The following is a 461,373-nucleotide window of genomic DNA, read 5'->3' on the forward strand; positions in this document are numbered from 1 at the left end:
TCATTTGTTCGGTAAGGCCCATGATCTCTTTTTCATCGAGGAAGCTGGTCTCGATGTCGATCTGGGTGAATTCCGGCTGGCGGTCGGCGCGCAAGTCTTCGTCACGGAAGCACTTGGCGATCTGGTAGTAACGGTCGAAGCCGGCCACCATCAGCAGTTGCTTGAACAGCTGCGGCGATTGCGGCAAGGCGAAGAAGCTACCCGGGTGGGTACGGCTCGGTACCAGGTAGTCGCGTGCGCCTTCCGGCGTGGCGCGGGTGAGAATCGGCGTTTCCACGTCGAGGAAGCCGTTCTCGTCGAGGAAGCGGCGGATGCTGGTGGTCATGCGCGAACGCAGACGCAGCTTCTCGGCCATTTCCGGACGACGCAGGTCCAGGAAGCGATAACGCAGGCGGGTTTCCTCGCCAACGTCGGAATATTCGTTCAGTGGGAACGGCGGGGTTTCCGACTCGTTCAGCACTTCCAGCTCATAGCCCAGCACTTCAATGCCGCCGGACGCCATGTTCTTGTTCACGGCACCGGCCGGGCGCAGGCGCACCTTGCCGGTGATCTTCACGACGTATTCGCTGCGCACGCGGTCGGCGGCGGCGAAGCTCTCGGCGCGATCCGGGTCGAACACTACCTGGGCCAGACCATCACGATCACGGATATCGAGGAAGATCACCCCGCCGTGGTCGCGGCGACGGTGAACCCATCCGCAAAGGGTGATTTCCTGACCTTCCAGGGTCTCGTTCAGTTGGCCGCAATAGTGGCTGCGCATCATGGTCGTGGTTTCACTTCTCGTAATTCGAAATTCGGTGGCAGGCGTGCCTCGTCACCGTACATTAAAGCAGGGGACGGATAATGCAGGAGCCTGCGCGTAGAGTTCAACTCAGTCTGCTTTGTCGCCGCCCGCCAGGTTCTTCTTGGCGCCGGTCTTGAAATCGGTCTCGTACCAGCCGCTGCCGCTCAGGCGGAAGCCCGGCATGGACAACATCTTTTTCAACTCAGGTGCCTGGCAGGCTGGGCAATCGACCAGCGGCGCGGCGCTGATCTTCTGAATGGCTTCCAACTGATGACCACAGGAAGCACATTGATAGTCGTACATGGGCATGGAGTTGTCTCGGCGATCAGATCGTTACTGCGCTACGCCCTGCCGATGTGCATAAAGCCCGGCATGCGCAGCAAAGCGCGGGATTATATCTGGTAAATCGAGGCAGCGCAGCCGGCTTTCTGCCCGAGGCGCGGCCCGCCGGAAGGAAGGGCCGCGCCCTGCAGCCTCCGATCAGATGGGGCCAGAGGCGCTAAGGCGGTCTTTCAACAGGTGAACGACACACACCACCCGCACCAGCCCGCTGAAGTTCTTCACACCGCCATAGCGCAAATGCACTTCCCGATCGACATAGGACAACAACGCACTGACCGAGCAGGTGTTGATCCTGGCCATTTCCGTCAGGATATTCCAGTAGATCTGCTCCAGCCGCAGGCAGGTGGAAAACCCGTTGAGCCGCACCGACCGCGATAATGGCTTGGCCAGCCCCATGTCGAACCCTTTCGCGAAGGGATCGACCTTTATCTTGTGAAAACCACCGGTTTCCACGCCCTTACCACATGACATACACCTGACACTCCCTTGCCAAAACAGCAGTCCATGGGTTTCTCCCATTGGACGGTCAGCCTATAAAACCGCAGGAAGCGACGAGCAGCCAGAAGACGCGGGCGCTGGGCGTCGTAGGACAACGCCAGCAAGCGCAGAGAAACCAGTGAGCGGCGCCCCGAAGACGCCGCACGAGTTCGACGGTTATTGGTTTTCGAGCAGCGAACGCAGCATCCACGCGGTTTTTTCGTGAACTTGCATCCGTTGGGTCAACAGGTCCGCAGTCGGCTCATCGCTGACCTTGTCGAGCAACGGGAAAATGCCACGCGCGGTACGGGTGACAGCCTCCTGGCCAGCCACCAGTTGCTTGATCATCTCTTCGGCGCTCGGCACACCCTCTTCTTCCTTGATCGAAGAAAGGCGGGCGTAGATCGAATAGGCACCCGGTGCCGGGAAGCCCAGGGCACGGATACGCTCGGCAATGGAATCCACCGCCAGCGCCAGCTCGTTGTACTGCTCTTCGAACATCAAGTGCAGCGTACGAAACATGGGGCCCGTGACGTTCCAGTGGAAGTTGTGGGTCTTCAGGTACAGCACATAGGTATCGGACAGCAGCCGTGAAAGTCCGTCGACGATGGATTTACGATCTTCTTCACTGATACCAATATCGATTGCCATGTTTTTCCCCTTCAATTGACGAGCATTCATTGATCAGGTGCAGGATCACTCTAGCAAGAGTGCTGGCCGCGTGCAGCCCAACGCACCCAGGCAATGTGCGGCAAATTGCCCCGCACCGCTTGCGAGGGCAGCGGCCGAAGAGCCGGTCATCCTGTAAGAAAAACGCTCGAAAGGCCGCTCAAATTACCTGCACCTGTCTAGGACAAGCCTTCGACGCAAAAATGCCACCTCGATTGCAACACCCCGAAATGCTTGATTTGAGTAGGCACAGCCTTTGCTGTTAAATAGGCGGCGTGTGGCTGCCGTTCATTTCTGCGGCACGTCACATAGGCTGCTACCCGCGCACGTGCCCAACGCCTCCCATTGTTCAGAAGCGAACCGTGCCAGTCAGCTCTTCCTTGTGATCCGTCTTAACGTGAGTTAATCAAAATGTTGAAAATCGTCCACCTGCTAACGGGCGTTGCAGCTTTGCTGCTGTCCTTTATCCCGAGCCTGCAGCCTGAAAGCCTGCCCTACCTGCAACAACACGACGCTCTATACCTGGCCTTGTTCGGCCTTCTCAACCTGACCCTGGCACCGGTAATCCCCTACTGGAACAAAGGCACGCGTCATCAACTGCAAAACCTGGTCAGCGCGCTGCTGGTACTGACCGTCGTTGTTCAAACCCTTACCCTGCTGGCACCCATGCCTGAAGTGGGCGGCCACCCGGCCATCCTGCTCAGCCTGGTAATCGCTGTGGTCGCCATCGTTCTTCACCTGGCCATCAGCTTCTACCGTTCGTCCCCAGCGGCCGCGTCGCAAAACTACGACATGACCAACCGGGATACCGGGACCGTCAAGTGGTTCAACACCTCCAAAGGCTTCGGCTTTATTTCGCGCGACTCGGGTGACGATATCTTCGTCCACTTCCGAGCTATCCGCGGTGAAGGCCACCGCGTCCTGGTCGAAGGCCAGCGCGTGGAGTTCTCGGTGATGAACCGCGACAAAGGCCTGCAAGCTGAAGATGTCATCGCTGCCCTGCCGCGTCGCTGATTCCAGCCTGCGCTGCAAAAAAAACCGCGATCCGGCGTAGGCTGGATCGCGGTTTTTTATTGCACGCTCATTTAATAGTGCGGCGGCGGGGCTTCTTCTTCCGAGGTTTCGAACTGGCCGCCCATTTCTTCCTGGCGCTTGAGCAAGGCGATCATCTGCAATTGCAGGCGCTCCACCGCTTGCTGCTGGGCGACCAGAATGTCATTGAGGGTTTCGATGGTGTCGTCCTGGAACGCCAGGCGGCTTTCCAGGTCGGTGACGCGATCTTGCAGGTCCATGGTTCAGTCCTGGGTAAAAATGAAGTCGGCAGGCAGTAGTTCACGCAATTGGCTGCGAATCGCCGCCACCTGCTCTGCGCTGTATGGACGGGCCGGATGCTTGCCCCACACCGGCGCCGGCCATGCCACGTCATCGCGCTTGCGCACGATGACATGCACATGCAGCTGGCTGACCACGTTACCCAGCGCGCCGATGTTCATCTTATCGGCGGCCAGGCCTTCGTTCAGCAACTGTGCGAGTGCAGTCGTTTCCTGCCACAGCGTCTGTTGCTCGGCGACATCCAATTGAAACACTTCGCTGATACCGTCAATGCGCGGTACCAGGATGAACCAGGGATAATTCGAATCATTGGACAGCAGCAGGCGGCAGAGCGGGAAGTCCCCAATGGCCAATGTGTCTTGTTGCAGGCGTTGATCTAAAGCGAACACGTGGGCACTCCGTTCGGCAGGTCAATTACAGGCGCCCAGCATACCGCCGAATGCGCGATGCTTCACGGCGAATGCGCGAGCTGCCTGAGGCAAACCCATTCCATGGATGCACCCTTTCGAGGCAGTCGGACGTGTGAACCACGCTAACTCGGGCTTCAACGGGATGCACCAAAATGACCCACTTGTGCTTCAAAGGGAGTCGGCCGCTACCCACTTATGAGGGTCAATCGGTAACGTTTTGCCAAGGCGCAGGTTTTGCGCGCCACCGCACGACGGTAACACCTGAATGTCGAGTCTGAACCAAACTGCCCGAGAGGCCCGTGTTTATGCGGTTTTTACACTGCCGTAACGTTTTTCACGAAAAAATGACATTCGGTTGGCGCTTTGTGCACGCTTGTTGCATTCACCTCGCTATCGTCGGCAACGACACCTGGGTGGATGCCAGGGTTTCGCGATAAGAAACAATAGCGTTTCAATGTGTGCCAGGGACGATTTCAAACTTTGAAGGCGTTTGAAAAGAACATTGAAGTTGTCAGCCTGGTTACCGTCGGGCTGTGATTTGCGACACGGAGCTAGCAATTTACGACAGCCTCGTAAAGAAGCTGAAAGGATAGTTTGGCAAGTATCGTCAACAGCGCCGGTGTGAGATAACTTTGCGCCGACACACATAAAGAAAGAGCCGCCCAGATAAAAATACAGGTGGGACGGCAGTACTCTTCTAAAACCAAAGGAGCAAATCACGATGCGCGTGATGAAGTGGAGCATGATCGCCCTGGCTGTTTCGGCAGGCACCTCGCAGTTCGCAATGGCGTCCGCCCAAGACGATTCCAAGGGCTTTGTTGAAGACAGCACTTTCAGCATCAACACTCGCGCGTTGTACTTCAGCCGCGACTTCCGCAACAACCCGTCGGGCCCGGGCTCCAAGAGCCGTGCGGAAGAAAGCGGCCTGGGCTTCAACGCCTTGTACGAGTCGGGCTTCACCCAAGGCACCATCGGTGTCGGCGTTGACGTGATCGGCCTGATGGGCCTCAAACTCGACAGCGGCAAGGGCCGTGCCGGCACCGGTCTGTTCCCTACCGGTTCCGACGGTCGTTCGCAAGACGAGTACTCAAAAGGCGGCGGCGCGGTTAAGTTCCGCATTTCCAATACCGTGCTGAAAGTCGGTGACCAATACACCACAGCGCCTGTATTCGCCTCCGATGACAGCCGTTTGCTCCCAGAACTGCCACAAGGTATCTCGATCACCAGCAACGAGATCAAGGGCCTGAAGCTCGAAGGCGGCCACTTCACTTCCAGCGTCGCGCAGAACCAGACCTACCACGACAGCCTGGGCCTGACGAAGACCGACTTCGTCGGCGGCGTCTATGCCTTCACCCCGGAAGTCACCGGCAGCCTGTACTACGCGAAAACCGAAGACTACTTCCGCAAGTACTACAGCAACCTGAACTGGACCCATGCCCTGAGCGATGACCAGTCCTTCGCGCTGGACTTCAACATCTACGACACCAAGAGCGAAGGCGCCGGCCTGCAGCGCGCAGAGAAAGATGGCGTGACCAAGCTCGACAACCGCGCATTCAGCTTGCAGGGCGCGTACACCGTCGGCGCTCACACCTTCACCCTGGCTGCCCAAAAGGTTACCGGTGACGGCGACTACGGCTACGGCGTAGATGGCGGCGGCACTGTATTCCTGGCCAACTCCATCGCCCGTTCCGACTTCAACGCCGAAGGCGAGAAGTCGTACCAGGCGCGTTACGACATCAACATGGCGACCTTCGGCGTTCCTGGCCTGAGCTTCATGACGCGTTACGTGACCGGTAGCGGCGCCAACACGGGCACCACCAGCAACGGTAAAGAGTGGGAACGCGACATCGAAGCCAAGTACGTGGTTCAGAGCGGCCCGGCTAAAAACCTCAGCCTGCGTCTGCGTCAAGCGACTTATCGTTCCGGTGATGGCGTTTACTACGGTTCGCCTTCGATCGACGAACTGCGTCTGATCGCGAACTACCCGCTGAACATCCTGTAATCACGCAAGTAATTACAACGATGACTTAAGGTCTCGGCCTTGAATAAAAAGCCGCTCCCCTGTTTGCAAGGGAGCGGCTTTTTTATTTCAGTTACATTTCAAAAGCAATATAACTAGCAAGCTAAGTAACTATATACAACTGTCGCATTTAACCTGACCTTTCGGCCAACTTAAACGCGACACTGTTTCATGCCTTCGCCGGAGCTTCCTGCATCACGCGAATAACGCGCTGCGGGAACGGAATATCAATCCCCGCCCCTTTCAAACGGTCGCGCGCCAGTTCATTGAGCATAAACACCACATCCCAATAATCCGCCGTATTGGTCCAGCAACGCAGGGACACGGTGATGGAGCTGTCGCCCAGGGTCGATACCACTGCGACGGGCGCCGGGTCGGCCAGCACGCGCGGGTCTTTCGCCAGCTCCAGCAACACTTCACGGGCTTTCTGCAGGTCAGCCTCGTAGTCCACGCCCACATCAAACACCACCTTGCGCGTCGGCTGGCGGTTGGTATTGGTGATGATGCCGTTGGACAGGATGCCGTTCGGTACGATCACCGTCTTGTTGTCGCCGGTGCGCAGCACCGTGTGGAAAATCTGGATACTGTCGACGGTACCCGAGGTGCCCTGGGCTTCGATCCAGTCACCGATGCGAAACGGACGGAACAACAGGATCAGCACGCCGCCGGCGAAATTGGCCAGGCTGCCTTGCAAGGCCAGGCCGATCGCCAGGGTAGCGGCACCGATGGCGGCGACGAACGAGGTGGTTGCCACGCCGATCATCGAGGCCACGCTGACGATCAACATGACTTTCAGCGCAATGTTCGCAAGGCTGGTGATGAAGTGCTGCAGCGCCAGGTCGGCGTTACGCACGGCCAGCAAGCGCCCCACTCGGTGGGTAAAGACGTTGATCAGCCACCAACCGATGGCCAGGGTGATAACGGCCAGCAGTACCCGGCTGCCGTATTCCATGATCATCGGGATCCAGGACTGCGAGGTCTTGATCAAGTGATCCACTTCAGCGTTCAAATCCATCTATCTTCTCCTGTTGTGCGGAAATGCGGCTTCATTGACTGCCTGAAAACGCAAATGAGCCCCGTAGGGCTCAATTGTAGGCATTGTTGCTGCGGCGTGGGACGTCGAAAACGGCCACAGGTTCCGCAAGGTGCCATCAGTCGCGGAAGTTGTTGAACTGCAGCGGCATGTCGAAGGTCTTGGCGCGCAGGGCCGCAATGGCCTCTTGCAGGTCATCACGCTTCTTGCCGGTAACACGCACCTGTTCACCCTGGATGGCCGCCTGGACTTTCAGCTTGGCATCCTTGATGTGCGCGACGATCTTCTTCGCCAGTTCCTTGTCGATGCCTTCCTTGAGCACGGCTTCCTGCTTCATCAGTTTGCCGGAAGCGTAGGCGTCCTTGACTTCAAGGCACTGCACGTCGATCTTGCGCTTGACCAGGGCCAGCTTGAGGATCTCGATCATCGCTTCCAGCTGGAAATCGGCTTCAGCGGTCAGGTTGACGGTCAGTTCCTTTTCCTTGAATTCGAAGCTGCCCTTGCCTTTCAAGTCATAGCGACGGTCCAGTTCCTTGACGGCGTTCTCGACGGCGTTGGTGACTTCGTGTTTGTCCAGTTCGGATACCACGTCGAACGAAGGCATGTCATTTCTCCAATATAAGGGGCGGGCTCAGTAGAGATGGAGCGCGCCCGAGCTAAAATGCCGGGGCATTATAGCGGTTCTTTCGCCGCGTTCACCGCTGGCGACCTTACGGAGCACACACTGATGTCGACCACCTGGCATATTCTCGGCGCCGGTAGCCTGGGCACCCTCTGGGCCACGCGGCTGGCGCGCGCGGGCGTGCCGGTGCGGCTGATCCTGCGCGATCAGGCGCGCCTGGCCAGCTATGCGTCGGGCAACGGCCTGACCCTGGTTGAGCACGGTATTGCGCACACCTACCCGGTAATCGGCGAAACATCCGACAGCCCGGAGCCGATCCAGCGCCTGTTGGTGGCGTGCAAAGCCTACGATGCCCAAAGTGCTGTCGCACAGTTACAGCATCGCCTGGCGCCGGACGCGGAACTGATCCTGCTGCAAAACGGCCTCGGCAGCCAGGATGCGGTGGCCGCCCAGTTGCCACAGGCGCGTTGCATCTTTGCCTCCAGCACCGAAGGCGCGTTTCGCGAGGGCGAATGGCGTGTGGTCTTTGCCGGCCATGGCTACACCTGGCTGGGGGATGCGGCTCACCCTACCGCGCCGCTGTGGCTGGATGACTTGCAGGCCGCCGCCATCCCCCATGAATGGAGCACCGATATCCTCACGCGTCTTTGGCGCAAGCTGGCGCTCAATTGCGCGATCAACCCGTTGACCGTGCTCTACCAGTGCCGCAATGGCGGCCTTCAGGCCCATCAATGTGAAGTCGCCACCCTGTGCGCTGAATTGAGCGAATTGCTGGAATGCTGCGGCCAGCCTGCGGCTGCGCAAGATTTGCACAGTGAAGTGCAACGGGTGATCCAGGCCACTGCGGCCAACTATTCCTCCATGTACCAGGACGTGGCCAACGCACGGCGTACCGAAATCAGCTACCTGCTGGGCTACGTCTGCCAGGCGGCCGCCCGCCATCAACGGGTACTGCCGCATCTGCAGCAGCTGCAAACGCGCTTGGTCGAGCAGTTGGTTGCACGCGGATTGCCCAGCGACTGAGGCACGCGCTACCCTGCCGTATGTCTATTGCCTGCGAAAAACCTGATGCCACTGCGCCAGCGTCTTGAAAACCTACCAGTAGGGCAGAAACTGCTGGCCGCCCTGCTGGTACTGCTGACCACCGTGTTGCTGGTGGCCAACCTGACCTTTATCAGCGCCGCCTACTGGATCTCCCAGGAAAGCATGGCGCCCCAGGCCTTGCAGGCCATCGGTCGGCTGGTGTCCAACCCGGCACTCGCGGCCGAAGCCCTGCAATCCCCGGCCAAGGCCAACGCACTGCTCAATGAGCTGACCAGCTATTCACCGCTGCGCGCCGCCGCCCTGTACGACGGCGAAGGCAATCGCCTGGCGCAGATGCAACACGGCGACCGCCTGCACCTGCCCGACAACTACCGGCATATCGAGGCCTGGCGTCTCACCGAATTTCGCAGCAACCAGGTCATCACCCTGCCCCGCACCGACCAGCCTTCGGGGCATTTGCTGCTGGTGGCCAGCAGCGAGCTTCCGGTGGCGTTCTATACCGGCACCCTCACCGCAAGCCTGGGCATCCTGATTTTCAGTGTGTTGCTGTGGCTGGTCATCGCCCGGCAGATCAAACGCCTGATCACCCGGCCGATCCATGAACTCGAAGAACTGTCGCGCCAGGTGACTCGCGAAGAGAACTACGCCCTGCGCGCAGGCCCCGGCAACCACGATGAAATCGGCAGCCTGGCCGAAGCGTTCAACACCATGCTGTCGCGCATCGAGGCTCGCGAGCAGCAACTCAAGCGCGCGCGGGATGATTCCCAGGCCGCCTACGACCAGGCCCAAGGCCTGGCCGAAGAAACCCGCCATACCAACCGCAAGCTGGAACTGGAAGTGCAGGTGCGCAGCAAGATCGAGAAAAAGCTCACCGGCTTTCAGAACTACCTCAACAGCATTATCGACTCGATGCCTTCGGCGCTGATCGCCCTGGATGAACAGCTCTACGTCACCCAATGGAACCAGGAAGCCACCGCGCTTTCGGGCACGCGCCTGGATGAAGCCCTCAACCAGCCGATCTTCCTCGCATTCCAACCGCTCAAGCCGTACCTGCCGCAAATCAAGGCCACGGTGGAACAGCACACGGTGGAGCGGATCGAGCGGGTCACCTGGGTCAAGGACGACGAGCCAAAGCATTACGCCCTGACGTTCTACCCGTTGATGGGCGGTGCCGGGCGCGGCGTGGTGATCCGTATCGATGACATCACCCAGCGCCTGTCCCTGGAAGAAATGATGGTGCAATCGGAGAAAATGCTCTCGGTCGGCGGCCTGGCTGCCGGCATGGCCCACGAAATCAACAACCCGCTGGGGGCGATCCTGCACAACGTGCAGAACATCCGGCGCCGCCTGTCACCCGAGCTGCCCAAGAACCTGGAACATGCCGAACAGGCGGGCATCGAGCTGGCGCTGGTCAATCAATACCTGCAAGCGCGCGAAGTCCCGCAGTTGCTGGATGGGATTCAACAGGCCGGCGCGCGTGCAGCGAAAATCGTCACGCACATGCTCAGCTTCAGCCGGCGCAGCAACCGGCAAATGGCCCCCTGCGACTTGCCAGCCCTGATCGACCAGGCCGTGGAGATCGCCGGTAACGATTTCGACCTGGCCATCGGTTTCGATTTCAAGGGCCAGGCGATCATCCGCCAGTTCGATCCGCAACTGGGGCCGGTACCCGGCACGGCCAACGAACTGGAACAGGTGCTGCTCAACCTGCTGAAAAACGCCGCCCAGGCGATTCACCTGCGTGAAGACGGCAGCGAACCGGGGCGCATCATCCTGCGCACCCGCCTCAACCCGCCCTGGGCCGAGATCCAGGTGGAAGACAATGGCATCGGCATGAGCGAAAACGTGCGCAAACGCACCTTCGAGCCGTTCTTCACCACCAAGGAGATCGGCCAGGGCACCGGGCTTGGGCTGTCGGTGTCGTATTTCATCATCACCAATAACCACAAGGGCCAGATGGAAGTGCACTCCACCCTGGGCCAAGGCACCTGTTTCACTTTGCGCCTGCCACTGGCCGGCAGCCAATTGTCCCCCGCAGAACTCACCCAACTGGAGCAATGACCATGGGCTTTCGCCTGTCGAAGATCTACACCCGCACCGGTGACCAGGGCGAAACCGGCCTTGGCGACGGTCGCCGCGTGCCCAAGGACCACCCACGGGTGGAGGCCATTGGCGAGGTGGATACGCTGAACAGCCAGTTGGGGTTGTTATTGGCCAACCTGGAGGAGCAGAGCGGCAAGCACCCCGAACTGAACGATGTGGTGGAGGTGCTCACGCCCTGCCAGCATCGCTTGTTCGATCTGGGCGGCGAGCTGGCCATGCCGGTGTACAAGGCGTTGAATGCAGCGGAAGTGGATCGGCTGGAAGCGGCGATCGATCGTTGGAATGAAGAGGTGGGGCCACTGGAAAATTTCATCCTGCCCGGCGGCTCAGCGCTGATCGCCCAGGCCCATGTGTGCCGCAGCCTGGCGCGCAGTGCCGAACGCCGCTGTCAGCAATTGAATGCGGTGGAGCCGTTGGAAGGGGTGGGGTTGGCGTATATCAATCGGTTGTCGGACTTGCTGTTTGTCGCGGCCCGGGTGATTGCCAGGCGTCAGGGGGTTGCCGAGGTGTTGTGGCAGGCGGCGGCGAAGCCTCACTGAGGATTACTGGGTGCCTGGCAGGGCCCCATCGGGGGCAAGCCCCCTCCCACATTTTGATTTGTGAATACCGTCTAGTGTGGGAGGGGGCTTGCCCCCGATGAGGCCCGCCAGAGCAACCTCAAACCTGCGGCCAGAACGCCCTGATCCCTGCAACACCCTGAGCACCCACCGCCCAAGCCTGCTCCCGCTGCGCAGGCCCAACCCCGCCCAACAGAAACACCGGCTTGCTGAACCCACGGATCAGCTCGGCCGCCTGTTCCCAACCCAACGGCTGAGCCTCGGGATGAGTCTCGGTCGGCTGAACCGGCGACAGCGTGACGAAGTCCACATCCATCAACTGCGCCAGCGCCAGTTCTTCAGCGTTGTGACACGAGGCCGCCAACCAACGGTCCTTCGGCAGCGGTCGGCCCTTGCTCGCGTATTTACGCAATTGCGCCGAGGTCATGTGCCAGCCGGCCGCTGGAAAATCCCCCAGCCATTCGAACGGCCCCTTGAGCATCAACTGCGCCTTGCCCGCACACAGCCCCACGGCGTCCACGGCGAGGTCGCGGTATTTGGGGTCGTAACCGTTGGGCGCGCGCAGTTGAACCAGCTTGATGCCGCCGGCGATGGCTGTTTGAAGGCCACGCAACAAGGGCCCGGTTTCCAGCTCACCGGGCGTGATCAGGTAGTCGGCAGGCAGACGCGCTGCCGCGACAATGGGCGCGTTAGCCGCTGGAAACTCATAGTTGATCAGGTCCCGCGGGGCCACCCACTCCAGAGGCTGCCCTTCGACCCCGTGGGGCTCGCCGGTAAAGGCCGAGACTTCCCAGACATCCAGCAACACCTGCTTGTCCGGGTAGTCATGCTGCACCTGAATCAACGGCCGCGCCGTGGTGACCTGGATGCCCAGCTCTTCCTTCAACTCACGGGACAAGGCCGTGGCGACTGACTCGTCAGCCTCCACCTTGCCGCCGGGAAACTCCCAGAGGCCGCCTTGATGCTGGGTATCGGCGCGGCGTGCCAGCAGGATCCTGCCATCGACACCGCGGATCACCGCTGCTGCTACATGCACTCGTTTCACCGCCACTGCTTCCTCCCGTTATTGCCCTTGTAGGAGCGAGCTTGCTCGCGAAGAACGTCAACGATAACGCGTAAATCCTGGATAAACGCGGTGGCATTGAGTTTTTCGCGAGCAAGCTTGCTCCTACCTTCAGGTGCGATATTCCGCGTTGATCTTCACGTATTCGTGGGACAGGTCCGTGGTCCAGATGGTTTCGCTGCAGTCGCCGCGCCCCAACTCGATGCGGATGGTGATTTCTGCCTGCTGCATCACCGCCGAGCCCTGAGCTTCGGTGTAGGTGTCGGCGCGGGCGCCACGGCTGGCAATGCACACGTCGCCGAGGAAGACGTCGATCTTGCTTACATCCAGGTCAGGCACGCCGGCACGACCAACGGCTGCGAGGATACGGCCCCAGTTCGGGTCGGAAGCGAACAAGGCGGTCTTGATCAGCGGCGAGTGCGCCACGGTGTAACCCACGTCCAGGCACTCCTGGTGGTTGGCGCCGCCGTTGACTTGTACCGTGACGAACTTGGTAGCGCCCTCGCCGTCACGCACGATGGCCTGGGCCACGTCCATGCACACCTCAAAAACCGCCTGCTTCAATGCGGCGAACAACGGGCCTTCGGTGGAGGTGATTTCCGGCAGGTTGGCCTGGCCGGTGGCGATGAGCATGCAGCAGTCGTTGGTGGACGTGTCACCGTCGATGGTGATGCGGTTGAACGATTTGTTGGCGCCGTCCAGCATCAGGCGTTGCAATACATCACGGGAGACTTTGGCGTCGGTGGCGATATAGCCGAGCATGGTGGCCATATTCGGACGGATCATGCCGGCGCCCTTGCTGATACCGGTCACGGTGACCGTCACGCCATCGTGCACGAACTGCCGGCTTGCGCCTTTGGGCAAGGTGTCGGTAGTCATGATGCCGGTGGCTGCAGCCGCCCAGTTATCCACAGACAAATCATCCAGCGCGGCTTGCAGGGCGCCTTCGATTTTTTCCACCGGCAGCGGCTCACCGATCACGCCAGTGGAATACGGCAGCACCTGGCTTGCGTCCACGCCGGTCAACTGGGCCAGCTTGGCGCACGTGCGCGCAGCAGCCACCAGGCCAGGCTCGCCGGTACCGGCGTTGGCATTGCCGGTGTTGGTCAGCAGGTAACGAATCGACCCGGCCACACGTTGCTTGGCCAGGATCACCGGCGCAGCGCAAAAGGCGTTGAGGGTGAATACACCGGCGACGGTCGAGCCTTCGGCGCAGCGCATCACTACCACATCCTTGCGCCCCGGGCGCTTGATGCCGGCCGAAGCGATACCGAGTTCAAAACCGGCGACCGGGTGCAATGTGGGCAAAGGACCAAGACCAACAGCCATGTATGCGCTCCTTGAAGAGATGATGTGTGCCGTCGCTGTCGACGGGAGATTAATGGCAAAACGCCGCGACGGCTGATGCCGGTCGCGGCGTGGGGTGTTGCAGCGTCAGGCGAAAATCTTATTCGATCTGGCCGTGGCAGTGTTTGAATTTCTTACCCGAACCGCAGTAGCACAGCTCGTTGCGGCCCAGCTTCTGATCATTGCGCACCGGGGTTTGAGCCAAGGCCACATCGACCTCTTCGCCCAACACCTCAGGCGCATCCAGGCCCGGCGCTTCGTCGTGCTGGAACTGCATGCGCGCAGCCAGTGCCTCGGCTTCCTGGCGCAGGCGTGCTTCTTCCTCGATCGGGTCTTCGCGACGCACCTGAACGTGGGACAGCACGCGGATCGAATCGCGCTTGATCGAATCCAGCAGCTCGGAGAACAACGTGAACGACTCGCGCTTGTACTCCTGCTTCGGGTTCTTCTGGGCGTAGCCACGCAAATGGATACCGTGGCGCAGGTGGTCCATGGTCGACAGGTGGTCTTTCCACAAGTCGTCCAGCACGCGCAGCACGATTTGCTTCTCGAAGGTGCGCAGGGCTTCGGCACTCGCCTGCTCTTCTTTCTCGTTGTACGCGGCCAGCAATTCGGCCATCAGTTTTTCGCGCAGGGTTTCTTCGTACAGGTGATCGTCTTCGTCCAGCCACTGCTGAACCGGCAAGTCGACGCCAAAATCGCTCTTCAACGCGGCTTCCAGACCGGCTACATCCCACTGCTCAGGCAGCGACTGTGGCGGGATATGCGCGCTGACGGTGGCGTTGAGCACGTCCTGACGGAAGTCAGCGATGGTCTCGCCAATGTTGTCGGCGGCCAGCAACGTGTTACGCATGTGATAGATCACTTTACGCTGTTCGTTGTTGACGTCATCGAACTCGAGCAGTTGTTTACGAATGTCGAAGTTACGCCCTTCTACCTTGCGCTGGGCCTTCTCGATAGCGTTGGTCACCATGCGGTGCTCGATCGCTTCGCCGGACTGCATGCCCAGGGCCTTCATGAAGTTCTTCACCCGATCCGAGGCGAAGATACGCATCAGGCTGTCTTCCAGGGACAGGTAGAAACGGCTGGAACCGGCATCACCCTGGCGACCGGCACGACCGCGCAACTGGTTGTCGATACGGCGCGATTCGTGACGCTCGGACGCGATCACCTGCAAACCGCCGGATTCCAGCACGGCCTGGTGGCGTTTCTGCCAGTCAGCCTTGATCTGGGCGATCTGCTCAGGGGTCGGGTTGTCGAGCGAGGCCACTTCCACTTCCCAGTTACCGCCCAACAGGATGTCGGTACCACGACCGGCCATGTTGGTGGCGATGGTCAGGGCGCCGGGGCGACCGGCCTGGGCGATGATCTCGGCTTCTTTTTCGTGGAACTTGGCGTTGAGCACTTTGTGCTCGATGCCTTCCTTGTTGAGCAGGCTGGACACGTGCTCGGACGTCTCGATGGTCGCGGTACCCACCAGGATCGGACGGCCCTTGGCCAGGCCGTCCTTGATGTCATTGATGATCGCCGCGTATTTCTCTTCGGCGGTCAGGAACACCAGGTCGTTGTAGTCTTTACGCGCCAGGGGCTTGTTCGGCGGGATGACCACCACCGACAGGCCATAGATCTGATGGAATTCGAACGCTTCGGTGTCGGCCGTACCGGTCATGCCGGACAGTTTGTTGTACAGACGGAAGTAGTTCTGGAACGTGGTGGACGCCAACGTCTGGCTTTCGGCCTGGATGTTGAGCATTTCCTTGGCTTCGATGGCCTGGTGCAGGCCTTCGGACAAGCGACGACCGGGCATGGTACGGCCGGTGTGTTCGTCGACCAGGACGACCTGGCCGTCCTGGACAATGTATTCGACGTTGCGGTGGAACAGCTTGTGGGCGCGCAGGCCGGCATATACGTGGGTCAGCAGGCCCAGGTTGTGAGCCGAGTACAGGCTTTCTCCTTCGGCCAGCTCACCGATCTGGGTCAGCATTTCTTCAACGAACTGGTGGCCGGCCTCGTTGAGTTCGACCTGGCGGGTCTTCTCGTCGATGGTGAAGTGACCTTCTTTGGTCACCACGCCTTCGACTTCCTCGATGTGCTGCTCAAGGCGCGGGATCAACTTGTTGATCTCGGTGTACAGGCGCGAGCTGTCCTCGGCCTGGCCGGAGATGATCAGCGGGGTACGGGCTTCGTCGATGAGGATGGAGTCGACTTCGTCGATCACGGCAAAGTTGAGTTCGCGCTGGAATTTTTCATCCATGCTGAACGCCATGTTGTCGCGCAGGTAGTCGAAACCGAATTCGTTGTTGGTACCGTAGGTAATGTCGCAAGCGTAGGCGGCGCGCTTTTCTTCGGGCGGCTGGAACGGCGTCACTACGCCGACGGTCAGGCCGAGGAATTCATACAGCGGGCGCATCCAGTTGGCATCCCGGCGAGCCAGGTAGTCGTTCACCGTCACAACGTGCACGCCCTTGCCGGACAGTGCGTTGAGGTAAACACCCAGGGTTGCCACCAGGGTCTTGCCTTCACCGGTACGCATTTCGGCAATCATGCCTTCGTGCAAGGTCATGCCGCCGATCAACTGGACGTCGAAGTGGCGCATGCCCATGACGCGCTTACCGGCTTCACGGGCGACCGCAAAGGCTTCGGGGAGCAGCTTGTCGAGGGTTTCACCTTTGGCTATGCGGGCCTTGAACTCTTCGGTCTTGGCGCGCAATTGCTCATCCGACAGGGCAACCATCTGCTCTTCGAAGGCATTGACCAGCTGCACCGTCTTGAGCATGCGTTTGACTTCGCGCTCATTCTTGCTTCCAAAAAGTTTCTTTAACAAAGGCGCAAACATATCGGCAGGTTCTTCCACACATAGGGATGGAGGGCGCACCGTGAGTGGCCCGAGCAGCCCTCACGGCCGCATGCGAACGCGCATTCTACCCGGAATCGTGGGTGAGGAAAGTGGCGTTGTTCCCCGATGCGGGCACGGCGCTGTGAGAGGGCTTGTTTAAAATAAGGGCTTTTGGCGGAACTTCAACCCATCAAAGGCAGAAGTTACTTATTGATTTCATGAGAAAAGCCCTGACCTTGCAGGGTCTCGGGGCTCACCGGCGCTTTCTGTTAAGATGACGGCTCTGTTACTTAAGGTGTCTAGACATGGCATTTCGCCCTCTTACAGCCCGCGCTCCCGGCGTGTTGCTTCGCGAAGCCAAGCCGCTGAAAGCCATCTTTGGCCACGCGCAACGCCTGGCGCATTTGCAACGCCTGCTCGAAAGCCAGCTGCAACCGGCCGCACGCGAACATTGTCATGTGGCGTCCTGGCGTGAAGGCAACTTGCTATTAATTGTCACTGACGGGCATTGGGCCACCCGTTTGCGTTATCAGCAAAAACGCTTGCAGCGCCAATTGATGGTGTTCGATGAGTTTGCCGGCCTGACGCGCATCCAGTTCAAAGTGCAGCCGCCTGCCGTGCTGCGAAGCCCGGCCGGGCATACGCTGGACCTGTCGGAACAGGCAGCCGAAACCCTCCAGGCCACCGCCGAAGGGATCAGCGATCCGGGTTTGCGCGCGGCACTGGAGCGGCTGGCCGCCCATGCCAGGCCCAAACCCTGAGCCTTACTTGCGCTTGCTGCCGCCCAGCAGCGAGCCCAACAAGCCACGTACCAACTGCCGCCCCATCTGATTGGCGGCCTGCTGCATGGCGGATTTCAGCGCCTTGCCCGCCGTGGTGCCCAGGAATGCACCGGCTTTGTCGGTGAAGCTGGGTTCTTCGGTCGCCGGCTTGGCCTCCTCGGTCGGCCCCAATTCTTTGCGCGCCATCAGCACTTCATAGGCTGATTCGCGGTCAATCGGCTTGTCATAACGGCCCTGCAGCGGCGAACTGGCGACCAATGCCGCACGTTCGGCCTCGGTGAGCGGCCCGATCCGCGACTGCGGCGGTGCAACCAATACGCGCTGGACCACCTCCGGCGTGCCTTTTTCCTGCAGGGTACCCACCAGCGCCTCACCGGTGCCCAACTCGGTCAGCACCGCCAAGGCATCGAATTCTGGGTTGGGCCGGAAACCGTCCGCCACCGCCCGCAGGGATTTTTGCTCTTTGGTGGTGAATGCGCGCAGGCCATGCTGGATACGCAGCCCCAGCTGCGCCAGCACCGTGTCAGGCAAATCCCCCGGAGATTGAGTGACGAAGTACACCCCCACCCCTTTGGAGCGAATCAACCGCACCACCTGCTCCAGACGGTCCTGCAACGCCTTGGGCGTATCGGCGAACAACAGATGCGCCTCGTCGAAAAACAGCGCCAGCAGCGGCTTTTCGGCATCACCGCGCTCCGGCAACTGCTCGAACAGTTCCGCCAACAGCCACAGCAGGAACGTGGCATAGACCTTCGGTGCGTCATGCACCAGGCGGCTGGCGTCCAGCAGATGGATACGGCCGCGCCCGTCGCTGGCGGGCTGCAGAATGTCCTCGAGCTGCAGGGCCGGCTCGCCAAACAGGGCTTCGGCGCCCTGCTGCTCCAGCACCGCCAGGCGCCGCAACAACGCCTGGCTGGAACCGGTGGTCATCAACGCCGCATCGTCGCCCAGCAGTTCAGGGTGATAACGCAGGTGGTTGAGCAGTGCCTTGAGGTCTTTAAGGTCCAGCAGCAACAGGCCTTCACGGTCGGCCACCTTGAAGGTCGCGTACAGCGCCGATTGTTGGCTGTCGGTGAGTTCCAGCAGGCTGCCGAGCAACAACGGGCCCATTTCGCTGATGGTCGTGCGCAATGGATGACCGGACTGCCCGTGGATATCCCACAACGTAACCGGATAAGCCTTCGGTGCGTAATTAAGGAAGGGCATCCCGGCAATGCGTTCGGCGACTTTGCCCTGGGGACTGGCCGCTGCGCCCAGGCCGCACAGGTCACCCTTGATGTCGGCGGCGAATACCGCCACGCCGGCATCACTGAAGGCTTCCGCCAGGCGCTGCAAGGTGACGGTCTTGCCGGTGCCCGTGGCGCCGGCGATCAACCCATGCCGGTTCGCCAGGCGCATGGGCTGGGCGATGGGCTGGCCGTCTGCGCCGGCACCGATAAGCAGTTGTGTGGAGTCAGGCATTTCGTCACCTTTGGTTAATCTTTAATGCAGCCAGGTCGATACAGGCACTGTGAGACCCACAAAATCTAAAAACAGGACAGATATTTCCCACAGAGCCCTCTGGCGCTAGCACCAGAAGTATCACACCTTTTTTTGACGCTGCCATTTTTGCGCATCCCCTAAAGACGCGCCTCGGATATCAAGACCTTAGCGGACCCTACAAGCCATGAATAAAAACCTGCGCTTCAGCCATAAAATTTTGCTTGCAGCCTCCCTTATCGTCATCGCCGCCTTCGCGTTATTTACCCTCTATAATGACTACCTCCAACGCAACGCGATCCGTGACGACCTCGATAACTACCTGCATGAAATGGGCGACGTCACCGCCGGCAGTATTCAGACCTGGCTCACCGGGCGCATCGCCCTGGTAGAAAATGCCGCGCAGAATATTGCCCTCAACCCCGGACCATCGGTGGTTGCCAGCCTGCTGGAACAGAAAGCGCTGACATCGTCGTTCATGGCAACCTACGTCGGCGACAGCCAGGGCACCTTCACCATCCGCCCTGACACCAAGATGCCCGACGGTTTCGACCCGCGCGTTCGCCCCTGGTACAAAGGCGCCCAGACGAGCAACGGCTCGACCTTGACCGAACCCTATATCGACGCGGCAACGGGGCAACTGATTATTTCCATCGCCACCCCGAGTGCCAAGGCCGGCCAGAGCATCGGCGTGGTGGGCGGCGACCTGAGCCTGCAAACCCTGGTGGACAACATTGGCGCGCTGGATTTCGGCGGCATGGGTTACGCATTTCTGGTCAGTGCCGACGGCAAAGTGCTGGTGCACCCGGACAAGGCCCTGGTGATGAAGAGCCTGGCGGACGTGTACCCAAAAGACACACCGAAGATCAGCGCTGCCTTCAGCGAAGTGCAGGCCAATGGCAAGACCAATATCGTCACCTTCACCCCGATCAAGGGCCTGCCTTCGGTGAACTGGTACCTGGGTATTTCGGTGGATAAAGCCAAGTCGTTCGCCATGCTCAGTGAATTCCGCACCTCGGCGGTCATCGCTACCATCATCGCCGTGGTGATCATCATCGCCTTGCTGGGCATGTTGATCCGCGTGTTGCTGCAACCGCTGCACGTGATGACCCGGGCCATGCAGGACATCGCCGACGGCGAAGGCGACCTGACCCGACGCCTGACCATCCAGAACAACGACGAGTTCGGCACCCTGGGTACTGCGTTCAACCGTTTCGTAGAGCGCATTCATACCTCGATCCGCGAAGTGTCGTCGGCTACCGAGCAAGTCAATGAAGTGGCACTGCGGGTGGTCAGCGCATCCAACTCGTCGATGGTCAATTCAGACGAACAGGCCAACCGCACCAACAGCGTCGCCGCTGCCATCAACCAACTGGGCGCCGCTGCCCAGGAAATCGCCCGCAACGCCGCGCAAGCCTCCAATCAGGCCAGTGATGCACGGCATTTGGCCGAAGACGGCCAGCAGGTGGTAGAGCGCAATATCAAGGCAATGACCCAGCTGTCGACCATGATCAGCGCCTCCAGCACCAATATCGAGGCGCTGAACAGCAAGACGGTGAATATCGGCCAGATTCTTGAAGTGATCACCAGTATTTCCCAGCAAACCAACTTGCTCGCGCTCAACGCTGCCATCGAAGCCGCGCGTGCCGGTGAGGCCGGCCGCGGCTTCGCGGTGGTGGCCGATGAAGTGCGCAACCTGGCGCATCGCACCCAGGAATCGGCGCAACAGGTGCAGAAGATGATCGAGGAGTTGCAAGTCGGCGCCCGGGATTCGGTGAGCACCATGAGTGAAAGCCAGCGCCACAGCCAGGACAGCCTGGAGATCGCTAACCTGGCCGGCGAGCGCTTGAACAGCGTGACTCAGCGCATTGGCGAGATCGACGGCATGAACCAGTCCGTGGCCACCGCCACCGAGGAGCAGACCTCGGTGGTGGAGTCGATCAATATGGACATCACCGAAATCAACACCCTCAACCAGGAAGGCGTGGAAAACCTGCAATCGACTCTGCGCGCCTGCTCGGACCTCGAACGGCAAGCCGCACGCTTGAAGCAAATGGTGGGCAGCTTCCGCATCTGAAGCGAATGTGGGAGGGGGCCTGCGCTCTCCCACAGCCAATCCCGATCGAACATCTATCCTTAGCTCAGGTCCACGTTAAGAGAGCAATGGATCGGAGGGATGTTCATCGTGCATATCGCTGACATAACCATGTTCTACGCCCCGGCCAGCGGTGGCGTACGCACTTATCTGGACGCCAAGCACCGGCGCCTGGCGCTCAAGCCCGGGATTCGCCACAGCCTGTTGGTGCCTGGCGCCCATTTGAGCGAGCGGGACGGGATTTTCGAGGTGCCGGCGCCACCGCTGCCCTTCGGCAAGGGTTATCGCTTCCCCCTGCGCTTGGCTCCCTGGCGAAATGTTCTGCACGATTTACAGCCGGATCTGATCGAAGTCGGCGATCCGTACCTGACCGCCTGGGCCGCCCTCGACGCACGGCGCCAGCTGGATGTGCCAGTCATCGGTTTTTACCACTCCGACCTACCGCTGCTGGTGCGTAACCGCATGGGCGCCTGGTTTACCCCCAACGTCGAAGCCTATGTCAGCAAACTCTATGGGAATTTTGACCGAGTACTGGCCCCCAGCCAGGTGATGGCCGACAAACTCACTGGGCTTGGGGTGAAAAACGTCTTCGTACAACCCCTGGGCGTCGACCTGCAAACCTTCACCCCCGCCGTACGCGACCCCGGCCTGCGCGCCGAACTGGGGATTGCTGAAGACACCCGGCTGCTGATTTTCGCCGGGCGTGGTTCCAAGGAGAAAAACCTGCCGGTGCTGCTCAATTGCATGAAACGCCTGGGTGAGGGTTACCACTTGTTGCTGGTGGGCTCCGGCATGCCGGCCAGCGTGCCGGACAACGTCACCGTAGTCGATGGCTTCGTACCGGCCAATCATGTTGCCCGCTTGATGGCCAGCGCCGACGCGTTGTTGCACGCTGGCGACCAGGAAACCTTCGGCCTGGTGATTCTGGAAGCCATGGCCTGTGGTATCCCGGTGGTCGCCGTTGCGGCGGGCGCCTTCACTGAGATCGTCGACGAGCGCTGTGGCCTGCTCTGCGCGCCCAACAACCCCAAGGCGATGGCCGATGCGGTACGCGAACTGTTCGGCGCCGACAGTCGCCGCCTCGGGGAACAGGCTCGGCGCCATGTCGAACAGCAGTATGCGTGGGATGCAGTAGTGGACAGCCTGCTGGGGCATTACCACGCCGTGCTGGGCACGCACAAACCGATGCTCGCCCATGGCTGAACGTTCGGTCATGCTGGTGCTGCATGATGTGGCGCCGAACACCTGGGCCGATTACCGGCCTTTTGTCGAGGCCGTCGATGCCATCGGCAATGTCCCTATCACCTGGCTGGTCGTCCCGGACTTCCATCACCATAACGCCCTGGACGCCCACGGTGACTTCCGGCGCCTGCTTGATAGCCGCGTAGCCAGAGGCGATGAACTGACCTTGCACGGTTACTACCACTGCGACGAACAACCCCCGCCGCGCACGCCAAAAGAATGGTTCATGCGACGCATCTATACCCATGAGGGCGAGTTCTACCAGTTGTCCGAGGCCGAGGCGTTGCAGCGCCTGACTGACGGCATTGAGGTATTCCAGCGCAATGAGTGGCCGCTGCAAGGGTTTGTCGCACCCGCCTGGTTGATGAGCGAAGGCACCCGACGTGCGCTGCGCCAATTACCACTGGGCTATACCAGCGACCCGCAGCATCTGTATCGACTGCCTGACTTCACACGCATCCATGCCCCGGGCCTGGTGTGGAGCGCGCGCAGTGCGTGGCGCCGGGGCCTGTCCAAAGTGCTCAGCGACCGCCGCGAACAGCGCTGGCAGGCGGCCCCGGTGATTCGGCTCGGCTTGCACCCAGTGGACATGCGCCACGGGTTTTCCCGTCATTATTGGCTGCAAACCCTGCAGCGCCTGCTCGACGACGGACGCACGCCACGGACCAAGGCCGCCTGGCTGTCGACGCTGCCATGCGCCGACTGATCTGGCTGGTGCTGGCGCTGATAGTCGCGCTGGTGATTCCCGTGTGGCTCGGGGGCGGCGAAACCGTTGCGCGCCTGCGGCAGTTCCCCCTGCCCCAGTTACTGGCGATGTTTGCCATGATCATCGGCTGCTGGTTGATCAACAGCCTGCGCCTGCGCTTGTTGCTTGGCGAACAGCGCGGCCGGTTGGGATGGCGTAAAAGCCTGGGCGTGGTGATATCGACCGAGTTCGCGATGTGTGCGACGCCTGGGGGCAGCGGCGGGCCACTGACGTTGATGGGCCTGCTGGCACGCAATGGCATACGACCCGCCCACGGTAGCGCGGTGTTCGCCATGGACCAACTGAGCGACTTGCTGTTTTTTCTCTGCGCACTGGTGGGCATCGTGCTGTATGCGCTGTTCCACAGCCTCAGCCCGCGCCTGGAATGGCTGCTGGGGCTCAGTGCCGTGTCGATGGTGGGTGGCGTCGTCGTTGGCCTGCTGGTGGTGCGCTTTCATCGTCGGCTGATTCGCCTGGCCGGGTTGGCACTCAAGGCCTTGCACGTGCGTGCCAGCACCCGTCGGCGCTGGGCTCGCCGGTTGCTGCGCTTCCTGGCGGCATTCACCCAAACCCTGAAATTGCCCTGGCACACGCTGCTCGGGGTGTTTGCGCTGACCAGCCTGCATTGGCTATTGCGCTATAGCGTGTTGTACCTGGCGCTGCGCGGCCTGGGGGGTGATGTGCAGTGGGCCTGGAGTTTCCTGATCCAGATGCTGTCGTTGACCGCAGGGCAATTCAGCCTGTTGCCAGGCGGGGCCGGGGCGGCGGAGTTGACGTCGGCGGCATTGCTGGCGCCCATGGTGGGCAAATCCACGGCGGCGGCGGCGATTCTGATCTGGCGGGCGGTGACCTACTACTTCTATCTGCTGACCGGTGCGCCAGTGTTTTTGCTGATGGTGGGCAAACCGCTGCTCAAACGTCTTTTTCAGGGGCCTCGGGCGGCTTTTCAGGCGCCTGTAACTGCTCCCACAACTGGGCAGCGCCAGGAAAGTCAGTACCATCATCGGCACCCAGCGCGTCCGGGTCGTAGCGACTCAGACACCCCTCGCCCAGGGTAGCCGGTGGCCTGGAAGTCGCCTTATCGAGTGGGTCGGTCATGGTCGCGTCCTGAAATAAAAAAGGGCCCGAAGAGTTTTACTCCCGGGCCCCCGCTTATTCAATCAACACGCGTCGATCAGAACACCACGGTCTTGTTGCCGTGCACCAACACGCGATCTTCCAGGTGATAACGCAAGCCGCGCGCCAGCACCATCTTCTCGACGTCACGCCCGAAACGCACCATGTCTTCGATGCTGTCGCTGTGGCTGACACGTACCACGTCCTGCTCGATGATCGGACCGGCGTCCAGTTCCTCGGTAACGTAGTGGCAGGTCGCGCCGATCAACTTCACGCCGCGCAGGGAGGCCTGGTGATAAGGCTTGGCCCCCACGAACGAAGGCAGGAAACTGTGGTGAATGTTGATCACCTTGCCGGCGTATTCGCGGCACAGTTCCGGCGGCAGGATCTGCATGTAGCGCGCCAGCACCACCACATCGGCGTTGTGCTGCTTGACCAGGCGCGACACCTCGGCGAACGCGGGCTCCTTGTCCTGCGGGTTGACCGGCACGTGGTAATACGGGATGCCGTGCCATTCGACCATGCTGCGCAGGTCATCATGGTTGGAGATCACACAGGCGATCTCGCAATCGAGCTCATCGCTGTGCCAGCGGTGCAGAAGGTCCGCCAGGCAGTGGGATTCACGGCTGGCCATCAGGACGACACGTTTTTTCTGCTCCGTGTCGGTGATGTGCCAGGTCATCGAAAACTCTTCGGCGATCGGCGCAAATGCCTCACGAAAGGCTTCCAGACCAAAAGGCAGTGTATCGGCACGAATTTCGTGACGCATGAAGAACCAACCGCTGAGATCATCCGAGTGATGGCTCGCCTCGGTGATCCAACCGTTATGAGAAGCCAGAAAGTTACTGACCTTGGCAACGATGCCTACCCGGTCCGGGCAAGCAATCACCAGCCGAAAAGTGCGCATTAGGGGGAAACTCCAGAACTTCGCAAAGGCCGCCATTCTAGCGATTGCGCAGAAAAACTGCAGTACTCCTTGCGGCTTATTCTGAGCCCTGTCCGTGGCAACAGCCCTTAATAGCGTAAGGTTTTACCACCGCTATATGTACGTGCACGGCTAAGCTCAGCACTTAGCCGCATTAAGCTGATTATTCTCAGCCACTCAGCTGATAATTAACTCGACTGCAGCGCATTGCCACAAACATTCAATGAATTCACATAAATAGCTGCTTAAATGTTTACTTGGTGAAATTGCCTGACTATTATTGGGCCACTCACCCTGTCAATCAGCGTTCTACATAAGGTAGTCCACATGTCCCTGATCAACGAATACCGCGCCACCGAAGAAGCTATCAAAGAGCTGCAAGCCCGTTTGAAGAACCTGTCGCAAGACGACAAGCTGAAAACCGAGCTGGAATTCGAAGGCAAACTGCGCACCCTGATGGGCGAATACTCCAAATCCCTGCGTGACATCATCGCACTGCTGGATCCGGAATCGAAAGTTAAAGCACCTCGCGGCGCTGTGAAAACTACCGGCACCAAACGTGCTCGCAAGGTCAAGCAATACAAAAACCCGCACAACGGTGAAGTGATTGAAACCAAAGGTGGCAACCACAAGACTCTGAAAGAGTGGAAAGCCAAGTGGGGCGGTGACGTGGTTGAAGGTTGGGCGACCCTGCTGGGCTAAGCCTGGTCGGAGTCACACCCGATACGCGATACATTAAAAACGCCAGCTTGCTGGCGTTTTTTATTGTCTGGATGTTTTGCAGTTATGCAGCTACAGACTCAGGCGAGCCGCTAAAGAGTCGGCATAGTCTTGCCATTCACCCAGTACCTGGCACTGAAACGCTGTCGCATTGTTTTGCAACTCCTGGCGCGCCGCCTTAAATGCCGACAGGGTATTGGGTGCGCCCCACACCGGGTCTGACAAACGTTGCTGACAGAAAAGTCTCCAGCGCTGTTGTTCCTCATTGTTCAAGGTTTCAGGAAAGTTACGCGCGCGGTAGCGAAATAATAATTCCGGCAACCGATGATCATCGAAAGGCCATTGCTGACGCCCTAGTTGCAGCGGCTCTGCCAGGCGAACTTGTTCACATAAGCGTCGGTCACGGTCGCCGATAAAACCCTCGTAGAGCTGCTGCTCCGGATCGGCATTCGGCGCAAATTCCTCCTCGGCGTAAACGCTCGCCAACTTGTCACGCCAAACTTCCTGTGCGTCAGTTAGTCGCAGCGCCCGCGCCTGATAAACGTCCATATCCAGTTGCAACCGCTCGCGATCTTGCGCGCGCAGCACCTTCAAGGGCGCGACGACCGGGCAGCGGTTGATGTGCAGCAACTTCAGGGGCACCGGCAGCTCACCTTCCGCCAGTTCGTCACGCCGCGTATAGAGGCGCTTGCGCAACGTGTCGGCATCCAGTTCGAGCAGGCCCTGCGGGTCGAGCCCCAAGTCACAGACAATCAATGCATTGCGATTGCGCGGGTGCCAAGCCAGAGGCAACACTACACCGAGGTAATGGCGCTCGGCGCTGAAGCGTCCGGAAATGTGCACCAGCGGCTGCAGCAATCGCACCTCGTCCATCACCCGTTGCTTGCTGCGCAGCTGGAACAGCCATTCATACAGTCTGGGTTGTTTCTCCCGCACCAATCGCGCCAGGGCAATAGTTGCACGCACATCAGACAATGCATCGTGGGCTTGGCCGTGGTCGATGCCATTGGCTTGGGTCAAGCGCTCGAGCTTGAGCGTCACGCGCCCGTCCTGCTCGGGCCACACAATCCCTTCCGGGCGCAGGGCATAGGCGGTACACATCACATCGATCAGATCCCAGCGGCTGTTGCCGCCTTGCCATTCGCGCGCATAAGGGTCGAAAAAGTTGCGATACAGGCTATAGCGCGTCATTTCATCGTCAAATCGCAGGGTGTTATAACCCGCGCCGCACGTACCAGGGGCAGACAGTTCGGCATGCACCCGCGTCATGAAATCCGCTTCGGCAAGGCCCTTCTGCGCCAGGACCTGCGGCGTGATACCGGTGATCGCACACGCCGCCGGGTGGGGCAGAATATCGTCGGCAGGCTGGCAATAAAGATTGATCGGCGGACCGACCTCGTTGAGCTCGAGGTCGGTACGAATGCCGGCCACCTGCAGCGGGCGATCGCTGCGTGGGTTGATCCCGGTGGTTTCGTAGTCGTACCAGAAAATGGAGGTCACGGGCTGTTCCTGTGCTGAAGACCGGCAAAGTCTAGGCGCTGCGAGGTGTCAGGGGCCAGCGATACCTTACTGGACAAACATCCAGCAAAAGCTTGAAGGGTTGCTTCCAGCCTCGACACTGCTAGCATCCGTCTCTCTCAGTCGCTTCGCACTGCCAAGGATCGCAATGCCAACAGCTCCTCTGGATACCTGCTACCAGATCGAGACCCCCGAGGGTATCGACCTGCCCTTGCGCCCTGCCGGCCTGCTGCCAAGGGCCGTGGCCTTTGCCTTCGACCTGCTCGTGCGCGGCGTGATCATGGGCGTCCTGCTGGTGCCCCTGGCGCTGCTTGGCAACCTCGGGCTCGGCTTGGGCTCGCTGCTGTTGTTCCTGGTCAGCTGGTGGTACATGGTGCTGTTCGAAGTGTTCAACCAGGGCTGCTCTCCCGGCAAGCAGGTCATGGGCCTGCGGGTGGTACAGGACGACGGCACCCCCATTGGCTGGTCGGCGTCGCTGATCCGCAACCTGCTGCGTTTTGTCGACATGCTGCCCTTCGGCTACTTCTTCGGCGCCATCAGTTGCCTGCAACATCCACACTTCAAGCGGCTCGGCGACCTGGCAGCGGGTACGCTGGTGGTCTACCGCGATCAGGCGTCGGCCCGCCCGCGCATCCCTCAGGCAGCCGCCCTGCGCCTGCCCTTCGCACTGGAGCTGAGCGAACAGCGGGCCATACTCGGTTTCGCCGAACGCCAGGCTGAATTGTCTGCCGAGCGGGTCCATGAACTGGCTGCCATCCTCGCCGCGCCCTTGCAGGTGTCTCCGGCTCGCGCCGTGGAGCAACTCAACGGTGTGGCCCACGGTTTGTTGGGGCCGACATGAAGCAGAGCCTTTTTGAAAGCCGCCACCAGCAGCAATGGCAAACCTTCGCCGAACTGCTCAAACAGGTAGAGCAAGGCAAAGCCTGCGAGGCAACCGACTTCCCTTATCAATACCGACGCCTGTGCCAGCACCTGGCCCTGGCCCAGGCACGCGGCTACAGCAGTTACCTGGTGGACCACCTGCAACAACTGGCGCTGCGCGGTCACCAACAACTGTATCGCCATCGCAGTCAAACGACAGCCAGCGTACTGGCGTTCATCCTCGCCGGTTTTCCGCGCCTGGTACGCGAACAATGGCGCTTCGTACTGATTTCCAGTCTGCTGTTCTTCGGCAGCCTGCTGGGCATAGCGTTATTGGTGTACCTGTTCCCCGAACTGATCTACAGCATCGTCAGCCCGCAACAAGTGGCCGAGATGCAAAGCATGTACGACCCCGCCGCCAGCCGCCTGGGGCGCGCGGCCGAACGGGCTTCTAGTGAAGACTGGATGATGTTTGGCTATTACGTGATGCACAACATCGGCATCGCCTTCCAGACCTTTGCCGCCGGCTTGCTGTTCGGCCTGGGCAGCGTGTTCTTCCTGGTACTCAACGGTTTGATCATCGGCGCGGTTTCCGGGCATCTCAGTGAAATCGGCTACGGCCAGACGTTCTGGTCGTTCGTGATCGGTCATGGCGCCTTCGAACTCAGCGCCATCGCACTGGCCGGTGCAGCAGGCCTGCAACTGGGTTGGTCGCTGATCGCGCCCGGGCCCCTGGCACGTAGCGAATCCCTGCGCCTGGCGGCCCGCAAAAGTGTGCAGATGCTATGCGGGGTCATGCTGTTCCTGCTGATTGCCGCGTTCATCGAAGCCTACTGGTCATCCACCACGAGCATTGCGCCCTGGATCAAATACCTCGTGGGCAGCGCACTTTGGCTGTTCGTGGCCGCCTACCTGATCTTCGCCGGCAGGACTCGCCATGCGCCTGACTGACTCCAGCGTGGTCATCCGCCCCCGCACTGCCTGGGAAGCCATGGACCTCGGCGTACTGATGGCCCGGGAACATCGTGTATTGCTGATGAGCAGCTGGGCGCTGGTCAGCCTGCCGGTGTTCGTGCTGCTCAGTGCGCTGCTGTGGCAGTACCCGTCCTACGCCATCTTCTTGTTCTGGTGGCTGAAGCCGGCCTTCGAGCGCTTGCCGCTGTACATTCTTTCCAAGGCGCTGTTTGGTGAAACGCCAAGCCTGAAACAAGCTGTTCGCCAGTGGCCGCGCCTGCTCAAGGGGCAACTGCTCGCCAGCCTCACCTGGCGCCGGCTGAGCCTGAGCCGCAGCTTCGTGATGCCCGTGAGCCAGCTTGAAGGCCTGGAGGGTCAAGCGCGTCAACAGCGCCTGGGCGTACTGCAACAGCGCAACGCGGGTGGCGCGCGCTGGCTGACGATCATCGGGGTGCACCTGGAAATCGGCCTGTGGTTCGGTTGCATGGCGCTGTTCTATCTATTCATCCCGGAACAGGTCGAACTGGATTGGGACTGGCAGCGGCTGGCATTGGCGACAGGCCCGCAGGGGCTATGGCTGGAACACCTGAGTAATGCCTTCTATGCGCTGATCCTGGTGTTCTGGGAACCCATCTACGTCGCCTGCGGTTTCAGCCTCTATCTCAACCGTCGCACCGTCCTGGAGGCTTGGGACCTGGAGCTGGTGTTTCGCCGATTGCGCCAACGCCTGAGCAGTGTCGCACCGCTGTTGCTGCTGGTCGTCGGGCTGACGCTGGCGCAACTGAGCCCAACGGCGATGGCGGATGAACCGACTGATCCAAAGCCGCTCAGCACCCAGGCGGCCAGCCAATCGATCAAGGCATTACTGGAAAAACCGCCGTTCAAGAATCCGCAAACCGTCACACGTTATCGTTTTGGCGAAGAAAAACCCGCCACTGCCCCCAAAGCCCAGGGCGGCGACGGTAAGCTACCTGGCTGGCTCCAGCACTTGCTCGACAACCTCAACAGCAACACCTTCAAGCACGTGGCCCAAGGCCTGGAGATACTGCTATGGGGCTTGCTGATCGGCGGGCTGGCCTGGGTGGTGTGGCGCTACCGTGAATGGCTGCGCACGTTTGTCAGCCGCAGGCGGCAACCTCGCCCCAACGCCGCAAGACCTGCGCCTGCCCAGTTGTTCGGGTTGGAGCTGGGGGTCGAGACGTTGCCCGACGACATCGCCAGCACCGCCGAACGGCTGTGGCCCACCCAACCGCGGGAAGCCCTTGGCCTGCTGTACCGCGGCCTGCTCAGCCGGCTGCTGCATGAATTCAACCTGCCGCTCAAAAGTGCCGACACCGAGGGCCAGGTACTGGAGCGCGTCCATCAGTTGCAGCAACCGCAGTTGCTGGCATTCAGTCACGAGTTGACCCGGCACTGGCAAAACCTCGCCTATGGCCATCGGCTGCCTCCCGGCGCCGCCCAGCAAAAGCTCTGCAGCGACTGGCGCGCACTCTTCAGTGGCGGGGCCAGCCAATGAAGCGACCCTTACTGTGGATGGCCCTGCTGCTGGCTTGCCTGTTGGGAGTGGGTGGTCTGTATGCCTGGGACAAGGCAATTCCCTATGAGGAGGTTGTGGATCACGGCCCGGCGCCGGAGGCGCTGGCTAATCCTTACCTCGCCGCCGAGCATTTCCTGGGCCAGCAAGGTTTGACGGTAGCGCATGCCAACGGCCTTGAGCGGCTTGCCGACCTGCCTGCCCCAGGCCATAGCCTGCTGTTGCTGGGAGAACGCGGCAACATGACCCCACGCCAGGTCGAACAGTTGCTGGCCTGGGCTAAAGCCGGGGGCCACCTGCTACTGGTGGCCGAGGCGTTATGGGATGAAGAAACCGGCAAAAGCGGCGACCTGCTGCTTGATCGTCTCGAGCTTCGCCAGGCCTTGAGTGATGACTTCGACGAGCCGGCGCCACCGCGCAAAAAGAGCGCGCCAGACCTCACAAAACTGTATGTCGACAATGAAACCAAGCCTGCGTATTTCAGTTTCGACACCGACTTCAACCTTATCGACCCCCGGCACCTGGCGCAGTTTTCAGCCAACAGCGCCAAGTCCAGCCACCTGATGCAACTGGACCTGGGGCGGGGCCGCGTCACGGTGATCACCGACAGCGACCTGTGGAGAACCCCGAGCATCGGCAAACACGACAACGCCTGGCTGCTGTGGTACCTGAACCAGGGTACCGACGTCACGCTGCTGTTCAACAGCGACGTGGACAACCTGTTTACCCTGCTGATCCGTTACTTCCCCCAGGCCCTTGTCGCGCTTGTTGCACTGATTGCCCTGGCACTCTGGCACGCCGGCATGCGCCAGGGCCCGATCCGGGCACCCGCGTCCAAGGCGCGTCGGCAGCTGCAGGAGCATTTGCGCGCCAGCGCCGACTTCCTGTTACGCCGCAACGGCCAGGGCGCATTGCTGCAGGCCTTGCAGCACGACCTCCTGCGCACCGCCCGACGCCACCACCCCGGCTTTGAACACCTCGACACGGCAGAACAATGCCAGGTGCTGGCACTTCTGACGCGACAACCTTCCCCTATCATCAGCCAGGCACTCGGCGCACCTGCGCTGAAACGGCTGTCCAGCGCCGACTTCAGCCGACAGGTGGCGTGCCTGCAAACCCTCAGGAATGCCCTATGAGCGACTCTCCAATGGCCACAGCCCTGAACGCCGAAAAAAACGTTCAATACGCCAGCCAACAGGCCCAGGCCCTGCGCGTTGAATTGCGCAAGGCAGTCATTGGCCAGGACGCGGTGATCGATGACGTACTCACCGCATTGATTGCCGGTGGTCATGTGTTGCTCGAGGGCGTACCCGGCCTCGGCAAAACGTTGCTGGTGCGTGCGCTGGCCCGTTGTTTTGGCGGTAATTTCGCACGCATCCAGTTCACCCCGGACCTGATGCCCAGCGATGTCACCGGCCACGCGGTGTACGACCTGCAGACCGAACAGTTCAAGCTGCGCAAGGGGCCGTTATTCACTCACCTGCTGCTCGCCGACGAAATCAACCGCGCCCCGGCCAAAACCCAGGCGGCACTGCTCGAAGCCATGCAGGAGCGCCAGGTCACGCTGGAGGGTGAGGCATTGCCAATCGGCGAGCCGTTCATGGTGTTGGCCACCCAGAACCCCATCGAGCAGGAAGGCACCTACCCATTGCCCGAAGCCGAGCTGGACCGCTTCATGCTCAAGGTGCGCATGGACTATCCCGAGGCGCACCAGGAAGTGGATATGGTGCGCGAAGTGACCCGCTCGTCCAGGGCCGACATGCTCGATGTGCAGCCTTTGCGCACCGTGCTGCAAGCCGAAGACGTGGTGCAGATGCAGCAGATTGCCAGCGGCATGCCCCTGGATGAACAGGTCCTCGACTATGCCGTGCGCCTGGCGCGGGCGACGCGCAGTTGGCCAGGCCTGACCATCGGTGCCGGTCCACGAGCGTCTATCGCCCTGGTTCGCGGCGCCCGTGCGCGGGCGCTGTTGCGCGGCGGCGAATTCGTGATCCCGGATGACGTCAAGGGTTGCGCCCTGGCGGTACTGCGTCACCGAGTGCGTCTTTCGCCGGAGCTGGATATCGATGGTTTGGAGGTGGACCAGGTGATCAAGCAGTTGCTCGACCAGATCGCGGCCCCCAGGCAGTAGCGCCGGCATGAAACCGACCCGTCTGCTCCTGACCTGGCTGGGTGTTCTGCTGACCCTCAATATTCTGCTGGGCGCGTCGGCGGCGTTGCAGTTCAAGGTGCCCGATACCTTGCACGCAATCGCCTGGGGCCTGCTGTTGGCCCTGCTGTTGCTGGCGATGCTGGATGCAATGCGCTTGCGCCGCCGCCCTTCGGCACGAGTACAGCGGATGTTGCCCGGTAGCCTGGCGCTGGGGCGCTGGGGAGAAGTGCGCCTGTCACTGGAACACGATTATCCACAGCCGCTGACCGTGCTGGTATTCGATCACGTGCCCGAAGGACTGGTAGCGGATAACCTGCCGCAATCCATCTCACTGCGCCCCGGTGAGCGCGGCGAGTTGGGCTATCGCGTGCGCCCCCTGCGACGTGGGCATTTCAGTTTCAGCCGCTGCGAAATCCACTTGCCCAGCCCCCTGGGGCTGTGGTCGGCGCGGCGCTGGATCGAAGCCTCGGATGCCACTCGCGTGTACCCGGATTTCGCGCGTTTATCCGGTGCCCGGTTGCAGGGTGTGGATAACTGGCTGAGCCAACTGGGTGTACGTCAGCACCAGCGGCGCGGACCAGGCCTGGAGTTTCATCAATTACGCGAATTTCGCGACGGTGACAGCCTGCGTCAGATCGACTGGAAAGCCACGGCACGCCAGCGCACGCCCATTGCCCGCGAGTATGAGGATGAGCGCGACCAGCAGATTGTATTCATGCTCGATTGCGGCCGACGCATGCGCAGCCAGGACGACGAGTTGTCCCACTTCGACCACGCGCTGGACGCCTGCCTGTTGCTGAGTTATGTCGCCTTGCGCCAAGGCGATGCAGTCGGGCTCTGTACCTTTGCCAGCGACCAGCCGCGTTACCTGGCGCCGGTCAAGGGCAGCGGCCAATTGAACGTCTTGCTCAATACAGTCTATGACTTGGAAAGCACACGCCAGACCGCTGACTATGAGGCCGCCGCCAGCCAATTGCTGGCTCGGCAAAAACGCCGCGCCTTGGTGATCGTGGTGACCAACCTGCGCGATGAAGACGATGAAGCACTGATGAGTGCCATCAAGCGGATCGGTCGACACCATCGGGTACTGGTCGCCAGTCTGCGAGAGGAAGTACTCGACCAACTGCGCCAGGCCCCGGTACAAACCCTACCCGAAGCACTGGCTTACAGCGGCGCGGTTGACTACCTCAACATGCGCAACCAGCTGCATGATCGCCTGGGCGCTCATGGGTTGTCGGTGTTGGATAGCCTGCCATCGGAGTTGGGCGCCGCGTTGGTGACACGTTACCTGCACTGGAAAAAAGCCGGGGTGTTCTGACGGCAAGCGCACGGCCACGGTAGACACAGGTCCCCATGGCCGACTGCACATGATAGTCAAACGGGGGCCTGTAAAGGATCGAACTTGAAGTAATGCAACAAGGCGCTGATCAGCTGTGCGTATTCTTCGCACGCCTGACGCACGCGGAACCCCGAGTCGTAGTGCTGCGGGTTGACATCTTCCCGGCTCCACAAACAGGTCGCGGTAAGGTCAACAGCCTGGAACTCGCCGTCCGGCCCTGGAATCTTCAGGCGCAGCTCAAAATCTGCGCCGATCATCATCGGCAGCTGGCTGATCAGCATCAGCCCTTCTTCAGAAACGTCGCCCAGATAGCCGATTGGCTTGTCCGTAAGCCGATTGAACACCTGCAGGAAATAAGGTAGCTGATGCCGTTCGATCCGTCGTTCGATAAACATGGTGAGGTCGCCATCCAATAAAGCCAGTGATTCGGAACAAGCCCATCGCAAGCTCTCCCTGGATATCGGTGTGACAAGAAATCGTTGCCACGAGACAGCTGCCGAATCCGGGCATTACATTCTCTTGAACAGAAAGTTGTACAAACATCTATTCAAAGAATAACCCAAGACTGGAAAGAGGCCAGTTATGAAGCGACGAATACCCTCATAAAGACGCCGGCCGTGGTTGCGCCGCGGTCATGCCAGAGAAATGCCCCAGCTGGCGCAGGGTATCGAGCCGGGCTTGGGCTCGGTAAGCGTACTCGCTTGATGGGTATTGGCTGATGATGAATTGGTAGGTTTGCGCAGCATCGACGAACAGTTTCTGGCGCTCCAGGCACTGCCCGCGCAACATCGAAACCTCGGGCTGCACATAGCGGCGGGTGCGGCTTTCACGGTCTACCTGGGACAATTCCAGGGTGACCCGTGCGCAGTCACCCACCCCATAGGCGCGGTAAGCGTTGTTCAAATGGTGGTCCATCGACCAGCGGGTGCAGCCGACAACACTGACGGCCAGGGCAGCAACGAGCAAAATTCGCATGGGGGTTCTCCTGTCTTGTGCAGTGTATCGACCTATCGCCCAAAATCTTCAAGGGCGTTCACCTTTCCACCGCAGCAAAAACAAGCCGATCGTCGATAAGTAGTGCAAACGAACAATGACTACAACGAAAGAGCATAGTAGCCTTCCCCAGCGCTTGAACTCAGGAGTCTGTGCATGTCCGTCCGTCGTACCAAAATCGTCGCCACCCTTGGCCCGGCCAGCAACTCGCCGGAAGTCCTCGAACAGCTGATTCTGGCTGGTTTGGACGTTGCCCGTCTGAACTTCTCCCACGGCACCCCGGACGAGCACAAGGCTCGCGCCAAGCTGGTGCGGGACCTGGCCGCCAAACACGGCCGCTTCGTGGCGCTGCTGGGTGACCTGCAAGGTCCGAAAATCCGTATCGCCAAATTCGCCAACAAGCGGATCGAGCTGAAGATCGGTGACAAATTCACCTTCTCCACCAGCCATCCGCTGACCGAAGGCACCCAGGACGTCGTAGGCATCGACTACCCGGATCTGGTCAAGGACTGCGGCGTCGGCGACGAACTGCTGCTGGACGACGGTCGCGTGGTAATGCGCGTCGACACCGCTACCCCGACCGAACTGCATTGCACCGTGATCATCGGCGGCCCGCTGTCCGACCACAAAGGCATCAACCGTCGCGGCGGTGGCCTGACGGCACCGGCCCTGACTGAAAAAGACAAGGCCGACATCAAGCTCGCCGCCGAAATGGAAGTCGACTACCTCGCCGTGTCCTTCCCGCGCGACGCCGCCGACATGGAATACGCACGTAAACTGCGCGACGAAGCCGGTGGTACCGCCTGGCTGGTGGCCAAGATCGAACGTGCCGAAGCCGTGGCTGATGACGAAACCCTGGATGGCCTGATCAAGGCTTCCGACGCCGTCATGGTTGCCCGTGGCGACCTGGGCGTGGAAATCGGCGATGCCGAGCTGATCGGTATCCAGAAGAAGATCATCCTGCATGCACGCCGCCACAACAAAGCGGTGATCGTTGCGACCCAGATGATGGAGTCGATGATCCAGAACCCGATGCCGACCCGCGCCGAAGTGTCCGACGTGGCCAACGCCGTGCTCGACTACACCGACGCCGTGATGCTCTCGGCTGAAAGTGCCGCTGGCCCGTACCCGCTGGAGGCCGTCCAGGCCATGGCGCGTATCTGCGTCGGTGCTGAAAAGCACCCCACCAGCAAGACCTCCAGCCACCGCATCGGCAAGGTCTTCGAAAGCTGCGACCAGAGCATCGCGTTGGCCGCCATGTACACCGCCAACCACTTCCCGGGCGTTAAAGCGATCATCGCCTTGACCGAAAGTGGCTATACGCCGTTGATCATGTCGCGCATCCGCTCGTCGGTGCCGATCTACGCGTTCACCCCCCACCGCGAAGCCCAGGCCCGTGCGGCGCTGTTCCGTGGCGTCTATACCATTCCGTTCGATCCGGCTTCGCTGGCCCCGAACGAAGTCAGCCAGAAAGCTATCGACGAGTTGGTCAAACGCGGCGTCGTCGAGAAAGGTGACTGGGTCATCCTGACCAAGGGCGACAGCTATCACACCACCGGCGGCACCAATGGCATGAAGATCCTGCACGTGGGCGACCCGCAGTTCTGAGTGACACGCTGAAAAAACATGTGAGAGGGGCTTGCTCCCGATAGCGGTGGATCAGTCAGTTTATGTGTGACTGATCCGCCGCTATCGGGAGCAAGCCCCCTCCCACATTTGACCGTGCCCCCTTCAAACAACTCGGTCGACTGCGGCCTGCAATGGCGTCAGTCAAGGCGAATCTCGCGGCGGTAGGACTCAGCGTTCAACCACGGGGCAGGAACACATCGGCCAGCAGTTGATTACGCGGCAGTCCCGCCAGAAACAAGCGCTTGGAAAGGGCTTCGACGCTGTCAGGATGCCCGCAGACTAAGGCCAGCGTTTGCCGCGAAATAAGCCGCAGCTGCCCCAATGCCTGGGCCAACTCATCTGCGGTCCACAACTCCACCGTAAGGTTCTGATGCCGCGCGGCCAGCGCCGTCAGGGGTTCGGCCAGGTAGTGAGCCTGGGCATCATGAGCCAGGTGAATGACGCGGATGGCACCTTGGTGATCCTGGCGCAACGCTTCACGCAACACCCCCCACAACGGACCCAGCCCAGTGCCGGAGGCCAGCAGCCACAGCGGCCGGGCTTGCCAGTCGGGATCATACTGCAGCGCCCCGCCCCGCAACTCACCCAGGTTTAAAGCATCACCGATCTTGAAGTGGCGAGCGGCATCGCTGAATGCCCCGGGTTGACGGCAATCGATATGAAACTCCAGGTACGGGTCCTGCTGGGGCAAACTCGCCAGGGAATACGGACGTGCCACCTGCCCTGCCCACAACACCAGATGCTGCCCGGCGCGGTATCGCAGGCCACGCTCGGGTTGAAGGCGCAGGCGCAGCACCGTCGGACTCAGCCAATCGGCGCCGACCACCTTGGCCGCCAAACCGTCACGCAACGGGTCGAACACTTGCACCTTGAGATCGCCGCTGACCCGACACTGGCACGCCAGGCGCCAGCCGTCCTGGCGTTGCGCCGGGCTCAACGCCTGAGGTTGCTTGTCTTCAACCTCGCCCTGGCAACGCACCAGGCAGGCATGGCAACTTCCGGCGCGGCAACTGAAGGGCACAGCCACCCCCGCCTGGTTCAAGGCGTCCAGCAGGTTGCTGCCGGTAGTCACCGGCCAATGGCGTTCGCCGACGTACAGTTCAGGCATAAACGGTCTCAATCACAAGGGGCGCGCACAGGGAATCATGCCTGCGACAGTTTGACCATAGTCGGGTGTATCAGCCACCGTGCCGGGTTATACTGCCGCGCCTTTTTAGCGTCGCGCCTGCACCAGTGGCGTGCCTTGGAAAGGTGGTTTCAGCCGACCGATGCACCCTCACTGAAGCCACCTTATTGAATGTTCCCTTATAGAGGAGCGCGACTCATGACCGTGATCAAGCAAGACGACCTGATTCAGAGCGTTGCCGACGCCCTGCAATTCATTTCCTACTACCACCCCGTTGATTTCATCCAGGCGATGCACGAGGCCTATCTGCGCGAAGAATCGCCGGCCGCCCGTGACTCCATCGCCCAGATCCTGATCAACTCGCGCATGTGCGCCACCGGCCATCGCCCCATCTGCCAGGACACCGGTATCGTGACCGTGTTCGTGCGCGTGGGCATGGATGTACGTTGGGATGGCGCCACCATGGGCCTGGACGACATGATCAACGAAGGCGTGCGTCGCGCCTACAACCTGCCGGAAAACGTCCTGCGCGCTTCCATCCTTGCCGACCCGGCAGGCGCGCGCAAGAACACCAAGGACAATACCCCGGCGGTGATCCACTACTCCATCGTCCCCGGTAACACCGTGGAAGTGGACGTGGCCGCCAAGGGCGGTGGTTCCGAGAATAAGTCGAAAATGGCCATGCTCAACCCGTCCGACTCGATCGTCGACTGGGTGCTCAAGACCGTTCCGACCATGGGCGCCGGCTGGTGCCCACCGGGCATGCTCGGCATCGGCATTGGCGGCACCGCCGAGAAAGCTGCGGTGATGGCCAAGGAAGTGTTGATGGAATCCATCGACATCCACGAGCTGAAGAAGCGCGGCCCGCAGAACCGCATCGAAGAGATGCGCCTGGAGCTGTTCGAAAAGGTCAACCAACTGGGCATCGGCGCCCAGGGCCTGGGTGGCCTGACCACCGTGCTCGACGTGAAGATCATGGACTACCCGACCCACGCCGCGTCCCTGCCGGTGTGCATGATCCCCAACTGCGCCGCCACCCGCCACGCGCACTTCGTGCTCGATGGTTCGGGCCCTGCGTCGCTGGAAGCGCCACCGCTGGACGCCTACCCGGAAATCGTCTGGGAAGCCGGCCCATCGGCCCGTCGCGTCAACCTCGATACCCTGACGCCTGAAGAAGTGCAAAGCTGGAAACCGGGCGAAACCGTGTTGCTCAACGGCAAGATGCTCACGGGTCGCGACGCGGCGCACAAGCGCATGGTCGAGATGCTGAACAAGGGCGAAACCCTGCCGGTGGACCTCAAGGGCCGCTTCATCTACTACGTCGGCCCGGTTGATCCGGTGCGCGAAGAAGTGGTTGGCCCGGCCGGCCCGACCACTGCGACGCGGATGGACAAGTTCACCCGTCAGATCCTCGAGCAAACCGGCCTGCTGGGCATGATCGGCAAATCCGAGCGCGGCCCGACCGCCATCGAAGCGATCAAGGACCACAAGGCCGTGTACCTGATGGCCGTGGGCGGCGCCGCTTACCTGGTGGCGCAGGCCATCAAGAAATCGCGCGTCGTCGCTTTCGCCGAACTGGGCATGGAAGCGATCTACGAGTTCGATGTGAAGGACATGCCGGTCACCGTTGCGGTGGACAGCAACGGCGAATCCGTACACATCACCGGTCCTGCGATCTGGCAGAAGAAGATCAGTGAGAGCCTGGCGGTGGAAGTCCAATAAGTAAAGGTGGGAGGGGGCTTGCTCCCTCCCACACAAGTTTCGGGCAGCCCATGCTATGGTGCTCGCCCCCACTGCGCCTGTTCATCCTCGTATGATCGCAATCCCTCGCCCCCTGCGCCTGACCTTCTATTCCCTGCTGATCGTCGCCGGTGCGCTGCTGGCTGCGGCGCTGGCCACGCGCCATGCCGAACGCCAGGCCTTGGTGGACGACGCCGCCCGTGCCAATCAACAGCTGGCACTGTATGCCAACTCGCTGCACACCCTGATCGAACGCTACCGTGCCCTGCCCGCCGTGCTGGCGCTGGACTCGGAGATGATCAACGCCTTGAAAGGCCCGCTGGACGCCACCACCCAGGACCTGCTCAACCGCAAGCTGGAACGCATCAACGGCGCAGCCCAGTCTTCCACCTTGGAATTGATGGACCGCACCGGCCTGGCCGTGGCCGCCAGCAACTGGAACCTGCCCAGCAGTTATGTGGGGCACAACTACGCGTTTCGGCCGTATTTCAGCCAGACCCTGAGCCAGGGCACCGGGCGTTTTTACGCGGTGGGGGTGACCACCGGCATACCGGGTTACTTTCTTTCCAGCGCCGTGGTCGACGAACACGAGCAGTTTCTCGGCGCCATGGTGGTCAAGCTCGAATTCCCCGAGCTTGAGCGTGAATGGGCCCAGGGTAACGACCTGCTGCTGGTCAGCGACGCGCGCGGGATCGTGTTCATCGCCAACCAGCCGGGCTGGCGCTACCGCAACCTGCGAGCGCTGTCGGCCAGCGACCTGGCCGAACTCAAGGCCACCCGCCAATACGACAAAAAGCAATTGCAGCCGCTGGAGACCAACACCCTGCAGCGCTTCGGCGACAACAGCCACCTGATGCGCGTCAACGGCCCCGACGGCAACGCCAACTACATCTGGGAATCGCTGCCGCTCAAAGCCGAAGGCTGGACCCTGCACCTGCTGCGCAAACCCCAGTTCCCGTTTGAAGACCAACGCAACGCCGGCCTGGCCGCCGCCGGGTCCTGGCTGGCATTGGTGTTCCTCGTGCTGTTTTTGAGCCAACGCTGGCGCCTGGCGCGTCTGCGTCAACGCAGCCGTGAAGAGCTTGAGCAATTGGTCGAGGAACGCACCCGGGCCCTGCGCACCGCCCAGGATGGCCTGGTGCAGTCGGCCAAGCTGGCGGCACTGGGGCAGATGTCCGCTGCCCTCGCCCATGAAATCAACCAACCGCTGACCGCCCAGCGCATGCAATTGGCGACCCTGCGGCTGTTGCTCGACCACGGCCGCGTGGACGATGCCTACAAGGCACTCACACCGCTGGATGACATGCTCACCCGCATGGCCGCGCTGACGGGCCATCTCAAGACCTTCGCGCGTAAAAGCCCCAGCGGCCTGCGCGAACGCCTGGACCTGGCCACCGTGGTCGATCAATCCCTGCACCTGCTCGACGCACGCTTGCGCGATGAAGCCATCGGCGTGGTGCTGGACCTGACCCGCCCGGCCTGGGTACGCGGCGACGCGATCCGCCTTGAACAAGTGCTGATCAACCTGCTGCGCAACGCCCTGGATGCCATGGCCGACAAGCCGCGCAAACGCCTGGAAATCCGCCTGCACGCCGACCAGCAGCTCTGGCAGTTGAGCGTCAGCGACAGCGGCGGCGGGATTGCCGAAGAACACTTGAACAATGTCTTCGACCCCTTCTTCACCACCAAGCCGGTGGGTGACGGGCTCGGCTTGGGGCTGGCGGTCTCCTACGCTATCGTGCATGAACTGGGCGGACGCCTGATCGCCGGCAACCGGGGCGACGGCGCGATATTTACCCTGACCTTGCCTGTCGCGCTGGAGACGCCCGACCTATGTTGAACGCGGTGATTGTGGTGGATGACGAAGCCAGCATTCGTACGGCCGTCGAACAATGGTTGAGCCTGTCCGGGTTTGCGGTGCAGTTGTTCAGCCGTGCCGAGGAATGCCTGGCGCAGTTGCCCAGGGACTTTCCCGGCGTGATCCTCAGCGACGTGCGCATGCCCGGCCTCAGCGGCCTGGAACTGCTGGCCGAAGTGCAGCGGCGCGATGCCGACTTGCCGGTCATCCTGCTCACTGGCCATGGCGACGTGCCGATGGCCGTCGAAGCCATGCGCGACGGCGCCTACGACTTCCTGGAAAAACCCTTCAGCCCGGATGCGCTGCTCAATAGCCTGCGCCGCGCGTTGGATAAACGCGGGCTGATCCTGGAAAACCGTCGCCTGCATCGCCAAGCCGATCATCGCGCCCAGCTGGAATCCAGTCTGCTCGGGGTGTCCAAGAGCCTGCAAACCCTGCGACGCCAAGTGCTGGACCTGGCGACGCTGCCGGTCAATGTGTTGATCCGCGGTGAGACCGGCAGCGGCAAGGAGCTGGTTGCGCGCTGCCTGCATGATTTCGGCCCGCGAGCGAAAAAGCCGTTTGTCGCGCTCAACTGCGCCGCGATCCCAGAGCAGCTGTTCGAAGCCGAGCTGTTCGGCCATGAAAGCGGCGCATTCACCGGCGCCCAAGGCAAGCGGATCGGCAAACTGGAATACGCCCACGGCGGCACGCTGTTCCTCGATGAAATCGAAAGCATGCCCTTGGCCCAGCAGGTAAAACTGCTGCGCGTGCTGCAAGAACAGAAGCTGGAGCGCCTGGGTTCCAATCAGAGCATTCATGTGGATTTGCGCATCATCGCGGCCACCAAGCCGGACCTGTTGGAAGAGGCCCGCGCCGGGCGCTTTCGCGAAGACCTGGCGTATCGGCTCAACGTCGCGCAACTGCGCCTGCCGCCGCTGCGCGAGCGGCGCGAAGACATTCCGCTGCTGTATGAACATTTTGCCCAGGACGCTGCCCAGCGCCTGGGACGCAGCGCCGAGCCGCTAAGCGGCCCCGCGCTGGGACGCCTGCTCAGTCATGACTGGCCAGGCAACGTACGCGAACTGGCCAACGCGGCCGAACGCCAGGTGCTGGGGCTTGGCGAGCCGGAACCGGAGGGCATCGAGGCCGGGCAATCCTTGGCGGCGCAGCAGGAAGCCTTCGAGGCGCATTGCCTGAAAGCTGCCCTGACCCGGCATAAAGGCGATATCAAGGCGGTGCTGGCCGAACTGCAACTGCCGCGCCGGACCCTCAATGAAAAGATGCAGCGGCATGGGTTGGCAAGGGAGATGTTTCTCTAGCGGTCTTCCGATCGCCATCGGGGGCAAGCCCCCTCCCACAGTGGTCCGCGTTTATTCAGGAACAATGAGGTCAAAATGTGGGAGGGGGCTTGCCCCCGATGGCGCCAGCAGCCATAAGCGGATTTCCGCTCATCACTCCAAAACCATCAGCAACTTTCCGCTCAAAAAAACCTTGAAACCCTTCTATTCCGGGCCTTCCTCCACCTGGCATAGCTTCTGCTACAGCCCAAGCCAGGCAGTGCTCAGGCACGCTCCATAAAAACAACTAGATGAAGGATCCTTCAATGGATAACTCCAACACCTTGCCTCTGGGGTCGGCGGCTGCGCCGGCGAAAGCACGCACAACCTCCAGCCGGATCAGATCGATCTTCAGCGGCTCCGTCGGCAACATGGTCGAGTGGTACGACTGGTACGTCTACGCCGCTTTCTCGTTGTACTTCGCCAAAGCCTTCTTCCCCAAAGGCGACACCACCGCTCAATTGCTCAATACCGCCGCGATCTTCGCCGTGGGCTTCCTGATGCGCCCGATCGGCGGCTGGTTGATGGGCCTGTACGCCGACAAGGTCGGGCGCAAGAAAGCCCTGATGGCCTCGGTCTACCTGATGTGCTTCGGCTCACTGTTGATTGCCCTGAGCCCAGGCTATGAAATCATCGGTATCGGTGCGCCCATCCTGCTGGTGTTTGCCCGTCTGCTGCAGGGGCTGTCGGTCGGTGGCGAATACGGCACCTCCGCCACTTACCTCAGCGAGATGGCGACCAAGGAGCGTCGTGGTTTCTATTCCAGCTTCCAGTACGTCACCCTGATCTCGGGCCAGCTCATTGCCCTCGCGGTGCTGATCGTGCTGCAGCAAGTGCTGACCACCGAGCAACTGTATGCCTGGGGCTGGCGCATCCCGTTCGCCATCGGCGCGCTGTGCGCAGTGGTTGCGCTGTACCTGCGGCGCGGCATGGAAGAAACCGAGTCGTTCACCAAGAAGGAAAAAGCCAAGGAAAGCGCGATGCGCACCTTGATGCGCCACCCCAAGGAACTGCTCACCGTGGTCGGCCTGACCATGGGCGGCACCCTGGCGTTCTACACCTACACCACCTACATGCAGAAATACCTGGTGAACACCGTCGGCATGAGCATCTCCGACTCCACCACCATCTCAGCGGCGACGCTGTTCCTGTTCATGTGCCTGCAACCCCTGGTGGGCGGCCTGTCGGACAAGATTGGCCGTCGGCCGATCCTGATCGCCTTCGGCATCCTCGGTACCCTGTTCACGGTGCCGATCCTCACCACCCTGCACACCATCCAGAGCTGGTGGGGCGCGTTCTTCCTGATCATGGCGGCGCTGATCATCGTCAGCGGCTATACCTCGATCAACGCAGTGGTGAAAGCCGAGCTGTTCCCGACCGAAATCCGCGCCTTGGGCGTGGGCCTGCCGTATGCCCTGACCGTGTCGATCTTCGGCGGCACCGCTGAATACATCGCGCTGTGGTTCAAGAGCATCGGCATGGAAACCGGCTATTACTGGTACGTGACCGCGTGTATCGCGGTGTCGTTGGTGGTCTATGTGACCATGAAGGACACACGCAAACACTCGCGCATCACCACCGACTAACTGGATGATGAGATAAAACCTGTGGGAGGGGGCTTGCTCCCGATAGCGGTGGGTCAATCAATATATTACTGACTGACACCCTGCTATCGGGGGCAAGCCCCCTCCCACATTGGGTATGATGTTTGCCCCGAAACCGAGAGCAGAACCGGCCCATGTCCGACGATATCCATTTCTACGAACCCGCCAACGGCCACGGCCTGCCCCATGACCCGTTCAATGCCATCGTCGGCCCACGCCCGATCGGCTGGATCTCATCCCACGACCGCGAGGGCCGCCTGAACCTGGCACCCTACAGTTTCTTCAATGCGTTCAACTACATTCCGCCGATCATTGGGTTTTCCAGCGTGGGGCGCAAAGACAGCCTGAACAATATCGAGCAGACCGGCGAGTTCGTGTGGAACCTGGCGACCCGCCCACTGGCCGAGCAGATGAACCAGAGTTGCGCGGCCGTTTCGCCGGACGTGAATGAATTCGAGTTGTCCGGCCTGACGCCTGTGGCGTCGAAAGTCGTCGGCGTACCGCGAGTGGGCGAGAGCCCGGTGTCGTTCGAATGCAAGGTGACGCAGATTATCCAGCTGCAACGCGCCGACCAGCAGTTGGTACCCAGCTGGCTGGTGCTGGGCGAAGTGGTTGCGGTGCACATCGCCAAATGGCTGCTCAAGGACGGGATCTACGACACCGCCGCCGCCGAGCCGATTTTGCGAGGTGGCGGCCCGGCGGACTATTTCCAGCTGGGGCCGGAAGCGCTGTTCAAGATGTACCGCCCAGGCGCCACCAAAGCCTGACTGAATGCAATAAACATGTGGGAGGGGGCTTGCTCCCGATGGCGGTGTATCAGCTACAACTCAGTTGACTGACACATCGCCATCGGGGGCAAGCCCCCTCCCACATTTAGTCCCAAATCAGCTGGCCTTCCGCGTCCACATCGACCAGATACTCAAGCCGCGCCGCCGCCGCTTCATCGGCGTCGGAAGCCGTCTTGAACGTCTGCCCATCGAGAATCTTGTGAAAACGCGGTGCACCCATGCCGTCCAGTGCCTTGACGGCGACGGCGGCGCTGTAGCCGCCCTCTCCCGGTACTACGGCGGAAACGGCTTCGTGGTGGGCAAATTGTTTACGTGCCATGTTTGAACGTCCTGGCCAATGAAAAGTCGGCCATTCTAACGCTCTAGCCGGCCAGTTGCAGGTACTCGCCGTAGGCTTTGACGGCGGATGCATCGGTGAAGGTCTGGAAGTCCATGCTGCGCACGACCATGTCGTTCAGCAACTCAGTGAAGATCATCAGGGCCGGGGAATTGAAGTAGGCGCTCATCGCCTGCTCGCTGCTCCAGAAGCCCGAGATCAGCCAGACGTCGGGGTCGGTCTGGGAATGCTGCACGGTAAATTGCAGGCAACCCTGGGCCTGTCGGCCCGGTTCGATCAAACTGCTCAAGCGTGCACCGAGTTCGGTGCTGTACCCGGTACGGGCACGGACAAAGGCCATATGGCTCGCGGGAATGGGGGTGGACATGTTCGACTCTCCCGTTGAGAAGTGATGCTCGGCAAGCACTGTGAGGGCGTGTTGCCACAGGATCAAAGATAGCGGCGCCGGTGTGGGCACGGTTAGTCAATTCCTGCTGGCTTATTGCACAATCCTGCGAGAAGCGTAGGCAGGACGTTCCAGCGCTGGATTTATTCCAGGCCCGAACGGCATATTTCAGGGAGATGACAGCCGCCTTGCTTGCCTGATTCACGCTAAGCCGCAGGATCAGGCAAGGATTGTGCAGAATCGACGTAACACTTTTTGAATACCCACCACTAAGCTGAGCACCATTCAACCAGTGTGTAGAGGACGCCCCATGTCGTCGCCCGACCTCAAGTCCATGCCCCTCGATGCCGAGATGGAAAAGCAGCGTGCCGAACTGGCCAGCATCGTGCACCGCCATACCTGGGAAGATGGCTCCTACGGCACGGCGATCACTTCGCTGTACCTGAACCGCCACAACACGCCGCGTGACTTCATGCCGGTGCTGGTGGAGCCGGCACTGTGCATCCTCGCCAGTGGCAGCAAGGAAGTGCGCCTGGCCGACGAAATCTTCGCCTACGACCCGCTCAATTATTTGGTGTTCTCGGTGGCCATGCCGGTGTCTGGGCGGATTATCGACGCCACCCCCGAAGACCCCAACCTGTCGGTGCGCATCAATATCGACCCGGCCCAGCTCACCGCACTGATCGCTGAGGCCGGCCCGATGGGCGTGCCATCGCGTCCGACTTCCCGAGGCATGTACGTCGACCGCATCGACCATCAGTTGCTTGATGCCGTGCTACGCCTGACCCGCCTGCTGGATACGCCCAAAGATATCGCGATGCTCGCCCCGCTGATCAACCGCGAAATTCTCTACCGCTTGTTGCGCGGGCCCCAAGGCTATCGCCTGTATGAAATTGCCGTGGCCAACAGCCAGAGCCACCGGGTGAGCCAGGCGATCAAGTGGTTGAACGGCAACTACGAACAGCCGCTGCGAATCGATGACCTGGCTCGGGAAGTGAACCTGAGCGTCTCGACCCTGCACCACCGTTTCAAGGCGATCACCGCCATGAGCCCGCTGCAATACCAGAAACAACTGCGCTTGCAGGAAGCTCGGCGGCTGATGATTGCCGAAGGGCTGGAAGCCTCGGCGGCGGGGTATCGGGTGGGATATGAAAGCCCGTCGCAGTTCAGCCGGGAGTACAGCCGGTTGTTTGGCGCGCCGCCTTTGCGCGACTTGGCCCGGTTACGCCAAAGCATCTGATGCAATGAGATCAAAATGTGGGAGGGGGCTTGCCCCCGATGGCGGTCTATCAGCTATACATCAGCTGACTGACCCACCGCTATCGGGGCAAGCCCCCTCCCACATTGGTCCGTATTCAGTCAGTCTAATCCGCGCGGCAGCTGGAGGGTCACCCGCAACCCACCCTCGCGCAAATTCTGCAAACTCACCTCACCACCGTGGCTATGGGCGATATTGCGTGCAATCCCCAACCCCAGCCCATAGCCCTGCTGCTGCCCGGCCAGGCGAAAGTGCGGTTCGAACACCTGCTCCAACCGCTGCTCCGGCACGCCGGGGCCTTCGTCGTCCACATGCAGGATGAACTCGGTGCCATCGTCCTCGATGTGCAAATGCGCGTTCTGCCCGTATTTCAGCGCATTGTCGATCAGGTTGCCGATGCAGCGCTTGAGCGCCAGCGGCTTGCCCGGATAGGTGGTCAGGGCCTGCCCATGCTGGGTCACCCGCCCATTGCCGTTGGGCGCGAGGTAAGGCTCCACCAGGCATTCGAGCACGTGGTTGAGGTCCACCGGCTGGATGTTCTCGTGGATATCGGTGTCTTTCACGCATTGCAACGCGCCTTTGACCAGCAATTCCAACTCATCCAGGTCGCGGCCGAATTTGGCTTGCAGGTTTTCGTCTTCGAGCAATTCCACGCGCAGGCGCAGGCGTGTGATGGGTGTGCGCAAGTCATGGGAAATCGCGCTGAACAGCTGGCTGCGCTCGGTGAGGTAACGGCTGATGCGCTCACGCATGGCATTGAACGCACGACCGACTTCCACCACTTCACTGCCGCCGCCTTCGGCCACCGGCTCTACATCCGCCCCCAGGGACATGTCCCGCGCCGCCCGCGCCAGGCGCTTGAGCGGGCGGCTCTGCCAATGCACCAGCAGGCCGATGAACAGCAGCAGGAAACCGCTGGTCAACACGATAAACCACACCTGCTGGGCTGGCAGGCCTTGCTCTTCAAGGCTGGTGTAGGGTTCGGGCAACAGCGAGGCGATGTACAACCATTCACCGGGAGCGAGCTGGATCTGGGTGACCAGCACCGGCGGGTTGACCGGCTCGAGGGTCAGCGCGTAGTGAGCCCAGGAGCGCGGTAGTTCGTCGAGCTTAAGCCCGGCATTGAAGATGCGCAGGTCTTCGGCGCTGACGAATTCCACCGAGATATGCACATCGGCGCCGAGGGTCTGGCGCAGCACGTCGTCCACGGCCACCAGCACCGCCTGCTTGCGCGGGGTTTCGGGCAATACCTGCATATCCAGCGGGCGATCGTTGAGGGTCACCACAAAACGCGTGCCGCCCATGCTGCGCAACTGGTCGAGCACCAGGGGGCGATAGGCCACTGGTAAGGAACGGAAGTAACTCACGCTGGCGGTCATCGAATGCGCCAGGCTGCGGGCAGCCGTCACCAGGCCTTCCAGCTGGGTAGCGCGCAGTTGCGACACCCAGATTACGCTGGATAACGCCTGGGCAAACAGCACCGCCAACAGGGTCAGCAGTAACATCCGCCCCAGCAGCGAACGCGGTACCGGGATCCGCCGGCGTAGTTCACGCAGGCGTTCAGTGGGCATTGCCGGCAACCACGCTGGCTGCCAATTGATAGCCGCTGCCGCGCACGGTGCGGATCAGCCGGGGTGGTTTTTCGGTATCGCGCAGACGTTGGCGCAGGCGGCTGACGGCCATGTCGACAATGCGGTCCAGCGGCATCAGGTCGCGGCCCCGGGTGGCGTTGCCGATGGTGTCGCGGTCGAGGATCTGTTGCGGGTGGTCGAGAAACAACTTGAGCAAGGCAAAGTCGGCGCCGGAGAGGATCACCTCTTCGCCGTCCACGTGAAACAGGCGATGGCTGATCATATCCAGGCGCCACTCATCGAACACCAACACCTCGCCGCCACTGCTGCGCTCCTGGCCGAACTGGCAGCGCCGCAGCAGCGCCTTGATCCGCGCCTGCAGTTCGCGGGGGCTGAACGGCTTGCCGATATAGTCATCGGCGCCCAGTTCCAGGCCGATCACGCGGTCGGCTTCGTCGGAACTGGCGGTGAGCATGATGATCGGCACCTGCGCCTGGCGCGGGTGCTGGCGGATCCAGCGGCAAAGACTGAAACCGTCTTCATCGGGCAACATCACGTCCAGGATGACCAGGTCGCACGGCGCCTCGTTCATCGCCTGGCGGAACCCCGCGCCATCAGCCACGCCACGGACCTGGAAGCCGGCGCGACTGAGGTAGGTTTGCAGCAATTCGCGGATTTCCTGGTCGTCGTCGACGAGGAGAATCGATTTACTGATTACGCTCACGGGGTCCTCCTTGTTGTTATGAGGCCGTCACAGCCTAAGCAAATGCCTGCTCAAGCGCCACACCCGCGCCGGTCAACCCGGAATACGGCGCGGTCACCAGCCACACCGGGATGCCTTTGAAGTAGTCACTCATGCAGCCTTTGTCGGCAAAACTCCTGGCGAAACCGCTGCGGATAAAGAAGTCGGCAAACCTCGGTATCACCCCGCCCACGATATACACACCGCCACGCCCGCCCGTGGTCAGCACATTGTTGCCGGCCACTCGGCCCAGCCAGATGCAGAACTGGTCGAGCACTTCCAGCGCCACCGGATCGCCCGCCAGGCCCGCCGCCGTGATGGCCTCGGGCGTGTGCAGCACCGGGGTGTGCCCGTCCACCGCACAGATCGCCCGGTACAGGCGCGGCAAACCGCCACCGCTCAACGCGGTTTCAGCGCTGACGTGGCCGATCTCGCTGTAGATGTGTTGCCACAACTGGGTTTCACGCGGGCTGCTCAGGGGCAGGTCGACATGGCCGCCCTCCCCCGGCAACGCCGCCCAACGGCCTGCGCCGAGGTCCAGCAAGGTACCGACGCCCAGGCCGGTGCCTGGGCCGATCACCACGGCCGGGCGCAACGGCTCCGGGGTACCTTCGCACACCACGCGAAATTCATCGGGCTGCAAGCAGGTCATGCCCAGGGCCATGGCCGAGAAATCGTTGACCAGCAGCAATTTGTCCACCTGCAACGCCTGGCAGAAAGCCGTCTTGCTCAAGCGCCAGTGATTGTTGGTGAACTTGAATTCATCGCCGCTCACCGGGCCGGCCACCGACAGGCACACCGCGCCAATGTCACCCAGCACCAGGCCTACCTCCCTGAGATAGACCTTGATGGCCTCCTCAGGGCTGGCGTGATCCACCGTGGCCTGCACGCGGATCGAATGCAGTGCCTGATCCCGCCACAACGCAAAACGGGCATTGGTACCCCCGATGTCACCGACCAGCGCTAACTTCACTTAAGCGTCTCCAAGGCACAGGTAAAGGCGCTGGCGCCTTGCTCTGCGGAGCTTGCGGCCAAGCGCATGAATGCAAACAACTCGCGACCGGCGCCCACGTTATTGCCCAGCAGGCCCGTGGCCGGCGTGCGCGCGGCAAATTCTTCGGCGTCCACCTTAAGCTCCAGGGTGCCGGTAACGCCATCGACGCGAATGATATCGCCATCCTGGACCCGCGCCAGCGGCCCGCCGCTCTGGGCTTCGGGATTGACGTGGATCGCGGCGGGAATCTTACCCGAGGCGCCGGACATACGCCCGTCTGTCACCAGGGCGACTTTGAACCCACGGTCCTGCAACACGCCAAGGAACGGCGTCATCTTGTGCAATTCGGGCATGCCGTTGGAACGCGGGCCCTGGAAGCGCATCACCGCGACAAAGTCTTTTTCCAGCTGGCCCGCCTTGAAGGCGTCGGCCAGGTCCTGTTGATCCTGGAACACCACCGCCGGCGCTTCGACCACCTGGTGCTCGGGCGCTACTGCCGAGACTTTCATCACGCCACGGCCGAGGTTGCCTTCCATCACCCGCAGGCCGCCTTCCGGCGAAAACGCACGGGCCACGGGGCGCAGGATGGTTTCATCGAGGCTTTCGATGGGGCCGTCGCGCCAGATCAGTTCGCCGTCGACCAGGAACGGTTCCTGGGTGTAACGGCTCAAGCCCCTGCCCGCCACGGTGTTGACGTCTTCGTGCAGCAGGCCGGCCTCGAGCAGTTCGCGGATCAGGAACGACATGCCGCCCGCCGCCTGGAAGTGGTTGATGTCAGCCTTGCCGTTCGGGTACACGTGCGACAGGGTCGGCACCACTTCGGAGAGGTCGGCCATGTCCTGCCAGGTCAGGATAATGCCCGCCGACATGGCGATGGCCGGCATGTGCAGGGTGTGGTTGGTGGACCCGCCCGTGGCGTTGAGGGCGACGATGGAATTGACGAGTGACTTCTCGTCGACGATCTCGCCGATCGGCGTGAAGTTGCCGTTGGCCTTGGTCAGGCGTGTGACCTGGTGCGCGGCCTCGCGGGTGAGCGCATCGCGCAGCGGCGTATACGGGTTGACGAACGAGGCGCCCGGCAGGTGTAGGCCCATCACTTCCATCAACAGTTGGTTGGTATTGGCGGTGCCGTAGAAGGTGCAGGTGCCGGGGCTGTGGTAGGACTTCATTTCCGATTCCAGCAGCTCTTCGCGGGTGGCCTTGCCTTCGGCGTAGCGCTGGCGCACATCGGCTTTCTGCTTGTTGGAGATGCCCGACGGCATCGGCCCGCCGGGCACGAAGATCATCGGCAGGTGGCCGTAGCGCAGCGCGCCCATCATCAGGCCGGGGACGATCTTGTCGCAGATGCCCAGCATTAACGCTGCGTCGAACATGTTATGGGACAGCGCGACCGCCGTGGACATGGCGATCACTTCACGGCTGAGCAGGCTCAGCTCCATACCCGGCTCGCCCTGGGTCACGCCATCGCACATGGCGGGCGTGCCGCCGGCGAACTGGCCGACCGAGCCGACTTCGCGCAGGGCTTTCTTGATTTGTTCAGGGAAGTGTTCGTACGGCTGATGCGCCGAGAGCATGTCGTTATATGAAGAAACAATTGCCACGTTGGCGGCATTCATCATGCGCAGGCTGTTTTTGTCTTCGGTGCCGCAACCGGCCACGCCGTGGGCGAAGTTGGCGCACTGCAGCTTGCCGCGCATCGGACCGTCGCTGGCTGCGCCGCGAATGAGCGCAAGGTAAGCCTCGCGGGTGGCGCGGCTGCGGGCGATAAGCCGTTCGGTGACCTCAAGGACGCGGGGATGCATGTATAGAACTCCAGGCTAACGGATGTGGCGACCTGAGTGTCTATGCTGATCAAACGCCCGCAGCGCATGGATGGCAGGCAGTCGTTTGGATCATCGGACCAGTTGATTCAGGTCACTCGTTGTAGATTGAACAAAATATTGCCACTAAAAAGGCTTGTTTTCTATTTTTATGCGAATAATCTTGTAATTCTTACAACAAATCGACGATAGGCACCTTCCAATGACTCTACGTATCGCAATCAATGGTTTTGGCCGTATCGGCCGTAACGTACTACGCGCACTGTATACCCAAGGCTACCGCCAGGATTTGCAGATCGTCGCCATCAATGATCTGGGCGACAGCTCGATCAATGCCCACCTGCTCAAATATGACACCGTGCATGGCACATTCGAAGCAGAGGTCGCCCACGATCAGGAAAGCCTGACCGTCAATGGCGACCGGATCGCCGTGAGTGCCATTCGCAACCCGGCCGACCTGCCGTGGGCCGCGCACAAGATCGACGTGGTGTTCGAATGCACCGGCCTGTTCACCGACCGTGACAAGGCCGCCGCCCATATTAGCGCCGGTGCGCGCAAGGTGATCATCTCTGCCCCGGCCAAGGGCGCGGATGCGACCGTGGTCTACGGTGTAAACCATGACATTTTGCGTCAGTCGCACCAGATCATCTCCAACGCGTCGTGCACCACCAACTGCCTGGCGCCAGTGGCCCAAGTGCTGCATCGCGAACTGGGCATCGAAAGCGGCCTGATGACCACGATTCACGCCTACACCAACGACCAGAACCTCACCGACGTCTACCACACCGACCCGTACCGTGCGCGTTCGGCCACCCAGAACATGATCCCGAGCAAGACCGGCGCCGCTGAAGCCGTCGGCCTGGTATTGCCGGAACTGGCGGGCAAGCTGACCGGCATGGCCGTGCGCGTGCCGGTGATCAACGTGTCGCTGGTGGACCTCACTGTGCAGCTGAAAAAAGAAGCCACGGCCGATGAAGTCAACGCGCTGTTGAAGCACGCCAGCCAGCACTCGAAAATCCTCGGCTACAACACCCTGCCGCTGGTTTCCAGTGACTTCAACCATAACCCGCTGTCATCGATCTTCGATGCCAATCACACCAAGGTGAGCGGCAAGTTGCTTAAAGTGCTGGCCTGGTATGACAACGAGTGGGGTTTCTCGAACCGGATGCTGGATAACTGCCTGGCGCTGTGTAACGCCGAGTAATCCCATTTGGAATGGGGCTCGTGTGGGAGGGGGCTTGCTCCCGATGGCGGTGTGTCAGTCAGCCTGTTCATGACTGATACACCGCTATCGGGGGCAAGCCCCCTCCCACATTTGAGCGGTGCAAGGCTGCAGAAATAGCCACTTGCCATTTGAGTTGATGATAAGCATTATCATTAACTGCAAATCGGTCTGGTATCACTGTGAGCCAATCTCGCTTCAACCACGTCTTTCTCACCCAACGGGTGATTCTGCTGCGCACGCTGCAACGCATGGTGAATAACCACAGCACCGCCGAGGACCTGTTGCAGGAAACCTACCTGCGCGTGACCCGGGCCCTGAGCGAGCGGCCGATCGACCACCTTGAACCCTTCGTCTACCAGACCGCGCGCAACCTGGCACTGGATCATTTGCGTTCGCGCAGGATCCAGGCCCGCACCCTGCAGGAAGATGTACCGCTGGATATCCTGCAAAGCGTTGCCGCCCCGATCAGCACACCCGAAGACGCGACCCAGGCCGAGCAATTGCTCGAGCACCTGAGCGTCAGCCTGGGCCAGTTGAGTGCTCGCCAGCAGCGGATCTTCATCCTCAGCCGCCTGCACGGTTGCAGCTACCAGGAGATCGCCGATCAGTTGCAGGTGTCCTTGAGCACCGTACAAAAGGAACTGAAGTTGATCATGGCCATCTGTGTAGGTGTGGCCGAACGGCTGGATCAGCCTTAAGCTTCACGCCGACAGAAGTGTCGATCCAGGCTGTAGGAAAAATGAATAGAACGTGGCGAAGACCCGAGGAACACCGTGACGGACCCGAATAAACTGCGCCCCCACGAGCTGGCTCATGAGGTGCTGCAAGACACGGCCATGGACCAAGCCCTCGATTGGCTGATCGCCTTGCAGTGCGCGCAACCCGGCCAGCAAGCGGCATTTCAAGCCTGGCTGGCCGAGGACCCCGCGCACGCCCATGCCTTCAGCAAAGCCCAGGCCGCCTGGGGTGCCGCGCCCGTACACAGCGCCGCCGTGGCCCTGGCCGCGCCACGCAAACCGAGCGCCTGGCGCCGGATCAAACCGCATTGGAAACCCTTGGCCACCGCCGCCGTGCTGCTGCTCGGCCTGTTCAGCTTCAGCAACCTGCCGGTACGCCTGCAGGCCGACCACCTCACCGTGGTCGGTGAACGCCAGCGCCTGCAACTGGACGAGGGCGCCAACGTATTGCTGAACACCAATTCGGCGTTTTCCAGCCGCATCAAGGACCACCAGCGCATCGCCCGCCTCTACCAGGGCGAAGCGTTTTTCGACATCGCCCCCAGCCGTGGCCTGCCGCTGGAAATTGACGCCGGCCCGGTGCGCGCCAGCGTGCGTGACACCGCGTTTGCCGTGCGCTATCTCGACGGCGAAGCCCAGGTACAAGTGCAGCGCGGCGATGTCGACCTGAGCAACACCGTCGACGACGCCCGGGTGCGCCTGAGTGCCGGTGAAAGCATCCGCATCGGCCCCAAGGGCTTCGGCCAGCCGGCCAAGCTGGACGCCGGCAAGGACCTGGCCTGGGTCCAGGGCCGACTGGTGTTCGAAAACTGCCCGATGGGCGAAGTGCTGGCGGAGCTGCGTCGCTATTATCCGGGCTGGATCGTCAACACCAACGACAGGCTCGCCAGTGTCGCCGTCACCGGCAACTATCGCCTCGACCAACCGCTGGACGTGGTGCGTTCCCTGGCCCACATCACCTCGGCCAAGCTGTCGGAATACCCGGCGCTGGTGATCTTGAACTAAATGAGAATTATTTTTACTCGATGCTGACCAGCGATACGTCTCGTTATAGCCAATGCAACTGATTCCTATTTGGTTCAGTTCGCAACTATAAGATTCGTATCTCCGGAGCGCTCTCGATGTCCTCTCGTTTCAACCGCCGGTCTTGTTCGCCCGTCCTTTCTCTGCTGACCGCCGCCATACTGATGGCCGGCGTGCCGGCAATGGCCGCCACTGCCGCCGAACCCGCACCGCGCAGCCAAGGCACCTACAGCTTCAGCATCGAACAGCAGCCCCTGGTGTCGGCGCTGAACGCTTTCACCGGTGTGACCGGCTGGCAAGTCGGCCTGCCGGCTGAGTTGGGCCAGGGTGTGTCGTCCCCTGGCGTGCGTGGTGCGTTGTCGCCGGAGAAGGCGCTGGAACGGCTGTTGGTGGGGACCAACCTGAGCTATCGCAAGCTGGGCAACAACAACATCGTCCTGGAGAAACGTGCCGCCGGCGGCGCCCTCAACCTGCAGCAGGTGACCATCAGCGCCACCCGTACCGAGCAGGATGTGGACAGCGTACCGAGCATGGTCAGCGTGCACGACCGCCAGGAACTGGACCGCCAGAACGTCAACACTACCCGTGAGCTGGTGCGCTACGAACCGGGCGTGTCGGTGGGCGGCGCCGGCACGCGCTCGGGCAATGCCGGCTATAACATTCGCGGTATCGACGGCGACCGCATTCTTACCCAGGTCGACGGCGTGGAGGTGCCCGACAACTTCTTCAACGGCCCCTACGCCAAGACCCGGCGCAACTACGTCGACCCGGAAATCGTCAAGCGCGTGGAGATCCTGCGCGGGCCGGCCTCGGCCCTGTACGGCAGCAGCGCCATTGGCGGCGCGGTGAGCTATTTCACCCTCGACCCGGATGACATCATCCAGCCCAGGCAGGACGTCGGCGCCCGCCTGAAGACCGGCTACAGCTCCGCCGACGAAAGCTGGCTGACGTCCGCCACCGTCGCCGGCCGTGTGCAGGACGTCGACGGTTTGCTGCACCTGAGCCAGCGCAACGGCCACGAAACCGAGTCCTATGATGGCAACAACGCCACCGGCCTGGCCCGCACCGGCGCCAACCCGGAGGACGCACGCACCACCAACGTGCTGGCCAAACTGGGTTGGAATTATGGCGACGATAACCGCCTGGGCCTGACGTACGAGAAGTACAAGGATGATCGCGACATCAACCTGAAGAATGCGGTGGGCGGCCCGTTCATTGGCGGGCGCGGTTTCAACCTTTACCGTGACCGTCGCGGCAACGACACCATTACCCGTGAACGTTTCGGCCTGGAAAACAGCTTCGCCCTCGACTCGCCGATGGCCGACCGCATCAAGACCAGCCTCAACTACCAGATCGCCAAGACCGACCAGACCACGGCTGAAATCTATCAGTCGGGCCGTCGTGTACTGCGCACCCGCGACACCCTGTACGAAGAAAAGCAGTGGGTCTTCGATGCGCAGCTGGACAAGGCCTTCAGCCTTGGCGACACCGAGCACCAAGTGACCTACGGCACCACCCTCAAGCAGCAGAAAGTCACCGGTTCGCGTGAAGGCAGCGCCACCTGCCTGGCGGTCGGCAGCGGCTGCACCGCCATCGGCGCCCCCAGCCCGTCGGCCGGCGACAGCGTGAAGAAATCCAGTGATTTCCCCGACCCGACCATCAACACCTACTCGCTGTTCGCCCAGGACCAGATCAGCTGGAATAAATGGACCTTCCTGCCCGCCGTACGCTACGACTACACCCGGCTCAAGCCCAAGCTGACCGAGGAATTCCTCAGCACCGTAAACCCCACCGGTGAATATGCGGTCGACGGCAAGGGCAAAACCTGGCATCGCGTCACGCCCAAGTTCGGCCTGACCTACGCCCTGACCGATCAATACACCTGGTTCGGCCAATACGCCGAAGGTTTCCGCACACCGTCGGCCAAGGCGCTGTACGGCCGCTTCGAAAACCTCAACCTGGGCTACACCGTGGAGCCCAACCCCGACCTCAAGCCGGAAACCAGCAAGGGCATCGAAACCGGGCTTCGCGGCAAGTTCGACGAGGGCTCGTTTGAAATCGCGGTGTTCTATAACAAATACCGCGACTTCATCGACGAAGACAACGCGGTGGTCGGCGGCACCGTCGAGCAGTTCCAGGCGGTGAATATCAAACGCGCCACCATCAAGGGCGCCGAAGCCAAGGGCCGCCTGAACCTGGACGCCTTCGGTGCGCCGCAAGGCCTGTATACCCAGGGAGCGGTGTCCTACGCCCATGGCCGCAACGACGACAACGGCCAGCCGCTCAACAGCGTCAACCCGCTCAAGGGCGTCTTCGGCCTGGGCTACGATCAGGACAGCTACGGCGGCCTGCTGAGCTGGACCCTGGTGAAAAAACAGAATCGCGTCGACAGCAGCACCTTCCACGCCCCGGACGGCGACACCAGCGGACCGTTCAAGACGCCGGGGTTCGGCATTCTCGACCTGAGCGCTTACTACAAGGTCACCCACGACGTGACCATCAACGGCGGCGTCTACAACCTCACCGACAAGAAGTACTGGAACTGGGACGACGTGCGCAGCTACGACAGCGTCGGCGAAGCCGCGGTGACCGGCCCGGCCAACCTTGATCGCCTGACCCAGCCGGGTCGCAACTTCGCGATCAATGTGATCTGGGACATCTGACGCCACCCGCTGCATCTCGCCGCGATGATCGAGCGGCGAGGTGCGGAATTTTTACTGTGCCGCGTCTTCCTGTTCGTCTAGTTGATAACCGCTCTCTTCAGAGCCAGAAAGGCGCTCCCCCTCTCAAGGACTTTTTCATGACCGCTTCTCCTACCGCAGAACGTCCAAGCCTGCGCTCCCAGCGCCTGAACCAGATCACCCACGCGCCACACACCAAACTCGACGCGTTGGTGAAGGCCCACGCCCCGTTTGCAACCCAGGCCAACTTCGCCCGCTTCGTGGTGGCGCAGTACCTGTTCCAATCGGAGTTGGTGGCGCTGTACAACGATGCCGAACTGAACCGGATCATCCCCAACCTGGCCGAACGCTGCCGCGCAGATGCCGCCAGACTCGACCTGGGCGACCTCGACACCGAGGTGCCGGCCCCGGTTGCCGGGGCGGTGAACAACCCGAGTGTGGCCCAAGCCCTGGGCTGGCTGTTCGTCTCCGAAGGCTCCAAACTGGGCGCTGCCTTCCTGATCAAACGTGCCGTGGGCCTGGGCCTGAGCGAAACCTTCGGCGCCCGTCACCTGGGCGAGCCGGCGGGCGGCCGTGCCGAAGGCTGGAAAAGCTTCACTCGCACCCTCGATGCAATGCAATTGAGCGCCGAGGAAGAAGCCGCCATGGATAAAGGCGCCATCGATGCGTTTGTGCGCTTCACCGTCTTGCTGGAACAGGCGTACGCTAGCGCCCCTGAACTGGCCTGACCCCCCGTTTAAATGCAATCCAATGTGGGAGGGGGCTTGCCCCCGATAGCGGTGTATCAGCCAACGAATCCATGACTGAACCACCGCCATCGGGGCAAGCCCCCTCCCACATTCAAACCGCATTTCAATGCTGACTTTTTTGTTGCTACCAACCTTGCACACACCATGACCGGCAAACCCCAATCCACCTCGAAAATCGCGCAGATCCTTTACGGCCTGCTGGCCTACGTCAGCCTGGGGATCGGCTTGGTGGCGATTGTCATACCGGGTTTGCCCACCACCGAATTCATCCTGCTTGCCGCCTGGGCCGCGACCAAAAGCTCGCCACGCCTCAGCGCCTGGCTGGAAAACCACCGCCTGTTCGGGCCGATCCTGTTCAACTGGCGCAATGGCAAGATCATCGCGCGCCGGGCCAAAGTCAGCGCCACCGTCAGCATGTTGCTGTGCGCCGCCCTGATGCTGGTGATGCTCGATCATGGCTGGCCGATCTACCTGGCAATCGCCGGCATGAGCCTGGGCAACCTGTGGATCTGGTCACGCCCCGAGCGGCTTGCACGGCCCGTATAACGCTGGGTGTAGGGGTTTTCCTACCGCTCATCGCCTGTCACTCATGAATTGTTTTGTTACGCCGATGTTTCAGACATGGCGCCGAATGGACTTGGCTCTGCGCATCTCAACAAGTCCATTGTGAGTGAACCTATGTTCGACACCCTCTCTATCCGCTTGAAAATCGTGCTGCTGTCCGGCCTCTGCCTGTTAGGGGTGATCGCACTGGTGGTCGGCATCAATATCTATACCACCAACCAGAACGATCAGTTAGTCAGCGACTCAAGCTCACAAATGCTGACTGCCAGCGTAGAACAGCTGCTGCAAGCCAAAGCGGCCGAACAGTCCGTGCAGTTGCAGAAGACCTTCAACGAAAACCTGCTGGTGGTCACCGCCCTCGCCGATCAGATAAAAGGCCTGCGCACCTTGGGCGCCAAGCGCTCGCTGGACGCGGGTGCCCTGCGCGAAGACATCAACCAGAGCATAAAAACCGCTTTTGAGCGTAACACCAAGGTGCTGGGCATCTGGCTGTCGTTCGAACCCAACGGACTGGATGGCAAGGACAGCGAGTTCATCGACGACAAAGCGCGTGTCTCCAACGAAAAAGGCCGCTTCTCCAGCTACTGGAGCCGCGCCGGCGGCGCCAGCCTGAACACGATCATGGTTGAAGATGACCTGACGAAAACCAGCCTCAACCTCAGCGGCACGCCCTACAACATCTGGTACACCTGCCCACGGGACACTCGTACCACGTGCCTGCTGGACCCGTACGAAGACACGGTGGCCGGCAAACCCGTGCTGATGACCACCATCTCCCTGCCCTTGATCGTGGATGGCAAGGTTATCGGCGTCGTCGGTGTCGATATCGCCCTCAACGCTCTGCAAGCGGTCACCGACGCGGCGCAGAAAGACTTGTTCAACGGCGCGGCGCACTTGGAGGTGCTGTCCAGCACCGGCCTGATCGCGGCCTACAGCGGTGAACCGGCCAGAGTGGGCAAGAACCTGATCGACACGCTCGGCGCCGAAGGCAAGGAGATCGTACAGTTGCTCGCCAACGACCGCCCCATGATCCGCGAGCAGGACGAGACCATTCGCGCCGTGTACCCCGTCAAGCCGATACCCGACGCCAAGTCCTGGGGCGTGGTGATCAAACTGCCCAAAGCGGTGATGCTGGCCGATAACGTGAAGCTGCAAGGTGTGCTTGATGACGCACAGGCCACAGGCACCCTCAAGGCCTTGCTGGTAGCGGCTGCCGCCGCCCTGGTAGGCCTGCTGCTGATCTGGCTGACGGCCACCGGCGTGACCCGCCCGATCAACAGCGTGGCGGCCATGCTCAAAGACATCGCCAGCGGCGACGGCGACCTCACCCAGCGCCTGGCCTACAGCAAAAAAGACGAACTGGGCGAGCTGGTGAACTGGTTCAACCGCTTCCTCGACAAGCTGCAACCAACCATCGCGCAGATCAAACAAAGCATCACCGAAGCGCGCGGCACTGCCGACCAGTCCTCGGCGATTGCACGCCAGACCAGCGAAGGCATGCAGGTGCAATTTCGCGAAATCGACCAGGTGGCCACCGCGTCCAATGAGATGAGCGCCACCGCCCATGACGTCGCCAACAGCGCCTCCAATGCCGCCAGCGCGGCACGCGGCGCGGATCAGTCGGCCCGCGAAGGCATGTCGATCATCGAACAAAGTACCCGTGATATCACCACGCTTGCCGAGGAAGTCAGCAAGGCCGTCGGCGAAGTCGAGGCGTTGGCCGTCAACAGCGAACAGATCGGTTCAGTCCTGGAAGTGATCCGCAGCATCGCCGAACAGACCAACCTGCTGGCGTTGAACGCAGCGATCGAAGCGGCGCGCGCCGGGGAAAGCGGACGCGGTTTTGCGGTGGTAGCCGATGAGGTGCGTAACCTGGCCAAGCGCACCCAGGATTCGGTCGAGGAAATTCGCGTGGTGATCGAACGTATCCAGAGCGGCACCCGTGGCGTGGTAGCGACCATGCATTCGAGCCAGCATCAGGCCCAAAGCAATGCCGGGCAGATCCACCAGGCCGTGCAGGCCCTGGGCAAAATCAGCGATGCGGTGACGGTGATCAGCGACATGAACCTGCAAATCGCCAGCGCCGCCGAACAGCAAAGCGCGGTGGCAGAAGAGGTCAATCGCAACGTCTCCGCGATCCGAACCGTCACCGAAACCCTCACCGGCCAAGCCACCGAATCGGCAGCCATCAGCAGCCAGCTCAATGCTTTGGCCAGCCAGCAAATGAAGTTGATGGATCAGTTCAAGGTCTAAATAACACCACACCTCACTGTGGGAGGGGGCTGGCCCTCGCTCAATCCTTTCCCAGTGTTGGTATCGCAATGCGGCTACTGGACTTGACTTCACGCAAAGCCAGGCTGGACTGGATGGACGCAATCCCCACCTGACGCCTGAGCACCTGCTCGACGAAGTCGCTGTAGCTATCAAGATCCTTCGCCAACACCTGCAACACATAATCGGCATCGCCAGTGATCTTGTGACAGGCCAACACCTGCGGTAATTGCGCAATCACTGCCTCAAAGGCGTCGGGCGCATGGTCGGCGTGGGTCGAAAAACGGATATGCACAAACGCCATGATATCCAACCCCAGCATGCGTCGATCAAGGTTGGCTTGATAGCCCGTTATGACGCCCGCCTCCTCCATTCTCTTACGCCTTCGCCAACAAGGCGTCAGGCTTGACGACAGTCGTTCACTGAGCTCGGCGTTGGAAATACTCGCATCCTCCTGCAGCAGCTCAAGGATAGCGAGGTCGGTTTGGTCGAGGCTGATGCGTTTGGAAATTTTTTTCTGCATAACGCCATTCCTGAGTAAAAACACCCGATAAATCTACTAATCATCGAAAACAAAGCAAAGAAATCGCCTCCTGGCCAGAACAGAATATTTGCACTGGCTCACATTAACGGATGCGCAGAATGTTTACAGTTTTTAGTGATTCCCACCGTTTGCACCACGGCACAGAATTAAAAGACGGCGTACTCAAACCGTCGTTCGAACAGCCCAGTCGAGCCGATACCGTCCATGACCGCGTCAAGCAGGTCGGCCTTGGCCAGATCATCGAACCGCGCGCATTTGACCGATCGTGCTACGTCAACGCGCACAGCGAGCGCTATGTCAGTTTTCTGGAAAGCGCGTGGACACAATGGCGCGCAACCGGACGCACTCACGATGCTTTGCCGCTGGTATGGCCCGTGCGCGACCTGGCCAATGATCAAGTACCGACCTTCATCGACGGCAAGCTGGGTTTCTACGCCATGGATGCCGGCTCCCCGATTACTGCAACCACCTGGCAAGCCGTAAAAACCAGTGCCGATATCGCCCTCACTGGACTTGCCCTGATCGATGAAGGCCACGACAGCGCTTTCGCACTGTGTCGCCCGCCGGGACATCACGCAGCGCGCGAATACATGGGTGGCTACTGCTACCTCAATAACGCGGCCATTGCCGCACAGCAAGCCATTACCCAAGGCGCCAAACGTGTCGCGGTATTGGATGTCGATTTTCATCATGGCAATGGTACACAGAACATTTTCTACGACCGCAGTGACGTGATGTTCGTCTCGCTGCATGGCGAGCCGTCCGTTTCCTATCCCTACTACTCAGGCTTCAGCACCGAAGTCGGCGCCGGCCTCGGCGAGGGGTTCAACCACAACTACCCCTTGCCCAAAGGCACCACCTGGGAAAGCTACTGCAACGCCCTGCTCCATGCCTGCAAGAAGCTCCAGCACTTTGCGCCAGAGGTGCTGGTGATTTCACTGGGAGTCGACACATTCAAGGACGATCCCATCAGCCACTTCCTGCTGGAAAGCGAGGATTTCATCGGGATCGGAGAGCTTATTGCCAGCGTTGGCTGCCCCACCCTGTTCGTGATGGAAGGGGGTTACATGGTCGATGAAATCGGCATCAACGCCGTCAACGTGCTGCACGGATTCGAGAGCAAACGCAACTGAGCCATCCCTCGCTCAACGGCCTTCAATTCTGCAACGGAGAATAAAAACATGACGCTGTTTATAGATGTCGATGATGCTGCACGCCTGTTCACCCAAGTAGGCATCCGACGCGCTATCCGCGACATGGCGACCTACATCAACGCCGACTACGCACGCTGGTCGCAATTTGATAAATCGCCACGCACCGCCAACCACTCGGCAGCAGGTGTCATCGAACTGATGCCCACCGACGATGGCCAGCAGTATTCATTCAAATACGTGAACGGCCACCCGCACAACGGCCAGCAGAGCCTGCTGACGGTCATGGCCTTCGGTGTTCTGGCCGAGGTGCAGAGTGGCTATCCCACCCTGCTCAGCGAACTGACCTTGACCACCGCCGTGCGTACCGCCGCAACGTCCGCGCTGGTGGCGCAATCGCTGGCTCGCTCGAATGCGACCTCGATGGCTCTCATCGGTAACGGTGCCCAGAGTGAATTTCAGGCGCTCGCTTTTCATGAAATGTTGGGCATCAGCGAAATCCGCATCTTCGATATCGATCACGACGCGTCCCTCAAGTTGAAGCACAACCTCGCGATGTTCCCGGACATTGAAGTCATTCTGGTCAGCTCCGTGAAGGAAGCGGTCAAAGGCGCAGATATCGTCACCACGGTCACGGCCGACAAAGCCTATGCAACGATTCTGACCCCCGACATGATCGAGCCCGGCATGCACATCAATGCGGTCGGCGGTGACTGCCCGGGTAAAACCGAACTGCATGCCGATATCCTGCGCAAAGCTCGGGTCATCGTCGAATTCGAGCCGCAAACACGCATTGAGGGCGACATTCAGCAACTGGAAGCCGATTCCCCCGTGATCGAATTTTTCCGGATTGCGCAGGGCGAAGTGGCCGGACGCGAAAACGATATGCAGGTGACTGTCTTCGATTCGGTGGGCTTTGCCCTGGAAGACTTTTCGTCACTGCGCTACCTCAATGATCTGGCTCAGGCACAGCAAATCGGTCAACGCATCCACCTGGTACCGACGCCGGCCAACATCAAAAATCTCTTTCAACTGCTGGATCCGCAACCGGCCAAAGCCTCGCGTCTGCGCACCGTCAACTGATCGGTAATGACCGCCCCCAGCCACTTGGCGAGGGGGCCATTCACCCTCCAGGCATGTCTGTGATTGGCCGCTGCCTCTTTAACAAGAACGCCCGATACCTACTTTCTGCCAAAACTCAAAAACATAAAATCAAGAGGTTTTGCAATGAAATCGAATCCCTCCGGGCTGCTTGAACAGCCCGCGCTGCAGCGCACGCTGAGCAATCGTCACATCCAGTTGATGGCCATGGGCGGTGCCATCGGTACCGGCCTGTTCATGGGCTCCGGGAAGATCATCGCCCTCTCCGGGACGTCGATCATCCTCATCTACATGATCATCGGACTGTTCGTGTTTTTCGTCATGCGTGCCATGGGCGAAATGCTCCTGTCCAACCTCAACTTCAAAACTTTCGCCGACTTCGCCGGTGCCTACCTCGGCCCGCGCGCGGCATTCTTCCTCGGCTGGTCGTACTGGCTGAGCTGGAGCGTGGCGGTGATTGGCGATGCCGTCGTGGTCGGCGGATTTTTCCAGTATTGGTTTCCCGACGTACCGGCGTGGATACCCGCCGTCGGGATGCTGGCGACCCTTTTCGCGCTCAACGTGTTGACGGTCAGGTTGTTCGGTGAGGTGGAGTTCTGGTTCGCAATCATCAAGATTATTGCGGTGGTAACCCTGATCGGAGTCAGCAGCGTGCTGATTGCCAACTCATTCGTTTCCCCCAGTGGCGTCACCGCGTCCCTGAGTCACCTGGTGGATAAACAGGCGGCGTTCCCTAACGGCTTGTTCGGCTTCTTCGCCGGCTTTCAAATGGCGATTTTCTCCTTCGCTGGCACCGAGTTGATCGGCACAGCCGCCGCCGAAACTCGATCTCCGGAGAAAACCCTGCCCAAGGCAATCAACTCGATTCCGCTGCGGATCATCTTGTTCTACGTGCTGGCCCTGATCTGCATCATTGCTGTGACGTCCTGGCAGCAGGTGTCTGCAATCAAGAGCCCCTTTGTCGAGCTGTTTCTTGTAGCGGGGTTCCCCGCAGCAGCCGGTATCGTCAACTTTGTGGTACTGACTTCTGCGGCATCATCGGCAAACAGCGGCGTATTTTCATCGAGCCGTATGCTGTTCGGGTTGGCCAACCAAGATAACGCACCACGAGTATTCCGACGGCTATCGAGTAACAGCGTGCCTCTGTTGAGCCTGGCGTTCACGACGTTGCTGATGCTGGTGGGTGTATTGGTGCTGTTCGTCGTTCCGGAAGTCATGACAGCATTTACTATCGTCTCTACCGTGTCGGCGATCCTGGTGATTTTCACTTGGTCGACGATCCTTGCGTCTTATATTGCCTATCGCAAAAAACGCCCTGACCTGTATGAAAAGTCGGCTTACAAGATGCCTGGCGGGGTGCCGATGGCCTGGTTTTCCCTGGCGTTCCTGGGCTTTGTGCTCTGCCTGCTGGCGTTGCGACCTGATACCCGTATCGCCCTGATGGTCATGCCGGGATGGTTCGTGTGGCTGGCAATTGCTTATCAGTTGACTCGCGCCTTGAAGCCAACGTCTGACGCTGTTCCTGGCAGGCAGAACGCGACAATCGCGCAGCCCTAGTGAAACTCGGACTCACCAAGAGCTGCCTGGTATGTACCCGCGCTATCGGGAGCCAATCCTAATACTTGTAGGAGCGAGCTTGCTCGCGAAAAACGCCCAGACAACGCGTTCATTCTGGATAAACGAGTGGGCCTGAGTTCTTCGCGAGCAAGCTCGCTCCTACAAAAACCTTAGAGACCGGTCCAGGCTTGGACGAACGGTGTCAGGTCTTCCTTCGGCGCGGTGCGCGGCGGGTTCTGGGGGGTGCCCAGGTAGAGGAAGCCAATCACTTCCTCGCCGGGTACCAGCCCCAGGCCTTTGGCGACGTGGGCCGAGTAGGACAACTCACCCGTGCGCCACACGGCACCAATCCCCTGGGCATACGCCGCCAGCAGAATGCCGTGGGCCGCGCAGGCGGCTGCCAGCAGTTGTTCGGATTTGGGCACCTTGAAGTGCTCCTGCAGACGGGCAATCACCACCACTACCAGCGGCGCGCGCAACGGGCCGTTCTGGGCTTTGTCGATGGCGGCTTGGGGAGCGTCGGCATCCTGCAGGCGCGCAGCTTCGGCGAGCAGCGTGCCCATCCGCTCACGGGCCGTGCCTTCCACGGTGAGGAAGCGCCACGGGCGCAGTTGGCCGTGGTCGGGCGCACGCATGGCGGCGGCGAACAGCACGTCGCGCTGCTCCTGGGTCGGTGCCGGTTCCAGCAGACGCGGCACGGAAACACGGTTGAGCAAAGCGTCGAGAGCCTGCATTGGCCACCTCCAGAAAAAAATGTGCGCTCATTCTAGCGGAATGAATCGGGATGCCACCAAACGATAATTGCTCTTATTCAAACTGCCCCGCCCTGTTAGACTTTGCCCCCACATTTTCCGCCTTCGTTCAGGAAACTCGATGTTCCGTTCGCTACTTCACCTGTGCGCAGCGTTGATGGCCCTGGGCCTGACCGCCTGCGACGACGCCCCGCAGTTTACCCAGGCCGAGCCGGGTGAAGCGCGCGCTGGCGGTGCTACCACGGTAAACAAGCGCGACCAGAACGCTTTCTCCCTGCCCTCGGCCAACCTGGCGCCCACCCGCCGCCTGGACTTCAGCGTCGGCAACAGTTTCTTTCGCAGCCCCTGGGTGATCGCGCCCTCGACCACCACCGCGCGTGACGGCCTCGGCCCGCTGTTCAATACCAACGCGTGCCAGAACTGCCATATCAAGGATGGCCGGGGCCACCCGCCGCTGGCCGATGCGCCCAATGCCGTATCGATGCTGGTCCGCTTATCTATCCCGGATGCTGCACCTTACGCCAAACTCATCGAACAGCTCGGCGTAGTGCCCGAGCCGGTCTACGGCGGGCAACTGCAGGACATGGCCGTGCCCGGCGTGGCGCCGGAAGGCAAGGTGCGGGTCGATTACACACCGGTCAACGTTCAGTTCAAGGACGGCACGGTGGTCGAGTTACGCAAGCCCGAGCTGCAGATCACCCAGCTCGGCTACGGCCCGATGCACCCCGACACACGTTTCTCTGCACGCATCGCCCCGCCGATGATCGGCCTGGGGCTGCTCGAAGCCATCAGCGACGCCGATATTCTGCGCAACACCGATCCGAAAACCGCTGACCGTGAGGCCATCGTCGGCCGGGCGAATCGGGTGTGGGATGACGCCGCGCAAAAAACCGTGCTGGGGCGATTTGGCTGGAAAGCCGGGCAACCCAACCTCAATCAACAAAATGTTCACGCGTTTTCTGGTGATATGGGCCTCACCACCTCCCTGAGACCCTTCGATGACTGCACCGACGCCCAAGTCGCCTGCAAACAGGCACCCAACGGCAACGGCCCCGAAGGCGAGCCGGAAGTCAGCGACAACATCCTGCGCCTGGTGCTGTTCTATACGCGTAACCTCGCCGTGCCGGTGCGCCGCGACGTCAACGCGACGCAGGTGCTGGCCGGCAAAAACCTGTTTTACCAGGCCGGCTGCCAGGGATGTCATAAGCCGACGTTCACCACGGCCGCCAACGCCGCCGAACCTGAGCTGGCCAACCAAGTGATCCGCCCCTACAGCGACTTGCTGCTGCACGACATGGGCGAAGGGCTTGCCGACAACCGTACCGAATTTAAGGCCGGTGGCCGCGACTGGCGTACCCCGCCGTTGTGGGGCATCGGCCTGACGCAAACCGTGAGTGGTCACACCCAGTTCCTGCATGACGGCCGCGCCCGCAACCTGCTCGAAGCCGTGCTCTGGCATGGCGGGCAAGCGCAAGCGGCGCAGCAGCATGTGTTGTCGTTCAACGCCGAGCAGCGCGCCGCGTTGCTGGCGTTCCTGAATTCTCTATAAGCTTTGCCCCAATTACAGAAGGGAGCTCGACATGTTCCGTCCCAAGTTGTTGTTCACCAGCCTGGCCGCCCTTGCCCTCGGCGCCTGCTCGCCCCAGGACCCGCAAGCGGTGACCTCGGCGGCCATCGCCAAGCAAGTCATCCTGCCCACTTACAGCCGCTGGGTTGAAGCCGACCGCCAACTGGCCGTCAGCGCCCTGGCCTACTGCCAGGGCAAAGAAAGCCTGGACACCGCCCGTGCCGACTTCCTCCACGCGCAAAAAGCCTGGGCCGAGTTGCAACCGCTGCTGATCGGCCCGCTGGCTGAAGGCAACCGCGCATGGCAAGTGCAGTTCTGGCCGGACAAGAAAAACCTGGTGGGTCGCCAGGTCGAACAGTTGGTCGCCAGCCAGCCACAGATCGACGGCGCCGCCCTCGCTAAATCCAGCGTGGTGGTGCAAGGCCTGTCGGCCTACGAATATATCCTCTACGACGCCAAGCCTGACGTCGCCGACGAAGCCCAGAAAGCCCGTTACTGCCCGCTGCTGATGGCCATCGGCGAACGCCAGAAAGCCCTGGCCGAAGAGATCCTGGCCAGCTGGAACAGCACCGACGGCATGCTGGCGCAGATGAGCAAGTTTCCGAACCAGCGCTACGCCGATTCCCACGAAGCGATTGCCGACCTGCTGCGCGTGCAAGTGACCGCCCTGGATACCCTGAAGAAAAAACTCGGCACGCCGATGGGCCGCCAGACCAAGGGCATCCCGCAACCGTTCCAGGCCGATGCCTGGCGCAGCCAGTCGTCCCTGCAGAGCCTGGAAGCCAGCCTCGCGGCGGCCCAGACCGTATGGGTAGGCGTCGACAACAAAGGCCTGCGCGGCCTGTTGCCGGCCGATCAGAAAGCCCTGGCCGACAAGATCGACGCCGCGTATGCCGCGTCATTGAAACTGTTCGCCAGCAACCAGCGTTCCCTCAACGAACTGTTGAACGATGACGCCGGGCGCCAGCAGCTCAATGATCTCTACGACAGCCTCAACGTGGTCCATCGCCTGCATGAAGGCGAGTTGGCCAAGGCGCTGGGCATCCAACTGGGCTTCAACGCCAACGACGGTGACTGATGATGCTCAGGCGACAGGCTTTGGCGGTAGGCAGCGTGCTGCTCAGTGCATTGACGTTGGGCGGCTGGACGCTGTTCAAGCAGAAAGACAAGAGCCCCCTGCTGCTGTCGGCGCGCGATGACGCCGACGGCAAGCACTACGCCGTCGGTTATCGCCTGGACGGCACGCAGGTGTTCGCCACCCAGGTCGGCCAGCGCTGTCACGACATCGTCAACCACCCGACGCTGCCGATTGCGCTGTTCGTCGCCCGCCGCCCGGGCACCGAGAGTTACCTGGTCGACCTGCGTGACGGCGCGCTCCTGCAAACCATCACCTCGAACCCCAATCGCCACTTCTATGGGCACGCGGTGATCCACAAGAGCGGTGACTGGCTGTACGCCACCGAGAACGACACGTCCGACCCCGGCCGTGGCTTGCTCGGCGTGTACCGGTTCGAAGACGAGCGGTTGGTGCACAGCGCAGAAATTTCCACCCATGGCATCGGCCCGCACCAGGTCTCTTGGATGCCCGATGGCGAAACCCTGGTGGTGGCCAACGGCGGCATTCGCACCGAAGCCGAAAGCCGTGTGGAGATGAACCTCAACGCCATGGAACCGAGCCTGGTGCTGATGCACCGCGACGGCAGCCTGATCAGCAAGGAAACCCTGGGCCAGCAGATGAACAGCGTGCGCCATATGGGAATCGCCAGCGATGGCACCATCTTCACCGGGCAGCAGTTCATGGGGCCGTCCCAGGAGCGGTCCGAGTTGCTCGCGATCAAGCGTCCGGGCCAGCCGTTCGTGGCCTTTGCAGTGGCCGATGCGCAGTTGCAGGCGATGGGGCACTACACCGCCAGCGTCGCGGTGCACAGTGAGCTGCGGCTGGTGGCGTTGACGGCGCCGCGTGGTAATCGGTTTTTTATCTGGGACATGGACAGTGGCGAGTTGCGCCTGGACGGCCCGCTGCCCGATTGCGCCGGGGTCGGCGCGGTGGCGGACGGCTTTGTCGTGACCTCGGGCCAGGGGCGCTGCCGCCTCTACGATTGCCGTCAGAAACAGCCGGTAGCGACGCCGCTGACCTTGCCTGCAGGGTTATGGGATAACCACCTGCACCTTATGACGTAACCACCCGCCTCGATCTCAAGGCTCCTGCGCCGACGCCCAGGAGCCTAGCCGCCGACAACCACCAACGCCTGGCACATCGCCTACGCAGTCTGTGGAATTGCTTCTCATCCGAGAGACTTGTCCCACAACAACTTGCGAAGCTACCCCTTATCCCCTTCCTCGTTCTGACGAAGACTGCGGCGCTCAGCGCAGTGCCGCCTGGTCGTGCGTGCTCGCGCGTCGTTAACCCTGCACACGTCTTCACAAGGACTCCATTATGACCATGCCGGGCCGCCGGATGATTATCATGCTCAGCCTCGTTCTGTCAGTCGTGCTGATGCTCGCCGGCTACAAGACGTACTGGATTTATCAGCAACTGCAGCTTTTGCATGGGCCAACGCCACCCGTCAGTGTGGCGACGTCCAATGCCTTTGAAATCCCCTGGCAGCGCCAAATGCCTGCCGCGGGCACGCTCAAGGCGTTGCAAGGTATCAACCTGAGCACTGAGGTGCCCGGTGTCGTCACACAGTTGCACTTTGAGTCAGGGCAAAGGGTCGAGGCTGGACAGACCCTGCTGCAGCTCGAGCACCAAACCCAACAGGCAGAGTTGGACGTGGCAAAGGCCGACCAGCGCCTGGCCCGTCAGAACTTTGAGCGCGGTCGAAAACTGGTGGACATCAGCGCCATCTCCAAAGGCGAATTCGATCGGCTCGGTGCTGAACTCAACCGCAACACTGCCCTCGTTGCACAGCGCACCGCAGCGCTGGAAAAGAAACACATCACCGCCCCTTTCACCGGCACCATCGGCATCCGCCAGGTCAACGTGGGTGATTACCTGCAAAGTACCCAGGTTATCGCCAGCCTGCAGGACACACGCCGCCTTTACGTGGACTTTTATGTGCCCGAGCAAGCCGTTCAACTGATCAGGATCGGGCAGCCGGTTCAGGTTGAGGTCTCGGCACGCCCAGGCACCTTCAGCATCGCCGAGGTGAGCGCCATCAACCCGATCGTCGATGACAGCACGCGAAATGTGCTGGTGCGCGCGACGCTGCCCAACCCACGCGACGACCTGCTCCCGGGAATGTTCGCCCATTTACGGGTGCTGCTGGACGAACCGACTGCGCAAACCGTGATCCAGGAAAGTGCGATCGCTTTCAACCCTTATGGTCAGTACGTTTACGTGATAACCCGAGGCAACAACGGCGAGCCGCAGGCCTCCGATAACGGCGATACACCGCAACTGATAGCCGAGCAGCGCTTGATCGAAACGGGCGAGCGTCGCAATGGCCTGGTGGTGGTTTCCAAGGGGCTGAGCAAGGGCGAACAGGTGGTCACCGCCGGCCAGCTCAAACTGAAACACGGCACACCCGTGCGGATCAGCATTGACCGAAGCCAGCCGGATGGGCAGCCGATGCCACATCAGGAGGGCGCAGAATGACCTTCACCGACCGGTTCATCCGTCGCCCGGTACTGGCCGTGGTGGTCAGTCTGTTGATCGTGCTGCTGGGCTGTCAGGCCTACGAAAAACTGCAGCTGCGCCAGTTTCCGCAGATGCAGAACGCGCTGATCACTGTCACCACCGTCGCCCCGGGTCTGAGTGCGCACACCATCCAGAGTTACATCACACAACCCTTGCAACAAAGCCTGGCCAGCGCACAGGGCATCGACTATATGACGTCTTCCAGTCGCCAGAATATCTCGATTATCTCTATCTATAGTCGGCTCGACGCCGACAGTGACCGCTTGTTCACCGAGCTGCTGGCCAAGTCCAATGAAGTCAGGAACCAGTTGCCCAGCGGGATTGAGGATCCGGTGCTGAGCAAAGTTGCCGTGGACAGCACCGCACTGATGTACCTGAGTTTTTCCAGCAAAACCATGAACAATGCTCAGATCACGGACTACCTGCAGCGCGTGGTCCAGCCGCGACTGGTGACACTGCCGGGCATGGCGCAAGCGCAGATCATCGGCAGCCAGAGCTTCGCCATGCGCCTGTGGCTCGACCCGATAAAACTCGCAGGGTTTGGTCTGAGCGCCGCTGACGTGACCCAGGCAATCAGACGCTACAACGTACAATCTGTCGCGGGGGACCTTACCGGCGAATATGTCGTCACCAGTGCGACCACCAACACCGAACTGCAATCGGCCGAGGGGTTCAGTGCGATTCCCGTGAAAACCGACGGCGACAATCAGGTGCGCCTGGGAGACGTCGCACGCGTGGAGCTGGGCTCGCAAAATTACGATAGTTTCAGCACCTTCAATGGCACCCCTGCGGTTTATATCAGTATTCAAGCCACACCCGACGCCAACCCCCTGGAGTTAGGCAAGCGTGTCCGCGAACTGATCCCACACCTGCAATCGCAGCTCCCACCCGACTTGCATTCGGATATCGCTTACGATTCGACGCTTTACATCAATGCCTCGATCGACCAAGTGCTGTCCAGCCTGGTAGAAGCCGTACTGATTGTAGTGTTGGTGGTGTTTTTGTTCCTGGGCTCCTTGCGCTCGGTGATCATTCCCGTCATCACCATTCCGCTGTCGCTGATTGGCACCTTGTTCCTCATGCAGCTGATGGGCTATTCCATCAACGTCCTGACGCTGCTGGCCATGGTTCTGGCGATCGGCCTGGTAGTCGATGACGCCATCGTGATGATGGAAAACATTCACCGCCACATCGAACAGGGTAAGTCCCCACTTGAGGCCGCGATCAAGGGGGCAAGAGAGGTTTGCATCCCGGTGGTGTCGATGACCATCACGCTGGCCGCAGTCTATACACCCATCGGTTTCATGCAGGGCCTGACCGGGGCGCTGTTCAAAGAGTTCGCCCTGACCCTGGCCGGCGCTGTGGTGATTTCCGGGATCGTGGCGTTGACGCTGTCACCGATGATGTGTGCCATTTTGCTGCGCCCTGAAACACAGCCACAGGGCCTGACGCGGGTGCTGGACCGATTCTTCAACGCGTTGAAAACGCGCTATCAGCGCCGTCTGCACCAGATCATGCAAGCGCAGTCCGTGGTAGTGGTATTCGCCGCGCTCGTACTCTGCCTGATCCCCGTCATGCTCACGTTCACCCTCTCGGAGTTGGCGCCCGACGAGGACAAGGGCCTGATTTTTATCCTGTCCAATGCGCCCCAACCGACCAACCTGGCGTACCTGAACCGCTACACCCAGGACTTTATCGAACCGTTCAAAACCTTTCCCGAATACCAGGCATCCTTCCAGATCAATGGCCTGGACGGCGTACATTCAGGCGTTGGCGGCTTCCTGCTCAAACCCTGGGAGGAACGTGAACGTACACAGATGAGCGTCCTGACACCCTTGCGTGAAAAACTCGACAACAACCCCGGCCTGCAAGTCTTCGCGTTCAATCTGCCTTCCTTGCCAGGCACAGGTGAAGGGCTGCCCTTTGGCTTTGTCATCAGCTCCCAGCAGGACCACAACTCGATGATCGGCGTGGCCGAGCGCATCAAACAACGCGCGATCGACTCAGGAAAATTTGCCTACGTGGATATCGACCTGGCCTTCGACCGACCTGAAGTAACGGTCGAAATTGACCGGACCAAGGCCGCCCAGATGGGCGTGTCCATGGAGGATCTGGACCTGACCTTGAGCACCCTGCTGGCTGAAGCGGAAATCAACCGATTCAGTATTGACGGTCATCTCTACAAAGTGATTGCTCAAGTGGAGCGCAGCTATCGGGACAACCCCGCCTGGCTGAGCCAGTACGCAGTCAAAAACGCCAAGGGCCAATTACTGCCCTTGTCGACGCTGACCACAGTCTCCAGCCCACAGGTTCGGCCACGGCAGTTGAATCAGTTTCAACAGCTCAATTCAGTCACGGTGTCGGCCTTTCCGATTGTGGGTATGAGCAACGCACTGCAGACCCTGCAAACCATCGCCCAGGAGGAGGCGCCAGCGGGCTATACCTTCGATTACCGCAACGCGACACGTCAGTTCGTGCAGGAGGGAAATGCGCTATGGGGCACGTTTGGCCTGGCGTTGGCGTTCATCGGCCTGGTATTGGCGGCGCAGTTTGAAAGCCTGCGCGATGCCCTGGTGATACTGGTGACGGTGCCGCTGTCGGTATGCGGTGCATTGGTCGCACTGTTTCTGGGTTGGTCCACCCTGAATATCTACACGCAAATCGGGCTGGTCACGTTAATCGGCTTGATCAGCAAGCACGGCATCCTGATCGTCGAGTTCGCCAATCAACTGCGCAAGGAAAAAGGCCTGTGCGCGCGCGCTGCGGTCGAACAAGCGGCTGCGATTCGCCTGCGGCCGATTCTGATGACGACGCTGGCAACGGTGATGGGCGTCGTCCCGCTGATTTTTTCCAGCGGTGCGGGTGCGGTCAGTCGGTTCGATATCGGCATGGTGATCGCCACCGGCATGTCGATTGGTACCCTATTTACCCTGTTCGTCCTGCCGACGGTGTACACGGCGCTGACCAAAGCTGACAACGTGCCCTCTCAATAGCGTGATCGGTGAGTGCGCCTTCAGTTCACTGCAGTGACTTGCGCTCACCCGATTGCCCCCGCTGAGTCCCAAAAAAAAGGGCCTCGCATCGCGAAGCCCTTCCTGGGGGGTTCAATCGTTTCAACTCTGCGGCCTCATCGCTTGAGACATCCCGAACATGAATAACAGCAATTCATGATCGGGTTTGGCCGCCACACTGACCTTGGCGACACGTGGCTGCAGGCATAGCCCACCGCCTTGCGCCGCACTGAGTACCTGTGTGCGAGGCTGTTCCCACGCAGCCAGGGCGAGGGCTGCAATGCCCAACGCCCCGACCAGGAACACACCTCGTGCTATTTCTAGCTTCATCTGGTTAAACCCTTGATAGCGCTGCCAAACGCCGTCTCATAAAAGTAGCTGAGTTTTTTCCAGTCGGTATCGTTCCACGACGAATGGCGGCGCAATTGCAGCATGTCGTGGGAGGCGGCCCGATAAGCGGTCAAGCGCTGGCGACATTTTTCAAAGTCCAGCAACGCCACTTCCACGGTCACCGCATCGCCCTCGCCGGTGACCCGTACGAAGATGTGCTTGATATACAGGCAACCATGCTGCCAGCGCCCTTTGTGCATGCGCGCCAGGGTCCCGGCCAGCTCCTTGAGCAGGCGTTCATGCACCTCTTCGCCGTATTGCTCGCGACCACCGGCGGCGTACCAGTTTTCGATCTCGTCGAAACCGTCCAGCGAAGCGGTGACCAGCAAGGCTTTCCATTGATGCTCGGGGTCGCGTCGCGCTTCGCAAAACACCATCTCCGGCACCCGTACATCGAGCAAGCGCAGGCCCCTGAGGGCATCACGTTCACGCAACACGGTCGGACGTCCAAACGGATGCAGCCAACTGCGGTAGATGTGGCCGGTCTGGCGCTTGCAGTAGAGCAAACGGCCGTTGGGGCTGACCACCCGCTGTACGCCACTTTCACCGCCACGCCGACGATTGGGCTCTTCCACCCATTCGCCCTGCTGGCGCCAGAAAAAATCAAATCGTTCTTCGGGAGCTACATGACTGCCGACTACGCACTCAACTGCCATCCTGTTACCTCTTACGCAATACATAGACTCGCCACATGGCGTAGAGCGGCATGAAGTCCAGGGATTCCTGGACCCGGAAACCGGCCTGCTCGAATTCTGCCTCGACAGTAGCAGCCGGTAACACAAACCGGTTTTGGTAACCTTCCTGCTCACCTTTCTTACGACGACGCACTTCGGCGCGCTTGCGTTTCCAAGCCTTGAAATTGCCATCCACCCACAGCGAGATAATCACGCTGTCACGGGTAACACGTTGAAACTCCCGCAGTATTGTCATCCTGTGCGCTGGGTCACCGATGTGGTGCATCAAGCGCATGCAGAAAATACTGTCGACCGAATTATCTGGCAGATCGATATCAAAGGCAGATGTCTGCAAAGGACGTACCCGTTTCACCACTTCCGGCGGTTGGGCCACCGTGGCGACCTTCAACATCGACGCCGAATTGTCGGCCCCGATAATCACGCGGTTGGGTTTCTCGGCCAGCAACGGCCAGAATCGCCCTGCACCACACGGCAGGTCTAACACCAGGCTTGGCTCACCGGCCATGGCCAGCGCCGCGCGCGCCAGCTGCTCGTCGCGTTTGTGGGACCACCGGCGGGCCAGATTGTCCTGATGCTTGAGCAAATAGCGGTGAGCGTGGTTATCGTCGTACTTTTCAGAAAACTCTAACTTGATCGGCGAAGGCATCTTACATCTCCAATTACTGATGCCTACAACCCTAAGCAGCGAACTGTGATCAACAAGTCAACTCGTTGTGAAAAACTTGTCCTGTCCAATTGCATACATTTCAAGACTTTACAGAAACATTCAGTAGCATCGGGCCATCTTCGCTGAAAAACCGGCGTCGTGCAGCAGCAAAGTGACAGACTGAACGGTCAGGTTTTGACTTGAGCCAATTCGACATGAAAACGGCAACCATTGGGCTCCATGGTGCTCAGGGTCACGCTCCAGCCTTGGTTCTCACAGATGCGCTGCACCAGCGACAAGCCCAAGCCCAGCCCCTCGCCGCGCTTCTCGCTGCCCCGCACAAACGGCTCGAACATCGCCTCACGCTTGTCTTCAGGAATGCCCACGCCGGAATCCTCCACCACAAAACCGCTGGGCTCCAGGGTGAGGCGGATAAACCCTTGCTCGGTGTAATGCAGTGCATTGCGCAACAGATTGCCCATCACCGCATGCAGGAAGGTGGTGTTGTAGCGTGTGTCCAGCGGATTGCCGGGGCAGTAGATCAGTTCAAGGCCCTTTTGCTCGATGGGCCCGCGCCAGATCCCGAGCAGGTCCTCAGCCACCTGTGTCAGGTTGACCTGGGCCGACATGGCGGCATCGTCATGCTGGGCACGGGCGAGCATCAGGAAGGTCTGCACCAGCTCGCGCATTTCTTCACAGGCCCGGGCGATTCGCTGGACCTGGTTACGCCCCCGTTGATCGATTGCCGGGTTCTCCAGCAACAGCTCGCAGGAACTGGCCAGCACCATCAAGGGGGTGCGCAATTCATGGCTCACATCGCTGGTAAACAACTGTTCGCGAGACAGCGCCTGGCGCAAGCGACCCAGGGTGGCATCGAACGCCACCGCCAACTCACCCACTTCGTCGGCCGCATAATCCGGTGCCAGAGGCGGGGCAAGCCCGAGCAACTGGTCGCGATGGCGCACCTGGCGCGCCAGCCGTACCACCGGCGCCATCACCTTGCGCGCCAGCACCCAGCCGAGAAACACCGCCAACGCCAGGCTGAGCACGAAGCCCACCAGCACCACGGCAAACAGGACGCGCTCGCGCTCTTCGAAATCGCTCTGGTCCTGCAGCAGCACATAACGCCGGCCATCGATCACCTCGACCATGGCGTGGTATGACAGCGACTCGCGAAACACTTCATGAAAGCCTGGGTCCAGATGCCGCAGGTCCTTGGGCAGCTCGAAATCGCCGGGGCCGCCGCTGAAATAAAACAACTGGTCGGGCTCGGGGCGGTGTCGCCAGTCTTCCATGCTGTCCATCAACAGCAGCCGTTGCAGATCGCCGCCCAGGCCCGCCGAAATCAACTTCTCTTCCACCAGGTGCACCGTCGCGACGATGCCCATGGCGAAAGCCCCCGCTACCAACGCGCTCATCAAGGCAAAGGCGATGATGATCCGCTGGGCAAGGCTTTGCTTAAACTCCATCACGGCCCTCGGCGAGGCGATAACCCACACCGTGCACCGTTTGCAGCAGCGGCTTGGCGAAAGGTTTGTCGATCACTTGGCGCAATTGGTGAACGTGGCTGCGCAGGCTGTCGCTGTCCGGGCAATCATCGCCCCACAAGGCTTCTTCGAGAATTTCCCGACGCAATACGTGCGGGCTTTTCTGCATCAATACTGCCAGCAGCTTCAGGCCGACCGGGTTGAGCTTGAGCATGCGCCCTTCGCGCGTGACCTCCAGGGTGTCGAGGTCGTAATGCAGGTCGCCCACTTGCAACACACGCCGCCCGCCACCCTGGGCCCGGCGCAGCACCGCTTCGATGCGCGCGGCCAGTTCGGACAAGGCGAACGGCTTGAGCAGGTAGTCATCGGCCCCGGACTTGAAGCCCTGCAGCCGGTCGTCCAACTGGTCGCGGGCGGTGAGCATGATCACCGGGGTGTCGCGGCGTGCATCTTCACGCAGGCGTTTGCACAGGGTGTAGCCATCGATGCCGGGCAGCATGATGTCGAGCACGATCAAGTCGTAATGCTCGGTGGCGGCCAGGTGCAGGCCCGACAAACCGTCCTGCGCACAGTCCACTGTGTAGCCTTTGAGCCCCAGGTAATCGGCCAGGTTGGCCAGAATATCGCGGTTGTCTTCAACCAATAAAATTCGCATGGGCAGTGTCTCCGTACGCGGTAACGGCCGTGTTGGCTCGCGCAGCTTAAGGCCAAGTGCGGCTCAGGGATAGAGCGGCGAGCCCCGTCGATAAAGGTTTTCAACTGATTGGGCAGCCAAACGAGTTTTTCACTATAGCTTCACAAACTGACTACAGTGTCAGCGTGAAGATCGCCGCCATTGATAAAAGGAAATTTGACATGGGGCTCCCCAAAACCGCGCCTGTGCGCTATTTGCTGTTGATAACCGGCGCCTGGCTGGTTGTTTTCCTGCTCACCCGTAGCGTGCTGCTCATCACTCACCTGGATGAAGTCGGCGGTAACCTGCTGCCGGTGTTCGGCGTGGGCTTGCTCTACGACTTCGGCTTCCTGGCCTACGCGGCGTTACCGCTGGGGCTGTACCTGTTGCTGTGCCCGCCGGCGCTGTGGCGCCGTCGCGGTCATCGCTGGTTCCTGCAAGCGCTGCTCACGGTGAGCCTGTTCGCGATGCTGTTCACGTCGGTGGCCGAATGGCTGTTCTGGGATGAATTCGGCGTGCGCTTCAACTTCATCGCCGTTGATTACCTGGTGTACTCCGACGAGGTGTTGAACAACCTGCTGGAGTCCTACCCGATCGGCAAGCTGCTCAGCCTGCTGGCGATGCTCGCGCTGATCCTCAGCGTGGCCCTGCGCAAGCCCTTCAACGCCGCGATGGCCGCGCCCCTGCCGGCGCTGCGTGGCCGGTTGGTGAATGCCGTGGCCTTACTGGTGGTCGCCGGCCTCAGCCTGCAATTGATCAGCCAGGACAGCCCGCGCACCCAAGGTGGCAACGCCTACAACAACGAACTGGCCAGCAATGGCCCCTATCAGTTCTTTGCCGCGTTCCGTAACAACGAACTGGACTACACGCAGTTCTACAAAAGCCTGCCAACCGATGTCGTCGCCAAGCAATTGCGCGCCGAACTCAGTGAGCCCAACGCCCGTTTCATCGACCAGGACCCACTGGATATCCGCCGCACCATCACCAACCCGGGCACGCTGCGCAAGCCCAATATCGTGTTGGTCACCATCGAAAGTTTCAGCGCCAAATACATGGGCAGCAACGGCGACGAGCGCCACCTCACGCCCAACCTCGATGCGCTGCGCCAACAGAGCCTGTACTTCAATAACTTCTATGCCACCGGTACGCGTACCGACCGTGGCCTGGAAGCCATCACCCTGGCAGTTCCTCCTACGCCTGGGCGCTCTATCGTCAAGCGCATCGGCCGCGAAAGCGGTTTCGCCAGCCTGGGGCAGCAGCTTTCCGCCATTGGCTACGACAGCGTGTTCGTCTACGGCGGGCGCGGTTACTTCGACAACATGAATGCGTTTTTCAGCGGCAATGGCTATCGCGTCGTCGACCAGAGCAGTGTGCCTGAAGCGCAAATCTCGTTTAAAAACGCCTGGGGCATGGCCGACGAGGACCTGTACAAACAAACCCTGAATCTGGCCGATGCCGACTACGCCAAGCAGCAGCCGTTTTTGCTGCAGTTGATGACCACCTCCAACCACCGTCCCTACACCTATCCGGACGGGCGTATCGATATCAAATCCGGCAAGGGCCGTGACGGCGCGGTGAAATACACCGACTACGCCATCGGCCAGTTCCTCGACGCCGCGCGTCAGAAGCCCTGGTTCGATAACACGATCTTTGTGTTCGTCGCCGACCACACCGCCGGCAGCGCAGGCAAGGAAGATCTGCCGATCACCAACTACCAGATCCCCCTGTTCATCTATGCACCGAAGCTGATAGACGCCCGGGAAACCGCGCAACTGGCCAGCCAGATCGACCTGGCGCCGACGCTGCTGGGCTTGATCAACCTGAGCTACGAGTCGACGTTCTTTGGCCGCAACCTGTTGCAAGACAACCCGCTGCCACCGCGCGTGGTGGTCGGCAACTACCAGCACCTGGGCCTGTTTGACGGCACGAACCTGGCGATTCTCAGCCCGCGCAAAGGCCTGCGTCGTCATGACCAGGCGCTGGCAGACAGCCAGGAACTGCGCGTCGGCAGCGACGACCCGTTGATCCAGCGCGCAATCACCTATTACCAAGCCGCCAGCTACGACTACAAGCAACAACTGCTGAGTTGGAGAGCCCCCAAGGAAGAGGCCCCAGCCCTGAGCACACGCTAATCAAAACGTCCCGTGCGGGTGAGTACGGGACGTTTTTTACCAAGGTCCGTCATGAAGCCCCCCGCCTCCCAACGCGTTTCTAAACCGCTTAATTTTTGGCTGTGTCTGGGCCTCCCCGGCGGCGCCGCATTGGTCTTGCTGCTTCTGCAGCTGACCTCGCTGGACATGGACCTGGCCAAACGCTTCTACGATGCCGAGCAAGGCGGCTTCATCGGCCGCTATAGCTTCTTTCTCGAAGACATCCTGCATGATCGCGCCAAGCAACTGGTGATCCTGTTTTCGGTACTGGCGATTCTCGGGCTGGTCGGCAGCTTCATCCTGCAGCGACTCAAGCCCTACCGCCGCGAACTGGTCTGCCTGGTGCTGTCCCTGGCAATGGCGACGGCCTTTGTGGCGCCGTTGAAAACCATCACCGCCGTGCAGTGCCCCTGGAGCCTCAAGGAATTCGGTGGCCAGGAAACCTACAGCGAGCTGCTTAGCCCTCGCCCGCCTACCGACAAACCCGGTCGCTGCTGGCCCGGCGGGCATGCGGCAACCGGTTTTGCCTTGTTCGCCTGGTTTTTTGCCCTGCGCGATCGCCGGCCACGCATGGCGCGCAACGCGTTTATCTTCGCGGTGGGCTTGGGCAGCGTGTTTTCCGTCAGTCGCATGTTGCAAGGGGCGCACTTTTTTTCCCACAACGTCTGGACGGCGATTTTCTGCTGGCTGATCTGCCTGGGCATGTATTGCCTACTGTTGTACCGGCCATCGAAGCCCGCCACGTCCCATTGACGGCTTGCGCAACACCCATAAAAAAACCCCGCCTGCATCGCTGCAGGCGGGGTTTTTTAACTAGCCGGGTAAGGCTGGCTTACATCATGCCGCCCATACCACCCATGCCGCCCATGTCTGGCATACCGCCGCCGCCAGCGCCTTCAGCCTTAGGCTTGTCGGCGATTGCAGCTTCGGTGGTCAGGATCAGGCCGCCGATGGACGCTGCCGCTTGCAGCGCGGAACGCGTCACCTTGGTTGGGTCCAGGATGCCCATTTCGATCATGTCGCCGTAGACGCCAGTCGCAGCGTTGTAACCGTAGTTACCTTTGCCGTTCTTGACTTCGTTGACCACAACGCTTGGCTCGTCGCCGGAGTTGGCAGCGATCTGGCGCAGCGGTGCTTCAACGGCACGACGCAGTACAGCGATACCGACGTTCTGGTCGGCGTTGTCGCCGGTCAGGTTGGTCAGGGCTTCCAGAGCACGGATCAGCGCAACGCCACCGCCAGGTACCACGCCTTCTTCAACGGCTGCACGGGTTGCGTGCAGGGCGTCTTCAACGCGGGCCTTCTTCTCTTTCATTTCGACTTCGGAACCGGCGCCAACCTTGATCACTGCAACGCCGCCGGACAGCTTGGCCAGACGCTCTTGCAGTTTTTCACGGTCGTAGTCCGAGGAAGTTTCGGCTACTTGAGCGCGGATCTGAGCGATACGCGACTCGATGTCACCTTCAACGCCAGCACCGTCAACGATGATGGTGTTTTCCTTGGAGATGGTCACGCGCTTGGCGCTACCCAGGTTTTCCAGGGTGGCGCTTTCCAGGCTCAGGCCGATCTCTTCGGAGATCACGGTACCGCCGGTCAATACGGCGATGTCCTGCAGCATGGCCTTGCGACGGTCGCCGAAGCCTGGAGCCTTGACGGCCGCAACCTTGACGATGCCACGCATGTTGTTCACAACCAGAGTCGCCAGGGCTTCGCCTTCAACGTCTTCGGAAACGATCAGCAATGGGCGGCCGGCTTTGGCAACGGCTTCCAGCACTGGCAGCATTTCGCGGATGTTGGAGATCTTTTTGTCGACCAGCAGGATCAGCGGGCTGTCCAGCTCGGCAACCATGGTGTCTGGCTTGTTGACGAAGTACGGGGACAGGTAGCCACGGTCGAACTGCATGCCTTCTACAACCGACAGTTCGTTTTCCAGGCCCGAGCCTTCTTCAACGGTGATCACGCCTTCTTTGCCGACTTTTTCCATGGCTTCGGCAATGATGTCGCCGATGGAGCTGTCGGAGTTGGCGGAGATGGTACCTACCTGAGCGATAGCCTTGGTGTCAGCGCATGGCTTGGACAGGTTTTTCAGCTCGGCAACGATAGCGATGGTCGCCTTGTCGATACCGCGCTTGAGGTCCATCGGGTTCATGCCGGCAGCGACGGCCTTGTAGCCTTCGTTGACGATGGCCTGAGCCAGTACGGTCGCGGTGGTGGTGCCGTCACCGGCGTCATCGTTGGCACGGGAGGCAACGTCTTTGACCAGCTGCGCGCCCATGTTTTCGAAACGGTCTTCCAGTTCGATTTCTTTGGCGACGGAAACGCCGTCCTTGGTGATGGTCGGAGCGCCGAAGCTCTTCTCGATGATCACGTTACGGCCTTTCGGGCCCAGGGTCGCTTTTACTGCGTCAGCCAGGACGTTGACACCGGTGAGCATTTTTTTGCGGGCGGAGTCGCCGAATTTAACTTCTTTAGCAGCCATGATCGATATTCCTTAAATACTTTGGAGTAAACGGGAAAATGAGCGGGGAAATCAGTCTTCCAGTACGGCGAGAATTTCGTTCTCAGCCATTACCAGCAAGTCTTCGCCGTCGATTTTCACAGTGTTGCTGCCGGAGTAAGGGCCGAAAACAACCTTGTCACCCACTTTCACGGCCAGCGCACGTACTTCACCGTTTTCCAGAGCCTTGCCTGGACCCGCAGCAAGAATCACACCGTGGTTGGCTTTTTCAGCAGCCGAACCTGGCAGAACGATCCCGCCGGCGGTTTTCTTTTCTTCTTCACTGCGACGGATGACGACGCGGTCATGCAGAGGACGAAGCTTCATTGTCGATCTCTCCTAATTGTGTTTTTCATCGGCCGGTATCAATTCCGGCGGGTTAAATTCCGGCGGTGCCGGTCGCGGCTCGCTGGGCGAACCGCGGAAGTCTGTCTAGTGTCACCACCAGAAACCTTGCGGTGACCGTTACATAAGGGCGCCCAGGCTTATTACAAGGGCCAGCGCAGGAAATTTTTTTGGATTGACTCAAGGATGAATGCAACACGGCACCCGAAGGTGCCGTGCCGGTGAAGCGGTTATTTGTTGTCGCGGTGTTCGAATTCGCCTTCGATCACATCGCCTTCACGCCCCAAGGGCTGGCGCGGGGCCGGGCCGCCACGGGGTTGCAGGTCGTCGGCAAAAGCACGCTGGCGCAGGGCCGCTTCTTCGGCACGCTGGCGCATCTTGCCGGCCAGCAATTTGCGCGTGACCGGCAGCAGCATGACCAGGCCCACCACGTCGCTGATGAAACCCGGCAGAATCAACAGGCCACCGGCCAGGGCCATCATCAGGCCTTCGAGCATGGTCTGGGCGGGCAGCTCGCCGCGGTTCAGGCTTTCGCGGGCACGCAGTGCCGTCGCCAGCCCGGCGACGCGCAGCACCAGCACGCCGAGCATCGAGCCGAGAATGATCAGCAGCAGAGCCGGGAAAAATCCAATCGCACCGCTGACTTGAACGAATACGAACAGCTCCAGCACCGGGAACAATAGAAAAAGCAACAAAAAAGGGCGCATCAAATGGTTCCTCAACGCAAGAATGCCTTGCTAGTTCACCTTAGATGACGTCGCCTTTTCGTGAATTCAAGCACTAACGTCTGATTTTTTCGGCCAGGATTCGGCGTGAGCCAATGAAACCAAGGCTTCGCGTACTTGTGTCGGCGTGTTGCAAGGTTCGCCAAACGGCAGCCAGTGCAGGGCCTGGCCGATACGCAGGTGCATGCCTTCGCTGTCGATGCCGGCCAGTTGCGCAGGCTCGGTCGTCGGTAAACCGGCAAGGTTGACGTAATGGGCGATGGCCTTGGCGTGATCGCTGTTCATGTGTTCGATCATGCTGCGTTCGGCGTTGCCCGCGAACGGATTGGCCAAGGTCAGGTGGTCGACCCAGTGGATCGCGCCAAACCCGCCGATATACCGGTGGCGCACTGGCTGGAGCACCCAGAAATCGAAATCGTGGGCCTTGTGGTAGTTGGCCGACTCGGGGAAGTAACGGTAATAGCGCTCGGCGGCGGCTTCGATCGCAGCGGCGTCGTCGAGTTTTTCGGCTTGCGCCAGGTAGGTCAGGCGCCCGACGGCCTGCACATCGTCGGCTTCGCGCTCACCCACCAGCAACGAACACTTGGGGTCGTTCTGCAGGTTGTGGGTGTGCTGGGCGATGCGACTGATCAGGATCAGCGGCCGGCCCTGCTCGTCGAGGCAGTACGGCACGACCGAACCGAAGGGAAAACCGGGCATGGCTTTGGATTGTGTGGCCAAGGCCCCACGGTATTCCTTGAGCAACAGCTCTCGGGCGTTCCTGGCAACGTGCGCGCTCAATGTATGACTCCTGGGTTGTTTCGCCGCCCATGGCATATGGGAATGGATCTCAACACAAGGTAATCAATATCCGCGCAGGTTGCCAGGGTGCTCGATGCCGCGTTACCAGGCCACGCCAAACCCTGCGGTGTAGCGGGTCTTGCTCAGGCTGCTGTCGGAGTCGCCGCTGATGACGTCGCGCTCGGCCTTGAGATTGAGCGAGGCCCATTCGGTGACCTTGTAGCGCAGGCCCATCTCGGCATCCAGGGCATACTCGGCCGGACCGTCGATCGGCTTGCCCAGCTCGCCGTTGGTGAAGAATTCCACGGTCTTGCCTACCAGGTAGCGGTTGTAGTTCCACTTCATGGCCAGGGAATAGAAGTTGTCCTTGCCGCCATCGGCGTATTCGTAATCGGTGCGGTTGATCAGAGAGCCGAGGGAGAACGCCCCCAGTTCATCGTCCCAGAACTGATAGCCCGGGCCGGTACCGACGGTGCGTTGGCGCGCCAGGTCTTCAACCTTGTCGCGCTTGTAGGTCAGGCGGCCCTGCCAGAACCAGTGCTCGGTGATGAAGCGGTCCAGATCGTATTCCAGGGCCCAGTTGTCGGTGGTGGTGACGTCGTCCTGGAATTCGCGGTTGTATTCGCCCTTGCCGGTGTGGCGCCACTGGCCGTGACGGGCCGAGGTCTTGAAGTCGACGTCGTAGTCGTTGGTGTCTTTGTCGGCACGCTTGTAGTCCAGCGCCAGGTCGATGTTGCCCTTCCACACCAGGTCTTCGATCACAGGTTTGGGCTTGAGGATCTGCTGGATACTGGCCAGGTCCACGGTCTTGGGCGCTTCGCCATTGGCCAGCACGACTTTGCCATCCTCCGCCGGCTTGAGGGACTTGGCCTTTTCACCGGCATAGGCGTCCTGCTTGACCAGCAACTCCTGGTCGCTCTCCAGGGTTTTCACCTGCTTCCAATCCACCGGGATGGCGCCCCCGTAGCTGGTTTGGATCAGCAACTTGCCGCCGTCGAAAACTTTGATCTTGCCGGTCAGGCGGTCACCGTTCTTCAACCAGACGGTATCGGCGAGCAGGGGCGTGGAAGCACTGAGGACAGCGAGGCACAGCAGGGTTCTGGACAACATAAGCAGATACGGGGCTCGGGGTTGGCGAAAAGAAGGGGCTATCGTCGTGGATAGCCTGAACTGACTCAACTATTTATAGTGAGTTCCATGCTCACCCCCAAGTTTACAGACGTTTCTTACAAAAACACCGACGTTCTCAACGGATAGCCCCACAGTGAATGAACCTGCCGACACCCCGCAAAGCCCCGCCGACATGCGCCGCACCGCGCTATACCTGACCTTGGCGCAAGTGCCGGCAGGTTGCGTCGTAAGCTACGGCGAGTTGGCGCACCTGGCCGGGTTGGGGCGCGCCGCACGCTGGGTCGGGCGTACCCTTAGCCAGCTTCCGGCGGACACCCGACTGCCCTGGCATCGGGTGTTGGGTGCCGGTGGTCGGATAAGTCTGCCGGTGGGCAGCGCCTCAGGTGACGAGCAACGTGCGCGTTTACGCAGCGAAGGTGTCAGCATCCTGAACAATCGCGTTGATATTCAGCGCCATGGCTGGCGCCCGGTAGAGCACAGCGGTTAGAGTGCGCGCTTTGTTTCCGCAAATCTGAGGCAGACTCCAGCCCATGCCCCGTAAAACCTGGCGCGCCGCGCTCGCCGCCTATGCCAGCCCCTCGACGTTAGTGCTGTTGTTGCTCGGTTTCGCTGCCGGCATGCCTTATATGTTGGTGTTCTCGACGCTTTCCGTGTGGCTGCGTGAAGCGGGTGTTGCCCGTGAGACCATCGGTTATGCAAGCCTGATCGGGCTGGCCTACGCCTTCAAATGGGTCTGGTCGCCGCTGCTCGACCAATGGCGCCTGCCATTGCTCGGGAAACTCGGGCGCCGGCGTTCCTGGCTGGTGCTTTCCCAATCGCTGGTGATCCTCGGATTGATCGGCATGGGCTTTTGTGACCCACAAAAACACTTGTCCTGGTTGATTGCCATTGCCGTCGTCGTGGCCTTCGCCTCGGCCACCCAGGACATCGCCGTCGATGCCTACCGCCTGGAAATCGCCGACGACAGCCGCCAGGCCGCCCTGGCCGCCAGCTATATGTCCGGTTATCGCATCGCTGCCCTGCTGGCCACGGCCGGCGCGCTGTTCTTTGCCGAAGGCTTCGGCTCCACCGGTTTCAACTATAAGCACTCGGCCTGGACCGGCACCTATGTGCTGTTCGGCGTGTTGATGGTTCCGGCCCTGCTCACCACCCTGTTGATGCGCGAACCCAACGTGCCGCTGCGCACCCAGTTGCAGGCCGGGCGCTATAGCTTCGTGCATCAGTTGGCGTCAGTGTTCGTGCTGATCGTGTTGCTGGTGTCGGTGCCTGCCATGTTTACCCAGCTGTACAACACGGATTTCGCCAGCGTGCTGTTCCAGGGCGTGAGCCTGTGGGAACTGCTGATGGAAGACCGTGCCTTCCTGCGGGCCATCCTTTATATCCTGCTCACCGCCCTGTGCCTCTCGGCCATGGGCCGCCGTGGCCTGGCGCCGGTGCTGACGCCGGTCAACGACTTTATCCTGCGCTACCGCTGGCAGGCGTTGCTGCTGCTAGGGTTGATCGCCACCTATCGCATGTCCGATACCGTCATGGGCGTGATGGCCAACGTGTTCTATATCGACCAGGGTTTTACCAAGGACCAGATTGCCGGGGTCAGCAAGATCTTCGGCCTGATCATGACCCTGCTCGGCGCCGGCATGGGCGGTCTGTTGATCGTGCGGTTCGGGATTCTGCCGATCCTGTTCATCGGTGGCGTGGCCTCGGCCGGCACCAACCTGTTGTTCGTGATGCTCGCCGACATGGGCCCCGACCTGCAGATGCTGATTGTCACTATTTCCCTGGATAACTTCAGCTCCGGCCTGGCCACTTCTGCGTTTGTCGCCTACCTGTCGAGCCTGACCAACCTCAAGTTCTCCGCCACCCAATACGCGCTGCTCAGCTCGATCATGCTGTTGCTGCCGCGCCTGATCGGCGGGTACTCGGGGGTGATGGTGGAGAAGTTCGGTTATCACAGCTTCTTCATGATCACCTGCCTGCTGGGGGTGCCGACGCTGTTCCTGATTGCCCTGCACTGGTTCCAGGAGAATCGGCGGATTCAGTTGAATCCCCCGCAAGAAGACTGACACTACTAGGTCAATGTGGGAGGGGGCTTGCTCCCGATAGCAGGGTGTCAGTGTCAGATGTACTGGCTGACACACTGCTATCGGGAGCAAGCCCCCTCCCACATTGGATCTTCCACAGTCAGTCAGATCCCCCGCAATGTCACGCCTGTACTCCAGCAGCAACCGCCCGTACAATCCCAAGTCATTTCAAGTCCAAGCAACCGACAACGGCCTACCATGCGTACCAGTCAATATTTGCTCGCCACACAGAAAGAAACGCCTTCCGATGCGGTTGTTATCAGCCATCAGCTGATGCTGCGCGCCGGCATGATCCGCAAACTGGCCTCCGGCCTGTACACCTGGCTGCCCATGGGCTTGAAGGTGATGCGCAAGGTCGAAGCCATCGTTCGTGAAGAAATGAACGCCGCCGGCTCTCTGGAAGTGTTGATGCCGAGCACTCAACCGGCTGAACTGTGGCAGGAATCCGGACGCTGGGAAGAGTACGGCCCCGAGCTGCTGCGCTTCAAGGACCGTCATGGCCGCGATTTCTGCGCCGGCCCGACCCATGAAGAAGTCATCACCGACCTGATGCGCAACGAGTTGAGCAGCTATAAACAGCTGCCTCTGAACCTGTATCAGATCCAGACCAAATTCCGTGATGAAATCCGCCCACGCTTCGGCTTGATGCGCGGCCGTGAATTCATCATGAAGGACGCCTATTCGTTCCATGCCGACCAGGCGTCCCTGCAGGCGACCTACGACCGCATGCACCAGGCCTACTGCAACATCTTCACGCGCCTGGGCCTGAAATTCCGCCCGGTTGAAGCGGACAACGGCTCCATCGGCGGCGCCGGCTCCCACGAATTCCACGTGCTGGCCGAATCCGGCGAAGACGACATCGCGTTCAGCAACGGCTCCGACTACGCGGCGAACATCGAGAAAGCCGAAGCCATCCCACGGGAAACCTCGCGCCCAGCGCCAGCCGAAGAACTGCGCCTGGTCGATACTCCGGACACCAAGACCATCGCGGCCCTGGTGGAAAAATTCAATCTGCCGATTGAAAAGACCATCAAGACCCTGATCGTGCGCGCCGAAGAAGAAGGCAAGCTGATCGCCCTGGTGATCCGTGGCGACCACGAGCTCAACGAAATCAAGGCGGCCCAGCAACCTGGCGTGGCCAGCCCGCTGGTCATGGCCACCGATGCCGAACTGCGCGACGCCATTGGCGCCGGCGCCGGCTCCCTCGGCCCGCTGAACCTGCCGCTGCCGATCATCATCGACCGTTCGGTCGAGCTGATGAGCGACTTCGGGATCGGTGCGAACATCGACGACAAGCACTACTTCGGCGTGAACTGGGAGCGTGACCTGCCGGTTCCGACCGTGGCCGACCTGCGCAACGTTGTGGCTGGCGACCCAAGCCCGGATGGCAAGGGCACCCTGGAGATCAAGCGCGGCATCGAAGTCGGGCACATCTTCCAGCTGGGCAACAAGTACAGCAAGGCGATGAAGTGCGAAGTGCTGGGCGAGAACGGCAAGCCGATCACCCTGGACATGGGCTGCTACGGCATTGGCGTGTCCCGCGTGGTCGCCGCTGCCATCGAGCAGAACAACGACGAGAAAGGCATCATCTGGAGCGACGCCCTGGCGCCGTTCCAGGTTGCGCTGGTGCCGTTGCGCTATGAAACCGAGCAAGTGCGCGAAGCCACCGACAAACTGTATGCCGAACTGACGGCCGCCGGTTTTGAAGTGCTGCTCGATGACCGGGACAAGAAAACCAGCCCGGGCATCAAGTTCGCCGACATGGAACTGATTGGCATCCCCCACCGGATCGTGGTCAGTGACCGCGGCCTGGCCGATGGCAATCTGGAATACAAGAGCCGGACCGAAGCCGAGGCCCAACCGTTGCCGGTGGCTGACGTGCTGTCTTTCCTTCAGGCGCGTATTCGTCGCTGAAAACCAGATCAAGAGAAGTCATGTTCAAGCGAAACACCAGAGCCCTGGGGGGCGCCGCCTTGTGCGGCGCCCTGCTGGTCAGCGGCTGCGCCAACCAGATGTCGCAACGCAGTGAGCACGAGGAGCGGGTCGAGCGTAAGTTGCTCGACCACAGCCTGCAGATCGATGTAGGTGAGCCCAAAGTGCTGGAGCTGCCGCAACGTCGGGTTCGGATTCACGAGCAAAAGACCTTTGAAGTCACCGAATTCGAAGTCACTCGGCGTTACGACCGCTACACGCCCTATCAGCCCTGGCGCAAACTCTACGAGATGCCCCTGGGTGCCGTGGCGCTGGTGGCTGGCGCGGGGGCCAATGTGGTGAACATCTTCGCCCTCGGCAACCTGCCCGCCAGCATGACCCGCGATTGGCTGAGCTACGGCGTGGACGGCATCAACCCGTTCATGAACGTGCAATCCCACGGCCGTGCCCAGCAGAACCTCGCGGGCATCGATGAAGTCCAGCGTGACAAGCGCCTGGAGTATTCGAGCCTGCCCTGGAGCGAACGCCCGGTACAGGTCACCGCCGGCAAGCAGACCCATGAACTGACCACCGACCGCGACGGCGTCCTGCGCCTGAACCTGTTGGACAGTCCGTTTGCCGAACAAGACCTGAACCGCATCACCACCTTGAAGATCAGCGTGGAAGACGGCCAGGACGACGTGCACACGGATTCGACCCTGGCGATCAGCAGCACCCTGCGCGGAAAATTGCTGGAAGCCCATGGCCTGATCTACGACGATTTGGAAGACGACGAAGTCAACCAGTGGGTACACCGGGTCAAGCGCCTCTCGGAGCTGGGCCTGGAAGAAGAAGCCAGCGAACTGGAGCAAAGCCTGATCGAACTCACGCGCAATGACCCAGAGTTGCAGCAGGAGTTTTTGCAGGCGCTGGCCAAGGATGCCGGGCGGTTAGTCGCAGACCCTGACGCACGCTGAGCTTCAAGCCATGTGAAGATCCAAATGTGGGAGGGGGCTTGCTCCCGATTGCGGTGTGTCAGTCAGTACATCTGGCACTGAAACACCTATATCGGGAGCAAGCCCCCTCCCACATTTGCTCCGGTGTCTACCAGGAAAACTCGAGCTGTTCGTTACCGCTGCTCAAATCCAGCAAGCGCACGCCAATCCCCAACAACCGCACCGGCTTCCCACCACGGTTGAACGCCTGGGTCATCAGCTGTTGATAACTCTCCAGGTCCCGCCCTGCCCCGGCCTGCTCCAAAGTGGTCTGGGTAAAGTCATGAAACTTGACCTTCACGAACGGCTTGCCCGCCCGGTAGCTGCTGTCGATACGCGCCATGCGCCCGGCCAGGGTGTCCATGAGTTCGGGCAGTTTTGCCAGGCAGCTTGAAAGATCCGGCAAGTCCACATCGTAGGTATTTTCCACGCTGATCGATTGCCGCCGGCTGTCGTTCTGCACCACGCGGTCATCGATCCCACGGGCGAGGCTCCAGAGGCGCTCACCAAAACTGCCGAATTCGCGCACCAGCGCCAGCTTGTTCCACTCACGCAATTGCAGGCAATCCTCAATGCCCAGGCGCGCCAGCTTGTCGGCAGTGACCTTGCCGACCCCATGCAACTTACTCACCCGCAACTGGGAGACGAAATCTTCGACCTGGTCCGGGGTAATCACAAACAGGCCGTTGGGCTTTTTCCAGTCGCTGGCGATCTTGGCCAGGAACTTGTTGGGCGCCACGCCGGCAGACACGGTGATGTGCAATTGATTGGAAACGCGCCGGCGAATATCCTGGGCGATGCGCGTGGCACTGCCGTCAAAGTGCGGACTGTCGGAGACGTCGAGGTAGGCTTCATCCAGCGACAACGGCTCGATCAAGTCGGTGTAGTCGCGAAAGATCGTCTGGATTTCCTTCGATGCTTCTTTATAAGCATCCATGCGCGGCTTGACGATCGTCAGGTCCGGGCACAACTTCAATGCGTGACGGGATGACATCGCCGAGCGCACCCCATACGCCCGCGCTTCGTAATTGCACGTAGCGATCACCCCCCGCCGGTCTGCCGAGCCGCCGACGGCCAAGGGTTTTTGCGCCAGGCTCGGGTCGTCGCGCATCTCGATGGCGGCGTAGAAGCAATCACAGTCGACGTGGATGATTTTGCGCTGCGTCATATAAACGGGGTGTGAACCAACGGGTGGCCAGTATCGCATCTCACTCCTGTATATAGCACCAGTAGTTTGAATCTTCTGCCTGAGCGGTAAGAAATATCGCAGATGAATTTGTTTTCTCAATCGAATTAGGCCCTCCAATAGAGCTGAAAGCCTCGGCCCGACTGGCTCCGCGCCCCTACCACGCTCGCCTTGGAGAGCTAACCGATTGAACCACAAGCGCTTTTCTTCTATTTTCGGGTTGACACACTCGCGATCCTCTGTAGAATGCCGACACACAGACGCGGGATGGAGCAGTCTGGTAGCTCGTCGGGCTCATAACCCGAAGGTCGTCGGTTCAAATCCGGCTCCCGCAACCAAACATCAAAAAAGGCTACTCGAAAGAGTGGCCTTTTTTGTGCGCGCCTGTTTTACCTCCCTCCCCTGTAGGAGCGAGCTTGCTCGCGAAAAACTTCAACACACCGCTGGCTACCTGAAGCGCTGCGTTATCCTTGACGCCTTTCGCGAGCAAGCTCGCTCCTACAATGAAGTGGCAAGGCCTTGATTTTGAATAAATCAGCGTTAATTTGAGCCATCGACTCATTAACGGTTGACACCTCGCCGCTGGACTGTAGAATGCCGCCCACAGACGCGGGATGGAGCAGTCTGGTAGCTCGTCGGGCTCATAACCCGAAGGTCGTCGGTTCAAATCCGGCTCCCGCAACCAAACATCAAAAAAGGCTACTCGAAAGAGTGGCCTTTTTTGTATCCGGTGAAAAAGTTCTTCTGAAACAATGACATGGCATCTTTCATGAAACCGTAGACGGTTTGTAGAGTCCATCCCATTGCACGCTATGCTCGATGCTCAAGCGCTACCTTCTACGACCAATGGCCGCAGTCGCCCCACTCGGTGATCCGCGTTAATATTTGTAATTATTTTGTCCATAGGGATTGGTAACTTGGCTGGATACCTCCATCCTGTCGCGCACAATCCACGAGGTGATTGATGCGCGCCAACTCGTCTGAACCACACGACACTGTCACAGCGGAACAACCGATCGCTCCCACTCGTTTGCGTTGGCTGGATCTGTTGAGCAAATACCGTCAGCCCATCGGCCTGGCCGTTACGTTGCTGCTGTTTGCAATTGCCCTGATCGCCTGCCGACACCTGCTGTTGGAACTCGACCTCTACGCGCTCCATGACTCGATCCTGGAGGTGCCTAAACCGGCCTTGCTCGGCGCGTTCGCGGCGGCGGTGGCCGGCTTCATCATTCTGTTGGGCTATGAATTTTCCGGCGCACATTACGCAGGCGTGAAACTGCCGGCCAAGACCCTGGCCCTGGGCGGCTTCACTGCCTTTGCCATCGGCAACGCTATCGGCCTGTCGATGCTCTCGGGCGGCTCGGTGCGCTACCGTTTATATGCACGCCACGGCATTGGTGCGTCGGAAGTCGCCCACATGACCGTGTTCGCCAGCCTGGCGCTGGGCTGCGCGCTGCCGCCACTGGCCGCGTTGGCCACGCTGAGCAACCTGCCGGCGGCATCGACCTACCTGCATTTACCGCAGAGCCTGCTGGGCGGTGTCGCCGGTGCGGTGCTGCTGTTGTCGGCCATGCTGTGCATCGGTATCTATCGCCGTCGCCTGCCGGAACAACCTTACCCGGATAACCTGCTGGTCAAGGCCGGGCGCCGCACCCTGCGCCTGCCTGGCCGTCGCCTGACGTTCCTGCAACTGGTCATCACCGCGCTGGACGTCGCCGCCGCCGCCGCTGTCCTTTATATGCTGCTGCCCGAAGCACCGCCTTTCGGCCCGTTCCTGTTGGTGTATCTGTTGGCCCTGGCCGCCGGCGTGCTCAGCCATGTACCGGGAGGCGTGGGGGTCTTCGAGGCGATCCTACTGGCGGCCTTCGCCGACACACTCGGCGCTGCGCCACTGGCGGCTGCCCTGCTCTTATACCGGATGATCTACGTGGTGTTGCCGCTGTTGATCGCCTGTATCTTCCTGCTGATCAACGAGGCCCAGCGCCTGTTCCAGACTCAGCAGAGCCTGCGCGTCGCATCCGGCCTTGCGGCACCGGTGCTGGCCGTACTGGTTTTTTTGTCCGGCGTGGTCCTGCTGTTTTCCGGCGCCACGCCGGAGATCGATTCACGCCTGGAAAACATCGGCTTCCTGATTCCCCACCGCCTGATTGACGCGTCGCACTTCGGTGCCAGCCTGATAGGCGTGCTGTGCCTACTGCTGGCCCAAGGCCTGCGTCGACGTTTGTCAGCCGCCTGGATGCTGACCATGGTGCTGCTGCTGGTCGGCGCCCTGCTCTCACTGCTCAAAGGCTTCGACTGGGAAGAAGCCAGCCTGATGACCATGACCGCCGTGCTGCTGGCGATCTTCCGGCGCTCGTTCTACCGCGCCAGCCGCCTGACCGAACTGCCCTTCTCGCCGCTGTACCTGGTGGCCAGCGTCTGCGTGTTGGGCGCGTCGATCTGGCTGTTGCTGTTTGCCTATCAAGATGTGCCTTACAGCCATCAACTCTGGTGGCAGTTCACCCTCGATGCCAACGCCCCGCGCGGCTTGCGTTCCTTGCTGGGTGCCGCCGTATTGCTGGTGATCGTTTCGCTGACCTGGCTGCTGCGTACCGCGCGCCCGGTGATCCACCTGCCGACCCCGGATGAGCTGGAACGCGCCAGCAAGATCCTGATGGCCTCTTCCCAGCCCGACGGCGGCCTGGCGCTGACCGGCGACAAGGCGTTGCTGTTCCACCCCAACGATGAAGCCTTCCTGATGTACGCCCGTCGCGGGCGCAGCCTGGTGGCGCTGTATGATCCGATCGGCCCGACTCAACCGCGCGCCGAGATGATCTGGCAGTTCCGCGACCTGTGCGACATTCATCACGCACGGCCGGTGTTCTATCAGGTACGCGCCGAGAACCTGCCGTACTACATGGATATTGGCCTCACCGCGATCAAGCTGGGCGAAGAAGCCCGGGTCGACCTGAAACGCTTTGACCTGGAAGCCAAGGGCAAAGAGATGAAGGATTTGCGCTACACCTGGAACCGTGGCACCCGGGACGGCTTGTCCCTGGAGATCTGCGAGCCGGGCACGGCGCCGATGGATGAATTAAAAGTTATCTCGGACGCCTGGCTAACCGGTAAGAATGTGCGTGAAAAAGGCTTCTCCCTGGGCCGCTTCAGCGACGACTACCTCAAGCACTTTCGGATCGCGATCATTCGCTTCGAAGGGCGCCCGGTGGCCTTTGCCAACCTGCTCGAGACGTACAACCATGACTTGGCCAGTCTCGACCTGATGCGCGCCCACCCGGACGCGCCGAAGCTGACCATGGAGTTCATGATGGTCGGCCTGATTCAACATTATAAAAACCACGGCTACGCCCGCTTCAGCCTCGGCATGGTGCCGTTGTCGGGCCTGCAACCACGGCGTGGCGCGCCACTGACCCAACGCTTGGGCTCGATGGTGTTCCGCCGTGGCGAGCAACTGTATAACTTTCAAGGTTTGCGCCGTTTCAAAGACAAGTTCCAGCCTGACTGGGAACCCCGTTACATGGCCGTGCCCGCAGGACTTGATCCGCTGGTGGCACTGGCCGATACCGCCGCCCTGATCGCGGGCGGCTTGACTGGATTGGTGAAACGCTGATGATTCGACGCTCCTGGCGGTATGTATTGGCCTTTGTTGTGCTGCTCGCGCTGATCCTGGGCGGCGGCTATTGGTACTGGAACCGCCCTGCCCCACAGCCGACCCTGGAGCAATTGCCCCAGGCCGACGGTTCGATGATGACCCGCGTGACTCCGGCCAGCGCCGCCAAAGCCCGCGTGGCGGTAGCCGTGATGGCCGACGAAACTCTCACCGACAGCCAATTGGTCGCCCTGAGCCAGGGCGGCTCGGCGCAGATCGTGCAAGTGGTGCTGCCTAAAGATGACTGCGCCCTGCAGGAGAAGGCGCTGCAAAGCGCCCTGGGCCAACTCAAAGGCCCGGCGACCCTGGTCAGCGGCATCGGCCCTGGCGCGGCGCTCGCCTGGCGCTGGCTGGCCACACAGACCGACGACAAGGCCAATGCCATCTCCGTCGGCTTCGCCCTGAAACAGGAAGGCTGCAACGACCCGCTGCCCAAAACCGCCGCCCATGGCAACTGGCTGGTGGCGTGGAACGACAACCCTGACGATGAAAGCGCCAGTTTCGTACGCGACACACCGCGTGCCACCACCAGCATCAGCGACTACGACATTCATTACCCGCAAGTGCTGAACAACGAGCTGCGCAAGCAACTGGTAGGTTCGGACAACGGCGGCCTGGCGATTCCGGTGGTGGAAGTTCCAGCAGGCCAGGCCAAGGACACCGTGACCCTGTTCCTCTCCGGTGACGGCGGCTGGCGTGACCTGGACCGCGACGTGGCCGGCGAGATGGCGAAGATCGGCTACCCGGTGGTCGGCATCGACACCCTGCGCTACTACTGGCAGCACAAGACCCCGGAACAAAGCGCCAAGGACCTTACCGAGCTGATGCAGCACTACCGGCAGAAATGGGGCACCAAGCGCTTCGTGCTGACCGGTTATTCGTTCGGCGCCGACGTCCTGCCGGCCATCTACAACCGCATGCCGGCAAACGAACAGCAACGGGTCGACGCAATCATCCTGCTGGCCTTCGCCCGCACCGGCAGCTTTGAGATTGAAGTGGAAGGCTGGCTGGGCAACGCCGGCAAAGAAGCCGCGACCGGCCCGGAAATGGCCAAGCTGCCAGCCGACAAAGTGGTGTGCATCTACGGCGCCGAGGAAGTCGACGAGAGCGGCTGCACCGACAAGACCGCCGTGGGCGAAGCCATCAAGCTGCCCGGCGGGCATCACTTCGATGAGAACTATCCGGCGCTGGCCAAGCGGCTGGTGGATATCATCGTCAAGCATCAGGGCAAAGCCGAGTAAGCAGTACACAAAACCAAATGTGGGAGGGGGCTTGCCCCCGATGGCGGTGGATCAGTCATATGAACAGTGACTGACACTCCGCTATCGGGGGCAAGCCCCCTCCCACATTTGTATCCCGGTGTCAGTTGGATCTAACGCGGTTCGATATGCGCAATCATCAACTGCACCGTTTCATTCCCACGATATTCATTCACGTCCAGCTTGTAGGCCAACTCCACCCACCGCACCGTCGGATTCGGCCAGACTTCACGGTCGACCCCAAACGCAATGCCATCGAGCTTCACCGAGCCACATTCGCTCTTGAGCACCACCTTCAAGTGCCGCTCGCCGACCACCCGCTGCTCCACCAACTGAAACACGCCGTGAAACAATGGCTCGGGAAAGTGCTGCCCCCACGGGCCGGCATGGCGCAGTGCGCGGGCCAGTTCCAGGTGAAACTCTTCCACCGCCAGGGTGCCGTCGGAGAGCAGCCGCCCGGTGAGGTCTTCTTCGCGCAGTTGCCGACGCACTTCGGCATCGAAGGCTTGGGCAAATAACGGAAAATTCGCTTCGGGCAGGGTCAGGCCAGCCGCCATCGCATGACCGCCATATTTGGCAATCAGGTTGGGATGCTGGCTGGCAACCACCGCCAGCGCGTCACGGATATGAAAGCCCTGTACTGAACGCCCGGAGCCCTTAAGCAGGCCATCACCGGCATCGGCAAAGGCGATGGTGGGACGGAAATAGCGCTCTTTCATGCGCGACGCCAGGATCCCGATCACCCCTTGGTGCCACTCCGGGTCGAACAGGCACAAGCCGTACGGCATCGATTCGACCGGCAAATCCTTGAGCTGGGCCAGGGCTTCGCGCTGCATGCCTTGCTCGATGGATTTGCGGTCCTGGTTCATGCCGTCCAGTTGCGCGGCCATTTCCCGTGCTGCGGCAATGTCCGTGGTGAGCAGGCATTCGATGCCCAGGCTCATGTCATCCAGGCGCCCCGCCGCATTCAGGCGCGGGCCAAGGATAAAGCCGAGGTCGGTGGAGGTGATACGGGCATGGTCGCGCTTGGCCACTTCAAGGATTGCCTTGATCCCCGGCCGCGCTCGACCAGCACGGATACGTTCCAGGCCCTGATGGACGAGGATGCGGTTGTTGGCGTCCAGCGGTACCACGTCGGCAACGCTGCCCAGGGCCACCAGGTCGAGCAACTCACCGATGTTCGGCTGCGGGCTGTTGTCGTACCAGCCCAGGCTGCGCAAGCGCGCGCGCAGGGCCATCAACACGTAGAAGATCACGCCGACACCGGCCAGCGCCTTGCTGGGGAAGGTACAACCCGGCTGGTTCGGATTGACGATCGCGTCCGCCGCCGGCAGTTCATCGCCCGGCAAGTGGTGATCCGTCACCAGCACCTTCAACCCCGCCGCCTTCGCCGCCGCCACGCCCTCGACGCTGGAGATGCCGTTATCCACGGTGATCAGCAACTGCGGCTCGCGCTGCAGCGCCACCGCCACGATCTCCGGCGTCAGGCCGTAGCCATATTCGAAGCGGTTGGGCACCAGGTAATCGACGTGGGCCGCACCGAGCAAACGCAGGCCCAGTGTGCCGACGGTGCTGGCGGTGGCGCCGTCGGCGTCGAAGTCACCGACGATCAGGATGCGCTGGCGCTGCTCCAGCGCCGTCACCAGCAGGTCGACAGCGGCATCAATGCCCTTGAGCTGCTGATAGGGAATCAACCGCGCCAGGCTCTTGTCCAGCTCGGCTTCCGATTGCACCCCGCGCGCGGCGTAGAGACGGGTCAGCAGCGGTGGCAATTCACCGAGGAAGGGCAGGACGGCGGGCAAGGGACGGGGTTCGATACGCATACGGTGGGGATAACTTCTCTACTGATAAAAGGGTTAAAACGACAATTCAAACGCTATAAAGATTAAATGTGGGAGGGGCTTGCTCCCGATAGCTGAGTGTCAGTCAATGATGTTGTGACTGATCCACCGCTATCGGGAGCAAGCCCCCTCCCACATGTTCAATCACGTCCGCCAACCAGCCATTCCAGTTGCACTTCATGCTGGCCACGGTCGTCGGTGACGAAGATCGTGCCTTCGCTGATCATCACATCCCACTTGATCACGCGAGGCATGTCCTTGGCCAGAACCTCGAGGATTTCCTGGGGGACTGCGGCGATGTGCACGTTTTTCAGGTTTTTCGCCACCGGCACGACCTTGCCTTCCCACACACGCAGGCTGCCATACGCCAGCAGGCTGGTACGTTCGGTACGGCGCGAGCACCAGGTCAGGCGGTCGGCATCCGGCTGGCCGACTTCGATCCAGTGCAACACCCGGTCATCCAGGCTCTTTTCCCACAGGGCCGGCTCGTCGACGTCCGACAAGCCACGGCCGAACGCCAATTGCTCGTTGTACCAGAGGGCGTAGGCCAGCAGGCGCACGGTCATGCGTTCTTCGGTTTCCGAAGGGTGGCGGGCGATGGTCTGCTTGACGCTCTCGTACACCGAACGGTCAAGGTCGGTGAGATTGAGTTCGAATTTGTAGGTCGTGGACGGCTGGGCCATGAACGGGCTTCTAAGACAAGGAAAGGCGATCAGTCTAACCGATGGCGAGGTCATTCAACGAATACTGCGCAGCAGCATGACCCGTTTGCGTTCGCAGGGCGCGCTGTGCCAAATCCCAGGCAAAAAGAAACCCCGAGGAGTGGGGAGACAACTCGGGGTTAAACGTGATCTACAAAGACCAGTACAACAAGCCACAAACACCGGAGCACAATGTTTGCTCTTGCTGTTACAAACTCTGACCGGCCGTGTTGTAGGAAGTTTCGAAGGATAAATAATTCTTCATGCGCAGACCGGGGTTCGTGTCATGGCGGCATTTCGCAAGGCTGCGATGACCGAGGGCTCGAGTCGACCTTCAGCGATTTTCAAATCGCGCAGCAGACAATCCACCACATCCACCAGCGCGCGCTTGTCGGTCAGCTGAGCGCGGTTGACTTCGCGCTCGACCATGATGGCGCCACCGGGGTTCTTCACGGTCACCAGGCATTCGCCCTGCACACCAGAGGTGGTCAGCGTAACCAGATAAGGGCTCAGTGCTTCTTCGAGCAACAGGCTGATACTTTCCATCTCGATCACCACTCAATAGTTCGGGAACAATCGTTTCAACGGGTGCTGCGTCTCTCCTAAGTGACTGGTCGTAACGTAGGAAAGTTCGCTTTTTCGTCTTTCAAGGGTTGTGCGGGGATGACGTATCCAGCATGCGCTTGCAACATGACAGGTAAAAAACGGCAGCACATAACTGCTTACGCAATGGGTTGCGGTTTTGGGGTAAGCCGAGCGCGCAGGCCAGGAGTGAATCCTATACTCGGTGAGCGCTGATCACCCTGCCGTGCGGGCAGAGTGCATGTCATGAGACCCTTATCACGAAGGATGAAGAGGATGCTGGAACACAATGAACAACAAGCGTCGATCGAGAAAATTCACGCGGACATATCACGCATCTATGCCGAACAACGCAAGTTCAATGCTGAAGTCCACAAGATAACCCGTGAGATCTTCTGGTACCCCGTGGGCATCGCAATAGGCTTCTTTACGGCTGTTGGCACGGTAATGGCGCTGGCCCATAAGCTACTCACGTAGACGATATTACTGGCGGGCCTGCCAGAAACAAAAAACGCCGCTGACCCTGGGAAGGGAAAGCGGCGTTTTTGTCTATGCGGTGCGCCTTACAGCGGCTTACCCCGATTGCCATGCTGGCTGACAAACGCCTGCACCGCCTTCAGGTCGTTAGCCAACACCGTGTAACGTTCTTCGCGCTCGAACAGATCAGCCAGGTGCTTGGGCAGCTCCAGGGCCTTGCCAACACCGGCCTGCTCCACCGCTTCCGGGAATTTGACCGGGTGCGCGGTGCCCAGGATCACCATCGGGATATCCAGGCTGCGACGGCACTCGCGGGCGGCCTTCACACCGATGGCGGTGTGCGGGTCGAGCAGCTCGCCGGTCTGGGCATAGACTTCAGCGATGGTTTCGCACGTCTGTGCGTCGTCCACTGCCAAGGAGTCGAACAGCTTGCGGGTTTCGGTCCAGCGCTCTTGCTCGACGCTGAAACCGCCACCTTGCTTGAAGCTGTTCATCAGCTCGGCCAGCGCCGCGCCATTGCGACCGTGCATGTCGAACAGCAGGCGCTCGAAGTTCGACGAGACCATGATGTCCATCGACGGCGACAGCGTGGCGTGCAGGGTTTCCTTGACGTACTGGTTGCCGCTCATGAAGCGGTGCAGGATGTCGTTGCGGTTGGTCGCGACGATCAACTGATTGATCGGCAGGCCCATGTTGCGTGCCAGGTAGCCGGCGAAGATGTCGCCGAAGTTGCCGGTCGGCACCGAGAACGACACCGAACGCGCCGGGCCGCCCAGCTGCAGGGAGGCGTGGAAGTAGTAGACGATCTGGGCCATGATCCGCGCCCAGTTGATCGAATTCACCGCCACCAGGCGTGTGCCTTTGAGGAAGCTCTGGTCGGCGAAGCTGTTCTTGACCATTTCCTGGCAGTCATCGAAGTTGCCGTCGATGGCGATGTTGTGGATGTTTTCACCAAACAGGGTGGTCATCTGGCGACGCTGCACTTCCGACACGCGCTTGTGCGGGTGCAGGATGAAGATATCGACGTTTTCGCAGTGCTTGCACCCTTCGATGGCCGCCGAGCCGGTGTCGCCGGAGGTGGCGCCGATGATCACCACGCGCTCGCCGCGTTTCTCCAGCACGTAGTCCAGCAGGCGACCGAGCAATTGCAGGGCAAAGTCCTTGAACGCCAAGGTGGGACCGTGGAACAGCTCAAGCACCCATTCGTTGCCGTTCAGCTGGCGCAGGGGCGCGATGGCGCTGTGGGAAAATACGCCGTAGGTTTCTTCCAGGATCTTCTTGAAGTCCGCATCCGGAATGCTGCCGGTGACGAACGGGCGCATTACCCGGAACGCCAGTTCGTGGTACGGCAGGCCGGCCCAGGAAGCGATTTCTTCCTGGGTGAAGCGCGGCAGGTTTTCCGGCACGTACAGGCCGCCGTCGGTGGCAAGGCCTGCCAGCAGAACGTCTTCGAAATTCAGGGCCGGTGCCTGGCCGCGGGTGCTGATGTAACGCATGACTGGCTCCTCTAAAACATTCTCGAACAGGGGCCGCCGAACGCTCGGGGCCCCTGGAACAATCGGTTAGTTCAAGTGCTCGACGCGGATACGAACGACCGGGCCCACTACACCTTGCAAGGCTTCCAGTGCGGCAATGGCATCGTTGATATGCTGCTCAAGCACGCGATGGGTCAGCAGGATCATCGGCACCTGGCCGTTCTGCTCCTCGACTTCCTTCTGCATGATCGATTCGATGTTGATGCCGCGCTCCGACAGGATGCTGGCCACCTGGGCCAACACGCCCGGATGATCCTGGGCCTGGATGCGCAGGTAGTAGGCACTTTCGCAGGCTTCGATCGGCAGGATCGGGTGGGCCGACAGCGAGTCCGGCTGGAAGGCCAGGTGCGGCACGCGGTTTTCCGGGTCGCTGGTCATGGCGCGAACCACGTCCACCAGATCGGCGATCACCGATGAAGCGGTCGGCTCCATGCCGGCGCCGGCACCGTAGAACAGGGTGGAACCGGCGGCATCACCGTTGACCATCACCGCGTTCATCACGCCATTGACGTTGGCGATCAGGCGGTCGGCCGGGATCAGCGTCGGGTGCACACGCAATTCGATACCGGCCGGGGTGCTGCGCGCCACACCGAGGTGCTTGATGCGGTAGCCCAGGGCTTCGGCGTAGTTCACGTCGGCGGTGGTCAGCTTGGTGATGCCTTCGGTGTAGGCCTTGTCGAACTGCAGCGGGATACCAAAGGCGATGGACGCCAGGATGGTCAGCTTGTGGGCCGCATCGATGCCTTCCACGTCAAAGGTCGGGTCGGCTTCGGCGTAACCCAGGGCCTGGGCTTCGGCCAACACGTCTTCGAAGGTACGGCCCTTCTCGCGCATTTCGGTGAGAATGAAGTTACCGGTGCCGTTGATGATGCCGGCCACCCAGTTGATGCGGTTGGCAGACAGGCCTTCACGGATCGCCTTGATCACCGGGATGCCACCGGCCACTGCCGCTTCGAAGGCCACGATCACGCCCTTCTCACGCGCCCTGGCGAAGATCTCGTTGCCGTGCACGGCGATCAGCGCCTTGTTGGCGGTGACCACGTGCTTGCCGTTGTCGATGGCCATGAGCACCAGCTCGCGGGCCACGGTGTAGCCGCCCACCAGCTCGATGACGATATCGATTTCAGGGTTGGTGGCCACGGCGAACACATCGTGGGTAATCGCAATACCGGTCGTTTCGAACTGAGGCTTTGGCGAACGCGTGGCAATCTGCGCCACTTCAATCTCGCGCCCTGCACGGCGGGAAATTTCTTCAGCGTTACGCTGAAGTACGTTGAAGGTGCCGCCACCGACGGTCCCTAACCCACAGATGCCTACTTTGACCGGTTTCACTGAAGAACTCCCCATGAAACGGCCGACTCAAGGTCGGCCGTGGAACACAGCCGCACAACTGCGGCTCTCAATTAATGGCCCGCCGACGGTTCGGCGGGCCATGCTCGTCAAAGGCTCGACGATAAATGCTTACTTGGCACCCAGTGCCAGTTTGGCAACTTGTGGTGCCGGCTGGTAGCCCGGAATTACCTGGCCGTCGGCCAAAACGATGGCCGGTGTGCCGTTCACGCCGATCGACTGGCCCAGGGCGAACTGCTTGGAAACCGGGTTGGCGCATTTGGCCGCCTTGATTTCCTTGCCGTCGACCATCTTGTCCATAGCCGCCTTCTTGTCGGCCGAGCACCAGACCGCTTGCAACTGCTCATCACCCGGCGAGCCCAGGCCCTGGCGCGGGAACGCGACGTAGCGCACTTCCACCCCCAGCTTGTTCAGCGCAGGCACTTCGGCGTGCAGCTTGTGGCAGTACGGGCAGGTGGTGTCGGTGAACACCGTGATGTGGGTCTTGGTTTCACCGATGGCCGGGTACACCACGGTTTCAGCCACGGGAATACCGTTGATCAGCTTGGACACGCCAAGGCGCTCGGCTTTCTCGGTCAGGTTGACCGGCTTGCCGTCCTTGAGCTGGAACAGGTAGCCCTGGACGATGTACTGGCCGTCGGCACTGGCGTACAGCACGCGGCTGCCCTTGAGCTTGACTTCATACAGGCCGGCCATCGGGCTGGCGCTGATGCTTTCGATGGGAGTGTCGAGCTGCAGGTTGACCAGACTCTTGCGAATGGCCTGCTCGGCTGCGTCATCAGCGACGGCAAAGGTGGAAACCAACGCAATGGCTGCGGCGGCAATAATCTGGGTCAAGCGCATGGGAACTCCTGAAGGCAGATGCAGGGACGGTGCAGGTACGCCGATTGGAAAATGGGGGTGTGACCGTCGCCTTTGCGAACCGACAAAGCCTACCACAGTTGGGCCGCAGGGCAGCCGGTGGCAGGGTAAATTGGGATTTTTCAGCCGCGCGGATGGTGCTTGGCGTGCATATCCTGCAAGCGCGCCCGCGCGACATGGGTGTAAATCTGCGTGGTGGACAGGTCACTGTGCCCGAGCAGCATCTGCACGACACGCAAATCCGCGCCATGGTTGAGCAAGTGCGTGGCGAATGCATGGCGCAGAGTGTGCGGCGACAGCGTCTTGCCGATCCCGGCGACCTTGGCCTGATGCTTGATGCGGTGCCAGAAGGTCTGGCGGGTCATCTGCTCGCCGCGCAGGCTGGGAAACAGCACATCACTGGGGCGGCCACCGAGCAATTCGTTACGCGCATCACGCATGTAACGCTCGACCCACACAATCGCTTCCTCACCCATCGGCACCAGGCGCTCCTTGCTGCCCTTGCCCATCACCCGCAACACACCCTGGCGCAAATTGACCTGCTCCAGGGTCAGGCTGATCAACTCGGTCACCCGCAGCCCGCAGGCGTAGAGCACTTCGAGCATGGCGCGATCGCGCTGGCCGATGGCTTCACTGAGATCCGGCGCGGCCAACAGGGCCTCCACGTCAGTTTCCGACAAAGATTTAGGAAGAGGCCTACCTAATTGCGGCATATCGACTTGTAGAGTTGGATCGATCGCGATGAGTTTTTCACGCAACAGATAGCGATAAAAGCCGCGCACACCGGAGAGAAATCTCGCGGTGGATCGCGGCTTGTAATGTTGCTCGAGGCGCCAGGCCAAGTGATCGAGGATCAGCTCTCGCCCGGCATTGATCAACTCCAGGTTTTTCTCCTGCAACCAACCGTTGAACAGGGCCAGGTCGCTGCGGTAAGCCTGGCGAGTGTTGTCCGAGAGGCCTTTTTCCAACCAAAGGGCGTCAAGGAAGCGGTCGATCAGCGGGTGGTCAATGGCAGGCATGGTTACTCAGGCGACGCGGCAAGGGGCTTGGCGCCATTTTATTTAGTGAACTGTGGCAAGGGCCACCAGTCTTTCATAGCCCGCTACTTCTAGGAACAGGAAGCTTTAATGAACGAACAACAGATCTTGTTGGCTTTCGGCGGTATCGGTGTGGCCGCGCTCGGCTGCCAATGGCTGGCCTGGCGCCTGAAGTTGCCGGCGATTCTGTTTCTGTTATTGAGCGGAATTCTGGCGGGGCCGGTACTCGGCTGGCTCGACCCGCAGGAAATGTTCGGCCCATTGCTGATGCCATTGGTGTCGCTGGCCGTCGCATTGATCCTGTTTGAGGGCAGCCTGACGCTGCATCTGTCGGAATGGAAGGAAATCGGCAGCGTGGTGCACCGACTGGTGACCCTTGGCGCGCTGACGACCTGGGCGGTGATCACCCTGGCAACCCACTGGCTGTTGGGTTTCGACTGGCTGCTGGCGCTGCTGTTCGGCACCTTGACGCTGGTCACAGGCCCGACCGTCATCGTGCCGATGTTGCGCGTGGTACGCCCCAAGGCGTCCATTGCCAACATCCTGCGCTGGGAAGGCATCGTCATCGACCCCATCGGAGCGCTACTGGCCGTGGTGGTCTACAGCTTCATCATTGCCAGTGCTTCGGGCGATGGCCTGAGTCACAGCCTGCTGACCTTTGGCGGCGTCATCCTCTGTGGCAGCCTGTTCGGGATTGTCGGGGGCTGGGTGCTGGGCCTGGTCATGCGCCGCCAGTGGTTGCCGGAATACCTGCATAACCTGGCCACCCTGGCGGCGGTACTGGGGGTGTTCATCGCCTCCAATCAGGTCATGCATGAGTCCGGCCTGTTGGCGGTGACCCTGATGGGCATGTGGATGGCCAACATGAAGGGGGTGGACGTGCGTCACATCCTGCACTTCAAGGAGAACCTCAGCGTACTGTTGATTTCCGGCTTGTTTATTCTGTTGGCGGCGCGCCTGGACCTGAACGCATTGATCGCCCTGGGGCCGTTCGTACTGATTCTGCTGCTGATCATTCAGTTCATTGCGCGCCCGCTGAACGTTGCAGTGTCCACCGTCGGCTCGAAACTGAACTGGCGCGAGCGCGCACTGCTGGCCTGGATCGCCCCGCGCGGGATTGTGGCCGCGGCGGTGTCGGCCATTTTTGCGATTCGCCTGGATGAGGCCGGCCACGAAGGTGCGTTGTTGCTGGTGCCGCTGACATTTGCGGTGATTATCGGCACGGTGGTGCTGCAGAGCGCGACTGCGCGTCCTCTGGCCCGCTTGCTGAAAGTAGCCGAGCCCGCGCCAAGCGGCTTTCTGATCGTCGGTGCGAACGGCCCGGCACGCATCCTCGGCAAAGCCCTGCAACAGCTTGGCAGCCGAGTGCTGCTGACCGATTCGAGCTGGGAAAACATTCGGGCCAGCCGCATGGAAGGGCTGCCGACCTACTTCGGCAACCCGGCATCACAGCATGCCGAGTCGCATCTGGACCTGGTCGGTCTCGGGCATTTGCTCGCGCTTTCCCCTTCCGGCGAGTTGAATACGTTGGCCACCATGCGCTTTCGTCATGACTTCGGGCATCGCCTGTTCGCCTTGGCCAACAGCCAGGAAAGCCGTCGCACCGACAAGCACCGGGCCAGCGGCGAGCATCGCGGGCACTTGCTGGGCAGCCAGCCGCTGAGCTACACCAAGCTTGCCAGCCTGTTGGGGCAAGGCGCCGAACTGTATACCACCCACCTGACCGATGGGTTTGGCTGGAGCGATTATCAGGCACTGCACGGGGAACGGGCGACACTGCTGTTTGCCCGCGATAGCAGCGGCTGGGTGCATGTGGTCACGCCAGAGAGCGATATGAAACCGCTGGCGGGATGGACATTACTGGCAGTCATTCAGCCTGGTCAGGCCTAGCAGGGCGCACTGCACAAATCGCAGGCACAAAAAAGCAGCCCGTAGGCTGCTTCTTTCTGCATCGGGAAGCTGGACTTAAGCCAGTTTTTCCTTGATGCGAGCTGCTTTACCGGACAGGTCACGCAGGTAGTACAGCTTGGCTTTGCGTACGTCACCGCGACGTTTCACAGCCATGCTGTCGATCTGCGGGCTGTAGGTCTGGAAAGTACGCTCTACGCCAACACCGTTGGAGATTTTACGAACAGTGAAAGCACTGTTCACACCACGGTTACGCTTGGCGATTACCACGCCTTCGAACGCTTGCAGACGCGAACGGTCGCCTTCCTTCACTTTCACCTGAACGACAATGGTGTCGCCCGGGGCAAAGGTAGGGATCTCTTTGGTCATCTGCTCTGCTTCGAGTGCAAGGATGATTTTGTTAGTCATGCTGTGCTCCTAAGATAAGTCAATGGACCTACCATCGATACGTTGTTAACTATCGTCCCGCGCGAGGATGTATTCCTCGAGCAGCTTCTTCTCTTCTCCAGAAAGCGAGCGGCTTTCCAGAAGATCGGCGCGTCGTTCATAGGTCCGACCAAGGGACTGCTGTAAACGCCAACGCCGGATGTGTGCGTGATTGCCACTTAGCAATACGTCGGGAACACGCTGATCCGCATACACCTCCGGACGGGTGTAGTGCGGGCAATCCAGCAAACCATCCGTGAAGGAATCTTCCTCCGCAGAGTCCGCATGCCCTAAAGCTCCAGGCAGCAGTCGTGTAACCGCATCTATCAGGACCATCGCCGGCAGCTCACCGCCAGACAGGACATAGTCCCCAATCGACCACTCTTCATCGACATGAGCTTCAATAAACCGCTCGTCAATGCCTTCATAGCGGCCGGCAATCAGGATCAGTGCTTCCTCATTTGCCAGTTCGCGTACCGCAGCCTGTTTCAGCTGACGGCCTTGAGGGGACAGGTAAATTACCTTCGCCTTCTCCCCGGCGGCGGCCTTGGCCTCAACCAACGCGTCTTCCAGGGGCTTGATCTTCATCACCATGCCCGGGCCACCGCCAAATGGGCGATCGTCCACAGTGTGATGCCGATCCGTCGTGTAGTCTCGCGGGTTCCAACAGGTGAGCTGCAACAGCCCCTGCTTCACCGCCCGACTGGTGATGCCGTACTCGCTGATGGCGGAAAACATCTCGGGAAACAAACTGATCACTTCAATGCGCAAATTAGCCACGCTTAGAAGTCCGCGTCCCATTCCACCTTCATCTCGCCCGCTGCCAGGTCGACGGCCAACACGCACTGCCCGGTATAGGGCAACAGGCGTTCGCGATCATCCAGGCTGCCAGCGCAAGGCTTGACCACCATTACATCATTGGCGCCGGTTTCCAGAAGATGATCGATTTTCCCCAGCAATTGCCCGAGTTGATCAATAACCTTCAGACCTTCCAGCTGGTACCAGTAGTACTCGCCGTCGGTCAATTCAGGGAACAGGTTGCGCGGCACGCAGATCTCATAACCGGCCAGAAGACGGGCTTCTTCACGATCATCAAGACCCTTGAGCTTTGCGACCAGGAACTTGTCGTTCCCGCGTCCACTGACCAGCTCGACCTGTTTCACACTACCTTCGCGCTTGAGCGTCCAGGTTTTGTACTGCAACAGGTTTTCAGTCGGATCAGTAAAGGAATACACCTTCACTTCGCCGCGAACGCCATGAACAGAGTAAATCTTGCCGATAACGATCAAATCATCAGCAACAGCTGGCGTCGCGTTCATATTGCTCAGACTGCGGCCTTAGCCGAGTCCTTCAACAACTTTGCAACGCGCTCGGATGGCTGTGCACCAACGCTCAGCCAGTAGGCTACGCGCTCTTGGTTCACGGACAGACGAACTTCTTGACCACGAGCAACAGGGTTGAAGAAACCAACCTGTTCCTTGTGCGAACCGTCGCGCGGGTTGCGGCTGTCGGTTACGGTCAAGTGGTAAAACGGGCGCTTTTTGGAGCCGCCAAGGGCAAGACGGATTGTTAGCATGTGAACATCGTTCCTGTAGTCGGTGCTGCAAATCTAAATGCACAGCGGGCATAGGTGCCCGAAAGGCCGCATATTCTAAGGAATATCCGGACTTTTGCAAATGTCTTTTTCTGGCGCCTATCAGCGTGCCATTCAGATCTGCTATAGAGCCGTCGGTTAAAACGGCAAGTCAGCGCCCGCCAACGGCGGGTTTGCTGGAGATCCCACATCCCTGTGGGTCGGAGCGCAAGCCAAGGCTTGTGCTCGAATACTTTACATTTTCGGCATACCGCCGCCGGGCAACATACCGCCCATGCCGCGCATCATCTTGGCCATACCGCCCTTGGCGGAGAACTTCTTCATCATCTTCTGCATCTGCTTGTGCTGCTTGATCAAGCGGCCGATGTCCTGCACCTGGGTGCCGGAACCCATGGCGATCCGACGCTTGCGCGAACCGCTGATCAGCTCAGGGTCGCGGCGCTCGGCCGGGGTCATGGAGTTGATGATGGCTTCCATCTGCTTGAACTGCTTCTCTGCCGCGCCCTGGGCGTTGCCCATTTGCGCCAGGTTCACGCCGCCGATGTTCGGCAGCTTGTCCATCAAGCCGCCGAGGCCGCCCATGTTCTTCATTTGCTGCAGCTGGTCGCGGAAGTCTTCGAGGTCGAAGCCCTTGCCCTTCTTCAGCTTTTTGGCCAGTTTGTCGGCTTTGTCTTTATCGAGCGTGGCTTCGGCCTGTTCGATCAGGCTGAGCACGTCGCCCATGCCGAGGATACGCGAGGCGATACGCTCCGGGTGGAACGGTTCGAGCGCTTCGCTCTTCTCGCCCATACCGATGAACTTGATCGGCTTGCCGGTGATGGCACGTACCGACAGCGCGGCACCGCCACGGGCGTCGCCGTCTACCTTGGTCAGGATCACGCCGGTCAGCGGCAGTGCGTCACCGAAGGCCTTGGCGGTGTTGGCGGCATCCTGGCCGGTCATGGCATCGACCACGAACAGCGTCTCGACCGGGTTGATCGCGGCATGCAGCGCCTTGATCTCGCCCATCATTTCTTCATCGATGTGCAGGCGACCGGCGGTATCGACGATGACCACGTCGATGAATTTCAGCTTGGCTTCTTTAATAGCCGCAATGGCGATATCAACCGGCTTCTGGCTCAGGTCCGACGGGAAGAAGGTCACGCCCACTTCGCCCGCGAGCATTTCCAGCTGCTTGATCGCGGCCGGACGGTAGACGTCGGCCGATACCACCATCACCGACTTCTTCTTGCGCTCTTTAAGGAAGCGCGCCAGCTTGCCGGCGGTGGTGGTCTTACCCGCACCTTGCAGGCCGGCCATCAGCACGACGGCCGGTGGCACGGCGCTGAGGTTCAAATCTTCGTTGGCCGCGCCCATCAGGCTTTCGAGTTCGGCCTGGACGATCTTCACGAACGCCTGGCCCGGGGTCAGGCTGCGCGACACTTCAGTGCCGACCGCACGCTCCTTGACCGAGTTGACGAAGTCCTTCACCACCGGCAAGGCCACGTCGGCCTCCAGCAACGCCATGCGCACTTCACGCAGGGTGTCTTTAATATTGTCCTCGGTCAGCTTGGCCTTGCCGGTTACGTGGCGCAGCGTCTGCGAGAGACGGTCAGTCAAGTTTTCAAACATGCGCGATCCTTTCAGGCCCTATTCATCGAAATGCATTGGTAGACCGAGGTAATGGCGGCCCAGGCTGTGGTAAATCGCTATTAAAAACAGCGCTCGGCGAGCCTGCGGCGTGGGCAGGTCGCGGATTATAGCGAAGACTGCGCCCATGCACACCCGCTGTCTGGCCCGGGAGTCTTTCGTGCAGCGCAGGTGTGTGCCAAACTCAGCGCCTTTCGGGCTTGCCTATCAGGATTTATGCTCCCCTTGTCACCCAGCTTGCTACCCAGCCTCGCCGCCGCCATCGTGTATGCCGCTGCGACTCTCTATCAGGGCTCTCGTCTGGCCCAAGGCACCAAAGCGGACAAACGTCTGCTGGTCGGCCTTGGCGTGCTGGCCCTGCTGGCCCATGCGGCCAGTCTGTTTACCCACCTGCTGACCCCGGTTGGCCTGGGCCTGGATTTTTTCAGCGCCGCCAGCCTGATCGCCGCCGCCGTTATCGCACTGACGCTGCTGGCGTGCTACCGGATTCCGGTCGAAAACCTGCTCGTTCTTTTATTCCCGCTGGGCATGCTCACGGTACTGCTGGCGCAGTTCGCGCCCACCGGCACCGTCCAGGTGATCGATGAAGAGCCGGGCATCCTCGCGCATATCCTGCTGTCGATCCTGGCCTACGGCATGTTCACTATCGCGGTGTTCCAGTCGCTGCTGGTGCTGCTGCAAGACCACCAGCTCAAGCACAAGCACCCGTCCGGGCTGATCAAGAACTTCCCGCCGCTGCAAACCATGGAAAGCCTGCTGTTCGGTTTTCTGTGGGCCGGCTGGACCTTGTTGTCGCTATCGCTGATTTCCGGCTGGCTGTTCGTCGAAAACCTGTTCGCCCAGCATCTGGTGCACAAAACCTTGCTGGCCTGCCTGGCCTGGGTGGTGTTCAGCGTATTGCTGTGGGGCCGCAACCGCCTCGGCTGGCGCGGGCACAAGGCCATTCGCTGGACCCTGGCCGGTTTCTGCCTGCTGATGCTGGCCTATTTCGGCAGCAAGCTGGTTCGCGAATACATCCTGCATATCTGACGGGCGGCGATCATGGACAACTTGCCCCTTGGGCCGATGCTCGCCGTAATTGCCCTGCTGATTTTATGGGCGGCACTGTTTACCGCCATCGAAGCCGCGCAACAACACCTGCTGGCCCTGCGCCCCGGCACACGCCAGGGCGACAAGGCCGCCGCGCGCCTGAGCTTCCCGCGACACAGCCTGATCCTGTGCAACAGCCTGTGTCGCGCAGCCGTCGTGATTCTCTGCACGCTGCTGGCGATCTATGCCTGGGCCCAGAACGGGCCGTGGCTCGGCTGGCTGATCTCGTGCGCGTTGCTGCTGATCCTCGCCGATTACTTGCCCCGCGCCCTGGCTACCCGTTATCCGCAGGCCATCCTGGGCTTCGGTAACGCCCTGCTGGGCGTGCCGCTGAAAATCCTCTATCCCGCCGCCTGGCTGCTCAATGGCATCAGCCTGCTGTTGCTGCGCCCGTTCGCGCGCAAGCCGGGCATAGTGAAAAAGAGCGACGAACCTTCGTCCGACCACGACGACGAGCCGCAGCACGACGCCGACCAAGAGCGCATGCCCAGCATGCCGGGCATCCATGCTCTGGACAACATCACCGTCAACGACATCCTGGTGCCACGCAGCGACGTGGACGGCATCAACCTGGATGACACGATCGAAGACATCATCGAGCAACTGCGCACCTCCCAGCGCACGCGGCTGCCGGTGTTCCACAGCGATATCAACCAGGTCGAAGCGGTGCTCAACACCCGGCAGGTCCAGCATCTGCTGCCCGATGCCAGCCTGACCAAGGAAGCGCTGCTCGCCGCCTGTCACGAACCCTACTTCGTGCCGGAGAGCACGCCTCTGCAGCTGCAACTGCTGAATTTCCACAAGCAGCAGCGGCGCCTGGGCATGGTGGTGGACGAGTACGGCGAAGTGCTGGGCATCGTGACCCTGGAAGATATCCTCGAAGAAATCGTCGGCGAATTCGAAAGCGACCAGGCGGTGGATAACCCCCATGTCGAAGCCCAACCCGATGGCCGCTACATCATCGACGGCGCTGCCTCGATCCGCGAACTGAACAAAAGCCTGGGCTGGCACCTGCCCAGCGACGGCCCCAAGACCCTTAACGGCCTGGTGACCGAAGCGCTGGAGACCATTCCGGACTGCGCGGTGTGCCTGAAGATTGGCCGCTACCGCCTGGAAATCCTCGAGACCGAGGACAACCGGGTAAGCAAGGTGCTGATCTGGCACACCAGCCACGTGCCAATAGCCGCATAACCCTCCTGACACACAAAAATCCAATGTGGGAGGGGGCTTGCCCCCGATAGCAGAGTGCCAGTCACTGCATCAGGTGACTGATACACCGCTATCGGGGGCAAGCCCCCTCCCACATTTGAATTGTGGCGCTCCAACCACTTGTTGTAATTCCAAACCCCTTCCTATAATCCCTGCGGCTTACCCAAGCCCCCGCCCGACCGCGTGCTACCCGCACTCAGCGCGTCCAGGCAGCGCTTTACCCTGTCCGAGCGGTGTTTGCTCCCATCCCGAGCCACTCCGCGCACAACCCTGATCCATGGGTGTTCGACCAATAATAATCCGCGTCCAAACGCGCAATGACCAATCCGGGATACTGCCATGAGCACCACGTATAACGAGGCCGCAACCGCCGCCCCGACCAACTCGACGGCCCGTGTGGCCACTGCGAGCATCGTCGGCACCGCCATTGAGTTCTACGACTTCTATATCTACGCCACGGCTGCGGCACTGGTCATCGGCCCGGTGTTCTTCCCGCAAACGTCCGGCACCGCGCAGATGCTCGCGTCGTTCCTCACATTCGGTATCGCATTCATAGCGCGCCCACTGGGTTCGGCGCTGTTCGGCCACTTTGGCGACCGTATCGGCCGCAAGTCGACGTTGGTGGCCTCCCTGCTGCTGATGGGCGTGTGCACCACCCTGATCGGCTTGCTGCCGGGCTACGACAGCATTGGCGCCTGGGCACCGATTCTGTTGTGTGTATTGCGCTTCGGCCAAGGCCTGGGCTTGGGCGGGGAATGGGGCGGCGCGGCATTGCTGGCCACCGAGAATGCCCCCAAGGGCAAGCGCGCCTGGTTCGGCATGTTCCCGCAACTGGGCCCGTCGATCGGGTTCCTGGCGGCCAACGGCTTGTTCCTGATCCTGGCCATGAGCCTGAACGACGAGCAGTTCCGCAGCTGGGGCTGGCGCATTCCGTTCATCCTCAGCGCGGCGTTGGTGATGGTGGGCCTGTACGCACGGCTCAAGCTGCACGAGACGCCGGTGTTCGCCAATGCCGTGGCCAAGGAAAAACCGGTGAAAGTGCCGCTGGTGGAACTGTTCAGCCAGCATTGGCTGCCGGTGCTGCTGGGCGCTGCGTCGATGGTGGTGTGCTATGCGCTGTTCTATATCACCACGGCGTTTTCCCTGAGCTACGGGGTGTCGACCCTCGGCTACAGCCGCGAAACCTTCCTCGGCCTGTTGTGCTTCGCAGTGCTGTTCATGGGCCTGGCGACGCCGCTGGCAGCGCTGGCCAGCGACCGCTACGGGCGCAAGCCGGTGCTGATTGTCGGCGCGGTCCTGGCAATCCTGTCGGGCTTTACCATGGAGCCGCTGCTGACCCACGGCTCAACCTGGGCCGTGGCGCTGTTCCTGGCGCTGGAGCTGTTCCTGATGGGCGTGACTTTCGCGCCGATGGGCGCGCTGCTGCCGGAACTGTTCCCGACCCGCGTGCGTTATACCGGCGCGTCGGCGGCGTATAACCTGGGTGGGATCGTAGGGGCGTCGGCCGCACCGTTCTTCGCGACCAAGCTGGTGGCGATGGGCGGGCTGAGTTATGTCGGTGGGTATGTGTCGGCGGCAGCGTTGCTCAGTTTGATTGCGGTGCTGTGCCTGAAAGAGACGCGGGATAATGATTTGAACAGGGTGGCCTGACTGATCGTTCCCACGCTCTGCGTGGGAATGCAGCCCAGGACGCTCTGCGTCCCAAAGCATGACGCAGAGCGTCACAAGAGGTATTCCCACGCGGAGCGTGGGAACGATCAAGCTGAGGTTACAGCTCTACAACAACCGCCTTGGAAGCCCGGGTCGCCTTGGCTCGAGCCGCTTCAATCGACTCATCCCGCGCCAACGCCACGCCCATGCGGCGCTGACCATTCACCTCAGGCTTGCCAAACAGACGCAACGCCGTATCCGGCTCGCTCAAGGCCGCACCGAGGTTGGCGAATGCCGTCTGCGTCGACTGCCCTTCCACCAGGATCACCGCCGACGCCGAAGGCCCGAACTGACGGATCAACGGGATCGGCAGGCCCAAGATGGCGCGGGCGTGCAGCGCAAATTGCGACAGGTCCTGAGAAATCAGGGTCACGAGGCCCGTGTCATGTGGGCGCGGTGACACTTCGCTGAACCACACCTGGTCACCCTTGATGAACAGCTCCACGCCAAACAGACCACGGCCACCCAGGGCTTCGGTCACCGCTTTGGCAACCCGCTCGGATTCGGCCAGGGCAATCGGGCTCATGGCCTGGGGCTGCCAGGATTCCTGGTAGTCGCCCTTCTCCTGCCGGTGGCCGACGGGCGCACAGAAAGTGGTGCCACCGATGTGGCGCACGGTCAGCAGGGTGATTTCGTAGTCGAAGTCGATAAAGCCTTCGATGATCACACGGCCTTTACCCGCACGGCCGCCTTCCTGGGCGTAATCCCAGGCTTGCTGTACATCGTCCGCGCTGCGCAGCAGGCTCTGGCCCTTGCCCGAGGAACTCATCACCGGCTTGACCACGCAGGGAAAGCCCAGGTCTTGCACGGCCTTGCTGTAGTCCTCGAAGGTGTCGGCGAAGTGGTACGGCGAGGTCGGCAGGTCCAGCTCTTCGGCGGCCAGGCGACGGATGCCTTCGCGGTTCATGGTCAGCGATGTGGCACGCGCGGTCGGGATCACGGTGAAGCCTTCGGCTTCCAGCTCGACCAGGGTAGCGGTGGCGATGGCTTCGATTTCCGGCACGATGAAGTGCGGCTTCTCCGCCTCGATCACGGCGCGCAATGCGGCGCCATCGAGCATGTTGATCACATGGCTACGGTGCGCAACCTGCATGGCCGGCGCATTGGCGTAGCGATCCACGGCAATCACTTCAACGCCCAAGCGTTGCAGTTCGATCACCACTTCCTTGCCCAGCTCACCGCAGCCACACAGCAAAACGCGGGTCGCGGTTGGCGACAATGGAGTTCCGATTCGGGTCATCTCAGGTCCTCAGGGGAGCGGATCAGGGGGAGAAAGGCCGGCATTTTACATGAACTGCACACGTTGGCCTCAATTGGCGACGGCGCGCCGGCGGATGCGCCAGGCCATGATCAGCCACACCACGGTGACACCGGCGAATTTCGACACCAGCGCCGTGCCCGCCACGGCCGGCGTGAGCGCACCGATCAAGCCGAAGAAGATAAACGTATCGAGGGGAATGCTCAGCGCCGAACTTATCCACAGGCGGTCGTGCAGCGGGCGCCGGGTGATGCTGAACACCAGCCAGTCGATGCACTCGGACACCGCAAAGGCCGTGGCGCTGGCCAGGGCGATGGACGGGTCGGAGGTGATATACGACAGCACCAGCGCCGCCAGCATGGCGATGATCGCGCCGTGGCCGAATCGGGTTTGCACCATGTCACGCAGGATAAACACCAGGCCGCCCCAGGCGGACCAGATGACGTCCAGGTGCGGCGCGGTGGAAAAGGCGAAGTTGATCAGCACGACGCTGCTGATGTAGGCGATCAGGAAGAGCATGGAGGATGGGGCCTGTAGATAAGATTTGGAAATGTGTTGTTTGGGAGGGCCTCATCGGGGGCAAGCCCCCTCCCACACTTGACTGTGTTCACCGATCAAAATGTGGGAGGGGGCTTGCCCCCGATAGCAATCGATCAGCCACCCGAGCGCTTGGGCATCATCCACACCACCCCGCTCGCCACCGCCCGCTCATGGCACAACCCCAGCACCGCCCGGCGCTCGGCATTGTCCATGCGGCTCCACCGCGTAATCTCATCCACGTTGCGCTGGCAGCCGATGCAAATATCGTCATCATCCAGCGCGCAAATGCTCACGCACGGCGAGGCGACCGGGCGTTCAACCGCACTCATTCTGCCTGCTCAACCAGATCACGCGCATACCGCTGCGCGTTATGCACATAGTGCGCGGCACTGGCTTCAAGCATGCGCTTCTGCGCCTCGGTCAGCTCACGCACCACCTTGCCCGGCGAGCCCATCACCAGCGAGCCATCAGGAATTTCCTTGCCTTCGCCGATCAGCGAATTGGCGCCGATGATGCAATGTTTGCCGATCTTCGCGCCGTTGAGGATCACTGCGTTGATGCCGATCAGGCTGTAGTCGCCCACCGTGCAGCCATGCAGCATGGCGTTATGGCCGATGGTCACGCCGGTGCCGAGGGTCAGTGGGTAGCCCATGTCGGTGTGCATCACGCTTCCGTCCTGCACGTTGCTGTTCTTGCCGATCAGGATCAGTTCGTTGTCGCCGCGCAATACCGCGTTGAACCACACGTTGGCGCCCTCCTCCAGCCTGACCTTGCCCACCAGCGTGGCATTGGGCGCCACCCAGCTCTGTGGATGGGTCTCGACGCAGGCATCGCCCAGGCGGTATTTCATGGTTTTCCCTCACGGCTTGCCATTCAAACGACGGCTTAGATATTGATGAAGCTCTTGGGTGGCTGGTGCAGGCTGATCTTGGCATCGTCATAGAGCAGGTTGATCAGCTCGACGATCATGATTGCCGTCAGGCCCCAGATTTTGTATTCGCCGAACCGATAGCTCGGCACATACCAACTGCGGCCCTGGTAGTCGATGCGGTGGGTGTGCTCGCGCGGGTCCTGGCGGAAAAAATCCAGCGGCACGCTGAATACCGCTGCGATCTCGGCGTCGTTGGCCAGGTATTCGACGTAGTCGGGGATGACGCCCACGTACGGCGTTACGCGGATGCCGTGCAGGGAGATCAACGGGCTCAACGGCCCGATGACTTCGACCAGCCCCGGCGGCAGGCCGATCTCTTCTTCGGCTTCGCGCAGGGCGGTAAAAATCAGGTCCGGGTCTTCGGGGTCGCGGCGCCCGCCGGGAAAGGCCACTTCGCCACCGTGGGTCGACAGGCCGCTGGCGCGCAGGGTCAGGATCAGCTCGGGTTCGTCACTGCGGGTAATGGGTACCAGCACCGCGGCCTCGGGGAAACGCCCGTCAGTCTCCAGGGTGTGGGGAGTGTGATTGCTTACCCGGCGAAGTAGCTCGTCCAGCATGAGTCATCTCGGTCTGTTGGCTACCTTGCATCATGCACCAAAGCGGGCGGGCGCCCAACCCCAAAACCAGCGGCATGTCGCTAAACGACAACTTGCAGCGCCCTGCCTGCCAAGCCAAGATAGGCCCACTCTCTAGGAACCCCAGCATGAACTTCTGCAGCCAGTGCGGTAAACCGGTTACCCAACGCATCCCCGAAGGCGACGCACGCCTGCGCTATGTCTGCGATCACTGCGCGACCATTCACTACCAGAACCCCAATATCGTCGCCGGTACCCTGCCGGTATGGGGCGACAAAGTGCTGCTGTGCCGCCGCGCCATAGAGCCGCGCCTGGGTTACTGGACCCTGCCCGCAGGCTTTATGGAAAACGGCGAAACCGTGGCCCAGGCCGCCATGCGCGAGACCCTGGAAGAAGCCTGCGCCCGCGTGCGCAACCTCAGCCTCTATACGCTGATTGACGTGCCGCACATCAGCCAGGTGCATATTTTCTATCGCGCCGAGCTGGTCGACCTGGACTTCGCCGCGGGCCAGGAAAGCCTGGAAGTGAAGCTGTTCGCCGAAGCCGATATCCCTTGGTCCGAGCTGGCTTTCCGCACGGTCGGGCGTACCTTAGAATGCTTCTTCGCTGACCGTCGGCAACAGCTGTTCCCGGTGCGCAGCGAGTCGGTGCCACCCCTGTCCAAGCCCGCCCAATAACAAGCCGGCCACTCATCGCCAAAGGGAAACCGTTTCAATGCGTTGGTTGCTTGCTCTTCTCTGCCTGTCGTTCGCTACCCTGTCCTCGGCCTCCACGGTGGAAACGCTCGGCGGCAAAACCGTCGAAAAAGTCCTGGTGCTTAAATCCGCCCACCAGTTGCAGCTGATCAACGACGGCAAGCCCCTCAAGACCTATCGCATTTCCCTGGGTAAAAACCCCAAGGGCCACAAGCTGTTCGAGGGCGACCGCCGCACGCCCGAAGGCCTCTACTGGATCGACTGGCGCAAGACCAGCGAGCGCTTCAATCTGGCCATGCACATCTCCTACCCCAATATCAGCGACGCCGCCCGCGCCCGCCGCGAAGGGGTGAAGCCGGGCAGCATGATCATGATCCACGGCACCCCGGACACCGAGGATTACCCGGAACAGTGGTTTCACACCCTGGACTGGACCGACGGCTGCATCGGCATGCGCAATGTGGATATGCGTGAGGTGTGGAGCCTGGTCAAGGACGGCACCCTGATCGAGATTCGGCCCTGATCTGCGACCACTCGTAAAATAATTCGAAAATATTTCCTGCCCCGAGCAGCACCTGCCGGTGAATACCAGTTCACCGTGCGGGCTGCGCCGTCGTGCGCGCTATGAAGACCTTTCCAATACCACTTTGTGCCAGGCACCGTTGCGGTGCCTTAATCCGTTGAATGCACCGTTGTGGCTGCATTGACATGGTATTTAAGTGGTATTAATTTTCGACCCATACCGGGCGACAACACTCCAATAACCGCATCGGAAACCTGACAGATGAATCCCATTCTGGCCTTGCGCCCCGACGACAAACAATCCACGCCGCTGTACCTGCAATTGGCGCGCAAGCTCGAAGCGGCGATCCATGCCGGCCAGTGGACCTCCGAGCAAGCACTGCCGTCGGAACGCGCGCTCAGCGAGCAGTTGAGCATTTCTCGAGTCACCGCCCGCAAAGCGCTGGAAGTGCTGTTTGAGCAGGGCCTGATCCGCCGCAGCCAGGGCTCCGGCACCTTTATCACGCCACGCCTGGAACAGCCGCTGTCGCGCCTGTCGGGGTTCAGCGAGATGTTGCGCCTCAAGGGCTTTGTGCCCGGCTCCCAATGGCTTGAACGCGACATCACCCCGCCGACCCATGAAGAACTGATCCGCCTGTGCCTGTCGACCAATGACAAAGTGGCGCGCCTCAAGCGCCTGCGCAAAGCCGACGACACAGTCATGGCCATTGAAATGACCGCTGTCCCCGCTTCGGTGCTGCCACAGCCGCAGGCCTTGGGCAGCTCGCTGTACGAATACTTCGACAGTATCGGCAAGCCCATCGTCCGTGCCCTGCAGCATGTACAGGCGATCAACGCATCGGATGAATTCGCCAAGCTGGTGGGCATCGCCCCCGGCACCGCCATGCTGTTGATGACCCGGGTCGGCTACACGCTGGATAACACTCCCATAGAAATCACCGACACCTATTGCCGCAACGACTACTACGACTTTGTCGCAGAGCTGCGTAGGTAAGACTTGCCGCCGCGTCGCGGCTTTAGAGAACTGCCCATGTCCGAAGACAACATCCTTACGCCCAGCGGCTGGATCCGCGGCCGCCTGGTGCACGAGCACGGCAAGGTCGTCGCCATCGAAGGCACGCCTTGCAATCCGGCCGACAACGATCTGCCCTACCTGCTGCCGGGCTTTATCGACCTGCATGTGCACGGCGGCGGCGGCAAAGACATCATGGAAGGTGTCGAGGCCTTCGAGACCATCACCCGCACCCATGTGCGATTTGGTACCACCTCGCTGCTGGCCACTACCATGACCGCGCCGGTCGACGAAATCTCCCGCGTGCTCGGCCAGCTCGGCACCTTCTGCGAGCAGCGTCCTACCGGCAGCGCTCGCGTGCTCGGGGTACACCTGGAAGGCCCCTACATCAATCCGGGAAAACTCGGCGCTCAACCTAACTTCGCCCACACCGCCTTGATGGCCGAAGTTGAAGCCTACCTGCGCCTGGCGCCGATCCGTGTGATTACCATTGCGCCGGAAATCGCCGGCCACGACGCTCTGATCCGCGCCCTCAGCCAACGCGGCGTGCGCATGCAGATCGGCCATACCCTGGGCAGTTATGAAGAAGGTGTGGCCGCCCTCGCCGCCGGCGCCACCAGCTTTACCCATTTGTACAACGCCATGAGCCCGCTGCATCACCGCGAGCCGGGCATCGTCGGCGCCGCGCTGGCCCACGCCACCTACGCCGAGTTGATTCCCGACCTGCTGCACGTACACCCCGGCGCCATGCGCGTGGCGCTGCGCTCGATCCCGTGCCTGTATTGCGTCACCGACTCCACCGCCGCCGCCGGCATGCCCGATGGCGAATACAAGCTGGGCAGCCACACCGTGACCAAGTGCCTGGGCGGCGTGCGCCTGGCGGACGGCACCCTGGCCGGCTCCACCCTGACCATGGACCAGGCGCTGCGCAACCTGGTGAAGATCGGCCTGCCGATCAGCGAAGCCTCACAACGCCTGTCGCAATTTCCTGCGGACTACCTGGGCCTGGAAGAACGCGGTCGCCTGCAACCCGGCAGCTTTGCCGACTGCGTGCGCCTGGACCGCGCCCTGACACTCACCGACGTAATGGTCGAAGGAGAAACCATTGACTTCAAAAATGCTTGAAGAGGCGCTGGCCTCCTGTGACGCCGTCGCGGCGCAACTGCAACGCCTGGAGCCGATACTCGAAGACGTCGCCGGTCGCCTGCGCCGCCAGCCACCGCAAGTGGCGATGACCGTTGCGCGTGGCAGCTCGGACCATGCCGCCAGCTACTTCGCCTACTTGGCCATGCAGCACGTGGGGATTCCGGTGGCATCGTTGCCGATGTCGGTGGTGACCTTGTTGCAGGCGCCGATGAAAGTCAGCGGCCAGGTGGCATTTGGTTTCTCGCAATCGGGGCAAAGCCCGGACCTGGTCAACAGCCTGCGCCTGCTGCGCAAACGCGGGGCCTTGAGCATCTCGATGGTCAACGCCGAAGACTCGCCGCTGCAAGCCGCCTGTGAGTTCCATGTGCCGCTGTGTGCCGGGCCGGAACTCAGCGTGGCCGCCACCAAGAGCTTTATCGCCACGCTCAGCGCCAGCGCGATGCTGGTCGGCCACTGGAACCAGGAAGCCGACCTGCTGCAAGCCTGCAACGCACTGCCCGACGGCCTGCGTGACGCGGCCAAACAGGATTGGCGCGCAGCCATCGAGGCGCTCAAAGGCAGCCAGCGCTTGATGGTGATCGGCCGTGGCGCCGGTTTTGCCGTCGCCCAGGAAGCCGCGCTCAAGCTCAAGGAAACCTCGGCGATCCAGGCCGAAGCCTTCAGCAGCGCCGAAGTGCGCCACGGGCCGATGGCCTTGATCGACGCAGACTACCCCTTGCTGGTGTTCGCCCCACGCGGCGCCGAGCAGGCCGGCTTGCTGACCCTGGCCGCCGATATGCGCCAGCGCGGCGCCCGCGTATTGCTGGCCGCGCCGGACGATGTCGCCGAACGCGACCTGACCCTGAGCCGCGCCGAACACCCGAGCCTGGACCCGATCCTGGCCATCCAGAGTTTCTACGTGATGGCGGCAGGCCTGGCGCAGGCCAGGGGCATGAACCCCGACCAGCCCCGTCACCTGAGCAAAGTCACTCGCACTCACTGAGTCGATTGCCGTGTTTTCCTGATGAGTACCGTGCCCATGTCCAACAACAATAACCGACTGACCCTTAGCGCCCCCTTGAGTGGGCCGGTGCTGGCCCTGGGCAACGTGCCCGACGAAGTGTTCGCCAGCGGCGCCATGGGCGACGGTATTGCCATCGATCCGTTGAATGACTGCCTGCACGCGCCGTGTGACGGGGTGGTCATCCACGTCGCCCGCACCGGGCACGCGCTGACTCTGCGCGCCGACAACGGTGCCGAAGTGCTGATGCATGTCGGCATCGACACCGTGGAACTCAATGGCGAAGGCTTTGCCTTGCTGGTGAAGGAAGGCGCACGGGTGAGCCAGGGCCAGGCGCTGGTGCAATTTGACCTGGACCGCATTGCGCGCCAGTGCAAGAGCCTGGTGAGCTTGATCATCCTGACCAACAGCGACCGCTTCGAACTGACGCCCTGCCCGCTCAGCACGGTCAAGGTCGGGGAGCCGCTGATGCAGGTGACGCTGCGTTCGAGCGCACCCGTTCAAGCGGCTGTGGATAACTCCAGCGCTGAAGCCAGCGCCAACGTACGCATCACCCATCGCGGCGGTTTGCATGCGCGCCCTGCTGCGCTGATCCGCAAGACCGCCCAGGGTTTCAGCAGCCAGGCGCACCTGCACTTCGCTGACAAGTCGGCATCGTGTGACAGCCTGATTGGCTTGATGGGATTGGGCATTGGCGAAGGTGACGAAGTACGCGTGAGTTGCCGTGGCAACGATGCCGATGCGGCGCTGCAAGGGTTGATCGCGGCGTTGTCCGTGGCGATCCGCGAAGATCGCCACGCTCCTGCAGTGGCGGCCGTGCCACGTCGCGTCAGTGTGGAAACCGATGTGTTGCAAGGCGTGTGCGCAGCCCCCGGCCTGGTGTGCGGCCCACTGTTTCGCCTGACCGGCATCGAGCTGCCGGAAGACACCGGTAACCATTCGGCCGGCGAACAAAAGCAGCGTCTCGACACGGCACTGGAGCAGGTGCGCGGCGAAATCCGCAGCACCCTGGACCACGCCCGCCACCGCAAGAACATCGACGAAGAAGAGATCTTCGCCGCCCACCTCGCACTGCTGGAAGACCCGGCGTTGCTGCAAGCCGCCGCCGACGCCATTGCCCAGGGCTGCGCCGCCACCCACGCCTGGCGCGATGCGATCCAGGCCCAGTGCGCGGTATTGCTGGCGCTGGGCAAGCCCTTGTTTGCCGAACGCGCCAACGACCTGCGCGACCTGCAACAACGCGTATTGCGTGCGCTGCTGGGTGAAGCCTGGCACTTCGAATTGCCCGCCGGAGCGATTGTCAGCGCCCATGAACTCACCCCCTCGGACTTGCTGCAACTGAGCGAACAGCACGCCGTGGGAATCTGCATGGCCGAGGGCGGCGCCACGTCCCACGTCGCGATTCTGGCGCGGGGCAAAGGCTTGCCTTGCGTGGTAGCGCTGGGTGCCGAGCTGCTTGAGGTGCCTCAGGGCCAGCGCGTGGTGCTGGACGCCGCCAATGGCCGCCTGGAACTGGCGCCCAGCGATGCTCGCCATGCTGAAGTCCACCAGATTCGCGATGCGCAGAAAGTCCGCCGCCAGCAGCAACAGGCCCAGGCCCGATTGCCGGCGCGCACCCTCGATGGCGTGAGCATTGAAATCGCCGCCAACGTCGCCTCCAGCGCCGAAGCCCGGCTGGCGTTTGAAAACGGCGCCGATGGCGTCGGCCTGCTGCGCACCGAATTCCTCTTCGTCGACCGCCGCACCGCGCCGGATGAACAGGAGCAGCGCCAGGCCTATCAAGCCGTGCTGGATGCCATGGGCGACAAGTCGGTGATCATCCGCACCATCGACGTGGGCGGCGACAAGCAACTCGATTACCTGCCGCTGCCTGTCGAAGCCAACCCGGTGCTGGGCCTGCGCGGTATTCGCCTGGCCCAGGTACGCCCGGAACTGCTCGACCAGCAACTGCGCGCGCTGCTGCAAGTCAGCCCGCTGCAGCGTTGCCGCATCCTGCTGCCGATGGTCAGCGAAGTGGATGAGCTGCTGCAGATCCGCCAGCGTCTGGATCAACTGTGCAAAGAGCTGGCACTGACCCAGCGCCCCGAACTGGGGGTGATGATCGAAGTGCCCGCCGCTGCGCTGATGGCTGAGCAACTGGCCGAGCATGCGGACTTCTTGTCCATCGGCACCAATGACCTGTCCCAGTACACCCTGGCCATGGATCGCGACCACGCGGGCCTCGCCGCCCGCGTTGATGCGCTGCACCCGGCCTTGCTGCGGCTGATCGCCCAGACCTGCGCCGGTGCGGCGAAACATGGGCGCTGGGTCGGCGTATGTGGCGCCCTCGCCTCCGACCCATTGGCCACGCCGGTGCTGGTCGGCCTGGGCGTCAGCGAGCTGTCGGTGAGCCCACCGCAGATCGGCGAAATCAAGGACCGCGTCCGCCACCTGGACGCGGCGCAATGCCGGCAATTGAGCCAAGGCCTGCTCGACCTGAGCAGCGCCAAAGCCGTTCGCCACGCCTGTCAACACCACTGGCCGCTGAGCTGAAAACAACAAGAATAGGGAGACACGCCATGTATCAACATTTCATCGAAGGCCTGCAACGCCTGGGCCGCGCACTGATGCTGCCGATTGCGATCCTGCCGATCGCCGGCCTCTTGCTGCGACTGGGCGACACCGACTTGCTCAACATCGCGGTGATGCACGACGCCGGGCAGGCCATCTTCGCCAACCTGGCGCTGATCTTCGCCATCGGCATCGCCGTGGGCTTTGCCCGTGACAATAACGGTACGGCAGGGCTGGCCGGTGCCATCGGCTACCTGGTGATGATCTCCACCCTCAAGGTGATGGATGCCAGCATCAACATGGGCATGCTCGCCGGGATCGCCAGCGGCCTGATGGCCGGTGGGCTGTATAACCGTTTCAAGGACATCAAGCTGCCGGAGTACCTGGCGTTCTTCGGCGGGCGGCGATTCGTGCCGATTGTCACAGGCTTTTCGGCGGTAGGACTGGGCGTGATTTTTGGCCTGATCTGGCCGCCGATCCAGCACGGCATCAACAGCTTCGGCGTGTTGCTGATGGAAAGCGGCAGCCTCGGCGCGTTCGTGTTTGGCGTGTTCAACCGCCTGCTGATCGTCACCGGCCTGCACCACATCCTCAACAACATGGCCTGGTTTGTGTTCGGCAGCTTTACCGACCCGGTGACGGGCGCGGTGGTGACCGGCGACCTGACCCGCTACTTCGCGGGCGACCCGAAAGGCGGCCAGTTCATGACCGGCATGTTCCCGGTGATGCTGTTCGGCTTGCCCGCCGCGTGCCTGGCGATGTACCGCAACGCCCTGCCGGAGCGCCGCAAGGTGATGGGCGGGATCTTCCTGTCGATGGCCCTGACCTCGTTCCTTACGGGGGTGACCGAGCCGATCGAATTCGCCTTCATGTTCCTCGCACCGTTCCTGTATCTGCTGCATGCGCTGCTGACCGGTCTGTCGATGGCCATTACCAACCTGCTGAACATTCACCTGGGCTTTACCTTCTCCGGTGGCTTCATCGACATGGTCCTCGGCTGGGGCAAGTCCACCAATGGCTGGCTGGTGATACCGGTGGGCCTGGCCTATGCGGTGGTCTACTACACCGTGTTTGATTTCTGTATCCGCCGCTTCAACCTGAAGACGCCCGGCCGTGAAGACATTCAGGTCGTGCAGACCGAAGCTATGACCGACAACCAGCGCGCCGGTGCCTACATTCGCGCCCTGGGCGGTGCCGCCAACCTGCTCAGTGTCGGTGCTTGCACCACGCGCCTGCGCCTGGACATGGTGGACCGTAACAAGGCTGTGGACGCCGAGCTCAAGGCCCTGGGTGCGATGGCGGTGGTTCGCCCCGGTAACGGCGGCAGCTTGCAGGTGGTAGTCGGGCCGATGGCTGACAGCATTGCCGACGAGATCCGCCTGGCGATGCCGACCTCCGGCAATACGCCGGCCCCGGTCGTGGCTACGCAACCTCAAACCTCAACCGTCGCAACCGCTCAGGCCGAGCAATGGCTGAACGCCTTGGGTGGCAGCGACAATGTGCTGCAACTGGACTGCGTGGCCATGACCCGTATTCGCTTGCAACTGGCCGATGACCAGGCGCTGTCGGAGCAGCAGCTCAAGGCTCTGGGTTGCCAGGGTGTGAGTCAGCTCGACGGTGGTATCTGGCACCTGTTGGTGGGTGATTCGGCCCAGGGTTTAAGCGCCGCTCTCAAAGCGCTTTCCAGCCGCAGCTCGGTAGGCTCCAGCGCCTGACACCGCTACCTATCTACCGCCCGACCACGGGCACGACTCTCCATGCTGGACTCTTGTCCCAACATGGAGAGCGTTCCTGTGAGCACCACCACCCAGGCCGTTGAAGGCATCAAAGGCAATCTCAACCAGATTGGCAATCACCTGCTCAAGATCGAAAGACCGCTTCTGCCAGAGCAAAAAGCTTCAACCGAACTGGCCTATCTGGAAACACTGAACGGCGTCCTGAAAAGCTATCGGCAGCAGTTTCTGACCAAGAGCCGAGCGTTTTATCAAGCACTGGAGCCGCATGATTTACCGCAAAAACTTGCGCTGCTCAAAACGACGCTGAACGCTCATCTACAACGCCTCGATCTCTCCGAGCAGATCGGCGGTAAGTCACGCAAATCCTTCATGACCTATAACGCAGGCTTCACCGCGCTTGAGCATGAAGCCGCCCTCGGTGTCCAGGATCGCCTGTTACACCCGCTGGAACAGAAAATCCTCGAAAAGGTGTCGCGGGGACCAGCGCTACGTCCCGGCGTTTACGCACTGACTTTCCGCTACCAGGAACAGGTCGTCGAACTGGCCGGCGCCTTTGTACTCACCGAAAAATCCAGTCCGCTGGCGACCGACCTGTCGCCAGGCCAGGCAGTCGGCGCAGTGATGCTGTTCACCCCTGCGCATGGAATCGAATCATTCGACTCGCTGGATAAACTCAACAATCATTTGCTGCAAGGCATGGATGACACGGCTCAGCATCGCGACTTCATGAGTCTGCTGCCTATGCGCTATCACGCCCTGACACCCGCTGGGATCTGGCCGCTGGAACTGTCGCCCATAACCGATGAACCGCTGTTCGAACACACGTATAACGCCCTGATCGACAAACGCACCCAGGACATCGACCGAGCCTTGAGCCTGATCGATAACCCGACACAAGACGCGGTGCAGTTGATCGATGCCCTTGATCTCGCCATCACCTGCGCCCTACCCGACCTCAACGCCCGTCTGGAGTGGCGCGCTCGGCGCTTGCTGGAGCGCCACCTGCGCAACAGCGCCCCGGACTGGTATCGCAGCGCCAGCGAAACCCGGCGAGCCACCCTGGCCGAGCATCTGGCCCGCTATAACGAAGCGCGTCAGGACATGCTCGACCTGCTCAACCCTGTCGCCACGCCTGAAACCCTGGCCCGTTATCAACTGCTCGAACGCCTGAGCGATGACCTGGATATTCACCACCTGAACCCGGAACACCTGCAGGTCATCACCCGTCGCCATGTCGCCCCTATCGGCGAGTATGAACACGACCGCAATCTGATCGACCTGGCCCTGCGCGGCCTGCACACCGGTGATGAGTTGCCCGGTTCCGACTTCCTGGAAAAAACCACTCTCCTCTATAATGGCGCGCGCCTGCCCGAAGACTACGACGACCTGACACCGGCCTGGCTGGCGCAGCAACTGAGCACACTGCAACCGCGCATCGCGTTTGGCGATATACAAATACAACTGCACAAGAAGCCCGAACTCAGACACGCCATCGAACAGATGCTCGATCAGCGGATCAACGCACTGGCCTATACCGCAGTGCTCCAGGGCCACCTGCGCGAGGACGACTTCCAACTGGTTCAAAGCCTGCGCCAGGACAGCGATAGCCAACTGAGCGCCGCGACACTTTCACTTCATGAGGCACAACTTCAAGACTTGTGGGTATTGCGTCAGAGCGATGCCAGCGGCGTGGTCAAGCGCCTGTTGCTGTGTACTCCCGAGGCGCCGCAAGAGCAGCAATTCCAAGCATTTGACAGCGAAATCGCCTGCCAGAACCATATCCTCGGCTGGAGCCTGGACAACGGCCACAGAGAACCGCCAGGCACGCTGACCGACTATCTGATCAAAAGGGTCCCCCTGCGTTTTCGCCCGGCCATGAAACGTGTCTTGAACGGCCTGAGCTTCAAGCCCCACGCCCAGGAATACAACGAGGTGGCTTTCAACAATATCGGCAGTCATGCCGATTGCCTCAAGGCAATGTCAGCCCACGTCTTGGCAACCCGTATCGACGACTACGCACTCGGCACACCGAACTGGTTTCGCTCCACCAGCACCGACAACCGCCGGAAACTGTTGCAACTGGCCGAAGATTCCCGACACGCCTTGCGCATCTACAACGATTTGCCGTTGTCCGAAGCCCGCTACCCAAGCTTTTCCGACTACCTGCATGAACAGGCGAAAAAGAAGCTGAACGAGCTACTGGGGCGCAGGCAAAACGATGTTGATCCCGATACGGTGTGGGCCTACTCACCTGTGGCAGTGCTGGCCAAGTTGACCCCACCCCCCCTGACTTACACTGAACTTTATCGCGACGGCTACAGCGACGGCGTGGGTTTTCTCGACCAGAAATTCTCTCGATCAGCCCGCTTCAAAGGCCCGCAAGGCATTGATATCAGCCCACTGACCGCCGAAAAGGTCGCACGCTCGGTCACTGGCGTGTGGATCGGCGCGCGCTACATCAACGAACTCAAAGCGAAATTGCTCGACAGGGCCAGTGCGGGCTACAGCTTTCGGCGTAACGCGACACTTGCCATCACCCAATTGCAGTTGCAAACCGCCGCCCTTGAAAGCCGCCTGCAAGGAGATATTGCCGACGCTGACCTGATATGGCTGAACCAAAGTATCGCCAGCATGGGCGAGACTTCGACACAAACACGCGGCAATTATGCGATCCACCGACTTCTGATCGACGGCGAATGGATCATCGATACCTACCTGTTCAGCCACGGCGATAACCCCGTGCTGCTCTACACACCGCAAGCGCCAGATGGCATCAGCTTTCGCGAGGCCCGGCAGTTCAACTACCTGCTGAAAAAGCTACCCGGCATGATCACCTACCTCACCAGCCGCGTCGGTGTGCCGTCCCGGACACGCGTGCGCACATTCCTGGAGGAAGCGCAAAAACAGCTGCCTGAAAACCTGGATAAAACCACCGCCGGCCCAGCGCGTTACGACTCGACCCGTGCCATACCTCCAGTACTTGACCTGCGCCGGCTGCTGTATGACATGAAGCTGCAGCGCAAAATCGATGACGTGCAAGCAACCACCGTCAATCGTACCCAAATGATCGCCGGCATCCTGTGGACCTGCGTGGAGTGGGTGAGCGCCGTTGCCACGGCCCCGTTTCCGGTGCTGAGCCTGAGTTTGGGGATGCTGCTGGCTTTCAAGGACGGCATGCTGGCCTTGCACGCTTACCATCAGGGCGATGACGCAGGGGCCCTGGAACACTTGATAGGCTATCTGCTCAACAGTGCCGGCGCAGCCTTCACCGATCTGCGCCCGGCCCTCGCATCACTGAAGCAGCTAAGCAAACCGGCCTTGCGCCAGGTCGCGAAAAGAGCCCCACAGAACCCGGTCATGAAGCTGATCCAGCAATTGGAACCTGCGCCACTCCCAACCGCTGACATGCAAAGAGTGCTGTTTGACAGCGAATTCCTTTGGGCCAAAAAGACGCCGGATGAGATCGGTCGCTACTTGTTGTATCGCCTCGACCCGATCAGCGGGCAACTGGTCTCTACCACCCGTGTGGCAGCGCCAAACGCACAAGGGGTCTGGACACGTACCGGCGTCACTGGCGGAGCCCCCAAGTATGAAAAACTGCCTGAAGCACCTGACACGCTGAAAAACTATGAGATGCCAGCCAGACACTGGCGCGATGTTGAGCGCGTACTGGACCCGGACATCGGTGCCGCCATGCGGCAACGCGCAGACGAGTGGTTCAGCGATCCAGGCCTGCTCCCCAGTGTCGCCGCAGCACAGCTGGCACCTGCGCTCAACATTTATAAACAACAAGTCGAACGTCTGACGAAGGACGCCCAGAATTTCTTCAAATACCTCGACCCTCTTGCGCCACGAGCCGACGCCCTTGCTGTCGAGGCCAACACTCAGTTCCCACAATTGATTGCCAGCGATGCCTTTGCCGCAAACCAGAACCTGGTCATCGGCGCGGTCCCCGGCTCTATCGCCAGCAAGCAATTGCTGATTGAGCAGATGGATGCGTTGATCGAAAAAGGTTTCAAGCGTCTCTATGTGGAATACCTGCCCGGCGATGTGTTTCGACCCAAGCTGGAGAAGCTTAATCGCGGCAAATCATGGAAGCATATTGAGCGGCACTTGAAGAACTGCGACAAAACCGTGGGCTTCGCCGAGAACGCCGAATACTCCTACCTGGCCCTGGTACGCAAGGCGCGCGAGAAGGGCATCAAGATCAAGGCGCTGGACGCCTCGACCTCCTACCAGCTGGAGGATGCCCTGCAAATGGGCGATACCTCCCCGACCACGCCGCGGGACAATGCCATCAGAAACTTCTACTCCCACCGCGCCATCGAAGCGGATGCCCTCACCGAGCCCGACGAGCGCTGGGTTGCACTCGTGGATTCATCCCGCCTGCGTACGTTCAATAAGACACCTGGCCTGGCGGACCTGCAAAATGCCGTCGCCCTGCGGGTTGAGGACATCGGCCCGAACCAGCCCGTGGGTATCTGGACAGACACCCCCGGATCGATACCGGGTGACCCGTCAGCCAAGGGAGACTATCGAGTGACACTGCAAACACCCTACAAAGCGCCCGCCCCTATCGAGCCGAAGGCTGGCGGCGTCAGCGCAGGACAAGTCGACCCGGTGGCCGGCACATCATCCTCGGTGCTCAATGCCAACGAGTTTGACATCCCTGTCTCCATGAGAGATGAAATTATTCGCCTGGACTACAGCAGCCGCCGTGGCCTGGATCCCGTTTACCGTCCTCGTGGCGGGGTAAAGGGGGCTGCTTTCGATACTTTTATCGAGGCGCGAACCCGGCTGCACGTCAAGGCTGAAGAGTTCTTTACCGACTACACTCCCCCCTCTCGACCGACGTTGCCCACCATAACGGACAACACCACACCTGAATCCTTTCTGAAACAGATCAGCGACGGTTCCTTGCCAGGGCTTGTGCTGGGTGAACCCCACGGCATGGAGTCGAGCAAAAAACTGCTGATAACACAGATGGAAACCATCAAGAAATTGGGTTTCAAGACACTCTATGTCGAACATCTGTATACCGACCTTCATCAGGCCGAACTGGAGGTGTTTCTCAAAACCCAACAGCTTCCTGACAACCTCAAGAGATACCTGAAACAACAGGACATAGGCCACATGCACTTCCGTCATGCCGGCCCTCACACCTACACAGAGGTCTACCAAGCCGCCAGCAAATACGGCATCCGTATCAGAGCCCTGGACTGCGTCGCCAGCTATAACCTCAAGGGAATGCCCGACGACGCCCGGACCAAGATGTTCAATTATTTTGCCTCACGGGTCATACACGCTGACCAGGCGGCGCATGGGCCGCATAAATGGATCGCTTTCGTCGGCAACTCACATGCCAATTACTACGCAGGGGTACCTGGGCTGGCAGAGTTACTGGAGGCGGTCAGCCTGAACGTCCGTGATGTAGCGCCTGGCCTGGGCAAAAGAATTCACCTCGGTCACTGGGAAACACTGGATAGCATAAAGGGCCGGAGCGCATTGCGTAACGACTTCAAACTGGAGGAGGTCATTGTCGGACAGCCAGCACGTATCCCCGATGTTCCTGTCGACAGGTCAACGTTGAATGACCCGCGCCACTACCTGATCGAACGCCTATCGGACCCTGAGACCAATCTGCTGCGCTACTCCGACGCGCAGGGCATCATCTCTACGCCTATTCAGATAGACGATACCGGTCTGTTCTTTATTGATCTGGAGGGTATGGCCCATGAGCGCTTCAAATACCAGAAAGACCTGATCTACAAAGTGACAATGGACCTGCAACTGACGCCGGCGCCTGTTGTACCTGCAAAAAGGACATGGTTGAAAAAAACCGGGCATTACGTGATCGAACGGCCATCGGAAACCGAGGCTAATTTGATACACCTCTCCCGTAACGATGGCGTTATGGTCACAGCCATTCAGAAAGACGATGCAGGGAAGTATTTTATTACTCGATGGAATATGGAGCAGCGACGCTTCGACTCCGAGGACGCCCTGATCAAGTCACTCCAAATATATCCAGGTCTAAGACCCGCACCAGCACCGTAACCTGCTTTTTCGATTGCTCTCCGCTGTCTGGAGAGCAATCGTCGGCAACATCGACCCTACAAATATCCGCCATCTGCGCCTTTGCCGAGTATCTATCTACCGCTCGATGCGCTATCCGCCCGTCTACGTTAGACGCATCAACCAACAGGGAAGATTGGCATGCGCACTACGTTAGAACTCTCTCCAGCGATTCAACAGGCCAGCGCATCACGCGACTATCTATCACCATTATTTGCCGCCCGACCGCGGCTGACGGCGGTGGCTCAGTCATTGCTCCAGGAGTGGATCAACGACTGGGCCATGGGCAACTCGTTACAAGCCAGCGACCTGTGGGTGGGGGTGCAACGGGAGGGCGCGGGACCAGGCTTCAGTCAGCTTCAAACCTTGAGTGATGCCCTGATTCGGCGCTGCATGAGTCGAGAGCCGTTGAATTACACGCCTGGGCACCATCGTTTGCTAGCCAGTTCGACAACCTCGGGACCGGTGTCAACGACGGGGACCGAAGCCGTGTCGATTGACGACATCGAACTCATGCTCAACACCTTGGCACCCGAGTTGGGAAAGGCGTTTACCTCCCATTTGGTAGCGTATTGGAACGCTGCAGTGCCTGCGAATGCCTCACTGACACGCTGGCGGGCCGTAAGCAATCATCTGCACTTGGGTTTACAGCGGGCACGGCAGAATCCGCCGTTAAACGCGTTGGAGCGGGAGATGCTGTTGGGGGACGAGGCGTACGTCACACGTCAGGCAAACCGCACAGGAACGACGTGGGACAGTAACGGGCTGCGGTTCTATCAGGTGTATGCCGCCAGTGAAGGGCAACCCGGCCAGTGGCCTCCCCTGCTGGTACTGCGCCGACAGGTAAACCAGCAGGAGGTTGTCCTCGTCTACATCCCGCCCATTCAGCTGTTGAAACTCGATCAGTTGGCGGATGTGGGCGCCTTGTTACCCCGCTATATGAGTGAGTACACCCCGGGGCTGTCGATCCAGTGGGTCCTCAAGGAGATTGATAGCAACCCCTTCGATTACCTGGCGCAAAGCCTGTTGGAAAAGCAACTCAGGGACTTGGCCCGCATTGACTGGTCGCAATACGCCGAAATCGCCGACTATGAGCAACTGTTCAAGGACCTCACCGACCCACTGGCCTGGTTCGATCCCGACCGCAACACCCGGTTGATCAATGAGGAGCAACTACCTCTCTGGTTGCAGACCGCCTCGACCGCTGATCGCCTCACCTATGGTCAGTTGCTTTCCCGACTGACTCAGGTGCAACAACGCACAGCCGGGGCCGGATTCATGGATGGGCTTGACCCGATTGATGTGTATGCCCGCAAGGCCCTGCAACGCCAGATGGCGCTGGATTATCCACAGGAAGTACTCATTAACCCGGACGACTACCGGCTGACCTTTACCCGAACCCAGGGTGGGACGGTGGGCTGGACGCAGCAAACTGTTCTGACCCTGACGCAATCTGCGCTGGAAAACCCTTTCGCCACCCCCTATGCCCGTGTAGAGATCAGCAATCAGGCAGAACCCGGTTACGTACCCGATTGGTGGATCAAGCCGACCTACCTCAAGAAACTGATCGAAACCGTCAATGTAGGCCGGCACTATCCGGCGCTCCTCAAGGACCGCTTGATTCTGAACGCTGTCGAGTCCGGTCGGCGCCGGCGGTTGTTTATCGACCAGATGACCGTCCAGTTGCCCTTGCAGGCGCTGGAGTATTGCCTCAGCAAGCGGCAAGGCGTCACGTTTTCCGGCTTTCAGGTAGTCCGGGCGCTGCTGGCGGATGAACCGGCACAGCGTCAGGTCGACGGAGAAGCCATCGTCGCGCGCCCCCTGGCATTCCTGACCTACGAGGGAAGTGCTGCACACAGGGCCGGCAATATGTTTGTGATTGGCCCCCGTGACAACAGCACGCTGCCGCATATTCTCTATCGCCCTGGCCACACTGAAGCCCTGCGCCAATTTCCCAGCCGGGAAGCACTGCTCCAGGCAATTGCTCAAGGCGATAGCACATTACAAGGGGCGGTATTGGAGAGCTTCTCCGAGCAAGATCGAGCGTTGTTCCGTAACGGCGGGTTTATGCAGCCCCACACCCAGCGCTTTCTGCAAGGCGATGAACATGAGCCGCTATATACCCCAGCCCGGTATTGCTCAGTGATACACCCGTGTCGGGGGATTTCCTGGCCAGCGTATTTGATGAAAACGCCAGGAGCCTGTGGCAGCGCGCGGAAAAACAGTCGACCTCCAATGAAGCGTTGCGCTGGACACTCTTCACGAATGATCTATGGCAGGTGTTCGGCGCCTTTTTACCGCTGATAAGGGGCCCGGTGGCAACGGCTGGATGGCTGTACACATTGCTGAGCAGCCTGCGCACGTACGTGAGATTACCGCAAGAGGCTGATCCAAGAGCCCGGGCCGATGCACTGGCAGAGCTGCTCTCCAGTATGTCGGCGTTGCTGCTGAATCATGCACTGACGCTGGACGAGCGCCTGGCGGTGAATCCCGCAAAAATGCCCATCAGGCCCAGACTTATAGAAAGCGACTTTAGTCCGCCCGAGCATCAGAAAAAAACTCCATCGACATTTGCGTGGCAGCGCCTGCATGCAGACATAACAGAGATGAATTTGTCCTGGTCCGATCCATCCGGTCAACCGACGGGGAGGCTGAAAACAGCATTGGAAACCTTCAAGTGGCGACCGGCCGCGGGTGAACAGTCGCCGGACATTCTCAAAAACGTTGAAAGAACCGGGCCACTGAGAGGTCTGGTCAGCAGACCCGTTACCGGAGCTGAGCCGCATCATCTCGCAGTCCTTCAAGGGGCACTGTACGCCGTCAAGAAGTTCGAGGGGTGTTTACGAGTGGTCGATCTCAAACAACCGGGACGCTGGGGACCTTGGATCAGGCGCAATAACAGGGGGGTGTGGACCATTGATTTGCAAATGCGCTTGCGCGGCGCTGGGCCGAAAAAAACAGTGGCGGCCCGGCGAGCGCAAATCCAGCACTACAATCAAGAACTGCAAAACAAATACCACGATGTGACAGCCCGGTTGATGACGGCTGAACGGGCCGTGCAGATAGCCTCCACACTCAATGAAAACCCCGCGCTTTCCATGCAGCAACGGCCGGCAATCAGGGCAAGCCTCGTCAGCAAGCTCGAGCAACAGATGCGTTTTCAATTCGAGAAGTTGGATCTGCTGTACGCAAAAAACCACAACCAGCCCCTCCCCGGGTTCGAGCAGGAACTGATACAGCAACAGGAAGCCCTGGTAGACAACCTGCGGCATCAAATGGCTGTAGTCATTCAAGAGCGCCACGACGCTGCTCCGTCGAAAGCGGTTCAGAATCAGTGGCTGGCACAACTCGATGAGACCGACGAGGGCACCGCCCAGGCGGCTCATAAAAACATACAGGACTACCTGGGCAAGGTTGCGGGTTTTAACGACCGACTGATTGAGTTGAGCACGCTGGAAAAAAACAACCTGCAGCAGCTGATGTCCGTCCCCAGGTTTGATCTGTCACGCAGCACGTTGGCACAGGATCCAGTACAGGCAGCACCGCTTGACTGGGTGTTCGCACAATTGGACGTGTACAAGAGCCTGATTTTGAGGCGGCCGCCGCTGCCCGAGGAGCTTGATGATTTTGTGCACCTCAAGCAGTTATGCGACAGCGTGATGCTGGCCACCGCGTCGCAAAAGTACGTGCAAGCCCCTGGCCTCGTCTCGCCTGAGCTACGGATTAGCGGGCTTGAAAAACTCATTCATGAGTACACGGATACCCAGTCCTGGCTGATTTACTATAAGCAGGCCCAATCGGGACTGATAGACCCTGAGCATTTAATGGGGCTCTGGCGCCAGATCGACAAAGTAAGGCAGATGGCGGAACAGGATCTGGCCTTAGCCATCAGTGAGCAATCGCACATCCCTGAACGGCAACCGACACCAACTCCGAGCCTGAGCCCAGGCAAGCGAGTGATACGTGACCGTAAACAGCGGGTCTGGGTCGGCCAGGAGCGCGAGCGCACCCCGGAGTTGGACGTAGAAATCATGGATGTTATCGGACCTGTCGATAACCAGCCGGTGATCAGTTTTCGCAAGAACGCTACGACGGAGGAGTGGGAGGAGAATATCGAGCCCAAAAAACCGTCCTTCAGACCCGCTCGGTCGCTGAAAAAACTGCTGGCTGACGCAAGAGATTTGCTGTCCAAGGGCCCCTCCACGATAAGTCGAGAGCAAAAAGAATCACTGAAATCCAAAACACCGAACAGTACCGAGGCACACCTGGCTCGCCTGGCCGACGCAATGGATGAGGTGGCAGGGAAAATTCGTGACATCTGGGCGCAAGATCCTGCAAGAAAAAAAGCGGCCGACGAACAGCTGGTCGATAAGCTGACCCAGGATGCCACCGGCCTGCGGGAGCAAGGTCGATTGCTTCGAGTTGCCATCATCGAGCGCAATCTACCTAACGAAGCGGGGATTGAATACTTGAAGGCTCAAGGGGAAATCGACATTTCCCTTATAGAAGGACGGGTCAAACTCAAGTCAGAAAACGACTACCTGCAAGAGTATGTGATTCATAAAAAAAACCGGCAGGTGCTGGCCTATGCTCACTTCCACTATTCAGCGGCTGATACCGCCAACCCTCAGTTCAACGTCGCCCATCTGAAATTGCCGGAACAGCGCTACCTGAGCTTTGCTAGCCTGGCCGTACAACCGAAGGAAAATATTCTCCCAATCTACTACAGCCGTATCAGCCCCAGGCTGGCCGAACCGCTGTTTCTGAGCGTCACTCGTTCAATCAAGCGCCGCGGGAGGAAGAACTATTGGTAAATGACGCCTAATAAAAAACCACTGGCCAATCAGGCCAGTGGTTTTTTGTTTTTACAGCTACCGGATCAAAAATCCGCCAACTGCCACACCTCATACGCGGGTGTTTCATAGGGATGGTTGAGCTTTAACGCGGCCACTACCGCCACGATCAACTCATCCGCCACTACTAATTCAACTTTCCATTCCTGGACCACTTCAACCTGCCCGACCTGACCGATAAACGGCTGGCTGCCGTCCATTGGCCGGAACTGGCCGCGGCCCAGCACCTGCCAGGCGCAGCTGTCGTAGGTGCCGATGCGCCCGCCGCCGGCGGCGAAGACGGCGGTTTTCACCGTCTCCACATGGCTGTCGGGAACAAAGAAGGCAAGCTTGTACACCGCCTTAGTTCACCCACACGCGGGCGTTGCGGAACATGCGCATCCAGGCGCCGTCTTCGTTCCACTCTTCCGGGCGCCACGAGTTCTGCACGGCGCGGAATACGCGCTCCGGGTGCGGCATCATGATGGTCACGCGGCCGTCGCGGCTGGTGAGGCCGGTGATCCCGCGCGGCGAGCCGTTCGGGTTGGCCGGGTAGTTCTCGGTGACCTTGCCGTGGTTGTCGACGAAACGCAGGGCCACGGTGCCGGACAGGTCGGCTTCGAGCAGGGCTTCTTCGCTGGCGAACTCGGCATGGCCTTCACCGTGGGCGATGGCGATCGGCATGCGCGAACCGGCCATGCCTTGCAGGAAGATCGAGTTGGATTCCTGCACCTGCACCATGGCGACACGGGCTTCGAACTGCTCAGAACGGTTACGCACAAAGTGCGGCCAGAACTCGCTGCCCGGGATCAGTTCGCTGAGGTTGGACATCATCTGGCAACCGTTGCACACACCCAGGGTGAAGCTGTCATTGCGCTCGAAGAACCCCTGGAACGCATCGCGGGCACGGCTGTTGAACAGGGCCGACTTGGCCCAGCCCTCACCGGCACCCAGCACGTCGCCGTAGGAGAAACCACCGCAGGCCACCAGGCCTTTGAACTCATTGAGGTCAACGCGACCAGCGAGGATGTCGCTCATGTGCACGTCGATCGCATTGAAGCCGGCACGGTCGAACGCCGCCGCCATTTCCACCTGGCCGTTGACGCCCTGCTCACGCAGTACGGCAACCTGTGGGCGAATGCCTTTCTTGATGTAGGGCGCAGCGATGTCCTGGTTGACGTCGAAGCTGAGCATGGTGCTCAGGCCCGGGTTGTCTTCTTCCAGGATCACGTCGAATTCCTGCTCGGCGCAGTCGGCGTTGTCGCGCAGGCGCTGGATCTGGTAGCTGGTCTCGGACCACTGGCGTTGCAGCAGGCGGCGCTGGCCGGTAAAGACCGTGTCACCGTTGAACGAGATATTCACTTCGCCGTTGTTGATCGGCTGACCGATCACCGCCACGCACTCAGCCAGGCCAGCGGCGCTGAACTGTGCCAGCACGTCTGGAGTCGCGTCCTGACGCACCTGGATCACCGCACCCAGCTCTTCGTTGAACAGGATGCCGTTGATTTCGGCAGCATCCTCGGCAACGCTGTCGAGCACGATGTTCAGGCCGCAGTGACCGGCAAACGCCATCTCGACCACGCTGGTCAGCAAGCCACCATCGGAACGGTCGTGGTAAGCCAGCAGGTGGCCATCGGCGTTGAGGCCCTGGATCACGGCGAAGAAGGCTTTCAGGTCTTCAGCGTCGTCGACGTCCGGCGCGTGTTTGCCGAGCTTGCCGTGGGTCTGCGCCAGGATCGAGGCGCCCATGCGGTTCTGGCCACGGCCCAGGTCGATCAGGATCAGGTCGGTGGTGCCCTTGTCCATGCGCAGTTGCGGGGTCAGGGTCTGGCGAATATCGGTGACCGGTGCGAACCCGGTAACGATCAGCGACAGCGGCGAGGTGACGCTCTTGTCGGTGCCGTCTTCATTCCAGCGAGTGGCCATGGACATGGAGTCCTTGCCCACCGGAATGGTGATCCCCAGCTCAGGGCACAGCTCCATGCCGACAGCCTTGACGGTGTCGTACAGGCGCGCGTCTTCACCGGGGTGGCCGGCAGCGGACATCCAGTTGGCCGACAGCTTGATGTCGGACAGCTTGCCGATGCGCGAAGCCGCGATGTTGGTGAGGGTTTCGCCAATGGCCATGCGGCCCGACGCCGGCGCGTCCAGCAGGGCCAGCGGCGTACGTTCGCCCATGGCCATGGCTTCACCGGTGTAGACGTCGAAGCTGGTGGCGGTGACGGCAACGTCGGCCACCGGTACCTGCCACGGGCCGACCATTTGGTCACGGGCCACCAGGCCGGTGATGGTGCGGTCGCCGATGGTGATCAGGAAGCTTTTGCTCGCCACGGCCGGATGGTGCAGCACGCGTTCGATGCTGTCGGCCAGTTCCAGGGCGCTTGGGTCGAAATCATCGCCCAGCTCGGCTTCACGTACCGCCGAACGGTGCATGCGCGGGGCTTTGCCCAGCAGCACTTCCAGCGGCATGTCCACCGGGCTGTTGCCGAAGTGGCTGTCGGTCACCGTCAGCTGCGGCTCGGCAGTGGCTTCGCCGACCACGGCAAACGGGCAGCGCTCGCGCTCGCAGATGGCCTGGAAGCGCGCAAAGTCTTCAGGGCCGACCGCCAGTACGTAACGTTCCTGGGATTCGTTGCTCCAGATTTCGTGCGGGGCCATGCCCGGTTCGTCGTTTGGAATGTTGCGCAGTTCGAAACGGCCACCGCGCTCGCCATCGTTGACCAGTTCCGGGAACGCGTTGGACAAGCCACCGGCACCGACGTCGTGGATGAAGCTGATCGGGTTCTTGTCACCCAACTGCCAGCAACGGTCGATGACTTCCTGGCAGCGACGCTCCATCTCCGGGTTTTCGCGCTGTACCGAGGCGAAGTCGAGGTCGGCCGAGCTGGTGCCGGTGGCCATGGAGGAAGCCGCGCCGCCGCCCAGGCCGATCAGCATCGCCGGGCCGCCGAGCACGATCAGCTTGGAACCGACCAGAATCTCGCCTTTCTGAACGTGTTCTTCACGGATGTTGCCCATGCCGCCGGCCAACATGATCGGCTTGTGGTAGCCGCGCACTTCGTCGCCACGCGGGGTAGTGATGGATTGTTCGAAGGTACGGAAGTAGCCGGTCAGTGCCGGGCGCCCGAATTCGTTGTTGAACGCGGCGCCGCCGAGCGGGCCTTCGATCATGATGTCCAGCGCGGTGACGATGCGCTCGGGCTTGCCGTACGGCACTTCCCACGGCTGTTCGAAGCCCGGGATCTGCAGGTTGGACACGGTGAAACCGGTGAGGCCCGCCTTGGGCTTGGCGCCACGGCCGGTAGCGCCTTCGTCGCGGATTTCGCCGCCGGAACCGGTAGCTGCGCCGGGGAACGGGGCAATCGCGGTCGGGTGGTTGTGGGTCTCGACCTTCATCAGGATATGCACCGGTTCCTGCACCGCGCCGTACTGGCGGGTTTCAGGGTCCGGGAAGAAGCGGCCGGCGACGGAGCCGACGATCACCGAGGCGTTGTCCTTATAAGCCGACAGAACCCCTTCGCTGTGCATCACGTAGGTGTTCTTGATCATGCCGAACAGGCTTTTTTCCTGGCTTTCGCCATCAATGTCCCAACTGGCGTTGAAGATCTTGTGACGGCAATGCTCGGAGTTGGCCTGCGCAAACATCATCAGTTCGATGTCGTGCGGGTTGCGCTTCAAGCCGATGAAAGCGTTGACCAGGTAGTCGATCTCGTCTTCGGCCAGGGCCAGGCCCAATTCGGTGTTGGCCTTCTCGAGGGCGGCGCGGCCACCGCCCAGCACGTCAATCGCGGTCAGCGGCTTGGGTTCGGCGTGGCTGAACAGGCCGGCAGCCTGTTCCAGCTGGCTGACGATGATCTGGGTCATGCGGTCGTGCAGGCTGCTGGCGATCAGCTCGGCCTCGGCGTCGCTGAACTGGCCGGCAACGTAGAACGCGATGCCACGCTCCAGGCGCTGGATGCTCGAAAGGCCGCAGTTACGGGCGATGTCGCTGGCCTTGCTCGACCAGGGCGAGATGGTACCGAACCGTGGCAGAACCAGAAACAAGCGGCCGGTCGGCTCTTGAACGGGAACGCTGGGGCCGTACTTCAGAAGGCGTGCGAGCACTTGCTGTTCGTCGGCGGTCAAGACGCCGGCTACGTCGGCGAAGTGAGCAAATTCAGCATACAAGCCTGTAACAGCTGGAACCTTCTGGCTCAGTTGCTTGAGGAGTTTGCTGTGGCGAAAGGCAGAAAGGGCAGGAGCGCCGCGCAGGATCAACATCTTCGGGACAGCCTCGGGAAGGGGTGTGCTTTGAGGCCGTGCATTCTAGCGTAAACCTTCGCCAACGGCACCCGAAACGCTACCGTCGGCCGCTGCCGAACGTCAGTTGGCACGGTTTGCACGGGGCCCTGGGGTGTTGCCCGGCATCGGGCGCAGATATTTTAACCGTCACAATCGGGCGCCAAGCCACGTTTCTGCGGGCTGCAGCACAGTTTTGGCGGTGCTAGCAGACAAGTCCACCGCTGTCGAGATATGGCGCCGTGGGCCGTTTGCGTATACTGCGCAGATGTTCTCCCCAACTGTTTTGCGCCCGCGATGCGCCAAATGGCTCATCGCCACCGGACTCTTCCTGATGCTCAGCGCCTGTGTTGATAAACCCAGCACGCTCGAGCGAATCAAGGAGGATGGCGTATTGCGGGTGGTTACCCGGAACAGCCCGGCGACGTATTTCCAGGACCGCAACGGTGAAACCGGTTTCGAATACGAGCTGGTCAAGCGCTTTGCCGATGACCTGGGCGTTACGCTTAAAATCGAAACCGCCGACAATCTCGATGACCTGTTCGGCCAGCTGGGCAAGCCCAACGGCCCGGTGCTGGCCGCCGCCGGCCTGGTCAGCAGCGAACAGCGCCAGCAGCAGGTGCGCTTCTCTCACCCGTACCTCGAAGTCACGCCGCAGATCATCTACCGCAACGGCCAATCGCGGCCCACCAATGCGGCGGACCTGGTCGGAAAGAAGATCATGGTGCTCAAGGGCAGCACCCACGCCGAGCAGTTGGCGGCGCTGAAAAAGCAGAACCCTGCCATCGAATACGAAGAGTCCGACGCCGTCGAGGTGGTCGACCTGCTGCGCATGGTCGACGAAGGGCAAATCGACCTGACCCTGGTGGACTCCAACGAAGTCGCCATGAACCAGGTGTACTTCCCCAACGTGCGCGTCGCGTTCGACCTGGGCAACGCCAGCAACCAGAGCTGGGCCGTGGCCGCCGGTGAAGACAACAGCCTGCTCAACGAAATCAATAGTTACCTGGACAAGGTCGAGAAGAACGGCACCCTCCAGCGTCTGAAAGATCGCTATTACGGGCACGTCGATGTACTCGGCTACGTCGGCGCCTATACCTTCGCCCAGCATCTGCAGCAGCGCCTGCCCAAGTACGAGAAGCACTTTCGCGCCTACGCCAAGGAAGAAAAGGTCGATTGGCGACTATTGGCGGCCATCGGCTATCAGGAATCGCTGTGGCAACCGGCGGTCACCTCCAAGACCGGCGTGCGCGGCTTGATGATGCTGACCCAGAACACCGCCCAGGCGATGGGCGTGTCCAACCGCCTGGATGCCAGGCAAAGCATCATGGGCGGCGCCAAGTACCTGGCCAAGATCAAGGACGAACTGGACGACAAGATCGCCGAGCCCGACCGCACCTGGTTTGCCCTCGCCGCCTACAACGTCGGCACCGGCCACCTGGACGACGCGCGGCTGCTGGCGAAGAAGGAAGGCCTGAACCCGAACAAGTGGCTGGACGTGAAGAAAATGCTACCGCGCCTGTCGCAGAAGCAGTGGTACAGCAAGACGCGCTACGGTTATGCCAGGGGCGGCGAGCCGGTGCATTTTGTGGCGAACATCCGGCGCTACTACGACATCCTGACCTGGGTGACCCAGCCGCAGCTGGAAGGTAACCAGGTGGTCGAAGGCAATTTGCATGTGCCGGGTGTGGATAAGACCAAGCCGCCGGAAGACACCCCGCAGCTCTGATGATCGTTCCCAGGCAGCGTGTGAGAATGATCAATAAAAATATTGGTTTGGCTTTCTGTAGAAGCGAGCTTGCTCGCGTTAACGATTACGCAGCAATACTGGTTTAACGCGGCGCTCTCAGTTTTTTCGCGAGCAAGCTCGCTCCTAAAGAGCCACGACGCCAACGGCCATCGAAGCCGTGCCTCGCAGCAAGGACGACCAGGCACATTTAGACCTCGATGGCCAAAGCCATGTGATCGTGGTGAGTAACCAGACGTTTTTGCAGGATGGCCGGCAGTTCGAGTACACCGAATCACTACACACCCTGGATAAGTTCTACTTCTGCGATATCGCCAGGCGATAATTATCTACCCGCCGCCCTTCTGAAGCGCTTGGCATGCTCGGCTCTCCCCCTCAAGGAGAGCAGCATGCCGCTTACCGACACATCCCCCGCCGCCCAGCAACAACTCAAGGCCCTGGCTCCCGTGGTGCTGGATGCCTACCCGAATATGCAGACGATGGCCATCGAAACCGCCCGTGAGATTCTCGCCAAACATGGCCTGGCGGAGCTGGACCCCGATCATGTGTACTGGCACCGCTTCAACGGCGGCTACAGTGACCCGGCGACTTATACCGGTTGGAGCCATAACGAAAAACCGCAGGAGTCGATGACGCTGACGCAGTTGGTCATTCACCGCTTCAATGTGCATGACCAGGACAATGCCGACCTGCTCGACGGCGACGGTGGCTTCTATCTCGACGGGCCCGAGGCGCGGCTGTTCGATCACCACAACGAAGTGCGGCTATCGGCCCGAACAGTGCTCGACGATTTCTGGGCGATCAACTTCTGTGATCGCTACACCACCCGCATGGAGGACTTCTGGAGCGCCCACTTCGACGACTTCCGTACCCTGGCCAAGGTCAACTGCCTGGCCCAGGCGCTGCAAGCCCGCCAGGCCGGGCACCTCACCGAGCCCCAGCTGCAAACGGTCCTCCAGGCTTTGGCCAGCAACTTGCCCTGGCCCCCGACCCTGTCCAATCTGCACGCCGAGTCACCTACGGTGGATGGGCTGCGTGTGGCGGCGCTGGATATCAGTGGGCATATCGCCACGGACATCCTGCGTATCGTCGACCACGCTGGCCGGCAAATCCTCTACGTCCCTGGCGACGCCCAGGCTTTCCATTGTTGCGAGACACCCGCCGACCTGCATTTCTGGCTGCTGAACCAGACCAATCATCCGGACAACCGCGCCCGGTTCATGGCCCACTTCCAGCTGTCAGCCCAAGTCCAGCAGGACGACACCGACGCCGTGACGTGGAAGCAGATGCTGCTCACCCCCGTATTGATCTATCGCACCGCCCAGGCTCTGACGGGTACCCTGCCGCCGGACTGGGTGGACAAGGGCCTGTACCACCAACTCGACCAGCTGTTTATCGACTGGGGCACCTGGAATCACCATCTGATCAACCAGACCGACCAGACGATTGAAGGCGATGCGTTTACCTGGCTGGCACAATCGAGCCAGGCACGCATGCACAACGATGCGGACTTCTCGCTGCGCAGCAACGGCGACCTGCGCAAGAAACTGTGGATCGGTTACTTGAATGCCTTTGGCAAAACCTTCGGCCCGATGGCGGTGGCGGGCTGGCCGGTGGCCTTGGTGGTCGTGGGGGCCAGCGTGGCGAATCTCGGGCTGAATATCGACCAGGCCATCAACGGTAAAACCCTCGCCGAACGCCGCGCCGGGGCGCTGGGCGCGATACTCAGCGCCATCGACACCCTGTTCAACCTGGCGCTGCTGAAAGCCGACGGGGTCATGCCGGATATCGCCGAAGCGACCGAAACCCTGGCGGTTGAAACCCCGCTTCCCGCAGTCCCCCTGCGCCACCGCCGATACCCGAACCTACGGTACCCGCCGCCTACCAGACCAACCTGATACTGGAAGGCGAAACCCTGAATACCGCCCCCGGAAAGTTTCAGCAGGTTTATTCCCTCAGGTCCACAGACGGCATGCCCCAGCACGCCATCCTGCTGGACGATCAGGCCTATTACGTACGTTATGAAGGCGATCCCAATGGCCGTGGTTACTGGGCCATCGTCGACCCGAACAACCCCCATGGCTTTTCCGGCACGCTGGCGGTGCGCCTGAATGAGTTCAACGAATGGGAGCGGGTACCCGGCGCCAAAGGCCTGAAAGGCGGTGGCGGCAACTCCAGCAAAGCCGCAAAGAAAACGCCCCCCTCGCCTACCCCACCACCTTCGCAACCTGTGGCTCAGTCACCCAGCGACGTGCACAGGGTCACCACGCCATTCGATACCCCACCATCGACCCGCCCGGAAGTAAAACGCTGGGCAATGGGGCTCAATGAAACTCACGTTCAAAGCCGTTTCGGCCGCATCGACCGTTTCACTCACTATTACGGCGCAACCCACCGCAAACTGCTGCAATTGGCGCAAGACTTCTACAACGAACTGCCCTGGACCCGCTTGCCGGCTCGCCCGAATATTCCTGCCTTTGAACCCACCGCCACCCTTGATGAAGCCCTCGAACACCTGCCCGACGAGATACCCGGATACGTCATCGGTGAAACCCTCGATCGTGTCGCCAGCACCCGCCTGGTCATCGAAAAAATGCCACTCTTTGCGCGCAAGGGCGTTAAAACCCTGTACATGCGCCGCCTGCTCAATGACTTCGCCCAGGATGATTTGAACCTCTACTTCCGCACCGGGGTTATGTCCGAGGACCTGGAAAATCATCTGAGCCATTTGGGCACTGACCCGTCCGGGCAATTCAACGAACTGGAACTGGTCAAGGTCGCCAGGGACAACGGCATACGTGTTCAGGCAATCGACTGCGCCGCCCATTACAAATACCCCGACCCTGCCGCCGACCTGTCAGAACAAGTCACGAGCAACTACCTTGCCCACACCCTTATCCAAACCGATAGAGCCCTGAACGGTGGCGGTAAGTGGCTGGTACTGACGGGCGTGAGAAACATCAACACCTTCAATGGATTCGCCGGCCTCAGTGAGCTGGAAGGTGGCATCGGGCTGCGTGTCGAAGAGGTGCTGCCTGGACAAGGTAACGATGTGCGCCTGGACCCCGGCGTCGCCATGGATCGCGACAATGCGCCCCTGCTTGAAAGCACCGGCGATAGCTTCGACACTTTCCATGCCGACCTGCGAGTACAAGTAGAGGCGCCTCTGGTGCGGCGCACTGTGCAGCAAAACCATCGGCTGTTGTTTCGCAAGGGCATGTACCTGATAGATGAAAGCCAGGGCAACTACACCCTGCTGCACCACAGCAGAGACAGGGGCATCGTCAGCACACCCATCAATCGGCCGGCCGATGGCAGCTTTTATATCGACCGGCCTGGCTGGGCTACGATCCATAATGTGCACTTCCCCACGCTGGAAAAGCTGTCCAGTGCCCTCACTAACATGGGCATGAGTTTGCAAAGCCGGCTGCCCATCTGACAGACAATAAAAAACCTGGCCTCGGCCAGGTTTTTCAGTGACTCAACGCTGGCCATGTCGGCCAATGTTTATTCCCACTCTATTATCAATATTAAATAAAAACCCATATATTTCATATAGTTAAAAATCCAAATGTTACCTATACCATGGAATATACCATTCCATCATACCCGCGGGGATTTGTGAATCAGCTTGACTGGCCCACTTCCGGGACGAACGCCTTGGCGATCTGCCTTAGTAGAATGGCCAGCTCGGCAGGGTCGCCATTACGGCGTACCTCAGTCAGTAACTCGGCCGCATAGTCAGGACAGGACGCGAACAGCTCGGCCATTGCCTCGTCGTGGGATCGATCTTTCATCTGTTACCCCTCTCTCAGCTAAGCATGCGATTCAAGTTTACATCCGCAATCCTGGGGCTCGATCGGGTCATGGATAAGCGAGCAGTTGAACCAATCCAGCAAGACCTGAGCTTAATCCTACGAAGAGTGCAATTCTGAAACGCTTCTGGTATGGCCGGTAATGAGAGCTCTCGATCTTCTTGAACTCGTCTTCTCCGATTCCAGCGTCGTTCCTCGCGTACAGGGCCATTTGCAAATAACGCTTAGCACTGTCCGGATCACGTTTCGCGTCAATGTAATGTGAATAGTTCCAGTACGAAATGCCAAGCGCTGTCGCGCAAAGCGTCCATGAAACGGCCTGAGCGACCAATCCTGATGTCGACACGTTGTTCTTTCCTACCTAGACAAGCCGCCAATGGCGACGCGAAAAACGCGGCTTTTTTATAGCCTTGGCCCCGCGTTGGACCGAGGGCTTGAGCTTACCTGGGAACGGTGTCAGATCTCCACCGGGGATGTCAAAATGTTCAGATTGGTAACGATTAGCAGGGCGTGCCATTACATCGTTATACTGAGGCGTGAGCAGTCGATATGTGTACGAAAATACATACAGACGCTTGTCTTGGCATCATATAGCTCATGTCAGCTGGACGACTGGTCCACGAAAGGGATAAAAATGGCACTTGCAACGAAAAAACTCGGCTTAATGCAATCTCAGCTTGAGACAAAACGAAAAACTGTTTCGTTTGATAGCTATGACCTGTCAGTTAGACAAGTTTTAGATATGGTCGAGTCTGGAGATATATTCGTGCCACCAGAATACCAGCGACAGTTCATTTGGGACGCTGATCGACAATCAATACTCGTAGAATCTGTACTACTGGGAATTCCCGTACCAAGTCTGTTCATGGCGATGAACTCAGACTCTACTTGGGAGGTTGTTGACGGAGTACAACGACTAGGATCACTCAGCCACTTTGTAGGAAGCCAAGAGCTTTTAGCTAAAATACATCGCGCCAACCCACTCATAGTGAATGGATTAGAAAAGCTGAGCGCATTCAACGGTACAGGTTTTATAGACTTTCCAAAATCTATGCAATTGCAGTTTCTAACTCGGCCAATCCGCGTCACAGTACTAAACGACAGGAGCGATCTTGCAGTACGCTTCGATCTTTTTGAACGCCTCAACACAGGGGGCGTATCGTTAACCGATCAGGAAATCAGGAACTGCGTCTATCGCGGGCCATACAATGACGATCTTAAAACACTATCGACGCTCGCTGACTTTAAGTCTTCAGTTAAAATAACAGCCAAGAACGAATCTAACGGCACTTACGAAGAGCTAGTACTACGGTTTTTTGTTTATCTTTATCGTTACAATGACTTCAACCACGCAGTCAAGGAATTCATGAATGAATATATGAATAGCGTCCGACACAGCGTAATCCCACTGTCAGACAAAAAGCTATTTGGCGACGTGATGGAAATATTAGCAAAGGCCTTCCCTAACGGTATAAACAGAGGCCGAGGCGGGTTGACGCCTGTAAACTTATTTGAAGCACTTTCCGTTGGAGTTGCCTTAGCTTTAAAGCAAGGCAAAAAAATCGACCTTTTGAAGCTACCAGTACTAGCTAATGACGAAAATCTAAAAAAATTTACAGGTGCCGGCTCTAATCAGAAAAAATTTGTAGTTGGGCGTATCGAATACGTACGTGATGCTTTATGACAATTTGCCAACTTGCACGAGAAGGGATGAATGATCGACTATCAGAATCGCGCTTACTTTATTCAAGCATTAAGAATTTAGAAGTGATAGACGGCACACCTCAGCCGATGGGACCTATGTCACTGACGTTACGTGGTTTAATCTATGTATCTTTATATGGCGCAATCGAATATTCAGCAACGCAAGGAGTACAAGCATTCATCAACCACCTTTGTGGCCTCAACATACAGACAAAACATCTCGAACAATCATTATTTACCATCGCCCTTGACTCGCAATTAAGCTCAGCTCGAGCTGGGTCAGAGAAAAAAAAATGGGAAGCACGACGAGATATATTTTCACACCAGCAGTCTACGTCTTTATGCGCTATACCTGACACCGTTTTTGGAAGCTACTTACACAATGTCTATCCGAAAACAATCTTAGAAATTTTCTGTTGCTTAGGAATCGCAAAACCGGCGACTCAAAATCCTAGTGAAGTAGGTTACTTCAAAGAGATAACTGAAAAGCGCAACGCGGTTGCTCATGGTCGCGAATCCGCAAGCGAGGCGGGTAGAAACTTATCATTGAATGAGCTGGAAATACGATTAAATGCCGTATATAGCATCTGCTCCTACTTCTTTGATTGCTTGGAAGAGCAGGCAGACAGCTTGAAATTTGTAAAGGCTAGACATCGCGCTATTTACAGACAAGCATAAATCAGTTCTTTTCGAGCACTAATACGCTTTCCACCGTCTGACGTTTTTTAATATAAACTTTTGATTTTTTATTCAAATCTACCATCGAGCGAGCCGCTACGAAATCTGCGTGATAGTTCAGCCCCAAGCCAACATGACGGGCCATCTCTTCGATAATAAGCGCAACATCATTCCTAACCTCTTTATAGTAGGAATTCTGAACAACCAATACAAACGGAGCGCCATGCTTGAGTACACGCGCTGCCTCTGCGACAGAATTATACAAAGAATCAAAATACTGAATGTGACTCTTCAAATAATAAGTACCTGATGCTTTAGATCGATGATTTTTAACTTTATCTAGAAATTCCAAACAAGTCTCCCCCCACTCAACTCTTTCTTCCGAACCGGTTCTCGGAACAGTTGAGCTTCCAGTAAGGTCTCGGCGAAGCTGTGCGAACTTCTGGCCTCCAACCCGAATCACTGCAAGCTCAACGTAGGTAGCAACAGCATAGTCAATACGAGTGCAATATGGCGGAGAAGTCAAAATGGCATCAACAGAATTTTCTGACAATGGCAAGTTTTTCGCATCAGAAAGAATCAACTGTACCTGGTCGAGATTGAGGTCTCTATCCCGAGGAGAGATGGCCTGATGAACACTTAACTGCTCGACCTCCTTGATAAAAAGCCCGAACACCTCCTCCTTTGGCACATACTTTCTCTCCTCTGAGCTCTTACTGACTTTTATCCAAGTAGGATTCGAAGCAACAAAATTTGCAGTTAGCCTCCGCACCACTCTAAATAAGGCTAGATAAAAAAATGCCGAGAGCGGTGTTAGCTTTTCAAGCCCCTCCGAGGTATTCAGCGGAACATAGGTGGCATGAGAGATCAATGTTGAATTTATGCTTTCTTCAACGCGTCGAATATTCGAAGAAGAAGCCGAGTCAAACCAATGGAAAAGGGGGTCAGAATCGAAATCAATCTTCAGACGCTCAGCTTTTTTTACAATAGACACAGCAAGCGGCAACAGACTTTTTAAATCCAGCACGGAAACTAAAGCCGCTTTAGCCACAATAATCATTGCGGGATTTAGGTCCGAGCCAACTACATTAAACCCACACTTCAAAGCTGTACTTGTTGTAGTACCACTTCCGTTCCATTGATCTAATATTACTGACTCTGGGGCAAGATCCAAAACCCCAAGCACACTCTCCACAAATGACTCTGAAAACCCAGCATAATAAGGAAACAGCTTTCGCGCCTCTGCTTCAAGCGGATTCAAATGCCTTTTGGGGTTAGTTATGGATGAGTATTGAGGCATATTCTGCAAAACAACTCTTAATAAATCATGACCGAATCTCCTCACATTTTACATTATCCAAGAACAATATGCGAGCACTATAATAAATAACATTTTTAGCCCAACATAAATAATTCAATAACGGGCGTTAACCGGCCTGCCAACCTGTTCTTAGTTAATTCTTCGAGGTCTCAACGAGTACGTTTTTAAAACGCTTCAACTAATGGAGAAATCATGTTCACCATCACAACTCGGATAGTTCTCGCTCAACCGTAGGTACCTTTCAACTGGCTAGAGACGCATTGCTCATGCACCGAGAGAGTGAGACTCTAAGCCAAAATAACGTGGCACCGAGATCGAGACATAGTATGGATGACGATTACAGACAGTTTATTGCAGACCGGCCGACACTTACTGAGGACAGAAACCACCCGAATCATTGGCGAAACCGTGCTGCGGATCTTAAAGCCTCAGCAGGTGCCCTTTGGCATTCCATGGGTCCGCAAGACTCTGCCATCGCCTCCGAGCTTGGCTATGCACCTGGGTATCGCATGGCTGTTGCTTGCTGGCCCGTTTATCACATGCTCTGCGGGCTCTCTCTCGAACTCATTATGAAAGCTGTTCTTGCCCAACGCGGCTTTTCGCCAACGGAGTTCAAGGGGCACAAATTCGAAAACCTTCATCAGCTGCTTGGCGTGCCCTTGAAAAAAGATCGAGCCAAGTTAATCGCATTCTACGAGGCATCACTGGTATGGGCCGGGCGCTACCCCACACCGCTTTATACGGATGATGAGAAGCTTCTGACCTACTACGATCTCGCCAGTGATGTACTGACGAAGCCAATCGACTTGGGGTCCACTGGCGTTTTGAATTTCAAGACATCGAGTGGCGCAACAGATTGGGAGCATTTTTTAAAACTATGGAATAGCTACGCCATCCTTTTCGACGAAACGTAATTTTTACACCTGGCATCTCCCCAAATTGGGTGCTTAACGCATCGCAATTTAAAGTGCGGATCAATAGCCCAAACCACGACTGGCTTACCGCATCGACGGGCTGGGGCCTTTTCTTTGGTGCCGCCTGTCGTGGTTGACCCTGTTTTTGCGCTGCGCTTTTGCCTTTAGACGCGGAAGCGGCTGTGCGCCTCGCAGAGCAAGATCCGTCGAGCTGAAGGCGAGTAAGGGTAGGTGGTGGAGGCCCTAGCTGCGGAGCAGCGTAGGCCTACAACACACATCTTGCCGTCTGATCTTCTGCAATTCTAGGCAACTTGCCCGCCTTAGGTTCGCCTTACCGCACTTTCGGTCATCTCTGACCCAGAATTGCCCTAAATCTCTTTGAGTTGCGTTAAATTGCGTTACAAAGATGAAAAATCTCCTTTAATTTCCTAGAATTTCCTAGAATTTCCTAGAATTTCCTTGAGTTGCCTAAAGCAAATGCTGACCACTAGTGCGACCACATAAACAGGAGACGCCAAATGACAGACGGGCCGAAAAAGGTCTATCGCGGCGCAGGGCGAGTTGCCTTTCTGGCCAGGCTTGATGACTTTCGTAAGCTGATAGATGCAGGGCATCCGCTACGTGCGATCTATGACGATTACGCTGAACAGCTTGGCATTGGCTACCCGCAATTCACCAAATACGTCGGCAGGTATGTACGAAAGGAAAAAGACGATGGGCACCAAAGGAAAGGCTCTGGGCAATTCACATCGCAAAGCCTCTCACCAGCCCCGACAGGAGTCGTAAGAGGACATCCTGAGCACAGCGCCACACCGCCTTCCAAACCCGGCTCAAAACGTGCGGGATTCGACCACAACCCAAATAGTGGAAACACTCGGGACGACCTGATATGACGCTCCACGAAACAGCGAGGCCGTGTAGCCCCTTTAATTTGGGCGAGAAAATGAGGTAGAACTTTTCAGTCTGTCTAAATTTACCCCATTAAAAACGGTGAACCCATGGCTCGAAAAACTCTAGCAGAACGCCGTTCTGACGCCCTTTCAGAGCTGGAAACAGCTAAAGCAAGATTGGCGAAATTGGATAATGAGGCGGCTGAAAGAATTGGAAGAATTGCAATCAAATCAGGATTGGTTAATCTTAAAATTACAGACGATCAGATTCGGGAAGAATTCGACAATATTGTAGAAAGGATCAGAAAGGGGGATTGATCATGAAAACCGCTCACCGCATCAGCTCATTGGCCAACCAACTCAACGAACTGCAAGCCTACCTCGGTCAAGCCAGCGGGCGACCTAGTAAAGCCGTTAGAGAAGCCCAACGCATTGCGGCAGAGTTGGCTTCCTCGCTCGAAAACTGGCACCTAGAAACGCTACACATCCCTGAAACGGAGCGTGGTCACTATCGGACCCAGAACCCCTATTACTCAGCTCACTAATGCGTTATGCCATTTCATCAAAAGCCCACTTCGGTGGGCTTTTTTTTGGCCGTGAAAACACATCCCGCTGGAAAGACAGACAGGTCCATGCCTAAAGAAAATGTCAGCAAAATCAGGTTGCTACGTGTCAATCTCACCCAGCCAGCGCCCGCAAGTCATTGATTTCTATGCGGATAGATACTTATCCGCATGTTCCAAACCACACCATATCAGCCAATAATCAGACCTCGAACCATGACAAAACGAGGTGTTCGGCATGAATACGGAATTGCTGAAATCGCCGATTTCATCGGCTCGAAAATCGAGAATACGTACTGCCCTTGTTTTAGCAATGAAAAGCACAAGCCTTAGCGTGGGTCTCTACCTGGCACCACCCCCGCATATGCCATCTACTGCTCAAACTGCTCGACGTTCTATCAACAGATGTTTGAGTACGCCGAGGCAGTCAACACGGCGCTGAACACTGCAGAGCAGCTTCAGACGCAGATTCAGCAGTATCAGAATATGGTCACCCAAGGCACGGGCTTGCCAAGCACCATGTTTGGCAGCATCGCGGCCGATCTTAAAAACGTGGCCAACCTTTACACCCGTTCGCAGTCCCTAGGCCGCCAGATCCAGAATATGGACTCTCAGTTCAACACCGCTTTCCCCGGCTTTCAGTCCTACCTAAATCAAGCCGCGAACTCAGCAGAAGTACCAGCTCATGAGCGCTATCAGAAGTGGTCGGAACAAGGCAGCAACAACGTAAAGACGGCACTCGAGGCGGCAAACCTCAATACCAGCAAGTTCGAGTCTGAAGACATCCAGCTTGATCGCATGGTGGCCCGTTCGCAGTCAGCCGTAGGCCGCATGCAAGCTATACAGGCGGGCAACGAAATCGCCTCCCAGAATGTGCAGCAACTCCAAAAACTGCGCGATCTGATGGCCACCCAAATCAACATGCAGGGCAACTACATGGCTCAGCAAGGCGACCGGAAGGCCGCTAGCGAAGCCGCTGAACAGCAGTTTGAAGCGCGCAAAAATACACGCGGCGGCGTGAAGGAGTACTGAGAATGACTATTTCGAGATGGCTCATCGCGTTGATGTGTGCCGGGTCCGTACTGACCGGTTCCATGGTCACCATGATGGTTCAAAGCAATAGCGAATGTACTGCTGTGGCTGAGCAACAACGGCAACAGCGTGACGCTGATCTCTCATTTGAGGCGCGCCCGAATACTCGCGGCGGCGTGAAGGGGTACTAGCTATGGATCCTCGTCTATTGTTGTTCCTCACCTTGGCTGGTGTGTTCGTGGGCGGAGATGCTGTGGCGGCGACCGACCTCTCCCATGCCGATACATCGATTCAGGGTCTACTCGACCTCGTTTTGCAACAGTCGCACCAGTGGTCAGGGAAGCTGTATGACTATGCGATCAGACTGTTCTGGCTGCTGGCCTCGATCCAGTTCATCTGGACGTTCATGCCTCTGGTCATGAAGCAAGCCGATTTCGGCGAGATTCTCGGCGAGCTGCTGCGCTTCATTCTGGTGATCGGTTTCTTCCTTGCAGTCATGAAGTACTCGGTGGAATGGTCGACGGCCATTGTCGATAGCTTCCGTGATGCGGCGGCATCGGCGGGCGGCCTCGGGCGTGCATTAGAACCCGGCGATATGCTGGCAGTTGCGCTGGATTTTGGCCGCACCATGGTGGAGGGCATTTCAGTGTTTTCTCCAGCCAAGGGACTTCTAATCGCTGTATGCGCAATCCTTGTGTTGGCATGTTTCGCCTTCATCGCTGCATTCATGTTTGTCACGCTCGTAGAGTCTTACGTCATCATCAATGCTTCCGTGCTGTTCATCGGCTTTGGCGGTTCGCAATGGACGCGGGATTTTGCAATTGCGCCGATGCGCTTCACCGTTGCGATTGGCGCCAAGCTATTTGTACTAACCCTGATTGTCGGCCTGATCATACAGTCGGCAAAGCAGTGGTTGGCCGCCTACACCAATGACGAAGCGTCATTGATGACGATGGTCGGTTTGGCCTTGGTGTGCTGTTACCTCACGAAAACAATTCCTGACCTGATCGGTGCCATGATTAGTGGCACGTCAATGGGCGGCGGCTCGGCCATTGGCGGGATGGCAGTGGCCGGTGCTGCCGGGGCGGCGGCTGCGGCGGCCACCATTGCCACAGCCGGGGCCGCGGCTCCTGCTGCCGCCCTCGGAGCTGCCGGTACTGGTAGCGCTGCCGGGGCTGGGGCGGCGGGTATCGGTGGACTGGGCGGCGGCGGTCTGGCGGGGGCGATTAACTCCAGCTTTGCCGGTGCCAACTCCGCAGGCGGTGCCGCGTCGGCTATGGGTGCAGCGGCGTCCTCCGGCGTGGGTGCCAGCACCGGCGGCGCAGCGGTCAAGGGTGTGAGTTCCGCAGGCGCGAAGGTCGGCGGCAGCTCCGCCAATCTTGCCGGGCAGGCGTCGGCCCCTCCGTCTTCTCCAAGCAGCGGCGTACAGCAGGCCGCCAAGCAGGCCGGAAAGACCGCGCGGGGAAACGACAACGAAGACCAGCAGACAACCCCAAACGGGGGAGTTGTCAGCTCCGGCAGCGCACTTGCCCATGCGGCCGACGGTGGCGCAAAGATGCTCGGCGTGATGGCCTCGATGGCAGTGCCAGGTATGGAGAATGCGCACGCCTTGTCTCTTGGTGCAGGATCTCCGCCATCAGTTTCCGACGATACCAACTCGACCACTCCAACCAATGGAGCAGAACCGGTCACGGAAGCTTCACAAGCTGAGCCTAACGTCATCCGTCCGGCCTCGAATACTAACTCTACTTCCGGTCGCCTCGCCTCGCTCAAAGTGCCGGGAATGACCTCGAACGATCAACCGGAGAAATAACCATGATGGACGTTCTGATGTTCGCTGGATTTGTAGTATTTGCCTCGACGTTCGCCATCGGCATGTGGGCGCTCAGCAGATGGCTACGCAGCAAGGGCTATGGGCCGCAACTCGATAGGCTGGATCGCCAATTCACGGCCTTGCAGCTACGAGTAAGCCCGCTGGCCTTGTCGGCTTCTTATCGCATGTTTGCCGGGGCGCATACCATGAATCGTTTACCTCTGCTGGGCAGCAAGAGTAGCGCCACTCTGAACCAGCAGGTGTTGATGGCCATCCAAGCCGCGCAGGAAGCACAGAAGCAAGATAAGCGCGGTGAGCACTGATCGCTGGCCAGCCCCACAGAACCCCGCCTCAGTGCGGGGTTTTGCTTTCTCCCCCTTTGGTGTTACGAACACTCCGCACCTTCGGTGCTGCGCGTCCCGTGGACAACGCTTCGCGTTGACACACCGGACTTGCGGCTACTCGTGATATTTCATCACGGGGCTACTCCCGGCTATGCCGGACAAAATCCCGGGAGGCTTCGCCACTAGTAATACGCACGGACATTGAACACCTGCACCTGGCATTGCCGATACCGATACGGATGGGCTTATGCCAGCCACATGACAACCCTCGAAATCACCGCGAGCGGGGCACCGTCAAAAGCGCGGGGGCTTCTCCATTAGTAATACGCACGGACCTGTCTCAGTTCCGTCTATTACACCCTGTAAGGCCCTGTGCTGTATCAGCACAGCATCCCGTTACCACCCGCTAAAAAGCGCCTTACGGCCTGTCCTGCGGCATTTTGGCGAGCTCGAAAGGCAGGATGTCCAAGGTGGTTGAGGTGGTGTGTATTCGACTGAGCGAATCTGCCTGCGTAATTGCATAGACTTGACCACTCATTTGCATCCGTGCTGACCAGCCGTTTGCATTCGACTTGACCAGCACGCGCCGTTGTGAAGATCGGCATAGAACGGCCAGAAGCGGCCATTCTCCTCGAAATCGGCGGCATCTCGATCTACGCTAAACAAGGCAGTAATGCCGTCGTATCTATTAAGTCGCGATCGGCAACAATTCATTTTTTTGCGCCAGCGAACTTGATAAACGCTCTAACCATCGATGTTATTTAGTGCCTGGACTAACTAAAAATCATGCTTTTCATCAAATAGCTTGCTCATAAAGCTTTCAGGGCTAGCAAAGTAACTTTTCATAATTAGGTAGTTTTCAGTTTCTGAATATTCCTTCTCTTCCAATCCACTATTGGTAAACTCCCAAATTCTGGCGCCCGGGTAAGCAATTAAAATTGGTGAGTGAGTTGCAATTATGAACTGCGAATTTTGTTTTGCGAGTTCCGCTATACGTACCAGCAGAGATAATTGGCGTTGGGGAGATAGCGCAGATTCAGGCTCGTCTAGTAAATACAATCCGTTTCCTCCGAACCGATGTAAAATCAGATCCATAAAAGCCTCCCCATGAGACCTCGTATGAAGATCGTTCCCCCCGTATGAGTCCTTAATAGCTGGCCCGCCAGGTCCGCAATCCAACTTATTCATCTCTGTAATTACATTATAAAAACTTTCTGCGCGATAAAAATAGCCATCTCGAGGTCGCTTTGCGGTGCGTGACAAGCGCAATGCCTTGGACAGTAGGGATTTTTCATCGCTGGAAGAAAACTTGAAATTCTTACTGCCTCCCTCATGATTAAAGCCACATGAAACTGCAATAGCCTCTAAGAGGGTTGACTTACCGCTACCGTTTTCTCCAACGAAAAAATTTATCACGGGGTGAAGCTCGATTTTGCTAATTGATTGAATTGAAGGCAAATAGAAGGGGAAATTATTCTCTTCTCTATAGTTCTCTAAGATTTCAATTCTCTTAATGTAAGGCATTAACTTCCTAGCTGTAGTTATCTTATTTAATGGTTATAGTTATATGTATGATAGTTAAGGTAATTATAAATGGTCTTTCTGTGGTTTGACTCTTTTTTATAAGCACTAGATATGTCTGACATAAAAGTAAACCATTCTTGGCTCGCGCCGCAGTTGCGCCGCTGTTTCGGTCAAACTCCTAATCTCCAATTTATCGTCTATTGACTGCGTTTGCTCAACGGTCTCCGTATATTTTATTCAATTTCAGATTGTGGTTCTTATTGCAGAGTTCGGCTTTAGCGATCCAATGATTGATGCTCCAGTTTTACGCTGCGTTCGGGGAAATTATCGAGTCAGGTGGGCACCAATCCGTTCGGCTAGCATGATAGTAGTAAGATTTGTCGCCACCGATGGGATATCCGGGATGATAGAGGCATCCACAACACGCAGTGCCGCTATACCTCGCACCGCGCCCCAATTGTTGACTACGGCGGCCTTGTCACCGTCCGCGCCCATCGGCACGCTCGACGTGGGGTGCTGATAGCCGGCGACATTGTTTACGATGTTTTGTCGCAAAGCCTTGCCTTCAAGTACGCTGCTACCCGGTGTCATTTCATGGTCAACCAAGTCAGCAAACGGTGCACTGCGGCCAATCTTGCGAGACAGTTCTACAGCTTCGACCATGCGATCCAAGTCATTTTCCTGTTCAAAAAAGTTGTACCGGATGTTCGGCGCAACTCGGGGGTCACGGCTGGTCAAGCGTACGCTACCGTTGGATTTAGGTAATGTGACGGCGCATGCCAGCACTATCGCACCGCCGGTAGGGCTTGCCTTTGGGTCGATCAGGTGTGTACCGGAGATATGTAAGTCCAGATCGTCCGGTGCGGCGTGTTGCGAACGAGTCCAGGCGATGGCGCCGCCGGCTGGGGTCATAGCAATTGCGGAGGTCTTCAGCGCGTAGACGTTGAAGAAAAACGGATGTTCTTGCAACCGTTCACCTACCGGTAGATCAGCGACGGTGGCGATTCCCATCTCGCGAAGATGGCCTTGTGGGCCGATACCGGAGCGTAGCAGGATAGCGGGGCTGCCTATGGCACCGGCCGACAAGATCACTTCGCCGGCTGGAACTATCTCGCCGTCTACTAGCAATACACCTATGGCGCGTTCTCGTTCTATCAGGACGCGGTCGGCTTCAGCGTGGCCGCGGATAGTGAGGTTGGCGCGAGCCCGCACGTCTGCACTTAGGTAAGCCATGCCGGTATTGATTCGGGTGCCGTTGATGACATTCAACGGGTAGGGACCTACGCCGTGCTGGCGCGCGCCGTTGAAGTCATCCACGAGCGGCAGTCCAACTGACTCGGCAGCCGCCACGAAAGCACGCATTGAGATAGTATTCTGCGCAGCAGTGCGCTGACGCACTGGAAATGGGCCGGTACGTCCATGCCATGCATCTTCGCCAGTGGGCGTGTTTTCCATCGCTCGGTAGGCGGACAGCACTTCCGGCCAAGCCCAACCTTCGATTCCGCGTCCGGCCCAGCGCGCAAAGTCGGCAGGACGCGCACGCATCGCCACAGCAGCATTGACCGCGGAGCTACCACCGATCACTCGGCCGCGTGGGATGGCTATGTCGTGACCTATCCGAGCTGAGTCGTCACTATGGTAATGCCAGTCGTATTCGGGAGAGGCGGCAACTAGGTCGGCGTTCGTCAGCACTGCTGGATACCGATCGGGCGCAAAGTCGGGACCTGCGTCGAGCAGCAGCACACTGCGCAGCGGGTCGGCACTGAGACGTGCTGCAAGGACGGCACCGGCAGATCCACCACCGACGATCACCACGTCAAACTGCTTGCCAGTCCGAGTGGTCTCTTTAGTTTTACTGGAGCTGCGCGTTGCACCAGAGGCAAACGTAGCAGCGCCTGCCGTCATTGCAACCAGCACTGCCTGTGCTCCCAAAGCTATCGCGCCGCGTCGTGTGATTGTCAAAGTCATAGATTCCAGATCAGGTATCGTTTGTGCCGTCGAGGATGAGAGGCAAGAAACCATGGTAGGAATGCGTACCTGACCCAGCAAGACGGGGTTTCTGGAATCTGTGTCCGGTGGTATGGACGTCGAGAGCTCCCCCTATCTTCGGCGCCTACCCGCTCGGTAGTGCCGCCGTAGTTGCTGTATTCGGTAAAAAAATGTGCTGTATTCATGGAGAAGCCGCTGCAACGATTTGCCCAGCGTATTAAGGATGGCTTTACAGCTAGAGGATCTTGGGAAACTCCGAAGCCAAGTGATCCAAGAAAACACGTACTGACGGCAGCAATCCTTTGCGGGAAGGTACCAGTGCAGTGATCCTGGCATCGCCAGCTATCCATTCGGGCAGAACTCGATGAAGCTCACCACGCGCAACGGCCGCCCGCGCGATGTAACTCGGCAGGGCCACAATCCCAAGCCCGCTGATAGCTGCATGTTGCAGGCTGAGCATGTCTTCGCTTTGCAGCCGCGGCATGATGGGCACAGCAATTTCTTCGATCGATAGAGTGACATGGCGCAACCGCCAGTTCATGGGGGCATTAGCTCGCGCAAAGAAAATCGAGGCGTGGCTGCTTAGCTCCGCTGGCGTGGCCGGTGCGCCATGTTCGGCCAGATAGCTTGATCCGGCGAACAGAAACCAGGGAGCGACCCCGAGCATGCGCTGGACAAGATCGGAGTCCGGCAATGGAGCCTCATGCGCCCGGATGGCGACGTCGTAATTTTCGCCAACAATATCGATGGTTCGATCGGCCGCATGAGCGACCATATTGATCTTGGGATAGACACGAAGGAAGTCAGCGATCATGCCCGCCATGGCGAAATTCATGGTCGCGACTCCAGCGGTACACCGGATGGTCCCGACGGGTTCCAACAACCGCTGACGCACTGACATTTCTGCCATCTCCGCTTCTCGCAGCGCGGCCAGCGCGTGCTGGTAGAACTCTTCTCCTGCCTCGGTCATACCGAAGCGACGCGACGTTCGGCTGAGCAAACGCACACCTAATTCGCCCTCCAATTGTTGCATGCGGTGGCTAAGCGTTGACTTGGGCATACCGGTACTTGCAACTGCGGCAGTAAACCCACCGCGATCGACCACATTGACAAAAATAAACAGATCGTTCAGGTCCAGCCGATTCACGTATGGCCCAATCATAGGAAGGCAATTTTTAATCTTGAAGATTTCCAAGGGTACCGTCTAGAACTATGTGGTTATTTGGCAATGTTTCGCTGGGAATGAGCGTCCAATGAGCGGGAAGTTGAATCTGGACAAACCGGCTTGTTGGGGGGAGGCCCAATACCTAACATCCGGTGAATAGCCAAACCCCGGAGCAGAGAATGAAATCAATAAATGGCAAAGTCGTCCTCGTTACTGGTGCCTCATCGGGATTGGGGCGCGAGTTAGTGCATCAACTGCTGGAAAAAGGTGCGCTAGTCGCAGCCACCTTTCGCAAGCAAGAAGAAGTGGATTTCTATAACGGTAAACATGCTGCGCAGGGCATGGGCGTTTTGGTAGACGTGACAGACGATGTGGCGGTCAAAACGGGTGTGGCCCAGGTGCTGGATCACTTTGGCCGTATCGACATTGTCGCCAACTGTGCGGGTGCTGGCACAGTGGGTGCAGTTGAAGAAATGACGGATCGAGAAGCGCGGCGTGTATTCGATCTGAATTTCTTTGGCGGCCTGAACATCATTCGCGCTGTAACCCCTGCGATGCGCAAGCAGCGCAGCGGGCACATCATTCAATTCTCTGCAATCGGTGGCTTCATTGGCTACCCGGGCATGGGCGTGTACTCGGCCGCGAAGGGCGCTACTGACATCCTGGGGGAAGCACTGGCAGGTGAACTTGCACCCTTTAACATCGCCACGACTGTGTTGACCATCGGTGTATTCGAGACCCAATTTGCGGGTCGCTCACTGGCTTACGTCGAGCAAAAAATCGATGACTATGAAGGCACACCCGTCGGTAAGTTCCGTGTAGCTATAGGTGGTCTGCAAGGTAAGCAGCCGAATGTTCCAGGAAAAGGGGCGTTGGCGATTATCAACCTGATGGAGTCGGATCATCCACCCGTACACGCGGCCTTGGGTGCCGATGCGATGGGCGGAATGCGTGCAAAAATGGCCAAAGTCGAGCAGGAACTTGTCCAGTGGCAGGGCAACGCAACCTCTACAGAACGCAGCATCAACGGAATCTGATCATGCGAATGACCAACAAAGTTGTACTGATTACCGGCGCATCGCGCGGGCTCGGATTATCACTGGCACGTCGTTTTGCCAGAGAGGGGGCTTCCGTTGCGTTGACGTACAACACTGACGCTGCCGCAGCCGACCGAAATGTCGAGGCGCTCGTTGCTGAGGGCGCTCAAGCAATGGCCATCGGGGGAGACATCAGCGACCCGGACGCTGTCAAAGCCATATTCGCAGCAGTGCTGGCTCGATTTGGGCGCATCGATATTGTCGTGGCCAATGCTGGGCGGGAGCTTATCGACACACCGATCACGGAAATCGATAACGCGATGTTCGAGGCTGTCACCAAAACCAATGTGTTTGGCACCTTCTATACGCTTCGCGAAAGTGCGCGCCATGTTACCGATGGTGGACGCATCATCGTGATTTCGTCCACTACGACGATCGTACCGAACGCAGGCTTCACCGCGTATGCCGGAAGCAAAGCCGCCGGCCGGCTTTACGTTGAATGTCTCGCGCAGGAAATGGGCAAGCGTAACGTCACGGTGAACGGTGTGGTACCGGGGCCGCTACGTGACGCCGGTGTCATCGCTAACCTTCAGGAAAATGACTATCAGGCATTGGCACAGTTGTCGCCATTTGCGCGCTTGGGCTCTGTCTCCGATGTCGAAGGCGCCGTGCTTTTCCTGGCAAGTGACGATGCAGCTTGGATTTCCGGTCATCACCTGGTTGTCAACGGCGCCGCCAAAGTATAGGGCAGACCCGCATGACCAGGCGGTGGGGCAGTCCTCATCGTTCGGCCACCGTTCGACGTCCGTTTTTTTGTTCTTTTCAAATTGATTACCCCCTTTAAAGCCACTTAAATCAAGGTCCCATCATGTCGCCTAAAAAGATTGCCGTCATTGTCGGCAGCCTGCGCAAAGAGTCGTTGAACCGCCTATTTGCTCAAGAAGTAATCGCGCTTGCGCCACCGAGCCTTTTATTAGAAATAGTCGAGATCAATGAACTGAATCTGTTTAACCAAGACTTGGAAGAAAACGGTAAGAGTGCCCCTGAAGCCTGGACTCGTTTTCGCCAAAATATGGCGTCGAAAGATGGAGTACTGTTTTTCACTCCCGAATACAACAGGTCAGTTCCTGGTGTATTGAAGAACGCCATTGATATTGGTTCTCGCCCTTACGGCGAGTCTGTGTGGGCAGGCAAACCTGCAGCTATCGTAAGCGTATCGCCCGGTGCCAGCGGCGGCTTCGGTGCTAACCATCATTTACGTCAGTCTATGGTATTTCTGGACATGCCACTTTTGCAGCAGCCGGAAGCGTATATCGGTGGGGCGACAAGGCTACTGGGGCCAGGCGGAAATTTGAATGACGACGGAACTACTCAGTTCTTGAAAAAATTCATTGAAGCCTTTGCTGCATGGGTCGAAATCAATACCGCCAAGTCAACGGGTTTAATCTAGGGCGCTAGAAACTCTCTGCTTTGGCTGATCTAAGGCGTTGTATGAGTCGTCTCAGGTTTCACGTACGGCCTTAGTGTCCGCTAATGGCCGATTGTGTTGAAAAAGTCGGTTTGTCCAAAACGCTCGGATACTGATAGGTAAAAACACCTGTTTTGCGTGCTGCTACATGAAATCCGAGGCGTGAACCTTCTGCCGAAAACACAGATTTCAATCTCGAGCGCGAACTTTTCTACCGTGGAAACCGAAGCCGACCTTTTCAACACAATCGCTCGATGACTGCCTGTCGCCAGCGGCAGCAATGGGCAGCTCTCTACCGATCATGTTTACTAAGCGTGCTGGTCAAATCCGATGCAATCGGTGGTCTAATCGAATGCAAACGCCTGGTCAAGTGGAGTGCAATTTCGCATCTGCCCTTCCTTTTGGTGCTCAACGGCCGTAGGCCGACCGGCAAGGCCGGACCGCGCCTAGGCGCGGTCTTTGCCGCGCAGGACTGAATATCCTGAATATCCTGCTAACTCCGGGCGGGTGTGCGACGTTTCGGGCGAGTGTGGGACGCTATCGGGCGGATGTGCGACGCTTTCGGGCGGGTGTGCGACGCTTTCGGGCGGGTGTGCGACGCTTTAAGCGTTACCAGGGCCTTTTTTCCTTACCCTAGCGCCGTCGATAATCAGCCCTAGTTCATTCAATTTGTCCGCTTCTTCCCTTAGTCTGAATCGTGCATCGCGGATTGCCTTGCTGAGCACCCTACCGGCGACGGCCACAATAAGCGTGTCGAGATACCATCCGCCTGTTGGCTCTACTTTATGGCTCAAAACGTGCCGAGCTACAGCTTGGCTGATGCCGTGTTCTAGACGCGCAATTTGCGCGGGGTCGTAGTAGAGATGTAAATCGTGCTGAAGTAGCATTACAAGAGCAACGCCGAGCCGCACCTTCCACAGACGCCGCTCCCCCCCGTCAGGGGATTAGGTCGCGTCTTTTCCGAAGGAACTACGTGGTCAATCAGCCCACCTATAATCGGAAAATCGAATTGGGGTGTTTCGATGGTTATGGTTGCAACTCGTAGCTCCGCCAATAGCTTTTCAAGCTGGGAGAGACTGTAGCGACTTTCTGACAGCGTTTTCCGCAAGCGGGCAGGGTCTACCAAAAGCTCAATGCCGCCATCGTCGACTACGCGCTTACGTTCTGAGCAATATAAAATCGCATCCATAACGTCGGCGTGTCTCTGGCCTAGTCTGCCTACCACGCGGCAACGCCCAAATGATGTATCGGCCCAATCGCCTGCGCGATGCTGCGGGCGCTGGCTAGGCTGATAAAGCATCACTCGGGCCAGTGCGCTAGTACTGGTGGGGGTCACGACGTTACCACCGCTCATCGTCACTCCCACTTACGATGTGCAGGACGCGTTCTTTCTTAACCGCCTCCAATACCACCGGTACAAGCACGCCGCCATCGTGGCGCTTGTACCATTGTTCGAGCGGAGTGGCATCGTAGTTCTGCTTGCTAACACCGAAACGAACAAAGAAACCTCTTCGGTCGTTACCGATGGGCTGGCGATCATAGGCGCGGTCGCTGAGAATTTTGGCCTGCTCCTCCGTCATCTTTGCGACAAAGCCGCACCAGCGGGCGTTGTCGATTAGAGCGGATGCGCCTCGTGCTGCCTGTTGCTGATCGGTTTGCCCCTCGCGGGCACTGCCCTTGCTGACATGGTGCAGGTACAAGACTGATGCCCCAGTATTGGTCGCGACGTGCTCAAGCGTGGCGACTAGCCGTGACATGTCGCCGTTGCTGTTCTCGTCTCGGTCGTGAATTCGGCTTAGGGTATCCAGCACTATCAACCGGGCACCTTCGCAAAACTCTGTTATACGGGCAAGATGCCGATCATCCATGACGTTCAGTCGTTTACCCATGATCGACTCAAGAACGAGGTTCTTCGCGATGGCCTCGCGTGCCTGCTGATTTAAGTGCTGGCCTATGGCATGGATGCGGCGCACCAATGCGACTTCCGGGTCTTCTCCAGCGAAATAGACGACTCGGCCAGCGCATGAGGGGGCAAGCCCTACCAGATCACCGCCGGCAACGCTGCATGCGATAGCCATCGCCGCTTCCAACGCCCAGAAGCTTTTCCCTGTAGCTCCGGGAGCTACCAATGCTCCCACTGTGCCGGCGAGGAAGCCGGGCCATATGAAGTCCAGTGTGGGCGGTTCGTTCTCGAATGCTGCCCGTAAGTCAATCGCCACAACTCAAGCTCCCATTCCGGGACGCGTGGCCGGGCCGGATTGCCTGCACGTATCAATCCATGTCTCGACCTCTTCCAAATCCCAAACGACCTTCCGGCTGCTAACGGCAATACGACGAGGGAATTTCCCCTGCTTTTCGAAGTTATAAATCGTCCGCTCACACAAGGGGATCATTGCCAGCAATTGCTTTTTGCTGATGAGCACTTTGCTCGACTTCCTCGATTCTTTTTCCACACCGAACTCCTCGTTTTGTCGCATTTGAGGTTCGATTATTGCCCCATATTTCCAGAGCATTCCACTCATATTTATGGATTTATTCCCTTCAAAATCAGCACCTTACTGTCCGACAAACGTATAATTCCGGACAAAAGAGACAACGCGATGTCGTTGTTCTTTCAGGAGTTTTTTCCGTCAAAAACCTCAAAAAAAACGTGTCCCACAAACGGGTAGTTTCCGGACAAAAAAAAACCACGAATGTGGTTTTTTGATAGAGAAAAATAGATCAGATCCCGCTCAATCCAATCACGAAAAACGAAATCAACTCTCTGAACGCGTTCTCTTGCGCGTCCATTCATCAATCATATCCGCCCAATCCTGCAGCATCGCCCGACGCTGATCGCGGTATTCAGCCTTGTTGTAAACGGCCCGTACGCCCTTCTGCTCGTGCGCAAGGCACTTCTCAATCCAGTCTGAGTTGTAACCCGCCTCATGCAGCAGCGTGCTCGCTGTGCGTCTCAAATCATGCGGTCCGAACTTGCTCAACGGCTGCCCTTCTTTCTGCGCAAGCCGGTAGGTTAGCGTCAGCACCTGATTGATCGTCGCGGTGCTCATTGGCAAATCGGAATCGTACCGAGAGGGAAAGACGTAATCCGAACCACCGGCAAACGTCTTCAGAGCAATGAAGAAATCCAGCGCCTGCTGTGATAAGAACACCAAATGAGCATTGCGCCGCTTCATCCGCTCTTTCGGAATGGTCCACAGGGCTTCGCTGAAATTGATTTCGTTCCAGGTAGCGTTGGTCAATTCACTTTTACGAACCATGGTCAGCAACAGCAGCTTAGCGGCGACCCTAACGGATGAGGCGGTGCCGATGCGGTCCAGGTACTGATACATCAACGCGATTTCGTCAGGCCCTAGAGCGCGATCACGTGGCTCGAATTTAGCGATGCTTGCAGGACGCACCAGATCAGCCGGATTCTCAACCTTCTGGCCACGCTCTATCGCCCATCGGAACACCTGCATCACAATCTCGCGGGAGTGCACGGCCGTAGCTGGAGCTCCTCGCTCCACGATTGCATCAGTCAGCGTTCGCAAATCCTCATGATTGATTTCCACCAGTTTCTGATTACCGAAGTGCGGCTTTAGCTCGCGCTCGTAAACCGATCGGCGCATGTCACGCGTCGAGTCAGCCATCTGATACCCACGCAGCCATTTCTCAGCCCACGCATCAAACGTCTCTGCCCCTTTGGTGCGTGCCTTGGCACGGGCTTTCTCTTTGGCAGGTGACTTACCCGCCGAAACCATCTTTTTAGCCTCGCCCAGGCGCTCTCTGGCTTCCGCAAGTGTGATGCCACCCACGCCATAACGACCGAACGTGATGGTTTCCTGACGGCCATTGATTGAGTAGTTGTAACGAAATGAGATGGAACCGGCAGCGGTGACCGCCACGTACAGCCCGTCGCGGTCGTTCACCTTGTAGAGTTTTTCTTGCGGTTTGAGGTTACGCAGCTTGGTATCGGTCAGCATGGCAGTTACGGATTCCATGGAAAAAAATACCATGCTCAGAAAAGCACTCATGCACCACGATAAACCCCAATGAAACCGGGCTGATGATGAGATTTGATACCATGCCCTTCCCTACTAGGGCGACATGGTATCGAGCACCGAACATGGCATTTGGCTCAGTCAATGCCCCGTACCATGCCATACAAACACGGTGCTTGGCGATGCACAAAGCTGCCAGAATTTGCCAGACCAAAAAAGCCAAAAGCCCGCAATTACGCGGGCTTCAGGGCATTTCTTGCTAGATCGTGCCGGGCAATGCCGGACGCGGGATCATTCCCACTCAATCGTCGCCGGCGGCTTGCTCGACACGTCGTACGTCACGCGTGAAATGCCTTCGATTTCGTTGATGATACGGCCGCTGACGGTTTCCAGCAGTTCGTACGGCAGGTGTGCCCAACGGGCGGTCATGAAGTCGATGGTTTCCACCGCACGCAGGGCCACGACCCATGCGTAACGACGGCCATCGCCTACAACGCCTACGGATTTGACCGGCTGGAACACCACGAAGGCCTGGCTGACCTTGTGGTACCAGTCGGCCTTGCGCAGTTCTTCGATGAAGATGTGGTCGGCGCGACGCAGCAGGTCGGCGTATTCCTTCTTCACTTCACCGAGGATGCGCACGCCCAGGCCCGGGCCTGGGAATGGGTGGCGATAGACCATGTCGTACGGCAGGCCGAGTTCCAGGCCCAGACGGCGGACTTCGTCCTTGAACAGTTCGCGCAGCGGTTCTACCAGCTTGAGGTTCATTTCCTCAGGCAGGCCGCCGACGTTGTGGTGGGACTTGATCACGTGGGCCTTGCCGCTCTTGGCGCCGGCCGACTCGATGACGTCGGGGTAGATGGTGCCTTGGGCGAGGTACTTGATGTTGTCCAGGTGCTTGGCCTGGGCATCGAAGACGTCGATGAAGGTGCGACCGATGATCTTGCGCTTCTTCTCCGGGTCGGACTCGCCGGCCAGGTTGTTGAGGAACTGCTCCTCGGCGTTGGCGCGGATCACCTTGACGCCCATGTTCTCGGCGAACATGGCCATCACTTGCTCGCCTTCGTGCAAGCGCAGCAGGCCGTTGTCGACGAACACGCAGGTCAGTTGGTCGCCGATGGCTTTGTGCAGCAGTGCAGCAACCACGGAGGAGTCAACACCGCCGGACAGGCCGAGCAGCACGTTGTCGGTACCGACCTGGGCACGCACCTGGGCGATGGCGTCTTCAGCGATTTTCGACGGCGTCCACAGGGCTTCACACTCACAGATGTCGAGGATGAAGCGCGACAGGATGCGCCCGCCTTGCTTGGTGTGGGTCACTTCAGGGTGGAACTGCACGCCGTAGTAGCGACGCTCATCGCTGTACATGCCGGCGATCGGGCAGCTCGGGGTGCTGGCCAGGATGTGGAAGTCTTCCGGCATCTTGGTGACCTTGTCACCGTGGCTCATCCACACGTCGAGGCCGAACAGGCCGTCGGCGTCGATGTGGTCTTCGATACCGTCCAACAGGCGGCTCTTGCCGACCACGTCGACCCGCGCATAACCGAATTCACGCAGCTCGGAGCCTTCAACCTTGCCGCCCAGTTGTTCGGCCATGGTCTGCATGCCGTAGCAAATGCCGAAGACCGGTACGCCCAGGTCGAACACCGCCTGCGGGCAGCGCGGGCTGTTGGCTTCGTGCACGGACTCGGGGCCACCGGCGAGGATGACGCCTTTGGGTGCGAATTCGCGGATCGCTGCGTCATCCATGTCGAACGGGTGCAGTTCGCAGTACACGCCGATTTCACGCACGCGGCGGGCGATCAGTTGGGTGTACTGGGAACCGAAGTCGAGGATCAGGATGCGGTGGGCGTGAATGTCGAGGGCCATGAAGTCAGTCTCGTCTAATGAATCAGAAACAACTCGGGGCTGAAAGAACAGCCCCGGTTACTTAACGTTTTGCTGGAAGCCTCAACCTACGCGGTAGTTTGGCGCTTCCTTGGTGATCTGCACGTCGTGGACATGGGATTCAGCCATGCCGGCGCCGGTGATCCGCACGAACTCTGGCTTGGTGCGCATTTCTTCGATGTCGGCGCTGCCGGTGTAGCCCATCGAGGAACGCAGGCCGCCCATCAGTTGGTGGATGATCGCACTCAGGGTGCCTTTGTACGGCACACGGCCTTCGATACCTTCCGGGACGAGCTTCTCGGCGCCCGCCGAGGAATCCTGGAAGTAGCGATCGGACGAACCTTGCGCCTGGGACATGGCGCCCAGCGACCCCATGCCACGGTAAGCCTTGTACGACCGGCCCTGGAACAGTTCGATCTCGCCCGGCGCTTCTTCGGTACCGGCGAACATCGAGCCCATCATCACGCAGGAAGCACCGGCAACGATGGCCTTGGACAGGTCACCGGAGAAACGGATACCGCCGTCGGCGATCAACGGCACGCCGGTGCCTTCAAGGGCCGCGGCGACGTTGGCGATGGCGCTGATTTGCGGCACGCCGACACCAGCGACGATACGCGTGGTGCAGATCGAGCCAGGGCCGATACCGACCTTGACCGCGTCAGCACCCGCTTCGGCCAGCGCCTTGGCGGCGGCGCCAGTGGCGATGTTGCCGCCGATCACCTGCACGTCAGGGAAGTTCTGCTTGACCCAGCGTACGCGGTCGATCACGCCTTTGGAGTGACCGTGAGCCGTGTCGACCACCACCACGTCAACGCCGGCAGCGACCAGGGCCGACACGCGATCGCCGGTGTCTTTACCGGTACCAACGGCGGCGCCGACGCGCAGACGACCTTGGTCATCCTTGCTGGCCAGCGGGTAAGCCTTGGCTTTTTCGATGTCGTTGACGGTCATCATGCCCTTGAGGGCGAATTTGTCGTCGACGATCAGCACGCGCTCGATGCGGTGCTTGTGCAGCAGTTCACGCACGTCGTTCTTGTCGGCGCCTTCCTTGACCGTGACCAGACGCTCTTTAGGCGTCATCACTTCACGGACGGTGACTTCAAGACGGTTCTCGAAACGCACGTCACGGGACGTAACGATGCCGACCAGGTCGCCATCGTGCAGTACCGGAACGCCGGAGATGTTGTGCATGCGGGTCAGTTCGAACAGGTCACGCACGGTGGCGTCGGCTTCGATAGTGATGGGGTCTTTCACCACACCGGCTTCGTAACGCTTGACCTTGCGCACTTCGGCAGCTTGCTGCTCGATGGTCATGTTCTTGTGGATGATGCCGATGCCGCCTTCCTGAGCCATGGCGATGGCCAGACGGGCTTCGGTGACGGTGTCCATGGCAGCGGAAACCAGGGGAATATTCAGCTCGATGCCACGGGTTAGGCGGGTCTTGAGACTGACTTCGTTAGGAAGCACCTCGGAATAACCGGGCACTAGGAGAATGTCGTCGAATGTCAGAGCTTCTTGGCTGATACGCAGCATCGCGGGGGCTCCCGAGCGGGAAAATGGAAGCGCGCCATTATACTCAGACACCCCTCAGGTCTCAACGTAAAACTCTGACATATTTGGGAATAGTGATAGATGGAGAAATCTGGCTTCGCCTGATCGTTCCCGCGCTCTGCGTGGGAATGCCGCCTTGGACGCTCTGCGTCCGGCCGTTGAGGTGACGCGGAGCGTCACAGGATGCATTTCCACGCGGAGCGTGGGAACGATCACCTACAGCTCGACCTTGACCCAAGCGATCTTCTGGTCCAGCCAATCAGCAAATTCGTCGATAAAGCTTTGCTTGAACCCCGCCTCTGCCCAATTGTTGAAGATGAATCCCAGGTTGGAAAACCCGCATTCCTGCAGGAACAGGAAGCCGTTGATGTCGTCTTCGTGCCCACACAGCGGGCAGGTAAAGTTGTCGGTGTGGCCGGGCATCCAGTCTTCCAGGCTGTCGAACAGGGCTTCACCGACTTCCTTGCGGCACTCCGGGCAGCCGGCTTCTTCAAGAAAGCCCTTGGCCGGCGTATAGATGCAGCGTTTGTAGATGATTTCCAGGCCATTGACCGGTTCGTTGAACGGCAGCGCCTGCGGGTGCAGCACCACCGCGCGGGCGCCATCGGCGAGGGCGTAGGCCATGCGATTGCCGGTACGGCCGCAGGTGGTCAGTTCTTCCTTGATGATGTTCTTGCGCACCAGCCAGCGCACGATTGCCCGCGCGCGGGGCTCGTGGACGGGCAAGGTGGAGATTTTCGGGACAAGGATGCTTTGGGAATTCATGGGAGTCCTGCGGTGTGGCTGCTGACGCTATCGGGGGCAAGCCCTAATACCAGTCAGTTAAGGCTTTTTGTAGGAGCGAGCTTGCTCGCGAAAAACTCACAGGCACCGCGTTCATTCAGAAAGCACGCGTTATCGTTGACGTTTTTCGCGAGCAAGCTCGCTCCTACAGACGGCGGTGTACGCTTAACTGACTGGCATTAGGGCTTGCCCCCGATGGCGCCCTGAAGGCTGGCAGCTTAATCCCTGCTCCACCCAGGTCAAGTACTCAAATACCGCCCAATCAACGCAATCCCACTGGCCAGCACCAACCACGTCACCAACCGCACAAACGCCTCACGGGACATGCGCATCGTCAACCGGCGCCCGCACCATAGCCCCAGGGCCATCGCCGGCAACAGGCACACCGCCAACATCAGCAAGGGCAAATCGGCATACACGCCGGCGATCAGGAACAGGCTCAGGCGCACCACCGTGCTGCAACTGATCAACGCGCTTTGCGTGGCCCGCGCCGCGTCCTTGGGCAAACGGCTGTTCAGGTAGATCGCATATAAAAAGCCGCCGCTGCCGAACAACGCCCCAAACAAGCCGCCGACCGTGCCCATGGGAATCGACCAGCCCGCCGCCAACTGCGTGGGCCGCGCCTTCACCGCCAGGCTGTAGACCGCGTACGCGCTGATAAACAGGCCCATCAACAACAGCAGCAAGTCCGAATGCAGGTTGAGCAGAAACACCACACCCAAGGTGCAACCAATCGCCATGCACGGCAGCAGTCGCAGCAATTCCGGTTTGCTCACGTCCCGACGTGTTTGCAGCAGGCCACCAAAGGCTGCGACAAAATCCAACAAGACCAACAGGGGGATGATCTTCGACAACGGCATGAACAGAATCAGCACGGGCCCTGCCACCAGCGCCGTACCAAATCCGGCGATACCGAAAACGATATAGGCCACGACGATACCGAGGCCGATCACCAGCCACTCAACCGCGCCGAACGACCACTGGCTCATCAGCTCAACCACATTCATGGGCAATTCCTTGAAAGAGAATGCCGACACTTTAGTCATCCGTGAGCATTGCGCCAGCACGAAGGAGCGCGCTGGTGGAGCAATTCTGCCAAACCTTGCGCGAATGCCTATAAACTGCGGCCCATGATTAAAGATCCTTTTGCCCGCCTGGGCCTGGACCGCGAAGTCCTGACTGTCAGCCAGCTCAACGGCCGCGCGCGGGTGTTGCTGGAAGACGTGTTCACCAATATCTGGGTTGAAGGCGAGATCTCCAACCTCGCCCGCCCGGCCTCCGGCCATGTGTATTTCACCCTCAAGGACAGCGGCGCCCAGGTACGTTGCGCGCTGTTTCGAAACAACGCGGCGCGGGTGCGCCAGGCGCTGAAGGATGGCCTGGCGGTGAAGGTGCGCGGCAAGGTCTCGTTGTTCGAGGGGCGTGGCGACTACCAGTTGATCCTCGACACCGTGGAGCCGGCGGGCGACGGCGCGCTGCGCCTGGCCTTCGATGCCTTGAAGGAAAAGCTCCGCGCCGAAGGCCTGTTCAGTGCCGAGCGCAAGGTGCCATTGCCGGCGCACCCTCGGCGCATCGGCATTATCAGTTCGCCGACCGGCGCGGTGATTCGCGACATCATCAGCGTATTCCGCCGACGCGCGCCGAATATTGAACTGACGTTGATTCCGACCGCTGTACAAGGCCGCGAGGCGATCACGCAGATTGTGCGTGCGCTGAAACTCGCCGACGCCCGCGGCTTCGACGCGTTGATCCTGGCCCGTGGCGGCGGCTCGCTGGAAGACCTCTGGTGCTTCAACGAAGAAGCCGTGGCCCGTGCGATAGACGCCTGCGTCACGCCCATCGTGAGTGCCGTCGGGCATGAAACCGATGTGTCGATCAGCGACTTCGTGGCGGACGTACGCGCGCCTACCCCGTCCGCCGCCGCTGAACTGCTGGCACCGGACGCCAGCCACCTGGTGCGCCAAGTGGAGAACCTCCATCGCCGCCTGGTGATGTTGATGCGCAACCGCCTGAGCCACAGCCGCCTGCGCCTGGAAGGCATGGCCCGCCGCCTGCGTCACCCGGGCGAACGTCTACGCCAGCAGGCCCAGCGCCTGGACGACCTGGACATGCGCCTGCGCCGCGCCTTCGAGCGCAGCCTCAATACCCGTCGCGAACGCCTGATTCGCCTGGAAACCCGCCTCGCCGGCCAGCACCCAGGCCGCCATCTGGCCCTGCTGCGCCAGCGTCTGGACAGCCTCGCCGAACGCCTGCCCCGGGCCATGCGCGAGGGCCTCAAGGCGCGACGCCTGCAGCTGCAAAGCCAGGTGCAGACACTGCAGGTGGTCAGCCCGCTGGCGACCCTCGGCCGTGGCTACAGCATCCTGCTCGACGAGCGCGGCCAGGCGGTCCGCAATGCCGCGCAAACCCACACCGGCCAGCGCCTGACCGCGCGTCTCGGTGAGGGCCAACTGCAAGTGCGGGTGGAAGACAACCACCTGACGCCCGTCACCCTTTCGTTACTGGATTGACCGATGCCACGCTTTCTCAGCTTGTTGATGCTCGTTTGCCTGACCTTCAATGCCCACGCCGACAGCTACATCACGCGCCTGCTGAACAAGCCGGTGCCCGGTGGCGTAGCGGTGGTGGACCTGGGGCCTGCGGCAACGGCGCCCAAGGCCACTTACCTGAACAGACCGGTGCTGGTGGTAAAGGAGCAAGACAACTGGCTGGCGATTGTAGGGATCCCACTGACGGTCAAGCCGGGTACCGAACGCATCGTCCACGGCGGGCAGCAACTGCCGTTCGTGGTGGGATTCAAGAAATACCCCGAGCAACGCATCACCTTGAAGAACAAAAGCCAGGTCAATCCGGAACCGGCGCAACTCAAACGCATCGAGGCCGAGCTGGCCGTGCAGCTCAAGGCCTACCGCAGCTTCAGCCCGAATACGCCGAGCAACCTGCTGCTGGACAAGCCGGTCAACGGGCCGCTGTCGAGCAAGTTCGGGGTAAGACGGTTCTTTAATGGCGAGGAGCGCAATCCGCATTCGGGTCTGGATTTTGCCGTTGGCGCAGGTACGCCGATCAAGACCCCGGCGGCTGGCAAGGTGATCCTGACCGGCAACTACTTCTTCAACGGCAACACCGTGTTCGTCGACCATGGGCAGGGCTTTATCAGCATGTTCTGCCACATGTCGAAGATCGATGTGAAAGTCGGCGACCAACTGACGCGCGGCGCGGTGGTGGGCAAGGTCGGCTCGACCGGTCGGGCAACCGGGCCGCATATGCATTGGAACGTCAGCCTTAACGACGCACGAGTCGACCCGGCGATCTTCATCGGCGCTTTCCAGCCCTGAATGGGCCAATTGCGCGCCCAATAAAGGCTGCGCAATTAAAGTCAGCCGCTGCCTGATTTTTAGCCATAAAATCTCTATTCCTACGCGAATAGGAGAAGTTATCTCAATTTTTCGCGACTGCTTGCCATCTTTCACCCCGACGGTTAGGGTTGGGCTTATGAAAACCTCTCACACCCTCATTCAGCTTCGTCAGCACCGCAGCCTGTGCCTGGTCAGCGCACGACTGCCAGGCTGAATCGATCTGCCTCGTCTTTAAGCTTTATCCCCAATAACAGTTCTACGGCAGGCCGCCTTTTCTCGGCCCCTACAACAAAGGATTTTCCGATGAGCATGCTCAAAGACCCGTCTTCGAAATACCGTGCGTTTCCGATCATCGATATCCCGGACCGCACCTGGCCGTCCAAAACCATCACCACTGCGCCGATCTGGTGCAGCTCGGACTTGCGTGATGGCAACCAGTCGCTGATCGAACCGATGGATGCCGCGAAAAAGCTGCGCTTCTGGAAGACCCTCGTGGCCGTCGGCGTGAAGGAAATCGAAGCGTCCTTCCCGGCCGCGTCGCAAACCGATTTCGATTTCGTACGCACCCTGATCGAAGGCAACCACATCCCCGAGGACACCACCATTCAGGTGCTGACCCAGGGCCGTGAAGACTTGATCGCACGAACCTTCGAATCCCTGCGCGGGGCCAAGAAAGCCATCGTTCACTTGTACAACGCTACTTCGCCGTCGTTCCGCCGCATCGTGTTCAACCAGGACAAGGACGGCGTCAAGGCCATTGCAGTCAACGCCGCCAAGCTGTTCGTCAAATACGCCGCGCAGCAGCCGCAAACCCAGTGGACCTTCGAATACTCGCCGGAGACCTTCAGCGCCACTGAGCTGGAGTTCGCCAAGGAAGTCTGTGACGCGGTGATCGAGGTGTGGAACCCGACGCCCGAGCACAAGATGATCCTCAACCTGCCGGCCACCGTGGAATGCGCCACGCCGAATATCTATGCCGACCAGATTGAGTGGTTCGGTCGCCATATCAACCGCCGTGACAGCGTGATCATCAGCCTGCACACCCACAACGACCGTGGCACGGGCGTCGCCGCCACCGAGCTGGGCCTGATGGCTGGGGCCGATCGTGTCGAAGGCTGCCTGTTCGGCAACGGCGAGCGCACTGGCAACGTCGACCTGGTCACCGTGGCGCTGAACATGTACACCCAGGGCCTCGACCCGCAGCTGGATTTCTCCGATATCGACGGCGTGCGCAAAGTCGTCGAGGAGTGCAACCAGATCCAGGTGCACCCACGTCACCCGTATGTCGGCGACCTGGTGCACACCGCGTTCTCCGGCTCCCATCAGGATGCAATCCGCAAGGGCTTCGCTCAGCAGAAAGACGACGCGTTGTGGGAGGTGCCGTACTTGCCGATCGACCCGGCAGACATCGGCCGCAGCTACGAGGCGGTGATCCGTGTGAACAGCCAGTCGGGCAAGGGCGGTATCGCCTACCTGCTGGAGCAGGAATACGACATCAGCCTGCCACGCCGCATGCAGATTGAATTCAGCCAGGTGGTGCAGGCTGAAACCGACCGCGTCGGCCTTGAAATGACCGCACCGCAGATCTACGCCTTGCTGCAACGCGAATACTTGCAGGCCAACACCCCGTACGCGCTGGTCAGCCATCGCCTGCAGGAAGAAAACGGCAACAGCTATGTCGAAGTGGAAGTCTCCGGCAAGGGCCAGGGCGAAACCAACCTGCACTGGAAAGGCAAAGGCAACGGCGCGCTTGAAGCGCTGGTGGCGGGCTTGCCGATTGGTGTGGAGATCATGGACTACAACGAGCACGCGATTGGTGCGGGTACCAACGCCAAAGCGGCGGCGTACATCGAACTGCGCGTAAATGGCGAGCGTCCGGTGCATGGCGTGGGGATTGATGAAAACATCACCACCGCGAGCTTCAAGGCGCTATTCAGTGCGCTGAACCGCTCGCTGAGCCAGCAGGAAGCGAAAGCGGCGTAAGCCTATCGGCGTAATGCAAAAGGCCCCTGGGTGAGAATCCAGGGGCCTTTTTACTGTGGAACTGCGGTGTTGCTGGCGGCCTCATCGGGAGCAAGCCCCCTCCCACAGGGGAATGCATTCCAAATGTGGGAGGGGGCTTGCCCCCGATGGCGGTCCGTCAGACAAACTGAAAGCTATCGGCATCCAGGTTCGCCGGAAATCGCGTGCGATACGCCGCCAACTCAGCCGCATCCAGCTTCACCTGAAACACCCCATCCGCTTCCCCCGCGCTCAGCAATGTCTCACCCTGGAAATCCAGCACCTGGCTATCGCCGGTGTAGGCAAAGCCCTTCCCATCCGTGCCCACGCGGTTCACCGCGGCGACGTAGCACAGGTTCTCGATGGCCCGCGCCGGCAACAGTCGATTCCAATGCTGACGCCGCGCCCCCGGCCAATTGGCGGTGTAAAGCAACAAGTCGGTGTCCTGGGCATCGCGACTCCACACCGGGAAGCGCAGGTCGTAGCAAATCAACGGCCGAATACGCCAACCGTTCAATTCGAACTGCACCTGACGTTCGCCGGGGGTGTAGTGATTGTGCTCGCCGGCCATGCGGAACAGGTGGCGCTTGTCGTAATGCAGCACCTCACCGTCAGGCCGCGCCCAGAGCAGGCGGTTACGGTGGCTGCCGTCCGCCGCCTGAATGATCACACTGCCCGTGATCACGGCGTTGTATTTCGCGGCCTGGGCCTGGAGCCAACGGTGCGTCGGGCCGTTTTCCGGTTCGGCCAGGGAAGCCGACTCCATGGAGAAACCGGTGGTGAACATTTCCGGCAATACAATCAGGTCGACGCCGCTGGCCTGCTCCAGCAACAGCTCGAAATGCTCAAGATTGGCCTGGCGGTCGTGCCACGCCAGGGTGGTCTGGATCAGGGCAATGTTCAGGTCTGGCAAGGCGCTCAAATCACGCATAGTTTTTCCGCCGCCTGTTGCAGCGTTTCCTCGCGTTTGGCAAAGCACAGGCGCACCAGGCGCTGGCCTTGGGGTGGGTTGCGGTAGAACACAGAGATAGGAATCGACGCCACGCCGTGTTCGCGCGTCATCCATTCGGACATGGCGACATCATCCAGGTCCGGGCGAATCCGGGAATAATCTACCAGTTGAAAGTAAGTCCCCGCCGATGGGCTGAAGCTGAACTGCGACGGCGCCAGCAACCGGCAGAACAGGTCGCGCTTGGCTTGGTAGAACGCCGGCAGCGCAGCCACGTGCTCCGGGTGCTCGGCCATAAAGTCGGCCAGCGCGTACTGCAACGGCGTCACGCCACAGAAACTGACGTATTGATGCACCTTGCGCAGCTCGGCAGTCAGGGCCGGCGGTGCAACCACATAGCCGGTTTTCCAGCCCGTGACGTGATAGGTCTTGCCGAACGAGCTGACCACAAACGCACGCGGGTACAGCTCCTCGTGGGCGAGCACGCTGACGTGGGGCACGTCGTCGAACACCAGGTGCTCATACACTTCATCGCTGAGCAGATAGATATCGCGGCCGCGAATCAGCTCGGCCAGTTGGTCCAGTTCCTTACGGCTGACCAGGGCGCCGCTGGGATTGTGCGGGGTATTGAGCACAATCATGCGCGTGCGCGGCGACAGCGCGGCCTTGATGCGCTCGAAGTCCAGGCTGAAATCCTGCAGGCCCAGCTGCACATGCACGCAGCGCCCGCCGGCCAGCTCTACCGAGGGCGCGTAGCTGTCGTAGCAAGGGTCGAAGATGATCACTTCGTCACCGTTGCGAATAACCGCCTGGATAGCGCAGAAAATGCCCTGGGTGGCGCCCGGCGTAATGGTTACTTCACGCTCGGCATCGATGCTGACACCGTAGCTGCGGGCAATCTTCGCCACCACCTGCTGGCGCAGCGCGGGCAAACCGCTCATCGGTGCGTATTGGTTATGCCCGTTGGCGACGTGCCGCCCCACAGCGTCGAGCAAGTCTTGAGGGCCATTGAAGTCGGGAAAACCCTGGGACAGGTTGATTGCGCCGGTTTCGGCGGCCAACTGCGACATGCTGGTGAAGATGGTCGTGCCGACATTCGGCAGTTTGCTGGTGATCATGAAAGGCCCCTGCAGGTGAGCCCCAAGTTTTAAGCTGCCTGCCGCATCGGGTCAAGGCACAAACCGTCACGCACAAAAAAGGGCTCGCAATGAGCCCTTTTTTGACACGTCGATATCAGCGCTTGTCGCGGCGCTTTTTATCGGCTTTCTTGTGATGCGTCATCATCCGACGCTTCTTGTTGACCTGGCGGTCGGTAAGGCTGTTCTTGTTGCCTTCGTATGGGTTCTCGCCGCCCTTGAACTCGATACGGATCGGCGTACCGACCAGTTTCAAGACACGGCGGTAGGTGTTTTCCAGGTAACGCACATAGGACTTGGGCACCTTCTCGATCTGGTTACCGTGGATCACGATAATCGGCGGGTTGGCACCACCCAAGTGGGCGTAACGCAGTTTGATGCGGCGGTTGTTGACCATCGGCGGCGCGTGCTCGCCCACCGCGTCTTCCAGGATCTGGGTGAGGCGGTTGGTCGGCCAGCGGGTGACCGCGGACTTGAACGAGTTCTGTACGGACGCGTAGAGGTTGCCCACGCCAGTGCCGTGCAGTGCCGAGATGAAGTGGATATCGGCGAACTCAACGAAGAACAGGCGACGCTGCAGCTCGATCTTGACGAAGTCGCGCTCGCTCGGCGTCATGCCGTCCCACTTGTTGATCGCGATCACCAGCGCACGACCGGCTTCCAGGGCGAAGCCCAGCAGGTTCAGGTCGTGGTCCACCACGCCTTCGCGGGCGTCCATCACGAAGATCACCACGTTGGCGTCTTTGATCGCCTGCAGGGTTTTGACCACGGAGAATTTTTCAACTTCCTCGTGGATCTTGCCGCGCTTGCGCACACCAGCGGTGTCGATCAGCGTGTACTTCTCGTCGTTACGCTCGAACGGGATGTAGATGCTGTCACGGGTGGTGCCGGGTTCGTCATAGACGATTACCCGGTCTTCACCGAGCATACGGTTGACCAGGGTCGACTTGCCGACGTTAGGGCGGCCGATGATGGCGATCTTGATACCGTCTTTTTCGCTCGGGCCAGGAATGCGCTTGGCTTCCTCGCCTTCGGCGACGATCTCCTCCTCACCCTCTTCTTCCTCATCGTCATCCTTGGGAAAGGTGCTGAGGGCAATTTCCAGCATCTGCGTGATGCCGCGACCGTGGGCACCGGCAACCGGGATCGCATCGCCCAGGCCCATCGGGCTGAATTCGGCACGGGCCGCCTCAGGATCGATGTTATCGATCTTGTTCGCGACCAGGTAGGAACGCTTGTTGCGCTTGCGCAGGTGCTCGCCAATCATCTGGTCGGCAGCGGTGTAGCCCGCACGGGCGTCCACCAGAAACAACACGACATCGGCTTCTTCAATGGCCAGCAGCGACTGCTCGGCCATTTTTTCGTCCATGCCATGTTCGTCACCGGAGATACCACCGGTGTCGACAATAATGTAGGAGCGCCCTTGCCACTTTGCCTCACCGTATTGGCGATCACGGGTAAGACCGGACAAGTCGCCGACGATGGCGTCACGAGTCCTGGTCAGGCGGTTGAACAAGGTGGACTTGCCGACGTTAGGTCGGCCCACCAGGGCAATTACGGGAACCATGCGGCTCTCCACTTCGTTATTTCAGAAAATACAAAAGCCGCTGCAGGGCAGCGGCTGGTGCTCGACTGTAGGAGCGAGCTTGTCGTGGCGAGGGAGCTTGCTCCCGCTGGGCTGCGTAGCAGCCCCAAAACCATTCGACCGAGATGCATCAGATGCACCTGTTTGACCAGTTTGGGAGCGCTTCGCACTCCAGCGGGAGCAAGCTCCCTCGCCACATGACGCTCGCTCCTACAGGTGAAGCTGCCAGAGGGCTAAGCCCCCAAGCATAGTTCTTACTTGATGGTCAGGGCTTCCAGCTTGCCGCTGTTGCCATACACATAAAGCATGTTACCCACCACCAGCGGACGCGCACGCAAGCCGTCGCTGTCGATACGCTCGCGACCTACAAAGCGACCGTCCACCTGGCTCAGCAGGTGCAGGTAGCCTTCGAAGTCACCGACCGCCACGTAGCTGGAAAAGACTTCCGGGGCCGACAGTTGACGGCGCGCCAGGGAGTCGTTGCTCCACAGTGCAGTGGTGGAACGCTCGTCGACACTTTCAACGGTGCCGGACGCCAGGCTCACATAGACGCTGCCAAACCCTTGGGCGACACCGGCGTAGCTGGAAGCATCACGCTGCCAGTTGACCCGGCCGCTCTGCAGGTCCAGTGCCGCGACACGGCCCTGATAAGTGGCGACGTAGAGGGTCTCGCCGGACAGCAACAGGCCGCCGTCGATATCCACCACACGATCCAACTCGGAACGACCTTGCGGGATAGCCACGCGGGTTTCCCAGGCCGGCACGCCATTCTGGGTATTCAGGGCGACCACTTTACCGGTCGACAGGCCCGCAACGGCCAGATTGTTGGTCACAATCGGACCGCTGGTACCGCGCAAGGTCAACACCGCCGGGGTGCTGTCGTACAACCAGCGCTGGTTGCCGGTGGCCGCGTCCAGACCTATCACGCGGTCATCCTGGGTTTGCACCACGACGACATCGCCGTTGGTGGCAGGCGGTGCGAGGACTTCACTGGTCACGCGAGCGCGCCATTTCTCTTCACCGGTGCTGGAATCCAGGGCCACGACCTCACCCTTGAGCGTGCCGAGCATGACCATGCCGTAACCCACGCCTACGGCGCCGGAAACAGGCAACTCAAGGTCTTTCTTCCACTTCACGTCACCGGTCATGCGGTCCATGGAGGTCACGATGCCAGTGACGTCAGCGGCCACAATGTTGTCACCGTCGATTGCCGGTACCAGCATGTTGTAGGTTTCACCCTGACCGTCACCGATGGAGCGGCTCCACTGCTTTTGCAGGACCACTTCTTCCTTGAAGCTGGTCAGCTCCGCAGGCGGCAGTTCTTTTTTACTGTTGCTGCTGCAACCCGCGGCCAGAACGGCCAGAGCCAGCAATGCTGCATGTTTCCAACGGATCACGTCACGCATCCCCTTTGGCCAAGTCGTCCAGCTTGATTTGTAAGCCACCGACCGCCGCTTCATCAGACAGCGCCGCCTTGGCTTTTTGGTACGCAGCATTGGCTTCGTCGGTACGACCCAATTGGACCAACAGGTCGCCCTTGAGCTCTTCGCGAGTGGCTACAAATGCCTTGTCAGCATCGCCGTCGAGCAGTTTGAGTGCTTCGTCAGCCTTGTTCTGTGCCGCCAACACCTGTGCCAGGCGCTGACGTGCGATTTCACCCAGGGTCGGGTTGGTCGGTTTGTCGGCGATGGCCTTGAGCTCAGTGGCTGCATCATCGAGCTTGCCGGTGTCGACCGCGACTTTCGCGACGAACAGGCTGCCGTACTGCGCGTAGGCAGTACCGCCAAATTCGTTCTTCAGCTTGCCGGCCAGGTCTGCCACTTGGGCAGGGTCGGGCTTGCCGTCCGGCGTCAGGGTAGTTTCCAGCAACTGCTGATAAACGATCGAGGCGCCCTGGGACTGGTTGGCCTGATACTTGGTCCAGGCCTGCCAGCCGAACACCACCACTAAAGCCAGCAGACCGCCAGTAACCAGGGGCTTGCCGTTACGCTGCCACCAGTCCTTGAACTCGGCCAGTTGCTCATCATCAGTACTCGACACCCCAATACTCCTTAATCGCTAAATTCGGCTGTTCGACAGCTTCAACCCTGCACGACGCAGGTGGCCAGGTGCGCAGCGAGCGCATCAAAGGCAATGTTCTGTTGTTCGCCCTGACCACGCAGGGGTTTGAAACCTATCACTTGCTGGGCCAATTCGTCATCGCCGAGGATCAGCGCATACAACGCGCCGCTCTTGTCGGCCTTCTTGAACTGGCTCTTGAAGCTACCCGCACCGGCATTGATCTGCAGACGCAGGTTCGGCAGCTGGTCGCGCACTTTTTCGCTCAGGGCCAACGCAGCCAGTTCGGCGGCCTCGCCAAAAGCACAAAGATACACGTCCACCTGACGGGAAATCTCTTCGGGCACTTGCTCCAGGGTCTCCAGCAGCAGGATCAGCCGCTCGATGCCCATGGCGAAACCCACGCCTGCGGTCGGCTTGCCGCCCATTTGCTCGACCAGGCCGTCGTAACGACCACCGGCACACACGGTGCCTTGGGCGCCGAGTTTGTCGGTGACCCATTCGAACACGGTCTTGCTGTAGTAATCGAGGCCGCGCACCAGCTTCGGGTTGATCACATACGGAATACCCGCCGCATCCAGGCGAGCCTTGAGGCCCTCGAAGTGCGTGCGGGATTCTTCGTCGAGGTAATCGGCCATTTTCGGCGCATCGAGCAGCACGGCCTGGGTGTCGGCGTTCTTGGTATCAAGCACGCGCAACGGGTTGGTCTTCAGGCGGCGCTGGCTGTCTTCGTCCAATTTATCCAGGTGGGCAGACAGGTACTCCACCAGGGCGACCCGGTAGCGGCCACGGGACTCACTGGTGCCCAGGCTGTTGAGTTCGAGCTTGACCGCGTCGCGGATGCCCAATTGGCCCCACAGGCGCCAGGTCAGAACGATCAGTTCGGCGTCAATGTCCGGACCGTCCAGGTTGAAGACTTCACAACCGATCTGGTGGAACTGGCGATAACGGCCTTTCTGTGGGCGCTCGTGGCGGAACATCGGGCCGATGTACCACAGTTTCTGGGTCTGGCCGCCACCGGTGATGCCATGCTCCAGCACAGCGCGAACGCACGCGGCGGTGCCTTCCGGACGCAGGGTCAGGGAGTCGCCGTTACGGTCTTCAAAGGTGTACATCTCTTTTTCGACGATGTCGGTCACTTCACCGATGGAGCGCTTGAACAGCTCGGTGAATTCAACGATCGGCATACGAATCTGCTTGTAACCGTAGTTATCCAGCAGGCGCGCGACCGTGCTCTCGAAATAGCGCCACAGTGGCGTCTGCTCCGGCAGGATGTCGTTCATGCCACGAATGGCTTGCAGAGACTTGCTCACATCAAATCCTTAAATTCGTTCAATCAGCCGCGAGCGATCAGCGCTGCATCAGCGGCGACCTTTTCGGCCGCTTTCTGGCGGATCAGCCTTTCCAGCTCATCCACCAGATTGTCATTCGTCAATTTCTGCGACGGCTTGCCGTCGATATAAATCAGGTTCGGTGTACCGCCGGTCAAGCCCACATGCGCCTCTTTGGCTTCGCCCGGTCCGTTGACCACGCAACCGATCACCGCCACATCCAGCGGCACCAGCAGGTCTTCGAGACGCAACTCCAGGTCGTTCATGGTTTTCACCACGTCGAAGTTCTGCCGCGAGCAGCTCGGACAGGCAATGAAGTTGATGCCACGGGAACGCAAACGCAGGGATTTGAGAATGTCGTAACCGACCTTCACTTCCTCTACGGGGTCTGCCGCCAGAGAGATGCGGATAGTATCGCCAATCCCTTCGGCGAGCAGCATACCGAGACCCACCGCAGATTTCACTGTGCCTGAGCGTAAACCGCCCGCTTCAGTGATGCCCAGGTGCAACGGCTGTACGATTTCCTTGGCCAGCAGGCGGTAGGCTTCTACAGCCATAAACACGTCGGAAGCCTTTACGCTGACCTTGAAGTCCTGGAAATTCAGGCGTTCGAGGTGTTCAACATGGCGCAGGGCCGACTCGACCAGCGCCGCCGGGGTTGGCTCGCCGTATTTCTTTTGCAAATCTTTTTCCAGCGACCCGGCGTTAACGCCGATGCGGATGGGGATGCCGCGATCACGGGCCGCATCGACCACAGCACGCACACGGTCTTCACGACCGATGTTGCCCGGGTTGATGCGCAGGCAGTCCACGCCCAATTCGGCTACGCGCAATGCGATCCTATAGTCGAAGTGAATGTCGGCAACCAGTGGCACCTTGACCAATTGCTTGATACGGCCGAACGCTTCAGCAGCGTCCATGTCCGGTACGGAAACCCGCACGATGTCCACGCCGGCCGCTTCCAGACGATTGATCTGGGCGACGGTGGCGGCCACGTCATTGGTGTCGCTGTTGGTCATGCTCTGCACCGCGATGGGGGCATCGCCGCCCACCGGCACCGAGCCGACCCAGATCTTGCGCGATACGCGACGTTTGATTGGAGATTCGCCGTGCATGACTATTGTCCCAACTTGAGGCGAGCTGTCTCGCCACTGGTGAACGGCGCCACGTCCACAGGCTGGCCGTTGTAGGCCACTTGCGCGCCACGGGCGAAGCCCAGACGCAGCGTCAGAGGAGGCTTGCCGCCCTGGTCAAGCGTATCTCCCTTACGCTTGAGGCCGCTGAACAGCACTTTGCCGTTGCCATCGGTGAGTTGCGTCCAGCAGTCGGCAACGAAGGTGATCTGTACGCGCCCGTCACCGGCGATCAACGCAGGGGTGGTGGGCGGCGAAATGGCTGGCGCAGCCGGTGCAGCCGGCGCTGGCGCCTGTGCCGGAGCGGCTGGTGCAGGGGCCTGGGCGACAGGCGCTGCTGGAGCCGGAGCGGGTACGGTCGCAGTCGCAGCAGGTGCGCTGCCGGCGTCTGGAGCCGGCTGTTCGACGGGGGCAGGCGCTTCTGGAGCGGCTTGTGATTCGACAACCGCCTGGTCTTCCGGCTCATCCAGCGGATGAATCTGGGTGGTGCCGTCGGCGCTTTCGACTTCGACGTGCTCCAGGGCGTTGCTGGTCAGGTCTTTATTGCGCTGGGAGGCTTGGTCTTGCCACCAGACGAAACCACCGCCGATCACCGCAATCAACAGCAACAGGCTGACGATGCGCAAAATCGTGTGGGAAACCCGAGTGGGCTCTTCGATACGCCCAAGGCCATGGACATTACTGCCCTGGGAGTCGGTGCCGGTGTACTGGTCGAACGCCTGGACCAACGCGGTCTGGTCGATGCCCAGCAATTTGGCATAGGCGCGGATATAGCCGCGGGCAAATGTGTGCCCAGGCAGTTTGTCGAACGCGCCAGCCTCCAGGTTGGCCAGGGAGGTGCTGGTCAAATTGAGCTTGAGGGCCACTTCCGCCAGCGACCAACCATTGCTTTCGCGGGCCTGACGCAAGGTCTCGCCTGGGTTGACGCGATTAGCTGCTACAACTTCCGGGTGCGCGGCTTTCATCATTGCTCCGACAGGTATTGCTGATATTCCGGCGTACCGGGATAGAGTCGTTCGAGTTGCTGGCCAAAACGTGCGGCCGTATCGCGTTCTTCATGAACCGTAGCCAGGCGCACACCGAGCAACAGACTACGTGCATTGTGCCCGCTGAGCCGGCTGAAACGCTCGTAATAGTCGCGTGCCGGCACATAATGCCTGTCTTCGTAAGACAACTCAGCCATTTCAAGCAAAGCGCGTGGCTGGCGAGCGTTCAGGAGCAAGGCTTTTTCCAGTTGCTGGCGCGCAAGCTCGCGCTGGCCGAGGTGTACCGACGTCACCCCAAGGTTCTCGAAGACGCGCGAACGCTCAGGATAAAGGGTATCGGTACTGGCCTGCCGGAAATAAACGGCGGCCTGCTCATAACGCTTCTGCTCGAACAGGAAACTGCCGTAGTTATTCAGCAACCGGGCGTCGTCAGGACGGGAAGCCAGCGCCTTGGTGAAATACTGATCGGCCAACTCGGGCTCGGCCTGCGCCTTGAACACCAGCGCCAGCGCGGCATTGGCATCAGCATCGTCGGCATCCAGCTCGAGGGCCTTTTTCAAGGGCACCTTGGCCTGCTCGTTCATGCCTTGTTGCAGATAGCCCAAGCCCAGTTGCACATAGGCCGCTCGCGCCGCGTCACGGCCCTTGCCGGTTTGCAAAGGGCTGTCATGGCCCGATGAAACACAACCGGTCGCGAGACCGGTAACAAGCAACAGCAGCGCAAGGCGCAAGGGCATAGAGGTCCTCTCTCAGTTTCGATTTGCAGCGCTTTGCGGCGCATCGTCGGCAGCGCTCAATTCACGCACGGCGATGTAACGCTCACTGCGACGGGTGCGATCCAGCACCTGCCCTACCAATTGGCCACAGGCGGCGTCGATGTCTTCACCGCGGGTCGTGCGAACGGTGACGTTGTAGCCGGCCTGGTGCAGTTGATCCTGGAAACGGCGGATGGCGTTGTTGCTCGGCCGCTCGTAGCCAGAATGGGGAAACGGGTTGAACGGAATCAGGTTGATCTTGCACGGGGTGTTCTTGAGCAGCTCGATCATCTCGACCGCGTGCTCGACCTTGTCGTTGATGTCCTTGAGCATGGTGTACTCAATGGTCAGCACACGCTTCTCGCCCAAAGTCGCCATGTAGCGCTGGCAAGATTCGAGCAGCATCTTAAGCGGATACTTCTTGTTGATCGGCACCAATTGGTTACGCAATGCGTCATTCGGTGCGTGCAGCGACAACGCCAGGGAAACGTCGATGTGCTTGGCCAGCTCATCGATCATCGGTACCACGCCGGAGGTCGACAGGGTCACACGGCGCTTGGAAATGCCGTAGCCCAGGTCGTCCATCATCAGGTGCATGGCCGCAATCACGTTGTCGAAGTTCAGCAGCGGCTCACCCATGCCCATCATCACCACGTTGGTGATGGCACGGTCGACGGTCGCCGGGATGCTGCCAAAGGATTTGTTGGCAATCCACACCTGGCCGATGACTTCGGCGGCGGTGAGGTTGCTATTGAAGCCTTGCTTGCCGGTGGAGCAGAAACTGCAATCCAGGGCACAGCCTGCCTGGGACGAAACGCATAAGGTGCCGCGCTTGCCCTGGGGAATGTATACGGTCTCGACGCAGCTGCCGGACGCCACGCGCACCACCCACTTACGGGTGCCATCGGTGGAGATGTCTTCGCTGACTACTTCAGGACCACGCACCTCAGCAATGGTCTTGAGCTTGTCGCGCAAGGCCTTGCTGACGTTCGTCATGGCGTCGAAATCGTCGACGCCAAAGTGGTGAATCCACTTCATTACCTGACCGGCACGGAAACGCTTCTCCCCGATTGAGTCGAAGAATTTCTCCATTTCCGGCTGAGTCAGACCCAGCAGGTTGGTTTTAACAGTCGATGTTGTCATGGATTCACCCTCACTCTTTAAGCCGATGCTTAGCGAGCGGTTACTTCGGTAGCTGCGAAGAAGTACGAGATTTCGCGAGCAGCAGCGGCTTCGGAGTCCGAACCGTGTACAGCGTTGGCGTCGATGGATTCAGCGAAGTCAGCACGGATGGTGCCGGCAGCAGCTTCTTTAGGGTTGGTAGCGCCCATCAGCTCACGGTTCAGAGCGATAGCGTTTTCACCTTCCAGAACCTGAACAACAACAGGACCGGAGATCATGAAGGCAACCAGGTCGCCGAAGAAGCCACGAGCGCTGTGCTCAGCGTAGAAGCCTTCAGCTTCAGCCTTGGACAGTTGCTTGAGTTTCGAAGCTACAACCTTCAGGCCGGCTTTTTCGAAACGAGTGGTGATCTCGCCGATGACGTTTTTTGCAACAGCGTCAGGCTTGATGATGGAGAAAGTACGTTGAACAGCCATGGTGTAACTCCAGAAACGGTAATTTACGAAAAATTAAACCCGCGAATTATACGCGGGTTATTGGGTATTGCCTAACTGCGTAAAAAGGCGGCTCAGTCGCCTGCTTCTTCGATCCACAGACCCTGGATCGCCTCCAGAACCTTTTCGCCACCCCGGTCCGGGATGTCGTCGAATTCCGGCAGCGCCATCACGAGGTTGCGCAGCTTGACGAAGTTCACTGTCAGAGGATTGACCTCAGGATGAGCTTCAGCAAGTTGTATAGCGATTTCTTGTACATCAACCCATTTCAGGCTCATGACATTTCCTTGAATCAATGCGGCGCTTCGGCCGCATGGTTGAGCGAATACTTCGGAATTTCGACAGTGATGTCTTCAGTGCCGACCTTGGCCTGACAGCTCAGGCGAGAAGTCGCTTCCAGGCCCCAGGCGCGGTCAAGAAAGTCTTCTTCCAGCTCATCGGCCTCTTCCAGGCTGTTGAAGCCTTCGCGGATGATGCAGTGGCAGGTGGTGCAGGCACACACACCGCCGCAGGCGCTTTCGATCTCGATATGATTGTCGTGGGCGACTTCAAGGATGGACTTGCCGGTCTCAGCCTCCACGACCATACCATCCGGGCAATGCTCGGCATGTGGCAGAAAAATGATCTGCGGCATCAGTTAATCCTCAAGTTCATTCAGGTTGCGGCCCGCCAGGGCGGCTTTTACCGACTGGTCCATACGACGGGCGGCAAAGGCATCGGTCACTTGCGACAGACGCTTGGTCTGCTGCTCGATGGCGTAACCATCGGTGCCTTTCATGAGTTCGGCCAGTTCCTGCATCTGCAGGTCGATGACCATGCGCTCCTCGCTATCCAACAGGCGTTCGCCGTCAGCCTCAAGGGCGCCCTGCACCGCTTCGAGCAGGCGCTGGGCGTCGACTTGCTGCTCACGCAACACGCGGGCGACCTTGTCGTCGCTGGCATATTGGAACGAGTCCTTGAGCATCTTGGCGATTTCGCCGTCAGTCAGCCCGTAGGACGGCTTGACCTGGATGCTGGCTTCAACGCCTGAGGCCAACTCCCGCGCAGCCACGCTGAGCAGGCCATCGGCGTCCACCTGGAAGGTCACGCGAATCTTCGCCGCGCCCGCCACCATGGCCGGGATACCGCGCAATTCAAAGCGCGCCAGGGAGCGGCAGTCGCTGATCAGCTCGCGCTCGCCTTGCAGCACATGGATCATCATGGCCGTCTGGCCATCTTTGTACGTGGTGAAGTCCTGAGCACGGGCGACGGGAATGGTGGTGTTGCGTGGAATCACCTTTTCCATCAGGCCGCCCATGGTTTCCAGGCCCAGGGACAACGGAATCACATCAAGCAGCAGCAATTCGCCACCATCGCGCTTGTTGCCGGCCAGGGTATCGGCCTGGATCGCGGCGCCAATGGCGACGACTTGGTCCGGGTCGATTTCAGTCAACGGCTGGCGGCCAAAGGCTTCGGCGACGGCTTCACGCACGCGCGGAACGCGGGTGGAACCGCCCACCATGACCACGGCACCGACCTCTTCCAGTTCGATACCGGAGTCTCGCACGGCGCGGCGGCAGGCTTTCAGGCTGCGGGCGACCATCGGCTCGATCAACGCATCGAAGGCTTCGCGTGTCAGCTGGGCCGACCAGGTACCGTAGGAAACTTCAACGGTTGCAGCATCCGTTAGCGCCTCCTTGGCGGCGCAGGCGGTTTGCAGCAGGCTGCGCTGTGCACCTGGGTCCAGGTCGGCAGACAAGCCTGCACTGCTGATGATCCAGCTCGCGATGGCGTGATCAAAGTCGTCACCGCCGAGGGCGCTGTCACCGCCGGTGGCCAGCACTTCGAAGACGCCGCCGGTCAGGCGCAGGATTGAAATATCAAAAGTACCGCCGCCCAGGTCGTAAATCGCGACCAGGCCTTCAGCATGCTGATCCAGGCCGTAAGCCACAGCAGCCGCAGTCGGCTCATTGAGCAGGCGCAGCACGTTCAGACCGGCTAGTTTCGCCGCGTCCTTGGTGGCTTGGCGCTGCGCGTCATCGAAATACGCCGGGACGGTGATCACCGCACCGACCAGTTCGCCGCCCAAGGTGGTTTCCGCACGTTGGCGCAGCACCTTGAGGATATCGGCTGACACTTCCACCGGGCTTTTCGGGCCTTGGACGGTGTCGATGAACGGCATATGGGATTCGCCGCCGACAAAGCGGTACGGCAGCTGGTCGCCCAATTGCTTGACGTCGGACAACCCACGGCCCATCAAGCGCTTGACCGACAGCACGGTGTTCAAGGGGTCGGTAGAGGCTGCCAGCTTGGCCGACTCGCCCACTTCGATGCGGTCGGCGTGATAACGCACGGCGGATGGCAGGATCACCTGGCCATCGGCATCGGGCAGCGGTTCGGACAGGCCGCTGCGCAAGGCGGCGACCAGGGAATTGGTGGTGCCCAGGTCAATCCCGACCGCCAGGCGACGCTGGTGTGGTTGAGGGCTTTGGCCGGGTTCGGCGATTTGCAGTAGAGCCATGGTAATCAGGTCTTATCTGTCTATCAGGCGTGCATCACGGGCAGCACTGGGTTAATCGTCGAGGCGCTCTTCTAGCTGGCGCACTTCGTAGGTGAGCTTGTCGAGGAACTGCATGCGCCGCATCAGGCGCTCGGCCTGCTCGCGTTGCGCCGCATCATCCCAACAGGCTGCGAAGCTTTCGTTAAGCTCATCCTGGGCGGTTTTCAGACGCCGCTTGAAGACCGCGACTCCAGCCACATCGGCTTCGTCCTGCAACTCTTCAAGTTCTTCGCGCCATTGCATCTGTTGCATCAGGAAGTCCGGGTCATGCACGGTGACTTCCATCGGCAACTCACCGCCCTTCATCGCAAGCAAATAACGCGCGCGCTTGGGGGGGCTTTTCAGCGTCTGATAGGCTTCGTTGAGGCTGGCCGATTGCTCCAGCGCCAGGCGCTGCTCACGCTCGGAAGCGTCAGCGAAACGGTCCGGATGCACGCCACGCGCCAATTCTCGATAGCGCGTAGCAAGCTGCTCGAGGTCCAGCCGAAAGCTCGGTTGCAACTCGAATAAAGCGAAATGACAAGGAGTACCCACAAGAAGCCTCAGATGTTGAAGCTTTCGCCGCAGCCACATTCACCGCGTACGTTGGGGTTGTTGAACTTGAAGCCTTCGTTCAACCCTTCCTTGACGAAATCGAGTTCGGTGCCGTCCAGGTAGGTCAGGCTCTTTGGGTCGATGATCACTTTCTCGCCGTGACTTTCGAACACCTGATCCTCTTCAACCACCTCGTCGACAAACTCCAGCACGTAGGCAAGGCCGGAACAGCCCGTGGTGCGAACACCCAGACGAATCCCCTCACCTTTACCGCGCCCATTCAGGGAGCGGCGAATGTGCTGCGCAGCCGCTTCTGTCATGCTGATAGCCATCGTTGACTCCTTACTCGTCGCCAAATACTTAGATCAAGCCTTTCTTCTGCTTGTAGTCGCGAACGGCCGCCTTGATGGCGTCTTCGGCGAGTACCGAGCAGTGAATTTTCACCGGCGGCAGGGCCAGTTCTTCGGCCAGCTGGGTGTTGCTGATGGTGACAGCCTCATCCAGGGTCTTGCCTTTCATCCATTCGGTCGCCAGGGAGCTGGAGGCGATGGCCGAACCGCAGCCGTAGGTCTTGAACTTGGCGTCTTCGATAACGCCAGCGTCGTTGACCTTGATCTGCAGGCGCATCACATCGCCGCACGCCGGAGCGCCAACCATGCCAGTGCCGACATCAGGATCTTCCGCGTTCATCTTGCCGACGTTGCGCGGGTTTTCGTAGTGGTCGATGACCTTTTCGCTGTAAGCCATGGTACTGAATCCTCACTCATCAGGGCCGCTCTGGAACCCTGTAGAAACGCCTGCGTTGACCGCCACGTTCCTACAGAGCTTGGGTGGCGGCTTCTATATTTAGTGTGCCGCCCACTCGATCTTGGAAATGTCGACACCGTCTTTGTACATGTCCCACAGCGGCGACAGAACGCGCAGCTTGTTGACGGCTTCGCAGACTTTCTGCGCGGCGTAGTCGACTTGCTCTTCAGTGGTGAAGCGGCCGAAGGTAAAGCGGATCGAGCTGTGTGCCAGTTCGTCGTTGCGGCCCAACGCGCGCAATACATACGAAGGCTCAAGGGACGCCGAGGTGCAGGCCGAACCGGACGATACCGCCAGGTCCTTGAGCGCCATGATGAGCGACTCGCCTTCGACGTAGTTGAAGCTCAAATTCAAGTTGTGCGGTACGCGGGCAGTCATGCTGCCGTTGATGTACAGCTCTTCAAGGTTCTCGACCTGCTTGTAGAAGCGATCGCTCAGGGCCTTGATGCGCACGTTTTCGGCCGCCATGTCTTCCTTGGCGACGCGGAAGGCTTCGCCCATGCCGACGATCTGGTGGGTCGCCAGGGTGCCGGAACGCATGCCGCGCTCGTGACCGCCGCCATGCATGGTCGCTTCGATACGCACCCGAGGCTTGCGGCTCACGTACAGCGCGCCGATGCCTTTAGGGCCGTAGGTCTTGTGGGCCGAGAACGACATCAGGTCGACTTTCAGCTTGGACAGGTCGATGTCGACCTTGCCGGTGGACTGAGCAGCGTCGACGTGCAGCAGAATGCCCTTGGAACGGGTCAGTTCGCCAATCGCTTCGATGTCGTTGATGGTGCCGATTTCGTTGTTCACGTGAATCACCGAAACCAGGATGGTGTCTTCACGCAGCGCGGCTTCGATCATGGCCGGGGTGACGATACCGTCGGTGGTCGGCTCGAGGTAGGTGACCTCAAAACCTTCACGCTCCAGTTGGCGCATGGTGTCGAGGACAGCCTTGTGCTCAATCTTGGTGGTGATCAGGTGCTTGCCCTTGGTCGCATAGAAATGCGCCGCGCCCTTGATTGCCAGGTTGTCGGACTCGGTGGCACCGGAGGTCCAGACGATTTCACGCGGGTCTGCGCCAACCAGGTCGGCGACCTGGCGACGAGCGTTCTCGACCGCTTCCTCGGCTTTCCAGCCGAATACGTGGGAACGGGAGGCCGGGTTGCCGAAGTTTCCGTCAACCAGCAGGCATTCGCTCATTTTTTGCGCGACACGCGGATCAACCGGGGTGGTCGCTGAGTAATCAAGGTAAATCGGCAATTTCATGGACTTTCTCCTAAATCAGGCTGGCTGGCGTGCCGTTAGCTCTGCGGCTGTCACTCGACGGCGGACGCTTCGATCTTGTCCAGACGCGGCGCCTTGGTGTTGCAACGGCGCTGGTCCTGACGCTGGGCTACTTCTTGCACCTCACGGCGAGTCACAAGATCAGCCAAGCTGATACCACTCAAAAACTCATGGATCTGCAGGCTCAAATCACACCACAAGTGGTGCGTGAGGCAGGTGTCGCCGGCGTGGCAGTCACCCAGGCCCTGGCATTTGGTGGCGTCGACGGATTCGTTGACCGCGTCGATCACCTGGGCCACCTGAATGCCCTGCATGTCGCGGGACAACTGGTAGCCACCACCTGGCCCCCGCACGCTGGAAACCAAGTTGCTACGGCGCAATTTAGCGAACAGTTGCTCGAGGTAGGACAGGGAAATGCCTTGGCGCTCGGAGATATCGGCCAGGGACACCGGCCCAGTTTGCGCGTGCAAAGCCAGGTCGAGCATGGCAGTCACCGCGTATCGGCCTTTTGTAGTCAGTCTCATGGACAAGTACCAAGGTGTTTCAGAATGGGAGCAAGTATGCGATTCCCGAGTATTTAAGTCAACTATAAGACCTAGTACTTTAGTCAGGATTACCCGTAAAAAGGGCGCGCGAATCATAGCAGGATGGGGTGGGGAGGAACAGCGGCAGCGGACGGTCAGCAATTCCAGACACTATGAAGACCAAATGTGGGAGGGGGCTTGCCCCCGATAGCGGTGTGCCAGCCAATATTTCACTGACTGACCCACCGCTATCGGGGGCAAGCCCCCTCCCACATTGGTTTTGTGGTGGTGGTGAGAGCTCAGCTTGCCTTGGTGGCCGCCTCGCTCTTGATCTCGGCGAAGTCTTCTTCGCGCAGCTCAGGCAGCTCTTTTGCGCAGTAGCTGCTGCCCAATTCCTTCAGCGCGCCGCACATCCCGTCCAGCTTGCCGTCCACCGCTTGCAGGTGGTCAAGCAACTGGCCGATGGCGCGCGCCACCGGGTCGGGCATGTCTTCACTGACGCCGTAGGCATCGAAGCCGATCTTTTCGGCCATGGCCTTGCGCTTGGCCTCCTGCTCATCGCCCACTTCCGGCTTGACGATGATCCGTCCAGGAATGCCCACCACCGTGGCACCGGGCGGCACTGCCTTGGTCACCACGGCATTGGAGCCCACCTTGGCGCCGGCGCCTACGGTGAACGGGCCGAGTACCTTGGCACCCGCCCCCACCACTACCCCGTCGCCCAGGGTCGGGTGGCGCTTGCCTTTATTCCAGGTGGTACCGCCCAGGGTGACACCCTGATAGAGGGTCACGTCATCGCCAATTTCAGCCGTCTCGCCAATCACGATGCCCATGCCATGGTCGATAAAGAAACGACGCCCGACCTTGGCGCCCGGATGAATCTCGATCCCGGTCAACCAGCGCCCGAAGTTCGACACCAGCCGCGCCAGCCATTTCCAACCCATACCCCACAAGGCGCCGGACAAACGATGAATCCAGATCGCATGCATGCCCGGGTAGCAGGTCAGCACTTCAAAGGCGTTGCGCGCCGCCGGGTCACGGTGGAAAACACTCTGGATATCTTCTCGCAAACGCTCGAACATTTTTAATCCTTCCGCTTAAGGAGCTCGCCACGGGCCGCTTTCTGGGTCTCCGTGAGGATGCCACGCAATATATTCATTTCCGCCCGGCTGACCGAGCTGCGCCCGTAAAGGCGACGCAGGCGCGCCATCAAGTGCCGTGGCTTTTCAGGATCGAGGAACTCGATGGCCACCAGGGTTTGCTCCAGGTGCTCATAGAAGCGTTCCAGCTCGTCCATGGTGGCGAGCTCGCCACTTTTGGTCGATGCAACTTCGTCCTTTTCCATCTTGCTTGGCTGACCGGCAGCCGCCAGCCAGGCCATGCGCACCTCATAAGTCAGCACCTGCACTGCCGCGCCGAGGTTCAGGGAACTGAACTCAGGGTCTGATGGAATGTGCACGTGGTAATGACATCGTTGCAGCTCTTCGTTGGTCAGGCCGGAGTCTTCACGGCCAAACACCAACGCGATTTCTGCACCGCCCGCCGCCTCTTCCACCACTTTGGTACCGCACTCACGCGGGTCCAGCAGCGGCCAGGGAATGCGACGATCACGGGCGCTGGTGCCGAGCACCAGGTTGCAGCCGACCAGGGCATCTTCCAGGGTGGCGACAACCTGGGCGTTTTCCAGGAGGTCATTGGCGCCGGATGCGCGGGCATCGGCCTCGTGGTGCGGAAACACACGCGGCTCGACCAGCACCAGGCGCGTCAGCCCCATGTTTTTCATGGCACGCGCCACCCCGCCGATGTTGCCGGGATGACTGGTATTGACCAGGACGACACGAATGTTTTGCAGCAAGGGAGGCGCTCTCGGACACGGGAAAGGGGAGCAAATCTTACAGAACCGCCCAAGGTTATGCCATGAAAGCTAACGTCGTCCTTCACCTGAAGAAAGTTTCTGCTAGAATGCCCGGCTTTCTTTAACAACCTTAGGTGACACATCCATGCAGCCCATGCTGAATATCGCGCTGCGCGCCGCCCGCAGCGCCAGTGAATTGATCTTCCGCTCTATCGAGCGCCTGGATACCATCAAGGTCGACGAAAAAGACGCCAAGGATTACGTATCCGAGGTGGATCGCGCCGCCGAACAGAAAATCATCGACGCCCTGCGCAAGGCCTACCCTACCCACGGCATCCTCGGTGAAGAAACCGGCCTGCACAAAGGCAGCGGCGAAGGCGAAGACTACCTGTGGATCATCGACCCACTGGATGGCACCACCAACTTCCTGCGCGGCATCCCGCACTTTGCCGTGAGCATTGCCTGCAAATACCGTGGCCGCCTGGAACACGCCGTCGTTCTCGACCCGGTTCGCCAGGAAGAATTCACCGCCAGCCGTGGCCGTGGCGCCCAGCTCAATGGCCGTCGCCTGCGCGTGAGCGGGCGCACCAGCCTGGATGGCGCCCTGCTGGGTACTGGCTTCCCGTTCCGTGACGATCAAATGGACAACCTGGAAAACTACCTGGGCATGTTCCGCGCCCTGGTTGGCCAGACCGCGGGTATCCGTCGCGCTGGTGCAGCGAGCCTGGACCTGGCTTACGTTGCCGCCGGTCGTTTTGATGCGTTCTGGGAGTCGGGCCTGTCGGAGTGGGACATGGCTGCGGGCGCCCTGTTGATCCAGGAAGCGGGCGGCTTGGTGAGCGACTTCACCGGCGGTCATGACTTCCTTGAGAAAGGCCATGTGGTTGCCGGCAACACCAAATGCTTCAAGGCAGTGCTGACGGCGATCCAGCCGCACCTGCCGGCTTCGCTGAAGCGCTAAGCGAGCGAGCATAAAAAAGCACCCCTCGGGGTGCTTTTTTTATGCCTGGGATTTGAGCCAGGTCCATACATCAGCAGCAACACTTAACAAGTGTGGGAGGGGGCTTGCCCCCGATTGCAGTATGTCAGTCAGAATATCTGGTACTGATCCACCGCTATCGGGGGCAAGCCCCCTCCCACATTATGAAGCTCACAAGCTTTGAGGCCTGCGCCAGACTCAGATTACTGCTGATTCTGACCGAGGATCAGACGCCCTTCCTTGTCCACTGGGATCTGACCACCTGGATCACGCTCCATACGCACCGTACCTTCCTTGCCGTCCAGGTTATAACGCACGTCATACCCAACCACCTTGTCACTGATGTCGTTCACGGTATTACAACGCGTCTGGGTCGTCGTATAGGTATCGCGGTTCTGCATGCCTTCCTGAACCTTGTTACCGGCATAACCACCACCGACCGCACCCGCTACGGTGGCGAGCTTCTTGCCGTTACCGCCACCGATCTGATTACCCAACAGTCCACCAGCAAGGGCGCCGACCACGGTACCGGCGATTTGATGTTGATCCTGCACCGGACGCTGCCGGGTGACTGTGACGTCCTTGCAGACCTCACGCGGGGTTTTAATCTGGGTTTTTACCGGCTGCACCGCCAGCACTTGCGCATACTCAGGGCCGCTTTTTACCAGGCTGTAGGTGGCAACAGCACCCCCGGCAGTCACACCGACAGCACCCAATACCGCACCAACCAGCAACGACTTGTTCACGTTGAACCTCCTGACCATCACAAACGGATCGAAAGATCCGCGCTATACCCAGCCTTGGAGCCAAAAAAAAGGCGCGAGTTCAATCTCGCGCCTTTCTTGTAACCGCTGATCAACAAACGCCCATCAAGGACGGTCGTCGACCTCCTTGCCAGTGCTGGCCGGAGGGATCAGGTCTTCGCTGTTCAGGTTCAGCCAGATCAGCACCACGTTGGCGATGTAGATCGACGAGTAGGTACCCGCCAGCACGCCGATGAACAGTGCCAGGGAGAAGCCCCACAGGTTGTCGCCACCGAAGATCATCAGTGCCGCGATCGCCAGCAAGGTGGAGATCGACGTGGCCATGGTCCGCAGCAGCGTCTGGGTGGTGGAGATGTTGATGTTCTCGATCAACGTTGCCTTGCGCAGTACGCGAAAGTTCTCGCGAACCCGGTCGAATACCACGATGGTGTCGTTGAGCGAGTAACCAATGATCGCCAGCACCGCCGCCAACACCGTCAGGTCGAACGTGATCTGGAAGTAGGCCAGGATGCCCACGGTCACGATCACGTCGTGGATCAGCGACACAATGGCGCCGACACCGAACTTCCACTGAAAGCGGAACGCCAGGTAGATCATGATGCCGACCAGCGCCATCAGCATGCCGAGGCCGCCCTGGTCGCGCAGCTCTTCGCCCACTTGCGGGCCGACGAACTCGACGCGCTTGACCGATGCCGGGTTGTCGCCACCGACCTTCTGCAAGGCCTCGGCTACCTGGTGACCCAGTTGCGGGTCTTCGCCAGGCATGCGCACCAGCAGGTCGGTAGTGGCGCCGAAGCTCTGCACCACCGCCTCGTGATAGCCGGCCTTGACCAGCTCGTTGCGCACCAGGGTGACGTCGGCCGGCTTCTCGTAGGTCAGCTCGATGAGCGTACCGCCGGTGAAGTCCAGGCCGTAGTTCAGGCCCTTATGGAACCAGCTGAACAAGGCCAGAACGGTAAGGAGCACGGTGGCGCCGAACGCAATGTTGCGAACGCCCATGAAGTTGATTGTACGTAACATGGCAGCCCCTTAAATCCACAACTTCTTGAAGTCACGTCCGCCAAAGATCAGGTTGACCATTGCGCGGGTCACCATGATGGCCGTGAACATCGAGGTAAAGATACCGAGGGACATGGTCACCGCAAAACCTTTGACTGGGCCTGTGCCCATGGCAAAGAGAATCCCGCCGACCAGCAAAGTGGTCAGGTTGGAGTCGAGAATCGCGGTAAATGCCCGGCCGAAGCCTTCGTTGATTGCACGCTGTACGGTCATGCCCGCCGCGATCTCTTCACGGATCCGCGAGAAGATCAGCACGTTGGCGTCCACCGCCATACCCATGGTCAGCACGATACCGGCGATACCCGGCAGGGTCAGCGTAGCGCCCAGCAGCGACATCAGCGCCAGCAGCATCACCATGTTGCCCGCCAGGGCCACGGTGGCAATGATGCCGAAGAAGCGATAGATGGCGATGATGAACAAGGACACGAACAGCATGCCCCACAGTGCCGCGTCGACACCCTTGGTGATGTTGTCGGCACCCAGGCTCGGGCCGATGGTGCGCTCTTCAGCGAAGTACATCGGCGCGGCCAGGCCACCTGCACGCAGCAGCAGCGCCAGCTCGGAGGACTCGCCCTGGCCGTTCAGGCCAGTGATGCGGAATTGCGCACCCAGCGGCGACTGGATGGTCGCCAGGCTGATGATCTTCTTCTCTTCCTTGAAGGTCTGCACCGGCACGTCTTTCTCGACGCCGTTGACCATCTGCTTGGTGTAGGTGGTAACAGGGCGCTGCTCGATGAAGATCACCGCCATGCTGCGACCGACGTTGCTGCGCGTGGCGCGGCTCATCAGTTCGCCGCCGTGACCATCCAGGCGGATGTTCACTTCAGGGGTGCCGTGCTGCGAATCGAAACCAGCCTTGGCGTCAGTGACCTGGTCACCGGTGATGATCAAGCCACGCTCGATCAGCGCCGGAGGACGGTTACCTTCACGGAATTCGAATTCTTCGGAAGTGGCGCGCGAAGCACCCGGCTCAGCCGCGAGGCGGAATTCAAGGTTGGCGGTTTTACCCAGGATACGCTTGGCTTCAGCGGTGTCCTGCACGCCCGGCAATTCAACCACGATGCGGTTGGCGCCCTGGCGCTGCACGATCGGCTCGGCCACACCCAGCTCGTTGACGCGGTTACGCACCGTGGTCAAGTTCTGCTTGATGGAGTATTCGCGGATTTCCGCGATCTTGGCCGGGCTCATCGCCAGACGCAGCACAGCCTGACCATTCAAGTCGGCTGGCACGATGTCGAAATCGTTGAAGTTCTTGCGGATCAGCGCACGGGCCTGTTCGCGGGATGCTTCGTCAGCAAAGCCCAACTGAATGGCGCCATTGAGCTGCGGCAGGCTGCGATAACGCAGCTTCTCTTTGCGCAGCAGGCTCTTCACGTCGCCTTCATAGACTTTCAGGCGTGCGTCGAGGGCTTTGTCCATGTCGACTTCCAGCAGGAAGTGCACACCACCGGACAAGTCCAGACCCAGCTTCATCGGGTGCGCGCCAATGCTGCGCAACCATTGTGGCGTGGTCTGTGCCAGGTTGAGTGCGACAACATAGTCATCACCCATGACCTTGCGCACGACGTCTTTGGCCGGCAATTGGTCTTCTTGCTTGGTAAGGCGCAACAAGCCGCCCTTCGCACCAGCCGCCAATGTTGCCGCTTTAACCTGGATGCCCGCGTCGTTGAGCGCTTTGCTCGCGCGTTCCAGATCAGCCTGGTTGACCTGCAGCGAAGTGCTGGCGCCAGAGATCTGGATCGCCGGGTCATCAGGATAGAGATTGGGAGCGGAATAAATAAAACCGACCGCCAGCACCGCCAGGATCAGTACGTATTTCCACAGAGGGTATTTGTTCAGCATCACGCCGCCCGCTTATAACGCGGGGCGCCTTGCGCGCCCCGTCGATTGGTAAAGGTTGTTACTTAGATCGCTTTGAGCGTGCCTTTAGGCAGCGTGGCGGCGATGGCGCCCTTCTGGAACTTCATTTCCACGGTGTCGGAGACTTCCAGTACCACGAAAGCATCGGAAACCTTGGTGATCTTGCCGGCGATACCGCCAGTGGTCACGACTTCGTCGCCTTTCTGCAGGCTGCCCAGCAGGTTTTTCTGCTCTTTGGCGCGCTTGGCCTGTGGGCGCCAGATCATCAGGTAGAAGATGACCAGAAAGCCGACCAGGAAAATCCACTCGAAACCACCGCCCATCGGGCCGGCAGCGGCAGGCGCAGCGGCGTCAGCCATGGCGTTAGAGATAAAAAAGCTCATTTAGCACTCCAGTTGCAAATAGTGAATCTTAGGGTCGGGAAACTCAGTCCAAGGGCGGCACAGGGAGCCCGCGCTTGGCATAGAAGGCATCGACGAAGGCGGCCAATGTACCCTGTTGAATAGCCTCGCGCAAACCAGCCATCAGGACTTGGTAATGACGCAAATTGTGGATGGTATTCAACATGCTACCCAGCATTTCCCCGCACTTGTCCAGATGGTGCAGATAAGCACGGGAGAAGTTCTGGCAGGTGTAGCAGTCACAGGTGGGATCCAGCGGCGAATCATCATGGCGATGGAACGCGTTACGGATCTTCAGCACGCCTGTATCGATGAACAGATGCCCATTGCGGGCATTACGGGTTGGCATCACGCAATCGAACATGTCCACACCGCGGCGCACACCCTCTACGAGATCTTCCGGTTTGCCAACGCCCATAAGGTAACGAGGTTTGTCAGACGGCATCAGGCCCGGCAGGTAATCCAGCACCTTGATCATTTCATGCTTGGGCTCGCCCACCGACAAACCGCCGATGGCCAGGCCGTCGAAGCCGATCTTGTCGAGGCCTTCCAGCGAGCGCTTGCGCAGGCTTTCATGCATGCCGCCCTGGACGATACCGAACAACGCCGCGGTGTTATCGCCGTGGGCATTCTTCGAACGCTGCGCCCAGCGCAACGACAACTCCATGGAAATGCGCGCGACGTCTTCGTCAGCCGGGTACGGCGTGCACTCGTCAAAAATCATCACGATGTCGGAGCCCAGGTCGCGCTGCACCTGCATCGATTCTTCCGGGCCCATGAACACCTTGGAACCGTCCACCGGCGAGGCGAAGGTCACGCCCTCTTCCTTGATCTTGCGCATGGCGCCCAGGCTGAACACCTGGAAACCACCGGAGTCGGTGAGGATCGGGCCCTGCCACTTCATGAAGTCATGCAGGTCGCCATGCTTCTTGATCACTTCCGTGCCGGGGCGCAGCCACAGGTGAAAGGTGTTGCCGAGGATGATCTCGGCGCCAGTGGCAACGATGTCACGCGGCAGCATGCCCTTGACGGTGCCATAGGTGCCGACCGGCATGAACGCCGGGGTTTCCACGGTGCCGCGCGGGAAAGTCACGCGACCACGACGAGCTTTACCGTCGGTGGCCAATAATTCAAACGACATACGACTCATAAGTTGTCCTCAGGGCCGCGCGGCGCCGGGTTGCGGGTGATAAACATCGCATCACCGTAGCTGAAAAAGCGGTACTCGTTGGCGATGGCCGCTTGATAAGCAGCCATGGTTTCCGGGTAACCGGCAAAGGCCGACACCAGCATCAACAGCGTGGATTCCGGCAAATGGAAGTTGGTCACCAGGCAATCGACCACATGAAACGGCCGGCCCGGATAAATGAAGATATCGGTGTCGCCGCTGAACGGCTTGAGCACGCCATCGCGCGCCGCGCTCTCCAGCGAGCGCACGCTGGTGGTGCCCACCGCCACCACCCGCCCACCGCGCGCCTTGCACGCGTTAACCGCATCCACGACGTCCTGGCTGACTTCCAGCCATTCGCTGTGCATGTGGTGGTCTTCGATGTTCTCCACACGCACCGGCTGAAACGTGCCGGCCCCCACGTGCAGGGTCACATAAGCGCTTTCGACGCCCTTGGCGGCAATCGCATCCAGCAGCGGCTGATCGAAATGCAACCCGGCCGTCGGCGCCGCCACAGCACCGAGGCGCTGGGAGTACACCGTCTGATAGCGCTCGCGGTCCGCGTCTTCGTCGGGGCGGTCTATATAAGGAGGCAACGGCATATGGCCGACACGCTCCAGCAACGGCAACACTTCCTCGGCAAACCTGAGCTCGAACAACGCATCATGGCGCGCGACCATCTCGGCCTCGCCACCGCCATCTATGAGGATGCTCGACCCCGGTTTCGGCGACTTGCTGGAGCGCACATGGGCCAGCACACGATGGCTGTCCAGGACCCGTTCCACCAGAATTTCCAGCTTTCCGCCGGACGCTTTCTGGCCAAACAGCCGCGCCGGAATCACCCGGGTATTGTTGAACACCATCAAATCGCCCGGGCGCAAATGCTCAAGCAAATCAGTGAATTGACGGTGTGCGAGGGCACCGCTCGGCCCGTCCAGGGTCAGCAGTCGACTGGCGCGACGCTCGGCCAACGGGTGGCGAGCGATCAGCGAATCAGGGAGCTCAAAAGTAAAGTCAGCAACGCGCATGATGGGGTTCGTCTAGCAGGGCCGGGAAGTCTAGCGGAAATAGTGAAAATTGACCATGAAACGTGATTGACCAACGGTAATCTCATCTCTATACTTCGCCGCCATTGAGCCCTGATGGCGGAATTGGTAGACGCGGCGGATTCAAAATCCGTTTTCGAAAGGAGTGGGAGTTCGAGTCTCCCTCGGGGCACCATCTTAAAGAAAGACCTTGAAATTCAAGGTCTTTTTTTTCGTCTGTAGAAAAGTGAGTGGTTAGCTGATTCATCGCTCACCGCACCACGAGCCTGAAACACAGTCCAAATGTGGGAGCTGGCTTGCCTGCGATTGCGCCAGCCCCAACACCCTCAAACTACCTGCCTACACCCCAACCGAATCCCCCTCCTCCGTCATCCCATTCGGCAACATCCCATTCGCCAAATCATCCACCACCGCCTTCGCCATCTCTCCCAAATAATGCGCGCCCCAGGCAAAACGGTCCGCGCCTGTGTCCATTGCTGCATCCAATGCCAGCATTTTTGAACAGTGGAGAAGCTCGGAGGCGTGTTCCAAGGCATCGCGGATGGGAACGCCGGAATTGACGCGAAATAGACGGTGGAGGTCGGGCTCTTTGCCGCAGGTGGAAAAGGTGATGACGCCGAGGGTTTTGTTGAGGGGTGGGTTGATCATTGGGCACCTCCCAGGTGGGTGGAGGCGTGGACTGCGGAATTGCGAGGGTACGACTGATCAGAAACGCTCATTGATAAGCTCCTAAGTAAGTGAGCCTATTGTTTTCGGATTATCAGGTCCGGTCGCTGGATTGGAAGCGACGGTGGAAGGTAGCGCGGGAACGGCTGGGGCTGGAAGGTCGGATCTGTGGCGAAAGGTTTCCCGCAAGGGGATCGGTCATTCAGGCAGAGGCAGCTGGACGGGTGCCCATTAACGGACATATCTGCACTGCTTGCTCGGCAAGGAGATTGCGCAGCGTTTGCATTTGTCCGATACGCTCATCCAGTAAAGCGATTTTCTCTTCAAATAACTGAGTCAACAGGTCGTCGGAGGCACCTTCGCTCTCCCACAGCAATGGCAAATTTTCGCCAATCTCTCTTAGCGAAAATCCAAGCTGCTGCGCCAGCTTGATATACCCCACCAGTTGCAGCGTCTGCTCGGGATAAAACCGATAGCCGTTGGCAGCACGAAGCGGCTTGATCAAGCCTTTCTCTTCATAAAATCTTAGGGCGTCGACTGACACCCCCATGTGGGCTGCCACTTCTCCGATCTTCATAAAATTTCAATCTCGCGTTGACTCTGGACCTAACACCAGGCTTTAGCCTGCGGGCTCGAACTGTAAGGGGCCATTATGATCAGCGTAAATAGAAATCTACAAATTGTCCGGGTCAGCGCTTTCTATGACTTGGTAGTTACCGCGGGCTTTATGACGCCCTGGACCGCAGGATTGGTTTTTAAAGGCTTCGCCGTGCTCTCCGGCATGCTTGCATTGGACCGACCAGTACCGACACTGGACGTTACCGCCATGTTATTCGCCAACCTGCTGGGCAGCGTGGTGGTGGTCTGGTCGCTCTGGCGGCTACGAGAGCCGAGCCGCAGCATTGGTTTATATGACGCACTGGCGAGAATACTGTTCACTATCTGGCAACTATTCGCGGTAGCCCACGGAGCCAGTTTTTTGATCCTTGGCTTCACCTGTTTCGAAGTCGGATTTGCCATCGCGCAAATACTGCCACTGAACCCTCCAAGAAAGGTTCGAACCAGCGCAAGCCCTAAGCGTTCTGGTCTTGGTTTGTAATAGACGGAATGTCCGCTTCTGGCCGATTGTATTGAAAAAGTCGGCTTTGAATTCCACGCCAGAAAAGTACGCGCCTGAGATTGAAATCTGAATTTTTGGCAGAAGGTTCAGGACTCGGATTTCACGTAGCAGCGTGCAACAGAGGTGTTTTCATGCATCAATATTCGAGTACTTTGGGAAAACCGACTTTTTCAACACCATCGGCCGATAGCCGCCCTTGACTAAGAGAAGCAGTCTTTATAGCTACGCAGCTTTCTCCCAATTCAGCCTCCACACTGCGACCTACGCGACAGCCACTTGATCCATATCGAAATGCGACGTTGCCGTGACTGCATGCCCACGAGCCAAAGCACCGGTATTAGCTAGTAAAAATTAACGTTAGGATGGCGTCATCAAGCGGGAAGCCAGCGTCCAAAATCAATGGCAGAATCCGCCACAGCTATCAACGACAGCGGCTTTGCACTCAATGCAGCGCCGGCCAAGGAATCAAGCAGCAATGAGCACAAAGAACCCGATCAGCCGGCTCACCATTAAAGGCTTCAAGTCCATCAAGAACCTTGAAGACTTGCACCTGGGCAGCCTGAACGTGCTGCTGGGTGCCAACGGTGCGGGCAAGAGCAGCTTCGTTTCCTACTTTCGCATGCTCAGCGAAATGATGGAGTTGCGCCTTAAAAAGTGGACGACCCAACAAGGTTCGGCAGACCGCGTTGTCAGCTTCGGCGTCAAGGAAACTCAGCAGATCAGTTCCTATGTCCATTTTGGCTTGAACGGCTATGAGTTCGAGTTGGAGCCGACCGTGGATGGTGACTTTGTTTTTTCCAATGAGCGGCTCTTTTTTGACGGCCCCATGTATGGGTCCGAGTGGATTCCGCTGGGCTCCGGGCATCAGGAGACCAAGCTTAAAAAAGCCTACGACATCAAGCAGTTCCAAGCCCCCTACAAAAACAACGTAGTGGCGTACTGCTACGAATCAATTTCCAGCTGGAAGATTTTCCACTTCCACGACACCAGCGAAACCGCGAGCGTCAAACGCTGGGGACCGGCCCATATCGACGACTATCTGCGTCCAGACGCGTCGAACCTGGCGGCCTATCTGCATCGTTTAGCCACCGAAACGCCTGAGGTGTATGAGCAGATCCGAAAAACGATCCAACTGGCGATTCCATTCTTCGACGACTTTGTGCTCAAGCCTGTGCGACTGGACAGCCAGGAAGAACTGATCAACCTGCAATGGCGTCAGAAGGACAGCGACTACACCTTCTGGCCGAGCCAACTGTCGGACGGTTCGATCCGTTTCATATGCCTGGTAACCGCCCTGCTCCAGCCCGACCCGCCATCGACCATCATCGTTGATGAGCCGGAACTCGGCCTGCATCCCTACGCCATCACCCTACTGGGTTCACTGCTGCGATCAGCCTCCACCCGAATGCAGGTGATTGTCTCAACGCAGTCAGTGCCTCTGGTGAACGAGTTTTCAATCGACGACCTGATCATCGTCGAGCGGGAAAAAGGCGCAACCGTCTTCAAGCGTCTCGACGAAAAAGCCTTCGAAACATGGCTGGACGATTATTCGGTAGGTGAGTTGTGGGAGAAAAACATCCTGGGCGGGAGGCCGCGTAAATGATTCGAGTCCACGTGATCTGCGAGGGCCAGACAGAAGAGATGTTCATCAACGAGGTGCTGGCTCTAGCCTTCCAGCACTTGGATATTTACCTGATGCCCGCGCTGATCGGGAAGCCCGGCCACAAGGGCGGCAACTTTCGTTTCGAACGTCTGCTCAGCGATGTTGAAAAGCGCCTGCTAGGTGACCGTCAGGCATATTGCACCACGTTTTTTGACTTTTATGGCCTACCCGAAGAATTCCCTGGCAAGGCGAATGCCGGTGGCAGGAACACCATGGATGAAAAAGCTGAGTGCCTGCTTGAAGCGATGGTGGAGAAGTTGGCGAACAAACTGGGTGATGAAGCCATGCGTCGATTCATTCCCTACGTGCAAATGTATGAATTCGAGGGTCTGCTATTCAGTTGCCCCACAGGGTTAGCTGTCGGGATCAACCAGCCGGCCCTCGAAGACCGTTTTTTGCACATACGAAATGAGTTTGAAACGCCGGAAGCGATTAACAACAGCCCGATGACCGCGCCGAGCAAAAGATTGCAGAAGCTGTACGCCGGCTATGAAAAACCGTTGCACGGTTCACTTGCTGCCATTGAGATCGGACTGCCGATCATTCGGCAACAATGCGCTCGATTCGATGCCTGGATCAGGCAGATGGAAGCGCTGCATACAATCGCCCAGCCATGATCGATCCGACCACACCCGCCGCCATTCTGACTGAACCTCCCACCCATCCACCTGGTCGCTAACGCTCGTCGATCAAGCCGAATTCTCCCCATGCGTATGCATCACAACCATACGCACCACGCCTCCACGGGCGTCAACAGGGAGAACCTCCGCAATGTCTGAACCCAAAAATCCCCAGCTCCAAGGCTCCCAGTCCGACGGCTCCGCCGCCGGCGGCTGGCCTGCCCTAAACGCCGTCAACAAGCACCTGCTACACCAGCACGTCCTGCTCAAGGGCAACCGTACCCTGCTGTCCATGAACAAGCCGGACGGTTTCGACTGCCCCAGCTGTGCATGGCCAGACCCGAAGAAGCCGCACACCTTTGAATACTGTGAGAACGGTGCCAAGGCACTGGCTTGGGAGTCGACCAAAAAACGCGTCACGCCGGAGTTCTTCGCTGAACATACGGTGAGTGAGCTGGCCACCTGGAGCGATCACGCCCTGGAAGATCAGGGCCGTATCACCGAGCCGATGCGTTATGACGCGGGCAGCGACAAATACCTGCCCGTCAGTTGGGACGAGGCGTTCGCCGAGATCGGGCAAGAGCTGCGCCAACTGAGCGACCCGTGGAAACTGGAGTTGTACACCTCGGGGCGTACCTCAAACGAGGCGGCGTTTCTGTATCAGTTGTTTGGCCGCCTGTATGGCATGGCTAACTTTCCTGACTGCTCGAACATGTGCCACGAAACCACCAGCGTGGCCCTTCCCGAGTCGATCGGCGTAGGCAAAGGCACCACGACGCTGGAAGACTTCGAGAACGCCGACGCCATTTTCATCTTCGGTCAGAACCCCGGGACCAACAGCCCGCGCATGATGTCCGAGCTGCATGCCGCCGCACGCCGTGGCGCGAGCATCATCTCGTTCAACCCGTTGCGCGAAAAGGCCTTGGTGCGTTTTGCATCCCCCCAGGACCCGCGCGACATGCTCAGTCGCAGCGGCGTCAAGATCAGTTCCCAGTACCATCAGGTCAGGATCGGCGGCGACATGATTGCCCTGCAGGGCATCTGCAAGGCGGTGATTGAAGCGGACGATGCGGCTCAGCGTGAAGGGCTGCCCCGTGTGCTGGACGTCGCCTTCATCGACGAGCACACCCACGGCCTTGAGCCGTTCGCCGATTATTGCCGACAGCTGCCGTGGGAAATCATCGAGCGTCATTCGGGCCTGACGCGTCAGGCGCTGGAGGATGTGGCGGCGGTGTATATGCGGTCGGAGCGGGTCATCTGTTGCTGGGGCATGGGCATCACTCAACACAAGCGCGGTGGCGACGCGATGCAGCAGATCATTAATCTGCTGCTGTTACGCGGCAACATCGGCAAGCTGGGCGCGGGTGCTTGCCCTATTCGCGGCCACTCCAATGTGCAGGGTGACCGCACCATGGGTATCTACGAAAAAGCCGGCGAGCCGTTCCTGGCCAGCATGAGCAAGGTGTTCGGTTTCGAAGCGTCCCGCAAAGGTGGGCATGATGTGGCCGAAGCCTGTGAAGCGCTGCTGCGCGGCGAGATCGAAGCGTTTATTTCAATGGGCGGCAATTTCTTCCGGGCCATCCCGGATATCGACGTGGTCTGTCCGACCGTCAGCCGCTTGAAAATGACCGTGCTGGTCAATACCAAACTCAACCGCAGCGCAACGGTACATGGCCAGAAAGCGTTTCTGCTGCCGTGTATAGCCCGCTCGGAGCTGGACATGCAGAACGGTGTGGCGCAAACCGTGACGGTCGAGGACTCGATGTCGATGGTGCACGGCTCCACCGGCATGCTGGAACCTGCGTCGAAACACCTGATCTCCGAAGTGGCGATCATCGCCGGTATGGCCAAGGCGACGCTTGCGCCCAACCCCAACGTGGATTGGGACAGCTACGTGAGCGATTACGCGCGCATTCGCGACAAAATCGAAGCAGTGCTGCCCGAGCAGTTTTATGACTTCAACCAGCGCATCAAGGAGCCCGGCGGTTTCCGCCTGCCCAATGGCGCCAGCGAGCGCAAGTGGAACACCGAGTCAGGCAAGGCCAACTTCCTCTTTCCTGCAGGGGTTTTTGACGAGGACGACACGCCGCCGGGCGCTGATCATCTGCAGTTGATGACGATCCGCAGCCATGACCAGTTCAACACCACGGTGTATTCCAACGATGACCGTTACCGGGGTATCTACGGCGACCGCATGGTGGTGATGCTCAACCCGCAGGACATCGAGCGCCTGGGGCTCAAGGCGGGGGATTATGTCGAATTCCAGACTGCCCTCGACATGACAACGCCGCGTCGTGCGCCCGGCTTCAAAGTTATCCCCTTCGACGTACCGCAAGGCTGTTGCGCCGCGTATTACCCGGAAACCAACGGCTTGCTGCCACTGGCGAATCGGGATAGCCGCAGTAACACACCGGCGGCGAAATCCATCCCGGTGAACCTGGTGCGGATGAATCCAGAGGAGGCGCAAGTGGCTTTGGAACGACGCGGATTGATTGCGGCGGCTAGTTAGGCCTCGTGGTACAGATTGCGACCCCACCCCTGAAGCTCCGCGTCCTGCTTTCAGCGCAACATCCGGCACTTGCGCAATGGTGACGCGGAGCGTCACGGGATGCATTCCCACGCGGAGCGAGGGAACGATCACTGTCCCCTTTCCGGGCTATTCAGTAGTCACATCCGTCCGACCCACCAAATCGGGTCTCCCGCAAGCAAACATGCCGCCAGCTATTGAGCAACAGTGGCGCATAGCTGCAAGACGCACCGGTTTTGTTGATAGCGACTTGCACCGACTCCATGTCGTCGCGGCTGACAGGGACGGATATTGCGCAGCAGTCCGAGGTTTTTGAACAGGCTGAAATTGTCGTGTCATTCCTCGCGCGCCCATTCACAGATACGGCCAACGAAGTGCTGTCACAGTGGCCAGTCAAACCTTCCCCCGTGACAATAAAAGAGGTGGTTGGCGGGTTACCAGTCCCTCCCCCAAACCCCAGCGGAATAAGGAACAGAGAATGAGCGTAGCTTTCCCCGGCCCTTGCCGTTGAGATCGTGACGGGTGGGTTACAGGACTGATTGACCCACGTCACGTGGGACACCGGTTTCCAATCGCGGTCATCAGTGACGTTCCAATGTTTGCCACTGCGGTAGTCATAGCAACCGTTCAGGCCTGCGACGGCGGTGAGTACCAGAAGAATTGCCGCCCGTGTTGTTTTCATGGTTGACCCGCTTTTCCAATAAGGTTTTGATTGCCTGCACTCAGTTAAACCGGACATTAAAAGAGGACGGGGTTTCCAGAAAAAATAATCCGTTCCCTTTTCGGGTTTCCGATTGCGTCCACCGGTCTTTCGACGAAGTAACATAGGAAATCATGGCATTCACAGCTACCTGCGTTGTGTCCCTGTTTTTTTGGACCGTTGTTTCAACAATCACAGCAACCAAGGAGCCTTGGGACCTGGCCAGTTATTGGACCATCATCTATCCCGCCGCGCTTGCTCTGTCAGTGATTCTTGGAGCCGTGCTAAAAAGCGCCCAGTGGTCCGCAGGCGCCGTGGTAATGCTTGCTCAGATCCCGGTGATTTTAGTTACTTCTGATGCTTCCCCGTTGCTGGCTGTCGGTATCCTGTATGCGGCTGTTCTCTCAATTCCGGCGATAACGCTATCTTGGCTCGCCGGCAAAGTGCGGCAGGCTTACACGTCATAAAGCCTTCATGGTTCTTTCTTGAAAGTTGGACAAAAAAAGGGAACGGATTTATTTCCAGGAAATAAACCCGTCCCCTTTTCGCTTCTGTTTTCTATTACGGCACCGAAATCCCATACTCAGCAAGCTTGGCCGTGTTCTCTTCCTTCACGTACTTTTTTTTGACGATCTGCGAGAACTTCAGGAAATCGGCCTTGGCGTACTCCCTATCGCCCAAATGGTCGTACGCGATCCCGCGCGCATAAAAGGCCCACGCAAAGTCCGGCTGGCGCTGAAGGCCCGTGCTGAACGCTTCAGCGGCTTCTCGGTACTGACCCAGGTCTGTCAGCGCGAGGCCCAGATGATAGTAGGTCGGCATATGGAAGCCGGCCCCCTTTCCGGCTTCTCCCAAATTGTTGTCCAGGTTGTACTGCACAAGCTCAAGGGCTTTTTTCGGGTTACCCACGTCGCGATACATGGCGCTCAAGTCCAGGTTGTCGCGCGGATCAGGCTTGACCGCCAGTTGCATGGATTTTTCCTTGGCGACCACGGCTTCGGGAAAACGCTTGAGGTTGCTGTAGGCGTCGGCCTGAACTGCGTAAATCAAACTTTGCAGCGAGGGGGCAGCGTATTTTTCTGCAGGCATACGTCACCTTCCTGCAGCACCAGCGGGTAGTTTTCGGCTTTGGACGCCTTGAACTGATTGGCGCAGTGGGCAAGGTTGGCTTTTTGCGGGTTTGGCGTTCCGGCGCATCCGGTGAGGATGAAGATGCCTGTGATCAGTGCGGGCCAGCGAGCATTCATGAAGACTTCCTCGTTAGTCGAACAAGCGAGCGTTGAGGTCAGGGCGATAGACCTGCAAGAGCGGCGCGGTCACGGTGCCTTGCAGCGAGCAGAACACCGTGGTGTGGCCTGCCAGTGGCGGTGACGCGTCACCCGTGTCGACCATCAACACACGGTCTACGAAGCCAAACGGCGTGGCAACGCCGGGGCCGGTCAAGCCTTCGGTGCGCCATTGGCCGATCGGGTCACCGACGCGGCGAATTTCGGCGCGGGTGATGGCTTTGCCCTGACTGACAAAGCGTGTGTTGTCGACAATCAGCGGCTTGAGTTTTGCGGCGACCTCTTGCGGCGAGCCGTCGGCTACGAAACCCCAGAACAGAAAATTGCCCACGTCCTTCATGGTTTGGGCCTGGTTGTAATAGCCGACCATACGCACGCCGTTGACGATCAGGGGTGTGTCGAACTGTTGGTAAGTGCCACCTTCCTGCAGCGGATTCAAGATGGTCGGGGCCTTGACCGAGCCGTACTGACTAAGGCGCACGGTATTAGCCGGCAGGCGGGCGTTGCCCAGGCTCTCGAAAAAACGCGCGTCGCAACGAGAGAACTCGGTCAGCAGCTGTTCGGGCGTGGTGACGGTCTGGGCTTGGGCATTAGAAGCCGCGGCGACGGCGAGCAAGGCAATGCCGGAAAAGACGAAGCGGAGCATTTCAAATCATCCGTGAGATGGGAACTAAGGCTGTCGGCCCATGGGTAGCGAACTTTAGCAAAACCGGCGTGCCGGAGGTGGCCAGCTTCTTCTTTTAGCTGAAAACAGGCGTTGAACATGGGATGGCAAAATCGTCCACCGCCGTCCTGCAAGATCGTACAAGCCCTCCCACGCCGTGCGCCAGTAACCTGACCACTCTCCTACATCCGAGCATCCGTCATGGTCCAGCGTTCCCCCATAAACCTCACCCAAAAAGCCTCCCTCATCGACCAACAATGGAGCCCACGCGTCGTCGCCGAAATGAACGACTACCAATTCAAGGTAGTACGCATTGAGGGCGAGTTCATCTGGCACTCCCACCCCGAAACCGACGAGGCCTTTCTGGTACTGGAAGGAACGTTGCGTATCGACCTTCCAGGTGGCCCGGTCTATGTGGAGCCAGGTGAACTCTACGTGGTCCGCCGTGGCGTAGAGCACCGAACGGCCGCCGAAGGCGAAGCCAAGTTGATGATGATTGAGCCACGCGGCATTTTGAACACCGGCCATGAAGGCGGTGACCGTACCGCCGTGAATGATCAGTGGATATGAAGGCCGGCATTTACCTGAGGTCCTCACGCTGAGCCCAAGAACGGCTGACCATTGCCCGGAGCAACGATGGCTGAGCCGCAAATGCTTCAGGGATGGCGATACTTACTCCACGTAATGCATAAGCTTTTAACAAGTGCCAAACGCTTCAACATGGGGTCTTTTTTTTCACGCGCAGAACAGTGATCATCGCCCTCCCCTAAAGCCCCAGGAACAGAGACCATGGAATTGACGCTGGAAGCGGTTGCGCTTTTTGCACTGAAGCTGGTGCATGAGACAGACGGCGGCAGTCCGGTTTTGCGAGATGATCCGGTGATGCAAGCGTATGACCGCGAGGTTTTTGGGTTGTTGGTGCGCCAGGGGGATGTGGGGACAATTCAGCTCAAAATTGATGAGTGCATCAGGCAGGCGCTGACAGCACTGGGTGGAACCGATACGGTAATGGGGCGCGAACTGCAACGACTGGCAACCGCCGTAAACAGTACGGATCAGCTCGACGCACTGATCGCACCGCTAACCACCCTCAAGGACTACCTGAAAGACATCCAGTGAATCGGTGATCAGCATTCCGGCGAGATACACCATCAACACCGCCACCCCCGCATCCAGCCAGCGCCACACCACCCGCGTTCGAAACAACCTCGTCAAGCGCTGGCAGCCAAGCGCCAACACTACAAACCACAGTAGCGACGCGGTCATCGCCCCCGTCGCAAAGAGTGCTTGCTGGCCTGCCGGTTTAGCGGCACCGATCGAGCCGATCAGCACGACGGTATCGAGCCACGCGTAGGGGTTGGCAAAACCCAGCACCATCGCCGCACGCAACAGCCCTTGTTGCGAATGGCCGACCTGGGTGTCCGGCATGGACTGGTCACGCAGGCAAGCCAGCAGGCGCTGCCCACCGAACCACAGTAAATAGGCCGCACCGGAAAGTAGCAACAGCGCTACCAGCTTGGGACGGCTGTCCAATAGAGAACCCAAACCTGTGATGCCCAAGGCGATCAACAGCATATCGGAGACGACGCAGACGGCGACCACTCCCCAGATGGGACCACGGCTGACACCTTGACGGATGACCAAGGTGTCTTTCGGGCCTGGGGCTGCGAACAGACCGATGCCCAGGAGCAGGCCTTCGAGGTAGAGCGCACTGAAGTAGGGAGCCATAAAGTGTCCGTGCCCATGGGCACATTTAGAGGAGCTGAATAGGCTGGTTACCAAACCGGATGTGACGGGCATTTACGGCGCCACTCATGTCAATTGCCTGCCTGCGGAAAAAACTGGTTAGCACTTGCCCTGGGCTCGGGTTCGCAAAGTAGATCAACGAGCTTCTGGCTATCGGCCTCTGAGGCGCGAGAACCGCGTGATAAGCCGCAGGAATTGCATGATCAGCTCAGTCAGCAAAGACCCTGCTAGCACCGCAATCTCATTTTCCAAAAGACGCACAGGTTCAAGCGAGCCCCCTTTCACCAAAACCAGCCCTTCGCGGGTAGGTTTGATAAAAGACAACATATGACCGTCTTCATGAGGATCCTGGGCGAATCGACGCTCAATGTTTACAGCCTGAGCACCGTAGACACACAACTGCACGTAGGAAGCCAAGCGAAATGGGGCGAGTGGGGCTACTCCAAACTCGTCGCAGATACCGTCCATTAACTCCTGCGCCAACGTGCTGATCTGTTGCTCAAAGATATCCACCGCCGCGAAAAAGCCACTTCGGGCGAATTCAAAACCTATTCGTTTGGACGCATGCGCAGGCCAGTAACAGAATCGCTCACAGAGGTCAGGCTGGTCCTCAATACCTGAATACTCAGCACCAAATGGGAAAAAACCGTCTGTATCCTGACTGAACGAAAATTCTGCCTTGGTTGCTTGGGAGACTGACGAGTATCCATCAACAATTTGTTTGTAGTTTCCCAGCATGACTTCAGGTATTTGCAAGATACCGAAGCCTGATCGAACGATGGATTCACAGCATTTTTTTATTTGAGTCATAGCTATATCCAAAGATAGATGTAAAGGAATGCAACACACACTAGGTTCGCAAGCATGTGAGAAACCGCGACACTGGATATAGCCAACCAAAAATAGGGACCTATCCATGTCCTTCATAACGTCGCCAGTTGGGAGTAAGTGTGCCTTGCTCATTACACGTAGCGGCGAGCAGGTTGTTCTTTTTGGCGAACAAGGTGAGCAGCCTCACCGAGGACTGGGGATCACAACCGAATATGAGTATCAAGACACGCGACACCCTCCGAGCCCTGGTCGTACGGCGCAGCCGGGAACTGGGTAAGTCCATGACAACCCTGGCCAAGGAGGCCGGCATTTCCCGGACCTACCTATACGGGCTGGCAGGCGGCGCCTCACAAGATCCGTCGGTACGCACATTGATCAAATTGGCCAAAGTGCTGCAGGTTTCCCCGCTGCTGCTGTTCCGTTACTTCGCCGACTTGGCGGGCGCTCCGGTTGACTCCAACTCAATGGCGACCACCAACCGGGCTGTAGGCCTGCGTGATTCAAGCGACATCGCCGTCTTCAACGCAGACGTCACCACGCCCGACCAGACCGTCGTGCTGCCTGGCGAAATTTTTCAGAAAACATGGGAGATCCAGAACCTCGGCACACGCCCGTGGCGGGGCCGAAAACTGGTACGCGTTGACGGTGAATATGTCATAGCCCGACGCACCGCCATGGGCGCGCCATTGGAAGTCGTGATGGACACGCATCTGCGCAGCCTTAACAACGAAACCTCTATCGCCGATACACTGCCCGGCCAACCGGTGCATATCACCGTAGAGTTCGCCGCCCCCAAGGAGACCTGTACGGTCACTTCCATCTGGCGGATCGAGGATGAACATGGGCAACCGTGCTACGGCCCTGAGTTCATTTTGCATGTGATCGTAAACGTGATGGCGCGCTGATCTACTTGCGCCCTTCCACCGCCATCCGCACCGCCAACCCCATCAACACCGACCCCATCAACCAGCGCTGCACCACCTGCCACCCCGGCCGGGTGACGAAAAACACTGCGATAGACCCCGCCAGCGTAGCAATCACCGCATTCACGCTCACGCTGATGAGAATCTGCGTGGAGCCCAGCACCAGGGATTGCATCAACACACTGCCGTTGGGATCGATGAACTGCGGCAGCAACGACAGGTACATCACCGCCACCTTGGGGTTCAGCAGGTTGGTTACCAGGCCCATGGTGAATAGTTTGCGCGGGTTGTCCTGGGGCAGGCGCTGCACCTGGAACGGCGAGCGGGCACCCGGTTTGACCGCCTGCCAGGCCAGATAAGCCAGGTACAGCGCCCCGCCAAAGCGCAGGGCGTCGTACGCAAAGGGCACCGCCATCACCAGCGCGGTAATACCCAAGGCCGCGCACAGCATATAAACCAAAAAGCCCAACGCAACGCCGCCCAGGGAAATAAACCCGGCGGTGCGCCCCTGGCAAATCGAGCGCGAAATGAGATAAATCATGTTCGGACCGGGCGTCAGCACCATGCCGAGCGATATCAGCGCATAGGCAAGCCAGCTGGACAGTTCAGGCATGGTCGGACTCCCGAAATATGTGGTCAACGTTTTAGGGTTGGACGCCATGGTAGGGCGTTCAAAATGCGCGCGTTAGATACAGATTCGTGATCAAAACGTCATACACCGTCCACACCATTCACCCAGGGGCAGGCACATGATCGACTTCAATAACAAAGGCTTCTTCAAGCTCAAACAAAACAACGAGTACGCCGAACGCGTGGCTTCATTGCTGTTGGATGGCGAAGAGGTAGTGGACGCGTACAAGGCCATGCGCGACGGCGTGGTGTTCACCACCAAGCGCATCATCGCGGTGAACGTGCAGGGGATTACCGGCAGCAAGAAGGATTTCACGTCGCTGCCCTATAAGAACATCGTGGCGTATTCGGTGGAAACCTCGGGGACGTTTGATCTGGATTCGGAGTTGGAGATTTACTTTTCGTCGCTGGGAAAGGTGAAATTCGAGTTCACCGGCAAGACGTCGATCGTGGAAATTTCACGGTTGATTTCCAAGCACTTGCTTATTTGATCAGCGGGCAAAAAAAGACCCTGGCGTCCCAAGGTCTTTTTACTGCCTGCACACGGATTAAACGATGTATTCCGATCAAAATGGGGAACTGGTTAAGTACAGCAATCGTAGGCTAAAACTACAACATTACTTCATAAGGCCCAAGCAGCTTACTGGTCTGCACTAGCCCCTGCCGCATCAACATCTCGAGATACCCTTCCCCATTCATCGGCGGCCTAACTAGTGCGCGCCTCTGCTTCTGCACTGCCGCCAACACGGCCGCTTGATCCAAGTCCCAAAGGTCCGAGATAAAGTCGTCGGGATGCATCGGTTCTATGTCATAAGCCGCGAGTACCCGCACTGGAAAGTCTTTCAAGTTAAAGGTCACGATAACTTCCGCCTTACTCCGAATCGCCGCGGCCAGTACGTGACGATCATCTGGATCAGGCAAATCCAAACTTGAACACAAGTCTTCGTACCCTGTTACCAACGCGTCTGGTATGGCCTTGTCCATCAATGCCGAAATTTTATCTACCTGGTCGGGAGTGAGATCAGGTCGGTTCTTGAGGACGTTACGCTTCCACTCTTCATGAATCTGTCGGGTCCATCGCGCCCGGTACAACCCGGATAAACCAAGCCACATCAACAAATCCCTGAGAGCCGCCGGGTACAGAACACAGGCGTCGTAAACCGCAGTGAAAGGCGAACACCTCATTCGTCATACCCCAATCCCAACTCCCGGGTCTGCCGTACCAGTTCCTCCATCGCCTCTTGACTTTCTTCATCGCGGCGCTGTTTGAACGCCATCAAATCGGAAAATCGAATACGCCGATGACGACCGGTCTTCGTAAAGGGAATGGCGCCTTCTTCCAGCATCTTGACCAGATGCGGGCGTGAAACGTTAAGCAGGTCGGCAGCTTCCTGGGAGGTCAACTCAGCATGGACGGGTACAACTTTGACCGCATTACCCAGTGCCAGCTCACCCAAAATATCAACCAGCAGGCGCAGCGCGGATGTGGGGAGTACAAGGGTGTGGGGCTTGTCTTCTTTGTCGAAGATGTCGATACGCTGGGTTTCGAATTTAGTCGATAGCAACGAAGCCAGCTCGCGTTGGCCTTGCACAGCGGCTTCGACTTCCTTTTCCAGCGGAGGAATTGTTTTGGGAAGGCGATTGGTGATCATGATGCTGCTCCGTCGTAACTTAACTCAATGGGCCCAACCTAAACGAAACAAACGAAAATCGCAATATTCGAAACCCAGTGATATTTTTGTCTACTTTTCCCACGCCCACCGTCGAATACTGCTAATTCCAGCCCCCTGATCACCCCCCGTAGGCTCACTCCCTCGCACAAGGAAGTGAGCCGGTCATGTCAGAACGTTTTATCCACCGACTGAAGAACAGCTACGCAGGCAACAAATCCTGACCCCGCAACCGTCACGCGTGCCCTATTCGCCGGCGATTATTCCATTCGAGCCATCTCCTGCCCCTACGCCAGTCACACCTCCCGGCTGCGTTTTCATCAAGCCGTGCCAACTGCCGGACGGCTTCACCCGTTTCGCTGACCCCACTGGTTATGTGCCGCTGAAGTTGTTCAAAGAGTTCGCCCGTTTAAGTCTGTTGGGCGGGCGTGGGCGCGGCTGACCCAAAACGCCGAATTTACCGATAAAGAGGAACATGGAAATGGTCATGAAAATCAGACTGCGGTGGTACGAAAAACACAGTAATAACTTGAAGGCGGATGAGTATTCAGCAGATATCGAGGACTCAGACAGTATTCTCAAAGCGTTGGGTTTAGGCGAGGAAACCGCGATATATGCCGATGTATTCAATATGCTGCCTAACTGGATAACGATTATTCAGCCATATTTCCAGCACATGATCGAACCCGACCACCTCGACTACCAGATTTCCTTCCGTTACCAAGGCGCGTGGCCACCGCCTCCGAATCAACCTAAGAAGAGGTCTTGATGCAATGAGACCTACACTGCAAAAGCCTCTCCTCTATCGCTCAGTCAACACCCGAACCCATGGCGTACGCCATGGGAGTTGCTGTGCTTACAGATATGAACGACACAGCAAAAGCGAAAAGCGAGCGCTATCAACCCGTGGCTCAATGCACAGTCATCAAAGACACGGGTACGATTACACGCCTCTATTCCGTTTTCTCCTGTCCAAAGTCGGCCACCCCTGGAGCAAGGTTTTCAGCGAAGCCAACGCCCGCCTGGATCGTCCTGAGCCGGTGTTCTGGATGGTTGCGCTGCATGAAAGCGACAAGCAGGAATACGTGAGTACGGGCGAGAATAGCTGCTACAGCGGATTGTGGGTGGACGAGGCTGGCCTGCTGCAAAAGGTCAACCCACAGCTGACGCCCGAGCACATGAAACCCTTCTGCGACTGCTGCACCCAAACGTTCAACGGCGTGGTGTTCGCACACGCTTTACCGCGCGAACGGTAGGCAGTCGGGCATGACAGCTTCCAAAGGTGTTCCGCCTTGCCTCAGCGATCACTTGGACTGAAACCTCTCCAAATACGCCAATATATTCTCAATCTTCTCCTGATCACTGATCCCCCAAAAAATCATCCGCGTACCGCTCACCACTTTCTTCGGCGCTTCGATGTAGGCGGCAAGTTTGTCGCGGGTCCAGACCACGCCTGAGTTTTTCATCGCGTCGGAATACTGATAATCCGTAGTAGTGCCCGCAGGCCGGCCGATGATGCCGTTGAGCTGCGGTCCGAACCCACCGCGTGCGCCTTCGCCCACACTGTGGCAGCCACCGCAAGTCTTGGTGAAGAGCTTGCCGCCCGCCTCGGCATCGCCGGCAGCAAAGGCCCCGTGTGTGTTGAAGATCAGGGCAAGGGTCAACCAGGCGTACTTCATCAGAGGGCTCCGCATCGAGTGTTGCCGACAATTATGCCCGTTTAAATGGCCGTTTCCCCAGCCGCTTTACGATAACCGTACCGGGCCTGTGCTATGAACTGGCGCCCCCTATAGCCACCTTCCTGCAGACCACCAAACGACCACCCATCGTTTAAAAAACATCCAATCGAACCTATATGCCCCGCCTCCACTCCACCCTACTGAACCCTGATGGTGGAGTAAGGATCATGGCTCAGCCATCGATTTTAGTATTGGAAGACGACGAGATCATTCGGGCGTTGATGGTGGATGTGCTGGAGGACTTCGGCGCAGTAGTGAAGTCGTTCCCTTCGGCGGATGAAGGGATGATTTATCTGGAGCGGGGCGATGACCCCGTGGACTTGATTGTCAGTGATATTCAGATGCCCGGCTTGCTCAATGGTTATGACTTGAGCCGAGTGGTGGCGCATCGTTGGCCTGAGGTTCAAGTGGTGCTGACGTCCGGCAACACCACGATAGCGTCGCAACTGGGCGGCTCGGTGCGGTTTTTGCCCAAACCCTGGAGTACCGACCACTTGCTTGAGTGCGTGCAAAAAGCATTGACCCAGCAAGGTTCGTCTGTGCATTAATAGCGCGGCGATATCATTCAACCCGAACTTCATGCCAAGGCCTGCGGTCATTTTATCTACAAGGAGTGACTTTTCTGATCTACCGGTCAGCCTTTTCGCTTGTTGCGTAAGCTGACGACAATGAATTGTGTAGAATCGTCGCCCATTTTCATGCGTCATTCATGGCCGAGAGGCCCACAGTTCGAGCTCATTAATGCACTCAGAAGCCCATGACGTTGGTGCGCCATCCTTGTTGGAAACGTTGCGCACAGGCACCGGGCTGTTGCATGTCGCGCTGGAAAAGCGCCTGCCGTTCTTTTCCGAGCGCCTGGATACAGACTGGTACCGGCGCTTGCTCCAGGCCTACTACGGTTTCTATCAGCCGATGGAAGCGGCGCTGTATGACGGCGGCTTGATTCCCCATGGATATGACGCCGTATTGCGTACGAAAACGCCGACGCTGGTCAGTGACCTCCGCGCCCTCGGCCTGAATGAGCACACCATCAGCACCCTGCCCCGTTGCACCCGGCTTCCGCCCCTGGACACACCCGCTGCCTGCCTTGGCGCCTTGTATGTGCTGGAAGGCGCGACCCTCGGTGGACAAGTGTTGCGCCGCGAAATAGCCCTGCGCCTGGGGATCGATGCCGACAACGGCGGTGCGTTTCTCGATATTTATGGCGCCGAGACCGGCCGACGCTGGAAAGAGTTTCTCGACTACCTGGGTCGCCTGCCGCTGGACACAACAGCCAGAGCGAGCGCAGTCATGGCTGCGCGCTCCACATTCAGCGGCTTTGAGCAATGGCTCGACAGCCAGAAGGTACTGCTATGAAACCCGACGATTTTAAAGAGCTGCTTGCCAACTGCGCCGACGAGCCCATCCGCTTTCCCGGAGCGATCCAGCCTCACGGTGTGCTGCTGACATTGTCGGAACCCGGCCTGGAGATCATCCAGGTCAGCGCCAACGTCGGCAGCTTGTTCGGCCATGCGCCCGAAGCGCTGCTCGGCCAGCCGCTGCACAGCTTGATCGGCGTAGAGCACGCCCAGGCGGTGCAGGTTATGGCACAAACCGACACATTCTTCGACATGCCACCGTTGCATGTCACGCTCAATGGCGCGGACTTCGAAGGCTTGCTGCACCGCCACCAGAACGTGCTGGTGCTGGAGTTCGAACCGCGAATCAAGGATTTCCGCCCACGCGCGCTGAACGGTCGCACCAGTAACCTGGGCAAGATGCTGCAACGCTTGCAGGCGGCGAAAACCCTGCAAGCGCTGTACGAAATCAGCGTGAATGAAATCCAGGCCATGACCGGTTACGACCGCGTGCTCATTTACCGCTTCGAAGAGGAAGGCCACGGCCAGGTGATTGCCGAAGCGTCAGCGCCGTCCATGGAGCTGTTCAACGGGTTGTTTTTCCCCGCCTCCGACATTCCGGAGCAGGCCCGCGAGCTGTATCGCACCAACTGGCTGCGCATTATCCCCAACGCGGCCTACGAGCCAGTACCGTTGCTGCCCAAGCTGCGCCCAGACACCGGCGAGCCGCTGGATTTGAGCTTCGCCACCCTGCGCAGCGTGTCGCCGATTCACTGCCAATACATGAAGAATATGGGCGTACTGTCGTCCATGAGCATCTCGTTGATGAAGGGCGACACGCTATGGGGTCTGATCAGCTGCGGCAACCGCGAGCCGCTGCTGGTGCCGAACGAGTTGCGCACCGCCTGCCAGACCATCGGCCAAGTACTGTCGTTGCAGATCAGCGCCATGGAGACCCTGGAACTGAGCCGTCAACGCGAGGAAAAAGTTCAGGCGCTGGCACTTCTCGATCAAGCGCTGAAGGCCTCCCAGGACAGTGTGTTCGACGGCCTGGCCCAACAAAGTCAGTTGCTGATGGAGCTGACAGAAGCAGGCGGCGTGGCGATCATCGAGGACAAGCAGTTGCACTGCTACGGTCACTGCCCGGAACCGGCGCAGATCCGCGCGCTGCACAAGTGGCTGCAAGAGCGCGACGAACCGGTATTCGCCAGCCACAACCTGGTCTCGGTATACCCGCCGGCCGCCGAGTTCCAGCAGTTGGCCAGCGGCGTCCTGGCCCTGCAGCTGCCCAAGCCTGTGGATAACGGTGTGCTGTGGTTCCGCCCGGAGGTGAAGGAAAACATCCACTGGAGCGGTGACCCGCAAAAGCCGCTGGACCTGGAAAGCTCCCACGCGGGCCTGCACCTTCGCCCACGCACGTCGTTTGAAGTGTGGAAAGTGGTCATGGCGGGCATTTCCACCAAGTGGAGCCATGGCGACCTGTTCGCCGCCAACGACCTGCGCCGCTCGGCCCTGGAAAACGACCTGGCACGCCAGGTAAAGCGTGAGCAGCAGGCCGTGCGGGCGCGTGATGACCTGGTGGCCGTGGTATCTCACGACTTGCGTAACCCGATGACTGTCATCTCCATGCTCTGCGGCATGATGCGAAAAGCGTTCAGCTCCGAGGGCCCGCACACTTCGCGACGCATCTCCTCGGCGATCGACACCATGCAACAGGCGGCCGGGCGCATGAATGTACTGCTGGAAGATCTGCTCGACACCTCGAAAATCGAGGCCGGGCGCTATGTCGTCAAACCCGTGCCGCTGGATGTGAGCCATATGTTCGATGAGGCTTATTCGTTGCTCGCACCGTTGGCGCTGGAAAAAGGCATCGACCTGTCGTTCAACGCCGAGCCCGGTCTGCTGATCAATGCCGACCCGGAGCGCTTGTTCCAGGTGTTGTCGAACCTGATTGGCAACGCCATCAAATTCACCCCGCGCCTGGGCAATATCGGCGTCAGCGCCATGAGCAACGGTGCAGAAATCGTGTTCTCGGTGCGCGACTCCGGTGAAGGCATTGCACCGGAGCAGTTGCCTCATGTGTTTGAGCGCTATTGGACCAAAACCGAAAACAACCCCACCGGCAGCGGCTTGGGGCTGTACATCACCCAAGGCATCGTCCAGGCCCATGGCGGCGAAATTGTTGCCGAAAGTGAGCTGGGCCGGGGCAGTGAGTTCCGGTTTACGGTGCCCAGGGTGATTGAAGTCTCGCCTACCTGATGCGTTGTCTGGTGAATGTCATACCGGCAATATCACCACGGCTTCCAACCCACCACCCTGGCGCTCGGCCAGGGTCAGGGTACCGCCATGTTCCAACACGATCGCTCGTGCGGTAGAGAGCCCAAGCCCTACGCCGCCGGTGCTTTTGTTGCGTGACCCCTCCAGACGATAGAACGGCAGGAATACTTCCTCCCGATGCGCTGCGGGAATGCCCGGGCCACGGTCCAGCACGCGAATCACCACCGTATCCTGCTTGTGCTGCAACTCGATTTCCGGCGCCGCACCGTAGTGGATGGCATTGTCCATCAGGTTGGTCATCACGCGTTTGAGGCCCAGGGGCCGGCCGAAATACACCAGACGTGGCGGCCCGTTAAACGTGAAGTCGATGGCCTGGTCGCGATAATCGTCGATCAGGGTCTGCAGCAACTCCGCCAGGTCCAGTTGGGTGGCCTGTTCCAGGCGCGCGTCATCGCGGAAAAATTCCAGGGCGGTGTTGATCATGGCCTGCATTTCATCCACGTCGCGGAACAGTCGCTGTTGCTGGTCGCTATCCTCGATGAACTCACCGCGCAGGCGCAGGCGGGTCAGCGGCGCGCGCAGGTCGTGGGAGATGGCGGCAAGCATTTGGGTACGGTCCTGGATGAAGTGGCGCAACTGCGCCTGCATGCTGTTGAAGGCAAGAATCGCCTGGCGGATTTCGTGAGGCCCCACCGGCTCGATCGGCGGCGCGCGAAAGTCGCTGCCAAAACGCCGCGCACCTCGGGCGAAGTGTTGCAGCGGATGGGCCAGGCGTCGGGTCGCGACCAGGGTGACCAAGGCGGTGGAGACCAGCACCAGCAGCGCCACAATCAGGCTGCGCACACCATCGTCCAGGCCCCAGCTGCGAGTACCGGTGCTGAACATCAGCCAGGATCGGTCGGTCAGTTGCATCAACAGTACGTACTGGCCGTTGCCGTCGGGCCAGTCGGCAGGTTCATAGGCCTCCATGGGGCGCGTCGGGCCTTCAAGCAGGTGCTTGAACACGCGCTCGCCCGTGTTGAAATCCGGGTCAGCCAGCACCGGCAGATTAAACGCCGCCCGCTGTGCCGCCCACGTCACCCTGAAGGACCCGTCCCCTATCACCTGGGCAAGATGCGCTCGCTGCGCCGGTTCGGACGCCTCGATCACGCGCACCACCACCGCGACCTTTTCCAGCAGGCCGGTTTCAGCCAACGGCGGCCTGGCCCATACCCCCGCCAGTTGCACGAACAAGGCATTGAATCCCAGCGCGGTGATCATCGCGACCAGCACGGTCAGCGCGATCCAGCGCGCCACCGTGTCGCGCGGACGCTGGATCATGAACGGGTCACGCTGGCGGTGAATTGATAGCCACCATTGCGCACGGTGCGGATCATCGCCGGGCGCTTGGTATCGAATTCCAGCTTGCGGCGCAGGCGGCTCACCTGCACGTCGATGCTGCGGTCGAAGGCATCATGGCTATGGCCGCGCGCCAGGTTCAACAACTGTTCGCGGGTGAGCACGCGTTGCGGATGTTCGAGAAACACCAGCAGCAGATCGAACTCGCCGGACGACAGCGGAATCATCACCTGGTCGGGCGAGCGCAACTCGCGGCGCATAACGTCCAGTTGCCAGCCGGCAAAACGGATCAGCGGGCGCGCGGCCTCCCCCATCGGCGGCCGGCTTTCACCCGCCCGGCGCAATACCGCACGCACCCTGGCGAGCAGTTCGCGAGCGTCGAAGGGTTTGCTCAGGTAATCGTCGGCGCCCATTTCCAGGCCCACCACGCGGTCGCTGAGTTCACCCATGGCCGTGAGCATGATCACTGGCGTAGCGTATTGCTGGCGCAGGCGCTGGCACAGCAGCAGGCCGTTTTCGCCGGGGAGCATCAGGTCGAGGATAATCAGGTCGGCGGGCTGGCGCTCCACGGCCGCCCACAGCTCAGCGCCACTGGCCGCGGTCTCTACCGAATAGCCATGACGCAGGAAAAATTTCTTCAGCAGGGCGAGGACTTCAAGGTCATCGTCGACGATTAACAGGTTGCTCACCGGCAGGCTTCACTGGACTGGGTCAAGGCGCCATCTAAAACTATTCGACGCGCTCCGTCATATATTTCAATCGTGCAATAAAGCGTCAGCAACGCAATAAAGCAGACATCTTTGCGCAAGGCGGCAATGCCAGCATCGGCCTCCCTTTTGCGGAGACTGTGCCCATGCACGCGTTGACCAACCCACGGCACCTGGCCCGCCACGCCGTGCTGTTACTGACTGTGTCTTACCTGGCGGGCTGTGCGAGCCCTCCACCCTTGACACCCACCACCCGCTGCGCGCAGGTGAACAATCCGGTGTATGACCCTGCCGAACCGGTCAACCGCAGGGTATTTGCGTTCAACCGCGCTGTGGATAACTACGCCCTGGCGCCTGTGGCGCGCGGTTACCGTTACCTGCCGGAATTTTTCCAGGCGGGTGTGCATAACTTTGCGAGCAACTTCAGTGAGCCGAAGGTATTTATCAACGACCTGCTGCAAGGCAACCCGCGGCGCTCGGTCAACACCCTGGGGCGCTTCGCCGTGAACACCACGGTGGGCGTGGTGGGACTGTTCGATGTGTCGGATCGCCTGGGCATCCCGCGCCATACAGCCGACTTCGGCCAGACATTCGGCGTGTGGGGCGTGGGCAACGGCCCCATTGTCGAACTGCCACTGCTGGGCACCCACAACAGCCGGGATGCGGCGGGCAAGGTCTTGAGCTTCCTGGTTTCGCCATTGGGCGACAGCGATACGGTGCAGACCCTGGGCACCATCAGCCTGGTCGGCGGTACTGTCGACACCCGCGCGTCGCTGTTGCCGCTCACCGACAGCCTGCAAAAACTGCCGGATTACTACAGCGCGTTGCGTAATGTGGTGGCGGAACATCGCGCGGCTTTTGTGCAGGAAGGCGCGGAAGGCGCGGAAGGCGCGACCTCTGCGGGAATGGACAACTGCGCTGACCGCCCTGCGGATGATTTCTGAAGAGGCTCGTCAGCCACAGTCATATCTTGCAGCAGTGCGTTTATAGCAGCCTCGTTTCTGCCGCTATTAAGGTTGGCCTTACTTCGTCCCGACGGGCGAAGCATCCTCTCCTCATAGAAGGAAACATCCATGGTCAGCGGAATCAACCCCTCACTGGGCAGCTTTCAATACCCACCTCTGCAACAGGATGATGCAGAGCCCCAGCGTAAGAAACGCAGCATCGACACCACCCACATGCAGCTCAACGCCGCCGAGCCTGATGGCATGGCGACCAATGACCGACGCAAAAACAGAGGGGGTGGGCTCGACAGCCTGGGTCAAGGCAACCTTCTTTAACTAGCCGCGTACGAAGGGCAGTGCACGGCCCTTCGTACATCCCTCCTTAACAAAACCATCACATTCACTCGCTTAAACTCGCCGGTTCAATCCAACCTGGGGCCACTGTCTGCATGCCGCACTCCGACGCACTGCCCGCCGTATTGGCCGGCCCACTGCTGCGACGTCTCGAAGCTCGGCGCCTGGTGTTGTGGCTGGTAGGCAGTCGAGCACTGGCACTGACGCTGAAGCTGCACCTGCCGGCGCAAACACTGGAAATTCCCCTGGACCAATGCCAGGTGGTACCCGTGGGGCGCCAGGCGTTTATTCATTTGATCGATGTGGCGCTGGACGAAGCGCTGCCTTTGGACGTGGCGATCAGCTACGACCTGCTGTTTGACGACACCGGCATCGCCGACTGGGCACCGCACCTGCTGTACGCGAATGCTCAATACCCCAGTTTCGTGTTGCATAGCCGTATCCATCAGTTGGTGCACGGCTCATGCCGCAAACCCCATCACAGTGCCGACGAAGGATTGCTGTGCGTCGACCGTCTGCTGGCCGAGGCCAAAACCCCGGCCGAACGTCCGGCCTTGTTGATGATGAGCGGCGATCAGGTCTATGCCGACGATGTCGCCGGGCCGATGCTGCGGGCGATTCATGGGTTGATAGCACGGCTGGGCCTGTTCGATGAATACCTCGAAGGCGCTGTGGTCGATGACAGCGCCAGCCTCTATGGGCATCCCGCCAGTTATTATCACCGTGCCGATTTACTGCCGGCCCTGGACAGTAACGAGACCTTGCGCGAGCGCTTCTTTGGCGGCGTGAAAAAGCCGATTTTCACCAGCAGCACCGCCGACAACCACCTCGTGACCTTTGCCGAAGTCATCGCGATGTACCTGCTGGCGTGGTCGCCCACGCCCTGGACGCTGACCACGCTTCAGGGCCCGCCACTGAGCCTGGAACGACAGCAGCGCTACGCCCGCGAAGAGGTCCAGATCGAGCGATTCCGCGACAGCCTGCCCGGTGTCGCGCGGGTATTTGCCCACCTGTCGACCTTGATGATCTTTGACGACCATGACATCACCGACGACTGGAACCTCAGCGCCCAATGGGAAGAAACCGCCTACGGCCACCCCTTCTCCAAACGCATCATCGGCAACGCCCTGCTGGCCTACCTGTTATGCCAGGGCTGGGGCAACCAGCCGGATGCGTTTGTCGAACTGGTGAGCCAGACCCAAGCGTTGACCACCCAGGCCCAGGCCAACCACCTGGACGCAGCCGCGCAGGACGAATTACTCGATGCGCTGCGTAAATTCCAACACTGGCATTACGTACTGCCTACCACCCCCGCGTTGGTGGTGCTCGACACCCGCACCCGACGCTGGCGCAGCGAGTTCACTCTCAAGCAACCTTCCGGCCTGCTGGATTGGGAAGCCCTGAGCGAACTGCAGCAGGAGCTGCTCGACCACCCTTCGGCCATCATCGTCTCGCCTGCACCGGTTTTCGGCGTGAAGCTGATCGAGACCGTGCAAAAGGTATTCAGCTGGTGCGGTTACCCGCTGCTGGTAGACGCTGAAAACTGGATGGCCCATCGCGGCGCCGCCCAGGTGATTCTCAACATCTTCCGCCATTCCCGCACACCAGGTAACTACGTGATTCTGTCGGGCGACGTGCATTATTCGTTCGTCTACGAAGTGTTGATCCGCCACCGAAACGGTGGCCCCAGGATCTGGCAAATCACCAGCAGCGGCATCAAGAACGAATTCCCACCACGCCTGCTCGAATGGTTCGACCGTCTCAACCGCTGGCTCTACTCCCCACGCTCGCCGCTGAACTGGTTTACCCGGCGCCGCACCATGCAGGTGGTACCGCACATTCCGGAACATGCCGAAGCCGGCGAGCGGTTATGGAATTCAGCCGGGATCGGCCAAGTGTTTTTCAACGGGCAGGGCCAGCCTGAGGCGATTTACCAGCACAACGCGGATGGCAAGCCTCGGACGAAAATGATTGCGCCGCGCTCCTGAAACAGTCTGCCTGCCCTATTCAAAGGCCGCCAACCACGTTGTACAGTAGCGTCAGCCACGGAGTATCGGCGTCAACGAAAGCTGGCCTTGAAAGCCCGCTCATGCAGGAAGCGTGTAATGGACGATACACCCGGCACCGAACCGCTGCGTAATGACCTTGCCAATATCAGCACCGACATGTTGCATGCCATCATGGAACTGGTCAGCGACGGGATATGGGATTGGAATGCCAATACCGGGTTCGTCTACCGCAATCCCGGCTGGTACGAAATGCTTGGCTATCCGCGCCACTCCCTGGAAAACAGCGTATTCACCTGGGAAAGCGTGATCCATCCCGAGGATTATCCCCATGTGATGGCCGGATTTGATGACTATGTCTGCCAACGCGCGCCCCTGTACCGAGCCGAATACCGCTGTCGAAAATACGACGGCACGTACCTCTGGATCGAGGACCGTGGCTACATCATTGCGCGCAATCCCGACACTTCGGTAGCGCGCATGGTGGGCGCACACCGCGATATCCATGCACGCAAATGCTCGATTGAACGTCTTCAAAAGCGTAACCGCTCCCTTGAGACCTTGGTGCTCGAGCGCACCCTTGAATTGTCGCGCGTCAATCAGCAGTTGCAATTGCAACTGGTCGAAAACCGCTCCCTGGCCGAACGGGATGCCCTGACGCGCATCGCCAACCGTTATCGCCTGGAAAAAGTGATGCTCCAGGAGTGCGACCGCTCCGAGCGCTTTCGCTTGCCATTGGCGCTGGTGGCTATGGATATCGATGACTTCAAGCCGATCAATGACCGATATGGCCATGGCGTAGGCGACCAGACGCTGGTCCAGGTCGTGGAAGGCCTGGAAACCTGCGTACGTGCCGGTGATGTGCTGGCCCGCTGGGGCGGCGATGAATTTATGCTGGTCTTGCCCAACAGCACTCTGCAGACGGCGAAGGAACAGGCCGAACGTGTGCGCCACACAATCCAGAACCTGTTCGCCGTCGCTGATCCCAAGATAACCCTGAGCCTGGGCGTGGTGGAACGGCGGGCGGGGGAGTCACCGGCAGCCCTGATGGCGCGCGCCGATCAGGCGTTATATCGATCCAAGGCGGCGGGGAAGAATGGAGTCTCGGAATGAATGATCCCGACTTTTAATAATGACCCGGCGACTTTATTTCGTTTGCGGCAGAGGCGCTCACGCAGCTTAGATACACCGAGCCCATTACTGCCGAGTCAACGATTCATGAGCCGCGAAACGATCAGCCAATCGATTTCCATCGTCCATCCCATCAACCTCAGCCATGGTAAAAACGCTGAGGTCTGGGACACCGCAGGTAAACGCTATATCGATTTTATCGGCGGCATCGGCGTACTCAACCTCGGCCATTGTCACCCCGCCGTGGTGGACGCGATTCGTGAGCAGGCGACCAGACTCACCCACTACGCGTTCAACGCCGCGCCGCACATGCCCTACATCGATTTGATGGAGCGCCTGACCGCGTTTATTCCGGTGAGCTATCCGGTCAGCGGCATGCTCACCAACAGCGGCGCTGAGGCCGCGGAAAATGCCTTGAAGATTGTGCGCGGCGCCACTGGCCGCACGGCGGTGATTGCGTTTGACGGAGCGTTTCATGGGCGCACCCTGGCCACCCTCAACCTCAATGGCAAGGTCGCGCCGTACAAGCAAAAAGTCGGCGTATTGCCCGGCCCGGTGTATCACCTGCCCTACCCCAGCGCCGACAACGGCGTCACCTGTGCCGAAGCGCTGAAGGCTATGGACCGCCTGTTCAGCGTGGAAATCGACGTCAACGACGTAGCCTGTTTCATCATTGAACCGGTACAGGGCGAAGGCGGTTTCCTCGCCCTGGATACCGAATTCGCCCAGGCCCTGCGCCGTTTTTGTGACGAGAACGACATCCTGTTGATCGCCGACGAAATCCAGTCAGGTTTCGGTCGCACCGGGCAGCGATTCGCCTTCTCGCGCCTGGGCATTGAACCTGACCTGATCCTGCTTGGCAAAAGCATCGCCGGCGGTGTGCCGCTGGGGGCGGTGGTGGGACGCAAGGCACTGATGGACAACCTGCCCAAGGGCGGTCTGGGGGTACCTATTCCGGCAATCCCATCGCCTGCGCCGCCGCGCTGGCAACCCTCGATGTGATGACCGATGAACACCTGCAGGTATGGGGTTCCCGGCAGGAGGAGGCGATCGTGCGACGTTACCAAGCGTGGCGCGCACAGCACCTGTCGCCATATCTGGGCCGCCTCACCGGTGTCGGCGCGATGCGCGGCATTGAACTGGCGCATGCCGACGGCACGCCCGCCGCCAAGCAACTGACCCAATTGCTGAGCCTGGCGCGGGCTGCCGGCCTGCTGCTGATGCCCAGCGGCAAGTCACGGCATATCATCCGCTTGCTGGCACCGCTGACCATCGAGCCGGCCGTGCTGGAGGAAGGCCTGGATAAGCTCGAAGCGTGCCTCAAGCAGCTGGACTGATGCATGCGTCCACAAATTCGACCGCTGATAAGATGCCTCTTGTAGATATGTACGTATTTCTGTACGTTCAAAGCTTAAAACGAGGATGTTTTCATGGAAACTATCAACTACACCCATGCGCGTGCTCACCTGTCCGAAACCATGGACCGCGTTAATGAAGATCACATTCCACTGCTCCTGACCCGACAAAAAGGCGAACCGGTGGTGATGATCTCGTTGTCAGAATTCAATGCTCTCGAGGAAACAGCCTATTTATTGCGCTCGCCAAAAAATGCCGAACGCCTCATCAACTCAGTCAACAGCTTACGAGCCGGCAAAGCCAAGCCAAGGCAGTTGATTGAAGAATGAAAATACTCTTTACCCCTGAGGGCTGGGACGATTATCTGTGGTTTCAACAAAACGACAAGGCAGGGCTCAAGCGTATAAACCTGCTCATCAAAGCGATTCAAAGAGACCCATTTGAAGGTGTTGGAAAACCTGAGCCCCTCAAACACAACCTGAGCGGCTACTGGTCTCGGCGAATCACAGCAGAGCATCGTTTGGTGTATGGCATCGAGGAGGATGAAGTACAGATCCTCATGTGCCGTTATCACTACTGACCGGGTCCACCTTCAGAAGGCGCCTTGACCTGACTCCCCGGCCCCCTGAAAATGCCCGACGCTTTTTTGTCTCTCCCCGTTTACTGAAGTAGTGAAATTTCAATGTCCGATGCGTACACCGCTGAATCCGCCGAAGCCTCCGTCGTCGTCTCGCACGCCAAAGCCGAGTATGAAAACGCCATCAATCTTTCACAGCATGTGCCAGCGGCCAAGATCATCAGCGAAATGGTGCTGGACGCGTTTCACACTTCCAAGGAAAGCGACCAGATCCGCGAGTTGCGCGTGGCCATTCGTCAGGCCCATGACGCCTTCGACGATGACAAAGCCTACGACCTCATGGGCCAGCTCAAGCAATTGAAGGACGCCGAAGCCGCCGACAACGCTGCCCTGGAAGACCTGAGCAGCAAGTTCTCCATCAGCCGCCTGCTGTCCAGCTTCAAGGACGACCCTGAATTCCAGGAGCTGGTCTACGGCCTGGCCCTCAAGGTGCTGAACCAGTCGCACCAGGCCATCAGCAACCCGAGCGCCGGCAAGGGCAAGGCCGCACGCGCCAAGAAGGACGCCGAGGTGTTTGTGATCAGCAAGGATGGCATCAGCGTCACCCTGCCGCTGCGCACGCCGCGTTCCAAGCTCAATGTGGACCGCGAAGCGCTGGAGTTCCTGGGCCTTACCTTTGTAGGTGAAGACAACGAGGCGGAGCTGGAAAGTGACACCTTCGTTGACAACAGCGGCGTGGAGCAGCCGGTCACGCGCAAGAGCATTGTGACCGCACTGCAACAGCAAAGCGCTTTTGACGGTTACTCCATCGCCGCCCAGTAAATGCCGAAGCTATAGGCTGCGCAGGATGACCAGCGCCTGCTCGACCTGGGCGAGGGTGATATGCCGGCCCACCGAGGCACGCACGAAGTGGCTGACTCCCAGGTCCTTGAGCAGCAACGGAGTATGGGCGGCAGTGCCTGCCCAGAGGTTGAGCCCCAGCGCGCGGGCCTGGTCAACAAATGCCTTGGCCGGCACGTTATGCGGCACGAACGAGACAATCCCGGTCTGTTCGAACTGGTCACACATCAGCGTTAACTGCGGCAGGCGCCGCAACGCCTGCGCCAGCAGCGCATAGGGCTCCGTGCTCACCTGCCCGCCGCCTACTTGCAGGTATTCCTGCACCGCCGTGTGCAAACCCACCAGGGCCGAAAGGCTCTTTTCTGCGATCTCCAGCACCCGAGCGCCGGACGCATCCACCTGGTTGACCTGGCCATCGGTGCTGGCGGCGTGCAGGTCTGCAAAATTCAGCTGCAATTGGCCCAGCAGGCGTGGCGACACATAAGCAATCCCGCTGCCACGGGGCCCGCAGAGAAACTTACGCCCCGCGCCTGTCAATAAATCACAGTGCATATCACGCACGTCCAGCGGCAACTGCCCCAGCGATTGGCACGCATCCACCACATACAGTGCGTTCGAACCCTTGAGCAGCGCACCCAGCGCTTCCACCGGATTGATCACCCCGCAGCACGACGGCAGGTGCGACACGCTGACAAGAAACACATCGTCGTCCAGATGACGCCGCACCCAATCCAGGTCCAGCGGGCTGGTGGCCGTGGTTGGAATCACTTCAACGCGAATCTCACGCGAGAGCTTGAGGTAGTTGAAAAAGATCAGGTTCGCGGCGTATTCCGAGGTCGACACCCACACCCGCTTACCTCGGGGAAATTGCAGCTTGCCGAGAATGCTGGTCCAGGCCTCGGTGGCGCTGCTGAAAAAGCCAATCTGCGCAGGCTCTGCATTCAACAGCTTGGCCACCAGGCGGTACAGGTCGTCGTTGAGCAGCGCCTCGTAGGCCAGCTCGGTTTCATAGCTGCCCATTTGCGCTTCTGTGGCGGTAAAACTCTGGATCGCATTCAGCGTGGCCGGTGACATCAGGCCCGCGCCAGCGGTGTTCAGATGAATCCTGTTCATTTCATGCTTCCTTGTTCCACAAGACAGCCGAGCCTTTCATCACGCCTACCGCCACCGCGAACAGCAGCAATATCGTGCCCGCCAGCAGCCACGGCGAAGGCAGCGAGGGCTGTGACACCAGCATGAACGCCAGCGAAGGCGTGATCATTACGCCGATGTTCACCCCCGCCGAGTAATAGCCGAGGTTGCGGTCCACGGTGTGACGGCTGGAGATACTGCTGACGTAATGGGTGATGCCGGGAAAGACGATCATCTCGCCCAGGCTCCAGAGCACGGTAGCCGCCAGCAACAGCGCGCCGACCTGGCTGAAGCCCATCAGGAAAAACCCCACGCCGGCTACCAAGAACCCGGCCACCAGCGAGCGGCTGCTCGACAGGTGCGACATACGTTGGTTGATCGGCACTTCGAACAGAATCACCAGCAGTGCATTGATGAAAAAGATGATCCCGACGTAGTACGCCGGCAACTCGGTGTAATTGATGATGTAGGCCGACAGAAACGTCGGCGGCAGCGCATACGCCACGTGCACCGGCAATGCCGCCAGCAAAATCACCAGCAAGCGCGAGCGCTCGTGCACTGCGCTCTCCGGCAAGCCGTTGCCCTTGCTGACGACGGCAGCCCCTTGGGCCACCGGCACCGCTCGCCCGAACCGCAGGCAGGCAACGAAGGCCACCAGGGACAACGCCGCGTTGAGGTAGAACACCGCGTCGGCGTTACTCAAGAAAATCAGGCTGCCCAACAGCGGCCCGATCGCCATGCCGATGTTGATCGCCAAACGGTTGCAAGAGAACGCCACTTTGCGCGATTCACTGCTGCTGTGGGTGACCGTTTCGGAGAACGTCGCCGGCGTGAATGCCTCGTAACAGGCCCCCCATAGAAACGACAGCACAAACAGCAGCGCCGTGTTATCCACCGAAGGAATGATCAGCAGCAGCAGCGCGTTAAGCAGCAACGAGCCGAGGATCACCCGATTGGCGGAAAACCGCTTGATCACCCCGCCGATGATCAAGTCCACAAACAGTGCGCCCGCGCCATAAACGCCCACCAGCAACCCTGCGGTTGCCGCCGACACGGCGTGCTGATGAATCAGGTAAGCCGCATAGAAAGGGAACGCCATGGTGCCCATGCGGAACACCAGGGTGATCAGGAACAGCAACTGCAAGCGAGCGTTGAGCCCGCGCAATGCGCGATAAGTGCCTATCATCAGCGAATCACATAGACGTTGTCTTTGTACTGGCGGATCTGCTCGTAATCCTGGTCGATAGTGCCCTGGCTATCCGATACCAGAAACACCCGCAGCGGGCTGCTGAGCAGGTCCACGGTCTTTTTCATCAGCTTGCCGGCCTTGTATTTGACGCTCAGCTTATGCACCGAAGGCAACGCCTCGATCCGGTGGATGGCCGATTCATTGAAGCCGGTAACCTCGCCTTGCAGCGTGGTGTCGGTGTTGATGACACAGGCCTCCTTGAGCTTGTGGTAGCGCTTGCCGGCGTAGTTGGCCTTGAACGCCTCACCGTCGCAGTATGCCAGGTAGGTGAGCTGCGCCTGGTTGCCGCCCAGGCTGATGTCATGGAACCTTGGTTCCATGTTGCCGTTCAGGCGAGCACCGACTTCCACCAGCGCGGGGCCGGCTTCGGTGAGGATCACTTCCGAATGGGCCGGGCCGTTATCGATACCCAGCGCCTTGAGCGCCTTCACGATGTAGTCCACCAGCACGTTGGCCTCGGCGCTGTCCGGGGCAATCAGCACGTCGCGGTCGTAGATGTTCTTGCCGCCGCTGATTTCACGCTTCACATAGCGCCAGATCCCGCACACGTAAGTCTGCCCATCGCGGCTGACGGTATCGACGATGTACTCCGGGCCCTTGAGGTAAGACTGACAAAGAATTTCCGTGTTGGGCAGGCCGAAGATATCCGGGTTGGACACCACCTCCTCACAGGCGCGCTTGACGTCCTCGAGGTTGTGGCAGATCGAAACCCCGTCGGTAGATGCCGAACTCAGCGGTTTGATCACGCAGGGAAACACCTGACCGGCCTCGACCCAGGCCAGCAGCTCGGCGGGGTCCGAGGATTTGATCTGGCGTGCGGTCAACAGGCCTGCGGCGGCGACTTTGTTGATCATTTCAAACTTGTCGCGGCGAGCGCGTGAGCCTGCACTGCCGTTGGAGGTGGACAGTTGCAACTGTTCACTCAAGTAATCGGCGAATGGCACGCCCGGCTCCTGGCCGGCAATGACGGCGACTACGTTGAACTCACGCAAGCGTCGCACTATATCCTCGGCGTTGTCGTTGAGTGCCAGGTTGTGCTCGAACTCAGACAGGTTCGGCCCGAGCATGCTTGGCATCAGCTCGGGTGTACTCTGTACATGGATCAGGCTGAAACCGGCATCCCGGAAATACTGCGGCAGGAAATTACCGCTCGAGTAGACATCCACCAATGCGACGTACTGCTTCATAAGAATGTCCTTTTTCAGTAATGAGTGGCGGTTTCAGAGGCCCGTGGCGAAGCCACGTCATCCAGCGCCAGGAAAATGTTCTGCGGAAACTCAGCCACACGGTGCAACAGGTGCAAGTACCAGTTGGTGCCGTAAACCGCCGACACCCGGGCCTTGACCTGGCCCTGGTCTTTTACCGCCTTGATCAGCTCAGGGCGCACGCCGTGGAGCATCTCCAGCTCACCTCGGTCAGCGATGCGGCTGGTGAGGATTTCTTCAACCAGCAGCGGGTCCTGGGTGGCGAAAGCAAACTGCCCGCGGCCACCATTGATCCGGTCCAGCAGCCCCAGGTAACGCTCGTTGAGCGCCTCGCCACGGGGCAAGGCAATGGCGGCAGGCTCAGCATAGACGCCTTTGACCAGGCGCACCTTGCAGCCGGTTTCCAGCACCGCTCCCAGGTCATCCGGGGTTCGGTTCAACTGCGCCTGAAGGGTGATGCCCACGTTGGGAAAACGCCCGCTCAGGTGCAGGAAGATCTCGAGGATCGAATCCGTCCATTGGGAGCGCTCCATGCTGATGATCACGCCGACATCCTTATCGGCTGCATGGGCCAGGATCTTCGAGCAGTTCTCGACTGCCAGCTCGCGGGAAATGATGGTACCGACGTTCGACAAATCGAACCCCAACTGAGGAGGTTCGCCGAGCTTGGGATGCTGGGCGATCAAGTCGATCAGCTGCAGGTATTCATCGGTTGCCGTGGTCACCTCGGCCAGCGTCGTCGCTTCCTCGCCGACGAACTCGACACCGGTGCGATAGCCTTTGGCCAACAGGGCCCCAAGCTTGTCGAGCATCTCCAGGCGATCTTCGGAAATGATGTAGCGAAGCGCCGCAGGTCGCAGGAAATCACGCAGCGTCTCGCTCTCCAGGAACAAGTCACGGTAGGTCTTGTTCGCCGCCAGTTTCTTCAGGGCCAGGGTTGCCAGCAGGCTGTTATCTGTCGTGTTCATGGCATTAAACCCCGTAGGACTGGTTGAGCATGCGACGTGCGAAACTCGAATCGTCGGTGTGGTTGGCGATCTTGTGGGCGCGGAATTTGGCCGCGTAACTGAGCAGGGTTTCCTTGTGGCGGCTATGCCGGTCACGGGTAAAAATCCCCGCCCACAGGTTGTCCCAGCGTGCGTACTCGGGGTGCGACATCAGCAGCTTATGGGCCTTGCGCATGTTCCAGTGGGGAATTGACGGGTGCAGGTGGTGCACAAGGTGGTAGTTATCGTCGTGGCGGCCGAAAAAGAAGTTTTCCAGCGCGTTGCCTTTACGGTTACGGGTCAGCAGCAGCTTTTCGCTTTCAACGGCGGGCAACGGATAGTGCTCGGCCAGCTCGATGATCCAGCCCACAGCCACGGCGGCCGTGAACAGCGGCACGAACCAGAACAGCACCAGTTCAACCGCAAGGCCAAACCAGGCAACCACTGCAAAAATCACTGCCCAGTAGGCCCACATCAGCACGCGTTCCTTGCGGATGCGTGCGTCCTGGCCCTGGAGCCGGTCCTTGACGATGTACTTGATGTATTGAAGGGTGCGGTAACCCGATAACGCCATCACCACGTTCTTCAGGAAGAACTCGCGCTCGCTTTGCTGGAGGTCGTACAGGCCGCACTTGAGATGGAAATTGTAGTCCGGGTCTTTTTCCGGGTGCCCCAGGTGCACATGGTGGTTTTTGACGTGCGAGGTGCTGTAGGACTGGTAAAGATGGAAGATCAGGTACCCCGAGAGAAAGGTACCGGCAAACCAGTTGATCGCCCGGTTTTTCGCCAACAGTTTGTGACTTGACTCGTGCAACACGTTCGCCAGGGCACGTTGAGTGGTGCCGATGAGAAACAGCGAAACGGGATAAAACCAATAGCTGACGCCCACGGACAGATAAATGGCAAAGGCGATGATTGAATAATCCTTACCCAGTGCGATGGCCCAATGGTAGTTATCTTTCTTGCACAGGTGCTTGAGCATCCCGAAGGTTTCACGGGAAATACCCGCAGTGTTTTGGCCACCTGGCTCTTTGTTTTTATCGACCAGCATAATCACTCCATAATTAAGCGGCACGCTGCAACACTCGCATCGCGCGGAGCGACGATGTTTTTTCGGGTGTTGCGGCTATTGTTTTTTTGCCTGAGCTAAACTCATTGGCTGCAAAAAAACTAAAGCACCGCTTGAAAGTGAACAAGCTGCCCTTTTAGACAGGTAGCGCCAAATCACACACGCACGCGCACGCCCGCCGGTAATAAATCATCGGAGGGCGTGGCAATGGGGAAAGAAGTACCGGCGAATCAGGCCTGTTCGCGGATATAGCCCAGCTGCAAGGCTTTGCGAATGGCGGACTTGCCGTTGGGCACACTCAGCTTGCTGAAGATATTCTTCATATGGAACTTGACCGTACGCGGGCTCATTGAGACCAGAAGCGCTATTTCGTTGTAGGTCTTGCCCTGACTGGTCCAGGACAACACCTGCGTTTCCCGAGGTGTCAGCACGGTTTCCGGTACAACCGGCGGGAGCACGGTGGTGCTTTCCAACGCCTCGTCGTAAACCGAGACCAGCAGCATCTGCAGTTCACTTTTGTTGGCCAGCACTCGCTCGCGAAACTGTTGATGTTCGCCAAAGCTGCACAGGTTGAGGATGGAATAAAAGCCCCGGTTACCATGCACGATAAAACTGGCGCCCTCGCCGACGGGGGCACAGGGCCCTGGCACCGGGACCGCGTCTGCAGCGGGCGCAAGGATGTTTTCATCGCTCCAGAAAAACGGTTTTATGCGGCGTTTGGACAAGGATAGCAATTGACCGCGTTGGTAAAAGTCATCTGCAGCGTCACCACGTTCCAGCGCGTCGGGGTAGTTAGTGATGATTTCCGCTTCATCCAGCGTCGGCCCACACTGATAGACCTCGAAATGCCCGAGGCCGCGTCGGCTCAGCTCAACATCGAGCAATTGGCGCACATCGGTGGGCTGCATGAGCGTATTGTTATTGGCTTGACCATCGCTTCGCATGACTATCGTCCCTGATGAGTGACAACGGGTGAGGTTAGCGACCTGACCGGAGTGCTTCAATCCGTAAGCTTCCGATCAAAATCGACCTACACCGTAGGAAAATTCCTCTATACCAGGGAAAGAATGAAACATGCCTACCAACCTTGTCCAGTGCTTCCAGCGCTGAGCCGACCGCGAGCAGGCGCAGCAGTGTCTGGTCAGGCTATCTGTGTTGCAAACACCTCGCGAAACCGCTGCATTTGCTGCTTATTACCTACCGTCACCCGCACCCACTGCGGCCAATCCTTCCAGACACGTCCTACCAGCACATTCTGCGCAGCCAGGCGCGCAACCACCTGCTCTGCCGGCTGCTTGACGTCGATCATGAAGCAATTGCTCTGGGAAGCCGTGCAGCTATAGCCCCGGCCCTTCAGCCAAGCGATGGTCTCGTCACGCACGCCGGCATTGAGCGCCTTGCGCTGGCCCAGCAGCTTGACGTCTTCCAGGCTGGCATGGGCACCCAGCAGGCTGGCACCGGCCGGCACATTGTCGCCGCCAAACACCGCGAGGCGCTCCAGCAGCGAGGGATGGCCGATCGCCAAACCGAGGCGCGCACCGGCCATGCCGTAAATTTTCGAGAAGGTGCGCAGTACCAGCAGATCGTCATGGTCCTTGATCCAACTCACGCAACTGGGGGCGTCGCAGAAGTCGATATAGGCTTCGTCCACCACCAGCACGCTGCCTTTGGGTTTGTTCGCCAGCGCCTGACGGATAGCCTCGGTCGGCGTCAGGGTGCCGGTCGGGTTATTGGGGTTGCACAGGTACAGCATGCCGGCCTGGGGATCAGCCGCGAGCATCGCCGGTACATCATGGGCATGCTGGGTATCAAGGCTGACTTCGTGTACCGGCGCCTTGTTCGATTCGGCCGCCTGGCGCGGAACTTCATAGGACGGCGTGGCCATCACCAGGCCACGGGTTGGGTGGGTGAATGCCAATACGGCATAGCGCAACGCGGCCATGGAGCCGGCAAACACCGCCACATTGTCTTCGCTGATGCCTTGTTGTTGGGCAAACAGCGCAGCCAGCGCGTACATGTGCGGGTAGGGATAACGCCCGGCTGCCGCACTACCACGCTGCATCGCCTCAAGCGCCGCTTTCGACGGCCCATATGGGCTTTCGTTGTAGTTGAGCAATACATCGTCAGAGGCCGCCGGCGCAGGGCTTGCGACTGCCCAATCGAGATGCCCGAGCACAGGCAAGGCCGCGCCCAGGGCGAGAAGGGATCGACGACTGACGCTGACCATGGTGACTACTCCTTGTAGGCGGACGGGGGATTCGTACGGGTCATACAGAAGAGTATGACGAGGAGAATGTCGCCCGATTTAGCACCACCGGATTAGCCAACCCGCGTTTGCCAGTAACGCGAAACTTATGGGGAAGGGGGCTTGCCCCCGATGAGCATAGGTATATACACAAGTTTGGCACGGCCCTGAACCTGTGGCGGCCCAGGAGCCGAAGCCTCTCTAACTGATGCCGCGCGATCCAAATGTGGGAGGGGGCTTGCCCCCGATGGCGGCCTGACAGCCGACCAGGATGCTGGATCAGGGCGAGTACATATCCGTTGCTGCGGTAACGGCGGCTTAGGGTTCCGCCCTTACGGCGTCTCACTTTTGAAAAGCGCAAAAGTAAGCAAAACGCTCTTGCCCCACCACTCGGCACCTCGCCTAGGCTCGGTGTGCCCGTAATCCGACAGTGATTTGGGGGGCCGCCGCCACGCGCCATCCATGGCGCGGGGCGGCTAAACCGGCATCCCTGCCGGTTTACCCCCCAAATCACTATCGGATTCCGGCCAGCGTGGTTTAACGGGGCGCTTAAGATCAAGAGCAAGATCAAGAGCGGCTCGCTTCGCATCGTGGTTACTGTTGGCTGCTATAAAGTTGTGTAGATACCTATGCTCATCGGGGGCAAGCCCCCTCCCACATTTTGATCGTCCTCTATCAGGTACACCTCACCTGGCTCTGGATCGAGTTATTTCAACTGCAACTTGTGCTTCAGGCTTTGCATCACATCCGCCTTGTTCTGCAGGTACTCATTCAAGCCCCGCGCGCGCAGGTTGCACGCGTCACACTCGCCACAGCCGGTGCCAATGACGCCGTTGTAGCAGGTCAGCGTCTGCTCGCGCACCAGCTCCAGTTGCCCGTGGTAATCGGCCAGGGCCCAGGTCTCGGCCTTGTTCAGCCACATCAACGGGGTGTCGAGACGCACGTCGTATTCCATGCCCAGCTTGAGCGCCTGGTTCAGTGCCTTGACGAACTCGTCACGGCAATCCGGATATCCCGAGAAGTCGGTTTCGCACACGCCGGTGATGACGGTCTCAGCCTTCACTTGATAGGCGTAGATCGCGGCCAGGGTCAGGAACAGGATATTGCGCCCCGGCACGAAGGTGCTCGGCAGGCTTTCGCCTGAGCTGTTCACGGTCGGCACCGGAATGTTGTCACGGGTGAGGCTGCTGATCGCCAGTTCATTGAGCAGCGACACGTCCATCACTTTGTGCACGGTGGCGCCCAATTCCCTGGCCAACTGCCGGGCGACTTCGATTTCCGCCACATGGCGCTGACCATAATCGAAGGTGATGCAGTGCACTTCGTCATACAGCTTCAGCGCCTGGATCAGGCAGGTGGTCGAATCCTGCCCGCCACTGAACACCATCACGGCTTTTTTACTCATTGCTTTGCTTCCTGCCTTAGAAGAATGGGGAATAGTTTAAAGGCCACTCAATAAAAAACCCCGCGCTCTTTCGAAGGCGGGGTTTTTCACTGCCAGACCACTCAGGGGGCGTACGTCAGCAACAGCTCTTTCGGCACTTGGAAATCCAGGGACATCATCACGCTGAGCGCGGTGATGGTGAAGATCGAGAACACGAACAGCTTGCGCGCCCAGACGGTGTCATCCACCGCCTTGTAGCCGGTCCAGGCCATGTACAACCAGTACATGCCCATGGCCGCGGCGACGGCGAGGTAGCTCATGCCGGCGTAGCCGCTGAAGGTCAACATCAAGGTCGCCACGAGGAAGGCCAGGATGTAGAGCAGAATGTGTTTCTTGGCCACCTGGATGCCACGCTTGACCGGCAGAACCGGAATCGACGCAGCCAGGTAGTCATTGAAGCGGAAAATCGCGATGGCGTAGGAATGCGGCATCTGCCACAGGCTGAACATCACCAGCAGCACCAGCGCGGCCATGTCGAAGCTATTGGTTACAGCCACATAACCAATCACCGGCGGCATCGCCCCCGACAGACTGCCCACCAGCGTGCCGTGTACCGACTTGCGCTTGAGGTAGAGGCTGTAGAGGCCGACGTAGATGACAAAACCGATTACGGCAAACAGCGCCGCCAACGGGTTGGCCACCTTGTACAACAACACCACGCCCGCAACACCCAGGACGGTCGCGAAAATCAGTGCCAGCTTCAGGGAGATAAGGCCCTGGACCAGCACGCGATTCTTGGTGCGCTCCATCTTGACGTCGATGTCACGGTCGATGCAGTTGTTGAACACGCATCCGGAAGCTACCACCAGGGACGTGCCGATCATTGCAGCCAGGAAGATGGCCAGATCGACATGTCCCTTGGAGGCCAGGAAGAAACCGCCCGCCACAGAAAGCACGTTACCGAAAATGATCCCCGGTTTGGTGATTTGGATAAAGTGCTTAAGCGACATCGGGTTTTACCTCACTTCGCCATCATGTAGGTGTGGATGCTGAACATGATCCACAGCGACAGACCAACCAGCAGAACGATCACCAGGCCTGCGAACACGAACGCAATCACGTTCTCGCGCTGCTCTTTGGAACGATCCAGGTGCAGGAAGTACACCAGGTGAACCAGGACCTGAATCACCGCGAACGCCAACACGATCATCAAGGTGATCGACTTCGGCAGGGTTGGGTACATCACCAGGCCGAACGGGATCAGGGTCAGGATGACCGACAGAATAAAGCCGATGGCGTAAGACTTTACGCTGCCGTGGCTTGAATCGTGGCTGTCATGGGAGTGTGCATTAGCCATTACAGAGTCCCCATCAAGTAAACGACGGTGAATACGCAGATCCAGACCACGTCCAGGAAGTGCCAGAACAGGCTCAGGCAGCTCAGGCGGGTCTTGTTGGTGTTGGTCAGGCCGTGCTTATTAACCTGATACATCATCACCGCCATCCACAGCAGGCCGGCGGATACGTGCAGACCGTGGGTGCCGACCAGCGTGAAGAACGCCGACAGGAAACCGGAACGGTGCGGGCCGTAGCCTTCGGAGATCAGCAGGTGGAACTCGTTGATCTCCATGCCGATGAAGCCCAGGCCGAACAGGAAGGTCAGTGCCAACCAGCTCAGCACGCCTTTCTTGTTGCCTTTGTAGAAGGCCAACATGGCGAAGCCGTAGGTGATCGAACTGAACAACAGCAAGGCGGTTTCGCCGAGCACGTAAGGCAGTTCGAAGATGTCGTGGCCCGACGGGCCACCCGCTACGTTGTTTACCAGTACCGCGTACACCGCGAAGATCGACGCAAACAAGATGCAGTCGGTCATCAGGTAGAGCCAGAAACCGAAGACGGTTATTGGCCCCGAGTCGTGGTGATGGTCATCGTGCCCATGGTCATCGACATGGGCGTGTCCAGCATTGGTCACTAAGTTCGACATGGTTTAAGCCTGTTCCAACGAGGTTTCTACACGGTTGGCCGGGATCTTCTTCTCGGCTACCAGGCGAGCGTGCTGCTCGGCTTCGATGCGTTCGATCGTTTCGACCGGCACCATGTAGCCTTGATCATCACGGGCAGCGTGAATGATGAAGTAACCGATAGTGCCCACCAGGCTCGCGATTGCCAGCCACCAGATGTGCCAGATCATCGCGAAACCGAACACAGTCAACAGCGCACCCATCACCACGCCAGTGGCGGTGTTGTTTGGCATGTGGATCGGCTCGTAGTGCTTGGGTTGCTGGTACGCAGTACCGTCTTCCTTGGCTTCGGTGAACGCATCGATGGTGTTCGCGGTAGGAATCACGGCGAAGTTGTAGAACGGCGGTGGCGACGAGGTCGACCATTCCAGGGTGTGGCCATTCCACGGGTCGCCCGATTCGCACAGGTTCTGCTTGCGATCACGCACGCTGACATACAGCTGGATCAGCTGGCAGGCGATGCCCACAGCGATCATCACCGCACCGAACATGGCGACGTACAGGTACGGCACCCACTCAGGGTTGGTGGTGGCGTTCAGACGACGGGTCATGCCCATGAAGCCCAGTGCATAGAGCGGCATGAACGCGACGAAGAAGCCCGAGATCCAGAACCAGAATGCAGCCTTGCCCCAACCTTCGTGCAGCTTGAAGCCGAACGCTTTCGGGAAGTAGAAGCTGAAACCAGCGATGTAGCCGAATACCGCACCACCGATGATCACGTTGTGGAAGTGAGCGATCACGAACAGGCTGTTGTGCAGCACGAAGTCAGCACCCGGGATGGCCAGCAGTACGCCGGTCATGCCGCCGATGGCGAAGGTCACCATGAAGCCCAGGGTCCACAGGACCTGGCTGGTCATGCGCAGACGACCGTGGTAGATGGTGAACAGCCAGTTGAATAGCTTCACCCCCGTCGGGATGGAAATCAGCATCGTCGCCAGGCCGAAGAAGGCGTTGACGCTGGCCCCCGAACCCATGGTGAAGAAGTGGTGCAGCCACACCATGAAGCCCAGTACCGAGATCGCGCCCGATGCATAAACCATCGAGTGGTGACCGAACAGGCGCTTGCCGGTAAAGGTCGAGATCACTTCGGAGAAGATACCGAACGCTGGCAGGATCAGGATGTACACCTCAGGGTGACCCCATGCCCAGAACAGGTTCACGTACATCATTGGATTGCCACCAAGTTCATTGGTGAAAATGTGGAAATCCAGGTAACGGTCAAGCGACAGCAGCGCCATGGTAGCGGCCAGGATCGGGAACGAAGCCACGATCAGCACGTTTGCCCAGGTGCAGGTCCAGGTGAAGATCGGCATGTCCATCAGTTTCATGCCAGGGGCGCGCATTTTCAGCACGGTGGCCAGGAAGTTGACCCCCGTCAATGTCGTCCCGAGTCCTGATAACTGTAGCGCCCAGATGTAATAGTCCACACCCACGCCCGGACTGTATTGCAGGCCCGACAATGGCGGATACGCAACCCAACCGGTCTTGGCGAATTCGCCGACGCCCAGGGACACGTTGATCAGCACAACGCCCGATACCAGCAGCCAGAAGCTCAGGGAGTTCAGGAACGGGTAGGCAACGTCACGCGCACCGATCTGCAGCGGCAAGGCCAGGTTCATCAAGCCGGTGAAGAATGGCATCGCCATGAAGATGATCATGATCACACCGTGGGCGGTGAAGATCTGGTCATAGTGTTCAGGTGGCAGGTAGCCAGGCGAACCCTCGGTGGCCATGGCCAACTGGGTACGCATCATGATGGCGTCGGCAAAACCACGCAGCAGCATGACCATGGCAACGATGACGTACATGACGCCGATTTTCTTGTGGTCGACCGAAGTCAGCCACTCGGTCCACAGGTAGGTCCACTTCTTGAAGTAGGTGATACCCGCAAACAGTGCCAGACCACCCAGCGCGATCATGGCGATGGTAATCATCACAATCGGCTCGTGGAAAGGGACCGCGTCCCAACTTAATTTACCAAACATCGTTTACTCCTCTGCCCCAGCAGTTGAATGCGCGCCTGTGTCAGAACCTTCAACCACGGCCACTTCTTTCTTCTCGTGCTTGACCGGCTTGCCTGGCTTCATACCTTCGTACTTGTCGACGATTTTCTGAAACAGGTTCGGCTCAAACGCGGAGTACAGGGCGACAGGGTTGTTCTGGCTTGGTTTGGTCAGGGCGTCGTATTCAGCTTGATCAAGCTGTTTAGGTGCGGCCTTGACTTCGGCTACCCAGGCGTCAAATTCTTCCTGGCTCGTCGAGATCGCTTTGAATTTCATGCCTGTGAAGCCAGCGCCGCTGTAGTTGGCGGAGATGCCTTCCATTTCAGCTTTCTGGTTGGCGATCAGGTGCAGCTTGGTCTGCATGCCTGCCATCGCATAGATCTGGCCGCCCAGGGCTGGGATGAAGAACGAGTTCATCACGGCGTCGGAGGTGATCTTGAAGTTAAGCGGAGTGTGCTCCGGGAACCGAATCTGGTTCACAGTGGCGATACCCAGGTCCGGGTAGATGAACAGCCACTTCCAGTCCAGCGCGACCACTTCGATGTTGATCGGCTTGACGTCGGATTCCAGCGGACGGTACGGGTCCAGTGCATGGGTGGACTTGTAGGTCACATAACCCAGGGCAATGATGATGAGGATCGGGACCAGCCACACCGCGATTTCGATCTTGGTGGAGTGCGACCACTTCGGCGCGTAGGTAGCGCTGGTGTTGGACGCGCGGTATTTCCAGGCGAAGGCGAAGGTCATGATGATCACAGGGATCACGACCAGCAGCATCAGCAGGGTGGCGGTGATGATCAGGTTTCGTTCATCCAGACCGACCTGTCCTTTTGGGTCGAGCAAGGTCCACTTGCAGCCTCCCAGCATTAACATCATGCCAAGCAGCGGCAAAAAGCCTAGTAATCGGGGGTACCTGTTTTTACTCATCTCACGACCTCTAAAGCAGCTTGCGCAATGCAGTTGGGTTTTGATCGCCAACACTTCACCCTGCCAAGGGTTGGCATTTCTCTTCGATTGAATAAGAGCCTGCCCGTTACGTCATAGCTGTACGTCGCACGGACCTGCGGTGAGTTCTTATTCGATTTCGTGGCTAAAGGCCTTGTTACAGACCAATTCCATTTGGTGCGGAAAGTTGAAAGGCTGCCGGAACCTGGGATCGCACAGAGCCTTCCATCTGCTCCTCGACCGCTCCAATGCTCAAATATTGAACAGCACCGGACATTCAGTGCGGGCGATTGTAGTTAGCTAGCGATGTATAAACCATGTCTGATAAAGAAATAATTTTTATCGATTACAGCAATAATACTTCACCATTCCTGCAAGGGTTCGCGATGTTATCGCGTTCAATTCTCAACAAAAACCACAAAAATTGCGTTGTTATTGGGCAGATTGCCACTCCCCTTACGCTGTGTAAGGGCATGGCAAACGAGGTAAAGTCCCCATAAAACAAGGCATTTGCAGAGCGCTCATGGGCTCAAACCTCGCGCGCCCGGCGGGGTCTTTCAAACCACGAATTGACAGCACGTTTTGTGCCCCGGATGCAAATTCGGCAGCCGGTTCGGCCATTCAGAAATGCCCTGCGACAGCCTCCGTGTGACAACATGTCGCACGCTGCGCGCACTATTCGTTGCCGCTCGTCACGGCTCTTTCACAAATCCCTACACACAAAAACGCCCCGGCCCTCACTCAAGGAGACCGGGGCGTTTTAGTGAACGGGTTCAGGCTTTGGGGTGACGATTACGATAGATGCACAGGGGTACCAGGATCGCCGTCAGCACGAACGCGACCAACGCCCATTGCGCCAGGGACAGGCCGAGGATCGGCGGATAGGGCGTGCTGCAGAAACCATCGACCTGAAAGCCCAGGGGAAACACTTTGGCCAGGGGCAGGTCATCGACGATCGGCTGCAACACATCGATGCCGCAGCTGACCTGAGGGAAGAACTGGGTGTACACATGATGACCGGCGGCAGCCACACCGCCCAGGGCGCTGAGGACCACCAACCCTTCAAAGAACGTGACCGCCCCCTTGCTGCGCATGGCAGCGCCGAGGAACGCGAAGATCGCGATCAACAGCAAGGCATAGCGTTGCAGGATGCATAGCGGGCATGGCGCTTCGCCCAGCACCACTTGCATGTACAGCGCTCCGCCGATCAGCGCCAGGCAGATGATGCCCAGCAACACCAGAAAGCGCCGCTCCCTGCCCAAACGCAAATCGTCACTCATCTCTGGTTTCCTTTGTCTGTTTGCCCAATGGCAACAAGTTTACACACAGGCACCCGTTAAAACAGAGAGAGGTTAACAACGGATTAATCAGGAAAAAGAAGAGCTAAATGTGGGAGGGGGCTTGCTCCCGATAGCGGTGGATCAGTCAGCTTGGCTGTCACTGACATACCGCTATCGGGAGCAAGCCCCCTCCCACACTGGTTCACTGTTGCTGTGAAGAACTTACTCCAGGGCAGCAGCCGGACCGAAGAATTCGTAGCGGCTTTGTTTCTCGGGCACACCCAGGGCCTTGAGGTGGCGCTTGATCGCCGCCATGAAGCCTTTAGGCCCCAGGAAGTACGCATCGATGTCGCGCGCCTCGGGCAACCACGCCGCCAGTTGTTCCTGGCTCAGCAGGCCGACCTTGTCCGCCGCCGGGCTTACGCCGTCATCCTCGGCATAGCAGTAGAAGCGCTTGAGCTGCGGGTGCCTCGCCGCCAGCGCGTCTACCCAGTCCCGGAACGCATGCACCGCACCGTTGCGCGCGCAGTGGATAAAGTGCACCGGGCGCTCGGTAGCCAGGGCCGCTTCGAGCATTGCCAGGGTCGGAGTAATCCCTACCCCGCCGCTGATCAACACCAGCGGCTTGTCGCTGGCGGCCAGGGTGAACTCGCCCGAGGGCGGGAACAGGTCAAGGGTTGCGCCGACGTGCAACTGGTCATGCAAATAGTTGGACACTCGCCCACCGGCTTCGCGCTTGACGCTGATGCGGTACAGGCCGTCATTGCTCAGGGCCGACAGGGAATAGTTGCGACGGACTTCCTCGCCGTCGAGCACCAGCTTCATGCCGATGTATTGGCCGGGCGCAGCGCTGAGGATCGGGCCGTTGTCCACCGGGGCGAAGTAGAACGAGGTGATCTCGTCGCTCTCCTCCACGCGCTTGACCAACCGGAACGGCCGCGCACCGCGCCAGCCGCCGGGCGCCTGGGCTTTCTCGTCGTAAATAGCCGCTTCGGCACCGATCAGGATATCCGCCAACTGCCCATACGCCGCGCCCCAGGCGCTCATTACCTCAGGCGTGGCAATCTCGCTGCCGAGCACTTCGGAGATCGCCCGCAGCAGACAGGCCCCCACGATCGGGTAGTGTTCCGGCAGGATCTGCAAGGCCACGTGCTTGTTGATGATTTTGGCCACCAGGTCGCCCAACTGGTCCAACTGGTCGATATGCCGCGCGTACATCAGCACACCATTGGCCAAGGCGCGCGGCTGGTCGCCGCTGGCCTGGTGGGCCTGGTTGAACAGCGGGCGAACTTCGGGGTATTCGGACAGCATCATGCGGTAGAAATGGGTGATCAACGCTTCGCCACCGCTTTCCAGCAGGGGCACAGTGGATTTGACGATGGCACGGTCTTGGGCGCTCAGCATGGGAGACTCCTGGGTCTTTTCATTCGTTGCCCTCAGGTACTCAGTAATCGTGCCAACTAATAAATCCATGTTTTTCAGTGTCTTAAATGCAGCGTAGTCAGAATGACTTCCTACAGTTTATAGTCATAAGGACTACAAGGAGTCATTATGACTGCACAATCGCTGCTCACCACCCTGCTGCCCCTCGTGGCCGACCTGTCACGGGACTTGCCCGAAGGCGAGCGCTATCGACGCCTGCTGCATGCCATGCGCGCCCTGCTGCCATGTGATGCCGCCGCCTTGCTGCGCCTGGAGGGCGAATGGCTGGTGCCGCTGGCCGTGGATGGCTTGAGCGCCGATACCTTGGGTCGGCGCTTCAAGATCAGCGAACACCCGCGTTTTGCGCTGCTGCTGAGCAGCCCCGGCCCTACCCGCTTTGACAGCGACAGCGAATTGCCCGACCCCTACGACGGCCTGGTGGAGGGCCTGCACGGGCAGCTGGAAGTGCACGACTGCATGGGCTGCCCGTTGTTTATCGACGACCAGCCGTGGGGCCTGCTGACCCTGGACGCCCTCGACACCGAGCGCTTCGAACGGGTCGAACTCGACGCCCTGCAAGCCTTCGCCAGCCTCGCCGCCGCCACGGTCAACGTCGCCGAGCGCATTGAGCGCCTGGCATTGCGCGCCGAAGACGAGCACCAGCGCGCCGAGATCTACCGCCAGGCCAGCGGCCAGCAGCACAAGGAAATGATCGGCCAGAGCAAGGCGCACAAGCGCCTGGTCGAGGAAATCAACCTGGTGGGCGGCAGTGACCTGACCGTGCTGATAACCGGTGAAACCGGGGTCGGCAAGGAGTTGGTCGCCCAGGCGATCCACGCCGCGTCTTCCCGTGCCGAAAAACCGCTGATCAGCCTCAACTGCGCCGCGCTGCCCGAAACCCTGGTGGAAAGCGAGCTGTTTGGCCATGTGCGCGGCGCCTTCACCGGCGCGCTGAATGAGCGCCGGGGCAAATTCGAACTGGCCAACGGCGGCACGCTGTTTCTGGATGAAGTCGGCGAGCTGTCGCTGAGCGTGCAGGCCAAGCTGCTGCGGGTGCTGCAAAGCGGCCAGTTGCAGCGCCTGGGGTCGGACAAAGAGCATCAGGTGGATGTGCGCCTGATTGCCGCTACCAACCGCGACCTGGCCGAAGAAGTGCGCCATGGCCGCTACCGCGCCGACTTCTACCACCGCTTGAGCGTCTACCCGCTGCAAGTGCCTGCGTTGCGTGAACGCGGGCGCGATGTGTTATTGCTGGCCGGGTTCTTTCTGGAACAGAACCGCTCACGCATGGGCCTGGGCAGTCTGCGCCTGACCAGCGATGCCCAGGCGGCGCTGCTGGCCTACGACTGGCCGGGCAATGTGCGCGAGCTGGAACATTTGATCGGACGCAGTGCGCTCAAAGCCCTGGGGCATTGCCGCGAACGTCCGAAGATTCTCAGCCTGAGCGCGGCGGATCTGGACCTGCCTGATGTCAGCGCAGCCGCCATCGAAGCACCGGCCGCTGTCGCCCGCGACGTCACCGGCGACCTGCGCCAGGCCACCGAGCATTACCAGCGCCAGATCATCAACGCCTGCCTGGAACGCCATCAACACAACTGGGCCGGCGCCGCCCGAGAACTGGGCCTGGACCGCGCCAACCTTGGCCGCATGGCCAAGCGCCTTGGCATAAAATAGCCAATGTGGGAGGGGGCTTGCCCCCGATGGCAGTATGTCAACCAGCACATTTACACCTGACCCACCGCTATCGGGAGCAAGCCCCCTCCCACATTTAGACTGCCTTTGCCTTGAAGACCGGGCTCACACCCTTGGGCTTGCGAAACACCAACACATTACCCAACATCACCAGCACCAACCCCGCCAGGGCCGGTGCCGTCCACTGATAACCCTCGGCAAAGGCAGATACGTTCAGCGCCACCACCGGAAACAACACGGTGCAATACGCCGCCCGCTCCGGCCCCATGCGGCCGACCAGCGTCAGGTAGGCGGTAAAGCCAATCACCGAGCCTGGAATCACCAGGTACCACAAGGCGCCGATGTAACGCGTGCTCCAGTCCATCTCGAACGGAATACCGCGTGCTGCGCAATACGCCGCCAGCATCGCCGCACCATAGGCCATGCCCCAGGCGTTGGTGGTCAAGGGCCGCAGCCCGGCTTTCTGTTGCAGGCTCGAGAGCATATTGCCCGCCGAAAAACACAGCGTGCCCAGCAAGGCCAGGCCCAGGCCGAGCAGGGTCTGTGGGCTGGCGGCGTGCCCTGCCAATTCGGGCCAGAACAAACAGCCCAGGCCGAGCAAGCCAAGGCCGCCGCCCATCAACACATTCCGCGCGACCCGCTGGCCGAAAAACACCCGGGCATTCAGCGCGTTCCACAAGGTCGCCGTGGAAAACACCACCGCCACCAGGCCGCTGGGAATCCACTGGCTGGCGGTCAGAAAACACATGAAGTTGACGCAGAACAGGCACAGGCCCTGGGCCAGGCAAATCAGGTGCCCGCGCCGGTTCATCACCTGCAGCCGGCGGCTGAGCAGCAACAGCACGAACAGCACCAGGGCCGCCAAGGCGAAGCGGTAAACGATCGACACGGGAATCGCCACCACGCCCAACTGCCATTTGAGCGCGATCCAGGTCGTGCCCCAGATCAGTACAGTGAGTACATACAGGAAAAGGTTCATAGCGGGCTCCGGTGAGTGAGCCACAGTGTCGCGTTTTCCGTGTGCGACGCTCTTGCACATTCTTGCGCTTTTTCAGGGGGCGGGGATCACAGCGCCATGACGGCGGAGTAGGATGCAAAACGTCGGAGAACACACCATGCCAGAGCTGCAATCGCTGCACGTCTTTCAAGCCCTTAACCGCTCGCCCAACGCACGCCTGGAAGCCTGCGCCGAGCTCGGTGACGGTTTGTCTGCGGCGTTGTGGAGCAACCACCACGATGCTCAGGATTACCAGGCGCCCAGCCATCACACCTTGTCATGCTACGTCGGCGGCGGTACCGGCACTTTTCGCCGTGACCAACCGGGCACCAAGGGCGGCCCCGACAAACTGTGCATCCTGCCGGCGGAGCATCAATCGGCCTGGGTGATCAATGGCGAGATTCGCCTGGCCCATGTCTATTTCAGCCCCGAACAATTCGCCCTCGGCTGCGTCACCCTGCTCGACCGCGAACCCCGTGAACTGCAACTGCGCGAAAGCACCTTCCTCGAGGACGCCAGCCTGGCCGCACGCTTTCACCAGTTGATCGCCCTCAACTGGCAGGAGCCCGGTGAGCGCCTGCTGACCAGTAGCCTGGCCCATGAAATGCTCAGTCACACCCTGCTCAGCCAGGTCGGCGCCCGCGAAGGCCTGCGGGTCAAAGGTGGGCTGGCCGCGCACCAGCGACGGCGTTTGGTGGAGTACATCGACCATCACCTGCAGGACGCCATCAGCCTCGGCCAACTGGCCGGCCTGTGCGCGCTGTCGGAATACCATTTCGCCCGCATGTTCAGGCAAAGCTTCGGTCTGCCACCCCACCAATACCTGCTGGCGCGCCGGCTGGCCCGTGCCAGGGCGCTGTTGCGCAACAGCGCCCTGGCCGTGGGTGAGATTGCCTGGCGGTGCGGGTTCTCCAGCGCCAGCCATTTCAACCAGCGCTTCCGCCAAGCCATGGGGGCGGCGCCTGGGGACTATCGCCAGGCCTTTCGCACTTAGCCCATCAAGCCCAGCGTCTTGGCCTTGGCCACTGCCTGGGTGCGCCGCTCTACCCCGAGTTTGCTGTGGATACGCCGCGCATGGGTCTTGACGGTGTGCAGGGAGATATACAGGCGCTCGGCAATTTCCAGATTGGAGTTGCCCAGGGCGATCAACTGCAGCACTTCCAGTTCGCGCAGGCTCAGCGGATTTTGCGTGGCGCCGACTGGCGCGGCTTGCGGTTCCAGCCCCAACTCACTGAGTAATCCCGGCGCACGTAAACGCAACTCGCGCACCGCCTGCTGCACCTGGCAACGCGCCGCCAGTTCCAGGCCGGCTTGCAGGGCCACGCGCGCGCGCGCCGGCTCGCCCAGCCGCCAGGCCACCTCCCCCAGCACCAGCTGCAGTTCGGTTTCCAGGCAGAGCATGCCGCGTTGCCTGGTGCTGTCGAGCAAGGCACCAAGTCGCTCGAGCGGGTGTTCGGCGCAGCCCAGCCTGACCTCGGCCAGCACCAACAGGTACTCAAGACGCGGGATCAATTCCAGCGTGGCCGGCGGCGCCTGCTTGGCGCAGGGCCCATGGAAGTGACGCAACACGCGGCGCATCGCTTGCACCGTCAACTCCGCGCGCCCTTGCTGCAACCAGAAATGCGCGCTGACCAACAACAGGACCGCGCGGTACACCAGGTCGGGGACATGACGCTGCTGCATCAGCCGCTCGGCATCGCGCAACTGGATAAACGCCTGGGCGTAATCACCGCGATTCGCCGCCAGCAGCGCCAGCCCGAGAAACCCGTAGAGCACCCGCTTGTCCTGGCTGTGCAGGCAGATGTTCAAACCGGCCTCGAAACACTCATGCGCCAAGGCGTCCTGCCCTTGGCGCAAGGCGAGATGACCACGTCGCAGGGCGATACGCCCCATCAGCGGCCCAGCCTGCAAGCGTTGCTCGACCAGCATCGCCTGCACGCTTTCCAACAGGCTCTGCGCCCGGTAAGGCGCGCCGCGTTGTTCCAGCAATTGGGCGTGATCCAACTCGAGCAAGGCCTCCAGCACCAGCGAACCGTGGGCGCGGGCCAGGCACAGCGCTTCGCGATTCAGCGCTTGGGCCACGTCCAGCTCACCGCGCAGCATGGCTTGCTGGGTCAGGCCCGACAGGCACATCAGGCGTGACGTCCAGGCGCTCTCGGGCAAGGCTTGCAGGGCCTCGAGGAAATGCTCGCGGGAACCCTCGGCATCGCCGCTCAGGTGCAGTAACCAGCCGGCTTGCGCCTGCCAGCGCGCCACCAGATGACGCTGCGCCGCCGCCGTCGGTCGCGGCGCGAATCGAGCCAACTGGTCGATGCACACCGCCGCCTGCTCGAACCGCCCGGCAAACAGCAATGCCGCCGTGACCAGGCCCACCAGCGGTGCCGAGCCGAGCATCAGTTCATCGCCATGCTGCTCATGCAGGCGCAACAGCAGCACAGCATTTTGCCCGCGGAACAAGTCTTCGAAACTGAAGTGCTGCAACAGGCTCACTGCGCCCTCATATTCCTGCGCCAGCAGCGCCTGTTCAAAGGCCGCCTGCCAGTCCTGCTCGGCGCTGAACCACTGGCACGCGCGCCGATGCCAGGCGCGCTTGGCCGGCCAGGGCTCTTCGCGCAGCAACCGTGCCAGGGGCGCAAAAATGTGCAGCCAATCGGTGGTGCCTGCCCAGGGTTGGATAAACGCACCGAGCGCTTGCAGCTCGCGCAGGTACTGGGCGCCGTCACCCGAGCCGAACAGGTGTTCACACAGGCCGGTATTGAAGCGCGGCAGGTTGGCCAGCACCCGCCAGGCTTCGGCCAATTCCGCCGGCAAGCTGCTGAACACTTCGTGTTGCAGATAATCGAGCAGGGTTTTATCGGGATGGCCGTCACCGAGCAGCGCAATGCGCACCCCGGCGCACCAGCCGGCGCTGAATTGCATGATGTTGTCGACGCTCTGCCCTGGGCCGAGCAACGCCTGGATTTCCGTCGCGCTGAACGAAAGTTCGGTACTGCCGCACTCCAACAATTCGTCATCGAGCAACAGGCGCGGCCAATTGCACGCCGGCCGCCGCCGCGCGCCCAGCCACCAGGTCAGCGCCGGGCTGCTGGCGGTGAGCAACCGGTCCAGCAGCGCGTCCAGCGCAGGCGCGGGCAGGCGGCAAAAATCGTCGAGGAACAGCCACGCCGTGTGTTGCCAACGCCCCAGGTCCAGCAATAACGTCGCTTCATCGGTGTAAGACAGCCCAAGGCTGTGGGCCAGGCGCCGGGAGAAATCCACCGGGCATGCAACCACGCCATTAAGCGCCAACCAGTGAACCTGGCACCCAGGCGGCGCCTGCAACGCGCACTCGGCAAGCAACGCGCTTTTGCCACTGCCGCCCGGCGCGCACAGCAGCTTCACCCGCGCCGGTGCCACGAGCAAAGGCGCGGCCAGGCGCGGGCGCAGCAGATGGTGAGCGGACAGCCGGGGCATGAATCCAGGACGGTCCAGGCAGCGTGTCATGGCGGTCATTGCTGCATCCTGCTTTTTTATTGTGATGCAACCCTAGTCCTGTGGTGGGCGGTTGTTGAAGAAGTATTCAGCGGGGTGATTGAAGGACATGCGCAAAACCCAATGTGTACACCGACCAATGTGATCATTCCCACGCTCTGCGTGGGAATGCCTCCTGGGACGCTCCGCGTCCCGCAAACCGTCGCGCACAGGTGACGCAGAGCGTCACGGGCTGCATTCCCACGCGGGAGCGTGGGAATGATCTTTAGCGCACGCCTTCAGATCTGAGCGCCGCGGGGGTGTAATCCGCTGCCTTGGCCGCGAAGCCGAAGACAAAGCTGCTTTTCTCTTCGTTCTTCATGCCCAGCGCGAGATAACGCCCGGCGATCAGGTCGTACAGGGTTTCCACGGTGTAGGCCGGTACCTGGTGGTCGTAATAGAACTGCGCATGGCCTTCGGCGACGCGCCACAGTTGGCCGCGACCGTCGTAGTGGTCCACCAGGGCGACCTGCCAGCTGTCTTCGTCAATGTACATGTGGCGCTTGGCGTAGATGTGGCGCTCGCTCGGCTTGACGGTGCCGACCACTTCCCAGACGCGATGCAGCTCATAGCGGGTCAGGTCCTGGTTGATATGCCCGGCCTTGATGATGTCGTCGTATTTGAGGGTCGGCGAATCGAGTTTGTAGCTGTTGTAAGGGATGTACAGTTCCTTCTTGCCCACCAGTTTCCAGTCATAGCGGTCGGGCGCGCCGGAGAACATGTCGAAGTTGTCGGTGGTGCGCAGGCCGTCGGAGGCGGTGCCCGGCCCGTCATACGAGACCTGCGGCGCCCGTCGCACCCGGCGCTGGCCGGCGTTGTAGATCCAGGCCAGGCGTGGCTCCTTCACCTGGTCGAGGGTTTCGTGCACCAGCAGCACGTTGCCGGCCAGCCGCGCCGGCGCCGTGACCGATTGCTTGAAATAGCTCAGCACGTTGGCCGCCTTGGCCTGGTCGATATCGGGGATGGCCTGCGGCACCGCCACTTCCTCTTCGAAGCGGATCGGCGTGTAGCTGCCGTTGGTCTGTGGCGTGGCCTGGGTGATGATGCGGCGCAGGTTGCCGCCGTGGTAACGGGTGATGTGATTCCACAACACCTCCACACCGTTTTTGGGAATCGGGAACGCGTAGTAACGGTTGCCGGTGAAGTTCTCCAGGCCGTTGCCGTCGTTGATCGCCTTGACGTTCAGTGCGCTGCGCTTGATCGACTCGTAGATATCCGCCGGCAGGTTGACCGTACGGTGGCTCGGGTACACCGGGATCTTGTAGGTCTCGGGGTAGCGCTTGAACATCGCCACCTGGCCGTCGGAGAGTTTGTCCTTGTACTTGTCGACGGTGACGGCGGTGATCACGAACAGCGGTTTTTCACTGGCAAACGGGTCGGCGAGAAAGCCCTTGCTGTCCACCGCGCCGGCGTTTTTCGGAATGCCGCCGGTCCAGGCCGGGATCGAGCCATCGGCGTTGCCGGCTTTTTCGGCGCCGACCGGGGTCAGGCTGGTGCCGAGCTTGGCGGCTTCTTCCGGCGATACCGCGGCCATCACGTGGGCGGCCAGCAGACTCAGGGCCAACGCTGCAATTGTCTTACGCATAGTTCTTGTCCTTCTTTAAGCCAAGTCAGAAGTTCACGCCGAAGCTGAGGGCGAGGAAGTCGCGGTCGGTCAGGGTGTTGTAGTCGCCGCCAAAGAAGTCGGTGTAGCTGAGACTGGCGGTGTAGGTGCTGCGGTAGTCCGCATCCACGCCGACGCTGATCGCCTTGGCGCCTTTATTGAACAAGCCGTTGGGGCCGTAGCCGGCCACGTCATGGGACCAGGACAGGTTGGGCTTGAGGTTCACCCCGGCAATCGCGTTGTTGTAGTCAAGGATCGCCCGCGCGCGGTAGCCCCAGGAGGTGGAGGTGACGAAACCGTCGGTGTCACCCTGGAACCCATAGGCGCCGTACACCGAGTCACGGCCATAACGCAGTCGGGTTTTGTCTTCCAGGCCGGCGACGTGCACAACGGCCGCTTCGCCCACCAGGGTCAGGCGCTCGGCGCCCAGCACTTGGTCGAAGAACTGGGTCATGGTGCTCTGGATCTGGGTGATTTCCTTGCGACGGTAGCCTTTGTTGTCGGCGCCAAACGAACTGCGGATCGGCGACGCGGTGTTGCCGGCAATCGGGTTGACCAGCGCCAGGGTCAGGTCGGTGGTGTTGAGTTGCACGGGCGCATTGGGCCGATAGCTGATTTCGCCGGTCCACGCCGTGCCGGTGGGCAAGGTGGTGGAGAAGCTGGCACCGAACAGACGGATATCCTCCGGGTAATCCAGGTAGTACTGGCCACGCCCGAGCATGGTGCTCTGGGCCAGGGCCCCACCAAAGCCCGGCGGAGCGGCGGCACCAATGGCGCCGATGGTTGCCAGGTTGGTATTGGCGGTAATCGTGCCCACGGTCGGGGTGCGGCTGTGGTAGTTCATGAAGTACAGACCGTATTCGGTGTCGTCACCCAGCCAGCGCAAGGCGGCGCCGAACTGGCCGGAGTCACGCGCATCACGGTCCGCGGCGCGCTGCACCACCACACCCTCGCGGGTGACCACAAAGCCTTGGCCGCGTGCCGCTGCAATCGGTTGCAGCGGTGCAATCCCCGGGCTGCCCACCGTGTAGTTACCGGTGCAGCCATCCGCCGCTACGTCACCGCCGAAGAAGGTGCCGCAGTTGTCCAGCACAGTCTGGTCCCATTCCAGTTGGTAGAAACCTTCTACGGTGAGCTGATTGGTCAGGCTCTGGGAGGCGAACAGCATGTTCACCGGGATCAAGCCTTCCTTGATCTCGGCCCCCGGACGACGGAACGCCGACACGTCGATCGGGTTGATGCTGTTGATGGAGTTACCGATGAACGTACTTTCGCCCCAACTGACCACTTGCTTGCCGGCGCGCACGGTGCCGGGCAGGTCGCCCAGGGAATAGTTGTGGTAGACGAAGGCATCGAGAATCTGCGCACCGCTGGATTTGGCGCCTTCCTTGCGGTTGTGGTCGCTGATCTGCTTGAACTCGCGGTCTTCGTCCTTGAGCTCGAAGTCGTACCAGTACTTGCCGCGCACGAACACACCGGTGTCGCCGTATTTCAGTTCAAGATCATGCAGGCCCTTGAAGATTTTCGAGAAGGTCTCGCCCTTCTTGAAGTTCAGGCGCCCGTCATCCCCGGTGGACGCCTGGCCCGTGCCGCCATTGACGGTGCCGACCAGGCTTTTGTCGGCATCCCGCGTGCCCCAACTCGCGCCGACCGATAGCGAGGAATCGAATTGCCCTTCGATCTCGCCAATATTGAACGAAACAGCGTGGGCCTGGGCACAGCAACCCAAGGCAACCGCAGCGGCCAGCGCCTGTGGCGTGAAGATGGCGCGCATTGTTGTTTTTGTCATGCGTCTTCCCCGGTGAGTGACAGAAGGCCCCACCCTACTGCTGCCCAGGAGGAGCGATAAGCGCACCAAGGAGGTATTCGTGTTGTCGCTCGAAAGGATGACGGGCCGCGCGGGCCATGGGTGCGGCGCGCGTCATGGATTGGATGGATGGTGGCCTATCAGAAGCATCGATGGCATGCGCCGAATTATTGTCGTTTTGGTAACAGTCCTTGTCCTGAACCGCTATTACTCATTCTGTTACAACCGACTATGCTTACTTCGCTTTCAGGGCAAACAGCCCGCTCCGAGGTTCTGGAGAAAAGCTTGAATTCAACGGATTGCCAAGACATTCAATCTGTTACCAGTGTTCACTGACGTTGATTTATCGCTCCTTGATCCAACGTCTTACTTCGGCCGCTGCCTGTGCAGCGGCCTTTTTTATGCCTGGAATAAAAACGGGGCGCCATTGACGCCCCGTGGGATTCACTGTTTTTACGGCAACGATCAGAGGCTGAACTTCTGCAAGTTGGCCATCATCTCCTTCAATGCCTCGATCGTGTCTTTGGGGTGCGCCGCGCCTTCGAAGTCGCAGATCTGCTGCCAGTGCGCCGCCACGTCATCCGGCGAAAAGCCCGCTTCGGGGTCAAAGCCTACGCCCAGGCTGCGCTCCCAACGCGTCTTGCCGATCCAGCCGCCGCCCACTTCGAACAAACCCGAGGTTTCCTGGCAGGCTTCGCTGCCCAGGTACACCACCAACGGGCTGATCAGTTCCGGCTTGAGGCGCTCGAACACCTGCGGCGGAATCAGCCCCTCGGTCATGCGTGTGGCGCCGGTGGGCGCAATCGCGTTGACCAGGATGTTGTTCTTGCGCCCTTCCAGCGCCAGGGTGCGGGTCAAGCCATATAGGCCAAGCTTGGCCATGCCGTAGTTGGACTGGCCAAAGTTGCCGTAGATGCCCGAGGTGGACGCGGTGAAGATCACCCGGCCATAGCCCTGCTCGCGCAGATGCGGCCAGGCGGCGCGGGTGACTTTGTAGGCGCCTTCGACATGCACCCGGTAAACCAGGTCCCAGTCGCTGTCATCCATCTTGTGGAAGGTCTTGTCGCGCAGGATACCGGCGTTGTTCACCACCACGTCGATGCGGCCGAAGGCATCCAGTGCGTTCTGTACGATTTTATCGCCATCGGTGACGGAGTCATGGTTGGCGTGCGCAATGCCACCCGCTGCGCGGATTTCGGCCACCACGCGGTCGGCCGCCGAGGCATTGGCGCCTTCGCCCTGGGTCGAGCCACCGAGGTCATTGACCAGCACCTTGGCCCCGTGTCGGGCGAACAGCAGCGCATGGGCGCGGCCCAAACCGCCGCCAGCACCGGTGACGATCACGACCTTATCCTGCAACTGCACTGACTGACTCATACCGAACTCCTTGGGCGACAATGGCAATGGGCAGAGTGTCCGGCACCGGGCCTTGGGTCACAATAAATACGGCCGACGCTGAATGGTGCTCGATAAGGCAGCGGGATGATGCCGCCTGGGGGCGCAAGGCTCAGGAATAGGCCGGACGCGCTGACCGCAGGCCAATACGCTCGCGAAACGCCTGGTAATGCCTGAGCACCTGGACCGGCGCCTCGATCTGTGGGTAATGGCCGATATCGGCCAGCAAGATGGCATCGGCATTCGGCACCAGCTGTTGATAGCGCTCAACCATATGCGCGCCCGAAATGGGGTCGACCTCACCGTCGATGACGCGCAACGGCACATCGCCGCGCTGCATCGCTGCCACCCAGCGGTCACGCAGGCGACGGCGCTGGGGAATGTAGTTGATCAGCTTGTGCAGGATGCGCGGGCCGTCGTTGTGTTCAATCAAACTCCAGAAATCATCCAGGGCGCTTTCGCTGGGTAGCGTCCGGGGACCAAAAATCTGGTTAAAGCTGTTGGCCAGGCTACTTCGTCCGGAAGCTCGGCCGATCATCCAGCCCAAGGGGCTGAGCAATAACTTCTGCACCAAGGTTGCGCGGTGGGTTTCGGGGAACAGCCCACCGTTGAGAAACGCACAACTGGCCATCTGGAACCGCCCTTCGTAATGCCGGGCCAGGAGTTCCTGGGCAACGCTGTCGCCATAGTCATGGGCCAATATGTGCACCGGTTCTGCCACCCCCAGGTGTTCAAGCAACGCCTGTTGCAGGTCGGCTTGCTCCAGCAGGCAATACTCGTGATCCAGCGGTTTGGCCGATTCGCCGAAGCCGAGCATGTCGCAGGCGATCACCAGATTGCGCTGGGCCAGGGGCTGCCACAGGTAATGCCAGTCCCAACTGGCCGTGGGAAAGCCATGGATCAGCAGCAGCGGCTCGCCCTGCCCGGCCACCCAATAACGAATGGAGCGGCCGCGAAAGACGAAATCCTGGCCGCGTTTGCGCCAGGCGCTGAGCGGTATTTCGGCAAGTGGCATCAGCTTTTATACCCGGGGTCCTGGTTATCCAATTTGCGCAGCAGCGCCGGCCAGGCCAGCGCACCGCCCATACCTTGGGCGCTTTTTGTGACAGCCGCCACCATCGCCTTGGCACCGGCCAGAATCTGCGGCTCGATGGTAATCAACTCGGCAGCGCCGTTCTGCGCCAGTACCTGGATGTCACAGGCACGCTGGAACGTGAACATCATCAGAAAGGTGTCGGCGATGGTCGCGCCGCACGTCAGCAGGCCATGGTTGTGCAGCATCAGAAAGTTGTGTTCGCCCAGGTCCTCCTGCAAGCGCGCCTTTTCATCGTGATTCAGCGCGACGCCTTCATAGGCGTGATAGGCCAGGCTCGACAGCACAAACAGCGATTGCTGGCTGATCGGCAGCACGCCCTGCTTTTGCGCAGACACGGCGACGCCGGCGGCAGTATGGGTGTGCAGCACGCAGGTCACGTCGTGGCGCACTTCGTGGATGGCGCTGTGGATGGTGTAGCCCGCGGGGTTGATCTCATAGGGGCTGTCCATGCGCTTGTTGCCGGCCTGGTCCACCTTGACCAGGCTTGAGGCGGTGATTTCGTGGAACATCAGCCCATAGGGGTTGATCAGGAAATCATCGGTGCCCGGCACCTTGGCGGAAATATGCGTGAAGATCAGATCATCCCAACCGTGCATCGCCACCAGGCGATAGCAGGCCGCCAGGTCGACACGGGCTTGCCATTCGGCCGCGCTGACCTGATCTTTGACATTCTGTGACGATAGAACGGGGGCTAGGCTCACAATAATGACCTCCTTGGCGCATTTATTATTATTTTTTAAGTGATGAGCCAGTCTAGTCAGACGCCCTGGCTTGCGGAGTTGCCTTCGCAGCCAGCTTGATGACTGAGCGAGTCAGCCTGGAGAATAGTACAAACGGTGTCAGAGAAGCGCCGTCAATAAAAACACGCGGACAGCGCCTCACGGGGTCGGTCAGCGCTGCAGTGCAGTAATCAACTCGGCCAGCCACGGCTCGGCGTCGGTCTCCGGGGTCACGCTTTCGCTGGCGTCCAGGCGCAGCATCGGCAGCACTTCGCGCAGGCCCAACTCACTGAATACTTCGCGCATTTGCTCGCCGCCGCCGCAGAAGGTATCGCCGTAGCTGGCGTCGCCCAGGCCAATGACCGCACCGGGCAGGCCGCGCCAGGCGGCGGGCAGCTGGTCGCGAATGCTTGAGTACAGCGGTTGCAGATTGTCGGGCAGCTCGCCCATGCCGGTGGTCGATGTGACCGCCAGGAACGCCTCGGGCGCGAAGGCCTGCACGTCGGCCAGCGTGGCACGCGGGTTGTGCCAGGCTTCAAAACCCGCTGCTTTGAGGATTTTTTCGGCGTGGCGAGCGACTTCTTCAGCTGTGCCGTAGACCGAGCCGGAAAGGATGGCGACTTTCATCAATCTGATCCTGTAATTGAGCGAAAGCGTAGGATATTAGCAGCTGGCGCAGTTTTCTCAGCGCGCGCCGTGCAACATTCAAGACGTGTCATAAACTTCAGACCTCAACAACAAGCCATGGACCGCTCAATGATCAACGCCAAGCTGATGCAAATGGTCATCAACGCCTCCAACGACGGGATTGTCGTCGCCGAACGAGAAGGCGAAGACAAGCCACTGATCTACGTCAACCCGGCCTTCGAACGCCTGACCGGCTACACTCTGGACGACATCCTTTATCAGGATTGCCGTTTCCTGCAGGCGGGCGACCGTGACCAGCCAGGCCTGATGGCGATCCGCGAGGCGCTCGACAGCGGTGGCGCGTGCCGGGAAATCCTGCGCAACTACCGTAAGGACGGCACACATTTCTGGAACGAGTTATCACTGTCAACGGTGTACAACGCGGCCGACCAGCAGACGTATTTCGTCGGCGTGCAAAAAGACGTCACCGTCCAGGTAAAAGCGCAGCAACGCGTCGCCCAGCTGGAAGCCCAGGTAGCCGAGCTTAAAGCTGAGCTGGCGGCGCTCAAGGTGACGAGTGGAATTAACAAGCTGTAAAAATGGCGGTCTTTAGAGCGATAATGGCCTTTTAATGCCCAACTTTGAGCTATATCCATGCACCGCGATGCTCTTTTGACCCAGGACGAACTGGCGTTTATCCAGGACATGCAGCACAACCCGCAGCTCAACCTGCGGGATGCATGGTCGAGCCTGACGGTGAATGGCGGTGCGCAGATTCGCGATTTGCTTACGCGGCTGGCCGCTCACGACCAGGTCACCATCCAGGCGCAGTTCGATAACCAGCAACTGACCTTTCCCCTGCATCTGGTGGAAGATGAGTTTCATGCGGTGCATCTGCGCCTGGGCGTGCCGAGTATCTTTGAAGACGGGCCGATGATCCGCCCGTGGCGCCTGGCCCTTGAAACACCGGTGGCCCTGGAGAACATCAAGGGCTACGCCAGTGCGCTGTGGGTGCACGAAGTGTCATTCAAGGGTGTGCTGGTGGAAGGGCGTGGCCGAGCCAAACCGCCGAAAACCTTTTCTTTGTGGTTCAGTCCGTCCGGTTACGAACGCATTGCGTTGCGTGGCACGCTGGAGCGGGAAACCGCCCGGGGCCTGTTTGCCTACCGCCTGAATCAGAGTGACGCAGGTGAAATCGAGCGCCTGCGCCAATTCATCCTGCACCAGCATCGTCTGGTGCATCCCCATGTACATGCCTGAGATCAGGTATCCAGACCGCCACTGAGAAACTGCTGCAAACGGCGCTGCATCTGGCGCCCTTCGCTGCCGAGGCAGCCGATGGACGTGCCGGCCAGATCGGCCTGCAACAGGTCCGATGCAGCGCCTGCGAGAAACAGCGGGCAGTCCAGGGTCAACGCCAAGCGGTTCAGACGCGCAGCCAGGTCATGCTTATGCGAGTGATTGGAGAACATGACCAGCGCCTGGGGGCGGATCTTTTCACAGACCAGGGTCAACTCATCGACCGGCTGCTCCAAGCCCAGCACCTTCACGGACAAATCTTCCCGGCTCATCAACAGCGCCGCCACCAGTAGCTCCAATTTGCGGCACTCGCCCGGCAGGGCGCTCAGTAATACCTGGGGGGCGGGCGACGCGTCTGCCACCTGCACGCGCAGCAACGTCTGCATGCACAGAAAAGAATCGAAAAACAGCCATTCACTGGCCTGGCCGAAACGGCCCTGGTAGCGCAGCAAGTCGCGCCACAACGGCATCAGAATGTCCTGAAACGCAACGTTCAGCGGATAGGTCGAGAACACCTGGCCATACACGCTCTCCAACTGACGCTCGTCGAACGCACTGATGGCATGCATCAGCCGGGCTCGCCACTGCGGCCATTCGCTGTCTTCGGCCGCGTCGCGCTCGGCACGAATCGCTTCGATCTGTTGATCGTCACGCGCCAGAATCTTGCCAACCTTGCTCACCGCTACGCCGCGTTCAGTCCAATCAAGAATACGCTGGACCGTCTCAATATCGGCCGTGGAGTAGAGACGGTGCCCGCTTTCGGTGCGTATGGGCTGGATCAGCCCGTAGCGCCGTTCCCACGCTCGCAGGGTGACCGGGTTTACGCCTGTCAATCTCGAGACTTCGCGAATCGGAAAAAGCTGATCTGAATCTGTCGAAATCAGACGCGAAATGCTATCAATCGGAGCAGTAATCAAGGGCATTGGTGACCAAATGTGGCAATGCTGGCTGAAGGGTATTTAACGCTTATCAACCTGTCTTTTTCAAGGCCGTACTTATCGGACCAACGTCTCTGGTGTATTTCGGCAAAAGAGGAATAATCCTTGCCTGTTTTTTAAGAGAGCGGCCTCACCCGGCCGCCTCTTTGTGCGCCACCTACCCGGTTCAGCGCACCCGTACATTTGGAGATATACCATGTCTACCTCACCCGTCACCTTGATGGTCGCGCGCCGCGTGGCCAAAGGTCGCTATGAAGAGCTGATGGCCTGGCTGCGCGAGGGCGAACAACTGGCCACCGACTTCCCCGGTTACCTGGGTTCCGGCGTGCTGGCCCCGCCGCCCAATGACGATGAATTCCAGATCATCTTCCGCTTCGCCGACGAAAAAACCCTGCATGCCTGGGAGTTTTCCGCTTCGCGCAGTGCCTGGCTGAGCCGTGGCAGCGAGCTGTTTGCCGACCCGTCCGAGCACCGCGTGAGCGGCATCGATGGCTGGTTTGGCGCCGTGGGAGCCCGCCCACCCCGCTGGAAACAGGCGGTGGCGATCTGGCTGGCGTTTTTCCCGGTGTCGCTGCTGTTCAATTTTGGCCTGGCACCCTTGCTCGGCGAACTGGACCTGTTCAGCCGGGTGCTGGTCAGCACCTTGGCGCTCACACCGCTGATGGTGTACTTCTTTATTCCGCTGTCGACGCACCTGCTGGCGAACTGGCTGCATCCCACGCCACCACGCAAGGCCAGCGAAGCCGCTGCCTGAGTACAGGGGAGACGGGTCGCTGGTATAGTTTCCACCTGCCAGCGACCAGAGCCTCCCATGACTGCAACCAACGCCCCGATCCTGATCACCGGTGCCGGCCAGCGCGTCGGCCTGTATTGCGCCGAGCGTTTGTTGGACGCAGGGCAATCGGTCATCTTCAGCTACCGCAGCGAACGCCCAGGAGTGCAACTGCTGCGCGAACGCGGTGCGGTCGGCCTGTTTGCCGATTTTTCCAGCGAAGCGGGGATTGTGGCGTTCATCACTGAGTTGAAGGCACATACCGACTCGCTGCGCGCGATCATCCACAACGCCTCGGCCTGGATCGCGGAAACGCCTGACGACGAAAGCCACGCCTTTACCGACATGTTCAGCGTGCACATGCTTGCGCCGTACCTGATCAACCGGCATTGTTCACCCCTGCTGCAACGTTCGACACCGGCCGATATCGTGCATATCAGCGATGACGTGGTACGCAAGGGCAGCCGCCAGCACATCGCGTATTGCGCCACCAAGGCCGGGCTCGACAGCCTTACCTTGTCGTTCGCCGCAGAGTTCGCGCCGCTGATCAAGGTCAACGGCATCGCGCCGGCCATGGTGATGTTCAATGAAGGCGACGACGCAGCCTACCGTGCCAAGGTCCTGGCCAAGTCGGCGCTGGGCATCGAACCCGGGCCTGAGGTGATCTACCAGAGCGTGCGTTACCTGCTGGACAACCCCTATGTCACCGGGACCACCCTGACCGTCAACGGCGGGCGGCATATCAAGTAAGCCGTTTTGAGGATGTTGTATGACCTTGTCCCTGCCCCACCATTACCGCGAAATCCTCAAAGGCCTGGGCGAAGACCCGGAACGCGAAGGTTTGCTCGACCCCCCCAAGCGCGCCGCCAAGGCGATGCAATACCTGTGTCATGGCTACGAGCAGAACCTGGAAGAAATCGTCAACGGCGCGCTCTTCGCCTCCGATAACGACGAGATGGTGATCCTCCAGGACATCGAGCTGTACTCGCTGTGTGAGCACCACCTGTTGCCCTTTATCGGCAAGGCCCATGTGGCCTACATTCCGACCGGCAAGGTGCTGGGCCTGTCGAAACTGGCGCGCATCGTCGACATGTACGCCAGGCGCCTGCAGATCCAGGAAAACCTTACGCGGCAAATTGCCGACGCCATCCAGGACGTGACCCAGGCCGCCGGCGTGGCGGTGGTGATCGAAGCCAGGCACATGTGCATGATGATGCGCGGCGTGGAAAAACAGAATTCAACCATGAACACCTCGGTGATGCTCGGCGCGTTCCGCGAGTCGAACACCACGCGCATGGAGTTCCTGCAACTGATTGGACGGAGCAAGTAGCAATGCCACAACTTCAACCAGGCATGGCGCGCATCCGGGTCAAGGACCTGTGCCTGCGCACCTTTATCGGCATCAACAAGGATGAAATCCTCAACAAGCAGGATGTGCTGATCAACCTGACCATCCTGTATGCCGCCCAGGAAGCCGTGCGCGATAATGACATCGACCATGCGCTGAACTACCGCACCATCACCAAGGCCATCATTGCCCACGTCGAAGGCAACCGCTTCGCCTTGCTCGAACGCCTGACCCAGGAGCTGCTCGACCTGGTGATGAGCAACGAGTCGGTGCTGTACGCCGAAGTCGAAGTCGACAAACCCCATGCGCTGCGCTTTGCCGAGTCGGTTTCGATCACTCTGGCGGCCAGCCGCTGATAGTCAAGTGAGCCCTATGAACGACCAACAACGCCTTGAGCTTGAAGCCGCCGCCTTTCGCCGGCTGGTGTCACACCTGGACAGCCGCAAGGATGTACAGAACATCGACCTGATGAACCTGGCCGGCTTCTGCCGTAACTGCCTGTCCAAGTGGTACAAGGCCGAGGCCGATGAGCGCCAGCTCGAACTGAGCCTTGATGACGCCCGTGAAGTGGTGTACGGCATGCCGTACGCCGAGTGGAAAGCCCAATACCAGAAAGAAGCCAGCGCCGACCAACACGCGGCGTTTGCCAAAGGAAAAGCCCATGACTGACCTGAACACCCTGCGCGCCAGCCTTAACAGCGGCAAACACGCGTTTGCCGACACCCTGGCCTTTGTTGCCGCAGGTTACGACTACCAGCCGCAAGCCTTCACCAACGGCGAGGTGGAAAATGCCGCCGGCCAGAACGAAGGTTCGTGCAAGACACTTGGATTGGCGTTGCTGGAAGGGTTGAGCGATCAGGAAGCGTTGCTGGCGTTTGGCGAGCATTACCGTTCAGTGGTGGCTACGCCTGACGGCAGTGACCATGGCAACATCCGCGCATTGATTGCCAATGGGCTGACCGGTGTGAAGTTCACCGCCGAACCGCTGACCCGCAAATCCTGAGTCACACACAGATCAAAATGTGGGAGGGGGCTTGCCCCCGATTGCGGTGGTCCAGTACCCAATGTACTGACTGACACACCGCTATCGGGAGCAAGCCCCCTCCCACATTTGTTTTGCAGCGTTGCTTAGAACGAGGCGTCTTTCAGACCGTCGAGGTAACGCTCGGCATCCAGGGCGGCCATGCAACCGGCGCCGGCCGAGGTGATGGCTTGGCGGTAGACGTGGTCAGCCACGTCGCCGGCCGCGAAGATGCCGTCGATGTTGGTGGCGGTGGCATTGCCTTCACGGCCGCCCTGCACCACCAGGTAACCGTCTTTGGCTTCCAGCACACCTTCGAACAACGAGGTGTTCGGGGTGTGGCCGATGGCGATGAATACGCCGTCGACTTTCAGCTCGTCGAAGCTGCCGTCGTTGTTCTTCAGACGCGCACCGGTCACGCCCATGTTGTCACCCAGGACTTCGTCCAGCGTGGCGTTGAGCTTGAGGATGATCTTGCCTTCAGCGACACGGGCGTGCAGCTTGTCGATCAGGATCTTCTCGGCGCGGAAGGTTTCGCGGCGGTGCACCAGGGTCACGGTGCTGGCGATGTTGGCCAGGTACAGCGCCTCTTCCACGGCGGTGTTGCCGCCACCGACCACAGCCACTGGCTTGTTGCGATAGAAAAAACCGTCGCAGGTCGCGCAGGCGGAAACACCCTTGCCCATGAACGCTTCTTCCGATGGCAGGCCCAGGTAACGGGCGCTGGCGCCGGTGGCGATGATCAACGCGTCACAGGTGTACACGCCGCTGTCGCCTGTCAGGCTGTAAGGCTTCTTGGAAAAGTCGACCTTGTTGATGTGGTCGAACACGATCTCGGTTTCAAAGCGCTCGGCGTGTTCTTTCATACGCTCCATCAACACCGGGCCGGTCAGGCCGTGGACGTCGCCCGGCCAGTTGTCGACTTCGGTGGTGGTGGTCAGCTGACCGCCCGCCTGCATGCCGGTGATCAGCAGCGGCTTGAGGTTGGCGCGGGCAGCGTAGACCGCAGCGCTATAACCGGCAGGGCCGGAACCGAGAATAATCACTCGCGAATGACGGGTATCAGACATGACTCACTCCTATCGACCGCCCGGACAACAAGGCGGCTGGAATAAAAAAGGACCGCGAAGCACTTGGGGAAGGCTTGAACTCGCAGATCCTGAAAATAATGGGTGCAGCGTATAGAGGGGAGCAAGATTAAGGAAATACGGAATAACAATCCAGCTCATAGGTGGTCTCTATGCAGTCGACCGGTTTGATCGACCTTCTTGTCCACTCAGGTGTAACCGCTGATGTCGCCACTTTCACCGCCACGGCAAAGCCGGTAAGGTCGGCGCGTTCGCCCTTCTGCTCGGAGTCTTCCATGCCCGCCCCCGCTCTTTCCGGCCCGCAATACCTGCGCGAAGGCCTCAAACTGGTGTTGAGCCCCGGCCTGCGCCTGTTCGTCCTGCTGCCGTTGGCGATCAACCTGGTGCTGTTCGTCGGCCTGATCTACTTTGCAGGCCACCAATTCAGCCTGTGGGTCGACCACCTGATGCCCACGCTGCCCGGCTGGCTGAGCTTTTTGAATTACCTGCTGTGGCCGCTGTTCGTGGTGCTGGTGGTGTTGATGGTGTTTTTCACCTTTACCATGCTCGCCAATATCATCGCCGCGCCGTTCAATGGTTTTCTCGCGGAGAAAGTCGAGATCGTGGTGCGTGGCACCGACGACTTCCCACCGTTCAGCTGGGGCGAGCTGATCGCGATGATCCCGCGCACCCTGGCCCGGGAAATGCGCAAGCTGGGCTACTTCCTGCCACGGGCCATCGGCCTGTTCATCCTGTCGTTCATTCCCGTGGTCAACCTGATCGCCGCGCCATTGTGGCTGTTGTTCGGCGTGTGGATGATGGCGATCCAATACATCGACTACCCGGCCGACAACCACAAGCTGGGCTGGAACGAAATGCTCGCCTGGCTGCGCCAGAAGCGCTGGCAGAGCATGAGTTTTGGCGGGATCGTCTACCTGGTGCTGCTGGTGCCGGTGGTCAACTTGCTGATGATGCCGGCGGCGGTCGCCGGGGCCACATTGTTCTGGGTGCGCGAGCAAGGTGCCGAAGCGATGGCGGGGCAACAGGTGGCTCGGTCATAAATCCATCATCCCAGTGACACAATGAAGACATGGCCCGCAGCGACACTGTGGGTCATGACGACAGCTTCGCTCCACATCACCCTGATCACCGAAACCTTCCCGCCGGAAATCAACGGGGTGGCCAATACCCTTGGCCGCCTGTGCGACGGTTTGCGCGCGCGCGGCCATCAAATCGAACTGGTGCGTCCCCGCCAAGGCGTCGACCAGAGCCGGCCGAGTGACGATGAGTTGCTGCTGTGCCGCGGCTGGCCGTTACCGGGGTATCCAGGGCTGCAGTGGGGCCAATCGTCGATGCACAAACTCCTGCGCCGCTGGACCCGCCAGCGTCCGGATGTGTTGTACATCGCCACCGAGGGGCCGTTGGGCTTGTCGGCGTTACGCGCGGCGCGGCGCTTGGGCATCAGCGTGGTCAGCGGCTTTCACACCAACTTCCAACAGTATTCGAACCAGTACGGCTTGAGCGTGTTGAGTCGCCTGGTCACCCATTACCTGCGCTGGTTTCATAACCGGTCGACGTTGACGCTGGTTCCCAGCGCGAGTCAACGCCTGGAACTGGAGCGCCGGCACTTCGAGCGTCTTGGCATGCTGTCGCGGGGGGTCGACAGCCAACTGTTCCACCCGGCCAAACGCGACGATGCTTTGCGCGCGAGCTGGGGTTTGGAGAACAACGACATTGTGGTGCTGCACGTAGGACGCCTCGCCCAAGAGAAAAACCTCGGGCTGCTCAAACGCTGTTTCGATACGTTGCAGACCACCTATCCATCGCGACGGCTCAAGCTGGTGATTGTCGGCGACGGCCCGCAGCGCAGCCTGTTGCAGCGCGATTTGCCCGACGCGGTGTTCTGCGGCGCCCAGCGCGGTGAAGCACTGGCGCGGCATTATGCTTCGGGCGATTTGTTTCTGTTTCCCAGCCTGACCGAAACATTCGGCAATGTGGTGCTGGAAGCCATGGCGTCCGGGCTGGGTGTGGTGGCCTACGACCAGGCAGCCGCGACCCAGCATATTCGCCACGGTTACAACGGTGTGCTGGCGATGCCGGGGGATGAGAACGCGTTTTGCGATGCGGCCGTGTGGCTGCTGGAAGAGCGCGAGACGCTGCGCCGAGCGCGGCTCAATGCCCGGCAACACGCCAGTCGCCAAGGATGGCCGGCGATCATCGAGCAATTCGAGCGTCAGCTGCGCGATGTATGCAAGGACGGGCCCCCAGTGCCCGCCCTGGCGTCGCTTACACCAGGCTCGTCAACGCCTCACGACTGAACGGCAGAATGTCGGCCTCGCGACCTTCGCGCACCTTGACGGCCCAATCCGGATCCACCAGCAGCGCACGGCCCACGGCGACCAGATCGAACTCGTCGTTATTCAAACGCTCCAGCAGGTTCTCCAGGCTGGCCGGCTGCGCGACCTTGTCAGTGTTGACCATGAACTGCAGGAACTCGCCATCCAGGCCGACGCTGCCCACGGTGATCGTCGGTTTCCCCGTCAGCTGGCGGGTCCAGCCGGCCAGGTTGAGGTCGGAGCCTTCGAATTCCGGCTCCCAGAACCGGCGCGTGGAACAGTGGAAAATATCCACGCCAGCGTCGGACAACGGCTTGAGGAATTCGCCCAACGCCTCGGGAGTTTGCACCAGGCGCGCGGTGTAGTCCTGCTGCTTCCACTGGGAAAAACGCAGGATGATCGGAAAGTCCGGGCCGACCGCAGCGCGGGTGGCCTGGATCAGTTCGATAGCGAAACGTGAACGGTTGGCCAGGCTGCCGCCGTACTCATCGGTACGCTGGTTGCTGCCTTCCCAGAAGAACTGGTCGACCAGGTAGCCGTGGGCGCCGTGGATTTCCACTCCGTCCATGCCGATGCGTTGAGCATCTTTGGCTGCTTGGGCGAACGCATTAATCACGTCCTTGATGTCCTGGGTGGTCATGCCATGGACGACTACCTTGCCATCCTTGAGCTTCTCCATCGGGCCGTAGGCTGGCACGCTGGCGTCAGGTTCGGTACCGATACGGCGCACGGCGCCCACATGCCACAACTGCGGAACAATCTTGCCGCCTTCGGCGTGGACCGCATCGACCACTTTCTTCCAGCCGGCCAACGCCGCTTCGCCGTAAAAGTGCGGAACGTTGGGGTAACCGTTGGAGGCTTGATGGCCGACCACGGTGCCTTCGGTGATGATCAGCCCAACGCCGGCGGCGGCGCGACGGCGGTAGTACTCGATCACTTGAGCATTGGGCACGCCACCCGGGGAGAATGAGCGGGTCATTGGCGCCATGACCACGCGGGTCGACAGTTGCAGTGCACCGAGCTGGAAGGGTTTGAACAAGGCTTGGACGGGCATGGAGCACTCCACATAAGACGGATTTATGATGTGGATAATATGGGCGCCGCAACGTGCTGGGTAGCACTATTGATCTGGGTGATTAAGGCGATAAAAGCAACCGAATACCTGTAGGAGCGAGCTTGCTCGCGAAGCGCCTGAGGACGCCGCGTACATCCAGAGCACACGCGTTATCGTTGGCGATTTTCGCGAGCAAGCTCGCTCCTACAGTGGCAGGGTTAGCTCAGGGCTTTTTCGATGGCCTGGATGATCGATGGATCGTCCGGTGGCGTACGTGGCGAAAAACGCGCCAGCACGCGGCCATCTTTGCCGAGCAGGAATTTCTCGAAGTTCCAGGTGATATCCCCAGGAAATTCAGCGCCCTCGCCCGCCAGCAGGCGGTAGAGCTGGTGACGCTCTGGCCCGTTCACCTCGAGTTTGCTGCCCAGGGGAAAGGTCACCCCATAGTTGAGGCTGCAGAATTGCTGGATCTCTTCCTCGGTGCCCGGTTCCTGGCCCGCAAACTGGTTGCACGGCAGGCCGAGCACGGTGAAACCCCGGTCCTTGTACTGCTGATAGAGGTTTTCCAACGCCGCATATTGCGGGGTCAGGCCGCATTTGGAGGCCACATTGACCACCAGCACAACTTGCCCCTTGAAAGGCGCCAGCGGCAGCTCTTGCCCATCCAACGCTTTGAGTTTCAGGTCGTGGAAAGCACTCATGACGAACTCCAGATATCCTATTTTTCTACGCCTCGCGACGCCTTGAGCTTACAACCCGCAAGCCCGCAATTATAGACGCCCGTAACAAAACCCGCCTGCAGGTTACTGAGCGGTCGGCCACGGCAGGATCGGGATCGCCGTCACCGCGTTCTGCGGGCTGCCTTCGATCAGGCGGTCGCTGTAGACCAGGTACACCAACGTGTTGCGCTTCTTGTCGAGGAAACGCACCACCTGCATGGTCTTGAACACCAGCGAGGTGCGTTCCTTGAACACTTCGTCACCGTCCTTGAGCTCACCCTTGAAGTGGATCGGGCCGACCTGGCGGCAGGCAATCGAGGCTTCGGCGCGGTCTTCGGCCAGGCCCAGGCCGCCTTTGACGCCACCGGTCTTGGCACGTGACAGATAGCAAGTCACACCATCGACCTTGGGGTCGTCAAACGCTTCGACCACAATTCGGTCGTTGGGGCCGACAAACTTGAAGACCGTCGAGACCTGGGCAATCTCTTCGGCCGAGGCCAGCAGTGGCATGGCGAGCAACAGGCCAAGCAATCCCTTCATTACGCGCATCGGGTATTCCTTCGTTTAAACCAGAATGAGGTTATCGCGGTGCACCAGTTCCGGTTCCGCCATGTAGCCCAAGAGTCCGACAATCGCTTCTGACGATTGTCCAATAATCTTCTGCGCCTCCAGGGCACTGTAGTTGGCCAGGCCGCGGGCGATCTCACGACCATCCGGCGCCACGCACACCACCATCTCGCCTCGGCGGAAGCTGCCTTGCACCAACTTGACGCCCACCGGCAGCAGGCTCTTGTTGCCCTGGGACAACGCCGACACCGCTCCCGCGTCGAGCACCAGGGTGCCACGGGTTTGCAGGTGCCCGGCCAGCCATTGCTTGCGCGCTGCCAGCATGCCGCGCTCGGGCGACAGCAGCGTACCGATGCGCTCCCCGGCCTTGAGACGGTCCAGCACGCGCTCCAGGCGCCCGCCGACGATGATGGTGTGGGCACCGGAGCGCGCGGCCAGGCGGGCGGCGCGCAGCTTGGTCTGCATGCCGCCACGGCCCAAGGCGCCGCCGACACTGCCGGCCACGGCGTCCAGCGCCGGGTCATCAGCTCGCGCTTCATGGATAAGCTGAGCATCAGGGTTGTTACGCGGGTCGGCGTCGAACATGCCGTCGCGATCGGTGAGGATCACCAGCAGGTCGGCTTCCACCAGGTTGGCTACCAGGGCAGCCAGGGTGTCGTTGTCGCCGAAGCGGATTTCGTCGGTGACCACCGTGTCGTTCTCGTTGATCACCGGGATGACCTTGAGCTCCACCAGCGCACGCAAGGTGCTGCGGGCGTTGAGGTAGCGCTTGCGGTCGGACAGGTCGTCGTGGGTCAGCAGGATCTGCGCCGTGTGGCGGCCGTGCTCGGCAAAGCTCGATTCCCAGGCTTGCACCAGGCCCATCTGGCCGATGGCGGCGGCGGCTTGCAGTTCGTGCATCGCGCTGGGTCGCGCGGTCCAGCCGAGGCGGCTCATCCCGGCGGCAACCGCCCCGGACGAGACCAGCACCAACTCGACACCGGCCTCATGCAAGGCCACCATCTGCTCGACCCAGACGCTCATGGCTGCGCGATCGAGTCCCTTGCCATCGGCCGTCAGCAACGCGCTGCCGATCTTTACGACCCAGCGCTGCGCACCTGTCACTTTGCTCCGCATCATCTTCAACCTTAGAGTGAGGGCCGCGCGACCCAGCGCCGCCCATAACGTTATACCCGGATACCAAAACGCCGCTCCAAAGGAGCGGCGTTCAAGTTTATCGCAACGAATCAGTCGCGCACGTAAATGATTTCCGGACCGTCTTCATCATCCACGTCTTCCTCGTCCCAATCATCGTCGCCGATGTCATGCACCGACTTCACGCCGCTGCGGCGCAAGGCACGCTGGTCGTCCAGCGCTTGCAGCTGGGCACGGGCTTCGTCTTCGATCTGCTGGTCGAGCTCGGCGAGTTCGGCCTTGAACACCGGGTCGGCCGCCAGGCGGTCGGCGCGGTCTTCCAGATAACGCATGATGTCGCGGCAAAGGCGCTCGGTGCCTTCTTTGGCGATGGCCGAGATCACGTAGACCGGACCTTCCCACTCCAGGCGGTCGACGATTTCCTTGACGCGCTCTTCGTGCTCTTCTTCAAGGATCTGGTCGCACTTGTTCAGCACCAGCCAACGATCACGCTCGGCCAGGGCCGGGCTGAACTTGGTCAGTTCGCTGACGATCACTTCGGCGGCATCGGCAGCATTGGTTTCGTCCAGCGGCGCCATGTCGACGAGGTGCAGCAGCAAACGGGTGCGCGACAAGTGCTTGAGGAAGCGAATCCCCAGGCCTGCACCATCGGAAGCGCCTTCGATCAGGCCAGGAATGTCGGCGACCACAAAGCTTTTCCAACGGTCGACGCTGACCACGCCCAGGTTTGGCACCAGGGTGGTGAACGGGTAGTCGGCGACTTTCGGCTTGGCGGCCGAAACCGAGCGGATGAAGGTACTTTTGCCGGCGTTCGGCAGGCCCAGCAGGCCTACGTCGGCGAGTACTTTCATTTCCAGCTTGAGGTCGCGCTGCTCGCCCGGTTTGCCCGGCGTGGTCTGGCGCGGTGCACGGTTGGTACTGGACTTGAACCGGGTGTTACCCAGCCCGTGCCAGCCGCCCTGCACAACCATCAACTTCTGGCCGGCCTTGGTCAGGTCGCCGATCACTTCCTGGGTGGCCGAGTCGATGATCGTGGTGCCGACCGGTACGCGCAGTACCAGGTCTTCACCTTTTTTACCGGTGCAGTCGGTGCTGCCGCCGTTGGAGCCACGCTCGGCATCGAAGTGCCGGGTGTAACGGTAGTCGACCAGGGTGTTGAGGTTTTCGTCGGCCATCATGTAGATGGAACCGCCGTCGCCGCCGTCACCGCCGTTTGGGCCACCGTTTTCAATGAACTTTTCGCGACGGAAACTCATGCAACCGTTACCGCCGTCGCCTGCTTTTACTCGGATGGAAACTTCATCAACGAACTTCATAACAAAACGCCTCTCGCCGCACGGACGAGCTTAAGAAACCAAGACATAAGACTCTTGCAAAAATGAGCGCAGCGACCTCAAGCAACGACTGCAAAACCTGCTGCCCTCGCCATTACAAACAGCTTTGCAAGAGACTCACTCCACAAACGAAAAAGCCCCGTCGCAAGACAGGGCTTTTCCAGCGATCTCGCAATTAAGCTGCGACAACGCTCACGTAACGGCGGTTGAACGCGCCCTTTACTTCGAACTTGATCACGCCTTCGATTTTCGCGAAGAGGGTGTGATCTTTACCCATGCCAACACCGTAACCGGCGTGGAATTGGGTGCCGCGCTGACGCACGATGATGTTGCCCGGAATGATTTTCTGGCCGCCATACATCTTCACGCCAAGGCGTTTGGCTTCTGAGTCGCGACCGTTACGGGTACTACCACCAGCTTTTTTGTGTGCCATGAGTCAATTCTCCTAGTGAGGAATTAGGCTGAAATTAAGCCTGAATACCGGTGATTTTGATCTCGGTGTACCACTGGCGGTGGCCCATACGCTTCATGTGGTGCTTACGACGACGGAACTTGATGATGCGGACTTTATCGTGACGACCTTGGGAGATCACTTCAGCCACAACGGTAGCGCCAGCAACAACTGGAGCGCCGATGTTCACGTCATCGCCATTGGCGACCAACAGAACGCGATCAAAAGTAACGGATTCGCCAGTAGCGATTTCCAGTTTTTCGATCTTCAGGTATTCACCTGGGGCGACCTTGTATTGCTTGCCACCAGTAACAATTACTGCGTACGACATGGTATTTCTCCGATAATCCTGCTCACCCAGCGCTTTATAAGAAGAGGTATTGGCTGGCATGGCTGCATGGGATGGACGTCCCGAATGCAATTGCGTAAGGCAGGTGCTGCCCAGGAAGTTCAGGGTGCGCGATTGTACGCAAGCAATAGACGCGTTGCAAGAGGCCGTCCATCGCGCCTTGACACCCAGGGGCATGGGTCCTAGCATGCCGCGCAACCCTTCTGGAGCGACTGTCGCTGATGCAACCCCAAGCTTTCTACCGCGCGGTCGCGGACGATTTTAGCGCCGTCGACGGCATCATCAAGCAGCAGCTGACGTCTAAAGTGCCGCTGGTCGCCAAAATTGGCGACTACATTACGTCGGCGGGCGGTAAGCGCCTGCGTCCTTTATTAGTGTTGCTGTGCGGCAAGGCCCTGGGCCGCGAAGGCGATGACCTGCGCCTGCTGGCGGCCACCATCGAATTCCTGCACACCGCCACCCTGCTGCACGACGACGTGGTCGACATGTCCGGCATGCGCCGTGGCCGCGAGACCGCCAACGCCATGTGGGGCAACGCCCCGAGCGTGCTGGTGGGCGACTTCCTGTACTCGCGCTCGTTCGAAATGATGGTCGAACTGGGCTCGATGCCAGTGATGAAAATTCTTTCACAGGCCACGCGCATCATCGCCGAAGGCGAAGTGTTGCAACTGTCCAAGGTCCGCGACGCCAGCACCACCGAAGAAACCTACATGGAAGTGATTCGCGGCAAGACCGCGATGCTCTTCGAAGCCTCCACCCACAGCGCCGCCGCGCTGTGTGGCGCGACCGCCGAACAGGCCGAAGCGTTGCGTACCTTTGGCGATCACCTGGGCGTGGCGTTCCAACTGGTGGACGACCTGCTCGACTACCGTGGCGACGCCGAGACCCTGGGCAAGAACGTCGGTGACGACCTGGCCGAAGGCAAACCGACCCTGCCGCTGATCTACACCATGCGCGAAGGCACGCCGGAACAGGCCGCCCTGGTGCGCAAGGCGATCCAGAAAGGCGGGATCGAAGACCTGGAAGCCATCCGTGCCGCCGTCGAAGCGTCCGGCTCGCTGGAGTACACCGCGCAACTGGCGCGTGACTACGTAGCCCGTGCGATCCAGTGCCTGCAAGCCCTGCCCGCCAGCGAATACCGGGATGCATTGGTTGAGCTGAGCGAATTTGCGGTCGCGCGTACGCACTAAAATACACGCGGGCCAATGTGGGAGGGGGCTTGCCCCCGATAGCGGAGTGTCAGCCAATGGATAAGTTGGCTGTTACACCGCCATCGGGAGCAAGCCCCCTCCCACATTTGGATTTCATACAACCTGTAAGACCACAATCCCCTATATAATGTGCGACTTTTAGCCATCCTGACTCTCAAGGAGCTTTAGTGAGCACGTTGCCACCCTGCCCGAAATGCAATTCCGAATACACCTACGAAGACGGCGCCCAGCTGATCTGCCCGGAATGCGCCCATGAGTGGTCCGCCAATGGCGAGACCGAAGCAGTCGGCGATGAAACCGTGAAGAAGGACTCTGTGGGCAATGTCCTGCAGGACGGCGACACCATCACCGTGATCAAGGACCTCAAGGTCAAGGGCACTTCCCTGGTGGTGAAAGTCGGCACCAAGGTCAAGAACATCCGCCTGTGCGATGGCGACCATGACATCGATTGCAAGATTGACGGCATCGGCCCGATGAAACTCAAGTCCGAGTTCGTGCGTAAAGTCTGATCGTGCTGCAACCATCCCACGCCCGCCGTGGGATGGCGTTTCGCCCTGTTGCTTGACCCGCCTCAATCTCCACACAGAAAAAAGCGCAAACCGCCAATAGGCACTTGCTATTCTACGAATAAGAATTATTCTCATTGAAACCCATCAAGGAGAACGACCATGACTTATTTGATAGACGCCTGGCTGGACCGCCCACACCCCTACCTGCGGATCCTGCATCGGGAAACCGGCGAAGTCTGTGCTGTGCTGGAAGAAGAAGCGCTGAATGAACTGCAGGACCAAGGCGACCTGGACGTGAATGGCCTGAGTTCCAGTGAGCCTGGGGTGCTGAAGGAAGTGGTGCGAAACCTGTTTTTGTTCTGCTATGCCCGAGCGTTGCGCCCGGCGACGGAGCTCAATGGCAAGTTCCACCCATGAACCACCCTGTAAAACGCTGTAGGAGCGAGCTTGCTCGCGAAGACCGCATAAACAACGCGTTCATCCAGGATGCCCGCGTCATCGTTGACGTTTTTCGCGAGCAAGCTCGCTCCTACAGGTGATCAACAGCAGGTCTTACAGAACGTCGAGCAGCTCGACGTCGAACACCAGAACGCTGTGCGGCGGGATGCTGCCAACGCCTTGAGCGCCGTAAGCCAGTTCGCTCGGCACGTACAGGCGCCATTTGCTGCCGGCATTCATCAACTGCAGGGCTTCGGTCCAGCCGGCAATCACGCCGCCCACCGGGAATTCTGCAGGCTGGCCACGCTCGTAGGAGCTGTCGAATACAGTGCCGTCGATCAGAGTGCCGTGGTAATGAGTGCGCACCTGGTCTTCACGGGTCGGCTTGGCGCCATCACCGGCAGTCAGCACTTCAAATTGCAGGCCCGAAGCCAGGGTGGTAATGCCGTCACGCTTGGCGTTTTCAGCCAGGAATGCCAGGCCGGCGCCTGCAGCGGCTTCAGCTTTGGCCGCAGCTTCAGCTTGCATGATTTCGCGGATTACCTTGAAGCTGGCCGCCATTTGCTCCTGGTCAACACGGCTTGGCTTGCCACCGAACGCGTCGGTCAGACCGGCCAGGATCGCGTCCAGGCTTACACCCGGTGGTGGGTTGTCGCGCAGTTGGTCGCCCAACTGACGGCCGATACCGTAGCTGACGCGGGTTTCGTCGGTGGACAGATTAACTTCGGACATGAAGAGGCTCCGCTGTAGGACAACACGGTTTCCCGTGCCATCCAAAACTAAAAGGGCCCGCAGACTAGCACACAAGACCGGCCCATGATCAGCCCCCTCCCCGGCTGCCAGAGCGCCGGGCGTAGCGCTGGTATCCGATCATTGTCCCGATCCCGGCATGGATCGAGCGCCCTTTCGACGGCCAGCGAGAAAAGTATTTCAGAATTGCCCTTTGCCGCCGATACAGCCCTACACATCTTGGCTGGCTCAAACAACAACACCCCGTCCAGCAGACAGACATCACTCTCAAGGAGCTTTCGATGAACAGCTGGTTCGGTAACATCAGCGTCAACCTCAAACTCGGCCTGGGCTTTGGCCTGGTGCTGGTCCTCACCTCGATCCTGGCACTCACCGGCTGGACCAGCCTGGGCGGTTTGATCGACCGCAGCAACTGGATGAGCGACATCACCCAGCTCAATGCTTCGCTGACCAAGCTGCGCATCGTGCGCCTGCAATACATGCTGGCCAACGGTGACGAAGCCGTGGCGCAGAACGTGCAGACCAGCCTCGACGCCTTCGCCGCCCAGCAACAGAAACTGCTGGACAGCTTCAAGAGCCCGGAAAACCTCAAGCTGCTCAATGAACAGAAAGCCGTCATCACGGCTTATCAGCAGTCCTTGAACAAAATGCGCGAGGCCTATCGCAACGGCAATGCTGCGCGCCAGGTCATGGGCGACAAAGCCGACATCGCCAACGCACAAATCAACGCCCTGGACACCAGCGTGCAGCAGATGCCCGACAGCCCGGAGCGTTTCGCTCAGTTCCAGGCCGTGACCGACGCCAAGGAAGAGTTCATGCTGGCGCGCTACGAAGTGCGGGGTTACACCAACACTGTCAACGCAGAAAACGAAGCCCGCGCCGCTGCACAAATCGACAAAGCCATCGCGAGCTTGAAAAGCCTCAACGCCGTCTTCGGCGCCAGCCAGCAAACCGCGCTGGCCGCGCTGGACACCGCACTCGGTGCCTATCGCAGCGCCGTGCAGAGCTACAAGGCCGCCAACGCCAACATCGTTACCGCCCGTGCCGAGATGACCACCCAAGGCACCGATATCGTCACGATCAGCGACAAGCTGTACGACATCCAGCTGGAACGTCGCGACGCCGAAAGCGCCCAGGCCCGTAGCCTGCAATTGATCAGCACCTTGCTCGCCCTACTGGTGGGCATCATCGCGGCGCTGGTGATCACTCGCCAGATCACCCGTCCGCTGCAAGACACCCTGGCGGTGGTCGAACGCATCGCCTCCGGCGACTTGAGCCACAACATTCAGGTGACTCGTCGTGATGAGCTGGGCGTGCTGCAACAAGGCATCCAGCGCATGGGCACCACCTTGCGTGAACTGATCAGCGGGATTCGTGATGGCGTGACCCAGATCGCCAGCGCCGCTGAGGAACTGTCGGCGGTGACCGAGCAGACCAGCGCTGGCGTCAACAGCCAGAAGATCGAGACCGACCAGGTCGCCACGGCGATGCATGAAATGACCGCCACCGTGCAGGAAGTGGCACGCAACGCCGAACAGGCCTCCTTGGCCGCCGCCGATGCCGACGGCCAAGCGCGCGCGGGCGATAAAGTTGTGGCCGAGGCCATCGCCCAGATCGAACGCCTGGCGGCTGAAGTGGCGCGCTCCACCGACGCCATGGCCCATCTGCAACAAGAGAGCAACAAGATCGGCAGCGTGATGGATGTGATCAAGGCCGTGGCCGAACAGACCAACCTGCTGGCCCTCAACGCAGCGATTGAAGCAGCGCGCGCCGGTGAAGCCGGTCGTGGGTTCGCCGTGGTCGCCGACGAAGTACGTGGCCTGGCCCAGCGCACGCAAAAATCCACCGAGGAAATCGAAGGCCTGGTGGCCGGCTTGCAGAACGGTACCCAACAAGTGGCCAACGTGATGAACAACAGCCGCAGCCTCACCGACAGCAGCGTCGAGCTGACGCGCAAGGCTGGCGTATCGCTGGAAAACATCACCCGTACCGTGTCGAATATCCAGTCGATGAACCAGCAGATCGCCGCCGCCGCCGAAGAGCAGAGCGCCGTGGCCGAAGAGATCAGCCGCAGCATTGTGAACGTGCGCGACGTGTCGGAGCAGACCGCAACGGCGAGCGACGAGACGGCCAAGTCGAGCGTGGAATTGGCGCGTTTGGGTAGCCAGTTGCAGCAGATGGTCAGTCATTTCCGGGTGTAAGAAATCAAAAAAACCGCCTCGGGATTAACCGAGGCGGCTTCACTTCTCAAACCTTAACGGTCATCGAAGCTGTCCCGCAGAAACTTCCATACGTGATAAGCACGCAGGCAGTTCACTACGAGGTTCCATGTACGTCGTGCAAACTTAGACATACTCGGCCCTCCGTGAGTTGGGCCTTACCTCCAGCGCACTTACCGGAACATGTGGGCCTTTGGATGCAGGTCAATGCATCTTTGAGGCGGCCGGGTTGATGGGCCTTCCGCTTGAATCCGGCACGGATTACTAGCCCGTGGCGGTCGGTCCGAAAATCGCGCGCATACCCGGCGCACCCAAAAGCGACAAACGCAGAACGAAGGAGAGACTACCCAAAACTCCACGTGAAGGTGTGACAAGCAGTGGCCAAATATCCAGTATTGTTCGTGGGATCTATTGCAGAATTTTTCGACTGAGAGAGAAGTTTGATAATCGAGGAGCACTGGCCACCGTTCAATCTTGCGTGATGATAAGACCAAGGTTAATATCCGCCTGCAGGTCAATGCATCTTTGAGGTCGCGATCCAGCCACTCACTGGATTGCAAAAAAACCGCCCTACTAAGGCGGTTTTTTATTGTCTGCGATTTACCTCTCAGCTCTCACCCTCCTCAACAAACACCACACGATTCCCAAACGGGTCCTTGATACTCATCTCCCGCGAGCCCCAAGGTGTTTCCTCAACGCCAGGCTTGGCATAACGGTAGCCCTTGGCCTGCAATTGCTGCTGGTACGCGTCTATCCCCTGCGCCTGGATCCGCACCGCTGCGCCCGGCGACGCATCGCCATGATGCTCGGACAAATGCAGCACACACTCGCCCAGCGACACCTGCAGGTACAACGGAAAATCCGCCTCGAAACGATGCTGCCAATCGACCTTGAACCCGAGGAATTCGACATAGAATTCCAGCGCCTTGGCCTCGTCGAAAATCCGCAGGATGGGGGTGACTTTTCCTAAGTGCATCGCGATGGCTCCCTGTTTGAAAGCACCCACTATAGAGGCGAAAAACCCCGACGCAAATCCCCGTTGCGCGCCAGGAATCGACCCGAGCGCTGCCCCGTCGCCTGCCCTTCGCTGTAGCTCAACACACCGTTGACCCACACGCCATCAATGCCCTCGGCTGCCCGCTGTGGTTCTTTGAAGTCCGCTACATCCCGCACGCGTAACGGGTCGAACAACACCAGGTCAGCCCAGTGCCCTTCACGAATTTCGCCTCGCTCAGCCAGGCCAAAACGCGCCGCCGACAGCCCGGTCATTTTGTGCACAGCGGTGTGCAACGGGAACAATCCCACATCCCGACTGAAATGCCCCAGCACCCGTGGAAACGCGCCCCACAAGCGCGGATGGGGAAACGGGTCTTCAGGCAACCCATCCGACCCGATCATCGACAAGGGGTGCGCCAAAATGCGCCGCACATCCGCCTCATCCATCCCGTAGTACACCGCTCCCGCCGGTTGCAGGCGGCGGGCTGCGTCCATCAACGAAACATCCCACTCGGCGGCAATGTCCTGCAGGTCACGCCCGCCCATTTCAGGATGCGGTGTGGACCAGGTGATGGTGATGCGGAACGCATCGGTGATCTGCTTGAGGTCCAGGGTCGAAGAGCTGGCCGCATAGGGATAACAATCACACCCGACCGGATGAGTTTTCGCCGCCGCTTCAAGCGCCGCCAGCAGTTGCGGGCTACGTCCCCAGTTTCCCGCCCCCGCACACTTGAGGTGGGAAATAATCACCGGGGCCCTGGCGTGCCGGCCGATCAGGAACGCTTCGTCCATTGCCTCCAGTACCGGCTCGAATTCACTGCGTAAGTGAGTGGTGTACACCGCGCCATAAGCCGTCAGCTCTTCACTCAGTTGCAGCACCTCGTCGGTGTCTGCATTGAATGCGCTGGCGTAGGCAAGGCCAGTGGATAAACCCAGGGCTCCGGCCTCCAGACTCGCCTGCAACTGCATGCGCATGCCCGTGATTTCGAGGGCCGTGGCCGTGCGGTGCAGGTCGTCCATATGATTGCTGCGCAGTGCCGTGTGGCCGATCAGGGCGGCGACGTTGACTGCAGGATGGGCGCGTTCCACCGCGGCGCGATAGTCGACAAAGCGCGGGTAGGCAAACGCGTCGGTATTGCCCAGCAGGTTCATCGGGTCGGGCGGATTGCCGCGCAGGCTGACCGGTGAGGCGCTGATGCCGCAATTACCGACAATCACCGTGGTCACGCCCTGGCTGAGCTTGGGCAGCATCTGCGGATGGCGGATAACCACCGTGTCATCGTGGGTGTGTACGTCGATAAACCCCGGCGCCAATACGCGGCCTGTCGCGTCGATTTCTTGCTCGGCCATCGCTGTGGACAAGTCGCCGATCGCCTCGATGCGCCCATCACGTACGCCCACGTCAGCGACATAACCTGCACTGTTGCTGCCATCAATGATCTGCGCCTGGCGAATCAGCGTGTCGTACTTCATATCAGTCTCCGAGCGGCAGGCTGTCGGGGCCGCCGCGATAGTCGTCCAGGGCCAGCTTGATCCGGCGCAGGCGCTCCTGGTTGGCGTCAGGCATGGCCAGCGCCAGTTCGGTGGCAAGCAGGTCAATAGCCAGCAGCATGCCGTAGCGCGCAGCCGTGGGTTTGTAGATAAAACTGGTTTCAGCCGGTTGCAGCGGCAACAGCACATCCGCCAACTCGGCCAGTGGGGAGTCGGCCAGGGTGATGGCGACAACGCGTGCGTCGTAGTTGCGCGCCAGCGTCACCACATCCAACAGCTCAGGCGTAAGGCCGGTCAGCGAGCACACAATCAACGCGTGTTCCGGCCCCAGGGTCGCGGCGGTCACGCGCATCATCACCGGGTCATGGCAGGCTGCAATCGGATAGCCCAGGCGTACCAGGCGCACCTGTAGCTCATCGCTGCACAGGCTCGATGGGCCGCCCATGCCGAACGCGTGGATCATCCGCGCCTTGCCCAGCAGGCTCACTGCATCGACAAAGCTGTCTTGATTGAACCCCGACAGGTGCTGGCGCAGCGTCGCTTCGATATCACCCAGAATCTGCCGATGAAACGCCGACTGTTCCGGCAACCCCGCCGGGTCGAGAAAGCGGCTGCCCACGCCGCTGGCCTGGGCCAGTTGCAGGCGCAGGTCACGCAAGTCGCGGCAACCGACACTGCGGGCAAAGCGCGACAAGGTCGCCGTACTGACCTCGGCCCGTTGCGACAACGCTTCCAGGCTGGCCGACGCGGCAAAGCCCACGTCATCGAGCAGCAGCCTGGCGATACGCCCTTCGCCGGCGCTGAAGGAAGCCTGGCGGGCGCGGATCTGGTAGAGGATGTCCATGGGGCTCCGAGTGACAGGATGCGGCTCATAAAACCAGAGACAGGCCGTAGGTGAGAGCGAAGGCAACCACCGAAATCAACGTCTCCAGCACGGTCCAGGTCTTGAAGGTCTGGATCACCGTCATATTGAAGTATTCCTTGATCAGCCAGAAGCCGCCGTCGTTGACGTGGGAGAAAATCACCGAACCCGCACCGGTCGCCAGTACCAGCAATTCCGGGTGTGGATAACCCAGGCCCAGGGCGACCGGCGCGACCACGCCGGACGCCGTGGTCATCGCCACCGTGGCCGAGCCCGTGGCGATCCGCATCAGCGCGGCGAACAACCAGCCCATCACCAGCGGCGAGAGCTGGAACGCATTGGCCAGGCCAAGGATCTCGTGGGTGACACCGGCGTCCACTAGGATGCGATTCAAGCCACCGCCCGCGCCCACCAGCAGCGTGATGCTCGCCGTCGGCGCCAGGCATTCATTGGTGAACTTGAGGATCGACTCACGGTTGAAGCCTTGGGCCAGCCCCAGGGTCCAGAAACTCACCAGGGTCGCCACGAGCAGCGCGATTACCGAGTTGCCGATGAATAAAAGGAACTGGTTGAAGCCGGTGCCCGGCGTGGAAATCACATTGGCCCAGCCGCCAATCATCATCAGCACCACCGGCAACAGAATGGTGCCCATGGTCAGCGCGAAGCTCGGCAGACGGGTGCGCGGTTCACGCTCGATGAACTGGCGTTCCAGCGGGTTTTCCGCCGGCAGGTGAATGCGCGGCACGATGAACTTGGCATACACCGGGCCGGCGATGATCGCCGTAGGAACACCGACCAGGATCGCATACAGCACGGTCTGCCCGACCGAGGCGTTATAGGCCAGCACCGCCATCATCGCCGCCGGGTGCGGCGGCACCAGCGCATGCACCACCGACAGGCCGGCGACCATCGGCAGGCCGACCATAAGGATCGACACGCCCACGCGTCGCGCCACGGTAAAGGCGATCGGCACCAGCAACACAAAGCCCACCTCGAAAAACAGCGGCAGCCCCACCAGAAACGCGATGCAGACCATGGCCCAGTGGGCATTGCGTTCGCCGAAACGGTTGATCAACGTGCGCGCCACCTGCTCCGCGCCACCGGACTCGGCCATCATCTTGCCGAGCATGGTGCCCAGCGCCACCACCAAAGCGATATGCCCCAGGGTCTTGCCGACCCCCGCTTCGTACGAGCCCATGATGGTGTCCGCCGGCATCCCGGCCATCAGCGCCAGGCCAATGGACACCAGCGTGATAACGATAAACGGGTTGAGTCGGTAACGTGCAATCAGCACGATCAAAGCAATGATGGCGATGGCAGCGTATGCCAATAGCCCGAAGCCCGGTGATGCGGCCATGCGGTACTCCTCGGAAAGGGTCACGTCGAATAGGTTGTGAAACTCATAAATCATTACCGAGGATGATTTTCAAATTATATGAAAGTAATTTTCGCCCAGGGATAAGCGCTGTCGCGGTGGGATATGCCCGACACTGTCGTATGAAAATTCGAGGAGTGTTCTTACATGAGGATCAGAAAAGGCTGGAAACTCAACCCACGCGGTTGAGTCATAGAATGCACATCCACTGCTGCCAGGAACCGAACATGATGCGTCTCACACTTGCCGCCCTGCTGATTACCCTGTGCGGCAGCGCCGCCGCCGCCGATAACCCGGCACTGAAAAAATGCATGGACGGCGCCAACACCACCGCCGAGATGGTCGGTTGCAACGTCAAGGAGGCCAAGGTGCAGGATGCCCGGCTGAACAAGGCTTACAAGACCGCGCTGGCCGCTCAGGAAGGCAACCGCAAGGACCAGTTGCAAGACCTGCAGCGCCTGTGGATCAAATACCGTGACGCCAATTGCGCCTTTGCCGGCAGTGCCACCGGCGGCACCATCGATCAGGTCAACGGCTCCGGCTGCGTACTGGACATGACCCAGACCCGCGCCCAGGAACTGGAAGACCTGGTCGGCCCGTAACCCTAGTCGTGATGAACCTTCGCCCGCTTGAGCAGCTTCTTGCAGCGCTCCGACAAATGCAGCACGCGCACATGCTTGCCCGCCTTGCGGTAGCGCTCGCGCAAGGTCATCAGCGCGGCAATCGCTGAATAATCGACGAAGCTCAGGTGCCGGCAATCGAGCGTCACCTGGGCCGGGTCGTTGGCCGGGTCGAATTGATTCAGGAACGGCGTGGTCGAGGCAAAGAACAACGTGCCGTGCAGACGGTAAAGTTTGCTGCCGTCGGCTTCCAGGTGTTCATCGGCATACAGCTCACGGGCCTGTTGCCAGGCGAAGTTCAGCGCCGCGATCACGATGCCGCACAGCACTGCGGTCGCCAGGTCAGTGAACACGGTGATGACCGTCACCGCCATGATCACCAGCACGTCATTGAGCGGCACCTTGTTGATCACCCGCAACGACGCCCAGGCAAAGGTCTGCTGGGACACCACGAACATCACCCCCACCAGCGCCGCCAGCGGAATCCGCTCGATCAGCGGCGACAGAAACAGAATGAACAGCAGGATCATCACCCCGGCGAACACCCCGGAGAAACGTCCACGCCCGCCGGAACTGAGGTTGATCACGGTTTGCCCGATCATCGCGCAACCGCCCATGCCACCGAACAGGCCCGAGACCATATTCGCCGCGCCCAGGGCCACGCTTTCGCGGTCGGGGTAGCCACGGGTTTCGGTGATCTCGTCGGTGAGGTTGAGGGTCAGCAGGGTTTCCAGCAGGCCGACCATGGCCATCAGGAACGCATACGGCGCGATGATGCCGAGGGTTTCGAAGGTCAAAGGAATCTGCGGTAGGGCGAAGGTCGGCAGGCCACCCGCGATGTGCGCCATATCGCCCAGGGTGCGGGTGGGCAGGCCGAGCAGGTACACCGCCAGGCCCACGCCGAGGATCGCCACCAAGGCCGGTGGCACGGCGCGGGTCAGGCGTGGCAGCAGGTAGACGATGGCCATGGTCACCACGACCAGCCCGGCCATCACATACAACGGCGTACCGCTGAGCCAGGTTTCACCGTTCTTGAAGTGCTCCAACTGCGCCAGCGCAATGATAATCGCCAGGCCGTTGACGAACCCCAGCATCACCGGGTGCGGCACCATGCGCACCAGCTTGCCCAGGCGCAACAGGCCGAAAGCGACCATGATCAACCCGCCCAGCAGCACCGTCGCCAGCAAATATTCCACGCCGTGTTGCACCACCAGCGCCACGATCACCACCGCCATCGAACCGGCTGCCCCCGACACCATACCGGGGCGACCACCGAACAATGCGGTGAGGGTGCAAATGATGAAAGCGCCGTAAAGCCCCATCAACGGGTTGAGATGGGCCACCAGGGCAAAGGCGATGCATTCGGGCAGCAAGGCAAACGACGTGGTGAGGCCGGCCAGGGCATCGGCGCGCAGACGGGTGAGCTTCATGGAATACCAGGGAGTTGCGGGGGAAGAGACGAGGAATGGTACGGAATTGAGCGGCGCGGGGCTAGCCTTCGGGACCGAGGCGCGGCCAATCGGGGGCAAGCCCCCTCCCACATTTGAATGCATTCCAGAGTTGGAACACCGTCGAGTGTGGGAGGGGGCTTGCCCCCGATAGCCTCACCTCAATATCAAGCGAACATCACACCATCTCGTGGCGAATCCACTCCACCACCGAGGTACGCTTCGGCGCCCACCCCAGCAGCTCACGGGCATGCTTGCCGCGCACCCGGCTGTTGGAGCCAAGGCCATAGTTGGCCATTTCATAACCCCACTCGGCTTCGGCCTCGGCCAGCGGCCAATCCTGCGGTTCGCCCAGTTCAAGCGCTTGCGCGATGGCCGTGGTCATGTCGATAAACGAGGCTTCGCCGCTTTCGACGAAGTAGAACGTGCCCGGCACATTCTTCGTCAGCGCCAGCAGGTACAGCGCGACCACGTCTTCGATATGCACATTGGACCAGATGTTCTGCCCTGGTCCCACGTGGCGTACTACTCCACTCTTGCGGGCCTGCTTGAGCAAGCGTGGCAATTGCACGCTGTCGCGCTTCACGCCCAGGCTGTGACCATAGATCAGGGTGTTACAGATCACCGCCGAATTCACACCTTCCTGGGCAGCGGCCAGGATCAGGTTATCGATCGCCACGCGAGCGGCCTTGTCGACGGTCGGCTCCGGCAGGTTGTCCTCAACGTAAATGACCTCACTGGCCTTGCCGCCCGACGCATCGCCAACGATGCTCGAACCGCTGGTGTGCAGGAACACCTTGTTGGAGCCTTTCAAGGCACCCAGCAGGGTTTCGACGGCCGCACGGTGGTCGCTGCTGGCGGCATTGATCACCGCATCGGCGTGCTGCGCCTGCTCGGTCAATACAGCGGCGTCATCCAGGGTGCCGATCACTGGAGTGATGCCCAGTGCCGTCATTTGCGCGGCTTGCTCGGCGCTGCGCACCAGGCCGGTGACGGCGTGGCCGGCCTTGACCAAGCCGGTGGCGATGGAGCCGCCGATAAAACCGGCTGCGCCGGTAACGAATACATTCATGGAGAGTGCTCCTGACTGGGTAAGTGATGAACCCAGTATCAAGCACGCCCTGGCGTCGAATAACCCCGTACAGGCCAATTCACTCTTGCGCGCCAGTCACGAATCACACCGCATAACGTGCCAGCTTGGCCTGGATAAAATCCAGGAAACACTGAATACGCAACGCCAGTTGCGAATTGCGGTAATACACCGCATGGATCGGCTGGCGATAGCCACTGTTGAATGCTTCCAGCAGCGGTACCAGGCGCCCGGCCTCGATGTCTTCGTGGGTCATGAAGTTGGACAGGCAACAAATGCCCTGCCCCTGCAAAGCCAGGTGGCGCACGGTTTCACCGCTGGACGCGGCAATGCCCGGCTGGATCAGCCAGCTGTCGCCCTCGCCATGGCGCAGCGGCCAATGGTTGAGGGTGTCGGTCTGGGTGAAGCCCAGCAAGGTATGCTCGGCCAAGTCGGCAATGGTGCTCGGTGTGCCGTGTTGCTTGAGGTAGTCGGCGCTGGCCAGGATGTGCAGCGGCGTGCTGCCCAGCGCGCGGGCATGCAGGGTCGAGTCGGCCAGGGTGCCGATACGAATGGCGATGTCGGTGCTTTGCTCCAGCAGGTCGATGATCACGTCGTCGCTGTTGAGCTCCAACTGGATGTCTGGGTACAGATCACGAAACTCGCCGATGTATGGCAGGATCCCGTGCAGCATGAACGGCACCGCCGCATTGATGCGCAGCCGCCCGGCCGGTTTTTTCTGGCGTGACGACAGGCGTTCTTCCAGCGCCTGCATCTGCGCCAGGATCACCTTGGCCTGCTCGAAGAAATACCGGCCCTCCTCGGTCAGGTCCATGCGCCGCGTGGTGCGGTTGATCAGGGTGGTATCGAGCTTGGCTTCCAGGCGCGACAAGGTGCGACTGACCGCCGATGGCGTCTGCCCGACCTGCTCGGCGGCGGCGGAAATCGAGCCGCATTCAATCACGCTGACAAATATCTGCAGTTCATCGGATCGGGCTTTCACGGGCGGTCCTGGTTATCGGCTCGGGCTCATTATTGACCACTCAGCAACAAATGGCCTCCCAACAGCGCCATGCCGGTGAAAAAAACCCGCTTGAACCATAGCGCACTGATGCGCTGGCGTAGCGCCTGGCCCAGCCACATTCCCAGCAAGGCCGGCACCAGCGCCAACAACGACGCACCGACTTCACCACCACCGAGCGCACCGCGCCAGGCCAGCCCGGCGGCCAACGCCAGGGTCGACACGCTGAACGACAGCCCCAGCGCCTGCACCAGCTGATCACGGCTCAAGCCTAGAGCTTGCAGATAGGGCACTGCGGGAATCACGAACACGCCGGTGACCGCGGTGATGAGGCCCGTGATCAGCCCACACAGCGGGCCCAGCCAGCGCTCGGTGCGCGGCCCGACCTGGAAAGTGGGCAGGCATAATCCACTCACCGCATACAGCAACAACGCCCCGCCCAATGCGCGCACCACCCGCGGCCCGGCGTCCATGCCCAGCCACAGCGTGCCCAGGCCGGCACCGAGAAAAATCAGCAACAGCATCGGCCACAGGCGCTTGAGCAAGGTGCCCAGGTGACCGCCCAGCGCCAGTTGCCAGAGGTTAGTGACCGTCGAAGGGATGATCAGCAACGCAGCAGCCTGTGCCGGCAACATAGCCAGGCCGAGCATGCCCATGGCCACGGTGGGCAGGCCAAGGCCGATCACGCCCTTCACCGTGCCGGCCAGCAGGAAAGTGCCGATCACCAGCACGGTCAGGGCCGGGCCGAGGGTTTGGTAGAAAGCCAATAAAGTCGTCATGAACACAATTGTGCGGTTTTGATGAACCGTTGGAAATTCGCCATATACTGAGGCAGCCTCTTGTTTTGGGTGAGGCAGAGGAAATCTTCAGCATGCACTTTGACCTGATCGACCTGCGCCTCTACCTGCACATACTGGACGCCGGCAACATCACCGCCGGCGCCGCCCGCAGCCATTTATCCCTGGCCGCCGCCAGCGCACGCATTCGGGCGATGGAGGCTTCACTGGGCGTCGAATGCCTGGAGCGTGGCCGCCGTGGCGTCACTCCGACACCCGCCGGCAAAGCCCTGGGCCGCCACGCCCGCCTGCTGCTGCAACAGGCCGAGCATCTGCAACAAGACCTGGCTGAATACGCCAACGGCGTCAAAGGCCAGGTGCGCCTGCTGTGCAATACCACGGCCCTGAGCGAATACCTGCCGGAGCGATTGGCGGACTTTCTGTGCGAGCACCCCAACCTCGATATCGACCTGCAGGAGCTGCCCAGCCTGCGGATCACCCAAGCCCTGCGCCAAGGCACGGCCGACCTGGGGATCATCTCCGATGCGGTGGACAGCTCCGGGCTGCAGACCCTGCCCTTTCACGACGATCCGCTGGTGCTGATCATGCCCGTGGAGCATCCGCTGGCAGCCGGCACAGCGAGTTTCATCGACAGCCTGCAACACGACTACGTGGGCCTCGCCGCCAGCAGTGCGTTGGCGGTGTATCTGGAGGAACAGGCGCTGCATGCGGGGTTTCGCCTGCAAACGCGGATCCGCGCCGAGGGTTTCGATGGGGTGATTCGCATGGTCGCCCGGGGCGCGGGCCTTGGCATCGTGCCCAAGGCCGCCCTGGACCGCTGGCAGCCGGACGTTCGCATCAAGGCCCAGCCGCTCAAGGAGGACTGGGCCTGTCGCCACTTGCTGCTCTGCGCACGCTCGTTCGACCACCTGCCGGGTTATGCCAGGGCCTTGTTCGATGCCTTGGCCCTGCCCTTGCGGAACAACCCGTAGTACACAGCGCTCAGGATCAGCAAAAACGGCACGCCAAACACCAGGGTCATCTTGAACGCCTCGGTAAAATACGTGGTGATCATCACCGCGCCCATCAGCACCAGGCCCAACAGTGTGCTGTAGGGAAACAGGCGCAGCTCGAAAGACAATTTCGCCCCACCGTGGCGTTTGCGGTAGCGGCGGAAAAACAGGTGCGTGAGGAAGATCATGAACCAGGTGAAGATCGCGCCGAACATCGAGATCGCCATCATCAGCGTGAACGCGCTTTCCGGGTACACCAGGTTGAGCAAGGTCGCCAGCGCGATACCGGAGCTGGACAGCAGCAAGGCATTCAGCGGGATACCGCTCTTGCTCAACGCGCCCATGGACTTGGGCGCAAAACCCGCGCGGGACAGGCTGAACATCATGCGCGTGGTGATGTAGAGCTGGCTGTTCATCGCCGACAACGCCGCGATCAGGATCACGAAATTCATCACCCCGGTGGCGCCGGGAATGCCGATGGTCTGCATCACCGTGACGAACGGGCTCTGGGCTTGGCCGGCCTGGTTCCATGGCACGATGGCGAGCATCAGCGCCAGGGTCAGCAGGTAGAACACCACCAGGCGCACGATGGTCGCGCGAAAGGCTTTCTTCACCGCCCGCTCCGGGTCGGCCGCTTCGCCGGCCGCCACCGCGATCATCTCCACGCTCAAGTAGCTGAAGATCGACACGATGACCGCCACCCACATACCGCTTAACCCATGGGGGAAAAACCCGCCGTGGGCCGTGTAGTTCTGCACGCCGTAATCCGGATTGCCGGAGCCGAACACCACGTACACCGCCAAGATGATGAAGCCAACAATGGCGCCGATCTTGATGGTGGAAAACCAGTATTCGAAGGTGCCGAAGGTCTTCACGCTGATCGCATTGAGCAGGATCAGCACGCTGGAAAACGACACGATCCACACCCATTCCGGCACGTTGGCGAACCAGTACTTCATGTACATCGCCACCGCCGTGACCTCGGCCCCCACCGCCAATACAATCGCCGCCCAGTAGGCGTAACGCACCAGGAACCCGGCCAGCGGGCTGATATAGAACTCGGCGTAGGCACCAAAGGAGCCGGAGGTGGAATGGGCCACCGTCATCTCCGCCAGGCACCCCATCAATATCAAGGTAATCAACGCCCCGATGGCGTAGCTCAGCAACACGCTGGGCCCGGCATAGCCGATGGCGTAGGCGCTGCCCATGAACAGCCCGGTCCCGATAGCGCCGCCGATGGCAATCATGCTCATCTGGCCCGAAGTGAGCTGGCGCCTCAGGCCCAGTTCGCGGTGGGTAATGTCTGCAAAGCCGTTGTCTGGCGTGGTCACGTGATGTGCCTCTTTTATTATTGTGATTGCTGCTGTTGCCACAGATCCCCTGTGGGAGGGGGCTTGCTCCCGATAGCGGTGTGTCAGTCACTGATATGCCTACTGACACACTGCTATCGGGAGCAAGCCCCCTCCCACATTTGGATCTGGGTGTATTCAGGTGACGCTATGGCGAACCTTGAATTGCGGCTGGTCCCAGGTGGTGTTGTCGAGAATGTCAGCGAGGATTTCCACGGCGTCCCACACGTCGGTAAAGCGTGTGTACAGCGGGGTAAAACCGAAGCGCATGATGCGCGGCTCGCGGTAGTCGCCGATCACACCACGGGCGATCAGGGCCTGGATCACTGCATAGCCTTGCGGGTGTTCGAAGCTGACATGGCTGCCGCGCCGGGCATGTTCACGGGGTGTGATCAGCACCAGGTGATGGGCCGCACAGCGCGCTTCGACCAGGGCGATAAACAGGTCGGTCAGGGCCAGGGATTTGCTGCGCAGGTTGCTCATATCGGTGCGCTCGAAAATCTCCAGGCCGCACTCGACCATGGCCAGCGAGGTGATCGGCTGGGTGCCGCACAGGTAGCGGGCGATGCCGGCGCTCGGCGCATAGTTGGATTCCATCGCGAACTGGCGGGTATGCCCGAACCAGCCCGACAGCGGCTGACGCACCAGGTCCACCAACGCCGGGTTGACCCACACGAACGCCTGGGAGCCAGGGCCGCCATTGAGGTATTTGTAGGTGCAGCCAATCGCATAATCGGCACCGGCCGCGTGCAGGTCGATGGGCACCGCGCCCGCCGAATGCGCCAGGTCCCAGATGCTCAGCGCGCCGCATTCATGGCTCAAGGCAGTGAGCGCACGCATGTCGTACATGTAACCGGTCTTGTAGTTGACGTGGGTAAGCATCACCACCGCCACGTTCTCGTCGATGGCCTGGGGCAGTTCGTCCGGGCTGTTGACTAGGCGCAACGAGTAACCCTGCTGCAGCAACTCGGCCAGACCCTCGGCGATGTAAAGGTCGGTGGGAAAGTTGCTCGCTTCGCTGACGATCACCTTGCGCGCCGGCTGGCGCTGGCGCTGCACGGTCAGCGCGGCGCTGAGGACTTTGAACAGGTTGATGGAGGTGGTATCGGTGATCACCACTTCGCCCTCCCGCGCACCGATCAGTGGCGCCAGGCGATTGCCCAGGCGCTGGGACAAATCCGCCCAGCCCGCGCTGTTCCAGCTGCGAATCAAGCCATCGCCCCACTCCTGCGCGATCACCTGTTGCGCCCGCGCCAACACCGCCACCGGGCGCGCGCCCAAGGAGTTGCCGTCGAGGTAGATCACGCCCTCGGGCAAGGCAAATTCGCGGCGCAATGGCGCCAGCGCGTCCTGGGTATCGAGGGCTTGGCAATGGCTTCGGGTGGTCATGGGCAGTCCTGGTTTTTATCGGAAATATGTAGCAAATAATGAACGAACTTTTAGAGAATTTTCGTGCAAAGTGGTGGGCGAAGGGCTATTTAAGCTGTAGGAAATTCGAATTTAACCTGCAAACACGCGGATTTATGCCAACCATGATTCTTGACGCCACCGACCTGCGCCTCCTGCATTTCCTGCAACAGGATGGCCGTATCAGCAACCAGGAACTGGCGGAAAAAGTCGCGCTGTCCCCCTCCGCCTGCCTGCGCCGTTTGCGCCTGCTGGAGAGCGAAGGCGTGATCAGCGGCTATCGCGCGGTGCTCAATGCCGAGCAGTTGGGCATTGAGCTTGAGGCCATCGTGCATCTGTCGCTGCGCCAGGATGTGGAAGACTGGCATGAGACGTTCATCCAGAAAGTGCAGGGCTGGCCGGAGGTGGCCAGTGCCTATGTGATCACTGGCGCCAGCAACTATGTGCTGCGGGTACAGGCGCGCAACCTCAAGCACTTTTCGGACTTTATCGTGAACCACCTGAACCGCACGGCGGGGGTGATGGATATCCGTTCGGAGATTGTGTTGCAGAAGATCAAGGATCGGGATGAGGTGCTGGATCTGGTTATTCGCAAATAGCACCTGCAACAAAGTTCAAATGTGGGAGGGGGCTTGCTCCCGATGGCGGCGTGTCAGTTGACCTATTAGTGACTGACACACCGCTATCGGGAGCAAGCCCCCTCCCACATTTTTTTGACCGCGTTCAGTCCTCGAGGGCTCGGACTCGCTGCATGCGCTGTTGCTCCATCGGCGCAGTGGCTGGCTGCAATTCAAAGTCAAAATCAATCTGCGCAAACCGACCCTCCACGCCAAACTCCCGCGCCAGTTGCGGGTCGTCACTGAAGCGAATCTCGGCGATCAATTCGTCGCGGGTGGCGTAGGCAAAGTCATCATGCAGGTACGGGTCGTCCGACAGGTTGATCTGGGTGGTCAGGTGCCGATGCCCCGGCGCCGAGATGAAGAAGTGAATGTGCGCCGGACGCTGCCCGTGACGCCCCAATTGGTCGAGCAGCTGCTGGGTCGGCCCGGTCGGCGGGCAGCCGTAGCCGGACGGCACGATGCTGCGAAAACGGTAGTTGCCCTGCGCGTCGGTCTCGATGCGTCGGCGCAGGTTGAACTCCGATTGCGTCGGGTCGAACCACGAATACGTGCCGCCGGTATTGGCCTGCCACACATCGACAATCGCCCCCGCCAACGGCTTGCCGTCGGTGTCGCGCACCTGCCCGCGCATGAACAGCGGTACGGCATCGTCCGTGCCATCATCCAGGCGCGCTTCGTATTTGGACAACGGCGCACCGGCCACGTACAGCGGGCCTTCGATGGTGCGTGGCGTGCCACCGGATTTGCCGGCTTCGATGTCGGCGGCGTCCATCAACAGGTCCAGGTAATGCTCCAGGCCCAGCCCGGCGGCGAGCAAGCCGGCTTCCTGGTGTTTGCCCAGTTCGTTGAGGTAGTTGACCGCCTTCCAGAACTCTTGCGGGGTCACTTCCAGGTCTTCGATGATGTTCACGGTGTCGCGCAGGATCCGGTAGATCAGCGCCTTGGTGCGCGGGTTGCCGCCATCATTGAGATTGCCGCTGGCTTGTTCGAGAAACTGCTGGGCGTGGGCCGTCTGGGACAGTCGGATGGACATGGTGCAATCCTCATCTTGTAATTATCGGGTGCAAAAAAGGCTCAGCGGTCGTCGTCATGGATCGACGACGGGTGCCGACACAGCGCATTCACTTCGATGGTCATATAGGGAAACAACGGCAGTTGCATCAGCGTGTCATGCAGGTCTTGCACGCTCTCGACATCGAACACGCTGTAGTTGGCGTAGTGCCCGGCGATGCGCCACAGGTGACGCCATTTGCCCTCTTGCTGCAGGTGCCGGGCCAGGGCTTTTTCTTCGGCCTTGAGGTTGGCGGCGCGCTCGGGGGCATGTCGAGCGGCAGGTTCACGGTCATTTTTACGTGGAACAACATGGCAGGCGCCTCTTAGTGTTTATCCCGACGGAAGAACGCCAGGCGCTCTTCATCGATCGCTAGGCCCAGGCCCGGCGCGGTGGAGACATGCAGCTCGAAGTCGCGATACAGCAGCGGTTCGGTGAGGATGTCTTCGGTGAGCAGCAACGGGCCGAACAGTTCGGTGCCCCATGCCAGCGTGCCCAGCGTGAGGAACGCGTGTGCCGAGGCCAGGGTGCCAATGCCGCCTTCGAGCATAGTGCCGCCGTAGAGGCCGATGCCCGCCGCTTCGGCAATCGCCGCCGTGCGCAATACCGCACGCGGGCCGCCGTTCTTGGCGATCTTGAGGGCGAACACCGAGGCCGCGCCTTCGCGGGCCAGGTTGAAGGCATCCTCGACGCACTCAATGGATTCATCGGCCATGATCGGCGCCGGGCTCGACAGGTTCAGCCGCGCCATGCCGCCGCGGTTGTTGCGCGAGATCGGCTGTTCGATCAGGTCGATACCGCTGTCTCCCAGCACCTTGCAGGCGCGCAGGGCCACGGCCTCGTCCCAGGCCTGGTTGACATCGACGCGCACGCTGGCACGCTCACCCAGCGCGCGCTTGATCGCGAGTACATGGGCCAGGTCACGTTCGACTGCACCGGCACCGATCTTCAATTTGAAGACGCGATGGCGGCGCAAGTCGAGCATCTTCTCGGCCTCGGCAATGTCTTGGGCGGTGTTGCCGCTGGCCAGGGTCCAGGCCACCGGCAAGGCATCGCGCACACGCCCGCCGAGCAGTGCGCTGACCGGCAGGTTCAGGCGCTTGCCGAGGGCATCGAGCAACGCGCTTTCGATCCCCGACTTGGCGAAGGTGTTGCCGCGAATGCTGCGCTCCAGGCGCAACATGGCGGCGTTGATATTGCTCGCGTCCTGGCCGATCAGCAGCGGCGCGAAGTGCCGGTCGATGTTGACCTTGATGCTCTCAGGGCTCTCGTTGCCATAGCTCAGGCCGCCGATGGTGGTGGACTCACCGATACCCTCGATGCCATCGGCGCAACGCAGGCGGATGATCACCAGGGTCTGGTTTTGCATGGTGTGCATCGCCAGCGTGTGAGGGCGGATTGTGGGCAGATCGACGATGATCGTTTCGATCGACTCGATGGGGCAAATCGGCATGGCAATACCCGTTGGGTTCTTTATAGGTTTGCGTCGATTCTGTGCTGCGTGGTTAGAGGGTTCCAATATAGAATTGGTCTGGTTCAATACCTTGAAGGTATTAAAGGAGCCAACATGGAACTGCGTCACCTGCGCTATTTCCAGATGCTGGGGCAGACCCTCAACTTCACCCGTGCGGCCGAACGCCTGCACATCGCCCAGCCGCCGTTGAGTCGGCAGATCCAGCAATTGGAAGACGAATTGGGCGTGGTGCTGCTCGAACGCGGCCGGCCGCTGCGGCTGACCGAGGCCGGGCGGTTTTTCTATGAGCACGCCAATGTGCTGCTCGAGCAATTGGGCACGGTGTGCGACAACACCCGGCGCATCGGCCTGGGCGAGAAGACCTGGCTGGGCATCGGTTTTGCGCCGTCGACCTTGTACGGCGTGCTGCCGGAACTGATTCGGCGGTTGCGCACCCATGAGTCGCTGGCGTTGGAATTGGGCTTGTCGGAGATGACCACCGTGCAGCAGGTCGAAGCGCTCAAGGCGGGGCGCATCGATGTGGGCTTCGGGCGGATCCGCATCGACGACCCGGCCATCGTCCAGCGTGTACTGGTGCAAGACCGACTGGTGGCGGTGTTGCCCAGTGGTCACCCGTTGCTCGGCGCGCCCGCGAGCCTTGCGCAACTGGCCGCCGAACCCTTTGTGCTGTACCCCGGCAACCCGCGACCCAGTTACGCCGACCACGTGATCGCGCTGTTCGACGCCCATGGCCTGAGCCTTAACGTGGCGCAGTGGACCAACGAGCTGCAGACCGCGATCGGCCTGGTGGGCGCCGGCATGGGCGTGACGCTGGTACCGGCGTCGGTCCAGGTGCTGCACCGCGCTGATATCGGCTACACGCCGATCGTGGAAGCCACCGCGACGTCGCCGATCATTCTCAGCCGGCGGGTGAATGATCAATCGCCGGGGCTCGGTCATTGCCTGCAACTGGTTGAAGAGCTGCTGTGAAACCTTGCAAACACCACAATTCCAATGTGGGAGGGGGCTTGCCCCGATAGCGGAGTGTCAGTCAGCACATCTGTCACTGATACACCGCAATCGGGGGCAAGCCCCCTCCCACATTGAATCTTCATTGCCCTAGAGACTGCGCAGGCGCTTGCGTTGCAGGGTTTGGCTAGGGGCCTCATCGAACAGTTTGCGGTACTCCGCCGAAAACCGTCCCAAGTGGGTAAAGCCCCAGTCCAGTGCGATTTCGGAGATGGTACGCGTGGCACCCTGTTCGAGGATTTCCTGACGCACCGCCACCAGCCGGTGCTTCTTCAAATACGCCATGGGCGACAGCGCGAAGTATTTGCGAAACGCATCGAACAGCTTGAAGCGCGACACGCCGGCCACCGCCTCCAGGTCTTCCAGATGCACTGCCTCGCGCGCATTGTCGTGCAGGTACTGGCGCGCCCGGATCAGGTAGTGCGGCAACTTCACGCCCAACACGTCGCGCAGTTCTTCGGAGTAGTTGTTCGGCTGGGCCAGGATCAAGCCCTTGATCAGCGAGCTTTCCAGGTCCCGGGTAAACGCCGCTTGCTCGTACAACTCGCTACGGTGCTCAAACTCGGCAATGAAGTAGCGTGCCATGCGCCACCACGAGGCCGGGGCGCCGTCCACTGCGTCCATCACCGGTTCGAAGCGCAGCGGCGCCTCGATCGGCCGTTGCAGCAAACCTTCCAGCGACTCGCTCATGGCCGCACGCGTGATCACCACCTGCAACTTGCGGCAGTCACCGGAAATCGCCAGCACCTGATGCTCGTTGGGCGCAATGATCACCCCCTGGTCGCGGTTCGAACTCAGGCGCTCACCGTTCTTGCTCAGCTCCTGTTCGCCGATCAACGGCAGGCTCAGGCTGTAGCTGCTGAAGTGCTCGGCGTCTTCGATGTCGATGGTCACGTCGGTGCCGTATTCGATCACGCCCAGGGTGGTGGCGCGGGACTTGAACACATTGGCGCTGTGGTGAAAGCGCAGGCGTTCCGGCGTGGCCGTCGCCAAACGATGGGGCCCGCAGATGCCGCACATCCAGCTGCAGGCGCCTTCAAGGTCGAAGCGTTGAATACGGATATCGCGTGTCTGGCTATTCATCAGGTGCACCCACGGCGGTCAGGCGTTTGCGCGCTCTGGCGGCGCGTCGTCAGGGTTCGACAGCAAGTTCCACGCCACGCCAGCGCAGTGCTCACTGGGTGGATAGCAAAGGTCGACTAAGTGGATAACGCCCGGCGGTTTTCGGCCCTTACCCGCACTGACAGTAGCGCATCACGTCACCGCAGCGCACCGGGTTGGGTATTTGCCGCCCAACTTTGCGGCCCATCTTCCCCGATTAAGCGGATAGCCCGCACCCTGCACCGCTGCCTCTAATGAATCACCGATTAGCCCCGATCAAACAAGGTGCCTCCCATGAGTGGTGCAAGAAACGTCGAGCAGTGGAAAACCTTTATCGAAAGTTGCCTGGACTTTCGCCCGGCCGATGAAGTGTTCCGCATCGCCCGCGACATGTTCACCGAGCCCGAACTGTTCGACCTGGAAATGGAACTGATCTTCGAGAAGAACTGGATCTACGCTTGCCACGAAAGCGAACTGGCCAATAACCACGATTTCGTGACAATGCGCGCCGGGCGCCAGCCGATGATCATCACCCGCGACGGCGAAGGCCGGCTCAATGCGCTGATCAATGCCTGCCAGCATCGCGGCACCACTCTCACCCGCGTGGGCAAGGGTAACCAGTCCACGTTCACCTGCCCGTTCCACGCCTGGTGCTACAAAAGCGATGGCCGCTTGGTGAAGGTCAAGGCGCCGGGGGAATACCCGGAAGGTTTCGACAAAGCCACCCGTGGCCTGAAAAAGGCGCGCATCGACAGCTACAAGGGCTTTGTGTTTATCAGCCTCGACGTGAACGGCACCGACAGCCTGGAAGACTTCCTTGGCGATGCCAAAGTGTTCTTCGACATGATGGTGGCGCAGTCTGCCACGGGTGAGTTGGAGGTGCTGCCGGGCAAGTCCGCCTACACTTACGACGGCAACTGGAAGCTGCAGAACGAAAACGGCCTGGACGGGTATCACGTCAGCACTGTGCACTATAACTACGTGGCCACGGTGCAGCATCGCCAGCAGGTGAACAGCGAAAACGGCGCCAGTGCCGGCGCCACCCTGGACTACAGCAAGCTCGGCGCCGGCGACGCCAATACCGATGACGGCTGGTTCGCCTTCAACAACGGCCACAGCCTGTTGTTCAGCGACATGCCCAACCCCAGCGTACGCTCCGGCTACGCCACCATCATGCCGCGCCTGGTGGCCGAACACGGCCAGCAGAAGGCCGAATGGATGATGCACCGCCTGCGCAACCTGAATATCTACCCGAGCCTGTTCTTTCTCGACCAGATCAGCTCCCAATTGCGCATCATCCGCCCGCTGGCGTGGAACAAGACCGAGATCATCAGCCAGTGCCTGGGGGTGAAGCACGAGTCCGACGCCGACCGCGAAAACCGTATTCGCCAGTTCGAGGACTTTTTCAATGTGTCGGGCATGGGCACGCCGGATGACCTGGTGGAGTTTCGCGAGGCCCAGCGCGGTTTCCAGGGCCGCCTGGAGCGCTGGAGCGATATTTCGCGCGGCAGCCATCGCTGGCAGACCGGGCCGACACCCAACAGCGAAGCTATCGGTATCCAGCCGGCCATGACCGGCACCGAATTCACCCACGAAGGCCTGTACGTCAACCAGCACCGCAACTGGCAGCAATTCCTGCTCAACGGCCTGGACCAGCAAGCGCTGAAACTGCGGGAGGTGAAGTGATGAACGCGCAGTTGCAGTACCAGATCGAGCAGTTCTTCTACCGCAAATCCGCACTGTGCGACGCCCAGGACTGGGATGCCTATGTGCAGCTGTTCGACCCACAGAGCGAATTCCACCTGCCGCAATGGGACTCCGAACATGTCTACACCCAGGACCCCAAGCGCGAGATGTCGTTGATCTATTACGCCAACCGCTCAGGGCTGGAGGACCGGGTATTCCGCCTGCGAACCGGCAAGGCCGCCTCGGCCACGCCGATGCCGCGCACTCTGCACCTGATCAACAACGTGCGCATTGCCGAGTTGGCGGGCGGCGAGCTGGACGTGAAGTTGAATTGGCACACGCTGTTCTACCGGTTGGCGACCTCGGAGCAGTTCTACGGGCAGGCCACTTACCGCCTCAAGCCACACGGCGACAGCTGGCTGATCACCCGCAAGCATGCGTTATTGCTGAACGACACCATCAACTCGGTGCTGGATTTCTATCACCTTTGAAGCACATCCCACCTGTGGCGAGGGAGCTTGCTCCCGCTGGGCTGCGCAGCGGCCCCAAAAAGCTTGGGAGCGCTGCGCACTCCAGCGGGAGCAAGCTCCCTCGCCACAGATCATGTGCTAGCCATACACGCGTGGAGTTTCGCGAATGAATCACAAAGTGGCTTTCAGTTTTGCCGACGGCAAGACCTTGTTCTTCCCGGTGGGCGCCCATGAAATTCTGCTGGACGCTGCCTTGCGCAACGGCATCAAGATCCCGCTGGATTGCCGCGAAGGCGTGTGCGGCACCTGTCAGGGGCGCTGCGAATCCGGCGATTACACCCAGGATTATGTCGACGAAGAAGCGCTGTCGAGCCTCGACGTGCAACAACGCAAAATGCTCAGTTGCCAGACGCGGGTGCAGTCCGACGCCACTTTCTACTTCGACTTCGATTCGAGCCTGTGCAACACGCCGGGGCCGGTGCAGGTGCGCGGCAGGGTGAGCGAGGTGCAGTTGGTGTCGGCCGGTACGGCAATCCTGCGGCTGCAGGTGGACGCTGCGCTGGATTTTCTGCCGGGCCAATATGCACGGCTGTCAGTACCCGATACCGACAGTTGGCGTTCGTATTCTTTCGCCAACCTACCGGGCGATCAGTTGCAATTTCTGGTGCGCCTGTTGCCCGATGGAGTGATGAGCAACTACCTGCGCGAACGGTGCCAGGTGGGCGATGAGATGTTGATGGAAGCGCCGCTGGGGGCGTTCTACCTGCGGCACGTCACCCAACCGCTGGTGCTGGTCGCTGGCGGCACCGGGTTGTCGGCGTTGCTGGGCATACTCGATGAGCTGGTGGCCCGTGGCTGCGATCAACCGGTGCACCTTTACTATGGGGTACGCACTGAGCAGGACCTGTGCGAAGCCGCGCGCATCAATGGCTATGCGTCGAAGATCGCGAATTTTCGCTACACCGAAGTGCTCAGCGACGCCTCGACCCAGTGGACCGGCAAGCGCGGCTACCTCACCGAACATTTCGACCTGGCCGAATTACGGGACAGATCGGCGGATATGTATGTGTGTGGCCCGCCGCCAATGGTCGAATCGATCCAACAATGGCTGGCGGATCAGGCACTTGATGGCGTTCAGCTGTATTACGAAAAGTTTACGCAGAGTAATATCTGACCCTCAGCACTTCTGAGGGGCTGATGCGGCCTGCGCTCACCCTTAAGAAAAACAAGTAGAAGGGAACGTTAATGGCGGATGACATGGTTAACCCGGTGGGCCTCAAGCGCGGCCTGAAAAACCGGCACATTCAACTGATCGCCTTGGGAGGGGCGATCGGTACGGGGTTGTTCCTCGGCTCGGCCGGGGTGCTCAAGTCGGCGGGGCCGTCGATGATCCTGGGTTACGCGATCGCCGGTTTTATCGCCTTCCTGATCATGCGCCAGCTCGGCGAGATGATCGTCGAAGAGCCGGTGGCCGGTTCCTTCAGCCACTTTGCGCATAAATACTGGGGCGGCTACGCGGGCTTTCTGGCGGGCTGGAACTACTGGGTGCTCTACGTGCTGGTGGGCATGGCCGAACTGACGGCCGTGGGCAAATACATCCAGTTCTGGTGGCCGGAAATCCCGACCTGGGTCAGCGCGCTGGTGTTCTTCGTCGCGGTGAACCTGATCAACACCCTGAACGTGAAGTTCTTCGGCGAAGCCGAGTTCTGGTTCGCGATCATCAAGGTGGTGGCGATTGTCGGCATGATCGTGCTCGGCTGCTACCTGCTGTTCAGCGGTACCGGCGGCCCGCAGGCGTCGGTCAGCAACCTGTGGAGCCACGGTGGGTTCTTCCCGAACGGCGGCATGGGGCTGTTGATGTCCATGGCGTTCATCATGTTCTCGTTCGGTGGCCTGGAGCTGGTGGGCATCACCGCCGCCGAGGCCAGCGAGCCACGCAAGGTGATCCCGAAGGCGATCAACCAGGTGGTGTATCGGATCCTGATTTTCTATGTCGGCGCCCTCACCGTGCTGCTGTCGCTGTACCCGTGGGACCAACTGCTGCAAACCCTCGGCGCCTCAGGCGATGCCTACAGCGGCAGCCCGTTCGTGCAGATCTTCTCGCTGATCGGCAATGACACCGCGGCGCACATCCTCAACTTCGTGGTGCTGACCGCGGCGCTGTCGGTGTACAACAGCGGCGTGTACTGCAACAGCCGCATGCTGTTCGGCCTGGCCGAGCAAGGCGACGCGCCCAAGGCGCTGATGAAGCTCAACAAACAAGGCGTGCCGTTGCGCGCGCTGGCAATTTCGGCGGCGGTGACCCTGCTGTGCGTGGTGGTCAACTACGTCGCGCCGCAAAGTGCCCTGGAGCTGCTGTTCGCGCTGGTGGTTGCCTCGCTGATGATCAACTGGGCCCTGATCAGCATTACCCACATCAAGTTCCGCAAGGCCATGGGCGAGCAAGGCGTGACGCCGTCGTTCAAGACCTTCTGGTTCCCGTTCAGCAATTACCTGTGCCTGGCGTTCATGCTGATGATCATCAGCGTGATGCTGGCCATTCCGGGGATACGTGAGTCGGTGTATGCGATGCCGGTGTGGGTAGCGATTATCTATGTGGCCTACCGCTTGCGGGTCCGAAACACGAAACTTGTGACAGCGCAGTAACCCATGTGGGAGGGGGCTTGCTCCCGATGGCGGTGTGTCAGTCATTGATATGTTTACTGACCCACCGCTATCGGGGGCAAGCCCCCTCCCACATTGGATTGCATTGCATATGAAGATTTTTGTTTAGAGCGTAGAGCGCATTCGCCACAACTCGGGGAACAACACCGTGTCGAGCATCTTGCGCAAATACCCCACACCTTCGGTGCCGCCAGTGCCCGGCTGGAAGCCGATAATCCGTTCCACCGTGGTCACGTGCCGGAAGCGCCACTGGCGGAACGAATCCTCCAGGTCGATGAACTTCTCGGCCAATTGATACAAATCCCAGTACCGACTCGGGTCGCGGTACACCTCACGCCACGCGGCTTCCACGGAGTCATCGTGCACGGTAGCGGCCGTCGGGTCGCGTTCGGCGCGCTTGGGGTCAATCGCCAGGCCCGCCTTGAGCATCAGGTTGATCGCCTCGTCATACAGCGACGGCGTGGCGATCGCCACCTGCAATTGCAGCAATAACTCCGGGCGATGGGCATGGGGCCGCAACAGCGCCGGGCTTTTGTTGCCGAGGATGAATTCGATCTCACGGTACTGGAACGACTGGAACCCCGACGACTGCCCGAGGAACGGGCGGATCGCCTTGTATTCCGACGGAGTCATGGTCGCCAGCACCGCCCAGGCGTGCACCAGTTGGTCGAAGATCCGCGAGACCCGCGCCAGCATCTTGAACGCCGGCGGCAGCTCACCCAGGCGCACGTGTTCGCGGGCCGCCTTGAGTTCATGCAGCATCAGTTTCATCCACAGCTCCGAGGTCTGGTGCTGGATGATGAACAGCATTTCGTTGTGATCCGGCGACAGCGGGTGTTGGGCGCTGAGGACTTTGCCCAGGTCCAGGTAGTCGCCGTAGCTCATGGACTCGGAAAAATTCAGCTCAGCGTTGTGCCAATCCTGCGGGGGTTGGTCGCCGGCAGGCTTATATTCTGGCGAGAAGGGACATTGGCTCATCGCGTGGGCTCCAAAAGCGGGCGCAGGATTGCGCGGACCGGGCTGGCATCCAGGTGGGCAAAGCGCAGCGGCAGCGCGATCAGTTCATAGTCGCCTTCCGGCACGTCATCGAGCACGATGCCTTCGAGGATCGCCATGCCATGGCGCGCCACGGCGTTGTGCGAATCCATGGTCTTGGACTGTTGCGGGTCCAGGGACGGGGTGTCGATACCGATCAGGCGCACGCCAAGGCTGGCGAGCAGCTCGATGGTTTGCGGGGCGATGGCGGTGAAGTTCGAATCCCATTGCGTCAGTGGCGCTTGTGGATAAGTGCGCAGCAAGACCCGTTCAGGCAGGTTATCCACACGGCCCTCGAGTTGATGCGGTTGCACCAGAGCACCGCTACCCAGGCAGTGCAATACCCGGCACGGGCCCATGTACACATCCAGCGACACCTCGCCAATCGGCGCGCCGTCGGCGCTGTAATGCAGCGGCGCATCCACATGGGCGCCGGTGTGCGGCGAGAAGGTCACGCGCCCCACATTCACCGGGCACTCCGGACCGAACTGCCACACGCGCTCTTCCTGGAACGGCGTATCGCCCGGCCAGGTCGGGGTCGCCGCGCTCAAGGGCGGGCTGATATCCCACCACGTTTTTATTGGGTTCATTTCAAGGCTCTCGGCTGTCACTGAGGTGAATGATACGAGGGCCAGCTGTGAATTTTCTTGCGAATTCTGGCGAAAAGCGGGAAATCTTTCGCACTTACTGCGAAGAAATGGTCAATTCAGGCTCGGAAATTCGCAAGATGACCTATGTGGGAGGGGGCTTGCTCCCGATGGCGGTGGTTCAGGTAATAAATCACTGACTGACACACCGCTATCGGGAGCAAGCCCCCTCCCACAATTGACTGCAGTGTGCCTGCTGGATCGCCTTGTGCTGCGGTTCTGGGCATCCCGATGTCGAGTTCAGACCACTGGCAAACAGCTCGGCGCTATAGGGTTCAACTTCTTTTTCCTTGCCTCGGAGTCATCATGCCCCAGCCGATCACTGTTCTGCGCGACACCCATCCCCTGCCGGTCCTGGATGCCTGCAAATGGGAAAAACTCGAAGGCGACCCGCATACCGTCAACCTCAACGCCTACACCAGCGAAGACGGCAGCAAGATCATGGGCACCTGGATCTGCACGCCGGGCAAGTGGTATGTGGAATACGTGAAGTGGGAGTACTGCCATTTCCAGGAAGGCTACTGCGTGATCACGCCTGAAGGCATGGCGCCGATTCATCTGCGGGCTGGGGATATCTTTGTGGTCGAGCCGGGAATGAAGGGCACGTGGGAGGTGGTCGAGACGGTGCGTAAGTATTTTGTGTTTGCTTGAGCCACGAAAACTGGGTTCATAACGAAAAAACCGCCCTTAAAGGCGGTTTTCTTTTGTGCGAATCAGCGAACTTGACCAGCCAACGGACCTGCTGGCTCCATGTCCCTGCCGTGCTGAATAGCTACGCTGAAAAATCTTTTTTGATTGGCAGATGCCGACTCACCAAGTTTTTTATTAGCCTCGGCACAAAATATCTCGACCAACTGTGCGCTTGCTTTGCGGGTAGCTGTTTTCATAAATTCAAGCCTCCGTAAGCCTTGTAGATGCGCCTCATACTAGGTGGCCTCCACTGAAATCACAAGACGCTGCTGTTCATCATAATTGAAGCCGAGTCGCTCATAAGTGGGCACGGCATCAGGTCGCGGCTCTTGAATTTCGATGCGAGAACACCCGATAGCACGTGCGTATGCATCGATAGCGCCCAAGGCAAGTGCAGCTATCAAGCCTTTCAAGGGATGTTTACTATCCGAGCAGCCCTCGAGGAGCACGATCTTAATCGTGACTTTACTGTCACGAGGCGTCGCATAACAAAGGCCGCATAGTTGTTCATCATGCCAAATCGACAAATCAAAGCCTTTGGCATCCAGCGTCTTCCAGGCAGCAACATCCTCCCATGGAAATTGCGCGTCACCTCCCCAGCGATGGCACGCCTCAAGGGCACGGTTATCAATCACGTCGAAACGGACTTTTGTTGCGTCTAGCCATTGGTAGTCCAAGGCAGTCCACTGATCGACGAATGACGCCAGCGCCTTCTTTCTCGATTGAGATTGGAAGATCAGGTACTTGAGGGAACGCAAGTATCGACGTGCCATAACGATTAAAGTCTTACCCGTGCTGTGGAAACATCAGAAAGCCGCGCTTGCAGCGAATGGGCGCAAACGGTAGCAAGAACGGGGGTAGCCTTGGGCCAATGATGAATTCAAGATTTTTCAGCCGATTCGCCACGCACAACGGAGCCACTCCATGACGGCTGACTTCGATAGACGGCGATGAATTCATGCAAGGAAAGGCATCAATCCTGATGCTTACGTGGTGGGATGCTGGCAGAAAAACCAGAAGGCTCGCTGAGCCGCAAAAACCGGGAGCCCATGCATAGAAGGCCCCCGGAGAACGCTCTATTGCGGTTTGCGATAGCTGTTGATAATCGCCGAGAAGTCCTTGCCCCCTTCCCCACGCTGGCTCATCGACTGGTACAACTGCTGGGCCACGGCTCCCAGGATCACGGGTTGCTTGGCCTGCCGCGCTGCTTCAGTGGCCAGGCCCAGGTCCTTGAGCATCAGGTCGGCGCCAAAACCGCCGGTATAACCGCGCGACGACGGCGCCGTTTCAATCACGCCCGGCCACGGGTTGTAGGTGTCCGAACTCCAGCAGCGCCCGGTGGAGCTGTTGATGATGCCGGCCAGCACCTGGGTATCGATGCCGAGCGCGTCGCCCAGGGCCATGGCTTCACTGACGCCGATCATGCTGATGCCCAGCAGCAGGTTGTTGCAGATCTTGGCGATTTGCCCGGTGCCGACTTCGCCGCAGTGCACGATGTTGCGGCCCATTTGCGCCAGCACCGGTTGCAGGGTGGCGAACAGGTCGGGGGTGGCGCCGACCATGAAGGTCAGCGTGCCGGCTTGCGCCCCGCCGGTGCCGCCTGAGACCGGGGCGTCGGCCATCACCACACCTTGCCTGGCGGCGGCGGCAGCCACATCGCGGGCGGTTTGCGGGTCTATGGTGCTGCAGTCCACTGCGGGAATGCCTTCGCCGATGCCGGCGAGCACACCGTCTTCATTCAGCCACACGCTGCGTACATGCGCGGCGGCCGGCAGCATGGTGATCACCAGTTCAGCGCCCTGGGCCGCGTCACGCGGTGAGTCGCTGATGCGGCCGCCCAATTCGGCCAGCTCCTTGAGCACGGTCTGGTTCAGGTCGAACAGATTCAGCGCGTGCCCGGCCTTGATCAAGTTGCGGGCCATGGGCGCGCCCATGTTGCCCAGGCCGATAAATGCAATCTTCATGGTCGTCTCCCGGAGTCAGCGCAGGTTGATGGTGGTGTTGACGCCATCGTTGACCGTGTCGTCGTCGAACCAGCGGCTGGTGACGGTTTTGGTCTGGGTGTAGAACTGCACCACTTGCTTGCCGTACGGGCCGAGATCACCGAGCTTGGAACCACGGGAGCCGGTGAAGCTGAAGAACGGTACCGGCACCGGAATCGGAATGTTGATACCGACCTGGCCTACATCGATTTCGCTCTGGAACTTACGCGCCGCCGCGCCGCTCTGGGTGAACAGGCCGGTGCCATTGCCGAACGGGTTGGCGTTGACCAGCGCAATGGCTTCATCGAGGGTGGCGACTTCCAGCACCACCAGCACCGGGCCGAAGATTTCCTCGGTGTAGATGCGCATGTCGGTGGTCACGCCCGAGAACAGCGTCGGGCCGACAAAATTGCCGTGCTCGAAACCCGGCACCTGGATGTCACGGCCGTCCAGCTCCAGCTTCGCGCCTTCTTTCACACCGCTTTCGATCAGCTCCAGGATGCGCGCCTTGGCACGCTTGGAAATCACCGGGCCGACATCGGTGCCCGCTTCGCTGCCCGCGTTGACCTTGAGTTTCTGCGCCAGCGCCTTGAGATCCGGCAACCATTGCCTGGCCGCCCCCACCAGCACCACCACCGAGGTGGCCATGCAACGCTGGCCCGCAGCGCCGAAACCAGCACCGACCAGGGCATTGAGGGTGTGCTCGCGATTGGCATCCGGCAGCACCACCGCATGGTTCTTGGCGCCCATCATCGACTGCACACGCTTGCCGTGTTTACCAGCCAGGTCGTAGACATGCGTGCCCACGGCGGTGGAGCCAACGAACGAAACCGCCTTGATATCCTTGTGGGTGCACAGCGCATCCACCACGTCCTTGCCGCCGTGTACCACATTAAGCACGCCGGCCGGCACACCGGCTTCCAACGCCAGCTCCACCAGCAGCATGGTCGACAGTGGGTCCTGCTCGGAAGGCTTGAGTACAAAGGTGTTACCGCAGGCGATGGCCATCGGGAACATCCACAGCGGAATCATCGCCGGGAAGTTGAACGGCGTGATGCCGGCGCAGACACCGATGGGCTGGCGCAGGGTGTAGGTGTCGACACCGCCGGCGACGTTCTCGGCGAACTCACCCATCTGCAGGGTGCCGATGGAACAGGCGTGTTCCACCACTTCAAGCCCACGGAAAATATCGCCCTCGGCGTCAGCAATGGTCTTGCCTTGCTCGGCGCTGAGCACCACGGCGATGCGCTTGGAATGTTCGCGGATCAAGGCTTGCAGCTTGAGCATGATGCGCATGCGCGCGCCGATCGGGGTCAGCTTCCAGGTCTGGAAGGCGCGATGAGCGGCGTCGATGGCAGCGTTGACCTCATCGGCCGTGGCGAACGGGACTTTGGCCAGCACCTGCTGGGTAGCCGGGTTGACGATGTCTTGCCATTCGGTGGTCTTGGACTCGACCCACTCGCCGTTGATCAGCAACTTGACCTGTTGTACGGAAATATCGGCAGATGCGTTCATGAGGGTCTCCGGAATCTTGTTGTTATGCAGAGAGTGAATCGCCTTGAAGAAGGAGGCGTTCGGACTGTTTTTGGAGTATAGATGTGCAAATCTCTAATAAGAACGCACATAAAAGCCGGTCCAATATGCAAAAAAACATCACATCGCTGGGCTCCCTGAACTGGGATGACCTGAAGTTTTTCCTCGAAGTGGCCCGCACCCGCAAGGCCAGCGTGGCCGCCAAGCGCCTGGCGGTGGACTACACCACCGTGTCGCGGCGCATCAGTTCATTGGAAGTGTCACTCGGCACCCTGCTGTTCGAAAAATCCCGGACCAACGGTTTTGTGCTCACCGCCGAAGGCCAGCGCTTGCTGGGCTACGCCGAATCCATCGAAAGCACCTTGCACATGGCCTGCGAGCAAGTCTCCGGCTCCGGCGTGGCGCTGTCCGGGCATGTGCGCATGGGCTGCACCGAAGGCTTCGGCAGTTTTTTCATCACCCCGCAGTTGAGTCATTTCGTCGATACCTACCCGGCGATCTCGGTCGACATCCTCCCCCTGCCGCACTTCATCAGCCTGTCCAAGCGCGAAGCCGACATCGTCATCGCTCTGGAACGCCCGGAACACGGGCCCTATGTGTGCTGCAAACTGTGCGACTACAAGCTGCAGCTGTACGCAACCCAGGACTACCTCGACCAACACCCGCCGATCCAACGCCCGGCGGATCTGGCCGAGCATCCGTTTATCAGCTATGTGGATGATTTAGCGTTCAGCTCGGAGCTGCTGTACCTGGCAAATGTAGTGCCCGGCGCCAGCGCCAGTTTGCGCAGCACCAGTGTGATCGCCCAGTACGTGGCGGCGCAGCAGGGCCGGTCGATGGCGATATTGCCGTGCTTTCTGGCGGCGCAGGACCCGCGCTTGCTGCCGGTGCTGGGGGAGCAGATCGCGATTACACGGCAGTTCTGGATGTATTGCCGGGAGGATTTGCGCAAGTTGAAGCGGATTACGTTGTTGTGGGACTACATCCGGGAAGTGACGGAGCAGAATCGGGGGTTGTTGATGGGGGAGACGCGGAAGATGCGGTTTGCGGAATAGTCTGATATTTGTTGACTAGAATCGTGCTCTAACAGTAAAAACGTCATAACAGCGGGCACACGCAAAAACATACTCTCATAAAAATAGCCAACAATGCTTTCAACCAACAACACAATATTTTTGCCAGCACTTAAAAACGCATAGTAATTTCGGCCGGTAAAAACTTAAACCTATATAAACGGAGAAATAACTATGAGCATACCGAAAGCCTTCATTTCGTACTCACACGACTCACAAGAACATAAACAATGGATTCTAGAGTTCGCATCGCGACTAAGAAACTCCGGTATCGATGCAATCCTAGATCAATGGGAGCTACAACCTGGCGACGATCTCCCACAATTTATGGAAAGACATCTTTCTTCATCTGACCGTGTAATTATGGTTTGCACAGATCGTTACGTAGAAAAGGCGAATTCTGGAGCTGGTGGCGTAGGTTACGAAAAAATGATTGTAACTGCTGACCTTCTAAAAACCATCGACTCCAATAAAGTAATCCCTATAATTAGACAAACAGGAACCCACGAAACGCCCACCTTTTTAAAAACAAAGCTTTTCATAGACTTTTCTAACGAAGACCAGATTGAATTCTCTTTTGACGAGTTAATTCGTACACTTCACGGTTCTCCCCTCTTCGTCAAGCCTCCCATTGGCAACAGTCCCTTTACGCCCGTCGCACGTATTCTTCCGGAACGAGAAGGTGATCCTATGCTTGACTTCATGAAAGTTGTGGTTTCTGTATTCGAGCAAACAACAACAGACTTCCTTAATTATGGAATCTTACTTGCGAACACTGGAACCTCAAGATTGATGTTTGATGTTCTGGTCGACCAAGCAATAGGAGAAGGTTTCGTCACACAAGACCGTGACAAAGATTTGCGTCTCACAACGAAAGGAAAGCAGTACGCGATATTTCACAAAATCACACGATAGCCCAAGTCTCTGAAACTATTTGGAAGCTATTTCCCGGAGGAATGAAAGCCCCTCAACGAAGATTCCCTTTAAATTGCAGGACGTTTCCTAGAGAATCCCTGGCCTATTGCGCTATAACATTTGGGTCACTAGCCTCCCTGGGTCGCTGCATATCAGCGATCGGGTTTAGCGATCCGGGTTCCAAGCGTGGCACTGCCCCCAACAGTATTAGCTGGCGTCCGTCAGCTTTTAGCGTTTTATGGCGGCTGTGTGCGGGAGACTTTCGAGTCTACCCGGGATGCGCTCTGGCCCGGATCGCTAACCCGCACACAGCTGCCACCCTCTTCATGTTTAGCGATGTGATGTGGCGGCTCTAATTCAGCAGAGAGCAATCACCATGAGCAAAATCATCCCCGACCCACCGCTTTCCTCGATCATCACCCTCGGTGTCGTCACCTTCGGCGACTACGGTGAAAACCAAAAACCGTTGTTCCGCGTTAATTCCGGCATGCCGATAGAGGAAGCCCTGGAACACGCCTCCACCCTGCTTTTTTACTCCAAGAAACTCGCAATGGAAGCCGCCATGGATGTGCGCGGCGAGCAGTACGCTTGGGCCGCGCATTATCTGTGTGAGATGGGCAAGGCGGTGGTGGATGACTTGACGCTGGCGATGACGCCGAGCCGTTAAGCGAACACTGTCTTAAGCGCACTGCAGTACAAATGTGGGAGGGGGCTTGCCCCCGATGGCGGTCTGTCAGTTAAAAAATTGCTGACGGTTACAACGCTATCGGGGGCAAGCCCCCTCCCACATTGGGAGTGCATTTCAGGTTGGAAAAAGGGAAATGCTTTAGTCCGCGATGACTACGATCGACACGCGACGATTCTCGGTGCGCCCCGCCGTGGTTGTATTTGCCGCCACCGGCTCGCTGCTGCCCAGGCCGCGCAGTTGGATGTTTTGTTCTTTCATGCCTACGCGGGTCAGCACCTCGCCCACGCTTTTGGCGCGGCGCAGGGACAAGGTCTGGTTGTAGGTTTCTTTGCCCGACGCGTCGGTGTGACCTTCGACGCGTACGCGTTCGATGCCTGCGCCCACCAGGGCCTTGCCGATGCGCTCGACGATGTCGGTGCTGGGCTTGTTGAGGCTTTCGACGTCGCTGCCAAACAGCACCTTGCCAGACAAGCCGAAGGCCCAGCCTTCGTCAGTCAGCTCGAAACCCTGCTGTTTGAGCACGCTGACTTGCGCCGGGGTCAGGCCTTTGGGCGGTGGGGTCTGGCAGCCGCCGAGGGCCAGACAGGCGACGAGTAAGGTGATGAATAGAACGCGTGGGTTAGAGAACAAGGGATTAGCTCCTGTGTTGGACATTGACGACGGAATGCTCCGATTCCGCCGTTTGCTGGCCGCCCGACGACAGCCGCTTGGCCTGGTACATTGCCGCATCGGCGGCATTGAGCAGGGTGCCGGGCGTGGCGCCATGCTCGGGATAAATGGCGATGCCGATACTGAGGGAGGTCACCACCTGAGTGTTGCCGGGCAGTGGGATCGGCGCGTCCATGCTGGCAATGATCTTGTCGGCGATGCGCTGTGCATCTTCGGCTTTGTGCAGCGGCGCGAGCAGCACGGCGAACTCATCGCCGCCCAGCCGGGCCACCAAGTCGTCTTCGCGCAGTTGTGCACGCACGCGCTCGGCAACGGCCATCAGCACCGCATCGCCGGCGGCGTGGCCGAAGTTATCGTTGATGTCTTTGAAACGATCGCTGTCGAGAAACAGCACCGCCACCCGCTCATTGGTCTTGGCGGCGCTGCGCAAGGCACGAATCAACCGACCTTCGAAGAACGCACGGTTGGGCAGGCCGGTGAGGCTGTCGTGGCTGGCCTGGTGGGCAAGGGTTTCGTTTTCGCTTTGCAGGTGGTTCTGCCAGGCTTCCATCTCGCCAAGCAGGGCGTTGAAGTCGCTGCCCAGACTGTCGAGTTCAGCGATCTGCGCGGGCGGCACGCGGCGGTCGAAGTCACGTTCGCTGCGCGCAGCGTGGGCCACGGCGGCGAGGCTTCGCAGCGGCCCGGTGATACCGTTCAACAGGCGCCGCGCCAAGTGCAACGCGACCCAGGCGCTGAGCGCGGTGCAGATCACAATGCCCGCCAAGCCGCTGAGCAGGAAGCGCAGCAGGCTACCGCCATGCCCGGTCAGGTGGATGCTGCCGACCGTTTGCCCTTGATGGAGGATCGGTTGGCTGATGGGCTGTTCGAGCAAGGCATGCGCCAGCTCAAGCTCAACCCGTGACAACATGCCGGTGTTCGGCCGGACCCACTGCGCCAGTAGCTTGCCATTTGCATCGAAGACTTCGGCCTGGGCCACTTCTTCGGCTTGGGCAATCAGGCTGAGGGCTTCGGTGGCTGCCGCACTGTCGTCGAACACCACCGCCGCTTCCACGGTGTAATTGATCGAGCGCGCGATCAAGTGCAGGTTATGTTCGGCGTACACCCGCAGCGCCAGCACGCCGAGCAGGGTCAGGGATACACTGGCCAGGGTCACCGCCACCAGGGCCAGAATCAGGTGCCCCCGGCCGATGACCGAACCCAGGGTCGGCCGCGCCTTAGCAGGCTTCATGGCGCCGGCGCTCGACGGCGCGACAGTTGCAGCACGCTGGGATGAATGCGTACGCCGCTGCGGGCGACGGAGTCCAGGTTCACCTCGAACGACACTTGCGCATCGCTCACCCGCAGGCAGAACAGGCTACCCACGGTGCATTGGTCACCGCCTTCGCTGATGCTGAGCACCGGATGGCCTATCAATGAGGTAAACAATGCGCTGCGTTCGTCAGCGCTGAGTTTGCCGATGTAAACGGCGTCGCAGGCACTGACAATATCGGGATGGCTCGCCAGCAGGCGGCGCACCGTCACCGGACGGCCGGTCGCCTGGGTGGTGCCTTTGATCAGGTCGTCGGTGTATTGGGTCGGCCCGACGATGCACAAGCGCAGTTGCGCAGGCTCCACCGGCCAACGGGCGTAACTGAGGATACCGAGCACGACCTGGGTCACCGCCTGGGCGCGCTGTTCAGCCAGGCTGGACGTTTGAGCCCATGCCTGCGGGGCGAGCAGGCATAGCACCGCCACCCGCAGCAGGCGTCTCCAGCTCAAACTACGCTCGGTGAGCGAGACAGCCACGTTCATGCAGCAATTCTCTCAAGAAATTTCAAGGTGATGCCGCAACGATAGCACAGCGGCGGAAAATCCCACGACGCAGGGTTTTCGCGGGGCTGAGTATTTTTTCAGAAAAATCAGTCATCTGAATCAGAAATCTTACATGACCACTCAGTCAGCTTCTGCGGGGGTGACGTCCAACTCCAGCATCAGCCCGCTCAAGCGTTTGACCCTGCGCCGTACGGCTTCCTCAAAGACTCCGGCACGGGGCTCGATCAGGCTGAACCAGCGCTTGGCACGCGTAATACCGGTGTAGATGAGTTCTTTGGTCAGCACCGGGTTCAGCGCGTCCGGCAGGATCAGCGCGGTGTGAGTGAACTCTGACCCCTGGGATTTGTGCACGGTCATGGCATACACGGTTTCCACGTCGTTGAGCCGGCTGGGCAGCACGAAGCGCACGCCGCCCTGGCCGTCATTTCGCGGGAATGCCACGCGCAGCACCTGCGGCCCGCCGTCACTTTCGGGCAATTTCAAGGCGATGCCGATATCACCGTTCATCAGGCCCAGGCCGTAATCGTTACGGGTCATCAACACCGGGCGGCCTTCATACCACTGCTCGTCGCCTTCGATCAGCCGCACCTTGCGCAAGGCGGCGGTGATGCGCAGGTTCAACCCTTCGACGCCCCACGGGCCTTTGCGCACGGCGCAGAGCAGCTGGAACGCGTCGAAGGCTTGCAGCAGTTGTTGCGCCCAATGGGTCCAGGCGTGATTGTCACGCGGGGTCGCCAGAGCAGGACGCGCCGACTGCAGCAGGTTCAGGTAATAGCGATAGCCTTGGGCGCCTGCGCCCTGCCCGTCCAGCACCAGGCGCTCAAGCGCATGATCGTGCTCGCCCTTGAGGCTGAGGCAGAACAGGTCGTCATGACTGCGCGCGGCCAGCAGCTTGCGCGCTTGCTCGGCGTTCTGCTGGTTCACCCAACGGGCCAGCTGGCCGATGCCGCTGCCCTCGCCGAAACGCCGCGAGTAGCGCAGCATCACCACCTGCTGGGCCAGGGGATGACTGCCGTCGAGGTCCTCCTGCAAGCCGCTGTCGGCGAGGTTTTCCGCGCTGACCGCTTGCAGCCATTGGCGAGTGGCCGGGCTGTACCAACCGGCCTCGGCATCGCGGCACAAATCGCCGAGCACCGCGCCCGCCTCTACCGAAGCGAGCTGGTCCTTGTCACCCAGCAGCACCAGGCGAGCATGGGGTGGCAAGGCGTCGAGCAGGTTGGCCATCATTTCCAGGTCGATCATCGACGCTTCGTCCACCACCAGCACATCCAGCGGCAATGGGTTGCCGACGTGATGACGAAAATGCCGAGTACCCGGGCGACTGCCCAGCAAGCGGTGAACCGTGGTGACCTGGGTCGGGATTTTTTCACGCACGGTGTCGGGCACTTTCAGCGACAGCACTTGCTGGCTGATGGACTCGGTGAGACGGGCAGCGGCTTTACCGGTGGGCGCGGCCAGGCGGATACGCAAGGGATTGCCGCTTTCCACGGCCGGCGCCTGCAACAGCGCGAGCAGGCGCACCACGGTGGTGGTCTTGCCGGTGCCGGGGCCGCCCGTGACGATGCTGAACGCGCCACGGGTGGCCAGGGCACAGGCCAGTTTCTGCCAGTCGATCACGCCATCGGGCGCCGGTTGATCGAACAAACCATTGAGCCGCTGCGGCAAATCGGTGGCGACGCTTTCGTGGCTGGCCAGCCGCAGGCGCAAGGCGCTGTCGATGCGCCGTTCATACGCCCAATAGCGGCGCAGATAGAGGCGCTTTCCGGACAGTACCAACGGACGGCTTCTGGCCGACTCACTGCCATCGACGGCCAGCGCGACCAAGGGGCTGGCGGCCAGGGCATGACACCAGTGGGCGCCGTCCAAACCCTCGAGCAATTGCGACGGCAACAGCATCGCGCCGGTTTGCAGGTCGCCTTCGGGCGGCAGCGACAAGGCAAAGTCCGGCGCCTTGAGGGTTTCGAACAGGTCGAGGCACACATGGCCGTGACCCAATTGGTGGCTGGTCAACGCCGCCGCCAGCAACACCAAGGGATCGGCTTCTGGGTCAAGTTCATGCAGGAAGCCGACGAAGGCTTTGTCCAGGGCCCGCAGCCAACCACGCTCGACCCAACGCTCGAGCAATTGCACCAGGTCGGCGGCGCGGCTGAGAGGTGTCAGCTCTTGCGGCAGTAACGGCGACAGGCTCATAGCAGCACTCCTTGTTCCCAGGCGGGCTCGGCTTTGGGCGGGATCGGCTTGCCTTGGAACAACAGGTCCAGCCCTTCGATCAGTTCTCGCGGTGGCCGGGTGAAATACGCGCCCTGGCTCACCGATTGCGTACCGCGCAGGAACAGGTACAGGGCGCCGCCGATGTGGCGTTCGTAGTCGTAATCGGGCAGACGCGCCTTGAGTTGGCGATGCAGGGCCAGCAGGTAAAGTACGTATTGCAGGTCGTACCGGTGCTCAAGGATCGACTGTTCCATGGCTTCCAGGGTGTAGGCCGAATCGTCAGGGCCGAGCCAGTTGGATTTGTAGTCAGCCACGTAATAACGACCGTCGTGCTCGAAGGTCAGGTCGATAAAGCCCTTGAACATGCCGTTGAGCAACACCGGTTCGGCCGCCACGCGGGAGACGCCGTGGTGGGTGTACTGGCACACCAGCTTGTCGAGGGCGAGCACGTCGACTTTATGGCTGGCGAACCAGAACTCCATTTCGATCTGGTACTGCTGCAGGCCGCTGAGGCTGACGCGGTCGTCGTACACAGGCAGCGGCGTTTGCAACACGTGGCCAAGCCAGGCGCTGAGGGTGATGATCCAGCCCTCCCAATGACGGCGGTTACAGCGCGCGCCGACGGCCTTTTCGATGGCCTCGGGGCTCAGGGTGAAGCCTTCTTCACCGGCCCATTCCAACAAGCCGTGAAGGAAGGTGCCTGGATTGGGACCGCGTGGGAAACGATGAATATCGCCGCCGGACGCCGCCACTTCCCGTGGTGCATCGGGATCAAGACGTTCGTCATCGAAGAGTTTCTGGGCCTGTGGGCTTTCAGGCGCTTCGAGATTCGCGGCGCTCATGCTGTCGCCAATGCGCAAGGCGCTGTAGGAGGCAATCCACCAGTTTTCTGCGGCCTTGCGTTTAGGCAGCAGCGGGGCCAGCAAGGTGGCTTCGTTGCGCGGTGGATGAAACACAGTGTCTTGGGCTTGCGGCACATGGGCATAGCTGATGGTCGGGCAGCCTTCCTGCAGCGCCATCAACCAGCGCGCCAAGTCGGCGGACGCCCCCAGCGGCGCACCGGCGCCGAGCAAATAGCCCAGCGCCGAAAGGTGCAGCACGGAGCTGCTGCTGTTGCCGCGCTTGAGGTCGGCGATGCCCAGCCAGCAGGCGTGTTTGGCGCGGGTCAGGGCGACATATAACAAGCGCAGGTCTTCGGCCAGGCGCTCATCGTCGGCCTGGGCGATCAGCTCTGCGGTGGGCCGCAGGCTGACGTGGGATTTGCCCTGCTCGTCGTGGTAATGCAGCGGCAAGCGCGTGCCGTCCACCGGTTTGGCCGAACAGATGAAAGGCAGGAACACCAGGTCGTATTCCAGGCCCTTGGATTTGTGGATCGTCACCACCTTGACCAGTTGCTCATCGCTTTCCAGGCGCAGGATCTGCTCTTCACCGGCCTGACCCGACAGCGCCAGGTGCTCGGCTAGATGGCGAATCAATGCTTGCTCGCCGTCCAGCTCCGACGCCGCCTGCTGCAGCAGTTCGCTGAGGTGCAACAAGTTGGTCAGCACGCGCTCGCCATCGCTGCGGGCGATAAGGGTTTGCGGCAGCTTGAAGTCATGCAGCAGGCGGCGCAGCATCGGCAGCACGCCTTGGGTGCGCCAGATCGAACGGTAGCCACGGAACTGCATCACGCGGCTTTCCCACGCCAGTTCGTCCTGGTTCAGACGCTCCAGTTCCGCCAATGACAGGTTCAAGGTGACACAGGCCAGGGCCGCGCGCAGCGGGCGCTCGACGTCCGGTTCGGCGCAGGCCTTGAGCCACGCCAGCAAATCGTGGGCTTCCTGGGCGGCGAAGACCGAATCTTTATCCGACAGGTACACACTGCGCACGCCCCGCGCCGCCAACTCAGCGCGCACGGCCTGGGCTTCCTTGCCGTCCCGCACGAGGATGGCGATGTCTGACGGCAGCACGCCGTTGAAGGTGTTGTCTTTGACAAAACCCGCGCTGCCTTGCTGCCCGCCATTGAGCAACGCGACGATTTGCGTGGCGCAGGCGGCGGCCAGTTGCTGGCGATACAGCACATTGGAAATCGGCTGGTCGGTGGGCAGGTGCCAAAGGTTCATCGCCGGCAGCGTTTGGCCGTCGACCTGCAGCTGTTCCTTGCGGCCCTGGGACAGCACCGGGTGAAACGGCACCGGGTTATGGCCGTCGGGCTCACGAAACAGGAAGGCGCCCCGGCCGGTTTCTGCACGCTGGAACACATGGTTCACCGCCTCGACCATCGCATGGCTGGAGCGGAAGTTGGTGCCCAGGGTGTGGTGGCGCCCGGTGGTGGACTGCCGGGCGCGCAGGTAGGTGTAGATATCCGCGCCGCGGAAGGCGTAGATCGCCTGCTTGGGGTCGCCGATCAGGAACAGGCCGCTGTCCAGGTGGTTTTCTTCGATGCGGTAAATGCTGTCGAAGATGCTGTATTGCACGGGGTCGGTGTCTTGGAATTCATCGATCAAGGCCACCGGGAATTGCTCGCGGATCACACTGGCGAGGCGCTCGCCACCGTCGGCCTGGAGCGCGGCGTTGAGGCGGATCAGCATGTCGTCGAAGCCCATTTCGGCGCGGCGCCGCTTCTCTTCTTCGAAGCGCTTGCCCACCCAGGCGGCGGCGTGTTGCAACACAGCGGCGTCCGGGGTGGGCAGTGCGTCAAGGGCGGCTTTAAGGCCGGCCATGGCGTCGATGCCGGGATGCCGTGGCGGCTCGCCTTTCCAGGCTTCGGCCATGCCGTCGGGGGTCAGCCGGATAAAGCCGGTGCCGATATCCAGTTGTTCCAGGGTTTCGTCGGCGGCCCAGGCGCTGATTTTTTCGAACCAAGGCTCGAAGTAACGCGCCTGCATTTTGCGCCCATCGACCGCCTTGGCAGCAACGGCTTGCAGGCACAGCTCGCGCAGCTCGGCGGCCCATTGCAGCCAAGGCGCCTTGATGCGGGTCAACGCCTCCCGGCGCTCCTGCAGGCAGGCGGTGATCATGTCCGCCGGCTCGCGGCTGTCCTCGGCGGGCCGCTCACTGCCGAACAGCGCGCGCACCCGTGGCATCAACGCGGCCGGGCCGCCCCAGTTGTTGCGCACCCAGTTTAGTGCGTCGTCGTGCATCGGGTAGCAGAACAAGCGCCAGTAGTCGCGCAGCACTTCACCGAGCAGGTCGCTGTGATCGGTTTCCAGGGTCTGGGTAAAAAGGCTGCCGCTGTCGAAGGCGTGCTCGCGCAGCATACGCTGGCACCAACTGTGGATCGTCGAGACGGCCGCTTCGTCCATCCATTGCGCAGCGATGTCCAACCGATTTGCGCAGGCGGGCCACTGCTCCTCAGGGTATTGATTACGCAGGTCGGCGATCAAGGCGTCAGGCGGCTCGATTTCGCCACGGAAGAACCGCGCCGCTTCGGCCAGGCGGATACGGATACGTTCACGCAACTCCTTGGTGGCGGCGTCGGTGAAGGTCACCACCAGAATCTGCGGCGGCAGCAGTTCGCGGCCGAAGCCGGACTCATCACCACCGTTGCCGAGGACCAGGCGCAGGTACAAGGCCGAAATCGTGAAAGTTTTGCCGGTGCCGGCGCTGGCTTCGATCAGTTGGCTGCCTTTGAGCGGGAAGGCCAGGGCCAAGGGCTTGTTACTCATGCGCCGGCCTCCGCGCTGGAGAGTGAACGCCAGGGGGCGCTGATCAGGGGGCGATACAGGGTTTCACACCAACCTTCGAATTCTTCGCTGGCCACCAGCGTGGCGTAGTCGGGGAACTGACGAGTGAGCGCGGGCGTTTCACGGCGCTCACCGTCGGTGGTGATGCCGTCGCCCTCGTAGGCTTTGCTGGCAGCGGCGTGGGCCTTGGCGGGGTCGGTCTGGCCGAGCCAGGCAAAGGCGGTTTTTACCGCGACGGGCAGCGGTTTGCTCATGCCGGTGTGCCAGGCGAGCAGCAGGTCGGCGAGGATGTGCTGCGCGGTGGCGGTGTCCAGTGGGGCCAGGAGCAAGGTGTCGTCACTGGCCACCAGCCCGGTGCTCAACGGCACGCCACACGCACAGGCGACCACGTGATTGACCCAGGGGCGAATCAGCCGGTGCCACTTGCGCGTCTTGATCGAACCGATGCTGTTGGGAATGGTGGTCACGCTTAACAATCCGCCATCACTGCGTCGATGCAGGCCGCTGATCCAGCCTTCGAGCTGGATGCCCTGGTACTCGAAACTGATCGGTTCCGCGCCAGCGTGCGGGGTTGGCCAGAGCGCCAGGAGTTGTTGATAGCGCTGCAACAGGTCCGGCAACGGCTCGATCAGCTCGTTGCGCAGGCATTCGCCGAAACCGACCATAGGCAGCAGGCCACTGCCTTGCAAGCGCAAGGCTTGGGCGTTAAGGGCCTGATCAAGCTGGTCGGGCCGGGCCAGTGCGGCGTTCAGCAGACTGTCGCTGAGGCTGTAGCGTTGCAGTGCGTCGAGGACGAAGGGTTCTTCGTCGGCCAGCGGTACTTCGGCAGCTTCGAAGAACACTTTCAGGCGTTGGCTGAAGAAATGCTTTACCGGATTGCGCAGGAAATCCTGCAACTGGCCTAGGCTCAGGGGCTCTTCCTGATGGTGCGGTGCCAGCGCGTGGTCGTGGGCCATTGCGGCCGGCGCTTCGTGCAGCAGCTGCCATTCGCGGGCGTAACTGAACAGCGGGTCGCCTTCATGGAAGTAGCGGGCGCTGAACGGTTGGAGCGGGTGTTCCTGGGTCATCGCTTCGATCAGGGGTTCTTGGCTATCGGCGTTATGCCAGCCGCTGGCGAGATGGTCGCGCAGTTGGCCGATCAGCACCGAGGCTGGGCGCTCACTGTTGTCGCGGATGCTGCGGCCGACCCAGCTGATATAGAGCTGGTCGCGTGCGGAAAGCAGGGCTTCGAGCAGCAGGTAGCGGTCGTCTTCACGGCGGGAACGATCGCCGGGACGGTAGTCGCTGCCCATCAGGTCAAAGTCCAGCGGGGGTTGGGCACGCGGGTAGTCGCCGTCGTTCATGCCGAGCAGGCAGACCAGCTTGAACGGGATCGCGCGCATGGGCATCAGGGTACAAAAATTGACCGCGCCTGCGAGGAAGCGCTGGGACAGGCGGCCTTGGTCAAGCCCGGCTAACCACGCCTCGCGAACTACAGTGAGCGGTAATTCGTCCTGCAGGCCGACGGACTCGCAGGTTTCCAGCCAAGTCTCTCTCAATTGTTCGAGTTGGCCCAACAGGTAGTCATCGTGCTCGCTGCTGGGCAGGAAAAACTGCTGCATCAAGCGTTGCAGACGCTCGCCCCATTCGTGGGGAGGTGCTGGTTGTGACAGCGCTTGATGGGCGTCGTTTAATGCGTCGAGCAAGGCGACCAGTGGGCCGATCAGCGCCGCATCGAGCCCACCGATCTCGTCGTAGGGCTCGATGCCATCGCACGCGACACCGGTGCCAACGGCGTAACCCAGCAGCATCCGCCGCAGGCCGAATCGCCAACTGTTCTGCTCCAGCGCCTCGGGCAGCCCCAGGCCGGCACGCTGCTCGGCGTTGAGACCCCAGCGGATACCCGCGCCTTCAATCCAGCGGTGCAGCGTCGGCAGGTCGCGTTCATTGATGGCGAAACGTTCGCGCAGGGCGGGAACATCCAACAGGTCGAGAATCTCGCTGACGGGGAAGCGGCTGTCGGGGAGCTTGAGCAGGTGCTCGGCGGCAATCAGCAGCGGGTCACGACCGCGTTGGCCTTGGTCTGTCAGGGTGAACGGAATGAAGCGTGGGTCGTTTCTTTCCAGTTGGCCGAAAACCGCGCGAATGTGCGGCGCATAGCTGTCGACATCGGGGACCATGACGATGATGTCGCGAGGGCGCAAAGTGGGATCGGCGCTGAAGCGTTGAAGCAATTGGTCGTGGAGAATTTCCACTTCGCGTTGGGCGCTGTGGGCAATGTGAAAGCGAATGGATGCGTCGCGCTTCAGGTCGACTGCTGGCCAGCGTTCACGGGTTTCGTCGAGTGGGCGCAGTTCGAGGATATCGTCCTGCAGCTGGTTGAGCAGCGTGGTGGCTTGGCTGTCGCTGAACAGGTCAATACGCCCATCACGGAAGGCGGCGCGGTAGCTGTTGGGGTCGTCATAACTGTCCAACAGGCTGATGTAGTCACGGCCCTGCTTGCCCCAGGCGGCGAGCAGCGGATGGGCATGTTGGTGCAGGGTTTGTGGGTCGATGGTGACTGGCATGCCCGCTTTGCGCGCTTGGCGCTTGTATTCGTTACGCAGCAGGTCCTTGTCGGCCACGATGTCTGACCAATGATGGCGGCAAGGGTTGTGCACGCACAGCAGCACTTGGCTGAAACGGGCCAGGCCCGCCAGGGCTTCAAGCGCTTGGGCGGGCAGTGATGAAATGCCGAAGACGATCACGCGGGAAGGCAGGCCAGGAGGCGCTTGCTCGAGCGTGTTGATGCGCTCGATAAAACGCTGGTGAACGCCGGCACGACTCTCGGCCATGCCCTGCGCGCCTACGTCGAGCAGCAACGCGCGCCATAACTCAGCCTGCCAACAGTTCGCAGTGTTAAGGGGTTTGGATTCACCGCGTCCATTGCGTAACTGATGCCGCCCTGCGGCCCAGTCTTCCAGCCAATCGGCGCGATACACCTGGTATTGGTCGAACAGGTCGGCCAGGCGCTCGGCGAGCTGGTAGCGCTTGCGCAGGTCGGTGTCGTGGGTCAGGAAGCGTTGCAGCGGCTCGAAATGGGGCTGGTCGATAAGCTGCGGCAGCAGGCGCATGAGTCGCCACGTCAGCGGTGCCTTATCAAGCAAAGACTTAGGGGGAATTTCGTCACGACCCAGGACCATGCGATAGAGCTGCCACATGAAGCTGCCAGGCAGTTGCACATCGATTGCCGCTGCAATGCCACAGCCGCCCATATCGTCTTCCTGCGGATCTTCGGCCAGGGCAAGCTTGAGCCATTGGGCGATGCCGTTGCTTTGGACCAGAGCGATTTCGTTTTCCAAAGGCGCCAGGGGATAACGACGCATCCAACTGACTACCAGGCTGCGCAACTCGTCCAGGCGGTTACCGTGGACCACCATGAATCCAGCGCTGAGGGACGTCGCACCCGGCATAACGGTTTCCTTGGGAAAGCAAGAATCGAGGCGTGGACTTTAGCACTGAAGGCCACTGCAATGAGCGTCTTGGCACTTTTCGACCGCCCAAAACAAAACCCCACCTGCTTTCGCAAATGGGGTTTCGGAATTTAATCTTGACGATGACCTACTCTCACATGGGGAAACCCCACACTACCATCGGCGATGCATCGTTTCACTACTGAGTTCGGGATGGGATCAGGTGGTTCCAATGCTCTATGGTCGTCAAGAAATTCGGGTACTGAGTCGTGGCCATGTGGCCTCGCTTCAGCAAATTGGGTATGCGATAGGTTTCGGTGTTTTGCGAGCCTCGAACTTTCGGTTCATTGCGTCTTCACACACCGCAATCTGGTTGCTCTGGATTAAAGAGCCGACGCAAATTGCTTGGGTGTTATATGGTCAAGCCTCACGGGCAATTAGTATTGGTTAGCTCAACGCCTCACAGCGCTTACACACCCAACCTATCAACGTCGTAGTCTTCGACGGCCCTTCAGGGGACTCAAGGTCCCAGTGAGATCTCATCTTGAGGCTAGTTTCCCGCTTAGATGCTTTCAGCGGTTATCTATTCCGAACATAGCTACCCGGCAATGCCACTGGCGTGACAACCGGAACACCAGAGGTTCGTCCACTCCGGTCCTCTCGTACTAGGAGCAGCCCCTCTCAAATCTCAAACGTCCACGGCAGATAGGGACCGAACTGTCTCACGACGTTCTAAACCCAGCTCGCGTACCACTTTAAATGGCGAACAGCCATACCCTTGGGACCGGCTTCAGCCCCAGGATGTGATGAGCCGACATCGAGGTGCCAAACACCGCCGTCGATATGAACTCTTGGGCGGTATCAGCCTGTTATCCCCGGAGTACCTTTTATCCGTTGAGCGATGGCCCTTCCATACAGAACCACCGGATCACTAAGACCTACTTTCGTACCTGCTCGACGTGTCTGTCTCGCAGTCAAGCGCGCTTTTGCCTTTATACTCTACGACCGATTTCCGACCGGTCTGAGCGCACCTTCGTACTCCTCCGTTACTCTTTAGGAGGAGACCGCCCCAGTCAAACTACCCACCATACACTGTCCTCGATCCGGATAACGGACCTGAGTTAGAACCTCAAAGTTGCCAGGGTGGTATTTCAAGGTTGGCTCCACGCGAACTGGCGTCCACGCTTCAAAGCCTCCCACCTATCCTACACAAGCAAATTCAAAGTCCAGTGCAAAGCTATAGTAAAGGTTCACGGGGTCTTTCCGTCTAGCCGCGGATACACTGCATCTTCACAGCGATTTCAATTTCACTGAGTCTCGGGTGGAGACAGCGCCGCCATCGTTACGCCATTCGTGCAGGTCGGAACTTACCCGACAAGGAATTTCGCTACCTTAGGACCGTTATAGTTACGGCCGCCGTTTACCGGGGCTTCGATCAAGAGCTTCGCGTTAGCTAACCCCATCAATTAACCTTCCGGCACCGGGCAGGCGTCACACCCTATACGTCCACTTTCGTGTTTGCAGAGTGCTGTGTTTTTAATAAACAGTCGCAGCGGCCTGGTATCTTCGACCGGCATGAGCTTACGGAGCAAGTCCTTCACCCTCACCGGCGCACCTTCTCCCGAAGTTACGGTGCCATTTTGCCTAGTTCCTTCACCCGAGTTCTCTCAAGCGCCTTGGTATTCTCTACCCAACCACCTGTGTCGGTTTGGGGTACGGTTCCTGGTTACCTGAAGCTTAGAAGCTTTTCTTGGAAGCATGGCATCAACCACTTCGTCGTCTAAAAGACAACTCGTCATCAGCTCTCGGCCTTAAGATCCCGGATTTACCTAAGATCTCAGCCTACCACCTTAAACTTGGACAACCAACGCCAAGCTGGCCTAGCCTTCTCCGTCCCTCCATCGCAATAACCAGAAGTACAGGAATATTAACCTGTTTTCCATCGACTACGCTTTTCAGCCTCGCCTTAGGGACCGACTAACCCTGCGTCGATTAACGTTGCGCAGGAAACCTTGGTCTTTCGGCGTGGGTGTTTTTCACACCCATTGTCGTTACTCATGTCAGCATTCGCACTTCTGATACCTCCAGCAAGCTTCTCAACTCACCTTCACAGGCTTACAGAACGCTCCTCTACCGCATCACTTACGTGATACCCGTAGCTTCGGTGTATGGTTTGAGCCCCGTTACATCTTCCGCGCAGGCCGACTCGACTAGTGAGCTATTACGCTTTCTTTAAAGGGTGGCTGCTTCTAAGCCAACCTCCTAGCTGTCTAAGCCTTCCCACATCGTTTCCCACTTAACCATAACTTTGGGACCTTAGCTGACGGTCTGGGTTGTTTCCCTTTTCACGACGGACGTTAGCACCCGCCGTGTGTCTCCCATGCTCGGCACTTGTAGGTATTCGGAGTTTGCATCGGTTTGGTAAGTCGGGATGACCCCCTAGCCGAAACAGTGCTCTACCCCCTACAGTGATACATGAGGCGCTACCTAAATAGCTTTCGAGGAGAACCAGCTATCTCCGAGCTTGATTAGCCTTTCACTCCGATCCACAGGTCATCCGCTAACTTTTCAACGGTAGTCGGTTCGGTCCTCCAGTTAGTGTTACCCAACCTTCAACCTGCCCATGGATAGATCGCCCGGTTTCGGGTCTATTCCCAGCGACTAGACGCCCTATTAAGACTCGCTTTCGCTACGCCTCCCCTATTCGGTTAAGCTCGCCACTGAAAATAAGTCGCTGACCCATTATACAAAAGGTACGCAGTCACCTAACAAAGTAGGCTCCCACTGCTTGTACGCATACGGTTTCAGGATCTATTTCACTCCCCTCTCCGGGGTTCTTTTCGCCTTTCCCTCACGGTACTAGTTCACTATCGGTCAGTCAGTAGTATTTAGCCTTGGAGGATGGTCCCCCCATATTCAGACAAAGTTTCTCGTGCTCCGTCCTACTCGATTTCATGACTAAGAGATTTTCGCGTACAGGGCTATCACCCACTATGGCCGCACTTTCCAGAGCGTTCCGCTAATCTCAAAGCCACTTAAGGGCTAGTCCCCGTTCGCTCGCCACTACTAAGGGAATCTCGGTTGATTTCTTTTCCTCAGGGTACTTAGATGTTTCAGTTCCCCTGGTTCGCTCCATACACCTATGTATTCAGTGTAAGGTAACCATCTTATGATGGCTGGGTTCCCCCATTCAGACATCTCCGGATCAAAGTCTGTTTGCCGACTCCCCGAAGCTTTTCGCAGGCTACCACGTCTTTCATCGCCTCTGACTGCCAAGGCATCCACCGTATGCGCTTCTTCACTTGACCATATAACCCCAAGCAATCTGGTTATACTGTGAAGACAACATTCGCCGAAAATTCGATCATACTCAATTAAGAGCGACTCACAAATTTTACCTTAGCCTGAGCCGTTACCAGTGAAAGTAACGTTCAGTCTATCTTTCTATCACATACCCAAATTTTTAAAGAACGAACTAGTCAAAGACTAGAAATCAACATTCACCATCACAACAATGGAATGCTCATTTCTAAGCTTTCTACAAACAGAAGCAGTAGTGGTGGAGCCAAACGGGATCGAACCGTTGACCTCCTGCGTGCAAGGCAGGCGCTCTCCCAGCTGAGCTATGGCCCCGTATTTCTACAGGCGTTTCCCACACAAAATTGGTGGGTCTGGGCAGATTCGAACTGCCGACCTCACCCTTATCAGGGGTGCGCTCTAACCAACTGAGCTACAGACCCAATTTCGGGCTGCTTCTTTTCGTCTTCTTCAATGAATCAAGCAATTCGTGTGGGAACTTATGGAGCAGCTGATGTCGTCGATTAAGGAGGTGATCCAGCCGCAGGTTCCCCTACGGCTACCTTGTTACGACTTCACCCCAGTCATGAATCACACCGTGGTAACCGTCCTCCCGAAGGTTAGACTAGCTACTTCTGGTGCAACCCACTCCCATGGTGTGACGGGCGGTGTGTACAAGGCCCGGGAACGTATTCACCGCGACATTCTGATTCGCGATTACTAGCGATTCCGACTTCACGCAGTCGAGTTGCAGACTGCGATCCGGACTACGATCGGTTTTCTGGGATTAGCTCCACCTCGCGGCTTGGCAACCCTCTGTACCGACCATTGTAGCACGTGTGTAGCCCAGGCCGTAAGGGCCATGATGACTTGACGTCATCCCCACCTTCCTCCGGTTTGTCACCGGCAGTCTCCTTAGAGTGCCCACCATAACGTGCTGGTAACTAAGGACAAGGGTTGCGCTCGTTACGGGACTTAACCCAACATCTCACGACACGAGCTGACGACAGCCATGCAGCACCTGTCTCAATGTTCCCGAAGGCACCAATCCATCTCTGGAAAGTTCATTGGATGTCAAGGCCTGGTAAGGTTCTTCGCGTTGCTTCGAATTAAACCACATGCTCCACCGCTTGTGCGGGCCCCCGTCAATTCATTTGAGTTTTAACCTTGCGGCCGTACTCCCCAGGCGGTCAACTTAATGCGTTAGCTGCGCCACTAAGAGCTCAAGGCTCCCAACGGCTAGTTGACATCGTTTACGGCGTGGACTACCAGGGTATCTAATCCTGTTTGCTCCCCACGCTTTCGCACCTCAGTGTCAGTGTTGGTCCAGGTGGTCGCCTTCGCCACTGGTGTTCCTTCCTATATCTACGCATTTCACCGCTACACAGGAAATTCCACCACCCTCTACCACACTCTAGTCAGTCAGTTTTGAATGCAGTTCCCAGGTTGAGCCCGGGGATTTCACATCCAACTTAACAAACCACCTACGCGCGCTTTACGCCCAGTAATTCCGATTAACGCTTGCACCCTCTGTATTACCGCGGCTGCTGGCACAGAGTTAGCCGGTGCTTATTCTGTCGGTAACGTCAAAACAATCACGTATTAGGTAACTGCCCTTCCTCCCAACTTAAAGTGCTTTACAATCCGAAGACCTTCTTCACACACGCGGCATGGCTGGATCAGGCTTTCGCCCATTGTCCAATATTCCCCACTGCTGCCTCCCGTAGGAGTCTGGACCGTGTCTCAGTTCCAGTGTGACTGATCATCCTCTCAGACCAGTTACGGATCGTCGCCTTGGTGAGCCATTACCTCACCAACTAGCTAATCCGACCTAGGCTCATCTGATAGCGCAAGGCCCGAAGGTCCCCTGCTTTCTCCCGTAGGACGTATGCGGTATTAGCGTCCGTTTCCGAACGTTATCCCCCACTACCAGGCAGATTCCTAGGCATTACTCACCCGTCCGCCGCTCTCAAGAGAAGCAAGCTTCTCTCTACCGCTCGACTTGCATGTGTTAGGCCTGCCGCCAGCGTTCAATCTGAGCCATGATCAAACTCTTCAGTTCAAACATCTTTGGGTTTTTAAGAAACCCTAAACTTGGCTCAGCAATCGTTGGTTACATCTTTGATTTCTCGCGGAGTAACTTGTGATGCTGATAATCTTGTTGACTATCAGTCTGACTCCACAAGCACCCACACGAATTGCTTGATTCAGTTGTTAAAGAGCGGTTGGTTAAGAGCTATTCGTCTCAACCGAGGCGCGCATTCTACAGCAGCCTCATTTGCTGTCAAGCGGTTATTTTCAGAAGTTTTCGAAGAATTCTTCAACAACTTCAACCACTTGCGCTTGCGATCTCTCGTAAGCGGGAGGCGAATTCTACAGCGTTACACGCTGCTGTCAACACCTCTTTTCAACTTCCTTTTGGCTTCGATGGACTGAAGCAACCTGCTGCCGAAAACTACTTAACTCATTGTTTACCAAGGAGTTTTCCGTTTCGGCTGCGCCGGAAGTGGGGCGAATTATAGGCGCCCAGAATCTGCCGTCAAGGGTTAATTACGCTTTTGTTGCTGCCGGTGCTTTTTTAGTAATAAGACGCGGGATCCGACGCATCACTGGCGGTACGCGCAGCAACAGAAGCAGTGCACCTATGGAAGCATAGATAACCCACTCCTTGAGGTCAGCCCGAACTATCCACAGCATGTGCAGCAAACCGAGCCCCAGAATCACGTACACCAGGCGATGCAATTTCTTCCAGCGACTGCCCAGCCGACGCTGACTGTAACGATTGGAGGTCACAGCCAAAACCAGTAGAGACAAAAACCCCAGGGCGCCGACAATTATGTACGGACGCTTACGCAACTCCACGCCCAGCTGTGACCAGTCTAGCCCAAGGACAAATACGCAATAAGCCGCCAAGTGCAGCACCACATAAGCAAAGCACCACAAACCCAGCTGCCGGCGCACTGCGATCCACCCCGCCCAACCGCTGAGCTTGTGCAGCGGTGTCATCGCGAGCGTGATCAGCAACAGGATCAAGGTGCCCAGACCCAGGCGATCCACCAGCACCTTGCCCGGGTCGGGCCCCAGGGCAAAACTCCAGGCTTCATAGAGCCAGAACAACGGCCAGACAGCGGCGGCTATAAAGACGCCGATGCGCCAGATCGAATAGCGCATCAGTAATTCTTCTTCAGGTCGAGACCTGTATAGAGAGCAGCGACCTCATCCGCGTAGCCATTGAACATCTGCGTCTCACGCACGTTCGGGCTGAAAAGGCCGCTCGGTAGACGACGCTCCCGTGCCTGGGTCCAGCGCGGATGGTCAACCGTAGGGTTCACATTCGCATAAAACCCGTACTCATCGGCAGCAATACTCTGCCAGGTCGTTTTAGGTTGCTCGCTGACAAGACTGATCCGCACAATCGACTTCACGCTCTTGAAGCCATACTTCCAAGGCACGACCAAACGCAGGGGCGCCCCGTTCTGGTTAGGCAACTCCCGCCCGTACATGCCCACGGCAAGGATCGCCAACGGATTCATCGCCTCGTCCAGACGCAGCCCTTCTATATAAGGCCAGTCGATCAAGCCGAAACTGGAACGCTGACCCGGCATGCTCTTCGGGTCCTGCAGCGTTTCGAAGCGGATGAATTTCGCCTTTGAAGTAGGCTCAACCTGCTTGAGCAAGGCGGAAACAGGAAAGCCGATCCAGGGAATCACCATCGACCACGCTTCGACGCAACGCAGCCGGTAGATGCGCTCTTCCAATTCGTAAGGTTTCATGAAGTCTTCCAAGGCGTAGCGCCCCGGCTTCGCAACTTCACCATCAATCACCACACTCCATGGCTCAGTCTTGAGCGAACCCGCATTTGCCGCCGGATCGCCCTTGTCTGTGCCGAACTCGTAGAAGTTGTTGTAGTGGGTTGCATCCTTGAACGGCGTGATGGCCTCGTCCTTGACCGTCACAGCCTGCCACTTGGTGCCTGGAAGCTTTTGCGTAAACCAGTCAGGCGCCCTGCCCGGCTCGACATCGGCATAACGTGCCGCCTCTTCGGCACTGGCCCAACGTGGCGAGCTGCTCGCGGCAATACCGGCAAGCGCACCACCGAGCAAGCTGCGGCGAGAGAGGTAGAACGATTCAGGCGTGACATCCGATTCGTGGCAATCGGACGCTTTGGGGATCTTGATTAACATGGCAGCTCCGCAGCATTGGAGGACAGGTGCACCAATAGACTGCGGAGTATGGGGGAAATTACATTAAGACAGTGTTTTGTCCCGGCGAAGATGCAGCAGGTACTGCACCGGCCCGGAAGCGGCGTAGACCAGGAAAGCTAACAATAGAATTCTCGGCGGGTCGCTGAACACCACCGCAAACACCAGCACCACCACTAGAATCGCCACGAAAGGCACACGCCCCTTGAGGTCGAACTCCTTGAAGCTGTTGTACTTGATGTTGCTGACCATCAGCATGCCGGCCGCCGCAACCATCAAGGCGACCAGGAACGACATCTTCGAACCCTGGATGCCGTAGTCACTGAACGCCCAGACGATACCCGCCACTACGCCCGCAGCAGCCGGGCTGGCCAGGCCAATGAAGTAGCGCTTGTCGGCAGTACCGACCTGAGTGTTGAAGCGCGCCAGACGCAACGCCGCACCCGCCACATAGATGAAGGCCACCATCCAGCCGACCTTACCCATGTCACCCAGCGCCCAGGCAAACGCCAGCAACGCCGGGGCGACGCCAAAGGCAACCATGTCCGACAACGAGTCGTACTCGGCACCGAAGGCGCTTTGGGTGTTGGTCATGCGCGCCACACGACCATCCAGGCCATCAAGCACCATGGCGACGAAGATGGCGATGGCAGCAAAACCGAAGTACTTGCTGGCACTTACGGCATCACCCGCCGCCAATGCGCTCTGGGCACTCATCGAGTTGATGATGGAATAGAAGCCGGCAAACAGGTTCGCCGTGGTGAACAGGTTGGGCAGCAGATAGATGCCACGATGCCGGACCTTGCGGCCTTCCGCGTCATGCCCTTCTTCGACATGTTCATCGATTGGCAGCAGGCTTTCGGCGTCAGAAGCCTGGCTTGGCTCTTCGGGACGTTCGCTCATGGACTTTACCTTGCAACGGTGTGAAAAAAATTCGACAGATACTTGCGGCGAGTGTTCGCCCGCAAACGATGCAGCTTTATACCAGAACCCGCTTACCCAAACGAAAAAACGCGGCCGAAGCCGCGTTTTCCCTTGATACGTGCGACTTAGTTCTTGGCTTTGTCGACGATCTTGTTGGCACCGATCCACGGCATCATGGAACGCAGTTGCTCGCCGATGATTTCGATACCGTGGGCGGCGTTGTTACGACGCTTGGCGGTCATCGAAGGGTAGCCGGTCGCGCCTTCGCTGATGAACATCTTGGCGTATTCGCCGTCCTGAATACGTTTCAGGGCGTTGCGCATTGCCTGACGGGACTCGGCGTTGATCACTTCCGGGCCGGTGACGTACTCACCGTACTCGGCGTTGTTGGAGATCGAGTAGTTCATGTTGGCGATACCGCCTTCGTACATGAGGTCAACGATCAGCTTCAGTTCGTGCAGGCATTCGAAGTAGGCCATTTCCGGCGCGTAGCCAGCTTCAACCAGGGTTTCGAAACCGGCTTTCACCAGCTCAACGGTACCACCGCACAGTACGGCTTGTTCGCCGAACAGGTCGGTTTCAGTCTCGTCCTTGAAGGTGGTTTCGATGATGCCGGTACGACCACCGCCGACACCGGCAGCGTAGGACAGTGCAACGTTCTTGGCGTTGCCCGAAGCGTCCTGGTAGATCGCGATCAGGTCGGGGATACCGCCGCCCTTGACGAACTCGGAGCGTACAGTGTGGCCCGGAGCCTTCGGCGCGATCATGATCACGTCGAGGTCAGCGCGCGGCACAACCTGGTTGTAGTGGATCGCGAAGCCGTGGGAGAAGGCCAGGGTGGCGCCCTTCTTGATGTTCGGCTCGATTTCGTTCTTGTACAGCGCGGATTGGAATTCGTCCGGGGTCAGGATCATGACCAGGTCGGCAGCTGCCACGGCGGAAGCCACGTCAGTCACTTTCAGGCCGTGGGCTTCAGCCTTGGCAACGGTCGCCGAGCCTTTGCGCAGGCCAACAGTGACGTCAACGCCGGAATCTTTCAGGTTGCACGCTTGAGCGTGGCCCTGGGAGCCGTAACCGATGATGGCGACTTTCTTGCCCTGGATGATCGACAGGTCACAATCTTTATCGTAATAAACTTTCATGAGGTTCCTCTATATATCCAGGCCGTAAGGCCATTCGCTAATTGGGTTAGATGCTGAGTACTTTGTCGCCACGGGCAATCCCGGTGACACCACTGCGTACGGTTTCCAGAATCGAGGCCGTCCCGATCGACTGGATGAAGCTGTCCAGCTTGTCGCTCGTACCGGTCAGTTGAACGGTATAAACGCTGGCGCTCACATCGACGATCTGCCCGCGATAAATATCGGTAGTGCGCTTGATCTCGGCACGCTGGGCACCCGTGGCCTTGACCTTGACCAGCATCAGCTCACGCTCGATGTGGGCACTTTCCGACAGGTCGACCAGCTTGACCACTTCGATCAGCTTGTTGAGGTTCTTGGTGATCTGCTCGATCACCTCATCGTGGCCCACGGTGGTCAACGTCAGGCGCGACAGGGTCGGGTCTTCGGTCGGGGCCACGGTCAGGCTTTCGATGTTGTAGTTGCGTTGCGAAAACAGGCCGACAACACGAGACAGAGCGCCGGGTTCGTTCTCCAGAAGCAGGGAGATAATGTGCCGCATGATTAAGTACGCTCCGTCTTGTTCAGCCACATGTCGCGCATCGAGCCGTCTTTGATCTGCATCGGGTAGACGTGCTCGCTGGTGTCCACCTTGATATCGATGAACACCAGACGGTCCTTCATGGCGAACGCTTCTTCCATCTTCGGCTTCAGATCTTTCAGATCGGTGATGCGCATGCCGACGTGGCCGTAGGCTTCAACCAACTTGACGAAATCCGGCAACGATTCCATGTAGGAATGGGAGTGACGGCTACCGTAGCTCATGTCCTGCCACTGGCGAACCATGCCCAGCACGCCATTGTTCAGGCAGACGATCTTCACCGGAAGGCCGTACTGCAGGCACGTTGACAGTTCCTGGATATTCATCTGGATGCTGCCTTCACCGGTGACACAGGCAACGTCGGCATCCGGAAAGCTCAGCTTTACGCCCATGGCCGCCGGAAAACCAAAGCCCATCGTGCCCAGGCCACCGGAGTTGATCCAGCGGTTAGGCTTGTCGAATTTGTAGTACTGCGCGGCGAACATCTGGTGCTGGCCCACGTCGGAGGTCACAAAGGCGTCGCCCTTGGTCACTTCGCACAGGGTTTCGATCACGGTTTGTGGCTTGATGATGCTGCCGTCGCCCTTGTCGTACGGGAACAGGCCGCGGTCACCGCGCCATTCGTCGATCTGCTTCCACCAGCTGGCAACGGATTCCTTGTTCGGCGTTTCGCCGATGTCCTTGAGCGCGGCGACCATTTCAGTCAGCACGCTTTCCACCGGGCCCACGATTGGCACGTCGGCCTTGATGGTCTTGGAAATGGACGCCGGGTCGATGTCGATATGGATGATCTTGGCATTCGGGCAGAACTTGCTCGCGCCGTTGATCACGCGGTCATCGAACCGTGCGCCGACCGCCAGAATCACATCGGCGTGGTGCATGGCGAGGTTGGCGGTATAGCTGCCGTGCATACCGAGCATGCCGACGAATTGACGGTCCGAACCCGGGAATGCGCCAAGCCCCATCAAGGTATTGGTCACCGGCAGGTTGAGCAGCTTGGCCAATTCTGTGAGCGGTGCGGAGCCGCCCCCCAGAATCACGCCGCCGCCGGAGTACAGCACCGGGCGCTTGGCCGCGAGAAGCATTTCCGCCGCCTTGCGGATTTGTCCCGAGTGCCCACGCACGGCCGGGCTGTAGGAGCGCAGCTTGGCTTTCTTCGGGAAAATGTATTCGAATTTCTCGGCCGGGTTGGTCATGTCCTTGGGAATATCCACCACGACAGGTCCCGGACGACCGGATTGTGCGAGGTAGAACGCCTTTTTCATGATTTCCGGAATTTCCGACGCGTGCTTGATCATGAAGCTGTGTTTCACGATCGGGCGGGAGATACCGATCATGTCGGTTTCCTGGAACGCGTCGGTACCGACCATGGTGCTGGCGACCTGGCCGGAAATGATCACCATGGGAATGGAGTCCATATAAGCAGTCGCGATGCCAGTGATGGCATTGGTTGCGCCTGGGCCGGACGTTACCAGTACCACGCCGGCTTTACCGGTGGCACGGGCATAACCGTCAGCCATATGGGTTGCGGCCTGTTCGTGGCGAACCAGGATGTGGGTAACAGCCGGTTCCTTGAACAGTGCGTCGTAGACATGCAGCAGAGCACCACCTGGGTACCCGTAGATATAGTCGACGCCTTCGTCACGCAAAAAGCGGACGAGCATCTCACCGCCAGATAAAAGCTCCACGTTGTTCACCTCTAAAACGCCAGAATACCGTCCGTTGAAAACCGACGGGTCTTAATAGGTTTACTTCTCAACAGAGCATGAGCGACGGTGGTCGCCGACTACGTCAGCACTGACTGAGCAAGTATTGGGATCGTCCCAAGTGTTGCGGGCTTTTCCCACCCAGCGCGAGGTAACGCGTTGCGGGTGTTACAGGTCGGCGCGGGTGTGCGCCTCATGATCTGCTGAGCGGGCCTGCTTCTGGCAGTCCCGATACAGCGGACTTTGGATTCTTCTGTTTCAGGCCCTTCAAGTCAAGCAATAATTGCGCTTTTTTCCAACTAAGCGCATGAGAACGTAGGAGAAAGGCCTTTGAGGAGGGATAAAACTCGCCTGAATGTCGTCAAGCGGTAGAAATATGCGCAAGACTGCCGGAAATCCCGACAGTCAGGCAATTAACCAGCGTCAGCGATCAGTTGGTCGAACTTTTTCAGCGCATTACGCAAGCCAAGGCTCTCTCGCGGACGGTCGGCGTAGACCATTTCGGCCATTTCCAGAATACCGGAAGCATTGGGCAGAGGCAGGTCCTGTTCGAGGATCTGCTTCATGCGTACCAGGAATATCCATTGCAGCCATTGGTGAAAATCCAATGTGTCGACCGAAAAAGGCTCGACGCTGCTGAGCGCTTCGGCGCTGGGGGGCACTGCGTCCCACCAGCCCTGCACGCGCAACTCTCGCTCGATCAATAACAACTGCTCGGCAATCGCCGGGAACCGCCCATCCATCAGAGGCTGACCTTGGCTTTTGCCCGAGCCTGGGCAGCGCCGGCAGCGTCGCCTTGGGCGGCACGCGCGTCACCGATCAACCCCCACAGGCTGGCTTGCAGGTCGGGGCGACCGTTGGCCAGGGTCAAACCACGGCGAGCGAACTGCTCGGCTTGCGGCGCATCACCCTGGGCCAGGCGTACCTGGGCCAGGCGATACAACACTTGTGGTTCGCGAGGGGCAACGCGTTGAGCACGCTCGAGGCTCGACGAAGCGCCATTGAGATCACCACCGGCCTGCTGTTGCTGGGCGGTGGTGAGCAGCGCCAGTACCGGGCCATCCAGTTGTTCGTCAGCCGACAGGCCGCCGGCACTGGACGACGAAGGAATACCGCTCGGCGTCGATGGCATGGTGTAAGTGCCCTGGTTGACCGGCGCCGTCTGGATCGGCGTGGAGTCGATCGGCGCCGAAGTGCCTGGGCCTGGTGTCCAGGGTTCGGCACTGATCGGGGCCGCGGTTGCAGCGCCACTGCCAGGCACCATCACCACCACGCCCGAATCCTGTGGCATTGCCTGAGGCTTGGCCTGTGCCGGGCGGTTGGTCACGGTTTGACGAAACCCGCCATTGGCCGAAATCCGGTCATTATTGGAGACGTTGGTACTCGAATCCACCACCGGAATCGAGCCGTGTTGCACGCTGGAGCAACCGCCGAGCAAAGCCAGAACGGTAATCGCTGGAATCCACAACTTGTTCACTTGAAACCCTCTTTGCTTAATTCATCCAGCCCTTGACCCAATCCATCACCGAGTCCGCATCAGCAGGGGCGCTGCCCCCGCATGCGGCACCGGGGGGTGGCTCGCTGCCGCGAATATACGGCATCTGCACCGCTCCCGGGCAGTTGGCATCGGAACCCTGGCCGGTGTGCGGATCAATCCATGCCTGCACAATATTGTCCGGCTGCGGCATGTTGAGTGGCAACGGGTCTGCCTTGCGCATGAAGCTGGTCCAGACCTGCAGCGCGCCGGTCGCACCGGTGAACGGCGTCTTGCCATTGTCGTCACGGCCCAGCCACACCACGGCCAATACGTCCTGGCCAAAACCTGCGAACCAACTGTCGCGCGAATCGTTACTGGTGCCGGTCTTGCCCGCCAGCGTCAGGTTCGACGGCAGCACGCTGTAGACCGAGCGTCCGGTACCTTCACGCATCACGCGCTGCATGGCGTTCTGGATCAGGTAGATGGAGCCCGCGTCGAAACGTTGCTGGATCTGGAACGGGTAGCGCTTGAGCGGTTCGCCCTCGGCGGTCAGCACGCTGCGAATACCGCGCATCGGCGTATTGAAGCCACCGTTGGCCAAGGTCTGGTACATGGTGGCCACTTCCATCGGGCTCATGGCCGCCGCACCCAGCAACATCGAGGGGAACGCCGGGAACTCGCGCTCGATACCCAGTCGCGCCAAGGTTTTCAGCACATTCGGCACACCGACTTCCAGCCCAAGGCGCGATGTCGAGATGTTGTAGGAATGCGCCAGCCCCTGATACAGGAACACGGTGCCGTGGGAGCGGCGGTCGAAGTTCTTTGGCGTCCACACCTGGCCATCGGCGCCTTTGATCGACAGCGGGTCATCCGACAGCCAACTGGTCAGTGTGTACTTGCTCGGTTTTTCCAGGGCGGTCAGGTAGACCGCCGGCTTGACCAGCGAGCCAATCGGGCGCACGGCATCCAGCGCGCGGTTGAACCCGGCGAAGCTGGCCTGACGGCTACCGATCATGGCCTGGACCTCGCCGGTTTCCGGGTTGGTCACCACCATCGCGGCTTCTACTTCATCGGAGCCTTTGCGGCCTGTCAGGCGCTTGAAGGTGTCATTGACCGACGCCTCGGCTTTCATCTGCAGGATGGGGTCGAAGCTGGTGAAGATTCGCAGGCCTTCCTCGGTCAAGTCTTCGTCGCGATAGTCCTCGCGCAGTTGGCGTTTGACCAGGTCGATAAAGCCGGGGAATGAGCTATCTGCCAGCTTGCCGCGGGTGGTGACACCCAGCGGCATTTTCTTCGCGGCCGCGACCTGTTCGGCCGTGGCGACGCCCTGCTGTTCCAATACATCGAGTACCAGGTTGCGGCGCTCGAGCGCACGCTCAGGGTTGCGACGCGGGTTGTAATAGGACGGCCCCTTGACCATCCCCACCAGCAACGCAACCTGATGCAGCTTCAATTCGGACAATGGCTGCCCGAAGAAGAACTGGCTGGCCAGGCCGAAACCGTGCACCGCGCGCTGACCATCCTGGCCGACGAAGACTTCGTTGAGGTACGCCTCGAGGATTTCCTGCTTGCTGTAATGCAACTCCAGCAGCATTGCCATCATGGCTTCGGTGAGCTTGCGGGTAAGGCTGCGCTCATTGGTCAGGTAGAAATTCTTCACCAACTGCTGGGTGAGCGTGCTGCCACCCTGGGTCATCTTGCCGCCGGAAGTATTGACCCACACCGCGCGGGCAATCGATTTGGGCGAGACGCCCCAGTGGCTGTAGAAGTCGCGGTCTTCTACTGCTACCAGGGTTTCCAGCAGATACGGCGGCGCCTGATCGAGCTTGATCAGGATCCGGTCTTCAAGATTCTTCGGGTAGATACCGCCGATCATCAGCGGCTCAAGGCGTACCACTGGCAGCTTGGCGCCGTTGAGCGACGACAACTCAGCCACGTAATCGCCGGAAAAACGCACGCGTACCGGCTGGGCTTTTTCCAGGCCTTCGTAGAACTGGAAGCCGCGGGTGTTCAGGTCGACGGTATTGCCGCTGACGGCCGCCGCGCCTGGGCCGTTGCTCACGGGTTCGCGGCGATAGCCCAGCGCATCGAGCTCGGTGAGGAAGTCCTCCTTGCTCAACTTCTGGCCGGCGAACAATTCCAGCGGGCGGGCGTACACCTTGGCCGGGATGGTCCAGCGCTTGCCGGAGAACTTCTCCTGGACCACGGCGTCGAGATACACCGCGACGCCGGCGAGCGCCACAAGGCCAACCAGGCCGAGCTTGAGCGCCCAGCCCAGCCAAGGGCGCAGGCTGCGCGAAGGAGGTTTTTTACGGGAACGGGGAGATCGGGTTCGAGTCATGGCGGCGGATTATACGCACTTTATTGATGATCAACATGAGCCGGACGGCGGTTTGCATGACCGTCCGTAGCGGCCATAATGCCCGCCATGATTTCTCCCAGACTTTGAAGGATCGCCCGTGAGTCAGTCCCTGATTGCCGCCCTGCAAAACCCGGCTTTGTACCCGCATCCGGTGGAAGCGTTTCAAGTCATTGAAACCCATATTTCCTGGGTGATCCTGACCGGTCCCTATGCTTATAAACTGAAGAAACCGATGAACTTCGGCTTCCTCGATTTCACCGACCTGGAAAAGCGCGGCCACTTCTGCCAGGAAGAACTGCGCCTCAACCAGCGCCTGACCGAAGATTTGTATCTTGAAGTATTGCCAATTACCGGCACTGCCAACGCGCCGCAATTGGCGGGCGACGGCGCGGTGATCGAGTACGCGCTGAAAATGCGTCAGTTCCCGCAAAGCCAGATGTTGAGCACCTTGCAAGCCAATGGTGAACTCACCAGCGCGCACATTGACGAAATGGCCAGGCAGATTGCGCACTTTCACCTCAACGCGCCCAAGGTCCCGCAGGAGCACCCGGCCGGCACTCCGGAAGAAGTGATGGCACCGGTCCTTCAGAATTTCGAACAGATCCGCCCTTTCCTGAGTGACAAGGCCGACCTCATTCAATTGGAAGCCCTGCAAGCCTGGGCACAAAGCAGCTTCGAACGCCTCAAGCCGCTGCTGCAACAGCGCAAACTCGATGGATTCACCCGCGAATGCCATGGTGATATCCATCTGGGTAATGCCACGCTGATCGATGGCCACGTGGTGATCTTCGACTGCATCGAATTCAACGAGCCGTTCCGCTTCACCGACGTGTACGCCGACACCGCATTCCTGGCGATGGACCTGGAAGACCGTGGCCTCAAAAGCCTGGCACGCCGGTTTATCAGCCAGTACCTGGAACTGACCGGTGATTATCAGGGCCTGGAGCTGCTGAATTTCTACAAAGCTTATCGCGCACTGGTGCGGGCGAAAGTTGCCCTGTTCAGCATGCCGAGCGAAGCCGACCCGGTGCAACGCGCCACCACCCTGCGCCAGTACCGCAACTACGCCAATCTGGCGGAAAGCTACAGCACGATTCCATCGCGCTTCCTGGCCATCACCCATGGAGTTTCGGCCGTGGGCAAAAGCCATGTGGCCATGCGCCTGGTCGAGGCCTTAGGCGCTGTACGCCTGCGTTCGGATGTGGAGCGCAAGCGCCTGTTTGGCGAGCAGCAGGTGGAAAACGCCCCGCAAGCCGGCATCTATAGCGATGACGCCAGTGCCGCAACGTACACGCGCCTGAATGAAATCGCCGACACCGTGCTCCGCGCCGGTTTTCCGGTGGTGCTGGATGCCACCTTCTTGAAACGCGCACAACGTGATGCAGCGGCCCATGTTGCCGAAGCCACCGGTGCCCCGTTCCTGATTCTGGATTGCAATGCGCCCCAGGCCGTGATCGCGAGTTGGCTGGCACAACGTCAGGCAGATAAAAACGATCCGTCCGACGCAACGTTGCTGGTTATCGAAGAACAAAACGCCAGTCGTGACCCGCTGACCGCCCAGGAACAGCTGTTGAGCAAACGCGTCGAGACCAATGAAAGCGGGACTCTGGATGCGTTGGTCGGGCATATTCGTCAACGCTTGCCCGGCCTGTAAGAAATATTTCTTGGTCGTGTCGTCTACTTTGGCGCACGACCCTGCAATAGTGGCACTATAATGGCGCCATAATACCAACAGGAGTCGCCGTCATGAGTCAGCCCAAGCTTCTTGATACCCCGCTCTACGCGCTCCTGCACAAGGACGACATCCGGGGCTTCAATCAGGAGCGCCCCGAAAGCGGGGTTATCGACATGCGCGGCGGCGACTTCCGAGGGTTGGACCTGCGCGAGCTGAACGCTGCGGGAATCGACTTCACCGACGCCTACTTCCGCTCCGCCGACCTGCGCGGGCTGGATTTACGCGAATGCTCATTGGAAGGTGCCAGCCTGGCCCATGCGCAGATTTCCGGTACTTACTTCTCACCCGACCTGACGGCTGACGAAATCCTGATGTCGGTGAACTTCGGTACTCGCCTGCGTTACCGCACCAAATAACCTCAAGGCTCCGGCTCCCGGCTGCGCTTCAAGCTTGCCGGGCGTTTCGCCGTGCCTGCCATGCAGCGTCATTCTTATAAGCTTTTCAGCCGTTCTCGACCAAAGAATCACGCTTTTCCTACTGAGCGCTACACTCATTTTCAGGCTTGCCTGGTCACGATACCCACCGAACCATTCGGCCGTCGCAAGGAGGCTTGATGAACGATGAGCTGCAACACCTGAAGAATCTTGGCAAGACGTCGGCGCAGTGGCTGCATGCGGCGGGCATCCACAGCGCGTCCGACCTGCGCCGCCTGGGCGCGGTCGATGCTTACCGAGCCGTGCGAACTCGCGGGTTCCGGGCATCAAAAGTGTTGCTGTATGCGATTGAAGGCGCGTTGATGGATGTGCATTGGAATGACATTCCCACGGAGCGCAAGGAGGCGTTGAACCGACAGTTGGAGGCGCTCTCAACGCGCCAGAAGATGTAGATCCGCCGATCAATCCAGTATTTTCAGGATTTTTGAGAAAAGTAGGGGAATGTTGTTGACTCTCAAATGAGAATCGTTATGATTATCACAACTGGTCGCGAGATCAGCCGATAACTGAAAGACCATTGGTTCGGACTCTCAGATTATCTCCTCATCAGGCTAATCACGGTTATTTGACCCGGCTCTTGCCGGGTCTTTTTTTGCCTGCAAAAAGCCGGTTCAACGCGCGATGATCAACGGATGACCACGCTCCGGATGCAACTGCACCAGCACATCCAGACCAAACACCGCCTTGAGCGGCTCGGGGCGCAGCACCTGTGCGGGCGTGTCCAGGGCGCGCGGGCATCCGTTCTCCAGCAACAGAATTCGATCACAGTAACGCGCGGCCAGGTTCAGGTCATGCAGGATCACCAATACCGTTGCGCCACGATCGGCAAAGTGCCGGATCGCCTGCAAGGTCGTGTGCTGATGCAACGGATCGAGCATCGATGTCGGCTCATCCAGCAATAGCGTCTGGCCCGCCTCGCCCGGCCATAATTGCGCCAACACACGGGCCAGGTGTACCCGTTGACGCTCCCCGCCCGACAAGGCCAGGTAACTGCGACCACTCAAGTGCCCTACATCTGCCGCGTGCAGTGCCGCGCTGATGATTTCCTCATCGCGTACTCGCCCGGTCTGATGCGGCAAACGCCCCAGTCCTACTACCTCTTCGACACGGAACGCGAAGTCCAGGGTTGAGCTTTGGGGTAACACCGCCAGGCGCTGGGCTCGTTGCGCGCCGCTCCATTGCTTTAACTCTTGCTGATCCAGCCAGACCTTGCCCTGATCAGGTGTCAACTCGCCGCACAGCGCACTGAGCAAGGTACTTTTGCCCGCACCATTGGGGCCCAATACGCCCAGCACTTCGCCCGGCAATAGCTCCAGGGTGATATCCGCCAATACGGTCTTGCGCCCGCGGCGGATCTGCAACGCTTCTACCCGCAGCATCAGGCGCGCCCTCGCAGCAATAAATAGAGAAAAAATGGCGCGCCAATAAACGCAGTGACGATACCGATCGGCAGTTCCGCCGGCGCCAATGCCAAGCGCGCCACCAGATCCGCCAACAGCAACAAACTCGCGCCCGCCAGCACCGAGGCCGGTAACAACACCCGGTGGTCCGGTCCGGCCAGCAGCCGCACCAGGTGCGGCACCACCAACCCTACAAAGCCGATCATGCCCGCCGCTGCCACCGCCGCACCAACGCCCAGCGCCGTACAGAACACCAACTCACGCTTGAGCTTTTCCACATCAATGCCCAGGTGGCTGGCTTCGGACTCACCCAGCAACAGCGCATTCAAGGCTTTCGCCCGGCGCGGCAACCACAGCGCCACGCCCGCGCTCACCAGCAGCAACGGCCATAAACGTGAATAGCTGGCACCATTGAGGCTGCCTAAGTTCCAGAATGTCAGGGTACGCAAAGTGGCGTCGTCCGCCAGGTAGGTAAACAGCCCCACTGCGGAACCGGCCAGGGCTGTCAGCGCAATGCCGGCGAGCAACATCGTCGCGACGTTGGTCTGGCCATTGCGTCGCCCCAATCGATACACCAGCGCCGTGACGCCCAGGCCGCCCAGAAACGCGCATATCGACAAAAGATACGGCCCGAGCGCCTCCGGCAGCCCGCCAAAAAACGAGCCGCCGACAATTGCCACCGCAGCCCCCAACGCCGCGCCACTGGACACGCCCACCAAGCCAGGATCGGCCAACGGGTTGCGAAACAAACCCTGCATCGCCACGCCCGACAAGGCGAGCACGCCCCCCACGGCCAGGCCCAGTAACGTGCGCGGCAAGCGAATCTGCCCCAGGATCAACTCTGCCTGTTCGAGCCCCTGGGCCTCAATCGGCACTCCGATCAATCGCAACGCAGCCCTGAGCGTGTCGAACAACGGCAGGCTGACCGGTCCCAGGGCCAATGAAAGCCAGATCGCAAGCAGACATAACAGCGCCAGCCCGATAAACAGCGTTTTCGGTTTAACCAACCGGGTCATTGGGCGGGTTCAGCCTGGGACGGGTAAAAGCCTGTGGACAACTGCGCCAGGCTCTGCGGCAAGCGCGGCCCAAGCCCGCCCACCAGCAGCGTCGGGTCCAACTCCATCACCCGGCCGTTCCTGGCCGCTGGGGTGGAAGCGAGGATGGGGTTTTCCTTGAACAACGCGACCCGGGCCGCTTCACCACTGAGCGCCCGATCAGCGAACACCAGCACATCCGGGCTCAACCCGGCCAGCGACTCCGCCGAGAACGGCTTGTAACCACTGTGAGTCGCCAGATTATGACCGCCGGCCTGCTGCAGCATCCAGTCAGCGGCGGTGTCTTTACCGGCGATCAACGGCTTGCCGCCGGCATGCCCGAGCAACAGCAATACACCGGGCGCTTTTTGCGTCAGCCGGGCCTTGGTCACCCAGGCTTTCTGTTGATCCAGCGCCTGCTCATATCCGGTAATCAATTCGCTGGCCTTGGCCTCACGACCCAGCAGCTTGCCCAGGTGCGCCAGATTGGCTTTCAGGCTGGGTAAATCCGGTTGTGCCGAGAACATCTCTACCTGTACGCCCGCGTTGCGGATCTGCGCCAGCACCGGTGGTGGCCCCATCTCTTCGGTCCCCACCAGCACCTGCGGTCGCAGGCTGAGAATCCCCTCGGCCGACAATTGGCGCTGATAACCAATACTGGGCAATGCCTTGAGCGACGCCGGATGCTGGCTGGTGGTGTCCACGCCGACCAGCTTCGGCTCACCTCCCAATGCCGTCACCCATTCCGATAACGCGCCACCGGCGCTGACCCAGCGTTGCGGCAGGTCCAAGGCTTGGGCCGCGTGGCTGACCAGCAGTCCGGCAACTAGCGCAATAACGCTGGCACTCAGGCGCATAACAGGGTTTCCTTCCAAGGCGGGGCCGCTCAAGCACTCATTGATGTGACAGATAAACCCTACCCGGCATCGTAGTGAGCACCCGATCAGCTGACGGGCGAAGCGGGCATTTGATAATTGTTTGCATTTGAACGTCAAGGCACTTAAGGATTGAAATGAAGTTTCTCTGCCCCTCCGAGGCCTTGGCGCCCGACAGCAGCCTCGGTTTTGATATCGACGGTTGCAAACTGTTGGCCGTGCGGCGCGCTGGCGTTGCCTACTTCTATGTCAACCGCTGCCCTCATCGCGGCGTCCCACTGGAATGGCAACCGGACAGCTTCCTCGACTCAAGCGCCAGCCTGATTCAATGCGCCACCCATGGCGCGCTGTTCCTGATCGAAAGCGGCGAATGCATTGCCGGCCCGTGCGCAGGCCAAAGCCTCACCGCCCTGCCCGGCCGCGAAGACGCACAAGGCCTGTGGGTGCAACTCTAGTTGCCCAACAGCACCTTCAACGGCCGTTCGATACAGATTTCTTCAGGTGTGACCCGCACGCCGTACGCCAGCACCTCCACACCCGCTGCCTTGGCCTCACGCAACGCGGCGGCATAACCCGCGTCAATTTCCACGGCTGGGCGCACCGCATCGATCCCCGACAAATTAACGCAGTACAACTGCACCGCCCGCACACCTTCACGCGCCAGGTGGGCCAGCTCCCGCAAGTGCTTGGCACCGCGCTGGGTCACCGCATCAGGGAAAGCCGCCACGGAGGAGCCATCAAAGCCCAAGGTGACACTTTTGACTTCGACAAACGCCGCCCCGTGCGGGTATTCCAGGCGAAAATCGATCCGGCTTCGTTCCTGACCGTAAGGCACTTCGCGTTTCAACGCGGTAAAGCCGTTGAGTTCAGTGATCAGCTCCGCGCGCAGTGCCTCTTCGACCAACTGATTGGCGCGTGCCGTATTGACGCAGGCCAGCCGGCCCTGGGGCGTTTCGGCGATTTCCCAGGTACCGGGCAATTTGCGCTTGGGGTCGGCGGAACGGCTGAACCAGACTTGGCCGCCTTCGACCATGCAGTTGAGCATCGAACCGGTGTTCGGGCAGTGAATGGTGAGCAACTCGCCGGTAACGGTTTCGATATCGGTGAGAAAACGCTTGTAGCGGCGGATCAGCCGCCCTTCTTCGAGGGGAGGATGAAAACGCATCAGCCTTGCCAACTCCGCAGGCCACGGGCAATCCGCTCCACCGCCTCTTGTAGCCGATCAAGGTTTTGCGTGTAGGCAAAACGCACATGATGACCCGCCTGATAGCGACCGAAATCCAGCCCGGGGGTAAAGGCTACATGTTCGGTTTCCAGGAAATGGCGACAGAACGCGAAGGCATCTCCACCAAACGCGCTGATATCGGCATAGAGATAGAACGCGCCTTCGGGCTCTACGGCGATACCGAATCCCAACTCACGCAGGGCCGGCAGCAGGAAATCACGGCGCCGGCCAAATTCGGCGCGGCGCTCCTCCAGAATGCCCAGGGTTTGTGGGGTGAAACAGGCCATGGCGGCATGTTGGGCCATGCTCGGCGCGCTGATGTAGAGGTTTTGCGCCAACCTCTCCAACTCACCGACGGCTGCAGGTGGCGCCACCAGCCAGCCCAGGCGCCAGCCGGTCATGCCGAAATACTTGGAAAAACTATTCAGGACGAAGGCATCGTCGTCGACTTCCAGCACGCTCGCGGCGTCGGTGCCGTAGGTGAGCCCGTGATAGATCTCATCCACCACCAGATGGCCGTCGCGCGCCTTGATGGCGTTGGACAGGTCGGCCAGTTCGTCCCGCGTCAGAAGCGTCCCGGTCGGGTTGGCCGGGGAGGCAACCAGCGCGCCGACGCTGTCCTGGTTCCAGTGTTGCGCCACCAGGTCGGCGGTCAATTGGTAGCGTACTTGCGGGCCGACCGGCACCAGCTGCGCCGCGCCCTCGATCAAGCGCAGGAAATGCCGGTTGCAGGGGTAGCCCGGATCCGCCAGCAGCCAGTGCTTGCCCGGATCCACCAGCAGGCTGGTGGCCAATAACAACGCACCGGAGCCGCCGGGCGTGATCAGAATGCGCTGCGGATCGATGTTCAACCCGTAGCGCTGCTGGTAGAAACCGCTGATCGCCTCGCGCAATTCGGGCAGCCCACGGGCGGCGGTGTAACGGGTCTTGCCATTGGCCAACGCGGCCTGGCCTGCCTGGATAATCGGTTCGGCGGTGGTGAAATCCGGCTCACCGATTTCCAGATGGATCACGTCGTGGCCGGCTGACTGCAGCTCATTGGCGCGCGCCAGCAATGCCATGACATGAAAAGGTTCGATGGCGCGACTGCGCGCACTGTAGGGCTGAGCCATTAGCCTTCCTAGACGGTGAGGACAAAATCAGGATTCTACCGAACCCTCGCGATAAAACATGTTCTATTGCCTGCCCGGCCGACTTCACGGCCAGGCAAGCGCCGGCAAAACGACTAAAATCAACATTCGAGACGGGACATACCCAGCCACGACGGGCCGCTGCAGTTTGCAACCCCCGACGCGACAGGCTCGACAACCGGGAGTGGCGCACCCCGAATCTATCTGGTAAGTTCGCCCGCTTGCAGCCGCAGGGCCGGCAGGTGTCGGTGACGTTGCAATCCTGCGCAATGGATTAGAAGAGTGAGAGGCGGTCTATTCATGTCCACCCAAGCAAAGCAACAGCAGACTCAAGGCCTCGGCGGCTTCGAACCCTATGTGGAAAAAAAGGGCGAGGAGTACATGGGCGAGCCCATGCGCGAGCACTTCACCAAAATCCTGAACAAGTGGAAACAGGATTTGATGCAGGAAGTCGACCGCACGGTTGACCATATGAAGGACGAAGCAGCCAACTTCCCTGACCCGGCCGACCGTGCCAGCCAGGAAGAGGAGTTCGCCCTCGAACTGCGCGCCCGTGATCGCGAGCGCAAGTTGATCAAGAAGATCGACAAGACCCTGCAACTGATCAAAGACGAAGAATACGGCTGGTGCGAATCCTGCGGCGTCGAGATCGGTATTCGTCGCCTGGAAGCCCGCCCGACCGCGGACCTCTGTGTAGACTGCAAGACCTTGGCCGAAATCAAGGAAAAACAGGTCGGCAAGTAATGCTTGTCGAGCTGAACGAATGGGGCGTGCGAACGCCCCATTTTTGTTGCTGGCGTTTACCGATTTTCCAGTAGTATCCGGCCCATGACTGCCTCTACCTATATCGGGCGCTTCGCCCCCACGCCCAGCGGCCATCTGCACTTCGGCTCCCTGGTCGCCGCCCTCGCCTCCTACCTCGATGCCCGCGCCAATCAAGGCCGCTGGCTGATGCGCATGGAAGACCTCGACCCACCCCGTGAAGAACCCGGCGCCCAGACGGCAATCCTGCATGCCCTGGAAAGCTACGGTTTTGAATGGGACGGCGAACTGGTCCGCCAGAGCGAGCGGCACGACGCCTACGCCAAGGTATTGAACGACTTGTTCAACCACGGCCTGGCCTACGCCTGCACCTGCTCGCGCAAACAGCTGGAGCCCTACAACGGGATTTACCCCGGGCTTTGTCGCAATGCCGGCCACGACCAGCAAGACGCCGCTATCCGCTTGCGCGTGCCCGAGCTTGAATACCATTTTACCGACCGCGTACAGGGCGAGTTCCGACAGCACTTGGGGCGCGATGCAGGCGACTTCATCATCCGCCGCCGCGACGGCCTGTACGCCTATCAATTGGCCGTGGTCCTGGATGACGCCTGGCAAGGCGTTACCGACATCGTGCGCGGCGCCGACCTGCTCGATTCCACGCCACGCCAGCTTTACCTGCAGGAATTGCTTGGCCTGCGCCAGCCGCGTTATCTGCATGTGCCCCTGATCGTCCAGCCGGACGGTCACAAACTGGGCAAGTCGTACCGTTCGCCACCGCTGACCGCAGACCAGGCCACGCCATTGTTACTCAGAGCGCTACGCGCCCTTGGCCAGCCGGCCGGTGACGAGCTGCTTTACGCCAGCCCCAGGGAACTGCTGGATTGGGGCATTCGGCAGTGGGATGCCACGCGGATCCCGCGCACACTCACCCTGGCCGAAGCGCAATTGAACTGAAGGCGCTTGCAGCTTGCCAGCCATCCGTTACCATCGCCGCAATTCTTCAATCAGAGGCCAACATGTACATCTATCGATTGGTCCTGCTGCTGGTCGTCGGGATCTACCTGTTTTCCCCCGCCATCATGGACTGGTGGATCGATGCCACGGGCGCCTGGTACCGTCCTTATCTGCTCTGGCTGATCCTGATCGTCGTGACCTTCATCCTGCAGAGCCAAAAAGATGCCGATGAGCTTTAGCCTCACCCAGATGCTGCTGATCAGCGCCGCCTACCTGGCGGCGTTGTTCGGCGTCGCCTGGATCAGTGAGCGTGGAATGATTCCGCGGGCGATCATTCGCCATCCCTTGACCTACACCTTGTCCCTGGGCGTATACGCCAGCGCCTGGGCGTTCTACGGTACGGTGGGCCTGGCCTATCAATATGGCTACGGTTTCCTCTCCAGCTACCTGGGGGTGTCCGGTGCGTTCCTGCTGGCGCCGGTGCTGCTGTACCCGATTTTGAAAATCACCCGCACCTATCAGTTGTCCTCCCTGGCGGACCTGTTTGCCTTTCGTTTTCGCAGCACCTGGGCCGGCGCACTCACCACGATTTTCATGCTGATCGGCGTGCTGCCGTTGCTGGCCCTGCAGATCCAGGCAGTGGCCGACTCGATCAGCATCCTCACCCGCGAGCCGGTGCAACATCGCGTTGCCCTGGCCTTCTGCGCATTGATCAGCCTGTTCACCATTTTCTTTGGCTCACGCCATATCGCCACCCGCGAAAAACACCAGGGCCTGGTGTTTGCGATTGCCTTTGAGTCGGTCATCAAGCTGGTCGCCATCGGCGGTGTCGGCCTTTATGCGCTCTACGGCGTGTTCGACGGCCCGCAACAGCTGGAATTGTGGCTGCTGCAAAACCAGACCGCCCTCGCCGCCTTGCACACGCCCCTGCAGGAAGGCCCCTGGCGCACGCTACTGCTGGTGTTCTTCGCCTCGGCGATCGTGATGCCGCACATGTACCACATGACCTTCACCGAAAACCTCAACCCACGCTCATTGGTCAGCGCCAGTTGGGGTTTGCCACTGTTCCTGCTGCTGATGAGCCTGGCGGTGCCGCTGATTCTGTGGGCCGGCCTGAAACTGGGGGCCACCACCAACCCTGAGTATTTCACCCTCGGCATCGGCATCGCCGCCAACAGCCCGGCCCTGGCGCTGTTGGCGTATGTCGGCGGTTTGTCGGCGGCCAGTGGCTTGATCATTGTCACCACGCTGGCACTTTCCGGGATGGCCCTCAACCACCTGGTGCTGCCGCTGTACCAACCACCGGCCGAAGGCAACATCTACCGCTGGTTGAAATGGACGCGCCGCGCGCTGATCGTCGCGATCATCATGGCCGGCTATGCCTTTTATCTGCTGCTGGGCGCCGGGCAGGACCTGGCCAACCTCGGCATCGTGGCCTTTGTCGCCACCTTGCAGTTCCTGCCGGGCGTACTCTCGGTGCTGTACTGGCCGACCGCCAATCGCCGTGGCTTTATCGCCGGGTTGCTGGCGGGCATCCTGGTGTGGCTGGTGACCATGCTGCTACCGCTGGTCGGCAACCTGCAGGGTTTCTACATACCGTTGCTGAACATGATTTACGTGCTGGATGACACCAGCTGGCACATGGCAGCAATCGCGTCGCTGGCCGCCAACGTCCTGATGTTCACCCTGATCTCGCTGTTCACCAACGCCAGCCCCGAAGAAACCAGCGCCGCCGAAGCCTGTGCGGTGGACAACGTGCGCCGCCCGCAACGCCGCGAGCTGCATGCGGCCTCGCCCCAGGAATTCGCCACGCAACTGGCCAAACCGCTCGGCGCCAAGGCCGCGCAAAAGGAAGTCGAACAGGCCTTGCGCGATCTGTACCTGCCATTCGATGAGCGCCGTCCCTATGCGCTGCGGCGCTTGCGGGACCGTATCGAAGCCAACTTGTCCGGGCTGATGGGCCCCAGCGTGTCCCAGGACATGGTGGAAACCTTCCTGCCTTACAAGGCGGGCGGCGAAAACTACGTGACCGAAGACATCCATTTCATCGAAAGCCGGTTGGAGGACTATCACTCACGCCTCACCGGCCTCGCCGCCGAACTCGATGCCCTGCGCCGTTATCACCGCCAGACCCTGCAGGAACTGCCGATGGGCGTGTGTTCCCTGGCCAAGGACCAGGAAATCCTGATGTGGAACAAGGCCATGGAAGAGCTTACCGGCATCGCCGCGCAACGCGTGGTCGGCTCTCGCCTCAATACCCTCGGCGACCCCTGGAAAGAATTGTTGCAAGGTTTTATCAACCTGCCCGACGAGCATTTGCACAAGCAGCACCTGGCCCTCGACGGCCAGACCCGTTGGCTCAACCTGCACAAAGCCGCCATTGACGAGCCCCTGGCCCCAGGCAACAGCGGCCTGGTGTTGCTGGTGGAAGACCTCACCGACACCCAGATGCTCGAAGACAAGTTGGTGCACTCCGAACGCCTGGCCAGTATTGGTCGCCTGGCCGCCGGTGTGGCGCATGAGATCGGCAACCCGATCACCGGCATCGCCTGCCTGGCGCAGAACCTGCGGGAAGAGCGCGAGGAAGACGGTGAAATCACCGAGATCAGCGGGCAGATCCTCGAGCAGACCAAGCGCGTGTCGCGCATCGTGCAGTCGCTGATGAGCTTCGCCCACTCCGGCGCCCATCAGAATCAAGACGAAGCGGTGTGCCTGGCCAAAGTGGCGCAGGACGCCATTGGGCTGCTGGCCTTGAACCGGCGCAATTTCGAAGTACAGTTCTTTAACCTGTGCGATCCGGACCACTGGGTCGATGGCGACTCACAACGCCTGGCCCAGGTCCTGATCAACTTGCTGTCCAACGCCCGCGATGCTTCCCCGCCGCACAGTGCGGTACGCGTCAAGAGCGAGGCTTTCGAGCACACGGTCGACCTGATCGTGGAAGATGAAGGCAGCGGCATTCCACAGAACATCATGGACCGATTGTTCGAACCCTTCTTCACCACCAAGGACCCAGGTGAAGGTACCGGTCTGGGCCTTGCACTGGTCTATTCCATCGTTGAAGAGCATTATGGACAAATCACCATCGACAGCCCGGCTGACACCGAAAGCCAACGCGGCACCCGTATCCGGGTGACCTTGCCGCGTCATGTCGAAGCGACGTCCGCTGTGAACTGAGACCGTCGAGAGAATTGAATCAATGCCGCACATTTTGATCGTCGAAGACGAAACCATTATCCGCTCTGCCTTGCGTCGCCTGCTTGAACGTAATCAGTACCAGGTCAGCGAAGCCGGCTCGGTGCAGGAAGCCCAGGAGCGGTTCAGCATTCCCACGTTCGACCTGATCGTCAGCGACCTGCGCTTGCCGGGCGCTCCGGGTACCGAATTGATCAAGCTGGGCCAGGGCACTCCGGTGCTGATCATGACCAGCTACGCCAGCCTGCGCTCGGCGGTGGACTCGATGAAGATGGGCGCGGTGGACTACATCGCCAAGCCTTTCGACCATGATGAGATGCTGCAGGCTGTGGCGCGCATCCTGCGTGACCGCCAGTCGGCCAGCAGTGCGCCAGCCGAACCGCGTCCGGCAGGAAAAGCAGCCGACAAACCGGGCGTCGATAACAGTAACGGCGAGATCGGCATCATTGGCTCCTGCCCGCCGATGCAGGACCTGTACAGCAAGATCCGCAAAGTGGCGCCGACCGACTCCAATGTATTGATCCAGGGTGAGTCGGGCACCGGCAAGGAACTGGTGGCCCGCGCGCTGCATAACCTGTCCAGGCGCGCCAAGGCCCCGATGATCTCGGTGAACTGCGCGGCGATCCCCGAATCCCTGATCGAGTCGGAATTGTTTGGCCACGAAAAAGGCGCGTTCACCGGTGCCAGCGCCGGGCGTGCGGGCCTGGTCGAAGCCGCCGACGGCGGCACGCTGTTCCTCGACGAAATCGGCGAGTTGCCCCTGGAGGCCCAGGCGCGCTTGTTGCGAGTGCTGCAGGAAGGCGAAATTCGCCGGGTCGGTTCGGTGCAATCGCAGAAGGTCGATGTACGCCTGATCGCAGCGACGCACCGTGACCTCAAGAGCCTGGCCAAGATCGGCCAGTTCCGTGAAGACCTGTATTACCGCCTGCATGTGATTGCGCTGAAGCTGCCGCCACTGCGCGAGCGTGGCGCCGATGTCAACGAGATCGCCAGCGCGTTCCTGCTGCGCCAGAGCGCGCGCATCAACCGTACCGATCTGAAGTTTGCGCCGGACGCAGAGCAGGCGATCCGACATTACGCATGGCCGGGCAACGTGCGCGAACTGGAGAACGCCGTCGAGCGCGCGGTCATCCTGTCGGAAAGCCCGGAAATATCCGCCGAGCTGCTGGGCATCGATATCGAGCTCAGCGATCTGGATGACGACGACTTCATCGGCCTGGCGCCACAACAGGGCGCAGGTAGCGCGACCAGCCATGAGCCGACGGAAGATTTGTCCCTGGAAGACTACTTCCAGCATTTCGTCCTCGAGCACCAGGACCACATGACCGAAACCGAACTGGCCCGCAAGCTGGGCGTAAGCCGCAAGTGCCTGTGGGAACGTCGCCAACGCCTGGGCATTCCACGGCGCAAGACCGGTGTTCCCAGCGAGAGCTGAGGTAACACCTGCTAATGTGAAAAAACTGTTACCGCAGATATGTCGCGTAACAAAAGCCGGGGCTTACGGTAACGAAGCCCCGGCTTTTTTTCGCCCGTCAAAACCCTGAAACCGCCTCAACCCCCTGCTTTTGCTGGGCGGCGCCAAAGTTGGCACGCACCCTGCTATATGCTTAGTACAAAAACAATAACAAGCTTTGTACCAGACAATAAAAATAAGACGAATCGACTCACGCATAACAAAAACAACACGGCGGAGGCGCAGCTAACTGATTCTTTTGGAGAGGCGTTGCATTGGGGCTTGCCCCGCAACCAGGCCGAGAACAACAAAAACTGCCCTAAGGCAGAGCCTGAACTGGTTGGATCGTAGATCAGCAACACAGCGACCAAAGCAATCCGTTTGCTCTTGGCTCCCGATTGGGAGTGCCATGAAGGTGAAGCTTCATGGCGAGGGCGATCAACAAAAACAAGAAGCCCGACACCATAATAAAAATAGAGTACGCAACTACTTCTGGGGGAGCTTCGGCTCCCCTTGTAGTTTCCGACAGTTAGCCCCTGGATTTGCCTTTTAAACGCTTATGGCGCAACGCCTGCAGCTTGTTCCTACACCATCCCCTGACTAAATGCTAGAATCCCGGCCCATCATGCGGTCATTCTTCGTTATGGCCGAACATTCCTTCAAACAGTGCATCCCATGCTGAAGAAGTTGTTCCAGTCATTCCGTTCTCCCTTGCGTCGTACGCAACACATTCGCAGCACGCCTGAAGTGCTTAACAGCAATCAGCATTCATTGCAGCGCGCTCAATTCAGCCGTTATGCGGTGAACATCGTCGAACGTTTGCAGAACGCCGGTTACCAAGCCTACCTGGTGGGCGGCTGCGTACGTGACATGCTGCTCAATATCACGCCGAAAGATTTCGACGTCGCCACCAGCGCCACGCCTGAACAGGTGCGTGCCGAATTTCGCAATGCGCGGATCATCGGGCGCCGCTTCAAGCTGGTGCATATCCACTTCGGTCGCGAAATCATCGAGGTCGCGACGTTCCGCGCCGGCCACCCGCAAAACGATGAAGAGGAAGACACCAATCAGTCTTCCCGCAACGAGAGCGGGCGCATCCTGCGCGACAACGTCTACGGCACCCTGGAAGAAGACGCGCAACGCCGCGACTTCACCATCAATGCCCTGTATTACGATCCGGTGAGCGAGCGGATCCTCGATTACGCCAATGGCGTACACGATATCCGCAACAACCTGATCCGACTGATCGGCGACCCGACGCAGCGCTACCAGGAAGACCCGGTGCGCATGCTGCGCGCCGTGCGGTTCGCCGCCAAGCTCAACTTCGGTATCGAGAAACACACGGCCGCACCGATTCGCGAACTGGCACCGATGCTGCGGGAAATCCCGTCGGCACGCCTGTTTGAAGAAGTGCTCAAGCTGTTCCTTTCGGGCTATGCCGCCGACACCTTTGAAATGCTCGTCGACCTGCAGTTGTTCGATCCACTGTTCCCGGCCAGCGCCGAGGCGTTGGAACACAACCCGACGTACACCCACACACTGATCAGCGAAGCGTTGATCAACACTGACCTGCGCATCAAGCAGAACAAGCCGGTGACCCCGGCGTTCCTGTTTGCCGCCCTGTTATGGCCGGCCCTGCCCAAACGCGTACTGCGCTTGCAGGACCGTGGCATGCCGCCGATTCCTGCCATGCAGGAAGCTGCCCACGAATTGATCACCGAGCAGTGCCAGCGCATCGCCATTCCGAAACGCTTCACCCTGCCGATCCGCGAAATCTGGGACATGCAGGAGCGCCTGCCGCGCCGCAGTGGCAAACGCGCCGACCTGTTGCTGGACAACCCGCGCTTCCGCGCCGGCTACGACTTCCTGTTGCTGCGCGAAAGCGCCGGCGAGCAGACCGACGGCCTGGGCGAATGGTGGACCGACTATCAGGATGCCAATGACAGCCAGCGGCGCGAGATGATTCGTGAGCTTGGCAGCAAAGGCGACAGCGTCGGCGAAGGGCCGAAAAAGCGCCGCCGCAGCTCCAGCAAGCGCAAACGCAGCGCCGCCGATGCCTCGGGCGCAACGGGCGAATAAACGTGGAACGTATCTACATCGGCATGGGCAGCAACCTGGCTGCCCCGCAGCAGCAACTGCGCGACGCTATCGAAGCCCTGACGCAATTGCCCGACACGGCCCTCGTCGATGTATCCGCCTTCTATCAAAGCGACTCCCTGCTGCCAGGCCAACCGCGCTACACCAACGCGGTGGCGGCCGTGGACAGCAACCTCACGCCGCTGGATCTGCTCGACGCGCTGCACACCATCGAAAACGACCAGGGCCGCGAGCGCACTGAGCGTTGGGGCCCACGCACGCTGGACCTGGATATCCTGTTATTCGGTGATCGCCTGATTGATGAGCCGCGCCTCAAGGTGCCGCATTACCAGATGCACCTGCGGGCGTTCGTGCTTTATCCATTGGCTGAGCTGGTGCCTGCCGACTTTCAGTTGCCCGAGGGCCAAACGCTGGGTGAACTGCTGACAGCTTGCCCATTCGTCGGCTTGGAGCGCTTGCCTCTGTAGGAGCGAGCTTGCTCGCGAAAATCGTCAACGATCACGCGCTCAGCCTGATTGAACGCGGTGCCCTTGGATTCTTCGCGAGCAAGCTCGCTCCTACAATTGCGTCCGTAACAGCGGTAACACCGCCATCGTAACAAGGCGGTAACACATCCAATTGACTTCCCGTGTCCTCCTCACGACTATAGGCGTCCCGCCGCCGCCAACCCGGCGCTGAAGGGCGCAATCCAGGCCATATAAGCACTGCTATCAAGACGGTGCGCCTGTATAAACGAAGACTCACGCGCGTTACTCGCTGTTTCCAAGCGCCTGAACGAGGACCCTTTTCATGCCAGACATTACCCTGACCACCTTGCAGAGCCTCAAGCTCAGGGGTGAAAAAATCACCATGCTGACCTGCTACGACGCGACCTTCGCCCACGCCTGTTGCCAGGCCGGGGTCGAGGTGTTGCTGGTAGGCGACTCCCTGGGCATGGTTCTGCAAGGGAATGACAGCACGCTCCCCGTCACCACCGATGAACTCGCGTACCACACCGCCAGCGTCAAGCGTGGCAATGACGGTGCGTTCATCATCGCCGACCTGCCATTCATGGGGTATGCCACGCTCGAACAGACCTTCCAGAACGCCGGCAAACTGATGCAGGCGGGTGCGCACATGATCAAGGTCGAAGGTGCCGTATGGCTCGCCGAGTCGATCCGGCTGCTGGCTGAGCGCGGCGTACCGGTCTGCGCGCACATGGGCCTGACGCCGCAGTCGGTCAATCTCCTCGGCGGCTACAAGGTCCAGGGCCGCAATGAAGCCCAGGCACGCCAGATGCGCGCCGATGCCATCGCCCTGGAACAAGCCGGCGTCGCGATGATTCTGCTGGAGTGCGTACCCAGTGAACTGGCCGCCGAAATCACCCAGGCTGTCAAAGTACCGGTGATCGGCATCGGTGCCGGCTCCGCCACTGATGGCCAGGTGCTGGTGCTGCACGACATGCTCGGCCTGTCGATCAGCGGCCACGTGCCCAAGTTCGTAAAAAACTTCATGGCCGGCCAGCCCAGCATTCACGCCGCACTGAGCGCTTATGTCAGCGAAGTCAAAGCCGTGACCTTCCCTGGCGCCGAACACGGATTCTCTGCATGAACACCGTTAAAACCCTGCGCGAACTGCGCGCCGCCGTGACCCACGCGCGCAACGCCGGCAAGCGCATCGGCTTCGTGCCGACCATGGGCAACCTGCACAGTGGCCACGCGACCCTGGTGAGCAAGGCTGCGCAGCAATCGGATTTCGTGGTGACGAGCATTTTCGTCAACCCGCTGCAATTCGGCGCCGGCGAAGACCTGGACAAATACCCGCGCACCCTCGCCGCCGATCAAGAAAGGCTGCTGCAAGCCGGTTGCAACCTGCTGTTCGCGCCAACGGTGGAGGAAATGTACCCCGGCGGCATGACCGGCCAGACCCGCGTCAGCGTTCCGCTGCTGTCCGAAGGCCTGTGCGGCGCCAGTCGTCCAGGCCATTTCGAAGGCGTCGCCACGGTGGTCAGCAAGCTGTTCAACATGGTCCAGCCGGACATGGCCGTATTTGGCCAGAAGGACTATCAGCAACTGGCGGTGATCCGCGCCATGGTGCATGACCTGAACATGCCGATCCAGATCATCGGCGAGCCGACCGTCCGCGCAGCCGATGGCCTGGCGCTGTCATCGCGCAATGGCTACCTCACCGAAGAGCAGCGCGCGATTGCACCGGTGCTGTACCGCAGTCTCAGCCAGATTGCCGCCGCCATCAAAAGCGGTGAGCGTGATTTCGCCAGGCTGCGCGCCGAGCACATCCAGCAGATCGAAGCCGCTGGTTTGCGCATGGACTACCTGGAAGTGCGCCAAGGCGTACACCTGAGGCCAGCCGCGCCTGAGGATCGGGACATTGTGATTCTGGTGGCAGCCTATCTGGGCGCGACTCGCCTGATCGACAACCTGCATCTGACCCTCGACTGACCCTGCCAACACCCCGCAATTGCCCTAAACGCTGCGCCGGTATAAAAAAGTACCGGCTACAGCGCAGACAAAGCCAAGACATATCGACACGCTAGGTTTAATGTAATCGCCCTGCGCGTATGGTTAGCGCTGTCCGGAACCCGTGGCCAGTTAAAAGACTGGATGTTCCGGATTTTGAAGTGTCCTAAAAGGCAGTCCCTGTAATAAAAAGGAAACCCGCAGCGATGGCGTACTACCGCACCCCTCATGACGTTACCGCGCTGCCCGCCTGGCAAGCGCTCAATCAACATCGCCAAGCCATGCAGGATTTCAGCATGCGCGAGGCCTTCAATGCCGACCCCCAGCGTTTTTCAGAATTCACCCTGAGCAGCTGCGGGCTTTTCCTCGATTACTCGAAAAACCTGATCACCCGCGAAACCCGCGACCTGCTGGTGGGCCTGGCCAACGAAGTCGGCCTTAAAGACGCGATCGACTCGCTGTATGCCGGCGAGCCGGTCAACTCCTCCGAAGGCCGCCCAGCGTTGCATACCGCCCTGCGCCGCCCGGTAGGCGACAAGTTGTCGGTCAACGGCGTGAACATCATGCCGGACGTGCACAAAGTGCTGAACCAGATCACTGACCTGGTTGGCCGCATCCACGACGGCCTGTGGCGTGGCTACACCGAGAAGCCGATCACCGACGTGGTGAATATCGGCATCGGTGGTTCGTTCCTCGGCCCGGAGCTGGTCTCCGAAGCGCTGCTGTCCTACGCCCATAAAGGCGTGCGCTGTCATTATCTGGCGAACATCGACGGCAGCGAGTTTCACGAGCTGACCATGAAGCTGCGCGCCGAGACCACGCTGTTTATCGTCTCGTCCAAGTCCTTCAACACCCTCGAAACCCTGAAGAATGCCCAGGCCGCCCGCGCCTGGTACTTGGCGCAGGGCGGCTCGGAAGCCGAGCTGTACCGCCACTTCATCGCCGTGTCGAGCAACAACGCAGCGGCCGTGGCGTTCGGTATCCGCGAAGAAAACATCTTCCCGATGTGGGACTGGGTCGGCGGTCGTTACTCGCTGTGGTCCGCGATCGGCCTGCCCATTGCCCTGGCGATCGGCATGTCCAACTTCAAGGAACTGCTGTCCGGTGCCTACACCATGGACCAGCATTTCCAGAACGCGCCGTTCGAAGACAACATGCCGGTACTGCTGGGTTTGCTGGGCGTGTGGTACGGCAATTTCTGGGGTTCGCAGAGCCATGCGATCCTGCCGTACGACCACTACCTGCGTAACATCACCAAGCATTTGCAGCAGTTGGACATGGAATCCAACGGCAAGAGCGTGCGCCAGGATGGCACGCCGGTCGCCACCGATACCGGCCCGGTCATCTGGGGCGGCGTGGGCTGCAACGGGCAACATGCTTATCACCAGTTGCTGCACCAAGGCACCCAACTGATCCCGGCCGACTTCATCGTACCGATCGTGAGTTTCAACCCGGTCTCCGACCACCATCAGTGGCTGTACGCCAACTGCCTTTCCCAGAGCCAGGCACTGATGCTCGGCAAGACCCGCACCGAAGCCGAAGCCGAGCTGCGCGACAAAGGCATCCCTGAGGCCGACGTGCAGAAACTCGCGCCGCACAAGGTGATCCCGGGCAACCGCCCGAGCAACACCATCGTGGTCGAACGCATCAGCCCACGTCGCCTCGGCGCGCTGGTTGCCATGTACGAGCACAAAGTGTTCGTCCAGAGCGTGATCTGGGGCATCAACGCCTTCGACCAATGGGGTGTCGAGCTGGGTAAAGAGCTGGGCAAAGGTGTCTACAACCGTCTGACCGGCGCCGAAGAAACCTCGGCCGAAGATGCTTCGACCCAGGGCCTGATCAACTACTTCCGCGGCCGTCACCGCGGCTGATCCGGCGACTTCAAGGCCAATGTCCGTTTGGACGTTGGCCTTGAACCCTCTCTCCTCAGGGTGCATCTTTATGACTTGTCGCAAAACAAGAATAAGGAGCGCTCATGTTCGATATCAGCCAATTCCCTGTCGCCGATGCCGTCCGTCGGGCTGCGCAACTCAGCCAAGGGGACTATCAGCGCCTCTATCGCCAATCCATCGAACAGCCGGACACTTTCTGGGCCGACCAGGCCAAGGGCTTTATCGATTGGATGGCGCCATGGCACACCGTCCATAGCGCCGACATCAACACCGGTGCTGCGCAATGGTTTGCCGGCGGCCAACTGAACGTCAGCTACAACTGCATCGACCGTCACTTGCCCCAGCGTGCCGATCAGCCGGCCTTCATTTGGGAAGGCGATGATCCGACACAATCCTCCACCATCACTTACCGCCAACTTCATCAACACGTCAGCCGCCTGGCCAACGTGCTGAAGAGCCGTGGCGTAAGCAAAGGCGATCGGGTGTGCATTTATATGCCAATGATCCCGGAAGCGGCCTACGCCATGCTGGCCTGCACACGCATTGGCGCGGTGCACTCGGTGGTGTTTGGCGGGTTTTCACCGGACGCCCTGCGCGACCGCATACTGGATGCCGACTGTCGCACGGTCATTACCGCCGATGAAGGCGTACGCGGCGGCAAGCCGGTCGCGCTGAAACACAACGTGGATAAAGCGCTGGCCAGTTGCCCGAACGTCAGCACCGTCCTGGTGGTCCAGCGCACCGGCGCAAATGTGAACTGGAACGAAGGCCGCGACCTCAAGTACCAACAGGCCGTGGAGGCCGCGAGCGACGATTGCCCGCCCGAGCCAATGGACGCCGAGGCCCCGCTGTTTATCCTCTATACCTCCGGCAGCACAGGCAAACCCAAGGGCGTCTTGCACAGCACCGGCGGCTATCTGCTGCAAGTGGCGATGACCTTCAAGTACGTACTGGACTACCGCGAGGGCGAAGTGTTCTGGTGCACCGCCGACGTGGGCTGGGTTACCGGCCACAGCTACATCGTCTATGGTCCCCTGGCCAATGGCGCTACGTCGTTGATGTTCGAAGGTGTGCCAAGCTACCCGGACAGCTCGCGCTTCTGGCAGGTCATCGACAAACACCAGGTGAATATTTTCTACACCGCGCCGACCGCATTGCGCGCCCTGATGCGTGAAGGCCACGGCCCGCTGCAAAGCACTTCCCGCGCCAGCTTGCGCCTGCTGGGCAGCGTCGGTGAGCCGATCAACCCGGAAGCCTGGGACTGGTATTTCAACGCCGTCGGCGAACAGCGCTGCCCGATTGTCGATACCTGGTGGCAAACCGAAACCGGCGGCATCATGCTCAGCCCGCTGGCCAGCGCCCAGCTTATCAAGCCAGGGTGTGCCACCCAGCCGATGTTCGGCGTACAGCCGGTGTTGCTGGATGAGCAAGGCAAGGAAATCAGCGGTGCCGGCAGCGGCGTGCTCGCGATCAAAGCCAGCTGGCCGGGGCAGATTCGCAGCGTCTATGGCGATCCGCAACGCATGCTCGACACCTACTTCAAACCCTACCCCGGCTACTACTTCACCGGTGACGGCGCGCGGCGCGATGAGCAGGGCGATTACTGGATCACCGGGCGAATCGACGATGTTATCAACGTATCAGGCCATCGCATCGGGACCGCCGAAGTCGAAAGCGCCCTGGTGCTGCATGACCTGGTCGCCGAGGCCGCGGTGGTCGGCTACCCCCACGACGTCAAAGGCCAGGGCATTTATGCCTTCGTCACGCCAATGAACGGTGTCGAACCCAGCGATGCGCTGAAAAAGCACCTGCTGGAGTTGGTCAGCAAGGAAATCGGCAGCTTCGCCAAGCCGGAATTGATCCAATGGGCGCCCGCCCTGCCAAAAACCCGCTCCGGCAAGATCATGCGCAGGATTTTGCGCAAGATTGCCTGCAACGAGCTGGACAGCCTGGGCGATACCTCGACGCTGGCCGACCCGAGCGTGGTGGATGGCCTGATCGACGCACGCCTGAACCGATAGCAACGCTTGAACGGATAGCAACACCTGAACCGATAGCCTCGAAATAACCCCCGGCCTGTTCAGGCCGGGGCTGTTAAACTGCGCGCCCCCTTTGTACTCATTTACCCGCAAGCAAGGCGCGCTCCATGACTCCCTTGAACCAGGCGCTGCGCGCCGCTCTCGATCATCGCCAAGACCTGATCAGTGAACTGCATGCCCAAGGTACCGATTGCTACCGTTTGTTCCACGGCAGCCAGGAAGGCGCCGGCGGCCTGACAATCGACCGCTACGGTCCGCAATTGTTGGTGCAGAGCTTTCACCAATCCCTGCAAAGCGCTGAGCTGTTGGACCTGCACCAACTGATCAACCACTACATGGGCCTGGAGTTGCTGCTGGTATACAACGACCGCTCCCGTGGCAATTCGCGCATCGACCGTGAAGACGCGGTATACCGCGCCCAACCTGCCGCACTGGAAGACCTGGTCGGTCACGAATGGGGCCTTAACTACCGTGTGCGTGGACGGCATGCCGGGCAGGACCCGCTGCTGTTTCTCGACCTGCGCAACACTCGCGGCTGGGTCAAGGACCACAGCGCCGGTAAAAGCGTGCTCAACCTGTTCGCCTACACCTGTGGCGTCGGCTTGAGCGCGGCTGCCGGTGGCGCACGCGAGGTCTGCAACCTGGACTTTGCCGAGGGCAACCTGGCCGTAGGGCGCGAGAACGGCCTGCTTAATCCGCACGTGCCGACGATGGAATTCGTGCAGTCCGATTATTTCCCGGCCATTCGCCAGCTGGCCGGCCTTGCGATCACCCAGCGTCGTGGCCAGAAACTGCCGAGCTATCCGCGCCTGGAACAGCGTCAATATGATTTGGTGCTACTCGATCCCCCCGCCTGGGCCAAAAGCGCGTTCGGCACCGTCGACCTGTTGCGCGACTACCAAAGCCTGCTCAAGCCGGCATTGTTAGCCACCGCCGATAATGGTGTGCTCATTTGCTGCAATAACCTGGCGAAAGTGAGCATGGAGGACTGGCGCGAACAGGTGCTGCGTTGCGCGGAAAAAGCCGGCCGCCCTGTACGCGATTGGCAGGCTATAGCGCCGGGAGCCGACTTTCCGTCGAAAGATCAGCAACCTCCGCTGAAGACCCTGATCCTGCAATTTTAGGAAGTTTCCCAAGCCCCGCGGTTCTTCGGAACCGAAATCCCGTGCCATACTCCAAGGCACTCTCGTTCGACATAGATGGCGTCACCCATGCCCAAAGGATTGATCCGCGCCCTAGGCGCCTTGTTGACCGCCCTTGCGTTGTACAGCTTGCTGGGCTTTCTGATTCTGCCCGGCATTGCCCTTCGCATTGCCAACCAACAGTTGGCCGATTACGCGACGGTACCGGCGCGTATCGAGCGTATCGAGCTCAACCCGTTCAGCCTGGAGCTGACGCTATGGGGCCTGAAGATTGGTGAACCGGGCAAGAAACAGTTGGGTTTCGAGCGCCTCTACGCCAACCTGCAGATCGACAGCCTCTGGACACGCGCCCTGCACCTGGCCGATGTACAACTCGATCAGCCCAAGACCGAACTGCTCTTCGACAAGTCCGGCCAACTGAACCTGGCGCAGTTGTTCAAGTTGCCGCCGAGCGAACCAACCCCCGCCGACCCCGATGCCAAGCCTTTCCCGCTGCGTATCGACAGCATCAAGCTGGCGCGCGGTTATGTGCACTTCCAGGATCTGCGCCCCAGCGAACCCATCGAATTTCTCTACGACACACTCGACTTCGAGCTGAAAAACCTCAGCACCTTGCCGGAAGATAACGCCGACATGACCCTGGTGGCCGCCGGCCCCGAGGGTGGGCAGATCGACTGGAAAGGCAACTTCAGCCTGGTACCGATCACCTCCGAAGGCTCGCTGAAAGTCACCGACGGCAAGATGAAAGCCTGGTGGCCGTACGTGCGCGATGCGTTGCCGCTGGTGCTCGAGGACGGTGTGCTCAATTTCAGCACCGACTATAAATTCAGCCTGGCCAAAGAGACCGAACTGAACCTGACCAACACCGCCGCCAGCATCGCGCCCTTTGCGATCAAGGCGCCGGATGGCCGGCCCTTGGCACGCCTGGAACGCCTGGACGTCAGCGAGACCACGGTGGACCTGGCCAAACAGAAGGTGGTGATCGGCAAGATCCGCAGCAACAAGCTAGAAACCTGGGCTGCCCGCGAAGCCGACGGCCAACTGGATTGGCAAAAGCTGTTCGCCAGCCAACCCGGCAAACCGGCCAAGGCCCCTGAGCCCGCCTCCGCGCCAGCCACGGCCGATTCGCCCGAAGCGCCACCGGCGGCGCCGAACAAACCCTGGCAAGTGCTGCTCAAGGATGTGCAACTGCGCAATTACCAGGTGCACTTGGCTGACCGTCAGGCCAACCCTGCGGTAGCACTGGAGCTGGGCCCGTTGAACGTCGACGTGCAGAACTTCGACAGCCTCAACCAGAGCCCTTTTAGCTTGAAGGTCGACACTGGCCTGGGCAAGCAAGGCAAAATCCAGGCAACCGGCGAGGTCAACCTGAACCCGATCAGCGCCAAGCTGAAGGTGAACACCCAGGACATCGACCTGCGCGTCGCCCAAGCCTACATCAGCCCGTTCATCCGCCTGGAGCTGCGCAGCGGCATGCTCGGCAGCAACCTGGACGTGAACCTGAAAAGCACTGAGCCGCTGGCCCTCCAGGTCACCGGCCGGGCGCAGATAGATCAGCTGCACACCCTCGACACCCTCAAGTCCCGCGACTTCCTCAAATGGCAGCGGCTGGTGCTGGAAGGCGTCAATTACCAGCATGGCGACAGCCTGACGATCGACAAGGTCAACCTGCTGCAGCCCTATGCGCGCTTCATGATCAACGATGACCGCACCACCAACATTGACGACCTGCTGATTCCACAGCCGGCCGACAGTGGTACCAAGCCGGCGGCCAAGTCGGCATCAAGCAAAGACAAGCCGCTGGGCATCCGCATCGGCCAGATTGCGATCAACGACGGCTCGGCCAATTTCGCCGACTTCAGCCTCACGCCCAACTTCGCCACCGCGATTCAACAACTCAACGGCCAGATCGGCACCATTGACAGTCGCCAGGCCAAGCCGGCCAGCGTCGACATCAAGGGCAAGGTAGACCGTTACGCGCCAGTGACCATCAAGGGCAGCGTGAACCCGTTTGACCCCATGGCGGCGCTGGATATCGCGACCAGCTTCAAACGCGTCGAGTTGACCACCCTGACGCCGTACTCGGGCAAATTCGCGGGCTTTCGCATCCGCAAGGGTCGCCTCAACCTGGACTTGCATTACATGATCACCAAGGGCCAGTTGAAGGCCGAGAACAAGGTGGTGGTCGAGCAACTGCAACTGGGTGAGAAGGTCGACAGCGCCGATGCCGTGGACTTGCCGATTCGCCTGGCAATTGCCCTGCTCAAGGACAGCGACGGCAAGATCTCCATCGAATTGCCGGTCACCGGTGACTTGAACAACCCACAATTCAGCGTGATGCCGATTGTGTGGCAAACCCTGCGTAACCTCGTGGTGCGCGCAGCGACGGCACCCTTCAAGTTCATTGGCGGGCTGGTTACCGGCGGGGGCTCGGAAGACCTGGGTAATGTGTCGTTCGCCGCTGGCTCCAGTGAATTGAATAAAGACGCCGAAGGCGCCCTCAACACGCTGGCCAAGGCACTCAAGGAACGCCCTGCCCTGCGCCTGGAAATCGAAGGGACCGCAGCGGCCAGCAGTGACGGCCCGTTGCTGGCCGCACAACGGCTGGAGCGTGAGTACCAGTACAACTACTACAAAATCCTGCAGCGTCGCGGCGATAAAGTCCCGGCCCAGGCGTCATTGCTTGTGGTGCCGGAGAAGGAAAAGGCGCCTTTGCTGGAGGGCATCTACCGTACCCGTCTGAAACAGCAACCCCCGGCCGAATGGAAAGACCTTGGCACTGACGAGCGCACAGCCCGGCTCAAGGACGGCGTGATCAAGTTCTGGAGTGGCAGTGACGTGCTGCTGCGCCAGCTGGGCCAGGACCGCGCCAGTACCATCAAGGACTATCTGGTGGATAAGGCGCAGCTGGAAGACGACCGCGTGTACTTCATTGATGCGCAGTTGGGGCAGGCCGAGAAGGATGGTCGGGTCGTTACGCCGATGCACTTGGATGCCGAGTAACCCTAAGCTCACCTAAAGCAAGATGTGGGAGGGGGCTTGCTCCCGATTGCGGTGTAACAGTCGACATATCATTGACTGACCTACCGCTATCGGGAGCAAGCCCCCTCCCACATTTTTTAATCCTCGTCTGGCCGGCACATTATGCGCGCCAAATAGAACAGGCCCCGACACAAGTGCCGGGGCCTGTAATGACCACATCCGTATGGTCGGTCGCATGAACTCCAGAGGTGCATGGGATGGATAACTAACTCACCCCACGCCGCCGCCATTCAGTTCAGACGAAACCTGCAGCGTTACTCTGCTTTCAGGCCATCGGCCGATACAGCTTTAACGCCTTTGATTTTCTTGGCGATCGCAACAGCCGTTTCTTTCTGCGAAGCGGTTACAGCGGTAGGGGACGACAGGGACACAACGCCTTTGTTGGTTTCAACCTTGATGTCGGTGCCAGGAATACCTTTCTCGGTAACCAGATCAGCCTTCACTTTGGTGGTGATCCAAGTGTCGCTAGTCGCCTCTCCAGCGTTATGGGCTGCGCCTTTGGTTTTGTCGATACCGTCAGCCCTGGTAGCGCCGCCAGCCAGCAGGCCGTCTGCAGAAACAGCAGTCACGCCTTTGATTTTCTTGGTGATCGCTACAGCTGTCGCTTTCTGCGAGTCCGAGATAGCTACGTCGGAAGACAGGGAAACCACGCCTTTGTTGGTTTCAACCTTGATGTCCGAACCTGGGATGCCTTTTTCAGTCAGCAGGTCAGCTTTGACTTTGGTGGTGATCCAAGTGTCCGAGGTAGACTCTTTGGCTTTGGTCACTTCACCTGCCGCCAAGGTCATCGGGGCTTGGGAAGTCTGAGCAAAGGCTACGTTAGCACCCATGGCCAGAGTCAGAGCGGTAGCAGTAGCGAGAGCGAACTTCTTCATACGAGTAACTCCTGTTTTATTAAAAGACTGCAGTACGTAAATCTTGGTGCTGCAGCGCTACCAGGGATATTGCAGGCAGTGTGCCAAGTCGCCATTCAGATAAAAACCCTTATAAAACAATAAGTTAAAAAACAGCGCCATTTTCGAAATCGTGCAACTTGCATGAAGGTCATCGTGACTGCATGCAAGTTGCGGCTTTTGTGATGGGCTAAACAGCTGATTCTGCTTCACTTTCTCGCACGCATAAAAAAAGGACTCCGCAGAGTCCTTTCTTTCAGCGTAAAGCTTGCGGGTGATTAAACGCCCGAAGCCTTGGCTGCTGCTACGTCCTTGATGGACAGCTTGATACGGCCGCGGTTGTCCACGTCCAGTACCAACACTTCCACTTCCTGGCCTTCTTTCAGAATGTCGGTCACTTTCTCAACGCGAGCGTCGCTCAGCATGGAGATGTGCACCAGACCGTCTTTGCCCGGCAGGATGTTGACGAAGGCACCGAAGTCGACGATGCGCTCAACCTTACCGACGTAGATCTTGCCGATTTCGGCTTCAGCGGTGATGCCCAGGACGCGCTGACGTGCAGCTTCAGCCGCTTCCTTGGTTTCGCCGAAGATCTTGATCGAACCGTCGTCTTCGATATCGATCGAGGCCTTGGTTTCTTCACAGATTGCACGGATCGTCGCGCCGCCTTTACCGATGACATCACGGATTTTGTCGGTGTCGATTTTCATCGCGATCATGGTCGGAGCATTTTCCGACAGTTCGGTACGCGACTGACCAATGATCTGGTTCATCTGGCCGAGGATGTTCAGGCGCGCTTCCAGGGCTTGGCCCAGGGCGATTTCCATGATTTCTTCGGTGATGCCCTTGATCTTGATGTCCATCTGCAGCGCGGTCACGCCTTTGGCGGTACCGGCTACCTTGAAGTCCATGTCGCCCAGGTGGTCTTCGTCGCCCAGGATGTCGGTCAGGATGGCGAACTTCTCGCCTTCCTTAACCAGGCCCATGGCGATACCGGCAACCGGCGCCTTCATCGGCACACCGGCGTCCATCAAAGCCAGCGAAGCACCGCAAACGGAAGCCATGGAGCTGGAACCGTTGGACTCGGTGATTTCCGATACAACACGAATGGTGTACGGGAACACGTCAGCAGCCGGCAGCATGGCCTGGACCGAACGACGGGCCAGACGGCCGTGACCGATTTCGCGACGACCAGCGCCACCCATGCGACCACACTCGCCCACCGAGAACGGAGGGAAGTTGTAGTGCAGCATGAACGGGTCTTTTTTCTCGCCTTCCAGGGTGTCCAGCAGCTGTGCGTCACGGGCGGTGCCCAGCGTCGCGACTACCAGGGCCTGGGTTTCACCACGGGTGAACAGCGCCGAACCGTGAGTCTTCGGCAAAACGCCGACTTCAATGTTCAGCGGGCGTACGGTGCGGGTGTCGCGACCGTCGATACGCGGCTTGCCGTTCACGATGTTTTCGCGAACGGTGCGGTATTCGATTTCGCCGAAGGCTGCTTTGACTTCGCTGGCGGAAGGCTGGCCTTCTTCACCGGACAGCTTGGCCACGACCTGGTCCTTCAACTCGCCCAGGCGAGCATAACGGTCGGCCTTGACGGTGATGGTGTAGGCATCGGAGATGGCAGCGCCGAATTCTGCGCGGATAGCGCCCAGCAATTCGGTGGCTTCAGGCTGTGGAGCCCAGGCCCAAGTTGGCTTGGCAGCTTCGGCAGCCAGTTCTTTAACGGCGTTGATCACAACCTGGAACTCGTCGTGAGCAAACAGTACGGCGCCCAGCATCTGGTCTTCGGTCAGCTCTTTGGCTTCCGATTCAACCATCAATACCGCTTCCGAAGTACCGGCAACGACCATGTCCAGGCTCGAAGCCTTCTGCTGCTCGTAAGTCGGGTTCAGCAGGTAGCCGGTGCTTTCGTGGAACGCAACGCGGGCAGCGCCGATCGGGCCATCGAAAGGAATGCCGGAGATGGCCAGTGCAGCCGAAGTACCGATCATCGCAGCGATGTCCGGATCGGTTTTCTTGCTGGTGGAAACGACGGTGCAGACAACCTGCACTTCGTTCATGAAGCCTTCTGGGAACAGCGGACGGATCGGACGGTCGATCAGTCGGGAAGTCAGGGTTTCTTTCTCGGAAGGACGGCCTTCGCGCTTGAAGAAACCGCCAGGGATCTTACCGGCAGCGTAAGTCTTTTCCTGGTAGTGAACGGACAGAGGGAAAAAGCCTTTGCTCGGGTCAGCGGTCTTGGCGCCAACAACGGTCACCAGTACGGTAACGTCGTCGTCAACGGTAACCAGCACTGCGCCGGAGGCTTGACGGGCGATACGGCCTGTCTCGAGGGTAACGGTCGACTGACCGAACTGGAATTTTTTGATAACCGGGTTCACGGTGTCCTACCTTCTTTGTGGCTCTTGGGGAACTTGTTTTCTTGCGAAATTCTTGGGCAACGTCGGGAATCGGCCCAACCCTTGTCCAGGGTAAAACGTGTATCCAGATAAAACTTGAGGCTGGGAGCCTGCCATGGGCCAGCGGGAATCCCACTGACACACGGCAAACAACCAACCTCTAGCGCAATCGCTGATTAGCGACGCAGACCCAGGCGACCGATCAGAGCCTGATAACGACCCAGATCCTTGCCTTTCAGGTAGTCCAGCAGCTTACGGCGCTGGTTTACCATGCGGATCAGACCACGACGGGAGTGGTGATCTTTACCGTTGGCCTTGAAGTGACCTTGCAGTTTGTTGATGTTGTGGGTCAGCAGTGCAACTTGCACTTCTGGCGAACCAGTGTCACCAACAGCTTGCTGATAGTCAGCTACGATTTGTGCTTTTTCTTGAACGTCGAGAGCCATGAGGCAATCCTTTTTTCAGGAAACCACCCAGGGGTAGTTTCAACAGGCCAGGGACAAATCCCTGTATCTAAAAATGAGTGTTGACCATGCCTGTTAACAGCCACACTCGTTCGGTCATTCTGACCGAATCAGTCGACGCGGCGCGATGCGCCCGTCTTCGCTCACTTCACCGATACCGATAAAGCGACCGTTATGATCCTGTACTCGCACCATGCCGAACTTCGGAGCATCCGGGGCGCGTACCGGCTGGCCGTTGAGCCAGTAGAACGCGCTGTGTTCCGAGAAGTGCAGCAATGGCCAATCCAGCAAACCGCTGTCCGAGGGCATCAGGAAGCGATCTACCGCTTCGTTGCCGCCTTCGGCGTGTACCGCTTCGAGCTCTTCCAGCGTGACCGTCTGGGCCAGGGTGAAAGGGCCGGCCTGTGTACGTCGCAGTTCGGCAACGTATGCGCCACAGCCCAGTTGCTCACCAATATCTTCCACCAGGGTACGGATATAGGTGCCTTTGCTGCAGTCCACTGCCAATCGGGCGGTGTCACCTTCACAGGCGAGCAATTCCAGCCGGGCAATAGTAACAGAACGCGGTTCACGCTCCACCACTTCACCCGCACGTGCCAGCTTGTAAAGAGGTTGCCCGTCACGCTTGAGAGCCGAGTACATCGGCGGTATCTGGCTGATTTGCCCACGGAAAGCGGATAAGGCGGCTTCAATATCGGCACGACCAACGGTCACATCGCGAACCTGCAGAACATCACCTTCGGCGTCGGCCGTGGTGGTGGTCTTGCCCAGTTGCATCAGGGTTTCATAACCCTTGTCGGAATCGAGCAGGTATTGCGAGAACTTGGTCGCCTCGCCAAAGCACAACGGCAACACGCCGGTGGCCAGCGGGTCGAGGCTACCAGTGTGCCCGGCCTTTTCGGCGTTGAGCAGCCAGCGAACCTTCTGCAACGCGGCATTGGAGGTAAAGCCAATGGGCTTGTCGAGCAGAATGATGCCACTGACGTTACGGCGGATACGTTTGACCTGAGCCACCGCTTACTCCTTAGCGTCTTCAGGTGTGGACGGATGCTGGCTGTCTTCAGCCACGGCGCGCTCGATCAGTGCCGACAAATGTGCGCCACGTACGACGCTTTCGTCGTAGTGGAAGTGCAACTGCGGAACGCTGCGCAATTTCATTTCACGGGCCAACTGCATGCGCAGGAAACCTGCGGCCGAGTTGAGCACCTTGATGCTTTGCGCGATTTCTTCGCTGTTGTCCTGGCCCATCACGGTAATGAAGATTTTGGCGTGACCCACGTCACGGCTCACTTCAACGGCGGTGATGGTGACCAGGCCAACGCGCGGGTCTTTGACTTCGCGACGGATCAGTTGAGCCAGCTCACGCTGCATCTGATCGCCGATACGTTGGGTACGGCTGTATTCTTTTGCCATGTCTTGTTACCTGTTGCTGCCACACGGTGAAACCCGTGGGGTCTGAAAGCGGCAAACGCCCGGCCTGACAAAAGCCAGACCGGGCGTTGCGTTTAGAGTCCGTACGCTGCGCGGGGCATTTGCATGCCCACACGCGGCGTGGCTCCGGAAGTGCGCGAGTTAGAGGCTGCGAGCAACCTGGACCTTCTCGTAGACTTCGATCTTGTCGCCAGGCTTGACGTCGTTGTAGCTCTTGACGCCAATACCGCATTCCATGCCGGCACGTACTTCGGAAGCGTCATCCTTGAAGCGGCGCAGGGATTCCAGCTCGCCTTCGAAGATAACGATGTCTTCACGCAGTACACGGATTGGACGGTTACGGTGCACAACACCTTCAATAACCATGCAACCGGCGATCGCGCCGAATTTCGGCGAGCGGAACACGTCACGCACCTCGGCAACACCCAGGATATTCTCCCGAACGTCGCTGCCAAGCATGCCGGTAAGGGCTTTCTTGACGTCTTCGATGATGTCGTAGATGACGTTGTAGTAACGCATGTCCAGGCCTTCCTGCTCGACGATCTTGCGAGCGCCAGCATCGGCACGCACGTTGAAGCCGAACAGTACAGCGTTGGAAGCCAGTGCCAGGTTGGCGTCGGACTCGGTGATACCACCGACACCGCCACCGACAACGCGCACTTGCACTTCGTCGTTACCCAGGCCGTTCAAGGCGCCGTTCAACGCTTCGAGGGAACCGCGTACGTCAGATTTGAGGACGATGTTAAGTGTCTTCTTCTCTGCCTGGCCCATGTTCTCGAAGATGTTTTCCAGCTTGCCGGCGTGAGCACGAGCCAGTTTGACTTCGCGGAACTTGCCTTGACGGAACAGAGCCACTTCACGGGCTTTCTTCTCGTCGGCAACCACGCTCATCTCGTCGCCAGCGTCCGGGGTACCGTCCAGGCCGAGGATCTCGACAGGGATGGAAGGACCGGCTTCCTTGATTGGCTTGCCGTTCTCGTCGAGCATGGCACGCACGCGGCCATAGTTCGAACCGACCAGCACCATGTCGCCTTGGCGCAGGGTACCGTCTTGAACCAAGACGGTTGCAACCGGGCCGCGACCTTTGTCGAGACGCGATTCAACCACAACACCACGACCTGGAGCCGATGGAGTTGCTTTCAGTTCGAGTACTTCAGCCTGCAGCAGGACTGCTTCGAGCAGTTCGTCCACGCCAGTACCGACCTTGGCCGAGACCGAAACGAACGGCGTATCACCGCCCCACTCTTCGGATGTCACGCCGTGAACCGACAGTTCGCTACGGATGCGATCGAGATCGGCGCCCGGCTTGTCGATCTTGTTCACTGCAACAACCAGTGGAACGCCAGCGGCCTTGGCATGCTGAACAGCTTCAATGGTCTGCGGCATCACGCCATCGTCCGCTGCAACGACCAGGATCACGATGTCAGTCGCCTTGGCACCACGGGCACGCATTGCGGTAAACGCGGCGTGACCTGGGGTGTCGAGGAAGGTGACCATGCCGCGCTCGGTTTCAACGTGGTACGCACCGATGTGCTGGGTGATACCACCGGCTTCGCCAGCAGCTACCTTGGCACGACGGATGTAGTCGAGCAGGGATGTCTTACCGTGGTCAACGTGGCCCATTACGGTCACAACTGGCGCACGGGAGAACGTCTCACCTTCAAACTTCAGGGACTCGGCCAGGGAATCTTCCAAGGCGGTGTCGCTGACCAGGGTCACTTTGTGGCCCAGCTCTTCGGCTACCAGCTGAGCAGTTTCCTGATCAAGCACCTGGTTGATGGTCGCTGGAGTACCCAGTTTGAACATGAACTTGATGATTTCAGCAGCCTTGACCGACATCTGATTGGCGAGATCGCCAACGGTGATGGTCTCGCCGATCTGCACATCACGCACGACAGGGCCGGTTGGGCTCTGGAAACCGTGGGCGTTGCGTTTTTTCAGCTTGGCCTTGCCGCGACCACCGCGACGGAAGCTATCGCTCTCTTCGTCAGTAGTACGTGGGGCAACGCGTGGAGCAGGCGCTTTCTCTTTGACCGAGGCACGATGTGGAGCGTTTTTACGCTCGCCATCGCCGCCGCCACCGCGACGATTGTTATCGTCGGCACGCGGTTTGTCCGGACGACGAGGTTCGTCGCGCTTGCGGGCATCTGCTGCAGGAGCAGGTGCGGCAGCCACCGGAGCGGCCTCACGCACAGCTTCAACAGGAGCGGCAACCGCGTCAGTGTTAGCAGGTTGCGCAGCAGTAGGCTGGCGACGCGCTTCTTCTTCGGCGCGACGCTTGGCTTCTTCTTCAGCCTTCTGACGAGCAGCATTTTCTACTGCGCGACGCTCTTCAAGTTCGCGTTTGCGCTCGGCTTCGATTTCTTCCGGGCTGCGCTGTACGAAGACTTTCTTCTTGCGTACTTCAACGCTGATGCTCTTGCTACCCGCTACACGCAGGGTGCTGGTGGTTTTGCGCTGCAATGTAATCTTGCGCGGTTCTTCCACTTTCGCCTTGTGGCTGCTCTTCAAGTGAGTCAGCAAAGACTGCTTCTCACTATCGCTCACACCTTCATCGGCGGCGGTGTGCGGCAGACCTGCCTCACGCATCTGCTGCAACAGGCGCTCTACCGGTGTTTTGACCTCATCGGCCAGTTGTTTCACCGTGACTTGCGTCATGCACTTCTCTCCTCAGGCCGCGCCTAATTACTCGAACCAATGGGCTCGGGCGGCCATGATCAACTTGCCGGCACGATCTTCGTCAATGCCGTCGATGTCGAGCAGATCGTCAATAGACTGCTCGGCCAGGTCTTCGCGGGTAATTACGCCGCGCACCGCCAGTTCCATCGCCAAATCCTTGTCCATACCCTCAAGCGAGAGCAGGTCTTCGGCCGGATGGGCGTCTGCCAGCTTTTCCTCAGTAGCGATGGCTTTAGTCAACAAACGATCCTTGGCCCGAGCGCGAAGCTCGTTGACGGTGTCTTCGTCAAAGCCGTCGATGTTGAGCATTTCTTCCAACGGTACGTAGGCAATCTCTTCCAGGCTGGTGAAGCCTTCATCTACCAGCACCTGAGCCAGGTCTTCATCGACTTCCAACTCTTCGATAAAGTTGCGCAGGATGTCGCCGGTTTCAGCTTGCTGCTTAGCCTGGATGTCCGATTCGGTCATCACGTTCAGGGTCCAACCGGTCAGTTGGCTGGCCAGACGCACGTTCTGACCACCACGACCAATGGCCTGAGCCAGATTGTCTGCGCCAACGGCGATGTCCATTGCATGGGCATCTTCGTCAACGATAATTGCCGCCACTTCAGCTGGCGACATGGCGTTGATCACGAACTGCGCCGGGTTATCGTCCCACAGGACGATGTCCACACGCTCACCGCCCAACTCACCCGACACTGCCTGGACGCGCGAACCGCGCATACCAATGCAAGCGCCCTGCGGGTCAATGCGTTTGTCCTTGGAGCGGACCGCGATCTTGGCGCGCGAACCCGGGTCGCGGGACGCAGCCATGACTTCGATCAGGCCTTCGGCAATTTCCGGCACTTCGATACGGAACAGCTCGATCAGCATTTCCGGCGCGGTACGCGACAGGATCAACTGAGGGCCGCGGTTCTCGGTGCGGATTTCCTTGAGCAGCGCACGCAAGCGCACGCCGACACGGAAGGTTTCGCGAGAAATGATGTCTTCACGGGCCAGCAACGCTTCAGCGTTGTTGCCCAGGTCGACGATCACGTTGTCGCGGGTGACTTTTTTCACGGTGCCGGAGATGATTTCACCCAGGCGCTCGCGATAGGCGTCGACGACTTGAGCACGCTCGGCTTCGCGAACCTTCTGCACGATGACCTGCTTGGCGGTCTGTGCAGCGATACGGCCGAACTCGATCGATTCGATCTTCTCTTCGACGACATCACCGACGTTGGCGCCAGGGTGCGTTTGCGCAACCTTGCTCGGCCAGGTTTCAATCGCCGGATCATCAAGATCGGCTTCTTCGACGACCGTCCAGCGACGGAAAGTCTCATAGGCACCGGTGTGGCGGTTGATTTCCACACGCAGATCAACTTCATCTTCGAAACGCTTTTTGGTCGCAGTGGCCAGAGCCAGCTCCAGCGCTTCAAAAATCACGTTTGCCGGTACGCCCTTTTCATTGGATACCGACTCAACAACCAGCAGTACTTCTTTGCTCATCGTACGCCTCGCCTTTCGCAAGCCATTGGATCCGCGGGATCCGCGTCTCAGCCAAAACTGGGAATAATGTTGGCCTTGTCGATCATATCGATCGGCAACAGGAACTCATGGTCTTCTACCTGCACCACGACATCCTGCTCTTCTACACCGCGCAGAAGGCCCTGAAAGTTGCGTCGCCCTTCGAAGGGGGAGCGCAGCTTGATCTTCACTTGTTCACCGGCAAATTTTGCAAACTGCTCAATAGTGAACAGTGGGCGTTCCATGCCTGGCGAGGAAACTTCAAGGGTGTATTCAACGGCGATTGGATCTTCAACATCCAGGACACCGCTGATCTGACGGCTGACAATGGCACAATCGTCCACCAGCACGCCGCCCTCTTTATCGATATAAACGCGCAACATTGAGTGGCGACCTTGAGCCGAAAACTCAATACCCCAGCATTCATAGCCTAGGGCCACGACCACCGGGGCCAGCAAGGCCTGCAACTCTTCTAGCTTGCTCGACACCTGAACCCCCTCGTGCATGTATGTGCATGCTGTGCAAAATAAAAAAATGGGCGAAACGCCCATCCTTGAAACGCCGTCGAACAGCGGCGTTGAAAGTGTCCAGCTAACAAAAAGCCCCTTAAAAGGGGCTCCGCTAAAACTGGTTGCGGGGGCCGGATTTGAACCGACGACCTTCGGGTTATGAGCCCGACGAGCTACCAGACTGCTCCACCCCGCGACAAAGCTGGGGCGGAAGTATACGACCGATCCCTTACTGGGTCAATGTAACCTTCCACCTACAAGAAAGCCCGCAACAGCGGGCTCTCCTGATAATTGGTACCGAGAAGGGGACTCGAACCCCTACACCCTATGGGCACAACCACCTCAAGGTTGCGTGTCTACCAATTCCACCACCTCGGCAATACAGCGTTTACAACCTTCTTACTTCTGCTCTTGAGCTGGAGGCACGTCAGTCGCTGGAGTAGCCGACTTTTGCTCTTGAAGCACCGGGACATCATCAGAAGCCGGTTTTGCTTTTGGTACTTCCAACACTGCTGGGTTTGGCAAACCTACTTGAGTCAGCACATGAGCTTTCTCTTTAGCAAAGTAACCTAACCCTAAGCTGGTTATGAAGAAACCGGCGGCAAGTATAGCAGTAAACTTACTAAGAAAGGTAGAGGAACCTTGGCTTCCGAATACAGTATTTGAAGCACCTGCACCGAAAGACGCACCAGCATCCGCACCTTTGCCCTGTTGCAACAAAACCAGGGCAACTACGCCCAGGGCAGCCAACAGATGAAAAACGACTACGACTGTTTCCAGCATTTTTTCAGTTTCCCGCGGCGCGACAGATCGCACCGAACTCATCTGCATTCAGGGAAGCTCCACCAATGAGCCCCCCATCGATATCCGGCATGCCGAACAGTTCGACCGCATTGGCCGCCTTCACGCTGCCGCCGTATAGAAGACGCACACCTTGTGCGACTTCAGAATTCTCTGCCGCCAACTGCGCGCGGATGGCTGCGTGCACATCCTGCGCCTGTTGCGGTGTAGCAGTCAGCCCGGTGCCAATGGCCCAGACCGGCTCGTAAGCAATGACCGCTTTTGCAAATGCACCGACACCCAGCTCTTCGATGATGCTGCCCAGCTGACGCGAAACAACTTCAAGTGTCTTGCCCGACTCACGCTGCTCAAGGGTTTCCCCGATGCACAACACTGGAATCAAGCCACAAGCCTGTGCCGCTGCGAACTTGCGGTTGAGGGTCCCATCACGCTCGCCCATCATCTGACGACGCTCGGAGTGCCCGACAAGCACATAGGAACAGCCCGCATCAACCAGCTGACTCGGCGAAATCTCACCGGTCAACGCACCTTGCATGGGCTCCACCGCAGAATTCTGCGCGCCGACCTGAATCGACTTACCCTTCAAGCCATCAACCACTTGGTTGATATGCAAGCAAGGCGGGAACACCGCGACATCAACACCGCTAGGCAAGGCCAAGTGACGAAGGCCATTGATCAGCTCAGCGACACTGGCGCGGGTACCGTGCATCTTCCAGTTACCAGCTACCATAGTGCGACGCATGCTGTACCCCGTCGGTCAAAGTGGGCGCAGATGTTACCCAACCACATCACCACTGGCAAGCCGAATTCAGGCGCAAACTTCAGTTACCAGTTTTGCCAGGTCTTCGGCATGGCCGCGAACCTGTGTTTCGTCCTCGCCCTCGACCATCACCCGCACCAGAGGCTCTGTGCCGGACTTGCGCAATAACACACGCCCACGCCCTGCCATCGCCTGGGTCACGCGCTCGCACGCTTCCTTGACAGAAGGGTGCTCGATCGGGTTTGCGCCACCGGCGAAACGCACGTTGAGCAGTACCTGCGGACACTTGCGCAGCGCTTGCCGCGCCTGGGCCAGGCTTTCCTGACGGCGACGCAAGGCCAGAAGCACTTGCAGCGCAGCGATGATAGCGTCGCCCGTTGTGGTGTGCTGGAAGCACACCACGTGCCCCGAATTCTCACCGCCCACCAGCCAGTTGCGCTCCAGCAGCTCGGCGATCACATAACGATCGCCTACATTGGCGCGAATGAACGGAATGCCCAGCTCCGCCAACGCCAACTCAAGCCCGAGATTACTCATCAGGGTGCCAACGACACCGCCCTGCAGCTTGTTCCGCTCATGCAAGTCTCGGGCAATGATGAACAGCAGATCATCGCCATCCACGATCATGCCGGTGTGATCCACCATGAGTACGCGGTCGCCATCGCCATCGAATGCGATGCCCAGGTCCGCGTGCTCAGCCAGAACGGCCGCCTGCAACTGCTCCATGTGCGTGGAGCCGCAGTTGTCATTGATGTTCAACCCGTTAGGCTGGGCCGACAGCACGGTGACCTGCGCACCGAGCTCCTTGAATACGCTCGGCGCCACTTTGTAGGTCGCGCCATGGGCGCAATCGACGACAATCTTAAGCCCGGCAAAACTGGTGCTGCTCGGAACGCTGCTCTTACAGAACTCGATGTAGCGGCCGGAGGCATCATTGATGCGCGACACCTTGCCCAGCTTGCTGGACTCCACCACCGTCATCGGCGCATCCAGCAGCTCTTCGATCATCAGCTCGATCTCGTCCGGCAGTTTGGTGCCCTGTCCCGAGAAAAACTTGATGCCATTGTCATCATGGGGGTTGTGCGAAGCACTGATCACGATACCGGCTTCAGCGTGAAAGGTACGCGTCAGGTAGGCGATCGCCGGCGTCGGCATGGGGCCCAGCAGCATTACATCGGCGCCGGCAGCGGATAAACCGGCCTCCAGCGCGGATTCAAACATGTAGCCCGAAATACGCGTGTCCTTGCCAACCAGGATGCGGCACGCACCCATGCTGCGGAACGCCATACCTGCCGCCCAACCCAGCTTGAGCATGAAATCCGGCGTAATCGGGTATTCACCGACCCGACCACGGATACCGTCGGTGCCAAAATATTTTTTAGTCATGAGTGCTCCATCATTCTTATTCGGCTGATTCTACAGCGGCAATCATGCGCACCACGTCCACCGTCTCGGCAACGTCATGCACACGCAAAATACGAGCGCCCTTGGTCACGGCAAGCGCAGCCAGCGCGAGCCCGCCAAACAAGCGCTCACCAACCGGGCGATTCAAGGCCTGCCCTATCATGCTCTTGCGCGAAACACCGACCAACAGGGGGCGACCAAGGGCATGCAGGGCTTCCATATGCTTGAACAGGCTTAAATTATGTTGCAGGGTCTTGGCGAAGCCAAACCCCGGATCAAGGATGATCTTTTCAGGACCAATGCCCACGGAGGCGCACTGAGCGACCCTGTCGGCAAGAAAACCACTGACTTCGCCCACCAGATCGTCGTAGTGCGGATTATCCTGCATATTGCCGGGCTCGCCCAGCATATGCATCAGACACACCGGCAGGCCAGTCGCCGCAGCGGCATCGAGAGCACCGTCACGCCGCAACGCACGCACATCATTGATGAGCCCCGCTCCCAGGCGCGCGGTTTCACGCATCACCGCTGGCGTCGAGGTATCCACAGAGATGATCACATCCAGCTCACGGGCGATGCGCTCGACAATCGGCGCCACCCGCTCCAGCTCCTCCACAGGAGAAACAGCGCGAGCACCAGGCCGGGTTGACTCACCGCCGACATCAATCAACGTTGCACCGGCAGCCACCATCGCCTCTGCATGACGTAACGCGGCATCCTGCTGGCTGAAGCGACCACCATCGGAAAACGAGTCTGGAGTGACGTTAAGAATGCCCATGACATGTGTATGGGCCAAATCAAGAACCCGGTTGCCGCAAGGCAACCGGGTGGAGGACGACGCGAAAATCATTTCAAACCTTAGTGGTCAGCTGCAGGGCCGCCGATCGGGGCTTCAGGACGCTCATTCTGCACCACTGGCGGAGTGCCCGAGGTACCCGAACCACCTTCCCAATCGCGCGGCTCCCGAGGTGTACGACCGGCCATGATGTCGTCGATCTGATCAGCATCAATGGTCTCGTACTTCATCAGCGCATCTGCCATCGCGTCCAGCTTGTCGCGATTGTCGGTGAGGATCTGCCTGGCCGTGCCGTAGCACTGGTCAATGATGCTGCGCACCTCGGAGTCGATCAGCTTGGCTGTCTCACCCGAGAAACTGGCGCTTTGACCGCCACCGCCACGGCCCAGGAATACCTCGCCTTCTTCCTCGGCATACATCAATGGACCGAGTTTTTCCGACAAGCCCCACTTGGTCACCATATTTCGTGCGATCTGGCTGGCACGCATGATGTCGTTGGAAGCGCCGGTAGTCACCCCGTCGAAGCCCAGGGTCATTTCTTCTGCGATTCGACCGCCGTACAGCGAGCAGATCTGGCTGATCAGCGCACGCTTGGAGAGGCTGTAGCGATCCTCTTCCGGCAAGAACATCGTCACACCCAACGCACGACCGCGCGGAATGATCGACACCTTGTAGACCGGGTCATGCTCAGGCACAACGCGGCCAACAATGGCGTGACCGGCCTCGTGATAGGCGGTGTTCTGTTTTTCTTTCTCGGACATGACCATGGATTTGCGCTCAGCGCCCATCATGATCTTGTCCTTGGCCAACTCGAACTCTTTCATTTCAACGATGCGCTTGCCGGTACGGGCCGCGAACAACGAAGCCTCGTTCACCAGGTTGGCAAGGTCGGCACCCGAGAAGCCTGGCGTACCACGGGCAATCACGCCCGGAGCCACGTCGTCGCCCATCGGCACTTTGCGCATGTGGACTTTAAGGATCTGCTCGCGACCACGGATGTCAGGCAAGCCCACTACCACCTGACGGTCGAAACGGCCTGGACGCAGCAGCGCAGGGTCCAATACGTCCGGACGGTTGGTTGCGGCAATGACGATAATGCCGTCATTCATCTCGAAACCATCCATCTCCACCAGCAACTGGTTGAGGGTCTGCTCACGCTCATCATGACCGCCGCCCATGCCGGCGCCACGGTGGCGACCAACGGCGTCGATTTCGTCAATGAAGATGATGCATGGCGCGTGCTTCTTGGCCTGTTCGAACATATCGCGAACACGGCTGGCACCGACGCCGACAAACATCTCGACAAAGTCAGAACCGGAAATGGTGAAGAACGGCACCTTGGCTTCGCCGGCAATCGCCTTGGCCAGCAAGGTTTTACCGGTACCCGGCGGGCCGACCATCAGCACGCCGCGAGGAATACGCCCGCCCAGGCGCTGGAACTTGCCAGGATCGCGCAGGAACTCGACCAGTTCACCCACTTCTTCCTTGGCTTCGTCGCAACCGGCGACATCCGCCAGGGTCGTTTTCACCTGGTCCTCCGAGAGCAGCCGTGCCTTGCTCTTGCCGAAGCTCATCGGCCCGCCCTTGCCTCCCGCACCACCTTGCATCTGGCGCATGAAGAACATGAACACGGCGATAATCACCAGGATCGGGAAGCTGGCTACCAGAAGCTGGGTCCAGATGCTCTGCTGCTCAGGCTGCTTGCCTTCCACGACGACCTTGTTATCTACCAGGTCGCCGATCAGACCGTTGTCCTGAATGGCCGGACGAATGGTCTTGAAGCTGTCGCCATCGACACGCTTGCCGGTAATCACATAGCCATCAACCGCTACGCGCTCGACCTTGCCATCCTTAACTTGCTGGATGAAGTCGGAATAGTTGAGGGTCTGCGGCTCGTTAGGGCTGGAGAAGTTGTTCATCACCGTCACCAGGACAGCCGCGATGATCAACCACAGGATCAGATTCTTTGCCATATCGTTCAATTAACTACCCTCTGAAGCAAGCTCCGCTACTGGCGCGCGCTTCGCATGATATTCACCGGCCTAACTTACTACATTACCTACACCACTGGCAGGCGCCGTCTGTAACCCTTTGTGAAACTTTAACTACACAATATTCGTAAAGCTTCGTGACGAAAGCGACATAAAAAAACCTATCGCCCTCCTCGAATTCCTCAAAAACGCTCTTCGCTCGCCGCGCCTTCCACACCGCGAAAGCCGCGGCAGAGCAGGTATTGCTCACGGGACCTGTCCCGGGAAGAGTCAGGTTTACGCGTTTGAACCTTGTCAAACAGCTTGCGGATGTTCTTGTGGTACTCGTCAAACCCTTCGCCCTGGAAGACCTTGACCAGAAAATCACCACCCGGACGCAACACCCGTCCAGCCAGATCCAGTGCCAATTCGCACAGGAACATGGCGCGCGGCATATCAACAGCCGGTAATCCACTCATATTGGGGGCCATGTCGGAAATCACAAGGTCTACCTGCGAATTTCCGACGGCCTCGAGGATCTGCGCGAGCACGGCATCCTGAGTGAAGTCGCCATGAACAAAGGTCACATCCGGGATGCTGTCCATTTCCAGGATGTCGGAAGCGATCAAGCGGCCCTGCCCACCAATCAGACGACTGGTCACCTGAGACCAGCCACCGGGAGCAGCACCCAGGTCGATAACGCTCATGCCAGGCCGGATCAGTTTGTCCTTGTCCTGGATCTCCAGCAGCTTGTAACTGGCCCGGGAACGGTAGCCGTCCTTCTGCGCCTTTTTGACGTAAGGATCGTTGAAATGTTCTTGTAGCCACTTAAGGCTGGTTTTGGAACGGGCCACGGGCCACCTCGAAAATAAAACGGGTCGTGATTAACTGGGCGGTCCCGGACTCGCTCGGGTAAACTGGCCGCCGCTTTTTACAAGATCAGACGCAGGGGTCAGATTATGCCGCTCACTCAAGAGCAGAAGAAACAGTACAAATCCATTGGCCACCATTTGAAACCAGTTCTGATTGTGGCAGACAACGGTTTGACTGAAGGTGTGTTAGCCGAGTTCGAACGCGCACTCAATGATCATGAACTGATCAAGATCAAGGTCAACATCCTTGATCGCGAAGCGCGCCTGGCCGCCATTGCAGAACTGTGCAAGGTTGGCAAAGCGGACCTGGTTCAGGTTATCGGCAAGATGGCGCTGCTGCATCGCAAGAACTTCAACGTCAACAAGCAATTGTCGAACGTTCATCGCTTCAAATGATGACAAGGGTCAAGGGCGTGCTTTGCGCGCCCCGCCACTCCATCCCGGCGCAGGCTGTATCGCCAGCACCAAGCCAGAAAACCCTAGCACAAGATAGCTGAACAACTGCCAGCGCAACGCTTGCGGCAGCCACACATGCACAATGCAATACATTGCGCACGCGTACAGTGCCATCAACAGCAGTTGGCCGCGAATATCCCGCCACAAACTCCCCAAGCCTTCAGCCTTGACCAGCACCAACGCCTGGAGCGTCACGCATGCTGCGGCAAAACTCACCAGCAACGTAGTCAGCAAGCCGTCGATCTCATCGATCAGCAAGGGTGCCAGGCCTATTAAACCCAGCGCCGGCAACACGCCAATATGCAACAACCATAGGCCACCCACCCAAAGCATCTGGGAAAGTTGCCACAGCATGGCGCCCGCACGAAGCGGGCGCCGTCTTTCAGATGTGACGAACTTCGACAATCTCGTACTCGATCACGCCGCTCGGCGTTTTTACGGCAACCACGTCGCCTTCTTCCTTGGCGATCAGGGCGCGGGCCAGCGGCGAACCAACAGAGATCTTGCCGAGTTTAAAGTCAGCCTCGTCTTCGCCCACGATTTGGTAGACAACGCGCTCATCCGTCTCGACGTTGGCGATTTCCACCGTGGTGCCGAAAATCACCTTGCCGGTGTGCGGGATGGTCGTGACGTCGATGATCACCGCATTCTGCATACGGCCTTCGATGTCACGGATCCGCGCCTCGACCATACCCTGCTGCTCGCGAGCAGCGTGGTATTCGGCGTTTTCCTTCAAGTCACCCAGCTCGCGGGCCGTACCGATGTCCTGGCTCAGCTTTGGACGTACGACCTTGGTCAGATGGGCGTGCTCCTCTTCCAGGGCCTTGGCGCCCTGGACGGTCATTGGATATTTGATCATGCCTTCAATCCTGCGTGTAGATCCTGCAAGCGACGCACGGTCTTTTCCGGACCGAACTTGAGCGCTTCGCAGATGGCTTCGCCTGCAGCAATGGTGGTGGTGCAGTAGATCTTGTGCTGCAAGGCATTACGGCGAATGGAGTAGGAGTCCGCGATCGACTGGCGACCCTCGGTGGTGTTGATGATCAGCGTGACTTCGTCGTTCTTGATCATGTCGACCACGTGCGGACGGCCTTCCGTCACCTTGTTCACGCGGCGCACTTTCAGGCCGGCAGCTTCGATCAGCTTGGCGGTCCCGGCGGTAGCCACGACTTCAAAGCCCAAGTTGATCAGATCACGGGCTACACCCGCAACCAGTGGCTTGTCGTCATCACGTACGCTGATAAACGCGGTACCGCCGGTCGGCAGCACTTCGCTGGCGCCCATCTGGGCCTTGGCGAATGCTTCGCCGAAGGTGTCACCCACGCCCATCACTTCACCGGTGGACTTCATCTCTGGGCCGAGGATCGGGTCCACGCCAGGGAACTTGGCGAATGGGAACACCGCCTCTTTCACGCTGTAGAAGTTCGGAATGATTTCCTTGGTGAAGCCGATTTCCTTCAATGTCTTACCGGCCATCACGCGGGCAGCGATCATAGCCAGGGACACACCGATGCACTTGGACACGAACGGCACGGTACGCGAAGCGCGCGGGTTGACTTCAATGACGTAGATGTCTTCGCCTTGCAGCGCCAACTGTACGTTCATCAGGCCGACCACACCCAGTTCCAGGGCCATTTTCTTGACCTGTTCGCGCATCTCGTCCTGGATATGCGCAGGCAACGAGTACGGCGGCAGCGAGCAGGCGGAGTCACCGGAGTGAACGCCAGCCTGTTCAATGTGCTGCATGATCGCGCCGATCACGACGTCAGTACCGTCACACACCGCGTCTACGTCCATTTCAATGGCGCAGTTGAGGAAGTGGTCAAGCAACACAGGGCTGTCGTTGGACACTTTCACCGCGTCACGCAGGTAGCGCTTGAGCTCGTCTTCTTCGTAGACGATCTCCATCGCACGGCCGCCCAGTACGTAGGACGGACGCACCACCAGCGGGTAGCCGATCTTGCTGGCTGCGCGGATGGCTTCGTCTTCGCTGCGCACGGTGGCGTTCGGCGGCTGGCGCAGGTTCAGGCGCTCAACCATTTGCTGGAAGCGCTCGCGGTCTTCAGCGCGGTCGATGGCGTCCGGACTGGTACCGATGATCGGCACGCCAGCCGCTTCCAGGGCACGCGCCAGTTTCAACGGGGTTTGCCCGCCGTACTGGACGATTACGCCTTTTGGCTTCTCGACGCGGCAGATTTCCAATACGTCTTCCAGCGTTACCGGCTCGAAATACAGGCGGTCGGAAGTATCGTAGTCAGTGGAAACAGTTTCCGGGTTGCAGTTGACCATGATGGTCTCGTACCCGTCTTCGCGCAGTGCAAGGGCGGCGTGTACGCAGCAGTAGTCGAACTCGATGCCCTGGCCGATACGGTTCGGACCACCGCCCAGGATGATGATCTTGTCGCGGTCCGACGGTGCGGCTTCGCACTCTTCCTCATAGGTGGAGTACATGTACGCGGTGTCGGTGGCGAACTCGGCTGCGCAGGTGTCAACGCGCTTGTAGACCGGGAAGATATCCAGCTTGTGACGATGGGTACGCAGGTTCTTCTCGGTCACACCCAGCAGCTTGGCCAGGCGTTGGTCGGAGAAGCCTTTGCGCTTGAGGCGGAACATCAGGTCGCGGTCGATAGACGAAAGACCGAGGGTCTTGACCCTCTCTTCTTCCTTGATCAGGTCTTCGATCTGCACCAGGAACCACGGGTCGATCATGTTCATGCCGAAGATATCTTCGACGCTCAGGCCGGCGCGGAAAGCGTCAGCCACGTACCAAATACGTTCGGCGCCCGGCACGGTCAGCTCGCGCTTGAGGATGCTCATGCTTTCCGGGTTGCCCAGGTCGAGCTTTTCGTCCAGGCCGCAAACACCGACTTCCAGGCCGCGCAGGGCTTTCTGCAGGGATTCCTGGAACGTGCGGCCGATTGCCATGACTTCACCGACAGACTTCATCTGGGTGGTCAGGCGCGCATCAGCCTTGGGGAATTTCTCGAAGGCAAAGCGCGGCAGCTTGGTCACAACGTAGTCGATGGACGGCTCGAAAGAGGCCGGCATGGCGCCGCCGGTGATTTCGTTTTGCAGCTCGTCCAGGGTGTAACCGATCGCCAGCTTGGCAGCGATACGCGCAATCGGGAAACCGGTCGCTTTCGAGGCCAGCGCCGAAGAGCGCGATACACGCGGGTTCATCTCGATCACGACCATGCGGCCTGTGTCCGGGCAGATGCCGAACTGAACGTTGGAACCACCGGTTTCAACGCCGATCTCACGCAATACCGCCAACGAGGCGTTACGCATGATCTGGTATTCCTTGTCCGTCAGGGTCTGCGCTGGAGCAACGGTGATCGAGTCACCGGTGTGCACGCCCATCGGGTCGAAGTTTTCGATGGAGCAGACGATGATGCAGTTGTCCTTCTTATCGCGGACAACCTCCATCTCGTATTCTTTCCAGCCGATCAGGGATTCGTCGATCAGCAGCTCTTTGGTCGGCGACAGGTCCAGGCCACGGGCGCAGATTTCTTCGAATTCTTCACGGTTGTAAGCAATGCCGCCACCGGTGCCGCCCATGGTGAAGGACGGACGGATAATGCACGGGAAGCCGAGCTTTTCGAGAACGGCGTTGGCCTCTTCCATGCTGTGGGCGATACCGGAGCGCGGGCAATCAAGGCCGATGGACTTCATCGCCTTGTCGAAACGCGAACGGTCTTCAGCCTTGTCGATGGTGTCGGCGTTGGCACCGATCATCTCTACGCCGAACTTTTCCAGGACGCCTTCGCGCTCCAGGTCCAGGGCGCAGTTCAGTGCGGTCTGGCCGCCCATGGTCGGCAACAGCGCGTCCGGACGCTCTTTCTCGATGATCTTGGCAACGGTCTGCCATTTGATCGGTTCGATGTAGGTGGCGTCGGCCATGGCCGGGTCGGTCATGATGGTGGCCGGGTTGGAGTTCACCAGGATGACGCGGTAGCCCTCCTCGCGCAGGGCTTTACAGGCCTGGGCGCCGGAGTAGTCGAATTCGCAGGCCTGGCCGATCACAATCGGGCCAGCGCCGAGAATCAGGATGCTTTTTATGTCTGTACGTTTTGGCATGGGTTTGTCACTCAAATCCGCAGGTCAGTCGGCAAGCCGTCTTGAACAATCCTTGAAGAGCCTGCGGGGGCCACCGAAGTCAGGGGCCGCCCGCACGCCGCTCAGTCAGCGTCGCTTGGCCATCTCATTGATGAAACGGTCGAACAGCGGCGCTACGTCGTTCGGGCCCGGGCTGGCTTCAGGGTGGCCCTGGAAGCTGAACGCGCTCTTGTCGGTGCGCTCGATGCCTTGCAGGGAGCCGTCGAACAGCGACTTGTGAATGGCGCGCACGTTAGCCGGCAAGGTCGCTTCATCCACCGCAAAACCGTGGTTCTGGCTGGTGATCATTACAACGCCAGTATCCAGATCCTGCACCGGGTGGTTGGCGCCGTGGTGGCCGTGCCCCATTTTCAGGGTCTTGGCGCCGGAAGCCAGGGCCAGCAACTGGTGGCCCAGGCAGATGCCGAATACCGGGATCTCGGTTTCCAGCACTTCCTTGATCGCCTGGATGGCGTAGTCGCATGGCTCGGGGTCGCCTGGGCCGTTGGACAGGAACACACCGTCCGGCTGCAGGGCGAGCACTTCACTGGCCGGGGTTTGTGCAGGCACCACGGTTACGCGGCAGCCCCGCGCAACCAGCATGCGCAGGATGTTGTATTTGACGCCGTAGTCGTAGGCAACCACATGGTATGGAAGCTCGGCCGCGTCGATGGTCGCGTGACTGTCGGTCTTCAGGTCCCAGACAGTGGAGCGCCATTCGTACTGCTCTTTGACGCTGACGACTTTCGCCAGGTCCATGCCCTTCAGACCAGGGAACCCTTGCGCCGCGGCAATCGCCGCCTCTTCGGAGATATTGTCACCGACCATGATGCAGCCATTCTGCGAGCCTTTTTCACGCAGGATGCGCGTGAGGCGGCGCGTATCGATACCGGCGATCGCCACCACGTTGTTGGCTTTCAGGTAATCGGACAGCGACATCGTGTTACGCCAGTTGCTCGCCACCAGAGGCAGGTCACGAATCACCAGACCTGCCGACCAGACACGATCAGACTCGACGTCTTCCGGTGTAGTACCGGTGTTGCCGATGTGCGGATAGGTCAGGGTGACGATCTGTTGGGCGTAGGAAGGATCGGTAAGGATTTCCTGATAGCCGGTCATGGCAGTGTTAAACACTACCTCTCCAACGGTTTGACCGTCGGCTCCAATGGCTTCGCCGCGAAAAATGCTGCCATCAGCAAGGGCGAGTATGGCTGGCTTAGTCAAGAAGACCTCCCGTAAATAAAGCCTGAAAGGGCGATCGCAGGTTGTAAAAAAGCGGAGTGACGTATGGACACGTCACCCCGCTTCTTCACCGAATAATTCTGCGCGCTTTTAGTGGACACACTAAAGCTGTAGCTTACAGAAAAAGGCTTTTTGGGTCCACCGCTAATGAGCCTTAAAGGCAGGAGAATGCGACAGGGCGTCGCCTAGCGGGTAAAAACGGGGCCTAAGCATAAGCTTGAGGCCCTGTTTAAGCTACTGATTAATGCAGGTCGAGCACGTCGCGCATGTCGTACAGCCCAGGCTCGCGCCCCTCCAGCCAGAGCGCAGCACGTACCGCACCCTTGGCGAACGTCATGCGGCTGGAAGCCTTGTGCGTGATCTCAAGGCGCTCGCCTTCAGTGGCGAACAGCACGGTGTGATCACCCACGACATCACCACCGCGCACTGTCGCAAACCCAATGGTGTCGCGCGCGCGGGCACCGGTGTGCCCCTCGCGGCCATACACCGCCACTTTCGACAGGTCACGCCCCAATGCATCGGCGATAGCCTCGCCCATGCGCAAAGCGGTTCCGGACGGGGCATCGATCTTGTGACGATGGTGGGTTTCGATAATCTCGATATCCGCCTCATCACCCAATACGCGAGCGGCCATGTCCAGCAACTTGAGGGAAAGGTTCACCCCCACGCTGAAGTTCGCAGCGAAGACCACAGGGATATCCTTGCCCGCCTCTACCAGCAATTGCTTCTGCTCAGCCGTCAAACCGGTGGTACCGATGACCATCGCCTTGCCTGCCTTACGACAGAACGCCAAGTTTTTCAGCATCACCTCCGGCAGCGTGAAATCGATCAATACGTCGAACTCGTCAGCCACCTGCTCCAGGTTGCCGGACAACGAAACGCCGATACGGCCCAGCGAGGCCAACTCACCGGCATCCGCACCGATCAACGTGCTGCCCGGGCGAACGATCGCCGCGGTCAGCCCGGACGCCGGCGAGCGCTGCTGCACCGCTTCGACCAGCGTTTTGCCCATGCGCCCGGCAGCGCCCATTACGGCTATACGTCGCATACTCAATTCCTTACAGGTCGCCGAAGAAGCGCTTCACGCCATCGAAAAAGCCCGTGGTTTTTGGCGAGTGGGAGTCATCACCCGCTAACGAACTGCGAAACTCTTCAAGCAGCTCGCGCTGACGGCGATTCAAATTGACGGGCGTTTCTACCGCCACACGACACATCAAGTCGCCCGCCCCACCACCGCGCACTGGCGCAACGCCTTTGCCACGGATACGGAACTGCTTGCCGGTCTGCGTGCCCTCAGGGATCTTGAGCTTGACCCGCCCGTCAAGGGTCGGAATTTCCAGCTCGCCGCCCAGTGCCGCATCGACAAAGCTGATCGGAACTTCACAGAACAGATGCTTGCCATCGCGCTGGAAGATCGAATGCTCGCGCACATTGATGACCACGTACAGGTCGCCCGTGGGCCCACCCTGGGCACCCGCCTCCCCCTCGCCCGACAGACGAATGCGGTCGCCGGTATCCACGCCCGCCGGTACTTTCACCGACAGCGTCTTGTACTCTTCGACACGGCCTTCGCCATGGCAAGAGTCGCACGGGTCGGAGATGATCTTGCCCTGGCCATGGCAGCGCGGGCAGGTTTGCTGCACCGAGAAGAAGCCCTGCTGCATACGAACCTGACCGATACCACCGCAGGTCGGGCAGGTGATGGGCGAAGAGCCTTTCTTTGCACCCGAACCGTCGCACGGCTTGCAGTTGACCAGCGTCGGTACACGGATATTGACGCTGGTGCCGCGCACGGCTTCTTCCAGGTTCAGCTCCAAGGTGTAGCGCAAGTCGCTGCCACGCTGGGCACCGCCACGCTGGCCGCCGCGGCCACCGCCGAAGAAATCACTGAACACATCACCGAAGATATCGGAGAAGTTCTGCCCACCAAAACCGGCACCGCCGCCGCCCATGCTTGGGTCGACACCGGCATGCCCATACTGGTCGTAGGCTGCACGCTTGTTGGGATCAGACAGACATTCGTAGGCCTCATTGGCCTCTTTGAACATTTCTTCGGATTCTTTGCTATCCGGATTACGGTCCGGGTGGTGCTTCATTGCCAGCCGGCGGTAAGCCTTTTTCAGGTCCGCGTCGGCGCAGCCACGCTCCACACCCAATACTTCGTAATAGTCACGCTTTGCCATAAGTCTTTGCACTCTTAAGGACGTTCAGCCAGACCCTCCTGAGCCTCGCCAAACTCGTTGAGCCCCAATGCAGGCCCGGACCCAACTCACGTCAATTCAACGATCCTGGTCATTACTACTCTTTAGCCGGCCACCCGACTAAAAACGCGGCATTTACTGCTCGGAAAGCAGGAGCATTCCCGATCACACCGCCAGCATCCGAACGCTGTCGCATACTGTAAAAATTCGCATACCCCAGACACGCCAACGCGGGAGCAAGCTCCCGCGCGGCGACATCCTACCAGTCACCGCTTGTGAGCGGTCAACCGGGCGACCAAGTTACTTCTGGTCTTTGACTTCTTCGAACTCGGCATCGACCACATCGTCGTGCTTGGCTTCAGGCTCTGCTTGTTGTGCAGCACCTTCGGCCGGCTGGCCTTGCTCGGCGTACATTTTCTGAGCCACTGGCGCGGACACCTTCGACAGCTCTTCAACCTTGGCTTCGATAGCAGCCTTGTCGTCGCCTTTGATAGCGGCTTCCAGAGCAACCACGGCAGCTTCGATTGCAGTTTTCTCTTCGGCAGTCACTTTGTCGCCAGCGTCAGCGACCATTTTGCGCGTCGAGTGAACCAGCGCATCACCCTGGTTACGGGCGCCAGCCAGCTCGGCAAACTTGGCATCCGCATCAGCGTTGGCTTCAGCATCACGAATCATCTGTTGAATTTCTTCATCAGACAGGCCCGAGTTGGCCTTGATGGTGATCTTCTGCTCTTTGCCGGTAGCCTTGTCTTTCGCACCAACGTGCAGGATACCGTTGGCGTCGATGTCGAAGGTTACTTCGATCTGCGGCACACCACGTGGAGCTGGTGGAATCTCGGCCAGATCGAATTTACCCAGGGATTTGTTCTGGGCAGCTTGCTTACGCTCGCCTTGCAGCACGTGAATGGTCACGGCGCCCTGGTTGTCATCGGCAGTCGAGAACACTTGGGATTTCTTGGTAGGAATCGTGGTGTTTTTCTCGATCAGCGCAGTCATTACGCCACCCATGGTTTCGATACCCAGGGTCAGCGGGCTGACGTCCAGCAGCAGCACGTCTTTCACGTCACCGGCCAATACCGCGCCCTGGATGGCAGCACCCATGGCAACCGCTTCGTCCGGGTTCACGTCTTTACGTGCTTCTTTACCGAAGAACTCGGTTACTTTCTGCTGTACCAGCGGCATACGCGTCTGACCACCGACCAGGATCACGTCGTTGATGGAGCCAACGTCGATACCGGCGTCTTTCAGCGCAATGCGGCATGGTTCGATAGTGCGCTGAACCAGGTCTTCAACCAGTGCTTCCAACTTGGCGCGAGAGATCTTCACGTTCAAGTGTTTAGGGCCGGTAGCGTCTGCAGTGATGTACGGCAGGTTCACGTCGGTGGACATGCTCGACGACAATTCGATCTTGGCTTTCTCAGCAGCTTCTTTCAGGCGCTGCATCGCCAGCGGGTCACCCTTGAGGTTCATGCCGCTTTCTTTCTTGAATTCGTCAACGAGGTAGTCGATCAGACGGATATCGAAGTCTTCACCACCCAGGAAGGTATCGCCGTTGGTGGCCAACACTTCGAACTGGTGCTCGCCGTCAACTTCAGCGATTTCGATGACCGAAACGTCGAACGTACCGCCACCCAGGTCATAAACGATCACAGTGTGGTCGCCTTTGGCCTTGTCCATACCGTAGGCCAGGGCAGCTGCGGTAGGTTCGTTGATGATACGTTTTACGTCCAGGCCCGCGATGCGGCCGGCGTCTTTGGTCGCCTGGCGCTGGCTGTCGTTGAAGTAGGCCGGAACGGTGATTACCGCTTCGGTCACGGTCTCACCGAGGTAGTCTTCGGCAGTTTTTTTCATCTTTTTCAAGACTTCTGCCGAAATCTGCGGCGCAGACATCTTGTTGCCATTTACTTCAACCCAGGCGTCACCGTTGTCAGCCTTGGCGATTTTGTAAGGCACCATCTTGATATCTTTCTGTACGACTTCTTCGTCGAACTTACGACCGATCAGACGTTTTACCGCGTACAGGGTGTTGTGCGGGTTGGTAACAGCCTGACGCTTGGCCGACTGACCGACCAAGATCTCGCCGTCGTTGGCGTAAGCGATGATCGACGGCGTGGTACGCGCGCCTTCAGCGTTTTCGATAACCTTGGCTTTGCCGTTTTCCATGACCGAGACGCACGAGTTGGTGGTCCCCAGGTCGATACCGATAATTTTGCCCATGATTCACTCTCCCGAAACTTGAATTTGGATGCCGCAGCAGTTGTGGCTAACTGCGGTAGCACTTAAACGCTTGACTTATAAATGGGGGCCTTGCGGCGGATTTCAAGCCTGCTCATCAATAGAAGGCGAAACGGGTGCAGGCGCCTTGCTCACCACGACCATCGCCGGGCGCAACAAGCGGCCATTGAGCAGGTAGCCCTTCTGGAACACTTTCAATACGCTGTTAGGCTCAAGGTCATGACTTTCCTGCATCGCCATTGCCTGGTGGTGCTCCGCGTTGAACGGCTCACCGCCTTGCGGATCGATGGCTTCCAACTGATAACGCTTCAGGGTGTCCTGGAACATTTTCAGGGTCAGTTCGATCCCTTCGCGCATAGGGCGGATGTTTTCGTCGTCCGGGTTGGACAATTCAAGGCCACGCTCCAGGCTGTCAATAATCGGCAGCAGGTCGTTGGCGAATTTTTCCAACGCGAATTTGTGAGCCTTTTCTACGTCCTGCTCGGCACGACGGCGGACGTTCTGCAGATCGGCGGCAACACGCAACGACTGATCCTGCGCTGCGGCCAGCTGCTCTTCGAGCACTTGCACACGAGTTGCCAGTTCATCACCGGCAGCCGAATTGGCGTCTGGCGTTTGCGTATCCTGCGTCTGTTCGTCAGCCATAGATTTCTCCTTTCAAAATCATGCGCGAACTCAACTCGCGCTTCTGTTCCGGTATATGGGGCCACAATTTTCAGGTTCAAGGGCGCAGGCGTTACCAAAAGTCTTTCGCATGCCTTGGATCATTTCCTGCCTCTACATTCCTAATCGCGCTAAAAAAACACATCGATCAAGCAAATCGAGCTAAGCGTCAGGATTGTCAGCTCAGAACAAAACACTGTATAAATAACCAGACCTAAAGCCTGGGAGCGACGTTCATGCTCGTGCACCTGTCCGTACATAACTACGCCATCGTTGAACATCTGGATCTCGAACTGGATCGCGGCATGAGCGTAATCACAGGCGAGACCGGCGCCGGCAAGTCGATCATGCTCGACGCCCTGGGCCTGACACTCGGCGACCGCGCCGATAGCGGCGTGGTGCGCCCCGGCGCCGATAAGGCCGATATCTTGGCCACCTTCGACCTGGTCGACATTCCCGAAGCCGAGGCCTGGCTGGCCGAGCGCGACCTCAACAATGAAGGGCCGTGCATTCTGCGCCGGGTGATCACCGCCGAAGGACGCTCACGCGGCTACATCAATGGTACGCCCTGCCCCCTTGGCGACCTCAAAGCCCTGGGCGAATTGCTGATCGATATTCACAGCCAGCATGAACACCAATCCCTGCTTAAAACCGACACCCATCGCCGCTTGCTCGATGAGTACGCCGGCGCCACCGAACTTGCCCGTCAGGTTCACCTGGCCGCTCAACGCTGGCGGCAGACGCGCCAGGAACTGGAGCGCCTTTCCAATTCCGGCGACGAGCAACGCGCTCGCCACCAACTCCTCAGCTATCAACTCGAAGAGCTGGAAAGCCTGGGCCTGGGCGAGACCGAGCTGGAGCAGCTTGAACAGGAACACAAGAACCTGACCAACGCCGAAACACTGCTGGGTATCTGTCGCCAGGTGGTCGAGCAATGCAGCGAAAGCGATTCCGGCAATGTGCTTAACGCACTGACGGCGAGCCTCAATCGGCTGTCCAGCGTGAATAACGCATCCGGCTCACTGAGTGAAGCCACCACATTGTTGACCAGTGCGCAGATCCAGGTGGAGGAAGCGGTGGGCGAGCTGAATCGCTTTCTGGATCATTTCGACGCCGACCCGGCGCGCCTGCAGGAAATAGAAGAGCGCCTGGACACCATCTACACCCTGGCGCGCAAGCATCGAATCCAGCCAACCGAAGTGGCGGCGATGCAGCAAAAACTGCTGGATGAAATCGAAACCCTGAACGCGAACGACGAGTCCATTGAACGCCTCGGCGAAGAACTCGCCTCCTTCGCTCGGCATTATCAGGAAAAGGCTCGCGAGCTGAGCGAGCTTCGCCAGCAGGCCGCCACCCGCCTGGCCGGCGCCGTGGAACAGGAAATCCAGCGCCTGGGCATGCCCGGTGGTCGCTTCACCATCCAGTTGAACGCCAACACCAGCCATGAGCTGCAACCCCATGGCCTGGAACAGGTGGAGCTGCTGGTCAGTGCCAACCCGGGGCAACCGCTCAAAGCCCTGGCAAAGGTTGCCTCCGGCGGCGAGCTTTCACGGATCAGCCTGGCCATCCAGGTCATCACCGCGCAAACCTCGCGCGTACCGACACTGGTGTTTGACGAAGTGGACGTAGGTATTGGCGGGCCAACTGCAGAGATTGTTGGCCAGTTGTTGCGACGCCTGGGGGATCGAGGCCAGGTGCTTACGGTGACCCACTTACCGCAAGTGGCAGCCCAAGGGCATCAGCATTTGTTCGTGCACAAGGTGCGAGGCAGCGACGCGACGCGCACGGCCGTGTCCAAGCTGAACAAGTCGGAGCGCGTAGAAGAAGTGGCGCGGATGCTTGGCGGTATTGATTTGACCAAGGAGTCTTTGGCTCATGCTAAGAAAATGGTCGTCGCCGCGAAGGCTTGAGGCGAGCATTTTGCTTCTTATATAAAGCACGAAGGCGACCCTAGGGTCGCCTTCAATCGTTTCGCAGAGCAACTCTGCGTCGATTTTTACTTTTTCTTACGGATGTACAGCACCAGATTATGGTCGACCAAATCGAAGCCATGCTCCTCAGCGATCTTATGCTGCAGCGCTTCGATCTCAGGGCTGGTGAACTCGATTACCTCATTGGTATCCAGGTCAACCATATGGTCGTGATGCCCGCCGTCGGCCAATTCAAACACTGCATGACCGCCGTCGAAATTATGACGAACCACCAGCCCTGCGGCTTCAAACTGGGTCAGGACACGGTAAACCGTGGCCAGGCCGACGTCTTCATTAGACTCCATCAGCGCCTTGTAAACGTCCTCGGCACTCATGTGGCGCTGCTCAGCAGAATCGAGCATTTGTAGAATCTTGACTCGGGGCAGAGTCACTTTGAGACCGGCTTTGCGTAGTTCGCTATTTTCAACCATGGTTAGCTTTCTCGCGGATGCTGCTTCGCAGCTTCTCTTAATACGGGTATGATCGGCGTTTACGTTGTCCCAGCCAAGATAGTGGAAGTCGCCCACCGATGCAAAACACCAAGCTCTTGCTAACCAGTTTCACCTTTGTGGGACTGCTCGCACTCGCCGGTTGTTCATTCCCCGGGGTTTACAAAATCGACATCCAGCAGGGCAATGTCGTCACGCAGGACATGATAGACCAGTTACGCCCCGGAATGACCCGACGGCAAGTACGGTTTATCATGGGCAATCCCCTGCTGACCGACACTTTCCATGCCGATCGCTGGGATTATCTCTACAGCCTCCAGCCTGGCGGCGGTGAGCGCCAGCAGGAGCGCGTCAGTGTCATCTTCAATGGCAGTGACCAGCTTGTCAGCCTGTCCGGTGACTTCATGCCTGGCGTAAGCCGCGATGAAGCGCTGCTGGGCAAGGACAGCGGCACCAGCGTGACCGCCCCTGCACAAGAAGCCGAGAAGCCGAAATCCGAGGTGCCGGCCAAGCCAGGCTCCTTGCTGGACCAGATCCAGAAAGACGTCGATGGCGTGGAAACCGTGCCAGTCCCGACGCCACAGCCTCTGGACACTAGCCCGCAGTAACAAGGCGACACTCAACAAAAAGCCCGGCATGCCGGGCTTTTTGTTGCTTGCTAATTTATGACCCTTGCTGCCTGGCCTTCGCCGCTTTGGCCGCACGCTGCCTGCGCACTTCCTTGGGATCTGCCAGCAACGGCCGGTAGATTTCAATTCGATCACCTGGTTGCACCGCACGCGTATCAGCGTCGGCAACCACCTTACCGAAGATTCCCAACGGGCATTCAGCCAGTTCCAACTGCGGGAACTGCTCAGCAATCCTCGACATGTGCACCGCCGCCCTCAGGCTTGCGCCCTCCGGCACCGCCACCGCCAGTAACACCTGGCGCTCAATGGCGGCATGCACCACTTCAATGTCAACCATGCAGCTGCTTGGCTCGCTGGCAGAATGCATCCACCAGCGTATTCGCCGCTTGGTTGAATAAAGGTCCCAACGTCGCCCGGACAATAGGCCCGGCGTAATCGAACGATAGATCCAGGCTGATCTTGCAGGCCTTGTCCGTCAGCGCCTTGAATACCCATACCCCATGCAACTGGGTGAACGGCCCCTCCTGCAGATTCATCTCGATGGATTTTCCAGGTACCAGCACATTGCGCGTAACAAAATGCTGACTAAGCCCACCCTTGGCTACGCCGACGCTGGCCACCATGTACTCATCACCGCCCTCCAACACCTCGGCAGTAGAGCACCACGGCAGGAATTCCGGGTAACGCGCCACGTCGTTGACCAGGTCATAGAGCGCCTGCGCGGGATAGGGCAGCAGGGCCGAACGTTGAATATGCGTCGTCATGTGAGCGTTATTTCCACAGCTGAGCGGGCAAACATCGCGAAAGAACAGCCAGATCCGCGAGAGAAAAAAACCAAAGAACTGCCGGCATTGTCCGGGATTCATCGAACACGCTCAAGCACGCAGGTTGACCGTAGCCGACTCGCTCGCAACTCCCTATAATGCCGCCCCTATGGCTAAACAAAAGAAACACCCCACAGGGACCATCGCGCAAAATAAAAAAGCGCGACACGATTACTTCATCGAACATCGGTTCGAGGCTGGTCTGGTCCTGGCCGGCTGGGAAGTAAAGAGTCTGCGTGCCAGCAAGCTGCAGCTGGTCGACAGCTATGTGCTGCTCAAGGATGGCGAGGCATGGCTGCTTGGCAGTCATATCACCCCGCTGACCACCGCGAGCACCCACGTGATTGCCGACCCGGTGCGCACGCGCAAGCTGCTGCTCAACGCCCGCGAGCTGGAAAAACTCGCTGCGGCAGTGCAACAGAAAGGCTACGCCTGCATCTGCTTGTCCTGGTACTGGAGCAAGCACCTGGTCAAGTGCGAGATTGCGCTGGGCAAGGGCAAGAAGGAATACGACAAGCGCGATACCGAACGCGAGCGCGACTCCAATCGCGAATTGCATCGCGCGGTGCGCAACAAGGGCAAGGAAGAATAACCTTGTGACCCTGTAGCTTCGGGCAACACCGCCCGAGGCTACATGCCTTTACGTCGCTCCGCCCGGGCTACGCGCTGAACTTCCTGACGCACCTCCTCCAGCACTTCCTGCACATACAGCAGGTGACGTGTTGAAATTTCGCGCGCCTGCTCGGCTCGCCCTTCAATAATTGCCAAATACAGATCGCGGTGCTGACTGATCAGCATGTCGCGGGTTTCGGTGCGCTGTTGATACATGCCGCCAATGTTGGTCACCACGTTACGCTTGAGCAAATCGAATAGCCCGCGAATGGTATGCAGCAACACGGCGTTATGGCTCGCTTCCGCAATGGCCAGATGAAACCGCGCATCTGCGGCGCCCTCCTCCACTCGACTTACCTCGTCAGCCCGCGCATAACAATCCTGCAACGCTTCGAAAGCCGCCGTCAGCCGCTCACGGTCAACTTCCGTTGCTCGTAATGCCGCGTAATACGCGCAAGAAGCTTCCAGTGTCTGGCGAAACTCCAACAGGTCCCGTTGAGCTTCAGGGTTGTTTTCCAACAGATTCAACAGAGGATCGCTAAAGGTCGACCCCAGGGATTCCACGACATAGTTGCCACCGCCTTGACGACTGACCAGCAACCCTTTGGCCGCCAGCTTCTGGATCGCTTCTCGCAGCGATGGCCGTGACACGCCAAATTGCTCAGCCAAAGCACGTTCGGCCGGCAAGCGCTCGCCCGACTTCAACGTGCCCTCAAGGATCATGCCCTCAAGTTGCTCGACGATATCGTCAGACAAACGGCGCTGACGCACCTGATCAAACCCCATAACCCACTCTCCACCATCCCGACCACTCGCCGGGGCTTCTATTCTGGCCTATCGCCGCGCTCGCGGCACCTATCAGAACGCCTTCGATTCACCCCACCAGAACAGTCACGCCCGGCTGTACGACCAAAGTTTCGCGGGCGGCAAATTGACACACCCCCAACAAGCCTCTTAATCTAGCCCACAGCGGTTGTAAATTGGTATTACCAATTACCCAAGCCATACAAACAACAACAATCAGGGGCCACCCCATATGCAAACCTGGCAACAGCTCTACAGCCCTCTCGGCAGCCTCGGTGTATCCGCACTGGCCGCCCTTATCCCCATCGTGTTTTTCTTCCTGGCCCTGGCCGTATTCCGTCTCAAAGGGCACGTGGCCGGCAGCATCACCCTCGCGCTGTCGATCCTGGTCGCCATCTTTGCCTTCCAGATGCCGGTCGACATGGCCCTGGCCGCCGCCGGTTACGGCTTTGCCTATGGTTTGTGGCCGATTGCGTGGATCATTGTGGCGGCGGTATTTCTCTACAAGTTGACGGTCAAGAGCGGTCAGTTCGAAGTGATCCGCAGCTCGGTCCTGTCGATTACCGACGATCAACGTTTGCAGGTACTGCTGATCGGTTTCTGCTTCGGCGCGTTCCTCGAAGGTGCGGCCGGTTTCGGTGCGCCCGTGGCAATCACCGCCGCATTACTGGTCGGCCTGGGTTTCAACCCGCTCTACGCCGCCGGCCTGTGCCTGATTGCCAACACCGCCCCAGTCGCCTTTGGCGCGCTGGGCATCCCGATCATCGTTGCAGGCCAAGTCACCGGCATCGACGCGTTCAAGATCGGTGCCATGACCGGCCGCCAACTGCCGCTGCTCTCGTTGTTCGTGCCCTTCTGGCTGGTGTTCATGATGGACGGCCTGCGCGGCGTTCGCGAAACCTGGCCCGCAGCCCTGGTGGCGGGCCTGAGCTTCGCCGTCACCCAATATTTCACATCCAACTTCATCGGCCCGGAACTGCCGGACATCACCTCGGCACTGGCCAGCCTGATCGCCCTGACCCTATTCCTGAAAGTCTGGCAGCCCAAGCGCAGCGCCGGCGCGCAGATCGCCGGCGCCACCTCGAGTACAGCGGTTACCGCCAGCGCTGGCGGCTTCGGCTTGCCGCGCAACACCGTTGTTTCGCCGTACAGCCTGGGGCAGATTTTCAAGGCATGGTCGCCGTTCCTGATCCTCACCGTGCTGGTCACCATCTGGACACTCAAGCCGTTCAAAGCGATGTTCGCCGCAGGCGGCTCGATGTACGGCTGGGTCTTCAACGTTGCGATCCCGCACCTGGACCAACTGGTGATCAAAGTCGCACCGATCGTAACGAACCCCACCGCCATCCCGGCCATATTCAAGCTGGACCCGATCTCAGCAACCGGTACCGCGATTTTCTTTTCGGCGCTGATCTCGATGGCAGTCCTGAAAATAGACTTCAAAACTGGTCTTACCACTTTAAAAGAAACCTTCTACGAACTGCGCTGGCCAATTCTGTCCATCGGTATGGTGCTGGCCTTCGCCTTTGTCACCAACTACTCGGGCATGTCCTCCACCATGGCCTTGGTCCTGGCCGGCACCGGCGCTGCCTTCCCCTTCTTCTCACCTTTCCTCGGCTGGCTTGGGGTTTTCCTGACAGGCTCGGACACCTCGTCCAACGCACTGTTCAGCTCGTTGCAAGCGACCACCGCGCACCAGATCGGCGTTAACGACACCTTGCTGGTAGCGGCCAATACCAGTGGTGGCGTGACCGGCAAAATGATTTCGCCGCAATCCATCGCCGTGGCCTGTGCGGCGACCGGCCTGGTGGGCAAGGAATCCGATCTGTTTCGCTTCACCCTCAAGCACAGCCTGTTTTTTGCCACCCTCGTCGGGTTGATCACCTTGGCGCAGGCGTATTGGTTCACCGGTATGCTGGTGCACTGAGACCTGCATGCAATAGGGTAAAAACCGACGCCGGACACCGGTTCCGGCGTCAGCTATTTCTGGAGGACCGATGAGCCTGCCTGCAGCATTCCTGAGCGACGTCGCACAACTGATTCCGAAGGATCGGCGTTTTGACGATCCACTTTCCACCCTCGCCTTCGGCACTGATGCCAGCTTTTACCGACTGATCCCACAGTTGGTGATTCGGGTTGAGTCGGAGGACGAAGTCGTCACATTGTTGCAACTGGCCCAGCGCGACCACGTTCCCGTGACCTTCCGCGCCGCAGGCACCAGCTTGTCCGGCCAAGCCATCAGCGACTCGGTGCTGATCGTGCTGGGTGATCAGTGGAATGGCCGCGAAATTCGCGGGCAAGGCCTGCAGATCCGCCTGCAACCGGGCGTAATCGGCGCCCAGGCCAACGCCTGGCTCGCGCCATTCGGGCGCAAGATCGGGCCGGACCCGGCGTCAATCAATGCCTGCAAAATCGGCGGCATCGTCGCTAACAACGCCAGTGGCATGTGCTGCGGTACGGCACAAAATACCTACCACACCCTGGCCGGCATCCGTCTGGTGCTGGCCGACGGCAGCCGCCTGGACACCGAAGATCCCGCCAGCGTCCAAACTTTTCGTCAGACCCACGGCGCGCTGCTCGAACGCCTGGCGACACTGGGCCGCGAAACGCGGGCAAATGCCGAACTTTGCGCAAAGATTCGCCACAAATACCGTCTGAAAAATACCACTGGCCTGTCGCTCAATGCCCTGGTGGATTTCGATGACGCACTGGATATCCTCAGCCATCTGCTGGTGGGCTCCGAGGGCACGCTGGGGTTCATCAGCGCGGTGACCTACGACACGGTGATCGATCACCCGAACAAAGCCTCGGCGCTGATCGTGTTTCCGGATGTCGAGACCTGCTGCAACGCGGTAACCGTGCTGAAAACCCAACCGGTCTCGGCGGTTGAGCTGCTGGACCGGCGCAGTCTGCGCTCGGTCCAGGACAAACCGGGCATGCCGGCGTTCGTACAGCACCTGTCGAACAATGCCTGCGCGCTGTTGATCGAATCCCGCGCTGCCTCCCCTTCATTACTGCATGAACACATGGCGATGATCATGGCCTCCCTGGCAGCGTTTCCGGTGGAGAAACAGATCGACTTCACCGAGGACCCACTGGAAAACGCCCGGCTCTGGGCGATCCGCAAGGACACCTTCCCCGCCGTAGGCGCCGTGCGCAAAACCGGCACCACCGTCATCATCGAAGACGTGACCTTCCCGGTCGAACAACTGGCGATTGGCGTTAACCGTCTGATCGAACTGTTCGACAAACACCACTACGACGAAGCCATCCTTTTCGGACACGCGCTGGAAGGCAATCTGCATTTCGTCTTCACTCAAGGCTTCAACAGCGCGGAAGAAATCGCACGCTATCAGGCGTTCATGGACGACGTAGCACAGCTGGTGGCGGTTGAATTCGGCGGCTCGCTGAAAGCCGAACACGGCACTGGTCGCAACATGGCGCCGTTTGTCGAGCTGGAATGGGGCAGCGATGCCTATCAACTGATGTGGCAGCTCAAGCGCCTGCTCGACCCCAACGGCATCCTTAACCCGGATGTGGTGCTCAGCGATGACCCGCAGATTCATCTCAAGCACCTCAAGCCCCTGCCCGCCGCCGACGAGCTTGTGGATAAGTGCATCGAATGCGGCTTCTGCGAGCCGGTGTGCCCGTCCAAAGGCCTGACCTTGAGCCCGCGCCAGCGCATTGTGATCTGGCGCGATATCCAGGCTAAACAACGCGCCGGCGTCGACACCACCGAATTGGAAGCGGCCTACCACTACCAAGGCATCGACACCTGCGCCGCCACCGGGCTATGCGCCCAACGCTGCCCTGTTGGCATTAATACCGGCGACCTGGTGAAAAAACTGCGCAGCCGCGATGCCGACCGTACGAAAACCGCCGAATGGCTCGCCACCCATTTCGCCACTGCGCTGCAAGGTGCGCGCTTTACCCTGCATGTCGCCAACGGCGCGCGCCTGCTACTGGGAGCGCCGCGCCTGGCGAAGTTATCGGCCACCGTCACCCGGCTGTCCAAGGGACAAGTCCCGCTATGGACCAACGCCATGCCGCAACCGGAAAAAGCCATTCGCTTCAGCCCGGCCGTCACCGACGAGCGACCACGAGTGGTCTACCTGGCGGCCTGTGTCTCACGCGCCATGGGCCCGGCGGCGGGGGATAAAGAGCAAATGTCGCTGTACGACAAAACCCGTGGACTGCTGGAAAAAGCCGGTTACCAGGTAGTCTTTCCCGACCATCAAGACAACCTGTGCTGCGGCCAACCCTTCGCCTCCAAAGGCTATGCCGAACAGGCAGAACACAAGCGCCAGGAACTGCTCGGCGCCCTGCTCCACGCCAGCCGTGGCGGCCTCGACCCGATCTATTGCGACACCAGCCCGTGCACCCTGCGCCTGATGCAAGACCTGGGCGAGACACGCCTGGACCTCTACGACCCGGTACGCTTTATCCGCACCCACCTGATGGACCGCCTCGACTTCACGCCGCAGGAAGCACCGATTGCCGTCCATGTGACCTGCAGCACCCAGCACCTGGGTGAAAGCCAAGCGCTGATCGACCTCGCCCGACGCTGCGCCAAAACCGTCGTCATCCCCGAAGGCATCCACTGCTGCGGCTTTGCCGGCGACAAAGGCTTTACCACGCCAGAACTCAACGCCCACGCACTGCGCACCCTCAAGGACGCGGTGCAACATTGCAGCGAAGGCATCTCCACCAGCCGCACCTGCGAGATCGGCCTGAGCCAGCACGGCGGCATCGATTATCACGGTTTGGTATACCTCGTAGACCGCGTGACCCAGGCCCGCGCCCATTAGCCTGCAAAAAAACCGAACCCCTGCGCGCCGGCGTAGTCATCTGCATAGGCCTCGACAAACGAGGCTCATCAGTGATGTCGCTGGCAGGCCCCCAACGCCGGCAGCGTCGAGCCCAATTGTGCAAGGAGATACCCTATGAAGCGTTCCGCTCTTGCTGGCTTGTTCATTACCGCTGCGATGCTGGCATCCCCTGCTTTTGCGGCCGGTGATAAAGACCTGTGCCAGATCAACCTGGACAAAATCAACAACGGTAAAGCGCTGCTCGCCACCGACACCAGTGGCAAAAGCGGCGAAATAGACACCGCCGTCTCCCAAGCGAAAGCAGCCAGCGCCGCCGGCGATCACAAGAAGTGCATCGAAATCACCTCCAAGGCCCTGCAAGACCTGCAGAACGGGGACAAAGGCGGTCAGTAAGCGATAGGGCCGACCTTCGGGTTGGCCTTTCGTGAAGGTTTGGCGTACACTACACAAGCTTGTCACTCACTAGAAACAACGAGTTACAAGCACGGGGCCGTTTAGGATTCGACGCCGGTCGCGAAACTTTAGGTGCATGCCGAGTTGGTAACAGAACTCGTAAATCCACTGTTGCAACTTCTTATAGTTGCCAATGACGAAAACTACGGCCAGGAATTCGCTCTCGCTGCGTAAGCAGCCTTAGCCCTGAGCTTCTGGTACCTTCGGGTCCAGCAATCACCAGGGGATGTCTGTAAACCCAAAGTGATTGTCATATAGAACAGAATCGCCGTGCAGTACGTTGTGGACGAAGCGGCTAAAACTTACACAACTCGCCCAAAGCACCCTGCCCTTCGGGTCGCTGAGGGTTAACTTAATAGAAACGGCTACGCATGTAGTACCGACAGCGGAGTACTGGCGGACGGGGGTTCAAATCCCCCCGGCTCCACCACTTCAACGAAAAAAGACGTCCATGGACGTCTTTTTTTGTGCCTGAAATCCAATGAATACAGGGGTTTCGGCGCCTTCGGGGTCTTGGGAGAATTTCTGAGTTCCAGGCGCTTTGGTATCCCGGACTACCAAATGTCATTTTCAGGATACCAAAACGGTGCTGGAGGTAGCCCCCATGCCTACTAACGCAACCCGCCTCTCCGATCGCCAGCTCAAGGCGGTCAAGGCAACTGGTAAAGACTTCATCCTCAGCGACGGCGATGGCTTGCAGCTTCGAGTACGCGCCAGCGGCTCGATGATGTGGAATTTCAATTACCGCGAGCCGTTGACCAGAAGCCGTATCAACATGACGCTTGGTCCATACCCTGACCTCTCGCTAGCCAACGCCCGGAAGAAAGCTGCGGAGGCACGTGAACTGCTCGCTTTGGGTACTGATCCCAAAACCCAGCGTGATGAGGCAAGGCAAGCCAAACTTGCTGAGACTGAACACACTTTCGAGAAGGTGGCCACCGCCTGGCTCGAGCTGAAGAAAGACTCCGTAACCAAAGCCTACGCCGAAGACATTTGGAGATCGCTGACGCTGCATGTTTTCCCAAGCATGAAAACAACGCCCCTCTCTCAAATCACTGCTCCAATGGTTATCAAGATCCTTCGCCCAATCGAGGCCAAAGGGAGCCTCGAAACCGTGAAACGATTGAGCCAGCGATTCAACGAGATCATGACCTACGGGGTCAACTCCGGGCTGATATTTGCGAACCCTCTCAATGGAATTCGGGCGGTGTTCAAGAAACCCAAGAAAGAGAACATGGCTGCGCTACCACCTGAGGAGCTTCCCGAGCTCATGATGGAAATCGCGAACGCCAGCATCAAGCGCACGACCCGCTGCCTGATCGAATGGCAGTTGCACACGATGACCCGCCCTGCCGAAGCAGCCACCACACGATGGGCAGATATCGACTTCGACAAGCGCATTTGGACCATTCCGCCAGAGCGCATGAAAAAGCGTCGGCCGCACACAATCCCCCTTACCGATCAGGCATTTTCGTTACTGGAGACGCTCAAGCAACTCAGCGGCAACAGAGAGTACGTATTCCCCTCAGATAGCCACGGCCCCACGAGAAGATGCTTTCTGACACAGGCACTGCGCCGCGCTCGATAAGATCGTCAGTAGTTATTGGCGGGTAAACGACGGCGATGCTAATCAAATTTGAAATTGGAATGGTGGAACGAGGTGGCTTCAAGAATGAGCGAGAGAACCCTCCGATCGGCGCGATCAAAGATCGCTGGATCGGAGGGTTTAGCGGGAAAAATAAAGTCTCAAACGTTAATTAGCGTCTCAAGCATTGAAACTCGTTGGTCGGGATGCAGCAGCTTCACGAAGGTTGAGCAGAGTCTGCTGCAAACGCAGCAGAAAACCGGCCTCGAATGCCTCCTGAAAGTCCCCTGGACGATGACGTTTTCGATTCTGCGACAACGCCCACCTTAGCGGTAGTGATGAGCCTTCGAGGCAGGTCTCAGCACACCGAGCGCGATGCAGGTAATCCAGGTGATCCAAATTGCAAACGGAGCGCCATCAATACGATTAGCGTACGGAAGGAAAACGCTATGCACGTTCGAGAGCTTTGGTATCAAGCCGCTGTATTACATTGAACAAAAACATGTAAAGACCTAAATATCCTTGTTGAGCTTCAGCAAGCGTCACATCCGCGTGAACTCCTTTTGACGCAATATCGTTAAGCTTTTTTGCAAATGTTAATAGGTGATCTAATTCAGCACGAAGGAGATCTGTTGATGTTGATCGCTTGAATTGTACATGAACAAACTCATGCAGCCGATTCAAATACTGTTCATCCCCCATCTTACGTTCAATACCATCATTACATCTAACAACGCTTTCACTTGCTGGATAGAAGTAATCCGCGACAGATTTTAGCGCTCTCCGAACTTGCGTTAGTAGCAATGAAAGATCCTCTGATGAATCAGAGCTTATTAGCTGATTCGCCTTGTGGATTTTTTGATAAACGTCCCCTGATTTAGATCGAAAATAGTTAAGCACGTCATTTTGCATTTTTTCCAGATAGCTTTTTGTCGTAGACTGAATAGCCAGTTGACGTTCCATCTGAATGGCGAAGTTCAAGCACTTGTTCAGAACACGAGTTTTAATTATATTTATCGATTTTATACGCAGCCGAAACTCACTTTTTATGGACTGATACCTATCTGTAAAGGCAGCGCTATCATACTCTCCCATTGAAGCCGGGAGAGCTAAATCATTGATAGATTTTTCACATTGGTCAAGCTCAGCTGGAAAGTCTCCAACAGAAACAATTAGCACTCTCTTGGTATCATCCCCTACCGCCGTTGCCCCATTTGGACCAAAAGGCAAGGTTCTGGAATCTAGCCATCTCTCTGCTGACTGAGGCATCAAATAGCTGAACGCCTCCTCTTTCAAATGCGACACGTCCTCGTATAGAACGCGCGACACCTCCACCCGATCTTCAACGAGATCTCTCAAAAAAAGAGCCGTACTCATATGGTCATTTAGATGTCTAGACAGCCGCAGACTGGCGCGTACCGCCTTATCAACATCACCATTTTCGACATGATCAAATATACGAGTGACTAACTCCGACGGGACCATATATTTTTCCTTGCTTTGCCTTTGCCGCATCAACGAGATGCGCCAGAGCTGTAGTATATCGAACTAAAGTGCCAGCCATTTTCCCTGACTCGACCATAGACGATACTCAATCCCTACGGAGAACGAAAGCATCGCGGATGTTATCCGCAAGACGAAGAGCGGACAGGAATCGAACTTCGTGGTCATGCTTAGGTTGATAGAACCGCTCGATAATCAGAAATCGAGGTCGGGGGCGCCCTGGAAGGGGCGTAGCAGGAAAAAGCCTGCCCCCGATAGTGACGTTGGAAGCTAACCGTTGCCGCCCAACTCAAATCCTGCGTTTGCCAAGGCTCTCATTCAGCCATAGCCGAATATGGCTAATAAATTTCAGTAAGCCTTTGCATTTCACTCGCAAAAACTGAGTTGCTCCATGGGTGGTACCTTGGGTAAAGCACGTCACCCAGAGCGAGAGTCGTGCTTAGCGCTTGAGCCCAAAGGGGTGAGGTCTAGCTCGGGATACCACCGTATGCAGCGTCACGAGAGGTAAATTTAGACGATAACTTATCCCAAAGCCGCGCTCTTATCTCTACGAATATCTGACCGATCAGGACTCAAGCTTCGATGATATTGGATAGCTCCCTAAATGTGACGCAAGCCTCACAGCCCGTCTGTAGAGCCCCATACGCAAGGAGAGAGAGGTAGCCAGTGTTCACCTGCACGCCTACGGGAATCGTGCAACGGCTTGCTCTATGGCGGATGAGTATCAAAGTTCCCATCGCAAACGATCTCCGCTCTCTAGCTAATTCTTGACCGCGGCCTGCTCCGTTGCTTCCAGAGTCCCACCAGAACTGGGCAAGCGTCTTGACCGCCACAAACACAATTTCGTTGAAGAAACCTGATTTTTGACTGAAAGTAGTGGCATTGTGCATCCACGTAGGACTGATTAGGGATCGCGAGGATATGACGAGAGTGTCGTTATCTTTCGGAATGGTCAGACCTTGAGCCGTACCAGTTCAAGCGAAGCAAAAAACACCTGAAAGCTAAGTTTTGAGCTGTCACTGGAAAACTTACGTTAGGCGTGTGATCTATTGGTTTAAAGTTAAGGATAATATATGCAAATTACAGGGGATTACACCAAAGCATTCTTGAAATGCCAGCATAAGTTCAGGGGTTTGGTTTCAGCTTTTAAGTCTACGAAATTTGTAAAAGAAAAAAGATTCGATCATTCCTTTCTATTTAGGAGTGGTTATCGTGAATTAATGCTGGAAGCTAGATCAACCTTGCACTACTCAATGTACTCTGAGTATCTGCAATGGGCGTCATTTCATGTAAAGCATCAACTCCCAGAATTATCCCGCTATCCGACAGGCTATGATGAACTAGAGGGTTTAGCGAGAAAGGCACCTATAGTTTCAGTTGACCAGGAAGTTTATTGGATAGTCGCCAGAATAAATGAAGACTGTGCAGTAATTAATACATTCAGAAAGATAGCTACGCATGTCGAACAATATATTCTCGAAGATGATGCCTTAGGTGGCATAGAGTTTTTAAAGCAGCTGGAACTGATGCTCGGAGCGAGCTTTTGGTCCGTTCAGCTCAGAATTGCTCTAGAAAATATAGCTGGAGGACTTGAAGGGCAAAAGAAATATACTTCAGAAGTTAGATCCATATATCGAAGCGGACTATTAAATTTCATAGCTTACAATACTAGCGTAAGAAATGAGGATCGAGTAAGCATTCAGAAATACTCATTGGATATTAAGCAGAGAATCGACAATCACAGCAAGTACGATGATTCTGTAAAAACCTACATGCATCATCGAATAATGGGTGATTGGTCATCGGATAGCGACAAAATCGCCGACGTGCTTCGTGTTGAGCAAAGTCACTCATTGATTGATGTTTATGAGACATTTATTAGTTTATTGCAGTACTCGCTGCGCGACGATGTAAGCATTAGCGTAAAAGCGCTAATGAAAAGCGCCTTACTCCAAGTAAAAAATATAGAAGATTTTAGACTCGAAAAAGCTCGCTTATTGTATGGATTACCTTCGAGTTGTAAATCATTAGAATGCAGAGACAGCAGACTACCTGAAGCTCTTTGTTCAGGAGATATTTTGCTGGCGGCGAAATTATCTCGTTTTTGTTTGAGAAATAAAAGTAACAAATTAGATGCGTGGAATTATATTTACTCGGGAGTGGCCTTTAGTTTCGGCAAGTCCGCCCCAAGAAGCACAACCATTAATAATACTCCATTATTAATCGCGCAACTGTTAAGGCAAGACGGGCAGTCGTCAACCGCCTATGCTAATTTGTTAAAGTTAGCAACGAATTTAGCCGGTTTGCCAAGCTATGCCGCAATCCGAACGTTTCTAGCGACAATTTACAGAATACGCCCGAATGAAAAGTGGCGATTTGATTTAATATCCATGAATACACCGACCATAGGGATTGAGGACAATGTAACTCCAACACGCATATACAATGCGCCAAATCTATCCGATTGTTGGGCGCAATTATTCAACCCAAGCACCTCGCCTATTAACCGCAGCAGCAGTACTCTCGCCTTATTTCAAGCGTGCGGCCTAATTGGCGCAGGTGATTATGACCCCGCCATTACCACATTAACTAGTTATCGCACTCTGTTCCCAAACGCCCTTCCAGCGCTAACTATTCCACTATTGCTAAATTCGTATTATTCAGCAGATATGCGACAGCATGTCATAGAGTTAATAGCTAACGAAGGTTCCCGAAACAGTAGCAGACTTGAATTGATACCAATTGAAAACACCATAGGCGACTATTATGTTCAAGATTACAACAGAATAACCAATTTTTTAATTGCGCCTATTGCGCTACATATGCTTTGGGAGAAGACTGAAAAAGATACAGTTGGGTCCAGCCTTCGATTTAAAACTGCTCAAGTAATCCGCCGTAAAGATGTCCAGGCTCCAGCAGCATTATACGAATTCAAAGAAACACTGGATCTACATATCCTTGTTTATTTTCTCAGGGAAGTTTGCGTACCAAATATCGTAGACCAAGCGAGAATTGTTAAAACAACTACAGAAATACTTCAGCAAAGGCAGGATACCTGCAGCGTGCTCCGAGAGCTAGACCCGGACCGAGCAGGTGATTATGAGGATGAAATTTTTGAAATAACTAATCGCCAGATAATGACCGCAGGGCAATGGATTGTAGATCGGACTAGAATTCACGTGGATGTATCTGCGCTCACTCGCTGGGCTACTCGAGAGCTTTCAGAAGATTTTTACCGGTACAGCGATCTGGCAAAAGTAGTCACCGCAATGGAATTTGATGAGGTAATGCGAGATATACTACTTGAAAATCAGATACCTATACAGTTTTCCGACTTCGATGAAGCAGATGCGGTGCTTTACTCTATGTTAGTTAAGCTGGCCTCTGAGTTTCTCAATAACTCGCTTTTTGGATTAGATTACTATTTAAGTAAAAGAATCAGACATCAATCATTTGTTGGTTTGATTCGTGGACCGCTTGAACTGCAGAACATTATCACAACAAAAGAAACTGGAAGTTCTGGATACAATAGAAATGACGCATGGTTAGATAAATTCAATAGCTGTGGACGTGATACAGTCGCGGCATTAGAAAAAATATTCAATAAATTTTCTTCGTCATTTGATGAAGCCTTGATTGAAACTAAAGATAAAATAATTCAAATAAAATCAAAGGAACACCCGCAAGGACTAGTTACATTTGAAATAACCCCGCAAATTATCCCCGTTGCCCGCATACTTTTTCAAGATGGTGACATGCCTGGCTTCGTCAAAACCTCTGTCGGACTTATGTGGGCACTGTTGGACAAGTCGCTTAGAGATGTGCGGGAGTACATCGGCGGCGAACTTAAACCCAACCTAACAATTGTGTTTGACGAGTTTCGAGCTCAACTTAAAAATCTAGTTGAGGGGAGAGCAGAGTATTATGAGTTGGGACGTGCCATTGGGGACAGCTCTGTGCAAGTTCAGATTGCGCTCGATGATGCAAGCAGCTGGTTTTCAAAGAACAATGATGTTGATGCGTTTCGCCGAACATTCAATGCGAGCCAAGCTGTATCTATATCCATCGAAGCCGCAAAAAAATGCTTAAGAAGCTTTGAGCCTGTGATAAGTATCGAACCAATCTCTACCGATATTGATGTTATGCCTAGTACTCTTGTATTCTTACATGATGTTCTATTTGTATCGCTGGATAATGCTCGCGTGCACTCTGGTCTTAAAATGCCGAAGGTTCGAATAGAAGTTGAACCTGACATCGAAGGTGAAAAGTTCGTAATTCGCACACAATGCCAAGCTAAACCGAGTGTTCGTATCGGAGCGGAAAAGAAACTTTCAGAGATCAGGGAAAAAATTGAACGTGGAGAATATGACACCAAAACGAAGACTGAAGGAGGTAGTGGTCTATATAAAATTGCTGCAGTGGTAAAACAGTCTGCCATGGGAGCAATCGAATTTGGATTCAACTCCTCTGGTGATTTTGAAATCGCCGTCACCTATCACTTTCTGGTTCAAGCTAGACAAGCAGAGGAGGCGTCTTGATGGAAACCAATCTCAAAATTCTACTGGTCGAGGATGAAACTCCGAAAATCACCCAGATTGAACTCTTTCTTAGGGGGCTTTGTATTCCGATGGATATACGATATGCGAAGTCCGTTAACTCAGCTCTAGATCTACTAGATGAGGAAATACCTGATCTAATGTTACTCGATATGTCTTTACCAACTATTGATGTGGATATCTGCGCCGGGGAAAGTGGAGGGAGGCCTCAAGGCTTTGGGGGGATCGAGGTTCTCCGATACATGGTCTTATCAGAGATAAGCTGTCCTACTATAGTTGTTACCGGCTATGAAGCATTTCCGCGCGAAGGAGGTGACTTAGACATTTCCCAACTTGGATTAGAACTTGAAATCGAATTTCCAAGAATTGTACAAAAAATTTTACATTATAATTCTACATATGAGATCTGGAAGAACGAATTAAGAGCTGCGTTTGAAAAATTCAAATCTGAGAAAGGGAACTCTTAATTGTGCGGATTCTAATCGCTGACGATCATCCCATACGCTACAAACCATTAGTTTTGGAGCTTGAGGCAATCGGCATAGATAAAACCAATATAGTGTATGCCATTAGTTCCGATGATGCACAAACCAAGTTAGAGCACGAGTTTTTTGATTTGCTCATTCTTGATATCTTGTTACCTCTATTCAACTATGATGATGATGTCTCGCATGAAAACTCCCTCGCGATACTACACCGAATTAATAACGACCTAACAATTATCAAACCTGGAAAAGTTGTGGGCATAACCTCGGACATCAAGGCGGCAGGAGCAGCAAGTGAAGTTTTTTCCGAAAGTACGTGGTCGATTATTAATTACTCGCAAATTGAAAATGAATGGATTCGAAAAACCGTAAACTGTGTAAAGTACATTAAGCAAAAAATCGATTCAACACCGGCCAGCACTTCAGCCACCTCACTTGTTGATTTGGCGATAATTTGCGCATTGGAGAGTCCAGAGTTTGACGCAGTTATGGATTTACCTTGGAATTGGGATGCCGCTCGCCCAATTGATGATTTAGTTTTTGTGAGAGACGGTTGGCTGTTGTCGAAAGGTAAAAAAATAACGGTTGTAGCGGCCTTTTCATCAAAAATGGGCATGGTTTCTACAGCTCTAAAAAGCTTCGCTGTTATTACAAAACTCAACCCTAAAATAATCGCAATGACCGGTATATGTGCCGGAGTTAAGGAACAGGTATCAATAGGCGATGTGTTATTCGCAGATCCGGCTTGGGATTTTCAAAGTGGAAAGCGGGTAAAGGATAGTGATAGTGTTACATTCTCGTTTGCACCACACCAACTTCCGGCAAATTATACAGTCCGCACACATATAGAACAACTTAGATCCAATCAAGACTTCTTACAAAGTCTTCCGGAGATTTTTGAAAAAAACTGCGAGTTTCGCACCAAGATTAAAATTGGTCCGGTAGCTTCAGGGTCTGCAGTTTTGGCAGACGGTGACACTATAAAAGAGATTAAAAAACAGCAACGTGAGTTAATCGGTGTTGAGATGGAAATTTATGGATTATACGCTGCAGCAATGGCGTCTAGTCCTCAGCCTAAATTCTTTGCATTAAAAGGTGTCTGTGATTACGCGGATCCTGACAAAGTGGATAAAGCTCAAAGCTATGCTGCCTTTGCGAGCGCTCGTGTGCTCCAGAAACTTTTTGAAGAATATGGTACTCGGTGTTTAGGAGATGCGAATGGGCGCTAATGTTCAGCAGTCGATGGATCACGCATGGCGTTACTTTGAGCTTCATGCTCAGCAGCGTATGTCGGTGTTCAATTTTTATCTAGCTATTTCTGGAGCAGTGGCTGCTGGGGGTGGGGTGTGCCTACAGCAAGGTGGTAAATTTGTTTTTGTGGCCTCTATACTCGGTGTATTTCTCTCATCAATCTCTTTCATTTTTTGGAAGTTAGATCAACGTGTTTCGGCAATGATTAAACGATCAGAAATAGCGTTATCAGCGCTCGAAAAAGCATCCTGCATTAAGCACGCGACGTTATTCGTAGATGATAGCTTAGAGCAGCGTAAAATACCGTACGGATTTCTTTCCACGTGGACGTATGGCCGATGTTTTAGAGTGTCTTTTAGCACTGTAGGGTTAGCCGGACTGATATTCGCAATAGTTCCGTTTTTGGTAGACTTTCCCGCAAAGTAAAAGGCTATGCTAGAAAACAAGCGGAGAAGGGTTTAAGACCTTTCTCCTGTTTGTTTTAAATAGGGAGTACAGCACTATTCGGAAACGCCGCTCTCAATGTAAGGTTTTCGTAACCATTTTTCATTTTTAACAAACGATGCTCGTTAAGAAAACCACAGTGGGCTGAACTTGTCCGCGAAGGTAACGGCATCGGCCATATTCTATACGCTGCGGTTATTTAACTTCCAAAAGAAACTGATAGTTTAGAGGCCTTCGTTATCACTAACGCCGGCATTCGCACAATACATTTAACTTTCGACTTGTCGTCGGGTGTGGCACCACGAAGTTGAGTCGCCAATGACAGCCTAATCGTCGCTTGCTGCCTGTCGTCACTGGCTGGAGCGTATCGCTGCCAAGGTCAGTTTTGATCGGTTCAGTGCCCCATCGAGTATAAACGAGGGCGAAGTAGAGAGTGATTTCATGAGGTATTCCATTTGGTATTCCACGGAAAAAAAGAAACTAAGATTAATCCAACATATCAATAAGATAGTGGATAGATTCAGATTACCCCGGCCCACCAATTCGAAGCATCGGCAAAACCCGCCTAGTGCGTTTTTTTGTTCTGGGGCTTAAAAGCCCGGCGGACAGACCTTCAGAATTTTCCTTCAACATGCAACGCCCTCGATGAACTGGCACAACTCCCTCCATCACGCTACCTTTCCCACGTCGCTGCTCATCAGCGACCGGCTTTGACAGGCCAAAAAGTGTAACCTTTCACACCCCTTGGTAAGACGGCATGCTCTACGCATTCCGCCTCGTTCATGGTGGCTGTGCGTGGGGCATCTTCGGGTGCGCCGGGTTCCTACACTTCCGGTCTGTCAACCCGCGTACAGCTGCCACCCAATCCTGTTTGACAGCAGGGGGCGGTAGCTCCTTAAACAGTGTGGGAGCTTCATCATGAAAAAGATCACCCCCAATCCCCCAACAACCCTCTTCACCCTCGCCCCAGACATCCCCGCCGAAACCCTCCTTATCCAAGCCAGTGAAACCCTCGCCTCGCTGAACGCCATGACCACCGATCTGGCCTTTGAACTGGAAGGCTCGCACCGCCAAAAGCTGCTGGGGGCTCAGCAACTGATCGTGCTGGGTGAGTTGCTGTTGGAGCGGATGCTGGACGCTCAGTTATTCACGATGCAATCCCCAGGCGCAAATCCATAAAACATCCCTGTCAGTTGAACAACCAACCCGTACCTGTGGCGAGCGAGCCCCCTCGCCACAGGTACGCTATTGAACCCCACCGCTCCGCCGCCTCCTGTGCCCCGTCAACTAACCGCTCATAGACCCCATCGATCAACCAGTCGCTAAGAGTGATTAGACGCCCGCAAAAAACACCGTTAGCCTCGCCTGAATCACCCGCCTATATAAGCGCCAGGGTATATATCCAACGTCGCCGCCGAGGTTTTTAGTGACCGATCAAATCCTGATGGATAGTTTTTCGCGCCGGGTCGACTACCTCAGGATGTCGGTGACCGACCGTTGCGATTTCCGTTGTGTGTATTGCATGGCCGAAGACATGGAGTTCCTGCCGCGCCAGCAGATTCTGTCGCTGGAGGAGCTGTACCAATTGGCGCAGAGTTTTGTCGCGCTGGGCACGCGCAAGATCCGCTTGACCGGCGGTGAGCCCTTGATTCGTCAGGGCGTGGTGGATCTGTGCAAGCGCATTGCCGCGCTTCCCGGTCTGCGCGAGTTGTGCATGACCACCAACGGTTCGCAGCTGGGCAAACTCGCCGCGCCGTTGTTCGATGCCGGGCTCAAGCGCTTGAATATCAGCCTCGACAGCCTGGACCCCAAGCGCTTTCGTGAACTGACGCGCACCGGTGACTTGGCCAAGGTGATCGAGGGTATCGATGCAGCGAATGCCGCGGGTTTTCAGCGCACCAAGCTCAATTGCGTGGTGATGAAAGGTCGTAACGATCACGAGATCAACGACCTCGTGGCCTTCGCCATTGATCGCGGCCTGGATATTTCGTTTATCGAAGAAATGCCATTGGGCGTGATCAGCGAGCACAGTCGTGCCGAGGCGTTTTATTCCAGTGCGCAGGTACGCGAGCGTATCGCCGAACGCTACACGCTGATCGACTCTGCAGAATCCACCCAGGGGCCGTCGCGCTATTGGCGCCTGGCCGAAGCGCCGCATATTCGCCTGGGCTTTATTTCGCCCCACAGTCACAACTTTTGCGGCACCTGCAACCGCGTGCGGTTGACGGTCGAAGGCCGGCTGTTGCTGTGCCTGGGCAACGAGCATTCGGTCGACCTCAAAGCGGTACTGAGGCGCTATCCGGGCGAACCGCAACGTTTGGAGCGCGCGATTGTGGAGTCGATGAAACTCAAGCCCTATCGGCACAACTTCACCCTCGACGATGAGGTGCAGGTGGTGCGCTTCATGAACATGACGGGCGGCTGACCGACCCGGTTTCAACTCATTGCACTAGGCTATTTCCATGATCGTCAGAGCCAAACCCAACCTGATCGGTGTATTGACGTCGCTCAAGGGCTCCGTGGCCCGGCGCATCGCACTGCGCAGCCTGCTGGTGACACTGCTGGCCTCGGTGATTGTGCTGGTGGAAACCCTTCATCCAGCCTACTTCTCCAAGGTCAACGCCACGCCGTTCACGCTGTTGGGCTTGTCACTTTCGATCTTCATGAGTTTTCGCAACAACGCCTGCTATGACCGCTGGTACGAAGGGCGCAAAGCGCTCGGCGCCATGCTGATGGATGTGCGCGCCATGATCCGGGAAACCCAGGTGATCCAGGACGCCCGCCAGCGCAGCGAGATCCTGCGCAACCTGTGCGGGTTCGCCCATGCCTTGAACGCCCGGCTGCGCCATGAAGACGAGCCCGGCGCGGCAGCCCCCTGGCTCGATACGCCGCCGCCGGCCAACACGCCGAATATCCCGGAAAGCATTGTCGGCCGCGTGACCCAGCAGTGTTCGGCCTTGGTCGAATCCGGGCGCCTCAGCGAGTGGCGCTATCAACTGATGGCCGGCCACTTGAGCAGCCTGACCCGCACGCAGACCATTTGCGAGCGCATCAAAAGCACCCCGCTGCCCTTCCCCTACACGCTCCTGTTGCACCGCACCAGCTACATGTTCTGCATTTTGCTGCCCTTCGCCATGGCCGAACCCTTGGGTTGGCTGACGCCGGTATTCACCGCCATCGTGAGCTACACGTTTTTTGGCCTGGACGCGATTGGCGACGAGTTGGAAGACCCTTTCGGCTACGACGAAAACGACCTGCCGACCAACGCCATCGTGCGCACCATCGAACGCGAAGTGCTGCACGCCAACGGCGCGACAGAATTGCCGCCCGTCCTTGAACCCATCGACTGTGTACTCAATTGAAGCCGTACACACGACGCATCCGCCGTTACGCTCATGTCTTTCTCCAGCAGGCCGCCATCAATCGATTGCCATGAGGCTCAAGCGCCTAAACAATGGCTGCCTATTGTTACGGCTGACTGGCAGGTGTCTTGATGGACATAAAGCAACTCAAATTCCTGATCGCGCTGGAGCAGACCCGTCATTTCGGCCAGGCGGCTGCGCGCTGCCATATCACCCAGCCGACGCTGTCGATGCGCCTGCGCAATCTGGAGGATGAGCTGGGGCTGGAGTTGGTCACTCGGGGCCAGCGCTTCGAAGGGTTCACCGAGGCCGGTGAGCGTGTGCTGGCCTGGGCCAGAACCCTGCTCGCCGCCCATGACGGGTTGTTCGCCGAAGCGGCGGCGTGTCGCGGCCAGTTGGTGGGTAACTTGCGCCTGGGCCTGGTGCCGCTCAGCGGTTTCAACCCGATCAGCTACATCCAGGGCCTGTCCCACACCTTCCCGGAACTCAAGTTCAGCCTGACCTCCATGAGCTCGGACAAGATCATCGAAGCGCTGGGCACCAATCAGCTGGACCTGGGGGTGTGTTACCTGGACCACGTAAACTCCAGCTACCTGGATTTTTTCGAACTGGGCGAAACCCGCGTCGGCCTGCTGTACGACACACGCCACTTCCACTTCGAAGGCACCGAAATGAGCTGGGAAGACGCCGCCCAATTGCCCCTGGGGATGATCAGCACGGGCATGCACTATCGAAAGTCCATTGACCTGAGCTTCCGCAGCCGCGGCCTCGCCCCCCAGCCCATGCTCGAAAGCGATTCAACCTATCAGCTGTTCCAGGCAATCCACGAAGGCTTTTGCTGCGCAATTATGCCGCTGGACAGCGCCCTGGAAAGCCCGATCGAAAACCTCGCGTTTATCAACCTGCCAGACGCCAGCGTGCTCGCGCCGCTGGGCATGGTGATGCGCAAGACCGAACCGCGCTCGGCGATTGCTGAGAAGTGTTTTGCGCACGCCAAGGAGTTGTTTGCCGCCAAGGCGCAAACTTAACCCGACCGCACAAAAACCCCACACTCGTTCACGAATCGTTAAGAAACCCATCCCTATACTGGCGGGCAGCCACGGTCGCTCTTCCGAGCGGTCTCCTGCCCGGTAGCCACCCCATGACGCGTCCCGTTCCCCTGCTGCTCCTGCTCGCTGCGCTGCTGTTCTTCTTCGCCCTGGGCAACCATGAACTGCAAGGCTCCACCGAAGCCCGTGTTTCCGGGATCGCCATGGCCATGCACCTGGACAATGACTGGGTGGTGCCGCGTCTGTTTCGTGAGCCTTTCCTGGAAAAACCGCCGCTGAGCCTGTGGCTGGATGCCGGGGCGATTCGCGTGTTTGGCGCGAGCACCGGGGCTGTGCGCCTGGCATCAGCCTTCGCCGGGTTGTTCAGCGTGATGCTGCTCTACGGCATGCTGCGCCGGTTCGGGCGGCCAACCACGCTGGCGTTCAGTGCCGCGTTGATCCTGGCGACCATGGCCAGCTATTGGGGCAATGTGCGCGGGGTGGGTGAGGATTCGTTGCTCAGCCTGGGCGTGACCGCTGCGTTGCTCGGGTTCTACCAGGCGATGCGCCCCGCGGCCGAGCGCCACGGCTCCGCTGCCTGGGCATGGGCATTGTTTACGGCGGGGATGGTCATCGCGACGTTGAGCAAGGGCGTGCTGGGCCTGGCGATGCCGGGGAGTGTGATCTTCGTTTACCTGGCCTGTACCAGCCTGATGGATAAACGCCTGCGCCTTGGCGACTGGCTCAAGCCCGCGCTGTTCACGCTGCTGGCCTTGGTGCCGTTGCTGATCTGGCTGGGGTTTCTGTTTCAGCGCGGCGGCATGCAGGCCGTCGGTGAGGTGCTGTGGACCAACAGCGTCGGGCGCTTCAGCGGCTCGTTTGTCGAAGCCGGGCATTACGAGCCGTTCTACTATTACCTCGCCAAACTGCCCGAGGCCTTCCTGCCGTGGAACATTCTGGTGTACCTGGGCCTGTGGCACTTTCGTAAAAGCCTGGTGCGCAACCGCTACCGCCTGTTTTTCAGCGTATGGCTGGTGGCGCAGTTCACCCTGCTGACACTGGCCTCGAGCAAACGCACGGTCTATCTGATGGCACTGACCCCGGCCGCCGCCGTACTGGCTGCCGAATATGCGCGGGTACTGCTGGAGTGGGTGAGAGAGCACAAACCGGCGCTGTACCGCTACCACCGGCGCATTGTCTTCGGCGTGTTTACCCTGGCCATCGCCTGCTACCTCAGCGCAGCCTTATGGTTCGCGCCCAAAGCCGATGTGCGTCAGTCATTCGTGCCCGTGATCAGTCAAGTCCAGGCATTGCAAGACGAAGGTAGGGAGGTGGCGCTGTTCCAACCCAATGAGCGGATTGCCGGCGCCAGCGTGTTCTATCTGCAGGCCTATTTGCCGATTTTGCAAACCGAGCCCCAATTACGTGCATTTCTCGGCGCCAAACCCGGCAACATTGCGCTGCTGGACCACACGGACCGACTGAATGAGAAAGTGACAGTGATCAAGGAAATGGCGATCAATCGCCAGCCTTACTACTTCGTCGAGCAGTAAGGCGAGCGCGCGCCATCAGTGCTTGGTCAGCTTGTCCAGGTAACCCATGGCAAACGCCGAGACCACGAAGGTCATATGGATGATCACGTACCACATCAGGTGTTGCGGATCGACGTTCTTGGCGTCCATGAAGATGCGCAGCAGGTGGATGGAGGAAATCGCCACGATGGACGCCGCCACTTTCATCTTCAGCGACGAAGAGTCCATGGTGCCCAGCCAGTTGAGCTTTTCCTTGTTTTCATCGATATCCAACTGTGAGACGAAGTTCTCGTAGCCGGAAATCATCACCATCACCAGCAGGCCACCGACCAGGGCCATGTCGATCAACGACAGCAACAGCAGGATCACCTCCGACTCCAGCAAGGTGAAAATATTGGGGATCACATGAATGATTTCCTGGAAAAACTTGATCGCCAGGATCAGCAACCCCAGCGATAAACCCAGATAGATCGGCGCCAGCAGCCAGCGCGCGGCATACATCGTGTTTTCGATAAAGCGTTCCATTGAATCTCACACAGCTTGGCTAAAAATGGAGCCGAGTATACCAGCCGCTACCGGGCACCTGTCACCGCGAGAAAACTGACTTGAAGTGGCATCTGTAAGGGCTTTTTTCTGCTAGTGTCGAGACCCTCAACTCGGCTCGATGCTGTCGGACAGGAAGACTCTGATGATGGATGTGCGATCCCCTTTGGCCACTCTCGGCCTGTGCGCGGCGTTGCTGATGACCAGCGGCTGCTCCCCCAAAGAAGAGCAGAAGCAGGCCACCCTCGAAGAGAAAACCAGCCAGTTCGAACAGTCCCTGGACAACATCCAGGACCCCAAGCTGCGCGACGCCATCGCCGACCTCGGCGGCTCGCTGCTGTTGCTCGAACGTGCACGCCTCAAGCTCGCCGCCAAGCCCATCGAAGCCGAATACGGCGAAGACACGCTGGCCCTGCTCAAGCATTACCCCACACCCCAGGCCTTGGTGGACACCTATATCAACGGCCTGTTCGTACTGCGCAGAGCCTCCCATTCCGACTACCTGACGGATCTGCAGCCGGTCTTCCCGTTCACCTTCAACGCCCCCGACCAGTTCCCCTTTCCCCATGGCCTGGAATGGCAGTCGGTCACCTTGAGCAACAACAAAGTCATTCCCTTCCAGCCGGAATGGTCGGAAACCGACCCCGGCATCCAGCTCAGCCCAAGCAGCTCCAACCTGACCAACCCCGACGACCTGACGGTGACCTACCCGTTCATCGAAGGCATCGAGACGGAAAACAAGAGCCAGCCGCAGCCTGTCAGCCTCAAAGGTGCGATTGAGGTTGCCGCACCAGGCAAGGTGCTGACCTTCGACCTGTCGAAAAAAGACCTCGGCCACCCGCGCACCGAGGGCAATATCACCCTCAACCTGGTGTCGCTGGACAAGAATTACGCCGAGCTTGAACTGACCAACAGCGCGCCCCTGGCCGCAGAGCTGGGCGACGACTCGCCCAACCCGCTGCTGGTACAGGCTCGGGACGGTACCGGCCAATTTCTCACCCGCTCAGGCTCAATCAACGAAAATGCCGCGCAAGTGGCGTTCTATGAAAAGCAGCTGGCCGAGATGCAAAAACAGAAGGCTTGGTCCGAAGCGTTCGAAAAACAACTCACCGACGCGCAAAAAGCCTTCGAACACACACAGAAGAGCCACTACGCCAAGGTGTACTTCAACGGATTGATCGACACCCTGCAGGTCAATGTGCTGGATTTTTCCAAGACCACGGTAACCCGCAAGGAGCTGGACCTGCCCGTGATGCGCTTCGACAAAAACAGCCTGCAACACACCGTGCAACCCTTGCCGATGCCGGTCACGGTCTATGACGACGCTGCGGCCAGCTGGCTCAAAGACGCCTCGCTGACGGAAGAACAATTGAAAAGCAGCGTCACCATCAGCCAGTCCACCGACGACGCCAGTGCCGCGAAAATCGTGTTCGACCACCCTTTCACCTTCAACGACGACCTGGTCGGCGCCGAGCGCAACAACAGCGACGCGCCGATCACGTTTTTCACGGCCGACGATAAAGGCGAGCGCGGCGAACCCATCGAGTTGCCCACCGAGGCCTTCGAGATGAATGCGGCAAGTGGCACGCTGACCTACGACCTCAACCTGTTCCCGGAAACCCCGGCGTTTGTGGTCGGCTCGGTGCCCTTGTTCCTCGCCACCATCGAGAAGGCCTCGATTGACACCAGCAAACTGCCCAAAGGCCTGGTGCTCAAGGACAACGCATTGATCGTCGACCAGCGCGCGTTTCCCGCCGACAGCTGGCGCTTCTACGCCAAGGACGGCAGCGGCAACTACCTCAAGGAAATTCTCGGCGTGAGCCACCGCGCCGAGGAGTACGGCACGGCGCTGTTTGACGTGCATTATTTCTACGGTCAGCCGACCACCCTGGAAAGCTACCAGCGCACCGACCTCGACACCGTGCAATATGGTTTCGAGGTCAAGCTGGACAAACCGGAAAGCAAATAGCCCGATTACAGGGCCAGTTGCTCGTGGCCGCCGTTGAGTTGGCGCAGATGGGCCTGCAGGTGCAGGCACCAGATCTGCGGCTCGTCCAATTGCTCGTAGCCATACAGGGTCAGGCTGTCGACGATGGAGCCCAACATGGTTTCTGCCACGAATGGCCCATGAAACGGGCCTTGGGACTTGACCGTGGAAGGCTGTTCGCCCGACATGCCGGCGGCGAACAATAATGTCCACAACCCGTTTTCCCCGGCGAGCGGGCGAATGGAGCATTCGATACGGGTTTCCAGGCCCAGGCACTGGCGGGTAAGGCAAAGGTTGCGCGGCATGGCGGCGACCCTCGGTAGATCGGCGTTCAGCCCCAGCGCAAAGGCGAGGCTGTTTCTATCCTGCGACTCCTGTGGATATCCCTAATCCTCAGAATAGAATAAAAACGCGACAGACCAAGGTGGTAGGGACCAACGGCACTGGATTGCGGAGGGTCGTCAATTTAATGGCACCCACAAAACGAAATGTGGGAGGGGGCTTGCCCCCGATAGCGGTGGACCAGTCAAAGATACTGAGACTGACACACTGCTATCGGGAGCAAGCCCCCTCCCACATTTTTGATCCCATCAAGCTTCAGGGATCAGGTAGGTTTGGCTTCCGCCAGTGCCTGCTGCGCCAGCTCCTTTTCCGCCTCCTTGAGGTCTTCCTCGCTGATCATCTCCGCAATTGCGCGCAAACGCTCCACCACGCGGGCATTGACCGTACCTTCCGGGAACTGCCCCTCGGCGTCCGGCTCGCCGGCATCCTCGCCCACCAGCAGGCTCAACGCTTCATCTGCCTGGCGTACCGCATAAATATGGAATTGCCCGTCGCGCACGGCCTGCAAGACCTTTTCGTCGAGCATCAGCGTGGCCACGTTGGCCTTGGGAATGATCGCGCCCTGTTCACCGGTCAAACCGCGCGCTTCGCACAGGCGGAAGAAGCCTTCGATCTTCTCGTTAACTCCCCCCACGGCCTGCACTTCACCAAACTGGTTGATCGAGCCGGTGATGGCAAAGCACTGCTTGAGCGGCGTTTTCGACAAGGCCGAGATCAGGGTGCAGGCTTCGCCCAGGGAAGCGCTGTCGCCGTCCACGTAACCGTAGGACTGTTCCAGCGCGATGCTCGCCGAGATCGCCAGCGGGAATTCCTGCGCATAACGGCTGCCCAGGTAACCGGTGAGGATCATCACACCCTTGGAGTGAATCGGCTGGCCGAGGTTGACCTCACGTTCGATGTCGACGATACCGCTGCCGCCGGGGTATACCGTGGCGGAAATCCGCGCCGGTACGCCAAACGCCGAATCACCGACTTCCAGCACCGTCAGGCCGTTGCACTTGCCCACGGCGGCGCCGGCGGTGTCGATCAGGATCACCCCGGCGAGCATGTCGTCGAGAATCCGCGCCGACACGCGCCCGGTGCGCGTGGCCTTGGCCTTGAGCGCGCGCTCGATATGCCCGGCATCGGTCATTTCGTCGCCTGCCAGGTGGCGAATGAAGTCCGCCTCGCTGACCAACTGGAACAAATCGCCGATACGCGCCGACAATCGGCCTTGATGTTCCGCCAGGCGTGCGCTGTAGGTCGCCAGCCGCGCCACCGCATCCGACGTCAGCGGCGCCATGCCTTCTTCCGAGGTGCGGGTTTTGAGCAACTGGGCGAACTGCTCCAGGCTTTCGTCGACCATCGGGATGTCTTCGTCGAAATCCACCAGCACCCGGAACATTTCCTGGAAGTCCGGATCGGCATCCTGCAACGCGTAGTACAGCTGGCGCGAGCCGATGATGATCACCTTGACCTGCAATGGGATCATTTGCGGGTTGAGGGTCACGGTGGCCAGGCGACCGAGCTCGCCAAGCGGCGACTCCATCTTCAACTTGCGCGATTGCAAGGAACGCTTGAGTGCATCCCACACAAACGGCTCGCTGAGCATTTTTTCCGCTTCCAGGATCAGGAAGCCGCCATTGGCACGGTGCAATGCGCCTGGGCGCAGCTGACGATACGTGGTGTACAGCGCGCCCTGGTCGGTGCTGTATTCGATACGGCCGAACAGGTTGTCGTAGGTCGGGTGCGGCTCGAAGACCACCGGCGCGCCGCCGTTGACCGGATGGCCCACCACCAGGCTCGGGCAGTACTGCTCTTCCAGCAGCTTGCGGGCCTGGGCGTCGGTCTTGGCGTCGTCGACCAATTGCTCGACCACGGTTTTCAGCAGATACACCTGCATGGCCTGCAGGTAACCGCAGACGGCGGCGTTTTCTGCGTACTTTTCCGACAACGGTGCGAGCAAAGGCTGCAGGGCCAGGGTGATGGTTTCTTCGTTGAACTGGCGCAGTTGATTGTTCGACTCACGCTTCCACTGCGGCAGGCTCGCCAACTCTTCGTTGAGGCGCTCTTCCAGCTCGGAAATATCGGTGTGGAAACGCTCGCGGTCGGCTTCCGGCAGCTGCGAGAACTCGGCCTCGTCCAGGGCCTTGCCATCGAGCATCGGGGTAAACGCGATGTTGGAGCTGTCGCGGTACAGCGCCACGTCTTTTTCCAGGGCCAGGCGTTCGATCACATCCAGGGCCTTGTCGTAACGCTGGTTGAATGCCCGGTCGATCGCGCTTTTGCGCTGTTGATACGTCGGGTGTTCGAAGACGGCCGGGAAGGTCGCCACCAGGTTGTCGACCAACCCGTTGATATCGGCGATGAACGCCGCTGCGGCGCCGCCTGGCAATTCCAGGGCGCGCGGTTCGCGCGGCTCATCGAAATTATTTACATACACCCAGTCCGACGGGGTTTGCAGGCGCTTGCCTTCGGCCCTCAGGTAACGTTTGACGAATGAAAAGCGACCGGTACCGGGTTCGCCCATGACAAACACGTTGTAACCGGGACGTGGCATTGCCACGCCGAACTGCAATGCTTCAACTGCACGTTCCTGGCCAAGCACACCGCGAAAGGGCTCCAAATCATTGGTGGTCGAGAAGCTGAACTGTTCAGCGGAAAAAGGGCGAGTCAGCGCTTCGGGCGCTAGACGCAAGCTGGCAGCAACAGGATCAGGCATCGGGCTTCCTTACATCAGGCGGGGCAGATGGGGGCATTCTGGCTCTCGGTTGCGCGCTCTGGCAAGGCGCGCTTTCGGGAAAGCATAGACAGCACGCGCGGCGTATAAAAAAATCATTCGAGACTGAATGTTTTATAAAAAATCACGGAACCCCAGGAACGTGCCTAAACTCCAAACTGCGCGGGTTGGACTAATAACTGGCCCCTAGGCGCTGCGAAGCGCCTGAACCCTTGTCCATTGGTTTGCACACAAAGAGAACAAAGCTATGAAACGGATCCTTCTTGGTACTCTCTTCACCGTCGTCTCCCTCAATGCAATGGCAGAAGCACCAGGTGGCCCGAACTGCGGTTGGGGCAACATGTTGTTCGAAGGCCAGCGCGGTACTCCGGCCCACTTCCTGGCCTCCACCACCAACGGTACTTCAGGTAACGCCACCTTCGGCATGACCTCGGGCACCAACGGTTGCAGCACCAACAGTTCCCTGACCTACGGCGGCAAGTCCTGGATTGCCATGAATGGCATGATGAACGAGCTGTCCGAAGACATGGCCAAGGGTAACGGCGAAGCGCTGACTACCTACGCCGTGGTACTGGGCGTGGCGCCGGAAGATCGCGAGCACTTCGCGGCTGTGACCCACGAGCACTTCCAGCAGATCTTCAGCAAGGCTGACGTGACCGCTGACGACGTGCACAACAACACCATTGCCGTACTGAAAAGTGATGCCCGTCTGGCGAAATACGCTACCCAGGCTTAAGCTCGACCCACCCGCGTCTTTCGAGGCGCGGGTTTTGTTTTTTCGACCTGCCCCCCTTGGGTCTTTTTTTCAGTCCGACTTAAGTAGCCCCCATGCTCAAACGCCTCGCTTGCCTGGCTTTCTTCGCCTGCGCCCCGCTGCATGCGGCACCGCACCTCGACGATCAACGTTTGCAGCAACTGGCCAATGACCCGTTCTGGCTGTCGCTGGGCCATTACGAAGCCGGCAAGATCAGTGGCTGGCGCAGCTATGTCAGCGACAAGAAATTCTTTCTCGCCGCCGACGGGGCGCATCATCCGGATGCCGAACTCAAGGCCACCGTGGATGCGTTGTATGCACCGGCCAGCCTGGGTGAAAAGCATGTTCAATGCGTTTATCCCGCACGCACCCGCTGGCTCAAGGACCAGTTGCAACTGACCGACCTGCCCGCCGTGGACTGCAAGGAATTCAAACAATGGTTCTCGGACGTCGCGCCCCACAGCGCGGTGATGATTTTCCCGGCGGCGTACCTCAACAGCCCGTCGTCGATGTTCGGCCATACGCTGCTGCGCATCGACCAGGCTGACGTGCAGAGCAACAACACCGCCCTGCTCAGCTACGCGATCAACTTCGGCGCCTATATCGAAGGCTCGGACAACAGCATTCTGTATGCCTGGAAAGGCCTGATGGGCGGCTACCCCGGCCTGTTCGCCCTGGTGCCCTACCAGGAAAAACTCTCCGAATACCGCAGCCTGGAAAACCGTGACCTGTGGGAATACCGCCTGAACCTCACCGAAGTCGAGACCAAGCGCATGGTCGAGCATGTGTGGGAACTCAAGCAGATCCAGTTCGACTACTTCTTCTTCGATGAAAACTGCTCCTATCGCCTGCTGGAATTGCTGCAAGTGGCGCGCCCAGGCCTGCGCCTGACCGAGCAGTTCCCGCTGACGGCGATCCCCACCGACACCGTCAAGGCGGTCAAGGAAGCGGGCCTGGTGGAAAAGATCGACTATCGCCCCTCCCGTGAACGCGAACTGCTGGAACGTGCCAAACCGCTGGACGGCGATGAGCAACAATGGGCGCTCACCATCAGCGATGACCAGCAGCAATTGCAGGCGCCAGCCTTCAAAGCCCTGCCCCGCGACCGCCAAGCGCTGATCATCGACGCTGCCTATCGCCTCGGCCGCTACCGCGCCAACGGCCTGGAGCGCGACACTGCACGCTCTCAGCGCAGCTTCGAACTGCTGCGTGCGATCAACCAGAACCCTGCGCCCGACCTGAAGATCACCCCGCCCGGCCTGCCGGAGAACGGCCACGAATCGCGCACCTGGCAGGCCGGCATCGGCACCCGCGGCGACAAAGCCTTCGGCGAATACGGCCTGCGCATGGCCTATCACGACCTCAACGACAACGCCGAAGGCTTCCCCTTGGGCGCACAAATCGAAATCCTGCAGATGAAACTGCGCCAGTACGAAGGCAATCACTGGCAGTTGCAGCAACTGGACCTGGCCACCATCCGCTCCCTGACCCCACGCAACGCCTTGCTGCAACCCTGGTCATGGCAAGTCACCGGTGGCCTGGAGCGCGTACCGGGTAAACACGACGATGAAACCCTGGTCGCCCACGTCAACGGCGGCGCGGGCGGCACCTGGCAGTTGAGCGACGACATGCTCGGCTTCGCCCTCGGCACGGTGCGCGTGGAACACAACAATGACTTCAGCGAAGCCATCTCCCCGGCGGCAGGGTTCAATACCGGCTTGTTGTGGAAAAACCCATTGGGCAACCTGAGCCTGGAGGCCAAAGGTGATTTCTTCACCAATGGCGAAGTACGGCGCAGCATCAGCCTGAACCAACAGTGGGAATTGTCGCGCAACCTGGGCCTGCGCTTGAGCGCCCAGCGCGAGTACAGCCACTTGTCCACACCAGTGAATGAAGTGATGCTCGAAGTGAAGTGGTATCACTACTGATTCAAGCCGAATGAAAATCAAAAATGTGGGAGGGGGCTTGCTCCCGATGGCGGTGGATCAGTCACCAGATGCAGTGGCTGACATTCAGCAATCGGGGGCAAGCCCCCTCCCACATTTGGTTTGTGTCTAGCCAGAAATAATTTTGCACAGCCAACATCCCGCAGACTCCCCTTTCACACACATCTGACAAATCCCTGACTAGACTTCCCCTATCAGCCGTAAATCGGCCAGGGAGTACGCCATGTGGCGGTCTGCGCTAATGCTGTGTGTAGTGGTGGGGTTGTCAGGCTGCCAATCGACCCACCAGGACTTATTGGCCAAAGGTTATCCGCCCGCCTTTGCCGATGGCTTCGACGACGGTTGCAGCAGCGGTCGCCAGGCCGCTGGGGTGATTACCGGGGAGTTTCGCAAGAACGTGCCCCGCTATCTGAAAGACCGGCAGTACGCCGAAGGCTGGGAAGATGGTTTCCGCCAGTGCAAGGCCATGCGCGAGAACGAGGAGCTGCGGGACTACCAGGACAACCGCAGGGATGACCGCGAGCACGAATGGCAGCAGGAGAAGGATCGCGATGCGGCCAAGGCTTATCGCTCGCAATAGCGCGCCGCGTTAGAAGCGGACGCGGAGCGTCCTGAGCGGCATTCCCGCGCAGAGCGTGGGAACGATCGCGCGGCGAACATGGCCCAAGCTCCATTGAGGGAGAACATCATGAGCCGAGCTTTTGTAAATGAAGACAATGCCGCCGCCCAGGCTGATCAGCCGGTGGAGCGTCAAGTCAGCGAGCAACCCAATCGCTTGACCGCGCAAGGGTTGGCGCAGTTGCAGGCCAAGGTTGCGCAGTTGCAGCAGGAATACAGCACCGAATCCGCCAAGGGCGAAAAGGCGGACAAGCAACGCCAGGCCGACCTTGAGCGGGATCTGCGCTACTTCAACCAGCGGGTACAAAGCGCCCTGGTTGTGGCGCCGGCCATCTCTACCGATAAGGTGCAGATCGGCAGCTGGGTGACCTTCGCCAACGAGCAGGACGAGCAGCAGCGCATCCAACTGGTCGGCGAAGATCAGGCCGATGCCAACGCAGGCTTGATCAACTGGGGTTCGCCCCTCGGGCGCGCATTGCTCGGCGCCCAGGTGGGGGATGAGGTGCTGTGGCAGCGCCCCGTCGGCGATCAGTTGATCGAAGTGCTGCGTATCGAGCCCGGGGTTTAGACGATGCCCTGGGCCAGCATCGCTTCGGCAACTTTGACGAAGCCTGCGATGTTTGCGCCCTTCACATAATTGACCCGGCCATTTTCTTCGCCGTAATGCACGCAGGCATGGTGGATCGACTGCATGATGCTGTGCAGTTTGCTGTCCACCTCGCCGGCGGTCCACAGCAGGCGCATGGCATTCTGCGACATCTCCAGGCCACTGACGGCCACGCCGCCGGCATTCGACGCCTTGCCCGGCGCGAACAGAATGCCTGCCTCGATAAAGATATCCACAGCTTCAAGGGTGGTCGGCATGTTGGCGCCTTCGGCGACGCAGATGCAGCCGTTGCGCAACAGGGCGCGGGCAGCGTCGGCGTCGAGTTCGTTCTGGGTGGCGCAGGGCAGCGCGATATCGCACGCCAGCGCCCAGGGGCTTTGGCCTTGGCGAAATTCCAGGCCAAAACGCTCAGCCAGTTCGCTGATGCGACCGCGCTGCACGTTTTTCAGCGCCAGCAGGGCTGACCATTGCTCCTCGGTCAACCCGCTCTCGGCGTACAGGGTGCCTTCGGAGTCCGACAGGGAAATCACCTTGCCTCCCAGGTCCATCACTTTGCGCGCCGCGTATTGCGCCACGTTGCCCGAACCGGAGATGGCCACGCGCTTGCCTTCGACCCGCTGGCCGCCGCGCTTGAGCATTTCTTCGGCGAAGTACACACAGCCAAAACCCGTGGCTTCCGGGCGGATCAGGCTGCCGCCGTAGGTCATGCCCTTGCCGGTCAATACCGAGGTGAACTGGTTGCTCAGACGTTTGTACTGGCCGAACAGAAAGCCGATTTCACGGGCGCCCACGCCGATATCACCGGCCGGTACGTCCACGTCGGCGCCGATATGGCGGTACAGCTCACTCATGAACGCCTGGCAGAAACGCATCACTTCGCCGTCGCTCTTGCCCTTGGGGTCGAAGTCCGAGCCGCCTTTGCCACCGCCCATGGGAAGCGAAGTCAGGGAGTTCTTGAAGGTTTGCTCGAAGGCGAGGAATTTCAGCACGCCCAGATTCACCGAAGGATGAAAGCGCAAACCGCCCTTGTATGGGCCGATGGCACTGTTCATCTGGATACGGAAACCGCGATTGACCTGGACCTTGCCCTGATCGTCCACCCACGAAACCCGAAAGCTAATCGCACGTTCCGGCTCGCAGATGCGCTCCAGAATGCCCGAGGTCAGGTAGTGGGGGTTGGCTTCAAGAAACGGCCACAGACTGCGCAGGACTTCTTCTACGGCCTGATGGAATTCCGGTTGGTCGGGGTCGCGTTTCTTGAGGTGGGCGAGGAAGGATTCGACGGATTCGTGCATGAAAAGTCTCGGCAAAATGATTGTTGTTAAACAGAGATTGAGCCGGACTTTATCAATTCATTTCGCACCGTGACAGGGCAAAATGTCGCTTTTATGAATTTAAATGGTGCATTTCTATAAATAACTGGCGTATTTCGCCCTGAAACAGGGATTCCAACCCGACACATGCACCAATGAGTGAAAGGTTGGACGACAGCCCCGCGCAGGTGAGGCGGTAGTCATCCGCAGCGGTATCGACATAGACCGGAACGCCACCGGCCAGCTGGATCTGGGTGGGGAAGGTTTCCCAGTACGGCACCGCAACGATGACTTCATCCCCCGGATCGAGCAGCACCATCGCGGCGTTATACAGCGCCTGCTTGGCTCCGGCGGTCACTGCCACTTCATCGGCGACGTAATTCACCCCGCAGCGCTGAGTCACCTGCTGCGCCAGCGCTTGGCGCAGCAGGGGCAGGCCGATGGGCGGCGTATAGCGGTTGCGTGCATTGGCCAGCGCATCGCTCACCGCGGCTTTCATGGCCGGGCAGGCATCGAAGGACAATTCCCCAGCGGCAAAATTGATCACGTTGACGCCGGCTTCTTTCAAGGCATTGGCTTTGCTGCGCATGCTGGACGTGCCCGGTGCGCGCAGACGTTGCGCACGCCGGGACAGCGGCAATGACACGGCAGACGGTTCACTGTTGTTCATTGTTATACCTGCCAGAACACGCTGAAAAATTCGTTCGCCCTACCGGGCCTGAGCCTCCAGCCCTCGTTGAACCCGCCAGGACAGCGGCAAGGTGAGCAACAAGGTGGCGGCCAGCAGCAAAACGGCCAGGGGCACGCCGGTGGCATCCCCCAGGCTGCCGAACAGCACCGGCGCCAAGGCGCCGCCGCCGATGGTGCCGGTGTAGAACACTGCAAAAGCCTGGTCGCGCCTGCCCGGCCCCGCCAGGTCCGGCACCGCGCCGTAGAGCACCGACGACGTGCCATTGAGCACCAGCCCCAGCAGCGGCAACATCACCATCAAACCGGCGTAGGGCAGGTATACCGCCATGACGATCAGCAGCGCCGTGGTGAACTCCGTGACCCACACCGTCTTCATCATGCCGATGCGCGCACCGAGGTAACCGCACAACAGTTTGCCGAAGGCGCCTCCCACGAACAGCATCGTCAGCGCCAGACCGATCCCCGCAGGCCCGGCCCCCTTGGCCTTGAGCAAAAACGGCAGGAACGTGAGAAATCCCATGCGCACCGCGCTGTCCAGCGTGCCGGTCAGGATCAGCGCACGCAGCCCACTCACGGAGCCGGTGCCGCCGCCCGCACGGGTGGCTTTGGGCGGCGCCGCCAAACCTTCGGTGCGCGCCGGAATCAGCCACCACAACAAGCCTGCCGCCAGCAGCCCGAGTACACCCAGCAGGGTGACACTGGCGCGCCAACTGATGACCGCCAGCAACAGGCCGATCAACCCGGGGATCAGGGTTTTGCCGATATCTCCACTGAAGTTGTACTGCGACAGCGCTTGCTTGACGCCCCCGCCCGCCTCCCCGCCCGCCTCGTAGGCATCGGTGATCAACGACGAGGCCAGCGGGTGCTGCGTACTTGCGCCCAGCCCGCCCAGCAGCAGCGCCACCAGCAGCACCGCCAGCCCACCGGCCTGGCCCGCCAGCAGATAGGCCAAGCCCGCCAGCGCAGTGCCGCCCACCAGCAAGCGCTGGCGCCCCCAGCGTGCCGCAGCGCGACTGGCCAGTAACTGGAAGCCGGCCATCATGGCCGCATAGGCACCGCGCAACAGGCCGACCTGGGCGTAGCTGAGGCCGAACTGCGCCTGCCAGATCGGCAACAGCACATAGATCACATCGGTCAGGCCGTCGTGCACGGCATGCGCGCCACAACCGGCCACCAGGGAGCGGCAGCGCACAGTTGCCTGGTCAGGCGGTGACAACGACGGGGCTGCGGTTTGCTTCAGGGTGTTCATCCGGGTCAGTGGCTCTCAGGCAAAACGTATCTTCAGCAACTGACTGCGCTTGATCACGGTGTCAGTCATGTTCACCTCTCATAGTCGATGAAACATCAGGCCGGTTTGCCGCGTTGGCCGGCGATCAGCGCCTGGGTGTCTACCGGTTTCCAGCCCAGCAGGGCGATTGCCAGCGACAACAGTTGAAAGCCTGCGATCAATGCCACGCAGCCCGGCCAGCCCCACTGCTCCCAGAGCAGCGCCGGGGCCACTGCACCGGCGCTGCCGCCCAGGTAATAGCCGGTCAGGTACAGGCCCACGGCGCCGGACTTGTCCTGCCCGGCCGTGGTGGCGATGTACGCATTGGCGCAGGCCTGGGCCAGGAATACGCCGGTCGAGCTCAGGGCCAGGCCCAGCACGATCAGCCACAGGGACGGCAACAAGGTCAGGGCCGAACCGCAGAGGCCGAGCGCCACGGCGCCGCTCAGTAGCTGCGATTGCGGTCGCGATTTGCTCAAGCGACCCGCAATGGGAATGACCACCAGCGCCAGCAGGAACACGGCATACAGTGTCCCCAAGGCTGCTGCGCCCAGGTTGAACGGTGCCTGGCTGAGATACAGCCCGGCATAGGTAAAGGTCGCGACTTGTGAGAACAGCACACAGAAACCGACGCCATAGGCCGCCAGCAAGGGCTTGCGCAGCAGCCAGCGTACCCCGCGCGCGCCCACGCCCCCGACGCCGGGACGCGCCACTGGATTGGCCGGCAGCAGCAACAGGATCAGCAGGCCGACCGCCAGGCTGATCACCGCCAGCAGCTCGAAGGCTTCCCGCCAACCGACATACTGGGTCATGACCCCCGAGACAAAGCGCCCGGCAAACCCGCCGAGTACCGTACCCGCGACGTAGAGACTGGTGATCTCGGTGACAGTCGCTGCGCGCCAGCGGTCGCCGATATAGGCCACGCTGGTGGCGAATACCACCGGGATCAACATACCCTCGATAAACCGCCACACCAGCAGCTCGGCAAAACTGTCCACATAGGCCGTCAGCAGCGCTGGCAGCGCCAACAGCAACGCGGCCACGACAATCACGTTGCGTTGCTCGAAACGCCCGGTCAGGCGCCCGACAAAAGGTGCAGCCAAAGCCACTGCCAGGGTGGTCACCGTAATGCTCCACCCGGCCTGCCGGGCGCTCACCTGGAAGCTTTCGGCAAACACAGGCAGGATGCTCTGGGTCGCGTAGAGATTGAGAAACGCCGCACAGCCACACAGAAACACGGCAAAGCGGGCGTGATGCAGGCGCGGGTTCATGGGACCTCTCGTCTTATTGTCGAGGATCTTTATAGAATGCGCAGCGTGGCGAATACCAATACCGAATTCGGACCGATCAATACCCAGGAAACAGAATGCTTGATCTACGCAAGTTACGTTACTTCCTGACGGTCGCCGAAGAGCTGCACTTCGGTCGCGCAGCCCAGCGCCTGCACCTTGCCCAGCCGCCCCTGACCCGGCAGATCTCGGCCCTGGAAACCGAGCTCGGCTTTCGCCTGTTTGACCGCACCAGCCGCACGGTCACGCTGACCGCCCAGGGCCGGCACTTTCTACCCTATGCCCGCGCGGCGCTGGAGCACGCCCGGCTTGCGCAGGACATTGCCGCCAAGCTGGCCGCCGGCTCGACCGGCCAACTGGTCGTGGGGTTTGCCAGCTCGATCGCGCTGTCGGAGCTGTTCAGCCAAACCCTGCAAGCCTTCGCCCAGCGTTTTCCCGAGGTGCAACTGACCCTGGTGGAAAGCGCTTCCGGCAGCCTGCACGCGCATGTGCTGGACGGCCGCATCGACATCGGCATGAGCCGCCTGCTGCCGGAGCCCGGGCAAACCGACGTCGAGGTGTTGTCGTTGGGGCAAGAACCCCTGGTGGCGGCGCTTTGCAGCGACAACCCATTGGCTGGCCAGGACGAAGTCACCCTCGCCCAGCTCAGCGAGTTCCCGTTGATTCTGTTCCCCAGCGATTACGGTTCAGGTCTCAACGGTTCCATCAAGCACCTGTATCAACGCCACGGCCTGGCGCTGCGCCCGGGCCCTGCGGGGCGCCAGATCACCTCGATCATCGCCTTGGTGGCGGCAGGCCAGGGTGTCTCGCTGGTGCCCCAGTGCACTCGCACCCTGGCCAGGCAAGGCGTGGTCTACCGACCGTTGGCAGACCCCGAAGCCTGGGTCCACCTGCTGATCCTCACGCGCTCACAGTCACGCTCGCTGTTGGTCGAGGCGTTCATGGGGGTGGTCGGTGAATTGCTGCAAGACCGGCCGGCGCAGGCGCCGCTGGCATAATCCGGGCAAAAAAATACCCCTGCGCGAGGGGTATTTTTCTACAGGCTGCTCCGTACAGGCGCTGCCGAGGCGGCGCCTGTTGCCGAATCAGGCCAGTTTCTTGTGGCGTACGCGGTGCGGCTGGGCCGCAGCGTCGCCCAAACGCTTCTTGCGGTCGGCTTCATACTCGGTGTAGTTGCCTTCGAAGAACACCGCTTGCGAATCATCCTCGTACGCCAGGATGTGGGTCGCGACACGGTCAAGGAACCACCGATCGTGAGAGATCACAATGGCGGCGCCCGGGAAGTCCAGCAGGGCTTCTTCCAGGGAGCGCAGGGTTTCAACGTCGAGGTCGTTGGACGGTTCGTCGAGCAGCAAGACGTTGCCGCCTTCTTTCAAGGTCAGGGCCAGGTGCAAGCGACCACGCTCACCACCGGACAGGTCCTTGACGAACTTCTGCTGGTCGCCGCCCTTGAAGTTGAAGCGGCCGACATAGGTGCGCGACGGAATTTCGTAGTTGCCGATACGGATCTGGTCGGAACCGTCGGAAATCTGCTGGAACACCGTCTTGCTGCCGTCGAGGTCGTCGCGGCTCTGGTCCACACAGGCCAGTTGCACGGTTTCGCCGATCTCGATGCTGCCGGAGTCCGGGGTTTCCTTGCCCATCAGCATGCGGAACAGCGTGGATTTACCCGCACCGTTACCGCCGATAACGCCGACGATTGCGCCTTTTGGCATGGAGAACGACAGGTTGTCGATCAACACACGGTCGCCGTAGCCTTTGCTCACGTTCTTGAATTCGATGACCTTGTCACCCAGGCGCGGGCCGGCCGGGATGTAGATCTCGTTGGTTTCGCTGCGCTTCTGGAATTCCTGCGACTGCATTTCTTCAAAGCGCTGCAGACGGGCCTTGGATTTGGACTGGCGGGCCTTGGCGCCTTTGCGCACCCACTCCAGTTCTTCCTTCATGGCTTTTTCATGGGCCGATTGCTGCTTGGATTCGGCGGCCAGACGGTCGGACTTGGCTTCCAGCCAACCGGAGTAGTTACCCTCGTAAGGGATACCGGCGCCACGGTCGAGCTCGAGGATCCAGCCGGCGACGTTGTCCAGGAAGTAGCGGTCGTGCGTGATCGCAACCACGGTGCCTGGGAAGTCGTGAAGGAAGTGTTCCAGCCAGGCGACAGAATCAGCGTCCAAGTGGTTGGTCGGTTCGTCGAGCAGCAACATGTCGGGAGCCGACAGCAGCAGGCGGCACAGGGCCACGCGGCGTTTTTCACCGCCGGACAGGAATTCGACCTTGGCGTCCCACGCCGGCAGGCGCAGCGCGTCGGCGGCGACTTCCAGCTGGCGCTCCAGGTTGTGACCGTCGCTGGCCTGCAGGATCGCCTCGAGCTTGGCCTGTTCAGCAGCCAGCTTGTCGAAGTCGGCATCTTCCTCGGCGTATGCGGCGTAGACCTCGTCCAGGCGGGCCTGGGCGTTCTTGATCACAGCGACCGCTTCCTCGACCACTTCACGTACGGTCTTGGTCGGGTCCAGGATCGGCTCCTGGGGCAGGTAACCGATGTTCAGTTCGGGCATCGGGCGGGCTTCGCCTTCGAACTCGGTGTCGACGCCGGCCATGATTTTCAGCAGCGTGGACTTACCCGAACCGTTAAGGCCGAGCACGCCGATCTTGGCGCCCGGAAAAAAGGACAGTGAAATGTTTTTCAGGATTTCCCGCTTCGGCGGAACAACTTTTCCCAGCCGATGCATGGTGAAGACGTATTGAGCCAAAATGTGGACCTCTTGGAAATGTGAGAACAGGCCTACGTAGCGTCATGGCGCTGTACATAGCATTCGTAATCCTCAAGGTTAACCTAACTGACCGAGCGTATCGAAATCTATCTGTTAGATTAGCCGGCCATGCCCACCAGGTTCCAGGAGACCACGTCCATGCTTGGTGCCATATCCGCACTGGGATTGCTGCTATTAATGCCGGGGCCCACCAACACATTGCTGTTGCGCTCGGGGATACTCACGGGGTTCAGGCGTGCCTGGCCGCTGAGCCTGCTGGAATGCCTGGCCTACTTGGCGCAAATCTCCTTTTGGGGCTACCTGTTCAGCCATATCGGCGACAGTGCGCCGTGGGGGCTGAAAGTGGTGCAGTTCGCCTCGGTCTGTTATTTGATCAGGACTTCATACCTGCTGTGGCGCCATCCCGACGAAACACTCAAATCTGCGCCTGAAGCACGTGTGTCCAAACTGCATTTCTTTATGCTGACGCTGATCAACCCCAAGGGTTTGCTGATCGTTTCGTTCATCGTGCCGATCCAGACGTTTGTTGATTTGTCCTTGTACGTGCAGTTCGTCGCTCAGTTCACACTGGTGGTGATACCGGTGGGATGCACGTGGGTGCTGTTCGGCGCCCGCATCAAACGGGGCGGGTACGCCTGGTTGACATCGCATATCATCAACCGCACGGCTTCTGTGGTTATCAGCCTGTTCACCCTTGCAATCCTGACCCGGCTGGCGGACAGCGTGTTCCACGCCAACGCTGTACTTTAGTCCCGCCAGGCGGGACTGGCACTTTGCCACAACTCAAGGCATGCTAGCCGCCCTCCGGGCGTCCGGCTTATAGTGCACGTCGCGCGCCAGTCCAGCCAAACCGCAGGATTACAGCTTGTCCAAAGTCACGTCGCCTACTCCCTTGCGCGCCGCTCATATAGCGCCGGGAGCGCCCCTGCACGGCACCCTCAAGGGCGCATTGGCGACGCTTGTGCTGATGTTGCTCGCGTTATTGTTCTGGCAACTGCTTGATCAATTGCAGCAAAACCAGAAAAACCAGCAGCAATACACCATCGACTACAGCGCCGACCTGGCCGAGCAGATCAGCCAGAACATGGCCTTGAGCGCACAGATTGCCCTGAATCTGCTGCCGATCGTCGAGCCGCCGCGCAACGCCGAACAACACCAGGCTCTGATCCTCACGTTGCAGCGCTCATTGCCCGAACTGCGCAGCGTCGCCCTGCTCGCCCCCAGCGGCGCATTAATCAGCGACACCGCCAACGACAGCCAGGACAGCGCCCTGCTCCAGGAACTGGTCAAGCGCAGCCACGCCCAATCCTATTACCTGAGCAACGACAACGACGGCAACGTGATTTATCTGTTGCTGCACCAGCCCAGCGGCGGCTCGAAGATGTACTGGGCGCTGCGCCTGGCGCCCACCTACCTGGCCAACCTGACTCGCCAGGATGCCCAGGGCCAGCGCCCGATGTGGGCGATCGAGAACCGCCTGAACCAGCGCGTGGTCAGCCGTGACAACGGCATGCCGGCTCCGTGGGCCGGTGCGTTGACCCCGGACGAATTGAATAAAAGCGTATTGGTCACGCCGTTGAGCAAGAGCGACTGGCAACTGCGCGGGCTGTTCGACCGCAGCGCGGTGCTCGAACAACTGCTGCCGGCGTTTATCGGCAAATGCCTGCTGGGCCTGGCTTTTTCGCTGATCCCGGTGATCGTGTTGCTGAACATGCGCCGCCGTCAGCGCCAGGTGCACGAAGGCCGGCGGCGTTATCAGGATATTTTCGAAGGCACCGGCGTGGCCCTGTGCGTGCTCGACCTTTCGGGGTTTAAGGCGTTCTGCGACAAGACCCAGGTGCAGGGCCGCGAGCAATTGCACGCCTGGTTGCGGGCCAACCCCGCTGAGCGGCGCAAACTGCTCAAAGAGCTGCGCGTGACCGAGGTCAACCAGATGGCGGTGCGCCTGTTGAACGTGGCGTCCTGCGAGCAGGCCTGGGAGCGCCTGATTGACGATTGCCCGAGCAATGCCACGTCTATCGGCTACCAGGTGCTGGAAGCCGTACTGACCCGGCAAAAACAGCTGGAGCTGGAAATCCAGCTCAACGATGTGGCGGGCAATGACCAGTACCTGTGGCTCGTGATGCGTTTGCCGGAACAGCAGGACGACGTCAAGGCGGTGATCCTCAGCATCAGCGATATCACCAGTCGCAAGCTGATCGAGCTGTCGCTGGTCGAGCGCGAGAGTTTCTGGTCGGATGTGGTACGCACCGTGCCCGACCACCTGTATGTGCAGGACGTGATCAGCCAGCGCATGATTTTCAGCAACCATCACCTGGGCCATACCCTCGGCTACGACAAGGCCGAACTGCAGAAAATGGGCGAGTATTTCTGGGAAATCCTGCTGCATCCCGAAGACGCCGAGCATTACCACGACTTGCGTCAACAGCAACGCCAGGTGGCTTACACCACCCAACTGCACTGCCAGCTGCGCTTTCGTCACCGCAATAACCAGTGGCGACGCTTCGACATCCGCGAACAGGCCCTGGCCAGGGACACGTCGGCGGTGGTCACACGGATCATCGGCGTGGCCAAGGACATCACCGATCAGATCGAGGCCAGCGAATCCCTGCGTGACAGCGAACAGCGCTACCGCATGCTGGCCGAAAGCATCAGTGACGTGATCTGTTCCACCGACAGCCAACTGGCCCTCAACTACGTCAGCCCCTCGGTCAACGCCGTACTGGGGTATGACGTGGACTGGGTGTTCAAGAATGGCTGGCAGTCGATCATCGCCAACCCGCAACAGCTCAGCGGTATTTATGGGCTGATGGAACAGGTCAGCCGCGCGGTGGGCAACCCCGAAGCGCTGAACAGCCTGCGCGACGAGGTGCAGACCCAACTGTTCCTGTTCGACTGCCTGCGCGCCGATGGGCGCAAAGTGCCCATCGAGCTGCGCGTGGTGCTGGTGTGGGACGAACATGGCGCGTTTGAAGGCATCCTCGGCGTGGGCCGCGATATCAGCCAGCAGCGCCGCGCCGAAAAAGACCTGCGCATGGCGGCCACGGTGTTCGAACACTCCACCTCGGCCATCCTGATCACCGACCCGGCCGGCTACATCGTGCAGGCCAACGAGGCCTTCAGCCGGGTCAGCGGTTACGCCGTGAGCGATGTGCTCGACCAACTGCCAAACATGCTCACCGTCGACGAACAGCAAGAAGCCCACCTGCGCTACGTGCTCAAGCAACTGCACCAGCACAGCACCTGGGAAGGCGAAGTGTGGCTCAAGCGCCGCAATGGCGAGCACTACCCGGCCTGGGTCGGCATCACGGCGGTGTTCGACGATGAAGGCGACCTGGCCAGCTACGTGTGTTTCTTCAGCGATATCAGCGAGCGCAAGGCCAGTGAACAGCGCATCCACCGCCTGGCCTATTACGACGCCCTGACCCACCTGCCCAACCGCACCTTGTTCCAGGACCGCCTGCACACCGCGTTGCAGTCGGCGGAGCGGCAAAAGTCGTGGGTGGTGTTGATGTTCCTCGACCTCGACCGCTTCAAGCCGATCAACGACTCCCTGGGCCACGCCGCCGGCGACCGTATGCTCAAGGAAATGGCCACGCGCCTGCTCGGTTGCGTGGCCGAAGACGACACCGTGGCGCGGATGGGTGGCGACGAGTTCACCTTGCTGTTGCAACCGCGCGTCAGCCGTGAACTGGCGCTGAACCGCGCGATCACGGTGGCCGAGCAGATTCTGGCCAGCCTGGTGAAGCCATTCGTGCTGGAGGGTCGCGAGTTCTTCGTAACCGCTAGTATTGGCATCGCCCTCAGCCCCCAGGACGGCAACGAGCTGAGCCAGTTGATGAAAAACGCCGATACGGCGATGTATCACGCCAAGGAGCGCGGCAAGAACAACTTCCAGTTCTACCAGGCCGACATGAACGCCAGCGCCCTGGAACGCCTGGAGCTGGAAAGCGACCTGCGCCACGCCCTGGAACAGAACGAATTCGTGCTCTATTACCAACCGCAGTTCAGCGGCGACGGCAAACGCCTGACCGGCGCCGAAGCCCTGCTGCGCTGGCGCCACCCGCGCCGGGGCCTGGTGCCGCCGGGGGATTTCATTCCGGTGTTGGAGGAACTGGGGCTGGTGGTGGACGTGGGCGACTGGGTGATCAGCGAAGCCTGTCGTCAGCTCAAGACCTGGCACCAGAACAAAGTGCGGGTGCCGAAAGTCTCGGTCAACATCTCGGCGCGACAGTTCTCCGACGGGCAACTGGGCACGCGCATCGCCACCATCCTCAAGGACACCGGCCTGCCGCCGGCGTGCCTGGAGCTGGAGCTGACCGAAAGTATCCTGATGCGCGAAGTCAACGAAGCCCTGCAGATCCTCGCCAGCCTGAAAAACCTGGGGCTGAGCATTGCAGTCGATGACTTCGGCACCGGTTATTCGTCGCTCAACTACCTCAAGCAATTCCCTATCGACGTGTTGAAGATCGACCGCACGTTCGTCGATGGCTTGCCCTCCGGCGAGCAGGACGCGCAGATCGCCCGCGCCATCATCGCCATGGCCCACAGCCTCAACCTGGCGGTCATCGCCGAGGGCGTGGAGACCCACGAGCAGTTGGACTTCCTGCGCGAGCATGGCTGCGATGAGGTGCAGGGTTACCTGTTCGGACGGCCGATGCCGGCGAGCCGGTTCGAGGCGCAGTTCAGTAATGATGCGCTCTTCATGTTCGACTGAGATTTTGTGCGGGGCTGATGGCCTCATCGGGGGCAAGCCCCCTCCCACATTGAAATGCATTCCAAATGTGGGAGGGGGCTTGCTCCCGATTGCGGTGGCACATTCACTCACGATTCCAGATGAGCCCCGCTTGTCCGCGACATGATGTCCTTTCATATGCCATCTAAAACCCATTGGGTTAGAATGCCCTCCTTTTCTGCCCCGATCCTTGAGGACCGCCATGTTCAGCCGTGATTTGACTATTGCCAAGTACGACGCCGATCTCTTCGCCGCCATGGAGCAAGAAGCCGTGCGCCAGGAAGAGCACATTGAGCTGATCGCTTCGGAAAACTACACCAGCCCTGCGGTGATGGAGGCTCAAGGTTCGGTTCTGACCAACAAGTACGCCGAAGGCTACCCAGGCAAGCGCTACTACGGTGGTTGCGAGTACGTCGACGTGGTTGAACAACTGGCCATTGATCGTGCAAAAGAGCTGTTCGGCGCCGATTACGCCAACGTCCAGCCGCACGCCGGTTCCCAAGCCAACAGCGCGGTGTACCTGGCCCTGCTGCAAGGTGGCGACACCATCCTGGGCATGAGCCTGGCCCACGGCGGTCACCTGACCCACGGCGCCAGCGTTTCTTCCTCGGGCAAGTTGTACAACGCCGTTCAATACGGCATCGATGCCAACGGCCTGATCGACTACGACGAAGTCGAGCGCCTGGCGGTCGAGCACAAGCCAAAAATGATCGTGGCCGGTTTCTCTGCCTACTCGCAGATCCTGGATTTCCCACGTTTCCGTGAAATCGCGGACAAGGTCGGCGCCTACCTGTTCGTCGACATGGCCCACGTGGCCGGTCTGGTTGCTGCCGGCGTTTACCCGAACCCGGTGCCTTACGCTGACGTGGTCACCACCACGACCCACAAGACCCTGCGCGGTCCACGTGGCGGCCTGATCCTGGCGCGCGCCAACGCCGAGATCGAGAAGAAGCTGAACTCCGCGGTATTCCCGGGCGCCCAGGGTGGCCCGCTGGAGCACGTGATCGCCGCCAAGGCGATCTGCTTCAAGGAAGCGCTGCAGCCTGAGTTCAAGACCTACCAGGAACAAGTGGTCAAGAACGCCAAGGCCATGGCCGGCGTGTTCATCGAACGCGGTTATGACGTGGTGTCCGGCGGGACTGAAAACCACCTGTTCCTGCTGTCGCTGATCAAGCAGGACATTTCCGGTAAAGATGCTGACGCTGCCCTGGGCAAAGCCTTCATCACCGTGAACAAGAACTCCGTGCCGAACGACCCACGCTCGCCATTCGTCACCTCCGGCCTGCGCTTCGGCACCCCGGCTGTGACCACTCGCGGCTTCAAGGAAGCAGAGTGCAAGGAACTGGCCGGCTGGATCTGCGACATCCTGGCGGACCTGAACAACGAAACCGTGATCGACGCGGTACGTGAGAAGGTCAAGGCTATCTGCAAGAAGCTGCCGGTGTACGGCGCTTGATAGCAGTGGTTTGAACAAGAAGCCCGGCTCTTAAGCCGGGCTTTTTTTATGGCTGTTTGAATGTGAAATGCGATCAAATGTGGGAGGGGGCTTGCTCCCGATAGCGGTGGGTCAGTAATAGATAAGTGCCTGACACACTGCCATCGGGAGCAAGCCCCCTCCCACATTTTTTGATCGCATTTCAGGTCAGGGTTGGTGGACCTTGGCGAAACCTTCGCGAATTTTGTCCTCCGGCAACTCATCGGCAATAAACACAATCACGCTCTCCCGTGCCTCGCCTTCGGCCCATTCGGTGTCCCAGTCGAAGCCATAGAGCTTCAGCACGCCCTGAAACACCATGCGTCGCTCTTCCCCGGCAATGTTCAGCACGCCCTTGTAACGCAGCAATTGCTTGCCGTGGTCTTCCAGCAATTCGTTCATGAACTCACTGAGGCGGTCGATATCCAGCGGCTGGTCGGTGCGCAGCACCAGGCTGGAGATGCGGTCGATGGACGGCGCCGCGCTGACCGGGCGCAGGCTCATGCCGGCGTTGAGGTTGAAGCCTCGTACATCGAGCAGTTCGGCCAGGTCGATGGCGCCATGGTCCACCACCCGGATCGGGGCGCGGCGGTTGATGCGGGTCAGGCGTTCGCTGAGGGCGTCGAAGGTGGCATCGTCTACCAGGTCGCGCTTGCTCACCAGCAGGCGGTCGGCAAAACCGATCTGTGCCTGGGCGATGGTCTGGGCCAGGTGTTGCTCGGCGTGGGCGGCGTCCACCAGCGTAATGATGCCGTCGAGGATGTAACGGTCGCGCAGTTCCTCGTCGATGAAGAACGTCTGCGCCACGGGCGCAGGGTCTGCCAGGCCGGTGCACTCGATCACCAGGCGGTCAAAGGCGATCTCGCCGCTGTCCAGGCGCTCAAGCAGCAGGTAGAGGGCTTTGGTCAGGTCGGTGTGGATGGTGCAGCACACGCAGCCGTTGGACAGGGTCATGACTTGCACCGGCTCGGCGCCCAGCAGTTGGGTGTCGATGCCGGCGTCACTGAATTCGTTTTCGATCACGGCGATCTTCAAGCCGTGTTCGGCCTTGAGCAGGTGGCGCAGCAAGGTGGTCTTGCCAGCGCCGAGGAAGCCGCTGAGCACGGTGACGGGAATGGGAGAGGACAAAAGAAATTCTCCTTGAAGAAACACAGAAACAAATGTGGGAGGGGGCTTGCCCCCGATAGCAGTGTGTCAGGCACTCATGTGGCACTGATACACCGCTATCGGGAGCAAGCCCCCTCCCACAAGGGGTGCTACTTTAATTCAGCAGCACTTGGGCCCACCCTTGCCGCCGTAACGGGCTTCCTGGCGTTCCCGGAAGAACGCCTTGTAGTCCATCATCGGCTTGTCCGGGTGTTTGGTTTGCATATGCTCGACGTAAGTGTCGTAGTCGGGCATGCCGACCATCAGGCGCGCGGCCTGACCGAGGTATTTACCGAGGCGACTGATGTCATTGAACATGGGTGCAATCCTCGTTTATGCGTCCGGTACAGCCTGGAACGGGGCTTCTTTATCCGTACGCTCTTTGTTACCCCAGGCGGCAATGCCGACCTTGAGCGCATAGAACAGGATGCTGAACACCACGAACAGGAACAGCGCCGTCAGCGTTGCGTTGGTATAGGCGTTATAGATCACATGCTGCATCTGATCGATGCTCTTGGCCGGGGCCAGGATCTGGCCGTTGGCCAGGGCATCACTGTATTTCTTCGCCAGCGACAGGAAGCCGATCGCCGGGTTGGCGTCGAACAGCTTGATGAAGCCTGCGGTGGTGGTGCAGATCAGCAGCCAGACCGCCGGCAGCAAGGTCACCCAAATGTAGCGCTGACGCTTCATTTTGATCAGCACAACCGTGGCCAGCATCAACGCGATACCCGCCAGCATCTGGTTGGAGATACCGAACAGCGGCCACAAGGTGTTGATGCCACCCAGCGGGTCGATCACGCCTTGGTACAGCAGGTAACCCCACATCGCCACACAACCGGCGGTGGCGATCAGGTTGGCGGTCCAGGATTCGGTGCGTTTGAGCGACGGCACGAAGGAGCCAAGCAGATCCTGCAGCATGAAGCGACCGGCACGGGTACCGGCATCGACCGCCGTCAGGATGAACAGTGCTTCGAACAGGATCGCAAAGTGGTACCAGAACGCCATGGTGTTTTCACCCGGCAGCACACTGTGCAGGATCTGCGCGATACCGACCGCCAGCGTCGGTGCACCACCGGCACGCGCCAGGATGGTGGTTTCACCGATGTCGTGGGCCACGGCCGACAGCGCCTCGGGGGTGATTGCAAAGCCCCAACTGCTGACGGTCTGCGCCACGGTAACAACGTCGCTACCGACGATCGCCGCCGGGCTGTTCATGGCGAAGTACACGCCAGGCTCGATCACCGACGCGGCAACCATCGCCATGATGGCCACGAATGACTCCATCAGCATGCCGCCGTAACCGATGTAACGGGCGTGGCCTTCATTGGCCAGCAGCTTGGGCGTGGTGCCCGAGGAGATCAGCGCATGGAAGCCGGAGACCGCGCCACAGGCGATGGTGATGAACAGGAACGGGAACAGGCCGCCCTTCCACACCGGGCCCGTGCCGTCGATGAACTGGGTGAGCGCCGGCATTTTCAGGTCAGGCATGGTGACCAGGATGCCAATCGCCAGGGCGATGATGGTGCCGATCTTCAGGAAGGTCGACAGGTAGTCACGCGGTGCCAGGATCAGCCACACCGGCAGCACTGCCGCGACGAAACCATAGCCGATCAGCATCCAGGTGATCTGGATCCCGGTGAAGGTGAAGGCCTTGGCCCAGACCGGGTCAGCGGCAATCTGCCCGCCCAGCCAGATCGAACCGAGCAGCAACAGCACGCCGATGATCGAAATTTCACCGATACGCCCCGGGCGGATATAGCGCATGTAGATGCCCATGAACATCGCGATCGGGATGGTCGCCATCACCGTGAAGATGCCCCAGGGGCTCTCGGCCAGGGCCTTGACCACGATCAGCGCCAGCACCGCGAGGATGATGATCATGATCAGGAAGCAGCCAAACAGCGCAATGGTCCCCGGCACGCGGCCCATTTCTTCACGGACCATGTCGCCCAGGGAACGGCCGTTACGCCGGGTGGACAGGAACAGGATCATGAAATCCTGCACCGCACCGGCCAGCACCACGCCGGCGATCAGCCAGAGGGTGCCGGGCAGGTAACCCATTTGCGCCGCCAATACCGGACCGACCAGAGGGCCTGCGCCGGCAATCGCCGCAAAGTGGTGACCGAAAAGGATGTGTTTGTTGGTCGGCACATAGTCCAGACCATCATTGTTGATCACTGCGGGGGTGGCCCGCCGTGGGTCCAGTTGCATCACGTTATTGGCGATGAACAGACTGTAGTAACGGTACGCAACCAGGTAGATGGCCACTGCAGCGACCACAATCCACAAGGCGTTGATCGCCTCGCCGCGGCGCAAGGCCACTACGCCAAGGGCGCACGCTCCTACGATTGCCAGCACCAGCCAGGGTAGATGGCGTAGCAGGCTATTATTATTTTTCATTTTTATATTCCAGCCAGGGTGGACAGAAAGGACAGCCAGCCCGAGTTTAGCGCTGTTGGCCTTAAAGGCCACCCCCCTACGTTGGTCTAGAGCCTTGCCGGCGCAAAAAAAGCAGAAATAACTGCCGAATGATGGCGTAGGGCTACAATTTGGCTATTCGGCATTGCTGGAAAGCTAGAAGCCAACACAGATCAAAATGTGGGAGGGGGCTTGCTCCCGATGGCGGTGTATCAGTGACCTATAAGTGCCTGACACACCGCTATCGGGGCAAGCCCCCTCCCACATTGGTTTTGTGGTGTGGGCGCTACTCAAACAAGGCATCCAAGGCTTGCTCCAGGCGCGTGACCCCAATCACCTGCAACCCCGGCGGCATTTCCTTTGGCGCATTGCCCTTGGGCACGATCGCGCGTTTGAAGCCGTGCTTGGCCGCTTCCTTCAAGCGCTCCTGGCCGCTGGGCACCGGGCGCACTTCGCCCGACAGGCCCACTTCACCGAACACCAGCAGGTCGTGGGGCAATGGCCGGTTGCGCAGGCTGGACATCACTGCCGCCATCAGCGCCAGGTCAGACGCGGTCTCCAACACCTTGACCCCGCCGACCACGTTAAGGAACACGTCCTGGTCGTGGGTCGGAATACCCCCATGGCGGTGCAACACTGCCAGCAGCATCGCCAGGCGGTTTTGATCCAGCCCAAGGGTGACCCGGCGCGGGTTGGCCAGATGGCTGTCATCCACCAGCGCCTGGACCTCCACCAGCATCGGCCGGGTGCCTTCCCACGTTGCCATCACCACGCTGCCGGGGACTTCTTCCTGGGCGCGGGTAAGAAAAATCGCCGATGGATTGGAGACTTCTTTCAGCCCCCGGTCAGTCATGGCGAACACACCCAACTCGTTCACCGCGCCAAAGCGGTTTTTCACCGCCCGCAGCAATCTAAGGCGGCCATCGGATTCCCCTTCGAAATACAGCACGGTATCCACCATGTGTTCCAGCACGCGCGGCCCGGCCAGCGCGCCTTCCTTGGTCACGTGGCCCACCAGGAAGATCGCCGTACCGCTCTGCTTGGCGTAGCGCACCAACAGCGCCGCACTTTCACGCACCTGGGAGACGCCGCCAGGGGCGGATTGCAGTTGCTCGGTGAAAATCGTCTGGATCGAGTCGATCACCATGACCTTTGGCTTCTCGATCCGCGCCGTGGCGATGATGGTTTCGATGCAGGTTTCGGTCATGACCCGCAGTTGGTCCTGGGGCAAGCCCAGGCGACGGGCGCGCATCGCCACTTGTTGCTGGGACTCTTCGCCGGTGACGTACAGCGCCGGCATGCGGCTGGCGATGCTGCACAGCGTTTGCAGCAGGATTGTGGATTTACCGATGCCCGGGTCGCCGCCGATCAACACGACAGAGCCGTCCACCAGGCCACCGCCCAATACCCGGTCCAGCTCACCGGAGGCTGTGGAGAAGCGCGGCACCTCTTCGACGCTGACTTCGGCCAAGGTCTTGATCTGCGCTTGTTGCCCGGTCCAGCCGGTGCGCCCGGCAGGGGCCGCAGCGCCGCCGCTTTCAATCATGGTTTCAGTCAGGGTGTTCCACGCACCGCACTCGCCGCACTGGCCCGCCCATTTGGGAAAGGTCGCGCCGCACTCCGTGCAGCCGTACATGCGCTTGGCCTTGGCCATTCGAGAACCTCCAACCGAAAAACCGCGATGATAGCTCAGCGCGGCGCAGGGGTCCGGATTTCGCCGTTGGCCAAGCGTGAAGCCGTGTTACCGATGGGGTCTTCGGCGTTGAGATCGGCGCCTTTGGCGTTCAATTCGCCCAGCAATTCGACCCGCTTGAACAGCCCGGCGTACATGGCGGCGGTCTGCCCCGCGCCATTGCGTTGGTCAGGGTTACAGTCGGTTGCCAGCAAGCGCTGGGCGATGCTCAGCTCGCCTTTGAAGATGGCTCCCATGAGCGCAGTGTTGCCGCGTTTATCCTGCACGCAGGCATCGGCGCCGGCATTGAGCAAACGCTCCACGAACGGGCCCTGGCCGTGATAGGCGGCGAGGATCAGTGCGGTGTAGCCCTTGTCGTCTTGTGTGTTAAGGCTGTAGCCGGAATCGATAAAGGTGTTGAGCATGTCGACATCGCCACGGCGGGCGGCGTCGAAATAATAATCCTGAAGCTGCGCCTTGAGCGCACCAGGGTCATTGGATGGGGGTTGTTCGGCCAGCACACTGAACGAACAGCAGGCCAGCAGTGCCCATATGAACGTACGCATGATCAAAATCCTTGAGAAATATCCCCTTGTAGGAGCGAGCTTGCTGGCGAAAAACGTCAACGATAACGCGTGCATCCTGGATAAATGCGTTGCCTTTGAGTTCTTCGCGAGCAAGCTCGCTCCTACAGGAGGGCGCGGTTAGTCGCTCAGTTTTTCAGCCAGTGCTTTCACACGAGCCAGGTCGCCCTTGGCCACCTTGGCCACGCCGGTACCGTATTCCGGATCGGCCTTGTAGAGGAACGAGAGAATGATGTGCTTGCTCTCATCATCCGTGGTCGCCAGGGAGCCGCCGAAGTTGTCGATCAGGTCCTGACGCTCTTTCTTGCTGTAGGAGCGATACAAGTCACCGGCCTGCTTGAAGTTCTGCTCACGCTGGATCTTCGCCTGCTGGGTGCTGCCCGACAGCGGCGACTGGCTGTAGCGCGCAGTCTGCGGCTCATCCCGTGGCAGCAGGCGGCTTGGCTGGTAGTTCACGCCGGTGGTGGTCTTGCCGACATTCATCGCGCCGTCCTGGTTACCGTTGTTGACGGTCACCCGTGGTGCGTTGATCGGCAATTGCAGGGCATTGGCGCCCAGGCGGTACATTTGCGTGTCGGCGTAGGAGAACACTCGACCTTGCAACAGGCGGTCTTCCGACGGCTCGATACCCGGCACCAGGTTGGCCGGGGCCATCGCCACTTGTTCGGTCTCCTGGAACACATTGGCCGGGTTGCGGTTGAGCACCATTTGCCCGACTTTGCGCTCCGGCACATTCGGCCAGATCTTGGTGGCGTCCAACGGGTCGAAATCGAACTTGGCCAAGTCTTCAGGTTTCAACACCTGCACGTACAAGTCCCACTTGGGGAAGTCGCCCTTGTTGATGTGGGTGACCAAGTCGTTGGTCATGTGGCTGTAGTCACGCCCTTGCACTTCGGTGACTTGCTTCGGATCAAGATTCTTGAGGCCTTGCAGGCTCTTCCAGTGGAACTTGACGTAGTGCACTTCGCCCTTGGCGTTGATCAACTTGTAGGCATGTACGCCATTGCCGTCCATTTCTCGATAGCTGGCCGGTGTGCCGGAGTCCGAGTACAGCTCGGTCAGTGTACGAGTGGATTCTGGAACATGGGAGAAGAAGTCGAAACGACGCGAGTCGTCGTCCAGGTTAGTGCGCGGGTCCGGTTTGAATGCGTGGACCATGTCCGGGAACTTGATGGCATCGCGAATGAAGAAGGTCGGGAAGTTATTGCCGACCAGGTCCCAGTTGCCTTCTGCCGTGTAGAACTTGGTCGCGAAGCCCCGTGGGTCGCGCAGGGTTTCCGGAGAATGGTTACCGTGGACCACGGCCGAGAAGCGCACGAATACCGGCGTGGCTTCACCGGCGGCGAACACCTTGGCCTTGGTCAGGTCGCTGAGGTTGTCGGTGACGGTGAACGTGCCATGGGCGCCCGTACCACGAGCGTGAACCACGCGCTCGGGGATGCGTTCGCGGTCGAAGCGCTGCAGCTTCTGAATCAGTTGGACATCCTGCAGCAACACGGGGCCATTGGCGCCGGCGGTCTGCGAATTCTGGTTATCCCCAACGTTGGCGCCGTTATCGCGGGTCAGGTTGGCGGCCTGCACGGAGAGGGTCAGCAGGCTGGCGGTCACCAACGCCAGCGCATGGCGCGCGGACACGGGCCTGCGGTTGATTGAAATGTTCATCAAGGTTTCCTCTGGTTTTTTTAGTGCACATTCAGTTGTGCTTGCCAGAGGCTAGTGACCTGCGGGTCAGAAGATAAATAGAAAAACACCACAGGGCCGATTGAGAAAAAAATATGGTAACCCGCTGAAATACGGCGTATTTCGCGCGCGATTGGTGGCACTTTGCAAACTAATTGCGATTTAATGTGTCGATAAAAACCAACAGTGTTAACGGTTGTGTCGCGCGAGCCCGCTACGACTGACTTACACTGACCTCCACCCTTCTCATCTGTAACAAGGAATAACTTATGGGCGTGATCAGTGAGTTCAAGGCCTTTGCGGTCAAAGGTAATGTGGTCGACATGGCCGTCGGTATCATCATCGGCGCCGCGTTCGGCAAAATTGTTTCCTCATTTGTAGGGGACGTGGTGATGCCGCCGCTCGGCCTGTTGATCGGTGGCGTGGACTTCGGCGACCTGGCAATCACGCTTAAAGCCGCGCAAGGCGATGTACCCGCTGTGGTGCTGGCGTACGGCAAGTTCATCCAGAGCGTGGTCGACTTTTTGATCGTCGCCTTCGCCATCTTCATGGGTGTAAAGGCCATCAACCGCCTCAAGCGCGAAGAGGCCGTAGCCCCGAGCTTGCCGCCGACGCCGACCAAGGAAGAAGTGCTGCTGGGCGAGATCCGCGATCTGCTCAAGGCACAGCATGACAAACCGCTCTGAGCTGCGGTTCAACGTAAAAGGCGCCTCGTGAGGCGCCTTTTTTTTACCAGTAGTTTTCCACCGCCACCTGGCCCGGGCGTCGGCTCAGACTCAGTTGCATGTCGCGCTGCTTGAGCAACTGGCGAGTGTCATCGACCATCTGCGGGTTGCCGCAAATCAGCACGCGGGAGTGTTCCGGGGTCAGCGCGACGCCGGCCGCGCGCTCCAGTTCGCCGTTCTCGATCAACGTGGTGATGCGCCCATTCAACGCGCCCGGATGCCGTTCACGGGTGACGATAGGGATGTAGATGAGCTTGTGGGCATAGTCGGCCAGGTATTCACGCGCGCCCAGTTCAGTGATCAGCGATTGGTACGCCAGCTCCTTGGCCTCTCGGGCGCTGTACACCAGGACGATACGCTCGAATTTCTCCCATACCTCGAAATCCTGCAGGATCGACAGGAACGGCGCCACACCGGTACCGGTGCCCAACAGCCACAGGTCACGCCCATCTACAAAGCGGTTCAAGGTCAGGAAGCCGGTGGCCTGGCGCTCCACCAGCAAGGTATCGCCCACCTTAAGGCGGCTTAACTCACTGGTGAACTCGCCCCCCGGAACGACAATGGAAAAGAAATCGAGGTGTTCGTCAAACGGCGAAGACACGATGGAGTAAGCGCGCCATACGGTACTGCCATCCGCCCTGGTGACGCCCAGGCGCACGAACTGCCCGGCGGTAAACCGAAAACCGGCGTCGCGCGTGGTACGCAGGGTGAAGAGGCTGGGGGTCAGCGATTGCACGTCGAGCAAGGTCTGGCGGGTAAATTTCTCAGCACTGGCCGTCATGGGAGGCTCCGTTTTGCACAGGGCCTTAGTGTCCCTCAAAGCAGGCCGCGCAAACACCGTTGATTTGTACTGGCATTACCGCCATCCCAGCAGCGACGATGTTTCAGCGCTATGACAAAAGTGGCAAATCAGCGCCGCGCTGCATCGAACTAAATATTTTGCTATTAACGCACTTGCAGTACACCACAAGTTGAAGCCGAGTCCGCAAGGGATGTCATTTTGATAGCATTTACAAGCTCTTGAAAAAACAAGTCCTCCCCCACTAACGCCTTACAAAAGCTGACTCCGTGTTCAGCGTTGAAGGCCTAAAACACGCCAACAAATAAAAATATTTTAAGGCTCATTTGTAGGACCTCTCCTACACTTGGTTTCGAGCAGCACTGGGATCTGGACGTACCCAAGGCACATGGAAACCTGTGGAGAGTTACCGATGGTCAGATGGCGCAATACACGGCTGCCCAAGCTGGAAGGCGAGAGCGAAATCACCAGCGTGTTTGAAATGGTCGTTAATCACACCTACGAACTGGGGTTTCAATATTGCTCATTTACGATGAGTACCCAGGCCCAAAGCAATCAAACAGAGCCCATTCATCTTAGTAATCATCCAAGTGAATGGAGGAGTCTTTACCAACAAGCGCACTTCTTCGATATCGATCCCGTTGTATCCCATTGTAAAAATAGTGTGCTGCCCCTTGTCTGGAACGAAAAGACCTTCAGTCAGGCGCCTCAGTTGTGGAAATTGGCTCAGTCGTCTGGCGTTCACTTAGGCTGGACCCAAGCGGTCCATGACTTTCAGGGCGTGTTCAGCATGCTGACCCTGGCGCGTGGCAAAGACGAGGTCAGCCCTGAAGAGCTTTACGAAAAAGCCGGCCAGGTATTGTGGCTCTGCCATGCGATGCATGCGGTCGTGGCAAAGAAATACGCCGACGAAACCCATGTCAACGCGCCCAGCAAGTTAACCGCACGCGAAACGGAAGTGCTCAAGTGGTCCGCCATGGGCAAGACCGCTTCCGAGATCGCCGCGATTCTCTGCCTGTCCGAGCGCACGGTAGGCTTTCACATCAGCAGTACCTTCAAGAAATTGGGGGTTCACAATAAGATCCAGGCCGTGCTCAGTGCCTCTAAAGCAGGACTGTTTTAGCCCTGACCAGAAACACCGCATGTCATCGCGGTCAAAAAAAAGTAACATTTACGGCCAATTCTGAGTGTTGATGCTGCCCTTTCAGAGGTTGCTTCGCTGTTCACTCAGACGGTTCCGTCGATTACCCAGAGCCTCTCCCGCCATGCCCCTGCTTGACAGCCCCTTCGCTCAACTCGATTTGATTCGTCAGCCCGAGCAATCCAATGACCCGCTGCAAGCCTTCGATGCCGCCGATGAGTACCTGCTCAGCCACCTCGCCAGCCAGCAACCCAACGCGGCGACCCGTGTGCTGGTGCTCAATGACAGCTTCGGCGCGCTTGCGGCCAGCCTTGAAGGCCGGGTGCAGGTGACCTCCAGCGGGGACTCGTTCCTCGCCGCCCAGGGCCTGGAGAAGAACCTGGTGCGCAACGGCAAAGCGTTTGATGCAGTGACCTTCGTGCCGGCCAGCCAGGCGCCGGTCGGGCCATTCGATCGGGTGTTGCTGCGTGTGCCAAAAACCCTGGCGCTGCTGGAAGAACAGTTGATTCGGCTGCACGGGCAGTTGGCGCCGGGCGCCGAAGTGATCGCCGGGGCTATGCTCAAACACCTGCCACGTGCCGCCGGTGAATTGCTGGAACGTTATATCGGGCCGATGCACGCCACGCTTGCGGTCAAAAAGGCACGGCTGCTGATCGCCACGGTTGCCGATCGCCCTGCGGCAGTATCGCCCTACCCTACCCGCTACACGCTGGATACGCCGGCCATCGAACTGCTCAACCACGCCAACGTGTTCTGCCGCGAAGGCCTGGACATCGGCACGCGCGCTTTTCTGCCGCACCTGCCGAACAACCTGGGCAGCGCCCGCGTGGCGGACCTGGGCTGCGGCAACGGCGTATTGGCGATTGCCAGCGCGCTGCACAACCCCGACGCGCAATACACCCTGGTGGATGAGTCGTTCATGGCGGTGCAGTCTGCCACCGAAAATTGGCAGGCCGCCCTGGGTGAACGCAACGTGATCGTGCGTGCCGACGACGGCCTGGCCGGCCAGCAAGCGCAGTCGTTGGACGTGGTGCTCTGCAACCCGCCGTTCCACCAGCAGCAGGTGGTGGGCGATTTCCTCGCCTGGCGCATGTTCCAGCAGGCGCGGGAAGCCCTGGTGGTGGGCGGCGCGTTGTATATCGTAGGTAACCGTCACCTGGGTTATCACAGCAAATTGGCGCGCCTGTTCCGCGGCGTCGAACAGGTGGCGGCCACGCCCAAGTTCGTCATTCTCAAGGCGCGCAAATAAAAAAAGCCCTGCCTTCTATAGAAGAACAGGGCCGAAAGAGCCGGGCCGCACGGCCCGGATCGGGATGTCAGTGCGTGGTAAGGCCCGCTGCATTCATGAACATGCGCATCAGGCTGGCGACGATGAACAGGGCCAGCACACTGCCGGTCCAGATCATCGCCAACCACCCAAGACGCCGCCACAGCGGCTGTTTCTCGGCCTGTTCGATGTCGTGCAACGAAGGTTTGCCCGCCATGTCGCGACCCTCCTAGTGATAACCGTCTTCGTGGGTGACCTTGCCCCGGAACACGTAGTAGCTCCAGAAGGTGTAGCCCAGGATGAACGGGATGATGAACAGGGTGCCTACCAGCATGAAGCCCTGGCTTTGCGGCGGTGCGGCGGCGTCCCAGATCGACACCGACGGTGGAATGATGTTCGGCCATAGGCTGATCCCCAGGCCGCTATAACCCAGGAAAATCAATACCAGCGTCAGCAGGAACGGCGTGTAGTGCGCATTGCGTGCTACGGCGCGGATCAGCCCGTACATGGTCACCAGTACCAGCACCGGTACCGGCAGGAACCAGAACAGGTTCGGCAGGGTGAACCAGCGCGAGGCGATTTCCGGGTGGGTCAGCGGTGTCCAGATACTGACGATACCGATCACGGCCAGCACCACGAAGGCCAGCGGCCGCGCCAGGTTGTGCATCTGTTCCTGCAACTTGCCTTCGGTTTTCATGATCAGCCAGGTGCAGCCGAGCAGCGCATACGCCACGATCAATGCCACGCCACAGAACATCGTGAACGGCGTGAGCCAGTCCAGCGAGCCTCCGGCGAACTGGCGGTTGACCACCGGAATCCCATCGATAAACGCCCCCAGCGCCACGCCCTGGAAGAACGTGGCCGTCAGCGAACCGCCGATAAACGCCTTGTCCCACAGGTGACGCTTGTGGTCCTTGGCCTTGAAGCGGAACTCGAAGGCCACACCACGAAAGATCAGCCCGATCAGCATCAGGATCAGCGGCAGGTACAACGCCGACAACACCACCGAATAGGCCAGCGGGAACGCACCAAACAGTCCCGCGCCGCCCAATACCAGCCAGGTTTCATTGCCGTCCCACACCGGTGCCACGGTGTTCATCATGACGTCGCGGTCGGTCTTGCCCGGTACGAACGGAAACAGGATGCCGATCCCCAGGTCGAAACCGTCCATGACCACGTACATCATGATCCCGAAAATGATGATCACAGCCCAGATCAGCGGCAGATCAATGCCCATCTCAATTCCCCTTGTGCTGGATGTCGTCGTGGTCGTTGTCGGTGCCATCATCGGCAGCGGACAGCGGACGGGCCGGTGTACGTTTCTGGCCAGGACCACCATGGGTCGGCTCGGTGACTTCTTCTTGAATCACAGGCCCTTTGCGCACCAGACGCATCATGTAACCCAGGCCCGCACCGAACAGCGCGAAGTACACCACCACGAACAGCACCAGGGTGATGGTCATCTGCGCCAGGCTATGCCCGGAGGACGCATCCGCCGTGCGCATCAGCCCGTAGACCACCCACGGCTGGCGACCGATTTCGGTGGTGAACCAACCGGCGAGAATCGCGATCAGGCCGGACGGGCCCATCCACAAGGCCAGGTACAGGAACGGCTTGGACGTATACATCTTGTCGCCCCGGCGCAGCCACAGGCTGAACAACCCGGTGAAAATCATCAGGAAGCCCAGGCCGACCATGACCCGGAACGACCAGAACACCACGGTCGAATTAGGACGGTCTTCAGGCGGGAAGTCCTTGAGCGCCGGCACCTGTTTATCCAGCGAGTGGGTCAGGATCAGGCTGCCCAGGTAAGGAATTTCCACCGCGTACTTGGTTTTTTCGGCCTTCATGTCCGGCCAGCCGAACAGGATCAGCGGCGTGGGTTCATCGCCGATGTTTTCCCAGTGGCCTTCAATTGCGGCGATTTTTGCCGGTTGGTGCTTCAAGGTGTTGAGGCCGTGGAAGTCGCCGATCACCGCCTGGATAGGCGCAACGATCAGTGCCATCCACATCGCCATCGAGAGCATCTTGCGGATCGCCGGATTGTCCTTGCCGCGCAGCAGGTGCCAGGCCGCCGACGAGCCGACGAAGAACGCCGTGGCCACGAAGGCCGCAGTAGCCATGTGCGCCAGGCGGTAGGGGAACGATGGGTTGAAGACCACGGCGAACCAATCGGTGGGGATCACTCGGCCATCAACGATTTCAAAGCCTTGGGGCGTCTGCATCCAGCTGTTGGATGAGAGGATCCAGAAGGTCGAGATCAGCGTACCGATAGCCACCATCACGGTGGAGAAGAAGTGCAGGTTGCGCCCCACCTTGTTCCAGCCGAACAGCATCACGCCGAGGAAACCCGCCTCGAGGAAGAAGGCCGTGAGCACTTCGTACGTCAGCAGCGGCCCGGTGACGGCGCCGGCGAAGTCGGAGAAGCGGCTCCAGTTGGTGCCGAACTGATACGCCATGACCAGGCCCGAGACCACGCCCATGCCGAAGTTGACGGCAAAGATCTTCGACCAGAAATGGTAGAGGTCGCGGTAAGTGTCGTTACGGGTCTTGAGCCACAAACCCTCCAGCACCGCAAGGTAACTGGCCAGGCCGATGGTGATCGCCGGGAACAGGATGTGAAACGAGATGGTGAACGCAAATTGAATTCGGGCGAGATCTAGCGCCTCCAAACCGAACATAAGTCTTCCTCTGTCAGGTAATACCGGTTGCGGGCTCGGAGCCTGCACCCACTGCCCCCACGGATATGGAGTGTGACGAATTTCAATTCGTTTCTTT

General features: G+C 59.4%; 396 protein-coding genes, 7 tRNA genes, 3 rRNA genes, 1 other RNA gene and 10 pseudogenes (1 of these 417 cut by a window edge). 184 read left to right on the plus strand and 233 right to left on the minus strand.

Annotation, left to right across the window (positions count from 1 at the left end; all coding sequences use genetic code 11):
- The 4 genes from aspS to C4J93_RS20945 form a co-directional block, all read right to left on the minus strand.
- Positions 1-763, minus strand: partial view of an aspartate--tRNA ligase gene (gene aspS / locus C4J93_RS20930; protein WP_057013724.1) — the start only. 1,013 nt of this gene lie to the left of the window's left edge; the window shows 763 of its 1,776 coding nt (coding positions 1-763); it begins with the start codon at positions 761-763; its stop codon lies off the left edge, out of view.
- Positions 764-871: 108 nt separating this feature from the next.
- Positions 872-1,093, minus strand: coding sequence for an FmdB family zinc ribbon protein (locus C4J93_RS20935; RefSeq protein WP_003193872.1), 222 nt, complete (start codon positions 1,091-1,093; stop codon positions 872-874).
- A gap of 171 nt (positions 1,094-1,264) precedes the next feature.
- On the minus strand, positions 1,265-1,597 hold the full coding sequence (locus C4J93_RS20940; protein WP_124430369.1) for a ribbon-helix-helix domain-containing protein: 333 nt from the start codon (positions 1,595-1,597) through the stop codon (positions 1,265-1,267).
- 183 nt (positions 1,598-1,780) lie between these two features.
- Positions 1,781-2,254 (minus strand): Dps family protein, encoded by a 474-nt coding sequence (locus tag C4J93_RS20945; RefSeq protein ID WP_003193874.1) that lies wholly within the window; start codon positions 2,252-2,254, stop codon positions 1,781-1,783.
- Positions 2,255-2,683: 429 nt separating this feature from the next.
- Here C4J93_RS20945 and C4J93_RS27585 point away from each other — a divergent pair, with 429 nt between their 5' ends.
- A complete protein-coding gene (locus C4J93_RS27585) occupies positions 2,684-3,286 on the plus strand; it encodes a cold-shock protein (protein WP_005790922.1) in 603 nt (200 codons plus the stop codon).
- Between the two features lie 71 nt (positions 3,287-3,357).
- Here C4J93_RS27585 and C4J93_RS20955 read toward each other — a convergent pair whose 3' ends face one another.
- Together C4J93_RS20955 and C4J93_RS20960 are read right to left on the minus strand one after the other, a co-directional pair.
- Positions 3,358-3,564, minus strand: a complete 207-nt coding sequence (locus C4J93_RS20955; RefSeq protein ID WP_124364187.1) for a SlyX family protein — start codon at positions 3,562-3,564, stop codon at positions 3,358-3,360.
- Between the two features lie 3 nt (positions 3,565-3,567).
- Positions 3,568-3,993 carry an HIT domain-containing protein gene (locus C4J93_RS20960; RefSeq protein ID WP_124415475.1) on the minus strand — a complete coding sequence of 142 codons (426 nt, stop codon included), beginning with the start codon at positions 3,991-3,993 and terminating at the stop codon, positions 3,568-3,570.
- Positions 3,994-4,735: 742 nt separating this feature from the next.
- On the opposite strand from C4J93_RS20960, the gene C4J93_RS20965 reads away from it, so the two are divergent.
- Positions 4,736-6,016, plus strand: coding sequence for an OprD family porin (locus tag C4J93_RS20965; RefSeq protein WP_124364189.1), 1,281 nt, complete (start codon positions 4,736-4,738; stop codon positions 6,014-6,016).
- Positions 6,017-6,203: 187 nt separating this feature from the next.
- Here the strand turns inward: C4J93_RS20965 and C4J93_RS20970 are convergent, their stop codons facing one another.
- Together C4J93_RS20970 and C4J93_RS20975 are read right to left on the minus strand one after the other, a co-directional pair.
- Positions 6,204-7,049 carry a mechanosensitive ion channel family protein gene (locus C4J93_RS20970; RefSeq protein ID WP_124364190.1) on the minus strand — a complete coding sequence of 282 codons (846 nt, stop codon included), beginning with the start codon at positions 7,047-7,049 and terminating at the stop codon, positions 6,204-6,206.
- 136 nt (positions 7,050-7,185) lie between these two features.
- Positions 7,186-7,671 carry a YajQ family cyclic di-GMP-binding protein gene (locus C4J93_RS20975; RefSeq protein ID WP_003193880.1) on the minus strand — a complete coding sequence of 162 codons (486 nt, stop codon included), beginning with the start codon at positions 7,669-7,671 and terminating at the stop codon, positions 7,186-7,188.
- Between the two features lie 123 nt (positions 7,672-7,794).
- On the opposite strand from C4J93_RS20975, the gene C4J93_RS20980 reads away from it, so the two are divergent.
- Genes C4J93_RS20980 through C4J93_RS20990 form a run of 3 tightly spaced genes read left to right on the plus strand, consistent with a single transcriptional unit; the run spans position 7,795 to position 11,375 of the window.
- The gene (locus tag C4J93_RS20980) at positions 7,795-8,712 is read left to right on the plus strand and encodes a putative 2-dehydropantoate 2-reductase (RefSeq protein WP_124430370.1); all 918 of its coding nucleotides are present in this window, start codon (positions 7,795-7,797) and stop codon (positions 8,710-8,712) included.
- Between the two features lie 45 nt (positions 8,713-8,757).
- Positions 8,758-10,794 (plus strand): ATP-binding protein, encoded by a 2,037-nt coding sequence (locus tag C4J93_RS20985; protein WP_124368172.1) that lies wholly within the window; start codon positions 8,758-8,760, stop codon positions 10,792-10,794.
- A 2-nt stretch (positions 10,795-10,796) separates the two neighbouring features.
- A complete protein-coding gene (locus tag C4J93_RS20990) occupies positions 10,797-11,375 on the plus strand; it encodes a cob(I)yrinic acid a,c-diamide adenosyltransferase (RefSeq protein ID WP_124371702.1) in 579 nt (192 codons plus the stop codon).
- A gap of 118 nt (positions 11,376-11,493) precedes the next feature.
- On the opposite strand, the gene C4J93_RS20995 is transcribed toward C4J93_RS20990, so the two are convergent.
- From C4J93_RS20995 to secA, 3 genes are all read right to left on the minus strand, one after another.
- Positions 11,494-12,438, minus strand: a complete 945-nt coding sequence (locus C4J93_RS20995) for a Nudix family hydrolase (RefSeq protein WP_124430913.1) — start codon at positions 12,436-12,438, stop codon at positions 11,494-11,496.
- A 129-nt stretch (positions 12,439-12,567) separates the two neighbouring features.
- On the minus strand, positions 12,568-13,785 hold the full coding sequence (argJ, locus tag C4J93_RS21000) for a bifunctional glutamate N-acetyltransferase/amino-acid acetyltransferase ArgJ (RefSeq protein WP_124430371.1): 1,218 nt from the start codon (positions 13,783-13,785) through the stop codon (positions 12,568-12,570).
- A gap of 118 nt (positions 13,786-13,903) precedes the next feature.
- Complete coding sequence (gene secA / locus C4J93_RS21005) at positions 13,904-16,639, minus strand: preprotein translocase subunit SecA (RefSeq protein WP_124408039.1); 2,736 nt, start codon at positions 16,637-16,639, stop codon at positions 13,904-13,906.
- A 305-nt stretch (positions 16,640-16,944) separates the two neighbouring features.
- Between secA and C4J93_RS21010 the strand changes: the two genes are divergently transcribed.
- Entirely contained in the window at positions 16,945-17,400 is a 456-nt protein-coding gene (locus C4J93_RS21010; RefSeq protein ID WP_124415481.1) for a DUF721 domain-containing protein, read from the plus strand.
- Between the two features lie 3 nt (positions 17,401-17,403).
- On the opposite strand, the gene C4J93_RS21015 is transcribed toward C4J93_RS21010, so the two are convergent.
- Positions 17,404-18,882 carry a helicase HerA-like domain-containing protein gene (locus tag C4J93_RS21015; protein WP_124430372.1) on the minus strand — a complete coding sequence of 493 codons (1,479 nt, stop codon included), beginning with the start codon at positions 18,880-18,882 and terminating at the stop codon, positions 17,404-17,406.
- 205 nt (positions 18,883-19,087) lie between these two features.
- Between C4J93_RS21015 and C4J93_RS27795 the strand changes: the two are divergent.
- The 5 genes and pseudogenes from C4J93_RS27795 to C4J93_RS21035 form a co-directional block, all read left to right on the plus strand.
- Positions 19,088-20,119, plus strand: a pseudogene (locus C4J93_RS27795) (cache domain-containing protein); the annotation flags it as partial.
- A 93-nt stretch (positions 20,120-20,212) separates the two neighbouring features.
- Complete coding sequence (locus tag C4J93_RS27800) at positions 20,213-20,977, plus strand: methyl-accepting chemotaxis protein (protein ID WP_372237509.1); 765 nt, start codon at positions 20,213-20,215, stop codon at positions 20,975-20,977.
- Between the two features lie 108 nt (positions 20,978-21,085).
- A complete protein-coding gene (locus tag C4J93_RS21025) occupies positions 21,086-22,198 on the plus strand; it encodes a glycosyltransferase family 1 protein (RefSeq protein ID WP_164484595.1) in 1,113 nt (370 codons plus the stop codon).
- Positions 22,191-22,943, plus strand: coding sequence for a DUF2334 domain-containing protein (locus tag C4J93_RS21030; protein ID WP_124430374.1), 753 nt, complete (start codon positions 22,191-22,193; stop codon positions 22,941-22,943). Before C4J93_RS21025 ends, C4J93_RS21030 begins: the two co-directional genes overlap by 8 nt.
- Positions 22,931-24,040 carry a lysylphosphatidylglycerol synthase transmembrane domain-containing protein gene (locus tag C4J93_RS21035; protein ID WP_124430375.1) on the plus strand — a complete coding sequence of 370 codons (1,110 nt, stop codon included), beginning with the start codon at positions 22,931-22,933 and terminating at the stop codon, positions 24,038-24,040. The genes C4J93_RS21030 and C4J93_RS21035 overlap by 13 nt, the downstream gene beginning before the upstream one ends.
- A 116-nt stretch (positions 24,041-24,156) precedes the next feature.
- Here the strand turns inward: C4J93_RS21035 and purU are convergent, their stop codons facing one another.
- Positions 24,157-25,005, minus strand: a complete 849-nt coding sequence (purU, locus tag C4J93_RS21040; protein WP_124371709.1) for a formyltetrahydrofolate deformylase — start codon at positions 25,003-25,005, stop codon at positions 24,157-24,159.
- 345 nt (positions 25,006-25,350) lie between these two features.
- On the opposite strand from purU, the gene mvaT reads away from it, so the two are divergent.
- A complete protein-coding gene (gene mvaT / locus C4J93_RS21045; RefSeq protein WP_003175830.1) occupies positions 25,351-25,725 on the plus strand; it encodes a histone-like nucleoid-structuring protein MvaT in 375 nt (124 codons plus the stop codon).
- 90 nt (positions 25,726-25,815) lie between these two features.
- Here mvaT and sbcB read toward each other — a convergent pair whose 3' ends face one another.
- The gene (gene sbcB, locus C4J93_RS21050) at positions 25,816-27,243 is read right to left on the minus strand and encodes an exodeoxyribonuclease I (protein WP_124430376.1); all 1,428 of its coding nucleotides are present in this window, start codon (positions 27,241-27,243) and stop codon (positions 25,816-25,818) included.
- Between the two features lie 166 nt (positions 27,244-27,409).
- On the opposite strand from sbcB, the gene C4J93_RS21055 reads away from it, so the two are divergent.
- Genes C4J93_RS21055 through C4J93_RS21080 form a run of 6 tightly spaced genes read left to right on the plus strand, consistent with a single transcriptional unit; the run spans position 27,410 to position 34,080 of the window.
- The gene (locus tag C4J93_RS21055) at positions 27,410-28,102 is read left to right on the plus strand and encodes an RDD family protein (RefSeq protein WP_124430377.1); all 693 of its coding nucleotides are present in this window, start codon (positions 27,410-27,412) and stop codon (positions 28,100-28,102) included.
- Positions 28,099-29,073 (plus strand): stage II sporulation protein M, encoded by a 975-nt coding sequence (locus C4J93_RS21060; protein ID WP_124430378.1) that lies wholly within the window; start codon positions 28,099-28,101, stop codon positions 29,071-29,073. Before C4J93_RS21055 ends, C4J93_RS21060 begins: the two co-directional genes overlap by 4 nt.
- Positions 29,060-30,592, plus strand: a complete 1,533-nt coding sequence (locus tag C4J93_RS21065; RefSeq protein ID WP_124430379.1) for a DUF4129 domain-containing protein — start codon at positions 29,060-29,062, stop codon at positions 30,590-30,592. The genes C4J93_RS21060 and C4J93_RS21065 overlap by 14 nt, the downstream gene beginning before the upstream one ends.
- On the plus strand, positions 30,589-31,746 hold the full coding sequence (locus C4J93_RS21070; protein ID WP_124430380.1) for a DUF4350 domain-containing protein: 1,158 nt from the start codon (positions 30,589-30,591) through the stop codon (positions 31,744-31,746). The genes C4J93_RS21065 and C4J93_RS21070 overlap by 4 nt, the downstream gene beginning before the upstream one ends.
- A complete protein-coding gene (locus C4J93_RS21075; RefSeq protein ID WP_124430381.1) occupies positions 31,743-32,741 on the plus strand; it encodes a MoxR family ATPase in 999 nt (332 codons plus the stop codon). Before C4J93_RS21070 ends, C4J93_RS21075 begins: the two co-directional genes overlap by 4 nt.
- A gap of 7 nt (positions 32,742-32,748) precedes the next feature.
- Positions 32,749-34,080: a DUF58 domain-containing protein gene (locus C4J93_RS21080; RefSeq protein ID WP_124430382.1), complete on the plus strand. Its 1,332-nt coding sequence runs from the start codon at positions 32,749-32,751 to the stop codon at positions 34,078-34,080.
- 56 nt (positions 34,081-34,136) lie between these two features.
- Here C4J93_RS21080 and C4J93_RS21085 read toward each other — a convergent pair whose 3' ends face one another.
- Both C4J93_RS21085 and C4J93_RS21090 read right to left on the minus strand, forming a co-directional pair.
- A complete protein-coding gene (locus C4J93_RS21085) occupies positions 34,137-34,496 on the minus strand; it encodes a PilZ domain-containing protein (RefSeq protein ID WP_124430383.1) in 360 nt (119 codons plus the stop codon).
- 205 nt (positions 34,497-34,701) lie between these two features.
- Entirely contained in the window at positions 34,702-35,076 is a 375-nt protein-coding gene (locus C4J93_RS21090; protein ID WP_124430384.1) for a tol-pal system YbgF family protein, read from the minus strand.
- A gap of 174 nt (positions 35,077-35,250) precedes the next feature.
- Here C4J93_RS21090 and pyk point away from each other — a divergent pair, with 174 nt between their 5' ends.
- Positions 35,251-36,702: a pyruvate kinase gene (gene pyk, locus C4J93_RS21095; RefSeq protein WP_124371716.1), complete on the plus strand. Its 1,452-nt coding sequence runs from the start codon at positions 35,251-35,253 to the stop codon at positions 36,700-36,702.
- A gap of 196 nt (positions 36,703-36,898) precedes the next feature.
- Here pyk and C4J93_RS21100 read toward each other — a convergent pair whose 3' ends face one another.
- Positions 36,899-37,831 carry an iron-sulfur-binding ferredoxin reductase gene (locus C4J93_RS21100; protein WP_124430385.1) on the minus strand — a complete coding sequence of 311 codons (933 nt, stop codon included), beginning with the start codon at positions 37,829-37,831 and terminating at the stop codon, positions 36,899-36,901.
- A gap of 216 nt (positions 37,832-38,047) precedes the next feature.
- Between C4J93_RS21100 and C4J93_RS21105 the strand changes: the two genes are divergently transcribed.
- From C4J93_RS21105 to C4J93_RS21125, 5 genes are all read left to right on the plus strand, one after another.
- Entirely contained in the window at positions 38,048-39,571 is a 1,524-nt protein-coding gene (locus tag C4J93_RS21105; protein ID WP_065887574.1) for a fumarate hydratase, read from the plus strand.
- Positions 39,572-39,662: 91 nt separating this feature from the next.
- Positions 39,663-41,429 (plus strand): ATP-binding protein, encoded by a 1,767-nt coding sequence (locus C4J93_RS21110; protein WP_124430386.1) that lies wholly within the window; start codon positions 39,663-39,665, stop codon positions 41,427-41,429.
- Entirely contained in the window at positions 41,423-42,748 is a 1,326-nt protein-coding gene (locus tag C4J93_RS21115) for a sigma-54 dependent transcriptional regulator (protein WP_124405164.1), read from the plus strand. The genes C4J93_RS21110 and C4J93_RS21115 overlap by 7 nt, the downstream gene beginning before the upstream one ends.
- 284 nt (positions 42,749-43,032) lie before the next feature.
- Positions 43,033-44,352, plus strand: coding sequence for an MFS transporter (locus tag C4J93_RS21120; RefSeq protein WP_124408055.1), 1,320 nt, complete (start codon positions 43,033-43,035; stop codon positions 44,350-44,352).
- Positions 44,353-44,504: 152 nt separating this feature from the next.
- Entirely contained in the window at positions 44,505-45,137 is a 633-nt protein-coding gene (locus tag C4J93_RS21125; protein WP_124430387.1) for a flavin reductase family protein, read from the plus strand.
- Between the two features lie 106 nt (positions 45,138-45,243).
- Here the strand turns inward: C4J93_RS21125 and C4J93_RS21130 are convergent, their stop codons facing one another.
- Positions 45,244-45,477 (minus strand): hypothetical protein, encoded by a 234-nt coding sequence (locus tag C4J93_RS21130; RefSeq protein WP_124430388.1) that lies wholly within the window; start codon positions 45,475-45,477, stop codon positions 45,244-45,246.
- A gap of 43 nt (positions 45,478-45,520) precedes the next feature.
- Complete coding sequence (locus C4J93_RS21135; RefSeq protein WP_124368198.1) at positions 45,521-45,862, minus strand: antibiotic biosynthesis monooxygenase family protein; 342 nt, start codon at positions 45,860-45,862, stop codon at positions 45,521-45,523.
- A gap of 328 nt (positions 45,863-46,190) precedes the next feature.
- Here C4J93_RS21135 and C4J93_RS21140 point away from each other — a divergent pair, with 328 nt between their 5' ends.
- Entirely contained in the window at positions 46,191-47,120 is a 930-nt protein-coding gene (locus tag C4J93_RS21140) for an AraC family transcriptional regulator (protein WP_124368199.1), read from the plus strand.
- Between the two features lie 119 nt (positions 47,121-47,239).
- Here C4J93_RS21140 and C4J93_RS21145 read toward each other — a convergent pair whose 3' ends face one another.
- The 4 genes from C4J93_RS21145 to edd are packed head-to-tail and all read right to left on the minus strand — an operon-like array spanning position 47,240 to position 52,247.
- The gene (locus C4J93_RS21145) at positions 47,240-48,709 is read right to left on the minus strand and encodes an ATP-binding protein (protein WP_124430389.1); all 1,470 of its coding nucleotides are present in this window, start codon (positions 48,707-48,709) and stop codon (positions 47,240-47,242) included.
- Positions 48,699-49,433: a response regulator gene (locus C4J93_RS21150; RefSeq protein ID WP_124364221.1), complete on the minus strand. Its 735-nt coding sequence runs from the start codon at positions 49,431-49,433 to the stop codon at positions 48,699-48,701. The genes C4J93_RS21145 and C4J93_RS21150 overlap by 11 nt, the downstream gene beginning before the upstream one ends.
- Before the next feature lie 34 nt (positions 49,434-49,467).
- On the minus strand, positions 49,468-50,424 hold the full coding sequence (locus C4J93_RS21155; protein ID WP_124430390.1) for a glucokinase: 957 nt from the start codon (positions 50,422-50,424) through the stop codon (positions 49,468-49,470).
- Positions 50,421-52,247, minus strand: coding sequence for a phosphogluconate dehydratase (edd, locus tag C4J93_RS21160; RefSeq protein WP_124368203.1), 1,827 nt, complete (start codon positions 52,245-52,247; stop codon positions 50,421-50,423). The genes C4J93_RS21155 and edd overlap by 4 nt, the downstream gene beginning before the upstream one ends.
- 220 nt (positions 52,248-52,467) lie before the next feature.
- Between edd and gap the strand changes: the two genes are divergently transcribed.
- The 8 genes and pseudogenes from gap to C4J93_RS27810 form a co-directional block, all read left to right on the plus strand.
- Positions 52,468-53,469 (plus strand): type I glyceraldehyde-3-phosphate dehydrogenase, encoded by a 1,002-nt coding sequence (gap, locus tag C4J93_RS21165; protein WP_124364224.1) that lies wholly within the window; start codon positions 52,468-52,470, stop codon positions 53,467-53,469.
- Between the two features lie 200 nt (positions 53,470-53,669).
- The gene (locus C4J93_RS21170; protein ID WP_124368204.1) at positions 53,670-54,188 is read left to right on the plus strand and encodes an RNA polymerase sigma factor; all 519 of its coding nucleotides are present in this window, start codon (positions 53,670-53,672) and stop codon (positions 54,186-54,188) included.
- A gap of 75 nt (positions 54,189-54,263) precedes the next feature.
- A complete protein-coding gene (locus C4J93_RS21175) occupies positions 54,264-55,232 on the plus strand; it encodes a FecR domain-containing protein (protein ID WP_124371725.1) in 969 nt (322 codons plus the stop codon).
- A gap of 116 nt (positions 55,233-55,348) precedes the next feature.
- On the plus strand, positions 55,349-57,913 hold the full coding sequence (locus C4J93_RS21180; protein ID WP_124430391.1) for a TonB-dependent receptor: 2,565 nt from the start codon (positions 55,349-55,351) through the stop codon (positions 57,911-57,913).
- 137 nt (positions 57,914-58,050) lie between these two features.
- Positions 58,051-58,659 carry a biliverdin-producing heme oxygenase gene (locus tag C4J93_RS21185; RefSeq protein WP_124430392.1) on the plus strand — a complete coding sequence of 203 codons (609 nt, stop codon included), beginning with the start codon at positions 58,051-58,053 and terminating at the stop codon, positions 58,657-58,659.
- Between the two features lie 165 nt (positions 58,660-58,824).
- Complete coding sequence (locus C4J93_RS21190; protein WP_124420740.1) at positions 58,825-59,226, plus strand: YbaN family protein; 402 nt, start codon at positions 58,825-58,827, stop codon at positions 59,224-59,226.
- Positions 59,227-59,499: 273 nt separating this feature from the next.
- Positions 59,500-60,591 (plus strand): annotated as a pseudogene (locus C4J93_RS27805) (cache domain-containing protein); the annotation flags it as partial.
- Between the two features lie 375 nt (positions 60,592-60,966).
- Positions 60,967-61,497: pseudogene (locus C4J93_RS27810) on the plus strand (methyl-accepting chemotaxis protein); the annotation flags it as partial.
- Positions 61,498-61,537: 40 nt separating this feature from the next.
- Here C4J93_RS27810 and C4J93_RS21200 read toward each other — a convergent pair.
- Positions 61,538-62,038, minus strand: a complete 501-nt coding sequence (locus C4J93_RS21200) for an Lrp/AsnC family transcriptional regulator (protein ID WP_124405171.1) — start codon at positions 62,036-62,038, stop codon at positions 61,538-61,540.
- A gap of 119 nt (positions 62,039-62,157) precedes the next feature.
- Between C4J93_RS21200 and C4J93_RS21205 the strand changes: the two genes are divergently transcribed.
- From C4J93_RS21205 to C4J93_RS21215, 3 genes are all read left to right on the plus strand, one after another.
- On the plus strand, positions 62,158-63,192 hold the full coding sequence (locus C4J93_RS21205) for a histone deacetylase family protein (protein WP_124430393.1): 1,035 nt from the start codon (positions 62,158-62,160) through the stop codon (positions 63,190-63,192).
- A 48-nt stretch (positions 63,193-63,240) separates the two neighbouring features.
- Complete coding sequence (locus C4J93_RS21210) at positions 63,241-64,293, plus strand: ornithine cyclodeaminase (protein ID WP_124430394.1); 1,053 nt, start codon at positions 63,241-63,243, stop codon at positions 64,291-64,293.
- A gap of 144 nt (positions 64,294-64,437) precedes the next feature.
- Entirely contained in the window at positions 64,438-65,868 is a 1,431-nt protein-coding gene (locus C4J93_RS21215; RefSeq protein WP_124430915.1) for an amino acid permease, read from the plus strand.
- A gap of 170 nt (positions 65,869-66,038) precedes the next feature.
- Here C4J93_RS21215 and C4J93_RS21220 read toward each other — a convergent pair whose 3' ends face one another.
- Complete coding sequence (locus C4J93_RS21220) at positions 66,039-66,602, minus strand: NAD(P)H nitroreductase (protein WP_124430395.1); 564 nt, start codon at positions 66,600-66,602, stop codon at positions 66,039-66,041.
- A gap of 139 nt (positions 66,603-66,741) precedes the next feature.
- Here C4J93_RS21220 and C4J93_RS21225 point away from each other — a divergent pair, with 139 nt between their 5' ends.
- The 5 genes from C4J93_RS21225 (at position 66,742) to C4J93_RS21245 (ending at position 74,820) form a co-directional block, all read left to right on the plus strand.
- Entirely contained in the window at positions 66,742-68,169 is a 1,428-nt protein-coding gene (locus tag C4J93_RS21225; RefSeq protein ID WP_124430396.1) for a di-heme oxidoredictase family protein, read from the plus strand.
- 31 nt (positions 68,170-68,200) lie between these two features.
- A complete protein-coding gene (locus tag C4J93_RS21230; RefSeq protein WP_124364232.1) occupies positions 68,201-69,265 on the plus strand; it encodes an imelysin family protein in 1,065 nt (354 codons plus the stop codon).
- A gap of 2 nt (positions 69,266-69,267) precedes the next feature.
- Entirely contained in the window at positions 69,268-70,368 is a 1,101-nt protein-coding gene (locus C4J93_RS21235; RefSeq protein ID WP_124430916.1) for a DUF1513 domain-containing protein, read from the plus strand.
- Positions 70,369-70,630: 262 nt separating this feature from the next.
- A complete protein-coding gene (locus C4J93_RS21240) occupies positions 70,631-71,785 on the plus strand; it encodes an efflux RND transporter periplasmic adaptor subunit (protein ID WP_124430917.1) in 1,155 nt (384 codons plus the stop codon).
- A complete protein-coding gene (locus tag C4J93_RS21245; protein WP_124430397.1) occupies positions 71,782-74,820 on the plus strand; it encodes a multidrug efflux RND transporter permease subunit in 3,039 nt (1,012 codons plus the stop codon). Before C4J93_RS21240 ends, C4J93_RS21245 begins: the two co-directional genes overlap by 4 nt.
- A gap of 120 nt (positions 74,821-74,940) precedes the next feature.
- Here the strand turns inward: C4J93_RS21245 and C4J93_RS21250 are convergent, their stop codons facing one another.
- From C4J93_RS21250 to colR, 5 genes are all read right to left on the minus strand, one after another.
- Positions 74,941-75,168, minus strand: a complete 228-nt coding sequence (locus C4J93_RS21250) for a hypothetical protein (protein ID WP_124364233.1) — start codon at positions 75,166-75,168, stop codon at positions 74,941-74,943.
- Positions 75,165-75,884 carry a lipopolysaccharide kinase InaA family protein gene (locus tag C4J93_RS21255; protein ID WP_124430398.1) on the minus strand — a complete coding sequence of 240 codons (720 nt, stop codon included), beginning with the start codon at positions 75,882-75,884 and terminating at the stop codon, positions 75,165-75,167. Before C4J93_RS21255 ends, C4J93_RS21250 begins: the two co-directional genes overlap by 4 nt.
- Positions 75,885-75,888: 4 nt before the next feature.
- The gene (locus tag C4J93_RS21260) at positions 75,889-76,569 is read right to left on the minus strand and encodes a class I SAM-dependent methyltransferase (protein WP_124364235.1); all 681 of its coding nucleotides are present in this window, start codon (positions 76,567-76,569) and stop codon (positions 75,889-75,891) included.
- Between the two features lie 188 nt (positions 76,570-76,757).
- Entirely contained in the window at positions 76,758-78,038 is a 1,281-nt protein-coding gene (locus tag C4J93_RS21265; RefSeq protein WP_124430399.1) for a HAMP domain-containing sensor histidine kinase, read from the minus strand.
- A complete protein-coding gene (gene colR / locus C4J93_RS21270; protein ID WP_124364237.1) occupies positions 78,028-78,711 on the minus strand; it encodes a two-component system response regulator ColR in 684 nt (227 codons plus the stop codon). Before colR ends, C4J93_RS21265 begins: the two co-directional genes overlap by 11 nt.
- Positions 78,712-78,911: 200 nt before the next feature.
- On the opposite strand from colR, the gene C4J93_RS21275 reads away from it, so the two are divergent.
- Both C4J93_RS21275 and C4J93_RS21280 read left to right on the plus strand, forming a co-directional pair.
- The gene (locus C4J93_RS21275; protein ID WP_124430400.1) at positions 78,912-80,861 is read left to right on the plus strand and encodes an LTA synthase family protein; all 1,950 of its coding nucleotides are present in this window, start codon (positions 78,912-78,914) and stop codon (positions 80,859-80,861) included.
- 51 nt (positions 80,862-80,912) lie between these two features.
- Positions 80,913-81,632, plus strand: coding sequence for a phosphatase PAP2 family protein (locus tag C4J93_RS21280; RefSeq protein WP_124430401.1), 720 nt, complete (start codon positions 80,913-80,915; stop codon positions 81,630-81,632).
- Positions 81,633-81,711: 79 nt separating this feature from the next.
- Here the strand turns inward: C4J93_RS21280 and groL are convergent, their stop codons facing one another.
- The 5 genes from groL to C4J93_RS21305 form a co-directional block, all read right to left on the minus strand.
- Positions 81,712-83,358 carry a chaperonin GroEL gene (gene groL, locus C4J93_RS21285; protein ID WP_065887544.1) on the minus strand — a complete coding sequence of 549 codons (1,647 nt, stop codon included), beginning with the start codon at positions 83,356-83,358 and terminating at the stop codon, positions 81,712-81,714.
- 51 nt (positions 83,359-83,409) lie between these two features.
- Positions 83,410-83,703: a co-chaperone GroES gene (locus C4J93_RS21290; protein ID WP_124364240.1), complete on the minus strand. Its 294-nt coding sequence runs from the start codon at positions 83,701-83,703 to the stop codon at positions 83,410-83,412.
- A 248-nt stretch (positions 83,704-83,951) separates the two neighbouring features.
- Positions 83,952-84,428, minus strand: a complete 477-nt coding sequence (locus tag C4J93_RS21295; RefSeq protein ID WP_124364241.1) for an FxsA family protein — start codon at positions 84,426-84,428, stop codon at positions 83,952-83,954.
- A 66-nt stretch (positions 84,429-84,494) separates the two neighbouring features.
- Positions 84,495-85,226: a HugZ family protein gene (locus C4J93_RS21300; RefSeq protein ID WP_124368220.1), complete on the minus strand. Its 732-nt coding sequence runs from the start codon at positions 85,224-85,226 to the stop codon at positions 84,495-84,497.
- 102 nt (positions 85,227-85,328) lie between these two features.
- Positions 85,329-86,336 carry a DUF481 domain-containing protein gene (locus tag C4J93_RS21305; protein WP_124368221.1) on the minus strand — a complete coding sequence of 336 codons (1,008 nt, stop codon included), beginning with the start codon at positions 86,334-86,336 and terminating at the stop codon, positions 85,329-85,331.
- Positions 86,337-86,529: 193 nt separating this feature from the next.
- Between C4J93_RS21305 and C4J93_RS21310 the strand changes: the two genes are divergently transcribed.
- The 4 genes from C4J93_RS21310 (at position 86,530) to C4J93_RS21325 (ending at position 91,326) form a co-directional block, all read left to right on the plus strand.
- Positions 86,530-86,844 carry an MGMT family protein gene (locus C4J93_RS21310; protein WP_256657927.1) on the plus strand — a complete coding sequence of 105 codons (315 nt, stop codon included), beginning with the start codon at positions 86,530-86,532 and terminating at the stop codon, positions 86,842-86,844.
- A gap of 43 nt (positions 86,845-86,887) precedes the next feature.
- Positions 86,888-88,420: an AmpG family muropeptide MFS transporter gene (locus tag C4J93_RS21315; protein ID WP_124430402.1), complete on the plus strand. Its 1,533-nt coding sequence runs from the start codon at positions 86,888-86,890 to the stop codon at positions 88,418-88,420.
- A gap of 216 nt (positions 88,421-88,636) precedes the next feature.
- Positions 88,637-90,352 carry a proline--tRNA ligase gene (locus C4J93_RS21320; RefSeq protein WP_124364246.1) on the plus strand — a complete coding sequence of 572 codons (1,716 nt, stop codon included), beginning with the start codon at positions 88,637-88,639 and terminating at the stop codon, positions 90,350-90,352.
- A gap of 20 nt (positions 90,353-90,372) precedes the next feature.
- Positions 90,373-91,326 carry a hypothetical protein gene (locus tag C4J93_RS21325; RefSeq protein ID WP_124408069.1) on the plus strand — a complete coding sequence of 318 codons (954 nt, stop codon included), beginning with the start codon at positions 90,373-90,375 and terminating at the stop codon, positions 91,324-91,326.
- Positions 91,327-91,453: 127 nt separating this feature from the next.
- Here the strand turns inward: C4J93_RS21325 and dinB are convergent, their stop codons facing one another.
- Positions 91,454-92,512, minus strand: a complete 1,059-nt coding sequence (gene dinB, locus C4J93_RS21330; RefSeq protein WP_124430403.1) for a DNA polymerase IV — start codon at positions 92,510-92,512, stop codon at positions 91,454-91,456.
- A gap of 279 nt (positions 92,513-92,791) precedes the next feature.
- Between dinB and C4J93_RS21335 the strand changes: the two genes are divergently transcribed.
- The 4 genes from C4J93_RS21335 to C4J93_RS21355 all read left to right on the plus strand — a co-directional run bounded on the left by C4J93_RS21335 (position 92,792) and on the right by C4J93_RS21355 (position 97,417).
- Positions 92,792-92,868, plus strand: a tRNA-Met gene (locus C4J93_RS21335).
- Between the two features lie 270 nt (positions 92,869-93,138).
- A tRNA-Met gene (locus tag C4J93_RS21345) sits at positions 93,139-93,215 on the plus strand.
- A 279-nt stretch (positions 93,216-93,494) separates the two neighbouring features.
- A complete protein-coding gene (mprF, locus tag C4J93_RS21350; protein ID WP_124430405.1) occupies positions 93,495-96,137 on the plus strand; it encodes a bifunctional lysylphosphatidylglycerol flippase/synthetase MprF in 2,643 nt (880 codons plus the stop codon).
- Positions 96,137-97,417: a virulence factor family protein gene (locus C4J93_RS21355; protein WP_124430406.1), complete on the plus strand. Its 1,281-nt coding sequence runs from the start codon at positions 96,137-96,139 to the stop codon at positions 97,415-97,417. The genes mprF and C4J93_RS21355 overlap by 1 nt, the downstream gene beginning before the upstream one ends.
- 131 nt (positions 97,418-97,548) lie before the next feature.
- Here the strand turns inward: C4J93_RS21355 and recJ are convergent, their stop codons facing one another.
- From recJ to C4J93_RS21370, 3 genes are all read right to left on the minus strand, one after another.
- Entirely contained in the window at positions 97,549-99,258 is a 1,710-nt protein-coding gene (recJ, locus tag C4J93_RS21360) for a single-stranded-DNA-specific exonuclease RecJ (protein ID WP_124430407.1), read from the minus strand.
- A 158-nt stretch (positions 99,259-99,416) separates the two neighbouring features.
- On the minus strand, positions 99,417-99,959 hold the full coding sequence (locus tag C4J93_RS21365) for a YaeQ family protein (RefSeq protein WP_124368227.1): 543 nt from the start codon (positions 99,957-99,959) through the stop codon (positions 99,417-99,419).
- A gap of 279 nt (positions 99,960-100,238) precedes the next feature.
- Positions 100,239-100,523, minus strand: coding sequence for a DUF3509 domain-containing protein (locus C4J93_RS21370; protein WP_065896367.1), 285 nt, complete (start codon positions 100,521-100,523; stop codon positions 100,239-100,241).
- Between the two features lie 312 nt (positions 100,524-100,835).
- On the opposite strand from C4J93_RS21370, the gene C4J93_RS21375 reads away from it, so the two are divergent.
- Positions 100,836-101,036 (plus strand): hypothetical protein, encoded by a 201-nt coding sequence (locus tag C4J93_RS21375; protein ID WP_057723913.1) that lies wholly within the window; start codon positions 100,836-100,838, stop codon positions 101,034-101,036.
- An 86-nt stretch (positions 101,037-101,122) separates the two neighbouring features.
- On the opposite strand, the gene thrC is transcribed toward C4J93_RS21375, so the two are convergent.
- The 4 genes from thrC to xerD all read right to left on the minus strand — a co-directional run bounded on the left by thrC (position 101,123) and on the right by xerD (position 105,801).
- Positions 101,123-102,532, minus strand: a complete 1,410-nt coding sequence (gene thrC / locus C4J93_RS21380) for a threonine synthase (RefSeq protein ID WP_124430408.1) — start codon at positions 102,530-102,532, stop codon at positions 101,123-101,125.
- Between the two features lie 66 nt (positions 102,533-102,598).
- Positions 102,599-103,903, minus strand: coding sequence for a homoserine dehydrogenase (locus tag C4J93_RS21385; protein ID WP_124368230.1), 1,305 nt, complete (start codon positions 103,901-103,903; stop codon positions 102,599-102,601).
- A 129-nt stretch (positions 103,904-104,032) separates the two neighbouring features.
- Positions 104,033-104,764, minus strand: a complete 732-nt coding sequence (locus C4J93_RS21390; RefSeq protein ID WP_057723916.1) for a thioredoxin fold domain-containing protein — start codon at positions 104,762-104,764, stop codon at positions 104,033-104,035.
- 140 nt (positions 104,765-104,904) lie between these two features.
- Positions 104,905-105,801 (minus strand): site-specific tyrosine recombinase XerD, encoded by an 897-nt coding sequence (xerD, locus tag C4J93_RS21395; RefSeq protein WP_124368231.1) that lies wholly within the window; start codon positions 105,799-105,801, stop codon positions 104,905-104,907.
- A gap of 108 nt (positions 105,802-105,909) precedes the next feature.
- Here xerD and C4J93_RS21400 point away from each other — a divergent pair, with 108 nt between their 5' ends.
- Positions 105,910-107,709, plus strand: coding sequence for a sodium:proton antiporter (locus C4J93_RS21400; RefSeq protein ID WP_124371744.1), 1,800 nt, complete (start codon positions 105,910-105,912; stop codon positions 107,707-107,709).
- Between the two features lie 75 nt (positions 107,710-107,784).
- Here the strand turns inward: C4J93_RS21400 and rplS are convergent, their stop codons facing one another.
- The 5 genes from rplS to ffh all read right to left on the minus strand — a co-directional run bounded on the left by rplS (position 107,785) and on the right by ffh (position 111,358).
- On the minus strand, positions 107,785-108,135 hold the full coding sequence (gene rplS, locus C4J93_RS21405) for a 50S ribosomal protein L19 (RefSeq protein ID WP_003175895.1): 351 nt from the start codon (positions 108,133-108,135) through the stop codon (positions 107,785-107,787).
- A 45-nt stretch (positions 108,136-108,180) separates the two neighbouring features.
- Positions 108,181-108,954, minus strand: a complete 774-nt coding sequence (gene trmD, locus C4J93_RS21410; RefSeq protein WP_177343966.1) for a tRNA (guanosine(37)-N1)-methyltransferase TrmD — start codon at positions 108,952-108,954, stop codon at positions 108,181-108,183.
- Entirely contained in the window at positions 108,936-109,472 is a 537-nt protein-coding gene (gene rimM / locus C4J93_RS21415; protein ID WP_124364258.1) for a ribosome maturation factor RimM, read from the minus strand. Before rimM ends, trmD begins: the two co-directional genes overlap by 19 nt.
- 5 nt (positions 109,473-109,477) lie before the next feature.
- A complete protein-coding gene (gene rpsP / locus C4J93_RS21420; protein WP_124430409.1) occupies positions 109,478-109,729 on the minus strand; it encodes a 30S ribosomal protein S16 in 252 nt (83 codons plus the stop codon).
- 252 nt (positions 109,730-109,981) lie between these two features.
- Positions 109,982-111,358: a signal recognition particle protein gene (ffh, locus tag C4J93_RS21425; protein ID WP_124430410.1), complete on the minus strand. Its 1,377-nt coding sequence runs from the start codon at positions 111,356-111,358 to the stop codon at positions 109,982-109,984.
- Between the two features lie 234 nt (positions 111,359-111,592).
- Here ffh and C4J93_RS21430 point away from each other — a divergent pair, with 234 nt between their 5' ends.
- The 3 genes from C4J93_RS21430 (at position 111,593) to C4J93_RS21440 (ending at position 115,324) form a co-directional block, all read left to right on the plus strand.
- On the plus strand, positions 111,593-112,405 hold the full coding sequence (locus C4J93_RS21430) for an inner membrane protein YpjD (RefSeq protein ID WP_124364260.1): 813 nt from the start codon (positions 111,593-111,595) through the stop codon (positions 112,403-112,405).
- A 12-nt stretch (positions 112,406-112,417) separates the two neighbouring features.
- On the plus strand, positions 112,418-113,656 hold the full coding sequence (locus C4J93_RS21435) for a transporter associated domain-containing protein (protein ID WP_124430411.1): 1,239 nt from the start codon (positions 112,418-112,420) through the stop codon (positions 113,654-113,656).
- Between the two features lie 357 nt (positions 113,657-114,013).
- The gene (locus tag C4J93_RS21440; protein ID WP_124364262.1) at positions 114,014-115,324 is read left to right on the plus strand and encodes an MFS transporter; all 1,311 of its coding nucleotides are present in this window, start codon (positions 114,014-114,016) and stop codon (positions 115,322-115,324) included.
- 118 nt (positions 115,325-115,442) lie between these two features.
- Here the strand turns inward: C4J93_RS21440 and purT are convergent, their stop codons facing one another.
- The 5 genes from purT to C4J93_RS21465 all read right to left on the minus strand — a co-directional run bounded on the left by purT (position 115,443) and on the right by C4J93_RS21465 (position 118,670).
- A complete protein-coding gene (purT, locus tag C4J93_RS21445) occupies positions 115,443-116,624 on the minus strand; it encodes a formate-dependent phosphoribosylglycinamide formyltransferase (RefSeq protein ID WP_124430412.1) in 1,182 nt (393 codons plus the stop codon).
- A gap of 69 nt (positions 116,625-116,693) precedes the next feature.
- A complete protein-coding gene (locus C4J93_RS21450) occupies positions 116,694-117,161 on the minus strand; it encodes a VUT family protein (RefSeq protein ID WP_124368235.1) in 468 nt (155 codons plus the stop codon).
- A 134-nt stretch (positions 117,162-117,295) separates the two neighbouring features.
- Positions 117,296-117,511 carry a DUF1289 domain-containing protein gene (locus tag C4J93_RS21455; RefSeq protein WP_124371748.1) on the minus strand — a complete coding sequence of 72 codons (216 nt, stop codon included), beginning with the start codon at positions 117,509-117,511 and terminating at the stop codon, positions 117,296-117,298.
- On the minus strand, positions 117,508-118,032 hold the full coding sequence (locus tag C4J93_RS21460; protein WP_124405187.1) for a gamma carbonic anhydrase family protein: 525 nt from the start codon (positions 118,030-118,032) through the stop codon (positions 117,508-117,510). Before C4J93_RS21460 ends, C4J93_RS21455 begins: the two co-directional genes overlap by 4 nt.
- A 35-nt stretch (positions 118,033-118,067) precedes the next feature.
- Positions 118,068-118,670: a CoA pyrophosphatase gene (locus C4J93_RS21465; protein WP_016971944.1), complete on the minus strand. Its 603-nt coding sequence runs from the start codon at positions 118,668-118,670 to the stop codon at positions 118,068-118,070.
- Positions 118,671-118,816: 146 nt separating this feature from the next.
- On the opposite strand from C4J93_RS21465, the gene C4J93_RS21470 reads away from it, so the two are divergent.
- From C4J93_RS21470 to C4J93_RS27815, 9 genes are all read left to right on the plus strand, one after another.
- Complete coding sequence (locus C4J93_RS21470; RefSeq protein WP_124420757.1) at positions 118,817-119,365, plus strand: NUDIX hydrolase; 549 nt, start codon at positions 118,817-118,819, stop codon at positions 119,363-119,365.
- Between the two features lie 37 nt (positions 119,366-119,402).
- Positions 119,403-119,906 (plus strand): murein L,D-transpeptidase family protein, encoded by a 504-nt coding sequence (locus C4J93_RS21475; RefSeq protein ID WP_124371751.1) that lies wholly within the window; start codon positions 119,403-119,405, stop codon positions 119,904-119,906.
- 261 nt (positions 119,907-120,167) lie between these two features.
- On the plus strand, positions 120,168-120,899 hold the full coding sequence (locus C4J93_RS21480) for a GntR family transcriptional regulator (protein ID WP_124364270.1): 732 nt from the start codon (positions 120,168-120,170) through the stop codon (positions 120,897-120,899).
- Positions 120,900-120,935: 36 nt separating this feature from the next.
- Positions 120,936-122,042: an N-acetylglucosamine-6-phosphate deacetylase gene (gene nagA, locus C4J93_RS21485; protein WP_124430413.1), complete on the plus strand. Its 1,107-nt coding sequence runs from the start codon at positions 120,936-120,938 to the stop codon at positions 122,040-122,042.
- Positions 122,035-123,045: an SIS domain-containing protein gene (locus C4J93_RS21490; RefSeq protein ID WP_124405844.1), complete on the plus strand. Its 1,011-nt coding sequence runs from the start codon at positions 122,035-122,037 to the stop codon at positions 123,043-123,045. The genes nagA and C4J93_RS21490 overlap by 8 nt, the downstream gene beginning before the upstream one ends.
- 36 nt (positions 123,046-123,081) lie before the next feature.
- The gene (gene ptsP, locus C4J93_RS21495; protein WP_124430414.1) at positions 123,082-125,595 is read left to right on the plus strand and encodes a phosphoenolpyruvate--protein phosphotransferase; all 2,514 of its coding nucleotides are present in this window, start codon (positions 123,082-123,084) and stop codon (positions 125,593-125,595) included.
- A 26-nt stretch (positions 125,596-125,621) separates the two neighbouring features.
- Positions 125,622-127,328: an N-acetylglucosamine-specific PTS transporter subunit IIBC gene (gene nagE, locus C4J93_RS21500; protein WP_124430415.1), complete on the plus strand. Its 1,707-nt coding sequence runs from the start codon at positions 125,622-125,624 to the stop codon at positions 127,326-127,328.
- A 78-nt stretch (positions 127,329-127,406) separates the two neighbouring features.
- Positions 127,407-133,406 carry a membrane-targeted effector domain-containing toxin gene (locus tag C4J93_RS21505; protein WP_177413540.1) on the plus strand — a complete coding sequence of 2,000 codons (6,000 nt, stop codon included), beginning with the start codon at positions 127,407-127,409 and terminating at the stop codon, positions 133,404-133,406.
- Positions 133,407-133,565: 159 nt separating this feature from the next.
- On the plus strand, positions 133,566-135,728 hold the full coding sequence (locus tag C4J93_RS27815; protein WP_372238152.1) for a dermonecrotic toxin domain-containing protein: 2,163 nt from the start codon (positions 133,566-133,568) through the stop codon (positions 135,726-135,728).
- Between the two features lie 2,575 nt (positions 135,729-138,303).
- On the opposite strand, the gene C4J93_RS21515 is transcribed toward C4J93_RS27815, so the two are convergent.
- Both C4J93_RS21515 and purL read right to left on the minus strand, forming a co-directional pair.
- Positions 138,304-138,615, minus strand: a complete 312-nt coding sequence (locus tag C4J93_RS21515; protein WP_124368244.1) for a YqfO family protein — start codon at positions 138,613-138,615, stop codon at positions 138,304-138,306.
- Positions 138,616-138,619: 4 nt separating this feature from the next.
- A complete protein-coding gene (gene purL, locus C4J93_RS21520) occupies positions 138,620-142,516 on the minus strand; it encodes a phosphoribosylformylglycinamidine synthase (protein ID WP_124430417.1) in 3,897 nt (1,298 codons plus the stop codon).
- Positions 142,517-142,802: 286 nt separating this feature from the next.
- Here purL and mltF point away from each other — a divergent pair, with 286 nt between their 5' ends.
- From mltF to C4J93_RS21540, 4 genes and pseudogenes are all read left to right on the plus strand, one after another.
- Positions 142,803-144,263, plus strand: a complete 1,461-nt coding sequence (gene mltF, locus C4J93_RS21525; RefSeq protein ID WP_124369020.1) for a membrane-bound lytic murein transglycosylase MltF — start codon at positions 142,803-142,805, stop codon at positions 144,261-144,263.
- A 169-nt stretch (positions 144,264-144,432) separates the two neighbouring features.
- Positions 144,433-144,606 (plus strand): annotated as a pseudogene (locus C4J93_RS21530) (UTRA domain-containing protein); the annotation flags it as partial.
- Between the two features lie 64 nt (positions 144,607-144,670).
- Positions 144,671-146,179 (plus strand): dermonecrotic toxin domain-containing protein, encoded by a 1,509-nt coding sequence (locus C4J93_RS21535; protein WP_124430418.1) that lies wholly within the window; start codon positions 144,671-144,673, stop codon positions 146,177-146,179.
- Between the two features lie 74 nt (positions 146,180-146,253).
- Entirely contained in the window at positions 146,254-147,720 is a 1,467-nt protein-coding gene (locus C4J93_RS21540; RefSeq protein ID WP_124430419.1) for a membrane-targeted effector domain-containing toxin, read from the plus strand.
- A 187-nt stretch (positions 147,721-147,907) separates the two neighbouring features.
- Here the strand turns inward: C4J93_RS21540 and C4J93_RS27190 are convergent, their stop codons facing one another.
- Positions 147,908-148,078: a hypothetical protein gene (locus C4J93_RS27190; RefSeq protein WP_164485270.1), complete on the minus strand. Its 171-nt coding sequence runs from the start codon at positions 148,076-148,078 to the stop codon at positions 147,908-147,910.
- A gap of 652 nt (positions 148,079-148,730) precedes the next feature.
- Here C4J93_RS27190 and C4J93_RS21545 point away from each other — a divergent pair.
- A complete protein-coding gene (locus tag C4J93_RS21545) occupies positions 148,731-149,780 on the plus strand; it encodes a DUF262 domain-containing protein (protein ID WP_124408086.1) in 1,050 nt (349 codons plus the stop codon).
- Positions 149,781-149,806: 26 nt separating this feature from the next.
- Positions 149,807-150,478: an MAE_28990/MAE_18760 family HEPN-like nuclease gene (locus C4J93_RS21550; RefSeq protein WP_124430420.1), complete on the plus strand. Its 672-nt coding sequence runs from the start codon at positions 149,807-149,809 to the stop codon at positions 150,476-150,478.
- A gap of 1 nt (position 150,479) precedes the next feature.
- Here C4J93_RS21550 and C4J93_RS21555 read toward each other — a convergent pair whose 3' ends face one another.
- On the minus strand, positions 150,480-151,739 hold the full coding sequence (locus tag C4J93_RS21555; protein ID WP_256660098.1) for a DNA methylase: 1,260 nt from the start codon (positions 151,737-151,739) through the stop codon (positions 150,480-150,482).
- A 386-nt stretch (positions 151,740-152,125) separates the two neighbouring features.
- Here C4J93_RS21555 and C4J93_RS21560 point away from each other — a divergent pair, with 386 nt between their 5' ends.
- From C4J93_RS21560 to C4J93_RS21595, 7 genes and pseudogenes are all read left to right on the plus strand, one after another.
- Complete coding sequence (locus C4J93_RS21560; RefSeq protein ID WP_124408088.1) at positions 152,126-152,713, plus strand: hypothetical protein; 588 nt, start codon at positions 152,126-152,128, stop codon at positions 152,711-152,713.
- Positions 152,714-153,231: 518 nt separating this feature from the next.
- Positions 153,232-153,606 carry a TraK family protein gene (locus C4J93_RS21565; protein WP_124408089.1) on the plus strand — a complete coding sequence of 125 codons (375 nt, stop codon included), beginning with the start codon at positions 153,232-153,234 and terminating at the stop codon, positions 153,604-153,606.
- Between the two features lie 105 nt (positions 153,607-153,711).
- Entirely contained in the window at positions 153,712-153,921 is a 210-nt protein-coding gene (locus C4J93_RS21570) for a TraC family protein (RefSeq protein ID WP_124430421.1), read from the plus strand.
- Positions 153,922-153,923: 2 nt separating this feature from the next.
- Positions 153,924-154,148 (plus strand): hypothetical protein, encoded by a 225-nt coding sequence (locus C4J93_RS21575; protein ID WP_081095871.1) that lies wholly within the window; start codon positions 153,924-153,926, stop codon positions 154,146-154,148.
- 256 nt (positions 154,149-154,404) lie between these two features.
- Positions 154,405-155,198: pseudogene (trbJ, locus tag C4J93_RS21580) on the plus strand (P-type conjugative transfer protein TrbJ).
- Positions 155,199-155,391: 193 nt separating this feature from the next.
- Positions 155,392-157,011, plus strand: coding sequence for a P-type conjugative transfer protein TrbL (gene trbL, locus C4J93_RS21590; protein ID WP_124430422.1), 1,620 nt, complete (start codon positions 155,392-155,394; stop codon positions 157,009-157,011).
- A 2-nt stretch (positions 157,012-157,013) separates the two neighbouring features.
- Positions 157,014-157,334, plus strand: coding sequence for a hypothetical protein (locus C4J93_RS21595; protein WP_124408092.1), 321 nt, complete (start codon positions 157,014-157,016; stop codon positions 157,332-157,334).
- A 798-nt stretch (positions 157,335-158,132) separates the two neighbouring features.
- Here C4J93_RS21595 and C4J93_RS21600 read toward each other — a convergent pair.
- The 3 genes from C4J93_RS21600 to C4J93_RS21610 form a co-directional block, all read right to left on the minus strand.
- Positions 158,133-158,879, minus strand: a complete 747-nt coding sequence (locus C4J93_RS21600; protein WP_124367214.1) for an AAA family ATPase — start codon at positions 158,877-158,879, stop codon at positions 158,133-158,135.
- 324 nt (positions 158,880-159,203) lie between these two features.
- Positions 159,204-160,847 (minus strand): GMC family oxidoreductase, encoded by a 1,644-nt coding sequence (locus C4J93_RS21605; protein ID WP_124367215.1) that lies wholly within the window; start codon positions 160,845-160,847, stop codon positions 159,204-159,206.
- Positions 160,848-161,103: 256 nt separating this feature from the next.
- On the minus strand, positions 161,104-162,063 hold the full coding sequence (locus C4J93_RS21610; RefSeq protein ID WP_256657781.1) for a LysR substrate-binding domain-containing protein: 960 nt from the start codon (positions 162,061-162,063) through the stop codon (positions 161,104-161,106).
- A 149-nt stretch (positions 162,064-162,212) separates the two neighbouring features.
- On the opposite strand from C4J93_RS21610, the gene C4J93_RS21615 reads away from it, so the two are divergent.
- The 3 genes from C4J93_RS21615 (at position 162,213) to C4J93_RS21625 (ending at position 164,520) form a co-directional block, all read left to right on the plus strand.
- Positions 162,213-163,070, plus strand: a complete 858-nt coding sequence (locus tag C4J93_RS21615; protein WP_124367216.1) for an SDR family NAD(P)-dependent oxidoreductase — start codon at positions 162,213-162,215, stop codon at positions 163,068-163,070.
- Between the two features lie 2 nt (positions 163,071-163,072).
- Positions 163,073-163,816, plus strand: a complete 744-nt coding sequence (locus C4J93_RS21620) for an SDR family NAD(P)-dependent oxidoreductase (protein ID WP_124367217.1) — start codon at positions 163,073-163,075, stop codon at positions 163,814-163,816.
- 122 nt (positions 163,817-163,938) lie between these two features.
- Positions 163,939-164,520: an NADPH-dependent FMN reductase gene (locus C4J93_RS21625; protein ID WP_124430423.1), complete on the plus strand. Its 582-nt coding sequence runs from the start codon at positions 163,939-163,941 to the stop codon at positions 164,518-164,520.
- A 1,358-nt stretch (positions 164,521-165,878) separates the two neighbouring features.
- Here C4J93_RS21625 and C4J93_RS21640 read toward each other — a convergent pair.
- The 7 genes from C4J93_RS21640 to C4J93_RS21670 form a co-directional block, all read right to left on the minus strand.
- The gene (locus C4J93_RS21640; protein WP_124408095.1) at positions 165,879-166,757 is read right to left on the minus strand and encodes a helicase RepA family protein; all 879 of its coding nucleotides are present in this window, start codon (positions 166,755-166,757) and stop codon (positions 165,879-165,881) included.
- A 3-nt stretch (positions 166,758-166,760) separates the two neighbouring features.
- Positions 166,761-166,991, minus strand: a complete 231-nt coding sequence (locus C4J93_RS21645) for an AlpA family transcriptional regulator (protein ID WP_024777066.1) — start codon at positions 166,989-166,991, stop codon at positions 166,761-166,763.
- Between the two features lie 303 nt (positions 166,992-167,294).
- Positions 167,295-168,503, minus strand: coding sequence for a site-specific integrase (locus C4J93_RS21650; RefSeq protein ID WP_124430919.1), 1,209 nt, complete (start codon positions 168,501-168,503; stop codon positions 167,295-167,297).
- Positions 168,504-168,812: 309 nt separating this feature from the next.
- Positions 168,813-170,390 (minus strand): glutamine-hydrolyzing GMP synthase, encoded by a 1,578-nt coding sequence (guaA, locus tag C4J93_RS21655; protein WP_124430424.1) that lies wholly within the window; start codon positions 170,388-170,390, stop codon positions 168,813-168,815.
- 81 nt (positions 170,391-170,471) lie between these two features.
- The gene (guaB, locus tag C4J93_RS21660) at positions 170,472-171,941 is read right to left on the minus strand and encodes an IMP dehydrogenase (protein ID WP_014719807.1); all 1,470 of its coding nucleotides are present in this window, start codon (positions 171,939-171,941) and stop codon (positions 170,472-170,474) included.
- A gap of 234 nt (positions 171,942-172,175) precedes the next feature.
- Positions 172,176-172,724 (minus strand): sugar ABC transporter ATPase, encoded by a 549-nt coding sequence (locus C4J93_RS21665; protein WP_124364282.1) that lies wholly within the window; start codon positions 172,722-172,724, stop codon positions 172,176-172,178.
- A 257-nt stretch (positions 172,725-172,981) separates the two neighbouring features.
- On the minus strand, positions 172,982-173,749 hold the full coding sequence (locus tag C4J93_RS21670) for a sulfite exporter TauE/SafE family protein (protein ID WP_124371758.1): 768 nt from the start codon (positions 173,747-173,749) through the stop codon (positions 172,982-172,984).
- Between the two features lie 123 nt (positions 173,750-173,872).
- Here C4J93_RS21670 and xseA point away from each other — a divergent pair, with 123 nt between their 5' ends.
- The 3 genes from xseA (at position 173,873) to leuA (ending at position 178,081) form a co-directional block, all read left to right on the plus strand.
- Entirely contained in the window at positions 173,873-175,252 is a 1,380-nt protein-coding gene (gene xseA, locus C4J93_RS21675) for an exodeoxyribonuclease VII large subunit (protein ID WP_124430425.1), read from the plus strand.
- A 3-nt stretch (positions 175,253-175,255) separates the two neighbouring features.
- Positions 175,256-176,077 (plus strand): peptidoglycan DD-metalloendopeptidase family protein, encoded by an 822-nt coding sequence (locus C4J93_RS21680; protein WP_124430426.1) that lies wholly within the window; start codon positions 175,256-175,258, stop codon positions 176,075-176,077.
- A 324-nt stretch (positions 176,078-176,401) separates the two neighbouring features.
- Positions 176,402-178,081: a 2-isopropylmalate synthase gene (gene leuA, locus C4J93_RS21690; protein ID WP_124408100.1), complete on the plus strand. Its 1,680-nt coding sequence runs from the start codon at positions 176,402-176,404 to the stop codon at positions 178,079-178,081.
- Between the two features lie 157 nt (positions 178,082-178,238).
- On the opposite strand, the gene C4J93_RS21695 is transcribed toward leuA, so the two are convergent.
- From C4J93_RS21695 to trmJ, 21 genes are all read right to left on the minus strand, one after another.
- The gene (locus C4J93_RS21695) at positions 178,239-179,030 is read right to left on the minus strand and encodes an amidohydrolase (protein ID WP_124430427.1); all 792 of its coding nucleotides are present in this window, start codon (positions 179,028-179,030) and stop codon (positions 178,239-178,241) included.
- Positions 179,018-180,166 (minus strand): pyridoxal phosphate-dependent aminotransferase, encoded by a 1,149-nt coding sequence (locus C4J93_RS21700; protein ID WP_124430428.1) that lies wholly within the window; start codon positions 180,164-180,166, stop codon positions 179,018-179,020. Before C4J93_RS21700 ends, C4J93_RS21695 begins: the two co-directional genes overlap by 13 nt.
- 115 nt (positions 180,167-180,281) lie before the next feature.
- Positions 180,282-181,751: a ribosome biogenesis GTPase Der gene (gene der, locus C4J93_RS21705; RefSeq protein WP_076949869.1), complete on the minus strand. Its 1,470-nt coding sequence runs from the start codon at positions 181,749-181,751 to the stop codon at positions 180,282-180,284.
- Between the two features lie 272 nt (positions 181,752-182,023).
- Positions 182,024-183,175, minus strand: coding sequence for an outer membrane protein assembly factor BamB (gene bamB, locus C4J93_RS21710; protein WP_124368254.1), 1,152 nt, complete (start codon positions 183,173-183,175; stop codon positions 182,024-182,026).
- The gene (locus tag C4J93_RS21715; protein ID WP_124364292.1) at positions 183,168-183,809 is read right to left on the minus strand and encodes a YfgM family protein; all 642 of its coding nucleotides are present in this window, start codon (positions 183,807-183,809) and stop codon (positions 183,168-183,170) included. The genes bamB and C4J93_RS21715 overlap by 8 nt, the downstream gene beginning before the upstream one ends.
- 41 nt (positions 183,810-183,850) lie before the next feature.
- Positions 183,851-185,140, minus strand: a complete 1,290-nt coding sequence (hisS, locus tag C4J93_RS21720; RefSeq protein WP_124368255.1) for a histidine--tRNA ligase — start codon at positions 185,138-185,140, stop codon at positions 183,851-183,853.
- Positions 185,141-185,163: 23 nt separating this feature from the next.
- Positions 185,164-186,273: a flavodoxin-dependent (E)-4-hydroxy-3-methylbut-2-enyl-diphosphate synthase gene (ispG, locus tag C4J93_RS21725; protein ID WP_124430429.1), complete on the minus strand. Its 1,110-nt coding sequence runs from the start codon at positions 186,271-186,273 to the stop codon at positions 185,164-185,166.
- A gap of 2 nt (positions 186,274-186,275) precedes the next feature.
- Positions 186,276-187,256: a RodZ family helix-turn-helix domain-containing protein gene (locus C4J93_RS21730; RefSeq protein WP_124430430.1), complete on the minus strand. Its 981-nt coding sequence runs from the start codon at positions 187,254-187,256 to the stop codon at positions 186,276-186,278.
- The gene (gene pilW, locus C4J93_RS21735) at positions 187,256-188,014 is read right to left on the minus strand and encodes a type IV pilus biogenesis/stability protein PilW (RefSeq protein WP_124430431.1); all 759 of its coding nucleotides are present in this window, start codon (positions 188,012-188,014) and stop codon (positions 187,256-187,258) included. The genes C4J93_RS21730 and pilW overlap by 1 nt, the downstream gene beginning before the upstream one ends.
- A 12-nt stretch (positions 188,015-188,026) precedes the next feature.
- Complete coding sequence (gene rlmN, locus C4J93_RS21740; protein ID WP_124430432.1) at positions 188,027-189,175, minus strand: 23S rRNA (adenine(2503)-C(2))-methyltransferase RlmN; 1,149 nt, start codon at positions 189,173-189,175, stop codon at positions 188,027-188,029.
- A 29-nt stretch (positions 189,176-189,204) separates the two neighbouring features.
- Entirely contained in the window at positions 189,205-189,630 is a 426-nt protein-coding gene (gene ndk / locus C4J93_RS21745) for a nucleoside-diphosphate kinase (RefSeq protein WP_003175956.1), read from the minus strand.
- A 92-nt stretch (positions 189,631-189,722) separates the two neighbouring features.
- Positions 189,723-189,926: a Fe-S cluster assembly protein IscX gene (gene iscX / locus C4J93_RS21750; RefSeq protein WP_124430433.1), complete on the minus strand. Its 204-nt coding sequence runs from the start codon at positions 189,924-189,926 to the stop codon at positions 189,723-189,725.
- A 14-nt stretch (positions 189,927-189,940) separates the two neighbouring features.
- Complete coding sequence (fdx, locus tag C4J93_RS21755; protein ID WP_057723961.1) at positions 189,941-190,282, minus strand: ISC system 2Fe-2S type ferredoxin; 342 nt, start codon at positions 190,280-190,282, stop codon at positions 189,941-189,943.
- 3 nt (positions 190,283-190,285) lie between these two features.
- Positions 190,286-192,148 (minus strand): Fe-S protein assembly chaperone HscA, encoded by a 1,863-nt coding sequence (gene hscA, locus C4J93_RS21760; RefSeq protein WP_124430434.1) that lies wholly within the window; start codon positions 192,146-192,148, stop codon positions 190,286-190,288.
- Positions 192,149-192,199: 51 nt separating this feature from the next.
- Positions 192,200-192,721, minus strand: a complete 522-nt coding sequence (gene hscB / locus C4J93_RS21765) for a co-chaperone HscB (protein ID WP_014719822.1) — start codon at positions 192,719-192,721, stop codon at positions 192,200-192,202.
- 8 nt (positions 192,722-192,729) lie between these two features.
- Positions 192,730-193,053, minus strand: coding sequence for an iron-sulfur cluster assembly protein IscA (gene iscA, locus C4J93_RS21770; protein ID WP_003209680.1), 324 nt, complete (start codon positions 193,051-193,053; stop codon positions 192,730-192,732).
- Between the two features lie 28 nt (positions 193,054-193,081).
- Complete coding sequence (gene iscU / locus C4J93_RS21775) at positions 193,082-193,468, minus strand: Fe-S cluster assembly scaffold IscU (RefSeq protein WP_003175965.1); 387 nt, start codon at positions 193,466-193,468, stop codon at positions 193,082-193,084.
- A gap of 99 nt (positions 193,469-193,567) precedes the next feature.
- Entirely contained in the window at positions 193,568-194,782 is a 1,215-nt protein-coding gene (locus C4J93_RS21780) for an IscS subfamily cysteine desulfurase (protein ID WP_057723964.1), read from the minus strand.
- A gap of 50 nt (positions 194,783-194,832) precedes the next feature.
- The gene (gene iscR / locus C4J93_RS21785) at positions 194,833-195,324 is read right to left on the minus strand and encodes a Fe-S cluster assembly transcriptional regulator IscR (protein WP_003194020.1); all 492 of its coding nucleotides are present in this window, start codon (positions 195,322-195,324) and stop codon (positions 194,833-194,835) included.
- Between the two features lie 299 nt (positions 195,325-195,623).
- The gene (gene cysE / locus C4J93_RS21790) at positions 195,624-196,406 is read right to left on the minus strand and encodes a serine O-acetyltransferase (RefSeq protein ID WP_124430435.1); all 783 of its coding nucleotides are present in this window, start codon (positions 196,404-196,406) and stop codon (positions 195,624-195,626) included.
- A gap of 2 nt (positions 196,407-196,408) precedes the next feature.
- Positions 196,409-197,179 carry a tRNA (cytosine(32)/uridine(32)-2'-O)-methyltransferase TrmJ gene (gene trmJ / locus C4J93_RS21795; protein WP_124368262.1) on the minus strand — a complete coding sequence of 257 codons (771 nt, stop codon included), beginning with the start codon at positions 197,177-197,179 and terminating at the stop codon, positions 196,409-196,411.
- Positions 197,180-197,324: 145 nt separating this feature from the next.
- Between trmJ and suhB the strand changes: the two genes are divergently transcribed.
- Positions 197,325-198,140, plus strand: coding sequence for an inositol-phosphate phosphatase (suhB, locus tag C4J93_RS21800; RefSeq protein ID WP_003175971.1), 816 nt, complete (start codon positions 197,325-197,327; stop codon positions 198,138-198,140).
- A 221-nt stretch (positions 198,141-198,361) separates the two neighbouring features.
- Here suhB and C4J93_RS21805 read toward each other — a convergent pair whose 3' ends face one another.
- The 6 genes from C4J93_RS21805 to queA all read right to left on the minus strand — a co-directional run bounded on the left by C4J93_RS21805 (position 198,362) and on the right by queA (position 204,438).
- Positions 198,362-198,904: a glycine zipper 2TM domain-containing protein gene (locus C4J93_RS21805; protein ID WP_005791197.1), complete on the minus strand. Its 543-nt coding sequence runs from the start codon at positions 198,902-198,904 to the stop codon at positions 198,362-198,364.
- A gap of 123 nt (positions 198,905-199,027) precedes the next feature.
- Positions 199,028-199,942 carry a protein translocase subunit SecF gene (gene secF / locus C4J93_RS21810; RefSeq protein WP_124368263.1) on the minus strand — a complete coding sequence of 305 codons (915 nt, stop codon included), beginning with the start codon at positions 199,940-199,942 and terminating at the stop codon, positions 199,028-199,030.
- 9 nt (positions 199,943-199,951) lie between these two features.
- The gene (secD, locus tag C4J93_RS21815) at positions 199,952-201,823 is read right to left on the minus strand and encodes a protein translocase subunit SecD (RefSeq protein ID WP_124371768.1); all 1,872 of its coding nucleotides are present in this window, start codon (positions 201,821-201,823) and stop codon (positions 199,952-199,954) included.
- 62 nt (positions 201,824-201,885) lie between these two features.
- Entirely contained in the window at positions 201,886-202,224 is a 339-nt protein-coding gene (gene yajC, locus C4J93_RS21820) for a preprotein translocase subunit YajC (RefSeq protein ID WP_003175975.1), read from the minus strand.
- 43 nt (positions 202,225-202,267) lie between these two features.
- On the minus strand, positions 202,268-203,383 hold the full coding sequence (gene tgt / locus C4J93_RS21825) for a tRNA guanosine(34) transglycosylase Tgt (RefSeq protein WP_164485297.1): 1,116 nt from the start codon (positions 203,381-203,383) through the stop codon (positions 202,268-202,270).
- A 5-nt stretch (positions 203,384-203,388) separates the two neighbouring features.
- Positions 203,389-204,438, minus strand: coding sequence for a tRNA preQ1(34) S-adenosylmethionine ribosyltransferase-isomerase QueA (gene queA / locus C4J93_RS21830; RefSeq protein ID WP_124368266.1), 1,050 nt, complete (start codon positions 204,436-204,438; stop codon positions 203,389-203,391).
- Between the two features lie 108 nt (positions 204,439-204,546).
- Between queA and C4J93_RS21835 the strand changes: the two genes are divergently transcribed.
- Positions 204,547-204,631, plus strand: a tRNA-Leu gene (locus tag C4J93_RS21835).
- Positions 204,632-204,795: 164 nt separating this feature from the next.
- Here the strand turns inward: C4J93_RS21835 and C4J93_RS21840 are convergent.
- Both C4J93_RS21840 and C4J93_RS21845 read right to left on the minus strand, forming a co-directional pair.
- Positions 204,796-205,104, minus strand: a complete 309-nt coding sequence (locus C4J93_RS21840) for a DUF3077 domain-containing protein (protein WP_124430436.1) — start codon at positions 205,102-205,104, stop codon at positions 204,796-204,798.
- Between the two features lie 220 nt (positions 205,105-205,324).
- On the minus strand, positions 205,325-205,699 hold the full coding sequence (locus tag C4J93_RS21845; protein ID WP_124371770.1) for a MerR family transcriptional regulator: 375 nt from the start codon (positions 205,697-205,699) through the stop codon (positions 205,325-205,327).
- A 75-nt stretch (positions 205,700-205,774) separates the two neighbouring features.
- Here C4J93_RS21845 and C4J93_RS21850 point away from each other — a divergent pair, with 75 nt between their 5' ends.
- The 5 genes from C4J93_RS21850 (at position 205,775) to C4J93_RS21870 (ending at position 212,219) form a co-directional block, all read left to right on the plus strand.
- The gene (locus C4J93_RS21850; RefSeq protein WP_124371771.1) at positions 205,775-206,221 is read left to right on the plus strand and encodes a hypothetical protein; all 447 of its coding nucleotides are present in this window, start codon (positions 205,775-205,777) and stop codon (positions 206,219-206,221) included.
- A gap of 466 nt (positions 206,222-206,687) precedes the next feature.
- Positions 206,688-207,845 (plus strand): AAA family ATPase, encoded by a 1,158-nt coding sequence (locus C4J93_RS21855; protein ID WP_256660099.1) that lies wholly within the window; start codon positions 206,688-206,690, stop codon positions 207,843-207,845.
- Positions 207,842-208,522 (plus strand): DUF4276 family protein, encoded by a 681-nt coding sequence (locus tag C4J93_RS21860; protein WP_124430437.1) that lies wholly within the window; start codon positions 207,842-207,844, stop codon positions 208,520-208,522. Before C4J93_RS21855 ends, C4J93_RS21860 begins: the two co-directional genes overlap by 4 nt.
- A gap of 154 nt (positions 208,523-208,676) precedes the next feature.
- Positions 208,677-211,034, plus strand: a complete 2,358-nt coding sequence (locus tag C4J93_RS21865) for an FdhF/YdeP family oxidoreductase (protein WP_124430438.1) — start codon at positions 208,677-208,679, stop codon at positions 211,032-211,034.
- 852 nt (positions 211,035-211,886) lie between these two features.
- Positions 211,887-212,219 carry a hypothetical protein gene (locus tag C4J93_RS21870; protein WP_124430439.1) on the plus strand — a complete coding sequence of 111 codons (333 nt, stop codon included), beginning with the start codon at positions 211,887-211,889 and terminating at the stop codon, positions 212,217-212,219.
- 94 nt (positions 212,220-212,313) lie between these two features.
- Here C4J93_RS21870 and C4J93_RS21875 read toward each other — a convergent pair whose 3' ends face one another.
- The 3 genes from C4J93_RS21875 to C4J93_RS21880 are packed head-to-tail and all read right to left on the minus strand — an operon-like array spanning position 212,314 to position 213,684.
- On the minus strand, positions 212,314-212,841 hold the full coding sequence (locus C4J93_RS21875; protein WP_256660100.1) for a tetratricopeptide repeat protein: 528 nt from the start codon (positions 212,839-212,841) through the stop codon (positions 212,314-212,316).
- On the minus strand, positions 212,799-212,999 hold the full coding sequence (locus tag C4J93_RS27505; RefSeq protein WP_256660101.1) for a hypothetical protein: 201 nt from the start codon (positions 212,997-212,999) through the stop codon (positions 212,799-212,801). Before C4J93_RS27505 ends, C4J93_RS21875 begins: the two co-directional genes overlap by 43 nt.
- 13 nt (positions 213,000-213,012) lie before the next feature.
- On the minus strand, positions 213,013-213,684 hold the full coding sequence (locus C4J93_RS21880; RefSeq protein ID WP_124430440.1) for a hypothetical protein: 672 nt from the start codon (positions 213,682-213,684) through the stop codon (positions 213,013-213,015).
- Between the two features lie 219 nt (positions 213,685-213,903).
- Here C4J93_RS21880 and C4J93_RS21885 point away from each other — a divergent pair, with 219 nt between their 5' ends.
- Positions 213,904-214,272, plus strand: coding sequence for a cupin domain-containing protein (locus tag C4J93_RS21885; RefSeq protein ID WP_124430441.1), 369 nt, complete (start codon positions 213,904-213,906; stop codon positions 214,270-214,272).
- A gap of 219 nt (positions 214,273-214,491) precedes the next feature.
- Positions 214,492-214,821 carry a hypothetical protein gene (locus C4J93_RS21890; RefSeq protein WP_124430442.1) on the plus strand — a complete coding sequence of 110 codons (330 nt, stop codon included), beginning with the start codon at positions 214,492-214,494 and terminating at the stop codon, positions 214,819-214,821.
- On the opposite strand, the gene C4J93_RS21895 is transcribed toward C4J93_RS21890, so the two are convergent.
- Together C4J93_RS21895 and C4J93_RS21900 are read right to left on the minus strand one after the other, a co-directional pair.
- Positions 214,783-215,430, minus strand: coding sequence for a LysE/ArgO family amino acid transporter (locus C4J93_RS21895; RefSeq protein WP_124430443.1), 648 nt, complete (start codon positions 215,428-215,430; stop codon positions 214,783-214,785). The two genes, C4J93_RS21890 and C4J93_RS21895, sit on opposite strands and share 39 nt — an antisense overlap.
- Positions 215,431-215,598: 168 nt before the next feature.
- The gene (locus tag C4J93_RS21900; RefSeq protein ID WP_256660102.1) at positions 215,599-216,258 is read right to left on the minus strand and encodes a 2OG-Fe(II) oxygenase; all 660 of its coding nucleotides are present in this window, start codon (positions 216,256-216,258) and stop codon (positions 215,599-215,601) included.
- A gap of 194 nt (positions 216,259-216,452) precedes the next feature.
- On the opposite strand from C4J93_RS21900, the gene C4J93_RS21905 reads away from it, so the two are divergent.
- Positions 216,453-217,184, plus strand: coding sequence for an NBR1-Ig-like domain-containing protein (locus C4J93_RS21905; protein WP_256660103.1), 732 nt, complete (start codon positions 216,453-216,455; stop codon positions 217,182-217,184).
- Between the two features lies 1 nt (position 217,185).
- Here the strand turns inward: C4J93_RS21905 and C4J93_RS21910 are convergent, their stop codons facing one another.
- Entirely contained in the window at positions 217,186-217,815 is a 630-nt protein-coding gene (locus C4J93_RS21910) for a LysE family translocator (RefSeq protein WP_124430444.1), read from the minus strand.
- A gap of 136 nt (positions 217,816-217,951) precedes the next feature.
- Between C4J93_RS21910 and C4J93_RS21915 the strand changes: the two genes are divergently transcribed.
- The gene (locus C4J93_RS21915) at positions 217,952-218,323 is read left to right on the plus strand and encodes a PH domain-containing protein (RefSeq protein ID WP_124405218.1); all 372 of its coding nucleotides are present in this window, start codon (positions 217,952-217,954) and stop codon (positions 218,321-218,323) included.
- A gap of 118 nt (positions 218,324-218,441) precedes the next feature.
- On the opposite strand, the gene C4J93_RS21920 is transcribed toward C4J93_RS21915, so the two are convergent.
- Entirely contained in the window at positions 218,442-219,017 is a 576-nt protein-coding gene (locus tag C4J93_RS21920) for a PIN domain-containing protein (protein ID WP_124371779.1), read from the minus strand.
- Positions 219,014-219,484, minus strand: a complete 471-nt coding sequence (locus tag C4J93_RS21925) for a helix-turn-helix domain-containing protein (RefSeq protein ID WP_124430445.1) — start codon at positions 219,482-219,484, stop codon at positions 219,014-219,016. Before C4J93_RS21925 ends, C4J93_RS21920 begins: the two co-directional genes overlap by 4 nt.
- A gap of 499 nt (positions 219,485-219,983) precedes the next feature.
- Between C4J93_RS21925 and C4J93_RS21935 the strand changes: the two genes are divergently transcribed.
- Complete coding sequence (locus C4J93_RS21935) at positions 219,984-220,271, plus strand: colicin E3-like toxin immunity protein (RefSeq protein ID WP_124410715.1); 288 nt, start codon at positions 219,984-219,986, stop codon at positions 220,269-220,271.
- 145 nt (positions 220,272-220,416) lie between these two features.
- Positions 220,417-220,758, plus strand: coding sequence for a hypothetical protein (locus C4J93_RS21940; protein WP_305955620.1), 342 nt, complete (start codon positions 220,417-220,419; stop codon positions 220,756-220,758).
- Positions 220,759-220,806: 48 nt separating this feature from the next.
- Here C4J93_RS21940 and C4J93_RS21945 read toward each other — a convergent pair whose 3' ends face one another.
- Positions 220,807-221,181: a cytochrome c family protein gene (locus C4J93_RS21945; protein ID WP_124430446.1), complete on the minus strand. Its 375-nt coding sequence runs from the start codon at positions 221,179-221,181 to the stop codon at positions 220,807-220,809.
- Positions 221,182-221,408: 227 nt separating this feature from the next.
- Between C4J93_RS21945 and C4J93_RS21950 the strand changes: the two genes are divergently transcribed.
- From C4J93_RS21950 to C4J93_RS21960, 3 genes are all read left to right on the plus strand, one after another.
- Positions 221,409-221,789, plus strand: coding sequence for a response regulator (locus C4J93_RS21950; RefSeq protein WP_124430447.1), 381 nt, complete (start codon positions 221,409-221,411; stop codon positions 221,787-221,789).
- A 193-nt stretch (positions 221,790-221,982) separates the two neighbouring features.
- Entirely contained in the window at positions 221,983-222,597 is a 615-nt protein-coding gene (locus C4J93_RS21955; protein WP_124430448.1) for a biliverdin-producing heme oxygenase, read from the plus strand.
- Positions 222,594-224,837: an ATP-binding protein gene (locus tag C4J93_RS21960; RefSeq protein WP_124430449.1), complete on the plus strand. Its 2,244-nt coding sequence runs from the start codon at positions 222,594-222,596 to the stop codon at positions 224,835-224,837. Before C4J93_RS21955 ends, C4J93_RS21960 begins: the two co-directional genes overlap by 4 nt.
- A gap of 18 nt (positions 224,838-224,855) precedes the next feature.
- Here the strand turns inward: C4J93_RS21960 and C4J93_RS21965 are convergent, their stop codons facing one another.
- Together C4J93_RS21965 and C4J93_RS21970 are read right to left on the minus strand one after the other, a co-directional pair.
- Entirely contained in the window at positions 224,856-226,175 is a 1,320-nt protein-coding gene (locus C4J93_RS21965) for a cell wall metabolism sensor histidine kinase WalK (RefSeq protein WP_124430450.1), read from the minus strand.
- Positions 226,172-226,882 (minus strand): response regulator, encoded by a 711-nt coding sequence (locus C4J93_RS21970; protein ID WP_124430451.1) that lies wholly within the window; start codon positions 226,880-226,882, stop codon positions 226,172-226,174. Before C4J93_RS21970 ends, C4J93_RS21965 begins: the two co-directional genes overlap by 4 nt.
- Positions 226,883-227,046: 164 nt before the next feature.
- Here C4J93_RS21970 and C4J93_RS21975 point away from each other — a divergent pair, with 164 nt between their 5' ends.
- The 8 genes and pseudogenes from C4J93_RS21975 (at position 227,047) to C4J93_RS22010 (ending at position 234,090) form a co-directional block, all read left to right on the plus strand.
- Positions 227,047-227,844, plus strand: coding sequence for a VacJ family lipoprotein (locus tag C4J93_RS21975; RefSeq protein WP_124430452.1), 798 nt, complete (start codon positions 227,047-227,049; stop codon positions 227,842-227,844).
- A 129-nt stretch (positions 227,845-227,973) separates the two neighbouring features.
- Positions 227,974-228,180 carry a hypothetical protein gene (locus C4J93_RS21980; RefSeq protein WP_124368285.1) on the plus strand — a complete coding sequence of 69 codons (207 nt, stop codon included), beginning with the start codon at positions 227,974-227,976 and terminating at the stop codon, positions 228,178-228,180.
- 113 nt (positions 228,181-228,293) lie between these two features.
- Positions 228,294-230,186 carry an alkaline phosphatase D family protein gene (locus C4J93_RS21985; RefSeq protein WP_124430453.1) on the plus strand — a complete coding sequence of 631 codons (1,893 nt, stop codon included), beginning with the start codon at positions 228,294-228,296 and terminating at the stop codon, positions 230,184-230,186.
- Positions 230,187-230,303: 117 nt separating this feature from the next.
- Positions 230,304-231,317 (plus strand): diguanylate cyclase domain-containing protein, encoded by a 1,014-nt coding sequence (locus tag C4J93_RS21990; RefSeq protein WP_124430454.1) that lies wholly within the window; start codon positions 230,304-230,306, stop codon positions 231,315-231,317.
- A gap of 105 nt (positions 231,318-231,422) precedes the next feature.
- A pseudogene (locus C4J93_RS21995) lies at positions 231,423-232,672 on the plus strand (aspartate aminotransferase family protein).
- Between the two features lie 93 nt (positions 232,673-232,765).
- Entirely contained in the window at positions 232,766-233,020 is a 255-nt protein-coding gene (locus C4J93_RS22000) for a type II toxin-antitoxin system prevent-host-death family antitoxin (protein ID WP_124368289.1), read from the plus strand.
- On the plus strand, positions 233,017-233,271 hold the full coding sequence (locus C4J93_RS22005) for a Txe/YoeB family addiction module toxin (RefSeq protein ID WP_124408130.1): 255 nt from the start codon (positions 233,017-233,019) through the stop codon (positions 233,269-233,271). The genes C4J93_RS22000 and C4J93_RS22005 overlap by 4 nt, the downstream gene beginning before the upstream one ends.
- Positions 233,272-233,373: 102 nt before the next feature.
- The gene (locus C4J93_RS22010; RefSeq protein WP_124430455.1) at positions 233,374-234,090 is read left to right on the plus strand and encodes a hypothetical protein; all 717 of its coding nucleotides are present in this window, start codon (positions 233,374-233,376) and stop codon (positions 234,088-234,090) included.
- 9 nt (positions 234,091-234,099) lie between these two features.
- Here C4J93_RS22010 and C4J93_RS22015 read toward each other — a convergent pair whose 3' ends face one another.
- From C4J93_RS22015 to hmpA, 15 genes are all read right to left on the minus strand, one after another.
- Entirely contained in the window at positions 234,100-235,221 is a 1,122-nt protein-coding gene (locus C4J93_RS22015) for an aminotransferase class V-fold PLP-dependent enzyme (protein WP_124430456.1), read from the minus strand.
- Between the two features lies 1 nt (position 235,222).
- On the minus strand, positions 235,223-236,425 hold the full coding sequence (locus C4J93_RS22020; protein ID WP_124430457.1) for an MFS transporter: 1,203 nt from the start codon (positions 236,423-236,425) through the stop codon (positions 235,223-235,225).
- Positions 236,425-237,675: an ATP-grasp domain-containing protein gene (locus tag C4J93_RS22025; RefSeq protein WP_124364335.1), complete on the minus strand. Its 1,251-nt coding sequence runs from the start codon at positions 237,673-237,675 to the stop codon at positions 236,425-236,427. Before C4J93_RS22025 ends, C4J93_RS22020 begins: the two co-directional genes overlap by 1 nt.
- Positions 237,676-237,689: 14 nt before the next feature.
- On the minus strand, positions 237,690-238,661 hold the full coding sequence (locus C4J93_RS22030) for a proline dehydrogenase family protein (protein ID WP_124368295.1): 972 nt from the start codon (positions 238,659-238,661) through the stop codon (positions 237,690-237,692).
- Positions 238,662-238,665: 4 nt separating this feature from the next.
- On the minus strand, positions 238,666-239,730 hold the full coding sequence (locus C4J93_RS22035) for a fatty acid desaturase family protein (RefSeq protein WP_124430458.1): 1,065 nt from the start codon (positions 239,728-239,730) through the stop codon (positions 238,666-238,668).
- A 248-nt stretch (positions 239,731-239,978) separates the two neighbouring features.
- Positions 239,979-240,692 carry a LuxR family transcriptional regulator gene (locus tag C4J93_RS22040; RefSeq protein ID WP_124430459.1) on the minus strand — a complete coding sequence of 238 codons (714 nt, stop codon included), beginning with the start codon at positions 240,690-240,692 and terminating at the stop codon, positions 239,979-239,981.
- 197 nt (positions 240,693-240,889) lie between these two features.
- Positions 240,890-241,975 carry a pyridoxal phosphate-dependent aminotransferase gene (locus C4J93_RS22045; RefSeq protein ID WP_124430460.1) on the minus strand — a complete coding sequence of 362 codons (1,086 nt, stop codon included), beginning with the start codon at positions 241,973-241,975 and terminating at the stop codon, positions 240,890-240,892.
- A gap of 724 nt (positions 241,976-242,699) precedes the next feature.
- On the minus strand, positions 242,700-243,398 hold the full coding sequence (queC, locus tag C4J93_RS22050; RefSeq protein ID WP_124430461.1) for a 7-cyano-7-deazaguanine synthase QueC: 699 nt from the start codon (positions 243,396-243,398) through the stop codon (positions 242,700-242,702).
- A 101-nt stretch (positions 243,399-243,499) separates the two neighbouring features.
- The gene (gene cyoE, locus C4J93_RS22055) at positions 243,500-244,387 is read right to left on the minus strand and encodes a heme o synthase (RefSeq protein WP_124364341.1); all 888 of its coding nucleotides are present in this window, start codon (positions 244,385-244,387) and stop codon (positions 243,500-243,502) included.
- Positions 244,388-244,398: 11 nt separating this feature from the next.
- Positions 244,399-244,734, minus strand: a complete 336-nt coding sequence (gene cyoD / locus C4J93_RS22060; protein WP_003194051.1) for a cytochrome o ubiquinol oxidase subunit IV — start codon at positions 244,732-244,734, stop codon at positions 244,399-244,401.
- Positions 244,734-245,360, minus strand: coding sequence for a cytochrome o ubiquinol oxidase subunit III (locus C4J93_RS22065; protein ID WP_057723999.1), 627 nt, complete (start codon positions 245,358-245,360; stop codon positions 244,734-244,736). The genes cyoD and C4J93_RS22065 overlap by 1 nt, the downstream gene beginning before the upstream one ends.
- A 3-nt stretch (positions 245,361-245,363) precedes the next feature.
- The gene (cyoB, locus tag C4J93_RS22070; RefSeq protein ID WP_124364342.1) at positions 245,364-247,382 is read right to left on the minus strand and encodes a cytochrome o ubiquinol oxidase subunit I; all 2,019 of its coding nucleotides are present in this window, start codon (positions 247,380-247,382) and stop codon (positions 245,364-245,366) included.
- Positions 247,383-247,385: 3 nt separating this feature from the next.
- Positions 247,386-248,327: a ubiquinol oxidase subunit II gene (cyoA, locus tag C4J93_RS22075; RefSeq protein ID WP_124359764.1), complete on the minus strand. Its 942-nt coding sequence runs from the start codon at positions 248,325-248,327 to the stop codon at positions 247,386-247,388.
- A 791-nt stretch (positions 248,328-249,118) separates the two neighbouring features.
- Positions 249,119-249,625, minus strand: coding sequence for a disulfide bond formation protein B (locus C4J93_RS22085; RefSeq protein WP_124430462.1), 507 nt, complete (start codon positions 249,623-249,625; stop codon positions 249,119-249,121).
- A 222-nt stretch (positions 249,626-249,847) separates the two neighbouring features.
- Positions 249,848-251,029 carry an NO-inducible flavohemoprotein gene (gene hmpA / locus C4J93_RS22090; RefSeq protein ID WP_124430463.1) on the minus strand — a complete coding sequence of 394 codons (1,182 nt, stop codon included), beginning with the start codon at positions 251,027-251,029 and terminating at the stop codon, positions 249,848-249,850.
- Positions 251,030-251,176: 147 nt separating this feature from the next.
- Here hmpA and norR point away from each other — a divergent pair, with 147 nt between their 5' ends.
- A complete protein-coding gene (norR, locus tag C4J93_RS22095) occupies positions 251,177-252,721 on the plus strand; it encodes a nitric oxide reductase transcriptional regulator NorR (protein WP_124430464.1) in 1,545 nt (514 codons plus the stop codon).
- A 94-nt stretch (positions 252,722-252,815) separates the two neighbouring features.
- On the opposite strand, the gene C4J93_RS22100 is transcribed toward norR, so the two are convergent.
- On the minus strand, positions 252,816-253,718 hold the full coding sequence (locus tag C4J93_RS22100; protein ID WP_124368303.1) for a DMT family transporter: 903 nt from the start codon (positions 253,716-253,718) through the stop codon (positions 252,816-252,818).
- A gap of 136 nt (positions 253,719-253,854) precedes the next feature.
- Here C4J93_RS22100 and C4J93_RS22105 point away from each other — a divergent pair, with 136 nt between their 5' ends.
- Entirely contained in the window at positions 253,855-254,730 is an 876-nt protein-coding gene (locus tag C4J93_RS22105) for a helix-turn-helix domain-containing protein (RefSeq protein WP_124430923.1), read from the plus strand.
- Here the strand turns inward: C4J93_RS22105 and C4J93_RS22110 are convergent.
- From C4J93_RS22110 to C4J93_RS22140, 7 genes are all read right to left on the minus strand, one after another.
- A complete protein-coding gene (locus C4J93_RS22110) occupies positions 254,727-257,228 on the minus strand; it encodes a LuxR C-terminal-related transcriptional regulator (protein WP_124430465.1) in 2,502 nt (833 codons plus the stop codon). The two genes, C4J93_RS22105 and C4J93_RS22110, sit on opposite strands and share 4 nt — an antisense overlap.
- Positions 257,229-257,472: 244 nt before the next feature.
- Complete coding sequence (locus C4J93_RS22115; RefSeq protein WP_124430466.1) at positions 257,473-258,831, minus strand: DUF1329 domain-containing protein; 1,359 nt, start codon at positions 258,829-258,831, stop codon at positions 257,473-257,475.
- A gap of 25 nt (positions 258,832-258,856) precedes the next feature.
- Positions 258,857-260,638, minus strand: coding sequence for a DUF1302 domain-containing protein (locus C4J93_RS22120; protein WP_124364349.1), 1,782 nt, complete (start codon positions 260,636-260,638; stop codon positions 258,857-258,859).
- Between the two features lie 483 nt (positions 260,639-261,121).
- Entirely contained in the window at positions 261,122-262,033 is a 912-nt protein-coding gene (locus tag C4J93_RS22125; protein ID WP_124430467.1) for an SDR family oxidoreductase, read from the minus strand.
- 130 nt (positions 262,034-262,163) lie between these two features.
- On the minus strand, positions 262,164-263,066 hold the full coding sequence (locus C4J93_RS22130) for an alpha/beta fold hydrolase (protein WP_124430468.1): 903 nt from the start codon (positions 263,064-263,066) through the stop codon (positions 262,164-262,166).
- Positions 263,066-263,848, minus strand: a complete 783-nt coding sequence (locus C4J93_RS22135) for a class II aldolase/adducin family protein (protein WP_124430469.1) — start codon at positions 263,846-263,848, stop codon at positions 263,066-263,068. The genes C4J93_RS22130 and C4J93_RS22135 overlap by 1 nt, the downstream gene beginning before the upstream one ends.
- Before the next feature lie 189 nt (positions 263,849-264,037).
- On the minus strand, positions 264,038-264,493 hold the full coding sequence (locus tag C4J93_RS22140) for a flavodoxin (RefSeq protein WP_124371808.1): 456 nt from the start codon (positions 264,491-264,493) through the stop codon (positions 264,038-264,040).
- Positions 264,494-264,622: 129 nt separating this feature from the next.
- Here C4J93_RS22140 and C4J93_RS22145 point away from each other — a divergent pair, with 129 nt between their 5' ends.
- Positions 264,623-265,090 carry a PAS domain-containing protein gene (locus C4J93_RS22145; protein WP_124364354.1) on the plus strand — a complete coding sequence of 156 codons (468 nt, stop codon included), beginning with the start codon at positions 264,623-264,625 and terminating at the stop codon, positions 265,088-265,090.
- A 57-nt stretch (positions 265,091-265,147) separates the two neighbouring features.
- A complete protein-coding gene (locus C4J93_RS22150; protein ID WP_124364355.1) occupies positions 265,148-265,753 on the plus strand; it encodes a hypothetical protein in 606 nt (201 codons plus the stop codon).
- Between the two features lie 2 nt (positions 265,754-265,755).
- On the opposite strand, the gene C4J93_RS22155 is transcribed toward C4J93_RS22150, so the two are convergent.
- Positions 265,756-266,715, minus strand: a complete 960-nt coding sequence (locus C4J93_RS22155; RefSeq protein WP_124430470.1) for a MerR family transcriptional regulator — start codon at positions 266,713-266,715, stop codon at positions 265,756-265,758.
- Between the two features lie 211 nt (positions 266,716-266,926).
- On the opposite strand from C4J93_RS22155, the gene C4J93_RS22160 reads away from it, so the two are divergent.
- The 6 genes from C4J93_RS22160 to C4J93_RS22185 are packed head-to-tail and all read left to right on the plus strand — an operon-like array spanning position 266,927 to position 269,853.
- Positions 266,927-267,484, plus strand: a complete 558-nt coding sequence (locus C4J93_RS22160; protein ID WP_124371811.1) for an antibiotic biosynthesis monooxygenase — start codon at positions 266,927-266,929, stop codon at positions 267,482-267,484.
- A gap of 57 nt (positions 267,485-267,541) precedes the next feature.
- Positions 267,542-268,252 (plus strand): dihydromonapterin reductase, encoded by a 711-nt coding sequence (folM, locus tag C4J93_RS22165; RefSeq protein ID WP_124364358.1) that lies wholly within the window; start codon positions 267,542-267,544, stop codon positions 268,250-268,252.
- Between the two features lie 19 nt (positions 268,253-268,271).
- The gene (folE, locus tag C4J93_RS22170) at positions 268,272-268,832 is read left to right on the plus strand and encodes a GTP cyclohydrolase I FolE (protein WP_124430471.1); all 561 of its coding nucleotides are present in this window, start codon (positions 268,272-268,274) and stop codon (positions 268,830-268,832) included.
- Between the two features lie 2 nt (positions 268,833-268,834).
- Positions 268,835-269,206: a dihydroneopterin triphosphate 2'-epimerase gene (gene folX / locus C4J93_RS22175; protein WP_124430472.1), complete on the plus strand. Its 372-nt coding sequence runs from the start codon at positions 268,835-268,837 to the stop codon at positions 269,204-269,206.
- Between the two features lie 16 nt (positions 269,207-269,222).
- Complete coding sequence (locus tag C4J93_RS22180; RefSeq protein WP_124430473.1) at positions 269,223-269,519, plus strand: DUF1244 domain-containing protein; 297 nt, start codon at positions 269,223-269,225, stop codon at positions 269,517-269,519.
- Positions 269,512-269,853 (plus strand): HopJ type III effector protein, encoded by a 342-nt coding sequence (locus C4J93_RS22185; protein WP_124430474.1) that lies wholly within the window; start codon positions 269,512-269,514, stop codon positions 269,851-269,853. Before C4J93_RS22180 ends, C4J93_RS22185 begins: the two co-directional genes overlap by 8 nt.
- A 125-nt stretch (positions 269,854-269,978) precedes the next feature.
- Here the strand turns inward: C4J93_RS22185 and trxB are convergent, their stop codons facing one another.
- Entirely contained in the window at positions 269,979-270,941 is a 963-nt protein-coding gene (gene trxB, locus C4J93_RS22190; RefSeq protein WP_124364362.1) for a thioredoxin-disulfide reductase, read from the minus strand.
- 127 nt (positions 270,942-271,068) lie between these two features.
- The gene (locus tag C4J93_RS27195; protein WP_164485271.1) at positions 271,069-271,236 is read right to left on the minus strand and encodes a hypothetical protein; all 168 of its coding nucleotides are present in this window, start codon (positions 271,234-271,236) and stop codon (positions 271,069-271,071) included.
- On the opposite strand from C4J93_RS27195, the gene cysZ reads away from it, so the two are divergent.
- Together cysZ and C4J93_RS22205 are read left to right on the plus strand one after the other, a co-directional pair.
- Entirely contained in the window at positions 271,235-271,999 is a 765-nt protein-coding gene (gene cysZ, locus C4J93_RS22200; RefSeq protein ID WP_124371815.1) for a sulfate transporter CysZ, read from the plus strand. The two genes, C4J93_RS27195 and cysZ, sit on opposite strands and share 2 nt — an antisense overlap.
- A gap of 54 nt (positions 272,000-272,053) precedes the next feature.
- Positions 272,054-273,256 carry a glycosyltransferase family 1 protein gene (locus C4J93_RS22205; RefSeq protein ID WP_124430475.1) on the plus strand — a complete coding sequence of 401 codons (1,203 nt, stop codon included), beginning with the start codon at positions 272,054-272,056 and terminating at the stop codon, positions 273,254-273,256.
- Here the strand turns inward: C4J93_RS22205 and C4J93_RS22210 are convergent.
- The 7 genes from C4J93_RS22210 to rplU all read right to left on the minus strand — a co-directional run bounded on the left by C4J93_RS22210 (position 273,225) and on the right by rplU (position 278,864).
- Positions 273,225-274,328: an NADH:flavin oxidoreductase gene (locus C4J93_RS22210; RefSeq protein WP_124430476.1), complete on the minus strand. Its 1,104-nt coding sequence runs from the start codon at positions 274,326-274,328 to the stop codon at positions 273,225-273,227. The two genes, C4J93_RS22205 and C4J93_RS22210, sit on opposite strands and share 32 nt — an antisense overlap.
- Before the next feature lie 218 nt (positions 274,329-274,546).
- Positions 274,547-275,029 (minus strand): glutathione peroxidase, encoded by a 483-nt coding sequence (locus tag C4J93_RS22215; protein WP_124405251.1) that lies wholly within the window; start codon positions 275,027-275,029, stop codon positions 274,547-274,549.
- A gap of 102 nt (positions 275,030-275,131) precedes the next feature.
- A complete protein-coding gene (locus tag C4J93_RS22220) occupies positions 275,132-275,596 on the minus strand; it encodes a CreA family protein (RefSeq protein ID WP_124364367.1) in 465 nt (154 codons plus the stop codon).
- Between the two features lie 15 nt (positions 275,597-275,611).
- Positions 275,612-276,730, minus strand: a complete 1,119-nt coding sequence (proB, locus tag C4J93_RS22225) for a glutamate 5-kinase (RefSeq protein WP_124365208.1) — start codon at positions 276,728-276,730, stop codon at positions 275,612-275,614.
- Between the two features lie 110 nt (positions 276,731-276,840).
- A complete protein-coding gene (gene cgtA / locus C4J93_RS22230) occupies positions 276,841-278,064 on the minus strand; it encodes an Obg family GTPase CgtA (protein WP_124364368.1) in 1,224 nt (407 codons plus the stop codon).
- 193 nt (positions 278,065-278,257) lie between these two features.
- A complete protein-coding gene (gene rpmA, locus C4J93_RS22235) occupies positions 278,258-278,515 on the minus strand; it encodes a 50S ribosomal protein L27 (protein WP_003176049.1) in 258 nt (85 codons plus the stop codon).
- A gap of 34 nt (positions 278,516-278,549) precedes the next feature.
- Positions 278,550-278,864: a 50S ribosomal protein L21 gene (gene rplU / locus C4J93_RS22240; protein ID WP_003176051.1), complete on the minus strand. Its 315-nt coding sequence runs from the start codon at positions 278,862-278,864 to the stop codon at positions 278,550-278,552.
- 239 nt (positions 278,865-279,103) lie between these two features.
- Here rplU and C4J93_RS22245 point away from each other — a divergent pair, with 239 nt between their 5' ends.
- The 3 genes from C4J93_RS22245 to C4J93_RS22255 all read left to right on the plus strand — a co-directional run bounded on the left by C4J93_RS22245 (position 279,104) and on the right by C4J93_RS22255 (position 281,019).
- Entirely contained in the window at positions 279,104-280,072 is a 969-nt protein-coding gene (locus C4J93_RS22245; RefSeq protein ID WP_124364369.1) for a polyprenyl synthetase family protein, read from the plus strand.
- A gap of 188 nt (positions 280,073-280,260) precedes the next feature.
- Positions 280,261-280,602, plus strand: a complete 342-nt coding sequence (locus C4J93_RS22250; protein WP_124430477.1) for a zinc ribbon domain-containing protein YjdM — start codon at positions 280,261-280,263, stop codon at positions 280,600-280,602.
- Between the two features lie 159 nt (positions 280,603-280,761).
- Complete coding sequence (locus tag C4J93_RS22255) at positions 280,762-281,019, plus strand: hypothetical protein (protein WP_003194088.1); 258 nt, start codon at positions 280,762-280,764, stop codon at positions 281,017-281,019.
- 135 nt (positions 281,020-281,154) lie between these two features.
- On the opposite strand, the gene C4J93_RS22260 is transcribed toward C4J93_RS22255, so the two are convergent.
- Complete coding sequence (locus C4J93_RS22260) at positions 281,155-281,772, minus strand: FKBP-type peptidyl-prolyl cis-trans isomerase (RefSeq protein ID WP_065951187.1); 618 nt, start codon at positions 281,770-281,772, stop codon at positions 281,155-281,157.
- A gap of 299 nt (positions 281,773-282,071) precedes the next feature.
- On the opposite strand from C4J93_RS22260, the pseudogene C4J93_RS27820 reads away from it, so the two are divergent.
- A pseudogene (locus C4J93_RS27820) lies at positions 282,072-283,088 on the plus strand (methyl-accepting chemotaxis protein); the annotation flags it as partial.
- A 309-nt stretch (positions 283,089-283,397) separates the two neighbouring features.
- Positions 283,398-283,991, plus strand: a pseudogene (locus tag C4J93_RS27825) (methyl-accepting chemotaxis protein); the annotation flags it as partial.
- A 625-nt stretch (positions 283,992-284,616) separates the two neighbouring features.
- On the opposite strand, the gene C4J93_RS22270 reads toward C4J93_RS27825, so the two are convergent.
- The 4 genes from C4J93_RS22270 to C4J93_RS22285 are packed head-to-tail and all read right to left on the minus strand — an operon-like array spanning position 284,617 to position 288,715.
- Positions 284,617-284,985, minus strand: a complete 369-nt coding sequence (locus C4J93_RS22270; RefSeq protein ID WP_124430479.1) for a glyoxalase superfamily protein — start codon at positions 284,983-284,985, stop codon at positions 284,617-284,619.
- 29 nt (positions 284,986-285,014) lie between these two features.
- A complete protein-coding gene (locus C4J93_RS22275) occupies positions 285,015-286,478 on the minus strand; it encodes an amidohydrolase family protein (RefSeq protein WP_124430480.1) in 1,464 nt (487 codons plus the stop codon).
- A 1-nt stretch (position 286,479) separates the two neighbouring features.
- The gene (locus C4J93_RS22280) at positions 286,480-287,340 is read right to left on the minus strand and encodes a MurR/RpiR family transcriptional regulator (protein ID WP_124430481.1); all 861 of its coding nucleotides are present in this window, start codon (positions 287,338-287,340) and stop codon (positions 286,480-286,482) included.
- A gap of 25 nt (positions 287,341-287,365) precedes the next feature.
- The gene (locus tag C4J93_RS22285) at positions 287,366-288,715 is read right to left on the minus strand and encodes a gluconate:H+ symporter (RefSeq protein WP_256657813.1); all 1,350 of its coding nucleotides are present in this window, start codon (positions 288,713-288,715) and stop codon (positions 287,366-287,368) included.
- A gap of 245 nt (positions 288,716-288,960) precedes the next feature.
- Between C4J93_RS22285 and C4J93_RS22290 the strand changes: the two genes are divergently transcribed.
- On the plus strand, positions 288,961-289,335 hold the full coding sequence (locus C4J93_RS22290) for a lysozyme inhibitor LprI family protein (RefSeq protein ID WP_124430482.1): 375 nt from the start codon (positions 288,961-288,963) through the stop codon (positions 289,333-289,335).
- Between the two features lie 2 nt (positions 289,336-289,337).
- On the opposite strand, the gene C4J93_RS22295 is transcribed toward C4J93_RS22290, so the two are convergent.
- The 4 genes from C4J93_RS22295 to C4J93_RS22310 all read right to left on the minus strand — a co-directional run bounded on the left by C4J93_RS22295 (position 289,338) and on the right by C4J93_RS22310 (position 293,670).
- A complete protein-coding gene (locus tag C4J93_RS22295) occupies positions 289,338-290,783 on the minus strand; it encodes a SulP family inorganic anion transporter (protein ID WP_124430483.1) in 1,446 nt (481 codons plus the stop codon).
- A gap of 196 nt (positions 290,784-290,979) precedes the next feature.
- On the minus strand, positions 290,980-291,873 hold the full coding sequence (locus C4J93_RS22300; RefSeq protein ID WP_124430484.1) for an NAD-dependent epimerase/dehydratase family protein: 894 nt from the start codon (positions 291,871-291,873) through the stop codon (positions 290,980-290,982).
- A 103-nt stretch (positions 291,874-291,976) separates the two neighbouring features.
- A complete protein-coding gene (locus tag C4J93_RS22305; RefSeq protein WP_124430485.1) occupies positions 291,977-292,873 on the minus strand; it encodes a LysR family transcriptional regulator in 897 nt (298 codons plus the stop codon).
- 29 nt (positions 292,874-292,902) lie between these two features.
- Positions 292,903-293,670: a sulfite exporter TauE/SafE family protein gene (locus C4J93_RS22310; protein ID WP_124430486.1), complete on the minus strand. Its 768-nt coding sequence runs from the start codon at positions 293,668-293,670 to the stop codon at positions 292,903-292,905.
- Positions 293,671-293,762: 92 nt separating this feature from the next.
- On the opposite strand from C4J93_RS22310, the gene C4J93_RS22315 reads away from it, so the two are divergent.
- Positions 293,763-294,659 (plus strand): LysR substrate-binding domain-containing protein, encoded by an 897-nt coding sequence (locus C4J93_RS22315; RefSeq protein ID WP_124430487.1) that lies wholly within the window; start codon positions 293,763-293,765, stop codon positions 294,657-294,659.
- Here the strand turns inward: C4J93_RS22315 and C4J93_RS22320 are convergent.
- Together C4J93_RS22320 and kynU are read right to left on the minus strand one after the other, a co-directional pair.
- Positions 294,605-296,011: an amino acid permease gene (locus C4J93_RS22320; RefSeq protein WP_124430488.1), complete on the minus strand. Its 1,407-nt coding sequence runs from the start codon at positions 296,009-296,011 to the stop codon at positions 294,605-294,607. The two genes, C4J93_RS22315 and C4J93_RS22320, sit on opposite strands and share 55 nt — an antisense overlap.
- Positions 296,012-296,167: 156 nt before the next feature.
- Positions 296,168-297,418, minus strand: coding sequence for a kynureninase (gene kynU / locus C4J93_RS22325; RefSeq protein ID WP_124430489.1), 1,251 nt, complete (start codon positions 297,416-297,418; stop codon positions 296,168-296,170).
- 143 nt (positions 297,419-297,561) lie between these two features.
- Here kynU and C4J93_RS22330 point away from each other — a divergent pair, with 143 nt between their 5' ends.
- Positions 297,562-298,035: an Lrp/AsnC family transcriptional regulator gene (locus tag C4J93_RS22330; RefSeq protein WP_124364384.1), complete on the plus strand. Its 474-nt coding sequence runs from the start codon at positions 297,562-297,564 to the stop codon at positions 298,033-298,035.
- Between the two features lie 124 nt (positions 298,036-298,159).
- Here C4J93_RS22330 and catA read toward each other — a convergent pair whose 3' ends face one another.
- From catA to C4J93_RS22345, 3 genes and pseudogenes are all read right to left on the minus strand, one after another.
- The gene (catA, locus tag C4J93_RS22335) at positions 298,160-299,089 is read right to left on the minus strand and encodes a catechol 1,2-dioxygenase (RefSeq protein ID WP_124410755.1); all 930 of its coding nucleotides are present in this window, start codon (positions 299,087-299,089) and stop codon (positions 298,160-298,162) included.
- Positions 299,090-299,130: 41 nt separating this feature from the next.
- Positions 299,131-299,420 (minus strand): annotated as a pseudogene (gene catC / locus C4J93_RS22340) (muconolactone Delta-isomerase).
- Between the two features lie 12 nt (positions 299,421-299,432).
- Positions 299,433-300,560, minus strand: coding sequence for a muconate cycloisomerase family protein (locus C4J93_RS22345; RefSeq protein ID WP_124368333.1), 1,128 nt, complete (start codon positions 300,558-300,560; stop codon positions 299,433-299,435).
- A 114-nt stretch (positions 300,561-300,674) separates the two neighbouring features.
- Here C4J93_RS22345 and C4J93_RS22350 point away from each other — a divergent pair, with 114 nt between their 5' ends.
- Positions 300,675-301,550, plus strand: a complete 876-nt coding sequence (locus tag C4J93_RS22350) for a LysR family transcriptional regulator (protein WP_124430490.1) — start codon at positions 300,675-300,677, stop codon at positions 301,548-301,550.
- Between the two features lie 129 nt (positions 301,551-301,679).
- On the opposite strand, the gene C4J93_RS22355 is transcribed toward C4J93_RS22350, so the two are convergent.
- Complete coding sequence (locus C4J93_RS22355; protein ID WP_124430491.1) at positions 301,680-302,672, minus strand: helix-turn-helix domain-containing protein; 993 nt, start codon at positions 302,670-302,672, stop codon at positions 301,680-301,682.
- A gap of 312 nt (positions 302,673-302,984) precedes the next feature.
- Between C4J93_RS22355 and antA the strand changes: the two genes are divergently transcribed.
- The 4 genes from antA to C4J93_RS22375 all read left to right on the plus strand — a co-directional run bounded on the left by antA (position 302,985) and on the right by C4J93_RS22375 (position 307,492).
- Entirely contained in the window at positions 302,985-304,376 is a 1,392-nt protein-coding gene (gene antA / locus C4J93_RS22360) for an anthranilate 1,2-dioxygenase large subunit (protein ID WP_124430492.1), read from the plus strand.
- Positions 304,376-304,867, plus strand: a complete 492-nt coding sequence (gene antB / locus C4J93_RS22365) for an anthranilate 1,2-dioxygenase small subunit (RefSeq protein ID WP_124405272.1) — start codon at positions 304,376-304,378, stop codon at positions 304,865-304,867. Before antA ends, antB begins: the two co-directional genes overlap by 1 nt.
- Before the next feature lie 145 nt (positions 304,868-305,012).
- A complete protein-coding gene (antC, locus tag C4J93_RS22370) occupies positions 305,013-306,020 on the plus strand; it encodes an anthranilate 1,2-dioxygenase electron transfer component AntC (RefSeq protein ID WP_124430493.1) in 1,008 nt (335 codons plus the stop codon).
- Positions 306,021-306,091: 71 nt separating this feature from the next.
- Positions 306,092-307,492: an amino acid permease gene (locus C4J93_RS22375; RefSeq protein ID WP_124364393.1), complete on the plus strand. Its 1,401-nt coding sequence runs from the start codon at positions 306,092-306,094 to the stop codon at positions 307,490-307,492.
- Positions 307,493-307,615: 123 nt separating this feature from the next.
- Here C4J93_RS22375 and kynA read toward each other — a convergent pair whose 3' ends face one another.
- Complete coding sequence (gene kynA / locus C4J93_RS22380) at positions 307,616-308,488, minus strand: tryptophan 2,3-dioxygenase (protein ID WP_124430494.1); 873 nt, start codon at positions 308,486-308,488, stop codon at positions 307,616-307,618.
- Positions 308,485-309,135, minus strand: coding sequence for an arylformamidase (kynB, locus tag C4J93_RS22385; RefSeq protein ID WP_124430495.1), 651 nt, complete (start codon positions 309,133-309,135; stop codon positions 308,485-308,487). The genes kynA and kynB overlap by 4 nt, the downstream gene beginning before the upstream one ends.
- A 363-nt stretch (positions 309,136-309,498) precedes the next feature.
- Between kynB and C4J93_RS22390 the strand changes: the two genes are divergently transcribed.
- Positions 309,499-309,843, plus strand: coding sequence for a cupin domain-containing protein (locus C4J93_RS22390; protein ID WP_124364396.1), 345 nt, complete (start codon positions 309,499-309,501; stop codon positions 309,841-309,843).
- A 62-nt stretch (positions 309,844-309,905) separates the two neighbouring features.
- Here C4J93_RS22390 and C4J93_RS27200 read toward each other — a convergent pair whose 3' ends face one another.
- From C4J93_RS27200 to C4J93_RS22405, 4 genes are all read right to left on the minus strand, one after another.
- On the minus strand, positions 309,906-310,079 hold the full coding sequence (locus C4J93_RS27200) for a hypothetical protein (RefSeq protein WP_164485272.1): 174 nt from the start codon (positions 310,077-310,079) through the stop codon (positions 309,906-309,908).
- 39 nt (positions 310,080-310,118) lie between these two features.
- On the minus strand, positions 310,119-310,640 hold the full coding sequence (locus C4J93_RS22395) for a GNAT family N-acetyltransferase (RefSeq protein ID WP_164485273.1): 522 nt from the start codon (positions 310,638-310,640) through the stop codon (positions 310,119-310,121).
- 318 nt (positions 310,641-310,958) lie between these two features.
- Positions 310,959-311,846 carry a 3-hydroxyisobutyrate dehydrogenase gene (gene mmsB, locus C4J93_RS22400; protein WP_124364398.1) on the minus strand — a complete coding sequence of 296 codons (888 nt, stop codon included), beginning with the start codon at positions 311,844-311,846 and terminating at the stop codon, positions 310,959-310,961.
- 15 nt (positions 311,847-311,861) lie between these two features.
- Positions 311,862-313,379, minus strand: a complete 1,518-nt coding sequence (locus C4J93_RS22405) for a CoA-acylating methylmalonate-semialdehyde dehydrogenase (protein ID WP_124430496.1) — start codon at positions 313,377-313,379, stop codon at positions 311,862-311,864.
- Positions 313,380-313,504: 125 nt separating this feature from the next.
- Between C4J93_RS22405 and C4J93_RS22410 the strand changes: the two genes are divergently transcribed.
- From C4J93_RS22410 to C4J93_RS22420, 3 genes are all read left to right on the plus strand, one after another.
- Positions 313,505-314,452, plus strand: a complete 948-nt coding sequence (locus tag C4J93_RS22410) for a LysR family transcriptional regulator (protein WP_124430497.1) — start codon at positions 313,505-313,507, stop codon at positions 314,450-314,452.
- Between the two features lie 192 nt (positions 314,453-314,644).
- On the plus strand, positions 314,645-315,385 hold the full coding sequence (locus tag C4J93_RS22415; protein WP_124430498.1) for a toll/interleukin-1 receptor domain-containing protein: 741 nt from the start codon (positions 314,645-314,647) through the stop codon (positions 315,383-315,385).
- Between the two features lie 376 nt (positions 315,386-315,761).
- Positions 315,762-316,052: a DUF3077 domain-containing protein gene (locus tag C4J93_RS22420; RefSeq protein ID WP_124430499.1), complete on the plus strand. Its 291-nt coding sequence runs from the start codon at positions 315,762-315,764 to the stop codon at positions 316,050-316,052.
- 159 nt (positions 316,053-316,211) lie between these two features.
- On the opposite strand, the gene C4J93_RS22425 is transcribed toward C4J93_RS22420, so the two are convergent.
- The 20 genes from C4J93_RS22425 to mrcB form a co-directional block, all read right to left on the minus strand.
- Positions 316,212-316,703 (minus strand): OmpA family protein, encoded by a 492-nt coding sequence (locus C4J93_RS22425; protein WP_124430500.1) that lies wholly within the window; start codon positions 316,701-316,703, stop codon positions 316,212-316,214.
- 4 nt (positions 316,704-316,707) lie between these two features.
- The gene (locus C4J93_RS22430; protein WP_124430501.1) at positions 316,708-317,970 is read right to left on the minus strand and encodes a diguanylate cyclase domain-containing protein; all 1,263 of its coding nucleotides are present in this window, start codon (positions 317,968-317,970) and stop codon (positions 316,708-316,710) included.
- Complete coding sequence (locus C4J93_RS22435; RefSeq protein ID WP_124364403.1) at positions 317,967-318,533, minus strand: YfiR family protein; 567 nt, start codon at positions 318,531-318,533, stop codon at positions 317,967-317,969. Before C4J93_RS22435 ends, C4J93_RS22430 begins: the two co-directional genes overlap by 4 nt.
- A 141-nt stretch (positions 318,534-318,674) precedes the next feature.
- Complete coding sequence (gene recD / locus C4J93_RS22440) at positions 318,675-320,744, minus strand: exodeoxyribonuclease V subunit alpha (protein WP_124430502.1); 2,070 nt, start codon at positions 320,742-320,744, stop codon at positions 318,675-318,677.
- Positions 320,741-324,412: an exodeoxyribonuclease V subunit beta gene (gene recB, locus C4J93_RS22445; protein ID WP_124430503.1), complete on the minus strand. Its 3,672-nt coding sequence runs from the start codon at positions 324,410-324,412 to the stop codon at positions 320,741-320,743. The genes recD and recB overlap by 4 nt, the downstream gene beginning before the upstream one ends.
- Positions 324,409-327,861: an exodeoxyribonuclease V subunit gamma gene (gene recC, locus C4J93_RS22450; RefSeq protein WP_124430504.1), complete on the minus strand. Its 3,453-nt coding sequence runs from the start codon at positions 327,859-327,861 to the stop codon at positions 324,409-324,411. Before recC ends, recB begins: the two co-directional genes overlap by 4 nt.
- A gap of 135 nt (positions 327,862-327,996) precedes the next feature.
- A 5S ribosomal RNA gene (gene rrf, locus C4J93_RS22455) occupies positions 327,997-328,112 on the minus strand.
- A 165-nt stretch (positions 328,113-328,277) separates the two neighbouring features.
- A 23S ribosomal RNA gene (locus C4J93_RS22460) occupies positions 328,278-331,169 on the minus strand.
- A gap of 249 nt (positions 331,170-331,418) precedes the next feature.
- Positions 331,419-331,494: transfer RNA gene (locus C4J93_RS22465), tRNA-Ala, on the minus strand.
- A gap of 30 nt (positions 331,495-331,524) precedes the next feature.
- Positions 331,525-331,601: transfer RNA gene (locus tag C4J93_RS22470), tRNA-Ile, on the minus strand.
- An 82-nt stretch (positions 331,602-331,683) separates the two neighbouring features.
- Positions 331,684-333,220: ribosomal RNA gene (locus C4J93_RS22475) — 16S ribosomal RNA — on the minus strand.
- Together the 16S, 23S and 5S rRNA genes with 2 tRNA genes alongside form the textbook arrangement of a ribosomal RNA operon.
- A 488-nt stretch (positions 333,221-333,708) precedes the next feature.
- Positions 333,709-334,329, minus strand: a complete 621-nt coding sequence (gene msrQ, locus C4J93_RS22485; RefSeq protein ID WP_124430505.1) for a protein-methionine-sulfoxide reductase heme-binding subunit MsrQ — start codon at positions 334,327-334,329, stop codon at positions 333,709-333,711.
- Complete coding sequence (gene msrP, locus C4J93_RS22490) at positions 334,329-335,342, minus strand: protein-methionine-sulfoxide reductase catalytic subunit MsrP (RefSeq protein WP_124430506.1); 1,014 nt, start codon at positions 335,340-335,342, stop codon at positions 334,329-334,331. The genes msrQ and msrP overlap by 1 nt, the downstream gene beginning before the upstream one ends.
- Before the next feature lie 63 nt (positions 335,343-335,405).
- A complete protein-coding gene (gene pssA / locus C4J93_RS22495) occupies positions 335,406-336,263 on the minus strand; it encodes a CDP-diacylglycerol--serine O-phosphatidyltransferase (protein WP_124405292.1) in 858 nt (285 codons plus the stop codon).
- Positions 336,264-336,409: 146 nt separating this feature from the next.
- Positions 336,410-337,426: a ketol-acid reductoisomerase gene (gene ilvC / locus C4J93_RS22500; RefSeq protein WP_003212125.1), complete on the minus strand. Its 1,017-nt coding sequence runs from the start codon at positions 337,424-337,426 to the stop codon at positions 336,410-336,412.
- A gap of 46 nt (positions 337,427-337,472) precedes the next feature.
- Positions 337,473-337,964, minus strand: coding sequence for an acetolactate synthase small subunit (ilvN, locus tag C4J93_RS22505; RefSeq protein WP_003176102.1), 492 nt, complete (start codon positions 337,962-337,964; stop codon positions 337,473-337,475).
- A 2-nt stretch (positions 337,965-337,966) separates the two neighbouring features.
- Positions 337,967-339,691 (minus strand): acetolactate synthase 3 large subunit, encoded by a 1,725-nt coding sequence (locus C4J93_RS22510; RefSeq protein WP_124430507.1) that lies wholly within the window; start codon positions 339,689-339,691, stop codon positions 337,967-337,969.
- 431 nt (positions 339,692-340,122) lie between these two features.
- Positions 340,123-340,452, minus strand: coding sequence for a YqcC family protein (locus C4J93_RS22515; RefSeq protein WP_124371875.1), 330 nt, complete (start codon positions 340,450-340,452; stop codon positions 340,123-340,125).
- Positions 340,452-341,186, minus strand: coding sequence for a M48 family metallopeptidase (locus tag C4J93_RS22520; protein WP_124430508.1), 735 nt, complete (start codon positions 341,184-341,186; stop codon positions 340,452-340,454). The genes C4J93_RS22515 and C4J93_RS22520 overlap by 1 nt, the downstream gene beginning before the upstream one ends.
- A gap of 16 nt (positions 341,187-341,202) precedes the next feature.
- Positions 341,203-343,527 carry a penicillin-binding protein 1B gene (gene mrcB, locus C4J93_RS22525; RefSeq protein WP_124364413.1) on the minus strand — a complete coding sequence of 775 codons (2,325 nt, stop codon included), beginning with the start codon at positions 343,525-343,527 and terminating at the stop codon, positions 341,203-341,205.
- Positions 343,528-343,645: 118 nt separating this feature from the next.
- Between mrcB and C4J93_RS22530 the strand changes: the two genes are divergently transcribed.
- The 3 genes from C4J93_RS22530 (at position 343,646) to C4J93_RS22540 (ending at position 346,109) form a co-directional block, all read left to right on the plus strand.
- A complete protein-coding gene (locus tag C4J93_RS22530) occupies positions 343,646-345,202 on the plus strand; it encodes a bifunctional aminoglycoside phosphotransferase/ATP-binding protein (RefSeq protein WP_124430509.1) in 1,557 nt (518 codons plus the stop codon).
- A gap of 92 nt (positions 345,203-345,294) precedes the next feature.
- Complete coding sequence (locus tag C4J93_RS22535) at positions 345,295-345,639, plus strand: pentapeptide repeat-containing protein (RefSeq protein WP_124371878.1); 345 nt, start codon at positions 345,295-345,297, stop codon at positions 345,637-345,639.
- Between the two features lie 197 nt (positions 345,640-345,836).
- Positions 345,837-346,109, plus strand: coding sequence for a TfoX/Sxy family protein (locus C4J93_RS22540; RefSeq protein WP_124364416.1), 273 nt, complete (start codon positions 345,837-345,839; stop codon positions 346,107-346,109).
- A gap of 219 nt (positions 346,110-346,328) precedes the next feature.
- Here the strand turns inward: C4J93_RS22540 and C4J93_RS22545 are convergent, their stop codons facing one another.
- The 3 genes from C4J93_RS22545 to C4J93_RS22555 are packed head-to-tail and all read right to left on the minus strand — an operon-like array spanning position 346,329 to position 349,008.
- Positions 346,329-347,096, minus strand: coding sequence for a heme ABC transporter ATP-binding protein (locus C4J93_RS22545; RefSeq protein WP_124430510.1), 768 nt, complete (start codon positions 347,094-347,096; stop codon positions 346,329-346,331).
- Complete coding sequence (locus C4J93_RS22550) at positions 347,096-348,079, minus strand: iron ABC transporter permease (RefSeq protein ID WP_164485298.1); 984 nt, start codon at positions 348,077-348,079, stop codon at positions 347,096-347,098. The genes C4J93_RS22545 and C4J93_RS22550 overlap by 1 nt, the downstream gene beginning before the upstream one ends.
- A gap of 50 nt (positions 348,080-348,129) precedes the next feature.
- Positions 348,130-349,008 carry a hemin ABC transporter substrate-binding protein gene (locus C4J93_RS22555; protein ID WP_124430512.1) on the minus strand — a complete coding sequence of 293 codons (879 nt, stop codon included), beginning with the start codon at positions 349,006-349,008 and terminating at the stop codon, positions 348,130-348,132.
- Between the two features lie 155 nt (positions 349,009-349,163).
- On the opposite strand from C4J93_RS22555, the gene C4J93_RS22560 reads away from it, so the two are divergent.
- Positions 349,164-349,481 carry a Rieske 2Fe-2S domain-containing protein gene (locus C4J93_RS22560; protein ID WP_124368364.1) on the plus strand — a complete coding sequence of 106 codons (318 nt, stop codon included), beginning with the start codon at positions 349,164-349,166 and terminating at the stop codon, positions 349,479-349,481.
- Here C4J93_RS22560 and sfsA read toward each other — a convergent pair.
- Entirely contained in the window at positions 349,478-350,191 is a 714-nt protein-coding gene (sfsA, locus tag C4J93_RS22565; RefSeq protein ID WP_124430513.1) for a DNA/RNA nuclease SfsA, read from the minus strand. The genes C4J93_RS22560 and sfsA overlap by 4 nt on opposite strands.
- Positions 350,191-351,363, minus strand: a complete 1,173-nt coding sequence (locus C4J93_RS22570; RefSeq protein WP_124430514.1) for a pyridoxal phosphate-dependent aminotransferase — start codon at positions 351,361-351,363, stop codon at positions 350,191-350,193. Before C4J93_RS22570 ends, sfsA begins: the two co-directional genes overlap by 1 nt.
- Before the next feature lie 318 nt (positions 351,364-351,681).
- Here C4J93_RS22570 and dksA point away from each other — a divergent pair, with 318 nt between their 5' ends.
- The 13 genes from dksA to C4J93_RS22635 all read left to right on the plus strand — a co-directional run bounded on the left by dksA (position 351,682) and on the right by C4J93_RS22635 (position 370,374).
- The gene (gene dksA / locus C4J93_RS22575) at positions 351,682-352,125 is read left to right on the plus strand and encodes an RNA polymerase-binding protein DksA (RefSeq protein WP_003194150.1); all 444 of its coding nucleotides are present in this window, start codon (positions 351,682-351,684) and stop codon (positions 352,123-352,125) included.
- 84 nt (positions 352,126-352,209) lie between these two features.
- Positions 352,210-353,097, plus strand: coding sequence for a tRNA glutamyl-Q(34) synthetase GluQRS (gluQRS, locus tag C4J93_RS22580; protein ID WP_124371884.1), 888 nt, complete (start codon positions 352,210-352,212; stop codon positions 353,095-353,097).
- Between the two features lie 62 nt (positions 353,098-353,159).
- On the plus strand, positions 353,160-353,336 hold the full coding sequence (locus C4J93_RS22585) for a hypothetical protein (RefSeq protein WP_003176118.1): 177 nt from the start codon (positions 353,160-353,162) through the stop codon (positions 353,334-353,336).
- Positions 353,320-356,274 (plus strand): sensor histidine kinase, encoded by a 2,955-nt coding sequence (locus C4J93_RS22590; RefSeq protein WP_164484567.1) that lies wholly within the window; start codon positions 353,320-353,322, stop codon positions 356,272-356,274. Before C4J93_RS22585 ends, C4J93_RS22590 begins: the two co-directional genes overlap by 17 nt.
- Positions 356,275-356,296: 22 nt before the next feature.
- Positions 356,297-357,727, plus strand: coding sequence for a sigma-54 dependent transcriptional regulator (locus tag C4J93_RS22595; RefSeq protein WP_124364425.1), 1,431 nt, complete (start codon positions 356,297-356,299; stop codon positions 357,725-357,727).
- A 693-nt stretch (positions 357,728-358,420) separates the two neighbouring features.
- Positions 358,421-359,824 (plus strand): polynucleotide adenylyltransferase PcnB, encoded by a 1,404-nt coding sequence (locus C4J93_RS22600; protein WP_124368369.1) that lies wholly within the window; start codon positions 358,421-358,423, stop codon positions 359,822-359,824.
- A 2-nt stretch (positions 359,825-359,826) separates the two neighbouring features.
- On the plus strand, positions 359,827-360,309 hold the full coding sequence (folK, locus tag C4J93_RS22605) for a 2-amino-4-hydroxy-6-hydroxymethyldihydropteridine diphosphokinase (RefSeq protein ID WP_124371885.1): 483 nt from the start codon (positions 359,827-359,829) through the stop codon (positions 360,307-360,309).
- Between the two features lie 322 nt (positions 360,310-360,631).
- On the plus strand, positions 360,632-361,432 hold the full coding sequence (panB, locus tag C4J93_RS22610; protein ID WP_124371886.1) for a 3-methyl-2-oxobutanoate hydroxymethyltransferase: 801 nt from the start codon (positions 360,632-360,634) through the stop codon (positions 361,430-361,432).
- Entirely contained in the window at positions 361,429-362,280 is an 852-nt protein-coding gene (panC, locus tag C4J93_RS22615; protein ID WP_124430515.1) for a pantoate--beta-alanine ligase, read from the plus strand. The genes panB and panC overlap by 4 nt, the downstream gene beginning before the upstream one ends.
- Before the next feature lie 224 nt (positions 362,281-362,504).
- Positions 362,505-364,169: a glucose-6-phosphate isomerase gene (gene pgi, locus C4J93_RS22620; protein ID WP_124430516.1), complete on the plus strand. Its 1,665-nt coding sequence runs from the start codon at positions 362,505-362,507 to the stop codon at positions 364,167-364,169.
- Positions 364,170-364,273: 104 nt separating this feature from the next.
- A complete protein-coding gene (acs, locus tag C4J93_RS22625; RefSeq protein WP_124430517.1) occupies positions 364,274-366,211 on the plus strand; it encodes an acetate--CoA ligase in 1,938 nt (645 codons plus the stop codon).
- A 125-nt stretch (positions 366,212-366,336) separates the two neighbouring features.
- A complete protein-coding gene (locus C4J93_RS22630; protein WP_124430518.1) occupies positions 366,337-367,353 on the plus strand; it encodes a class I SAM-dependent rRNA methyltransferase in 1,017 nt (338 codons plus the stop codon).
- An 87-nt stretch (positions 367,354-367,440) separates the two neighbouring features.
- Positions 367,441-370,374, plus strand: coding sequence for a DUF748 domain-containing protein (locus C4J93_RS22635; protein WP_124430519.1), 2,934 nt, complete (start codon positions 367,441-367,443; stop codon positions 370,372-370,374).
- Positions 370,375-370,667: 293 nt separating this feature from the next.
- Here the strand turns inward: C4J93_RS22635 and C4J93_RS22640 are convergent, their stop codons facing one another.
- The 16 genes from C4J93_RS22640 to rlmE form a co-directional block, all read right to left on the minus strand.
- Complete coding sequence (locus C4J93_RS22640; RefSeq protein WP_124430520.1) at positions 370,668-371,288, minus strand: BON domain-containing protein; 621 nt, start codon at positions 371,286-371,288, stop codon at positions 370,668-370,670.
- A 296-nt stretch (positions 371,289-371,584) separates the two neighbouring features.
- The gene (pnp, locus tag C4J93_RS22645; RefSeq protein WP_124408189.1) at positions 371,585-373,690 is read right to left on the minus strand and encodes a polyribonucleotide nucleotidyltransferase; all 2,106 of its coding nucleotides are present in this window, start codon (positions 373,688-373,690) and stop codon (positions 371,585-371,587) included.
- A 194-nt stretch (positions 373,691-373,884) separates the two neighbouring features.
- The gene (gene rpsO, locus C4J93_RS22650) at positions 373,885-374,154 is read right to left on the minus strand and encodes a 30S ribosomal protein S15 (RefSeq protein WP_003176135.1); all 270 of its coding nucleotides are present in this window, start codon (positions 374,152-374,154) and stop codon (positions 373,885-373,887) included.
- A gap of 114 nt (positions 374,155-374,268) precedes the next feature.
- Positions 374,269-375,186: a tRNA pseudouridine(55) synthase TruB gene (truB, locus tag C4J93_RS22655; RefSeq protein WP_124430521.1), complete on the minus strand. Its 918-nt coding sequence runs from the start codon at positions 375,184-375,186 to the stop codon at positions 374,269-374,271.
- Between the two features lie 3 nt (positions 375,187-375,189).
- The gene (gene rbfA / locus C4J93_RS22660; protein ID WP_003176137.1) at positions 375,190-375,585 is read right to left on the minus strand and encodes a 30S ribosome-binding factor RbfA; all 396 of its coding nucleotides are present in this window, start codon (positions 375,583-375,585) and stop codon (positions 375,190-375,192) included.
- 159 nt (positions 375,586-375,744) lie between these two features.
- Positions 375,745-378,261 carry a translation initiation factor IF-2 gene (infB, locus tag C4J93_RS22665; protein WP_124364436.1) on the minus strand — a complete coding sequence of 839 codons (2,517 nt, stop codon included), beginning with the start codon at positions 378,259-378,261 and terminating at the stop codon, positions 375,745-375,747.
- Between the two features lie 27 nt (positions 378,262-378,288).
- Complete coding sequence (nusA, locus tag C4J93_RS22670) at positions 378,289-379,770, minus strand: transcription termination factor NusA (RefSeq protein ID WP_057725019.1); 1,482 nt, start codon at positions 379,768-379,770, stop codon at positions 378,289-378,291.
- Positions 379,771-379,817: 47 nt separating this feature from the next.
- Positions 379,818-380,276 carry a ribosome maturation factor RimP gene (gene rimP / locus C4J93_RS22675; protein WP_164484568.1) on the minus strand — a complete coding sequence of 153 codons (459 nt, stop codon included), beginning with the start codon at positions 380,274-380,276 and terminating at the stop codon, positions 379,818-379,820.
- Between the two features lie 140 nt (positions 380,277-380,416).
- Positions 380,417-380,493 (minus strand) — tRNA-Met (locus tag C4J93_RS22680).
- Between the two features lie 96 nt (positions 380,494-380,589).
- A tRNA-Leu gene (locus C4J93_RS22685) sits at positions 380,590-380,675 on the minus strand.
- Positions 380,676-380,696: 21 nt separating this feature from the next.
- On the minus strand, positions 380,697-381,080 hold the full coding sequence (gene secG / locus C4J93_RS22690; RefSeq protein ID WP_010206600.1) for a preprotein translocase subunit SecG: 384 nt from the start codon (positions 381,078-381,080) through the stop codon (positions 380,697-380,699).
- A gap of 4 nt (positions 381,081-381,084) precedes the next feature.
- Entirely contained in the window at positions 381,085-381,840 is a 756-nt protein-coding gene (tpiA, locus tag C4J93_RS22695; protein WP_003194193.1) for a triose-phosphate isomerase, read from the minus strand.
- A gap of 66 nt (positions 381,841-381,906) precedes the next feature.
- Positions 381,907-383,244, minus strand: coding sequence for a phosphoglucosamine mutase (gene glmM / locus C4J93_RS22700; protein ID WP_124368380.1), 1,338 nt, complete (start codon positions 383,242-383,244; stop codon positions 381,907-381,909).
- Between the two features lie 16 nt (positions 383,245-383,260).
- Positions 383,261-384,112: a dihydropteroate synthase gene (gene folP, locus C4J93_RS22705; protein WP_124430522.1), complete on the minus strand. Its 852-nt coding sequence runs from the start codon at positions 384,110-384,112 to the stop codon at positions 383,261-383,263.
- A gap of 8 nt (positions 384,113-384,120) precedes the next feature.
- The gene (gene ftsH, locus C4J93_RS22710) at positions 384,121-386,031 is read right to left on the minus strand and encodes an ATP-dependent zinc metalloprotease FtsH (RefSeq protein ID WP_124364440.1); all 1,911 of its coding nucleotides are present in this window, start codon (positions 386,029-386,031) and stop codon (positions 384,121-384,123) included.
- 200 nt (positions 386,032-386,231) lie between these two features.
- Positions 386,232-386,882: a 23S rRNA (uridine(2552)-2'-O)-methyltransferase RlmE gene (gene rlmE, locus C4J93_RS22715; RefSeq protein WP_032862906.1), complete on the minus strand. Its 651-nt coding sequence runs from the start codon at positions 386,880-386,882 to the stop codon at positions 386,232-386,234.
- Positions 386,883-386,987: 105 nt separating this feature from the next.
- On the opposite strand from rlmE, the gene C4J93_RS22720 reads away from it, so the two are divergent.
- Complete coding sequence (locus C4J93_RS22720) at positions 386,988-387,296, plus strand: YhbY family RNA-binding protein (RefSeq protein WP_124364441.1); 309 nt, start codon at positions 386,988-386,990, stop codon at positions 387,294-387,296.
- A gap of 9 nt (positions 387,297-387,305) precedes the next feature.
- Here C4J93_RS22720 and C4J93_RS22725 read toward each other — a convergent pair whose 3' ends face one another.
- The 8 genes from C4J93_RS22725 to grpE all read right to left on the minus strand — a co-directional run bounded on the left by C4J93_RS22725 (position 387,306) and on the right by grpE (position 397,774).
- Complete coding sequence (locus C4J93_RS22725) at positions 387,306-387,710, minus strand: MFS transporter (protein WP_124430523.1); 405 nt, start codon at positions 387,708-387,710, stop codon at positions 387,306-387,308.
- Between the two features lie 28 nt (positions 387,711-387,738).
- Positions 387,739-388,215: a transcription elongation factor GreA gene (greA, locus tag C4J93_RS22730; RefSeq protein ID WP_124364443.1), complete on the minus strand. Its 477-nt coding sequence runs from the start codon at positions 388,213-388,215 to the stop codon at positions 387,739-387,741.
- Positions 388,212-391,433 carry a carbamoyl-phosphate synthase large subunit gene (gene carB, locus C4J93_RS22735; protein WP_124430524.1) on the minus strand — a complete coding sequence of 1,074 codons (3,222 nt, stop codon included), beginning with the start codon at positions 391,431-391,433 and terminating at the stop codon, positions 388,212-388,214. The genes greA and carB overlap by 4 nt, the downstream gene beginning before the upstream one ends.
- Positions 391,434-391,538: 105 nt before the next feature.
- Positions 391,539-392,675, minus strand: coding sequence for a glutamine-hydrolyzing carbamoyl-phosphate synthase small subunit (gene carA / locus C4J93_RS22740; protein ID WP_124415615.1), 1,137 nt, complete (start codon positions 392,673-392,675; stop codon positions 391,539-391,541).
- Between the two features lie 259 nt (positions 392,676-392,934).
- A complete protein-coding gene (gene dapB / locus C4J93_RS22745; protein WP_053137815.1) occupies positions 392,935-393,741 on the minus strand; it encodes a 4-hydroxy-tetrahydrodipicolinate reductase in 807 nt (268 codons plus the stop codon).
- Positions 393,742-393,751: 10 nt separating this feature from the next.
- A complete protein-coding gene (gene dnaJ, locus C4J93_RS22750) occupies positions 393,752-394,876 on the minus strand; it encodes a molecular chaperone DnaJ (protein WP_124364447.1) in 1,125 nt (374 codons plus the stop codon).
- Between the two features lie 318 nt (positions 394,877-395,194).
- Positions 395,195-397,111 (minus strand): molecular chaperone DnaK, encoded by a 1,917-nt coding sequence (gene dnaK / locus C4J93_RS22755; RefSeq protein ID WP_124364448.1) that lies wholly within the window; start codon positions 397,109-397,111, stop codon positions 395,195-395,197.
- 102 nt (positions 397,112-397,213) lie between these two features.
- Positions 397,214-397,774, minus strand: coding sequence for a nucleotide exchange factor GrpE (gene grpE, locus C4J93_RS22760; RefSeq protein ID WP_124371894.1), 561 nt, complete (start codon positions 397,772-397,774; stop codon positions 397,214-397,216).
- 254 nt (positions 397,775-398,028) lie between these two features.
- On the opposite strand from grpE, the gene recN reads away from it, so the two are divergent.
- Positions 398,029-399,702 carry a DNA repair protein RecN gene (recN, locus tag C4J93_RS22765; protein WP_124430525.1) on the plus strand — a complete coding sequence of 558 codons (1,674 nt, stop codon included), beginning with the start codon at positions 398,029-398,031 and terminating at the stop codon, positions 399,700-399,702.
- Positions 399,703-399,788: 86 nt separating this feature from the next.
- Here the strand turns inward: recN and fur are convergent, their stop codons facing one another.
- Positions 399,789-400,193, minus strand: coding sequence for a ferric iron uptake transcriptional regulator (gene fur, locus C4J93_RS22770; protein ID WP_003194220.1), 405 nt, complete (start codon positions 400,191-400,193; stop codon positions 399,789-399,791).
- A 98-nt stretch (positions 400,194-400,291) separates the two neighbouring features.
- Here fur and C4J93_RS22775 point away from each other — a divergent pair, with 98 nt between their 5' ends.
- Positions 400,292-400,819: an outer membrane protein assembly factor BamE gene (locus C4J93_RS22775; protein ID WP_124430526.1), complete on the plus strand. Its 528-nt coding sequence runs from the start codon at positions 400,292-400,294 to the stop codon at positions 400,817-400,819.
- A 55-nt stretch (positions 400,820-400,874) separates the two neighbouring features.
- Here C4J93_RS22775 and C4J93_RS22780 read toward each other — a convergent pair whose 3' ends face one another.
- Entirely contained in the window at positions 400,875-401,177 is a 303-nt protein-coding gene (locus tag C4J93_RS22780) for an RnfH family protein (protein WP_124430527.1), read from the minus strand.
- Entirely contained in the window at positions 401,170-401,604 is a 435-nt protein-coding gene (locus C4J93_RS22785; protein WP_124368388.1) for a type II toxin-antitoxin system RatA family toxin, read from the minus strand. The genes C4J93_RS22780 and C4J93_RS22785 overlap by 8 nt, the downstream gene beginning before the upstream one ends.
- Before the next feature lie 169 nt (positions 401,605-401,773).
- On the opposite strand from C4J93_RS22785, the gene smpB reads away from it, so the two are divergent.
- The gene (gene smpB / locus C4J93_RS22790) at positions 401,774-402,256 is read left to right on the plus strand and encodes an SsrA-binding protein SmpB (protein ID WP_003176160.1); all 483 of its coding nucleotides are present in this window, start codon (positions 401,774-401,776) and stop codon (positions 402,254-402,256) included.
- A gap of 38 nt (positions 402,257-402,294) precedes the next feature.
- Here smpB and C4J93_RS22795 read toward each other — a convergent pair whose 3' ends face one another.
- Positions 402,295-403,062, minus strand: coding sequence for a GntR family transcriptional regulator (locus C4J93_RS22795; protein WP_124364453.1), 768 nt, complete (start codon positions 403,060-403,062; stop codon positions 402,295-402,297).
- A 250-nt stretch (positions 403,063-403,312) separates the two neighbouring features.
- Here C4J93_RS22795 and C4J93_RS22800 point away from each other — a divergent pair, with 250 nt between their 5' ends.
- From C4J93_RS22800 to C4J93_RS22820, 5 genes and pseudogenes are all read left to right on the plus strand, one after another.
- Positions 403,313-405,007, plus strand: coding sequence for a lactate permease LctP family transporter (locus C4J93_RS22800; protein WP_124371898.1), 1,695 nt, complete (start codon positions 403,313-403,315; stop codon positions 405,005-405,007).
- A 70-nt stretch (positions 405,008-405,077) separates the two neighbouring features.
- The gene (locus C4J93_RS22805; protein WP_124430528.1) at positions 405,078-407,888 is read left to right on the plus strand and encodes an FAD-binding and (Fe-S)-binding domain-containing protein; all 2,811 of its coding nucleotides are present in this window, start codon (positions 405,078-405,080) and stop codon (positions 407,886-407,888) included.
- Positions 407,889-408,023: 135 nt separating this feature from the next.
- Positions 408,024-408,302, plus strand: coding sequence for a hypothetical protein (locus C4J93_RS22810; RefSeq protein WP_124430529.1), 279 nt, complete (start codon positions 408,024-408,026; stop codon positions 408,300-408,302).
- A gap of 93 nt (positions 408,303-408,395) precedes the next feature.
- Positions 408,396-408,792: a transfer-messenger RNA gene (gene ssrA, locus C4J93_RS22815) on the plus strand.
- Between the two features lie 174 nt (positions 408,793-408,966).
- Positions 408,967-409,908, plus strand: a pseudogene (locus C4J93_RS22820) (integrase arm-type DNA-binding domain-containing protein); the annotation flags it as partial.
- 486 nt (positions 409,909-410,394) lie between these two features.
- Here C4J93_RS22820 and C4J93_RS22830 read toward each other — a convergent pair.
- Positions 410,395-411,432, minus strand: coding sequence for a hypothetical protein (locus tag C4J93_RS22830; RefSeq protein ID WP_124430530.1), 1,038 nt, complete (start codon positions 411,430-411,432; stop codon positions 410,395-410,397).
- Between the two features lie 1,091 nt (positions 411,433-412,523).
- Between C4J93_RS22830 and C4J93_RS22835 the strand changes: the two genes are divergently transcribed.
- From C4J93_RS22835 to C4J93_RS22875, 9 genes are all read left to right on the plus strand, one after another.
- A complete protein-coding gene (locus C4J93_RS22835) occupies positions 412,524-415,988 on the plus strand; it encodes a hypothetical protein (protein WP_124430531.1) in 3,465 nt (1,154 codons plus the stop codon).
- Entirely contained in the window at positions 415,988-416,473 is a 486-nt protein-coding gene (locus C4J93_RS22840; RefSeq protein WP_124371903.1) for a response regulator, read from the plus strand. Before C4J93_RS22835 ends, C4J93_RS22840 begins: the two co-directional genes overlap by 1 nt.
- Positions 416,474-416,475: 2 nt before the next feature.
- Positions 416,476-417,720: a hypothetical protein gene (locus tag C4J93_RS22845; RefSeq protein WP_124371904.1), complete on the plus strand. Its 1,245-nt coding sequence runs from the start codon at positions 416,476-416,478 to the stop codon at positions 417,718-417,720.
- Positions 417,710-418,168: a hypothetical protein gene (locus tag C4J93_RS22850; protein WP_124371905.1), complete on the plus strand. Its 459-nt coding sequence runs from the start codon at positions 417,710-417,712 to the stop codon at positions 418,166-418,168. Before C4J93_RS22845 ends, C4J93_RS22850 begins: the two co-directional genes overlap by 11 nt.
- Positions 418,169-419,104: 936 nt before the next feature.
- A complete protein-coding gene (locus tag C4J93_RS22855; RefSeq protein ID WP_124430532.1) occupies positions 419,105-419,365 on the plus strand; it encodes a DUF6124 family protein in 261 nt (86 codons plus the stop codon).
- A gap of 265 nt (positions 419,366-419,630) precedes the next feature.
- A complete protein-coding gene (moaA, locus tag C4J93_RS22860; protein ID WP_372238186.1) occupies positions 419,631-420,611 on the plus strand; it encodes a GTP 3',8-cyclase MoaA in 981 nt (326 codons plus the stop codon).
- A gap of 37 nt (positions 420,612-420,648) precedes the next feature.
- Positions 420,649-421,548, plus strand: coding sequence for a bestrophin family protein (locus C4J93_RS22865; RefSeq protein WP_124430534.1), 900 nt, complete (start codon positions 420,649-420,651; stop codon positions 421,546-421,548).
- A 131-nt stretch (positions 421,549-421,679) separates the two neighbouring features.
- Positions 421,680-422,576: a LysR family transcriptional regulator gene (locus C4J93_RS22870; protein ID WP_124430535.1), complete on the plus strand. Its 897-nt coding sequence runs from the start codon at positions 421,680-421,682 to the stop codon at positions 422,574-422,576.
- A gap of 113 nt (positions 422,577-422,689) precedes the next feature.
- Positions 422,690-424,129, plus strand: coding sequence for a glycosyltransferase family 39 protein (locus C4J93_RS22875; RefSeq protein ID WP_124430536.1), 1,440 nt, complete (start codon positions 422,690-422,692; stop codon positions 424,127-424,129).
- Between the two features lie 15 nt (positions 424,130-424,144).
- Here C4J93_RS22875 and C4J93_RS22880 read toward each other — a convergent pair whose 3' ends face one another.
- On the minus strand, positions 424,145-424,633 hold the full coding sequence (locus C4J93_RS22880; protein WP_124364470.1) for a TIGR00645 family protein: 489 nt from the start codon (positions 424,631-424,633) through the stop codon (positions 424,145-424,147).
- 163 nt (positions 424,634-424,796) lie between these two features.
- Here C4J93_RS22880 and C4J93_RS22885 point away from each other — a divergent pair, with 163 nt between their 5' ends.
- A complete protein-coding gene (locus C4J93_RS22885; RefSeq protein ID WP_124430537.1) occupies positions 424,797-426,620 on the plus strand; it encodes a hypothetical protein in 1,824 nt (607 codons plus the stop codon).
- Positions 426,621-426,625: 5 nt separating this feature from the next.
- Here the strand turns inward: C4J93_RS22885 and C4J93_RS22890 are convergent, their stop codons facing one another.
- Both C4J93_RS22890 and C4J93_RS22895 read right to left on the minus strand, forming a co-directional pair.
- Positions 426,626-426,943 carry a hypothetical protein gene (locus tag C4J93_RS22890; RefSeq protein WP_124430538.1) on the minus strand — a complete coding sequence of 106 codons (318 nt, stop codon included), beginning with the start codon at positions 426,941-426,943 and terminating at the stop codon, positions 426,626-426,628.
- A gap of 299 nt (positions 426,944-427,242) precedes the next feature.
- Entirely contained in the window at positions 427,243-429,681 is a 2,439-nt protein-coding gene (locus C4J93_RS22895; protein WP_124430539.1) for a Lon protease family protein, read from the minus strand.
- 265 nt (positions 429,682-429,946) lie between these two features.
- Here C4J93_RS22895 and C4J93_RS22900 point away from each other — a divergent pair, with 265 nt between their 5' ends.
- The 4 genes from C4J93_RS22900 (at position 429,947) to C4J93_RS22915 (ending at position 433,585) form a co-directional block, all read left to right on the plus strand.
- Entirely contained in the window at positions 429,947-430,435 is a 489-nt protein-coding gene (locus tag C4J93_RS22900) for a DUF3015 domain-containing protein (protein WP_124364474.1), read from the plus strand.
- Positions 430,436-430,527: 92 nt separating this feature from the next.
- Entirely contained in the window at positions 430,528-432,381 is a 1,854-nt protein-coding gene (locus C4J93_RS22905) for a DUF4105 domain-containing protein (protein WP_124430540.1), read from the plus strand.
- A gap of 241 nt (positions 432,382-432,622) precedes the next feature.
- On the plus strand, positions 432,623-432,979 hold the full coding sequence (locus C4J93_RS22910; protein WP_124405327.1) for a hypothetical protein: 357 nt from the start codon (positions 432,623-432,625) through the stop codon (positions 432,977-432,979).
- A 108-nt stretch (positions 432,980-433,087) separates the two neighbouring features.
- Positions 433,088-433,585: a GreA/GreB family elongation factor gene (locus tag C4J93_RS22915; protein WP_124430541.1), complete on the plus strand. Its 498-nt coding sequence runs from the start codon at positions 433,088-433,090 to the stop codon at positions 433,583-433,585.
- Here the strand turns inward: C4J93_RS22915 and gdhA are convergent.
- The 4 genes from gdhA to C4J93_RS22935 all read right to left on the minus strand — a co-directional run bounded on the left by gdhA (position 433,582) and on the right by C4J93_RS22935 (position 438,165).
- Positions 433,582-434,919 carry an NADP-specific glutamate dehydrogenase gene (gdhA, locus tag C4J93_RS22920; RefSeq protein ID WP_124430542.1) on the minus strand — a complete coding sequence of 446 codons (1,338 nt, stop codon included), beginning with the start codon at positions 434,917-434,919 and terminating at the stop codon, positions 433,582-433,584. The two genes, C4J93_RS22915 and gdhA, sit on opposite strands and share 4 nt — an antisense overlap.
- 91 nt (positions 434,920-435,010) lie before the next feature.
- The gene (locus C4J93_RS22925; protein WP_256660105.1) at positions 435,011-435,607 is read right to left on the minus strand and encodes a pyridoxal phosphate-dependent aminotransferase; all 597 of its coding nucleotides are present in this window, start codon (positions 435,605-435,607) and stop codon (positions 435,011-435,013) included.
- A 39-nt stretch (positions 435,608-435,646) separates the two neighbouring features.
- Positions 435,647-436,876, minus strand: coding sequence for an MFS transporter (locus C4J93_RS22930; RefSeq protein WP_124430543.1), 1,230 nt, complete (start codon positions 436,874-436,876; stop codon positions 435,647-435,649).
- Positions 436,877-436,971: 95 nt separating this feature from the next.
- Positions 436,972-438,165: an MFS transporter gene (locus C4J93_RS22935; protein WP_124368418.1), complete on the minus strand. Its 1,194-nt coding sequence runs from the start codon at positions 438,163-438,165 to the stop codon at positions 436,972-436,974.
- Positions 438,166-438,260: 95 nt separating this feature from the next.
- Here C4J93_RS22935 and C4J93_RS22940 point away from each other — a divergent pair, with 95 nt between their 5' ends.
- The gene (locus tag C4J93_RS22940) at positions 438,261-439,181 is read left to right on the plus strand and encodes a LysR family transcriptional regulator (RefSeq protein ID WP_124430544.1); all 921 of its coding nucleotides are present in this window, start codon (positions 438,261-438,263) and stop codon (positions 439,179-439,181) included.
- Between the two features lie 87 nt (positions 439,182-439,268).
- Here C4J93_RS22940 and ettA read toward each other — a convergent pair whose 3' ends face one another.
- Positions 439,269-440,933 carry an energy-dependent translational throttle protein EttA gene (ettA, locus tag C4J93_RS22945; RefSeq protein WP_124368420.1) on the minus strand — a complete coding sequence of 555 codons (1,665 nt, stop codon included), beginning with the start codon at positions 440,931-440,933 and terminating at the stop codon, positions 439,269-439,271.
- A gap of 159 nt (positions 440,934-441,092) precedes the next feature.
- Here ettA and C4J93_RS22950 point away from each other — a divergent pair, with 159 nt between their 5' ends.
- The 3 genes from C4J93_RS22950 (at position 441,093) to glyA (ending at position 447,145) form a co-directional block, all read left to right on the plus strand.
- Positions 441,093-441,704, plus strand: coding sequence for a LysE family translocator (locus tag C4J93_RS22950; RefSeq protein ID WP_124371922.1), 612 nt, complete (start codon positions 441,093-441,095; stop codon positions 441,702-441,704).
- Positions 441,705-441,819: 115 nt separating this feature from the next.
- Entirely contained in the window at positions 441,820-445,671 is a 3,852-nt protein-coding gene (locus tag C4J93_RS22955; RefSeq protein WP_124430545.1) for a bifunctional diguanylate cyclase/phosphodiesterase, read from the plus strand.
- A gap of 220 nt (positions 445,672-445,891) precedes the next feature.
- Entirely contained in the window at positions 445,892-447,145 is a 1,254-nt protein-coding gene (glyA, locus tag C4J93_RS22960; protein WP_124430546.1) for a serine hydroxymethyltransferase, read from the plus strand.
- A 186-nt stretch (positions 447,146-447,331) separates the two neighbouring features.
- Here the strand turns inward: glyA and yjiA are convergent, their stop codons facing one another.
- From yjiA to katB, 6 genes are all read right to left on the minus strand, one after another.
- Positions 447,332-448,291, minus strand: coding sequence for a GTPase (yjiA, locus tag C4J93_RS22965; protein ID WP_124430547.1), 960 nt, complete (start codon positions 448,289-448,291; stop codon positions 447,332-447,334).
- Between the two features lie 138 nt (positions 448,292-448,429).
- Entirely contained in the window at positions 448,430-448,627 is a 198-nt protein-coding gene (locus C4J93_RS22970; RefSeq protein WP_003176208.1) for a YbdD/YjiX family protein, read from the minus strand.
- A gap of 15 nt (positions 448,628-448,642) precedes the next feature.
- Complete coding sequence (locus C4J93_RS22975; RefSeq protein ID WP_124364489.1) at positions 448,643-450,709, minus strand: carbon starvation CstA family protein; 2,067 nt, start codon at positions 450,707-450,709, stop codon at positions 448,643-448,645.
- Between the two features lie 304 nt (positions 450,710-451,013).
- A complete protein-coding gene (radA, locus tag C4J93_RS22980) occupies positions 451,014-452,381 on the minus strand; it encodes a DNA repair protein RadA (protein WP_124368425.1) in 1,368 nt (455 codons plus the stop codon).
- Positions 452,382-452,416: 35 nt separating this feature from the next.
- Positions 452,417-452,965 carry an ankyrin repeat domain-containing protein gene (locus tag C4J93_RS22985; RefSeq protein ID WP_124430548.1) on the minus strand — a complete coding sequence of 183 codons (549 nt, stop codon included), beginning with the start codon at positions 452,963-452,965 and terminating at the stop codon, positions 452,417-452,419.
- Positions 452,966-453,103: 138 nt separating this feature from the next.
- Entirely contained in the window at positions 453,104-454,645 is a 1,542-nt protein-coding gene (gene katB, locus C4J93_RS22990; protein WP_124430549.1) for a catalase KatB, read from the minus strand.
- Positions 454,646-454,932: 287 nt separating this feature from the next.
- On the opposite strand from katB, the gene mscL reads away from it, so the two are divergent.
- Positions 454,933-455,349 carry a large-conductance mechanosensitive channel protein MscL gene (mscL, locus tag C4J93_RS22995; protein ID WP_124368428.1) on the plus strand — a complete coding sequence of 139 codons (417 nt, stop codon included), beginning with the start codon at positions 454,933-454,935 and terminating at the stop codon, positions 455,347-455,349.
- Positions 455,350-455,392: 43 nt separating this feature from the next.
- Here the strand turns inward: mscL and C4J93_RS23000 are convergent, their stop codons facing one another.
- Complete coding sequence (locus C4J93_RS23000) at positions 455,393-456,169, minus strand: ferredoxin--NADP reductase (RefSeq protein WP_124430550.1); 777 nt, start codon at positions 456,167-456,169, stop codon at positions 455,393-455,395.
- A gap of 430 nt (positions 456,170-456,599) precedes the next feature.
- Between C4J93_RS23000 and C4J93_RS23005 the strand changes: the two genes are divergently transcribed.
- Both C4J93_RS23005 and C4J93_RS23010 read left to right on the plus strand, forming a co-directional pair.
- On the plus strand, positions 456,600-457,310 hold the full coding sequence (locus C4J93_RS23005; RefSeq protein WP_124430551.1) for a LuxR family transcriptional regulator: 711 nt from the start codon (positions 456,600-456,602) through the stop codon (positions 457,308-457,310).
- 142 nt (positions 457,311-457,452) lie between these two features.
- Positions 457,453-458,577 carry a class I SAM-dependent methyltransferase gene (locus C4J93_RS23010; RefSeq protein ID WP_124430552.1) on the plus strand — a complete coding sequence of 375 codons (1,125 nt, stop codon included), beginning with the start codon at positions 457,453-457,455 and terminating at the stop codon, positions 458,575-458,577.
- A 67-nt stretch (positions 458,578-458,644) separates the two neighbouring features.
- On the opposite strand, the gene C4J93_RS23015 is transcribed toward C4J93_RS23010, so the two are convergent.
- The 3 genes from C4J93_RS23015 to C4J93_RS23025 are packed head-to-tail and all read right to left on the minus strand — an operon-like array spanning position 458,645 to position 461,276.
- Positions 458,645-458,812 (minus strand): DUF2474 domain-containing protein, encoded by a 168-nt coding sequence (locus tag C4J93_RS23015; protein WP_065886906.1) that lies wholly within the window; start codon positions 458,810-458,812, stop codon positions 458,645-458,647.
- Positions 458,813-458,824: 12 nt separating this feature from the next.
- The gene (gene cydB / locus C4J93_RS23020) at positions 458,825-459,832 is read right to left on the minus strand and encodes a cytochrome d ubiquinol oxidase subunit II (protein ID WP_124364495.1); all 1,008 of its coding nucleotides are present in this window, start codon (positions 459,830-459,832) and stop codon (positions 458,825-458,827) included.
- 1 nt (position 459,833) lies between these two features.
- Complete coding sequence (locus tag C4J93_RS23025) at positions 459,834-461,276, minus strand: cytochrome ubiquinol oxidase subunit I (protein ID WP_124430553.1); 1,443 nt, start codon at positions 461,274-461,276, stop codon at positions 459,834-459,836.
- Between the last annotated feature and the right edge of the window lie 97 nt (positions 461,277-461,373).

Origin of the sequence: Pseudomonas sp. R2-37-08W (assembly GCF_003851705.1) — a bacterium.
In the GTDB taxonomy this organism is placed as follows: domain Bacteria; phylum Pseudomonadota; class Gammaproteobacteria; order Pseudomonadales; family Pseudomonadaceae; genus Aquipseudomonas.

Coding starts and splice junctions, on each gene's coding strand:
- C4J93_RS22640 (WP_124430520.1), bottom strand. CDS start 371,288: ATGAAGAAGTTCGCTCTCGCTACTGCTACCGCTCTGACTCTGGCCATG.
- C4J93_RS22345 (WP_124368333.1), bottom strand. CDS start 300,560: ATGCCGATTTGCCCCATCGAGTCGATCGAAACGATCATCGTCGATCTG.
- C4J93_RS22435 (WP_124364403.1), bottom strand. CDS start 318,533: ATGAACGTGGCTGTCTCGCTCACCGAGCGTAGTTTGAGCTGGAGACGC.
- C4J93_RS27200 (WP_164485272.1), bottom strand. CDS start 310,079: ATGAAAACAGCTACCCGCAAAGCAAGCGCACAGTTGGTCGAGATATTT.
- C4J93_RS20990 (WP_124371702.1), top strand. CDS start 10,797: ATGGGCTTTCGCCTGTCGAAGATCTACACCCGCACCGGTGACCAGGGC.
- cydB (WP_124364495.1), bottom strand. CDS start 459,832: ATGGGCATTGATCTGCCGCTGATCTGGGCTGTGATCATCATTTTCGGG.
- C4J93_RS22000 (WP_124368289.1), top strand. CDS start 232,766: ATGGAAACTATCAACTACACCCATGCGCGTGCTCACCTGTCCGAAACC.
- C4J93_RS22560 (WP_124368364.1), top strand. CDS start 349,164: ATGAAGTTTCTCTGCCCCTCCGAGGCCTTGGCGCCCGACAGCAGCCTC.
- C4J93_RS21470 (WP_124420757.1), top strand. CDS start 118,817: ATGAACTTCTGCAGCCAGTGCGGTAAACCGGTTACCCAACGCATCCCC.
- C4J93_RS20965 (WP_124364189.1), top strand. CDS start 4,736: ATGCGCGTGATGAAGTGGAGCATGATCGCCCTGGCTGTTTCGGCAGGC.
- recD (WP_124430502.1), bottom strand. CDS start 320,744: ATGAGCCTGTCGCCGTTACTGCCGCAAGAGCTGACACCTCTCAGCCGC.
- C4J93_RS21255 (WP_124430398.1), bottom strand. CDS start 75,884: ATGGCAGTTGAGTGCGTAGTCGGCAGTCATGTAGCTCCCGAAGAACGA.
- C4J93_RS22390 (WP_124364396.1), top strand. CDS start 309,499: ATGCCCCAGCCGATCACTGTTCTGCGCGACACCCATCCCCTGCCGGTC.
- C4J93_RS21840 (WP_124430436.1), bottom strand. CDS start 205,104: ATGATCAACCCACCCCTCAACAAAACCCTCGGCGTCATCACCTTTTCC.
- C4J93_RS21370 (WP_065896367.1), bottom strand. CDS start 100,523: ATGGAAAGTATCAGCCTGTTGCTCGAAGAAGCACTGAGCCCTTATCTG.
- C4J93_RS21925 (WP_124430445.1), bottom strand. CDS start 219,484: ATGATCACCAATCGCCTTCCCAAAACAATTCCTCCGCTGGAAAAGGAA.
- C4J93_RS22535 (WP_124371878.1), top strand. CDS start 345,295: ATGAGTCAGCCCAAGCTTCTTGATACCCCGCTCTACGCGCTCCTGCAC.
- C4J93_RS21280 (WP_124430401.1), top strand. CDS start 80,913: ATGAAGCCCCCCGCCTCCCAACGCGTTTCTAAACCGCTTAATTTTTGG.
- C4J93_RS22260 (WP_065951187.1), bottom strand. CDS start 281,772: ATGTCCGAAGTTAATCTGTCCACCGACGAAACCCGCGTCAGCTACGGT.
- dksA (WP_003194150.1), top strand. CDS start 351,682: ATGTCCACCCAAGCAAAGCAACAGCAGACTCAAGGCCTCGGCGGCTTC.
- C4J93_RS23010 (WP_124430552.1), top strand. CDS start 457,453: ATGCCCCTGCTTGACAGCCCCTTCGCTCAACTCGATTTGATTCGTCAG.
- C4J93_RS21560 (WP_124408088.1), top strand. CDS start 152,126: ATGGATGACGATTACAGACAGTTTATTGCAGACCGGCCGACACTTACT.
- kynU (WP_124430489.1), bottom strand. CDS start 297,418: ATGACCACCCGAAGCCATTGCCAAGCCCTCGATACCCAGGACGCGCTG.
- C4J93_RS22295 (WP_124430483.1), bottom strand. CDS start 290,783: ATGAAGCTCACCCGTCTGCGCGCCGATGCCCTGGCCGGCCTCACCACG.
- C4J93_RS21460 (WP_124405187.1), bottom strand. CDS start 118,032: ATGAAATACCGCCTGGGCGATGCCTGCGTCGAGACCCATCCACAGAGC.
- mrcB (WP_124364413.1), bottom strand. CDS start 343,527: ATGACTCGAACCCGATCTCCCCGTTCCCGTAAAAAACCTCCTTCGCGC.
- C4J93_RS21535 (WP_124430418.1), top strand. CDS start 144,671: ATGCCGCTTACCGACACATCCCCCGCCGCCCAGCAACAACTCAAGGCC.
- C4J93_RS22290 (WP_124430482.1), top strand. CDS start 288,961: ATGATGCGTCTCACACTTGCCGCCCTGCTGATTACCCTGTGCGGCAGC.
- C4J93_RS22915 (WP_124430541.1), top strand. CDS start 433,088: ATGAGCCGAGCTTTTGTAAATGAAGACAATGCCGCCGCCCAGGCTGAT.
- C4J93_RS21130 (WP_124430388.1), bottom strand. CDS start 45,477: ATGGCACGTAAACAATTTGCCCACCACGAAGCCGTTTCCGCCGTAGTA.
- C4J93_RS22145 (WP_124364354.1), top strand. CDS start 264,623: ATGATCAACGCCAAGCTGATGCAAATGGTCATCAACGCCTCCAACGAC.
- C4J93_RS22155 (WP_124430470.1), bottom strand. CDS start 266,715: ATGCCCTTGATTACTGCTCCGATTGATAGCATTTCGCGTCTGATTTCG.
- trmD (WP_177343966.1), bottom strand. CDS start 108,954: ATGGGACGCGGACTTCTAAGCGTGGCTAATTTGCGCATTGAAGTGATC.
- C4J93_RS27195 (WP_164485271.1), bottom strand. CDS start 271,236: ATGGAAGACTCCGAGCAGAAGGGCGAACGCGCCGACCTTACCGGCTTT.
- C4J93_RS22865 (WP_124430534.1), top strand. CDS start 420,649: ATGATCGTCAGAGCCAAACCCAACCTGATCGGTGTATTGACGTCGCTC.
- C4J93_RS21215 (WP_124430915.1), top strand. CDS start 64,438: ATGAAATCGAATCCCTCCGGGCTGCTTGAACAGCCCGCGCTGCAGCGC.
- C4J93_RS22160 (WP_124371811.1), top strand. CDS start 266,927: ATGTCTACCTCACCCGTCACCTTGATGGTCGCGCGCCGCGTGGCCAAA.
- secD (WP_124371768.1), bottom strand. CDS start 201,823: ATGCTGAACAAATACCCTCTGTGGAAATACGTACTGATCCTGGCGGTG.
- cgtA (WP_124364368.1), bottom strand. CDS start 278,064: ATGAAGTTCGTTGATGAAGTTTCCATCCGAGTAAAAGCAGGCGACGGC.
- C4J93_RS21355 (WP_124430406.1), top strand. CDS start 96,137: ATGATTCGACGCTCCTGGCGGTATGTATTGGCCTTTGTTGTGCTGCTC.
- C4J93_RS21730 (WP_124430430.1), bottom strand. CDS start 187,256: ATGAAAGCCGCGCACCCGGAAGTTGTAGCAGCTAATCGCGTCAACCCA.
- C4J93_RS21080 (WP_124430382.1), top strand. CDS start 32,749: ATGAAACCGACCCGTCTGCTCCTGACCTGGCTGGGTGTTCTGCTGACC.
- C4J93_RS20940 (WP_124430369.1), bottom strand. CDS start 1,597: ATGTCATGTGGTAAGGGCGTGGAAACCGGTGGTTTTCACAAGATAAAG.
- C4J93_RS22415 (WP_124430498.1), top strand. CDS start 314,645: ATGAGCATACCGAAAGCCTTCATTTCGTACTCACACGACTCACAAGAA.
- C4J93_RS21075 (WP_124430381.1), top strand. CDS start 31,743: ATGAGCGACTCTCCAATGGCCACAGCCCTGAACGCCGAAAAAAACGTT.
- C4J93_RS21030 (WP_124430374.1), top strand. CDS start 22,191: ATGGCTGAACGTTCGGTCATGCTGGTGCTGCATGATGTGGCGCCGAAC.
- queA (WP_124368266.1), bottom strand. CDS start 204,438: ATGCGCGTTGCTGACTTTACTTTTGAGCTCCCTGATTCGCTGATCGCT.
- msrP (WP_124430506.1), bottom strand. CDS start 335,342: ATGTTAATCAAGATCCCCAAAGCGTCCGATTGCCACGAATCGGATGTC.
- antC (WP_124430493.1), top strand. CDS start 305,013: ATGAATCACAAAGTGGCTTTCAGTTTTGCCGACGGCAAGACCTTGTTC.
- colR (WP_124364237.1), bottom strand. CDS start 78,711: ATGCGAATTTTATTGGTTGAAGACAACCGCGATATTCTGGCCAACCTG.
- thrC (WP_124430408.1), bottom strand. CDS start 102,532: ATGCGTTACATCAGCACCCGCGGCCAGGCACCGGCCCTGAATTTCGAA.
- kynB (WP_124430495.1), bottom strand. CDS start 309,135: ATGAACCCAATAAAAACGTGGTGGGATATCAGCCCGCCCTTGAGCGCG.
- nagE (WP_124430415.1), top strand. CDS start 125,622: ATGTATCAACATTTCATCGAAGGCCTGCAACGCCTGGGCCGCGCACTG.
- purL (WP_124430417.1), bottom strand. CDS start 142,516: ATGTTGATCCTGCGCGGCGCTCCTGCCCTTTCTGCCTTTCGCCACAGC.
- C4J93_RS21920 (WP_124371779.1), bottom strand. CDS start 219,017: ATGAGGTGTTCGCCTTTCACTGCGGTTTACGACGCCTGTGTTCTGTAC.
- C4J93_RS21890 (WP_124430442.1), top strand. CDS start 214,492: ATGGAATTGACGCTGGAAGCGGTTGCGCTTTTTGCACTGAAGCTGGTG.
- C4J93_RS22515 (WP_124371875.1), bottom strand. CDS start 340,452: ATGGATGGGCGGTTCCCGGCGATTGCCGAGCAGTTGTTATTGATCGAG.
- C4J93_RS22180 (WP_124430473.1), top strand. CDS start 269,223: ATGAACGACCAACAACGCCTTGAGCTTGAAGCCGCCGCCTTTCGCCGG.
- trxB (WP_124364362.1), bottom strand. CDS start 270,941: ATGTCTGATACCCGTCATTCGCGAGTGATTATTCTCGGTTCCGGCCCT.
- ffh (WP_124430410.1), bottom strand. CDS start 111,358: ATGTTTGAAAACTTGACTGACCGTCTCTCGCAGACGCTGCGCCACGTA.
- C4J93_RS21325 (WP_124408069.1), top strand. CDS start 90,373: ATGTTCAAGCGAAACACCAGAGCCCTGGGGGGCGCCGCCTTGTGCGGC.
- iscA (WP_003209680.1), bottom strand. CDS start 193,053: ATGGCTATCAGCATGACAGAAGCGGCTGCGCAGCACATTCGCCGCTCC.
- C4J93_RS21540 (WP_124430419.1), top strand. CDS start 146,254: ATGCCCCAGCACGCCATCCTGCTGGACGATCAGGCCTATTACGTACGT.
- rplS (WP_003175895.1), bottom strand. CDS start 108,135: ATGACTAACAAAATCATCCTTGCACTCGAAGCAGAGCAGATGACCAAA.
- bamB (WP_124368254.1), bottom strand. CDS start 183,175: ATGCGTGACGTGATCCGTTGGAAACATGCAGCATTGCTGGCTCTGGCC.
- C4J93_RS21960 (WP_124430449.1), top strand. CDS start 222,594: ATGAAACCCGACGATTTTAAAGAGCTGCTTGCCAACTGCGCCGACGAG.
- C4J93_RS20945 (WP_003193874.1), bottom strand. CDS start 2,254: ATGGCAATCGATATTGGTATCAGTGAAGAAGATCGTAAATCCATCGTC.
- C4J93_RS22020 (WP_124430457.1), bottom strand. CDS start 236,425: ATGATAGGCACTTATCGCGCATTGCGCGGGCTCAACGCTCGCTTGCAG.
- C4J93_RS22105 (WP_124430923.1), top strand. CDS start 253,855: ATGCCAGAGCTGCAATCGCTGCACGTCTTTCAAGCCCTTAACCGCTCG.
- C4J93_RS21055 (WP_124430377.1), top strand. CDS start 27,410: ATGCCAACAGCTCCTCTGGATACCTGCTACCAGATCGAGACCCCCGAG.
- C4J93_RS22870 (WP_124430535.1), top strand. CDS start 421,680: ATGGACATAAAGCAACTCAAATTCCTGATCGCGCTGGAGCAGACCCGT.
- C4J93_RS21465 (WP_016971944.1), bottom strand. CDS start 118,670: ATGCTGGACGAGCTACTTCGCCGGGTAAGCAATCACACTCCCCACACC.
- pgi (WP_124430516.1), top strand. CDS start 362,505: ATGGCGTACTACCGCACCCCTCATGACGTTACCGCGCTGCCCGCCTGG.
- iscX (WP_124430433.1), bottom strand. CDS start 189,926: ATGAGCCTGAAATGGGTTGATGTACAAGAAATCGCTATACAACTTGCT.
- rbfA (WP_003176137.1), bottom strand. CDS start 375,585: ATGGCAAAAGAATACAGCCGTACCCAACGTATCGGCGATCAGATGCAG.
- C4J93_RS27585 (WP_005790922.1), top strand. CDS start 2,684: ATGTTGAAAATCGTCCACCTGCTAACGGGCGTTGCAGCTTTGCTGCTG.
- C4J93_RS21245 (WP_124430397.1), top strand. CDS start 71,782: ATGACCTTCACCGACCGGTTCATCCGTCGCCCGGTACTGGCCGTGGTG.
- C4J93_RS22900 (WP_124364474.1), top strand. CDS start 429,947: ATGAAACGGATCCTTCTTGGTACTCTCTTCACCGTCGTCTCCCTCAAT.
- trbL (WP_124430422.1), top strand. CDS start 155,392: ATGGATCCTCGTCTATTGTTGTTCCTCACCTTGGCTGGTGTGTTCGTG.
- C4J93_RS22220 (WP_124364367.1), bottom strand. CDS start 275,596: ATGCGCGTAATGAAGGGATTGCTTGGCCTGTTGCTCGCCATGCCACTG.
- C4J93_RS22035 (WP_124430458.1), bottom strand. CDS start 239,730: ATGCTGGTCGATAAAAACAAAGAGCCAGGTGGCCAAAACACTGCGGGT.
- antA (WP_124430492.1), top strand. CDS start 302,985: ATGAGTGGTGCAAGAAACGTCGAGCAGTGGAAAACCTTTATCGAAAGT.
- C4J93_RS21310 (WP_256657927.1), top strand. CDS start 86,530: ATGCGCCGCACCGCGCTATACCTGACCTTGGCGCAAGTGCCGGCAGGT.
- C4J93_RS20985 (WP_124368172.1), top strand. CDS start 8,758: ATGCCACTGCGCCAGCGTCTTGAAAACCTACCAGTAGGGCAGAAACTG.
- C4J93_RS21065 (WP_124430379.1), top strand. CDS start 29,060: ATGCGCCTGACTGACTCCAGCGTGGTCATCCGCCCCCGCACTGCCTGG.
- grpE (WP_124371894.1), bottom strand. CDS start 397,774: ATGGCTGACGAACAGACGCAGGATACGCAAACGCCAGACGCCAATTCG.
- C4J93_RS21845 (WP_124371770.1), bottom strand. CDS start 205,699: ATGAAGATCGGAGAAGTGGCAGCCCACATGGGGGTGTCAGTCGACGCC.
- C4J93_RS21200 (WP_124405171.1), bottom strand. CDS start 62,038: ATGCAGAAAAAAATTTCCAAACGCATCAGCCTCGACCAAACCGACCTC.
- rlmN (WP_124430432.1), bottom strand. CDS start 189,175: ATGACAACATCGACTGTTAAAACCAACCTGCTGGGTCTGACTCAGCCG.
- ilvC (WP_003212125.1), bottom strand. CDS start 337,426: ATGAAAGTTTATTACGATAAAGATTGTGACCTGTCGATCATCCAGGGC.
- secF (WP_124368263.1), bottom strand. CDS start 199,942: ATGTTACGTACAATCAACTTCATGGGCGTTCGCAACATTGCGTTCGGC.
- C4J93_RS22875 (WP_124430536.1), top strand. CDS start 422,690: ATGACGCGTCCCGTTCCCCTGCTGCTCCTGCTCGCTGCGCTGCTGTTC.
- C4J93_RS22205 (WP_124430475.1), top strand. CDS start 272,054: ATGACGACAGCTTCGCTCCACATCACCCTGATCACCGAAACCTTCCCG.
- C4J93_RS22805 (WP_124430528.1), top strand. CDS start 405,078: ATGAGCCTGCCTGCAGCATTCCTGAGCGACGTCGCACAACTGATTCCG.
- C4J93_RS22045 (WP_124430460.1), bottom strand. CDS start 241,975: ATGGTCAGCGTCAGTCGTCGATCCCTTCTCGCCCTGGGCGCGGCCTTG.
- C4J93_RS22210 (WP_124430476.1), bottom strand. CDS start 274,328: ATGCCCGTCCAAGCCTTGTTCAAACCCTTCCAGCTCGGTGCACTGCAA.
- C4J93_RS21275 (WP_124430400.1), top strand. CDS start 78,912: ATGGGGCTCCCCAAAACCGCGCCTGTGCGCTATTTGCTGTTGATAACC.
- antB (WP_124405272.1), top strand. CDS start 304,376: ATGAACGCGCAGTTGCAGTACCAGATCGAGCAGTTCTTCTACCGCAAA.
- fdx (WP_057723961.1), bottom strand. CDS start 190,282: ATGCCGCAGATCATTTTTCTGCCACATGCCGAGCATTGCCCGGATGGT.
- C4J93_RS21695 (WP_124430427.1), bottom strand. CDS start 179,030: ATGCGTGATTTGAGCGCCTTGCCAGACCTGAACATTGCCCTGATCCAG.
- C4J93_RS22595 (WP_124364425.1), top strand. CDS start 356,297: ATGCCGCACATTTTGATCGTCGAAGACGAAACCATTATCCGCTCTGCC.
- C4J93_RS22420 (WP_124430499.1), top strand. CDS start 315,762: ATGAGCAAAATCATCCCCGACCCACCGCTTTCCTCGATCATCACCCTC.
- msrQ (WP_124430505.1), bottom strand. CDS start 334,329: ATGCGCTATTCGATCTGGCGCATCGGCGTCTTTATAGCCGCCGCTGTC.
- norR (WP_124430464.1), top strand. CDS start 251,177: ATGACTGCACAATCGCTGCTCACCACCCTGCTGCCCCTCGTGGCCGAC.
- cysE (WP_124430435.1), bottom strand. CDS start 196,406: ATGTTCGAGCGTTTGCGAGAAGATATCCAGAGTGTTTTCCACCGTGAC.
- C4J93_RS21450 (WP_124368235.1), bottom strand. CDS start 117,161: ATGCTCTTCCTGATCGCCTACATCAGCAGCGTCGTGCTGATCAACTTC.
- C4J93_RS21210 (WP_124430394.1), top strand. CDS start 63,241: ATGACGCTGTTTATAGATGTCGATGATGCTGCACGCCTGTTCACCCAA.
- C4J93_RS21225 (WP_124430396.1), top strand. CDS start 66,742: ATGTTCCGTTCGCTACTTCACCTGTGCGCAGCGTTGATGGCCCTGGGC.
- mvaT (WP_003175830.1), top strand. CDS start 25,351: ATGTCCCTGATCAACGAATACCGCGCCACCGAAGAAGCTATCAAAGAG.
- C4J93_RS22215 (WP_124405251.1), bottom strand. CDS start 275,029: ATGAGTGCTTTCCACGACCTGAAACTCAAAGCGTTGGATGGGCAAGAG.
- C4J93_RS21680 (WP_124430426.1), top strand. CDS start 175,256: ATGCCACGCTTTCTCAGCTTGTTGATGCTCGTTTGCCTGACCTTCAAT.
- C4J93_RS22970 (WP_003176208.1), bottom strand. CDS start 448,627: ATGTTCAATGACATCAGTCGCCTCGGTAAATACCTCGGTCAGGCCGCG.
- C4J93_RS21865 (WP_124430438.1), top strand. CDS start 208,677: ATGTCTGAACCCAAAAATCCCCAGCTCCAAGGCTCCCAGTCCGACGGC.
- C4J93_RS22300 (WP_124430484.1), bottom strand. CDS start 291,873: ATGAATGTATTCGTTACCGGCGCAGCCGGTTTTATCGGCGGCTCCATC.
- ndk (WP_003175956.1), bottom strand. CDS start 189,630: ATGGCTGTTCAACGTACTTTCTCCATCATCAAGCCTGACGCTGTTGCA.
- C4J93_RS22010 (WP_124430455.1), top strand. CDS start 233,374: ATGTCCGATGCGTACACCGCTGAATCCGCCGAAGCCTCCGTCGTCGTC.
- C4J93_RS23000 (WP_124430550.1), bottom strand. CDS start 456,169: ATGACGGCCAGTGCTGAGAAATTTACCCGCCAGACCTTGCTCGACGTG.
- C4J93_RS21910 (WP_124430444.1), bottom strand. CDS start 217,815: ATGCCTGAACTGTCCAGCTGGCTTGCCTATGCGCTGATATCGCTCGGC.
- gap (WP_124364224.1), top strand. CDS start 52,468: ATGACTCTACGTATCGCAATCAATGGTTTTGGCCGTATCGGCCGTAAC.
- recN (WP_124430525.1), top strand. CDS start 398,029: ATGCTCGTGCACCTGTCCGTACATAACTACGCCATCGTTGAACATCTG.
- radA (WP_124368425.1), bottom strand. CDS start 452,381: ATGGCCAAGGCCAAGCGCATGTACGGCTGCACGGAGTGCGGCGCGACC.
- C4J93_RS22150 (WP_124364355.1), top strand. CDS start 265,148: ATGCACCGCGATGCTCTTTTGACCCAGGACGAACTGGCGTTTATCCAG.
- C4J93_RS21860 (WP_124430437.1), top strand. CDS start 207,842: ATGATTCGAGTCCACGTGATCTGCGAGGGCCAGACAGAAGAGATGTTC.
- infB (WP_124364436.1), bottom strand. CDS start 378,261: ATGACGCAAGTCACGGTGAAACAACTGGCCGATGAGGTCAAAACACCG.
- C4J93_RS21235 (WP_124430916.1), top strand. CDS start 69,268: ATGCTCAGGCGACAGGCTTTGGCGGTAGGCAGCGTGCTGCTCAGTGCA.
- C4J93_RS22375 (WP_124364393.1), top strand. CDS start 306,092: ATGGCGGATGACATGGTTAACCCGGTGGGCCTCAAGCGCGGCCTGAAA.
- C4J93_RS21320 (WP_124364246.1), top strand. CDS start 88,637: ATGCGTACCAGTCAATATTTGCTCGCCACACAGAAAGAAACGCCTTCC.
- C4J93_RS22405 (WP_124430496.1), bottom strand. CDS start 313,379: ATGAACGCATCTGCCGATATTTCCGTACAACAGGTCAAGTTGCTGATC.
- dinB (WP_124430403.1), bottom strand. CDS start 92,512: ATGACGCAGCGCAAAATCATCCACGTCGACTGTGATTGCTTCTACGCC.
- C4J93_RS21900 (WP_256660102.1), bottom strand. CDS start 216,258: ATGACTCAAATAAAAAAATGCTGTGAATCCATCGTTCGATCAGGCTTC.
- C4J93_RS20975 (WP_003193880.1), bottom strand. CDS start 7,671: ATGCCTTCGTTCGACGTGGTATCCGAACTGGACAAACACGAAGTCACC.
- C4J93_RS22720 (WP_124364441.1), top strand. CDS start 386,988: ATGCCGCTCACTCAAGAGCAGAAGAAACAGTACAAATCCATTGGCCAC.
- C4J93_RS21565 (WP_124408089.1), top strand. CDS start 153,232: ATGACAGACGGGCCGAAAAAGGTCTATCGCGGCGCAGGGCGAGTTGCC.
- ilvN (WP_003176102.1), bottom strand. CDS start 337,964: ATGCGGCACATTATCTCCCTGCTTCTGGAGAACGAACCCGGCGCTCTG.
- C4J93_RS22635 (WP_124430519.1), top strand. CDS start 367,441: ATGCCCAAAGGATTGATCCGCGCCCTAGGCGCCTTGTTGACCGCCCTT.
- C4J93_RS21105 (WP_065887574.1), top strand. CDS start 38,048: ATGACCGTGATCAAGCAAGACGACCTGATTCAGAGCGTTGCCGACGCC.
- C4J93_RS21600 (WP_124367214.1), bottom strand. CDS start 158,879: ATGCCTTACATTAAGAGAATTGAAATCTTAGAGAACTATAGAGAAGAG.
- C4J93_RS22780 (WP_124430527.1), bottom strand. CDS start 401,177: ATGGTTGACATTGAAGTGGTGCATGCCGCCATTGAGCGCCAGGTGTTA.
- C4J93_RS22795 (WP_124364453.1), bottom strand. CDS start 403,062: ATGGGGTTTGATCAGGTGCGTCAGCGCCGTTTGTCTGACGATATCGTC.
- C4J93_RS21230 (WP_124364232.1), top strand. CDS start 68,201: ATGTTCCGTCCCAAGTTGTTGTTCACCAGCCTGGCCGCCCTTGCCCTC.
- C4J93_RS21120 (WP_124408055.1), top strand. CDS start 43,033: ATGGATAACTCCAACACCTTGCCTCTGGGGTCGGCGGCTGCGCCGGCG.
- C4J93_RS21290 (WP_124364240.1), bottom strand. CDS start 83,703: ATGAAGCTTCGTCCTCTGCATGACCGCGTCGTCATCCGTCGCAGTGAA.
- C4J93_RS21010 (WP_124415481.1), top strand. CDS start 16,945: ATGGCATTTCGCCCTCTTACAGCCCGCGCTCCCGGCGTGTTGCTTCGC.
- C4J93_RS22935 (WP_124368418.1), bottom strand. CDS start 438,165: ATGAACCCGCGCCTGCATCACGCCCGCTTTGCCGTGTTTCTGTGTGGC.
- C4J93_RS21135 (WP_124368198.1), bottom strand. CDS start 45,862: ATGTCCACCCCCATTCCCGCGAGCCATATGGCCTTTGTCCGTGCCCGT.
- C4J93_RS22855 (WP_124430532.1), top strand. CDS start 419,105: ATGAAAAAGATCACCCCCAATCCCCCAACAACCCTCTTCACCCTCGCC.
- C4J93_RS21250 (WP_124364233.1), bottom strand. CDS start 75,168: ATGAAGCTAGAAATAGCACGAGGTGTGTTCCTGGTCGGGGCGTTGGGC.
- C4J93_RS22285 (WP_256657813.1), bottom strand. CDS start 288,715: ATGGCCGCATCACCGGGCTTCGGGCTATTGGCATACGCTGCCATCGCC.
- C4J93_RS22350 (WP_124430490.1), top strand. CDS start 300,675: ATGGAACTGCGTCACCTGCGCTATTTCCAGATGCTGGGGCAGACCCTC.
- C4J93_RS21435 (WP_124430411.1), top strand. CDS start 112,418: ATGGACAACTTGCCCCTTGGGCCGATGCTCGCCGTAATTGCCCTGCTG.
- cyoE (WP_124364341.1), bottom strand. CDS start 244,387: ATGTCGCTTAAGCACTTTATCCAAATCACCAAACCGGGGATCATTTTC.
- secG (WP_010206600.1), bottom strand. CDS start 381,080: ATGCTGGAAACAGTCGTAGTCGTTTTTCATCTGTTGGCTGCCCTGGGC.
- rimM (WP_124364258.1), bottom strand. CDS start 109,472: ATGAACGCGACGCCAGCTGTTGCTGATGATTTGATCGTTATCGGCAAG.
- C4J93_RS21855 (WP_256660099.1), top strand. CDS start 206,688: ATGCAGCGCCGGCCAAGGAATCAAGCAGCAATGAGCACAAAGAACCCG.
- C4J93_RS21295 (WP_124364241.1), bottom strand. CDS start 84,428: ATGCGCCCTTTTTTGTTGCTTTTTCTATTGTTCCCGGTGCTGGAGCTG.
- C4J93_RS22940 (WP_124430544.1), top strand. CDS start 438,261: ATGCTTGATCTACGCAAGTTACGTTACTTCCTGACGGTCGCCGAAGAG.
- purT (WP_124430412.1), bottom strand. CDS start 116,624: ATGACCCGAATCGGAACTCCATTGTCGCCAACCGCGACCCGCGTTTTG.
- C4J93_RS22355 (WP_124430491.1), bottom strand. CDS start 302,672: ATGAATAGCCAGACACGCGATATCCGTATTCAACGCTTCGACCTTGAA.
- moaA (WP_372238186.1), top strand. CDS start 419,631: ATGGATAGTTTTTCGCGCCGGGTCGACTACCTCAGGATGTCGGTGACC.
- C4J93_RS21305 (WP_124368221.1), bottom strand. CDS start 86,336: ATGTTGTCCAGAACCCTGCTGTGCCTCGCTGTCCTCAGTGCTTCCACG.
- C4J93_RS21260 (WP_124364235.1), bottom strand. CDS start 76,569: ATGCCTTCGCCGATCAAGTTAGAGTTTTCTGAAAAGTACGACGATAAC.
- C4J93_RS21180 (WP_124430391.1), top strand. CDS start 55,349: ATGTCCTCTCGTTTCAACCGCCGGTCTTGTTCGCCCGTCCTTTCTCTG.
- fur (WP_003194220.1), bottom strand. CDS start 400,193: ATGGTTGAAAATAGCGAACTACGCAAAGCCGGTCTCAAAGTGACTCTG.
- recJ (WP_124430407.1), bottom strand. CDS start 99,258: ATGCGTATCGAACCCCGTCCCTTGCCCGCCGTCCTGCCCTTCCTCGGT.
- folM (WP_124364358.1), top strand. CDS start 267,542: ATGACTGCAACCAACGCCCCGATCCTGATCACCGGTGCCGGCCAGCGC.
- C4J93_RS21185 (WP_124430392.1), top strand. CDS start 58,051: ATGACCGCTTCTCCTACCGCAGAACGTCCAAGCCTGCGCTCCCAGCGC.
- C4J93_RS22115 (WP_124430466.1), bottom strand. CDS start 258,831: ATGCGTAAGACAATTGCAGCGTTGGCCCTGAGTCTGCTGGCCGCCCAC.
- C4J93_RS22630 (WP_124430518.1), top strand. CDS start 366,337: ATGACTCCCTTGAACCAGGCGCTGCGCGCCGCTCTCGATCATCGCCAA.
- C4J93_RS22585 (WP_003176118.1), top strand. CDS start 353,160: ATGTACATCTATCGATTGGTCCTGCTGCTGGTCGTCGGGATCTACCTG.
- C4J93_RS21990 (WP_124430454.1), top strand. CDS start 230,304: ATGGACGATACACCCGGCACCGAACCGCTGCGTAATGACCTTGCCAAT.
- C4J93_RS21490 (WP_124405844.1), top strand. CDS start 122,035: ATGCTTGAAGAGGCGCTGGCCTCCTGTGACGCCGTCGCGGCGCAACTG.
- C4J93_RS22130 (WP_124430468.1), bottom strand. CDS start 263,066: ATGCCACTTGCCGAAATACCGCTCAGCGCCTGGCGCAAACGCGGCCAG.
- iscR (WP_003194020.1), bottom strand. CDS start 195,324: ATGAGACTGACTACAAAAGGCCGATACGCGGTGACTGCCATGCTCGAC.
- cyoB (WP_124364342.1), bottom strand. CDS start 247,382: ATGTTTGGTAAATTAAGTTGGGACGCGGTCCCTTTCCACGAGCCGATT.
- C4J93_RS22120 (WP_124364349.1), bottom strand. CDS start 260,638: ATGACAAAAACAACAATGCGCGCCATCTTCACGCCACAGGCGCTGGCC.
- C4J93_RS21240 (WP_124430917.1), top strand. CDS start 70,631: ATGCCGGGCCGCCGGATGATTATCATGCTCAGCCTCGTTCTGTCAGTC.
- C4J93_RS22430 (WP_124430501.1), bottom strand. CDS start 317,970: ATGAAGCCTGCTAAGGCGCGGCCGACCCTGGGTTCGGTCATCGGCCGG.
- glmM (WP_124368380.1), bottom strand. CDS start 383,244: ATGACTAAAAAATATTTTGGCACCGACGGTATCCGTGGTCGGGTCGGT.
- C4J93_RS21190 (WP_124420740.1), top strand. CDS start 58,825: ATGACCGGCAAACCCCAATCCACCTCGAAAATCGCGCAGATCCTTTAC.
- C4J93_RS22895 (WP_124430539.1), bottom strand. CDS start 429,681: ATGCCTGATCCTGTTGCTGCCAGCTTGCGTCTAGCGCCCGAAGCGCTG.
- dnaK (WP_124364448.1), bottom strand. CDS start 397,111: ATGGGCAAAATTATCGGTATCGACCTGGGGACCACCAACTCGTGCGTC.
- secA (WP_124408039.1), bottom strand. CDS start 16,639: ATGTTTGCGCCTTTGTTAAAGAAACTTTTTGGAAGCAAGAATGAGCGC.
- C4J93_RS22840 (WP_124371903.1), top strand. CDS start 415,988: ATGGAAACCAATCTCAAAATTCTACTGGTCGAGGATGAAACTCCGAAA.
- C4J93_RS21965 (WP_124430450.1), bottom strand. CDS start 226,175: ATGATCCAGCGTCCGCGCGACACGGTGGCGCGCTGGATCGCGCTGACC.
- C4J93_RS20955 (WP_124364187.1), bottom strand. CDS start 3,564: ATGGACCTGCAAGATCGCGTCACCGACCTGGAAAGCCGCCTGGCGTTC.
- purU (WP_124371709.1), bottom strand. CDS start 25,005: ATGCGCACTTTTCGGCTGGTGATTGCTTGCCCGGACCGGGTAGGCATC.
- C4J93_RS22775 (WP_124430526.1), top strand. CDS start 400,292: ATGCAAAACACCAAGCTCTTGCTAACCAGTTTCACCTTTGTGGGACTG.
- C4J93_RS21205 (WP_124430393.1), top strand. CDS start 62,158: ATGTTTACAGTTTTTAGTGATTCCCACCGTTTGCACCACGGCACAGAA.
- recC (WP_124430504.1), bottom strand. CDS start 327,861: ATGCCGGGTGCGACGTCCCTCAGCGCTGGATTCATGGTGGTCCACGGT.
- suhB (WP_003175971.1), top strand. CDS start 197,325: ATGCAGCCCATGCTGAATATCGCGCTGCGCGCCGCCCGCAGCGCCAGT.
- C4J93_RS22100 (WP_124368303.1), bottom strand. CDS start 253,718: ATGAACCTTTTCCTGTATGTACTCACTGTACTGATCTGGGGCACGACC.
- acs (WP_124430517.1), top strand. CDS start 364,274: ATGTTCGATATCAGCCAATTCCCTGTCGCCGATGCCGTCCGTCGGGCT.
- C4J93_RS22125 (WP_124430467.1), bottom strand. CDS start 262,033: ATGAGTCAGTCAGTGCAGTTGCAGGATAAGGTCGTGATCGTCACCGGT.
- C4J93_RS21895 (WP_124430443.1), bottom strand. CDS start 215,430: ATGGCTCCCTACTTCAGTGCGCTCTACCTCGAAGGCCTGCTCCTGGGC.
- C4J93_RS21885 (WP_124430441.1), top strand. CDS start 213,904: ATGGTCCAGCGTTCCCCCATAAACCTCACCCAAAAAGCCTCCCTCATC.
- C4J93_RS21570 (WP_124430421.1), top strand. CDS start 153,712: ATGGCTCGAAAAACTCTAGCAGAACGCCGTTCTGACGCCCTTTCAGAG.
- C4J93_RS21850 (WP_124371771.1), top strand. CDS start 205,775: ATGATCAGCGTAAATAGAAATCTACAAATTGTCCGGGTCAGCGCTTTC.
- mscL (WP_124368428.1), top strand. CDS start 454,933: ATGGGCGTGATCAGTGAGTTCAAGGCCTTTGCGGTCAAAGGTAATGTG.
- folE (WP_124430471.1), top strand. CDS start 268,272: ATGACCTTGTCCCTGCCCCACCATTACCGCGAAATCCTCAAAGGCCTG.
- C4J93_RS22950 (WP_124371922.1), top strand. CDS start 441,093: ATGCTTGGTGCCATATCCGCACTGGGATTGCTGCTATTAATGCCGGGG.
- folP (WP_124430522.1), bottom strand. CDS start 384,112: ATGATTTTCGCGTCGTCCTCCACCCGGTTGCCTTGCGGCAACCGGGTT.
- C4J93_RS21060 (WP_124430378.1), top strand. CDS start 28,099: ATGAAGCAGAGCCTTTTTGAAAGCCGCCACCAGCAGCAATGGCAAACC.
- greA (WP_124364443.1), bottom strand. CDS start 388,215: ATGATCAAATATCCAATGACCGTCCAGGGCGCCAAGGCCCTGGAAGAG.
- C4J93_RS21915 (WP_124405218.1), top strand. CDS start 217,952: ATGATCGACTTCAATAACAAAGGCTTCTTCAAGCTCAAACAAAACAAC.
- C4J93_RS22570 (WP_124430514.1), bottom strand. CDS start 351,363: ATGGCTCAGCCCTACAGTGCGCGCAGTCGCGCCATCGAACCTTTTCAT.
- glyA (WP_124430546.1), top strand. CDS start 445,892: ATGTTCAGCCGTGATTTGACTATTGCCAAGTACGACGCCGATCTCTTC.
- C4J93_RS22910 (WP_124405327.1), top strand. CDS start 432,623: ATGTGGCGGTCTGCGCTAATGCTGTGTGTAGTGGTGGGGTTGTCAGGC.
- yajC (WP_003175975.1), bottom strand. CDS start 202,224: ATGAGCTTTTTTATCTCTAACGCCATGGCTGACGCCGCTGCGCCTGCC.
- C4J93_RS22540 (WP_124364416.1), top strand. CDS start 345,837: ATGAACGATGAGCTGCAACACCTGAAGAATCTTGGCAAGACGTCGGCG.
- dapB (WP_053137815.1), bottom strand. CDS start 393,741: ATGCGACGTATAGCCGTAATGGGCGCTGCCGGGCGCATGGGCAAAACG.
- C4J93_RS21935 (WP_124410715.1), top strand. CDS start 219,984: ATGGTCATGAAAATCAGACTGCGGTGGTACGAAAAACACAGTAATAAC.
- C4J93_RS22245 (WP_124364369.1), top strand. CDS start 279,104: ATGCAACCCCAAGCTTTCTACCGCGCGGTCGCGGACGATTTTAGCGCC.
- C4J93_RS27505 (WP_256660101.1), bottom strand. CDS start 212,999: ATGAATGCTCGCTGGCCCGCACTGATCACAGGCATCTTCATCCTCACC.
- xerD (WP_124368231.1), bottom strand. CDS start 105,801: ATGCCTGCCATTGACCACCCGCTGATCGACCGCTTCCTTGACGCCCTT.
- mltF (WP_124369020.1), top strand. CDS start 142,803: ATGTTCTCCCCAACTGTTTTGCGCCCGCGATGCGCCAAATGGCTCATC.
- C4J93_RS21625 (WP_124430423.1), top strand. CDS start 163,939: ATGTCGCCTAAAAAGATTGCCGTCATTGTCGGCAGCCTGCGCAAAGAG.
- C4J93_RS21070 (WP_124430380.1), top strand. CDS start 30,589: ATGAAGCGACCCTTACTGTGGATGGCCCTGCTGCTGGCTTGCCTGTTG.
- smpB (WP_003176160.1), top strand. CDS start 401,774: ATGGCTAAACAAAAGAAACACCCCACAGGGACCATCGCGCAAAATAAA.
- C4J93_RS21480 (WP_124364270.1), top strand. CDS start 120,168: ATGAATCCCATTCTGGCCTTGCGCCCCGACGACAAACAATCCACGCCG.
- pyk (WP_124371716.1), top strand. CDS start 35,251: ATGTCCGTCCGTCGTACCAAAATCGTCGCCACCCTTGGCCCGGCCAGC.
- tpiA (WP_003194193.1), bottom strand. CDS start 381,840: ATGCGTCGCACTATGGTAGCTGGTAACTGGAAGATGCACGGTACCCGC.
- tgt (WP_164485297.1), bottom strand. CDS start 203,383: ATGTCGTTTGAATTATTGGCCACCGACGGTAAAGCTCGTCGTGGTCGC.
- C4J93_RS21700 (WP_124430428.1), bottom strand. CDS start 180,166: ATGATCACCAGCAAACTGCCGAATGTCGGCACGACCATCTTCACCAGC.
- C4J93_RS20935 (WP_003193872.1), bottom strand. CDS start 1,093: ATGCCCATGTACGACTATCAATGTGCTTCCTGTGGTCATCAGTTGGAA.
- C4J93_RS27190 (WP_164485270.1), bottom strand. CDS start 148,078: ATGAAAGATCGATCCCACGACGAGGCAATGGCCGAGCTGTTCGCGTCC.
- C4J93_RS21315 (WP_124430402.1), top strand. CDS start 86,888: ATGCCCCGTAAAACCTGGCGCGCCGCGCTCGCCGCCTATGCCAGCCCC.
- guaA (WP_124430424.1), bottom strand. CDS start 170,390: ATGGCCCTCGACATTCACGCCCACCGCATCCTGATCCTCGACTTCGGT.
- C4J93_RS22830 (WP_124430530.1), bottom strand. CDS start 411,432: ATGGTCCCGTCGGAGTTAGTCACTCGTATATTTGATCATGTCGAAAAT.
- C4J93_RS21620 (WP_124367217.1), top strand. CDS start 163,073: ATGCGAATGACCAACAAAGTTGTACTGATTACCGGCGCATCGCGCGGG.
- C4J93_RS22905 (WP_124430540.1), top strand. CDS start 430,528: ATGCTCAAACGCCTCGCTTGCCTGGCTTTCTTCGCCTGCGCCCCGCTG.
- C4J93_RS20980 (WP_124430370.1), top strand. CDS start 7,795: ATGTCGACCACCTGGCATATTCTCGGCGCCGGTAGCCTGGGCACCCTC.
- C4J93_RS21870 (WP_124430439.1), top strand. CDS start 211,887: ATGGCATTCACAGCTACCTGCGTTGTGTCCCTGTTTTTTTGGACCGTT.
- C4J93_RS22880 (WP_124364470.1), bottom strand. CDS start 424,633: ATGGAACGCTTTATCGAAAACACGATGTATGCCGCGCGCTGGCTGCTG.
- C4J93_RS21940 (WP_305955620.1), top strand. CDS start 220,417: ATGCACAGTCATCAAAGACACGGGTACGATTACACGCCTCTATTCCGT.
- hmpA (WP_124430463.1), bottom strand. CDS start 251,029: ATGCTGAGCGCCCAAGACCGTGCCATCGTCAAATCCACTGTGCCCCTG.
- C4J93_RS22885 (WP_124430537.1), top strand. CDS start 424,797: ATGATGGATGTGCGATCCCCTTTGGCCACTCTCGGCCTGTGCGCGGCG.
- C4J93_RS22545 (WP_124430510.1), bottom strand. CDS start 347,096: ATGCTGCGGGTAGAAGCGTTGCAGATCCGCCGCGGGCGCAAGACCGTA.
- proB (WP_124365208.1), bottom strand. CDS start 276,730: ATGCGGAGCAAAGTGACAGGTGCGCAGCGCTGGGTCGTAAAGATCGGC.
- C4J93_RS22025 (WP_124364335.1), bottom strand. CDS start 237,675: ATGAAGCAGTACGTCGCATTGGTGGATGTCTACTCGAGCGGTAATTTC.
- C4J93_RS21950 (WP_124430447.1), top strand. CDS start 221,409: ATGGCTCAGCCATCGATTTTAGTATTGGAAGACGACGAGATCATTCGG.
- C4J93_RS21985 (WP_124430453.1), top strand. CDS start 228,294: ATGCCGCACTCCGACGCACTGCCCGCCGTATTGGCCGGCCCACTGCTG.
- hscA (WP_124430434.1), bottom strand. CDS start 192,148: ATGGCTCTACTGCAAATCGCCGAACCCGGCCAAAGCCCTCAACCACAC.
- C4J93_RS21090 (WP_124430384.1), bottom strand. CDS start 35,076: ATGCGAATTTTGCTCGTTGCTGCCCTGGCCGTCAGTGTTGTCGGCTGC.
- C4J93_RS22140 (WP_124371808.1), bottom strand. CDS start 264,493: ATGAAAGTCGCCATCCTTTCCGGCTCGGTCTACGGCACAGCTGAAGAA.
- panC (WP_124430515.1), top strand. CDS start 361,429: ATGAACACCGTTAAAACCCTGCGCGAACTGCGCGCCGCCGTGACCCAC.
- C4J93_RS23005 (WP_124430551.1), top strand. CDS start 456,600: ATGGTCAGATGGCGCAATACACGGCTGCCCAAGCTGGAAGGCGAGAGC.
- C4J93_RS22030 (WP_124368295.1), bottom strand. CDS start 238,661: ATGAACACGACAGATAACAGCCTGCTGGCAACCCTGGCCCTGAAGAAA.
- edd (WP_124368203.1), bottom strand. CDS start 52,247: ATGCATCCCCGCGTCCTTGAGGTCACCGAACGGCTTATCGCCCGCAGC.
- C4J93_RS21605 (WP_124367215.1), bottom strand. CDS start 160,847: ATGACTTTGACAATCACACGACGCGGCGCGATAGCTTTGGGAGCACAG.
- ispG (WP_124430429.1), bottom strand. CDS start 186,273: ATGCACGGCGAATCTCCAATCAAACGTCGCGTATCGCGCAAGATCTGG.
- C4J93_RS21615 (WP_124367216.1), top strand. CDS start 162,213: ATGAAATCAATAAATGGCAAAGTCGTCCTCGTTACTGGTGCCTCATCG.
- C4J93_RS22555 (WP_124430512.1), bottom strand. CDS start 349,008: ATGCGCCTGAGTGCCAGCGTTATTGCGCTAGTTGCCGGACTGCTGGTC.
- C4J93_RS21980 (WP_124368285.1), top strand. CDS start 227,974: ATGGTCAGCGGAATCAACCCCTCACTGGGCAGCTTTCAATACCCACCT.
- argJ (WP_124430371.1), bottom strand. CDS start 13,785: ATGGCTGTTGGTCTTGGTCCTTTGCCCACATTGCACCCGGTCGCCGGT.
- C4J93_RS21780 (WP_057723964.1), bottom strand. CDS start 194,782: ATGAAATTGCCGATTTACCTTGATTACTCAGCGACCACCCCGGTTGAT.
- rpmA (WP_003176049.1), bottom strand. CDS start 278,515: ATGGCACACAAAAAAGCTGGTGGTAGTACCCGTAACGGTCGCGACTCA.
- C4J93_RS21975 (WP_124430452.1), top strand. CDS start 227,047: ATGCACGCGTTGACCAACCCACGGCACCTGGCCCGCCACGCCGTGCTG.
- C4J93_RS21475 (WP_124371751.1), top strand. CDS start 119,403: ATGCGTTGGTTGCTTGCTCTTCTCTGCCTGTCGTTCGCTACCCTGTCC.
- C4J93_RS22085 (WP_124430462.1), bottom strand. CDS start 249,625: ATGAGTGACGATTTGCGTTTGGGCAGGGAGCGGCGCTTTCTGGTGTTG.
- C4J93_RS21945 (WP_124430446.1), bottom strand. CDS start 221,181: ATGAAGTACGCCTGGTTGACCCTTGCCCTGATCTTCAACACACACGGG.
- C4J93_RS21400 (WP_124371744.1), top strand. CDS start 105,910: ATGAACGAACAACAGATCTTGTTGGCTTTCGGCGGTATCGGTGTGGCC.
- rpsO (WP_003176135.1), bottom strand. CDS start 374,154: ATGGCTCTCGACGTTCAAGAAAAAGCACAAATCGTAGCTGACTATCAG.
- ptsP (WP_124430414.1), top strand. CDS start 123,082: ATGTCCAACAACAATAACCGACTGACCCTTAGCGCCCCCTTGAGTGGG.
- cysZ (WP_124371815.1), top strand. CDS start 271,235: ATGCCCGCCCCCGCTCTTTCCGGCCCGCAATACCTGCGCGAAGGCCTC.
- C4J93_RS22810 (WP_124430529.1), top strand. CDS start 408,024: ATGAAGCGTTCCGCTCTTGCTGGCTTGTTCATTACCGCTGCGATGCTG.
- C4J93_RS22255 (WP_003194088.1), top strand. CDS start 280,762: ATGACTTATTTGATAGACGCCTGGCTGGACCGCCCACACCCCTACCTG.
- C4J93_RS22800 (WP_124371898.1), top strand. CDS start 403,313: ATGCAAACCTGGCAACAGCTCTACAGCCCTCTCGGCAGCCTCGGTGTA.
- C4J93_RS21440 (WP_124364262.1), top strand. CDS start 114,014: ATGAGCACCACGTATAACGAGGCCGCAACCGCCGCCCCGACCAACTCG.
- C4J93_RS20970 (WP_124364190.1), bottom strand. CDS start 7,049: ATGGATTTGAACGCTGAAGTGGATCACTTGATCAAGACCTCGCAGTCC.
- C4J93_RS21595 (WP_124408092.1), top strand. CDS start 157,014: ATGATGGACGTTCTGATGTTCGCTGGATTTGTAGTATTTGCCTCGACG.
- C4J93_RS21145 (WP_124430389.1), bottom strand. CDS start 48,709: ATGCCCACTGAACGCCTGCGTGAACTACGCCGGCGGATCCCGGTACCG.
- recB (WP_124430503.1), bottom strand. CDS start 324,412: ATGAGTAACAAGCCCTTGGCCCTGGCCTTCCCGCTCAAAGGCAGCCAA.
- carB (WP_124430524.1), bottom strand. CDS start 391,433: ATGCCAAAACGTACAGACATAAAAAGCATCCTGATTCTCGGCGCTGGC.
- C4J93_RS21220 (WP_124430395.1), bottom strand. CDS start 66,602: ATGCAGGCTCTCGACGCTTTGCTCAACCGTGTTTCCGTGCCGCGTCTG.
- C4J93_RS21265 (WP_124430399.1), bottom strand. CDS start 78,038: ATGGAGTTTAAGCAAAGCCTTGCCCAGCGGATCATCATCGCCTTTGCC.
- catA (WP_124410755.1), bottom strand. CDS start 299,089: ATGTCCATCCGACTGTCCCAGACGGCCCACGCCCAGCAGTTTCTCGAA.
- mprF (WP_124430405.1), top strand. CDS start 93,495: ATGCGCGCCAACTCGTCTGAACCACACGACACTGTCACAGCGGAACAA.
- C4J93_RS21545 (WP_124408086.1), top strand. CDS start 148,731: ATGGCACTTGCAACGAAAAAACTCGGCTTAATGCAATCTCAGCTTGAG.
- C4J93_RS21650 (WP_124430919.1), bottom strand. CDS start 168,503: ATGCTGACCGATACCAAGCTGCGTAACCTCAAACCGCAAGAAAAACTC.
- C4J93_RS21550 (WP_124430420.1), top strand. CDS start 149,807: ATGAATGATCGACTATCAGAATCGCGCTTACTTTATTCAAGCATTAAG.
- der (WP_076949869.1), bottom strand. CDS start 181,751: ATGGTTCCCGTAATTGCCCTGGTGGGCCGACCTAACGTCGGCAAGTCC.
- C4J93_RS22925 (WP_256660105.1), bottom strand. CDS start 435,607: ATGAACAACAGTGAACCGTCTGCCGTGTCATTGCCGCTGTCCCGGCGT.
- C4J93_RS21015 (WP_124430372.1), bottom strand. CDS start 18,882: ATGCCTGACTCCACACAACTGCTTATCGGTGCCGGCGCAGACGGCCAG.
- pilW (WP_124430431.1), bottom strand. CDS start 188,014: ATGCCCTTGCGCCTTGCGCTGCTGTTGCTTGTTACCGGTCTCGCGACC.
- C4J93_RS22600 (WP_124368369.1), top strand. CDS start 358,421: ATGCTGAAGAAGTTGTTCCAGTCATTCCGTTCTCCCTTGCGTCGTACG.
- leuA (WP_124408100.1), top strand. CDS start 176,402: ATGAGCATGCTCAAAGACCCGTCTTCGAAATACCGTGCGTTTCCGATC.
- C4J93_RS21875 (WP_256660100.1), bottom strand. CDS start 212,841: ATGCCTGCAGAAAAATACGCTGCCCCCTCGCTGCAAAGTTTGATTTAC.
- C4J93_RS21430 (WP_124364260.1), top strand. CDS start 111,593: ATGCTCCCCTTGTCACCCAGCTTGCTACCCAGCCTCGCCGCCGCCATC.
- panB (WP_124371886.1), top strand. CDS start 360,632: ATGCCAGACATTACCCTGACCACCTTGCAGAGCCTCAAGCTCAGGGGT.
- C4J93_RS21115 (WP_124405164.1), top strand. CDS start 41,423: ATGTTGAACGCGGTGATTGTGGTGGATGACGAAGCCAGCATTCGTACG.
- C4J93_RS22850 (WP_124371905.1), top strand. CDS start 417,710: ATGGGCGCTAATGTTCAGCAGTCGATGGATCACGCATGGCGTTACTTT.
- C4J93_RS22015 (WP_124430456.1), bottom strand. CDS start 235,221: ATGAACAGGATTCATCTGAACACCGCTGGCGCGGGCCTGATGTCACCG.
- C4J93_RS21365 (WP_124368227.1), bottom strand. CDS start 99,959: ATGGCCCAGCCGTCCACGACCTACAAATTCGAACTCAATCTCACCGAC.
- dnaJ (WP_124364447.1), bottom strand. CDS start 394,876: ATGGCAAAGCGTGACTATTACGAAGTATTGGGTGTGGAGCGTGGCTGC.
- C4J93_RS22005 (WP_124408130.1), top strand. CDS start 233,017: ATGAAAATACTCTTTACCCCTGAGGGCTGGGACGATTATCTGTGGTTT.
- C4J93_RS22410 (WP_124430497.1), top strand. CDS start 313,505: ATGCAAAAAAACATCACATCGCTGGGCTCCCTGAACTGGGATGACCTG.
- xseA (WP_124430425.1), top strand. CDS start 173,873: ATGATTAAAGATCCTTTTGCCCGCCTGGGCCTGGACCGCGAAGTCCTG.
- sfsA (WP_124430513.1), bottom strand. CDS start 350,191: ATGCGTTTTCATCCTCCCCTCGAAGAAGGGCGGCTGATCCGCCGCTAC.
- guaB (WP_014719807.1), bottom strand. CDS start 171,941: ATGCTGCGTATCAGCCAAGAAGCTCTGACATTCGACGACATTCTCCTA.
- C4J93_RS21455 (WP_124371748.1), bottom strand. CDS start 117,511: ATGAGTGCGGTTGAACGCCCGGTCGCCTCGCCGTGCGTGAGCATTTGC.
- C4J93_RS23015 (WP_065886906.1), bottom strand. CDS start 458,812: ATGGCGGGCAAACCTTCGTTGCACGACATCGAACAGGCCGAGAAACAG.
- kynA (WP_124430494.1), bottom strand. CDS start 308,488: ATGAGCCAATGTCCCTTCTCGCCAGAATATAAGCCTGCCGGCGACCAA.
- rplU (WP_003176051.1), bottom strand. CDS start 278,864: ATGTCGTACGCAGTAATTGTTACTGGTGGCAAGCAATACAAGGTCGCC.
- gluQRS (WP_124371884.1), top strand. CDS start 352,210: ATGACTGCCTCTACCTATATCGGGCGCTTCGCCCCCACGCCCAGCGGC.
- C4J93_RS22930 (WP_124430543.1), bottom strand. CDS start 436,876: ATGAACACCCTGAAGCAAACCGCAGCCCCGTCGTTGTCACCGCCTGAC.
- nusA (WP_057725019.1), bottom strand. CDS start 379,770: ATGAGCAAAGAAGTACTGCTGGTTGTTGAGTCGGTATCCAATGAAAAG.
- C4J93_RS22110 (WP_124430465.1), bottom strand. CDS start 257,228: ATGACCGCCATGACACGCTGCCTGGACCGTCCTGGATTCATGCCCCGG.
- C4J93_RS21390 (WP_057723916.1), bottom strand. CDS start 104,764: ATGCGCTTGACCCAGATTATTGCCGCCGCAGCCATTGCGTTGGTTTCC.
- C4J93_RS22985 (WP_124430548.1), bottom strand. CDS start 452,965: ATGCGTACGTTCATATGGGCACTGCTGGCCTGCTGTTCGTTCAGTGTG.
- C4J93_RS21035 (WP_124430375.1), top strand. CDS start 22,931: ATGCGCCGACTGATCTGGCTGGTGCTGGCGCTGATAGTCGCGCTGGTG.
- groL (WP_065887544.1), bottom strand. CDS start 83,358: ATGGCTGCTAAAGAAGTTAAATTCGGCGACTCCGCCCGCAAAAAAATG.
- C4J93_RS22785 (WP_124368388.1), bottom strand. CDS start 401,604: ATGACGACGCATATTCAACGTTCGGCCCTGCTGCCCTATCCCGCGCAG.
- C4J93_RS21575 (WP_081095871.1), top strand. CDS start 153,924: ATGAAAACCGCTCACCGCATCAGCTCATTGGCCAACCAACTCAACGAA.
- rpsP (WP_124430409.1), bottom strand. CDS start 109,729: ATGCTAACAATCCGTCTTGCCCTTGGCGGCTCCAAAAAGCGCCCGTTT.
- queC (WP_124430461.1), bottom strand. CDS start 243,398: ATGAGTAAAAAAGCCGTGATGGTGTTCAGTGGCGGGCAGGATTCGACC.
- C4J93_RS22315 (WP_124430487.1), top strand. CDS start 293,763: ATGCACTTTGACCTGATCGACCTGCGCCTCTACCTGCACATACTGGAC.
- C4J93_RS21085 (WP_124430383.1), bottom strand. CDS start 34,496: ATGTTTATCGAACGACGGATCGAACGGCATCAGCTACCTTATTTCCTG.
- C4J93_RS22185 (WP_124430474.1), top strand. CDS start 269,512: ATGACTGACCTGAACACCCTGCGCGCCAGCCTTAACAGCGGCAAACAC.
- C4J93_RS22330 (WP_124364384.1), top strand. CDS start 297,562: ATGATTCTTGACGCCACCGACCTGCGCCTCCTGCATTTCCTGCAACAG.
- C4J93_RS27815 (WP_372238152.1), top strand. CDS start 133,566: ATGCGCACTACGTTAGAACTCTCTCCAGCGATTCAACAGGCCAGCGCA.
- C4J93_RS21110 (WP_124430386.1), top strand. CDS start 39,663: ATGATCGCAATCCCTCGCCCCCTGCGCCTGACCTTCTATTCCCTGCTG.
- C4J93_RS21880 (WP_124430440.1), bottom strand. CDS start 213,684: ATGCTCCGCTTCGTCTTTTCCGGCATTGCCTTGCTCGCCGTCGCCGCG.
- C4J93_RS21140 (WP_124368199.1), top strand. CDS start 46,191: ATGTCGTCGCCCGACCTCAAGTCCATGCCCCTCGATGCCGAGATGGAA.
- mmsB (WP_124364398.1), bottom strand. CDS start 311,846: ATGAAGATTGCATTTATCGGCCTGGGCAACATGGGCGCGCCCATGGCC.
- C4J93_RS22835 (WP_124430531.1), top strand. CDS start 412,524: ATGCAAATTACAGGGGATTACACCAAAGCATTCTTGAAATGCCAGCAT.
- C4J93_RS22270 (WP_124430479.1), bottom strand. CDS start 284,985: ATGCACTTAGGAAAAGTCACCCCCATCCTGCGGATTTTCGACGAGGCC.
- C4J93_RS22890 (WP_124430538.1), bottom strand. CDS start 426,943: ATGCCGCGCAACCTTTGCCTTACCCGCCAGTGCCTGGGCCTGGAAACC.
- C4J93_RS22310 (WP_124430486.1), bottom strand. CDS start 293,670: ATGACGACTTTATTGGCTTTCTACCAAACCCTCGGCCCGGCCCTGACC.
- C4J93_RS21670 (WP_124371758.1), bottom strand. CDS start 173,749: ATGAATGTGGTTGAGCTGATGAGCCAGTGGTCGTTCGGCGCGGTTGAG.
- C4J93_RS22275 (WP_124430480.1), bottom strand. CDS start 286,478: ATGAAGTACGACACGCTGATTCGCCAGGCGCAGATCATTGATGGCAGC.
- folX (WP_124430472.1), top strand. CDS start 268,835: ATGCCACAACTTCAACCAGGCATGGCGCGCATCCGGGTCAAGGACCTG.
- C4J93_RS21100 (WP_124430385.1), bottom strand. CDS start 37,831: ATGCCTGAACTGTACGTCGGCGAACGCCATTGGCCGGTGACTACCGGC.
- C4J93_RS27800 (WP_372237509.1), top strand. CDS start 20,213: ATGGTCAATTCAGACGAACAGGCCAACCGCACCAACAGCGTCGCCGCT.
- C4J93_RS22280 (WP_124430481.1), bottom strand. CDS start 287,340: ATGGACATCCTCTACCAGATCCGCGCCCGCCAGGCTTCCTTCAGCGCC.
- C4J93_RS22040 (WP_124430459.1), bottom strand. CDS start 240,692: ATGCGAAGCGATGGTCAAGCCAATAACAATACGCTCATGCAGCCCACC.
- C4J93_RS21125 (WP_124430387.1), top strand. CDS start 44,505: ATGTCCGACGATATCCATTTCTACGAACCCGCCAACGGCCACGGCCTG.
- gdhA (WP_124430542.1), bottom strand. CDS start 434,919: ATGCACGAATCCGTCGAATCCTTCCTCGCCCACCTCAAGAAACGCGAC.
- cyoD (WP_003194051.1), bottom strand. CDS start 244,734: ATGGCTAATGCACACTCCCATGACAGCCACGATTCAAGCCACGGCAGC.
- C4J93_RS21665 (WP_124364282.1), bottom strand. CDS start 172,724: ATGAATTCCCAAAGCATCCTTGTCCCGAAAATCTCCACCTTGCCCGTC.
- C4J93_RS22590 (WP_164484567.1), top strand. CDS start 353,320: ATGCCGATGAGCTTTAGCCTCACCCAGATGCTGCTGATCAGCGCCGCC.
- iscU (WP_003175965.1), bottom strand. CDS start 193,468: ATGGCTTACAGCGAAAAGGTCATCGACCACTACGAAAACCCGCGCAAC.
- C4J93_RS21955 (WP_124430448.1), top strand. CDS start 221,983: ATGCACTCAGAAGCCCATGACGTTGGTGCGCCATCCTTGTTGGAAACG.
- cyoA (WP_124359764.1), bottom strand. CDS start 248,327: ATGAGTAAAAACAGGTACCCCCGATTACTAGGCTTTTTGCCGCTGCTT.
- C4J93_RS22725 (WP_124430523.1), bottom strand. CDS start 387,710: ATGCTGTGGCAACTTTCCCAGATGCTTTGGGTGGGTGGCCTATGGTTG.
- C4J93_RS22975 (WP_124364489.1), bottom strand. CDS start 450,709: ATGAAAAATAATAATAGCCTGCTACGCCATCTACCCTGGCTGGTGCTG.
- C4J93_RS23025 (WP_124430553.1), bottom strand. CDS start 461,276: ATGTTCGGTTTGGAGGCGCTAGATCTCGCCCGAATTCAATTTGCGTTC.
- katB (WP_124430549.1), bottom strand. CDS start 454,645: ATGAACATTTCAATCAACCGCAGGCCCGTGTCCGCGCGCCATGCGCTG.
- ftsH (WP_124364440.1), bottom strand. CDS start 386,031: ATGGCAAAGAATCTGATCCTGTGGTTGATCATCGCGGCTGTCCTGGTG.
- C4J93_RS22065 (WP_057723999.1), bottom strand. CDS start 245,360: ATGTCGAACTTAGTGACCAATGCTGGACACGCCCATGTCGATGACCAT.
- nagA (WP_124430413.1), top strand. CDS start 120,936: ATGTCCGAAGACAACATCCTTACGCCCAGCGGCTGGATCCGCGGCCGC.
- C4J93_RS21375 (WP_057723913.1), top strand. CDS start 100,836: ATGCTGGAACACAATGAACAACAAGCGTCGATCGAGAAAATTCACGCG.
- pssA (WP_124405292.1), bottom strand. CDS start 336,263: ATGAGCGAACGTCCCGAAGAGCCAAGCCAGGCTTCTGACGCCGAAAGC.